Source organism: Streptomyces sp. CB03234, assembly GCF_001905885.1.
Classification (GTDB): Bacteria; Actinomycetota; Actinomycetes; order Streptomycetales; family Streptomycetaceae; genus Streptomyces.
The window spans coordinates 1-456,880 of the sequence record NZ_LIYH01000001.1 but is presented as its reverse complement, the minus strand read 5'-3'; the positions used below and the strand labels follow the sequence as shown (position 1 = coordinate 456,880).

General features: G+C 71.2%; 397 protein-coding genes, 9 tRNA genes, 1 other RNA gene, 5 pseudogenes and 1 riboswitch (1 of these 413 cut by a window edge). Of the genes and pseudogenes, 186 read left to right on the top strand and 226 right to left on the bottom strand.

Features of this window, described 5'->3' with window-relative positions:
• The 5 genes from clpX to AMK26_RS02035 form a co-directional block, all read right to left on the bottom strand.
• A protein-coding gene (gene clpX / locus AMK26_RS02055; RefSeq protein ID WP_073751205.1) for an ATP-dependent Clp protease ATP-binding subunit ClpX crosses the window boundary here: on the bottom strand, positions 1 to 56 show its 5' portion. The gene continues 1,228 nt to the left of window position 1, outside the view; 56 of the gene's 1,284 nt are visible here — the first part of the coding sequence; the start codon lies at positions 54 to 56; its stop codon lies beyond the left edge, outside the window.
• 136 nt (positions 57 to 192) lie between these two features.
• Positions 193 to 867: an ATP-dependent Clp protease proteolytic subunit gene (locus AMK26_RS02050; protein ID WP_031070475.1), complete on the bottom strand. Its 675-nt coding sequence runs from the start codon at positions 865 to 867 to the stop codon at positions 193 to 195.
• Positions 868 to 915: 48 nt separating this feature from the next.
• Positions 916 to 1,521 (bottom strand): ATP-dependent Clp protease proteolytic subunit, encoded by a 606-nt coding sequence (locus AMK26_RS02045; RefSeq protein WP_179166380.1) that lies wholly within the window; start codon positions 1,519 to 1,521, stop codon positions 916 to 918.
• A gap of 302 nt (positions 1,522 to 1,823) precedes the next feature.
• Positions 1,824 to 3,218 (bottom strand): trigger factor, encoded by a 1,395-nt coding sequence (gene tig / locus AMK26_RS02040; protein ID WP_073751201.1) that lies wholly within the window; start codon positions 3,216 to 3,218, stop codon positions 1,824 to 1,826.
• 175 nt (positions 3,219 to 3,393) lie between these two features.
• Positions 3,394 to 3,470, bottom strand: a tRNA-Pro gene (locus AMK26_RS02035).
• Between the two features lie 133 nt (positions 3,471 to 3,603).
• On the opposite strand from AMK26_RS02035, the gene AMK26_RS02030 reads away from it, so the two are divergent.
• Positions 3,604 to 3,677: transfer RNA gene (locus tag AMK26_RS02030), tRNA-Gly, on the top strand.
• Positions 3,678 to 3,762: 85 nt separating this feature from the next.
• Here the strand turns inward: AMK26_RS02030 and AMK26_RS02025 are convergent.
• Positions 3,763 to 3,957, bottom strand: a complete 195-nt coding sequence (locus tag AMK26_RS02025) for a hypothetical protein (protein WP_073751199.1) — start codon at positions 3,955 to 3,957, stop codon at positions 3,763 to 3,765.
• A 399-nt stretch (positions 3,958 to 4,356) separates the two neighbouring features.
• Between AMK26_RS02025 and AMK26_RS02020 the strand changes: the two genes are divergently transcribed.
• Positions 4,357 to 5,469 carry an acyltransferase family protein gene (locus AMK26_RS02020; RefSeq protein WP_073751197.1) on the top strand — a complete coding sequence of 371 codons (1,113 nt, stop codon included), beginning with the start codon at positions 4,357 to 4,359 and terminating at the stop codon, positions 5,467 to 5,469.
• Here the strand turns inward: AMK26_RS02020 and AMK26_RS02015 are convergent.
• On the bottom strand, positions 5,456 to 5,896 hold the full coding sequence (locus tag AMK26_RS02015) for an HD domain-containing protein (RefSeq protein WP_073751195.1): 441 nt from the start codon (positions 5,894 to 5,896) through the stop codon (positions 5,456 to 5,458). The genes AMK26_RS02020 and AMK26_RS02015 overlap by 14 nt on opposite strands.
• A gap of 13 nt (positions 5,897 to 5,909) precedes the next feature.
• Complete coding sequence (locus tag AMK26_RS02010) at positions 5,910 to 7,055, bottom strand: PP2C family protein-serine/threonine phosphatase (RefSeq protein ID WP_073751193.1); 1,146 nt, start codon at positions 7,053 to 7,055, stop codon at positions 5,910 to 5,912.
• Between the two features lie 106 nt (positions 7,056 to 7,161).
• Here AMK26_RS02010 and AMK26_RS02005 point away from each other — a divergent pair, with 106 nt between their 5' ends.
• Positions 7,162 to 8,391, top strand: a complete 1,230-nt coding sequence (locus AMK26_RS02005) for a GNAT family N-acetyltransferase (RefSeq protein WP_073751191.1) — start codon at positions 7,162 to 7,164, stop codon at positions 8,389 to 8,391.
• Here AMK26_RS02005 and AMK26_RS02000 read toward each other — a convergent pair.
• Complete coding sequence (locus AMK26_RS02000) at positions 8,379 to 9,188, bottom strand: Fpg/Nei family DNA glycosylase (RefSeq protein WP_073751189.1); 810 nt, start codon at positions 9,186 to 9,188, stop codon at positions 8,379 to 8,381. The two genes, AMK26_RS02005 and AMK26_RS02000, sit on opposite strands and share 13 nt — an antisense overlap.
• Before the next feature lie 311 nt (positions 9,189 to 9,499).
• A complete protein-coding gene (locus AMK26_RS01995) occupies positions 9,500 to 9,988 on the bottom strand; it encodes a ribose-5-phosphate isomerase (RefSeq protein WP_073751187.1) in 489 nt (162 codons plus the stop codon).
• Between the two features lie 149 nt (positions 9,989 to 10,137).
• On the opposite strand from AMK26_RS01995, the gene AMK26_RS01990 reads away from it, so the two are divergent.
• Together AMK26_RS01990 and AMK26_RS01985 are read left to right on the top strand one after the other, a co-directional pair.
• Entirely contained in the window at positions 10,138 to 11,571 is a 1,434-nt protein-coding gene (locus AMK26_RS01990) for an amino acid permease (protein WP_073751185.1), read from the top strand.
• A 65-nt stretch (positions 11,572 to 11,636) separates the two neighbouring features.
• Entirely contained in the window at positions 11,637 to 12,947 is a 1,311-nt protein-coding gene (locus AMK26_RS01985; protein ID WP_073751183.1) for an FAD-binding oxidoreductase, read from the top strand.
• Here AMK26_RS01985 and AMK26_RS01980 read toward each other — a convergent pair.
• Positions 12,928 to 13,512 (bottom strand): biotin transporter BioY, encoded by a 585-nt coding sequence (locus AMK26_RS01980; protein WP_073751181.1) that lies wholly within the window; start codon positions 13,510 to 13,512, stop codon positions 12,928 to 12,930. The genes AMK26_RS01985 and AMK26_RS01980 overlap by 20 nt on opposite strands.
• A gap of 251 nt (positions 13,513 to 13,763) precedes the next feature.
• On the opposite strand from AMK26_RS01980, the gene AMK26_RS01975 reads away from it, so the two are divergent.
• The 4 genes from AMK26_RS01975 (at position 13,764) to AMK26_RS01960 (ending at position 18,740) form a co-directional block, all read left to right on the top strand.
• On the top strand, positions 13,764 to 15,161 hold the full coding sequence (locus tag AMK26_RS01975) for an amino acid permease (protein ID WP_073751179.1): 1,398 nt from the start codon (positions 13,764 to 13,766) through the stop codon (positions 15,159 to 15,161).
• 162 nt (positions 15,162 to 15,323) lie between these two features.
• Positions 15,324 to 16,733 carry an amino acid permease gene (locus AMK26_RS01970; RefSeq protein WP_073752946.1) on the top strand — a complete coding sequence of 470 codons (1,410 nt, stop codon included), beginning with the start codon at positions 15,324 to 15,326 and terminating at the stop codon, positions 16,731 to 16,733.
• Positions 16,734 to 16,920: 187 nt separating this feature from the next.
• A complete protein-coding gene (locus AMK26_RS01965) occupies positions 16,921 to 18,006 on the top strand; it encodes a glycerophosphodiester phosphodiesterase family protein (protein ID WP_073751177.1) in 1,086 nt (361 codons plus the stop codon).
• A gap of 89 nt (positions 18,007 to 18,095) precedes the next feature.
• Complete coding sequence (locus AMK26_RS01960) at positions 18,096 to 18,740, top strand: superoxide dismutase (RefSeq protein ID WP_064069503.1); 645 nt, start codon at positions 18,096 to 18,098, stop codon at positions 18,738 to 18,740.
• A 121-nt stretch (positions 18,741 to 18,861) separates the two neighbouring features.
• Here the strand turns inward: AMK26_RS01960 and AMK26_RS01955 are convergent, their stop codons facing one another.
• Positions 18,862 to 19,503, bottom strand: a complete 642-nt coding sequence (locus tag AMK26_RS01955) for a mycothiol-dependent nitroreductase Rv2466c family protein (RefSeq protein WP_073751175.1) — start codon at positions 19,501 to 19,503, stop codon at positions 18,862 to 18,864.
• A gap of 136 nt (positions 19,504 to 19,639) precedes the next feature.
• Between AMK26_RS01955 and pepN (AMK26_RS01950) the strand changes: the two genes are divergently transcribed.
• Together pepN (AMK26_RS01950) and AMK26_RS01945 are read left to right on the top strand one after the other, a co-directional pair.
• Positions 19,640 to 22,195, top strand: coding sequence for an aminopeptidase N (gene pepN, locus AMK26_RS01950; protein ID WP_073751173.1), 2,556 nt, complete (start codon positions 19,640 to 19,642; stop codon positions 22,193 to 22,195).
• A gap of 191 nt (positions 22,196 to 22,386) precedes the next feature.
• The gene (locus tag AMK26_RS01945; RefSeq protein ID WP_073751171.1) at positions 22,387 to 23,367 is read left to right on the top strand and encodes a hypothetical protein; all 981 of its coding nucleotides are present in this window, start codon (positions 22,387 to 22,389) and stop codon (positions 23,365 to 23,367) included.
• Between the two features lie 28 nt (positions 23,368 to 23,395).
• On the opposite strand, the gene AMK26_RS01940 is transcribed toward AMK26_RS01945, so the two are convergent.
• From AMK26_RS01940 to AMK26_RS01925, 4 genes are all read right to left on the bottom strand, one after another.
• Positions 23,396 to 24,538, bottom strand: coding sequence for a serine hydrolase domain-containing protein (locus AMK26_RS01940; RefSeq protein ID WP_073751169.1), 1,143 nt, complete (start codon positions 24,536 to 24,538; stop codon positions 23,396 to 23,398).
• Between the two features lie 89 nt (positions 24,539 to 24,627).
• Positions 24,628 to 25,083, bottom strand: a complete 456-nt coding sequence (locus tag AMK26_RS01935) for an NUDIX hydrolase (protein WP_073751167.1) — start codon at positions 25,081 to 25,083, stop codon at positions 24,628 to 24,630.
• 9 nt (positions 25,084 to 25,092) lie between these two features.
• Positions 25,093 to 25,980: a pyridoxamine 5'-phosphate oxidase family protein gene (locus AMK26_RS01930; RefSeq protein ID WP_073751165.1), complete on the bottom strand. Its 888-nt coding sequence runs from the start codon at positions 25,978 to 25,980 to the stop codon at positions 25,093 to 25,095.
• Positions 25,981 to 25,992: 12 nt separating this feature from the next.
• Positions 25,993 to 26,451 carry a VOC family protein gene (locus tag AMK26_RS01925; protein ID WP_073751163.1) on the bottom strand — a complete coding sequence of 153 codons (459 nt, stop codon included), beginning with the start codon at positions 26,449 to 26,451 and terminating at the stop codon, positions 25,993 to 25,995.
• Between the two features lie 127 nt (positions 26,452 to 26,578).
• Here AMK26_RS01925 and AMK26_RS01920 point away from each other — a divergent pair, with 127 nt between their 5' ends.
• From AMK26_RS01920 to AMK26_RS01910, 3 genes are all read left to right on the top strand, one after another.
• Positions 26,579 to 27,121: a CGNR zinc finger domain-containing protein gene (locus AMK26_RS01920; protein ID WP_073751161.1), complete on the top strand. Its 543-nt coding sequence runs from the start codon at positions 26,579 to 26,581 to the stop codon at positions 27,119 to 27,121.
• 196 nt (positions 27,122 to 27,317) lie between these two features.
• Positions 27,318 to 30,635, top strand: a complete 3,318-nt coding sequence (locus tag AMK26_RS01915; protein ID WP_079277459.1) for a S8 family serine peptidase — start codon at positions 27,318 to 27,320, stop codon at positions 30,633 to 30,635.
• Positions 30,636 to 30,812: 177 nt separating this feature from the next.
• On the top strand, positions 30,813 to 31,832 hold the full coding sequence (locus AMK26_RS01910; protein ID WP_073751159.1) for an aspartate-semialdehyde dehydrogenase: 1,020 nt from the start codon (positions 30,813 to 30,815) through the stop codon (positions 31,830 to 31,832).
• A gap of 57 nt (positions 31,833 to 31,889) precedes the next feature.
• Here AMK26_RS01910 and AMK26_RS01905 read toward each other — a convergent pair whose 3' ends face one another.
• Together AMK26_RS01905 and AMK26_RS01900 are read right to left on the bottom strand one after the other, a co-directional pair.
• Entirely contained in the window at positions 31,890 to 32,237 is a 348-nt protein-coding gene (locus AMK26_RS01905; protein ID WP_073751157.1) for a type II toxin-antitoxin system PemK/MazF family toxin, read from the bottom strand.
• Positions 32,224 to 32,454, bottom strand: a complete 231-nt coding sequence (locus tag AMK26_RS01900) for a ribbon-helix-helix domain-containing protein (protein WP_073751155.1) — start codon at positions 32,452 to 32,454, stop codon at positions 32,224 to 32,226. The genes AMK26_RS01905 and AMK26_RS01900 overlap by 14 nt, the downstream gene beginning before the upstream one ends.
• Before the next feature lie 101 nt (positions 32,455 to 32,555).
• On the opposite strand from AMK26_RS01900, the gene pepN (AMK26_RS01895) reads away from it, so the two are divergent.
• From pepN (AMK26_RS01895) to AMK26_RS01870, 6 genes are all read left to right on the top strand, one after another.
• Entirely contained in the window at positions 32,556 to 35,117 is a 2,562-nt protein-coding gene (gene pepN / locus AMK26_RS01895; protein WP_073751153.1) for an aminopeptidase N, read from the top strand.
• A 178-nt stretch (positions 35,118 to 35,295) separates the two neighbouring features.
• On the top strand, positions 35,296 to 36,966 hold the full coding sequence (locus AMK26_RS01890) for a sensor histidine kinase (RefSeq protein WP_079277405.1): 1,671 nt from the start codon (positions 35,296 to 35,298) through the stop codon (positions 36,964 to 36,966).
• The gene (locus tag AMK26_RS01885; RefSeq protein ID WP_073751149.1) at positions 36,963 to 37,370 is read left to right on the top strand and encodes a roadblock/LC7 domain-containing protein; all 408 of its coding nucleotides are present in this window, start codon (positions 36,963 to 36,965) and stop codon (positions 37,368 to 37,370) included. The genes AMK26_RS01890 and AMK26_RS01885 overlap by 4 nt, the downstream gene beginning before the upstream one ends.
• The gene (locus AMK26_RS01880) at positions 37,367 to 37,744 is read left to right on the top strand and encodes a DUF742 domain-containing protein (RefSeq protein ID WP_073751147.1); all 378 of its coding nucleotides are present in this window, start codon (positions 37,367 to 37,369) and stop codon (positions 37,742 to 37,744) included. Before AMK26_RS01885 ends, AMK26_RS01880 begins: the two co-directional genes overlap by 4 nt.
• On the top strand, positions 37,725 to 38,345 hold the full coding sequence (locus AMK26_RS01875) for a GTP-binding protein (RefSeq protein ID WP_073751145.1): 621 nt from the start codon (positions 37,725 to 37,727) through the stop codon (positions 38,343 to 38,345). The genes AMK26_RS01880 and AMK26_RS01875 overlap by 20 nt, the downstream gene beginning before the upstream one ends.
• Positions 38,342 to 39,721, top strand: a complete 1,380-nt coding sequence (locus tag AMK26_RS01870) for a cytochrome P450 (RefSeq protein ID WP_073751143.1) — start codon at positions 38,342 to 38,344, stop codon at positions 39,719 to 39,721. The genes AMK26_RS01875 and AMK26_RS01870 overlap by 4 nt, the downstream gene beginning before the upstream one ends.
• Before the next feature lie 25 nt (positions 39,722 to 39,746).
• On the opposite strand, the gene AMK26_RS01865 is transcribed toward AMK26_RS01870, so the two are convergent.
• From AMK26_RS01865 to wrbA, 4 genes are all read right to left on the bottom strand, one after another.
• Positions 39,747 to 40,856, bottom strand: coding sequence for a terpene synthase family protein (locus AMK26_RS01865; protein WP_073751141.1), 1,110 nt, complete (start codon positions 40,854 to 40,856; stop codon positions 39,747 to 39,749).
• A gap of 2 nt (positions 40,857 to 40,858) precedes the next feature.
• Complete coding sequence (locus tag AMK26_RS01860; protein ID WP_073751139.1) at positions 40,859 to 41,788, bottom strand: methyltransferase domain-containing protein; 930 nt, start codon at positions 41,786 to 41,788, stop codon at positions 40,859 to 40,861.
• Between the two features lie 260 nt (positions 41,789 to 42,048).
• Entirely contained in the window at positions 42,049 to 43,191 is a 1,143-nt protein-coding gene (alc, locus tag AMK26_RS01855; protein ID WP_073751137.1) for an allantoicase, read from the bottom strand.
• Between the two features lie 48 nt (positions 43,192 to 43,239).
• A complete protein-coding gene (wrbA, locus tag AMK26_RS01850; protein WP_073751135.1) occupies positions 43,240 to 43,854 on the bottom strand; it encodes an NAD(P)H:quinone oxidoreductase in 615 nt (204 codons plus the stop codon).
• 140 nt (positions 43,855 to 43,994) lie between these two features.
• Here wrbA and AMK26_RS01845 point away from each other — a divergent pair, with 140 nt between their 5' ends.
• A complete protein-coding gene (locus tag AMK26_RS01845) occupies positions 43,995 to 44,642 on the top strand; it encodes a TetR/AcrR family transcriptional regulator (RefSeq protein ID WP_073751133.1) in 648 nt (215 codons plus the stop codon).
• 42 nt (positions 44,643 to 44,684) lie between these two features.
• On the opposite strand, the gene AMK26_RS01840 is transcribed toward AMK26_RS01845, so the two are convergent.
• Positions 44,685 to 45,587 (bottom strand): LysR family transcriptional regulator, encoded by a 903-nt coding sequence (locus AMK26_RS01840; RefSeq protein ID WP_073751131.1) that lies wholly within the window; start codon positions 45,585 to 45,587, stop codon positions 44,685 to 44,687.
• Between the two features lie 179 nt (positions 45,588 to 45,766).
• Here AMK26_RS01840 and AMK26_RS01835 point away from each other — a divergent pair, with 179 nt between their 5' ends.
• Positions 45,767 to 46,114 (top strand): hypothetical protein, encoded by a 348-nt coding sequence (locus AMK26_RS01835; RefSeq protein WP_073751129.1) that lies wholly within the window; start codon positions 45,767 to 45,769, stop codon positions 46,112 to 46,114.
• A gap of 74 nt (positions 46,115 to 46,188) precedes the next feature.
• Here AMK26_RS01835 and AMK26_RS01830 read toward each other — a convergent pair whose 3' ends face one another.
• Positions 46,189 to 47,067, bottom strand: a complete 879-nt coding sequence (locus AMK26_RS01830) for a DMT family transporter (RefSeq protein WP_073751127.1) — start codon at positions 47,065 to 47,067, stop codon at positions 46,189 to 46,191.
• Positions 47,068 to 47,187: 120 nt separating this feature from the next.
• Positions 47,188 to 48,114, bottom strand: a complete 927-nt coding sequence (locus AMK26_RS01825) for an EamA family transporter (protein ID WP_073751125.1) — start codon at positions 48,112 to 48,114, stop codon at positions 47,188 to 47,190.
• Positions 48,115 to 48,221: 107 nt separating this feature from the next.
• Between AMK26_RS01825 and AMK26_RS01820 the strand changes: the two genes are divergently transcribed.
• Positions 48,222 to 48,737, top strand: coding sequence for a MarR family winged helix-turn-helix transcriptional regulator (locus AMK26_RS01820; protein ID WP_073751123.1), 516 nt, complete (start codon positions 48,222 to 48,224; stop codon positions 48,735 to 48,737).
• Between the two features lie 90 nt (positions 48,738 to 48,827).
• On the opposite strand, the gene AMK26_RS01815 is transcribed toward AMK26_RS01820, so the two are convergent.
• From AMK26_RS01815 to AMK26_RS01805, 3 genes are read right to left on the bottom strand one after another with little or no spacing between them, the layout of a single operon-like run.
• On the bottom strand, positions 48,828 to 49,055 hold the full coding sequence (locus AMK26_RS01815; protein ID WP_073751121.1) for a hypothetical protein: 228 nt from the start codon (positions 49,053 to 49,055) through the stop codon (positions 48,828 to 48,830).
• Positions 49,056 to 49,075: 20 nt separating this feature from the next.
• A complete protein-coding gene (malQ, locus tag AMK26_RS01810; RefSeq protein ID WP_073751119.1) occupies positions 49,076 to 51,238 on the bottom strand; it encodes a 4-alpha-glucanotransferase in 2,163 nt (720 codons plus the stop codon).
• Positions 51,239 to 51,508, bottom strand: coding sequence for a hypothetical protein (locus AMK26_RS01805; RefSeq protein WP_073751117.1), 270 nt, complete (start codon positions 51,506 to 51,508; stop codon positions 51,239 to 51,241).
• Positions 51,509 to 51,789: 281 nt separating this feature from the next.
• Between AMK26_RS01805 and AMK26_RS01800 the strand changes: the two genes are divergently transcribed.
• Complete coding sequence (locus tag AMK26_RS01800) at positions 51,790 to 54,876, top strand: beta-N-acetylglucosaminidase domain-containing protein (protein WP_079277403.1); 3,087 nt, start codon at positions 51,790 to 51,792, stop codon at positions 54,874 to 54,876.
• A 24-nt stretch (positions 54,877 to 54,900) separates the two neighbouring features.
• Here AMK26_RS01800 and AMK26_RS01795 read toward each other — a convergent pair whose 3' ends face one another.
• Positions 54,901 to 55,434, bottom strand: coding sequence for an HNH endonuclease (locus AMK26_RS01795; RefSeq protein WP_073751115.1), 534 nt, complete (start codon positions 55,432 to 55,434; stop codon positions 54,901 to 54,903).
• 234 nt (positions 55,435 to 55,668) lie between these two features.
• Here AMK26_RS01795 and AMK26_RS01790 point away from each other — a divergent pair, with 234 nt between their 5' ends.
• The gene (locus AMK26_RS01790; protein WP_073752943.1) at positions 55,669 to 56,736 is read left to right on the top strand and encodes a mechanosensitive ion channel family protein; all 1,068 of its coding nucleotides are present in this window, start codon (positions 55,669 to 55,671) and stop codon (positions 56,734 to 56,736) included.
• Between the two features lie 9 nt (positions 56,737 to 56,745).
• Here AMK26_RS01790 and AMK26_RS01785 read toward each other — a convergent pair whose 3' ends face one another.
• On the bottom strand, positions 56,746 to 58,233 hold the full coding sequence (locus AMK26_RS01785; protein WP_073751113.1) for a UDP-N-acetylmuramoyl-L-alanyl-D-glutamate--2,6-diaminopimelate ligase: 1,488 nt from the start codon (positions 58,231 to 58,233) through the stop codon (positions 56,746 to 56,748).
• A gap of 403 nt (positions 58,234 to 58,636) precedes the next feature.
• Between AMK26_RS01785 and AMK26_RS01780 the strand changes: the two genes are divergently transcribed.
• The 14 genes from AMK26_RS01780 to AMK26_RS01715 all read left to right on the top strand — a co-directional run bounded on the left by AMK26_RS01780 (position 58,637) and on the right by AMK26_RS01715 (position 77,196).
• Entirely contained in the window at positions 58,637 to 59,848 is a 1,212-nt protein-coding gene (locus tag AMK26_RS01780; protein WP_073752941.1) for an ROK family transcriptional regulator, read from the top strand.
• A 22-nt stretch (positions 59,849 to 59,870) separates the two neighbouring features.
• Positions 59,871 to 61,202, top strand: coding sequence for an ABC transporter substrate-binding protein (locus AMK26_RS01775; RefSeq protein ID WP_073751111.1), 1,332 nt, complete (start codon positions 59,871 to 59,873; stop codon positions 61,200 to 61,202).
• Entirely contained in the window at positions 61,199 to 62,149 is a 951-nt protein-coding gene (locus AMK26_RS01770; RefSeq protein ID WP_073751109.1) for a carbohydrate ABC transporter permease, read from the top strand. The genes AMK26_RS01775 and AMK26_RS01770 overlap by 4 nt, the downstream gene beginning before the upstream one ends.
• Positions 62,150 to 62,154: 5 nt before the next feature.
• The gene (locus AMK26_RS01765) at positions 62,155 to 63,036 is read left to right on the top strand and encodes a carbohydrate ABC transporter permease (RefSeq protein ID WP_073751107.1); all 882 of its coding nucleotides are present in this window, start codon (positions 62,155 to 62,157) and stop codon (positions 63,034 to 63,036) included.
• Between the two features lie 6 nt (positions 63,037 to 63,042).
• Complete coding sequence (locus AMK26_RS01760; protein WP_073751105.1) at positions 63,043 to 64,308, top strand: 6-phospho-beta-glucosidase; 1,266 nt, start codon at positions 63,043 to 63,045, stop codon at positions 64,306 to 64,308.
• Positions 64,299 to 65,273 carry an N-acetylglucosamine kinase gene (locus AMK26_RS01755; protein ID WP_073751103.1) on the top strand — a complete coding sequence of 325 codons (975 nt, stop codon included), beginning with the start codon at positions 64,299 to 64,301 and terminating at the stop codon, positions 65,271 to 65,273. Before AMK26_RS01760 ends, AMK26_RS01755 begins: the two co-directional genes overlap by 10 nt.
• A gap of 51 nt (positions 65,274 to 65,324) precedes the next feature.
• Positions 65,325 to 66,026: a phytanoyl-CoA dioxygenase family protein gene (locus AMK26_RS01750; protein WP_079277402.1), complete on the top strand. Its 702-nt coding sequence runs from the start codon at positions 65,325 to 65,327 to the stop codon at positions 66,024 to 66,026.
• 179 nt (positions 66,027 to 66,205) lie between these two features.
• On the top strand, positions 66,206 to 67,627 hold the full coding sequence (locus AMK26_RS01745; protein WP_073751101.1) for a hypothetical protein: 1,422 nt from the start codon (positions 66,206 to 66,208) through the stop codon (positions 67,625 to 67,627).
• Between the two features lie 17 nt (positions 67,628 to 67,644).
• Positions 67,645 to 68,673 (top strand): glutamate ABC transporter substrate-binding protein, encoded by a 1,029-nt coding sequence (locus AMK26_RS01740; protein ID WP_073751099.1) that lies wholly within the window; start codon positions 67,645 to 67,647, stop codon positions 68,671 to 68,673.
• A gap of 37 nt (positions 68,674 to 68,710) precedes the next feature.
• Positions 68,711 to 69,982 (top strand): hypothetical protein, encoded by a 1,272-nt coding sequence (locus AMK26_RS01735; protein ID WP_073751097.1) that lies wholly within the window; start codon positions 68,711 to 68,713, stop codon positions 69,980 to 69,982.
• Positions 69,983 to 70,023: 41 nt separating this feature from the next.
• The gene (locus AMK26_RS01730; RefSeq protein ID WP_443333146.1) at positions 70,024 to 72,684 is read left to right on the top strand and encodes a tetratricopeptide repeat protein; all 2,661 of its coding nucleotides are present in this window, start codon (positions 70,024 to 70,026) and stop codon (positions 72,682 to 72,684) included.
• Positions 72,685 to 72,687: 3 nt separating this feature from the next.
• Positions 72,688 to 74,349, top strand: coding sequence for a PP2C family serine/threonine-protein phosphatase (locus AMK26_RS01725; protein ID WP_241837767.1), 1,662 nt, complete (start codon positions 72,688 to 72,690; stop codon positions 74,347 to 74,349).
• Between the two features lie 119 nt (positions 74,350 to 74,468).
• Positions 74,469 to 75,845, top strand: coding sequence for a vWA domain-containing protein (locus AMK26_RS01720; RefSeq protein ID WP_073751091.1), 1,377 nt, complete (start codon positions 74,469 to 74,471; stop codon positions 75,843 to 75,845).
• Between the two features lie 52 nt (positions 75,846 to 75,897).
• Positions 75,898 to 77,196, top strand: coding sequence for an FHA domain-containing protein (locus AMK26_RS01715; protein ID WP_073751089.1), 1,299 nt, complete (start codon positions 75,898 to 75,900; stop codon positions 77,194 to 77,196).
• Here AMK26_RS01715 and AMK26_RS01710 read toward each other — a convergent pair.
• Positions 77,193 to 78,182, bottom strand: coding sequence for a methyltransferase domain-containing protein (locus AMK26_RS01710; protein WP_073751087.1), 990 nt, complete (start codon positions 78,180 to 78,182; stop codon positions 77,193 to 77,195). The two genes, AMK26_RS01715 and AMK26_RS01710, sit on opposite strands and share 4 nt — an antisense overlap.
• 94 nt (positions 78,183 to 78,276) lie before the next feature.
• Between AMK26_RS01710 and AMK26_RS01705 the strand changes: the two genes are divergently transcribed.
• The 3 genes from AMK26_RS01705 (at position 78,277) to AMK26_RS01695 (ending at position 81,444) form a co-directional block, all read left to right on the top strand.
• Complete coding sequence (locus AMK26_RS01705; protein ID WP_073751085.1) at positions 78,277 to 78,681, top strand: globin; 405 nt, start codon at positions 78,277 to 78,279, stop codon at positions 78,679 to 78,681.
• A gap of 161 nt (positions 78,682 to 78,842) precedes the next feature.
• Entirely contained in the window at positions 78,843 to 79,190 is a 348-nt protein-coding gene (locus tag AMK26_RS01700; protein WP_143608428.1) for a hypothetical protein, read from the top strand.
• A gap of 4 nt (positions 79,191 to 79,194) precedes the next feature.
• Entirely contained in the window at positions 79,195 to 81,444 is a 2,250-nt protein-coding gene (locus AMK26_RS01695) for a hypothetical protein (RefSeq protein ID WP_143608426.1), read from the top strand.
• A 283-nt stretch (positions 81,445 to 81,727) separates the two neighbouring features.
• Here the strand turns inward: AMK26_RS01695 and AMK26_RS01690 are convergent, their stop codons facing one another.
• The 7 genes from AMK26_RS01690 to AMK26_RS01660 form a co-directional block, all read right to left on the bottom strand.
• The gene (locus AMK26_RS01690) at positions 81,728 to 82,387 is read right to left on the bottom strand and encodes a hypothetical protein (protein ID WP_073751079.1); all 660 of its coding nucleotides are present in this window, start codon (positions 82,385 to 82,387) and stop codon (positions 81,728 to 81,730) included.
• Complete coding sequence (locus tag AMK26_RS01685; protein WP_073751078.1) at positions 82,384 to 82,824, bottom strand: acyl-CoA thioesterase; 441 nt, start codon at positions 82,822 to 82,824, stop codon at positions 82,384 to 82,386. Before AMK26_RS01685 ends, AMK26_RS01690 begins: the two co-directional genes overlap by 4 nt.
• Before the next feature lie 10 nt (positions 82,825 to 82,834).
• Positions 82,835 to 84,499, bottom strand: a complete 1,665-nt coding sequence (gene ettA, locus AMK26_RS01680; protein WP_073751077.1) for an energy-dependent translational throttle protein EttA — start codon at positions 84,497 to 84,499, stop codon at positions 82,835 to 82,837.
• Between the two features lie 416 nt (positions 84,500 to 84,915).
• Positions 84,916 to 86,346, bottom strand: a complete 1,431-nt coding sequence (locus AMK26_RS01675) for an LAETG motif-containing sortase-dependent surface protein (RefSeq protein ID WP_198943971.1) — start codon at positions 86,344 to 86,346, stop codon at positions 84,916 to 84,918.
• 241 nt (positions 86,347 to 86,587) lie between these two features.
• Entirely contained in the window at positions 86,588 to 87,073 is a 486-nt protein-coding gene (locus tag AMK26_RS01670; RefSeq protein ID WP_079277458.1) for a single-stranded DNA-binding protein, read from the bottom strand.
• A gap of 133 nt (positions 87,074 to 87,206) precedes the next feature.
• Complete coding sequence (locus AMK26_RS01665) at positions 87,207 to 89,024, bottom strand: GTPase (protein WP_073751074.1); 1,818 nt, start codon at positions 89,022 to 89,024, stop codon at positions 87,207 to 87,209.
• Positions 89,021 to 90,625 (bottom strand): dynamin family protein, encoded by a 1,605-nt coding sequence (locus AMK26_RS01660; RefSeq protein WP_073752939.1) that lies wholly within the window; start codon positions 90,623 to 90,625, stop codon positions 89,021 to 89,023. The genes AMK26_RS01665 and AMK26_RS01660 overlap by 4 nt, the downstream gene beginning before the upstream one ends.
• Positions 90,626 to 90,939: 314 nt before the next feature.
• Here AMK26_RS01660 and AMK26_RS01655 point away from each other — a divergent pair.
• Positions 90,940 to 91,015, top strand: a tRNA-Arg gene (locus tag AMK26_RS01655).
• A 310-nt stretch (positions 91,016 to 91,325) separates the two neighbouring features.
• Positions 91,326 to 91,487 (top strand): hypothetical protein, encoded by a 162-nt coding sequence (locus AMK26_RS36870; RefSeq protein ID WP_158071097.1) that lies wholly within the window; start codon positions 91,326 to 91,328, stop codon positions 91,485 to 91,487.
• Positions 91,488 to 91,757: 270 nt separating this feature from the next.
• Here AMK26_RS36870 and AMK26_RS01645 read toward each other — a convergent pair whose 3' ends face one another.
• The 6 genes from AMK26_RS01645 to AMK26_RS01620 form a co-directional block, all read right to left on the bottom strand.
• A complete protein-coding gene (locus tag AMK26_RS01645; RefSeq protein WP_241837766.1) occupies positions 91,758 to 92,753 on the bottom strand; it encodes a beta-ketoacyl-ACP synthase III in 996 nt (331 codons plus the stop codon).
• Positions 92,754 to 93,106: 353 nt separating this feature from the next.
• The gene (locus AMK26_RS01640; protein WP_198943970.1) at positions 93,107 to 93,850 is read right to left on the bottom strand and encodes a DsbA family protein; all 744 of its coding nucleotides are present in this window, start codon (positions 93,848 to 93,850) and stop codon (positions 93,107 to 93,109) included.
• Entirely contained in the window at positions 93,847 to 94,602 is a 756-nt protein-coding gene (locus AMK26_RS01635) for an alpha/beta fold hydrolase (RefSeq protein ID WP_158071096.1), read from the bottom strand. Before AMK26_RS01635 ends, AMK26_RS01640 begins: the two co-directional genes overlap by 4 nt.
• Positions 94,603 to 94,699: 97 nt before the next feature.
• Positions 94,700 to 95,827: a beta-ketoacyl synthase N-terminal-like domain-containing protein gene (locus tag AMK26_RS01630; RefSeq protein ID WP_073751066.1), complete on the bottom strand. Its 1,128-nt coding sequence runs from the start codon at positions 95,825 to 95,827 to the stop codon at positions 94,700 to 94,702.
• Positions 95,827 to 97,035 (bottom strand): beta-ketoacyl-[acyl-carrier-protein] synthase family protein, encoded by a 1,209-nt coding sequence (locus AMK26_RS01625; protein ID WP_073751064.1) that lies wholly within the window; start codon positions 97,033 to 97,035, stop codon positions 95,827 to 95,829. Before AMK26_RS01625 ends, AMK26_RS01630 begins: the two co-directional genes overlap by 1 nt.
• Before the next feature lie 4 nt (positions 97,036 to 97,039).
• Positions 97,040 to 97,300 carry an acyl carrier protein gene (locus AMK26_RS01620; protein ID WP_073751062.1) on the bottom strand — a complete coding sequence of 87 codons (261 nt, stop codon included), beginning with the start codon at positions 97,298 to 97,300 and terminating at the stop codon, positions 97,040 to 97,042.
• Positions 97,301 to 97,533: 233 nt separating this feature from the next.
• On the opposite strand from AMK26_RS01620, the gene AMK26_RS01615 reads away from it, so the two are divergent.
• The gene (locus tag AMK26_RS01615; protein ID WP_073751060.1) at positions 97,534 to 98,208 is read left to right on the top strand and encodes a lysophospholipid acyltransferase family protein; all 675 of its coding nucleotides are present in this window, start codon (positions 97,534 to 97,536) and stop codon (positions 98,206 to 98,208) included.
• Between the two features lie 75 nt (positions 98,209 to 98,283).
• Here the strand turns inward: AMK26_RS01615 and AMK26_RS01610 are convergent, their stop codons facing one another.
• From AMK26_RS01610 to AMK26_RS01590, 5 genes are all read right to left on the bottom strand, one after another.
• Positions 98,284 to 99,048 carry an SDR family oxidoreductase gene (locus tag AMK26_RS01610; protein ID WP_073751058.1) on the bottom strand — a complete coding sequence of 255 codons (765 nt, stop codon included), beginning with the start codon at positions 99,046 to 99,048 and terminating at the stop codon, positions 98,284 to 98,286.
• Positions 99,048 to 99,305 carry an acyl carrier protein gene (locus tag AMK26_RS01605; protein WP_073751056.1) on the bottom strand — a complete coding sequence of 86 codons (258 nt, stop codon included), beginning with the start codon at positions 99,303 to 99,305 and terminating at the stop codon, positions 99,048 to 99,050. Before AMK26_RS01605 ends, AMK26_RS01610 begins: the two co-directional genes overlap by 1 nt.
• Before the next feature lie 35 nt (positions 99,306 to 99,340).
• Positions 99,341 to 100,135 (bottom strand): SDR family oxidoreductase, encoded by a 795-nt coding sequence (locus AMK26_RS01600; protein ID WP_073751054.1) that lies wholly within the window; start codon positions 100,133 to 100,135, stop codon positions 99,341 to 99,343.
• A gap of 114 nt (positions 100,136 to 100,249) precedes the next feature.
• Complete coding sequence (locus tag AMK26_RS01595; RefSeq protein ID WP_158071095.1) at positions 100,250 to 101,209, bottom strand: beta-ketoacyl synthase N-terminal-like domain-containing protein; 960 nt, start codon at positions 101,207 to 101,209, stop codon at positions 100,250 to 100,252.
• A gap of 38 nt (positions 101,210 to 101,247) precedes the next feature.
• A complete protein-coding gene (locus tag AMK26_RS01590) occupies positions 101,248 to 102,438 on the bottom strand; it encodes a beta-ketoacyl-[acyl-carrier-protein] synthase family protein (RefSeq protein ID WP_073751052.1) in 1,191 nt (396 codons plus the stop codon).
• Between the two features lie 381 nt (positions 102,439 to 102,819).
• Here AMK26_RS01590 and AMK26_RS01585 point away from each other — a divergent pair, with 381 nt between their 5' ends.
• The 6 genes from AMK26_RS01585 to AMK26_RS01560 all read left to right on the top strand — a co-directional run bounded on the left by AMK26_RS01585 (position 102,820) and on the right by AMK26_RS01560 (position 111,551).
• The gene (locus AMK26_RS01585) at positions 102,820 to 103,752 is read left to right on the top strand and encodes a sterol desaturase family protein (RefSeq protein WP_073751050.1); all 933 of its coding nucleotides are present in this window, start codon (positions 102,820 to 102,822) and stop codon (positions 103,750 to 103,752) included.
• Complete coding sequence (locus AMK26_RS01580; protein ID WP_073751048.1) at positions 103,749 to 105,338, top strand: DHA2 family efflux MFS transporter permease subunit; 1,590 nt, start codon at positions 103,749 to 103,751, stop codon at positions 105,336 to 105,338. The genes AMK26_RS01585 and AMK26_RS01580 overlap by 4 nt, the downstream gene beginning before the upstream one ends.
• A gap of 118 nt (positions 105,339 to 105,456) precedes the next feature.
• Complete coding sequence (locus AMK26_RS01575; RefSeq protein WP_073751046.1) at positions 105,457 to 107,055, top strand: isocitrate lyase/phosphoenolpyruvate mutase family protein; 1,599 nt, start codon at positions 105,457 to 105,459, stop codon at positions 107,053 to 107,055.
• A gap of 44 nt (positions 107,056 to 107,099) precedes the next feature.
• A complete protein-coding gene (gene aepY, locus AMK26_RS01570; protein WP_241837765.1) occupies positions 107,100 to 108,188 on the top strand; it encodes a phosphonopyruvate decarboxylase in 1,089 nt (362 codons plus the stop codon).
• Positions 108,185 to 109,300, top strand: a complete 1,116-nt coding sequence (locus AMK26_RS01565; RefSeq protein ID WP_241837764.1) for a pyridoxal-phosphate-dependent aminotransferase family protein — start codon at positions 108,185 to 108,187, stop codon at positions 109,298 to 109,300. Before aepY ends, AMK26_RS01565 begins: the two co-directional genes overlap by 4 nt.
• A 31-nt stretch (positions 109,301 to 109,331) precedes the next feature.
• Positions 109,332 to 111,551, top strand: a complete 2,220-nt coding sequence (locus AMK26_RS01560; RefSeq protein ID WP_241837763.1) for an FAD/NAD(P)-binding protein — start codon at positions 109,332 to 109,334, stop codon at positions 111,549 to 111,551.
• A gap of 103 nt (positions 111,552 to 111,654) precedes the next feature.
• Here AMK26_RS01560 and AMK26_RS01555 read toward each other — a convergent pair whose 3' ends face one another.
• The 7 genes and pseudogenes from AMK26_RS01555 to AMK26_RS38645 all read right to left on the bottom strand — a co-directional run.
• The gene (locus AMK26_RS01555; protein WP_143608422.1) at positions 111,655 to 112,416 is read right to left on the bottom strand and encodes a 4'-phosphopantetheinyl transferase family protein; all 762 of its coding nucleotides are present in this window, start codon (positions 112,414 to 112,416) and stop codon (positions 111,655 to 111,657) included.
• 28 nt (positions 112,417 to 112,444) lie between these two features.
• A complete protein-coding gene (locus AMK26_RS01550) occupies positions 112,445 to 113,089 on the bottom strand; it encodes a lysophospholipid acyltransferase family protein (protein ID WP_338015560.1) in 645 nt (214 codons plus the stop codon).
• A 52-nt stretch (positions 113,090 to 113,141) separates the two neighbouring features.
• Positions 113,142 to 113,741: a TetR/AcrR family transcriptional regulator gene (locus AMK26_RS01545; protein ID WP_073751040.1), complete on the bottom strand. Its 600-nt coding sequence runs from the start codon at positions 113,739 to 113,741 to the stop codon at positions 113,142 to 113,144.
• A gap of 132 nt (positions 113,742 to 113,873) precedes the next feature.
• A complete protein-coding gene (locus AMK26_RS38650; RefSeq protein ID WP_073751038.1) occupies positions 113,874 to 114,641 on the bottom strand; it encodes an AfsR/SARP family transcriptional regulator in 768 nt (255 codons plus the stop codon).
• A 444-nt stretch (positions 114,642 to 115,085) separates the two neighbouring features.
• Entirely contained in the window at positions 115,086 to 115,295 is a 210-nt protein-coding gene (locus AMK26_RS01535; RefSeq protein WP_073751036.1) for a hypothetical protein, read from the bottom strand.
• Between the two features lie 175 nt (positions 115,296 to 115,470).
• A complete protein-coding gene (locus tag AMK26_RS37550) occupies positions 115,471 to 116,037 on the bottom strand; it encodes a hypothetical protein (protein WP_079277398.1) in 567 nt (188 codons plus the stop codon).
• A 385-nt stretch (positions 116,038 to 116,422) separates the two neighbouring features.
• A pseudogene (locus AMK26_RS38645) lies at positions 116,423 to 116,923 on the bottom strand (heparan-alpha-glucosaminide N-acetyltransferase domain-containing protein); the annotation flags it as partial.
• Between the two features lie 225 nt (positions 116,924 to 117,148).
• On the opposite strand from AMK26_RS38645, the gene AMK26_RS01525 reads away from it, so the two are divergent.
• On the top strand, positions 117,149 to 118,006 hold the full coding sequence (locus tag AMK26_RS01525) for a metallophosphoesterase family protein (RefSeq protein WP_198943969.1): 858 nt from the start codon (positions 117,149 to 117,151) through the stop codon (positions 118,004 to 118,006).
• 19 nt (positions 118,007 to 118,025) lie between these two features.
• Here AMK26_RS01525 and AMK26_RS01520 read toward each other — a convergent pair whose 3' ends face one another.
• The 3 genes from AMK26_RS01520 to AMK26_RS01510 all read right to left on the bottom strand — a co-directional run bounded on the left by AMK26_RS01520 (position 118,026) and on the right by AMK26_RS01510 (position 119,965).
• Entirely contained in the window at positions 118,026 to 118,664 is a 639-nt protein-coding gene (locus AMK26_RS01520) for a class F sortase (RefSeq protein WP_073751032.1), read from the bottom strand.
• Between the two features lie 5 nt (positions 118,665 to 118,669).
• Positions 118,670 to 119,374: a DUF4142 domain-containing protein gene (locus AMK26_RS01515; protein WP_274536105.1), complete on the bottom strand. Its 705-nt coding sequence runs from the start codon at positions 119,372 to 119,374 to the stop codon at positions 118,670 to 118,672.
• A 129-nt stretch (positions 119,375 to 119,503) separates the two neighbouring features.
• Complete coding sequence (locus tag AMK26_RS01510) at positions 119,504 to 119,965, bottom strand: anthrone oxygenase family protein (RefSeq protein WP_073751030.1); 462 nt, start codon at positions 119,963 to 119,965, stop codon at positions 119,504 to 119,506.
• A 202-nt stretch (positions 119,966 to 120,167) separates the two neighbouring features.
• On the opposite strand from AMK26_RS01510, the gene AMK26_RS01505 reads away from it, so the two are divergent.
• Positions 120,168 to 120,908: a helix-turn-helix transcriptional regulator gene (locus AMK26_RS01505; protein WP_241837761.1), complete on the top strand. Its 741-nt coding sequence runs from the start codon at positions 120,168 to 120,170 to the stop codon at positions 120,906 to 120,908.
• Between the two features lie 18 nt (positions 120,909 to 120,926).
• On the opposite strand, the gene AMK26_RS01500 is transcribed toward AMK26_RS01505, so the two are convergent.
• Positions 120,927 to 121,784, bottom strand: coding sequence for an ABC transporter permease (locus AMK26_RS01500; RefSeq protein WP_198943968.1), 858 nt, complete (start codon positions 121,782 to 121,784; stop codon positions 120,927 to 120,929).
• Positions 121,781 to 124,723, bottom strand: a complete 2,943-nt coding sequence (locus AMK26_RS01495) for an alpha/beta fold hydrolase (protein WP_073751013.1) — start codon at positions 124,721 to 124,723, stop codon at positions 121,781 to 121,783. Before AMK26_RS01495 ends, AMK26_RS01500 begins: the two co-directional genes overlap by 4 nt.
• 79 nt (positions 124,724 to 124,802) lie before the next feature.
• Here AMK26_RS01495 and AMK26_RS01490 point away from each other — a divergent pair.
• Both AMK26_RS01490 and AMK26_RS01485 read left to right on the top strand, forming a co-directional pair.
• Positions 124,803 to 125,288: pseudogene (locus tag AMK26_RS01490) on the top strand (GNAT family N-acetyltransferase); the annotation flags it as partial.
• Between the two features lie 74 nt (positions 125,289 to 125,362).
• The gene (locus AMK26_RS01485; protein ID WP_073751009.1) at positions 125,363 to 126,556 is read left to right on the top strand and encodes a S8 family peptidase; all 1,194 of its coding nucleotides are present in this window, start codon (positions 125,363 to 125,365) and stop codon (positions 126,554 to 126,556) included.
• Positions 126,557 to 126,561: 5 nt separating this feature from the next.
• Here AMK26_RS01485 and AMK26_RS01480 read toward each other — a convergent pair.
• The 6 genes and pseudogenes from AMK26_RS01480 to AMK26_RS01455 all read right to left on the bottom strand — a co-directional run bounded on the left by AMK26_RS01480 (position 126,562) and on the right by AMK26_RS01455 (position 133,491).
• Positions 126,562 to 127,160, bottom strand: a pseudogene (locus AMK26_RS01480) (DUF4291 domain-containing protein).
• A gap of 60 nt (positions 127,161 to 127,220) precedes the next feature.
• Positions 127,221 to 128,723, bottom strand: coding sequence for a CoA-acylating methylmalonate-semialdehyde dehydrogenase (locus tag AMK26_RS01475; protein WP_073751007.1), 1,503 nt, complete (start codon positions 128,721 to 128,723; stop codon positions 127,221 to 127,223).
• Positions 128,724 to 128,748: 25 nt separating this feature from the next.
• Positions 128,749 to 130,623 (bottom strand): 3D-(3,5/4)-trihydroxycyclohexane-1,2-dione acylhydrolase (decyclizing), encoded by a 1,875-nt coding sequence (iolD, locus tag AMK26_RS01470; RefSeq protein ID WP_073751005.1) that lies wholly within the window; start codon positions 130,621 to 130,623, stop codon positions 128,749 to 128,751.
• Positions 130,620 to 131,435, bottom strand: coding sequence for a 5-deoxy-glucuronate isomerase (gene iolB / locus AMK26_RS01465; RefSeq protein ID WP_073751003.1), 816 nt, complete (start codon positions 131,433 to 131,435; stop codon positions 130,620 to 130,622). Before iolB ends, iolD begins: the two co-directional genes overlap by 4 nt.
• Positions 131,436 to 131,446: 11 nt before the next feature.
• Positions 131,447 to 132,331, bottom strand: coding sequence for a Cgl0159 family (beta/alpha)8-fold protein (locus AMK26_RS36020; RefSeq protein WP_073751001.1), 885 nt, complete (start codon positions 132,329 to 132,331; stop codon positions 131,447 to 131,449).
• Positions 132,328 to 133,491: a 5-dehydro-2-deoxygluconokinase gene (locus AMK26_RS01455; RefSeq protein ID WP_073750999.1), complete on the bottom strand. Its 1,164-nt coding sequence runs from the start codon at positions 133,489 to 133,491 to the stop codon at positions 132,328 to 132,330. The genes AMK26_RS36020 and AMK26_RS01455 overlap by 4 nt, the downstream gene beginning before the upstream one ends.
• Positions 133,492 to 133,616: 125 nt before the next feature.
• Here AMK26_RS01455 and AMK26_RS01450 point away from each other — a divergent pair, with 125 nt between their 5' ends.
• On the top strand, positions 133,617 to 134,531 hold the full coding sequence (locus AMK26_RS01450; protein ID WP_073750997.1) for a sugar phosphate isomerase/epimerase family protein: 915 nt from the start codon (positions 133,617 to 133,619) through the stop codon (positions 134,529 to 134,531).
• 206 nt (positions 134,532 to 134,737) lie between these two features.
• Positions 134,738 to 134,935, top strand: coding sequence for a helix-turn-helix transcriptional regulator (locus AMK26_RS01445; protein ID WP_073750995.1), 198 nt, complete (start codon positions 134,738 to 134,740; stop codon positions 134,933 to 134,935).
• A 108-nt stretch (positions 134,936 to 135,043) separates the two neighbouring features.
• Here AMK26_RS01445 and AMK26_RS01440 read toward each other — a convergent pair whose 3' ends face one another.
• Positions 135,044 to 137,245 carry an MMPL family transporter gene (locus AMK26_RS01440; RefSeq protein ID WP_073750993.1) on the bottom strand — a complete coding sequence of 734 codons (2,202 nt, stop codon included), beginning with the start codon at positions 137,243 to 137,245 and terminating at the stop codon, positions 135,044 to 135,046.
• Positions 137,246 to 137,411: 166 nt separating this feature from the next.
• Here AMK26_RS01440 and AMK26_RS01435 point away from each other — a divergent pair, with 166 nt between their 5' ends.
• Positions 137,412 to 138,092 (top strand): TetR/AcrR family transcriptional regulator, encoded by a 681-nt coding sequence (locus tag AMK26_RS01435; RefSeq protein ID WP_073750991.1) that lies wholly within the window; start codon positions 137,412 to 137,414, stop codon positions 138,090 to 138,092.
• 93 nt (positions 138,093 to 138,185) lie between these two features.
• Positions 138,186 to 138,497, top strand: coding sequence for a heavy-metal-associated domain-containing protein (locus AMK26_RS01430; RefSeq protein ID WP_073750989.1), 312 nt, complete (start codon positions 138,186 to 138,188; stop codon positions 138,495 to 138,497).
• Positions 138,498 to 139,092: 595 nt separating this feature from the next.
• Here the strand turns inward: AMK26_RS01430 and AMK26_RS01425 are convergent.
• The 5 genes from AMK26_RS01425 to AMK26_RS01405 form a co-directional block, all read right to left on the bottom strand.
• Positions 139,093 to 140,382 (bottom strand): citrate synthase, encoded by a 1,290-nt coding sequence (locus tag AMK26_RS01425; protein ID WP_073750987.1) that lies wholly within the window; start codon positions 140,380 to 140,382, stop codon positions 139,093 to 139,095.
• 177 nt (positions 140,383 to 140,559) lie between these two features.
• On the bottom strand, positions 140,560 to 142,791 hold the full coding sequence (recD2, locus tag AMK26_RS01420) for an SF1B family DNA helicase RecD2 (RefSeq protein WP_073750985.1): 2,232 nt from the start codon (positions 142,789 to 142,791) through the stop codon (positions 140,560 to 140,562).
• Between the two features lie 1,354 nt (positions 142,792 to 144,145).
• Positions 144,146 to 144,958 (bottom strand): sugar phosphate isomerase/epimerase family protein, encoded by an 813-nt coding sequence (locus tag AMK26_RS01415; RefSeq protein WP_073750983.1) that lies wholly within the window; start codon positions 144,956 to 144,958, stop codon positions 144,146 to 144,148.
• Positions 144,955 to 146,097: a dihydrodipicolinate synthase family protein gene (locus AMK26_RS01410; RefSeq protein ID WP_073750981.1), complete on the bottom strand. Its 1,143-nt coding sequence runs from the start codon at positions 146,095 to 146,097 to the stop codon at positions 144,955 to 144,957. Before AMK26_RS01410 ends, AMK26_RS01415 begins: the two co-directional genes overlap by 4 nt.
• Positions 146,094 to 147,245, bottom strand: coding sequence for a Gfo/Idh/MocA family protein (locus AMK26_RS01405; protein ID WP_073750979.1), 1,152 nt, complete (start codon positions 147,243 to 147,245; stop codon positions 146,094 to 146,096). Before AMK26_RS01405 ends, AMK26_RS01410 begins: the two co-directional genes overlap by 4 nt.
• A gap of 310 nt (positions 147,246 to 147,555) precedes the next feature.
• Between AMK26_RS01405 and AMK26_RS01400 the strand changes: the two genes are divergently transcribed.
• From AMK26_RS01400 to AMK26_RS01390, 3 genes are read left to right on the top strand one after another with little or no spacing between them, the layout of a single operon-like run.
• Entirely contained in the window at positions 147,556 to 148,620 is a 1,065-nt protein-coding gene (locus AMK26_RS01400) for a LacI family DNA-binding transcriptional regulator (protein ID WP_073750978.1), read from the top strand.
• Between the two features lie 49 nt (positions 148,621 to 148,669).
• Entirely contained in the window at positions 148,670 to 149,314 is a 645-nt protein-coding gene (locus tag AMK26_RS01395; RefSeq protein WP_073750976.1) for a Uma2 family endonuclease, read from the top strand.
• A complete protein-coding gene (locus tag AMK26_RS01390; RefSeq protein WP_073750974.1) occupies positions 149,311 to 150,105 on the top strand; it encodes a sugar phosphate isomerase/epimerase family protein in 795 nt (264 codons plus the stop codon). The genes AMK26_RS01395 and AMK26_RS01390 overlap by 4 nt, the downstream gene beginning before the upstream one ends.
• A 137-nt stretch (positions 150,106 to 150,242) precedes the next feature.
• On the opposite strand, the gene AMK26_RS01385 is transcribed toward AMK26_RS01390, so the two are convergent.
• A complete protein-coding gene (locus tag AMK26_RS01385; protein ID WP_073750972.1) occupies positions 150,243 to 151,199 on the bottom strand; it encodes an EamA family transporter in 957 nt (318 codons plus the stop codon).
• A 92-nt stretch (positions 151,200 to 151,291) separates the two neighbouring features.
• Here AMK26_RS01385 and AMK26_RS01380 point away from each other — a divergent pair, with 92 nt between their 5' ends.
• From AMK26_RS01380 to AMK26_RS01365, 4 genes are all read left to right on the top strand, one after another.
• The gene (locus AMK26_RS01380; RefSeq protein ID WP_073750970.1) at positions 151,292 to 152,200 is read left to right on the top strand and encodes a LysR family transcriptional regulator; all 909 of its coding nucleotides are present in this window, start codon (positions 151,292 to 151,294) and stop codon (positions 152,198 to 152,200) included.
• A 198-nt stretch (positions 152,201 to 152,398) separates the two neighbouring features.
• Complete coding sequence (locus AMK26_RS01375; RefSeq protein WP_073750968.1) at positions 152,399 to 152,983, top strand: hypothetical protein; 585 nt, start codon at positions 152,399 to 152,401, stop codon at positions 152,981 to 152,983.
• A 72-nt stretch (positions 152,984 to 153,055) separates the two neighbouring features.
• Complete coding sequence (locus tag AMK26_RS01370; RefSeq protein ID WP_073750966.1) at positions 153,056 to 154,879, top strand: glycoside hydrolase family 3 protein; 1,824 nt, start codon at positions 153,056 to 153,058, stop codon at positions 154,877 to 154,879.
• A gap of 74 nt (positions 154,880 to 154,953) precedes the next feature.
• Positions 154,954 to 155,547 carry a hypothetical protein gene (locus AMK26_RS01365; protein WP_073750964.1) on the top strand — a complete coding sequence of 198 codons (594 nt, stop codon included), beginning with the start codon at positions 154,954 to 154,956 and terminating at the stop codon, positions 155,545 to 155,547.
• Positions 155,548 to 155,566: 19 nt separating this feature from the next.
• On the opposite strand, the gene AMK26_RS01360 is transcribed toward AMK26_RS01365, so the two are convergent.
• The 7 genes from AMK26_RS01360 to speB form a co-directional block, all read right to left on the bottom strand.
• The gene (locus tag AMK26_RS01360; protein WP_073750962.1) at positions 155,567 to 157,006 is read right to left on the bottom strand and encodes a S28 family serine protease; all 1,440 of its coding nucleotides are present in this window, start codon (positions 157,004 to 157,006) and stop codon (positions 155,567 to 155,569) included.
• Between the two features lie 90 nt (positions 157,007 to 157,096).
• The gene (locus AMK26_RS01355) at positions 157,097 to 157,462 is read right to left on the bottom strand and encodes a hypothetical protein (RefSeq protein ID WP_073750960.1); all 366 of its coding nucleotides are present in this window, start codon (positions 157,460 to 157,462) and stop codon (positions 157,097 to 157,099) included.
• Positions 157,463 to 157,567: 105 nt separating this feature from the next.
• Positions 157,568 to 157,915: a hypothetical protein gene (locus tag AMK26_RS01350; RefSeq protein ID WP_073750958.1), complete on the bottom strand. Its 348-nt coding sequence runs from the start codon at positions 157,913 to 157,915 to the stop codon at positions 157,568 to 157,570.
• Positions 157,916 to 158,017: 102 nt separating this feature from the next.
• Complete coding sequence (locus AMK26_RS01345; protein WP_073750956.1) at positions 158,018 to 161,749, bottom strand: ABC transporter ATP-binding protein; 3,732 nt, start codon at positions 161,747 to 161,749, stop codon at positions 158,018 to 158,020.
• 105 nt (positions 161,750 to 161,854) lie between these two features.
• Positions 161,855 to 162,748 carry a serine hydrolase gene (locus AMK26_RS01340; RefSeq protein ID WP_073750954.1) on the bottom strand — a complete coding sequence of 298 codons (894 nt, stop codon included), beginning with the start codon at positions 162,746 to 162,748 and terminating at the stop codon, positions 161,855 to 161,857.
• A 140-nt stretch (positions 162,749 to 162,888) separates the two neighbouring features.
• Positions 162,889 to 164,571 (bottom strand): thiamine pyrophosphate-binding protein, encoded by a 1,683-nt coding sequence (locus tag AMK26_RS01335; protein WP_073750952.1) that lies wholly within the window; start codon positions 164,569 to 164,571, stop codon positions 162,889 to 162,891.
• 114 nt (positions 164,572 to 164,685) lie between these two features.
• Positions 164,686 to 165,657: an agmatinase gene (speB, locus tag AMK26_RS01330; protein ID WP_073750950.1), complete on the bottom strand. Its 972-nt coding sequence runs from the start codon at positions 165,655 to 165,657 to the stop codon at positions 164,686 to 164,688.
• Positions 165,658 to 165,778: 121 nt separating this feature from the next.
• On the opposite strand from speB, the gene AMK26_RS01325 reads away from it, so the two are divergent.
• From AMK26_RS01325 to AMK26_RS01300, 6 genes are all read left to right on the top strand, one after another.
• A complete protein-coding gene (locus AMK26_RS01325; RefSeq protein ID WP_073750948.1) occupies positions 165,779 to 167,215 on the top strand; it encodes a PucR family transcriptional regulator in 1,437 nt (478 codons plus the stop codon).
• Positions 167,216 to 167,318: 103 nt separating this feature from the next.
• On the top strand, positions 167,319 to 168,476 hold the full coding sequence (locus tag AMK26_RS01320; RefSeq protein WP_073750946.1) for an acyl-CoA dehydrogenase family protein: 1,158 nt from the start codon (positions 167,319 to 167,321) through the stop codon (positions 168,474 to 168,476).
• 5 nt (positions 168,477 to 168,481) lie between these two features.
• Positions 168,482 to 169,357, top strand: a complete 876-nt coding sequence (tesB, locus tag AMK26_RS01315; protein ID WP_073750944.1) for an acyl-CoA thioesterase II — start codon at positions 168,482 to 168,484, stop codon at positions 169,355 to 169,357.
• Positions 169,358 to 169,408: 51 nt separating this feature from the next.
• Positions 169,409 to 169,618 carry a type II toxin-antitoxin system VapB family antitoxin gene (locus AMK26_RS01310; RefSeq protein WP_073750942.1) on the top strand — a complete coding sequence of 70 codons (210 nt, stop codon included), beginning with the start codon at positions 169,409 to 169,411 and terminating at the stop codon, positions 169,616 to 169,618.
• Complete coding sequence (locus AMK26_RS01305) at positions 169,615 to 170,037, top strand: PIN domain nuclease (protein WP_073750940.1); 423 nt, start codon at positions 169,615 to 169,617, stop codon at positions 170,035 to 170,037. The genes AMK26_RS01310 and AMK26_RS01305 overlap by 4 nt, the downstream gene beginning before the upstream one ends.
• Before the next feature lie 50 nt (positions 170,038 to 170,087).
• A complete protein-coding gene (locus AMK26_RS01300; RefSeq protein ID WP_143608420.1) occupies positions 170,088 to 170,543 on the top strand; it encodes a hypothetical protein in 456 nt (151 codons plus the stop codon).
• Between the two features lie 30 nt (positions 170,544 to 170,573).
• On the opposite strand, the gene AMK26_RS01295 is transcribed toward AMK26_RS01300, so the two are convergent.
• Positions 170,574 to 171,341 carry a phosphatase gene (locus AMK26_RS01295; RefSeq protein ID WP_073750936.1) on the bottom strand — a complete coding sequence of 256 codons (768 nt, stop codon included), beginning with the start codon at positions 171,339 to 171,341 and terminating at the stop codon, positions 170,574 to 170,576.
• A gap of 58 nt (positions 171,342 to 171,399) precedes the next feature.
• Entirely contained in the window at positions 171,400 to 171,660 is a 261-nt protein-coding gene (locus AMK26_RS01290) for a GntR family transcriptional regulator (RefSeq protein WP_073750934.1), read from the bottom strand.
• Positions 171,661 to 171,813: 153 nt separating this feature from the next.
• On the opposite strand from AMK26_RS01290, the gene AMK26_RS01285 reads away from it, so the two are divergent.
• Positions 171,814 to 172,017 (top strand): hypothetical protein, encoded by a 204-nt coding sequence (locus tag AMK26_RS01285; RefSeq protein WP_073750932.1) that lies wholly within the window; start codon positions 171,814 to 171,816, stop codon positions 172,015 to 172,017.
• Between the two features lie 21 nt (positions 172,018 to 172,038).
• Positions 172,039 to 172,230, top strand: coding sequence for a hypothetical protein (locus AMK26_RS37180; RefSeq protein WP_073750930.1), 192 nt, complete (start codon positions 172,039 to 172,041; stop codon positions 172,228 to 172,230).
• Here AMK26_RS37180 and AMK26_RS01275 read toward each other — a convergent pair.
• A complete protein-coding gene (locus AMK26_RS01275; RefSeq protein ID WP_073750928.1) occupies positions 172,223 to 172,879 on the bottom strand; it encodes a hypothetical protein in 657 nt (218 codons plus the stop codon). The two genes, AMK26_RS37180 and AMK26_RS01275, sit on opposite strands and share 8 nt — an antisense overlap.
• 1,250 nt (positions 172,880 to 174,129) lie before the next feature.
• The gene (locus AMK26_RS01270) at positions 174,130 to 174,708 is read right to left on the bottom strand and encodes an SACE_7040 family transcriptional regulator (RefSeq protein ID WP_073750926.1); all 579 of its coding nucleotides are present in this window, start codon (positions 174,706 to 174,708) and stop codon (positions 174,130 to 174,132) included.
• 78 nt (positions 174,709 to 174,786) lie between these two features.
• Here AMK26_RS01270 and AMK26_RS01265 point away from each other — a divergent pair, with 78 nt between their 5' ends.
• The 10 genes from AMK26_RS01265 (at position 174,787) to AMK26_RS01215 (ending at position 188,297) form a co-directional block, all read left to right on the top strand.
• Positions 174,787 to 176,403 carry a carboxyl transferase domain-containing protein gene (locus AMK26_RS01265; RefSeq protein ID WP_073752925.1) on the top strand — a complete coding sequence of 539 codons (1,617 nt, stop codon included), beginning with the start codon at positions 174,787 to 174,789 and terminating at the stop codon, positions 176,401 to 176,403.
• Between the two features lie 11 nt (positions 176,404 to 176,414).
• Entirely contained in the window at positions 176,415 to 178,358 is a 1,944-nt protein-coding gene (locus tag AMK26_RS01260) for an acetyl/propionyl/methylcrotonyl-CoA carboxylase subunit alpha (RefSeq protein ID WP_073750924.1), read from the top strand.
• On the top strand, positions 178,355 to 179,308 hold the full coding sequence (locus AMK26_RS01255) for a hydroxymethylglutaryl-CoA lyase (protein ID WP_073750922.1): 954 nt from the start codon (positions 178,355 to 178,357) through the stop codon (positions 179,306 to 179,308). The genes AMK26_RS01260 and AMK26_RS01255 overlap by 4 nt, the downstream gene beginning before the upstream one ends.
• Before the next feature lie 3 nt (positions 179,309 to 179,311).
• Positions 179,312 to 180,472 carry an acyl-CoA dehydrogenase family protein gene (locus tag AMK26_RS01250; protein WP_073750920.1) on the top strand — a complete coding sequence of 387 codons (1,161 nt, stop codon included), beginning with the start codon at positions 179,312 to 179,314 and terminating at the stop codon, positions 180,470 to 180,472.
• A 168-nt stretch (positions 180,473 to 180,640) separates the two neighbouring features.
• Entirely contained in the window at positions 180,641 to 181,687 is a 1,047-nt protein-coding gene (locus AMK26_RS01245; protein WP_073750918.1) for an ABC transporter substrate-binding protein, read from the top strand.
• Positions 181,688 to 181,692: 5 nt separating this feature from the next.
• Positions 181,693 to 182,529, top strand: coding sequence for a siderophore-interacting protein (locus AMK26_RS01240; protein WP_073750916.1), 837 nt, complete (start codon positions 181,693 to 181,695; stop codon positions 182,527 to 182,529).
• A gap of 732 nt (positions 182,530 to 183,261) precedes the next feature.
• Positions 183,262 to 184,704: a pyridoxal phosphate-dependent decarboxylase family protein gene (locus AMK26_RS01230; RefSeq protein ID WP_073750912.1), complete on the top strand. Its 1,443-nt coding sequence runs from the start codon at positions 183,262 to 183,264 to the stop codon at positions 184,702 to 184,704.
• Positions 184,688 to 185,959: a lysine N(6)-hydroxylase/L-ornithine N(5)-oxygenase family protein gene (locus AMK26_RS01225; RefSeq protein WP_073750910.1), complete on the top strand. Its 1,272-nt coding sequence runs from the start codon at positions 184,688 to 184,690 to the stop codon at positions 185,957 to 185,959. The genes AMK26_RS01230 and AMK26_RS01225 overlap by 17 nt, the downstream gene beginning before the upstream one ends.
• Positions 185,956 to 186,525, top strand: coding sequence for a GNAT family N-acetyltransferase (locus tag AMK26_RS01220; protein WP_073750908.1), 570 nt, complete (start codon positions 185,956 to 185,958; stop codon positions 186,523 to 186,525). Before AMK26_RS01225 ends, AMK26_RS01220 begins: the two co-directional genes overlap by 4 nt.
• Entirely contained in the window at positions 186,522 to 188,297 is a 1,776-nt protein-coding gene (locus tag AMK26_RS01215; RefSeq protein ID WP_073750906.1) for an IucA/IucC family protein, read from the top strand. Before AMK26_RS01220 ends, AMK26_RS01215 begins: the two co-directional genes overlap by 4 nt.
• A 62-nt stretch (positions 188,298 to 188,359) precedes the next feature.
• On the opposite strand, the gene AMK26_RS01210 is transcribed toward AMK26_RS01215, so the two are convergent.
• Positions 188,360 to 190,006, bottom strand: coding sequence for a beta-N-acetylhexosaminidase (locus AMK26_RS01210; protein WP_073750904.1), 1,647 nt, complete (start codon positions 190,004 to 190,006; stop codon positions 188,360 to 188,362).
• Positions 190,007 to 190,247: 241 nt separating this feature from the next.
• Between AMK26_RS01210 and AMK26_RS01205 the strand changes: the two genes are divergently transcribed.
• Complete coding sequence (locus tag AMK26_RS01205; RefSeq protein ID WP_073750902.1) at positions 190,248 to 190,523, top strand: hypothetical protein; 276 nt, start codon at positions 190,248 to 190,250, stop codon at positions 190,521 to 190,523.
• 33 nt (positions 190,524 to 190,556) lie between these two features.
• The gene (glmS, locus tag AMK26_RS01200; RefSeq protein ID WP_073750875.1) at positions 190,557 to 192,374 is read left to right on the top strand and encodes a glutamine--fructose-6-phosphate transaminase (isomerizing); all 1,818 of its coding nucleotides are present in this window, start codon (positions 190,557 to 190,559) and stop codon (positions 192,372 to 192,374) included.
• 179 nt (positions 192,375 to 192,553) lie between these two features.
• On the opposite strand, the gene AMK26_RS01195 is transcribed toward glmS, so the two are convergent.
• Together AMK26_RS01195 and AMK26_RS01190 are read right to left on the bottom strand one after the other, a co-directional pair.
• On the bottom strand, positions 192,554 to 193,120 hold the full coding sequence (locus AMK26_RS01195) for a GPR1/FUN34/YaaH family transporter (protein WP_073750873.1): 567 nt from the start codon (positions 193,118 to 193,120) through the stop codon (positions 192,554 to 192,556).
• Between the two features lie 151 nt (positions 193,121 to 193,271).
• Positions 193,272 to 193,793 (bottom strand): universal stress protein, encoded by a 522-nt coding sequence (locus AMK26_RS01190; RefSeq protein ID WP_073750871.1) that lies wholly within the window; start codon positions 193,791 to 193,793, stop codon positions 193,272 to 193,274.
• Positions 193,794 to 194,925: 1,132 nt separating this feature from the next.
• Between AMK26_RS01190 and AMK26_RS01185 the strand changes: the two genes are divergently transcribed.
• From AMK26_RS01185 to AMK26_RS01165, 5 genes are all read left to right on the top strand, one after another.
• Positions 194,926 to 195,249: a hypothetical protein gene (locus tag AMK26_RS01185; RefSeq protein WP_073750869.1), complete on the top strand. Its 324-nt coding sequence runs from the start codon at positions 194,926 to 194,928 to the stop codon at positions 195,247 to 195,249.
• A 377-nt stretch (positions 195,250 to 195,626) separates the two neighbouring features.
• The gene (locus AMK26_RS01180; protein ID WP_073750867.1) at positions 195,627 to 196,871 is read left to right on the top strand and encodes a helix-turn-helix domain-containing protein; all 1,245 of its coding nucleotides are present in this window, start codon (positions 195,627 to 195,629) and stop codon (positions 196,869 to 196,871) included.
• 98 nt (positions 196,872 to 196,969) lie between these two features.
• Entirely contained in the window at positions 196,970 to 197,569 is a 600-nt protein-coding gene (gene orn / locus AMK26_RS01175) for an oligoribonuclease (protein ID WP_073750865.1), read from the top strand.
• 96 nt (positions 197,570 to 197,665) lie between these two features.
• Positions 197,666 to 197,738: transfer RNA gene (locus tag AMK26_RS01170), tRNA-His, on the top strand.
• A gap of 337 nt (positions 197,739 to 198,075) precedes the next feature.
• On the top strand, positions 198,076 to 199,890 hold the full coding sequence (locus AMK26_RS01165; RefSeq protein ID WP_158071102.1) for a rhamnogalacturonan lyase: 1,815 nt from the start codon (positions 198,076 to 198,078) through the stop codon (positions 199,888 to 199,890).
• On the opposite strand, the gene AMK26_RS01160 is transcribed toward AMK26_RS01165, so the two are convergent.
• A complete protein-coding gene (locus AMK26_RS01160; RefSeq protein ID WP_079277394.1) occupies positions 199,877 to 202,168 on the bottom strand; it encodes a WD40/YVTN/BNR-like repeat-containing protein in 2,292 nt (763 codons plus the stop codon). The two genes, AMK26_RS01165 and AMK26_RS01160, sit on opposite strands and share 14 nt — an antisense overlap.
• A 687-nt stretch (positions 202,169 to 202,855) precedes the next feature.
• Here AMK26_RS01160 and AMK26_RS01155 point away from each other — a divergent pair.
• Positions 202,856 to 204,613, top strand: coding sequence for a glycoside hydrolase family 6 protein (locus AMK26_RS01155; protein WP_073750863.1), 1,758 nt, complete (start codon positions 202,856 to 202,858; stop codon positions 204,611 to 204,613).
• A gap of 1,880 nt (positions 204,614 to 206,493) precedes the next feature.
• Here AMK26_RS01155 and AMK26_RS01150 read toward each other — a convergent pair.
• Complete coding sequence (locus tag AMK26_RS01150) at positions 206,494 to 207,522, bottom strand: LacI family DNA-binding transcriptional regulator (protein ID WP_073750861.1); 1,029 nt, start codon at positions 207,520 to 207,522, stop codon at positions 206,494 to 206,496.
• Positions 207,523 to 207,910: 388 nt separating this feature from the next.
• Here AMK26_RS01150 and AMK26_RS01145 point away from each other — a divergent pair, with 388 nt between their 5' ends.
• From AMK26_RS01145 to AMK26_RS01115, 7 genes are all read left to right on the top strand, one after another.
• Positions 207,911 to 209,266 (top strand): ABC transporter substrate-binding protein, encoded by a 1,356-nt coding sequence (locus AMK26_RS01145; protein WP_073750859.1) that lies wholly within the window; start codon positions 207,911 to 207,913, stop codon positions 209,264 to 209,266.
• Positions 209,267 to 209,666: 400 nt separating this feature from the next.
• Positions 209,667 to 210,704 (top strand): carbohydrate ABC transporter permease, encoded by a 1,038-nt coding sequence (locus AMK26_RS01140; RefSeq protein WP_073750858.1) that lies wholly within the window; start codon positions 209,667 to 209,669, stop codon positions 210,702 to 210,704.
• On the top strand, positions 210,701 to 211,549 hold the full coding sequence (locus AMK26_RS01135) for a carbohydrate ABC transporter permease (protein ID WP_073750856.1): 849 nt from the start codon (positions 210,701 to 210,703) through the stop codon (positions 211,547 to 211,549). The genes AMK26_RS01140 and AMK26_RS01135 overlap by 4 nt, the downstream gene beginning before the upstream one ends.
• Positions 211,550 to 211,630: 81 nt before the next feature.
• The gene (locus AMK26_RS01130; protein ID WP_073750854.1) at positions 211,631 to 213,097 is read left to right on the top strand and encodes a GH1 family beta-glucosidase; all 1,467 of its coding nucleotides are present in this window, start codon (positions 211,631 to 211,633) and stop codon (positions 213,095 to 213,097) included.
• An 83-nt stretch (positions 213,098 to 213,180) separates the two neighbouring features.
• The gene (locus AMK26_RS01125) at positions 213,181 to 214,473 is read left to right on the top strand and encodes an ABC transporter substrate-binding protein (protein ID WP_073750852.1); all 1,293 of its coding nucleotides are present in this window, start codon (positions 213,181 to 213,183) and stop codon (positions 214,471 to 214,473) included.
• 5 nt (positions 214,474 to 214,478) lie between these two features.
• Positions 214,479 to 215,441: a carbohydrate ABC transporter permease gene (locus AMK26_RS01120; protein ID WP_079277457.1), complete on the top strand. Its 963-nt coding sequence runs from the start codon at positions 214,479 to 214,481 to the stop codon at positions 215,439 to 215,441.
• A complete protein-coding gene (locus AMK26_RS01115; protein WP_241837759.1) occupies positions 215,438 to 216,256 on the top strand; it encodes a carbohydrate ABC transporter permease in 819 nt (272 codons plus the stop codon). Before AMK26_RS01120 ends, AMK26_RS01115 begins: the two co-directional genes overlap by 4 nt.
• Positions 216,257 to 216,342: 86 nt before the next feature.
• On the opposite strand, the gene AMK26_RS01110 is transcribed toward AMK26_RS01115, so the two are convergent.
• The 3 genes from AMK26_RS01110 to AMK26_RS01100 form a co-directional block, all read right to left on the bottom strand.
• Positions 216,343 to 217,851: a cellulose binding domain-containing protein gene (locus AMK26_RS01110; protein ID WP_073750847.1), complete on the bottom strand. Its 1,509-nt coding sequence runs from the start codon at positions 217,849 to 217,851 to the stop codon at positions 216,343 to 216,345.
• A 130-nt stretch (positions 217,852 to 217,981) separates the two neighbouring features.
• Positions 217,982 to 219,370, bottom strand: a complete 1,389-nt coding sequence (locus tag AMK26_RS01105; RefSeq protein ID WP_073750845.1) for a sensor histidine kinase — start codon at positions 219,368 to 219,370, stop codon at positions 217,982 to 217,984.
• Positions 219,367 to 220,056 carry a response regulator transcription factor gene (locus AMK26_RS01100; protein ID WP_073750843.1) on the bottom strand — a complete coding sequence of 230 codons (690 nt, stop codon included), beginning with the start codon at positions 220,054 to 220,056 and terminating at the stop codon, positions 219,367 to 219,369. The genes AMK26_RS01105 and AMK26_RS01100 overlap by 4 nt, the downstream gene beginning before the upstream one ends.
• 69 nt (positions 220,057 to 220,125) lie before the next feature.
• Between AMK26_RS01100 and AMK26_RS01095 the strand changes: the two genes are divergently transcribed.
• Positions 220,126 to 220,674: a hypothetical protein gene (locus AMK26_RS01095; RefSeq protein WP_073750841.1), complete on the top strand. Its 549-nt coding sequence runs from the start codon at positions 220,126 to 220,128 to the stop codon at positions 220,672 to 220,674.
• Between the two features lie 23 nt (positions 220,675 to 220,697).
• Here AMK26_RS01095 and AMK26_RS38310 read toward each other — a convergent pair whose 3' ends face one another.
• The 3 genes from AMK26_RS38310 to AMK26_RS01085 all read right to left on the bottom strand — a co-directional run bounded on the left by AMK26_RS38310 (position 220,698) and on the right by AMK26_RS01085 (position 222,347).
• Positions 220,698 to 220,826 carry a hypothetical protein gene (locus AMK26_RS38310; RefSeq protein WP_274536104.1) on the bottom strand — a complete coding sequence of 43 codons (129 nt, stop codon included), beginning with the start codon at positions 220,824 to 220,826 and terminating at the stop codon, positions 220,698 to 220,700.
• Positions 220,827 to 220,930: 104 nt separating this feature from the next.
• Complete coding sequence (locus AMK26_RS01090) at positions 220,931 to 221,797, bottom strand: spermidine synthase (RefSeq protein ID WP_073750839.1); 867 nt, start codon at positions 221,795 to 221,797, stop codon at positions 220,931 to 220,933.
• Between the two features lie 97 nt (positions 221,798 to 221,894).
• Positions 221,895 to 222,347, bottom strand: a complete 453-nt coding sequence (locus AMK26_RS01085) for a hypothetical protein (protein WP_073752921.1) — start codon at positions 222,345 to 222,347, stop codon at positions 221,895 to 221,897.
• Positions 222,348 to 222,601: 254 nt separating this feature from the next.
• On the opposite strand from AMK26_RS01085, the gene AMK26_RS01080 reads away from it, so the two are divergent.
• Positions 222,602 to 223,936: a transcriptional regulator gene (locus tag AMK26_RS01080; RefSeq protein WP_073750837.1), complete on the top strand. Its 1,335-nt coding sequence runs from the start codon at positions 222,602 to 222,604 to the stop codon at positions 223,934 to 223,936.
• On the opposite strand, the gene AMK26_RS01075 is transcribed toward AMK26_RS01080, so the two are convergent.
• Positions 223,933 to 224,529 (bottom strand): histidine phosphatase family protein, encoded by a 597-nt coding sequence (locus tag AMK26_RS01075; protein WP_073750835.1) that lies wholly within the window; start codon positions 224,527 to 224,529, stop codon positions 223,933 to 223,935. The genes AMK26_RS01080 and AMK26_RS01075 overlap by 4 nt on opposite strands.
• Before the next feature lie 118 nt (positions 224,530 to 224,647).
• Between AMK26_RS01075 and AMK26_RS01070 the strand changes: the two genes are divergently transcribed.
• The 6 genes from AMK26_RS01070 to AMK26_RS01045 all read left to right on the top strand — a co-directional run bounded on the left by AMK26_RS01070 (position 224,648) and on the right by AMK26_RS01045 (position 229,900).
• The gene (locus AMK26_RS01070) at positions 224,648 to 225,766 is read left to right on the top strand and encodes a hypothetical protein (protein ID WP_073750833.1); all 1,119 of its coding nucleotides are present in this window, start codon (positions 224,648 to 224,650) and stop codon (positions 225,764 to 225,766) included.
• The gene (locus AMK26_RS01065) at positions 225,757 to 227,343 is read left to right on the top strand and encodes a hypothetical protein (RefSeq protein WP_073750831.1); all 1,587 of its coding nucleotides are present in this window, start codon (positions 225,757 to 225,759) and stop codon (positions 227,341 to 227,343) included. Before AMK26_RS01070 ends, AMK26_RS01065 begins: the two co-directional genes overlap by 10 nt.
• Positions 227,340 to 228,668, top strand: a complete 1,329-nt coding sequence (locus tag AMK26_RS01060; protein ID WP_073750829.1) for an AAA family ATPase — start codon at positions 227,340 to 227,342, stop codon at positions 228,666 to 228,668. Before AMK26_RS01065 ends, AMK26_RS01060 begins: the two co-directional genes overlap by 4 nt.
• 118 nt (positions 228,669 to 228,786) lie before the next feature.
• Positions 228,787 to 229,140: a hypothetical protein gene (locus AMK26_RS01055; RefSeq protein ID WP_073750827.1), complete on the top strand. Its 354-nt coding sequence runs from the start codon at positions 228,787 to 228,789 to the stop codon at positions 229,138 to 229,140.
• 108 nt (positions 229,141 to 229,248) lie between these two features.
• Positions 229,249 to 229,836, top strand: a complete 588-nt coding sequence (locus AMK26_RS01050; RefSeq protein WP_079277392.1) for a bifunctional DNA primase/polymerase — start codon at positions 229,249 to 229,251, stop codon at positions 229,834 to 229,836.
• Positions 229,827 to 229,900: transfer RNA gene (locus AMK26_RS01045), tRNA-Lys, on the top strand. Before AMK26_RS01050 ends, AMK26_RS01045 begins: the two co-directional genes overlap by 10 nt.
• Positions 229,901 to 229,971: 71 nt before the next feature.
• Here the strand turns inward: AMK26_RS01045 and AMK26_RS01040 are convergent.
• Positions 229,972 to 231,213: a M6 family metalloprotease domain-containing protein gene (locus AMK26_RS01040; protein ID WP_073750823.1), complete on the bottom strand. Its 1,242-nt coding sequence runs from the start codon at positions 231,211 to 231,213 to the stop codon at positions 229,972 to 229,974.
• 742 nt (positions 231,214 to 231,955) lie between these two features.
• Between AMK26_RS01040 and AMK26_RS01035 the strand changes: the two genes are divergently transcribed.
• Positions 231,956 to 233,617 carry a putative bifunctional diguanylate cyclase/phosphodiesterase gene (locus AMK26_RS01035; protein WP_241837805.1) on the top strand — a complete coding sequence of 554 codons (1,662 nt, stop codon included), beginning with the start codon at positions 231,956 to 231,958 and terminating at the stop codon, positions 233,615 to 233,617.
• A gap of 52 nt (positions 233,618 to 233,669) precedes the next feature.
• Here AMK26_RS01035 and AMK26_RS01030 read toward each other — a convergent pair whose 3' ends face one another.
• The 4 genes from AMK26_RS01030 to AMK26_RS01015 all read right to left on the bottom strand — a co-directional run bounded on the left by AMK26_RS01030 (position 233,670) and on the right by AMK26_RS01015 (position 238,263).
• Entirely contained in the window at positions 233,670 to 235,364 is a 1,695-nt protein-coding gene (locus AMK26_RS01030) for a glycosyl hydrolase family 18 protein (protein WP_073750821.1), read from the bottom strand.
• Positions 235,365 to 235,614: 250 nt separating this feature from the next.
• The gene (locus tag AMK26_RS01025; protein WP_073752917.1) at positions 235,615 to 236,685 is read right to left on the bottom strand and encodes an LLM class flavin-dependent oxidoreductase; all 1,071 of its coding nucleotides are present in this window, start codon (positions 236,683 to 236,685) and stop codon (positions 235,615 to 235,617) included.
• A 61-nt stretch (positions 236,686 to 236,746) separates the two neighbouring features.
• Positions 236,747 to 237,466, bottom strand: coding sequence for a maleate cis-trans isomerase family protein (locus AMK26_RS01020; RefSeq protein WP_073750819.1), 720 nt, complete (start codon positions 237,464 to 237,466; stop codon positions 236,747 to 236,749).
• Positions 237,463 to 238,263, bottom strand: coding sequence for a maleate cis-trans isomerase family protein (locus AMK26_RS01015; protein ID WP_073750817.1), 801 nt, complete (start codon positions 238,261 to 238,263; stop codon positions 237,463 to 237,465). The genes AMK26_RS01020 and AMK26_RS01015 overlap by 4 nt, the downstream gene beginning before the upstream one ends.
• Before the next feature lie 58 nt (positions 238,264 to 238,321).
• Here AMK26_RS01015 and AMK26_RS01010 point away from each other — a divergent pair, with 58 nt between their 5' ends.
• Both AMK26_RS01010 and AMK26_RS01005 read left to right on the top strand, forming a co-directional pair.
• The gene (locus AMK26_RS01010; RefSeq protein ID WP_073752915.1) at positions 238,322 to 239,272 is read left to right on the top strand and encodes a D-2-hydroxyacid dehydrogenase; all 951 of its coding nucleotides are present in this window, start codon (positions 238,322 to 238,324) and stop codon (positions 239,270 to 239,272) included.
• The gene (locus AMK26_RS01005; protein WP_073752913.1) at positions 239,265 to 240,662 is read left to right on the top strand and encodes an amidase; all 1,398 of its coding nucleotides are present in this window, start codon (positions 239,265 to 239,267) and stop codon (positions 240,660 to 240,662) included. Before AMK26_RS01010 ends, AMK26_RS01005 begins: the two co-directional genes overlap by 8 nt.
• Positions 240,663 to 240,677: 15 nt before the next feature.
• Here the strand turns inward: AMK26_RS01005 and AMK26_RS01000 are convergent, their stop codons facing one another.
• On the bottom strand, positions 240,678 to 241,175 hold the full coding sequence (locus AMK26_RS01000) for a DUF3830 family protein (RefSeq protein WP_073750815.1): 498 nt from the start codon (positions 241,173 to 241,175) through the stop codon (positions 240,678 to 240,680).
• 42 nt (positions 241,176 to 241,217) lie between these two features.
• Here AMK26_RS01000 and ehuB point away from each other — a divergent pair, with 42 nt between their 5' ends.
• The 6 genes from ehuB to AMK26_RS00970 all read left to right on the top strand — a co-directional run bounded on the left by ehuB (position 241,218) and on the right by AMK26_RS00970 (position 245,232).
• Positions 241,218 to 242,114: an ectoine/hydroxyectoine ABC transporter substrate-binding protein EhuB gene (gene ehuB, locus AMK26_RS00995; protein ID WP_073750813.1), complete on the top strand. Its 897-nt coding sequence runs from the start codon at positions 241,218 to 241,220 to the stop codon at positions 242,112 to 242,114.
• Positions 242,111 to 242,770 (top strand): ectoine/hydroxyectoine ABC transporter permease subunit EhuC, encoded by a 660-nt coding sequence (gene ehuC / locus AMK26_RS00990; protein WP_073750811.1) that lies wholly within the window; start codon positions 242,111 to 242,113, stop codon positions 242,768 to 242,770. Before ehuB ends, ehuC begins: the two co-directional genes overlap by 4 nt.
• Positions 242,767 to 243,417 (top strand): ectoine/hydroxyectoine ABC transporter permease subunit EhuD, encoded by a 651-nt coding sequence (gene ehuD / locus AMK26_RS00985; RefSeq protein WP_073750809.1) that lies wholly within the window; start codon positions 242,767 to 242,769, stop codon positions 243,415 to 243,417. Before ehuC ends, ehuD begins: the two co-directional genes overlap by 4 nt.
• Positions 243,407 to 244,147, top strand: a complete 741-nt coding sequence (gene ehuA / locus AMK26_RS00980) for an ectoine/hydroxyectoine ABC transporter ATP-binding protein EhuA (RefSeq protein WP_241837758.1) — start codon at positions 243,407 to 243,409, stop codon at positions 244,145 to 244,147. The genes ehuD and ehuA overlap by 11 nt, the downstream gene beginning before the upstream one ends.
• A gap of 166 nt (positions 244,148 to 244,313) precedes the next feature.
• On the top strand, positions 244,314 to 245,072 hold the full coding sequence (locus AMK26_RS00975) for an IclR family transcriptional regulator (RefSeq protein WP_073750807.1): 759 nt from the start codon (positions 244,314 to 244,316) through the stop codon (positions 245,070 to 245,072).
• Between the two features lie 86 nt (positions 245,073 to 245,158).
• Positions 245,159 to 245,232, top strand: a tRNA-Lys gene (locus AMK26_RS00970).
• Positions 245,233 to 245,289: 57 nt separating this feature from the next.
• Here the strand turns inward: AMK26_RS00970 and AMK26_RS00965 are convergent.
• The 5 genes and pseudogenes from AMK26_RS00965 to AMK26_RS00945 form a co-directional block, all read right to left on the bottom strand.
• Positions 245,290 to 245,943, bottom strand: a complete 654-nt coding sequence (locus AMK26_RS00965) for a response regulator (protein WP_073750805.1) — start codon at positions 245,941 to 245,943, stop codon at positions 245,290 to 245,292.
• Positions 245,922 to 247,175, bottom strand: coding sequence for a sensor histidine kinase (locus tag AMK26_RS00960; RefSeq protein WP_073752909.1), 1,254 nt, complete (start codon positions 247,173 to 247,175; stop codon positions 245,922 to 245,924). The genes AMK26_RS00965 and AMK26_RS00960 overlap by 22 nt, the downstream gene beginning before the upstream one ends.
• 107 nt (positions 247,176 to 247,282) lie before the next feature.
• A complete protein-coding gene (locus AMK26_RS00955; protein WP_073750803.1) occupies positions 247,283 to 247,876 on the bottom strand; it encodes a lytic polysaccharide monooxygenase auxiliary activity family 9 protein in 594 nt (197 codons plus the stop codon).
• A gap of 132 nt (positions 247,877 to 248,008) precedes the next feature.
• Positions 248,009 to 249,361 (bottom strand): annotated as a pseudogene (locus AMK26_RS00950) (SPFH domain-containing protein); the annotation flags it as partial.
• A gap of 62 nt (positions 249,362 to 249,423) precedes the next feature.
• Positions 249,424 to 250,761: a peptidoglycan-binding protein gene (locus AMK26_RS00945; RefSeq protein ID WP_073750799.1), complete on the bottom strand. Its 1,338-nt coding sequence runs from the start codon at positions 250,759 to 250,761 to the stop codon at positions 249,424 to 249,426.
• Between the two features lie 186 nt (positions 250,762 to 250,947).
• Here AMK26_RS00945 and AMK26_RS00940 point away from each other — a divergent pair.
• The 3 genes from AMK26_RS00940 (at position 250,948) to AMK26_RS00930 (ending at position 255,331) form a co-directional block, all read left to right on the top strand.
• Positions 250,948 to 251,021: transfer RNA gene (locus AMK26_RS00940), tRNA-Lys, on the top strand.
• 414 nt (positions 251,022 to 251,435) lie between these two features.
• Positions 251,436 to 253,382 (top strand): glycosyltransferase family 2 protein, encoded by a 1,947-nt coding sequence (locus tag AMK26_RS00935; RefSeq protein ID WP_073750797.1) that lies wholly within the window; start codon positions 251,436 to 251,438, stop codon positions 253,380 to 253,382.
• A complete protein-coding gene (locus AMK26_RS00930) occupies positions 253,379 to 255,331 on the top strand; it encodes a galactose oxidase-like domain-containing protein (RefSeq protein ID WP_073750795.1) in 1,953 nt (650 codons plus the stop codon). Before AMK26_RS00935 ends, AMK26_RS00930 begins: the two co-directional genes overlap by 4 nt.
• Before the next feature lie 48 nt (positions 255,332 to 255,379).
• On the opposite strand, the gene AMK26_RS00925 is transcribed toward AMK26_RS00930, so the two are convergent.
• The 14 genes from AMK26_RS00925 to AMK26_RS00860 form a co-directional block, all read right to left on the bottom strand.
• On the bottom strand, positions 255,380 to 256,399 hold the full coding sequence (locus AMK26_RS00925) for a glycoside hydrolase family 6 protein (RefSeq protein WP_073750793.1): 1,020 nt from the start codon (positions 256,397 to 256,399) through the stop codon (positions 255,380 to 255,382).
• A gap of 316 nt (positions 256,400 to 256,715) precedes the next feature.
• The gene (locus tag AMK26_RS00920) at positions 256,716 to 257,378 is read right to left on the bottom strand and encodes a class F sortase (RefSeq protein ID WP_073750791.1); all 663 of its coding nucleotides are present in this window, start codon (positions 257,376 to 257,378) and stop codon (positions 256,716 to 256,718) included.
• Positions 257,379 to 257,380: 2 nt separating this feature from the next.
• Positions 257,381 to 257,971, bottom strand: coding sequence for a hypothetical protein (locus tag AMK26_RS00915; RefSeq protein ID WP_073750789.1), 591 nt, complete (start codon positions 257,969 to 257,971; stop codon positions 257,381 to 257,383).
• 137 nt (positions 257,972 to 258,108) lie between these two features.
• Positions 258,109 to 258,888 carry an HAD-IIA family hydrolase gene (locus AMK26_RS00910; protein WP_073750787.1) on the bottom strand — a complete coding sequence of 260 codons (780 nt, stop codon included), beginning with the start codon at positions 258,886 to 258,888 and terminating at the stop codon, positions 258,109 to 258,111.
• An 81-nt stretch (positions 258,889 to 258,969) separates the two neighbouring features.
• Complete coding sequence (locus tag AMK26_RS00905) at positions 258,970 to 260,505, bottom strand: alkaline phosphatase family protein (protein ID WP_073750784.1); 1,536 nt, start codon at positions 260,503 to 260,505, stop codon at positions 258,970 to 258,972.
• A 141-nt stretch (positions 260,506 to 260,646) separates the two neighbouring features.
• Positions 260,647 to 261,714, bottom strand: coding sequence for a 2-aminoethylphosphonate ABC transporter substrate-binding protein (locus AMK26_RS00900; protein WP_073750782.1), 1,068 nt, complete (start codon positions 261,712 to 261,714; stop codon positions 260,647 to 260,649).
• 14 nt (positions 261,715 to 261,728) lie between these two features.
• Positions 261,729 to 262,526: an ABC transporter permease gene (locus AMK26_RS00895; RefSeq protein WP_073750780.1), complete on the bottom strand. Its 798-nt coding sequence runs from the start codon at positions 262,524 to 262,526 to the stop codon at positions 261,729 to 261,731.
• Positions 262,507 to 263,556, bottom strand: a complete 1,050-nt coding sequence (locus tag AMK26_RS00890) for a 2-aminoethylphosphonate ABC transporter permease subunit (protein ID WP_079277389.1) — start codon at positions 263,554 to 263,556, stop codon at positions 262,507 to 262,509. The genes AMK26_RS00895 and AMK26_RS00890 overlap by 20 nt, the downstream gene beginning before the upstream one ends.
• Entirely contained in the window at positions 263,549 to 264,619 is a 1,071-nt protein-coding gene (locus tag AMK26_RS00885; protein WP_073750778.1) for an ABC transporter ATP-binding protein, read from the bottom strand. The genes AMK26_RS00890 and AMK26_RS00885 overlap by 8 nt, the downstream gene beginning before the upstream one ends.
• Positions 264,616 to 265,293, bottom strand: coding sequence for a phosphonatase-like hydrolase (locus AMK26_RS00880; protein ID WP_073750776.1), 678 nt, complete (start codon positions 265,291 to 265,293; stop codon positions 264,616 to 264,618). The genes AMK26_RS00885 and AMK26_RS00880 overlap by 4 nt, the downstream gene beginning before the upstream one ends.
• Before the next feature lie 2 nt (positions 265,294 to 265,295).
• On the bottom strand, positions 265,296 to 266,408 hold the full coding sequence (locus AMK26_RS00875; RefSeq protein WP_073750774.1) for a TIGR03364 family FAD-dependent oxidoreductase: 1,113 nt from the start codon (positions 266,406 to 266,408) through the stop codon (positions 265,296 to 265,298).
• A gap of 103 nt (positions 266,409 to 266,511) precedes the next feature.
• The gene (locus tag AMK26_RS00870; protein WP_073752907.1) at positions 266,512 to 267,276 is read right to left on the bottom strand and encodes a GntR family transcriptional regulator; all 765 of its coding nucleotides are present in this window, start codon (positions 267,274 to 267,276) and stop codon (positions 266,512 to 266,514) included.
• 75 nt (positions 267,277 to 267,351) lie between these two features.
• Positions 267,352 to 268,104, bottom strand: a complete 753-nt coding sequence (locus tag AMK26_RS00865; protein WP_073750772.1) for a hypothetical protein — start codon at positions 268,102 to 268,104, stop codon at positions 267,352 to 267,354.
• Positions 268,105 to 269,061: 957 nt separating this feature from the next.
• Entirely contained in the window at positions 269,062 to 270,129 is a 1,068-nt protein-coding gene (locus tag AMK26_RS00860; protein ID WP_073750770.1) for an ROK family transcriptional regulator, read from the bottom strand.
• Positions 270,130 to 270,185: 56 nt separating this feature from the next.
• On the opposite strand from AMK26_RS00860, the gene AMK26_RS00855 reads away from it, so the two are divergent.
• Complete coding sequence (locus AMK26_RS00855) at positions 270,186 to 271,235, top strand: Gfo/Idh/MocA family oxidoreductase (protein WP_073750768.1); 1,050 nt, start codon at positions 270,186 to 270,188, stop codon at positions 271,233 to 271,235.
• Positions 271,232 to 271,696, top strand: coding sequence for a heme-degrading domain-containing protein (locus AMK26_RS00850; RefSeq protein ID WP_073750766.1), 465 nt, complete (start codon positions 271,232 to 271,234; stop codon positions 271,694 to 271,696). The genes AMK26_RS00855 and AMK26_RS00850 overlap by 4 nt, the downstream gene beginning before the upstream one ends.
• Before the next feature lie 53 nt (positions 271,697 to 271,749).
• Here the strand turns inward: AMK26_RS00850 and AMK26_RS00845 are convergent, their stop codons facing one another.
• From AMK26_RS00845 to AMK26_RS00830, 4 genes are all read right to left on the bottom strand, one after another.
• The gene (locus AMK26_RS00845; protein WP_073750752.1) at positions 271,750 to 272,607 is read right to left on the bottom strand and encodes a fumarylacetoacetate hydrolase family protein; all 858 of its coding nucleotides are present in this window, start codon (positions 272,605 to 272,607) and stop codon (positions 271,750 to 271,752) included.
• Between the two features lie 101 nt (positions 272,608 to 272,708).
• Positions 272,709 to 273,395, bottom strand: a complete 687-nt coding sequence (locus AMK26_RS00840; RefSeq protein WP_073750750.1) for a YidC/Oxa1 family membrane protein insertase — start codon at positions 273,393 to 273,395, stop codon at positions 272,709 to 272,711.
• 88 nt (positions 273,396 to 273,483) lie between these two features.
• A complete protein-coding gene (locus tag AMK26_RS00835) occupies positions 273,484 to 273,792 on the bottom strand; it encodes a DUF6412 domain-containing protein (protein WP_073750748.1) in 309 nt (102 codons plus the stop codon).
• A gap of 23 nt (positions 273,793 to 273,815) precedes the next feature.
• Positions 273,816 to 274,565 carry a class E sortase gene (locus AMK26_RS00830; protein ID WP_073750746.1) on the bottom strand — a complete coding sequence of 250 codons (750 nt, stop codon included), beginning with the start codon at positions 274,563 to 274,565 and terminating at the stop codon, positions 273,816 to 273,818.
• A gap of 65 nt (positions 274,566 to 274,630) precedes the next feature.
• Between AMK26_RS00830 and AMK26_RS00825 the strand changes: the two genes are divergently transcribed.
• From AMK26_RS00825 to AMK26_RS00810, 4 genes are all read left to right on the top strand, one after another.
• Entirely contained in the window at positions 274,631 to 275,644 is a 1,014-nt protein-coding gene (locus AMK26_RS00825; RefSeq protein WP_073750745.1) for an SEC-C domain-containing protein, read from the top strand.
• Between the two features lie 134 nt (positions 275,645 to 275,778).
• Positions 275,779 to 276,213 carry an excalibur calcium-binding domain-containing protein gene (locus AMK26_RS00820; RefSeq protein WP_073750743.1) on the top strand — a complete coding sequence of 145 codons (435 nt, stop codon included), beginning with the start codon at positions 275,779 to 275,781 and terminating at the stop codon, positions 276,211 to 276,213.
• Positions 276,214 to 276,346: 133 nt separating this feature from the next.
• On the top strand, positions 276,347 to 277,342 hold the full coding sequence (locus AMK26_RS00815; protein ID WP_073750741.1) for a NaeI family type II restriction endonuclease: 996 nt from the start codon (positions 276,347 to 276,349) through the stop codon (positions 277,340 to 277,342).
• A gap of 24 nt (positions 277,343 to 277,366) precedes the next feature.
• Positions 277,367 to 277,840 (top strand): very short patch repair endonuclease, encoded by a 474-nt coding sequence (locus AMK26_RS00810; RefSeq protein WP_073750739.1) that lies wholly within the window; start codon positions 277,367 to 277,369, stop codon positions 277,838 to 277,840.
• Here the strand turns inward: AMK26_RS00810 and AMK26_RS00805 are convergent, their stop codons facing one another.
• The gene (locus AMK26_RS00805) at positions 277,841 to 279,031 is read right to left on the bottom strand and encodes a DNA cytosine methyltransferase (RefSeq protein WP_073750737.1); all 1,191 of its coding nucleotides are present in this window, start codon (positions 279,029 to 279,031) and stop codon (positions 277,841 to 277,843) included.
• Positions 279,032 to 279,190: 159 nt separating this feature from the next.
• Between AMK26_RS00805 and AMK26_RS00800 the strand changes: the two genes are divergently transcribed.
• Complete coding sequence (locus AMK26_RS00800) at positions 279,191 to 279,943, top strand: HNH endonuclease (protein WP_073752905.1); 753 nt, start codon at positions 279,191 to 279,193, stop codon at positions 279,941 to 279,943.
• A gap of 102 nt (positions 279,944 to 280,045) precedes the next feature.
• Here AMK26_RS00800 and drmB read toward each other — a convergent pair whose 3' ends face one another.
• The 6 genes from drmB to AMK26_RS00775 form a co-directional block, all read right to left on the bottom strand.
• A complete protein-coding gene (gene drmB, locus AMK26_RS00795) occupies positions 280,046 to 281,947 on the bottom strand; it encodes a DUF1998 domain-containing protein (RefSeq protein ID WP_073752903.1) in 1,902 nt (633 codons plus the stop codon).
• Positions 281,948 to 281,958: 11 nt separating this feature from the next.
• Positions 281,959 to 285,192 carry a helicase-related protein gene (locus AMK26_RS00790; RefSeq protein WP_143608418.1) on the bottom strand — a complete coding sequence of 1,078 codons (3,234 nt, stop codon included), beginning with the start codon at positions 285,190 to 285,192 and terminating at the stop codon, positions 281,959 to 281,961.
• A 236-nt stretch (positions 285,193 to 285,428) separates the two neighbouring features.
• Complete coding sequence (locus tag AMK26_RS00785; protein WP_073750733.1) at positions 285,429 to 287,144, bottom strand: nuclease-related domain-containing DEAD/DEAH box helicase; 1,716 nt, start codon at positions 287,142 to 287,144, stop codon at positions 285,429 to 285,431.
• The gene (locus AMK26_RS00780; protein WP_073750731.1) at positions 287,144 to 288,718 is read right to left on the bottom strand and encodes a hypothetical protein; all 1,575 of its coding nucleotides are present in this window, start codon (positions 288,716 to 288,718) and stop codon (positions 287,144 to 287,146) included. Before AMK26_RS00780 ends, AMK26_RS00785 begins: the two co-directional genes overlap by 1 nt.
• Positions 288,715 to 289,590 (bottom strand): hypothetical protein, encoded by an 876-nt coding sequence (locus tag AMK26_RS36555; RefSeq protein ID WP_158071092.1) that lies wholly within the window; start codon positions 289,588 to 289,590, stop codon positions 288,715 to 288,717. Before AMK26_RS36555 ends, AMK26_RS00780 begins: the two co-directional genes overlap by 4 nt.
• Before the next feature lie 454 nt (positions 289,591 to 290,044).
• Positions 290,045 to 290,629: a hypothetical protein gene (locus tag AMK26_RS00775; RefSeq protein ID WP_073750729.1), complete on the bottom strand. Its 585-nt coding sequence runs from the start codon at positions 290,627 to 290,629 to the stop codon at positions 290,045 to 290,047.
• 187 nt (positions 290,630 to 290,816) lie between these two features.
• Here AMK26_RS00775 and AMK26_RS00770 point away from each other — a divergent pair, with 187 nt between their 5' ends.
• The 3 genes from AMK26_RS00770 (at position 290,817) to AMK26_RS00760 (ending at position 291,909) form a co-directional block, all read left to right on the top strand.
• Entirely contained in the window at positions 290,817 to 291,284 is a 468-nt protein-coding gene (locus tag AMK26_RS00770) for a hypothetical protein (RefSeq protein ID WP_073750727.1), read from the top strand.
• A 13-nt stretch (positions 291,285 to 291,297) separates the two neighbouring features.
• Positions 291,298 to 291,540, top strand: coding sequence for a hypothetical protein (locus tag AMK26_RS00765; RefSeq protein WP_143608414.1), 243 nt, complete (start codon positions 291,298 to 291,300; stop codon positions 291,538 to 291,540).
• Positions 291,541 to 291,606: 66 nt separating this feature from the next.
• Entirely contained in the window at positions 291,607 to 291,909 is a 303-nt protein-coding gene (locus AMK26_RS00760; RefSeq protein ID WP_073750723.1) for a hypothetical protein, read from the top strand.
• Between the two features lie 109 nt (positions 291,910 to 292,018).
• On the opposite strand, the gene AMK26_RS00755 is transcribed toward AMK26_RS00760, so the two are convergent.
• From AMK26_RS00755 to AMK26_RS00735, 5 genes are all read right to left on the bottom strand, one after another.
• Complete coding sequence (locus AMK26_RS00755) at positions 292,019 to 293,308, bottom strand: DUF445 domain-containing protein (RefSeq protein ID WP_241837757.1); 1,290 nt, start codon at positions 293,306 to 293,308, stop codon at positions 292,019 to 292,021.
• Positions 293,309 to 293,399: 91 nt separating this feature from the next.
• On the bottom strand, positions 293,400 to 294,008 hold the full coding sequence (locus AMK26_RS00750; protein WP_073750719.1) for a DUF1707 SHOCT-like domain-containing protein: 609 nt from the start codon (positions 294,006 to 294,008) through the stop codon (positions 293,400 to 293,402).
• A gap of 25 nt (positions 294,009 to 294,033) precedes the next feature.
• On the bottom strand, positions 294,034 to 294,999 hold the full coding sequence (locus tag AMK26_RS00745; RefSeq protein ID WP_073750717.1) for an ABC transporter ATP-binding protein: 966 nt from the start codon (positions 294,997 to 294,999) through the stop codon (positions 294,034 to 294,036).
• Positions 295,000 to 295,007: 8 nt separating this feature from the next.
• On the bottom strand, positions 295,008 to 295,772 hold the full coding sequence (locus tag AMK26_RS00740) for an ABC transporter permease (protein WP_241837802.1): 765 nt from the start codon (positions 295,770 to 295,772) through the stop codon (positions 295,008 to 295,010).
• 40 nt (positions 295,773 to 295,812) lie between these two features.
• Positions 295,813 to 296,613, bottom strand: coding sequence for an ABC transporter permease (locus AMK26_RS00735; RefSeq protein WP_073750713.1), 801 nt, complete (start codon positions 296,611 to 296,613; stop codon positions 295,813 to 295,815).
• Between the two features lie 197 nt (positions 296,614 to 296,810).
• Here AMK26_RS00735 and AMK26_RS00730 point away from each other — a divergent pair, with 197 nt between their 5' ends.
• Together AMK26_RS00730 and AMK26_RS00725 are read left to right on the top strand one after the other, a co-directional pair.
• The gene (locus tag AMK26_RS00730) at positions 296,811 to 299,123 is read left to right on the top strand and encodes a transglycosylase domain-containing protein (RefSeq protein WP_073750711.1); all 2,313 of its coding nucleotides are present in this window, start codon (positions 296,811 to 296,813) and stop codon (positions 299,121 to 299,123) included.
• Between the two features lie 98 nt (positions 299,124 to 299,221).
• Positions 299,222 to 299,536, top strand: a complete 315-nt coding sequence (locus AMK26_RS00725) for an NIPSNAP family protein (RefSeq protein ID WP_073750709.1) — start codon at positions 299,222 to 299,224, stop codon at positions 299,534 to 299,536.
• Positions 299,537 to 299,569: 33 nt separating this feature from the next.
• On the opposite strand, the gene AMK26_RS00720 is transcribed toward AMK26_RS00725, so the two are convergent.
• From AMK26_RS00720 to AMK26_RS00710, 3 genes are all read right to left on the bottom strand, one after another.
• Positions 299,570 to 299,890 carry a DMT family transporter gene (locus AMK26_RS00720; RefSeq protein WP_073750707.1) on the bottom strand — a complete coding sequence of 107 codons (321 nt, stop codon included), beginning with the start codon at positions 299,888 to 299,890 and terminating at the stop codon, positions 299,570 to 299,572.
• A gap of 38 nt (positions 299,891 to 299,928) precedes the next feature.
• Positions 299,929 to 299,999, bottom strand: a riboswitch (guanidine-III (ykkC-III) riboswitch).
• Positions 300,000 to 300,047: 48 nt separating this feature from the next.
• Entirely contained in the window at positions 300,048 to 300,386 is a 339-nt protein-coding gene (locus tag AMK26_RS00715) for a GroES family chaperonin (RefSeq protein ID WP_073750705.1), read from the bottom strand.
• Between the two features lie 55 nt (positions 300,387 to 300,441).
• Complete coding sequence (locus AMK26_RS00710) at positions 300,442 to 300,762, bottom strand: DUF3618 domain-containing protein (RefSeq protein WP_073750703.1); 321 nt, start codon at positions 300,760 to 300,762, stop codon at positions 300,442 to 300,444.
• Positions 300,763 to 300,884: 122 nt separating this feature from the next.
• Here AMK26_RS00710 and bcp point away from each other — a divergent pair, with 122 nt between their 5' ends.
• The 5 genes from bcp to AMK26_RS00685 all read left to right on the top strand — a co-directional run bounded on the left by bcp (position 300,885) and on the right by AMK26_RS00685 (position 304,622).
• Positions 300,885 to 301,352, top strand: coding sequence for a thioredoxin-dependent thiol peroxidase (gene bcp, locus AMK26_RS00705; RefSeq protein ID WP_073750702.1), 468 nt, complete (start codon positions 300,885 to 300,887; stop codon positions 301,350 to 301,352).
• 121 nt (positions 301,353 to 301,473) lie between these two features.
• Positions 301,474 to 302,955 carry a glycine betaine/L-proline transporter ProP gene (proP, locus tag AMK26_RS00700; RefSeq protein WP_073750700.1) on the top strand — a complete coding sequence of 494 codons (1,482 nt, stop codon included), beginning with the start codon at positions 301,474 to 301,476 and terminating at the stop codon, positions 302,953 to 302,955.
• A 106-nt stretch (positions 302,956 to 303,061) separates the two neighbouring features.
• Positions 303,062 to 303,691: an HNH endonuclease signature motif containing protein gene (locus AMK26_RS00695; protein ID WP_073750698.1), complete on the top strand. Its 630-nt coding sequence runs from the start codon at positions 303,062 to 303,064 to the stop codon at positions 303,689 to 303,691.
• A complete protein-coding gene (locus tag AMK26_RS00690; RefSeq protein ID WP_073750696.1) occupies positions 303,688 to 304,539 on the top strand; it encodes an HNH endonuclease signature motif containing protein in 852 nt (283 codons plus the stop codon). Before AMK26_RS00695 ends, AMK26_RS00690 begins: the two co-directional genes overlap by 4 nt.
• 7 nt (positions 304,540 to 304,546) lie before the next feature.
• Positions 304,547 to 304,622 (top strand) — tRNA-Leu (locus tag AMK26_RS00685).
• 55 nt (positions 304,623 to 304,677) lie between these two features.
• On the opposite strand, the gene rdgB is transcribed toward AMK26_RS00685, so the two are convergent.
• The 4 genes from rdgB to AMK26_RS00665 all read right to left on the bottom strand — a co-directional run bounded on the left by rdgB (position 304,678) and on the right by AMK26_RS00665 (position 306,910).
• Positions 304,678 to 305,280, bottom strand: coding sequence for an RdgB/HAM1 family non-canonical purine NTP pyrophosphatase (gene rdgB / locus AMK26_RS00680; RefSeq protein WP_073750694.1), 603 nt, complete (start codon positions 305,278 to 305,280; stop codon positions 304,678 to 304,680).
• A gap of 20 nt (positions 305,281 to 305,300) precedes the next feature.
• Positions 305,301 to 305,684 (bottom strand): hypothetical protein, encoded by a 384-nt coding sequence (locus AMK26_RS00675; protein ID WP_073750692.1) that lies wholly within the window; start codon positions 305,682 to 305,684, stop codon positions 305,301 to 305,303.
• A 91-nt stretch (positions 305,685 to 305,775) separates the two neighbouring features.
• Positions 305,776 to 306,507 (bottom strand): ribonuclease PH, encoded by a 732-nt coding sequence (gene rph, locus AMK26_RS00670; RefSeq protein WP_073750690.1) that lies wholly within the window; start codon positions 306,505 to 306,507, stop codon positions 305,776 to 305,778.
• A 76-nt stretch (positions 306,508 to 306,583) separates the two neighbouring features.
• Entirely contained in the window at positions 306,584 to 306,910 is a 327-nt protein-coding gene (locus AMK26_RS00665) for a PTS glucose/sucrose transporter subunit IIB (RefSeq protein WP_274536103.1), read from the bottom strand.
• A gap of 96 nt (positions 306,911 to 307,006) precedes the next feature.
• Here AMK26_RS00665 and AMK26_RS00660 point away from each other — a divergent pair, with 96 nt between their 5' ends.
• On the top strand, positions 307,007 to 308,293 hold the full coding sequence (locus AMK26_RS00660; RefSeq protein ID WP_073750674.1) for a PTS transporter subunit EIIC: 1,287 nt from the start codon (positions 307,007 to 307,009) through the stop codon (positions 308,291 to 308,293).
• Positions 308,294 to 308,526: 233 nt separating this feature from the next.
• The gene (locus AMK26_RS00655) at positions 308,527 to 309,777 is read left to right on the top strand and encodes a PTS transporter subunit EIIC (protein ID WP_073750672.1); all 1,251 of its coding nucleotides are present in this window, start codon (positions 308,527 to 308,529) and stop codon (positions 309,775 to 309,777) included.
• 51 nt (positions 309,778 to 309,828) lie between these two features.
• Here AMK26_RS00655 and AMK26_RS00650 read toward each other — a convergent pair whose 3' ends face one another.
• Complete coding sequence (locus tag AMK26_RS00650) at positions 309,829 to 310,581, bottom strand: MBL fold metallo-hydrolase (protein ID WP_073750671.1); 753 nt, start codon at positions 310,579 to 310,581, stop codon at positions 309,829 to 309,831.
• Positions 310,582 to 310,744: 163 nt separating this feature from the next.
• Between AMK26_RS00650 and AMK26_RS00645 the strand changes: the two genes are divergently transcribed.
• Positions 310,745 to 311,194, top strand: a complete 450-nt coding sequence (locus AMK26_RS00645; RefSeq protein ID WP_073750669.1) for a type II toxin-antitoxin system PemK/MazF family toxin — start codon at positions 310,745 to 310,747, stop codon at positions 311,192 to 311,194.
• A 409-nt stretch (positions 311,195 to 311,603) separates the two neighbouring features.
• On the opposite strand, the gene AMK26_RS00640 is transcribed toward AMK26_RS00645, so the two are convergent.
• The 7 genes from AMK26_RS00640 to clpS form a co-directional block, all read right to left on the bottom strand.
• A complete protein-coding gene (locus AMK26_RS00640) occupies positions 311,604 to 312,554 on the bottom strand; it encodes a PLP-dependent cysteine synthase family protein (RefSeq protein ID WP_073750667.1) in 951 nt (316 codons plus the stop codon).
• Positions 312,554 to 312,832, bottom strand: coding sequence for a MoaD family protein (locus AMK26_RS00635; protein ID WP_073750665.1), 279 nt, complete (start codon positions 312,830 to 312,832; stop codon positions 312,554 to 312,556). Before AMK26_RS00635 ends, AMK26_RS00640 begins: the two co-directional genes overlap by 1 nt.
• 127 nt (positions 312,833 to 312,959) lie before the next feature.
• On the bottom strand, positions 312,960 to 313,076 hold the full coding sequence (locus tag AMK26_RS38505) for a putative leader peptide (RefSeq protein WP_338015559.1): 117 nt from the start codon (positions 313,074 to 313,076) through the stop codon (positions 312,960 to 312,962).
• An 87-nt stretch (positions 313,077 to 313,163) separates the two neighbouring features.
• Positions 313,164 to 313,586 carry a Mov34/MPN/PAD-1 family protein gene (locus tag AMK26_RS00625; protein ID WP_073750661.1) on the bottom strand — a complete coding sequence of 141 codons (423 nt, stop codon included), beginning with the start codon at positions 313,584 to 313,586 and terminating at the stop codon, positions 313,164 to 313,166.
• An 82-nt stretch (positions 313,587 to 313,668) separates the two neighbouring features.
• Positions 313,669 to 315,099 (bottom strand): amino acid permease, encoded by a 1,431-nt coding sequence (locus tag AMK26_RS00620; protein ID WP_073750659.1) that lies wholly within the window; start codon positions 315,097 to 315,099, stop codon positions 313,669 to 313,671.
• Between the two features lie 313 nt (positions 315,100 to 315,412).
• Positions 315,413 to 315,988: a DUF2017 domain-containing protein gene (locus tag AMK26_RS00615; RefSeq protein WP_073750657.1), complete on the bottom strand. Its 576-nt coding sequence runs from the start codon at positions 315,986 to 315,988 to the stop codon at positions 315,413 to 315,415.
• Positions 315,988 to 316,293, bottom strand: coding sequence for an ATP-dependent Clp protease adapter ClpS (clpS, locus tag AMK26_RS00610; protein WP_073750655.1), 306 nt, complete (start codon positions 316,291 to 316,293; stop codon positions 315,988 to 315,990). The genes AMK26_RS00615 and clpS overlap by 1 nt, the downstream gene beginning before the upstream one ends.
• Positions 316,294 to 316,397: 104 nt before the next feature.
• Between clpS and AMK26_RS00605 the strand changes: the two genes are divergently transcribed.
• Both AMK26_RS00605 and AMK26_RS00600 read left to right on the top strand, forming a co-directional pair.
• Entirely contained in the window at positions 316,398 to 317,726 is a 1,329-nt protein-coding gene (locus tag AMK26_RS00605; RefSeq protein WP_073750653.1) for a nicotinate phosphoribosyltransferase, read from the top strand.
• 123 nt (positions 317,727 to 317,849) lie between these two features.
• The gene (locus tag AMK26_RS00600) at positions 317,850 to 318,458 is read left to right on the top strand and encodes an isochorismatase family protein (protein WP_073750651.1); all 609 of its coding nucleotides are present in this window, start codon (positions 317,850 to 317,852) and stop codon (positions 318,456 to 318,458) included.
• A 241-nt stretch (positions 318,459 to 318,699) separates the two neighbouring features.
• Here AMK26_RS00600 and AMK26_RS00595 read toward each other — a convergent pair whose 3' ends face one another.
• From AMK26_RS00595 to AMK26_RS00585, 3 genes are all read right to left on the bottom strand, one after another.
• Positions 318,700 to 319,035 carry a hypothetical protein gene (locus tag AMK26_RS00595; protein WP_073750649.1) on the bottom strand — a complete coding sequence of 112 codons (336 nt, stop codon included), beginning with the start codon at positions 319,033 to 319,035 and terminating at the stop codon, positions 318,700 to 318,702.
• A gap of 123 nt (positions 319,036 to 319,158) precedes the next feature.
• Positions 319,159 to 321,615 carry an immune inhibitor A domain-containing protein gene (locus AMK26_RS00590; RefSeq protein ID WP_073750647.1) on the bottom strand — a complete coding sequence of 819 codons (2,457 nt, stop codon included), beginning with the start codon at positions 321,613 to 321,615 and terminating at the stop codon, positions 319,159 to 319,161.
• Between the two features lie 198 nt (positions 321,616 to 321,813).
• Positions 321,814 to 324,195, bottom strand: coding sequence for an immune inhibitor A domain-containing protein (locus tag AMK26_RS00585; RefSeq protein ID WP_073750645.1), 2,382 nt, complete (start codon positions 324,193 to 324,195; stop codon positions 321,814 to 321,816).
• A 219-nt stretch (positions 324,196 to 324,414) separates the two neighbouring features.
• On the opposite strand from AMK26_RS00585, the gene AMK26_RS00580 reads away from it, so the two are divergent.
• Positions 324,415 to 324,660 (top strand): hypothetical protein, encoded by a 246-nt coding sequence (locus AMK26_RS00580; RefSeq protein WP_073750643.1) that lies wholly within the window; start codon positions 324,415 to 324,417, stop codon positions 324,658 to 324,660.
• Here AMK26_RS00580 and AMK26_RS00575 read toward each other — a convergent pair.
• Positions 324,646 to 325,365 (bottom strand): RDD family protein, encoded by a 720-nt coding sequence (locus AMK26_RS00575; RefSeq protein WP_073750641.1) that lies wholly within the window; start codon positions 325,363 to 325,365, stop codon positions 324,646 to 324,648. The genes AMK26_RS00580 and AMK26_RS00575 overlap by 15 nt on opposite strands.
• A 55-nt stretch (positions 325,366 to 325,420) precedes the next feature.
• The gene (locus tag AMK26_RS00570) at positions 325,421 to 326,770 is read right to left on the bottom strand and encodes an RDD family protein (RefSeq protein ID WP_073750639.1); all 1,350 of its coding nucleotides are present in this window, start codon (positions 326,768 to 326,770) and stop codon (positions 325,421 to 325,423) included.
• A 227-nt stretch (positions 326,771 to 326,997) separates the two neighbouring features.
• Here AMK26_RS00570 and AMK26_RS00565 point away from each other — a divergent pair, with 227 nt between their 5' ends.
• Positions 326,998 to 327,408, top strand: coding sequence for an SsgA family sporulation/cell division regulator (locus tag AMK26_RS00565; protein ID WP_073750637.1), 411 nt, complete (start codon positions 326,998 to 327,000; stop codon positions 327,406 to 327,408).
• Between the two features lie 14 nt (positions 327,409 to 327,422).
• Here AMK26_RS00565 and AMK26_RS00560 read toward each other — a convergent pair whose 3' ends face one another.
• Positions 327,423 to 327,806 carry a VOC family protein gene (locus AMK26_RS00560; protein WP_073750635.1) on the bottom strand — a complete coding sequence of 128 codons (384 nt, stop codon included), beginning with the start codon at positions 327,804 to 327,806 and terminating at the stop codon, positions 327,423 to 327,425.
• A gap of 81 nt (positions 327,807 to 327,887) precedes the next feature.
• Positions 327,888 to 329,255, bottom strand: coding sequence for an FAD-binding oxidoreductase (locus AMK26_RS00555; protein ID WP_073750633.1), 1,368 nt, complete (start codon positions 329,253 to 329,255; stop codon positions 327,888 to 327,890).
• A gap of 109 nt (positions 329,256 to 329,364) precedes the next feature.
• On the opposite strand from AMK26_RS00555, the gene AMK26_RS00550 reads away from it, so the two are divergent.
• Positions 329,365 to 331,017 carry a tetratricopeptide repeat protein gene (locus AMK26_RS00550; RefSeq protein WP_073750631.1) on the top strand — a complete coding sequence of 551 codons (1,653 nt, stop codon included), beginning with the start codon at positions 329,365 to 329,367 and terminating at the stop codon, positions 331,015 to 331,017.
• Between the two features lie 4 nt (positions 331,018 to 331,021).
• Here AMK26_RS00550 and nthA read toward each other — a convergent pair whose 3' ends face one another.
• Genes nthA through AMK26_RS38300 form a run of 3 tightly spaced genes read right to left on the bottom strand, consistent with a single transcriptional unit; the run spans position 331,022 to position 332,152 of the window.
• Positions 331,022 to 331,606 (bottom strand): nitrile hydratase subunit alpha, encoded by a 585-nt coding sequence (gene nthA, locus AMK26_RS00545; RefSeq protein WP_073750629.1) that lies wholly within the window; start codon positions 331,604 to 331,606, stop codon positions 331,022 to 331,024.
• Positions 331,603 to 331,875 carry an SH3-like domain-containing protein gene (locus AMK26_RS38305; RefSeq protein ID WP_073750627.1) on the bottom strand — a complete coding sequence of 91 codons (273 nt, stop codon included), beginning with the start codon at positions 331,873 to 331,875 and terminating at the stop codon, positions 331,603 to 331,605. The genes nthA and AMK26_RS38305 overlap by 4 nt, the downstream gene beginning before the upstream one ends.
• The gene (locus tag AMK26_RS38300; protein WP_073750625.1) at positions 331,868 to 332,152 is read right to left on the bottom strand and encodes an SH3-like domain-containing protein; all 285 of its coding nucleotides are present in this window, start codon (positions 332,150 to 332,152) and stop codon (positions 331,868 to 331,870) included. Before AMK26_RS38300 ends, AMK26_RS38305 begins: the two co-directional genes overlap by 8 nt.
• A gap of 165 nt (positions 332,153 to 332,317) precedes the next feature.
• Between AMK26_RS38300 and AMK26_RS00530 the strand changes: the two genes are divergently transcribed.
• A complete protein-coding gene (locus tag AMK26_RS00530) occupies positions 332,318 to 333,664 on the top strand; it encodes a jacalin-like lectin (protein WP_073750623.1) in 1,347 nt (448 codons plus the stop codon).
• A gap of 206 nt (positions 333,665 to 333,870) precedes the next feature.
• Positions 333,871 to 338,283: a rhamnogalacturonan lyase family protein gene (locus tag AMK26_RS00525; RefSeq protein ID WP_073750621.1), complete on the top strand. Its 4,413-nt coding sequence runs from the start codon at positions 333,871 to 333,873 to the stop codon at positions 338,281 to 338,283.
• Between the two features lie 344 nt (positions 338,284 to 338,627).
• Here AMK26_RS00525 and hppD read toward each other — a convergent pair whose 3' ends face one another.
• Positions 338,628 to 339,773 (bottom strand): 4-hydroxyphenylpyruvate dioxygenase, encoded by a 1,146-nt coding sequence (gene hppD / locus AMK26_RS00520; protein ID WP_073750618.1) that lies wholly within the window; start codon positions 339,771 to 339,773, stop codon positions 338,628 to 338,630.
• A gap of 121 nt (positions 339,774 to 339,894) precedes the next feature.
• Here hppD and AMK26_RS00515 point away from each other — a divergent pair, with 121 nt between their 5' ends.
• The 8 genes from AMK26_RS00515 to AMK26_RS00480 all read left to right on the top strand — a co-directional run bounded on the left by AMK26_RS00515 (position 339,895) and on the right by AMK26_RS00480 (position 346,146).
• The gene (locus tag AMK26_RS00515) at positions 339,895 to 340,365 is read left to right on the top strand and encodes an Lrp/AsnC family transcriptional regulator (RefSeq protein ID WP_073750616.1); all 471 of its coding nucleotides are present in this window, start codon (positions 339,895 to 339,897) and stop codon (positions 340,363 to 340,365) included.
• A 14-nt stretch (positions 340,366 to 340,379) separates the two neighbouring features.
• Positions 340,380 to 341,027: an ABC transporter permease gene (locus AMK26_RS00510; protein WP_073750614.1), complete on the top strand. Its 648-nt coding sequence runs from the start codon at positions 340,380 to 340,382 to the stop codon at positions 341,025 to 341,027.
• On the top strand, positions 341,020 to 342,237 hold the full coding sequence (locus AMK26_RS00505; protein WP_073750612.1) for a betaine/proline/choline family ABC transporter ATP-binding protein: 1,218 nt from the start codon (positions 341,020 to 341,022) through the stop codon (positions 342,235 to 342,237). Before AMK26_RS00510 ends, AMK26_RS00505 begins: the two co-directional genes overlap by 8 nt.
• The gene (locus AMK26_RS00500; RefSeq protein WP_079277385.1) at positions 342,234 to 343,025 is read left to right on the top strand and encodes an ABC transporter permease; all 792 of its coding nucleotides are present in this window, start codon (positions 342,234 to 342,236) and stop codon (positions 343,023 to 343,025) included. Before AMK26_RS00505 ends, AMK26_RS00500 begins: the two co-directional genes overlap by 4 nt.
• A 15-nt stretch (positions 343,026 to 343,040) precedes the next feature.
• Positions 343,041 to 344,009: a glycine betaine ABC transporter substrate-binding protein gene (locus AMK26_RS00495; protein WP_073750610.1), complete on the top strand. Its 969-nt coding sequence runs from the start codon at positions 343,041 to 343,043 to the stop codon at positions 344,007 to 344,009.
• Between the two features lie 63 nt (positions 344,010 to 344,072).
• Complete coding sequence (locus AMK26_RS00490; RefSeq protein WP_073750608.1) at positions 344,073 to 344,648, top strand: ArsR/SmtB family transcription factor; 576 nt, start codon at positions 344,073 to 344,075, stop codon at positions 344,646 to 344,648.
• A gap of 8 nt (positions 344,649 to 344,656) precedes the next feature.
• Complete coding sequence (locus AMK26_RS00485; RefSeq protein ID WP_443333133.1) at positions 344,657 to 344,854, top strand: hypothetical protein; 198 nt, start codon at positions 344,657 to 344,659, stop codon at positions 344,852 to 344,854.
• On the top strand, positions 344,851 to 346,146 hold the full coding sequence (locus tag AMK26_RS00480) for an MFS transporter (RefSeq protein WP_073750606.1): 1,296 nt from the start codon (positions 344,851 to 344,853) through the stop codon (positions 346,144 to 346,146). The genes AMK26_RS00485 and AMK26_RS00480 overlap by 4 nt, the downstream gene beginning before the upstream one ends.
• Here AMK26_RS00480 and AMK26_RS00475 read toward each other — a convergent pair.
• The 6 genes and pseudogenes from AMK26_RS00475 to AMK26_RS00450 all read right to left on the bottom strand — a co-directional run bounded on the left by AMK26_RS00475 (position 346,085) and on the right by AMK26_RS00450 (position 352,127).
• A complete protein-coding gene (locus tag AMK26_RS00475; protein ID WP_073750604.1) occupies positions 346,085 to 346,873 on the bottom strand; it encodes a S16 family serine protease in 789 nt (262 codons plus the stop codon). The two genes, AMK26_RS00480 and AMK26_RS00475, sit on opposite strands and share 62 nt — an antisense overlap.
• A gap of 397 nt (positions 346,874 to 347,270) precedes the next feature.
• Positions 347,271 to 347,912, bottom strand: a complete 642-nt coding sequence (locus AMK26_RS00470; RefSeq protein WP_073750602.1) for an IclR family transcriptional regulator — start codon at positions 347,910 to 347,912, stop codon at positions 347,271 to 347,273.
• Positions 347,913 to 348,168: 256 nt separating this feature from the next.
• Positions 348,169 to 349,956, bottom strand: coding sequence for a DEAD/DEAH box helicase (locus tag AMK26_RS00465; RefSeq protein WP_073750600.1), 1,788 nt, complete (start codon positions 349,954 to 349,956; stop codon positions 348,169 to 348,171).
• Between the two features lie 131 nt (positions 349,957 to 350,087).
• Entirely contained in the window at positions 350,088 to 350,456 is a 369-nt protein-coding gene (locus tag AMK26_RS00460) for a type II toxin-antitoxin system death-on-curing family toxin (RefSeq protein ID WP_073750598.1), read from the bottom strand.
• Positions 350,456 to 350,653, bottom strand: a complete 198-nt coding sequence (locus AMK26_RS00455; RefSeq protein WP_073750596.1) for an Arc family DNA-binding protein — start codon at positions 350,651 to 350,653, stop codon at positions 350,456 to 350,458. The genes AMK26_RS00460 and AMK26_RS00455 overlap by 1 nt, the downstream gene beginning before the upstream one ends.
• A gap of 32 nt (positions 350,654 to 350,685) precedes the next feature.
• Positions 350,686 to 352,127, bottom strand: a pseudogene (locus tag AMK26_RS00450) (MFS transporter).
• Between the two features lie 158 nt (positions 352,128 to 352,285).
• On the opposite strand from AMK26_RS00450, the gene AMK26_RS00445 reads away from it, so the two are divergent.
• Positions 352,286 to 352,360, top strand: a tRNA-Cys gene (locus tag AMK26_RS00445).
• A gap of 6 nt (positions 352,361 to 352,366) precedes the next feature.
• Here the strand turns inward: AMK26_RS00445 and AMK26_RS00440 are convergent.
• From AMK26_RS00440 to AMK26_RS00380, 13 genes are all read right to left on the bottom strand, one after another.
• Positions 352,367 to 352,912 (bottom strand): AAA family ATPase, encoded by a 546-nt coding sequence (locus tag AMK26_RS00440; RefSeq protein WP_443333132.1) that lies wholly within the window; start codon positions 352,910 to 352,912, stop codon positions 352,367 to 352,369.
• A 3-nt stretch (positions 352,913 to 352,915) separates the two neighbouring features.
• Positions 352,916 to 353,578, bottom strand: a complete 663-nt coding sequence (locus AMK26_RS00435) for a hypothetical protein (protein WP_143608412.1) — start codon at positions 353,576 to 353,578, stop codon at positions 352,916 to 352,918.
• A gap of 3 nt (positions 353,579 to 353,581) precedes the next feature.
• Positions 353,582 to 355,900 carry a hypothetical protein gene (locus AMK26_RS00430; RefSeq protein ID WP_073750592.1) on the bottom strand — a complete coding sequence of 773 codons (2,319 nt, stop codon included), beginning with the start codon at positions 355,898 to 355,900 and terminating at the stop codon, positions 353,582 to 353,584.
• Positions 355,901 to 355,910: 10 nt separating this feature from the next.
• Positions 355,911 to 356,330: a hypothetical protein gene (locus AMK26_RS00425; protein ID WP_073750590.1), complete on the bottom strand. Its 420-nt coding sequence runs from the start codon at positions 356,328 to 356,330 to the stop codon at positions 355,911 to 355,913.
• Positions 356,331 to 356,463: 133 nt separating this feature from the next.
• On the bottom strand, positions 356,464 to 358,782 hold the full coding sequence (locus AMK26_RS00420; protein WP_073750588.1) for a xanthine dehydrogenase family protein molybdopterin-binding subunit: 2,319 nt from the start codon (positions 358,780 to 358,782) through the stop codon (positions 356,464 to 356,466).
• Complete coding sequence (locus tag AMK26_RS00415) at positions 358,779 to 360,077, bottom strand: 2Fe-2S iron-sulfur cluster-binding protein (RefSeq protein ID WP_073750586.1); 1,299 nt, start codon at positions 360,075 to 360,077, stop codon at positions 358,779 to 358,781. The genes AMK26_RS00420 and AMK26_RS00415 overlap by 4 nt, the downstream gene beginning before the upstream one ends.
• Positions 360,074 to 360,949, bottom strand: coding sequence for an FAD binding domain-containing protein (locus tag AMK26_RS00410; protein WP_073750584.1), 876 nt, complete (start codon positions 360,947 to 360,949; stop codon positions 360,074 to 360,076). Before AMK26_RS00410 ends, AMK26_RS00415 begins: the two co-directional genes overlap by 4 nt.
• Before the next feature lie 306 nt (positions 360,950 to 361,255).
• Positions 361,256 to 362,887, bottom strand: a complete 1,632-nt coding sequence (locus AMK26_RS00405; protein WP_073750582.1) for a beta-N-acetylhexosaminidase — start codon at positions 362,885 to 362,887, stop codon at positions 361,256 to 361,258.
• 4 nt (positions 362,888 to 362,891) lie between these two features.
• Positions 362,892 to 363,734, bottom strand: coding sequence for a carbohydrate ABC transporter permease (locus AMK26_RS00400; RefSeq protein ID WP_073750581.1), 843 nt, complete (start codon positions 363,732 to 363,734; stop codon positions 362,892 to 362,894).
• Positions 363,731 to 364,666, bottom strand: coding sequence for a carbohydrate ABC transporter permease (locus tag AMK26_RS00395; protein ID WP_073750579.1), 936 nt, complete (start codon positions 364,664 to 364,666; stop codon positions 363,731 to 363,733). Before AMK26_RS00395 ends, AMK26_RS00400 begins: the two co-directional genes overlap by 4 nt.
• A gap of 4 nt (positions 364,667 to 364,670) precedes the next feature.
• Complete coding sequence (locus AMK26_RS00390; protein WP_073750577.1) at positions 364,671 to 365,966, bottom strand: extracellular solute-binding protein; 1,296 nt, start codon at positions 365,964 to 365,966, stop codon at positions 364,671 to 364,673.
• Between the two features lie 201 nt (positions 365,967 to 366,167).
• On the bottom strand, positions 366,168 to 366,455 hold the full coding sequence (locus tag AMK26_RS00385; RefSeq protein WP_023588437.1) for a DUF3039 domain-containing protein: 288 nt from the start codon (positions 366,453 to 366,455) through the stop codon (positions 366,168 to 366,170).
• 190 nt (positions 366,456 to 366,645) lie between these two features.
• The gene (locus tag AMK26_RS00380) at positions 366,646 to 367,206 is read right to left on the bottom strand and encodes a YqgE/AlgH family protein (protein ID WP_073750575.1); all 561 of its coding nucleotides are present in this window, start codon (positions 367,204 to 367,206) and stop codon (positions 366,646 to 366,648) included.
• Between the two features lie 263 nt (positions 367,207 to 367,469).
• Here AMK26_RS00380 and murA point away from each other — a divergent pair, with 263 nt between their 5' ends.
• Positions 367,470 to 368,810 carry a UDP-N-acetylglucosamine 1-carboxyvinyltransferase gene (murA, locus tag AMK26_RS00375; protein ID WP_073750574.1) on the top strand — a complete coding sequence of 447 codons (1,341 nt, stop codon included), beginning with the start codon at positions 367,470 to 367,472 and terminating at the stop codon, positions 368,808 to 368,810.
• Between the two features lie 487 nt (positions 368,811 to 369,297).
• Here murA and AMK26_RS00370 read toward each other — a convergent pair whose 3' ends face one another.
• From AMK26_RS00370 to AMK26_RS00345, 6 genes are all read right to left on the bottom strand, one after another.
• Positions 369,298 to 369,579 (bottom strand): HU family DNA-binding protein, encoded by a 282-nt coding sequence (locus AMK26_RS00370; protein ID WP_017237029.1) that lies wholly within the window; start codon positions 369,577 to 369,579, stop codon positions 369,298 to 369,300.
• A 323-nt stretch (positions 369,580 to 369,902) separates the two neighbouring features.
• Positions 369,903 to 371,336: an NAD-dependent malic enzyme gene (locus AMK26_RS00365; RefSeq protein ID WP_073750572.1), complete on the bottom strand. Its 1,434-nt coding sequence runs from the start codon at positions 371,334 to 371,336 to the stop codon at positions 369,903 to 369,905.
• Between the two features lie 381 nt (positions 371,337 to 371,717).
• A complete protein-coding gene (locus tag AMK26_RS00360) occupies positions 371,718 to 374,018 on the bottom strand; it encodes a HelD family protein (protein ID WP_073750570.1) in 2,301 nt (766 codons plus the stop codon).
• 60 nt (positions 374,019 to 374,078) lie between these two features.
• On the bottom strand, positions 374,079 to 374,894 hold the full coding sequence (locus tag AMK26_RS00355; RefSeq protein ID WP_073750568.1) for an anti-sigma factor family protein: 816 nt from the start codon (positions 374,892 to 374,894) through the stop codon (positions 374,079 to 374,081).
• Positions 374,891 to 375,484: a sigma-70 family RNA polymerase sigma factor gene (locus AMK26_RS00350; protein WP_073750566.1), complete on the bottom strand. Its 594-nt coding sequence runs from the start codon at positions 375,482 to 375,484 to the stop codon at positions 374,891 to 374,893. The genes AMK26_RS00355 and AMK26_RS00350 overlap by 4 nt, the downstream gene beginning before the upstream one ends.
• A gap of 109 nt (positions 375,485 to 375,593) precedes the next feature.
• Complete coding sequence (locus AMK26_RS00345) at positions 375,594 to 376,139, bottom strand: CGNR zinc finger domain-containing protein (RefSeq protein ID WP_073750564.1); 546 nt, start codon at positions 376,137 to 376,139, stop codon at positions 375,594 to 375,596.
• Positions 376,140 to 376,260: 121 nt separating this feature from the next.
• Here AMK26_RS00345 and AMK26_RS00340 point away from each other — a divergent pair, with 121 nt between their 5' ends.
• Both AMK26_RS00340 and AMK26_RS38500 read left to right on the top strand, forming a co-directional pair.
• Entirely contained in the window at positions 376,261 to 376,479 is a 219-nt protein-coding gene (locus AMK26_RS00340; RefSeq protein WP_073750562.1) for a type II toxin-antitoxin system VapB family antitoxin, read from the top strand.
• Between the two features lie 13 nt (positions 376,480 to 376,492).
• Positions 376,493 to 376,672, top strand: coding sequence for a hypothetical protein (locus AMK26_RS38500; protein ID WP_338015558.1), 180 nt, complete (start codon positions 376,493 to 376,495; stop codon positions 376,670 to 376,672).
• Between the two features lie 228 nt (positions 376,673 to 376,900).
• Here the strand turns inward: AMK26_RS38500 and AMK26_RS00330 are convergent, their stop codons facing one another.
• The 7 genes from AMK26_RS00330 to AMK26_RS00300 form a co-directional block, all read right to left on the bottom strand.
• A complete protein-coding gene (locus tag AMK26_RS00330; protein ID WP_073750560.1) occupies positions 376,901 to 378,049 on the bottom strand; it encodes a uroporphyrinogen-III synthase in 1,149 nt (382 codons plus the stop codon).
• A gap of 74 nt (positions 378,050 to 378,123) precedes the next feature.
• Positions 378,124 to 379,455 carry an MFS transporter gene (locus AMK26_RS00325; protein WP_073750558.1) on the bottom strand — a complete coding sequence of 444 codons (1,332 nt, stop codon included), beginning with the start codon at positions 379,453 to 379,455 and terminating at the stop codon, positions 378,124 to 378,126.
• 137 nt (positions 379,456 to 379,592) lie between these two features.
• On the bottom strand, positions 379,593 to 380,486 hold the full coding sequence (locus AMK26_RS00320; RefSeq protein ID WP_443333131.1) for a chitosanase: 894 nt from the start codon (positions 380,484 to 380,486) through the stop codon (positions 379,593 to 379,595).
• Complete coding sequence (locus tag AMK26_RS00315) at positions 380,483 to 381,700, bottom strand: acyltransferase family protein (protein WP_073752895.1); 1,218 nt, start codon at positions 381,698 to 381,700, stop codon at positions 380,483 to 380,485. Before AMK26_RS00315 ends, AMK26_RS00320 begins: the two co-directional genes overlap by 4 nt.
• Before the next feature lie 401 nt (positions 381,701 to 382,101).
• Positions 382,102 to 384,288 (bottom strand): bifunctional polysaccharide deacetylase/glycosyltransferase family 2 protein, encoded by a 2,187-nt coding sequence (locus tag AMK26_RS00310; RefSeq protein ID WP_241837756.1) that lies wholly within the window; start codon positions 384,286 to 384,288, stop codon positions 382,102 to 382,104.
• Complete coding sequence (locus AMK26_RS00305) at positions 384,289 to 385,398, bottom strand: hypothetical protein (RefSeq protein ID WP_073750556.1); 1,110 nt, start codon at positions 385,396 to 385,398, stop codon at positions 384,289 to 384,291.
• Positions 385,399 to 385,620: 222 nt separating this feature from the next.
• The gene (locus AMK26_RS00300) at positions 385,621 to 386,586 is read right to left on the bottom strand and encodes a LysR family transcriptional regulator (protein WP_079277384.1); all 966 of its coding nucleotides are present in this window, start codon (positions 386,584 to 386,586) and stop codon (positions 385,621 to 385,623) included.
• An 83-nt stretch (positions 386,587 to 386,669) separates the two neighbouring features.
• On the opposite strand from AMK26_RS00300, the gene AMK26_RS00295 reads away from it, so the two are divergent.
• The 3 genes from AMK26_RS00295 to AMK26_RS00285 all read left to right on the top strand — a co-directional run bounded on the left by AMK26_RS00295 (position 386,670) and on the right by AMK26_RS00285 (position 388,604).
• Positions 386,670 to 387,959: an MFS transporter gene (locus AMK26_RS00295; RefSeq protein ID WP_073750552.1), complete on the top strand. Its 1,290-nt coding sequence runs from the start codon at positions 386,670 to 386,672 to the stop codon at positions 387,957 to 387,959.
• Positions 387,960 to 388,074: 115 nt separating this feature from the next.
• Positions 388,075 to 388,350, top strand: a complete 276-nt coding sequence (locus tag AMK26_RS00290) for a type II toxin-antitoxin system Phd/YefM family antitoxin (RefSeq protein WP_073750550.1) — start codon at positions 388,075 to 388,077, stop codon at positions 388,348 to 388,350.
• Positions 388,347 to 388,604 (top strand): Txe/YoeB family addiction module toxin, encoded by a 258-nt coding sequence (locus AMK26_RS00285; RefSeq protein ID WP_073750548.1) that lies wholly within the window; start codon positions 388,347 to 388,349, stop codon positions 388,602 to 388,604. Before AMK26_RS00290 ends, AMK26_RS00285 begins: the two co-directional genes overlap by 4 nt.
• Before the next feature lie 148 nt (positions 388,605 to 388,752).
• On the opposite strand, the gene ssrA is transcribed toward AMK26_RS00285, so the two are convergent.
• The 5 genes from ssrA to ftsE all read right to left on the bottom strand — a co-directional run bounded on the left by ssrA (position 388,753) and on the right by ftsE (position 392,690).
• Positions 388,753 to 389,123: a transfer-messenger RNA gene (gene ssrA, locus AMK26_RS00280) on the bottom strand.
• A 157-nt stretch (positions 389,124 to 389,280) separates the two neighbouring features.
• A complete protein-coding gene (gene smpB, locus AMK26_RS00275; RefSeq protein ID WP_073750546.1) occupies positions 389,281 to 389,766 on the bottom strand; it encodes an SsrA-binding protein SmpB in 486 nt (161 codons plus the stop codon).
• Between the two features lie 18 nt (positions 389,767 to 389,784).
• Positions 389,785 to 390,969: a S41 family peptidase gene (locus AMK26_RS00270; protein WP_073752891.1), complete on the bottom strand. Its 1,185-nt coding sequence runs from the start codon at positions 390,967 to 390,969 to the stop codon at positions 389,785 to 389,787.
• 67 nt (positions 390,970 to 391,036) lie between these two features.
• Positions 391,037 to 391,957: a permease-like cell division protein FtsX gene (ftsX, locus tag AMK26_RS00265; RefSeq protein ID WP_073750544.1), complete on the bottom strand. Its 921-nt coding sequence runs from the start codon at positions 391,955 to 391,957 to the stop codon at positions 391,037 to 391,039.
• A gap of 43 nt (positions 391,958 to 392,000) precedes the next feature.
• The gene (ftsE, locus tag AMK26_RS00260) at positions 392,001 to 392,690 is read right to left on the bottom strand and encodes a cell division ATP-binding protein FtsE (protein ID WP_064072157.1); all 690 of its coding nucleotides are present in this window, start codon (positions 392,688 to 392,690) and stop codon (positions 392,001 to 392,003) included.
• A 279-nt stretch (positions 392,691 to 392,969) separates the two neighbouring features.
• Between ftsE and AMK26_RS00255 the strand changes: the two genes are divergently transcribed.
• Positions 392,970 to 393,161 (top strand): hypothetical protein, encoded by a 192-nt coding sequence (locus AMK26_RS00255; protein WP_073750542.1) that lies wholly within the window; start codon positions 392,970 to 392,972, stop codon positions 393,159 to 393,161.
• Positions 393,162 to 393,279: 118 nt separating this feature from the next.
• Here AMK26_RS00255 and AMK26_RS37535 read toward each other — a convergent pair whose 3' ends face one another.
• The 4 genes from AMK26_RS37535 to AMK26_RS00235 all read right to left on the bottom strand — a co-directional run bounded on the left by AMK26_RS37535 (position 393,280) and on the right by AMK26_RS00235 (position 398,903).
• Positions 393,280 to 394,347, bottom strand: a complete 1,068-nt coding sequence (locus AMK26_RS37535) for a hypothetical protein (protein ID WP_241837755.1) — start codon at positions 394,345 to 394,347, stop codon at positions 393,280 to 393,282.
• Positions 394,348 to 394,739: 392 nt separating this feature from the next.
• Complete coding sequence (gene prfB / locus AMK26_RS00245) at positions 394,740 to 395,846, bottom strand: peptide chain release factor 2 (RefSeq protein WP_073750540.1); 1,107 nt, start codon at positions 395,844 to 395,846, stop codon at positions 394,740 to 394,742.
• A 49-nt stretch (positions 395,847 to 395,895) separates the two neighbouring features.
• Positions 395,896 to 397,131 (bottom strand): serine/threonine-protein kinase, encoded by a 1,236-nt coding sequence (locus tag AMK26_RS00240; RefSeq protein ID WP_073750538.1) that lies wholly within the window; start codon positions 397,129 to 397,131, stop codon positions 395,896 to 395,898.
• A gap of 107 nt (positions 397,132 to 397,238) precedes the next feature.
• Positions 397,239 to 398,903, bottom strand: coding sequence for a serine/threonine-protein kinase (locus AMK26_RS00235; protein WP_073750536.1), 1,665 nt, complete (start codon positions 398,901 to 398,903; stop codon positions 397,239 to 397,241).
• A gap of 443 nt (positions 398,904 to 399,346) precedes the next feature.
• On the opposite strand from AMK26_RS00235, the gene AMK26_RS00230 reads away from it, so the two are divergent.
• The 5 genes from AMK26_RS00230 to AMK26_RS00210 all read left to right on the top strand — a co-directional run bounded on the left by AMK26_RS00230 (position 399,347) and on the right by AMK26_RS00210 (position 409,155).
• Positions 399,347 to 402,976, top strand: a complete 3,630-nt coding sequence (locus tag AMK26_RS00230) for an FHA domain-containing protein (RefSeq protein ID WP_073750534.1) — start codon at positions 399,347 to 399,349, stop codon at positions 402,974 to 402,976.
• Between the two features lie 176 nt (positions 402,977 to 403,152).
• Positions 403,153 to 404,505 carry an ABC transporter substrate-binding protein gene (locus tag AMK26_RS00225; protein WP_338015557.1) on the top strand — a complete coding sequence of 451 codons (1,353 nt, stop codon included), beginning with the start codon at positions 403,153 to 403,155 and terminating at the stop codon, positions 404,503 to 404,505.
• A gap of 4 nt (positions 404,506 to 404,509) precedes the next feature.
• Positions 404,510 to 405,868 carry a carbohydrate ABC transporter permease gene (locus AMK26_RS00220; protein ID WP_073750530.1) on the top strand — a complete coding sequence of 453 codons (1,359 nt, stop codon included), beginning with the start codon at positions 404,510 to 404,512 and terminating at the stop codon, positions 405,866 to 405,868.
• 109 nt (positions 405,869 to 405,977) lie between these two features.
• Positions 405,978 to 406,844: a carbohydrate ABC transporter permease gene (locus tag AMK26_RS00215; protein WP_073750528.1), complete on the top strand. Its 867-nt coding sequence runs from the start codon at positions 405,978 to 405,980 to the stop codon at positions 406,842 to 406,844.
• 79 nt (positions 406,845 to 406,923) lie between these two features.
• Entirely contained in the window at positions 406,924 to 409,155 is a 2,232-nt protein-coding gene (locus AMK26_RS00210; RefSeq protein WP_073750526.1) for a bifunctional glycosyltransferase/CDP-glycerol:glycerophosphate glycerophosphotransferase, read from the top strand.
• A 17-nt stretch (positions 409,156 to 409,172) separates the two neighbouring features.
• Here the strand turns inward: AMK26_RS00210 and AMK26_RS00205 are convergent, their stop codons facing one another.
• Complete coding sequence (locus AMK26_RS00205; protein ID WP_073750524.1) at positions 409,173 to 410,213, bottom strand: SGNH/GDSL hydrolase family protein; 1,041 nt, start codon at positions 410,211 to 410,213, stop codon at positions 409,173 to 409,175.
• A gap of 708 nt (positions 410,214 to 410,921) precedes the next feature.
• Between AMK26_RS00205 and AMK26_RS00195 the strand changes: the two genes are divergently transcribed.
• The gene (locus AMK26_RS00195; RefSeq protein ID WP_073750520.1) at positions 410,922 to 411,419 is read left to right on the top strand and encodes a GNAT family N-acetyltransferase; all 498 of its coding nucleotides are present in this window, start codon (positions 410,922 to 410,924) and stop codon (positions 411,417 to 411,419) included.
• A 168-nt stretch (positions 411,420 to 411,587) separates the two neighbouring features.
• Complete coding sequence (locus AMK26_RS00190) at positions 411,588 to 412,079, top strand: hypothetical protein (protein ID WP_073750518.1); 492 nt, start codon at positions 411,588 to 411,590, stop codon at positions 412,077 to 412,079.
• A gap of 73 nt (positions 412,080 to 412,152) precedes the next feature.
• On the opposite strand, the gene AMK26_RS00185 is transcribed toward AMK26_RS00190, so the two are convergent.
• From AMK26_RS00185 to AMK26_RS00165, 5 genes are read right to left on the bottom strand one after another with little or no spacing between them, the layout of a single operon-like run.
• The gene (locus AMK26_RS00185; RefSeq protein WP_073750516.1) at positions 412,153 to 413,796 is read right to left on the bottom strand and encodes a glycosyltransferase family 2 protein; all 1,644 of its coding nucleotides are present in this window, start codon (positions 413,794 to 413,796) and stop codon (positions 412,153 to 412,155) included.
• Positions 413,793 to 416,012, bottom strand: a complete 2,220-nt coding sequence (locus tag AMK26_RS00180) for a CDP-glycerol glycerophosphotransferase family protein (RefSeq protein ID WP_073750514.1) — start codon at positions 416,010 to 416,012, stop codon at positions 413,793 to 413,795. The genes AMK26_RS00185 and AMK26_RS00180 overlap by 4 nt, the downstream gene beginning before the upstream one ends.
• A gap of 35 nt (positions 416,013 to 416,047) precedes the next feature.
• Entirely contained in the window at positions 416,048 to 416,422 is a 375-nt protein-coding gene (locus AMK26_RS00175) for a hypothetical protein (protein WP_073750512.1), read from the bottom strand.
• A 10-nt stretch (positions 416,423 to 416,432) separates the two neighbouring features.
• Entirely contained in the window at positions 416,433 to 417,980 is a 1,548-nt protein-coding gene (locus AMK26_RS00170) for a bifunctional glycosyltransferase/class I SAM-dependent methyltransferase (RefSeq protein WP_073750510.1), read from the bottom strand.
• Between the two features lie 33 nt (positions 417,981 to 418,013).
• Positions 418,014 to 419,690, bottom strand: coding sequence for a glycosyltransferase 87 family protein (locus tag AMK26_RS00165; protein WP_143608410.1), 1,677 nt, complete (start codon positions 419,688 to 419,690; stop codon positions 418,014 to 418,016).
• A gap of 251 nt (positions 419,691 to 419,941) precedes the next feature.
• Between AMK26_RS00165 and AMK26_RS00160 the strand changes: the two genes are divergently transcribed.
• The 3 genes from AMK26_RS00160 to rfbD are packed head-to-tail and all read left to right on the top strand — an operon-like array spanning position 419,942 to position 422,846.
• On the top strand, positions 419,942 to 421,012 hold the full coding sequence (locus AMK26_RS00160) for a glucose-1-phosphate thymidylyltransferase (protein WP_073750506.1): 1,071 nt from the start codon (positions 419,942 to 419,944) through the stop codon (positions 421,010 to 421,012).
• Positions 421,009 to 421,995, top strand: a complete 987-nt coding sequence (gene rfbB / locus AMK26_RS00155; protein WP_073750504.1) for a dTDP-glucose 4,6-dehydratase — start codon at positions 421,009 to 421,011, stop codon at positions 421,993 to 421,995. The genes AMK26_RS00160 and rfbB overlap by 4 nt, the downstream gene beginning before the upstream one ends.
• Positions 421,992 to 422,846: a dTDP-4-dehydrorhamnose reductase gene (gene rfbD, locus AMK26_RS00150; protein ID WP_073750502.1), complete on the top strand. Its 855-nt coding sequence runs from the start codon at positions 421,992 to 421,994 to the stop codon at positions 422,844 to 422,846. The genes rfbB and rfbD overlap by 4 nt, the downstream gene beginning before the upstream one ends.
• Positions 422,847 to 422,899: 53 nt before the next feature.
• On the opposite strand, the gene AMK26_RS00145 is transcribed toward rfbD, so the two are convergent.
• Positions 422,900 to 423,469 (bottom strand): hypothetical protein, encoded by a 570-nt coding sequence (locus AMK26_RS00145; protein WP_073750500.1) that lies wholly within the window; start codon positions 423,467 to 423,469, stop codon positions 422,900 to 422,902.
• A gap of 147 nt (positions 423,470 to 423,616) precedes the next feature.
• On the opposite strand from AMK26_RS00145, the gene AMK26_RS00140 reads away from it, so the two are divergent.
• On the top strand, positions 423,617 to 424,030 hold the full coding sequence (locus tag AMK26_RS00140; RefSeq protein ID WP_198943967.1) for an ATP-binding protein: 414 nt from the start codon (positions 423,617 to 423,619) through the stop codon (positions 424,028 to 424,030).
• Positions 424,031 to 424,131: 101 nt separating this feature from the next.
• Here AMK26_RS00140 and AMK26_RS00135 read toward each other — a convergent pair whose 3' ends face one another.
• Entirely contained in the window at positions 424,132 to 424,305 is a 174-nt protein-coding gene (locus AMK26_RS00135) for a CsbD family protein (RefSeq protein WP_073750498.1), read from the bottom strand.
• Positions 424,306 to 424,449: 144 nt separating this feature from the next.
• Between AMK26_RS00135 and AMK26_RS00130 the strand changes: the two genes are divergently transcribed.
• Positions 424,450 to 424,620 carry a hypothetical protein gene (locus AMK26_RS00130; protein ID WP_064072138.1) on the top strand — a complete coding sequence of 57 codons (171 nt, stop codon included), beginning with the start codon at positions 424,450 to 424,452 and terminating at the stop codon, positions 424,618 to 424,620.
• A gap of 43 nt (positions 424,621 to 424,663) precedes the next feature.
• Here the strand turns inward: AMK26_RS00130 and rfbC are convergent, their stop codons facing one another.
• Together rfbC and AMK26_RS00120 are read right to left on the bottom strand one after the other, a co-directional pair.
• Positions 424,664 to 425,260 carry a dTDP-4-dehydrorhamnose 3,5-epimerase gene (gene rfbC / locus AMK26_RS00125; protein ID WP_073752887.1) on the bottom strand — a complete coding sequence of 199 codons (597 nt, stop codon included), beginning with the start codon at positions 425,258 to 425,260 and terminating at the stop codon, positions 424,664 to 424,666.
• 189 nt (positions 425,261 to 425,449) lie between these two features.
• The gene (locus AMK26_RS00120; RefSeq protein ID WP_073750496.1) at positions 425,450 to 426,061 is read right to left on the bottom strand and encodes a TetR/AcrR family transcriptional regulator; all 612 of its coding nucleotides are present in this window, start codon (positions 426,059 to 426,061) and stop codon (positions 425,450 to 425,452) included.
• Positions 426,062 to 426,185: 124 nt separating this feature from the next.
• Between AMK26_RS00120 and AMK26_RS00115 the strand changes: the two genes are divergently transcribed.
• The 3 genes from AMK26_RS00115 to AMK26_RS00105 are packed head-to-tail and all read left to right on the top strand — an operon-like array spanning position 426,186 to position 429,128.
• Complete coding sequence (locus AMK26_RS00115) at positions 426,186 to 427,094, top strand: ABC transporter permease (protein ID WP_241837753.1); 909 nt, start codon at positions 426,186 to 426,188, stop codon at positions 427,092 to 427,094.
• Positions 427,087 to 427,878 carry an ABC transporter ATP-binding protein gene (locus AMK26_RS00110; protein WP_073750492.1) on the top strand — a complete coding sequence of 264 codons (792 nt, stop codon included), beginning with the start codon at positions 427,087 to 427,089 and terminating at the stop codon, positions 427,876 to 427,878. Before AMK26_RS00115 ends, AMK26_RS00110 begins: the two co-directional genes overlap by 8 nt.
• A 26-nt stretch (positions 427,879 to 427,904) precedes the next feature.
• Positions 427,905 to 429,128 carry a glycosyltransferase 87 family protein gene (locus tag AMK26_RS00105; protein WP_073750490.1) on the top strand — a complete coding sequence of 408 codons (1,224 nt, stop codon included), beginning with the start codon at positions 427,905 to 427,907 and terminating at the stop codon, positions 429,126 to 429,128.
• Positions 429,129 to 429,180: 52 nt separating this feature from the next.
• Here AMK26_RS00105 and AMK26_RS00100 read toward each other — a convergent pair whose 3' ends face one another.
• Positions 429,181 to 434,160, bottom strand: coding sequence for an NAD-glutamate dehydrogenase (locus AMK26_RS00100; protein ID WP_073750488.1), 4,980 nt, complete (start codon positions 434,158 to 434,160; stop codon positions 429,181 to 429,183).
• Between the two features lie 359 nt (positions 434,161 to 434,519).
• On the opposite strand from AMK26_RS00100, the gene AMK26_RS00095 reads away from it, so the two are divergent.
• Entirely contained in the window at positions 434,520 to 435,086 is a 567-nt protein-coding gene (locus AMK26_RS00095; RefSeq protein ID WP_073750486.1) for a DJ-1/PfpI family protein, read from the top strand.
• A 201-nt stretch (positions 435,087 to 435,287) separates the two neighbouring features.
• Here AMK26_RS00095 and AMK26_RS00090 read toward each other — a convergent pair whose 3' ends face one another.
• Together AMK26_RS00090 and AMK26_RS00085 are read right to left on the bottom strand one after the other, a co-directional pair.
• The gene (locus AMK26_RS00090; protein ID WP_073750484.1) at positions 435,288 to 435,950 is read right to left on the bottom strand and encodes an HAD family hydrolase; all 663 of its coding nucleotides are present in this window, start codon (positions 435,948 to 435,950) and stop codon (positions 435,288 to 435,290) included.
• A 57-nt stretch (positions 435,951 to 436,007) separates the two neighbouring features.
• Positions 436,008 to 436,514, bottom strand: a complete 507-nt coding sequence (locus AMK26_RS00085; RefSeq protein WP_073750471.1) for a DUF6912 family protein — start codon at positions 436,512 to 436,514, stop codon at positions 436,008 to 436,010.
• A 280-nt stretch (positions 436,515 to 436,794) separates the two neighbouring features.
• Here AMK26_RS00085 and AMK26_RS00080 point away from each other — a divergent pair, with 280 nt between their 5' ends.
• Positions 436,795 to 437,265 carry an Rv3235 family protein gene (locus tag AMK26_RS00080; RefSeq protein WP_073750469.1) on the top strand — a complete coding sequence of 157 codons (471 nt, stop codon included), beginning with the start codon at positions 436,795 to 436,797 and terminating at the stop codon, positions 437,263 to 437,265.
• 73 nt (positions 437,266 to 437,338) lie between these two features.
• On the opposite strand, the gene secA is transcribed toward AMK26_RS00080, so the two are convergent.
• Positions 437,339 to 440,161, bottom strand: a complete 2,823-nt coding sequence (gene secA / locus AMK26_RS00075) for a preprotein translocase subunit SecA (RefSeq protein ID WP_073750467.1) — start codon at positions 440,159 to 440,161, stop codon at positions 437,339 to 437,341.
• A 253-nt stretch (positions 440,162 to 440,414) separates the two neighbouring features.
• Between secA and AMK26_RS00070 the strand changes: the two genes are divergently transcribed.
• A complete protein-coding gene (locus tag AMK26_RS00070) occupies positions 440,415 to 440,993 on the top strand; it encodes a GNAT family N-acetyltransferase (RefSeq protein ID WP_073750465.1) in 579 nt (192 codons plus the stop codon).
• A 48-nt stretch (positions 440,994 to 441,041) separates the two neighbouring features.
• The gene (locus AMK26_RS00065) at positions 441,042 to 442,214 is read left to right on the top strand and encodes a winged helix-turn-helix domain-containing protein (protein ID WP_073752885.1); all 1,173 of its coding nucleotides are present in this window, start codon (positions 441,042 to 441,044) and stop codon (positions 442,212 to 442,214) included.
• Here AMK26_RS00065 and AMK26_RS00060 read toward each other — a convergent pair.
• From AMK26_RS00060 to mtnA, 7 genes are all read right to left on the bottom strand, one after another.
• Positions 442,207 to 442,980: a response regulator gene (locus AMK26_RS00060; protein WP_073750463.1), complete on the bottom strand. Its 774-nt coding sequence runs from the start codon at positions 442,978 to 442,980 to the stop codon at positions 442,207 to 442,209. The two genes, AMK26_RS00065 and AMK26_RS00060, sit on opposite strands and share 8 nt — an antisense overlap.
• 192 nt (positions 442,981 to 443,172) lie before the next feature.
• Positions 443,173 to 443,862: a ribosome hibernation-promoting factor, HPF/YfiA family gene (hpf, locus tag AMK26_RS00055; RefSeq protein ID WP_073750461.1), complete on the bottom strand. Its 690-nt coding sequence runs from the start codon at positions 443,860 to 443,862 to the stop codon at positions 443,173 to 443,175.
• Positions 443,863 to 444,195: 333 nt separating this feature from the next.
• Complete coding sequence (locus tag AMK26_RS00050) at positions 444,196 to 444,924, bottom strand: ComF family protein (protein WP_073750459.1); 729 nt, start codon at positions 444,922 to 444,924, stop codon at positions 444,196 to 444,198.
• Positions 444,925 to 445,352: 428 nt separating this feature from the next.
• Positions 445,353 to 447,215: an LpqB family beta-propeller domain-containing protein gene (locus tag AMK26_RS00045; RefSeq protein ID WP_073750457.1), complete on the bottom strand. Its 1,863-nt coding sequence runs from the start codon at positions 447,213 to 447,215 to the stop codon at positions 445,353 to 445,355.
• A complete protein-coding gene (gene mtrB / locus AMK26_RS00040) occupies positions 447,205 to 449,223 on the bottom strand; it encodes an MtrAB system histidine kinase MtrB (RefSeq protein ID WP_079277381.1) in 2,019 nt (672 codons plus the stop codon). Before mtrB ends, AMK26_RS00045 begins: the two co-directional genes overlap by 11 nt.
• A 1-nt stretch (position 449,224) precedes the next feature.
• Entirely contained in the window at positions 449,225 to 449,914 is a 690-nt protein-coding gene (gene mtrA, locus AMK26_RS00035) for a two-component system response regulator MtrA (protein ID WP_007448372.1), read from the bottom strand.
• Positions 449,915 to 449,918: 4 nt separating this feature from the next.
• A complete protein-coding gene (gene mtnA / locus AMK26_RS00030; protein ID WP_073750453.1) occupies positions 449,919 to 451,076 on the bottom strand; it encodes an S-methyl-5-thioribose-1-phosphate isomerase in 1,158 nt (385 codons plus the stop codon).
• A 182-nt stretch (positions 451,077 to 451,258) separates the two neighbouring features.
• On the opposite strand from mtnA, the gene AMK26_RS00025 reads away from it, so the two are divergent.
• Genes AMK26_RS00025 through AMK26_RS00005 form a run of 5 tightly spaced genes read left to right on the top strand, consistent with a single transcriptional unit; the run spans position 451,259 to position 456,713 of the window.
• Positions 451,259 to 452,491, top strand: a complete 1,233-nt coding sequence (locus AMK26_RS00025) for a hypothetical protein (RefSeq protein ID WP_073750451.1) — start codon at positions 451,259 to 451,261, stop codon at positions 452,489 to 452,491.
• Positions 452,492 to 452,495: 4 nt separating this feature from the next.
• Complete coding sequence (locus tag AMK26_RS00020; protein WP_073750436.1) at positions 452,496 to 453,185, top strand: DUF4129 domain-containing protein; 690 nt, start codon at positions 452,496 to 452,498, stop codon at positions 453,183 to 453,185.
• A complete protein-coding gene (locus AMK26_RS00015; RefSeq protein WP_073750434.1) occupies positions 453,182 to 454,411 on the top strand; it encodes a DUF4350 domain-containing protein in 1,230 nt (409 codons plus the stop codon). The genes AMK26_RS00020 and AMK26_RS00015 overlap by 4 nt, the downstream gene beginning before the upstream one ends.
• Positions 454,408 to 455,391: an AAA family ATPase gene (locus tag AMK26_RS00010; protein ID WP_073750432.1), complete on the top strand. Its 984-nt coding sequence runs from the start codon at positions 454,408 to 454,410 to the stop codon at positions 455,389 to 455,391. The genes AMK26_RS00015 and AMK26_RS00010 overlap by 4 nt, the downstream gene beginning before the upstream one ends.
• Before the next feature lie 11 nt (positions 455,392 to 455,402).
• Positions 455,403 to 456,713, top strand: coding sequence for a DUF58 domain-containing protein (locus tag AMK26_RS00005; RefSeq protein WP_073750430.1), 1,311 nt, complete (start codon positions 455,403 to 455,405; stop codon positions 456,711 to 456,713).
• The last annotated feature ends 167 nt before the right edge of the window (positions 456,714 to 456,880 follow it).

Below are 456,880 nucleotides of genomic sequence, written 5' to 3'. Positions count from 1 at the left end.
CTCTTTCCGCAGAACGAGCACTTGAGCAGGTCGCCGCCATCACCGATGCGTGCCACGAGGTGCTTCCCCTTCGCCTGGGAGCGGCTTGGTTCAGCCGGCTCCTGGTGCCTCATATCCGACGGTACCTTGCCGGGCCCCTCGTTCGGGCCCCCCTTGGCACGGTTCACACCGTGCCAAGGGAAGGTCGGGCCGTCAGGCTGCCGCCGCGGCGGTGCTCTTGCGGGTGGAGACGATCTGGTCCACCAGGCCGTACGCCAGGGCGTCCTCGGCCGTGAGGATCTTGTCGCGCTCGATGTCGTCGCGGATCTTCTCGATCGGCTGGGTGGAGTGCTTGGCCAGCATCTCCTCCAGCTGCGTACGCATACGCAGGATCTCGTTGGCCGCGATCTCCAGGTCGGAGAGCTGCTCGCGGCCCGTACCGCCGGACGGCTGGTGGATCAGCACGCGCGCGTTGGGCAGGGCCATCCGCTTGCCGGGGGTGCCGGCGGCCAGCAGCACGGCCGCGGCGGACGCCGCCTGGCCCATGCAGACCGTCTGGATGTCCGGCTTCACGAACTGCATCGTGTCGTAGATGGCGGTCAGCGCGGTGAAGGAGCCACCGGGGCTGTTGATGTAGATGGAGATGTCGCGGTCCGGGTCCATCGACTCCAGGCACAGCAGCTGCGCCATGACGTCGTTGGCGGAGGCGTCGTCGATCTGCACGCCGAGGAAGATCACGCGCTCCTCGAAGAGCTTCGCGTACGGGTCGTACTCGCGCACGCCCTGGGAGGTGCGCTCGACGAAGCGGGGGACGACGTACCGGTTGTCCACCTGCGGGCCGGTGTAGAGGCCGCTCGCGGAGAAGTTGCTCATGTGGGTGTTCACCATCCTGGTGGCGTTCGGCGGGCTGGGGGTGGGGGCGTACGGCGCATCGGCTCAGGCGCCGGTGCCGCCACCGCCCGGAACGCCCGCGGCGGCAGACATGATGTCGTCGATCAGGCCGTACTCCTTGGCCTCCTCGGCGGTGAACCAGCGGTCGCGGTCACCGTCGCGGATGATCGTCTCGACGGTCTGGCCGGAGTGGCGCGCGGTGATCTCGGCCATGCGCTTCTTCGTGCGGAGAAGGTACTCGGCCTGGATCTTGATGTCCGATGCGGTACCGCCGATGCCGGCGGAGCCCTGGTGCATCAGGATGTCGGTGTTCGGCAGCGCGAAACGCTTGCCGGCGCTGCCGCCGGTGAGCAGGAACTGGCCCATGGAGGCCGCCATGCCCATACCGATGGTGACGACGTCGTTCGGGATGTACTGCATGGTGTCGTAGATCGCCATGCCGGCCGTCACCGAGCCACCCGGGCTGTTGATGTAGAGGTAGATGTCCTTGTCCGGGTCGGCGGCAAGGAGCAGCATCTGCGAGGTGATCTTGTTCGCGATCTCGTCGTCGACCTGCTGGCCGAGGAAGATGATCCGCTCGCCGAGCAGCCGGTTGTAGACATGGTCGCCGAGGCCACCACCGATGGACGGCTCACCCGCGGCGTAAGGCATCAGATTCGTCACGTATCCACCTGCTCGTCTCTGACGGCTCCGGCCGTCTCAGCGTGTTGCGTACTGGGGGCGGGTAATGGCCTGCCCTCGTATTCATGGACCCTAACGCGCAGGTCGGACAACGCCATCCCGGTTCCCGAACTGTTCGCTGGGAGCGCAAGGTAGTTGGGCCGACAAGGGCAGGCCGGGGCCGGGCCGGCGCCGCGCCGGGCCCGCGTCGGCCCCGTACGGCGACGGGCCCGACCGCACGGGGGTGCGGATCGGGCCCGTCGGACCGTTCATGCCGGGGTCGGGGCCGGGGCTCAGGCCTCGGTCTTGTCCTCGCCCTTGCCCTCGGACTCCTCGGACTCCTCGGCGGAGGCCTCGACCGTCTCGGCGGCCTCGTCCTCGTCGTCCAGCTCGACCGGCTCACCGTTGGTGTCGACGACCTTGGCGGCCTCGACGACGACCGCGAGGGCCTTGCCGCGGGCGACCTCGCCGACGAGCATCGGCACCTGGCCGCCCTCGACGACGGCCTTGGCGAACTGGTCGGGGCTCATGCCGGAGGAGGCAGCGCGCCGCATGAGGTGCTCGGTGAGCTCCTCCTGGTTGACGTTGAGCTTCTCCTTGTTGACCAGCTCGTCCAGGATGAACTGGGTCTTGATGCCCTTGACCGCCTGCTCGCGGGTCTCGGCCTCGAACTCCTCGAGGGTCTTGCCCTGGAGCTCCAGGTACTTCTCGATGGTCAGACCCATCTGGCCGAGCTGGTGGTGCTCCAGGTTGTGCTTGCGGGTGTTGACCTCGTCCTCGAGGAGCTTCTCGGGGATCGGCACCTCGGCCAGCTTCAGCAGCTCGTCCAGGACGCGCTCCTGGGCCTGGGTGGCCTGGTCGTACTGCTTCATGTTCTCGAGGCGCTTGCGGCTGTCGGCCTTCAGCTCCTCGAGGGTGTCGAACTCGGACGCCATCTGGGCGAAGTCGTCGTCGAGCTCGGGGAGCTCACGGGCGGCGACCTGGGTGACCTTGACGGTGACCTCGGCCTCCTTGCCCTCGGCGGAGCCGCCCTTCAGCTCCGAGGTGAAGGTGGCCTCGCCGCCGGCCTCCAGGCCGGTCACGGCCTCGTCGATGCCGTCGAGGAGCTCACCGGAGCCGATCGTGTACTGCACGCCACTGGCGACACCGTCGGGGAGGACCTCGCCGTCGACCTTGGCCTCCAGGTCGATCGTGACGACGTCGCCCTCGGCGGCGGCGCGCTCGACCGGGTTGGTGGAGGCGAAGCGCTCGCGCAGCTGCTCCACGGACTTCTCGACGTCCTCGTCGGTGACCTCTACGGCGTCGACGGTGACCTCGATGCCGGAGTAGTCCGGGATCTCGATGGTCGGGCGGATGTCGACCTCGGCGGTGAAGGCCAGCAGCTCGCCGTCCTTCAGCTCGGTGATGTCGACCTCGGGCTGGCCCAGCGGGTTGACGTCGGCCTCGTTGACGGCCTCGGTGTAGAACTTCGGGAGGGCGTCGTTGACGGCCTCCTCCAGCACCGCACCACGGCCGAACCGCTGGTCGATGACACGAGCCGGGATCTTGCCCTTGCGGAAGCCCTTGACCGTGACCTGCTGGTTGATCTTCTTGTACGCCGCGTCGAGGCTGTCCTTGAGCTCCTCGAAGGGCACCTCGACAGTGAGCCGAACCCGGGTCGGGTTCAGGGTCTCCACGGCGCTCTTCACGGTTCGGTCTCCTTGGTGGCTGATTCTTGGATTCTGCCGGTGCCGCTTGCAGGCGGTTCCGGCCGATTCGGCCCGGTCAGAGAGACACACGGGCACGCAGCTTGCATAGTAACCGCAAGCGGGATGAGGCCCACAATGTGATCTTGGTTGCGCACGTGATCCGGCGCTTGTGGTGTGGTCGGGGTGGCGGGATTTGAACCCACGGCCTTCCGCTCCCAAAGCGGACGCGCTACCAAGCTGCGCCACACCCCGTCGGTGCGACACGTAGGGTACATGCCCCACGGCGGTGCGTCGGCACGTTTAAGGGGTGTGCGACGACCGGGACCGACCCGCTACGATGACGATGCGTTCGTGCCGCGGTCCTGTGACCCGCGGTGCGTTGCTTGCGGGCGTAGCTCAATGGTAGAGCCCTAGTCTTCCAAACTAGCTACGCGGGTTCGATTCCCGTCGCCCGCTCCATCCGGCCACGGCCCGGTGGGAGGCTCGGTGAGCTTCCCCCGGGCCGTTGTCGCGTTCTCAGCCCATGCGCACCTGCCGGCAACGGTCAGAAACTGATCTGGTTGATGGTGGCCGCGATCGAGTCGAGGAAGCGCTGTATCGACGGCGCCATGCCGGACGAGGCGAGGAAGAAGCCGAACAGGACGGCGACTATCGCGGGGCCCGCTTTGAGGGAGCCGCCACGGATCAACACCACGAGGATGATCGCCAACAGCAGCACCACGGACAGTGAAATGGCCACAACTGATCACACACCCTCGGTCGGTCCGCCTTGCCGGCCCCGGGGTGCGCGGCCCGGCGCCCCCCGTTGGCTCCATCGTGCCACCAACATCCCCACGTGTGAGGGCCGCTGACACATCGTTCACACAAGCACGCGCCGCGGCCCTGACCAGGCCGGGCGGCGGGCGGAAAAGCAGACTACGAATTCAATGCGATCGTTTCGTGTCGCACACAGAGTGGTCACAGGAAATTCGCAGCGTGTCCGGCGAGTAATTCTCCGTCAAAGACAGCGTGGCAATATGCCCCATATAAGGGGGATTAATTGGGGCATAGGTGGCGGTTGGGGGTGGTGTCAGATACGAATACGAGGGCCGCACAGCGGGTTTTACGAATTGGTGGAGGCGTCGCTAGGGTGCCTCAAATGTTCCAGGCTCCGCATGGAAATCAGCAGGCCCTGCTCCCGCCGGTCCGGGAGCCCGAGACCACCACGAGCACCCGCGAGCGCGGGACGGACAGACCCGGCCGGGACGCGTTCTTCGACAACGCCAAGTACCTGGCGATCGTGCTCGTGGCCGTGGCGCACGCGTGGGAGCCGGTCATGGACGGCAGCCGGGCGACGCGGGCGCTCTACATGTTCGTCTACACCTTCCACATGCCGGCGTTCATCGTGATCTCCGGCTACTTCTCGCGGAGCTTCACCGGACGCCCCGACCAGCTGAAGCGCCTGGTCACCGGCCTCGTCGTGCCGTACCTGGTCTTCGAGGTGGCGTACTCCCTCTACCGGCGCTGGTACGGCGGCACCCCGGACCAGGCCATCAGCCTGACCGACCCCATCTACCTCACCTGGTTCCTCATCGCGCTGTTCGTCTGGCGGCTGTCCACGCCCCTGTGGCGCACCATCCGCCACCCGCTGCCCGTCGCCCTGGTCATCGCCGCGCTCGGCTCGCTCACCCCCGGCATCGGCCAGGACCTGGACCTCCAGCGGGTGCTGCAGTTCCTGCCGTTCTTCGTCCTGGGCCTGTCGCTGAAGCCCGAGCACTTCCAGCTGCTGCGGCGCCGGGCGGCACGGCTGCTCGCCGTACCGGTCGCGCTGGGCGCGCTGGCGTTCACGTACTGGATCGCGCCCGACATCCGGATGGGCTGGTTCTACCGCTCCACCAGCGCCGAGGAGCTGGACGCGCCCTGGTGGGCGGGGCCGGTCATGACGGTCTCGCTGTTCGGCTGCGCGCTGGTGCTGACCGCGGCCTTCCTCGCCTGGGTGCCGCGCCGGCGGACCTGGTTCACCGTCCTCGGGGCGGGCACCATCTGCGGCTACCTGCTGCACGGGTTCCTGGTGAAGGGCATGGAGTACTGGGCGCTCGTCCCGGCGTACCGGCTGGACACGCCCCTCGGGCGGGTCGTCGTCACGGTGGTGTTCGCCGCCGCGGTGACCGCGATGTGCACCCCGCCGGTGCGGCGGGCGCTGCGGTGGGTGACCGAGCCGAAGATGGAGTGGGCATTCCGCCGCGACGTACCAGACCTCAGCCGCCGCTGAGGCCCAGCAGGGCGCGGACCCTCGCGTACTTGGCCGTCAGCCGGGCCCGGGTCGCCTCGTCCAGGACGGCGAGGCGGTCCGGGTCGGCGTTGTGCGCCAGGTCGGCCTCCTTGACGAGGCGAGCGCCCGGCACGGCCAGGACACGGGCGGTGTACGCCTCCAGGTCCTCGCCCGGCCGCTTGGTGAGCGCCAGCACCATGTCCTTGACCGCCTGCGGCAGGGCCGCGCCCCGGAGCCACTCCTCCGGCAGCCGGTCGTCCTCCACGGCGTCGTGCAGCCACGCCGCGGCGACCTGCTCGTCGCTGCCGCCCCGGGCCCGTACCCCTTCCGCGACCGCCTGGAGGTGCTCGGCGTAGGGGCGGCCCGCCTTGTCGGTCTGGCCGACGTGGGCCTCGCGGGCGATCGCCTCGACCTCGGCGAGAGTCAACAAGAGCTACCCCTTACGCGTCACGGGTGATGAGCAGCAGCGCCCGGTCGTCGTTGACGTCCTTCGCGCACGCCTCGATCAGGTGCCAGGCCGCCCCCTCGAAGCCGGCGGTGACATAGCGGTCGGCCTCGCCGGTGAGCCGGTCGATGCCCTCGGTGATGTCCCGGTCCGCCGCCTCGACCAGGCCGTCGGTGAACAGCATCAGGACGTCACCGGGCCGCAGCGAGCCCTTGACCGGGTGGAACTCGGCACGGTCGTACACGCCCAGCAGCGGGCCCTCGCCGGACTTCTCCTCCCACCGGCCGCTGCCCGCGTGCAGCTGGAGCGCCGGCAGGTGCCCCGCCGACAGCAGCTCGTAGTCGCCCGATTCGAGGTCGAGGACCAGGTGGATGGAGGTCGCGAAGCCCTCGTCCCAGTCCTGGCGCAGCAGGTAGCCGTTGGCGGCCGGCAGGAAGCCGTGCGGCGGCAGCGAGCCGAGCAGTCCACCGAAGGCGCCGGACAGCAGCAGGGCGCGGGAGCCCGCGTCCATGCCCTTGCCGGACACGTCGGTCAGGACGACCTCCAGGGTGCGGCCGCCGTTCGTGCGGGCCGCGACGACGAAGTCGCCCGAGAAGGACTGGCCGCCCGCCGGGCGCAGCGCCATCTCGTGGTGCCAGCCCTTGGGCAGCGGGGGCAGGGCGCTCTGCACCCGGATGCGTTCGCGCAGGTCGAACAGCATGGTGCCGCCGCGCCGCCACGGCACGCCCACCCGGGCCCGGAACTGGGCGATCAGCAGCCCGAACAGCCCGCACGCGGCCACCACCAGGACGGTGCCGGGCGTGACGCGGGCCGCGCCCTCGGTGTACGGGCCGAGGATGGCGGACTCGACGATCAGGGCGCCGGCGGCCGCCGCGTACAGGCCGAGCAGGCTGGCCGGGCGCAGCAGCAGGCCGCCCGCCACGATGGGCAGGACGAGTGCGGCGGGCGCGGCCCACACGGGGGTGGCGATGGTGAGGAGCGTGATCGCCGGGATGGTGAGCAGCAGGCCCACCAGGGCGATCCAGTCGGAGCCGTCGCCGCGGAAGTAGTCGACGCCGGATTTGCGCAGGCCGACTTTGACCCGGCGTGCGTTCTTCCGCATCCGGGCCAGATACGCGTCCATTCGTGCGCTGCGGGCCATTGGCCTGGACCCTATCCACCCGGTGGGGCCCCGTGCAGGGGGACCCCTGTGACATTGCGTTCGAAATTGGGTCGCCGCGGTGGCTCGCGCCTGATACGCATGGCATATGACGACAGACTTACGGGTGCTGCGGTCGGCCGAATGGGACCACTGGTACGGGCAGTTGGAGCTGGCTTTCGGCGGCGTGGCGGAGGCCCCGCAGGAGCGGGAACTGTGGGACGCCCTCACCGAGCGTGAGCGCTCGCTCGGCGTCTGGGACGGGGACGTGTGCGTCGGTACGGCCGGGGCGTTCTCGTTCCGGCTGTCCGTGCCGGGCGGCGCTGTGATGCCGGCGGCGGGCGTGACGATGGTGAGCGTGGCGTCGACGCACCGGCGGCGCGGGATCCTCACGTCGATGATGCGGCGCCAGCTCGACGACGTCTTCGCGTGGGGTGAGCCGCTGGCCGTGCTGACGGCGTCGGAACCGGCCATTTACGGGCGGTTCGGTTACGGCATCGCCACCAGGCAGCTGCGCGCCGAGATCGACACGAATCGGGTGCGTCTGTCCGTTCCGCCGGGGACGGATGACGTAGCGCTGCGGCTCGTGGCGCCCGCGGAGGCGAGCGCCGCGTGCGAGGCGGTGTACGCGCGGCTGGTGCCGGAGCGGCCGGGGATGCTGGCCCGCCGGCCGGGCTGGGAGCGGCTCCCGCTGCTGGACCCTCCGGGGGACCGGGGCGGCGGGTCACCGCTCCAGTGCGTGCTGGCCGAGCGGGACGGCGAGACCGTCGGCTTCGCGCTGTACAGCACCAAGCCGGAGTGGGAGGCGGCGGGCCCGAAGGGGACGGTGCGGCTGCGGCACATGGGCGCGCTGGACCCGGCGGCGTACGCGGCGGTGTGGCGTTTCCTGTTCGGGATCGACCTGATGTCGATTCTCCAGGTTCACAACCGTCCGGTGGACGACCCCTGGCAGCACCTGGTCTCCGACATCCGGCGCTGCAACCTGCGTGTCCAGGACGGGCTGCACGTACGCCTCGTGGACCTGCCCGCGGCGCTGGAGGCCCGTACGTACCAGGCCCCGGTGGACGTGGTGTTGGCGGTGGACGACGCCTTCTGCCCGTGGAACACGGGGCGTTGGCGGCTGTCGGGCGACACCAAGGGCGCGACGTGCGCGCGTACGGAGGACCCGGCGGACCTCTCCTTGTCGGTACGGGAGCTGGGCGCGGCGTACCTGGGCGGGACGTCCCTCGCGTCGCTGGCGGGCGCGGGCCTGGTGCGCGAGGAGCGGCAGGGTGCCCTGGCCGAGGCCTCCCTGGCCTTCGGCTCACCGGTCGCGCCCTGGCTGCCTCACGGCTTCTGACAGGTCGGGCACCAGAAGAGGTTGCGGGCGGCGAGACCGGCGGTGCGGATCTCGCCGCCACAGATGTGGCAGGGCAGGTTGGCCCGGCGGTAGACGTACACCTCGCCGCCGTGGTCGTCCACCCGCGGCGGGCGGCCCATGGCCTCGGGGGTGTGTTCGGGGCGGACGGTGTCGATGCGGTTGTTGCGCACGCCCTCGCGCATCAGCGCGACGAGGTCGGCCCAGATCGCGTCCCACTCGGCCCGGGCGAGGTCCTTGCCCGCGCGGTAGGGGTCGATGCCGTGCCGGAAGAGGACCTCGGCGCGGTAGACGTTGCCGACGCCCGCGATGACCTTCTGGTCCATGAGCAGGGCGGCGATGGTGGTGCGGCTCCTGGAGATCCGCCGCCACGCCCTGTCGGGGTCGTCGCCGTGTCGCAGCGGGTCCGGCCCGAGCCGCTCGTGTATCGCCCGCTTCTCCGGCTCGGTGATCAGGGCGCAGGTGGTGGGCCCGCGCAGATCCGCGTAGTGCGCGTGGTTGACCAGCCGCAGGCGTACGGTCTCGGTGGGCGGCGGCGCGGGCGTCGTACCGAAGCCGAGCTTGCCGAAGAGCCCGAGGTGGATGTGCACCCAGCCGCTGTCCGCGAACCCGAGGAACAGGTGCTTGCCGTGCGCGTCGACGGTCTGGAGGACCTGGCCGTCGAGGAGGGCGGCGCTGTCGGAGAACTTGCCCTGGGGGCTGGTCACGCGGACGGTGTGGCCGCCGAAGCGGGCGAGGTGGTCCTCGGCGAGGCGGTGGATCGTATGCCCTTCGGGCATGGCGTCGATGCTCCTACGGTGTTCGTCGGCGAACCGGCCTGCACCCGGCGGACCGCCCGGGTGTGGCCGTGCAGGGTCGCCCCCACCCACCGGGGGCCGCCGCCGGTCCGGCACCGCTCCGGGGGGCACCGAGAAAGGGCGCCGCCCCGTTCCGTTGTGCCCACCCGTTCCGCCCTGCGGAACGACTGCCCACAACGGGGAAGGGACAGCGAGCCCCCGGCGGGGCGGTTGCCCGCGACGGGGAGGGGCAGGGGGACCGCCCTGCGGAACGACTGCCCACAAGCGGGGCGGCTGCGGGCGCGCTTACGGGGTCAGGGCTGCTGGGGGTGGTGGGGCGGGATCGGGGGGAGCTCGCCGGTGGTTTCGTACGCCGAGAGCATCTCGATGCGGCGGGTGTGACGCTCCTCACCCGAGTACGGGGTGCCCAGGAAGGTCTCCACGAACTTCGTGGACTCCTCCACGGAGTGCATCCGGCCGCCGATGGCGACGACGTTCGCGTTGTTGTGCTCGCGGCCGAGCGCGGCGGTCTGCTCGCTCCAGGCCAGCGCCGCCCGCACGCCCTTCACCTTGTTCGCGGCGATCTGCTCGCCGTTGCCGGAGCCGCCGATCACGATGCCCAGGCTGTCCGGGTCCGCGGCGGTCTTCTCGGCCGCGCGGAGGCAGAACGGCGGGTAGTCGTCCTGGGCGTCGTAGATGTGGGGGCCGCAGTCGACGGGCTCGTGGCCGTGGGCCTTGAGCCACTCGACGAGGTGGTTCTTGAGTTCGAAGCCGGCATGGTCGGAGCCGAGGTACACGCGCATGGGTCCGAGTGTGGCACGCACGGCACGGGGCAGCTGTCAGCGGGGCCCGCGTATCACGATCCGGAATCGGGCCTTTCGACCTCTCACCGTCTCGGGTTTCCATGCACGGGCTCGTGACCCGAGTGCACCCCAGACATAAGGATTCGTCCATGACGACGCAGTCGACCCTGCGGAAGGAAGGCGGAACGACCGGCGAACCCGGTACTCCGCAGCCTTCCGACGGTCTCAAGGCCGGGCTCAAGAACCGCCACCTTTCCATGATCGCCATCGGTGGAGTGATCGGCGCCGGCCTGTTCGTCGGGTCCTCCGGCGGTATCGCCAAGGCCGGCCCGGCCATCCTCATCTCGTACGCCCTCGTCGGCGCGATGGTCGTGTTCGTGATGCGGATGCTCGGCGAGATGGCGGCCGCGAGCCCCAACTCGGGCTCCTTCTCCGCGTACGCCGACCGCGCGCTCGGCCGCTGGGCGGGCTTCTCGATCGGCTGGCTGTACTGGTTCTTCTGGGTGGTGGTGCTGGCGGTCGAGGCGACCGCGGGTGCGGTGATCCTGGAGAGCTGGATCCCGGCCGTGCCGCAGTGGGCCTGGGCGCTGATCGTCATGGTGGTGCTGACGGCGACGAACCTGGTCTCCGTCTCCTCCTACGGCGAGTTCGAGTTCTGGTTCGCGGGCATCAAGGTCGTCGCCATCGGCGCGTTCGTGGTCGTCGGCCTGCTGGCGGTGTTCGGCTTCCTGCCCGGCTCCGACAACCCCGGCGCGGGCTTCGCCCACCTCACCGACAGCGGCGGCTTCTTCCCGAACGGCGCCGGCGCCATCCTCACCGGCGTACTGATGGTCGTCTTCTCCTTCATGGGCAGCGAGATCGTCACGCTGGCCGCCGGTGAGTCGGAGGACCCGCGCCGTGCGGTCACCAAGGCCACCAACAGCGTGATCTGGCGTATCGCGGTCTTCTACCTGGGCTCGGTCTTCGTCGTCCTCACCCTCCTGCCCTGGAACGACGAGTCGATCGTCGAGAAGGGCTCGTACGTGGCGGCCCTGGACTCCATCGGCATCGCGCACGCCGGCCAGATCATGAACGTGATCGTCCTGACGGCCGTGCTGTCCTGCCTGAACTCGGGCCTGTACACGGCCTCCCGCATGGCGTTCTCGCTGGGTGAGCGCGGAGACGCGCCGAAGGCCTTCGCCAAGGTCAACGCCAAGGGCGTGCCGACCGCCGCGATCCTGGGCTCGGTGGTCTTCGGCTTCGGCGCGGTGTGGGCGAACTACGCGTACAAGGACACGGTCTTCGACTTCCTGCTGAGCTCCTCCGGCGCGGTCGCGCTGTTCGTCTGGCTGGTGATCTGTTTCACCCAGCTGCGGATGCGCGGAATCCTGCTGCGCGAGGCGCCCGAGAAGCTGACCGTGAGGATGTGGCTCTTCCCGTACCTGACGTGGGCGACCGCCGCGATGATCACCTTCGTCCTGGCCTACATGGTCTACGACAAGGACAACCGTGAGGTCGTGCTGTCCTCGGTCGCCGTCGCCGTCATCGTCGTGACCATCGGTGTCGTGCTCGACCGGGCCCGCAAGCGGCAGGTCAATACCTGACCGGTTCTGTCAGGTATGAGCGAAAGGCTCTCCGTACACCACCGAGTGGACGGAGGGCCTTTTCCATGATCACGTATCGCCCCGGCGGCGCCGGGTACGACGCCGAACTCGCCGGGTTCCAGACCGGCTTCACCCACCGCCCCGACCTGGTCGTCGCGGCGACGGGCGCCGACGACGTACGCCGGGCCGTCGCGTACGCCGCCGGGCGCGGCCTGCCGGTCGGCGTCCAGGCCACCGGGCACGGGCTGCCAGGGGCGGCGGAGGGCGGCGTCCTGGTCTCCACGCGCCGCATGGACGGCGTGCGGATCGACGCCGAGGCGCGCACCGCCCGGATCGAGGCGGGCGTCCGCTGGGGGCGGGTCGTCGAGGCGGCCGCGCCGCACGGGCTGGCGCCGCTGAGCGGGTCCGCGCCGGGCGTGGGCGCCGTCTCGTACACGCTGGGTGGCGGGCTGGGCGTGCTCGCGCGGGAGTTCGGGTACGCCGCGGACCATGTGCGCGCCCTGGAGGTGGTGACGGCCGACGGGGAGCTGCGGCACGTGACCGCCCGGGCCGAGCCCGAGCTGTACGGGGCGCTGCTCGGCGGCGGGCACGCCCTGTGCGTCGTCACCGCGATGGAGGTGGGCCTGGTGCCGGTGACCCGGCTGTACGGCGGGTCGCTGATGTTCGAGGGCGGGCTGGTGGACGAGGCGGTGCGGACGTACCTGGAGTGGACGCGGACCGTGCCGGACACGGTGACGTCGGCCCTGAGCGTGATGGTCTTCCCCGACGTCCCGTTCGTACCGGAGCATCTGCGCGGCCGGTACACGGCGTCGGTCCGGGTCGCGTACACCGGGAGCGCCGCGGAGGGCGAGCGGCTGGTGGAGCCGCTGCGGGCCATCGGCCCGTGCGTGCAGGACACGCTGCGGGAGATGCCGTACACCGAGTCGGCGACGATCCACAGCGACCCTGAGCGGCCGCACGCGTACTACGGGGACAACGTGATGGTGCGTGAGCTGTCCGGCGCGGACGCCCGGCGGCTGCTGGCGCTGACGGGGCCGGAGTCCCCGGTGTGGACGGTGACGCAGGTCAGGCACTTGGGCGGGGCGCTGACCGAGGACCACCCCAATGCCGTGCCGCACCGCGAGGCGCGCTTCCTGGTGCAGGTCCTGTCGGGGCTGGACGGCACGGACCTGCCTGCCGTACGGGCCCTGTACGGGGAGGTGTTCGCGGCCCTCGCGCCGGTGACGCTCGGCCGGTCGCTCAACTTCTGCTTCGGGGGCGGGGACAGGGCGGGACTGTTCGACCCGGAGACGGAGAAGAGGCTCGCGCGGGTCAAGGAGCGGTACGACCCGGCGAACCTCTTCAGCAAAAACTACGTCAGCCCTTGCGGCCGATGACCTTCCACGCCGTGGGCAGCAGGCCCATCGCGAGGGCCGCCTTCAGCGCGTCGCCGATCAGGAACGGCACCAGGCCGGCCGTCACCGCCTGCGGCAGCGTCATGCCGGCCGCGAGGGCCAGGTACGGCACGCCGACCGCGTAGATGATGAGGGAGCCGAGCGCCATGGTGCCCGCCATGCGCGGGACGGAGCGGTCGGCGCCGCGCCGCGCGAGGGCGCCGACGACGGTGGCGGCGAGCAGCATGCCGAGGATGTAGCCGAAGGACGGCATCGCGTACCCGGACGTGGCCTGGGCGAACCACGGCACGCCGGCCATGCCCGCCACCGCGTACAGCGCGAGGGAGAGGAAGCCGCGGCGGGCGCCGAGGGCGGTGCCGACGAGCAGGGCCGCGAAGGTCTGGCCGGAGACCGGGACCGGCGAGCCGGGGACCGGCACGGCGATCTGCGCGGCGATGCCGGTGAGCGCGGCGCCGCCGGCCACGAGCGCGATGTCGCGCACACGACTGGAAGGCAGGAGGTCGGCCAGGACCACTCCGGTACGGGCGGGGGCGGCGGCGGTGCTCATCGGGACTCCGGCGGGGTGAGGACAGGTCAGGACCTGCTGACCGTAGCCCACGAGTGAACGACCGATCACCGTCCGCCGACCACAAAGCGGCTGACGGAGCGTTGGTGGGGTTCGTACAAAGGGCCGGGGATATGCCTCGGCGGGCGTGATGCTCGTCACTGGGGAGGTCGGGTGGAGGGTCCCTTTTGCGCCAGGGGCCGGTTCCCGGAGAGACTGTGGGGTCCTTCCAAATACCTGAGAGTACGAGCGCCATGCACGACGCCCCGCCCACGGCCCCGCCCACGCCGCTCGCCCCGGCGCCCGAGCCTCTGTCGCACGGGCTGAAGCAGCGGCACCTGACGATGCTCGGCCTGGGCGGGGTGATCGGCGCCGGACTGTTCGTCGGCTCGGGCGCCGGGATCGCGGTCGCCGGGCCGGGGATCGTCCTGTCGTATCTGATCGCGGGCGCGCTCGCGATGCTGATCATGCGAATGCTCGGGGAGATGTCGGCGGCGATGCCCGCGTCGGGCGCGTTCTCGGTGCACGCGGAGCGGGCGCTGGGGCGCTGGGCCGGGTTCTCGGTCGGCTGGCTGTACTGGTTCCTGCTCGTGGTCGTGCTGGCGGTGGAGGCGACGGGCGCGGCGCGGATCGCCAACGGCTGGGTGCCGGGGGTTCCGCAGTGGACCTGGGTGCTGATCTTCATGGTGGTGTTCACGGTCGCCAACCTGGCGGCGGTGAAGAACTTCGGTGAGTTCGAGTTCTGGTTCGCGGCGCTGAAGGTCGGCGCGATCGTGCTGTTCCTGGGCCTGGGCGTGCTGGCGGTCGCCGGATGGCTGCCGGACACGGAGCCGGTGGGGCTCGCGAACCTCACCGGGCAGGGTGGTTTCCTGCCGAACGGCTGGGACGGAGTCGTCTCCGGGGTGCTCGCGGTGGTGTTCGCGTTCGGCGGGCTGGAGGTCGTGACGATCGCCGCCGCCGAGTCGGAGGACCCGGCGCGCAATGTGGCGCGGGCGGTGCGCAGCGCGGTGTGGCGGATCCTCTTGTTCTACGTCGGTTCGATGCTGGTCGTCGTGACGCTGCTGCCGTGGACGTCGATGGAGCCGGGGCAGAGCCCGTACGTCGCGGTGCTGGACGCGATCGGGGTGCCGGCCGCCGGGCAGATCATGAACGTGGTCGTGTTCGTGGCGCTGCTGTCGGCGCTCAACGCCAACCTGTACGGCTCGTCGCGGATGGTGTTCTCGCTCGCGGAGCGCGGCGAGGCACCGAAGGGGCTGCTGGCGGTGTCGGGCGGCGGGGTGCCGCGCAGGGCGGTGCTGGCGTCGGTGGCGTTCGGCTTCGTCTCCGTACTGCTCAATCTGAAGTGGCCGGACTCGGTGTTCCTCTACATGCTGAACGCGGTCGGGGCCGTCCTGCTGTTCGTCTGGGGTCTGATCGCGGTGTCGCAGCTGCGGCTGCGGCGGCGGATCGAGACCGAGGCGCCCCAGAAGCTGACGCTTCGGATGTGGGGTTTCCCGTGGCTGACGTGGGCCGCGCTGGCGGCCATGGCGGCGGTGCTGGTGCTGATGCTGCTGGACGACGGGGCGCGGCCGCAGGTGCTGTGGTCGGCGGCGGCGACCGGGGCGGTACTGGTGGTGGCGTGGGTGCGGGAGTTGCGTACCCGTTCCATGTGATGGTTGTGTAGGTGATCCTTCACATTGTGTGAGCACGGTGTCCGTATAGCGGGCGGATGTTCCCTGTGAGCGGTGTGCCCGCCCAGACTGTGGGCCGCGCCCGGACTCGTCGGGTCGCACACGCACCCGCACCCCGTCTCAGCTACTGAACAGGGCATGCCCATGTCTCGGACCTCCGCGCCCGCCGACTCGACGCCGGTGGAGCCGGCGCCGGTCGACGCGCCGCTCTCGCACGGCCTCAAGCAACGCCATCTGTCGATGATCGCCCTCGGCGGCGTCATCGGCGCCGGGCTGTTCGTCGGCTCCGGCCAGGCCATCGCGGCCGCCGGTCCGTCGATCATCCTCGCGTACGCGATCTCCGGCGCCCTCGTCATGCTGGTGATGCGCATGCTGGGCGAGATGTCGGCGGCCAATCCGGCCTCCGGCTCGTTCTCGGTGCACTCCGAGCGGGCCATCGGCCCGTGGGCGGGCTTCACGGCCGGCTGGTCCTTCTGGTTCCTGCTGTGCGTGGCGGTCGGCCTGGAGGGCATGGGCGCCGCGCAGATCATGGTGAGCTGGTTCCCCGGCACCCCGGAGTGGGCGTGGGTGGCCCTGTTCATGACGCTGTTCTGCGCCACGAACCTGGCGGCCGTGAAGAACTTCGGCGAGTTCGAGTTCTGGTTCGCCGCCCTCAAGGTCGGCGCGATCGTCCTCTTCCTGGGCATCGGCGTGCTGGCCATCGCGGGCGTGCTGCCCGGCACCGACGCCCCCGGCGCCACCAACCTCACCGGCCACGGCGGCTTCATGCCCAACGGCACCGAGGGACTGATCGTCGGCCTGCTCGCCTCCGTCTTCGCGTACGGCGGCCTGGAGACGGTCACCATCGCCGCCGCCGAGTCCGAGCACCCGGTCCAGGGCGTCGCCAAGGCCGTACGTACGGCGATGTGGCGGATCGCGATCTTCTACGTCGGGTCGATGGCCGTCGTGGTCACCCTGCTGCCCTGGACGCACGAGTCGGTCGCCGAGAAGGGCCCGTACGTCGCCACGCTGGACTTCCTGGGCATCCCGGCCGCCGGCCAGATCATGAACGTGGTCGTGCTGATCGCCCTGCTCTCGGCGATGAACGCCAACATCTACGGCGCCTCGCGCATGGCCTGCTCGCTGGTGGCGCGCGGTATGGGCCCGAAGCTGCTCGGGCAGGTCTCCGGCGGGGTGCCGCGCATCGCGGTGCTGGCGTCGTCCGTGTTCGGCTTCGTGTGCGTGCTGCTCAGCTACTGGCGGCCCGACGACCTGTTCGCCTGGCTGCTCAACATGATCGGGGCGATCATCCTGGTCGTGTGGTTCTTCATCGCCGTCTCGCAGCTGCTGCTGCGCCGCCGGCTGGAGCGCGAGGCGCCCGAGAAGCTGGTCGTGAAGATGTGGCTCTACCCGTACCTGACGTGGGTGGCGCTGGCCGGCATGGCAGCGGTGTTCGTCCTGATGGCGCGCGACGCCGGCACCCGAGAGCAGCTGTACTACACGGGCGGTCTGACGCTGTTCCTGGCCGTCGTCGGGTTCGTCCGGCAGAAGCTGGTGGCGGTCAGGTCCGCCTGATCCGTCTTGTGGCAGGAGCCCCGGCGCGTCATGCGCCGGGCTCCTGCCGTTTGCGCGGTGCGGTGCGGGTCCGGTGCGGTCGGGTGCGGTCGGGTGCGGTCGGGTGCGGTACGGGGGGTGAAAACCGCCCGCACAGCGCGTGAAGTGGCCTGGGCGCGCCCCTGTCGTGCCCTTACCGTCCGGGCCCATGAGACGTCGCTCGGTACTCCTCGCGGCGGGCGCGACCGCCGCCGCCACTTCCGTATCCGCCACCCCCTCCGTATCCGCCGCCCCCGCCTATGCGGCGGCCGTCGCCCCCCGGCCGGTGGTGATCGGCCACCGGGGCGCGGCCGGCTGGCGCCCCGAACACACCGCCGCGTCCTACACGTTCGCCGTCGAGACCGGCGCCGACTGGATCGAGCCGGACCTCGTCCCCACCAGGGACCACCACCTCGTGGTGCGCCACGAGAACGAGATCTCGGGCACCACGGACGTCGCCCGGCGCCCCGAGTTCGCCGGGCGCCGCACCACCAGGACCGTCGACGGGCGGGCCGTCACCGGCTGGTTCACCGAGGACTTCACGCTCGCGGAGCTGAAGACCCTGCGGGCGGTCGAACGCCTCCCCCTCGTACGGAACCGGAACACCGTCTTCGACGGGCACCAGGAAGTGCTGACCTTCCAGGAGGTGGTCGATCTGGCGCGCCGGCTGTCCCGGCGCCACGGGCGGACCGTCACCGTCTTCCCGGAGACCAAGCACCCGTCGTACTTCCGCTCCCTGGGCCTGCCCCTGGAGCCCGTCCTCGCGGATCTCGTCCGCCGCAACCGGCTCGGCCCGCGCGAGTGCGTGATCCAGTCCTTCGAGCCGTCCAGCCTGCTGCGGCTCGCCGAGGAGCGGCTGCGCGTCCCGCTCTGGCAGGCCCTCGGCACCAGTGGCGGCCCGTACGGGCATCCCCTGACGTACCGGGACATGATGACCCCGGCCGGGCTGCGGGCGATCGCCGCGTACGCGCAGTGGATCGGCCCCGACAAGTCGTCCCTGGTGCCGCCCTCGACCCTGCTCGCGGACGCCCACGCGGCGGGGCTGAAGGTCGGCGCGTACACCTTCCGCGCCGAGAACCAGTACCTCCCGGCGGAGCTGCGGCGCGGCACCGACCCCAACGCCTTCGGGGACGCCTTCGGGGAGTACGCCCGCCACTTCGCGCTCGGGGTGGACGCGGTGGTGACCGACTTCCCGGACCTGGCGGTGATCGCCAGGGACGCGCGCCGGGACGCGCGCCCTAGGACCAAGGGCTGATCAACTTCCGGGCCCTCCTGCTGTTAGCCTGCACTTGCACAAGGTTTGCAATAAGCCGCAGAATGCAGCAGCAGTCGGAGGGCTCGGACATGGCGATCTACACACTTCCTGAACTTCCGTACGACTACGCGGAGCTCGAGCCGGTCATCAACCCGCAGATCATCGAGCTGCACCACGACAAGCACCACGCCGCCTACGTCAAGGGCGCCAACGACACCCTGGAGCAGCTGGAAGAGGCGCGCGACAAGGAGCAGTGGGGCTCGATCAACGGCCTGGAGAAGAACCTCGCGTTCCACCTCTCCGGCCACATCCTGCACTCCATCTACTGGCACAACATGACCGGCAAGAAGAACGGCGGCGGTGGCGAGCCGCTGGCGGCGGACGGCGTGGGCGAGCTCGCGGACGCGATCGCCGCGTCCTTCGGCTCCTTCGCCAAGTTCAGGACCCAGCTGTCCAAGGCCGCCGCGACCACCCAGGGCTCGGGCTGGGGCGTCCTGGCGTACGAGCCGGTCAGCGGCCGCCTCATCGTCGAGCAGGTCTACGACCACCAGGGCAACGTCGGTCAGGGCTCGGTGCCGATCCTGGTCTTCGACGCCTGGGAGCACGCCTTCTACCTGCAGTACAAGAACCAGAAGGTGGACTTCATCGAGGCGATGTGGGAGGTCGTCAACTGGCAGGACGTGGCCAGGCGTTACGCCCAGGCCAAGGAGCGCACGCCGCTGATCGCGCCCTGACGACGGCGCTGTGAAACGACCTGCTCGTGATCGTCTTCTCAACCTTCACCGGGCAGGCGGATGAAGGAAGGCCCCCCGTGAGGACATGGCTCACGGGGGGCCTTCTGTACGCGCGGCTTTTCTACAGGTTGCTGAAATCCGGGCCCTGGGTGCGGGTTCGCTTGATCTCGTAGAAGCCGGGGATCGACGCCACCATCAGCGTGCCGTCCCACAGCTTGGCCGCCTCCTCGCCCTTGGGGGTGGGGGTGACGACCGGGCCGAAGAAGGCGATCTGCTCGCCGTCCGCCCCGGGCACCGCGATGACCGGGGTGCCGACCTCCTGGCCGACCTTGTCGATGCCCTCGTTGTGCGAGGCGCGCAGCTCGGCGTCGTAGGCGTCCTTGCCGGCGTACTCGGCGAGGGAGACCGGCAGGCCGACGTCCTCCAGTGCCTCGCGGATCGCCGTGTGCGTCGGGCCCTCGCCCTTGTTGTGGAAGCGCGTGCCGAGCGCGGTGTACAGCTTGCCGACCACCTCGTCGCCGTGCAGCTGCTGGGCGGCGATGACGACCCGGACCGGGCCCCACGCCTGGGTCTCCAGCATCTCCCGGTACTCCGGCGGGACCTGGTCCAGCTTGTCCTCGTTGAGGACGGCGAGGCTCATCACGTGCCAGCGCACGTCGACCGGGCGGACCTTCTCCACCTCGAGCATCCAGCGGGAGGTCAGCCACGCCCAGGGACACAGGGGGTCGAACCAGAAGTCGGCGGTGGTCCTGCTCTCGGACATGTCACTCCTCGTGATCTGTGCCTGCGGTCGTCCCCGGCACAACACCCGGCAGTGCGCGGGCATTCCCTTGTGCCGCCTGTCAGTGGCACGTGGGAGGATCGCTCCTGTCACAACGAGCCACGAAGGAGTGCCGCCCGTGCCCGGTGAGAATCTGTCCCGCGACGAGGCCCGTGAGCGGGCCGGCCTGCTGTCCGTCGACGGGTACGAGGTCGCGCTCGATCTGCGGTCCGCCGTCGGGGAGAGCGAGACCGAGCGGCGTACGTTCCGCTCGGTGACGACGATCCGGTTCCGCCGCATCGCGCCGGGTTCCGCCACCTTCGTGGACTTGATCGCCCCGTCGGTGACCGCGGTCACGCTCAACGGGCGGGAGCTGGACCCGGCGGCCGTCTTCGACGGCTCCCGGATCGCGCTGGACGGCCTCGCGGACGAGAACGTGCTGGTGGTGGACGCCCAGTGCGCCTACAGCCGCACCGGTGAGGGGATGCACCGGTTCGTCGACCCGGAGGACGGCGAGGTCTACCTCTACACGCAGTACGAGCCGGCCGACGCGCGGCGCGTGTTCGCCAACTTCGAGCAGCCCGACCTGAAGGCGCCGTACCGTTTCGAGGTGATCGCCCCCGAGGGCTGGACGGTGTGGAGCAACGGGGCGGAGGAGTCGCGCGAGGGCGGGGTGTGGCGGTTCGCCGAGACGGCGCCGATCTCCACGTACATCACCTGTGTCGTGGCCGGTCCGTACCACTGTGTGACGGACACCTACCGGCGCGGTGAGCTGGAGATCCCGCTGGGCGCGATGTGCCGCAAGAGCCTGGCGAAGCACTTCGACGCGGACGACGTCTTCCTCGTCACCAAGCAGGGCTTCGACTTCTTCCACGACAACTTCGACTACCCGTACCCCTTCGGGAAGTACGACCAGGCGTTCGTGCCCGAGTACAACCTGGGCGCCATGGAGAACCCGGGGATGGTGACCTTCCGCGAGGAGTACATCTACCGGGGCAAGGTGACGCAGGCGGCGTACGAGCGCCGGGCGAACGTCATCCTGCACGAGATGGCGCACATGTGGTTCGGCGACCTGGTCACCATGAAGTGGTGGGACGACCTGTGGCTGAAGGAGTCCTTCGCGGACTTCATGGGCTCCTTCTCGCTGGCCGAGGCGACCCGCTTCACCAACAGCTGGGTGACCTTCGCCAACAACCGCAAGGCGTGGGCGTACCGGGCGGACCAGCTGCCCTCCACCCATCCCATCACGGCCGACATCCGTGACCTGGAGGACGCCAAGCTGAACTTCGACGGGATCACCTACGCCAAGGGCGCGGCCGTGCTCAAGCAGCTGGTGGCGTACGCGGGGCGGGAGGCGTTCCTGGAGGGCGCCCGCCGGTACTTCAAGCGGCACGCGTACGGGAACACGCGCCTGGGCGACCTGCTGTCGGTGCTGGAGGAGACGTCGGGACGGGACATGAAGGCGTGGTCCCGGTCGTGGCTGGAGACGTCGGGGGTCAACGCCCTGACGCCGGTGGTCACGTACGACGTGGACGGCGGCCGTGTCGCGGAGCTGGTCGTGGAGCAGGAGGGCGGGGAGCCGCGTCCGCACCGGGCTGCGGTGGGGCTGTACCGGCTGTCGGACGACGGGGAGCTGGTGCGGTACGCCCGCGCGGAGGTGGACGTCACCGGTGCGCGGACGGTGGTGGCGGAACTGGCGGGCCGGGAACGCCCGGCGCTGGTGCTGGTCAACGACGACGACCTCACGTACTGCAAGGTCCGCTTCGACGAGGCTTCGCTGGCCACGCTGCGCGCGCACCTGGGCGACCTGCGGGACCCGCTCGCGCGGGCGCTGTGCTGGTCGGCGCTGTGGAACCTGACGCGGGACGCGCTGATGCCGGCGCGGGACTTCGTGGGTCTGGTGCTGGCGTTCGCGGGGCGCGAGTCGGACATCGGTGTGCTGCAGATGCTGCACGCCTGGGCGCGGTCCGCGCTGGTGCACTACGCGGCGCCTGCGTGGCGCGAGGAGGGTGGCCGGCTGCTGGCCGAGGGCGCGCTGCGGGAGCTGCGGGCGGCGGAGCCGGGCAGTGAGCACCAGCTGACGTGGGCGCGGTTCTTCGCGGCGACGGCCACGAGGGACGCGCACTTCGGGCTGCTGGAGGGGTTGCTGGACGGCACGGAGAAGATCGACGGTCTGGACGTGGACCAGGAGCTGCGCTGGTCGTTCCTGGAGCCGCTGGCCGCGCACGGCCGGGCCGACGAGGCGGCGATCGCGGCGGAGCTGGCGCGTGACGACACGGCGTCGGGCAAGCGCCACCAGGTGCGCTGCCTGGCGGCCCGCCCGTCGGAGGCGGTCAAGGCGCAGGCGTGGGCACAGGTCGTCGAGTCGGACGCCCTGTCCAACGCACTGGTGGAGGCGACGATCGCGGGCTTCGGCCAGCCGTCGCAGCGGGGGCTGATCGCTCCCTACGCGCCGAAGTACTTCGCGGCGATCGAGCGGGTGTGGACCGAGCGGTCCATCCAGATCGGCATGGACGTGGTGCGGGGCCTGTTCCCGTCCCTCCAGGACGACCCCGCCACGCTGGAGGCCACCGACGCCTGGCTCGCCGCGCACGAGTCGGCCGCGCCCGCCCTGCGCCGCCTGGTCCTGGAGTCCCGCGACGACCTGGCCCGCGCCCTGCGCGCCCAGGCGTGCGACGCGTCGGCGGCAGCCTGACGGCCCGGAATCGGGCGCCTGTTCCAGGGACGGGCGCCCGTCCGGGCGGAGGGCGCCGCACCAGGTCGGGGGCGTGATCGGGGTCCCTGATCGGCAGTCGAACGTCCGTACTTTAGGACGGGGTAGTCCCAGATTGTCGACGGACGTGTAACAGCGGTTAGCGGCGGGCCGGTTGGCGGAAAACCCGGGGCATGACGAACACCCCGCTCTCCCCCCGCCCCCTGTCCCACCTGGCCGACGACCGGCGCCGGGTGATGTCCGCCGCGCAGTTGCGGGCGCACGGTGTGTCCGCCGCCGAGGCCGGCGCGCAGTGCCGGGCCGGTGGGCCCTGGCAGCAGTTCCTGCCGGGGGTGTACCTGCTGCACCCCGGGCCGCCCACCAGCGAGGAGCGGCTGCACGCGGCCCTGCTCTACGCCGACCGGCAGCCGTCCGAGGCGATGATCACGGGGCCGGCCGCGCTCGCGCTGTACCGCTTCGCGGCGGCCCCGCCGCTGCTGTCGCTGGACCGCATCGACGTCCTGGTGCCGCGCACCCGGCGGCTGCGCTCCACCGGGTGCGTACGGATCGTGCGTACGCACGAGATGCCGAAGCCGGTGGACGTCACCGGCCTTCCGGTCGCCCCGGTGGCCCGCGCGCTGGCGGACGCCGTCGCGCAGATCGGCGACGCCCCCACCGTACGCCGGCTGCTGACCGAGGCCGTGCGGGGCGGGCACTGCGAACCGGCGGCGGTGGTACGGGAGTTGAACCGGCTCCGGCTGCTGACGCGGCCGCACGTCGTGGACGCCGTGGACTCGCTGCTCGCCGAGGGGCGGGCGCTGGCCGAGGACCGGCTGTACGAGATGGTGCGCACCCAGGGCCTGCCCGAGCCGTTGTGGAACGTCGACCTCCGGCTGCCGGGCGGTCCGCACCTGGGTGGCGTGGACGCGTACTGGCCCGACCACGCCGTCGCCGTCGAACTCGACACCCGCGCGCCGCGCCAGGACGACGACACGCTGTGGACGGAGTACACCGCCAAGCGGGAGCACCTGGAGCGGCTCGGGATCACCGTCGTCCACATCACCCCCCGCAAGCTCCGCGACGCCCTGGAGCAGCAGGCGGTCGTGGTGCGTACGGCGCTGATGGCGGCCGGGGACCGTGCCCCGGCCGCCTATGTCGTCGTCCTGCCGCGGTAGGCGGGGCAGGCCGGACAGGAAGGGCAGGTCAGCCGCAGAACTCGGCCTCGACGACCTGCTGGGTGTCGCCGGCCCAGTCACCGTTGACGTTCAGCGCCAGCGAGTGCCGCCCGTCCCGCGTGGCGACCACGCCCGAACCGGAACCGTGGATGCCGCCGCTGTGGCCCCACACCTCCTTGCCGCAGCTCAGTTCCTGCACGCTCACGCCCAGGCCGTAGCGGGCGCTCGGCACCTCTTCCCCGACCGGGACCGTCGCGGTCATCTCCTTCATCTCCCGGGGCGGCAGCAGCCTGCCCCTCATGAGCGCGCGGACGAACCGCTGCAGGTCGGCCGAGTTGGAGATCATCTCGCCGGCCGGCCCGGCGACGGTCGGGCTCATCTCGGTGACGTCGTGGATCTCGGCGTCGGGACCGGCGAAGAGCCGCGAGTACGCCCGGCCGCTCGGCTTCGGCATCGTGACGTCCGCGCCCGGGACGCTGGTGGCGCGCAGCTTCAGGGGCTTGATGATGCGGCGCTCGACCTCCTTCCCGTACGGCCGGCCAGTGACCTTCTCGATCACCATTCCGGCGAGGAGGTAGTTGGTGTTGGAGTAGTTCCAGTCGGTGCCCGAGGCGAAGTCGGGCCGGTGTGTCATCGCGGTGGCCACCATCTGGCGCGGTGTCCAGGTGTCGTAGCGGTGCTGGAGGAAGTCCGGGCCGAAGACCTTCTTCCGGAAGCCTGCGTCCGAGGTGATGTCGTAGACCCCGCTGGTGTGGTTGAGCACCTGGCGCAGTGTGATCCTCCGGCCGTCGTGGCCGTTGCCGCGCACGACGCCCGGCAGCCACCGCTCGACGGAGTCGTCGAGGTCGAGGCGGCCTTCGGCCTGGAGTTGCAGCAGGACGGTCGCGACGAACGGCTTGGTGATGGAGCCGACGCGGTAGCGGTCCTGCGGCAGGCGCGGGCGGCCGGTGGTGCGGTCGGCGACGCCAGCGGTGCCGTTCCAGGTGCCGTCGCGGTCCTGGGCCTGGGCGAGCGCGCCGGGCACGCCCGCCCGGACGAGGTCGTCGATGGCCGCCTGGGTGGCCCGGTGACGCTCCCCGGTCCGTTCCCCGGCCGTGGCGGGTGCGGTGAAGGCGGTGGCGGCGAGTGCCGCGGCCACCACCGCCGCGGGCAGTGCCTTGCGTACGGACATGTCGGATCCCCTCCGCGCGACGTGTGGTCACGGGGCAGGACTCCGGCGGTGCGTGGCGCGTTGCCCGGCCGGGTCGCGTTGAGCGGGTTTCAGCCGTTGTGCGTGAGGCGCCCGGCGGCGGGCCGTTCACGCCACAGCCGCAGCCCGGTGTCGACGACCCCGACGCGTACGAGGGAGGGGACGGCGTCCAGCGGGTGCCAGGCGGCCAGGTCGGTGGAGCCGCCGACCTCGGGGCGCAGCTCCCCGCCGGTGATCCGGCCTTCGTAGAGGATCCGGAGGGCGTGGAAGTCGGTGACGCCGCCGAGACGGCGGGTGTAGCGGCGCCGTATGGAATCGACGCCGAGGAGGGCGGTCATCTCGGCGCGGTAGCCGGTCTCCTCCTCCACTTCCCGTACGACGGTGTCCAGGGGGTCCTCCCCGTGGTCCATGCCGCCGCCGGGCAGGGTCCACTCCTTGGTGCCGTCGTCGGCGGTGCCCCGGGACAGCAGGATCCGGTCGTCCCGTACGCACACGGCGTAGGCCGCGACTCTCAACCTCTCGTTCATGCGCCGAGGTTAGACGGACACGGGCGGGTTCGCCGGTGAGTATGCGGGCGCGGACCAGCGCAGTGGGTTGGCGCCCTCGGTCTCCACGACGCGGTCGACGGTGAACCGGACGGTGCGGCCCTCGTCGTCGAAGACGGCGCGGGCGGTGCCGGTGAGCTGGAGGGTGGTGCCGGTGGTCCAGTCGAGGAAGAGCAGCCCGGCGTGGGCGTCGGCCTCCAGGTTGCCGAGGGTGAGGAACATCGCGTTGCCGGCGTAGTCGGGCCAGCTCAGTTCGGTGGGCGAGGCGACGGTCACGAAGCCGGGGTTGCCGCCCCGGTGGCTGGCGTCGGCGCCGTGTCCCGGGGCGACGGTGGCGATGAAGAAGGTGTCGGCGGCACGGACGAAGCCGGTCTGGGCGGGGGTCAGCCGTACGCCGTGCCGCCGGGCGGCGGCGGCGAAGGCGGAGGCGGGCTCGTACAGCTCGCGCTTCTGGAGGTACTTGGGGCAGTTGGAGAAGACCCGCTCGGCCTCGATCGCCAGGCCGCCCGGACTGGGCCGGGCCGTGCCGCCCAGCCGCATCCGCCGCCGGGTGCGCGGGTCCAGGGCGATCGTGCCGACGGGGGTGCCGTCGCGGGCGAGCGCGGCGGACAGTGGGTCGCCGTCCGCCACGCCGCCGGCGACCGACACGGAACGCGGCCCCGTGGCCCGTACGAAGCCGGGCCGCCCGGTCAGCAGGGAGCTCCAGACGCGGCCCTCCTCGTCCGCCGCGCCGATCACGAGCATGGGCTGGAGCTCCAGGAAGGCGGCGGCGACCGGGCGGATGCCGGGGCCGATGGAGCGGCCGACGTGGTCGGCGAGTTCGCGCACGCCGACGCGGGTCTGCACGGCGAGCGAGCCGTGGTGGTACGGGCTGGTCACGGGGCCCGCCTCCTAGAAGAAGCCGCAGGTGGGAGCGGCGCCATGCGGGGCATCCGCGTCTTCGGCGCCGGTCGGGGCGTAGATCTCCAGGCGGGTGCCGTCCGGGTCGTGGAAGAAGATCCCGCCGGAGGCCGCGCCCTCGCGGTGGGCGACGACACCGTCGTACGCGAAGTCGACGTCCCGGGCCTTCAGTCGGGCCTCGACGGCGCGGACCTGCTCCATGGCGGCGACCTCGAAGGCGAGGTGGTGGAGCCCGGCGAGGGCGGGGGCGTACGCGCCGTCGGCCTGCTGCCAGAGGGCGAGGGTGAGCCGGCCGTCCTGGCCGAGGAGGGCGTACCGCTCGCCGTCCTCCTTGCCCTCGACGAGGAGGTCGAAGCCGAGGACGTCGCCGTAGAAGACGAGGGACCTTTCGATGTCGGTCACATTGAGGCCGATGTGGCCGGTGCGCAGCGTGCTGATGGCCGCCGTCATGGCGTACCCCTCTCGTCATCAGGACCAGGTCTCTAACCTGTTAACTCGACTTTAAAGGTTAGATCATTGACCGTCAACCGGTCACGTACGCTTGAGGGGTTAGTGGCGCGCACGAGGAGACGACGAGATGACCACCCCCGACCCCCGCCCGCTCGTCGGCGAGCCGGTCTGCCTCGACCTGCTCAACACCCGCTGGATCCACGACGGCGCACACCAGGACCTGCTGACCGCCACCGACGGGCTGGCCGTATGGCTGGCGAGCACCGGCCTCGACACCCGGTTCACCGCCGACGCGCCGACCCTGGAGCACACCCTCGTCGCCCGCGACGCGCTCGCCGCGCTCGTCGACTCCCCCGGCGACCGGTCCGCCACCACCCGGCTGAACGCCGTCCTCGACCACGGCCGCATCCGCGCCACGCTCACCCCGGAAGGCCCGGGCGAGGAGCCGGAGTTCGCCGACCCGGCCTGGGGCCCGGCCTGGACGGCCGCCCGCGACTACCTGCACCTGCTGCGCACCGCGCCCGACCGGATCCGGGCCTGCGCCCACGAGGCGTGCGTCCTGCACTTCTTCGACACCTCGCGCAACGGCACGCGCCGCTGGTGCTCCATGGCGGTGTGCGGCAACCGCGCGAAGGCGTCCCGTCACTACGCACGCACCAAAGAGGCCTGAAAAGCTGAACACTCAACTACATATGGGGCTTTGAGCCCAGTTCGTTCCTCATGGCGTACATCCCGCAGTGGCGGATGTGCGCCATGACCGCATCCTGGCCTTCGGCAACCCTCCACAAAACCCGGTCACTTACGAAAGGGTGAGCGGTCATCCGGCACCGAATTCCGGACTGTCTCTTTCACCAACAGGGATGCTGATGACCACCCCCGAATCCCAGGGCCCCATATCAGGGAGCTCTATCCCCGGGCACAGACGCGCGGCCCGCGTAGCCGCCGCCGCAGGCCTGGTGGCCGCCCTCGTGGCAGCCGGCACCGCCCCCGCCTTCGCCGCCGACGACCCGGCGAACCCCGCACCCCCCAAGCCCGCGCCCTCGTCCCCCACCACGGACAAGCTCGGCTCGGCCGACTCCGAGCGGCTGGCCGAGGCGGAGGCCACGGGCCAGAAGACCGTCACCGTCATGGTGGCCACCGCGCCCGGCCAGACCGAGCAGGTCGCCGCGCAGCTGGACGCCGTCGCGGGCGCCACGGTCGGCACGACGTACGACAAACTCGGCTACGTCCGCGCCACCCTGCCCACCGCGAAGGCCGGGGCCGCGCTCGACCAGGCCGCGAAGCTGCCGTCCGTCCAGGGCATCGACCTCCAGTACGAGATCAAGCTGGAGGACCCGTCGCCCGACGCGGGCACGTCCGCCGCACGGGAGGGAGCCACGGCCGGTACGACCACCACGTACCCGGGCCCGAGCGCCAGGACGCCCGCGAAGAACCCGTACAACCCGTCCTTCGAGACGGGCGCGGTCGACTTCGTGAAGCAGTACCCCAAGGCCGACGGCCGGGGCGTGACCATCGGCATCCTGGACTCCGGGGTCGACCTCGACCACCCGGCGCTCCAGAAGACCACCACCGGTGAGCGCAAGATCACCGACTGGGTCACCGCCACCCACCCCGTCACGGACGGAGACGGCACCTGGCGCCGGATGAACGTGGCCGTGGAGGGGCCCACGTTCACCGCCGGCGGGCGCACCTTCACCGCTCCGGCCGGCAAGCACGCCTACAGCCGGTTCGCCGAGGCCGTCACGCGCGGCGGCGACATGGCCGGCGACCTCAACCGGGACGGCGACACCACCGACGCGTGGGGTGTGCTGTACGACGCGGCCGCCGGCACCGTCCGGGTCGACCTGAACGACAACGCCGACTTCACCGACGACGTGGCGATGAAGCCGTACAAGGACGGCTTCCAGATCGGCCACTTCGGTACGGACAACCCGGCGACCGAGGTCGTCGAGCGCATCCCGTTCGTGGTCGAGATCCGCAAGGACGTCGTCTACAACGCGAACGGCGACAAGGCCGACTACGTCAACATCGGCATCGTCAACTCCGACCACGGCTCGCACGTCGCCGGCATCACCGCCGCCAACGGCCTGTTCGGCGGCAAGATGAACGGCGCCGCGCCCGGCGCCAAGCTCGTCTCCTCGCGCGCGTGCACCTGGTCGGGCGGCTGCACCAACACCGCGCTGACCGAGGGCATGGCGGACCTCGTCATCAACCGTGGCGTGGACATCGTCAACATGTCCATCGGCGGTCTGCCGGCGCTCAACTCCGGTGACAACGCGCGCGCCGCGCTGTACGGCCGGCTCATCGACACCTACGGTGTCCAGCTGGTCATCTCGGCCGGCAACTCCGGCCCCGGCATCAACACGATCGGCGACCCGGGCCTGGCCGACAAGGTCGTCTCGGTCGGCGCGGCCATCTCCAAGGAGACCTGGGCGGCCAACTACGCCTCGGTCGTCGAGAAGAAGTACGCCATGTTCCCCTTCTCCTCGCGCGGCCCGCGTGAGGACGGCGGCTTCACCCCGACGATCTCCGCGCCCGGTTCGGCGGTCAACACCATCCCCCTGTGGATGGAGGGTGCGGGAGTGCCCGAGACCAGCTACAAGCTGCCCGCCGGGTACGGGATGCTCAACGGCACCTCGATGTCCTCGCCGCAGGCGGCGGGCGCGAGCGCGCTGCTGATCTCGGCGGCCAAGCAGAAGAACATGGAGCTGTCGCCGCTGAGCCTGCGCACCGCGCTGACGAGCACCGCGAACCGTATCTCCGGTGTCGCCGCGCACGAGCAGGGCTCCGGCCTGATCGACGTCGTCGACGCCTGGGAGTCGATCGAGGACGGTGCGACGGCGCACGAGTACAAGGTCGCCGCCCCCGTCGACACCGCGCTGGACCAGCACCTGACCAAGCCCGGCACGGGTATCTACGACCGTGAGGGCGGCCTGAAGGTCGGCCAGAAGAAGGTGTACGACGTCACCATCACGCGCACGACCGGGCCCGACCGGCCGGTCGAGCACGAGCTGGACCTGAAGTACAACGACGGCACCTTCCGCATCCTCGGCGACGACGAGGTGGACCTGCCGCTGAACAAGCCCGTCACCGTCAAGGTGCAGGCCAGGCCCGGCTCCGCGGGCGTGCACAGCGCGATCGTGGAGGCGGACGACGAGGACACCGAGGGCGTCGACAAGCAGATCCTCGCCACCGTGGTCGTCGCGCACGACCTGGCGAAGCCCTCGTACACCTTCTCGGCGAGCGGCAGCGTGCAGCGCAACAGCCACAGGTCGTACTTCGTGACCGTGCCCGAGGGCGCCAAGGCGCTGGAGGTCGCGATCGGCGGGCTGAAGGAGAAGAGCCAGACCCGGTTCATCTCCATCCACCCGTACGGCGTGCCGTCCGAGAGCACCGCGTCGAACGTCTGCTACCCGCACTACAACCCGGCCAACACGTGCCGCCCCGACGCGCGCTCGTACGCCGACCCGGCGCCGGGCGTCTGGGAGATCGAGGTCGAGGCCCGGCGTACGTCGCCGGACCTGGACAACCCGTACAAGCTGGACGTGTCGGTGCTCGGTGCGGCCTTCGACCCGGCCGTGCGGACGGTCCCCGAGGCCAAGGTCGGCACACCGGCGGCGGTGGACTGGAAGGTCACCAACACCTTCGCGGCGATCGACGGCAGGCTGAAGGGCGGCTCGCTCGGCTCGGCGAAGGTCGCCACGCCGACGATCGCGAACCACGAGTCGCAGACCAGCACGGTGGTGGTCGGTGAGGGCGTCGAGCGGCTGGACGTCGTGATCGGCAACACTTCCGACAAGGGCGCGGACCTGGACCTGACCGTCCTGAAGGACGGCAAGGTCGTCGGGCAGGCCGCGGACGGTGACTCCGAGGAGTCGGTCTCGGTGGCGAAGCCCGCCCCCGGCACGTACACGATCGTCGTTGAGGGGTACGCGGTGCCGGCCGGGACGACCACGTACGACTACAAGGACGTGTACTTCTCGTCCTCGCTCGGCACGCTCAAGGTCGACGAGTCCAAGCCCGTCACCCTGGCGAGCGGCGCGTCCGCGCAGGTCACGGCCGAGGTGCTGGTGAACGGCGCGGCCCCCGAGGGCCGGCAGTTCTTCGGCGAGGTGTCGCTGCTGACGGCGCGCGGCACGGCCGCGGGCACGGGCAGCGTCGTGATCGGCAAGGTCACTCCGTAGCGCTGTACGTACGGTGAGTGAGGGCGGGCGTCCGGACCGGGCGCCCGCCCTTTCCGTCCCCTCGCGTGCTGCTTCTCACGTCCCGGACAATGAATTGGACAAGCCGGGCCAGGTGATACGCATCATGGGTGCGGCACCCAGGCCGCCAGGCCCGCAAGCACGTACGGAGGAGTCCCCGTGAAGGTCGGAATCGTCGGAGCCACCGGTCAGGTCGGCACGGTCATGCGCAAGATCCTTGCCGAACGCAACTTTCCGGTCGACGAGCTGCGGCTGTTCGCCTCCGCCCGTTCGGCGGGCTCCGTCCTGGACGGTGTGACCGTCGAGGACGCGTCCACGGCCGACTACACCGGCCTGGACATCGTGCTCTTCTCGGCCGGTGGCGCCACCTCCCGGGCGCTCGCCGAGAAGGTCGCCTCGCAGGGTGCCGTGGTGATCGACAACTCCTCCGCCTGGCGCCGGGACCCCGAGGTGCCGCTGGTGGTCTCCGAGGTCAACCCGCACGCGATCAAGGACCGTCCCAAGGGGATCATCGCCAACCCGAACTGCACCACCATGGCCGCCATGCCGGTGCTCAAGCCGCTCCACCAGGAGGCGGGCCTGACCGCCCTGGTCGCCACCACCTACCAGGCCGTCTCCGGCTCGGGCCTGGCGGGCGTCGCGGAGCTGGACGGCCAGGTCAAGGCCGTCGCGGAGAAGGCCGCCGAGCTCACCCACGACGGTGAGGCCGTGGCGTACCCGGAGCCGGGCGTCTACAAGCGCCCGATCGCCTTCAACGTGCTGCCGCTGGCCGGCTCGATCGTCGACGACGGCTCCTTCGAGACGGACGAGGAGCAGAAGCTCCGCAACGAGTCCCGCAAGATCCTGGAGATCCCGGACCTGAAGGTCTCCGGCACGTGCGTGCGCGTCCCGGTCTTCTCGGGCCACTCCCTCCAGGTCAACGCCCGCTTCGAGCGCCCGATCAGCGTGGAGCGCGCCTACGAGCTGCTCAAGGACGCCGAGGGCGTGGAGCTCTCCGAGATCCCGACCCCGCTCCAGGCGGCCGGCAAGGACGCCTCCTACGTGGGCCGCATCCGGGTCGACGAGACGGTCGAGAACGGCCTCGCGCTGTTCCTGTCCAACGACAACCTCCGCAAGGGCGCCGCGCTGAACGCGGTCCAGATCGCGGAGCTGGTGGCGGCGGAGCTGAAGGGCGCCTGACGCCGGTACGTACGTGAAGGGGGCGGTCACCGTGACGGTGGCCGCCCCCTTCGGCGTTCAGAGCACGAGGTGCCGCCGGAGCGCCACGTCGATCTCCGCCATACGCTGCCGCGGCACCGAGCCGATGTGTCGCAGCAGCCGCTCAAGGGTGAGGGCGCGTACCTGCTCGCACTGCACCTTGGAGTCTTTCACCAGACCGCAATCAGCCGCCGGGAGCAGCACCTGGAAGGGATAGACCCGAGACGTGTTCGTCGTCAGGGGCACCAGGGTGATCACACCGCGCCCTGTCCGTTCCACGACCGCGTTGGCCCCGTCGTTCGAGACGATCACCGCGGGACGGGCCTTGTTGGCCTCACTTCCCCGTGCCGGCTCATAGTCGACCAGGTAGATGTCACCGCGCCTCATCGACGATCCCGTCCCCGGAGAACTGATCCCAGAACGCCGCGTCCTCGCTCGCGTCCCACTCCGCAAAAGCCGCCTCGTAGTCCGCCTCGAGCCGTGAGGCGCGAAGCAGCTCGATCGCGGCGTGTATCACCGCGGACCTGGAATCCGCAGCCGTTTCGGCGGCGTAGTCATCGACGAAGGCGACATCTTCCTCCGGCAAGCTCACACTGATCTTCATACGGAAGATGCTACCCGGGTTACTACCAGCAACGCCACTCCGCCGGAGTGCCCCGCCGTGGAAGGATGACCGGAAACGTCACACAACGAGGAGATGACCGGGTGCCTGGCACGAACCTGACCCGTGAAGAGGCCCAGCGGCGGGCCGAGCTGCTGACCGTGGACTCGTACGAGATCGACCTCGATCTCACTGGCGCGCAGGAGGAAGCGACCTACCGGTCCGTGACCACCGTGCGCTTCGACTCCGCCGAGGACGGGGCCGAGACCTTCATCGACCTGGTCGCCCCGGCCGTGCACAAGGTCACCCTGAACGGGCACGCGCTGGACGTCGCCGCCGTGTTCCGGGACTCGCGGATCAAGCTGAAGCACCTGAAGCGGGGGCGCAACGAGCTGACGGTCGTCGCGGACTGCGCGTACACGAACACCGGCGAGGGCCTGCACAAGTTCGTCGACCCGGTCGACGACCAGGCGTACCTCTACACCCAGTTCGAGGTGCCGGACGCGCGGCGGGTGTTCGCGAGCTTCGAGCAGCCGGACCTGAAGGCGACGTTCCAGTTCACCGTGAAGGCGCCGGCCGGCTGGACCGTCATCTCGAACTCCCCCACGCCCGAGCCCAAGGACGACACCTGGGTCTTCGAGCCGACGCCGCGCATCTCCACGTACGTCACGGCCCTGATCGTCGGCCCGTACCACTCGGTGCACAGCACGTACGAGAAGGACGGGCAGGTCGTGCCGCTGGGCATCTACTGCCGGCCGTCGCTCGCCGAGTACCTGGACGCGGACGCGATCTTCGAGGTGACGCGGCAGGGCTTCGACTGGTTCCAGGAGAAGTTCGACTACGCGTACCCCTTCGCCAAGTACGACCAGCTGTTCGTGCCCGAGTTCAACGCGGGCGCGATGGAGAACGCGGGCGCGGTGACCATCCGCGACCAGTACGTGTTCCGGTCGAAGGTGACGGACGCGGCGTACGAGACGCGCGCGGAGACCATCCTGCACGAGCTGGCGCACATGTGGTTCGGCGACCTGGTCACCATGGAGTGGTGGAACGACCTGTGGCTGAACGAGTCGTTCGCCACGTACACCTCGATCGCCTGCCAGGCCGCGGCCCCCGGCTCGCGCTGGCCGCAGTCGTGGACGACGTTCGCGAACTCCATGAAGACCTGGGCGTACCGGCAGGACCAGCTGCCGTCCACGCACCCGATCATGGCGGAGATCAACGACCTGGACGAGGTCCTGGTCAACTTCGACGGCATCACCTACGCCAAGGGCGCCTCCGTGCTCAAGCAGCTGGTGGCGTACGTCGGCGAGGACGCGTTCTTCCGGGGCGTGCAGGCGTACTTCAAGCGCCACGCGTTCGGCAACACGCGCCTGTCGGACCTGCTGGGCGCGCTGGAGGAGACCTCCGGGCGTGATCTGAAGACCTGGTCGAAGGCGTGGCTGGAAACGGCCGGTATCAACATCCTGCGCCCGGAGATCGAGGTCGACGGGAACGGGGTCGTCACCTCGTTCGCGGTGCGGCAGGAGGCCCCGGCGCTGCCGGCCGGCGCCAAGGGGGAGCCCGTCCTGCGGCCGCACCGGATCGCGATCGGCCTGTACGAGCTCGACGGCTCCGGCAAGCTGGTCCGTACGGACCGGGTCGAGCTGGACGTCGACGGTGACCTCACCGACGTACCGCAGCTGGTGGGCAAGGCCCGGCCGGCGGTGGTGCTGCTCAACGACGACGACCTGTCGTACGCGAAGGTCCGCCTGGACGAGGTGTCCCTGGAGAACGTCACCCAACACCTGGGCGACTTCACCGAGTCGCTGCCGCGCGCCCTGTGCTGGGCGTCGGCCTGGGACATGACGCGGGACGCCGAGCTGGCCACGCATGACTACCTGGAGCTGGTGCTGTCCGGCATCGCGAAGGAGTCGGACATCGGCGTGGTGCAGTCGCTGCACCGCCAGGTGAAGCTGGCGCTGGACCTGTACGCGGCGCCCGAGCGGCGCGAGGCGGCGCTGGCGCGCTGGACGGAGGCGACGCTGGCGCACCTGCGCACCGCCGAGCCGGGCAGCGACCACCAGCTGGCGTGGGCGCGGGCGTTCGCGGCGACCGCCCGTACGCCGCAGCAGCTGGACCTGCTGACGGGTCTGCTGGAGGGCACGGAGACGATCGAGGGCCTGGCCGTCGACACCGAGCTGCGCTGGGCGTTCGTGGAGCGGCTGGCGGCCACGGGCGTGTACGGCGAGGAGGAGATCGCGGCCGAGTACGAGCGGGACCGGACGGCGGCCGGTGAGCGGCACGCGGCGACCGCGCGGGCGGCGCGGCCGACCGAGGAGGCCAAGGCCGAGGCGTGGGCGTCGGTGGTCGAGTCGGACAAGCTGCCGAACGCCGTGCAGGAGGCGGTGATCGGCGGGTTCGTCCAGACCGATCAGCGCGAGCTGCTGGCCCCGTACACGGAGAAGTACTTCGCGGCGGTCAAGGGCGTGTGGGAGTCCCGCTCGCACGAGATGGCCCAGCAGATCGCGGTCGGGCTGTACCCGGTGCTCCAGGTGTCGCGAGAGACGCTGGACGCGACGGACACCTGGCTGGCGAGCGCCGAGCCGAACGCGGCGCTGCGGCGGCTGGTGTCGGAGTCGCGGGCGGGCATCGAGCGCGCGCTGCGGGCGCAGGCGGCTGACGTGTAGGAACGGCTGTTCGCGGACGCCCCGGATCCTGTTGGGTCCGGGGCGTCTTTTCTTTGCAACTCCCCGGTCACGTCCACATCATGACCCGTTGTCAAGACTCATGCACGGAACCGATAAGCTTTCGGGCCGTTGCGTCCTTGTCATTTGATCTTTCGTTTTCGATCGTTTGAGGGTTTTGATGGTTCGACTGGGATCGTCGCCCGGAAGTCCAGGGCCCGCCTCACCCCCCGCCCTATGGGCGTTGCCCGCCATCGTGATCGCAGCGGGCACCGCCGTCGCCGCCGTCCTGGTCTCGGCGCCGGCCCGCACCCCGGTCGCCTGGCTCGGGGCCGCCGCCTTCGTCGCGGTCGCCCTCTCCTGCGGTGCGGCCGCCCGGCGCGGCAGAGAACTGGCGGGCCTCCGGGCCACGGTGGCCGAGCAGCGAGCGGCCCTCGCACGGCAGGAGGCGGAGACGGTACGGCTCGCCGACACGCTGCTGCCGGACGTCGTGGGGCGGCTGCGCAAGGGGGAGTTCCCCGAGGACGTCCTCGCCGCGCTGGAGGCCCCCGACGCGTACGAACCCGGGCTCACCCCCGAGTTCCGGGCCGCCCACCTGGCGGTGCTGCGCTCGGTGCTGGACGCCGTGGTCGCCGAGGAGGACCTGCGCGAGTCGGCGCAGCGGGCCTTTGTGAACATCGCCCGCCGCGTCCAGGCCATCGTGCACCAACAGGCCCAGGAACTGCGGGACATGGAGGACCGGCACGGCCAGAGCCCCGGCGTCTTCGGCGACCTGCTGCGACTGGACCACGGCACCGCGCTGATCGGCCGGCTCGCCGACTCCATCGCCGTACTCGGCGGTGCGCGGCCCGGCCGCCAGTGGAGCAGGGCCGTGCCGCTCTACAGCGTGCTGCGCGGTGCGATGTCGCGGATCATCGACTACCAGCGCGTCGAGCTGCACTCGGTCTCCGAGGTCGCCGTCGTCGGCCCCGCCGTCGAACCCCTCATCCACGCGCTGGCCGAACTGCTGGACAACGCCACCCGCTACTCCCCGCCGCAGACCAAGGTCCACCTGACGGCCGTGGACGTGAACGCGGGCATCGCCATCGAGATCGAGGACGGCGGCGTGAGCATGAGCGAGGAGGCCCGGGGCAGGGCCGAGCGGATGCTCCGCCAGGCCCAGCAGGGCATCGACCTCAACGACCTGGGCGAGACGCCGCGCCTGGGGCTCGCCGTGGTGGGCCGGCTGTCGCAGGCGTACGACTTCCAGGTCTCGCTGCGCTCCTCGGCGTACGGCGGTGTCCGTGCCGTACTCGTCGTGCCGCAGGACCTGATCACCACCGCCTCGTCCGCGACGGGCCTCGCCCACGGCATCGGCACCGCCTCCGGGCCCCGTGGAGCCCTGGCACCGGCGGAGCGGGACGAGGCGCGGGGCGAGGGGCGGGGGGCGGCCGGGCCGCAGGCGCCCGCTTCCGCTTCCGGCACCGGTTCCGCTTCGGGTTCCGCTTCGGGTTCCGCTTCCGGGCCCGGCCCCGACGCGGCCGTCGTGGCCGACCGCACCCCGAGCGGGCTGCCGCAGCGGCGCCGCAAGACGCGGGTCACGGCTCCGGCGCCCGAGCCGGCCGCGTCCGCCGCCACGACACAGACCACGGCACGGACCACAGGCACCACGGCCACCACGCACACCACGGCCACCACAGGCACGACCACGACCACCCGGACCGCCACGACCGAACCGGAGCCCGCACCCGAGGTGCAGCCCGGTATGTGGCTGGCCGCCTTCCAGAGCGGCCTGTCCGGTGAACGCCAGACCGGCGCAGACCAGAACAGCGACGCCTCGCCGGCCCCGGCGAGCAAGGGGGAACAGCCATGAGTCAGCAGCGGCCCGATATGGACTGGATGCTCAAGGACCTGGCCGAGAGCGTTCCGCAGACCCGTCATGTCATCGTGCTGTCCGCCGACGGCCTGCGCATGGCGCAGTACGGCGCCGAGACCGACACCGCCGACCGGCTGGCCGCCGCCTGCGCCGGACTGCAGAGCCTCGCGGGCGCGGTCGCCGCCGAACTCCCGCACAGCGAGGGCCGGATGAGGCTCGTCGTCATCGAGATGGACGGCGGCTTCTTCTACCTGATGGCGGCCGGCGCCGGGGCGTACCTCGCCGTCCTGGCCGACGAGGGCGTCGACGCGGGACTGATGGGTCAGCGGATGCGCGACCTGGTGGCACGGATCGGAGAGCATCTGAGCAGCCCGCCCCGCCGCGACGGGCAGCCCGCGTGAGGGACCCGGGTCACCCGCGCGGTGAAGGCCACGACTGGGAGGACCACAGCCCCGAGCGGCTGTACGTGATCACCGGTGGCCGCAGCGGTTCATTAGGGTCCGCCCCGCTCGACCTGGTCACCCTGATCGTGGCCAGGTCGGGGCCCAGGCCCGGCATGCAGCCGGAGCACGCGGCGATCATGCGGATGTGCCAGGCTCCGCTGTCGGTGGCCGAGATCTCCGCGTACCTCTCGCTTCCGGTGAGCGTGGTGACCGTCCTGGTCGGCGACCTGCTCACGGACGGACACCTGCTGGCACGCGCGCCCGTCGCCCCCGCCGAACTCCCCGACCTGGCATTGATTGAGGCAGTGATCGATGGACTTCAGAAGCTCTGAGCCACCCGCCGGGCCGCGCCACGAGGACGCCCTGCCGGCGACGGCCACCGCCGCGGTGAAGGTGGTGATCGTCGGCGGCTTCGGGGTGGGCAAGACCACCCTGGTCGGTTCGGTGAGCGAGATCCGGCCGCTGACCACCGAGGAGACGATGACCCAGGCCGGGGTCGGCGTCGACGACACGGCGGGCGTGGAACGCAAGACCTCCACGACCGTGGCCATGGACTTCGGCCGGATCAGCATCAACGACGAGCTGGTGCTGTACCTCTTCGGCACGCCCGGCCAGGAGCGGTTCTGGTTCCTGTGGCGGGGGTTGTTCGAGGGGGCGCTGGGCGCGGTGGTGCTGGTCGACACCCGTCGCCTGGAGGTCAGCTTCGATGTGATCGGCAGGCTGGAGGAGCGCGGCGTCCCGTTCGTGGTCGCCGTGAACTCCTTCCCCGACGCGCCCGAGCACCCCTTGGAGGAGCTGCGGCGCGCCCTCGACCTGCCCGAGTCGGTGCCGATCGTCGTGTGCGACGCGCGGCGGCGCGACTCCAGCCGTGACGTCCTGATGGCGCTGATGCGCTACCTGCACTCCCTCGCCGTGACCCCGGAGGCATCGTGACCACTCCACCGTCCCCCGCCGCCCCGCCACCGGGCTGCCCCGCGCACCGGCTGTACGGCCCCGAGGCCGAGGCCGACCCGATGGGCCTGTACGAGAAGCTGCGCGCCGAACACGGCAGCGTCGCCCCCGTCCTCGTCCACGGCGACCTGCCGGCCTGGCTGGTGCTGGGGCACCGGGAGAACCTGGACGTGGCGCGTACGCCGTCGCGGTTCTCCCGGGACTCCCGGCTCTGGCACGCCATGCGGGACGGCAAGGTGCCGGCGGACCACCCCCTGGCGCCGATCGCCACGTGGCAGCCGGTGTGCAACTTCCAGGACGGCCCGGAGCACCAGCGGCTGCGCGCCGCGGTCACCGAGTCCCTGGAGCGCTTCGACCGGCGCGGGGTACGCCGGTACGTGAAGCGTTTCGCCGACCAGCTGCTCGACGGTTTCGCCGATTCGGGCCGCGCGGACCTGGTCGAGGACTTCGCCGAGCCGCTGCCGATGCTGGTGATGACGCAGCTGCTCGGGGCGCCGGAATCGTACGGTCCACGGCTCGTGGAGGCCGGCCGCGACATGATCAAGGGCACCGAGACGGCCGTGGCCAGCAACGCGTACGTCACGGAGACGCTGCGACAGCTCCTCGCGCGCAAACGCGAGGTGCCCGGACGGGACTTCACCTCCTGGCTGCTGGAGCACTCCACGGCGCTGACCGAGGAGGAGATCGTCGAGCATCTGCGGCTGGTCCTGATCGCGGCCTTCTCCACGACCGCCAATCTGATCGCCAACACCCTGCGCCTGGTGCTCACCGACCGCCGCTTCCGCGCCAACCTCTCGGGCGGTCACATGACACTGCCCGACGCCCTGGAGCAGGTCCTGTGGGACGAGCCGCCGCTCACCACGATCCTGGGCCGCTGGGCGACCGGTGACACCCGGCTGGGCGGGCAGCACATCAAGGCCGGGGACATGCTGCTGCTGGGGCTCGCGGCGGCCAACGCGGACCCGGCGATCCGGCCGGACCTCACGGTTCCCGTGCACGGCAACCGTTCGCACCTGGCGTTCAGCGGCGGCCCGCACGAGTGCCCCGGCCAGGACATCGGCCGGGCGATCGCGGACACCGGCATCGACACCCTGCTGTCCCGGCTCCCCGATGTGGAGCTGGCCGTGGCGGAGAGCGACCTGCGCTGGGAGTCGTCGCTGATGTCGCGCGAACTGGCGGCCCTTCCCGTGACCTTCACCCCGCGCGGGGCCACGCTCACGACGGCCACCGCGGTGGCCGGCACGAGCACGGCCCAGCCGCTGCCCGAGGCGGTGACCGCCTCCGCCGTACCCGCCCCTGTGGCGGACCGCGCCCCGGTCGGGGCGCCATGGTGGAAGCGTCTGCTGGGCCGCCGCTGAGCCCGCTCGTCCGTATCGAGGCTCGTCAGCCTTCGAGTTGCCGCCACCACCAGGCGATCGCCGGGACCGGCGGCGGCTCGGGGCTCGGATCGCTCGGAGTGTCCCGCCACGTGATGTCGTACGAAGCCCCCGCGACCGGCAGCGTGTTGCGGTTGCGGGGGCTTGCGTAACGCGGCGCGCGGTTCTGCCACGCGACGCAGCCCGAGACGTAGTGCGCGAGTGAGTCGAGGTAGCGGCGGAGTGGCTCGTCGGCGTCCCGGGCGAGCTGTTCGCGCAGCCGGACGAACAGCGTCATCGCCCGGTCCCGGAGGGCGACGGCCGGGGCCAGCGCCTGCCGGGGGCTGCAGCCCAGGTGCTGGGCGACGACATTGAGCAGGTTCTGCTCCCAGGGCTCCTGGTGGTCCTCCTTGTTGTAGGAGAAGAGGTCGTTGTCGCAGGAGACGATGAACCCGGCGGCGTCGGTGAGCGCCTGGACGGGTGCCGAGTACAGCAGGTCGGCGGGTACGTGGATGCCGTTCGCCGCGTCGCACCAGGTGAGGGTGAAGCGGGTGCCGTTGACGGACACCCGCATCGCGGCGAACTCGTTCAGGGACGGCATCACACCGCGCTCGGCGTTCGCGGTCTGCCAGCCGGCGCCGAAGAGCCAGTCGCGCGTGCCCTCGGTGAACCTGCGCAGCTGGAACGGCGTGAGCATGGCGCGGGTACGCGTGACCAGGTCGTCCAGGGCCTCCGTGAGCGGCCCCGGGGGCAGCAGCGCCGAGCCGGGCGCCTCGATGGTGCGGACCAGCCGGGCACTGTGGTCCGCGACGTCCGCCGTCCGCGTGGCGGTGGACCCGGAGTCCTGCCAGTCGTCGACGGCGTTGGCCCAGTAGTTCCATTCGATGAAGAGCAGCACCGGCTCGACGTCCCCGTACGGGATGATCCGGCTGGTGAAGTCGGCGCTGTGGGTGGCCAGGCCCCAGGCGCGCTCGGTGGCGTCCGGGTAGATGCCGAACGCGTCGATCCAGGCGATGGCCCGCTCTTCGAGCTCGGCCGCCTTGGGGTGGATGAGGCCCTTGTCGAACGGGCAGTAGAACGGCGGCAGGCGCCAGCCGATCCGGGACGGGGGCGCGTCCTTGGCGTACACGGGTGGCATCGTCAGCTGCCCCCGCCCAGGCGGAAGAGGAGCAGCCGGGTCTCCATGGCGTGGTCCCGCCAGATGCGGAACAGTTTGCCGTGGGTGATCGTGGACTCCTGGAGCCGCTCCCGGGACCAGGCGGTCCTCTCCTTGGAGCGGGCCTGGCCGGTGCCGCGCTCGACGCGTTCCAGCTCGGCCGTGTTCCAGGCCATGGACTGGACCCAGAACTCGGCCACCCGGTCGGTGACGTCTTCGTCCTGTTCGAGCTCGAAGCCGGCCGCCTCGGCGGCCACGATGTACTCGGTGAGGGTACCGAGCCGGGTCTTGTAGTAGCCGTCGATGAAGTCGGTCCACTCGGGGCGGCAGACGAAGTGTTCCTGGAGTCCGAACCAGCCGCCCGGCTTCAGGGCCTTGGCGACCACCTGGAAGAGCCGCTCGCGGTCCATGTAGCCGGAGCTCTCGTTGGCGTAGGCGGCGTCGTACTTGCGCCGGGTGGTGAAGTCGTGGATGTCGCCGAGGACGGCGGAGACGCGGCCGGCCACTCCGGCCCGGCGGGCGAAGTCCTCGATAAGCGGGACGTGTTCACCGGTGACGGTGATGCCGGTGACCTTGGTGCCGTGTTCCTGGGCCCAGTAGAGCGATCCGCCGCCGACGCCGCAGCCGATGTCGAGGAGCTTGCCGGGCGGGGTGGCGTACGCGCCCCAGCTGCGGGCCGCGTGCGTGACGATCGCCTCCTGGGACTCGACTATGCGACGCTTGAGAGCCCGCTGGGAGACGGTGGTGTTGGGGGTGGCACCCGGGGCGAACAGCCCTACGTGGAAGTGGACGCGGGGCCCCGGCCCGTACTTGTGGAGGATGTCAGCGGTCTTGCGGCTGTAGTAAAGCGGAACCTGCGTCTGGTCGAATGCCTGGCCATCAGTGGTCGGCTGAATGACGAGGTTGCTGTCCATCGGTTCTCCGGTCCTGCGGTCATGTGGGGGTGTTCATCGGCCGCCCCACTCTGCCCAGAAGTGACTGAAAAAAGTCCTCCGTCACTCAGTGTTTGAGCATACTCACGCGCAAAAGGGCCACATTCTGCGCGAGTTGACCTGACAGAACCGGAACGAGGGGCGCCCTCCCCTGTGGGGCACCCCTCGGTCGGCCGGGACGTGGTGAAGCCCGCCCGGCGGGTGGGCGATCGGTGCGCGGCCGCCCGCCGGGCGGAGGCCGGTCAGCCGTTCAGCTCGGCCCAGCGGGCGCGCAGCGCGGCCGCGCCCTCGTCGGTGAGCGAACCGTGCAGGCGCATCCGGGCGATGCCGCCGTCCGGGAAGGCGTCGAGCCGGACGTGGGTGGCGACGGCCCGCTCGGGCAGCGTGAACCGGTGCAGGGTGTCGGGCTGGAGCCTGGTGCGCGGGATGATCTCGAACCACTCGCCGCTCTCGCCGTCACGGCCCTGGAGGGCGATCCAGCCGGCGGAGTTGCCCTTGAGGTACGCGGTGTCGATCTCGACGGCCCGGATGGCGCCCTGGGCGGCGAGCCGGAAGCGCACCCAGTCGTTGGTGCCGCGCACCCGGCGGCGGCGGTTCTCCCAGCCGTCGTCCATCTTGCGGGACGTGCCGGGCAGGATGATCTGGGTGGGCGAGGAGTAGAACTTGTCCGACGCGTCCTCGTACGCCCCGCCGTTGAGTACGGAGGCGAGGTCGATCGTGCCGAGCAGCTCCAGCCACTCGGGGTCGGGCACGACCTCGCCGTGGACGCGGAGGCGAGCGATGCCGCCGTCGGGGTGCTGGCACAGCCGCAGGTGGGTGAAGCGGCGTTCGGCGCCGATCTCGAAGCCGTTGGCGGCGTGGCCGCGTACGGGGGTGGGCGGGACGAGCTCCTCCCACTTCACGTCGTCGGCGAGCAGCTGCTCGGGGCTGGGCGAGCCGGGGACGGAGGTGGCCTGGATGGACACGCGCTGCGGGTAGTTGCCACGGAAGTGGGCGGTGTCGACCACGATGCCGCGGATGACGCCGGGGGCGCCGAGGCGGACGATCGCCCAGTCGTGGTCCTCCGGGGCCGGGAAGGGGTTCTCGGCGTCGGTGCCGCGTCGGCGGCGGGTCTCCCAGCCGTCCATGATCTTGCCCTTGTGCCCGAAGTGCTCGGGGTCGAACACGGCGCGCTCACGGACCAGGAGGTTCTCGCGCTCGGCGAAGAACTCGTCGTTGGCGGCGACGACTCCGGCGCCCAGGCGGCGGTCGGCCAGGTCGACCAGCTCGGTGAACGGGAAGTCACCGGCGCGGTAGTCGGCGTAGGGGTCACCGCCGCCGTAGGGCGCGGCGTCGTTGGCGTGCGGGTCCTGGTCCGGGCCGGTGAGGCTGGCGTCGAAGGTCATGCACCGACTCTCCCGCCGCCGGACCGGTCAGGTCCAGTGGAAGTTTCTTCACTGGTCATTAAGTCCTGCTGAAAGAAGCCGGGCGGTGATGCCGGCCAGCCGTCGCCCCTGGTGGCGGGCGGCGTCGAGCACCTCGTCGCCCGGGGCACCGGCAGCGGAGGCGTGGGCCGTGCCGTAGGGGTTCCCGCCCGCCGCGTACACCGCCGGGTCGGTGAAGCCGGGGGACACGATCAGCGAGCCCCAGTGGTGGAAGGTGTTGTAGAGGGCGAGCAGCGTGGACTCGTTGCCGCCGTGCGTGTTGGCGGCGCTGACGAAGCCGGTGGCGGGCTTGTCGACGAAGGTGCCCTGCTGCCACAGCCCGCCGGTGGTGTCGAGGAACTGCTTGAGCTGCGAGGACACATTGCCGTACCGGGTCGGCGTGCCGAAGGCGTAGGCGTCGGCCCAGGAGAGGTCGTCGAGCGTGGCCACCTCCACGTGCCGCGTGGCGTCGACGTGTTCGCGCCATGCCGGCAGCGAGTCGATGGCCGCGTCGGGCGCCAACTCCGGGACCCGGCGGAGGCGGACCTCGGCGCCGGCCTTCTCCGCGCCCTCAGCGACGGCCTCGGCGAGGGTGTGGACGTTGCCGGTGGCGGAGTAGTAGACCACGGCGATCTTGGGAGACATGACGCGAGCCCTTCGGGAGACACTGACCGGATAACTATCCGCTTGCTGTCGAGAAGCAGTTAAGCGGATAGCAATCCGCTCGGCAAGGGGTTGGGGTGAAGAACCGGATAGTTTTCCGCTACGGGGGTTATGCTGGAAACATGGACCAGCCGCAGCCGCCGCGCGCCCACCTCCCGCTCGCGGGCGGACCCACCGCGGAGCGCGCAGGACGTCCCCTCCGCGCCGAGCGGGCGGACGCCGCCGACAACCGCCGCCGGATCCTGGAGGCGGCCGCGCGGATCGTCGCCGAGAAGGGGCCGGACGCGCTGACGATGAACGCGGTCGCGCACGAGACCGGTATCGGCGTGGGCACGGTCTACCGCCGCTTCGGGGATGTCGCCCAGCTGCTGTTCGCGCTCCTCGACGAGCGGGAGAAGCAGTTCCAGGAGGCGTTCATGACCGGCCCGCCCCCGCTGGGCCCGGACGCCCCGCCCCTCGAGCGGCTGCGCGCCTTCCTGCACGCGCTGGCCGACCGCGTCGCCGACCAGCTGGACATGATGCTCGCGGCGGAGGCGGCGGCACCGAGCGCCCGCTACAGCAGCGGCGCGTACGCGACCATGCACACGCACGTGGCGGTGCTCGTCACCCGCATCCGCCCGGAGGCCGACGCGTCCCTGCTGGCCCACATGCTGCTCGCCCCGTTCATGCCGAGCCTGGTGAACCATCTGACACGGGACGGCGCGCGAACGGTCGACCAGATCAAGGCCGCCGCCGACAACCTGCTCCTGGGCCTCGCCCACCCCCGCTGACCCACCTCCGGGCGGCTCCGCCGCCCCCGACGGCCCGGACCGTTACCGCCGTGCCGCCACTTCCCGCAGCGCCGCCAGCAGCCGGGAGACGGCAGGGGCGGTCTCCGCGCCACGGCGCACCGCCGCCACGACATGGCGGCGCGGCTGGTCGGCCTCCAGGACCCGCATCACCACGCCCGAAACGCGCTCCGCGGCCGCCATGCGGGGCACCAGCGCGATGCCCATCCCGGCCTCCACCATCGCCAGGATCGCCGTCCACCCGGCGGCCGAGTGCGCCTGTTCCGGCACGAACCCGGCCGCCTCGCACGCCGCCCTGGTGATCTCCGACCAGGGCCCGCTGCCGCCGAAGATCCACCGCTCCCCCGAAAGGTCGGCCAGCCGCAGCCCCGGTGCCCCCGCCAGCGCGTGCCCCGCCGGAAGGGCCACGTCCAGCGGGTCCGCCAGCAGCGGTACGCGGCTGAACTTGGGGTCCCTGGCGGTCGGGGCGTGCGCCGCCAGGGACAGCGCCAGGTCCACCTGCCCGGCCGACAGCAGCTCGTACGCCTCGGCGGCCTCGGCCTCCCGCACCCGCACCTCCAGGCCCGGGTGCGCGGTGCGCAGCCGCAGCACGGCCGGCACGACCAGCGCGGGTACGGCGGTGGAGAAGGCCCCCACCCGCACCTCGCCCGCCTCGCCCTGGAGATACCCGGCCAACTCGGCGTCGGCCCGCTCCAGTTGCGCGAACACCACCTCGGCGTGACGCAGCACCAGCTGTGCCGCGTCCGTGAGGCGCACGCGCCGCCCGTGCGCCTCCAGCAGCCGCACCCCGAGCTGCTTGGAGAGGTTGGTCAGCTGCTGCGACACGGCCGAAGGGGTCATCAGCAACGCCTCCGCGGTGGCGGTCACCGTGCCCCGGTCACGCAGGGTGCGGAGGATCTGGAGCTTCTTGATGTCCCACTCGGTCATGCCCCGCAACCTACACAAGGATTTATCCGGCCTTCCTCGCCCAAGGAGGGCCTTTGGCGTCTCCAGGACATCAGAGGCGATACCGGTTGCCGCACGCCATTGCCGACATGGAGACTCCTTGGCATGCCCGGCGCAAGAGCGTGGGCATCCGGCACGGAACTCCATAGGGGGAAATCCGCATGGCACTGCGCAAGTTGACCGCCGCACTGGTCGCGGCCATGGCTCTTCTCGCCACGACGCTCGGGCTCTCCGCCACCGCGACCGCCGCGACCGGCGGGGGCGACCGGCAGGACGCCACCGTCCGGGCGGTGACGACGGACCCGGACGACGACGGCAAGGACAACGGCAAGGACGACGGCAAGGACGACAACGGTGACAGCGGTGACAGCGGCGACGACGGCCGCGGCAACGTGCTGAAGAACCCCCGCGCCGAACGGAACCGGAACACGATCTTCACCACGCCGGGCGCGTACTCCGCGAGCGCCGGCCACAACGGGAATCCGGTCTGGTACGTCGCGCCCTGCTGACCGCCTCGTCGCACATGCCCGTGACGGCCTCCCCCACCGCCCGACCACCGGCGGGGCGAGGCCCTCACGCCCGTTCAGCGCCCCCTGGCGGTCCCGAGGACCACACCGCCCAGGATCAGCCCCATGCACAGGAACTGCAGCGGCCCCATCGCCTCGTCGATCAGCGCCCAGGACAGCAGCGCCACGCACACCGGCTGGAGGTAGTACACGACTCCCGCGCGGGCCGCGCCGATCAGCGCGATCGCCTTGTTCCAGGCGAAGAAGGCGAGGGCGGAGGAGAAGACCCCGACGTACAGCAGCGGGCCGACGGTCCCGGCCGTGGGCTCGAATCCGCCCTGCGCGGCGAGGCTGATCCCGTACACCGGCAGCAGCATCAGCGCGCCCAGCACGAAAGTGGCGAAGAGGAAGGCCGGTCCGCCCAGTTCGGCCGGCCGCCGCTTGAGCAGGGCACTGTACGAGGCGAAACAGACCGCGGCGGCCACGCTCCACAGGTCCCCGGCGGCCAGGTCCGGCACCAGGGAGCCCTTGCCGACCAGGAGCAGTACACCAGCGCAGGCGATCAGCATGCCGGTCAGACGGCGCGGGCCGAGCCGGGCGCCGCCGATCCTCTCGTACACCGCCATCAGGACGGGGGACGCGGCCATGACCATGCCCATGGTGCCGGCGGAGGTGGTGAGGCCGGCCTGGTTGACGAGGGTGTTGTAGACGGTGACGCCGAGGAGTGAGGCGAGGGCGACGAAGCCGAGGTGACGCCGGATCAGGTGCCGCTGCTGCCAGGCCCGGTGGGCGGCGAAGGGGGCGACGGCGAGGATCGCGACGACCCACCGCCAGAAGGCGGCCTGGACGGGTGGGACGGAGTCGTGGAGGGCCCGGGAGGTCACGAAGCTGCCCGACCAGACGACCGTCGCGACGACCGCGAGGAGCAGGCCGAGGCCGGAGGCCCGGACGACCACTCCCCTCCCGGTCGTCGGCTCGTCGAGCTCAGGGAGCTCATCGGTACGGACGTGGTCCAGGACTGCCACGGTTGTCCCTTGCCTCTCTCCCCGCCAGGGGGTCTCGCTCGGTTGCGGGACCTACCGTCGCACCGCCACATCACTTAGGTCCATCGAAACTTTCTCACTCTTCCTTTCAGAAGTATTGAACGGTTGGCGCGGCGTCCACTGTCCGGCGAGCGTCGCCCCGAAGGCGATCACCATCCCGGCCACCTGGACCGCCCCCAGCGCCTGGCCGAGCGCCGCCCACCCGATGACGGCCGCGGTGATCGGCGAGAGCGGGCCGAGGAGCGTGACGGAGGTCGCCGTCAGCCGCTCGATGCCGCGGAACCAGAGCCAGTACGCGACGGCGGTGTTGGCGAGCGCGAGGTACGCGTAGCCCGCGACGCCCCGCCCGTCGAGGGCCGGCGGCGCGCCCTCCACCAGGAAGGCGACGGGCGCGATCAGCAGCCCGCCCGCACTGAGCTGCCAGCCGGTCAGCACCAGCGGGCCGACCCCCTCGGGGCGGCCCCACCGCTTGGCGAGCACCGTGCCCGCCGACATGGCCGCCGAGGACGCGAGCCCGGCGGCCACGCCCACGAGGTCGAAAGCCGCGCCCGCCTCGAGCACGACGAGGCCGACCCCGAACGCGGCGGCGACGGCGGCGAGCAGGGACCGCGCGCCGGGCCGGTCGCCCAGCAGCAGGGCGGCGAGTCCGACGACGAAGAGCGGCCCGACCGAGCCGACGACGGCGGCCACACCGCCCGGCAGGCGGTACGCGGCCAGGAACAGCAGCGGGAAGAACGCCCCGATGTTCAGCGCCCCCAGAACCGCCGACTTCCACCACCAGGCGCCGCGCGGCAGCGTCCGGGTGAGCGCCAGCAGCGCCAGCCCGGCGGGCAGCGCGCGCATCAGCCCGGTGAACAACGGCCGGTCCGGCGGCAGGAACTCGGTGGTGACGGCGTAGGTGGAGCCCCACGAGACGGGCGCGAGGGCGGTGAGACCTATGACGGCAGCCTTGCGGGACATCGGGCCATCCCCCTTCAAGTAGCTTGGCGATAAGTAGCTTAGCCCTAAGCTACTCGCTTGCAAGCATCTTTCTTGCGAACGAGGGACACGGGGTTCACACTGCCGCCATGACCTCCTCGACACCCCGGCCCCAGGACCCCGTCGACGCGATCACCGCCCAGTGGGCGGTCGTACGCCCCGACCTGGACACCGTTCCGATGGCGGTCTACGGGCGGATCTACCGGCTGAGCAGCACCATGGCCGCCCGCATGGACAAGGCGTACGCGCCCTTCGGCATCTCACGCGGAGAGTTCGACGTGCTGGCGACGCTGCGGCGCTCGGGCGAGCCGTACACGCTCTCCCCGCGCGAGCTGTCGGCGACGCTCATGCTGACGACGGGCGGCATGACGGGGCGGCTGGACAAGCTGGAGCGGGCCGGGCTGCTGAGCCGCAGCCCCGATCCGCACGACCGGCGCGGCCTGCGGGTGACGCTCAGCGCACGCGGGCGCGAGCTGGTGGACGAGGCCGTGACAGCCGGGCTCGCGGTCCAGCGGGAGGCCCTGGAGTCGGCCCTGGACGCCCAGGAAGCCGAACAGCTGGCGGGCCTGCTGCGCAAGCTGCTCGCGGCCACGGGCGGGGCCTGAGCGCGCGAAGGCGCTGCCCGGCGGGGTGTCACGCCGGGCAGCGCCTTCGGAAAGAGCTTCGGAAAGAGCTTCCGAAAGAGGAGGAGGTCCTCAGACCTTCTTGGACTTGTCGAGCACCATGACCAGGCCCGCGATCACCGCGAAGAGCACGATCGGGGCGGCGACGTACAGGCCGAGGGTCTCGGCCACGCTCAGGCCGGGACCCGGGTCGTCACCGTCGTCGCGGGTGAGCGCGAGCGCGGGGGACGACATGAGCAGCATCATCAGCGTCGTACCGGCCGCGACGGCGCCGGCGCGCAGGGCGTTCTTCTTGTCCACGGTGCAAACGTAGCGAACGCCTAAAGGCCCCGCTCGTCCGGGGGTGCCATAGACGGGCCGGCCGGGCGCAGCACGTCCATCAGGGCGTGCAGGCGGGGTGAGACGGCCAGCTCCTCCAGGGTGACGGGGCGGCCCTCCGCGTCGGCGATCGGCAGCCGCCAGTTCGGGTACTGGTCCCACGTCCCGGGCAGGTTCTGCGGGCGGCGGTCGCCCACCGCGTCCGGGAGCCAGACGCCGGCCATCCGGGCGGGTGTGCGGCGCAGGAAGCGGTAGACCGCGCGGATCTCGGCCTCCTCGTCGCGCGGGCCCTCCTCCAGCAGGCCCAGCGTGCGCAGGTACGCCAGCCACTCCGCGACCTCCTCGGCGTCCTCGGCCCGCTCCTCTTCCAGGGTGCGGGTGAGCAGCCCCAGCCGGTGGCGCAGCTCCACGTGCTCGCCGGTCAGCCGGGCGGCGGTGGACGGCAGGTCGTGCGTCGTGGCGGTGGCCACGCAGTCGGCCCGCCAGGTCCTGGGCGGCAGCGGCCGCCGCGTACCCTCCCAGTCCCGTTCGAACCACAGCACGGACGTGCCGAGGACACCGCGCCGCTGGAGGGATTCCCGTACGCCGGGTTCGACCGTGCCGAGGTCCTCGCCGATCACGACGGCGCCCGCGCGGTGGGCCTCCAGGGCGAGGATCGCGAGCATGGCGTCGGCGTCGTACCGGACGTACGTCCCCTCCGTCGGCTCCCGGCCCTCGGGCACCCACCAGAGCCGGAACAGCCCCATGACGTGGTCGATGCGCAGCGCGCCCGCGTGCCGCAGCAGCCCGCGCAGCAGGTCCCGGTAGGGGGCGTACCCGGAGGCGGCGAGCGCGTCGGGGCGCCAGGGCGGCAGGCCCCAGTCCTGGCCGCGCGCGTTGAACGCGTCCGGCGGGGCGCCGACCGACATCCCGGCGGCGAACGCGTCCCCTTGCGCCCAGGCGTCGGCCCCGTCCGGGTGCACCCCGACCGCGAGGTCGTGGACGATCCCCACGGCCATGCCCGCCTCCCGGGCGGCCCGCGCGGTGGCGGCGAGCTGCTCGTCGGTGAGCCAGGCGAGCCGGCAGTGGAAGTCGACCCGGTCGGCCAGCTCGTCCCGCTCCCGCGCGGTGGCGGCCGAGCGGGGGTCGCACAGGCCCTCGGGCCACTGCCGCCGGTCGGCGCCGTACCGCTCGACCAACGCGCACCAGGTGGCGTGGTCGAGCAGCGCCTGGCCCCGTTCGGCGCGGAACCGGCGCAGGGCGGCCTGCCGGCCGGGGCCGAGCGGTACGCGCCACAGCAGTTCCAGGGCCTGCCGCTTGAGCACCCACACCGCGTCGCGGTCGATCAGCTCGCCCTTGCGCAGCACCCCTTCACGCAGTTCGGCCGCGCGCCCGATGAGGGCGTCCAGCTCGGCGCGTTCCTCGGCGCTCAGGTGCCCGCGTACGTACGCGTACTCGGGGACGTCCTCGATCCGCAGGTGGACCGGGTCGGGGAAGCGCCGCGAGGAGGGGCGGTACGGGGAGGGGTCGGTGGGCGTGCCCGGAACGGCCGCGTGCAACGGGTTGACCTGGACGAACCCGGCTCCCAGGTCCCGCCCCGCCCAGTCGGCCAGCTCCCGGAGGTCCCCGAGGTCGCCCATGCCCCAGGACCGCGTGGACAGCAGCGAGTACAGCTGGACGAGGATCCCGTAGCCCCGCCCGGAGGGCTGCGGCACGCGCGCGGGGGCCACGACGAGCGTGCTGTGCGCGGTGCGCCCGTCGCGCGCCCGGGCCTGGAGCCGGTGCACGCCCAGCGGCAGCCTGGCCCAGCGGGGCGTGCCGGAGATCTCGTCGCCGTGCTCGGTGGTGATCCGTACGTCGGTGCCCGGCGGGAGCGCCGCGAGCGGGCGCGGCAGCTCGTACGGCCGGCCCTGGCGCGGCGCGTCCTCCTGGGGCCGGCCCTGGCGCGGCGCGTCCTCGGGCGGTCCGTCCCGCCACAGGACCAGCGTCGGCGGGAGGAGCCGGGCGTCCCTGGCCGCCTCGGTGGCGGCCAGGGACGCGCGCAGCGCCTCCGGCGTGGCGGCGTCGACGTCCAGGGCGGCGAGGACCTCCACCACCGTGGTGTCGGGGACCGGGACGGTGACGCCCGCGGACGGGGAGTACGCGGTGGCGACACCGTGCAGCGCGGCGAGCCGGGCAAGGGTCATTCAGGCTCCTGGGGACTCCGGTCCGCCGGCCGTGCGGTGCGCGGTCGGCTCGCTGGTCAGGGGGGTGAAGTCGGTGAGGGCGGGTTCGCTGGTCAGGGGGGTGGCGTCGGCGAGCGGCGGCTCGCTGGTCAGCGGGGTGCCGGCGGCGGGCAGCCCGGTGAGGGGGCAGTAGCCGGGGCCGAGGCCGGTGGCCGGCGGGCCGGGGACGGGTGCGGGGCCCGGGACCTGTTTGGAGAGGGCGGTGAGCAGGAGCTGGGCGGACGCGGCCATGGTGGCCTCCCTGTGAAGGTGACAGTGGGACACAGCAGCCCTACCCAGTGGGCGGCCACACATCCGTACAACGTGGCGTCGGTCACATGGCGTTCCCGTGACGGGAGTTGAACCGCACCCCGCGCCCCGGTAGGCAAATACGACACAACGGCCACGCACATTGACACCTTCGGCGAGTCGGTGGTGGGCTCGAAACCGACCGGTTCAGCCACCGTTCCGGCCACCGTCCCAGCCACCGGCAAAGCTACTCGCAGAACAACGAAAGACGAGGGGAGACGCGCGTGCAGTTCGGGCGCTTCGGCCGCGGAAAGCGGACCGCGACGGCCGTCGCCGTCGCCGTGATCGGCGGCCTGCTGGGCGGCGCTCCCGGCGCCCTGGCCGCGCCCGGCGGGCCCGGCTCCCCCACCACGACCGTGCCCGAGCGGGACGGCGCCGCGCTGCCCCCGGTGTGGCCGCGCCCGCAGTCCCTCCGGCCGGCCGGCACGGCGGTACCGCTGGGCGACGAGGTGACGCTCCTGGCGGGCGAGGGCGCCGACCCGTACGCCGTGACGGCGCTGGAGGGCGTCCTGCGCGACGCCGGCGTACGCACCGTGTACACGGGGCGCGACGGGCGCGGGCCGGTTGTGCTGTTGGGCGGCACCGGCGCGCAGAACGCCTTGCGCGCCCTGCGCGCGCCCGAGCGCGGCGACCTGCCGTCCGGCGGCTACCGCATCGCCACGGGCCGGTACGAGGGCCGTGACACGGTCGCCGTGGACGGCGTCGGCAAGGACGGGCTGTTCCACGCCGTCCAGACGCTGCGCCAGCTCATAGCCGAGGACCGGACCGTACCCGGCGTCCTCGTGCGCGACTGGCCCGGAACCGCCGTGCGCGGCCTGACGGAAGGTTTCTACGGCCGCCCCTGGAGCAACCAACAGCGGCTCGCCCAGCTCGACTTCATGGGCCGCACCAAGCAGAACCGGTACCTCTACGCCCCCGGCGACGACCCGTACCGCCAGACCCAGTGGCGCGAGCCCTACCCGGCCGACCGGCGGGCCGAGTTCCGCGAGCTGGCCGAACGGGCCCGGCGCAACCATGTGACGCTCGCGTGGGCGGTGTCGCCCGCCCAGTCGATGTGCCTGGCCTCCGAGGACGACCTCGGGGCGCTCAAGCGCAAGATCGACGCGATGTACGCGCTGGGGGTGCGCGCCTTCCAGGTGCAGTTCCAGGACGCCTCCTACGACGAGTGGCACTGCGCCAGGGACGCGGACACCTTCGGCTCGGGCCCCGCCTCGGCGGCCCGGGCCCACGCGCGCGTGGCGACGGAACTGGCGAGGCACCTGGCCGGCCGGTACCCGGACGCGGAGCCGCTGACGCTGATGCCGACCGAGTACTACCAGGACGGCACCACCGAGTACCGCACGGCGCTCGCCGCGGAGCTGGACGACCGGGTGCAGGTGGCGTGGACGGGGGTCGGGGTCGTCCCCCGTACGATCACCGGCCGCGAACTGGCGGGCGCGCGGGACGCGTTCGGGCACCCGCTGGTCACCATGGACAACTATCCGGTCAACGACTACGCGCAGGACCGGATCTTCCTGGGCCCGTACATGGGCCGTGAGCCGGCCGTCGCGGCCGGTTCCGCCGCTCTGCTGGCCAACGCGATGGAGCAGGCCGCCGCCTCCCGCATCCCCGTCTTCACCGCCGCCGACTACGCCTGGAACCCCAAGGGCTACCGTCCCGCCGAGTCCTGGCACGCGGCCCTGAACGACCTGGCGGGCGGCGACCCGAAGGCCCGTGAGGCGCTGCACGCCCTCGCCGGCAACGACGCCTCCTCGATCCTCAGCCGCACCGAGTCGGCGTACCTCCGTCCGCTGCTGGCCGGCTTCTGGCGCACCCGCGCCAGTACGACGGCGGACGCGGCGGCCCGGGACCGGGCGGCGCGCGAGCTGCGGGCGGCGTTCACCGTGATGCGCGAGGCTCCCGGGCGGCTGACGGGCACGGCGGACGGCCTCCTGGACGACGAGGTAGGGCCGTGGCTGGAGCAGCTTTCGCGGTACGGCCGCGCGGGCGAGGCGGCCGTCGACATGCTCCAGGCGCAGTCGCGGGGCGACGGGGCGGGCGCCTGGCGGGCCTCGCTGGAGCTGGAGCCGCTGCGGGCGGAGCTGGCGGCGAGCCCGGTCACGGTGGGCGAGGGCGTGCTGGACCCGTTCCTGGCGCGGGCCGTCAAGGAGGCGGCGCGGTGGACGGGCGCGTCGCGCAAGGCGGGCACCGTGGAGCGTGAGAACGGGGCGTACACCGTGCGCCTGGACCGGGCCCGGCCCCTGGACACGGTCACCGCCATGACGGCACCCGGGGCCCACCCCGTGAACGGCTCCGTCGAGGCGCACGTACCCGGCCAGGGGTGGCGGCGGCTGGGCGCCCTGTCGGGCAGCGGCTGGACCCAGGCGGCCACGCGGGGCCTGGCCGCCGACGCCGTACGGATCACCTGGACCGGCCGGTCGCCCGGCGTCCGGGCCCTGGTCCCGTGGTTCGCCGACGAACCGCAGGCCCGCCTGGACCTGCCGCGCGCCGAGACGGACGCGGTGATCGGCGGCGCCCCGCGCCGGGTGAACGCGGTGCTGGCCGCCCAGCGGCCCGGCGAGGTGCACGGCGCGCTGACGGCGAAGGCCCCGAAGGGGCTGAAGGTGACCGTCCCGAAGCAGACGGTCGTCCCGCGCGGCACGGCCGCCACCGTCCCGGTCGAGATCACCGTCCCGGCGGGCACCCCGGCGGGCGACTACCAGGTGCCGCTGTCCTTCGCCGGCCAGGAGCGCACGCTGACCGTGCGGGCCTACCCGGCGACGGGCGGCCCGGACCTGGCCCGTACCGCCAAGGCCTCCTCGTCGGGCGACGAGACCGCCGACTTCCCCGCCCCGGCCGCGATCGACGGCGACCCGGCCACCCGCTGGTCGTCCCCGGCCGAGGACGGCGCCTGGTGGCAGCTGGAGCTGGAGCGGCCGGTCCGGCTCGGGCAGGTCGTCCTGCACTGGCAGGACGCGTACGCGGCGAAGTACCGCGTCCAGGTGTCGGCGGACGGCCGCACCTGGCGCACGGCGGCGACCGTGAAGGACGGGAAGGGGGGCCGAGAGGCGATCCGGATGGACGCCCCGGGCACCCGCTTCGTCCGCGTCCAGGGCGACGCGCGGGCGACCGAGTACGGCTACTCGCTGTTCACGGTCGAGGCCTACGCGGTGACGGCCCCGGCACCCGGCGGTGCCTCTGGCGAGCGAAGCGAAGGGCGAAGGGGCGCGGCGGGTGTCGAAAGGGAGAACGCGCGGAGGGTCGTGAGGAACGCGCGGAGGGCCGTGAGGAACGAGCGACCCGAGCACGATCGACCGTCGACACACGCTTGAGCGCCCCGGAGCCGAACCGAGCCCTTAAGAAACGCGATCGATCCGGGCCATGGCGTCGTCCGCGCCGTACGGCTGCAGGTAGGGCAGCCAGCGCGGGTCCCTGTGCCCGGTCCCGATGATGCGCCAGGCCAGGCCGGTCGGCGGGGCGGGTTGCTGGTGGAGCCGCCAGCCCAGCTCCCGCAGGTGCCGGTCGGCCTTGACGTGGTTGCAGCGGCGGCAGGCCGCCACCACGTTCTCCCAGGCGTGCTGTCCGCCGCGGCTTCGCGGCACGACGTGGTCGACGCTGGTTGCGACGCCACCGCAGTACATGCAACGCCCGCCGTCGCGGGCGAAGAGGGCTTTGCGGGTCAGAGGAACGGGCCCCCGGTAGGGGACCCGTACGAACCGCTTCAGGCGGACCACGCTGGGTGCCGCGATGGCACGGGTGGCACTGTGCATGAAGGCGCCGGATTCCTCGAGGCAGATGGCCTTGTTCTCGAGGACGAGGACGAGCGCGCGGCGGAGCGGTACGACGCCGAGGGGCTCGTACGACGCGTTGAGGACCAGGACATGCGGCACGGATGCCTCCTATTACGCCGGCGGCGCGTGGCTCGCGCCGGGACGATCTGCTCTCAGTCTCTCCTCATGCCAGGTCGAAGCGCCACCACGTACCGGTAACGGGCCCGAAGTGTTTTCGACCACACCCCGATCATCCCCAGGTGAGACGCAGCTCTCCCTCGAACATGGCAACGAACCACCCCCGATGCGCCGTTAATGTAATTGGTCAGCTTGTCCATCCTGGAGGTTCCCGCCGTGCTCTGGTCCGCCGTTTCGGCTGCAGACCCCACACCCGCGCCGGTGTCGCTCGACGAAGCCGCCAAGCAGGCCGGTGAGGCCGCCGGCTGGGTGGAACAGAACTGGTCCACCTGGCTGAGCACCGGTCTGCGCATCCTGCTGATCCTCGCCGTGGCCGTCGTGCTGCGGCACCTCGTCCGCAGGGCGCTGACCAAGCTGATAGAGCGCATGAACCGCAGCGCCCAGGCCGTCGAGGGCTCCGCCCTGGGCGGCCTCCTGGTGAACGCCGAGCGGCGCCGCCAGCGCTCCGAGGCCATCGGCTCGGTCCTCCGTTCCGTCGCCTCCTTCCTGATCATGGGCACCGCCGGCCTGATGGTCCTCGGTGCCTTCAACGTCAACCTGGCGCCGCTGCTCGCCTCGGCCGGTGTCGCCGGTGTCGCCATCGGTTTCGGCGCCCGCAACCTGGTCACCGACTTCCTCTCGGGCGTTTTCATGATCCTGGAGGACCAGTACGGGGTCGGTGACTCGGTCGACGCGGGGGTCGCCTCCGGTGAGGTGATCGAGGTCGGCCTGCGGGTGACGAAGCTGCGCGGCGACAACGGTGAGATCTGGTACGTCCGCAACGGCGAGATCAAGCGGATCGGCAACCTGAGCCAGGGCTGGTCCACGGCCACGGTCGACGTGACGGTCCGCCCCACCGAGGACCTGGACCGCGTCCGCGCGGTGATCACCGAGGTCGGCGAAGCCATGGCCAAGGAGGAGCCCTGGAACGAGCGCCTATGGGGCCCGGTCGAGGTGCTGGGCCTCAACGAGGTGCTGCTGGACTCCATGACGGTCCGGCTCTCGGCCAAGACCATGCCCGGCAAGTCGCTCGGCGTGGAGCGCGAGCTGCGCTGGCGCATCAAGCGGGCCTTCGACGAGGTCGGCATCCGGATCGTGGGCGGCCTCCCGGCGGCCCCGCAGGAGGACGCCGCCGCGGACCCGACGGCCGCCATGGCAGCCCCGTCCGCCTTCGCCTCCGCCACTTCTCCCCAGTCGGTCGCGGCGACGCCGCTGACGCCGGCGCCGCCGAACCTGACGAAGTAGCCGCAGACCTCAGGCTCCGGCGAGTTCCCGCACGGTGGCCATGTCGCTGAACGGCAGCAGCTGGTCGCCGACGATCTGGTGCGGCTCGCTGCCCTTGCCGGCGACCAGGACGACGTCGTCCGGGCCCGCGGCGGACAGGGCGAAGGCGATGGCGTCACGGCGGTCGGCGCACCGTTCGAACGGGGTGCCGGTCGCCACCAGGCCGGGCGCGATCTGGTCCAGGATCGCCCCGGGATCCTCGTCGCGGGGGTTGTCCGAGGTGAGGACGCACAGGTCGGAGTGGGTCCCGGCGATCCTGCCCATGTCGGCCCGCTTGGTGGTGTCGCGGTCCCCGCCGCACCCGAAGACGGTGATGACCCGGCCGCGGGCGAAGGCGCGGATGGTGGTCAGGACCTTGTCCAGGGAGTCCGGTGAGTGGGCGTAGTCGACGATCACCGACGTACCGGCGGGGGTCCGGAAGCGCTCGAACCGGCCCGGCACGGGCGGCATCTGGTCGAGCGCGCCGACCAGCCCGCGCAGATCGTGTCCCAGGATGTGGCAGGCCGCCACGGTGGCGAGCGCGTTGGACACCGAGAAGCGTCCCGGGACCGGGATGCTCGCCGGATACGCGCGCCCGCCGTGGTGCAGCGTGAACCGTGTGCCGGTGGCGTCCACCACGAGGCCGGTGGCCCGGTAGTCGGCGTCGGTGTCAATGGCGTACGTGGTCACCTCGCCCGGCATCATCGTCATGATCGCGGCACTGACGGGGTCGTCGGCGTTGACCACCGCGTACCGGCACAGGCCCTGGAACAGGCGCAGTTTGGCGTCCCGGTAGTTCGCCATGGTGCCGTGATCGTCCAGGTGGTCCTGGGTCAGGTTGGTGAAGACCCCGACGTCGACGAACGTCCGGTCGACCCGGTGCGTCAGCAGGCCCATGGAGGTGGCCTCCAGCACCACGCTGCCGACCCCGCGGTCGCGCATGCAGCCCAGCAGGTACTGCAGGTCCGGCGACTCGGGTGTGGACAGCACCGACCGTGGCATCGGGATCAGCTGGTCGCCGATCCGGCTGCCCGCGGTACCGATGACCCCCACCCTGGCGCCCTCCGAGATGCGCAGCACCGACTCGACCATGTACGACACGGACGTCTTGCCGTTGGTGCCGGTGATCGCCACCATGTCCATCCCGCGCCCCGGCTCCCCGAAGTAGCGGGACGCGACGGCCGCGCCCGCCGCCCTGGTGTCCGGCACCCGCACGGCGCACACGTCGGCGGGCGACGCCCACACCGACTCGGGCAGCTCCGGCGCCGTACCGTCCACGAGCACCGCGGCCGCCCCGCGCGCGAGGGCCGGCGCCACGGACCCGGGGCCGCCCTCGCGGTGCCCGGGTACGGCGATGAACAGTGACCCCGGCGTCACCCGGTCGGTGTCGAAGGTCGGCACCCCGGTGATCCACGTCTTCTCCGGATCGCCCCGCAGCACATGGTGCTCCTGCCCGGCCAGCAGTTCGCTCAGCTTCATGATGATCCCTTCGACGGTGGCTCGGCCCCGTCGTGCGGCTGTCGCCAGGCGGCAGCCCCGGCGGTGCGCCGGAAGCTGCGGTGATGCGGTGATGAGGCGATGAGGCGGAACCGCGGGCACGGTCCGGTGGTATCCGGACGGAACACTCGGCCCGCGGTCGAAAGCCGCTGGAAGATCGTCATCCGTCGGCCGGCGACAGCGCGGAGGCGGCCTGCCGCAGGCGCTCCCTCATGGCGCTCGTCCGGCCCATGGTCGGAGTGTACGTCGGCCCGGGCACCGCGGAATCCGCCACTTCGGGAGGCGGGACGCCCCGAGGTCTTGACGGGCTCCTGACATGCGCCTTACCGTCTGGCCACTCCAACTGGAAAGTTTCCTAACAATGTGAGGGCAGGTGCATCCCGTCGTGGCCGGAACCTCCGGAAACACCCCCGGCACGCCGCGTGTGCTGCGGGCCATGAACGACCGGGCCGCGCTCGATCTGCTGCTGGAGCACGGGCCCCTGTCCCGGACCCGGATCGGCAAGCTGACCGGGCTGTCCAAGCCGACCGCCTCGCAGCTGCTGGCGCGGCTGGAGGCGGCGGGGCTGGTCGTGGCGACCGGCACGACCGAGGGGCGGCCGGGGCCGAACGCCCAGCTGTACGCCGTCAACGCGCGCGCCGCGTACGCCGCCGGGCTGGACGTCAACCCCCGGCGCATCCGCGCGGCCGTCGCCGACGTGACGGGGGCGGTGGCCGGCGAGTTCGAGCTGGCCACGCCCCGGCGGGCCGCCGACGGCGTCGTACGGCAGGTGACGGAGGCGCTGGACGGGGCCGTGAAGGCGGCCGGGGTCACGCGGGGCGAGGTGCACCGGCTGGTGATCGGGACACCGGGTGCGTTCGATCCGTCGACCGGGCGGCTGCGGTACGCGTCCCACCTGCCCGGCTGGCACTCCCCCACGCTGCTGGACGAGCTGGCGGCCGCCCTGCCGATGCCGGTCGAGTACGAGAACGACGTGAACCTGGTGGCGGTGGCCGAGCAGCGGCTCGGGGCGGCCCGGGGGCACGAGGACTTCGTCCTGCTGTGGAACGAGGAGGGCCTGGGCGCCGCGCTCGTGCTCGGCGGGCGGCTGCACCGCGGGTTCACCGGGGGCGCCGGCGAGGTCGGCTTCCTGCCCGTGCCGGGCGCGCCGCTGGTGCGGCAGGTCACCAAGGCGAACAGCGGCGGCTTCCAGGAGCTGGCCGGCGCCCAGGTGCTGCCCCGGCTGGCACGCGAGTACGGCGTCGAGGACATCCCGCCCGGGGCGTACGCGGAGGTCGCCGCCGAGCTCCTCCGGCGGGCCGCGCACGCCTCCTCCGGCCCGTACCCGAGGCTCCTCGACGCCTTCGCGACCGGTCTCGCCACCGGTCTGGCCTCCCTGGTCGCCGTCCTCGACCCCGAGCTGGTGGTGCTGTCCGGCGAGGTGATCGTCGCCGGTGGCGAGCCGCTGCGCGAGCGCGTCCAGGCCGAGCTCGCCGAACTTGCCGCCTCCCGGCCACGGCTCGTCATCGGCGGCGTACGGCAACACCCGGTGCTGCGCGGCGCGCTGGAGAGCGCGCTGGCCGCCACGCGCGACGAAGTCTTCGACACCTCTCGCTGAAGCAGAATCAGGAGACACCGGCATGAACCGCAGAACCGTCCTCACCTCGCTCGCCTCGGCCGCCGCCATAGCCCTGCTCACCTCCGCCTGCACCGGCTCGGCCGGGGCCGGCGCGAGCGACGACCCGAACGCCGAGGTCACGCTGACCTTCTGGCACGGCTGGTCGGCGCCGAACGAGGTGAAGGCGGTCAACGCCACCATCGAGCGGTTCGAGGACGCCCACCCCAACATCACGGTGAAGGCCGTCCCCAACATCACCGACGACAAGATCCAGCAGGCCCTGCGGGCGGGCGGCTCCAACGCCCCGGACGTCGTGTCGTCGTTCACGACCGACAACGTGGGCAAGTTCTGCTCCTCCGGTGCCTTCGCCGATCTGAAGCCGTTCATCGACAAGTCGAGGATCGACCTGGAGAAGACGTTCCCGAAGCCGCGCCTGGACTACACCCGGTTCGAGGGCAAGCGCTGCGCGCTGCCGCTGCTGGGCGACGCGTACGGGCTGTACTACAACAAGGACGCCTTCAAGGAGGCGGGTATCGCGGCGCCACCGAAGACGTGGAGCGAGTTCGACGAGGTCGCCCAGAAGCTGACGAAGCCGAAGGGCGACTCGTACGAGCGGCTCGGCTTCATGCCCACCTTCCACGGGTACGAGTCGACCCCGGGCCATCTGGTCGCGCAGTGGAGCCCGGCGTACTTCGACGAGCACGGCAGGTCGAACATCGCCAAGGACCCCGCCTTCGCCGCCATGTTCACCTGGCAGAAGAACCTGATCGGCAAGCTGGGCGGGTTCGGGAAGCTGGAGAAGTACCGCCACACCTTCGGTGACGAGTGGGGCGCCAAGCACCCGTTCCACACCGGTCAGGTCGCCATGCAGCTCGACGGCGAGTGGCGGCTGGGCATGGCCACCGACGCCAAGGTGCCCTTCGAGGTCGGCGTCGCGCCGCTGCCGGTCCCCGACGACCAGGCCGCCGACTACGGCAAGGGCTACCTCTCCGGGACGATCGTGGGCATCGCCTCCACCAGCGCGAAGCAGAACGCCGCCTGGGAGCTGGTGAAGTACCTGACCACCGACACCGACGCGGTGGTGAACTTCGCCAACGAGCTGCGCAACGTCCCCTCCACGCACGCCGCCCTCGCCTCACCGAAGCTGAAGCTGGACCCGCGCTTCAGGACGTTCCTGGACATCGCCCGCCACCCGAAGTCCAACACCACCCCCGCGTCCGTCAACGGCGGCGCCTACCAGGTCACCCTCCAGGAGTTCGGTTACCTGTACGAGGCGGGGAAGGTGGCCGACCTCAAGGCCGGGCTGGAGAAGACGGCCGCGCAGATCGACACGGACCTCGAGAAGGCGAAGTGACGCCCCACGCCGTCCGCGCCCTCCGGGCGAAGCGCACCCGGGGCACGCTGCGTACCGTCGCCTTCCTCTCCCCCTGGCTGGTCGGCTTCAGCGTCTTCTTCGCGTACCCGCTCCTCGCGACCGGGTACTTCTCGTTCATGAAGTACGACGGGTTCGGAGCGCCCGTCTTCAACGGCCTGGAGAACTGGACGTACGTCTTCACCGGCTATCCGGCCTTCTGGCCGTCGATGGCGAACACGCTGTGGCTGGTGGTCGTCATGGTCACGTGCCGGGTCGTCTTCGGGCTCGGCGTCGGCCTGCTGATCACCAAGATCAAGACGGGGGCGGGGGTCTTCCGGACCCTGTTCTACCTCCCCTACCTGGCCCCGCCCGTGGCCGCCACCCTCGGCTTCGTCTTCCTCCTCAACCCCGGTACGGGTCCGGTCAACACGATCCTCGCCGACCTGGGCCTGCCGGCCCCCGGCTGGTTCACCGACCCGGCCTGGTCCAAGCCCGCGCTGACCATGCTCGCGGTGTGGGGCGTCGGCGACCTCATGGTCATCTTCATGGCCGCGCTGCTCGACGTACCGAAGGAGCAGTACGAGGCGGCGGAGCTGGACGGCGCGTCGGCCTGGCAGCGCTTCCGGTACGTGACCCTCCCGAACATCTCCCCGATCGTGATGTTCGCCGTGGTCACCGGGGTCATCCAGACCATGCAGTACTACACGCAGCCCCTGGTGGCCGGGAAGGTCGCCTCCGGGATCATCGGCAACAGCGGGCAGCAGTTCGAGCCGGGCTACCCGGAGAAGTCGACGCTGACCCTGCCGCAGCTCGTCCACAACCTCGGCTTCCAGCGTTTCGACTACGGCTCGGCGTGCGTCGTCGCCCTGGTGCTGTTCGCCCTCGCCATGGCCTTCACGGCGCTGCTGATGCGGCGGCGCGGCGGTCTCGTACAGGTGGGTGACTGACCGCCATGACCTATGCGCTGGAATCGCCCCTGAAGGTCACACCGGCCGCGCGCACGGCCCGCCGCAAGGCGATACTGCACTGGATCGCCGTGCACGCGCTGGGTGTGGCGGCCGCGTTGTTCTTCGTGCTGCCGTTCGTCTTCCTCTTCCTCACCTCGCTGATGAGCGACCAGCAGGCCCTCACCCGTGACCTCACCCCCGACAGCTGGGAGTGGGGCAACTACCGGCGGGTGCTCGACACCCCCGGCTTCCTGACGTGGTGGAAGAACACCCTTTTGTACGCCGGGCTCGGCACGCTGCTGACGGTCCTCTCCTCGATCCCCGTCGCGTACGCACTGGCGAAGTTCCGCTTCCGGGGGCAGCGGCTCGCGCTGCTGCTGGTGATCTCGATGATGATGCTGCCGCCGCAGGTGGTCATCATCCCGATGTACCTGTTCTGGGCGAAGCAGATGGACCTGTCCGGCTCGCTGTGGCCGCTGATCATCCCGATGGCGTTCGGTGACGCGTTCTCCGTCTTCCTGCTGCGGCAGTTCCTCCTCACCATCCCGGACGAGTACCTGGACGCGGCGAGGGTCGACGGCTGCGGCGAGCTGCGCACACTCGTCCGGGTGGTTTTGCCGATGGCCAAGCCGGGCATCGCGGCGGTCGCGCTGTTCCAGTTCTTCTATGCCTGGAACGACTACTTCGGACCGCAGATCTACGCCTCGGAGAACCCCGCCGCGTGGACGCTGAGTTACGGCCTGGAGTCCTTCAAGGGCGCGCACCACACCGACTGGAATCTGACCATGGCCGCGACCGTGCTGGTCATGGCCCCGGTGATCCTCGTCTTCTTCTTCGCCCAGAAGGCATTCGTCGAGGGCGTCACACTGACCGGAGTGAAGGGCTAGAAGGCTATGAAGCTGGCTGTTGTGGGGGGCGGCTCCACCTACACCCCCGAGCTGGTCGACGGGTTCGCGCGGCTGCGCGACACCCTCCCGATCAGTGAACTGGTCCTCGTCGACCCGGCCGTCGAGCGCCTGGAGCTGGTGGGCGGGCTGGCCCGGCGGATCTTCGCCAAGCAGGGGCACGACGGGCTCGTCACGACCACGTCGGACCTGGACGCCGGTGTCGACGGCGCCGACGCCGTCCTGCTGCAACTGCGCGTCGGCGGCCAGGCGGCCCGGCAGCAGGACGAGACATGGCCGCTGGAGTGCGGCTGCGTGGGTCAGGAGACGACCGGCGCGGGCGGGCTCGCGAAGGCGCTGCGGACGGTGCCGGTGGTGCTGGACATCGCCGAGCGCGTACGCCGCTCCAACCCGCGCGCGTGGATCATCGACTTCACCAACCCGGTCGGGATCGTGACGCGGGCGCTGCTCCAGGCCGGCCACCGGGCCGTCGGGCTGTGCAACGTGGCGATCGGCTTCCAGCGGAAGTTCGCCAAGCTGCTGGACGTCACGCCGGACGCGGTGCACCTGGACCACGTCGGGCTCAATCATCTGACGTGGGAGCGGGGCGTACGGCTCGGCGGGCCGGACGGCGAGGACGTGCTGCCGAAGCTGCTGGCCGAGCACGGGGACGCCATCGCCGACGACCTGCGGCTGCCGCGCGCCGTGCTGGACCGGCTGGGCGTCGTTCCGTCGTACTACCTGCGGTACTTCTACGCGCACGACGAGGTGGTGCGGGAGCTGGGTACCAGGCCGTCGCGGGCGGCGGAAGTGGCCGCCATGGAGCGGGAGCTGCTGGCGATGTACGGCGACCCGGCGCTGGACGAGAAGCCCGAGCTGCTCGCCAAGCGGGGCGGCGCCTTCTACTCGGAGGCGGCGGTGGACCTGGCGGCGGCGCTGCTGGGGGGTTCCGGTCCGGGGGTGCAGGTGGTCAACACGTACAACAGGGGGACGCTGCCCTTCCTGCCGGACGACGCGGTGATCGAGGTGCAGGCGACGGTGGACGCCTCCGGTGCCTCGCCCCTGGCCGTGCCGGAGCTGGACCCGCTGTACGCGGGGCTCGTCGGGCACGTCACCGCGTACGAGGAGCTGGCGCTGGAGGCCGCGCTGCGCGGCGGGCGCGACCGGGTGTTCAAGGCGCTGCTGGCGCACCCGCTGACCGGCCAGTACGCGGCCGCCGAGGGGCTGACCGACCGGCTGATCGCGCACAACCGGGAGCACCTGGCGTGGGCGTGACTCCTTGGGTGCTCGCGATCGACGCGGGCAACAGCAAGTCCGACGTGGCGTTCGTCGGTGAGGACGGCTCGGTCCTCGCCTCGGCGCGCGGCCCCGGATTCCAGCCGCAGCGGGTGGGCGTCGGGGCGGCGCTCGACGCCCTGGACTCCGCCGTCCGCGCGGCGCTGGCGTCGGCGGACCGGCCCATCGACGGCGTACGGCATGTGTCGGCCTGCCTGGCGGGCGCCGACTTCCCCTCGGAGGAGGCCGAGCTGGCGGCCGCCCTGCACGCGCGCGCGTGGGGCCGGACGGTGGAGGTGCGCAACGACACGTTCGCGATCCTGCGGGCCGGTGTGGACGAGCCCCGGGGCGTCGCCGTGGTGTGCGGCGCGGGCATCAACTGCGTGGGCATGCTGCCGGACGGGCGCACCGCCCGCTTCCCGTCGGTCGGCCGGATCTCCGGTGACTGGGGCGGGGGTTCGGGGCTCGCGGAGGAGGCGATGTGGTTCGCCGCCCGGGCGGAGGACAGGCGCGGTGAGCCCACGGAGCTGGCCCGGGCGCTTCCGGCGCACTTCGGGCTCGGTTCGGTGTACGCGCTGGTCGAGGCGCTGCACCTGGGGCGGATCCCGGCCGGGCGGCGGCACGAGCTGACGCCGGTGCTGTTCGCGACGAGCGCGGCGGGCGACCCGGTCGCGCGGTCGGTCGTGGAGCGGCAGGCGGAGGAGGTCGTCGCCCTGGCGACGGTCGCCCTGGACCGGCTGGGCCTGGCGGACGAGGAGGTTCCGGTGCTGCTGGGCGGCAGCGTCCTGGCGGCCCGGCACCCGCAGCTCGACGGGCGGATCGCCGAACTGCTGGCGGTCAGGGCGCCGAAGGCCGCCGTCCGCGTGGTGACCGAGCCCCCCGTCCTGGGCGCCGCGCTGCTGGGCCTGGACCACGTGGGGGCGGCCGAGGAGGCCCGGGCGCGGGTGCGGGCGCACTACGCGTGAGTGCCGGAAATCCGGGTGCGTCGCCCATGCCCCGCTTGTCACGATCGGAGCATGGGCGATGTGGACATGCGTGAACGGTTCGAAGCGGACGGGTTCGTGAAGCTGGAAGGAGCCTTTCCGGAGGACGTCGCGGCCGAGTGCGCCGCGCTGCTGTGGAAGGAGACCGGCTGCGACCCGGACGATCCGGCGACGTGGACGAAGCCGGTGCACTGGGTGTGGGGCATGGGGCAGGAGCCGTTCCGGCGGGCGGCCAACACGCCGGTACTGCACGACACGTTCGACCGGCTGGTCGGGCCGGGGCGGTGGGTGCCCCGGACGGCCCTCGGGTCGTTCCCGCTGCGGTTCCCGCACGAGGAGGAGCCGGACGACGCGGGGTGGCACATCGAGGGCAGCTACCTGCCGGACGGGCCGGCCGCCGAGCTGGGCTACCACGCCAACCACCGGTCGCGGGGCCGCGCGCTGCTGATGCTGTTCCTGTTCAGCGAGGTCGGCGAGGCGGACGCGCCGACCCGTGTCCGGGTCGGCTCGCACCACGACATGCCGGCGGTGCTGGAGCCGTACGGGGAGGAAGGCGCGCCGATCATGCGGATCGGGGCGGCGATCGACGCGGCGTCGCGCCACCGCGAGGTCGTGTACGCGACGGGACGGCCGGGCGATGTGTACCTGTGCCACCCGTTCCTGGTGCACGCGGCGCAGCCGCACCACGGGACGCGGCCCCGTTTCATGGCGCAGCCGGCGCTGGAGCCCCGCTGACGACCGTGGAGGGGAACCGATCGGGGCCGGGCGGCGTATACAGAGTGGGGGGATCGAGGGGTGGTGCGAGCGGGGCGGCGGCACGACGGCGGGCACGATAAGAACAAGATCGAGTCAAGCCTGGTGTGAATACCGGCCCCTTTGGCCATACTGCGGTGAGCGACCGAGGGGGAGGTCACGTGACATACGCACCGGATGCGCCGGCTGTGCCGAGCGCGCCACCGGCGCCGGGCGCGCCCGTTGCGCCGCCACCGCCGCCGCCACCGCCGCCGCCCGCGGGGCCGCCGCCCGCCGGGCGGGGGGCATGGGCCGAGGGGGTGACGCGGCTGCGTGCCGCGGCGACGACGGAGCCGGGGCGGCTGCGGATCCTGGGTGCCGTACTGGCCGTGCTGGTCGTGGCGTTCGGAGCGGTCACCGCGCTGGAGGTCTCCGACCGGGCGGCGGCGGCCGACGACGTGGTGAGCCGCAGCCAGCCGCTGAGCGCGGACGCGGCGGACATCTACCGCTCCCTCGCGGACGCCGACACGGCGGCGGCGAGCGGCTTCCTGGCCGGCGCCCAGGAGCCCGCCGGTGTGCGCGAGCGGTACGAGCAGGACATCACCACCGCGTCACGGCTGCTCGTCAAGGCCGCGGCGAACACGGACAGTTCCTCGCAGTCCGCCCGTGACATCGCCACCCTCAATGAGCACCTGCCGCGCTACACGGGACTGATAGAGCGCGCCCGCGCGGCCAACCGGCAGGGTCTGCCGCTGGGCGGCGCGTATCTGCGGTACGCCAACCAGCAGATGAGCACCCAGCTGCTGCCCGCCGCCGAGCGGCTGTACGAGGCGGAGACCGCGCGGCTCGACCAGGACGACCGGGACGCCCGTTTGTGGCCGTTCCTGTCGCTCGGCCTGGGCGTCGTGGTCCTGGCCGCCCTCCTGTGGGCACAGCGCCGCTCGTACCTGCGGACGAACCGGGTGTTCAACCACGGGCTGCTGGCCGCCACCGCCGCGTCCACGGTGGTGCTGTTGTGGCTGGCGGTCGGGCACACGGTGGCGCGGGCGGAGCTGAACGAGGCCAAGGTGCACGGCCAGGATTCGCTCAAGGTGCTGAACGAGGCACGGATCAACTCCCTGAAGGCCCGCGCCAACGAGAACCTGACCCTGGTGGCCCGCGGTGCGGTGCTGACCGCGGACGGCAGGAGCGACAAGTACGAGACCGACTACGGCACCGGCATGGGCGGGCTGACCACCGCGCTGGAGGAGGCGGACCGGCTCGCCGACGACAGCGCGGGCGACGAACCCGTCTCGGTCGCCGCGCGGGCGGTGGCCGAGTGGAAGCAGCGGCACAAGGACGCCCGTGACACGGACAACAGCGGCGACTACAAGGGCGCGCTGGCCAAGGTGATCGGCCCCGACAACTCCACCGGGGAGTCCTTCGACGAAGTGGACGCGGCGCTGGAGAAAGCCCTGGACCACGAGCAGGGCGAGTTCACCCGGGCCGCCGAGGGCGGGCGCGGCGCGCTGACCGGCCTGCCGGTCGGGGCGGCCGCGCTGGCCGTGGTGGGCGCGGCCGCGGCCATCATGGGCATCAACCGCAGACTGTCGGAGTACCGGTGAGGGCGAGGGGAGGCACGATGAAGGACAACGACGACGCGGCGGCGCGGCCGGCCGGGCGGGCCGCCGGGCGGTGGCGCGGGTGGGGCGGGGTCGCGGCGATGGCCGCCGCGTGCGGGCTGACCGCCGCGCTGACCCTGGTGCCGCTGTCGCGCAGCGACCTGGGCTCCTCCGAGGTGTCCGGCGCGGGCAGCGCCCTGCCGGCCAAGGCCGACACGTGCAAGGACCCGGAGGCCTCCCTCCCGCCGTCGGCCGCCGACGGGCCGTCCATCGACGCCATCAAGACGCGCGGCAAACTGATCGTCGGTGTGGACCAGAACAGTTACCGGTGGGGGTACCGCGACCCGGCGAACGGCAGGCTGGAAGGTTTCGACATCGACCTCGCGCGGGCCATCGCCGAGGACATCCTCGGCAGCCGGGACGCCGTCGTCTTCCGCGCCATCCCCACCAACCAGCGGATCGCCGCCCTGGAGAACGGCACCGTCGACCTGGTGGTGCGGACGATGACGATCAACTGCAGCCGCATCAAGCAGGTCGCCTTCTCCACCGCCTACTTCCAGGCCGGGCAGCAGGTCCTCGCCCCGGAGGGCTCCACGGTCAAGGGGTACGACTCCTCCCTCAAGGGCAAGAGGGTCTGCTCGGCCGAGGGTTCCACCGCGTACGAGGCGCTGGAGAGGAAGTCGTTCGGCGCCGTCTTCAAGGACGCGCACGACGGAAAGCCGGAGGACGAGGACATCCTCACCGTGCCCAACCAGCTGGACTGCCTGGTGCGGCTCCAGATGGGCGAGGTCGACGCGGTCGTCACGGACAACGCCCTCGCCGCCGGCCAGGCCGCCCAGGACCCGGCCGTCGAGCTGAAGGGCGAGCCGTTCACGACGGAGTACTACGGCGTCGCCGCCAAGCTCGGCAACGACGACCTGGTGCGGCGGGTCAACCAGGTGCTCGTGAACTACCGCAAGGGACCCTGGAAGAAGGCGTACGACACCTGGCTGAGCTCCGTCCTGCCCGGCATAGCCGGGCCGCCGGCGCCGAAGTACCGGACCAACTGACCCGCATGTCTGGCGTGTACGAGTGGAGAGGTGATCGATGGGCGTCACGGGACCCCCTGGGCCGGTGATGGACCGGGACGAGGTGGACCGTGCGCTGGCGCGGCTCGGGGCGGAGCACAAGGCGGTCGAGGACTCGCTGCTCGCCCTCCAGGACCACGCGGGCCGCCGGCTCCTCGAAGGCGCCGAGCTGACCGGCACGACCAAGGACCGCTGGGCCACCACCGAGCAGACGATCACCCTGCTGTGGACGTACTTCGACGCGTACACGGCCGCGTTGGACGAGGCGCGTGAGGTGCGCGCCCGGCGCCGGTGGCCCGGCCGCGAGGAGCTGGCCGAGCTGACGGAGCGGCTGCGCGGCGAGAGCGTGACCGTGTCGGGCACGCCGTCCAAGCTGGCCGAGCGGTTCACGCTGGAACGGCTGGTGGAGCGGATGAACGAGCTGTACGCGAGCTCCCTCGACATGGTGGTGACGGCGGACGCGGTGTGGTCCGCGCTGCCCGCGCGGATAGACCTGCTGGCCGCCGAGCTGAACCGCACCCGTTCGCTGGCGCACTCGGTGGGTGTACGGCCCGGGGAACACCCGGCCGGGGACGACCTGGAGTCCATCACGCACGAGCTGGCGACGCTGCGGGCGCAGGTGGTGACCGATCCGCTGGCGTTCTGGCGCCCCGCACAGGGCAGTTCGGCGCCCGGTGGCGGGCGGCCGGACACCGACCGGTACGACAGGGCGGCCCGCGCGCTGGAGGACGTACGCCGCGAGATCGAGGCGGTGCTCCAGGTACGGCAGGACTCCGAGGCGCGGCTGCTGCGGCTGCGGGACGTCCTGTCCCGGGCCGACCGTACGCTCGCCGAGGCGCGGGCGGCCCGGGGTGAGGTGCTGGCGAAGATCGCCGCCTCGGAGGTGCCGGTGGTGAGCGGCCCGCCGACCGCCCTGCAGGAGCGGCTGGCGACGGCCGCCGAGTACCGGCGGCACGCCCAGTGGCACCGGCTGTCGCCGCTGCTGGAGGCGCTGGAGCGGGAGGCCGAGGACGAGCTGCTGCGGGCGCGCGAGCAGTTGACGGCGGTCACCGCTCCCCTCGCGGTCCGGGCGGAGCTGCGCGGGCGGCTCGACGCGTACAAGGCGAAGGTCGCCCGGCACGGCATGGCGGAGGATCCGCTGCTGATCGAGCGGTACGACGCGGCGCGCCGGATGCTGTGGAGCGCTCCGTGCGACCTGCGGGTCGCCGAGCAGGCGGTGCTGCGCTATCAGCAGGCGGCCGCCGAGGCGCTGTCGGGGGCAGGGCCCGTGGACCGTAGGGGGAGCCAGTGAAGACGTGTCAGCGGCCCGGCTGTGAGGGCTCGTACGAGGACATGGGCGGCGGTGAGCTGTACTGCGACACCTGCGGTCTGGCGCCCGTCGTCTCGCCGACCGGTCTGGTGTCGTCCCCGCCCACGGGGATCGCGGGCGGCGGGAGGGGCGGGTCCGGGAGCAGTTCGCGATCCTCCTCCCGGTCGTCCCGGTCGTCGCGCTCCTCCCGGTCGTCGACGTCCCGGCGCTCGGTGTCGGGGCGGCTGTCCCGCTCGGTGTCGGGCGGAACGGGGTCGTCCCGGTCGGTGTCGGTGCGCAGTTCCGGGTCGTCGACCGGCCAGTCGGGACGGGGCAGGCTGGGCGCGGGCCTGGTGTCGATCCCTGCCGTGCCGCGCCCCGACCCCCGCTCGGTGGTGATGGCGAACCCGGAGGTACCGGAGCGGAAGCGATTCTGCTCGCGGTCCGACTGCGGGGCGCCGGTCGGCCGGGCGCGCGGTGACCGGCCGGGGCGTACGGAGGGGTTCTGCACCAAGTGCGGACACCCGTACTCATTCGTACCGAAGCTGCGCGCGGGAGACGTCGTGCACGGCCAGTACGAGGTGGCCGGGTGCCTGGCGCACGGCGGGCTGGGCTGGGTCTACCTCGCCGTGGACCGGGCGGTGTCCGACCGGTGGGTGGTCCTCAAGGGCCTGCTGGACACCGGTGACCAGGACGCGATGGCGGCGGCGATCTCGGAGCGGCGGTTCCTCGCGGAGATCGAGCACTCCAACATCGTCCGCATCTACAACTTCGTGGAGCACCTGGACCAGCGGACGGGCTCCCTCGACGGCTACATCGTCATGGAGTACGTCGGCGGCAAGTCGCTGAAGGACATCGCCAACGAGCGGCGCGGGCCGGACGGGCGACGCGATCCGCTGCCGGTCGAGCAGGCGTGCGCGTACGGCATCGAGGCGCTGGAGGCGCTCGGGCACCTGCACAGCCGCAACCTGCTGTACTGCGACTTCAAGGTCGACAACGCGATCCAGACCGAGGACCAGCTGAAGCTGATCGACATGGGCGCGGTGCGCAGGATGGACGACGACGAGTCGGCCATCTACGGCACGGTCGGCTACCAGGCGCCGGAGGTGGCGGAGGTCGGCCCGTCGGTCGCGTCCGACCTGTACACGGTGGCGCGGACGCTGGCGGTCCTGACGTTCGACTTCCAGGGGTACACGAACGTGTTCGTGGACTCCCTGCCCGATCCGGGCAACATCGAGGTGTTCCGGACGTACGAGTCGTTCTACCGGCTGCTGGTGCGGGCGACCGACCCGGACCCGGCGCGCCGGTTCGCCTCGGCCGAGGAGATGGCCGAGCAGCTGACGGGCGTACTGCGGGAGGTGGTGGCCCTGCAGACGGGCCGCCCCCGCCCGGCCCTGTCGACACTGTTCGGCCCGGAACTGCGCGTGACGGACACCCGGTTGTTCGCCGAGGCGGACGGTGAGGTGTCGGCGCTCGGTGCCAGGGAGGTCCCCAAGGGCCTCGGCCTGTTCGGCCGCGGGCGCGGCGGCGGGCGGCGGGGTGCGGGAACGGGTACGAGAACGGGTGGACCGGCGCCGGTGGCCGGAGCGGCCCCGGTGGGTGTTCCGGCGGCCGTGGGCGGGCCCGCGCCGATGGGTGTTCCGGCGGCCATGGGTGGTCCTGCCCCGGCGGGTAGCCCGGCGGCGGCCGCGCCCGGGGCGTACGCGCCCGTCGCGGCCCCGGCGGCCGCCGTCCCCGGCCCGCGTACGGAGCCGATGGGCGGCGCCGCCGTCACGCCGCTGCTCACCCCGCTCGACGCCCGCGCCACCGCGCTCGCGCTGCCCGTGCCGCACGTCGACGCCGGCGACCCGAACGCCGGGTTCCTGGCCGGGCTCATGGCGTCCGCGCCCGCCGAGCTGATCGCCGCCCTGCACACCGCCCCGACCGGTTCGCTGGAACTGCGGCTGCGCGAACTGCGCGCCCGCCTCGAAATGGGTGAACTGGGCTCGGCGGCCCGGGCGCTGGCGACCCTGGAGGCCCAGCACCCCGACGACTGGCGGGTGGTCTGGTACCACGGGATCGCGTCCCTCGCGACGGGCGACAACGAGAACGCCGCGCTGTCGTTCGACGCGATCTACGACGCCTTCCCCGGCGAGCCGGCACCCAAGCTGGCGCTGGGCGTCTGCGCCGAGGTGCTGGGCCAGTTGGACAACGCGGCCGAGTACTACCGCCTGGTGTGGGCGACCGACCCGAGCTACGTGAGCGCCGCGTTCGGCCTGGCGAGGGTCCAGTTGGCCGCGGGTGACCGGGGCGGTGCCGTCCGCACGCTGGAGTCGGTGCCGGAGGCGTCGATCCACTACACGGCCGCGCGCGTGGCGGCCGTACGGGCCCGGCTGCGGCGACGCTCCGCGCGGGAGCCGCTGATCGGCGACCTGACGGCGGCGGCCCACCAGGTGACCGCGCTACAGCAGTTCGGGCTGGACGCGGTGCGCCGCGAACAGTTGTCCACAGAGGTGCTGGGCAAGGCCCTGGACTGGGTACTCTCCGGTAGTCCCGGAGTGGGGACCGCACGGCCCCCGCTGCTGGGCAGCGAACTGGACGAGCGCGGCCTGCGCTTCGGACTGGAACGCTCCTACCGGGTGCTCGCCCGGCTCGCTCAGCGCGGCGAGGAGAGGATCGACATGGTGGAGCGGGCGAACCGCTTCCGCCCCCGGACATGGGTGTGAATGATGTCGCAGATGCACCAGCTGTCCGCCTGCCCCAGCTGCGAGGAGCCGCTGGAGTCGGGTGACCTGTTCTGTGGTGCGTGCGGGTACGACCTGTCGGCCGTACCTCCGCCGCCGCAGGACCGTCCGACCATCGCCATGGGCGCCCCGGTGGGCGGCGCGGCATGGCCCGCCGCGCCGGCCGGGTCCGGGCAGGACCAGGCGCGTCCCGCGGCCGCGGCGCAGTCGCCCGGCGGCCTGCCGGGCCGTGACCCGGCCGGGGAGGAACCGCTCACGGGCCCTTCGGCGGTACGGTTCGACGCCCGCGCCGTGGATGCCGGCGCCATGGGCGCCCCCGCCACCGACGCCGGCGACTTCCAGCTCCCGGCACCCGAGCGGGCGGGGGCGGCGCCCGGCGCCTTCGGCCGGCCCGGACCCCGGCCGACGCCCGGGGCCCCCGGCGAGCCGGGGCACGCGCCGGGAGCCGCGCCCCCGCAAGGGGCGAGCTCCGAGCCCGCGCACAGCGCCGGAGCATGGCCGTGGAGTGGGACGGCGCCCGCGCCGGAGCCCGCGTCGGCGTACGAGACGTCGCCCTCGTCGGGACCCGCACCCACGCCCACGCCGGGTGACGCGGCCGGGCCGGCGGCCGCCGCGGGCGTACCAGGTGCCGGGGTGGGCGGGCCGGAAGGCGTACCGGACGCCTCCGGGGTGCCCGATCCGCGGGCGGTGGAGCACGCGGCGACTCCGCCCGCCGGGACCAGGCTGTGCGTGGCCTGCCGGGCTGGGCACGTGGATCCGGACGGGTACTGCGAGAACTGCGGGCACGCCCAGCCGCGTGAGCGTGACCACATGGAGGAGGAGCTGGGCGCGGTCGCCGCTGTGAGCGACCGAGGGCTGCGCCACCACCGCAACGAGGACGCGTTCGCCGTGTCCTCGACGGCCCTGCCGGACGGTTCACCGGCCGTCGTCGCGATCGTGTGCGACGGGGTGTCGTCGGCGACCCGCCCCGACGAGGCGTCGGCGGCCGCCGCGGCCGCCGCCAACGAGTCGCTGCTGGCGGCCCTCCCGCGCGGTACGCATCCGCAGGCGGCGATGCACGACGCGATCGTCGCCGCCGCCGAGGCGGTCAACGCCCTCGCGGGCGACGACGGCCAGGACGCGGCGGCCATGGAGCACGACCCGCACCGCCACCAGAACGCCCCGGCCTGCACGCTGGTCGGCGCGGTCGTCGCGAGCGGCCTGCTGGTGGTCGGCTGGGTGGGCGACAGCCGCGCCTACTGGGTGCCGGACGACCGCAGCGGCCCGCCCGCCCGGCTCACCGAGGACGACTCGTGGGCCGCGCAGATGGTCGCAGCGGGCCTGATGAACGAGGCCGAGGCGTACGCGGACGAACGCGCCCACGCCATCACCGGCTGGCTGGGAGCCGACGCGTACGAACTGGAGCCGCATACGGCCGCGTTCAAGCCGGACCGCCCCGGGGTGGTCGTGGTGTGCACGGACGGCCTGTGGAACTACGCGGAGGCCGCCGAGGACATGGCGCGGGTCGTGCCGCCCGACGCGGCGGGCCGGCCGCTGCACAGCGCCCAGGTCCTCGTGGGACACGCGCTCGACGGCGGCGGGCACGACAACGTAACAGTGGCCGTCGTCCCGTTCGCCATGGCGCCCCAAGGGGCAGGATCGGCCTGACCGTTTCGCCCGACGAGTCCGACGAGTCCGACCCGTCCGACCCGTCCGACGACCAACCCCCCATTCCCCTCCGTTCGTTGTGTGCGTGCGTCAGTCCGCGTCCTGAGGAGCCGAATCAGATGGCGAACTTCTCCAAGTCGAACGTGCCGCAGTTCTCGGTGGACGTGTACCAGAACGAGTACCTGCCGGAGGGCGGGCGCGAGGTCAACGCGATCGTCACGGTCACCGCGACGGGCGGCGGCACCAGCGGAGGGGTACCGCTGACCGGGGCGTCCCTCTCCCCCTCGTACATACCGGGACGCGCGCCGACCGCCGCCGTCGTCGTCATGGTCGACTGCTCCGGGTCCATGGACTACCCGCCGACCAAGATGCGCAACGCGCGTGACGCCACGGCGGCCGCGATCGACACCCTGCGCGACGGCGTCGCCTTCGCGGTGGTCGCCGGCACCCACGTCGCGAACGAGGTCTACCCGGGCGGCGGCCGGCTTGCCACCGCCGACGCGCGCACCCGCGCCGAGGCGAAGGACGCGCTGCGCAAGCTGAGCGCGGGCGGCGGCACCGCGATCGGTACGTGGCTGACGCTCGCCGACCGGCTGCTGGCGTCCGCCGACGTACCGATCCGGCACGGCATCCTGCTCACCGACGGCCGCAACGAGCACGAGTCTCCGGAGGACCTGCGGGCGGCCCTCGACGCCTGCGCCGGCCGCTTCACCTGTGACGCCCGCGGCGTCGGTACCGACTGGGAGGTCAAGGAGGTCACCGGGATCGCCTCGGCGCTGCTCGGTACGGCGGACATCGTCGCCGATCCCACGGGCCTGGCCGCGGACTTCACGCGGATGATGGAGCACGCGATGGGCAAGGAGGTCGCGGATGTGAGCCTCCGCCTCTGGACCCCGGTCGGGGTGGAGATCGTCTTCGTGAAGCAGGTGGCGCCGGCGGTGGAGGAGCTGACGGACCGGCGTACGGAGGCGGGGCCCCGGGCCGGTGACTATCCGACCGGCTCGTGGGGCGACGAGTCCCGCGACTACCACGTGTGCGTCCGGGTGCCGGAGGCCGGTATCGGCCAGGAGATGCTCGCGGCTCGGGTCTCCCTCGTCCTGCCCGACCCGGCGGGCGGCACCCCGCAGACCCTGTCGCAGGGTCTGGTACGGGCGGTGTGGACGGACGACATGGCGGCCTCCACCTCCATCAACCCCCAGGTCGCGCACTACACGGGCCAGGCCGAACTGGCACAAGTCATCCAGCAGGGGCTGGATGCGCGCAAGTCCGGTGATTTCGACGGGGCGACGGCGAAACTCGGCCGCGCCGTGCAGTTGGCGGCCGCTTCCGGGAACACGGATACCGCGAAACTCCTTTCGAAGGTGGTGGACGTCGTCGACGCGGCGACAGGTACTGTGCGACTGAAGGCGAAGGTCGCGGAAGCGGACGAGATGACACTCGAGACGCGCTCCACCAAGACCGTTCGCGTCAAGAGCGTCAAGAGCGTCAAGAAATAGGTCACGATCTGCTCGGCCTGCGGGCCGGATGAGGAGAGGGGGAAGCGCCGACATGCCGACCTGCCCGAACGGACACCAGTCGGGTTCCGACGACTGGTGCGAGGTCTGCGGCCATCGCATGGCCGGGGCGGGCGCGCCTGCGGGTGCCGTTCCGCCGCCTCCTCCGCCCCCGCCCCCGCCGCCGCCCGCGTACGGCTACCCGGGCCCGGGCGGGCCGCCTCCCCGGCCCGGCGGCTTCCCGGGCGGCGACCCGAACGCCACCGCCCAGGCGGAGCTGTGCCCGCAGTGCCGCACTCCGCGCGAGGCCATGGCGCCGTTCTGCGAGGAGTGCCGGTGGAACTTCCTCACCAATACGGCGACTTCGTACACCCCCCTGGCACCGCCGCAGGGTGGCCCCGGCGGCCCCCCGCCCGGGCTGAACCTGCCGCCCGGCTTCCAGTCCCAGCCGCCGTCCCAGCCGCCGTCGCAGCCGCAGGCGCCGCGCCCGCCGGACCCGTACGAGTACCAGAGCTCCCGCCCGTCACAGATGAACCGCCCGGCCGAGCCGCTGCCGCCCGAGCCGTCCACACCCCAGCGACCGCCGCAGGGGCCGCCGCCGGTTCCTCAGGCGTTCCAGCAGCCGCCCGGCCCGCCGCGGCCGCCGCAGGCGTTCCAGCAGCCGGGACCGCCGCCCCCGCCGCAGCCCCGGCCGACCGACGGTGGCGGGGACGACTGGATGCTGCCGCCGCCCTCGCAGCCGCAGGCCCAGCCCCCGGTCCGCCCGGAGCAGCCGGAACGCCCCCGCGACTCCGGCCCGCAGGGACACCACGGACACCAGGGGCATCAGGGAACGCAGGGGCATCAGGGACCGCAGGGACACCAAGGCCCGCAAGGACACGGACCCCAGCCGCCCCACACACAGCAGCCGCCCCACTCACCCCAGCCCCCGCAGTACCACGCGGCGCCCGCCGGATGGACGGCGGTCGTCGCGCCCGACCGTGAGTACTTCATGGCGATGATGCAGCGCAGCGGCCCCGAGGCGGCGGGCCTCAACCTGCCCGCCTACTCCCCGGAGCAGCGGCTGTCGCTGTCCGGCAACCAGATCAGCATCGGCCGCCGGCGGCACTCGACGGGCGAGTCCCCGGACATCGACCTGTCCGTGCCGCCGGAGGACCCGGGCGTCTCGCACCACCATGCCGTGCTCGTGCAGCAGCCGGACGGCTCCTGGGCGGTCGTCGACCAGAACTCCACCAACGGCACCACGCTCAACGGCGCCGAGGACCCGATCCAACCCTATGTCCCCGTCCCGCTCAAGGACGGCGACCGGGTCCATGTGGGCGCCTGGACGACGATCACCATCCGGCGCGGCTAGGAAGCGGGTGACCCCAGGGGCCAGCTGTAGGGCCCCTCGGGCTCGTCCAGCCACGCCCACTGGTGCTCGCCGCTGACCGTCACGCCGAACCGTTCCCGCGCGGGGCGCCGCTCGCGCTGCCACAGCGCGTACGCCTCGTGCGGGTCCAGGCTGCCCGCGGTGAGCGTCAGCAGGAAGCGGAACAGCTCGTTGTCGGTCGCGCGCCGGGGCAGCCCGCCCGTGTGCACCACCGGCGCCGGCGAGCCCCCGCCGCCACCGCGCAGCGGCACGAAGTACGCGGACGTGTGCAGGAACCGGCCCTCCGCGTGCTCGGCGTCCCGCACCCGCAGCCGGATGAGCCCCGTGGACAGCGGCGCCAGGATCCGTGCGCCCGGCCGGCACTGCGCGAGCCACGCGGGCGGTACGGAGGCCACGGCGCAGGTCGCGATGACCGCGTCGAACGGCGCCCGAGGCGGGCAGCCGCGCGCCCCGTCACCGGTGACCACGACGGGGTGGTAGCCCGCCGCCGCGAGGTGGGCGCGGGCCGCCTCCGTGATGTCCTCGTCCAGGTCGACGGTCGTCACCCGCTCGTCGCCCAGCCGGTGCGCCAGGAGCGCCGCGTTGTACCCCGTTCCGGCGCCGATCTCCAGGACGCTGTCCCCGTCCCGTACATCCAGCGCGTGCAGCATTCCGGCCATCAGGGAAGGCTGGCTGGCGGACGAGACCAGTTCCCCGTCCCGTACGTGCGTGGCGAGCGGCCGGTCCAGATAGGCGCCTTCCAGCCACCGCCTCCGACGGTCCGGATCCGGGTCCTCGCACCACAGCCGCTCGTACCCGCCCATGACCCCGATGTAGAAGTACGGCACGAACAAGTGCCGTGGCACCTCCTCGAACGCCGCCCGCCAGGCCGGGTCCTGAAGGTCCCCGCCGGCGGCGATCTCCCGTACGAGTTCGCGCCGCGCCTCGGCGGCGGCCTCGGCGAACGGATCCTCTCGCTGTGTGCGCATATCTCCACTTTGCTGCTCGCGGCGGTGGGAGGCGAGCACCCCGCGGGGTCCTAGGGCCGGGGTCCTCGGCCGGTCCGTCTGAGACGATGGAGTCGTGAATGAGATCCCGCGCGGCACGCTTCAGGAGCAGACCTTCTACGAGCAGGTCGGCGGCGAGGCTACCTTCCGGCGCCTCGTCCAACGGTTCTACGAGGGGGTGGCGGAGGACCCCCTGCTGAGGCCGATGTATCCGGAGGAGGACCTGGGACCGGCCGAGGAGCGGCTGGTGCTGTTCCTGATGCAGTACTGGGGCGGCCCGCGCACCTACAGCGACAACCGCGGCCACCCCCGGCTCCGGATGCGCCACGCGCCCTTCACCGTGGACCGCGCGGCGCACGACGCCTGGCTGAAGCACATGCGGGCGGCGGTCGACGAACTCGGCCTGCCCGAGGAGCACGAGCGGACGCTGTGGAACTACCTGACGTACGCCGCGGCGTCGATGGTGAACACCCCGGACTGAGCCGATTCACCCTCCGTGACGGGTAAGTGACAGAAAAGGTTCCGGCCAACTCTGCCGCACCCGGTCCCCACGGCCGCCCTCCACCCCCTAAGTTCACAGCCGCAACACATCGAACGGGCATCCGCAGTCGGCGGGTGCCCCTCGTCTTGTGGAGGTTCAACGTGCGACGGAGGACCATGCGGCTGGGTGCCGTGGCGATCGCGACGGTGACGGCGCTGCTCGGGGCCGGTACCGCCTTCGGCGACACCTTCTACGTCTACGAGGGCGAGGACTTCGGCTACATCGGCAGGGACCACAAGTACGCCGGGGTCTGCGACCGGGAGGCCGACGGCTTCAACGTCTACGTCAACTTCAAGCGGACCACGCCGGACACCGTGGTGCGCATGGAGGAGACGAACGGCTACTGCAAGACCTCCACGACCGGTACGTACTCGATCTACACGATGCAGACGTGCGAGAACCGCCCGCTCGTGTCGGACGCGTGCTCCGGCTGGAAGCGGCACCCCTGACGCCATGACCGCACCCACTGTGAGGGCCGCCGGGCCGGCCGGCGGCCCGGCACGCCCCGGCGGCCGCAGCCGTCGGCGTGATCCGCGACGGGGCGTCCGGGCGCTGTGCCTGGCACTCGCCGCGATGGCGGCGGCGCTGCTGGTGTGGGGCGTGCAAGCGGTGCACGCCGTGTACGAGGGGCGGGAGGCACGTATCTCCGCGCGGATGCCCGTGCCCGCGGCCCCCGGCGTACGCCCGGCCCTCCGATGGGCGCAGAGCGACGACACCTGGCGCGGGCGGAGCTTCTCGGTGGTCTCCATCGAGCCCGTCGCCCCCTCCGCTCCCCTGCCGCCGGGCCTGCCCCGATGGCCGGAACCGGGCGAGGCGTTCGTGTCCCCGGCGCTGCTCGACACCATGCCGGCCGCCACCACCCGGTTCGGCGGGCTGGCGGGAACGGTGGCGGAGGAGGGTCTGGCCGACGCGGGGGAGCTCTTCGTGTACGTCCGCCCGCCGGCCGGCGTACGGATCGAGGGGTACGCGACGACCCTCGGCGTCACCCGCTTCGGGGCGGAGCGGCCGGCGGACCCGGCGTACTTCCTCAGCCAGTCGTTCGACCGGCCGGAGAGCGACCTGCACTGGCTGCTGGTGCCCCAGATCGGGCTGCCCGTCGCCGTCCTGCTCGTCGTCGCCTCCCGGCTCGGGGCCGGGCGGCGCGACCGGCGGCTCGCGGTGCTGTACGCGCTCGGCGGCACCGGACGTACCGTGCCCGCGAGGATCGCGGCCCGGGAGTGCGTGGGCCCGCTCGCCGCAGGCACCGTCCTCGCGGGCGTACCGCTGGCGGCCCTCACGCTGACGGGCGTACGGCTGCCGCTGACCGGGTACGAGGTGGCGGCCGCCGATCTGGCGCCGCTGCGGTGGCAGTTCCCGCTCGCGCTGGCCTGCGTGTGGGCCGCCCTGTGCCTGCTGTTCACCGCGCTGTGCCTGCTGTCCGGCGTGCCACACCGGTGGGCGCGCCCCGCCCGGTCGAGGCGGCCCGGGGCCCCTCCGCCCCGGCCCGGGCGGCCCGGGCGGCCCGTGCCGTCGGCCTGGCCCGGTGTCGTGTGCGGGATCGGCGCCCTGGCCGTGGTCTCCGGGGCGGCGGCGGGGCAGGCGACGGGCGTCCGGCTCTTCGTGCTGGGCACGGTCCTGGTGCTCACGGGGCTGCCGTCGCTCCTGGGGCGGGCGGCGGCCCGGGTCTCCGCCCGGCTGACCGCGGGCGGCACCGCGAGCGCGGCGCGGCTGATCGGCGGGCGCTGGGCGGCCGCCCATCCCTCGGTGTTCGCCCGGGCGGCCGCGGCCCTCGTCGTCATGCCGGCGCTGGCCGCCCAGGCCCTGGTGATGGTGACCGACCAGACGAACGCGGCCCGGAACGCCGCCGTGCTCGGCGAACGGCTGGACGACCGGCTCCTGGAGGTCTACAGCGCGCCCACGAACGCGCGGGCGCACGCCCGGTTCGCGGCCGCGCTGGCCCCGGAGGACCGGCTGCTGCGGGTGGTGTCAGGCTCCGGCCGGCCCGTGCTGCGCGGTGAATGCCGCGACCTGGCCGCCCTCGGAACCATGCGCTCCTGCCCGCGCGAGCGGGCCGTACCGGCGCACGACGTCTACCGGGAGCGCACGCCCCGTACCGAGGCGCTGCGCTGGGTGGGCTTCGGCCCGGTCCATGTGCACGCGTCCGCCACGCGGGCGCACCTGCTCGAGGAACAGGGCGCCTTCGTCGTCGTGACGACCGGGCCGGAAGGACGCGAGCGCATCGAGCGGTCCGCGCACGCGACGCTGCCGCTGCCGCACGTGGGCGTTCCCGGGGAGGCCCACGTCGTCGGCGCAGAGGCCCGCGCGCGTCTCGCCGACTGGGTGGTCCTCGTGGCGGCCGCCGGGTTCGTGCTGCTCGCACTCGCGGGGGCGGCCGGGTTGCTGCACGCGTTCCTCGACCGGGCCCACGAGCTGCGGCCGTCCGCCGCGTTCACCTCGGGCGCCGGTTTCCCGCTGCGGGTGGCGTGGTGGGGCATGGGCGTTCCGATGGGATGCGCACTGGTGCCGGCCGCGCTGGTCGCGGCGCTGCTCGCCGGGGTGAACCTCGGTTTCCTGTCCCCGTCCGGGAGTTCACCGCTCGGTCTGCTCGGCGGCGGGCCGGCGGTGGCGGCCGCGGTGTGCGCGGCGGCGGTGCTCGCGGGCGGGTGGCTGACGGCCCGCCATGCCGGGGCGGCGTACGGAGGGCGGTCTTCCGACGCCGGATGAACCCCGGACCTGGCGGGCCGTCTCCGGCTCGCAGCTCGGGCCACGGGCGCCGGGCAACGGCCTGGCCGAGGCAACGGCCTGTTCGGGCCCGGGTCGTGGGCCACGGACACCGGGGCATGGGCCACGAACACCGGCCGCGGGTCCGGGCCCGGCACGGTCACCGTGCCGACGCCGGTCGGCCGACCGTGCCGACGCACCGGCCGTACCGAGCCGGAGGCGGGGACGGGGCGGCCCTCCGGCCGGGCGGCCGGATCAGACGCGCCGTGACCGTCACCGCGGCCGATCAGACCGCCGTGACGGTCAGTCCCGTCCCCAGCCCCGCCCTGCGGACCGCGATCGATCCGTACGGGGTGCGCAGCCGCAGCCATGACCCGGCCGCGAGCAGGGCCACCGGCACGTCGTGCGGGGGCAGGAAGCCCAGCGACTGGGCGGCGTGCACGGCGCGCAGCGGCAGGCCGGTCGAGCCGATCGTCCGGGACCAGATGTCGCGGCCGATCCGGTCGCGCTCCGCGCGCGTGCGGCGCTCGGTCGGCAACTCTCCGTCCCGCGCACGGAACTCGGCCACCGCCGCGGCGACCGCCCCGCGCAGCCCGGCGGCGTCCGGGAGGCCGGGGACCTCCTGCCAGCCGCCGCGCGGGGGCAGGACGCCCGCCCAGGGCGGGCCGGTGACGGGGGCGGGCACCATGGCCTTGCCCGCCGACTCCTCGATGCCCTCCAGGAGTTGCCCCGCGGACACGGTGACGTCCAGCGGCGCGTCGTCCAGGAGCGCCGCCGTCCGGATGGCCAGCACCTCGAAGGACGCCGGCCGCCCGAACACGGCCAGGGCCCCGCCACCCGCCTGGAGGCGGACGGCGGCGGCCCGGTCGTAGTGGATCAGCCGGGCCAGGAAGGCCGCGAGGTCGGCCGCCTCCCTGGCGTCGGCGAAATGCAGCGGCGGAGTCATGCCGCGGCGGCCTTCCCCTCGGAACGCATGCCGTCGTCGACGTACTCCTCCAGGAACGACCGCTCCTCCACCGTGATGCGGCGCGGGCGCTGGGCCTCCAGGTCGAACGGCACGACGACCGTCGAGGCCCGCACGTACACCTGGTCGGGGTCCTTGATCTCGTACGCGATCGTCAGCGACGCCGCGCCGATCTTCGTGACCCACGACTCGATGGTCACCGGCTCGTGCCGGTGGACCAGCGGCCGTACGTAGTCGATCTCGTGCCGGGCCACGACGGACCCGCCAGAGAACGACGGCGAGCCGTTCCCGGGCGCCAGCCGGAACATGAAGTCGATCCGCGCCTCCTCCAGATAGCGGAGGAAGACGACGTTGTTGACGTGCCCGAAGGCGTCCATGTCCGACCAGCGCAGGGGACAGCGGTAGATATGACGAGCCACTGCCGCTGCCTCAGCCCCGGGTCAGCTTCTTGTACGTGGCTCGGTGCGGGCGTGCCGCGTCCGGGCCGAGGCGCTCGATCTTGTTCTTCTCGTACGACTCGAAGTTACCCTCGAACCAGAACCACTTGGAGTCGCCCTCGTACGCCAGGATGTGCGTGGCGACCCGGTCGAGGAACCAGCGGTCGTGGGAGACGACCACGGCCGCGCCCGGGAACTCCAGCAGCGCGTTCTCCAGCGACGACAGGGTCTCGACGTCGAGGTCGTTGGTCGGCTCGTCGAGGAGCAGCAGGTTGCCGCCCTGCTTGAGGGTCAGCGCCAGGTTCAGGCGGTTGCGCTCACCGCCGGACAGGACACCGGCCGGCTTCTGCTGGTCCGGCCCCTTGAACCCGAACGCGGAGACGTACGCCCGCGACGGCATCTCGACCTGGCCGACGTTGATGTAGTCGAGCTCGTCCGAGACGACCGCCCACAGCGTCTTCTTGGGGTCGATGTTGGCGCGGCTCTGGTCGACGTAGGAGATCTTGACGGTCTCGCCGACCTTGATGGAGCCGGAGTCCGGCTCCTCCAGGCCCTGGATCATCTTGAACAGCGTGGTCTTGCCGGCGCCGTTCGGGCCGATGACGCCGACGATGCCGTTGCGCGGCAGGGAGAAGCTGAGGTCCTCGATCAGGACCTTCTCGCCGAACGCCTTGTTGAGGTTCTCCACCTCGACGACGACGCTGCCCAGACGCGGACCCGGCGGGATCTGGATCTCCTCGAAGTCCAGCTTCCGCATCTTGTCGGCCTCGGCGGCCATCTCCTCGTACCGCGCGAGACGGGCCTTGGACTTGGCCTGCCGCCCCTTGGCGTTGGAGCGGACCCACTCGAGCTCTTCCTTGAGCCGCTTGGCGCGCTTGGCGTCCTTCTGGCCCTCGACCTTGAGACGGGCCTGCTTGGTCTCCAGGTACTTGGAGTAGTTGCCCTCGTAGGGGTAGGCGCGGCCGCGGTCGAGCTCGAGGATCCACTCGGCGACGTTGTCGAGGAAGTACCGGTCGTGGGTGATGGCGACGACGGTGCCGGCGTACTTGGCGAGGTGCTGCTCCAGCCACTGCACGGACTCGGCGTCCAGGTGGTTGGTGGGCTCGTCGAGCAGCAGCAGGTCGGGGGCCTCCAGCAGCAGCTTGCAGAGCGCGACGCGGCGCTTCTCGCCACCGGAGAGGTTGGTGACGGGCCAGTCGCCGGGCGGGCAGCCGAGGGCGTCCATGGCCTGCTCGAGCTGGGCGTCCAGGTCCCACGCGTTGGCGTGGTCGAGCTGCTCCTGGAGCTTGCCCATCTCCTCCATCAGCTCGTCGGTGTAGTTGGTCGCCATCTCCTCGGCGATCGCGTTGAACCGGTCGAGCTTGCCCTTGATCTCGGCGACGCCGTCCTGGACGTTCTCCAGGACCGTCTTCTCCTCGTCCAGCGGCGGCTCCTGCAGCAGGATCCCGACCGTGTACCCGGGCGACAGGAACGCGTCACCGTTGGAGGGCTGCTCCAGACCGGCCATGATTTTGAGCACGGTCGACTTACCGGCGCCGTTCGGGCCGACCACACCGATCTTCGCACCGGGCAGGAAGCTCAGCGTCACGTCATCGAGGATGACCTTGTCGCCGTGCGCCTTGCGCGTCTTGCGCATCGTGTAGATGTACTCAGCCAAGAGAAACCGTCCGGCAGTCCGAGAGTGGGCAGATACACCCCATCTTGCCTGACGTCCACCCCGCGAAGGAAACCAGTAAGGCCTCCGGCGCCCGCATCGCCCCTCCGGCACGCCGAGCGGGTCACCGAACCGTCACGCCCGGTGGCCGTCGCCCACGCCCCGCCCTCCCGGCCCCCGGTCCCGCCCCGCCCCGCCCAACCGTCCGATCCCGCCCGCCCCGCCCGAACCGTCCTGTCGCTGCCGTGGCCCGAGCCGGGCCCGCGCCCGCGTGGGCGCGCGGTCCCGGGGCCCGGGGCGCGGCGGCGACGCCCGGGCAGGTGCGTGGGCCGTGGGCCCAGGGCCCAGGGCCCAGGGCTCGGAGGCAGCGGCGGGGCGCCCAGCCGCCCTGTGGCGGGGCGCACCGCTCGCGTGTGACGTCAGTCTTCCGCGCCGGGGTCCTTCTTCCTGCGGAGGAGGACGACGGCCGCCCCGCCGATCACGACCATCGCCACGGCTATGCCCGCGATCATGGGCGTGGCACTGGACGCGCCGGTCTCGGCGAGGTCCGGACCGTCGTCCATCGCGCCGGCTCCGGCCGAGGTGCCGCCGACCGAGAGGGGACTCGGCTGGGTGCCCTGCCGGCCGGTCATGGTGGTGGCCGTGCTGCCGGTGGTCCGGCAGTCGAGGACGCCCTTGAACGTCTTCCGGAAGCCGCCGGGCCCGGTGATCGTGAAGTCGTACGTCTGGTCCTCGGCGACCGGGATGGTCACCGTCCGGGACTCGCCGGCCTGGATGGCGTGGGTGAAGCCCATGAGTTCGAAGCTGAACGCGGTGTCACCCCGGTTGGTGGCGGTGACGTCCACGCCGCCCTCGGCGCAGTTCTTCCTGGCCGAGAGCGCCGGGATGGCGCCCGTCGTGGCCCACGTGGCGGTGGCGGTGGCGGAGACGGTCGACTCGCTGGAGCCGGCCAGGATCTGCGTCTGGCTCTTGGTCACGCCGGCGAACGCCCGGCCGACCGGCACCGAGGTGCTGGCCTGGACGGTCAGGGCGGCGGAGCCGTCGGCGGCCTTGGCGGGGACGTCGAAGTAGAGGCGGCTGCCGTCGGTCGCCGAGGTGACCGGCTTGCCGTTCCCGTCGGTGACCCTGATGCCGCTGGCGGCCGCGTCGGCGGGCGGGGTCACCGAGACGCGGCCGGCGTCGGTGCGCACGGTCACCGGGCCGAGTCTCGTTCCGGCCGGACCGGAGACGGCAGTGGGCTCCAGGCTGAGCGACGCCCTGGGCTCGGCGACGTTCTCGGCCTCCTTCTCCAGCCAGTCGGCGAGCTTCTCGGCCGCCGGGTCGAGCGCCTGCACCTGCGCGTTGTCCGAGTACCGCCAGATCGCGACCTGGGTGCCCGCGGCCGCGGTCCCGGCGGTCAGCGGTCCCGTACCGGCGTCCTCGGCCAGCCCCACCAGGTCGTCGACCTGCGGGTAGGAGTGCTGGAGGATCCAGCGGATCCGGCCCGCGTCCTTGTTCCCGCCGAGCGAGGTCTGGTCCCAGGAGGTCTCCAGGTACCTGGCCTTCTCCTGGGTGGGGTTGTGAAGATCCACGCAGTACGTCTTCAGGGTCCCGCCGCCGTCGACGGTCATCTCGAACAGGCCGGCGGGGATCTCCTGCTTCTCGCCGTCGACACGGAGGACCGCCTGGCCGAAGGTGGTCAGCCCGTTGAGGGTGGCGGCGGCACCGCCCTGGTGCTGTGGTGCCTCGTCGGCCGCGGCGGCGGACGCCCCGGCTATGAACCCTCCGGCGACCAGACCGGAGGTCACGACCGCGGCGAGAAGACGGGCGGCACGCCCCCTCCGCCTCCGTACAGAAAACCCAGCAAACACAGAATTCCCCTCCGGGCGAGACCTTTCGCATGTGGCGCGTGGGGGGAGTGCCTCGCCTGCCGACTCAAGTGCCCCGTGAGTACCCGGGAATCCTAGAGAGGCGACCCAGCACAGTCCCCTGTCATACCGTCAGACAACCATTCCGACTCGGAATCGTTATCGCGAACCCGGCTTTACGAGGCATGCGCCCGCCGAATCTCCACATCGGCACGCCGGACCGTAGCCCTCCCCTGACGCACCGTCACGTCACCAGCTCCACCGGCCGGTCCACCGCGCCACCCCCTCCCCCTCCCCATCCGCCCCCGCCCCCGCCTCCGCCTCCGCCCGCGTCGTGCACGGCGTCCGGCCGGTCCACCGGGCGCGGCTCGCCCTTCACCACCCTCCGGAACGCGGAGGTCCCGCGCGTCAGGTCGTGTCCCACCGCCGCCGCGTCGATGTCCACGAACGTCCTGCGCTGACCGTCCCAGTCCTCCTCCCGCACCTTCAACCGTCCGTGCACCACCAGTGGGTCACCGACCGACACCGACGCGGCCAGGTTCGCACCGAGCGCCCGCCACGCGCTCACCGTGTAGAAACTCGTATGCCCGTCGACCCAGCCCGCCTTCTCCCGGTCCCAGCGGCGCGCGGTCACCGCGAACCGGAATTTCGCCACGCCTCCCACCGCCGTGTCGCGGTAATCGACGCTCGTCGCGACATTGCCCACAACCGTCACCATCGTGTCGTTCATGACACCCACCCCTCGCGGTCCTCCTGCTGACTGAGCCCATGCTGGCCCGCCCGCCGAAATCCCGCTCAGCCCTGTGGACAAGCCCCCGTTTGTGCACAACTCCACCACCCGCAAGGGGGACACCCACCCGGCGTCACACCCGCCGCAGCCCCGTCCCCGTCCCCGTCCCCATGCCCATCCCCGCCCCCATCCGCACGGCCGCCGCCGCGACACCCGGCCCCCCGCCCTCCCCGCGCCCACGCGCTACATGGGCGTACCGCTCGCGCACCTCCCGGTACCGCATCAGCTCCGCGGCGATCGGGTCCAGCACCATCGCCCGCCCGCACCCCGCCGCCGCCTCCCGCAGCCGGCGCTCGGTCTCCTGCCCGTACCGCCGGGCGGGCCCCCGCGCCGCCGCCGCGCACGCCCACTCGACGAGCGGCCCGCCGACGATGCCGGCCAGCATGATCAGGACCGGCGGGACGAGCCCCGGCTCCAGTACGCCGACGATCTGGCCGACCAGCCACAGGGCGCCGTAGAACTGGAGCAGCGTCATGGCCGCCTGGGCCAGGACGGCGGCCGGCCACCACGCGGGCCGGGGCGGCCGCCCGCCCGCCTGCGGCACCCCCACCGACACCGCCAGCTCGTCCAGCGCCTCCGGCAGCCCGCGCGCCCCGCGTACCGCCGCCTCGCGCACCGCCTGCGCCCACGGCACCGGAAGCCCGCGCGCCGCCTCTCCCGCCACCACCCGCACGGCCTGCTCGACGCGCTGGCGTGCCGTCAGCTCGTCCTCCGCCGCGACCACGGCCTCCGGTTCGGCGTCCCCCTCCGTACCGCCCCCCTGCGTACGCAGCCGCTCGTACCAGCGCCACAGCCGCAGCCACGGCGTCCCGCACGCCCGTCCCGCGTTGCGCCGCCACTCGCGTTCCGCCGCCTCCCCGGCCGCCCGCGCGCCCACGGCGACCGCGAGCCGCGCGCCGAAGTCCTCGCGGGAACGTTCGCCGAGCCCGGGGTGCCCGTCCGCCACGTACACCGGGCGCAGCCGGGCGGCCGCCGCGTCGACGTCCGCCGACAGGCGCCGCTCGGCGGCGCAGCGGCCCTGCACGAACGCCCCGAGCACCTCGCGCAGTTCCCCCACGCCCTCCCCCGTGAGCGCCGACACCGCGAGTACCGTCGCGCCGGGTTCACCGTGCTCGCCGAGCGCCATCCCGTCCTCGTCGAGCAGCCGCCGCAGATCGTCCAGCACCTGGTGGGCGGCCTCGCCCGGCAGCCGGTCGACCTGGTTGAGGACCACGAACGTCACCTCGGCGTGCCCGGCGAGCGGCCGCAAGTACCGCTCGTGGAGCGCCGCGTCCGCGTACTTCTCCGGGTCGACGACCCAGATGACCGCGTCCACCAGGGCCAGCACCCGGTCGACCTGCTTGCGGTGCGCGGTGACCGCCGAGTCGTGGTCGGGCAGGTCGACCAGGACCAGGCCCTGCAACGCCTCGTCGCCGGCCCCGCCCGCCAGCGGCCGGCGCCGCAGCCGCCCCGGGATGGCGAGCCGGTCCAGGAGCCCGGCCGCGCCCTCGGACCAGGTGCAGGCGATCGGCGCGGCCGTGGTGGGCCTCCGCAGCCCGGTCTCCGATACCGGAACCCCCGCCAGCGCGTTGATCAATGTCGATTTGCCGCTTCCCGTGGGCCCGGCGATCGCGACGACGGTGTGCCGCGACGACAGCCGCTGACGTGCCGCGGCCTCGTCCAGTACCCGCCCGGCCTCGGCGAGGGTGTCGCCGTCCAGCCGGGTCCTGGACAGCCCCACGAGCTCCCGCAGGGCGTCCAGCCGCGCCCGCAGCGTCCCGGCGTACGCCTCACCGATCGGTACGTGCGGCTCGTCCGTCAGCGGCCCGCCGGCCACCTCTGCCTGTTCCTGTACGCGGCGGGCGATCAGTCCGTCGTCCCAGCGTTCGTCAACGGCGCTCACCGCCGTCACCTCTCCTTCTGCAGTCGGGACAGCGCGGCGATGAGCTCGGCCTGCGGCTCGGGGGTCACGTCGAGGGCCCGGAGGGGTTCCAGCCGCCGGGCCCGCTCCTCGTTCAGTACGCGATCGATGTACGTGCTCACCAGCTCGCCGCCCCGGTCGCGCAGCCGCAGGGCGCCCTGGGCTCCGAGCAGTTCGGCGAGCCGTTCGCCGGCGGTGCGCGCCCTGCGCCCGCCGAGCAGCGCGGCCGCGAGGAGGGCCGCCGCCGTCTCGGCGTCCGGGGCGGCGGCCCGGTCCATCCGCCGTACCTCGTCCTCGGCCAGCTCCTCCAGGACGCGCCGCCAGCGCCGTACGGCCATGCCGATCCGCTCGCCGGTCTCCCGGTCCGGCCCGGTCGCCGACGCCCTGGTGCCCCCGTCGAGCGCCCGGGCGGCCGGTTCGCGCCGCCACGCTTCCCGTACGTGGTCGTCGGCGGCGGCGACGGCGCACTGGAGCAGGGCGGTCAGGGACTCGGCGAGGGAGTCGAGCAGTTCGGTGGCCGAGCAGTCGCGGGGGTAGCCGCGCCAGCGGGTGCGGGCGTCACCGGCGAGGACGGCACCGCGCCGCAGCTCGGTGCGCACCCGCTCGCCCTCCCGCTGGTACGCCGCCTGGACGGCGCCGGTGAGGCGTACGGCGGCGGCGTACTGCGCGGCGACGGCGCCGGCCAGCTCCGGCATCCGTGCGTTCAGCGAGTCGATCACCCCGCGGGCCGTGCGCCCGACCGTCTGCTGCCGGGCGGCGGGGTCCTGGGCGCGGTGCGCGAGCCAGGCGCGCAGCGGAGCGACGGCGGTGTCGGGCAGCAGGCCGCTGCCGCCGCCCGCCGACTCGGGCAGCTCGGGAATGGTGAACCGGGGCACCTCGCCCAGCCCGGCGCGGATCAGGAGCGCCTCGTACTGCCGCGACACCTCGTTGATCACCTGGTGCGGCACCCGGTCGAGGACGGTGACGAGCGCGGCGTCGTACTCCTTGGCGGTACGCAGCAGGTGCCACGGCACGGCATCGGCGTACCGTGAGGCGGTGGTGACCATCACCCACACGTCGGCGGCGCAGATCAGCTCGGCGGCCAGCTCGCGGCTCTCGACGACGAGCGAGTCGATGTCGGGCGCGTCGAGCAGCGCGAGGCCGCGCGGAACGGTGTCGGCGGTCTCGACCCGCAGCGCCCGCTCCTCGGCGCCGTCCCCGTCCCCCTCCCCGTCCCCGTCCTCGGGCGTCCACACCCGGGTGAGCTGCGGCAGCACCCGCATCCCGGCGAACCAGTGGTGATCGTCCGGGTGGCAGACGAGGACGGGCGTCCGGGTGGTGGGCCTGAGCACCCCGGCCTCACTGACCCGCCGCCCGACGAGCGAGTTGACGAGCGTCGACTTCCCCGCCCCGGTGGACCCCCCGACGACCGCGAGCAGCGGCGCTTCGGGCTCCTTCAGGCGGGGCACCAGATAGTCGTCGAGCTGCGCGAGCAACTCGGCCCGCGTCTGCCGCGCCCGTGGCGCACCCGGAAGGGGGAGTGGAAGACGCACGGCGGCGACACGGTCGCGCAGGGCGGAGAGTGCGTCGATGAGCTGAGGCCGTACGTCCAAGGTCACCACATGCGAAGAATGCCCAATTTCGTGGCCTTTTTGAAGCGTATGGCGCTCTCTGCGCGCCGATCGGACACTCGGAACAGACGGGACGAGTGGGGTGCAGGCATAACGAGTACACAACACCCGAGGCGGGAGACGCGAAAAGCGCTGCGGAAATCGCACTTGCCTGCGATTATCGGTTCGCTTCACCGAACCTCCACATCGTGCCACGCAGGTGAAGCGACCGGGCCAAGGTGATCGGAGCCCTATCCTTGTCCCCGGCATGGTCACGGACCACCCAGCAGGGGCTCCAGGCCACAAGGCCACCACCGGCCCCCGTAGCTCAGTGGATAGAGCAGGCGCCTTCTAAGCGCTTGGCCGCAGGTTCGAGTCCTGCCGGGGGCGCCACCCCGTGGTCAGCACTGCCTGGGAATGGCCCCGGGTCAGCGCGCCGTGTTCGGTCCGTCAGCGGCGCCCGTGGTTGCGCGCCCTTGGGGGCAGGTCGGGAACAGCGACACCGGGCGGGTGGAACCGACCCGGGCGGTCCGTACTGGAGCAGCCGCGGCCTGGAGGAGCACCTGCGATGGCTGGAGCAGGCCGAGCACACCGTGCCGGACCGTGGCGATGCCGCCCTGCGCAGGGGGGTCGCCGTCAACCGCGCCAGCGCGCTGATGGAGATCGGCGACGCACGCGCATGGGAGGCGGCGGCCGGCTTCCCATGGACGGCGTCACCGCGAGCGAGCGCCAGCGACTATTGCGCGGTTACGTCAATCTCACGGACGCCGCGATCTCCCCGGGACACCACGCGGCGGCCACCGACTTCCTTGCGCGCGCCGACGACCTCGCCGTATGCGCCGGGCCAGCCATCCCCGACATCTGACGGCGGCCACCGGCTCCGGCTCGCCTGGGCCACTGGCCGATGGTCCGTTCTGGAGCCGAGCAGGGCCGCTTCCGCCTGGGCACCGACCGCGACACACCTTTCGGCGCCACCGACGTCCTGCTCGTGCTGGCGAAGCTCGCGCCGGCGCAGGGCGAAGGGGACGAGGCGGAGGAGTTCCTGCGCGCGCCCGGTCTCCAGAACCGTCGAGGCGGATGTGCAGGTGGCGCTACGAAGTGGTGTGCCCACTCGGCAATGAGCAGGTGCCCAGAGTCAGGGGCAAATCACCACTTGGGCCGCGTAGCTGAGCCCGGCGCCGAATCCGATGAGCAGCAGGATGTCTCCGCCGGCGATCCGCCCGGCCGCGCGCATGTGGTCCAGCGCGAGCGGGATCGACGCGGACGAGGTGTTGCCCGACTCTGCGATGTCGTCGGCGACCACCAGGTCGGAGCGTGCCCCGTCCGCCTTCAGTTGCTTGGCGATGGAATCCACGATCCGGAGGTTGGCCTGGTGAGGCACCAGGGCGTCGATGTCGGACAACCGGAGGCCGGCCCGCTCGACGGCACGCGCGGCGACCGGGGCAGCTGTCTCCGTCGCCCACCGGTACACCGACAGCCCGTCCTGCTCCAGGTACGTACGATCCCAGATGCCGACGGTTGACACTCGGTCGCCCGCGCTGCCCCACACCACCGGCCCGATCTGTGGTTCGTCGGACGGGCCGACGAGGGTGGCCCCGGCCCCATCGCCGAAAATGATGGCGGTGTTGCGGTCTGAGGGGTTCACCCAGTCGGTAAGCTTCTCTGCGCCGATCACCAGGACATGGCCCGCTGAGCCCGAGCGCACAAGGTCGGATGCGGTGTTGACGGCGTAGCAGAAACCCGCGCAGGCCGCATTGAGGTCGAACGCCCCGCTGGCGCGGATACCGATCCGGTCTGCTACCTGTGCGGCGGCGTTCGGGATTGGGGCGGGCATGGTGCAGGTAGCCACGATCACAGTGTCCACACCGGACGGATCGACCCCCGCATCGGCCAAGGCCTTGCCACCTGCCTCTACGGCGAGGTCCGCCACCGAAATCTCCGGGCCGGCGTACCGACGATGAGTGATGCCGACCCTGGACCGGATCCATTCGTCGCTGGTGTCGAGCACAGATGCCAGGTCGTGATTGGACACCACCCGGTCGGGCAGGGCGCTGCCCAGGCCGAGCAGCCGGGTGTGCGGGGAACCGCTGACCGAGCGCAGCCGCCTGCCCGGGTTGTTCATGCCGTCCATGTCTTTCTTTCTTCGTGGAATGAACCGGGTCATTCGCCGTATGGGCCACCCAGGGGGCGTCGGGTGACACGCCTTGTACGGGAGTAGCACTCGGGCCTGTTGGGCAGACGCTGTCCGGGCGACGTGGTCATCCGCTGCGTCACTGAGCAGCAGGCTTCAAAGGTGAGCGACGTCGTGCGTTCGATGCACACGGAGTGCACCGTCCGTGGCTTGCTCTCACGCGGGCGAATGCCGAGGCGTCCCGTCACGTCGTCCGCACCTCCCCAGCGCAGCAGCGCCTGGGAATCCCCTTTTTGAGGTGCGGTGTCCCGGGAGCCGAGCTGTCCGGCACACCGCGGAATCGACCACGAGGATCAGCCGCAGCCGCCCGCTGTGTCCCAATCGTACGCACCGATCTGACTGCTCAGCTGGGTCGGCAGGCCATCCAGCGGATCGGTCTCGACGGCCAACGCGGCCTCGGGGTTGGAAACTTTGCCGAATTCGGTCTCCAACGCCGTGACGAACTCGTCGAGCCGGTCAAGGCCCCAAAGCCGTTCCCGGCCGATGCGGAAGTAAGGGAAACCGAAAACGTCGTCCTCCCACGCTGCCTCGAGGACTTCTACCGCCTCAGCCCGGATGTCCGGGTCGAATTCGGCAGCCCGCAGTGCGGCACCGTCGAGCCCCGCCGCATCGGCGGTCCTGATGAAGATGTCCTCGTCGTAGATACGTTCTCCGCGGTGCCAGCGAGCCTCGACGAGCGCCCGGTACAAGACGAGTTCCTCACCTCGGCGACGGGCCGCCAGCCAGGCAAGGTGCGGCAGTTCCCACTCCTGGCCGAGCTGATCGACCGGCCACGCCAGCGGATAGCCGAACCGGGCCGCCGTCCGCTTGACATCCCCCAGCATGTAGAGGTGCTTCGCCTTACTCATGGGCGAGTACAGCACCTCGGCGCCGCGGTCGCGGAGCGCCTGGAGGAGCCGCTGTTCGGGCTCCCAGAAGGGGTAGTAGTCGATCAGCTCGGTGGCCAGCGGGAAGCGCCGCTCCAGCTGGTCCACCGCCATCCAGCTGTACGGGCTGCGAAGGCTGAAGTACAGCCGAGGACGCCTGCGCATACTCATGCACTCCTCCGTGAACCGGCAAGGGTGCCGGAGCCGGCCACTGCGCCGGCCAGGAAATCGGTGAACTCGGCTGCCACCTCAGCCGCGTGGCTGACGTGGAAGCAGTGGCCGTAGCCGGGGTGGTGCGACACCACCGCTGCCGGCATCGCCAGGGACAGTGCCGTCCTCCGTCGCGCGATGAGCGCTGGGTCGTTCACGCCGACCAGCACCCGGGTCGGCGTGCGCACCGCGGACACGGGGAAGGTGCCGGTGGCAGCGAACCGCAGGTACAGCGCGTGGATACCTGCCGGACCGATCCGGCCGAGCGCGGTATCCACGATCGACTCGAAGAGGGTCTCGTCCATGCCGTCATAGCGGGTGCCGAGGGAGATGCGGATGCCGTCGGCGACCGCGAACCGGAACGCCACGTTGAACTCCCTCTCCAACGCGTCATCCACCGTGTCCTCGGCCGGGCGGTAGAACGGGGCGAACAGCATGGCCATCGCCGGGACCGGTACGTCCGGTGTGCACAACAGCTCCAAGACCGCGTTCGCGCCCAGCGAGTGGCCGAGCAGCGAGTGAACGGGCGCGTCGAGCAGCTCTACAGCGTCGCGCAGCCACGTTCCGGGCGTCCCTGCGGCACACCAGCCGTAGTCGTTGCCGGCGCGCCACGGCAGGTCAAGAGCGACCACCCGGTAATCCCGGGCTGCCAACTCCCGAGCCAGCGGCTGCCACTCACGCCAACCACCCTCGGCCCCGTGCACCGCGACCACCAGCGGTCCCTTACCGTCGGCCAAGACGCGGACCCCCGCCCGATGCGCGCCCACCTCCCTGGCGGCCGCCTCTGAGGCGTCTTGCGGAGGCGTGCGCTTACTTGCCACCGTTGCTTCCCTTCCTGCTCCAGCCACGCAGTACCACCGCGCCGACCGCTCCGTCCGGCGAAACAGACGTCACCAGGGACACCTCGCCGTCGTGCTGCGAGTCGGCGCGGTGCCGGGCAAGAACGGCAGCGATTTGAACCATGCCGGAGGCGCCTCCGCATTCCCCGGCGAACTCCTTTGCCCGCAGTCTCTGAGGGCTGCCGAGGCCGAACACATCCTGGAGGGCGGCTTGTTCAATTTCATCCAGGCGGGCGATGCCGCCCTCGCTGGTCGATGCAACCGTGACCTGGTCCGGGGTGACACCTGCCCCGCTCAGTGCGGCCCGGATCCGCTCGGCCAAGCCCGTCGCGGGACCGGGGCCGTCCGGTTCGTACTGGCCGAACTCGGCGGACAGGATCTCCGCATCCATCGGCCTGCCAGCCGCCCTGGCAGCTGCCGCATCCTCGGCGACCAGCACCACTGCCGCCTCGCCGAGCGGAGCCCGGGACGGGTCATCGGAGTGCACGTAGTGGTCTCCCCAGGCGCGGTGCGCGCTGAACTCCTCGGTCGCGCCGAGCAACAGGGTGTCGGCGTGGCCTCGGCCGATCAGGGTGCGGCCATAGCGAAGTACCGACACGGCTGCCAACTCCCCTGCCGGGATGGTGCAATTGACTCCTGTCAGGTGGTGCCAGATGGCGCACCGGCTGGCCGCGCAGTTCATCACAGCGTTGGGGAAGAGCAGCGGCTCCACCATGTACGGGCGATCGTTGACCAGCGTCTCCCGGTCAAACTCTGCAGTTGCGCGGAGGCTGCCCAACGTGGTGCCCAGCACCACGCCGACCTCGTCGCGGTTGCCCTCGTCCACGACGAGGCCCGCGTCGGCCAGCGCCAGACCGGACGCCGTCACGGCGAACGCAGTGCTGCGGTCCAGGCTGCCGGTCCGCTTCCGGCCCAGGTGGTCCCGTACGTCGAAGTCCGCGATCGCATGGGCCGTCGGCTGCGGCAGCGGCTCATCGAACATTCCGCTCACATCGGCAAGCCCACTCTTACGATCGGCCACGGCGCGGGTGAACTCGTCCGCGCCTGCCCCCAAGGGGGACAGAACTCCCCAGCCCGTGACAGCGAGTGTGGTCGGCATCAGGTGACCTCTCCGAACACGGTAACCGCGTTGTTTCCGCCGAATGCAAACCCGTTGTTCTGCACGATTCGCAGCTGGGCGGGGCGCGCGGTGTTCGGCACCGGGTCGATGCCCCCCAGCTTCGGGTCAGGGGTGCTGTAGTTGATGGTGGGGGGCATGAACCCTTCCTTGATGCCGAGTACGGACGCGATGGCACCGAGACCACTTGCCGCGCCCATGGTGTGGCCCAGCATCGACTTGATGGAGCTCATCGGCGGCGGGGTCGCGCCGAACACATCCCGCACCGCGTGGGTCTCCGTGAGGTCGTTGGCCGGAGTTCCCGTGCCATGGGCACAGATGTAGTCCACGTCGGACGGGGAGATCCCGGCGTTATCGTGTGCACGGCGGATGCAGCGGGCGATGCCCTCGGCGTCCGGTGCCACTGGGTGACGGGCATCGCAGCTGAGGCCGTAGCCGAGCACTTCGGCGTAGATCCTGGCGCCGCGCTCCCGCGCCGAGTCCAGGGTCTCCAAGAACAGCGCTGCCGCTCCCTCACCGGCCAGCACTCCGGTGCGGTCCCGGTCGAAGGGGGAGCAGGCATTCTGCGCCATCAGCCCGCAGCGGTAGAAGCCCGCGTGGCCCCACCGCACGATGGAGTCCGCGCCGCCCGCGATCACGTAGTCGAGCTCGCCGCCCGCGATCATGTCGTAGGCGTTACCGATGGTGTAGTTGCTCGCCGAACAGGCAGCCGAAAGCATCATGGCGTCGCCAGTGAAACCGAGCTCACGGTTGACGGCCGCGCCGATACGAGACGCCGGGATCAGAGCGAACTCCGCGCCGGACAGGTCGTCGAAGCCGTCTCGTACCCAGTCCTCCGTCAAGTGCTGGACGCTGAGGGCTTCGCCGGTGCAGGTGCCCACACTGGCACCGGACCGGGGGCCGGCGATCAGCTCGGGGTCGATTCCGGCGTCCTCAACGGCAAGCCGGGCGGCAGCCGCAGCGAACAGGCTGCTCTGCCCCCACTCAACGGGGTCGAGCCGCTTCAGGATCGACCCGGGCTCGAAGCCCCGCACCTCCCCCGCCATGGTGTGCGGGAAGCCGGTGGTGTCAAAACTGGAAATGGGCGAGATTCCGCTCTGCCCGGCGCGCAGCCCAGCGCCGAAGGCGGCGATCCCGATCCCGATACTGGTAACCGGTCCGAGCCCGGTGATGACAACGCGCCGGTCCACGTGCTCAGTCCTGCCAGTTCGCGACGTGGGCGACAACCTTGTAGACGGCGGTGAGGCTCGTCATGTTCGGCAGCTCGGACTGCGGAATCTCGATCTTGTACTTCTTCTCGATGCGGGCCAGCAGCTCAATGGCGCGCAGCGAGTCACCGTCGTGTTCCTCAATGAACAGGTCGTCGTCGCCCAGGTCCTCGGGCTCAATCTCCAGGGCCGCCGCAGCAAGCTCCCGGAGTTCCTCGAGACGCTGCACCTGCAGGGTCTGGGACATGTCAGCCTCCAATTGGCAATCATCGATGAGTTATCGGGTGGCAGAACAATGTGCGAAAAGCAGCGTACCGGCATGTCGCTAACCATCCGCTAAAGCGTGACTTTCATCTGACTGCTGCCCGGCCTTAAGGCGTCTTGTGATTGCATCCCATAAGATCCAGGATTCGCCACGAAAGCTTTTGAGGGAGGCACCCCAGCCCCCCTCCCGTGCCGACAGGAAGACAGGTCTCGAGCATGCTGTGGACGCTACTGAGGTGGCTTTTCATCATTCCGTTGAGGGTCATTCTTCGCCCTCGCGTACGAGGGGTCGGCAACATACCCAACAGCGGGCCGTTCATTGTCGCGGCTAATCATCTTTCGTTCTTCGACTCCATCTTCATCTCACTGCTCGCGCCCCGGCGCATGTACTTCGTCGGAAAGCAGGGCTGGCTGGAACAGCCCGGTCTGAAGGGTAAGATCCAGGGGCTGTTCTTCCGAGGCGTCGGAATGGTGTCGGTGGACAGCGGAAGCGGTTCGACGACGATGACGGGTCTCGAGACGTCCCTTCGCCTCCTCGACCACGGACACGGTCTGGGCATCCACATCGAGGGCACCCGGTCGCCCGACGGCCGCTTGTACAAGGGGAACACCGGTACCGCCTGGCTGGCACTGCGCAGCGGCGTGCCGGTCATCCCGTGCGGCGTGCTGGGTACGGAGCGGGTCCATCCCAAGGGGGCCAAGCGACTGTACGTCGCCAGGTTCGACGTCTGGTACGGCAAGCCCTTGCACTTCACCGAGCACCATGGCCGCGAGTCCGATCGCAAGGTGCGGCGGCAGGTGACCGACCGGATCGTCCAGGAGATCGGGGCACTCACCGGACAGGAGTACGCCGGTATCTACGCGGATACCGCGAAGAGCCGACTCGCCTGACGGAACAAGGCTCCTCCTCCGAGGGAAGAGCCCCCTCACCGTCTCCGGCCGCCGGCGACGGCGCGACCGGCCGGCTCAGCCGCTGATGCCACCGTCGATTTGGAGCACCTGGCCCGTGATGTACGCGGACTGCTCCGAGACGAGGAAGGCGACAGCATCGGCGACCTCGGCGGCCGTACCCGCCCGACCCAGCGGGATCTGCCGGAGCACCTTGGTCCGCGCCTTCTCAGTCATGCCGTCGGTCATGTCGGTGGCGATGAGACCGGGCGCCACGACATTGGCACGGATGCCGAACCGGGCAACCTCCTTGGCCAGCGACTTGGTGAAGCCGATGATTCCGGCCTTCGACGCCGCGTAGTTGGACTGCGTGGCGTTGCCGTGCACCCCCGTCACCGAGGAGATGTTCACGATGGCACCGCCCTGCTGCTTGATCAGAGGGAAGACCGCCGCCCGGCAGGCGTTGTAGGTGCCGGTGAGGTTGGTGTCGATGACGCTGTGCCAGGCATCGGGGCTCATGGTCGCCAGCGGGGCATCACTGACGATGCCCGCGCTGGTCACCACTGCAGCCAGTGAGCCGAGTTCCTTCTGACTCACGGCTACGAAGTCCGCCATGGCCTGCGCGTCGGTCACGTCCACCACAGCCTCGAACACGCGGCCGCCGTGCTTCTCCGCGAGCCGCTCGATCACGTCTGCGTCTTCCGGACGTCGGCGGTAGCAGTAGCTGACGTCGTACCCGTCGGCGAGCAGACGCTCCACCACCGCGCGACCAATGCCGCGCGACCCTCCGGTGACGAGCGCGACCCTGCGGTCCTTTGCGGCGTTGCTGTCGGCCTGGGTCATCACACTGCCACGACCTTCTCGGCGAGCAGATCGAAGACGGACTCGAGGGATCGCACGTCCTGTAGGTTCGATTCATTGACCTTCACCTGGTACTTGCGTTCCAGCGTCACCAGGATTTCCATCGCAAGGAGAGAGTCGACGTCAAGGTCCTCCTTGAAGTCAGCGGTGTGGGTCACTTCGTCCACGTCGACGTCGATGACCTCGGCGATGGTCCTGCGAAGGTCCTCAAGGTCCAGAGCCGGCGGTGTCTGCGGCATGTTTTTCCTCCGTTGTGTCGGTGTGGTCGTCTGAATCAGACGAGTCCTTCGCCGCCGTCCACGGCGATGGTGTTGCCGGTCAGCCATGACGAGTCGCTGGCGGAGAGCATCACGATCGCCTCGGCGACGTCCTCGGGCGTCGTCGTCCGGCCGTGTGGGTTGCCCTCGGCGGCTCGCCGGGCGAGATCGTCGCTGCCCGGGATGCGCAGCAGGGCCGGGGTGGGGGTCATGCCGGCTCGCAGGGCGTTGACCGAGATGCCCGCAGGAGCAAGTTCCACGGCCAGTTGGCGCACATGGGCACCGAGCGCGGCCTTGGCGGCGGCGACGGCACCATAGCTCGGCATGGCGTGCTCGTCACCGCGGCTGGTCAGAGCAAAGACGCTGGCGCCCTGAGTGAGCAACCCCGCCACGTACAGGTCACGGACCCAGTAGACAAGGCTGTGCCCCATCACGTCGGCGGTCATGTTCATCTGGCGCTGCGTGATCACGTCAGGCTGCCCCTCCTGCGGGATGAGCGGGAGCAAGCTGCCAAAGGCCAGCGAGTGCAGCAACACTCGCACGCCCTGCCCGCCCGTCAACTTGGCGATTTCGGCGACGAGCTCGGCGCGGGTCTGCGCGCTGGCCGCGTTGCAGTTGTGAAAGGAGACCTGGACGCCGGCGTCACGCAGCTCCGCGACCAGCTCGTTGACTTCGTCCTCGTGGGCGGCTGTGCTGAAGTGGACCCCGAAGATGTTCGCGCCCTGGCGGGCCATGGCCAGGGCGGTGGCCTTGCCCATACCGCTGGAGGCGCCAAGGATCAGGCACCACGTTCCCTTGACAGATGACAGCATTTCTACCTCTTGGTTTGTGCACGTGTTCCGTGCTCGGGGTCCGTCTTACGGGTACGCACTTCTCTGTGGGTGCGTGGCGTGCGCACTCCGGATGCGCCGTACGTCTATAGAAGTTCACGTCCGTGGGACGGTCTCGTCCACGGTGTCTGGTGCCGATACCAGCGCGAGAGCGGCGTTGCCCTGGTGGCCGGCGACGACCACCACGTGCGTGCCGGGGCCGTCCGTGCGCAACGCGCGGGCAAGCAGTTCCATCGGCGCCAACGCCCCCGCCCGTGGCTCCGGCAGCTCCGTTGCCACGGAAACCTGGGTTCCGTACCAGGCACGCACCGTGGTTTCGACGGCGGCGGCGACGGGCGAACCGTCGGTGACCAGCCGCACAGAGGCCGAACCCGAAACGGGCAGGCCGGAGGCGTGCAGCGCTTCCAGGGCGTCCCGCACCGCGCGGTCGGCGCGCTCGCGGCCGGACGTCCGGTCCAGTGCGGAGGGCGGCACGAAGCACAGCGTGGTCCGCAGCAGCGCACCATCCGCCATGGCCCTGGCATCGCGAGGGCGCAGCATGAACAGCGCTGCCCCTTCTTCGGGCGTGGCGCTGCCAGAGTGGGGGTCGGCTGCCTCGGTCGCTCCGGCGAGGGCGACGTCGCTGCGTCCTTCCGACAGCTCCTGCGCTGCCACGTGCAGCGCTTCCAGTCCGGCAACCCGCGGCGAGGTCAGCGTCAGGTTGAAACCCTTGATCCCATGTTCGGTGGACAGCTTCGCCGCGACGAGGTTGACCGAGAAGAACGGCGTGGTCATTGGGCTGAGCAGACGGATCCCGTCCTGCCGTACGGTCTCCTCGATCTCTGCGTGCAGGGCCGCCACGGCGCTGTTCGTGCCCACCACGGCAGCTCGTCGCTCCTCGGCGAAGAGTTCCGTCGGGTTCTCGCCATTGGGAGAGCTCGTGGCCTCGCGAGCGGCGGCCAGCAGATACTGGCAGGCATCGGGAAGGTACTTGTAGCCGCGCGGGCCGAGCTGGGAACGGTAGTCGAACCAGGTCGCGCCGCGCGCGAGACCGGCGGGCGGCACCACGAGTCCCACACCTGCGATGGTGGCCTCAGCCACCATGGTCCGGGCTGTCACAGCGCTTCCCCTTCGAACACCATCGAGAAGTTGCTTCCGCCGAATCCGTAGGCGTTGATCAGCGTGTTCACTCCAGGCACCGAGGTCGGTCCGTTCTGCGGCAACCACACGTCGCATCCGGTGTCTTGTTGTTCGAGCGGCACGTTCGCCGGCGCCTCCCCGTGCCGGGCGATCAGCGCGGCGCAGACCGCCGCGAACGCTGCTGCTGCACCCGCACTGTGGCCGGTGAAGGCCTTGAGGCTGAACAGCGGCACCGTGTCGAGGTGCTCTTCGAGCACCTCGCGCAGGACGCGGGACTCCAGCCCGTCGTTCTGCTCGGTCCCAGTGCCGTGTGGGATGACCAGACCGATGTCCTCAGGTGCGATCCGAGCCTCGCGCAGTGCCTCCCGCGCCACCCGCACCAGCTGCTCACCGGCTGGATCCGGTGCGGTGGGGTGGTAGGCGTCGCAACTCCAGGCGCTGCCACGTAGCCGGCCGTAGCGGCGGCGGCCACCCGCGGTCCGCGCGGACTGGACGACGAGCATCGCCGCGCCTTCGCCGAACACGGTGCCGCGGCGGTTCTCGTCGAACGGTCGACATACCTTGGGGTCGTTGGCGCCGAGCCTGCTGAAGCTGGACAACGGCACCGTGCCCAGCGCATCCGCCCCACCGACCAACACCGTGTCCGCCTCGCCCCGCCGCACCATACCCATGGCCATGGTCAGGGCGTAGCCGCTGGCAGCGCAGGCATTGCTCACGCTGAGGTTGGTGCCGAATGCGCCGAATTCGCCGGACACCACCGAGGAGACGGCGAACATGGGTGACCAGTCACCCGCCCTGCTGGATCCGGTGTCCCGCCCAAGGTCCACGTCGCGTTCCCCGGTTGCACCGCCTGCCGTGCCGATCACCACGGCCATGTCCTCGATCTCCACGTCGGTCAGACCCGCGTCGGCGACTGCTTCGCGGGCGGCATGCAGCGCAAACTCCGTAGCGCGGGCCTGCCGCTCAGTGGCGTCCGCCGACCACGAACCCACTCCCGTCACCTGGTAAGCCAGGGCATCGGGGATCCGTTCGATCAGTCCGGGCACGGGCGTCGGACGACTGTCGGCCGCCTTGAGTCCGGCCCAGAGCTCGTCGGTGCCCAGCCCCAGGCAGCTGACGGCGCCGACACCGGTCACCAGGACGTCCAGGGGGTCAGGGGAGTGCATGGTCGGCTCCCTCTCATGGGGCAGCTGTCGGAGGCGGAGACGATCGGCGCAGGGCCGAGTTCCGATCACCGCGAAGATGAATACGGCCGGAGTTCGGTTCCCATGCGCTACGCAATCGCGATACGCGCCATGCAGCCAAGTCAGCGTGAGCATACCGGAGCGCCACTAAAACTCTGCTTAACACCCGGTAAGGGGCCGCTGATCAGCGGCTGAAGCACCTTGAAGACGGCCGTAATAATCAACAGGAAGGCAATCCTTAAGGTGCATTTTAGGGAAGTTGAATTAGGGTTCCGAGTGACAACAGGACGGCACCCGGCGTCGTTTCCATAAAGCCGCGGGACACATCCGGTAGGGGTACATGAATCAGAGGAGTAGTTACCGATGCTCGACACGGTGATGGACCGACTGCACGACCCGGCGGTCTACGCCCTTCCCGCGATGGCGCTGCTGATCGTCATTGAGCTGGTGGCGATGAAGTTCAGTGACGACGAGGAGCAGACGGGGTACGACCTCCGGGACCACCGGACGAGCATCCTCACCGGTCTCGGCGCACTGGTCTCCTCCACCCTGCTGCGTACCCTGGCACTTGCTCTGTACCTGCTCGTCTACGAGTACGTCGCCCCGTGGCACCTACCCTCGACGCATTGGGCGACCCTGGTCTTCGTCTTCTTTGCCGTCGAGATACTGCTCTACATCTACCATCGGGCCGCCCACGCGATCCGGCTGATCTGGGCGGGACACCAGGTTCACCACTCCAGCCAGTACTTCAACCTCTCGACAGCCCTGCGCCGCAAGTGGGCCCAGTGGTTCGAGAAGGCGATCTGGTTGCCGCTGCCCCTCCTCGGCGTACACCCCGCCCTCGTTTTCTCCATGCACTCGATCCATCTGCTGTACGGGCTGTTCGCCCACACGGAGAAAATTGACAAGCTGCCCCGCTTCGTCGAGTACATCTTCGTCACGCCGTCCCACCATCGAGTGCACCACGGCATCGAACCGGAGTACATCGACAAGAACTTCGGCAGCATTCTGATCATCTGGGACCGCATCTTCGGTACCTTCCAGCCCGAGTTGCGGCGCCCGACGTACGGCCTCACCAAACAGATCAACAGCTACAACATCTGGCATGTACAGGTACACGAGTTCGTCAACATGTTCCGCGACGTGCGCCAGGCCCGCACTCTGAGGCACAAGCTCGGCTACGTCTTTGGCCCGCCCGGCTGGAAGCCCGCCGAGGAGCGGAACCGCGAGCAGCACGGTGATGGCTCCGGGCAGCCGGATGCCGGCGCCGGAAGGACCAGTGAAGTTCTCGCATGACTCAGGAGAGCCAGTCGAGGCCGCGCCGTGATCGGCCGGCTGAACGGCAGCCCGTCGGATCAGCCCGGAGGGGCGTGCGCGGACACGCGTGGCTAACCCTGGTCACTCTGTCTGTCGGCGCGATGATGGTCTCGCTGGACGGGATGATCGTCGCTGTCGCCCAGCCCGCGATGCAGAGCGACTTGGGGGCCGACCTGACCGGCATCCAGTGGGTGACCAACGGCTATCTCCTGACCGTCGCCGCGCTGCTCATCACAGCGGGCAAGGTCGGTGACCGCTTCGGCCACCGCAGAGTCTTCCTCATTGGCGTTACGGGGTTCACTGCGGCGTCGGTGGCCATCGGTCTGTCGGAGAGCCTGGGCTGGGTCGTCGGTCTGCGCATCGTCCAGGGCGCCTTCGGGGCGCTCATGCAGCCGGCCACACTAGGCCTGCTGCGCAGCGCCTTCCCGGCTGAGCGCCTCAACATGCCGATCGCCGTGCGCAGCGCCGTCATCGCCGCCTCGACAGCGGCGGGCCCGGTGGTCGGCGGCCTCATCGTCGAACACGCCGACTGGAGCTGGGTGTTCTTCCTGAACGTGCCGCTCGGCGTGATCGCGTTGGTGCTCGGGCTCACCGTGCTGCGCGATGTCCGCGTCAATGGTGCCGTCTGCCGGTTCGACGTAACCGGCATGGTGGTCCTCGCGAGCGCTCTCTGCTCGCTCGTCTGGGGTTTGACTGAAGTCCCGCATAGGGGCTGGGCGGACAGCGTTCCGCTATTCGCGCTGATAGCCTCCGCCGTGCTCTTCGCTGGATTCGTCTGGTGGCAGGGACGCGCGGTGGACCCACTGGTGCCGCTGCGCATCTTCCGGTCGATACGGTTTTCCGTCGGGGTCTTCACGATGGTCGTCATGGGCTTCGTCATGGTCGCGACCCCCTTCGTGCTTGTGTTCTATCTGCAGAACGTCCTCAGCCTGACACCCGCCCAGTCGGGTGTTCGCGTACTCGCGTTGACCCTCCTGATGATTGTCGGCGCGCCCCCGGCCGCCATGTGGATCAGCCATTCGGGCCCGCGCACGCCTGTCGTACTGGGGCTCGGTGTCATCGCTGCCGCAGTGGGAACGCTGTCTCAACTAAACGCCGGGACAAGCACCTTGGAGATGACACTTTTCTTTTTCCTCTTGGGCATCGGCTTCAGCCCCGTCATGGTTGGCGGCACCAAACTCGTCATGAGTAGCGCACCCGTGGAGCTGTCCGGCGTCGCGGGCGGCATGCAACAGACCGCCATGCAGATCGGCGGCAGCCTGGGTGTCGCCACCGCCGGCACGGTCATCGCCGCGCACACCACATCGGTGCTGGCCGAACGGCTCGCCGCCAACGGTCTCGCCCTGACTCCGGAGCAGGCCGACGCGGCTGCTCGCAAGGCCGACGTCGGCCTGTCTCCCGACCTCGGCCTGCCTGTGGCCGCGCAGGAACTCCTGGCCCGGGTGAGCCAGTCGGTTTTCCTGGAAGGCATGCAGTACGCGCTGCTGGCGACGGCGGCCGTGGCCGCCGCTGGGGCCCTGGCCGGCCTCGCTATCGGCCCCGGGAAAACCGCGAAGCATCAGTGACCGGGCAGCCTGAGTCCTCGGCCGTCCGCACCTCAAACCTTTCTTTCCTTTCATCAACCACACCAAGTGGGCTGCCCCAACGACGCTGTGCCGCCCCTCACGCACTAGGAGAATCGGCATGAGTGCCGCGACGACAGAAGCAAGTCCGGCGAGCGCCCGCACCGCGGCGGACCGTCTGCGTGAACTGTTCGCACAGCCCGGCGTGGTACGCATCGCCGGCGCGCACAACCCGCTCGGTGCCCGGCTCGCCGAACGCGCCGGTTTCGACGGTGTCTGGTCCAGTGGCCTGGAGGTTTCCGCCTCGCAGGGCGTCCCCGACACCGACATCCTCACAATGAGTGAACTGCTGGGCGTGGCGTCCTCCATGGCCGCCGCTGTCGATGTGCCCGTCATCGCCGACTGCGACGCGGGTTACGGCAACGCCCACAACGTGATGAACATGATCCGCCGCTACGAGGCGGCGGGCATCGCCGCGGTGTCCATCGAGGACAAGCGATTCCCCAAGGTCAACAGCTTCATACCGGGCCGTCAGGAACTGGCACCGATCGGCGAGTTCTGCGGAAAGCTTGCGGCTGCCAAGGAAGCCCAGCGCCACCCCGGCCTCATGGTCATCGCCCGCATCGAGGCGCTCATCGCGGGCTGGGGCATGGACGAGGCACTGCGCCGTGGCGAGGCGTACGCACGGGCCGGAGCCGACGCTGTGCTCATTCACGCCAAGTGTGATTCCCCTGAACCTATCCTGCAGTTTCTGCGGGATTGGCAGTTGCCCACGCCCGTGGTGGTCGTCCCCACGACGTACCACACGATCACGGCGACCGAGCTGGGTGAAGCGGGCGCCAAGTTGGTGATCTACGCGAACCACGGCCTTCGCGCCGGGATCACCGCCGTCAGCGACACCTTCCAGGCGATCCTCCGGGACGACCGCACCACCGGTATCGAGGACAGCATCGCTCCGCTGGCGACCGTCTTCGACTTGCAGGGGATGGCTGCGCAGAAGCGCAACGAGGCCGAGTTCATCACTCCCTTCGAAAGTCGGGCGCGCGCCGCTGTCGTGCCGGGAGCCGAGGAGCCCTCCGCACATGCAGCGGTACTCCTCGACCACCAGAACGCGGCGCTGCGCCGCGCGGGCATCGAATCAGTGTCCGTTGCCACGTCCGCGGACGCCCCCGCGCAGCGCCCGCAGGACGCGATGGTGCTCGCCGCGCACACAGACGCCGCCGGTGCCGTGCTCGAACTGCCGCCCGCCCAGCTGAGTACCACTCTGCTGCTCTCCTCCGACGCGTACGTTCAGAGCGAGCCGCTGATGCGGTTGCTCGCCGCCAGGGGCGACGTGACCGTCCTCGTCGACGTGTCTGCCGGCGGAAGCCACCGCGCCGATGCCCTGCCTCTGCACCTCGACTCCTCCGTCTATGACGGCCGCAGGCTCTCCCGCGGAAACGGCAGCCAGGTGGCCGGTGTCGGGGGGCAGGGTGCCGACGGTGAGTTCGCCGGCGCCGCCGTCTTTTCCCCGCAGGGCTTCGCTGCACTGCGAGAGGCCGCAGACAAGCGCCGCGCCAATGGCAGCTCTGCCACTCTTGCCGACCTGCTGGTCGACCTGTTCGAGGGTGGCCACAGGGTGGGCGCTGTCGAGATCGGTTCCGGGTGGATGGAGCTGCGCACTGCGGCCGATGCCGAACACGCCGTCGGACTGCTCACCGGTCAGGGCGGTGTCCGTTGAGTACCGCAACCGCAAACGCAACCGGTCTGGCGCCGAGCATCGTCGTGGACCTGCTCCGTGACCGCGGCTTCGGCCCATTCACCGGAGTCCCCTGCTCGTTCCTCGGGCCGGTCATCTCCTGTCTCGAAACCGAGCATCCCGAGGACTACATCATCGCCGCAAACGAGGGCGAGGCTGTCGCCGTCGCGGCCGGCTCGCGCCTGGCGGGCCGCAGCCCCGTTGTCATCCTGCAGAACTCGGGGCTCGGCAACACGGTCAACCCGCTGACCTCGCTCTGTCACACCCTGCGCCTGCCGGTCCTGCTGTTCGTCACTTGGCGGGGCCGCCCCGGCAGCCCGGACGAGCCACAGCACGAGCTGATGGGTGAGATCACGCCCAGCCTGCTCACCATCATGGGCATCCGCAACGAGCTCCTCCCCGAGGACTCCGCCCGATTCGCTGAGCGCCTGGACGCGGCGGCTGAGCACATGGCGGCGACCGGGCTGTCCTTCGCCTTCATCGTTCCCAAGGGCGCCATAGCCGCCTACCCGAAGCCCGCCGCCGAACCCGCGGCGAGCCCCTCCGACCTGATGCTCAGGGCGGAGGCAATCAGCGAGGTCGTTGGGGCGATGGATCCGGACACCGTGCTGGTCGCGACCACTGGCAAGACCGCCCGGGAACTGGAACGGGACTTCGACCGGCCCCAGAACGTTTACGTCGTCGGGTCGATGGGGTGCGCCTCCAGCGTCGCTCTTGGCGTCGCGCTGCACGCCGAAGGACACTCAGTCGCCGTCCTCGACGGGGATGGGGCGGCCCTCATGCGGCTGGAGGCAATGGCCGCCATCGGCCGCCAGAAGCACACCGGCCTCACCCACATTCTGCTTGACAACGAGGCGTACGAGTCCACCGGAGGCCAGCCCACCGCGTCGGCGGGAGTCGACTTCTGCGCGATCGCGACGGCCTGCGGTTACCGGGCAACGCATGACGTGTCCAACGCGGACGAACTGAGGGCCGCGGTGCAACGGGCGCAGCGGGACGGTGGCCCGCAGCTGATCCGGGTCCGCATCTCGTCTGGCTCCGACCCGCGCCTGGGCCGCCCGGCCCTGCGCCCACCGCAGTCAGCGGCCCGATTCATGGAGGCGGTCTCTCAGTGAGTGACATCGGCAGCGCGACGCACCACCGGCTTGTCCTGATGAATCCGGGACCGGTCATCACCGACGACCGGGTCCGCGCGGCGCTCGCCGGGCCCGACATGTGCCACCGAGAACCGGAGTTCTCCGAGCTCCTCACCCGGGTTCGGCACAAGACCACCTTGGTCGCGGGCGGCGACGAGCGACACACCTCGGTCATTCTGACCGGGTCGGGTACCAGCGCGGTGGAGGCCGCCATCAGCTCGGCGGTGCCCGTCGACGGGGCGCTGCTCGTCCTCGATAACGGCCACTACGGCGAGCGCTTCCAACACATCGCCACCGCCCACGGCGTCCGTACCCGCCGCCTCGAATTCGGCTGGGCCGCCCCCCTCGACCTCGCGCAGGTCGAGGCAGCACTGGCCGAGGACCCGACGCTCACCCATATCGGTGTGGTGCACCAGGAAACCAGCAGCGGCATGCTCAACGACGTGGCCGCAGTCGCGCGAATCGCCCACGAGCACGGTCGTCAGGTGATTGTCGACGCCGTCAGCACCATCGGCGCCGAACGTCTCTCGCTCGCCGAGGACGGCATCGACTGGCTTGCGGGCTCCGCCAACAAGTGCCTGGAAGGTGCCCCCGGCCTCGCCTTTGTCAGTGCCGCCAGAAGCGCCTTCGAAAGCCTCGGCGTCGCCCAGGGACGAACGTACTACCTGGATCTGCACCGTCACTACGTGGCCCAGGAAAAGGCGGCGGCCCCTGCCTTCACACCTGGCATCCCCGCCTACTACGCCTTCGATGTCGCGCTCGACCTCGCCCTCGCCGAAGGGTGGGAAGCCCGCCACGCACGCTACACCGCCCTCGCTGAGCGACTGCGCACCGGGCTGGAATCGCTCGGGCTGGAACTGTTGCTGCCGCCCGAACAGAGAGCGGCAGGACTTACCGCGATTCGCATCCCCGCGAACAGCAGCTACGCCGAGCTCCATCAGGGCTTGCGCGCCGAGGGTTTCGTGATCTACAGCGCCCAGGAGCGGCTGGCCCGGGATTTCTTCCGGCTGTCCACCATGGGTGGCATGACGGAGTCGGACATTGACCGCTTCCTCGTCGTGCTTGCAGCTCTCCTCGCGTCCCGAACCTGAACCCATTCCACTTGACTGAACGAGGTAACTGGTGACCACCCCTGACGTATCGGGCCGGGCCTTGCCGACCGGGCGCCCCTATCGGCTCGCCCTCGTCGGCGGCGGCCCGCGGGCGACGTACGCACTGGAGAGGCTGTCGGCGACGATCGGCAGGCTCGGCCCCGGACAGGGGGTCGAGGTGCGGGTCTTCGAACGGACCGGGGAGTTCGGCGCGGGGCTGGCGCACAGCCCCTCTCAGGCGCGCACCAGTTACCTCAACCGGATCGGTTCACAGGTGAGCTTCGCAGCCGACGAGACCGTCGCCGGAGCGGGTCTGCTGCGACCTGAGGCGCAGCGGCCCACGCTTCACGAGTGGTGCCGGCGCCGCTTTGAGGCCACCGGCGACCCGGACTTCGACCTGGGACCGGAGGACTGGCCCAAGCGATACGTGCACGGGCTCGCCCTGCGCGACATGTTCGACGCGTTCGCTGATGATCTGCGTCGCCACCCCAGAGCCGACCTCCACCTGCACCAGGCAGAGGTCGTGGATGTCGAATCGTCCGACGACGGGCTCACCGTCGTGACCGCCGACGGCGAGCGCCACCCCGCTGACGAGGCACTGCTGCTCACCGGGCACTCCTACCACGACCCGGAACGGAACCACGCAGGACGGCGGCTCGCCAAGTGCGCCTCCTTCGGCGGCGCTCACCACGTCGTCCATCCTTACCCAATGGACCGGGAGCTCGGGCCCGACCGCTGCGGCCCCGAGGCGGTCGTCGGTTGCGCGGGCATGGGTCTGACGGCCATCGACACCATCCTTCACCTGACCGAGGGGCGTGGCGGCCGGTTCGAACCGGCGCCCGGCGGTGGCCTGGTGTACCGGCCCAGTGGGGCCGAGCCCGCGGGCATCGTCGCCTTCAGCGGCTCCGGCCTATTCACTTTCGCCCGGCCCGACAACCACAAGCCGAGCGATGGTTCCGGCGACCACCAGGGCACCTTCCTCACGCACGAGGCGGTGCGTCAGCTCCGGGCCAACGTCGGCAGCCCCTACCCGGGCGGAGCGGACGAGCGGCAGCTCCAGCTCGACTTCGAGAAGGACGTACTGCCGCTGGTGGTCCTGGAGATGGCCCATCTGCACTACGTCACCCTGCTCGGGCCGGGCGTTGCCATGCTCCTGACGCAGCGAGTCATGCCGGACTATCTCGCCTTCCTGTCCGGTACCTTGGCCTCCGGCGCGGGCCGTGAATGCCTGCTTGTAAGGCTCGACACAGCGGTTGCCCATGTGACCGAGGTCCTGGACTCGGTGCTGCACGGCACCCGCACGGCTGCCGAAGCCCAGGCCTCGGTGTCCTGGCCCGTGCGGGACGTCCTGCTGCACTGGGTCCGTGTGGTCTTCGGGACGGACGCGGAGCTGAAGGTACGTCGCTGTCTGGACCGGGCACAGCCTCCGCAGCTCGTGCTGGACGGTCTCACTTCACCGTCCGCCCTCGGCACCGCCGTCACCTCCAACCGGTTCAGCTGGGACGATGCCGTCAGTCCGGTCCCCCCACAGCCGAGTCCGGATCAGTGGCGTACCTCCATGAGGCAGTTCATGGACCGTGACCAGCGATGGGCCGGCCAGGGGAACCGGCTGAACCCTCACAAGGCGGCCTCCGACGGGGTCTGGCGCGACCTGCGCTCAGTCATCTCGTACGCCGTGGATGACGCGGGGCTGACCGCTGCCTCCCAGCAGACCTTCCTGAACCTCTACGTACGTCACCATAATCGGCTGGCCAACGGGGCCGCCCCCGAAATCATGGCGAAAATCGGGGCGCTGATCGACCACGGCCTCCTGGACGTGGGAGCCGGCCCCGAGGCACGGGTGCGACCAGACGAGCCGACCGGGCGAGTCGTTGTGGACGGTCCGCATACTGGGTTCGTCCGGCCGGTAGACGTACTGATCGACGCCCGCATGCATGCCTTCGACCCGCGTGCGGACGTCCTCCCCCTCTACCGCAACCTTCTCGCCAGCGGCACGGTCCGTCTATGGCGCAACGCCTCGGTCGATGGCGAGGACTTCGTGCCCGGCGGCCTCGATCTGAACCCGGACTTTCATCCCCTCCGTGCCGACGGCAGCATCGAATCCCGCGTCACCGTACTCGGCGTGCCGTCCGAAGGTGCCCGTTCGTTCCTGCTCTCGGCACTGCGCCCGAACGCCAACCACTATGTCATGCGGGACATGCTGACCTGGCTCAACGGGTTCTGGGAGACGCTGGAAACCGCCACCGGATAAGGGCACGTCAGGGGGCGGCCGAATGTCCTTCGGCCGCCCCCTCGACTTCGACCGATGACGACACATGTCTGTCGAAAGCGGATCGTGACGCACGAAGCCTCTATCACTCCACCGCGTGGTAGTCCTCGCGGCAGGCCACCGCGGTGGCAGCGTACCCCTGTGCCACCCCGCGCACCCCATGGGCGAGCCAGGACGTGCCGGAGTCCGGCAGCTCGGCTGCGATGCCGCTCAGGCCGGTGCCCTGCGCCTTCACGTAGGCCTCGCGCATGGTCCAGATCTGGTACCAGCGAGCCAGGTATCCGGCCGGCGAGGTACGCATCAGGAGATCTCGTTCCGCCTCGGAAAACACCCGGCTTGCCACGTCAGCCGCGTTGTCCCGGTCAATGACGCACTCGATGTCGATTCCCACCCGCAGCCCGCGCGCCACGGCGACAGCGACCTGATTCCCGGAGTGCGACAGGTTGAAGTCAATGCCTTCCGGGCTCCGTTCATACATGCGCAACTGGCTGCCTCGGTCGGCCAGTTCGGGCTTTCCGCCCCGACCAGGGGTTATCGCGATCTCGGCGGGGCGACATCCCAGGTGGGCAGCGAGCGCCCAACGAGTGAGCGCCCGCCCCGCAGTGAACCGCGCCCTCCCGCCAGGAGTACCAATGCGGGACGCCCGCTCCACGTCCGCACGCGAGATGAACTCCTCCGAACACAGGCAATCGGCACTGGACGGAACGCCGATCTCTGCCGTCCAGATCTCCACGCGGCGGCCGAAGGCCGTGAAGGAGTCACCACGGGGCGCACCCAGCACCACTTTCGAGGCCACAGTCGGGGTAGTCGTCATATCATCATCAGCACCAGCAACCAGGCCCTTCACAGGAAATTCCCAGAGGGTCGTCCAGCGCCTACGCAGCCGGCGAAATTTCGTTGTAGCAAGAGGCTGACTCTTGACCGGACAGTCTTTGGATTGCGCTCATGATCTCATCAGTTGCCATTCGTCGTGCCTGCGCGGCAGGGATTGATGGGCCCGGCCGCGTAGGCCGCAATGGCTCCCCGAAGCGGACTGTAACGCGCCTGATTCGAGGGAATCGAGCCCCAACAGGTTGGATGCGATCAGTGCCAACGAGGGCAACCGGCACGACTGGAGCATCGGCGGAGAAAGCAAGCCAAGCCACCCCCGTGCGTCCGCGATAGAGCCTTCCATCCCGTGAGCGACTTCCTTCTGGATAGATTCCGAATGCCTTCCCGTCGGAGAGGATGCCGCGCGCCAACTCCAGGGAATCTTTCGCTGCACGATGAGTCCCACGTTCGACGGGAACTGCACCTAGCGCCGCGAACACTGCAGCCATGATGCGACCTTTGATTCCACCCTTCTGGAAGTAGTCAGCCTTGGCCAGGAAGGCGACTGGACGCGGAGCCACCAGAGGGATCACGACACTGTCAATGAAGGAGAGGTGATTGGAGGCGAGGATGACAGGGCCACGTTGCGGGACATTCTCCCTCCCTTCGATTACGGGCCGGTAGACAAGGCGCGCCAGCGGGGCAGCCACCAGTCTCACCGCAGCGTGAAGCAGCACTACTTTCCTTTGATGTCGATGACTTTCAGTTTTTAGGTTCGGGCACGAGATCGAAAGCTTTCAGAGCGACGCTGAGAGCTTCTTCCAACGAGCTGGAGCGAGATGCGCGTGCGAGGGAACCGATAAGCCACAGATGAGTGAAGCCCTGGACACCCGCCCACAATGCAGCAGTCAGCAGTCGACTATCGAGCCCTTTATGCCAGGCTTCTTCTGCTTGCCTACCCGCGACCAGCCCGACTGCTTCCTCGAAGAACGCTCGACTGATCTCACTCAGCATCGGATCTGTGGGCAGCAGCAGATCTTCGCGTGACATCAGCTCAAAAAGGCCTTGGTTCGCCACCGCGAACCTCACATAGGCAAGTGCCGCCGCATGCAACCGCTCCGCCGCGGTGGAGCGTGCTCCACATCTGTCAATTGCGCGGCGGTGCTCTGCGAACAACAGGCGGTACCCCTCCGTGGCGACGGCTGACAACAGAGCGGCTCGTCCTGGGAAATGACGCAGTGGAGCCCCGTGCGAAACTCCTGCTCTGCGGGCTATAGCGCGGAGCGAGACTGCTTCGACGCCGTCATCCGACACGATCTGCATGGCACTAGCCAGCAGCTGAGTTCTCAGTTCACTGCCCATACGACCCTCCCGGTAGACAGTGTCTACCACTTGAGCAGGCACTGTCTACCGGGGCGAATCAGGAGGAATCGATCGTCACCGCTCACAGTGGGTAACTGATGCAATTGGCCGTGCCGCCCAGCACGTCACTCTTCACGGCGCAAGCTTCAGCAAACCTGAATTCCGATTGGGGGTAAGGCACGGGTCGTGAGAAAGAACAGCCTGGTGCAGACGTTGAATACGAGGACCAGGTTCCACTCCGAGATCCTGAACCATTGCCTTTCGGATCTGCCCGTATGCCGCGAGAGCTTCCACCGTGCGACCCGATCTATAGAGCGCCACCATGAGGTACTCATAGAGGCTTTCCCAAGTTGGATGCGCAGCTATCAGTGCGTAAATCTCACCGATTATTCCTTTATGGTTGCCAAGTTCGAGCTCGATTTCGAAGCGCTGCATGTGCGCGAGCGTGTATCGCTCATCCAGGCCCTGACCGACGGCGTCGAACGCCGGGACGGAGCGCAGATCATCAAAAGCCCGACCTCGCCAAAGGGCTATCGCAGAGTTGAGAACGACGGAGGCCTTTTCACTGCAGCCGACGGATCTAAGCTCCTCGGCCTTGGATATCAAGCCATTAAACTGCTTCAGATCCAGATCGTGGCCGTCCAGATTGAAGCGATACCCGGGTGGCTGCGTAATTATCACCTCAGCAGCATCGAGTCCCAGTGACTGTAGATACCGCCTCAGTTTGGAAACGTAAACATGCAGTGCAGTCAGCGCCGTTCTAGGCGGTGCGCCGGACCAGAGAGCTTCAGTAAGTCGAGCGGTCGAAACGGCTTCACCGTCGTGGGCGCACAAGTAGGCAAGAAGGGAGCGAAGCTTCAGGGCTCTTGGCGCTACCTGCTGATCATCCAGAGTCTCCATCTCAACCGGACCAAGAATAAGAAACTTCACTTTCCCCCGCTTTAACACGAATTGCTGCAAACGTTAATGCCCGGAATGGCCATAGTTACACACTCAACCAATCCGCTCCCACCGGTGGGCCGATCGATCATGATCCACCTGGGCGCCTGGGTCAAACCGCGACTGGGGACTTGAGGTACTCCTGAGCTTCCCTCACGGCCTTGCCGCAGGTCACTGACCGCTCTGGCGGCACGCCCTCTGCGCGAGGAGTGCCGCAAAACCCCAGGGGTGGTGCGGGACAGTTTATCCGGCGTGAAGTAGGTACGCGCATTACCTATTCTGTGATCAATGATTCCTAAGCCATGGACGATACTTTGCGTTTCTTTGACCTTGGTCTCGAAGGGGGCGTTTTAGTCGCCAGGACGCTGGCCAGGACCCACCAGTGCCCGCGGGGCTCGGGCCTCCTCACCGTGCCGTGTTCGCGGTGACGGCGCCTGCCGGTGCCGGCGCATGGGGGTCGACGTACAGGATGCCCGCGGCCAGCGCGACGGCGAGCAAGCAGCCCGCGCACACCAACGTGCCGACGGCGGTCAGGGTCCGGCGGCGGCCGCGTGGGTCGTCGAAGACGGTGGGGCCAGCCGTGCGGCGCGGCGGGTCGAGCAACACGTTGATCACCCCGGGATGCTAGGAGGTACACGCTGGGAGCACAGGGCCGGCGCGTAGGCCGTCCCCCGGCAGAACGAGTCTCATCCGCGCAGGTCACACGGGGTACCGCGAACGTGGCGACTCCGGGCGATGTGACCCGCCCGGCACGCGGCCCGAGCGTTGATCCTTCCGCCCGCAACCGTCGTCACACCCGGATGTACCACCCCCGCGCCACGAGCAGCCGCGCGAGCGGCACGTAGAACAGCAACAGCCACAGCAACGCCCACACCATGCTCGCCAGCGGTCCGGGCATCCACGAGGCGAGCCCGGCCTCGGCGCCCACGCTCCACAGCGACCCTTCCTTCCCGTGGTACCGGACCGGGATGTAGTCGAGCGTGATGACGACGAGCCCGGACAGGACGTAGAAAAACAGCGGATTGCGGCCAAGGGCCACCAGCGTGTCGCCCACGGGCACGAGACCCCGTCGGACAGCGCCGCTCACCCCCCTGCGGGGCGAGGGCAGCCTCCGCCCGAGGCCACCAACCGCGTCGGCCCCGCCGGCGCCGGCCGGACCATTGGGCCTCGCCCACAGCCCGCCGTCGAACGCCAGGAGGACCAAGCCGAAGCCGGCGGTCATGATCCCGACGGTCACGAGGGCGTACGACGGGGTGCACAACTGCTTGCCGATCGGGATGACCAGGCCCAGCCCGAGGCCGGCCCCGGCGCACACCGTGCCGATGGCGATCAGCGAGGACGCGCCTGCGGACGCCACCGGTCACGCTGTAGCGCGGCTTGTTGCGGACGATGTCCATGCCGACGACAAGACCCGCCCAGCAATTGACCACCGCCACCAGCGTCGACATGACGCCTTCCGGGTCGAACGCGGCCCCGTCGAAGTTGTGCTCGACACCCCACAGGTTCGTGTCGACATACGCCTCCAGCGAGCAGCCCGGTACCAGTCCACGGACGTCGGCGCATTCGGGCCACGGACTGTGGAAGGTGTACGTCGCCACGATCCAGAGGGCGGTGCACAGGAGGGGGAAACCGCCCAGGAGCAACGTCCTGGCCAGGAAGCGGCCGCCGCGCGCGTGGGCTGCGGCGCGCTTCGCGGCCTTGCCGTCGTCGGGGGCCGCCGGACCGCTGAGCGGCAGCAGCGACCAGGCGCACATGACGTACAGCAGCGCTACCACCAGGTACACGACGCCCAGTCGCTGCAGCACACCGACGAACCGCAGGTGCTCCAGGATCTCGGACAGGAACGGGTACGCGCACAGGAACATGCCGATCGCGTACAGCAGACCGGCTCTCCGCACGATGCGCGGCAGATGAGTGCGCCTGCCCGGTCCGCCCGTATCACGCGCGGCCGGTGGCCGGAGGAAGGCCGACATGGACACCGGGATCGCCATGCCCATGATGAACAGGAATCCGGGGAAGACGAGGTCGGCGACCGTCAGCCCGAAGCCGTCCGCGTGCAGCATGGCCGAAGCCGCGATCCCCGCCACCTGGCTGCCGACGAGGATGCGCAGCACGACAAGGCAGCCGCGAAACGCGTCCAGCCCATCGAGACGCCGGCGGGCGGGCAGGGCCTGTGTCCCCTCCGTGCCCGGCTGCGCCGTCGGGATATCAGCAGCGGGCGGTACGGTGACCGCAACGGCCACGGACGACCGATCGAGGAAGAGGCCGGCGCCTTTCCGGGAAACGTCGCGCTCGAACGATCACGGCACGTCGAGCGGGAACAGGACCAAGTGCCGGCGCGTTCACCGGCTGGGCGCGGCACCGCGGCGTCGGCTCACGGTATGCCCTCGGCCGTGGGGCCCGGTCGGAGCAGGGGGCATGGAAGTCGACCGCTGCGGAGGGAGCGCCGGTTCCGGCGCCGTTCCGTCATGTCGTCCCGCACGTCCCTCCCGGAGGTACAGGTGTCGTTGCTCGCCATCAGTGATCTGCATGTGCGGCATGAGGAGAACCGGCGCATCGTCGAGGGTCTGCGGCCCCGGTCGGAGGACGACTGGCTGCTGATAGCCGGAGACGTCGGCGAGCTGACCACGGACATCACCTGGGCCCTCACCCTGCTGCGCGACCGCTTCCGCACCGTGGTGTGGGCGCCGGGCAACCACGAGTTGTGGACCGTGCCGGAGGACCCCGTACAGGACCGTGGCGTGCGGCGGTACGAGCACCTGGTGGCGCTGTGCCGGGGGCTCGGGGTCCTCACGCCCGAGGATCCGTACCCCGTCTGGGAGGGGCCGGACGGTCCGGTCGTCGTGGCGCCGCTGTTCCTGCTGTACGACTACACGTTCCGCCCCGCCGGGACGGTGACCGAGGAGCAGGCCCTGGAGGTGGCGCACCGGGAGGGCGTGGTGTGCACGGACGAGTTCCTGCTGCACCCGGACCCGTACCCCGGTCGGGCCGCCTGGTGCCGGGAGCGGGTGAGGATCACCGAGGAGCGGCTGGCGGCCCTCGACCCGGACCTGCCCACGGTGCTCGTCAACCACTATCCGCTGGTGCGCGACCCCACGTACGTCCTGCGCCATCCCGAGTTCGCCCTGTGGTGCGGCACCGAGGCGACCGCCGACTGGCACCGCCGTTTCCGGGCCCGGGCCGTGGTCTACGGGCACCTGCACATCCCGCGTACGACCTGGCACGACGGCGTGCCGTTCCGTGAGGTGTCCGTCGGCTACCCGCGCGAGTGGCGCCCACGGCCGGTGCGTCCGGACCTGTCCGTGGTGCTTCCCAGCGGCGTCTGACCGGAGCCGCCGTCCCGCGCTACGAGACCGGCTCCCCGTAGAGGACCAGGTTCTCGGCGTACGCGTGTGCGTCGGGGTCGAAGTCGCCGGCGCACGTGACCAGGGCCAGGCGGGCGGTGCCCGCGGTGGTGAACAGGTCCTGGGGCAGGGCCTTCTTGGGGTGGGTGCGGCGCGCCACGATCCGGTACGTGTGGCGTGTGCCGTCCGCCGTCATGACCTGGGCGCGGGTGCCCATGGGCACGTCGTGGAGGGCCTCGAAGGGACCCGCGCCCTCCTCGGCCGAGTCGAGGTGCCCGGCCAGCAGGACGGTGCCGTGCGCGGCGCCGGGGGGTGCGCCGAGGGCCCACCAGCCCAGCCGCCTGGGGGACGGCGGCACGGCCATGACGCCGGTGGCGTCGGCGGTGACCGGGTCGACGGGTGTCGTACGGAGATGGCCCGGGATGGTGAGGGACACGGGCGGTGAGGACGCCGACGGGCTGCCGGTGCCGGCGGTCGGGGACGCCGCGGCCGCCCCTGGCAGGGTGCCCGTGTCCGGCGCCCGCGCGGGAGCCGGGAAGAACGGGAAGAGGTACGCCACGACCGCCACGGCGACCGCCGCGAGCCCGGCCCGGACCAGCGCACGGTCCGGGCCGGGCTCGGTACGCGGCCAGGCGCGCATCGGCGTCAGCGGTTGTCGTTGCGACGGATGCGGGCCGCGGCCCAGAACGCGCCGGCGGCGACCAGGACACCGCCGACCGCCACCGCGGGCACGGCCAGGACGACCGGGACGTCGGCCGCCAGGGTGTTCACGGCCTGGCCGCCGTTGCCGGCGTGGATCCGCTTCGGCGCCGCGGCGGCGTGGCACTCGCCGCCCCGCACCATGTCCAGGTGCATGGCGACGACCGGGCGTGCGGCCTTGGCGGCGGCGGTCACCTGGGCGTTCTTGCCGTTGGTGATCTGGTTGTCGATCCGCGCCAGGGTCTTCTCGTGGGCGGCGGCCTGGGCGTTGAGCCAGGCCTTGTCATAGGCCTTGGTGCCCGCCTTGGACATGACCTCCGCGAGCGTGTCCTGCTGTTCCTTCGAGGGCGCGACGGGCAGGTCGACGCCCAGCTTGTCGGCGAGGGCCTTGGTGTCCGCGTCGAGCTTGGTGTGGTCGCGGACGAGCACCTTGCCCACGTGCTTCACGCAGTCGGTGGTGGCGTTCTTCTGGGCGTCCTTGCCCGCCGCGATCTCGGTCAGGTTCCCCTGGTGGGAGGCGCGCAGGAAGTCGGCGTCGGTGGCGAGGGAGGCGCCGTCGGCGGGTGCCGTGGCGAAGGCGGGCCCGGCGGATATGCCGGTCAGGGCGAGGCAGGCGAAGGCCGTGGCGGCCCAGCGGTGGGTGCGGGTCACGATTGGTCGTCCGTTTCTCGTCGGTCGCTAGGCGACCCTCACGTACGAGGGTCACGTGACCATCCGGACACGGTGCGCGACCGGGCGCCACTCGCCGTACTGCAAACAGCGCACACCCGATGGGGTGAGTCAGGTGAGCGAGGCGGTCACCAGCAGCGCGAAGGACGCCGTGATCAGCAGCGTACGGAGCAGGTGGAGGGCGTTCCAGCGGGACTCGAAGGCCTGGCGTACGGAGCCGGCGTCGCCGCCCTCCGAGGCGGCCAGCGCGTTGTTGAGCGGGATGTTCCCGGCCACGGTGACCAGATGGCCGAGCACCGCGCACACCAGACCGGCGAGGATCAGCCACCGCTGACTGTGCGACCGGCCTTCGATCGGTACGGCGAGGGCCAGGGCCGGGAACACCACGACGCCCACGAAGACGGCCATGAACACCGCGCGGGGCACGTACTCGTTGACGCGCCGCATGACCGTCACGAACTGCTCGTCGGTCAGCCGGGCCAGCGCGGGCATGACGCCGGTCAGGAAGATCAGCATGAAGCCCGCGTACAGGCCGGTGGAGACGACCGCGAGGGCGAGCAACAGCGTCGGCATGCGGCCATCATGGCAGCCGCCCCCGTGTGGCGTCAGTCCCTGAGGCCGTCGGCCGGCTCCAGCGAACCGGAGCGGCCCGTGAGGCAAAGCGCAGGGGTTGGCTTGGACTCGCCAACCGCTGATCTGGGTCTTGTCACCGTGCGGAGTCACATGCGTACATGGAGTTGCGTACGTTCCAAGGGGATGGCGGGGGTGGTCAGCCGTGGCGAACGTTCCGGGCGCTGTGCTCGGCCGGGCGGCTTTAATGGAGACGTCACCGGCGCGTGCCGCGCCGCCGCAGGCGCCGCGACCGGCCGGGCAGCCCGTGCGCGGTACGAGACAGATCGGCGCGACGCTCGCCGCGCTGGCCGAATCGGCCCGCCGTGAGCTGCTGACCTTCGACGATCCGGCCGCCTGCCTGGGCCTGTCGATCCCGGCGCCCTTCCTTGAGCTCGCGGGCACCTGCGTGCGCACGGCGACCGCACGGGTCCGTACGGTGCGTCAGATCGTGCCACGGCACGCGCTGTCCAGGGTCGTCGCCTCCGATGTCCTGGGGGCGGCGCGGCTGCCGGGCCGGGCCAGGCTGACGGAGTCGATCCCCTTCAAGATGGTCGTCGTGGACCGTACGGTCGCCGCCATCCCCCTCGACCTCGAACTGCTCTACAACGGGCTGCTGCTGATCCGCGACCCGGTCGTGGTCCACGCCCTCGTGCGGGCCCACCATGCCTGGTGGGAGGCGAGCGAAGAGGTCCCGTCGCGGCCGGACCCGCCCGGGGCGCTGCCCACGCATCTGCGGCCGGTGCTGGAGGCCCTGCTGGCCGGCCTCACCGACGAGACGGCCGCCGCGCGGCTGGGGATATCGGGGCGTACGTACAGCCGGCGCGTGGGCGAGCTGCTCGCGGCGCTGGGCACGACGAGCCGCTTCCGGGCGGGAGCGGAAGCGGCTCGTCGCGGCTGGCTCTGAGGATGGGGGCACACGGTCCTACGACACGATGTCCTTGCGGGCGAACCCCCGGAAGGCCAGGGCGAACAGGACCAGGGCGTACGTCACGGACACCGCCGCGCCCTTGAGCATGCCGCCCCACTCCAACTGCGGCTGGAGCGCGTCCGCCCAGGCGAACTGCCAGTGCGCAGGCAGGAAGTCACGCCACGATCCGAGTGCCGTCACCGCGTCCAGCACATTGCCGATGATCGTCAGACCGACCGCGCCGCCGACCGCGCCGAGCGGGGCGTCCGTCCTGGTCGACAGCCAGAAAGCGAGACCCGCCGTGACCAGTTGGGAGACGAAGACGAACGCCACGACGAGCGCGAGGCGCGGCACCGTGTCACCGGTGGCCAGGGAGCCGCCCGTGGGCAGCTCCAGCGGCCCCCAGCCGTACGCGACCGTGCCCGCCGCCAGCGCCACCACGGGCAGCAGCAGCATCGCGGCCGCGCTGAACCCGAGTGCCACGGCCAGCTTCGACCACAGCAGCCGGGCGCGCGGCACGGGCGCGGCGAGCAGATAGCGGAGGGAGGACCAACTGGCCTCGGACGCCACCGTGTCGCCGCAGAACAGCGCCACCGGCACCACCAGCAGGAACCCGGCCGAGACGAACAGGCACGTGGCGGCGAAGTTGGCACCGGAGGCGGTCGCCGTGTCCATCAGGGTGATCCGGTTGTTGCCGCGCCCGTCCGGTGTGCCGCCGATCGCGAACGCGGCGATCAGCACGAAGGGCAGGGCGGCCAGGACCGCGCCCATGACGAGGGTGCGGCGGCGCTTGAGCTGGCGTACGGCTTCGACGCGCAGCGGCAGGGTGTGCCCGGCCCGGTAGCCGGGCGCGGACTGGAGCAGCGTGCTCACGCGGATCCTCCTCCGATCAGGGTGAGGAACGCGTCCTCCAGGCGCCGGTGCGGGCCCACACCGGTCAACGGCACGTCCAGCCGGACGAGTTCGGCGATCAGTGCGGTGGCGGTCGCGCCGTCCAGCCGTACCAGCAGGCCGCCGTCCGTGCGTACCGCCGAGCCGATGCCCGGCAGGGCGCCGATCTTGTCGACCAGCGGGTCCGGCACATCACCGGCGGTCGTCACCAGCAGCGTGTCGCCCGCGCCGGTGATCTCCGCGACCGGGCCCGCCTGGACGAGCCGGCCACGGTCCATGACCACCAGATGCGTGCACGACTGCTCGACCTCCGACAGGAGGTGGGAGGAGACGATGACGGTCCGGCCCCCGGCCGCGTACCGGATCATCACGTCCCGCATCTCGCGGATCTGTGGCGGGTCCAGTCCGTTGGTCGGTTCGTCGAGGATGAGGAGGTCCGGCAGGCCGAGCATGGCCTGGGCGATGGCGAGCCGCTGCCGCATGCCCTGCGAGTACGTGCGTACCGCGCGGGCCAGGGCGTCGCCGAGACCGGCGATCTCCAGGGCCTCGTCGATGTGGGCGTCCCCGGCGGGGCGGCCGGTGGCCCGCCAGTACAGCTCCAGGTTCTCGCGTCCCGACAGGTGCGGCAGGAAGCCCGCGCCCTCGACGAACGCGCCCACCCGGGACAGGACCGGCGCGCCCGGCCTGATCGCGTGCCCGAACACCCGGATCTCCCCGTCGTCGGGGGTGATCAGGCCCATCAGCATACGAAGGGTGGTGGTCTTCCCGGCGCCGTTCGGCCCGAGGAGCCCGAGGACCTGGCCCTTCTCGACCCGGAAGGACAGCTCCCGTACCGCGTACCGGTCGGCGGACCTGGCGTACTTCTTCGTCAGCCCGGTGATCTGGAGCGGTACGTCGGCGAGTTCGGGATCGGGCGCGGGCGCGGTGGTGCGGCGGCGGGCGGTGAGCAGCAGGACGGCGGCGACCAGGGCGCCGGCCGCCGGGAGGCCCCACACCCACCAGGGCAGGCCGGTGGCCTCGGTGCGTACGCCGGGCGCGGTCGGTACGGACAGGCCGCCCGTCACGCCGACGGTGTACGTCGCCGGGGTCGCCGGGGAGGCGTAGCCGAGGTCGGTGGCGGCGAGGACGAGCCGCAGCCGGTGCCCCGCCTCCACCTCGTGGTCGATGGCGGGCAGGGTCAGCTCGACAACCTTGCCGTTCTGCGCGCCCTCGACCCGGACGGGGCTGACGAGCTGGGCGGGCAGCACTTGTTGGCGGCCGTCCGGACCGACGTCGTACACCTTGCCGAAGAGGACCGCCTCGCCGGTGTCGGAGGCAACGGTGACCCGGACGGTGGGCGAGCCGGTGATGCGCAGCGGCTCGGTGAGCGGCTGTGACTCGAACCGGGCGTGCTGCCCCGGGAAGTCGAGCGACAGGCCGACCCCGAGCGACGACAGCTGGGCCAGTCCCCCGCCGACCCCCGGTACGGCGGAGATGGCGGGCGGGGTGGCCCCGGCAGGGTTACGGAAGGTCTGCGGGCGGCCGGCGCCGGTGAGCGGGATGGTGCGCTCGCCGCTGCGCAGGCCGGGGTAGGCGTCGCCGGTGGCGCCGCGCAGCCGGGCCTGCCCGTCGGTCGAGTCGACCCCGCCGGTGCGGCTGACCCGGAAGGCCGGACCGGTGTCGACGCCGGTGTCCTCCTTGAGGTACCGGTCGAACCAGGCGCCGATGCGCGCCTCGACGCGCTCGGTCTCCCGGTCGCCGCCGTCATGCCCGCCGGCGATCCAGTCGACGGCGACGGGTGCGCCGCCCGCGCGGATGGCCCTGGCGATGGCGTCGGCGTGCGACAGCGGGAAGAGCGAGTCGGCCTGCCCCTGCACGATGAGGGCGGGCACCTTGATGCGGTCGCCGACGGCGGACGGGCTGCGCGCCGCGAGCAGCGCCCGGGCGGCGGCGTCCGGCTTCCCGGCGACGGCCACCCGCTCGTACATCGCACACAGCACGTCCTGGAACCGCCCACAGGCGGCCACGCCGGCACCATCGGCCGGACGGCGCGCCCCGGGTGCGGCGGTCCCGCCCGACGGCACGGCACCGGCCGCCGCGTTCGGAGTCCCGACGCGGGTGTCGCCCTGCCGGGCGCCCTCCGCCGGAGCCCCCTGGGCGGCCGAACCTTGAGCCGAGCCCTGGGCCGAGCCCTGGGCCGGGGCCGCGCCCTGACCCGAGCCCTGGCCGGGGGCCTCGCCCTGTCCGGGGGCCCGGCCCGGTGGCTGGTCGCCCTCGCCGGGGGTCTCCCCGTCGCCGGGGGACCGGCCGGGCGGCGAACCGTCCGAGGACGCCGCCGTGCCCGTCGTGAAGAAGATGCCGGCCCACAGTTTCTTGAAGACGCCGTCCGGGAAAAGCGCGTCCGCCAGGTTCCAGTAGGTGATCTGCGGGGCGATCGCGTCCACCCGTTTGTCGTGCCCGGCCGCCAGCAGCGAGATCGCGCCGCCGTACGACGAGCCCGACACGCCCACCCTCGGGTCCCCGTCACCGTCCAACCGCACCTCGGGGCGTTCCGCGAGCCAGTCGATGAGCCGCGACACGTCCTTGACCTCGAAGTCCGGGTCGTTGAGGCCGATGCGTCCCGTCGAGGCGCCGAAGCCGCGCGCGGACCAGGTCAGCACGGCGTACCCGTCTCGCGCCAGCTTCTCGGCCTGCGCGCGCACGTCGTCCTTGCTGCCGCCGAAACCGTGTCCGAGGAGCACCGCCGGCCGACGGCCGTCGGCGGACCCGGAGGTGAAGAACGAGGTGTCGATCCTCGCTCCCGGCATCTCCAGGACTCTGTCCTCGCGGCGCAGGGCGGGCGCGTCGTCCGAGGCGACGGCCGTCCACGTGCCGGCACCCGCGAGCAGCACGACGGCGGCGGCCGTGGCGGCCGCCGCGCGCCGGGGAATTCGGATCTGCATACCTAGACCCTAAGCGGCACACTGCTCCGGCTCGGCTGCCGTCAGGTGGAACTCACGAGCCTCCTCGAGGTGTACGCACTACGGTCGCCGTACACCAGACGCGGTACACGAAGGGGCCTGGAGGCCTGCCATGGAGATCCGCCGTGCGACGACCGTCGCCGAAATCGTCGCAGCGCAGCACCTGTACGACGGGCCAGCCCGCCCCGAGTGGACCGAGCGTTTCCTCGCCGCGCCCGGTCACCTCATGCTCGTCGCGTACACGGACGACGGCGTACCGGCCGGGATGGTGTCGGGTGTCGAGATGCTGCACCCGGACAAGGGCACGGAGATGTGCCTGTACGAATTGTCCGTCGACGAGCGGTACCGGCGGCGCGGTATCGGGCGGGCGCTGACCGAGGCGCTGGCGGCCGTCGCCCGGGAGCGCGGCTGCTACGACATGTGGGTCGGGGTGGACACCGACAACGGTCCGGCATTGGCGACGTATCGCTCGGCCGGTGCCGACGACGATGGAGAATTCGCCATGCTCACGTGGGGGTTCGGCGACGAAGCGGAGAAGGCCGACTAGCACCCTTGTGCGGTACATGACCAGCCGAGACGCTGTGGGGCCGTCCGGAAGAAGAAAGGTCAGGTGCCCCCGAGATGAGAGCCCCATCCCGCAGGCCCCGGCGCCGCATCGGCGCGCTGATACCCGTCATCGCGCTCGCGGCCGGTCTGCAGTTCGCCGCCACCCCCACCGCGCACGGCGCGCAGGTCGGCGACCTCCGTCTCGCCCCCACGGAAACCGCCGTGTCGAACAGCTGGATCGTCGTCCTCAAGGACGGCTCGACACGCGCCACCGACCTCGGCGTCACGCCGCAGCACCAGTACGAGAGCGCGCTCGACGGGTTCTCCACCACCATGTCGAAGGCGAAGGCCACCGCCCTCGCCGCCGACCCGAGGGTCGCGTACGTCGAGCAGAACCAGACCGTCCGCCTCAACGCCACCCAGCCGAACGCCACCTGGGGTCTGGACCGGATCGACCAGCGCAACCTGCCGCTGTCGACGACGTACACGTACAACTCCCCCGCCTCGAACGTGAACGCCTACATCATCGACACCGGCATCCGCACCTCGCACAGCGAGTTCGGCGGACGCGCGGTGGTCGGGACGGACACCGTCGGCGGCGGGCAGAACGGGCAGGACTGCCAGGGCCACGGCACGCATGTCGCCGGTACGGTCGGCGGCACGACGTACGGCGTGGCGAAGGCCGCCAGGCTGATCGCGGTCCGCGTCCTGGACTGCAACGGCTCGGGCACGATCGCCGGGGTCATCGCGGGTGTGGACTGGGTGACGGCGAACGCCGTGAAGCCGGCGGTGGCCAACATGAGCCTGGGCGGCGGCGCCAACACGTCCCTGGACAACGCCGTCAAGCGGTCGATCGCCTCGGGCGTCTCGTACGCCATCGCGGCCGGCAACGGCATTCCCCTCCTGGGCCTGCCGGAGAACGCCTGCAACACCTCCCCCGCCCGCGTTCCCGAGGCGATCACGGTCGGCGCGACGGACAACGCGGACCGGCGCGCCTCGTTCTCCAACTACGGCACCTGCGTGGACCTCTTCGCGCCGGGCGTGAAGGTCACCTCGGCGTGGCGCACCAGCGACACGGCGACCAACACCATCTCCGGTACGTCGATGGCCGCGCCCCACACGGCGGGCGTGGCGGCCCTGTACCTGTCGAAGCACCCCACCGCCTCCCCGGCGCAGGTGCGGGACGCGCTGGTGAACAACGCCACGAGCGGCAAGGTGCAGAACGCCCTCACGGGCTCCCCGAACAAGCTGCTGTACTCGCTGTTCTAGGCCCCCTATGGGGTGAGATGCCCGAGGAGCTCCGCACCCGCCGGGTACGGGCGCTCCTCGGGCATCAGCCGTCGCGCCCCCTCCACATCGCCGCTCCGTACGAGCGCGTGCATGTCGTGCGCGAGCGGCGTCACGTCCCGTATCGCGACCGTCCACTCGTCGGCATACCGCGCGGACGCCTCGCCCGCGAGACCCAGCTGGAGCGAGCGGTACGGCAGCGGCGCCAGGTGCAGGTCACGCTCCGGGTCCCACTGGACGCGGGCCGGGGACTGGCGCAACTGGCGTTTCCACGCGGCCTGGTCGGGGTGAACCCCGCGCTCGTAGTGCGACAGGCAGGCGTGGCGCAGCGCCCACTCGAAGCCGTCGCGGGTGATCTCGACGGCGAGGACCGTCTCCTGGCCCGCCTTCGTCGCCCAGCCGCAGCGGTACATCATCCACAGGAAGCTCGGCTTGATCCACGTCATCCGGTCCCGCTTCCAGGCCCCGGGAAGCGGCCGTCGCGGGCGGCCGGGCCGCCGATGCCGGGGGCGTACGCCTGGTAGACGGTGACCGTGTCGTCGGTGTGCGGGGCGCGGACGCGGTACTTCGGTTCGCTCTCGTTCATCCGGACAAGGATCAACGGCCGGCCCCGGTCGGGGCCAGCCGTTTTTCCTTCCCCCCGGTCTCAGTGGTTGCGCGGGAAGCCCAGGTCCACGCCCACCGGGGCCTCCGACGGGTCGGGCCAGCGGGTGGTGACGACCTTGCCGCGCGTGTAGAAGTGCACGCCGTCGTTGCCGTAGATGTGGTGGTCGCCGAAGAGCGAGTCCTTCCAGCCACCGAAGGAGTGGTAGCCGACCGGCACCGGGATCGGGACGTTCACGCCGACCATGCCCGCCTGGATCTCCAGCTGGAAGCGGCGGGCGGCGCCGCCGTCCCGGGTGAAGATGGCGGTGCCGTTGCCGAACGGCGAGTCGTTGATGAGGCGGACGCCCTCCTCGTAGGTGTCCGCGCGCAGCACGCACAGCACCGGGCCGAAGATCTCGTCGCGGTACGCGTCGGAGTCGGTGGACACCTTGTCGAGCAGGGACAGGCCGATCCAGTGGCCGTCCTCGAACCCGTCGACGGTGTAGCCGGTGCCGTCGAGGACGACCTCCGCGCCCTGGGCGGCGGCGCCGGTGACGTACGAGGCGACCTTGTCGCGGTGGGCGGCGGTGATCAGCGGGCCCATCTCGGAGGCCGGGTCGTTGCCGGGGCCGATCTTGATCTTCTCGGCGCGCTCGCGGATCTTCTGTACGAGCTCGTCGCCGATGGCGCCGACCGCGACGACCGCCGAGATCGCCATGCAGCGCTCGCCCGCCGAGCCGTACGCCGCCGAGACCGCCGCGTCGGCGGCCGCGTCGAGGTCGGCGTCGGGCAGGACCAGCATGTGGTTCTTTGCGCCGCCGAGGGCCTGGACCCGCTTGCCGTTCGCCGAGGCGGTGGCGTGGATGTACTTGGCGATCGGGGTCGAGCCGACGAAGGAGACGGCGGCGACGTCCGGGTGCTCCAGCAGCGCGTCCACGGCCACCTTGTCGCCGTGGACGACGTTGAGGACGCCGTCGGGCAGTCCGGCCTGGGAGGCCAGCTCGGCGAGCAGGTTGGCGGCGGACGGGTCCTTCTCGCTCGGCTTGAGCACGAAGGTGTTGCCGCAGGCGATGGCCAGCGGGAACATCCACATCGGCACCATCGCCGGGAAGTTGAACGGCGTGATGCCGGCGACCACGCCGAGCGGCTGGCGGATGGCGGCGACGTCGACCCGGTTGGAGACCTGGGTGGACAGCTCGCCCTTGAGCTGGACGGTGATGCCGCACGCCAGCTCGACGATCTCCAGGCCGCGCGCGACCTCGCCGAGCGCGTCGGAGTGGACCTTGCCGTGCTCGGCGGTGATCAGGGCGGCGATCTCGTCGCGGTGGGCGTCGAGCAGGGCCCGGTACTTGAACAGCACGGTGGTGCGCTGGGCCAGCGAGGACGTGCCCCACGTCGCGTACGCGGCCTTGGCTGCGGCGACGGCGGTGCCGACCTCCTCGGCGGAGGCGAGGGCGACCCGCGTGGTGACGGCGCCGGTCGCCGGGTCGGTGACCGGGCCCCAGTTGCCCGACGTGCCTTCGACGGTCTTGCCACCGATCCAGTGGTGGACGGTCTTCGTCATGACGTACGTACTCCTCTTCGGACCTCTACAGGTGGCGGCGTCGGGCTGCGACGTGCCGGTCGTACTCCTCCCGGGCCTTGATCGCCGGCGCACGGGTCGCGGTCTCGGCCACGGGCACATCCCACCATGCCTCGGCGGCGGGCGCGCCCGACACTGTGTCTGCCGTTTCGGTCTCGACGTAGACACATGTGGGGACGGTCGCCGCGCGGGCTTCGGCGAGGGCTTCTCGCAGGTCACGGACGGTGTGGGCGCGCAGGACGCGCAGGCCGAGGGAGGCGGCGTTGGCGGCGAGATCGACGGGGAGCGGGTCGCCGGTGTACGTGGTGTCGGGGGCCCGGTAGCGGTAGGCGGTGCCGTACCGCTCGGCGCCCACGGACTCGGAGAGGCCGCCGATCGAGGCGTACCCGTGGTTCTGGAGGATGACGACCTTGATGGGGACGTTCTCCTGGACGGCGGTGACGATTTCGGTCGGGTTCATCAGATACGTACCGTCGCCGACGAGGGCCCAGACGGGGCGGCCGGGGGCGGCGAGGGCGACGCCGATGGCGGCGGGGATCTCGTAGCCCATGCAGGAGTACCCGTATTCGACGTGGTACTGGTCGTGGGAGCGGCTCCGCCAGAGCTTGTGCAGGTCGCCGGGGAGGGAGCCGGCTGCGTTGATCAGGATGTCGTCGCCGCTGACCAGAGTGTCGAGTACGCCGAGTACCTGCGGCTGGGTGGGGCGCGCGTCGTCGCTCGCGGGGGCGTACACGGAGCTGACCCGGGCCTCCCAGCGGGTCCGCTCCTCGTGGTACTCGATCTGGTACTGCGCCGGGACGGCGTATCCGCCGAGCGCAGCGGCCAGGTGCTCCAGGCCCTCCCGGGCGTCGGCGACCAGTGGCAGGGCGGCCATCTTGTGGGCGTCGAAGCCGGTGATGTTGAGGTTGACGAAGCGGACGCCGGGGTGGGCGAAGAGCGTCGAGGAAGCGGTCGTGAAGTCGGAGTACCGGGTGCCGACGCCGATGACCAGGTCGGCGGTGCGGGCGAGCCCGTTGGCCGTGGAGGTGCCGGTGTGGCCGATGCCGCCCACGTCGGCCGGGTGGCCATGGCGCAGGGAGCCCTTGCCGGCCTGCGTGGACGCGACGGGGATGCCGGTCGCGGCGGCGAACGCCTGGAGGGCGGCTTCGGCGCGACTGTGGCGCACGCCGCCGCCCGCGACGATCAGCGGCCGGTTCGCGGCCTTGACGGCCCGTACGGCGGCTTCCAGTTCTGCCGCGTCGGGCTGCGGGCGCCGCACCCGCCAGACGCGCTCGGCGAAGAACTCCTCCGGCCAGTCGAAGCCTTCCGCCTGTACGTCCTGCGGCAGCGCGAGCGTGACCGCGCCGGTGGCGGCGGGGTCGGCGAGGACGCGCATGGCGTGCATCGCCGCCGGGATGAGGGCCTCGGGCCGGCTGATCCGGTCGAAGTACCTCGACACGGGGCGGAGGGTGTCGTTGACGGACACGTCACCGGCGTAGGGGACTTCGAGCTGCTGGAGGACCGGGTCGGCGGGCCGGGTCGCGAAGGTGTCGCCGGGCAGCAGCAGCACCGGGAGGTGGTTGACGGTGGCGAGGGCTGCGCCGGTGACGAGGTTGGTGGCGCCGGGGCCGATGGAGGTGGTGACGGCGTGGGTGGACAGCCGGTTCGACTGGCGGGCGTAGCCGACGGCGGCGTGGACCATGGCCTGCTCGTTGCGGCCCTGGAGGTAGGGCATGTCGGCCGCGTACTCGACGAGCGCCTGTCCGATGCCCGCCACATTGCCGTGGCCGAAGATGCCCCAGGTGGCGTTGATGAGGCGGTGGCGCTGTCCGTCGCGTTCGGTGTACTGGCGGGCCAGGAAGGCGACGAGCGCCTGGGCGGTGGTGAGTCGTCGGGTGCTCATCGGTATCCCTCCACGTGATCGGGGTGGAAGCGGATCTTCCACTGCCGTTCCTCGCCCGGTCCGGCCATGACGTTGAGGTAGTACATGGTGTGGCCGGGCGCGGCGATGGACGGCCCGTGCCAGCCGTCCGGTACGAGGACGGCATCGCCGCCGCGTACCTCGGCGAGCACGTCCGCGCCGCCGGGGCGGGACGGCGACACGCGCTGGTAGCCCACCCCCTCCCCCTCGATCTCGAAGTAGTAGATCTCCTCCAGCTCCGCTTCCTCGCCGGGGAGGTGCTCGTCGTGTTTGTGGGGCGGGTAGGAGGACCAGTTCCCGCCGGGGGTGATGACCTCGACCGCGATGAGCCGGTCGCAGTCGAAGGTGTCGGCGGCGGCGAAGTTGCGCACCTCGCGGGCACAGATCCCGCTGCCGCGCGCTTCGACCGGTACCTCCGGCGCGGGGCCGTAGCGAGCGGGGAGTCGTCGCTCGCACTTCGCTCCTGCCAGGGCGAAGCGGCCTCCCGCGCCGGAGGCGATCTGGGCGTGGGCGTCACGCGGTACGTACGCGAAGTCGGTGACGCCGCTGAACACGCTTTCCCGGCCGAGCAGTTCGATGCACTCGCCGTCCACCTGCACCGTACAACCGCCGGTGAGGGGAAGCACGACCCACTCGCTGTCGCCGCTGGCGAGGAGGTGGGACTCGCCGGGGCGGAGGTCGAGGACGCGGAGGGCCGAGTAGCCCCAGCCGGCCCGTTTCGGGTCGATGTGGAGAGCGTAGGGCCCCTGGGCCGCCTCGCCCCTCGGTACGTACAGCTGCCGCTGGTCGGTCATGATCTCTCCGTTCAGAGCAGGCCCACGGCCGTGTCGACGGCGGCGGCGACGTCGCCGTCCGCCGGGTAGAGCAGGGAACGGCCCACCACCAGCCCCTGGACGGTCGGCAGCCGCAGGGCCCCCCGCCACTTCTCGTACGCCGTGTCCTGGTCGGATCCCACGTCGCCGCCGAGGAGAACCGCGGGGAGGGTCGTGGCCTCCATGACCCGTGCCATCTCGTCGGGGTCGTCGGTCACCGGCACCTTGAGCCAGGTGTACGCGGAGGTCCCGGCGAGCCCGGAGGCGATGGCGAGCGACGTGGTCACCGCGTCGGGGCTCAGGTCGTTGCGGACGCGGCCGTCGGCCGGGTCACGGCGGGAGAGGAACGGTTCGACGAAGACGGGCAGCCGCCTCTCGGCCATGGCGTCGATGGTGCGGGCGGCGGCGGTGAGGGTGGTGAGGGAGCCGGGGTCGGTGTGGTCGATGCGCAGCAGGAGCTTGCCCGCGTCGAAACCGAGGCGGACGAGGTCCTCGGGGCGGTGGCCGGTGAAGCGGTCGTCGAGCTCGAACGCGGCGCCGGCGAGGCCGCCGCGGTTCATGGAACCCATGACGACCTTGTCCTCCAGGGCGCCGAGGAGCAGCAGGTCGTCCAGGATGTCGGCGGTGGCGAGGACCCCGTCCACGCCGGGGCGGGAGAGGGCGAGGCAGAGCCGCTCCAGCAGGTCGAGGCGGTTGGCCATGGCGAACGGCCGGTCGCCGACGGCCAGGGCGCCGCGGGCGGGATGGTCGGCGGCGACGATCATCAGCCGCCCGGAGTCGCCGAGCAGCGTCCGCCGCCGCCGTCGGGCGGCGGCCTCGGCGACGGCTTCGGGGTGCCGGGTGCGGACCGCGACGAGGTGGGCGAGGTCGACGGTCACGGCGTGCCGCCCTCGGGGCGGGCGTCGCCTGCGTGGCCGGAGGCCGCCGGGGACGCGCCATCCGGAGACACGCCTTCCGGAGACACGCCTTCCGGGGACGCGCCATCCGGGGACGCCCCTTCCGGAGACGCGCCTTCCAGCGTGGCCGACACCTCGTCGGGGAACGGCATCGCGGAGGAGCAGGCGAGCCGCGCGGCGACGATGGCGCCGGCGGCGTTGGCGTACCGAACGGTCCGCTCCAGGTCCCAGCCGGCGAGCAGCCCGTGGCACAGCGCCCCGCCGAACGCGTCGCCCGCGCCGAGACCGTTGACGACCTCGACGGGGACGGGCGGTACGTCGGCGGTGTCGCCGTCGGCGGTGATGGCGAGGACGCCCTTGGGGCCCTGCTTGACGACGGCGAGCCGGACGCCCGCGTCGAGGAGGGCGCGCGCGGCGCGGTACGGCTCGCGCTCGCCGGTGGCGATCTCGCACTCGTCGAGGTTGCCGACGGCGACAGTGGCGTGCCGGAGGGCCTCGCGGTAGTGGGGCCGGGCCTCGGCCTCGTCGGGCCAGAACATCGGCCGCCAGTCCAGGTCGAAGACCGTGACCCGCCCGTCCGGCCCGGCCGCGTACGCGGCGGACGGGTCACCGGGCCGGACGGGGCGACCGGACGGCCCGGGTACGCCGGCGTCCGGGACACCGGACCGGGCGGCCATGGCCGCGAGCGTGGCCGTGCGGCTGGGCTCGTCCGACAGGCCGGTGCCGGTCATCCAGAACACCCGGGCGGCGGCGATGGCCGCGAGGTCCAGCTCGTGCTCGTGGATCTCCAGGTCCGGCGCCTTGGGCTGCCGGTAGAAGTAGAGCGGGAAGTGGTCGGGCGGGAAGATCTCGCAGAAGGTGAGCGGGGTCGGGTACGCCTCGACCGGCGTCACCCACCGGTCGTCCACACCGAACGCCCGCAGCTCCTGGTGCAGGTACTCGCCGAACGGGTCCGCGCCCGTGCGGGTGATCAGCGCGGTGCGGCGGCCCAGCCTGGCGGCGGCGACCGCCACATTGGAGGCCGAGCCGCCGAGGAACTTGCCGAACGTCTCGACCTGGGCGAGCGGGACGCCGGTCTGCAGGGGGTAGAGGTCCACCCCGATGCGCCCCATGGTGATGAGGTCGTACGGATCGGTCGCCATCCATGTCCCCTTCGCGTCGGCACCGTGGTCAGGTCTAGCCGCCCCCGGAAGGCCTGTCAACATTTTGTCCTTACATTCGGACGAACTCTTGACGCCCTGCTCGGGCCGCCACCAAGCTGGCCCTCATGACGCCGCTGTCACCGCCGCCGCTGTCCCGTATCCGGATCGGTTCCGCACCCGACTCGTGGGGCGTGTGGTTCCCCGACGATCCGCAGCAAGTCCCCTGGCAGCGTTTCCTCGACGAGGTCGCCAGGGCCGGGTACGAGTGGATCGAACTCGGCCCGTACGGCTACCTCCCCACCGACCCCGCCCGGCTCACCGAGGAAACCGCCCGCCGCGGGCTGAAGGTCTCGGCGGGCACGGTCTTCACCGGGCTGCACCACGGCGAGGCCGTCTGGGAGAAGACCTGGGCGCACGTCGCGGACAACGCCACCCTGGCCCGCGCCATGGGCGCCGACCACCTCGTCGTCATCCCGTCCTTCTGGCGCGACGACAAGACCGGTGAGGTGCTGGAGGACCGGAACCTGACGGCCGATCAATGGCGCGACCTCACCCGCCTGACCGAACGCCTCGGCCTGGAGGTCCGGGACCGCTTCGGCCTGCGTATCGTCGTCCACCCGCACGCCGACACCCACATCGACAGCGAGGAGAACGTCAGCCGTTTCCTCGACGCCACCGACCCCGAACTCGTCGCCCTCTGCCTGGACACCGGGCACTACGCCTACTGCGGCGGCGACAGCGTCAAGCTGATCGAGACGTACGGCGAGCGGATCGGCTACCTCCACCTCAAGCAGGTCGACCCCGAGATCCTCGCCGAAGTCGTCGCCGAGGGCACCCCGTTCGGGCCGGCCGTGGCACGCGGCGTCATGTGCGAGCCCCCCACCGGAGTCCCCGCCCTCGAACCCGTCCTGGCCGCCGCCCAGGCCCTGGACGTCGACCTCTTCGCCATCGTCGAGCAGGACATGTACCCCTGCCCCCCGGACCAGCCCTACCCCATCGCCGAACGCACCCGCCGCTTCCTCCGCTCCTGCGGGGCGTGAGCACAGCCTTTGTCACAGTGACCCTGCCGTGTCACACATGTCTCCATCACGCGGACCTTCCGTCACAGACGTTCAACAGGCCCTCTCCCCTCGTCACTCTGTGTCGTTCAACGGGCACAGGCTCAGTGATCGCCAGCGTCAACGCCGCGGCTCCCCCGACGGTCCTCCCGGACCGCCGCCGCGGCGCGCGCAGGGAGGTGCCAAAGATGACGGACAGAAGGCTCTGGTCCTACAAGGAGATTGCCGCGCACATCCGGGTACAGCCGGACACGGTGCGGTCGTACCGCAAGCACGGCCTGCTTCCGCAGCCCGACCATGTGGAGGGTGGCAAGCCCTACTGGTACCCGGACACGATCCGCGTCTGGGTGGCCAACCGCCCCGGCAACCGCGGTCGCGCGACCTGACGTTCCCGGCTGTGCTCTGGCGCCCCGGCCCCGCACCTCCCCCGGTACGGGGCCGGCCGCGTACATCCGGGGCCGTCCACCGGGGGCACCCGGAGACGGCGCCCTCGGTCAGCTCCTGACAGCCGGCTCCAGCTCGGGAGCCACCCGGGGCTCCGGCGCCGGTGCCGGTATCTCGCCCTCGCTGAGTCCGAACCTGGCGTGCAGGGCCCGCAGCGGGGCCGGTGCCCACCAGGTGGCCCGTCCGGTCAGTCTCATCACGGCCGGGACGAGCAGGCTGCGTACCACCATCGCGTCCATCACCACGGCCAGGGCGACGCCCAGGCCCAGCATCTTGGTGTTGGTCACCCGGGAGGTCCCGATGGCCACCATCACCACCGCCAGGATCACGGCCGCCGCGGTGATCAGCCCGCCGGTGCGCTGGAGCCCGAACCGTATGGCGTGCTCATGGTCGCCCGTGGTGTCGTACTCCTCCTTGATGCGGGAGAGCAGGAACACCCCGTAGTCCATGGAGAGCCCGAAGGCGACGCAGAACATCAGCACCGGCAGCGTCGTTTCGATGTCTCCGGTGGGGGTGAAGCCCAGGAGCCCGGACAGATGGCCGTCCTGGAAGACCCACACCATCGCCCCGAACATCGCCGTGAGGCTCAACGCGTTCAGCACGACCGCCTGGATCGGTATGAGCACACTGCCGGAGAGCAGGAAGACCAGGAGAAGGGTGACCACCACGACGATGCCCACGGCCCAGGGCAGCCGGTCGGCTATGGCGTCCTTGGAGTCGACCAGCACAGCCGCCGCCCCGGTCACCGATGTGTCGAACGGCGCGGCTTCGGCGCGCAGATCCCGCACGAGCCGCTGAGTCTCCTCACCCACGGCCTCCCCCTCGGGCTGCACCGAGAAGTACGCGTACGTCCCCGAGGTCACCGGCCCGTCCACCCGCAGCACGCCGGGGAGGCCGGCGATCCGGTCGCGGTACTCGGCGTACTGCGCGGCCGAGGCCCGCCCCTCGGCGAGGACCTCCAGCCCGCCGCCCGGACTGCCCGGGAAGCCGTCCCGTAGGTGGTCCTGGACGACCCGGGACTCGGCGCTCGACGGCAGCTGACGGTCGTCCGCCGTACCGAACTTCACTCCCAGGAACGGCAGCCCCAGCAGCACCAGCCCGGCGGCCGTGCCCACCGCGAAGAGGGGCGCCCTGCGCATCACCAGCGCCGCCATCCGCCCCCACCCAGCGCCCGCGGCCCTCCCCGGCCTCCGCCCGAACAGGCGGCGCAGATCCAGCGCGTTGACCCGGTGGCCGAGCAACAGCAGTGCGGCCGGCAGCAGGATCAGCGCGGCGGCGGCCGCCAACAGCACCACCGCGATGCCGGCGTACGCGAAGGAGCGCAGGAAGTACTGCGGGAAGACGAGCATCGCGGCGAGGGACACGGCCACCGTCAGCGCCGAGAAGAGCACCGTGCGCCCGGCAGTCCGCAGCGTCGTGGCCACCGCCGCACCGGTGCCGGCGCCGGCGGCCAGCTCCTCACGGAACCTCCGCACCACGAACAGGGCGTAGTCGATGGCGAGTCCGAGCCCCAGGGCGGTGGTGAGGTTCATCGCGAAGACCGACACGTCGGTGAACTCGGTGAGCCCGCGCAGCACGGCGTTGGTCCCGAGGATGGCGACGATGCCGATGCCCAGCGGCAGCAGGGCGGCGACGGCGCTGCCGAAGACCATCACGAGGAGCACCAGCGTCACCGGAAGGGCGATCAGCTCGGCGCGCAGCAGGTCGTCCTGGATGATCACCTGCATCTCGTGCCGTACGGCGACGGGCCCGCCGACGGAGACCTCCACCGGCCCGTGCGTGCCCCGGAACGCCGAGGCCATCCGCTCGAGGGTCTCCCCCGCCGTCTTCTCGTCGCCCTCGATACGCGCCGCGATCAGCGCCTCGCGCCCGTCCTCCGACCTGAGCGCCGGCGAGCCCGTCTGCCAGTACGACCCGACGCCGGTGATCCCCGGCTCGGCGGCGAGCCGCTCGGCGAGGCGCTGGGCCTGGGCCGCCACCTGGGGATCGTCCACCCCCGCCCGTCCGCTGTCGACGAGGAGCAGCAGGTTGGGCTGCGAGGCGGGGAACTCCCGCTCCAGGGCCTTCATGGCGTACGCGGACGTGGAGTCCGGGTCCTCCCAGCCGCCGCTCCCCATGCGGTCGGCCACCCCGCCGCCGGCGAACACCGCCAGCGCCGTGACCACCAGCGCGATCAGCAGTGTCAGCCGCGGCCGCGCGGTGGCGAACCGGAGTGCGCCGCCACGGGCGGGCGCGCCGTTGACTTCGGACATGACGCGGTGTCCCCTTCACCGTGATCTGTGACTCGTGCCCCCGTGGCACGAGTCACAGATCGTCCCGTTGCCATAAACTGGCAAACACGAGTCTTCGCTCGCGTTTCCCAAGAATGCGAGCGACCTCTCGTGTTTGTCAACCACACCGAGGAAGCTGGGGATTGTCGTGCCGGACGCCACAGGGCCGACCGAGGGCAAGCCGCGCCGCCGACAGGCACGCGGGGAGCGGCGCATCGCACAGTTGCTGGAGGCCGCCGCGCAGGTCTTCGCGACCACCGGATACACCGCCGCCAGCACCAACGCCATCGCCCGCGAGGCGAGCGTCTCCCCCGGCACGCTCTACCAGTACTTCCCCAACAAGGAAGCCATCGCCATCGAGCTCGGCGAGCGCCTGCTGCACCGGATGCGCGAGGCGCATGGCCAGGCGTTCACGCCGGCCAACTTCGACCTGCCGCTGCCCGACATGCTGGACGCGATCCTCGACCCGATGATCGAGTTCAACTGTGCGAACCCCGCCTTCTTCGCCCTGATGCACGGCTCCGACATCCCGGGCCGGATCACGGAAGAGCATGACGCGCTGCACGACTCGCTCATCTCCCGCATCCAGGAGCTGCTCGGCCACTACCGCCCGGACATGCCCGCCGACGAGCGGAGCCGGATCGCCGGCATGACACTCGCCGTGTTCAAGGGAGGCCTGGTCCTGGTCCTGGGCCACGCGGACACCGAGCGGGACGCGTACATCGAGGAGCTGAAGCGGATGATGCTCCGCTACCTCGACCCCGTCATCGGTGAAGCCGCCGCGTCGGCGGCGCGCGGAGGCGGCAGCACTGGAATTCATACCCCCTAGGGGTATACAGTAAGTACGTCGGGGCGCCACGGCGTTCCCTTGAGCCGCACTGGCCCCTGCCGCACCACGACTCTGACCGAAGAGGAGAACACCATGACCGCCGAGACGAGGACCGAGCTTCCCCAGGCCACCGGCTCCTGCTGCTCGCCCGCCGGCTCCTGCCACGACAGCGCGGCCGACGCCGAGACCGGCGGCATCACCACCGTCTACGAGGTACGGGGCATGACGTGCGGCCACTGCGAGGGCGCCGTCGCCGAGGAGATCTCCGCGATCGCCGGCGTCACCTCCGTCAAGGCCGTCGCCGCGACGGGCCTGGTCACCGTCGTCTCCGCGGCCGCCCCGGACGAGGCCGAGGTCCGCGCGGCGGTCGACGAGGCGGGGTACGAGCTCGTCGGCCAGGCCTGACACCCGAGAGGATCACTCCGGCCGGGCCGGGGCGCACCGCAACGGCGGGCCGCCCGGCCCGGCCATGGTCATTTCCTCCGCCTTTGCGGTGACTGTCCGTCCCTAGCCCCGCACCTCCACGTGATTTCACCTTCACGTGACTCACAGGACCTTCACAAAGAGACCTAGATCACAGATATTTGGGGGTAACCATTTGGACGGCTCGCGAGTCTAAATGGGCGATGCCACGAACGTCTTGGGGGACGTTCATGGGATGTCTTGGGGGACGTCCCAGGCAAGCGTTGGCCGGGGCACGTGCACCGGGGAGCTTTGAGCGGCCCTCCCGTACGTACCCCGGCAGATCGCATCGCGAGCTTCTGCTGAAACCGGCAGACGCCCGGACCCGGATCCCGTGGGGGGAATCCGTTCCGGGGATATGGGAAGCGCCCCGCTCGCCGACCCGTGGGGGGATCGGCGGCGGGGCGCTTCTCGCTACCCGCGGCTACCCGCGGCACCGCTGGAGCACCGCCGGACCGTGCCGGAGCCCCACCGAGGCGCCCATCAGCGCGACCCTCGGTGGGCGCCCGGTGCAGCGTGGCCGCCAGCGGCGCTCGCCTCAGCGGCTCTCGACCGGGACGAAGTCGCGCAGGACCTCGCCCGTGTAGATCTGGCGCGGGCGGCCGATGCGGGAGCCCGGCTCCTTGATCATCTCGTGCCACTGGGCGATCCAGCCCGGCAGCCGGCCCAGCGCGAAGAGCACCGTGAACATCTCGGTCGGGAAGCCCATCGCCCGGTAGATCAGACCCGTGTAGAAGTCGACGTTCGGGTAGAGGTTGCGCGACACGAAGTAGTCGTCGGAGAGCGCGTGCTCCTCGAGCTTCAGCGCGATGTCCAGCAGCTCGTCGGACTTGCCGAGCGCCGAGAGGACGTCGTGCGCCGCCGCCTTGATGATCTTGGCGCGGGGATCGAAGGACTTGTACACCCGGTGGCCGAAGCCCATCAGCCGGACGCCGTCCTCCTTGTTCTTCACCTTGTTGATGAAGGAGTCGACGTCGCCGCCATTGGCCTGGATGCCCTGGAGCATCTCCAGCACCGACTGGTTCGCGCCACCGTGCAGGGGGCCCCACAGGGCCGAGATGCCGGCGGAGATCGAGGCGAACATGTTCGCCTGCGACGAGCCCACCAGGCGCACGGTCGACGTCGAGCAGTTCTGCTCGTGGTCCGCGTGCAGGATGAGCAGCTTGTCGAGAGCCGAGACCACGACCGGGTCCAGCTCGTACTCCTGGGCCGGGACCGAGAAGGTCATCCGCAGGAAGTTCTCGACGTACGACAGGTCGTTGCGCGGGTAGACGAACGGGTGACCGATCGACTTCTTGTACGCGTACGCCGCGATCGTCGGGAGCTTGGCCAGCAGCCGGATCGTGGACAGGTGGCGCTGCTTCTCGTCGAACGGGTTGTGGCTGTCCTGGTAGAACGTCGACAGCGCGCTGACGACCGAGGACAGCATCGCCATCGGGTGGGCGTCGCGCGGGAAACCGTCGAAGAACCGCTTGACGTCCTCGTGCAGCAGCGTGTGCTGCGTGATCTCGTTCCGGAAGGCCGCAAGCTCGTCGACCTTGGGAAGCTCACCGTTGATCAGCAGGTACGCCACCTCGAGGAAGGTGGAGCGCTCGGCCAGCTGCTCGATGGGGTAGCCGCGGTACCGCAGGATGCCCTGCTCGCCGTCCAGGTAGGTGATCGCGGATTTGTAGGCGGCGGTGTTGCCGTATCCACTGTCCAGGGTCACCAGACCGGTCTGGGCTCGGAGCTTCCCGATGTCGAAGCCCTTGTCACCGACGGTGCTCTCGACCACCGGGTAGGTGTATTCACCGTCCGCGTACCGCAGTACTACAGAGTTGTCGCTCACGTCATCCCTCACCGACGTAGTGCCTCTTCTTCGAGGTGCCCTGACTGTCTCTACCATCCCCCACTTGGCCCAGCAGAGTGCACTCGGGGTCGACCATTCGGCCAATTGGCGGCACTCAGTGCCGTCAACCTGCTCATCCTGCCCCCTTCGCCCCGGTTGCGAAAGTCCGGATGATCCTTAGGTGATGTTTCCCACCCGCACCTCACCTTTCAGCCGATGACGCAGTGAGGTAAAGCGCCGGCCGGCGGAAACGGTACGGACCGCCTGCCCGATCGCCTTGCGCGAGCCGACGAGGACCACGAGCTTCTTCGCGCGCGTGACGGCCGTGTACAGCAGATTCCGCTGCAGCATCATCCACGCCCCGGTGGTGACCGGGATCACCACCGCCGGATACTCACTGCCCTGCGAGCGGTGGATCGTGACCGCGTACGCGTGTGCCAGCTCATCCAGCTCGTCGAAGTCGTACGGCACCTCCTCGTCCTCGTCCGTCAACACCGTCAGCCGCTGCTCGTCCACGTTCAGCGAGGTGACCACGCCGACCGTGCCGTTGAAGACCCCGTTCGTCCCCTTCTCATAATTGTTGCGAATCTGAGTGACCTTGTCGCCGACGCGGAACACCCGGCCGCCGAACCTCTTCTCGGGAACGTCCGGCCGCGACGGGGTGACGGCCTGCTGGAGGAGGCCGTTCAGGGTGCCCGCACCCGCCGGGCCCCGGTGCATCGGCGCCAGGACCTGCACGTCCCGGCGCGGGTCGAGGCCGAACTTCGCCGGTACGCGGCGGGCCGCGACGTCCACGGTGAGCCGGCCCGCCTCCTCCGTGTCCTCGGTGACGAACAGGAAGAAGTCCGGCAACCCCGAAGTGATCGGGTGCTGACCGGAGTTGATCCGGTGGGCGTTGGTGACGACACCTGACTGCTGGGCCTGCCGGAAGATCCGCGTCAGCCGCACGGAGGGGACCGGGCTGTCCGGGGCCAGCAGGTCGCCGAGCACCTCGCCGGCACCGACGCTCGGCAACTGGTCCACATCGCCCACCAGGAGCAGGTGCGCCCCCGGCGCCACCGCCTTGACCAGCTTGTTGGCCAGCAGCAGGTCCAGCATGGACGCCTCGTCGACCACCACCAGGTCGGCATCCAACGGCCGGTCCCGGTCGTACGCCGCGTCCCCGCCCGGCTTCAGCTCCAGCAGCCGGTGCACGGTGGACGCCTCCGCTCCCGTCAGCTCCGCCAGCCGCTTGGCCGCGCGGCCGGTGGGCGCCGCGAGGATCACCTTCGCCTTCTTGGCCCGCGCCAGCTCCACGATCGACCGGACCGTGAAGGACTTGCCACAGCCGGGGCCACCGGTGAGGACGGCGACCTTCTCGGTGAGCGCCAGCCGGACGGCCTCCTCCTGCTCGGGCGCCAGCTCCGCCCCCGTACGGTCCGCGAGCCACGCCAGCGCCTTGTCCCAGGCCACGTTCCGGAAGGCCGGCATGCGGTCCTCGGCGCCGCGCAGCAGCCGCTGGAGCTGTGCGGCCAGGGAGAGCTCGGCCCGGTGGAAGGGGACGAGATAAACGGCGGTGACCGGCTGCCCCTCGGGGCCGGGCACCTGCTCCCGTACGATCCCGCCCTCCTCCTCGTCGGCCGCCAGCTCGGCCAGGCACTCGATGACCAGGCCCGTGTCGACCTGGAGCAGCTTCACCGCGTCGGCGATCAGCTGCTCCTCCGGCAGGAAACAGTGCCCCTGGTCGGTGGACTGCGACAGGGCGTACCGCAGCCCGGCCTTGACGCGCTCCGGACTGTCGTGCGGAATCCCGACGGCCTGCGCGATCCGGTCGGCGGTGAGGAACCCGATCCCCCACACGTCGGCGGCCAGCCGGTACGGCTGGTTCTTCACCACGGAGATCGAGGCGTCCCCGTACTTCTTGTAGATCCGCACCGCGATGGAGGTCGAGACCCCCACCCCCTGGAGGAAGACCATCACCTCCTTGATCGCCTTCTGCTCCTCCCACGCGGCACCGATCAGCTTCGTCCGCTTCGGCCCGAGACCCGGCACCTCGATGAGCCGCTTCGGCTCCCGCTCGATGACGTCGAGCGTCTCAACGCCGAAATGGTCGACGATCCGCTCGGCGATACGCGGTCCGATGCCCTTGATCAGGCCGGAGCCGAGGTAACGCCGGATGCCCTGGATGGTGGCCGGCAGGACGGTCGTGTAGTTCTCCACCGTGAACTGCTTGCCGTACTGCGGGTGCGCCCCCCAACGGCCCTCCATGCGCAGCGACTCGCCCGGCTGCGCGCCGAGCAGCGAGCCGACCACCGTGAGGAGATCCCCGCCTCCGCGCCCGGTGTCGACCCGGGCCACGGTGTAGCCGTTCTCCTCATTGGCGTACGTGATCCGCTCAAGGACCCCTTCGACCACTGCCAGATTGGACATGCCCCGACGCTACCCGGCAGCTCGGACACCGCGGCGGGCCTGTGGACAACTCCGGGTCCTGCCCCTGGGCTCGGCTGGGGACTGGTGGTGGGCCTGCTGTTCATGGTTGCCGTTCCGGGCCGCCCTCCCTCCCGAGAGTCGCGGGCTCCGGCGCCCTGTCAAGGGCGCTTCGCGTCGGCTTCGCCGATGGGCTTCGCCCACCCTTGACAGGCCGCCTCCGCCCGCGCGTTTTCTCTCGGAGGGCGGCCCCGGGAAGCAGGCATCCCGGGGGACCAGCCCCTTTCCGGGCGCTCGTGGCCGAGGCCGCCCGCCCGGGGCAGGCGCGGCAGAGGAATGGGGGGGCTCGCTCCCGGCTCAGCGGCGGACGGCCGTCTGTGGGTTGCGGTACAGGACCTCGCTTCGGTGCGTGGTGGGTGCGCGGCAGTGGTGTGGGGCTTCTGGGCTGGGTTTGGCGGCTGCGGGTGGGTGAGGGGTTGGGGTTCAGGCAGGTGGCTGGGGTGGGTTCGGGCTGGGGCGGGTGGAGCCGAGCGGCCGTGGTGCTCTCAGGCGCCGCAGGGGTCACACCGGTAGCAGGGTCGGGGAGTTGTGGGCGGTACGGGACACCCAGGGGCCCGGCGACCACGGCAGGGAGGTGTCCCATCCCGCCCACAACTCCGGTGAGCAGACACGGGTGTGGCTGGAGGGGCGATTTCCCCCGGCTCCCGGCCGGACAGGGCAACACCCAGGCCCAGCCCCGCACCCACCCCAGCCACCTGCCTGAACCCCAACCCCTCACCCACCCGCAGTCGCCGAGCCGACCCCGGATGCCCCATGCCACTGCCGCGCACCCACCACGCACCGGAGCGAGGTCCTGTACCGCAACCCACAGACGGCCGTCCGCCGCTTAGCCGAGCCGCGCCGCCCCATTCCTCTGCCGCGCCTGCCCCGGGCGGGCGGCCTCGGCCACGAGCGCCCGGAAAGGGGCTGGTCCCCCGGGATGCCTGCTTCCCGGGGCCGCCCTCCGAGTGGGAAAAGGCGGGCGGAGGCGGCCGGTCAAGGGTGGGCGAAGCCCATCGCGAAGCGACGCGACCGAAGGGAGCGCCCTTGACGGGACGCCGGAGCCCGCCACACTCGGAGAGAGGGCGGCCCACACGCCCACCATGACCAGCACGCCCACCCCAAGGGCGGCGGCCCACACGGCAACCATGACCAGCACGCCCACACCCGGCGCTGGAGGGCCCGGTCCGTGGACCGGGCCCCGCGTGCTCCCCCCTCCGGCAGGGCTTCCTCAATCCCCCCGGATCCCCCCGGAAGCCCCGACGCCAGGTACGACTCGCGTCGTGCCGGGAGGGTTGTACGGGGGCGGTCGGCAGTTTCAGAGCACCTCCGACACGAACCTCCCCGCCGTCTCCTCCAGGACCTCCACCCCGTCCCGCGCCCAGAGGGTGTCGTTGAACAGCTCCACCTCGATGGGGCCGGTGTAGCCCGCCGCGTCGACCAGTCGGCGCCAGGCGCGCAGGTCGATGCAGCCGTCGCCGAGCTGGCCCCGGCCGTTGAGGACGCCGGCCGGCAGGGGGGTGGTCCAGTCGGCGAGCTGGAAGGAGTGGATGCGGCCCTGCTCGCCCGCGCGGGCGACGGCCGCCGGGGCGCGGTCGTCCCACCAGATGTGGTACGTGTCGACGACGACGCCGACCTGGGAGGACGGGAAGGGTTCGGCCAGGGCGAGGGCCTGGTCGAGGGTGGAGATGGCGCAGCGGTCGGCCGCGTACATGGGGTGCAGGGCCTCGATCGCGAGCCGGATGCCCCGCTCGGCGGCGTACGGGGTGAGTTCGGCGAGGGCGTCCGCGATACGTGCGCGGGCGGTCGGCAGGTCCTTCTCCCCCGGCGGGAGGCCGCCGGAGACCAGGACCAGGGTGTCGGTGCCGAGGGTGGCCGCCTCGTCGACGGCCGCGCGGTTGTCGTCCAGGTCGGCGGCGGTGGTGAAGAAGCCGCCCCGGCACAGGGTGGTGACGGCCAGCCCGGCGTCGCGTACGAGCTTGGCGGTGGCTTCCAGGCCGTACGCGGCGACCGGCTCGCGCCACAGGCCAATGCCGGGGATGCCGAGGCGGACGCAGGCCGCCGTCAGCTCGGGCAACGACAGTTGCCTGACGGTCATCTGGTTGATGCTGAAGCGGGTCAGACCACTCATTGCTCGACTCCGTACACCGTCAGCAGGGACTTCATGCGGGACTCCGCCAGCGCGGGGTCCGGGAACAGGCCCAGCCCGTCAGCCATTTCGTACGCCTTCGCCAGGTGCGGGACCGAGCGCGCCGACTGCAGGCCGCCGACCATCGTGAAATGGTCCTGGTGGCCGGCCAGCCAGGCAAGGAACACCACGCCCGTCTTGTAGAAGCGTGTCGGCGCCTGGAAGAGGTGGCGGGACAGCGGGACGGTCGGGTCGAGGACCTTGCGGAAGCCGTCGGTGTCGCCGGTGTCCAGCACCCGTACCGCCTCCGCCGCCAGCGGGCCGAGCGGGTCGAAGATGCCGAGCAGGGCGTGGCTGAAGCCGTGGTCGTCGCCCGCGATCAGCTCGGGGTAGTGGAAGTCGTCGCCGGTGTAGCAGCGCACGCCGTCCGGGAGGCGGCGGCGCAGGTCGACCTCGCGCCGCGCGTCCAGCAGGGACACCTTGATGCCGTCGACCTTGTCCGGGTGGGCCGCGATGACGTCGAGGAAGGTGTCGGTGGCGGCGTCCAGGTCCGCCGAGCCCCAGTAGCCCTCCAGCGCCGGGTCGAACATCGGTCCCAGCCAGTGGAGGACGACGGGTTCGGAGGCCTGGCGCAGGAGGTGGGTGTAGACGGTGACGTAGTCGTCGGGGGTGCGGGCGGCCGCCGCGAGGGCGCGGGACGCCATCAGGATGGGCTGCGCGCCGGTGTCTTCGACGAGGGCCAGTTGTTCCTCGTACGCGGTGCGTACGGCGGCCAGGTCCGCCGGGCCGGTCAGCTGGTCCGTGCCGACGCCCGCCGCGATCCGGCCGCCGACGGCCTTCGCCTCGGCGGCCGAGCGGCGGATGAGTTCGGCCGCGCCCGCCCAGTCCAGGCCCATGCCGCGCTGGGCGGTGTCCATGGCCTCGGCGACACCCAGCCCGTGCGACCAGAGGTGGCGGCGGAAGGCGAGGGTGGCGTCCCAGTCGACGGCCGCCGGTGAGTCGGGGGACACGTCCGCGTGCGGGTCGGCCACGACGTGGGCGGCGGAGAAGACCGTACGGGACGCCAGAGGTACCCCCGTCGGGGCGAAGGCAGCAGGCTCGGTACGGGGCTCGTACGTGCCGTGCGGGAGTCGGATCGTCACAGTGACAGCTCCGGTACGTCGTAACGGCGGCCCTCCGCCGAGGACTTCAGGCCCAGCTCGGCGAGCTGTACGCCGCGCGCGCCCGCGAGCAGGTCCCAGTGGTACGGCTCGTCGAGTGCGACGTGGCGCAGGAACAGTTCCCACTGGGCCTTGAAGCCGTTGTCGAACTCGGTGTTGTCGGGGACCTCCTGCCACTGGTCGCGGAAGGAGTGAGTGACCGGCAGGTCCGGGTTCCAGACGGGCTTGGGGGTCATGGAGCGGTGCTGGACGCGGCAGCCGCGCAGTCCGGCGACGGCCGAGCCGTGGGTGCCGTCGACCTGGAACTCGACGAGTTCGTCGCGGTGGACGCGTACCGCCCAGGAGGAGTTGATCTGCGCGATGGCGCCGCCGGCCAGCTGGAAGACGCCGTACGCGGCGTCGTCGGCGGTGGCGGCGTACGGCTTGCCGTTCTCGTCCCAGCGCTGCGGGATGTGCGTGGTGACGTGGGCGCTCACGGACGTCACGCGGCCGAACAGCTCGTGGAGCACGTACTCCCAGTGCGGGAACATGTCGACGACGATGCCGCCGCCGTCCTCGGCGCGGTAGTTCCAGGAGGGGCGCTGGGCTTCCTGCCAGTCGCCCTCGAAGACCCAGTAGCCGAATTCGCCGCGTACGGAGAGGATCTCGCCGAAGAAGCCGCCGTCGATGAGGCGCTTCAGCTTGAGCAGGCCGGGGAGGAAGATCTTGTCCTGGACGACGCCGTGCTTGATGCCGGCGGTCCGGGCCAGGCGGGCGAGTTCCAGGGCGCCGGCGGTGTCGGTGGCGGTCGGCTTCTCGGTGTAGATGTGCTTGCCGGCCGCGATCGCCTTGGTGAGGGCGTCGACGCGGGCGGAGGTGACCTGGGCGTCGAAGTAGATGTCCGTGGTGTCGTCGGCGAGGACCGCGTCGAGGTCGGTGGACCATTCGGTCAGCCCGTGGCGGTCGGCGAGCTCGCGCAGGGCGTGCTCGCGGCGGCCGACGAGGACGGGCTCGGGCCACAGGACCTGGCCGTCGCCGAGGTCGAGGCCGCCCTGGTCGCGGATCGCGAGGATGGAGCGCACCAGGTGCTGGCGGTAGCCCATCCGCCCTGTGACGCCGTTCATGGCGATCCGCACGGTTCTGCGTGACACGAAGGTCCTCCATGTGTAGTCGCTCGACGCCGGGTGATCGGCGCCGGGTGGTCCGGCCTCGCGTGGTCGGCGCCGGGCGGTCCGGTGCCGGGTGGTCCGGCCTCACGTGGTCCGGCGCCGGGTGCCCGGCCCCGGCGGTGTGGTCGGCGCCGGGCGTTCCACGCCGTGGGACGCGGTTCCCCGCGAGCGGTTCGCCTGCGGGAGTCTTGCCCGGACAATGTCGTAGCAAGCGCTTTCTATCAGTGATGACGCTAGCCTGCCGACAGCGGCCCGTACAAGGGCCTGGCCCGACTCTCCTCGGAGGAACGCGATGACAGTCACCCTGGCCGATGTGGCGGCGCGCGCCCGGGTGTCCCCGGCCACCGTCTCCCGCGTCCTGAACGGCAACTACCCCGTCGCGGCCTCCACCCGGGAGCGGGTACTGCGCGCGGTCGACGAGCTGGACTACGTCCTGAACGGCCCCGCCAGCGCGCTCGCCGCCGCCACCTCCGACCTGGTAGGCATCCTGGTCAACGACATCGCCGACCCGTTCTTCGGCATCATGGCCGGGGCCGCGCAGCACGCGATCGGCGAAGGCGCGTCGGGCCGGGCGGGCGGCGAGAAGCTCGCCGTGGTCTGCAACACCGGCGGCTCCCCCGAGCGCGAGCTGACCTACCTGACCCTGCTCCAGCGCCAGCGCGCGGCGGCCGTCGTCCTCACCGGAGGAGCCGTGGAGCACGCGGACCACATCGCGGCCATGGCCGCCAAGCTGGCCAAGCTCGCGGACGCCGGGACCCGGGTGGTGCTGTGCGGGCGGCCGCCGGTACCGGCGGCGGGCGACGCGATCGCGGCCGCGCTGACGTTCGACAACCGGGGCGGCGGGCGGCGGCTGACGGAGCATCTGCTGACGCTGGGCCACCGGCGGATCGGGTACGTCGCCGGTCCCGCCGAGCGCACCACCACCCGCCACCGCCTGGAGGGCCACCGCGCCGCGATGGAGGCGGCGGGGCTGGGCGGTGCGGACCTGGACCGGCTCACCGTGCACGGGCCGTACGACCGGCGCTCCGGATACGACGCGACGCTGGAGCTGCTGCGGCGCGACCCGGACCTGACCGCGATCGTCGCCGCCAACGACACGGTCGCGCTCGGCGCCTGCGCCGCGCTGCGCGACCAGGGGCTGCGCATCCCGGACGACATCTCGGTGGCGGGCTTCGACGACCTGCCGTTCTCGGTGGACGCGGTGCCCGCGCTCACCACCGTACGGCTGCCGCTGTACGAGGCGGGGGCGCGGGCCGGGCGGCTGGCGACGGGCACGGAGGCCCCGCCGCCGGGCGGTATCGCGACGATCGGCGGGGAGCTGATGGTCCGTGAGTCGACGGGGCGGCCACGGGGGTAGCGCGGCACCCTGGCGTTATCGTGGATCACACCGGCATACGGAGGACCGCATGACGACCATCACCATGGACCCGCTCAGCGCCTGGGACGCGCTGGACGGCGCGAACCTGCCCGGCGGCTACCGTGTGGAGATCACGGACGGGAAGATCATCATGACGCCGCTGAGCGAGAGCCGGTGGAAGGTCGTCCTCGAAGCCGCTCCCCAGATCAAGCAGCAGCTCGCGGGCCGTGGTGACATCCTCTCGGACGTGATGATCGATTTTCCGTCCAGTCGGTACGGATACGCACCCGACCTCGCGATCATCGCCCCCGGCTCGGAGCACAACAGCCACGGTCGCTACGAGTGGCACAGCCTCGAACTGGTCCTGGAGGTGGTCTCCAAGTCCACCCGGGACAATGACTTCGCCAAGAAGTTCCGGATGTACGCCCAGTGCGCCATCCCCGCCTACGTGATCGTCGACCCCTCGGACGGCACCTGCACCATCCACCGGCACCCGACGCGTACCGGCGCCTACAAGGACGTCGAGGAAGTCCTCTTCGGCCAGGATCTGGTGGTTCCGCTCGAAGGGCGCGAGATCACCATCAGGACGGACGGTTTCCCACGGCTCCATGACCGGCGCAGAGCCGACCCGGCACGGGACCGTCCCGCCGCGCGGGAGCCGCGAAAGCACACAGTGAGGAGCTCGCACCTGTGAAGTACGCCTTCTCCACCCTCGGCGTCCCCGGGATGCCGGTCCCCGATGTCGTCCGCCTCGCCGTGGAGAGCGGCTATCAGGGTGTGGAGCTGCGCGCCCACCCCGAGGAGCCGGTGCACCCGGGGCTGGTGGCGCACGAACGGCGCGCGGTGGTGGAGGAGTTCGCGCGCGAGGGCGTGGAGATCCTGACGGTCGCCGGGTACGCGCGGGTCGCGGAGGCCGGTGACGACGAGCCCGTGTACGAGGAGTTGCACCGGCTCGTGTACCTCGCGGCCGACCTGGGCGCACGTTACGTCCGGGTGTTCCCGGGCGGTGGCGACCAGGACCCGGCGGAGGCGGACGCGACGGCGGCCCGGCGGCTGGGCGCGGCGGCGGAGGTCGCGGCGGACCTGGGCGTACGGATCCTGGTCGAGACCCACGACTCGCACCGCACGGGGGCGGACGTGGCGCGGATCGTGGGGACGGTGGGCCACCGATGCGTAGGCGCGCTGTGGGACGTGATGCACCCCTGGGCGGCCGGCGAGGCCCCGGCGGCCACGCACGCGGTGCTGGCGCCGTATCTGGGGTACGTCCAGGTCAAGGACATCGCCTCGGTGGAGGACACCACTCCGCTCCCCCTCGGGGCGGGGGTGCTGCCGCTCGCCGAGTGCCTGGCGCTGCTGGGCGACAACGGGGCGGGGGACGGCGAGGCGTGGGCCTGCTGGGAGTACGAGAAGCGGTGGTACCCCCAGGCGGATGACCTCCCGCCGCTGCTGGCGGCGGGGCGGGAGTACCTGGCCGGGATCGCCTAGGCAGGGTCTCCCCGCAGGACCGCAGGGACAGCGGGACCCGGTCCCTGCCGGGCGCCGACGCGGGCCGCCCGGCAGGACGCTCCTCCGTGACGGGCGACGCAAGGCCGCCCGGGCAGGCCCCCGTCCGCCACGGCCCCTTACGCGGGTCGTCCCGCCGGCTGCTCGTCCGTGACGCGGGCGGGCGGGTGCGGCGGCGTCGCGGCCGTCGGCCCGGGAGCCCTCCGTACCACCCTGCCTCCCCGCGTCCCCGGCAACGACGTCAGCGCCACGCCGCCCACCAGCAGGGCCGCCGCGCACCAGCGCAGGGGGGTGACCGGCTCGCCGAGGAAGAGGGCCGCCGACGACATGCCGAACACCGGCACCAGCAGGGAGAAGGGGGCCACCGAGGACGCCGGGTAGCGGCGCAGCAGCCAGCCCCAGGCGCCGAAGCCGAAGACGGTGGTGACCCAGGCGACGTAGACGATGACGCCGACGCCGGTCCAGTCGAGGGACCGCAGCGCGGCCATGTCCCGTGACGGCCCTTCCAGGAGCAGCGACAGGGCGAGCAGCGGGAGTACGGGGACGGTGCTGACCCACACCATGAAGTTCAGCGCGTCGGGTGGGGACGCCTTGCGGGTCAGGACGTTCGAGACGCCCCAGAAGGCGGCGGCCGCGATGCACAGCGAGAAGCCGAGCAGCGGCCCGGCCGTGCCCTCGTCGATCGCGGCGACGGCGATCCCGCCGAGCGCGACGGCCATGCCCACCGCCCGCACCCGGCCGGGTCGTTCGCCGAGTGCCGCGAAGGCGAACAGTGCGGTGAAGACGGCCTGGATCTGCAGGATCAGGGAGGACAGGCCGGCCGGTGCGCCACGGTCCATGCCCGTGAAGAGGAGGCCGAACTTCGCGACGCCGAGTGCCAGCCCCACGCCGACGATCCACTTCCACGCCACCTTCGGGCGCCCCACGAGGAAGACGGCGGGCAGCGCGGCCACCAGGAAGCGCAGGGCGGAGAAGAGCAGCGGCGGGAAGTGGTCGAGGCCGATGTCGATGACGACGAAGTTGACGCCCAGGAGGGCGGCGACCAGTGCGGCGAGAGCGATGTGGGCAGGGCGCATGCGTCGAGCATTCCGGGACCTGACCATGTAGCACCAGCGCGGATTGCTTCATGATTGGATGAAGCAACGCTAACCAAAAACGGGGGGTTGTCGTGCTGGATCTGGCGCGCCTGCGGGCGCTGCACGCCGTCTCGGTGTACGGCACGGTCGGCGCCGCCGCGGCCGCGCTCGGCTACACCCCGTCCGCCGTGTCGCAGCAGATCGCCAAGCTGGAGCGGGAGACCCGCACCACCCTGCTGGAACGGCAGGGCCGGGGGGTGCGGCTCACCGATGAGGCTCGGCACCTGGCGTCGACGGCGCAGCAGTTGCTGTCCCTCGTCGAGGAGGCGGAGGTGCGGCTGGAGGAGCGGCGGGGTCTGCCGTCCGGGCGGCTGGCGATCGGGTGCTTCCCCAGCGCGGCGCGCGGGCTGATGCCCCAGGCGCTCGCCGAGCTGGCCCGCCGTCATCCGGGCCTGGACGCCCGCATGTCGGAGGTGGACCCGCACCGGTCGATCGACCTGGTAGCGCGAGGCGTGATCGACCTGGCCGTGGCACACGACTGGGACATCGCACCAATGCCGGCCCCGCCCGGGGTCGAGCAGGCCGTCATCGGCGACGACCTGTGCGACATCCTCGTACCGCTCGGGCATCCGCTCGCCGAGCGGGACGCCGTACGGCGCGAGGAGCTGAAGGACGAGCGGTGGATCTCGCAGCCGCCCGGCACGGTGTGCCATGACTGGCTGATGCGGACGCTGCGGGCGGCGGGCTGCGAGCCGCACATCGTCCACCAGGCCGAGGAGAACCACACCCAGGTGGCCCTCGTCGCGGCCGGACTGGGCGTGGCGCTGGTGCCGCGCCTGGGTCGCGGCAGGCTTCCCGACGAGGTCGCGACCGTACGCCTGGATCCGGTGCCGAAGCGGCGGTTGTCCGCGCTGTGGCGGGCGGGGGCGGCACGGCGGCCGGCGATCACCGAGACGGTACGTACGCTCCAGGAGTTGTGGCCGTCCGTGGCGCACGCCTGACGTGCACGTGTGCTTTCGGGGGAGGTCGGGGCGACACGTCGTCACGGTGGCACGGGAATCGGCGACCGGGTGTGAACCTGTGGTGCGGCGCGGACCGCGCCAACGCGCCCATGAAGCGCCGTAAAGGTACGTAAAGCTCCGTAAAGGCCAGTAAAGCTCCATAAAGCTACGAAGAGCATGGAAAGGGAGTTCTCCCCCATGGTGTCCAGACGCAGCTTCGTCCAAGCCGGCGGTCTGACCGCCGCCGTATGGGCGCTGGGCGGCCCGCAGCAGCTCGCCTGGGCGGGAACGAGCGAACCGCCTCCTCCCGGGGACCACATTCCGGCCACGGAGCTGGGGGACACGGCGGCCTGCACGGTTCCCGCCGGCCACGATCCGGAGGTGATCCGGGTCGTCTACCGGGTCGGCGGCGAACTGGGGGTCAACGACAAGGTGATGCTCGCCGGCTTCGAGGCCGGGTGGGTGGAGTCGCACATGAACAACCTTCCCTGCGGGCACCTCGACTCCGTCGGCGTCTTCCAGCAGCGCCCGAGCCAGGGCTGGGGCACGCGCGAACAGTGCATGGACGTGACGTACGCGGCCAACGCGTTCTTCGTCCGGGCCGTCGAGACCGACCGCGCCCATCCCGACTGGACCGCCGGCCAGGTCGCGCAGGGCGTGCAGCGGTCGGCGTTTCCCGAACGGTACGACCAGGCCGAGGCCAAGGCCCGCGCCCTCATCGACGAAGCAGCGAGGATGGGCCCGTTGCCCGGCCTTCCCGGCGTGGTGCGCTCAGGTCCTTGACCTGGCAGTTACTTTCCGGCTATGCGTGACTCCTTGGAAGTTTCCTTCATCCGGATGGCCGGAAGGAGCACCATGCACCACCGAGCCACACCCCACACCCCCTCCAGACGTACCGTCCTCACCGTCACCGCCGCCGCGGCGGCCGCCGCCGTCACCGGGGTCACCACCCCCGCCATGGCGGCGGGTGACGACCACCGCCTCAAGCGGCTCATCTCACGCATGAGCCTGGAGGAGAAGGTCGGCCAGCTCTTCGTCATGCGGGTGTACGGGCACTCCGCCACCGCCCCCGACCAGGCCGACATCGACGCGAACCTCAAGGAGATCGGGGTCCGCACCGCCGCCGAGCTGATCGCGACGTACCACGTCGGCGGCATCATCTACTTCTCCTGGGCCCACAACACCCGCGACCCGCACCAGATCGCCGACCTGTCCAACGGCATCCAGCGCGCCGCGCTCGCACAGCCGACGCCCGTGCCGGTCCTCATCTCCACCGACCAGGAGCACGGCATCGTCGCCCGGATAGGGGAGCCCGCCACCCTCATGCCCGGCGCGATGGCGCTCGGCGCGGGCGGCTCGCGCTCCGACGCCCGCCGCGCCGCCCACGTGGCCGGCGCCGAGCTGGCCGCGATGGGCATCCGCCAGAACTACGCGCCCGTCGCCGACGTCAACGTCAACCCCGCCAACCCCGTGATCGGCGTACGCTCCTTCGGCGCCGACCCGCGGGCGGTCGCGGGGATGGTCGCCGCGCAGGTCAGCGGCTACCAGCGGGCGGGCATCGCGGCCACGTCCAAGCACTTCCCCGGGCACGGCGACACGTCCGTCGACAGCCACTACGGCCTGCCGACCATCACCCACACGCGTGAGCAGTGGAAGACCCTGGACGCACCGCCGTTCCGGGCCGCCATCACCGCCGGGATCGACTCGATCATGACGGCACACATCGTCGTCCCCGCTCTCGACCCGGCCGAGGACCCCGCCACCCTCTCCCGCCCCATCCTCACCGGCATCCTCCGTGAGGAACTCGGGTATGACGGTGTCGTCGTGACCGACTCGCTCGGCATGGAGGGCGTACGCACCAAGTACGGCGACGACCGCGTCCCCGTCCTCGCCCTCAAGGCGGGCTGCGACCAGCTGCTCAACCCGCCGAAGCTGTCCGTGGCCTGGAACGCCGTCCTGAAGGCCGTACAGAGCGGCGAGATCAGCGAGGCCCGGATCGAGGAATCGATTCTCCGCATCCTCCGCCTGAAGGCCAAGCTGGGCCTGTTCACCTATCCGTACGTCACCCACGACTCCGTCGACCGCACCGTCGGCACCCGCCCGCACCTGGCCACCGCCGACCGGATCGCCGAGCGGACCACCACCCTGCTGCTCAACGAGGGCGGGCTGCTCCCGCTCAGCGCCGCCGACCGGCCGAAGCTCCTCGTCGTCGGCGCCGATGTCGCCTCCCCCTCCGGGACGACCGGCCCACCGACCGCCACCCTTGCCGGCGCCCTCACCGAACTGGGCTTCACCACCACGGCGTTGCCGACCGGCACCGCCCCGTCGGCCGCGAAGATCGACGAGGCTGTGGCGGCCGCCGCCGGCAAGGACGCCGTGATCGTCGGGACGTACAACGTCTCGGCGACCAGCAGCCAGCGCACGCTGGTGTCCCGGCTGGCCGCCACCGGCGTCCCGGTCGTCACGGTCGCCATCCGCAACCCCTACGACATCGCCCGCCTCAGCGGCCAGCGCGCCACGCTCGCCACCTACTCCTGGACCGACGTCGAACTGCGCGCCGCCGCCCGGGTCATCGCGGGCCGGGCGCGGCCGGAGGGCCGGCTGCCCGTGCCCGTTCAGCGCGCGGACGATCCGGCCCAGGTGCTGTATCCGATGGGCTACGGCCTGACGTACAAATAGCGCAATACCCCCGGGCGCGTCTGGCGTGTGCCCGCCACGGCGGGTCACGCTGGGCGCGAGGATCGGGGGCTCGCATGCGTCGGCAAGGAACCGTGTGCGCCGTGCTGCTGGCGGCGGCGCTCACCACCGGCTGTGAGCAGGCCAGTGGCGGCGCACCTGTCGGTTTCGAGGAGACCTCCACCGGCTACGGCGAGCTGTTCCTCGGCCCCGGCGAGTGCAGCACACGCGGCCGGGACTTCCGCGAGGTGCCGTGCGGCAGCGAGCGGGCGGTGGCGCGGGTGCTGACCCGGTTCGCGGGGCCACCGGCCGACGGGCCGGTCTGCCCCCGGACCACCGACTTCGTCCTGCACGTCTCGGAGAACCGCCCCGCCGCCGACGAGGACGGCGACGGGGCGGTGCCGCGGGGCTACGCCTGCATGCGCAACCTCCAGCCCCCGCACCCGGGCGACCCCGGGGGCGGCGGCGGGCCGTACACCGTCGTCGGGGACTGCCTCTACGGCTCCCGCAAGGGGCAGGTCAAGGAGACGGCCTGCGACGGCTCGGGCGCGGAGCGGCCGGAGTACCGGGTGGTCGAGGCCGTGGAGCGGCGGTCGCGGTGCCCGGCGTCGACGGATCTGTACGTGGAGCTGGGCGGGACGAAGCCGGTGGGCTGCGCGCACCGGTTGTGAGCGCAGCCCGTACGACTGCCTACGGACGCAGTGTCAGCTCACGCTTCAGCTCACGCTTGTCCAGGCGCGGGTCGTACGTCGTCAGCGGCGCCGCGCGCTGCGGGTCGGCCGGGGCGACGCCCGCCCAGGCCAGGATGCGGGCCGTGGCCTTCGTCCGCTCGGCCTCGGTCAGTCCGGCGACGTTCGCGCCGTGGTTGGCGCCCGGCGCGGTCATCACGTAGGAGTCCCGGGCGCCCTTGTCGACGCGGAACTTCTCGGCGCCCCACGGGTCGTTCCCGCCGTACACGAAGAGCATGCCGCGCCCCTGCGTACGCACCCAGGTGTCCACGTCTCGCATCACCCACGGCTTGAACCGCACCGGGATGTCACGCGGGACGAAGTCGCGGGCGGGCTGGTAGCCGTACCGGGTCAGGTCCTTGAGGTGGTCCATCGTCAGGCTGGGCGAACCGAGTTCGGTGGCGGCCTGGTAGTAGTACGGGGTGTAGGGCGCGAGGCCCTGGTCGCTGTAGAACGACCAGCCGGAGTACGTGTCGATGGTGTCGTACACGGCCTGGTCGGTGGCGGTGGCAGCGTCGGGGATGGAGGCGCAGTCGGCCTCGGTGTGGTACTGCCAGAAGCCCCAGACGAAGTCGAGGACGACCGCCTCGTACGCCTTGTCCAGGCTGCCGACGGTGGTGAAGGTCGCGCCCTCGGCCTCGGCCCAGGTGCGGAACTTCTCCTGGAGCGGCGCGCGGCGGACCAGCGCCTCGCGCTGGAGGGCGTTCAGCCGGTCGCGGCACTCCTGGGTGGAGACGGTCGCGAAGAACCGGTCGTACGCCGCGTCCTCCTTCTCCACCACGTCGTTGGGGGCGACGTACGCGACGACGCCGTCCATGTCGCGGGGGTAGAAGCGCTCGTAGTACGTGGCGGTCATGCCGCCCTTGGAGGCGCCGGTGGCGAGCCACTTGCGGTCGTAGATCTTCTTCAGGGCGGTGAAGATCCGGTGCTGGTCACTGGCCGCCTGCCAGATGTCCAGCTTCGACCAGTCGGCGGGCTGGGGGCGGGACGGGGTGAAGAACCGATACTCCATGGACACCTGGTTGCCGTCCACGATCCGCGTCGGCTCGGCCCGCCCGGGGCGGGTGCTGACGGCGTATCCACTGGTGTGGAAGACGGTGGGGCGGGCGGTGTCCTTGTGCAGCAGGGTGAGGCGCTGCTGGAAGGTGCCCTTGGAGTGGTCGCGGTGGTCGACCGGCTGGGTGTAGGTGAGGACGAAGTAGCGGTAGCCGGGGTAGGGCTTCTCCTCGACGAGGGACATCCCGGGGATCGCCAGGACGCGGTCCTTGATGTCCGTCGTTCCGGTGGTCGTGTCGTTCGTCGTGCGGCTGTCGGCGGTACCGGCGGCGGTGGCCGTGCCGGCCGCGCTCACGGTGCCTATGAGCACCACGAGCGACAGCAGCCATCTGAGCGTCTTGCGCATGCACCCTCCACGTGGGTTTGCGGTGGTCGCCGCGAACCTAGTGGGATCAACGTGCCTGCCGCCAGACCCTGTTGAGCCCGGCAAGAAAGGTCAGCAGAGGATCCAGCCCGTGGAAGCGCCCCTGCCCGCGACGGCGCCGGACGCACGGACGCAGCGGTTGAGGGCGTGTACGGTGACGGGCCCGGCCTGCCGGGTGAACGCGCCCGCGTCGACGGCGGCGCGTCCGCCGCGCGGCTGGATGGACACCGACATGGCGCGGCGGGCGCCGGGTTTCTTCGCGACGGTGACGGCACACGCGTACTGGCGGTTCTTGTACACCCTCAGCTCACCGGTGCTGAACGTCATCGTCTTGACGAGCCGTCCGGGACAGCCGGTGGCCGCCGCGTCGGCGTGTGGGGTGCCGGGGCCGGCGAGGACGAGGAAGGCCGCGGCGACCAGCACCGCGAGCATGTGCATGAGCAGTCGTCTTGCCCTGGCCGCAGCCACCCCACCGAACACGCTTGCTCCTCTTCGCCTCGTGAGCGTACGTGCGTACGACGCGCTGGAGCGCCGAACGGTTGCCTAGACGTAGCCGACGATCGCGAACAGCGCGAGCGCCTCGAAGCCGAGCTGCGCCCGGAAGGCACCCCTGCGCAGGGCGTCCGTCCGCTCCCCGCGGTCGGGCGTGAACAGCGCGACGCCCCACAGCGCGCCGGCGGCCAGGGCGCTGGAGAGCCACACCCGGCCGGGCATGCCCACGCACTGCTCGCCGCCCTGGATGACGCACCCGGACGCCCGGTCGGAGAACAGCGTCAGGAACCCGATCAGCGCGCAGGCGGGCAGGAACGCCACGGCGGCGATCGTCGCGCGGACGCGCGTGCGGAGGGCGGCGTGGGAGGGCGCGGCGAAGTGGGCCAGGTCGGTGCTCATGCCCCCATCCCACCGCCCGGGGGCGGCGGGCGGATGCGCGGTCGTACTCAGGCCACGAGGTACGCCTACTCGACCACCGCGGGCGCCGAAGCCCCGTCGCCCCTACGCCGTCGGCGCCGGCGTCTCCGCCGGGGTTTCGCCGATGAAGGTGCGCCAGAGCTGCGCGTAGCGGCCACCGCGGGCCAGCAGCTCGTCGTGGGTGCCGTCCTCGGCGACGCGGCCGTGGTCCATGACGACAACCCGGTCCGCACGGGCCGCCGTGGTGAGGCGGTGGGCGACGACCAGGGTGGTGCGGCGGCCGGCGAGGCGGTCGGTGGCGGCGTTGACCTGCGCCTCCGTGGCGAGGTCGAGCGCGGCCGTCGCCTCGTCGAGCAGCAGCACGTCCGGGTCGACCAGTTCGGCGCGCGCCAGGGCGATCAGCTGCCGCTGGCCCGCCGACAGGTTCCGCCCGCGTTCGGCGACCTCGTGCAGGTACCCGCCGTCCAGGGTGGCGATCATGTCGTGGGCGCCGACGGCCCGCGCCGCCGCCTCCACCTCCGCGTCGGTCGCCTCGGGCCGCCCGTACGCGATGGCGTCACGGACCGTGCCGGCGAAGAGGTACGCCTCCTGGGGGACGACCCCGAGGCGGTGCCGGTACGCGGTGAGGTCCAGGTCCCGCAGGTCGGTGCCGTCCACGGAGACCCGGCCGGACGTCGGGTCGTAGAACCGCGCGACCAGCTTGACGAGCGTCGACTTCCCGGCGCCCGTCTCCCCGACGAACGCGACGGTCTGCCCGGCCGGGATGCGCAGGTCCACACCGCTCAGGGCGACACCTTCCCCGTCGCCGACGTCATTTCCGTACCAGAAGGAGACGTCCTCGAAGGCGATGTCGCCCCGCAGGGACGGCACCGGGAGCGGCTTGCGGGCGGGCGGCGCCGTGGACGTGCGCTCCCGCAGCAGCTCCTGCATCCGGCCCAGCGAGACCGCGGCCTGCTGGTAGCCGTCGAAGACCTGCGACAGCTGCTGCACGGGCGCGAAGAACAGGTCGATGTAGAGGAGGTACGCGACGAGCGCGCCCGTCGTCAGCGTCCCCGCCTCCACGCGTCCCGCGCCCACGATCAGCACCGCCGCGGCGGCGACCGACGACAGGAACTGGACGAACGGGAAGTAGATGGAGATCAGCCACTGGCCGCGCACGCGTGCCGCCCGGTAGTCGGCGCTGCGCGCCGCGAACCGCTCCGCGCCCGACCGCTCGCGCCGGAAGGCCTGCACGATCCGCAGCCCGGACACCGACTCCTGGAGGTCGGCGTTGACGACGCTGATCCGCTCCCGCGCCAGCTCGTACGCCTTCACGCTGGAGCGGCGGAAGAAGAACGTGCCGACGATCAGTACCGGCAGCGTCGCGAAGACGACCAGTGCCAGCTGTACGTCGATCACGACGAGCGCGATCATGATGCCGAAGAAGGTCACCAGCGACACGAACGCGGTCACGAGGCCGGTCTGGAGGAACGTCGACAGGGCGTCCACGTCCGTCGTCATCCGGGTCATGATCCGCCCGGTCAGCTCCCGCTCGTAGTAGTCGAGCCCCAGGCGCTGGAGCTGGGCGAAGATCTTCAGGCGGAGCGCGTACAGGACCCGCTCGCCGGTCCGGCCGGTCATCCGGATCTCACCGGTCTGCGCCGCCCACTGCACCACCACCGTCACCAGCGCCAGGGCGGACGCCGCCCACACCGCGCCCAGCGCGGCCTGCTCGACGCCCTCGTCGATGCCGTGCCGGATCAGGATGGGCAGCAGCAGGCCCATGCCGGCGTCGATGGCGACGAGCAGCAGGCTGAGCGCCAGCGCCGCGCCGAAGCCGCGCAGCAGCCGGCGCAGCCCGTACGACTCCTCGGGCGTGACCGCCCGTGCCTCGTCGACCGCCGGGGTGTCGGTCGCGGGCGGCAGCGCCTCGACCTGCGCGAGCAGCTCGGGCGTGGCGCCGGGCGCCGCCGACTCCTCGACGGGCTGTTGCCGCTCCCACAGGGTGGGCGTGATGCCGCGTTCCGCGTCGAACTCGGCGTCCAGCTCCTCCCGTACCGTGCGGTCCTCGGGCAGCTCCATGGGCACGGCGTGGCCGGGTGAGACGCCGCCCAGCTCGTCGGGGTCGGTCAGCAGCCGCCGGTAGAGCGCCGAGCGCCGCTCCAGCTCCTCGTGCGTACCGATGTCGGACAGCCGGCCGCCGTCGAGGACGGCGATCCGGTCGGCGAGATTCAGGGTGGAGCGGCGGTGCGCGATGAGCAGGGTGGTGCGCCCGGCCATGACGGAGCGCAGCGCCTCGTGTATCTCGTGCTCGATCCGGGCGTCGACGGCCGAGGTGGCGTCGTCGAGGAGCAGCAGCCGCGGGTCGGTGAGGATGGCGCGGGCGAGCGCGATGCGCTGGCGCTGCCCGCCGGAGAGGGTCAGGCCGTGCTCGCCGACCGTGGTGTCGTAGCCGTCGGGCAGCTCGGATATGAAACCGTCGGCCTGCGCGGCGCGGGCGGCGGCGCGGATCTCCTCGTCGGTCGCGTCGGGCTTGCCGTACGCGATGTTGGTCCTGACCGTGTCGGAGAAGAGGAAGCTGTCCTCCGGTACGAGACCGATGGCGGCCCGCAGCGATTCCAGGGTCAGTTCGCGCACATCGTGCCCGCCGACCAGGACGGCGCCGTGCGTCACGTCGTAGAAGCGCGGCAGGAGCATCGAGACGGTCGACTTGCCGCTGCCGGAGGAGCCGACGACGGCGACGGTCTCGCCGGGGCGGATCTCCAGCGAGAAGCCGTCCAGGACGGGCCGCCCGTCCTCGTACGCGAACGACACGTCGTCGAACTCGACGCTCGCCGGGGCGTCGGCGGGCAGCTCCTTCGTGCCGTCCTTGATCACCGGTTCGGTGTCGATGAGCTCCAGGACGCGCTCCACGCCCGCGCGTGCCTGCTGGCCCACGGTGAGGACCATGGCGAGCATCCGGACCGGGCCGACGAGCTGCGCGAGGTAGGTGGAGAAGGCGACGAACGTACCGAGGGTGATCTGGCCGCGGGTGGCCAGCCAGCCGCCGAGCGCCAGCATGGCGACCTGCCCGAGCGCGGGCACGGACTGGAGCGCCGGGGTGTAGCGGCTGTTCAGCTTGATGGTGCGCATCCGGCCCGCGAACAGCTTGCGGCTCGCCTCGCGGATCTTGCCGGTCTCCTGGTCCTCCTGTCCGAAGCCCTTGACCACGCGTACGCCGGTCACGGCGCCGTCGACCACGCCCGCGACGTGCGCGGCCTGGGCCTGGGCGTACCAGGTGGCGGGGTGCAGGCGGGTGCGGCTGCGCTTGGCGATGAACCACAGGGCGGGGGCGACGGCGAGCGCGACGAGGGTGAGCGGCAGCGACAGCCACGCCATGACGACGAGGGAGATCAGGAAGAGCAGGAAGTTCCCGATGGTCATCGGGAGCATGAAGAGCAGGCCCTGGATGAGCTGGAGGTCGCTGGTGGCGCGCCCGACGACCTGCCCGGTGGACAGCTCGTCCTGCCGCCGCCCGTCGAGCCGGGTGATCGTGCCGTACATCTCGGTGCGCAGGTCGTGCTGTACGTCGAGGGCGAGGCGGCCGCCGTAGTAGCGGCGTATGTACGTCAGTACGTAGACGGCGGCCGCGGCGGCGATCAGCAGCCCGGTCCAAACGGCGAGGGAGCGTTTCCCGGACCCGATGACGTCGTCGATGACGACCTTGGTGATCAGCGGGACGATCGCCATGACGGCCATGCCCGCGAGGGACGAGCCGAGCGCGAGCACCACATTGCGCCGGTACCGCCAGGCGTACCCGGACAGCCGTCGTGCCCATCCTTGCTCTGCCGCCGCCACGTGGTGCCTCCCGGTCGAAAATATGATCTACCGGAAGGCACCAACACGGGTGCGGACGGATTTCATCCCTCCGCTACGACGGTCCTTGGTCCTAGGACCTCAGGCTCAGCGGGTGACGCTCACCATGTCCTGGGCGGCACGTCCGGGAACGGCCGGCACGGACTCCTGCGGGACGGCGGGCGGGACGAAGACGTCGCTCCTGGCGGCGGTGGGGTTGAGGTCGGCGTGCACGACGCGGGCGACGGCCTGGATGGTGTTGATGCCGTCCTGCATGGTCGCGTTGTCGTGCGTGAGCACGGTGATCTGGTAGTTGTGCGCCGTGCCGGTGAACGCGCCGATGGAGTGGACGCGCCAGCCGTGGGTGGCGCGCGGCAGCCAGCCGTTCTTGACGTGGATCTTCGCGGTGCTGGGCGCACCGGCGGGGGTGCCCCAGCGCTGCGAGGAGATGACCTTGTTCATCAGGTCGAGGATGTAGGCGCGCGAGGCGTCGGTGAGGACGGTGTTCTTCGCGGTGATCAGCGCCAGCAGCCTCTGCTGGTCACGGGCGGTGATCTGGGTGAGCCCCCAGTAGCCGCCGGAGCCGGGGACGGTCTTGGTCATGCCGGCCGCGGTGAGGAAGCCCTTGACCTTGGTGACGCCCAGCTGCTTCCACAGCGCGCTGGTGGCGTCGTTGTCCGACTTGGTGATCATGGCGGTGGCGCGGGACTTCTCGGTCGCGGTCAGCGCCCGGTTCGACTTCTGCGCGTCCCAGAGGAGGGTGGCGAGCACGGTCGTCTTGACCACGCTCGCGGAGTCGAACTGCGTGTCCGGCCGCAGTACGCAGCTGGTCTTGGTGACGCGGTCGTTGACCAGGATCGCGGTGGTGGACTTGCGGCCCGCGAGGGCCGCGTTGATGTCCTTGACCAGCTTGGCGGCGAGGCCCGCCTTCTGGGACGTGCACGCCACGGCCGGCGTCGCGGCGGTGGCGGGTGTGACGGTGGCGGCGGTCGGCAGCAGCACCCCGAGGGCGACCGCGGCACACAGGGCCCCGCGCTTGCCGCGGGATATGGGAAGTCTGTTCACGCAATCCATGACTCGGCAGCGCGCGAAAAGTTGTACGCACGGGACTCATCGGATCGACGAGCCCCGTGCGACTCCCGTCACAGGTGCGTCGGCGCGAACATCTTCAGCAGGGCGGGGAGGACGACGACCGAAGGGCCGGGCCGGGCAAGGGACTTGGCGAGGTCCTCGCGCAGCGCCTCCGGTGTCGTCCGGACGGCCGGGACACCGAACGACTCGGCGAGCGCGACGAAGTCCGGGCGGGCCAGCTCGGTGCCGGTGGCCTGGCCGAAGGCGTCGGTCATGTACTCGCGGAGGATGCCGTAACCGCCGTCGTCGACGATCAGCCAGGTGACGTTCGACCCGTACTGCTTGGCCGTGGCCAGCTCGGCGATCGAGTACATGGCGCCGCCGTCGCCGGAGACGGCGAGCACCGGCCGGGTGGGGTCGGCCGCCGCCGCCCCGAGAGCGGCCGGGAAACCGTAGCCGAGGCCGCCGGCGCCCTGCGCGGAGTGCATGGTGTTGGGGCGGCGGGCGTCGAAGGCGGACCAGGCCCAGTAGGCGAGGATCGTCATGTCCCAGAAGCTGGGCACGTCGTCCGGCAGGGCCTCACGCACGGCGGCGAGGACCCGCCGCTCCAGGCCGAGGTCCTGGGCGTCGATCCGCGCCCGGACCTTGTCCAGGACGGTACGTACGCGGTCGGCGGCGCCCGCGTCCGGCCGTGCTTCCACCGTCTCCAGGAGGGCGGAGAGGGCGAGCCGCGCGTCGGCGTGGATGCCGAGCGCGGGATGGTTGGACTCCAGCTTGCCCAGGTCGGCCTCGATCTGGATCACCCGGCCGCGCGGGGCGAAGGTGTGGTAGTTCGAGGACAGCTCGCCGAGCCCGGAGCCCACGACGAGGAGGACGTCGGCGTCCTCCAGGAAGTCGGTGGTGTGCCGGTCCTCCAGCCACGACTGCAGGGACAGCGGGTGCTCCCAGGGGAAGGCGCCCTTGCCGCCGAAGGTGGTGACCACAGGTGCGGTGATCCGCTCCGCCAGCGCCAGCAGCTTGCCGGACGCGTCGGAGCGTACGACGCCGCCGCCCGCGATGATCGCGGGCCGCTCGGCGTGCGCCAGCAGGTGCGCGGCGAGGGCCGTCAGCTCGGGGCGGGGCACGACGTCCTCGGGGGTGGCGTCCATGGCGGTGACCACCGGCAGGGCGGCCCCGGCCAGCAGCACGTCCTGCGGGATCTCCACCCACACCGGGCCGTGCGGCGCGGTCAGCGCGGACTCCCAGGCGGCGGCGATCGCGGACGGGATCTGCGACTGCGTCCGCACGGTGTGCACGGACTTGACGATGTCGCGGAACGACGCCCGCTGGTCGCGCAGTTCGTGCAGGTACCCGTGGCGCCCGCCGCCCAGCCCGGCGGCCGGGACCTGGCTGCCGATCGCCAGCACGGGCGCGCTGGCGGCGGCCGCCTCCTGGAGCGCGGCGAGGCTCATCAGCGCGCCCGGCCCGGTGGACAGCAGGAGCGGCGCGGCCTCGCCGGTGATCCGGCCGTACGCGTCGGCGGCGAACCCCGCGTTGTTCTCGACGCGCAGGCCCACGTACTGGAGCTTGGAGCGGCGCAGCGCGTCGAACATGCCGAGCGCGTGCTGCCCGGGCAGCCCGAAGACGGTGGTGGCCCCGAGCCCGGCGAGCGTCTCGACGACGAGGTCCCCGCCGGTGCGTCCGGCCGGCGGGTTCAGCGCGGCCTCGGTCTGCGCGGCGGTGGGCCGCAGCACGAGGTCGTGGTCGTGGGTCAAGGTGTCCCTCCGGGCTGTGGCTGGTCGTGGACGGTCGTTCCGCCGGGGCCGAACGCGTGGGCACATCCAACCAACCGCGGCGCCACGCCCGCCCCCGTACCCCGGCCTGCCGTCCTACGCCTGGCGGGCGGCCGCGATCTGGCGCGACATGATCGTCGTCAGCTCGTACGCCGTGTGGGACGCCGCGACCGACGTGATCTCGGCGTGGTCGTACGCCGGGGCGACCTCGACGACGTCCGCCGAGACCAGGTTGCAGGACGCCAGGCCGCGCAGGATCTCCAGCAGCTCGCGGGAGGTCATGCCGCCCGCCTCGGGGGTGCCGGTACCGGGGGCGTGGGCCGGGTCGAGGCAGTCGATGTCGATGGAGATGTACAGCGGGCGGTCGCCGATGCGCTGGCGCAGCTGGTCGGCCACCTCGTCGGCGCCGCGCCGGTAGACGTCCGCCGAGGTGACGATGCCGAAGCCCATCTTCTCGTCGTCGGTCAGGTCCTGCTTGCCGTACAGCGGGCCGCGCGTACCGACGTGGGAGAGCGCCTCGGTGTCGAGGATGCCCTCCTCGACGGCCCGGCGGAACGGCGTGCCGTGCGTGTACTCGGCGCCGAAGTAGGTGTCCCACGTGTCGAGGTGGGCGTCGAAGTGGAGCAGGGCGACCGGGCCGTGCTTCTTGGCGACCGAGCGCAGCAGCGGCAGGGCGATGGTGTGGTCGCCGCCCAGCGTCATCAGGCGGGCACCGGTGCCGAGCAGCTCGTCGGCGGCGGCCTCGACGGTCTCCACCGCCTCGTTGATGTTGAACGGGTTCACGGCGATGTCGCCGCCGTCCGCGACCTGCGCCAGCGCGAACGGCGAGGCGTCCTGCGCCGGGTTGTAGGGGCGCAGGAGGCGGGACGCCTCACGGATGGCGTTGCCGCCGAAGCGGGCGCCGGGGCGGTAGGAGACGCCCGAGTCGAAGGGCACACCGACGACGGCGACATCGGCCCTGCCGACCTCATCGAGACGCGGCAGCCGCGCGAACGTCGCCGGTCCGGCGTACCGCGGGATGCGGGACGAGTCGATGGGGCCGCGCGGCGTCTCGGGGGTGCTGCTCATGATCGGGTGCCTTCTTTCGGTCGCTTCGTACTGCTTCGAGTGTGCCTGGCCGGTCGGGACGACAGTAGGTGGCCGCAAAGCGACACTGAAGTGTACGTTTCCTCCATCGTCCAGGTTTCGGATGGAGGAACCGTCCATGCCCGAGGCCTCACCGGCCCCATCCGCTGCACCGACCCCACCGGCCCCACCGGCACCGCACGTCCCGCTGGCCGCGCTGCTCGCCCGCGAGGAACTCGGGCTGCGCCTGATCGTGGGCTCGCCCGATGTGGAGCTGCACTGGGTGCACACCTCCGAGATGGCGGACCCCTACCCGTATCTGCTGGGCGGCGAGCTGCTGATGACGGCGGGCGTGCAGCTCACCGACCCCGAGCGGTACGTCGAGCGGGTCGTCGCGGCGGGCGCGGCGGCGCTCGGCTTCGGGGTGACGCCGGTGTACGACACGGTGCCGGAAGGGCTGGTCGCGGCCTGCGCCCGGCGCGGGCTGCCGCTGCTGGAGGTGCCGCCGAGGACGCCGTTCACGGCGGTGGGGCGCGCGGTGTGGCGGCTCATGGCGGAGGCACGCCACCGGGAGCTGCGCCGGGTGACGGAGGCGCAGCAGTCGCTGGCCACCGCCGCGGCACGCCCCGACCCGGTGCCGGCCGTGCTGTACGCGCTGGCGTCCCGGCTCGCGGGGCGGGCCGCGCTGTACGCGCCGGACGGCACGGAGTACGCGGCGGCGGGCCGCCCCGTGGAGCCCGACGCCGCCGCGGCCCTGGCCCGGCTGGTGCGAGTGCTCGGGGCGGGCGCCCGCCCCGCGTCCGCGGCCGACACCGCAGGCGGCGCCCATCTCGCCGCGTACGCCCTCGGCGGCAACCAGGGCCTGGCGCTGGGCCTCGCGTCGGGGCGCCGGGAGCCGGGCGACCACACGATCGCGGGCGTCGCGGTGGTCCTCCTGTCGCTGCTCACCGCCCCGCACCAGGGCGCCGACGAGGCCACGCGCTCCGCCGCCCTGGTCCGCCTCCTGCTGGGCGCCGCCCCCGCCGACGTCGCCCCGCTGCTCGGCGAGGCGCCGTGGACCGTGGTGCACGCGCGCGGGGAGGGCGTCCCGCCCTCGCTGGGGACGCCGTTGGTGGACGCCCAGGGGGACGCCGTACGGGCCCTGCTGCCCGCCGGCCGCGGCCTCGCCCCGCACCCGGGCTGGACCCTCGGGGCCAGCGCCCCGGCGGAACCGTCGGACCTGGGCGCGGCGGACCTCCAGGCGGCCCGCGCCCTGCGCCGCGCCCAGGCCGCGCACGTACCGCTCGTGCGGCACCGCTCCGGCGGGCTCGGCGCCCTGCTGGACCCCGAGGAGGCGGCCGCGTACGCCCGTGCCCTCCTCGCCCCGCTCGCCGAGCCCCTGACGGAGACCCTGCGCGCGTGGCTGTCCCTGCACGGCAACTGGGACCGCACGGCCACGGCGCTGGGCGTGCACCGCAACACGGTCCGGCAGCGGATCGCGCGGTGCGCGGCCCTGCTGGAGGCGGACCTGGACGACGCGGAGGTCCGTATGGAGCTGTGGTTCGCGCTGCGCTGGTTGTGATGTGAACGACCCTGGACAGCCGCGGTGACCGCCGGGTAACTTCGACCCTGAAGCCTGAGCAAGCGCTTAGCCAGACCGTAACCAGCTCCGAAGGAGGCGGCTCGTGCGCCGTACCGTATTCAACGAGGACCACGAGGCGTTCCGGGAGACCATGCGCGCCTTCATCGAGGCCGAGGTCGTCCCCGTCTACGACGAGTGGTTCGCGGCGGGCCAGGCTCCGCGCGACTTCTACTACAAGCTCGGTGAGCTGGGCGTCTTCGGCATCAACGTGCCCGAGGAGTTCGGTGGCGCCGGTCTGGACACGCACAAGTTCGAAGCCGTCCTGTACGAGGAGACCGCCCGCGCGGGCGTCCAGTTCGGCGGCTCCGGCGTGCACGTGCTGCTCGCCCTCCCGTACATCAAGATGCTCGCCACCGACGAGCAGAAGAAGCGCTACCTGCCGAACTTCGTCACCGGCGAGGAGATGTGGGCGCTGGCGATGACCGAGCCGGGCACCGGCTCCGACGTCGCGGGCATGAAGACCACCGCCAAGCTGTCCGAGGACGGCACGCACTACGTCCTCAACGGCGCCAAGACCTTCATCACCGGCGGCGTCCACGCCGACCGCGTCATCGTCTGCGCCCGCACCTCCGCGCCCACCGCCGAGGACCGCCGCTTCGGCATCTCCCTCTTCGCCGTCGACACCACGTCCGAGGGCTACTCCATCGGCCGCAAGCTCGACAAGCTGGGCCTGCGCACCTCCGACACCGCCGAACTGGCCTTCGTCGACGTCAAGGTCCCCGTCGAGGACCTGCTCGGCGAGGAGGGCAAGGGCTTCTCCTACCTCGGCCACAACCTGGCCTCCGAGCGCTGGGGCATCGCCTTCGGCGCGTACGCGCAGGCCAAGGCCGCCGTCCGGTTCGCCCAGCAGTACGTGCAGGACCGCACCGTCTTCGGCAAGCCGGTCGCCCACTTCCAGAACACCAAGTTCGAACTGGCCGCCTGCAAGGCCGAGGTGGACGCCGCCGAAGCCGTCGCCGACCGCGCCCTGGAGGCCCTGGACGCCGGCGAGCTCACGCCCGCCGAGGCCGCGTCCGCCAAGCTGTTCTGCACCGAGGTCGCCCACCGCGTCATCGACCGCTGCCTCCAGCTGCACGGCGGCTACGGCTACATGAACGAGTACCCGATCGCCCGCCTGTACGCCGACAACCGCGTCAACCGCATCTACGGCGGCACCAGCGAGATCATGAAGACCATCATCGCCAAGTCGATGGGCCTGTAGTCCCTGTGACCGAAGCGCTCGACGACCTGCTCGATCTGCTCGACCTGGAGCGGATCGAGCAGGACATCTTCCGGGGCCAGTCGCGTTCGGCGATCGTCCCGCGCGTCTTCGGCGGCCAGGTCGCGGCCCAGGCCCTGGTCGCCGCCGGCCGCACCGTACCCGACAACCGGCTCGCCCACTCCCTGCACGCGTACTTCCTCCGCCCCGGCGACCCCGGCGCGCCCATCGTCTACACCGTGGACCGCATCCGCGACGGCCGCTCGTTCACGACCCGGCGCGTGGTCGCCGTCCAGCACGGCCAGCCGGTCTTCCACCTGTCCGCGTCGTTCCAGACGTACGAGGACGGCCTGGAGCACCAGGCGGACATGCCGCCCGCCCCGGCCCCCGAAACCCTCCCGACGGCCGCCGAGCTCCTCCCCCGGTACGCCGACCGGTTCGTCCACCCCGACACCGTCGACCGCCTCCTGGAGGCCCGCGCGGCGGTCGACCTGCGGTACGTCGGGGAGCCCCCGTACGCCACGGCCGGCACCCCCCGCGAGCCCCGCTCCCAGGTGTGGTTCCGCACGAACGGCAAGCTCGCGGACGACCCGCTGCTGCACGTCTGCCTGGCGACGTACGTCTCCGACATGACGCTGCTCGACTCCGTCCTCCTCGCCCACGGGCGCGGCGGCTGGGCCGTCGGCGACGTCGTCGGCGCCTCGCTGGACCACGCCATGTGGTTCCACCGCCCCTTCCGGGCCGACGAGTGGCTCCTGTACGACCAGGAGTCGCCCTCGGCCTCGGGCGGCCGGGGCCTGGGCCAGGCGCGGATCTACACCCAGGACGGGCGGCTGGCGATCTCGGTGATCCAGGAGGGCGTGGTCCGCGTCCCGCGCGGCTGACCTCTCGGGGGCATATGCTTCATATGTCGAAGCCATAGGGAGGATATGCCCATGTCGAATCTCTACGTCGAGGTGGACGACGACGCCCTGGCCGAGGCCGCGTCGATACTGGGCACGACCACGAAAAAGGACACGGTCAACGCCGCGCTGCTGGAGGTGGCGAAGCGCCGCCGCCGCCTCAAGGCCCTTGAGGAGCTCGCGGCCATGGGGGAGCGCGGCGACTTCGACGTTCTCCTCGACAAGGAGAACTACCGCCGATGAGCCCGGTCACCCACCTCATCGACACCTCCGCCGCTGCCCGGATCCTGACGAACAAGGCGGTACGGGAGCGCTGGAGCGATCACCTCGCCGAGGGCGTCATCGGCATGTGCGAGATCACCGAGCTGGAGATGCTCTACTCGGCGCGCTCCCTCGCGGACCGCCTGGCGAAGCAGGAACTGCTCGCCGAACTCTTCAACTGGACGCCCGTTCCCGACGGCGTATACCAGCGGGCCGGCGCCGTACAGCGCGCGCTCACCGAGCGCGGCGAACACCGCAGCGCGGGCCCCGTCGACCTGTTGCTCGCAGCCACCGCCGAGCTGACAAGCCTGACCGTCCTGCACTACGACGCGGACTTCGAGACCGTGGCACGGGCCACCGGTCAGCACACGTTGTGGGTGACGCCCCCGGGCTCCTTGTAACGGGCCCGGGGCCTCGACGTTCCCGTCATGATCGTTCAGGCTTGGGCGTCATGGAAACATTAACGGGCGGAACGGCCCTGGCTTTGGCGGGAGTTCTGCTGGGAACACTGGGCACGCTCATAGGCCAGCACCTGGCGACCCGGGTCGAGAGCCGGCGCCACCAGTGGGAGCGGACGGCGACGGACCGCGCGGAGCGCAAGGGAGCCATCATGGAGTTCCTCAGCTCCGCGCAGCGCATCGAGCTGGTCCTCGACAGCAGGAACCTCGGCCTGTCGGACCCGTGCAGCACCGACGAGGAGGCGCTGCACGAACTGTGGCTGGCGACGAAGGCCGTGGAGCTGGTCTGCGCGTACGAGACGGCACAGGCCGCCCAGGACTACGCCGAAGCGCTGCACGCGCGCGTACGCAGGGGCACGACGGGCACGGCGCTCCCGGCCAAGCGGGAGCGGCGGCACGCGTTCATGGAGGCCGCGCGGAGCGAGCTGGGCAGCGGGGGCGCCCGCTGAGGAGCCCGCCACGCCCCGCCCGCCCGCCCGTCAGAGCAGGCCGGCCGCGTCCAGCAGGTAGTCCGTCATCGGCTCGTAGAAGCGCGGGTCGACGACATGGTCGTCCAGCGGGATCGTGACCTGCATCGTCCCCTCGGCCTCGCCGATGAACAGGGCCGGGTCGTTGCAGTCGGCGAACCCGACCGAGTCGATCCCCCGCTGCCCGGCGCGCCCCGCCCAGCCGTGGTCGGCCACCACCAGGTCCGGCTGCACCTGCAGGTGGTCCAGGATGGCGTTCATCGGCTCCGGCGAGTGCGTGTGCCACAGGCTCGCGCCCCGCTCGAAGACGGCCACGTCCGCGAACTGCACGACGTACCCCTCGTCCGCGATGAGCCCGCCCGGAATCCGCACGATGTCGCACCCGGCGCCGCGCAGCGCGGCGGCCGTCCTGCTGTGCACGTCCAGCAGCGCGCCCGGGTGCCCGGTCGCGAACAGCACCCGCTGCTTCCCCGCCGCCGCCTTCCGCAACCGCGCGGCCATCCGGTCCAGGGCGTCCACGGTCAACTCGGGGTCGATGGTGTCCTGCCCGGCCCGGTGCGCCGGATCGTCGTTCACCCCGCACCGCTCCGCCATCACGGCGAGCACGTCCTGCTCGTCCGTCCACCGGTTCCCCAGCTCCAGACCGAGCCAGTAGTGGCGGTCGCCGTTCGCCAGCTTGCGGTAGTGGGAGAGGTTGTTGTCGCGGGGCGTGGCGACGTCCCCGGCGATCCGGGTACGGACGAGGTGCTCGACGAGGGCGGCGCGGCTGGGTATCGGCATGGCCCCATTGTGCCGCCCCGCCACGGGGAGTGGTTGGGCTGTTTCGGGGGGTGGACGGTTACGGGGCGGTCGTGTCCGCTTCGGCGGCGCTGTCGACGACGTAGACGCCCATGCCCTGGACCGTGTGCACGAGCCCTTCGTCCTTCAGCACCTGCACGGCCTTACGGAGGGTGTCCCGCGCAACGCCGAACTCCGCCTCCAACGCCACCAGGCTGGGGATACGGCGACCGGGCGGGATGCTGCCGTCCTCGATGCGTGCACGCAGGATCGTCGCGATCTGGCGATACGGCGGAACGGGGCCTTCCCGGTCAATGCTCATGAGGACCGACCCTAGGCGCCCAGCATGACCCTGCCATAGCTCCCCAGAGGCTAGACGGGGGCAGTACACCTCCCTTACGCCGGGCAAGCACAAGGCCCCGGCGACGGTGGCAGCCGTCCCGGGGCGTGGCCGATCTGAAGAAAGCAGACCGACGTGACCGAGCTTATCCACGCCGTTGTCCGATGGGCGAGGAGCCTGTTCGTACCCCCACGCGCCCCAGAGGCACCTCCCGCCCGCCCAGCCGCACAGGCCCCGCCCAGCCTTCCGTCGCTGCGGTCGCCGTACGGGCTGGACGAGTCACTGGACGGCGCCGAGACGGCACTGGTGCGCCCGTACCTGCTCGGGCTGACCGGGTGACCGGCGCGGCGCCCGGTGCGGATGTGCGTACGGTGCGACCGGCTCACCGAGACGCCCGTGCTGGTCGCCGAGGTCCAGGCCGGATCGGGTCCGGGGTTCAACGTGTACGCGTGCGAGGAATGCGCGCCCCGAGTCCGGAGACCCCCGGACGCCCTGGACCTCCTCGCGACCGGCTGGCACGACCGCCCGCCGGAGGACGAGCCGGTCAGGTAGGTACGGCCGCGCGGCGGGCCAGCCAGGCGGTCAGTTCAGCGCGCATCCGCTCCCCGTCGTGCCAGCTCTCCCAGGGGAGTTCGTCACCCAGCAGGTCCTCCTCCCAGCGGTCCGCCGCCTCGGCCAGATGTTCGACGGCCTGGACGTGACCGAGGGACTCCCAGGTGGCGAGCCACGGGGTGAGCGTGCCGGAGGCTTCGGCGACCAGCGCGAACAGCTCGTACGCGGGTACGACGGGGTCCGGATCCGTGAGGGTGTGGACCCACCAGGCGTCCAGGAACTCCCGTACCGGCGCGGCCTGGTCGGCGGGCCACCGCACCCACTGGCCGATCGCGAACCAGCGTCCGACCTCGTACATGCCGAACCGGGGCTTGACGAGACCGCCGACGAGCGCCCGGGAGAACTGGGGCAATACGCGTCGCAGCACCGCCCCGCAGTCGGTCCAGTCGGAGGCCCGCCACGTACGGTCCAGGAGATCGGGGTACAGCTCCACGTCCGGCGCCTTCAGCAACGCGAGGTCTTCGGCGCTGCCCCAGTGGCACTCGCAGTTGGACTCGTCGGGGCGGGCGGTCATGCCCCGGAAGGTGACGGCCAGACGATCCAGGGCGGCGTCGAGGCGGTGCTGTGAGGGCAGCGGGGCGGCGTTCATCGCAGGTGCTGCTTTCGTGGACTCCGGAAGCCGACGCAACCGAAGATCCGAACCCTACCGTCGGGGGGTGGGCCGTCTGGTCATGGTTGCCGTTCCGGGCCGCCCTCGCTTCCGAGAGTCGCGGGCTCCGGCACCCTGTCAAGGGCGCTTCGCGTCGGCTTCGCCGATGGGCTTCGCCCACCCTTGACAGGCCACCTCCGCCCGCGCGTTTTCTCTCGGAGGGCGGCCCCGGGGAGCAGGCATCCCGGGGGACCAGCCCCTTTCCGGGCGCTCGTGGCCGAGGCGGCTCGGCCGGGACAGGCGCGGCAGAGGAATGGGGCGGCGGCGCTCGGCTAAGCGGCTGCGGCCCGTCTCCCGGTTGCGGCACAAGACCTCGCTCCGGTGAGTGGTGGGTGCGCGGCAGTGCGATGGGGCTTCTGGGCTGGGTTCGGCGACTGCGGCCGGGTGGGGGGCTGGGGTTCAGGCAGGTGGCTGGGGTGGGTTCGGGGCTGGGGCGGGTGGAGCCGCTCAGCCGTGACGAGCTAAGCCTGCCTGGTGCGACTTGGCCTCCGGCTCTCCCGAACAGTCAGGCGCAGCGGGGTGCGTCCAGTCGCCGAGCTCCCGCTGCTCCCCCATCCGGGGCAGTCCGGGAAGGGACGCCCCCTCCGGCGACCATCGGAGTTGTGGGCGGGATGGGACACCCCGACCCCGACAACCACGCTCCGAACGGTGTCCCACACCGCCCACAACGCCCCAACCCCGGGGCCCGACCAGGCACCCGACCCCCACCACGTCCCAGCCGCACCCACTCCTTCACCCCGGCCGCCGTGCGGGGCGACACCCCGGCCCAGCCCCCACCCCACCCCAGCCACCTGCCTGAACCCCAGCCCCTCACCCGCCCGCAGTCGCCGAGCCGACCCCGGATGCCCCATGCCACTGCCGCGCACCCACCACCCACCGAAGCGAGGTCCTGCACCGCAACCGGAAGACGGCCGCCCGCCGCTTAGCCGAGCCGCGCCGCCCCATTCCTCTGCCGCGCCCCCTGCGGCACCCGCCTCCCGGCCACGAACGGCACGGGAAAGGGGCGCCCCTCCCGGGCCCGTTCCCCCGGGCCGCCCTCCGAGTGGGAAAAGGCGGGCGGAGGCGGCCGGTCAAGGGTGGGCGAAGCCCATCGCGAAGCGACGCGACCGAAGGGAGCGCCCTTGACGGGACGCCGGAGCCCGCCACACTCGGAGAGAGGGCGGCCCACACGCCCACCATGGGCAGGGCGCTCACCCCGCCAGGGTGCCGATCGCCCCGTGGGCGAGCCTCCGCAGCAGGGCCTCCATGGCGGTGCGGCCGAGCAGGCCGATGTGCGGGGTCGAGTTGAGGAGGCCGAACACGGCGTGGACGGTCGCCCGGGCCTCCGCCTCCGGGGGCGCCGGGTAGAGCTCGCGGACCACCGAGACCCATAGCTCGACGTACTGCCGCTGGAGCTGCCGCACCCTCTTTCGGTCGGCCTCCCGGAGGCGGTCCAGCTCGCGGTCGTGCAGGGTGATCAGGGGGCGGTCGTCGAGCGCGAAGTCGATGTGCCCGTCGATGAGCGAGCCGAGCAGCGCCTCGGGGTCGCCCGCCGCCTCCTGTACGCGTCGCCGGCCGCCGTCGAGGAGCCGCTCGCTGATGCCGACCAGCAGCTCGGCCAGCATGGCGTCCTTTCCGGGGAAGTGCCGGTAGAGGCCGGGGCCGCTGATGCCGACGGCGGCTCCTATCTCGTCGACGCCTACGCCGTGGAAGCCGCGCTCGGCGAAGAGGCGGGCGGCCTCCTTGAGGATCTGTTCGCGGCGCGTCGGGGCGTCGGTCCTGGTGCTCATGGGATTGATTCTAGACAAGGCGGTTAGCGGTCGTTAACCTGATGGACACACGTTAACGGTCATTAACCTGGGGGCATGATGCAGCAGGCGCCCGTGCTGACCAGCACGGCAGATCCGGCCTCCGCCGCCTGGCAGGCCAATGAGGCGGCGCACCACGAGCTGGCCGACGGGCTGCGCGCCCGGTTGGCCGCCGCCCGGCTGGGGGGCGGTGACAAGGCCCGCGCCCGGCACACCGCGCGCGGCAAGCTGCTGCCGCGCGACCGCGTGGACACCCTCCTGGACCCCGGCTCGCCGTTCCTGGAGCTGGCGCCCCTCGCGGCGAACGGGATGTACGACGACCAGGCGCCGGCCGCCGGGGTGATCGCCGGTATCGGCCGGGTGAGCGGCCGGGAGGTCGTCGTCGTGGCGAACGACGCGACCGTCAAGGGCGGCACGTACTACCCGATGACGGTGAAGAAGCACCTCCGTGCCCAGGAGGTGGCCCTGGAGAACCGGCTCCCCTGCGTCTACCTGGTGGACTCGGGCGGGGCGTTCCTGCCCAAGCAGGACGAGGTCTTCCCCGACCGGGAGCACTTCGGGCGGATCTTCTACAACCAGGCCCGTATGTCGGGCGCCGGCATCCCGCAGATCGCCGCCGTCCTCGGCTCGTGCACGGCCGGTGGGGCGTACGTCCCCGCGATGAGCGACGAGGCCGTGATCGTACGGAACCAGGGCACGATCTTCCTGGGTGGCCCGCCGCTGGTGAAGGCGGCGACCGGCGAGGTCGTCACGGCGGAGGAGCTGGGCGGCGGCGAGGTCCACTCCCGTACGTCCGGGGTCACCGACCACCTCGCGGAGGACGACGCGCACGCCCTCCGCATCGTCCGGAACATCGTCTCGACGCTCCCCTCCCGGGGCCCGCTGCCCTGGTCGGTGGAGCCCGCCGAGGAGCCGAAGGTCGACCCGGCGGGGCTGTACGGGGCGGTGCCGGTCGATTCGCGGACGCCCTACGACGCCCGGGAGATCATCGCCCGGATCGTGGACGGCTCCCGGTTCCAGGAGTTCAAGTCGGAGTTCGGGCAGACCCTGGTCACCGGATTCGCCCGGATCCACGGCCACCCGGTCGGCATCGTCGCCAACAACGGCATCCTGTTCGCCGAATCCGCCCAGAAGGGCGCGCACTTCATCGAGCTGTGCGACCAGCGCGGCATCCCGCTGCTGTTCCTCCAGAACATCTCCGGCTTCATGGTCGGCCGGGACTACGAGGCGGGCGGCATCGCCAAGCACGGCGCCAAGATGGTCACGGCCGTCGCCTGCACGCGCGTGCCGAAGCTGACGGTCGTCGTCGGCGGTTCGTACGGCGCCGGCAACTACTCGATGTGCGGCCGGGCGTACAGCCCGCGCTTCCTGTGGATGTGGCCCAACGCCAAGATCTCCGTCATGGGCGGTGAGCAGGCCGCTTCCGTCCTCGCCACCGTCAAGCGCGACCAGCTGGAGGCGCGCGGGGAGTCCTGGTCCGCCGAGGACGAGGAGGCGTTCAAGGACCCGATCCGCGCGCAGTACGAGCAGCAGGGGAGCGCCTATTACGCGACGGCCCGCCTCTGGGACGACGGCGTGATCGACCCGCTGGAGACCCGCCAGGTGCTGGGTCTCGCCTTGACCGCTTGTGCCAACGCGCCTCTGGGTGACCCCCAGTTCGGCGTCTTCCGGATGTGAGGGGAACGACGATGTTCGACACCGTCCTGGTGGCCAACCGAGGTGAGATCGCGGTCCGCGTGATCCGTACGCTGCGGGCCCTCGGCATCCGCTCGGTGGCCGTCTTCAGTGACGCGGACGCCGACGCCCGGCACGTACGGGAGGCGGACACGGCGGTACGGATCGGGCCGCCGGCCGCCGCCGAGAGCTATCTGCGCGTGGACCGGCTGCTGGAGGCGGCGGCGCGGACCGGCGCGCAGGCGGTCCACCCGGGGTACGGCTTCCTGGCGGAGAACGCCGGCTTCGCGCAAGCGTGCGAGGACGCGGGGCTGGTCTTCATCGGCCCGCCGGCCGAGGCCATCGCCCTCATGGGTGACAAGATCCGCGCCAAGGAGACCGTGAAGGCCGCTGGCGTTCCGGTCGTGCCCGGCTCCTCCGGGAGCGGGTTGAGCGACGACGAACTGGCGGCGGCGGCGCGCGAGATCGGCATGCCGGTGCTGCTGAAGCCGTCGGCGGGCGGCGGCGGCAAGGGCATGCGCCTCACGCGGGTGGAGTCGGCCCTGCTGGAGGAGATCGCGGCGGCGCGGCGCGAGGCGCGGGCGTCGTTCGGCGACGACACGCTGCTGGTCGAGCGGTGGATCGACCGGCCCCGGCACATCGAGATCCAGGTGCTGGCGGACGGGCACGGCAATGTCGTCCACCTGGGCGAGCGCGAGTGCTCGCTCCAGCGCCGCCACCAGAAGATCATCGAGGAGGCCCCGTCGGTCCTGCTGGACGAGAAGACCCGCGCGGCGATGGGCGAGGCGGCGGTCCAGGCGGCCCGGTCGTGCGGCTACCGGGGTGCGGGGACGGTGGAGTTCATCGTCCCGGGCGGCGATCCGTCCGCGTACTACTTCATGGAGATGAACACCCGGCTCCAGGTGGAGCACCCGGTGACCGAGCTGATCACGGGTGTGGACCTGGTGGAGTGGCAGTTGCGGGTGGCCGCCGGGGAGCCGCTCGGGTTCGCCCAGGGCGACATCACGCTCTCCGGCCACTCCATCGAGGCCCGGCTCTGCGCGGAGGATCCTTCGCGCGGTTTCCTGCCGTCGGGCGGCACGGTGCTGGCGCTCAGCGAGCCGCAGGGCGAGGGGGTGCGGACGGACTCGGGTCTGAGTGAGGGTACGGAGGTCTCCAGCCTGTACGACCCGATGCTGGCGAAGGTCATCGTCCACGCGCCCGACCGGCCGACCGCCCTGCGCAAGCTCCGGGCGGCCCTCGCCGGCACGGTCACGCTCGGCGTACCGACGAACGCCGGTTTCCTGCGCCGTCTGCTCGCCCACCCGGACGTCGTCACCGGTGACCTGGACACGGGCCTGGTGGAGCGGGACGTGGACGCGCTGGTCCCGAGCGGGGTCCCCGACGAGGTGTACGAAGCCGCCGCGGCGGTACGGGAGGACGCGCTGCGGCCCCGGGCGGACGCCACCGGCTGGACCGACCCGTTCTCGGTGCCCAGCGGCTGGCGGCTGGGCGGGGAGCCCGTACCGGTCACGCACTGGCTGCGCGTCCCGGGCCACGAGCCGGTCGCCCACCGCACCCGGGGCCACGCGCGCGTGAGCGACGACCGGGTCACGGTCACCGTGGACGGCCTCACCCACACCTTCCACCGTGCCGGGACCTGGCTCGGCCGGGACGGGGACAGCTGGAACGTCCTGGACCACGACCCCGTCGAGGCATCCCTGGACCGGACCGCGCACGCCGGGGCCGACTCGCTCACCGCGCCCATGCCCGGGACGGTCACCGTCGTGAAGGTGGCCGTCGGGGACGAGGTGACGGCCGGGCAGGGGCTCGTCGTCGTCGAGGCGATGAAGATGGAGCACGTCATCTCCGCCCCGCACGACGGCACCGTCGCCGAGCTGGACGTCACGCCCGGCACCACCGTCGCCATGGACCAGGTGCTGGCCGTGGTGATTCCCAAGGAGGAGGTGGAGGCATGACCACAGGGCTTCCCATGACCGTCCCCGCGCCCGGGCTGCCGGCCCGCGTCCGGATCCATGAGGTGGGCGCGCGCGACGGGCTGCAGAACGAGCAGGGCACCGTCCCGACCGAGGTGAAGGCCGAGTTCATCCGGCGCCTCGCGGACGCCGGGCTCACGACGATCGAGGCGACCAGCTTCGTCCACCCCACGTGGGTGCCCCAGCTCGCCGACGCCGAGCGGCTGTTCCCGCTCGTCAAGGACCTCGAAGGCGTACGCCTGCCGGTCCTCGTGCCGAACGAGCGCGGCCTGGACCGGGCGCTGGCGCTCGGGGCGCGGGAGGTGGCCGTGTTCGCGAGCGCCACGGAGTCGTTCGCGAAGGCCAACCTGAACCGGACGGTGGACGAGGCGCTCGCCATGTTCGCCCCGGTCGTCACCCGTGCGGTGGAGCACGGCCTCACCGTGCGCGGCTATCTGTCCATGTGTTTCGGCGACCCCTGGGAAGGCCCCGTCCCGGTCGACCAGGTGGTCGCCGTGTGCCGTCGGCTGAAGGACATGGGCTGCGACGAGCTGAGCCTGGGCGACACCATCGGCGTGGCCACGCCCGGTCACGTGACCCGGCTCCTCACCGCCCTGAACGAGGCGGGCATTCCGACGGGCGCGCTGGCCGTGCACTTCCACGACACCTACGGCCAGGCGCTCGCCAACACCCTCGCCGCCCTCCAGCACGGCGTCACCACCGTCGACGCCTCCGCCGGCGGCCTCGGCGGCTGTCCGTACGCCAAGTCCGCCACCGGCAACCTCGCCACCGAAGACCTCGTGTGGATGCTTCACGGCCTCGGCATCGACACCGGGGTCGACCTCGGCCGGCTCACCGCCACGAGCGTGTGGCTGGCCGGACAACTGGGCCGACCCAGCCCGTCCCGCACCGTCCGCGCCCTCGGCGGCGCGGCCTCCCACAAGGAGTCCTGAGTCATGTCCCTGGACCACCGGCTCTCACCGGAGCACGAGGAACTGCGCCGCACCGTCGAGGAGTTCGCCCACGAGGTCGTCGCCCCGAAGATCGGGGACTTCTACGAGCGCCATGAGTTCCCGTACGAGATCGTTCGCGAGATGGGGCAGATGGGCCTGTTCGGGCTGCCCTTCCCGGAGGAGTACGGCGGCATGGGCGGTGACTACCTCGCCCTCGGGATCGCGCTGGAGGAGCTGGCCCGGGTGGACTCGTCCGTGGCCATCACCCTGGAGGCGGGCGTCTCGCTCGGCGCGATGCCGGTCTACCGCTTCGGCACCGAGGAGCAGAAGCAGCAGTGGCTGCCGCGCATGTGCGGCGGCGAGATCCTCGGCGCGTTCGGGCTGACCGAGCCGGGCGCGGGCTCCGACGCGGGCGGCACCCGCACCACGGCCGTCCGGGACGGCGACGAGTGGGTCATCAACGGCTCCAAGTGCTTCATCACCAACTCGGGTACGGACATCACGGGCCTGGTCACGGTCACCGCCGTCACCGGCCGCACCCCCGACGGCAAGCCGCTGATCTCCTCCATCATCGTCCCGTCCGGCACCCCCGGCTTCACGGTGGCGGCGCCCTACTCGAAGGTCGGCTGGAACGCCTCGGACACCCGTGAGCTGTCCTTCTCCGACGTCCGCGTCCCGGTGGCGAACCTGCTGGGTGAGGAGGGGCGGGGGTACGCCCAGTTCCTGCGCATCCTCGACGAGGGCCGGATCGCCATCTCGGCGCTGGCGACGGGCCTGGCGCAGGGGTGTGTGGACGAGTCGGTGAAGTACGCCAAGGAGCGGCATGCGTTCGGGCGGCCGATCGGCGACAACCAGGCCATCCAGTTCAAGATCGCCGACATGGAGATGCGGGCGCACATGGCCCGTGTCGGCTGGCGTGACGCCGCCTCCCGGCTGGTGAGCGGCGAGCCGTTCAAGAAGGAGGCGGCGCTGGCGAAGCTGTACTCGTCGACCGTCGCCGTCGACAACGCCCGCGAGGCCACCCAGATCCACGGCGGCTACGGCTTCATGAACGAGTATCCGGTGGCCCGGATGTGGCGGGACTCCAAGATCCTGGAGATCGGCGAGGGCACGAGCGAGGTCCAGCGCATGCTGATCGCAAGGGAGTTGGGGCTTTCCGCCTGACGGGCGGGGGTACGTGGCGGCCGCCGTCCCCCCGGGGCGGCGGCCGGCCGCTGCCGTGGCGTGCTCCACCACACACCGGGGCACCCTCTGGACAACGCGTGAGGTTAGGCTAACCTACCCTCGAACTTGCCCAGTGGCCGAATACGGCCGTACGAAAGCGACTCCGCCATGCCCAGCAACGCCCGAGCCTCCCATCTCACCCGTCGCGGCCTGCTCGCCGCGGGCGGCGCCATCGGGCTCGGCGCCGCGCTCGTCGCATGCGGTGGCGACAAAAAGGACAGCAAGAGCTCGTCCGCGGCCGGCGAGAAGTCCGGCCCCTGGAAGTTCACGGACGACCGCGGCAAGGCGGTCGAGCTGAAGTCCACCCCGAAGAACATCGTCGCCTTCATCGGCACCGCCGCCGCACTGCACGACTACGACATCGAGGTCAAGGGCGTTTTCGGCCCGACGACCGTCAAGGACCCCAAGACCGGTAAGGACAAGCCGGACATCCAGGCCGGCGACCTCGACGTCACCAAGGTGAAGAACCTCGGCAACGTCTGGGGCACCTTCAACATCGAGGAGTACCTGAAGCTCGAGCCCGAGCTGCTGGTCTCGGCGATGTGGGACAAGGACGTCCTGTGGTACCTGCCGCCGCAGTCCCACGACAAGATCGTCAAGCTGGCGCCGACCGTCGCGCTGTGGGCCGCCAACACCACCATGCCGAAGGCCCTGGCGCGCCACGCCGAGCTGGCCGAGTCCCTCGGGGCGGACCTGAAGGCCAAGAAGACGGTCGACGCCAAGGCCCGCTTCGAGAAGGCAGCCGCCACGCTGCGCGCCGCCGCCAAGGCGCGGCCGGAGATCCGCGTCATGATCGGCTCGGCCAGCGCGGAGCTGTTCTACGTCTCGCTCGCCAAGATGTCCGCGGACACCGCGTACTTCGAGGAGCTGGGCGTGAAGTTCGTGAAGCCGAAGGTGAACGCCCAGGGCTACTTCGAGGAGCTCAGCTGGGAGAACCTCGACACGTACCCGGCCGACATCATCATGATGGACAACCGCAGCCAGGCCATCCAGCCCGCCGACCTGAAGTCCAAGCCGACCTGGGCCCAGCTTCCGGCCGTGAAGGCCGGTCAGGTCATCCCGCGCTTCACCGAGCCGATCTACTCGTACGACAAGTGCGCGGTCCTGCTCGAGGACCTCGCCAAGGCGATCGAGAACGCCAAGAAGGTGGCCTGAGCCGCATGTTCGGTTTCTTCTCCCTGAAGGTGGCGCGGGCCCGGCGGCTCGGCCCGTCGCTGGTCCGCGTCACCTTCACGGGGGCGACCGGTGACGAGCTGAAAGGTTTCGCCGCCGGGGGCCGCGACCAGAGCCTGTCACTGTTCCTGCCGCACCCGGGCCAGCCGGAGCCGGTCATGCCGCCGGTGGCGGACGGGGACCTGTACGGCGCGCTCGGCGCGTGGCGGGCCATGCCGGACGACGTACGGGCGGTGATGCGCTCGTACACCGTGCGGGAGCAGCGCCAGGACCCGGACGAGGTGGACATCGACTTCGCCCTCCACGAGGACGGCGGTCCCGCGTGCCGCTGGGCCGCGCAGGCCTCGGAGGGCGACCGGGTGGTCGTCCTCGGCCCGACGGTCGCCGACAACACCGGTGTGCGTTTCCGGTTGCCCGAGGACGCGGACGAGGTGCTGATCTGGGGCGACGAGACGGCGCTGCCCGCCGCCTCGTCGATCCTGGAGTGGCTGCCGGCCGGGACCAGGGCGCGGGTGTGGCTCGAAGTCCCGTACGCCGCCGACCGGCTGGAGCTGGCGACCGAGGCGGACGCGACCGTCACCTGGCTGGTCCGGGAGGAGGGCGCGCCCGCCGCCGTCGACGCCGTACGCGCCGCCGAGCTGTCCGGCACGGCTCCGTACGCCTGGATCGCGGGCGAGTCCGGTTCGATGAAGGCGCTCCGCCGCCACCTGGTCAACGAGCGCGGCATCGATCGCCGGCGCGTGACGTTCGTCGGCTACTGGCGCAAGGGCCTGAGCGAGGACGCGCTCCGGGAGGCCCCGGACGCGGCCGAGGACGAGGCGTAGGCCCCGTCCCCGACCGCGCGTCCGCCCCCGACCGCGCGTCCGTCCCAGAGCGCCCGGTCCGGGACGTACGCCGTGCCGGCGCCCTGACGGGCCGGAACCCCGGGGATCCGCCGGGGGACGCGTGACCAGTGGCCTCGCACCACGGCCACGCGCCCGAGCGGGCGGCCCGGGTCGCCGGTGCCGGTGTCCAGGGCGCCGCCGTCCACGGCCGGATCCCGCCCGAGCCGCCGGACACCCAGGTCGTCGCTCCCGAGCCCAAGTCCCGGCACCCACCCGGGACGCAAGCCGGGGCGGTCACGTCCGGCCGTGCAAGACGCGGGCGTTGCGGCCGGGTGCGGGCGCCAGACGGTGCATCACGCGGCCGGCCCGCCGCCGGCCCCGTGCCGCCGCAGGCCCGGACGCACGCGGGCAGGCCCGGACGCACGCCCGGAACGTCACCGGGCACGGCGCGGTCCCAGGCCGGGGGTCCAGCCCCGGGCGCCCGGCCGGTGCGCAGGCCCGCCCACGGCGGGGCTCAGGCGCCTGCCTGGGAGCCCGCCAGGGGCACCGCACCGCGCCCGCCAGGGCGCCGCACCGCCGTGCAACGGCCGTGCAACGGATGGGCCCTGTGAGAGGCCCGCATCCGTTGCAGGTTCAAATTAGGTTAGGCTAACCTTACTTACCACCGCGGCTCCTCAAACCCCTCCTGTCCCCTGAGGGCCGATCAAGTCCCCGTACCCGGGAGGACATCGCATGCGCTCGCACCTGCTCAATGACGCAACCGCCGAGCAGTACCGGCGTTCCGTCACCGAAGGAGTCGAGCGGGTGGCGAACCGGCTCGCCTCCACCCGACAGCCGTTCACCGGCGTCACCCCCGACGAACTGGCCCCGCTCATCTCCGCCGTCGACCTCGACCGGCCGCTCGGTGACGCCTCCGCCGCGCTCGACGAGCTGGAGCAGGTCTACCTCCGCGACGCCGTCTACTTCCACCACCCCCGCTACCTGGGCCACCTCAACTGCCCGGTCGTGATCCCCGCCGTCCTCGGCGAGGCGGTCCTCTCCGCCGTCAACTCCTCCCTGGACACCTGGGACCAGAGCGCCGGCGGCACCCTCATCGAGCGGAAGCTGGTCGACTGGACCACCGGCCGCATCGGCCTCGGCCCGGCCGCCGACGGGGTGTTCACCAGCGGCGGTACGCAGTCCAACCTGCAGGCCCTGCTCCTCGCCCGCGAGGAGGCCAAGGCCGCCGACCTGGCGAAACTGCGGATCTTCACCTCCGAGTGCAGCCACTTCAGCGTCCAGAAGTCGGCCAAGCTCCTCGGCCTCTCCCCCCAGGCCGTCATCGCGATCCCCACCGACCGCGACAAGCGCATGCAGTCCGTCGCCCTCGCCGCCGAGCTGGAGCTGTGCGCCGCCCAGGGGCTGACCCCCATGGCGATCGTCGCGACCGCCGGCACCACCGACTTCGGGTCCATCGACCCGCTCCCGGAGATCGCCGAGCTGGCCGCCCAGTACGGCGCCTGGATGCACGTCGACGCCGCGTACGGCTGCGGCCTGCTCGCCTCCCCCACCCGCCGCCACCTCCTCTACGGCATCGAGCGCGCCGACTCGGTCACGGTCGACTACCACAAGTCGTTCTTCCAGCCGGTCAGTTCCTCCGCCCTGCTGGTCCGCGACGGCGCCACGCTGCGCCACGCGACGTACCACGCGGAGTACCTCAACCCGCGCCGCACGCTCGAAGAGCGGATCCCCAACCAGGTCGACAAGTCGCTCCAGACCACCCGCCGCTTCGACGCGCTCAAGCTGTGGATGACGCTGCGCGTCATGGGCGCCGACGGTGTCGGGCAGCTCTTCGACGAGGTGTGCGACCTGGCCGCCGCAGGCTGGGACGTGCTGGCCGCCGACCCGCGCTACGACGTCGTCGTCGAGCCGTCGCTGTCCACCCTCGTCTTCCGCTACATCCCGGCCGACGTCACCTCGCCCACCGAGATTGACCGCGCCAACCTCCACGCCCGCAAGGCGCTGTTCGCGTCGGGCGAGGCCGTCGTCGCCGGTACGAAGGTCGACGGCCGCCAGTACCTCAAGTTCACCCTGCTCAACCCCGAGACGACCGTGCACGACATCACCGCCGTCCTCGACCTGATCGCCGGCCACGCCGAGCAGTACCTTGGAGAGAACCTTGTCCACGCCTCGTGACATCCACGATTTCGTCGGTATCGGACTGGGTCCGTTCAACCTCGGCCTCGCCTGCCTGACGGAGCCGATCGACGAGCTGAACGGCGTCTTCCTCGAATCGAAGCCGAACTTCGAGTGGCACTCGGGGATGTTCCTCGAAGGCGCCCACCTCCAGACGCCGTTCATGTCGGACCTCGTCACCCTCGCCGACCCGACCTCGCCGTACTCCTTCCTCCAGTACCTCAAGGAGAACGGCCGACTGTACTCGTTCTACATCCGCGAGAACTTCTACCCGCTGCGGACCGAGTACAACGACTACTGCCGCTGGGCCGCCGGCAAGCTGAGCAGCGTCCGCTTCTCCACCACGGTGACGACGGTCGAGTACGACGCCGAAGAGGAGCTGTACGCGGTCCGTACCACCGCCGGCGAAACGTTCCGCGCCCGCCACCTCGTCCTGGGCACCGGCACCCCGCCGTACATCCCGGACGCCTGCCAGGGCCTGGACGGCGACGTCATCCACAACTCGCGGTACCTCCCCAGCAAGGAGGCGCTCCAGAAGAAGAAGTCGATCACCCTCGTCGGCAGCGGCCAGAGCGCCGCCGAGATCTACTACGACCTGCTCAGCGAGATCGACGTCCACGGCTACCGGCTGAACTGGGTCACCCGCTCGCCGCGCTTCTTCCCGCTGGAGTACACCAAGCTCACGCTGGAGATGACCTCCCCGGAGTACGTGGACTACTTCCACGCCCTGCCCGAAGCCACCCGTTACCGCCTGGAGACGCAGCAGAAGGGCCTGTTCAAGGGCATCGACGGCGAGCTGATCGACGCCATCTTCGACCTGCTGTACCAGAAGAACCTCGGCGGCCCGGTCCCCACGCGCCTGCTCACCAACTCCTCGCTGAACACCGCGACGTACGAGAACGGCACGTACACGCTCGGCCTGCGCCAGGAGGAGCAGGGCAAGGACTTCACGATCGAGACCGACGGCCTGATCCTCGCCACCGGCTACAAATACGTCACGCCCGAGTTCCTGAACCCCGTCAAGGACCGCATCCGCTGGGACGGGCAGGGCCGCTTCGACGTCGCCCGCAACTACTCCATCGACACGACCGGCCGAGGCATCTTCCTGCAGAACGCCGGCGTGCACACCCACTCGATCACCAGCCCCGACCTGGGGATGGGCGCCTACCGCAACGCGTACATCATCGGCGAACTGCTGGGCTCCGAGTACTACCCCGTCGAGAAGTCCATCGCGTTCCAGGAGTTCGCCGTATGAGCACCACCGGCACCACCGCCACCACCACCAATGTCGGCACCTTCACCTTCCGCCCCCTCGACCCGCTCACGGACGGCGAGCTGGTCCACAGCTGGGTCACGCACCCGAAGGCCGCCTTCTGGCTGATGCAGCACCACACCGTCGCGGACGTCGAGCGCGAGTACATGGCCATCGCCGCCAATGAGCACCACGACGCCTTCATCGGCCTGCGCGACGGCAAGCCCGCGTTCCTCATGGAGCGGTACGACCCGTCGAAGGTCGAGCTGGTCGGCCTGTACGACGCCCAGCCGGGCGACGTCGGCATGCACTTCCTGGTCGCCCCGACCGACACACCCGTCCACGGCTTCACCCGTGCCGTCATCACGGCCGTGATGGCGGAGCTGTTCGCCGACCCCGCGACCGAGCGGGTCGTCGTCGAGCCCGACGTACGCAACAAGGCCGTCCACGCGCTCAACGAGGCCGTCGGCTTCGAGATCGTGGAGAAGATAGCCAAGCCGGAGAAGGACGCGTACCTCAGCGTGTGCACCCGGGAGCAGTTCCACGCGGCCGTGGGGGCCGACCGATGAGCCCCATGAACCCCGTCGCGCACCTCACGCCCGACCGCTGGGCGCACGCCAACCGCCTCCTCGTCCGCAAGGGCCTCGCCGAGTTCACCCACGAGCGGCTGCTCACCCCCGAGTCGCTGGGCGGCAACCGGTACCGCGTCCTCAGCGACGACGGCACGGTCGAGTACCGCTTCACCGCCGACCGGTTCGCCCTGGACCACTGGCAGGTGGACGCCGACTCCATCAGCCGCCACCAGGGCGCCGAGCAGCTCCCGCTGGACGCGCTGCGGTTCATCATCGAGCTGCGCGGCTCGCTCGGCCTGAGCGACGAGATCCTGCCGGTCTACCTGGAGGAGATCTCCTCCACGCTCTCCGGTACGGCGTTCAAGTCGACCAAGCCGCAGGTCCCGGCCGCCGAACTGGCCAAGGCGGACTTCCAGGCCGTCGAGACGGGCATGACCGAGGGCCACCCGTGCTTCGTCGCCAACAACGGGCGGCTCGGCTTCGGCATCGACGAGTACCACGCGTACGCGCCGGAGGCGGCCAACCCCATCCAGCTGATCTGGCTGGCCGCGCGCCGCGACCGCACCACCTTCACGGCCGGCGCGGGCATCGACTACGAGACGTTCGTCCGCGCCGAGCTCGGCGACGACACCGTCGACGGCTTCGCCAAGACGCTCGCCGACCAGGGTCTGGACTTCGCCGACTACCTGCTCATGCCGGTCCACCCCTGGCAGTGGTGGAACAAGCTGTCCGTCACGTTCGCCGCCGAGATCGCCCAGCAGCGCCTGGTCTTCCTCGGCGAGGGCGACGACCGGTACCTGGCGCAGCAGTCGATCCGTACGTTCTTCAACACGAACGACCCGGCCAAGCACTACGTGAAGACGGCCATCTCGGTCCTCAACATGGGCTTCATGCGCGGCCTGTCCGCCGCGTACATGGAGGCGACCCCGGCCATCAACGACTGGCTGGCCAACCTGATCGACGGCGACGACGTCCTGAAGGCGGCCCGCTTCTCGATCATCCGTGAGCGTGCGGCGGTCGGCTACCGGCACCTGGAGTACGAGGCCGCGACCGACCGGTACTCCCCGTACCGCAAGATGCTCGCCGCGCTGTGGCGCGAGTCCCCGGTGCCGACCATCGCCGAGGGCCAGCGCCTGGCGACCATGGCGTCCCTGCTGCACACCGACCACGAGGGCGCGTCGTTCGCGGCCGCGCTGATCGCCGAGTCGGGGCTGGCGCCGACGGAGTGGCTGCGCCGCTACCTGGACGCGTACCTGCTGCCGATCCTGCACACCTTCTACGCGTACGACCTGGCGTGGATGCCGCACGGCGAGAACGTGATCCTGGTGATCGAGGGCGGCACGGTCCAGCGGGCGATCTTCAAGGACATCGCCGAGGAGATCGTGGTGATGGACCCGGACGCGGTGCTGCCGCCGGCGGTCGAGCGGATCCGGGTCGACGTGCCCGACGACACCAAGCTGCTGTCGGTCTTCACGGACGTCTTCGACTGCTTCTTCCGCTTCCTGGGCGCGACGCTCGCCTCCGGGGGTGTGCTGGACGAGGACGACTTCTGGCGGACGGTCGCCGAGTGCGTGCGCGCGTACCAGGAGTCGAAGCCGGAGCTGGCGGACAAGTTCGCGCAGTACGACATGTTCGCCGACGAGTTCACGCTGTCGTGCCTCAACCGGCTCCAGCTGCGCAACAACAAGCAGATGGTGGATCTGGCGGACCCGTCGAGCGCGCTCCAGTTCGTCGGTACGCTGCCGAACCCGATCGCCCGGTTCGCGTAGCCACGGTCCGGCCGGGGCGCCGCGCGGAGTACGGTCCTCCGCGCGGCGCCCCGGCTCTTTTCCTACTCCGTACGCCAGTCCACCTGCGGCGACCGGTAGAAGTCGACGCCCAGCGCCTCCAGGCGCGGCCCCTGCCCCCCGAGCCGCTGCCTGTACGTCTCCCAGTCGTGCGTCGCGGCCGGCGACCAGCCCAGCTCGGCGGCGCCGAGCAGCCGGGGGAAGGCCATCTGGTCGATGTGCGCGCTCGACGCGATGGTCTCGGTCCACAGCGGCGCCTCGACACCGGCGACCGCTGAAGCGGGCACGCCCGGGAGGTACGCCGCCGGGTCCCAGTCGTACGAGCGCTGGACCTCGACGTACCCGGCCCAGGACAGGCCGAGCGGGGTGTCCTTGGTGTACTTCATGTCGAGGTAGAGCCGGTCGGCGGGCGAGAGGATCAGCCCGGTGCCGTTCCGCGCGGCCGCCGCCACCCGCGCCTTCTCGGCGTCGCTCGTACGGTCCAGGCCCCAGTACTGGGCGAGCGCGCCCTCCGCCGGGTTGGCGCCGACGAGCTGGTGCCAGCCGATGACGGTCTTTCCGTACTTCACCACGGTGGCCTGCGCCCGGTCCATGAAGGTGACGTAGTCCTCGTGGCTGGTGGAGTGGGCCTCGTCGCCGCCGATGTGGAGGTAGCGGCCGGGGGTGAGCGCGGCGATCTCGCGGACGACGTCGTCGACGAAGTCGTACGTGATGTCCTTCGCCACGCACAGGCTGCTGAAGCCGACGGCCGTGCCGGTGTAGAGGGGCGGGGCGATGCCGTCGCAGTTGAGCTCGGCGTACGAGGCGAGGGCCGCGTTGGTGTGGCCGGGCATGTCGATCTCGGGCACGACCTCCAGGTGGCGGGAGGCGGCGTACGCGACGATGTCCTTGTACTGGGCCTTGGTGTAGTAACCGCCGGGGCCGCCGCCGACCTGGGTGGAGCCGCCGTAGGTGGCCAGCCGGGGCCAGGAGTCGATGGCGATGCGCCAGCCCTGGTCGTCACTCAGGTGCAGGTGCAGCTTGTTGATCTTGTACAGCGCCATCTGGTCGATGTAGCGCTTGACCTGCTCGACGGTGAAGAAGTGCCGCGAGACGTCGAGCATCGCGCCCCGGTAGGCGTAGCGGGGCGTGTCGGTGATGGTCCCGCCGGCGACCCGCCAGGGGCCGGGCTGCCGGGTGTCCTCCTCCACCGACGCCGGGAGCTGCTGGCGCAGTGTCTGGACGCCGTGGAAGAGCCCGGCGGGCGTACGGGCGGTGATGGTGACGCCCCGGCGCCCGGACTCCAGCCGGTACCCCTCGTCGCCGAGCGCCGCCTCGCGGCCGCTCAGCCGCAGCCGGATGCCGCCGGTTCCGCCGTCGTGGTCCACGACCGGCAGCGCGTACCCGGTGGAGGGCCGCAGCAGGTCCGCCAGGTACGCCCCGACGCGGCGCGCCTCGCGCGAGTCGTCGTCCACATGGATCCGGGTGCGGGCGGTGAGGGTGTACGGGCTGCCGCCGGGGCGTGCGGAGGCGGGTACGGGCACGATGTCGCCGAGCGGCCGCACGCCGGGCGTGGCGGCGGCTCCACCAGGCGCGGCCCCGCCGGGCGCGGCCCCGCCGGGCGCGGCCCCGATCCCGGTGATCCCGGCGGCCACGACGAGGAGCAGCGAACCGAGGAGGCGGAGGCGGGGGAACGTTCTGCGCTGTGTCACAAGCTGGTCCCTTCGACGGGCGTCGCAACTGCGGGCTTGTGCAACCGAACGGTCACCATCCGTACCGCGCGCCCCAGGGCCGGTCAAGGTGTAGACCACTCTCGTATCTCCGGGTGACTCGTACCGCGAAACAGGCGGTTCTCAAGCAACTCTGACCAAATCGGACCTACCTTCACCTCTCTCCTGCCCGATATCGGGCAGGATTGTTGCCATCCGCACCCCACTCCTTCAATATCTACGAGTGCTCGAACACCGCCCGTCGCACGACGACCTCATCGACCACCTGGTCCGCAGCACCGCGCTCCAGCGCGGTGAGGCCGCCCGGGTGGTGCTCGACGTGCTGGCGTACTTCGACGAGACGACCGAGGAGTTCGTCCGCCGCCGCCACCGCGAACTGCAGTCCGGCGGCGAGGTGAACTCCGCGATCTTCGAACGCATCGCGGCCGAACTGCCGCACCGCGCCGTGGCACCACCGGAGCTCTCACTCCGGCAACTGCGCCGCATCGTCTACGGCTGAGCACACACCACGAACCTGGAGGGGCAACACTTTATGTGCGGAATTGTCGGCTATATCGGTAAGCGTGATGTGGCTCCGCTGCTGCTGGAAGGTCTGGCGCGGCTGGAGTACCGGGGGTACGACTCGGCGGGCATGGTGATCACCAGCCCGAAGTCCACCGGCCTGAAGATGGTCAAGGCCAAGGGCCGGGTCCGTGACCTGGAGGCCCGCGTCCCCAAGCGCTTCACCGGCACCACCGGCATCGCCCACACCCGCTGGGCCACCCACGGCGCCCCCAGCGACATCAACTCGCACCCGCACATGGACCCCGAGAACAAGGTCGCGGTCGTCCACAACGGCATCGTCGACAACGCCGCCGAGCTGCGCGCCAAGCTCGAGGCGGACGGCGTGGTGTTCGCCTCCGAGACCGACACCGAGGTCCTCACCCACCTGATCGCCCGCTCCCAGGCCGAGACCCTGGAGGAGAAGGTCCGCGAGGCGCTCAAGGTCGTCGAGGGCACGTACGGCATCGCCGTCATGCACGCCGACTTCAACGACCGCATCGTCGTCGCCCGCAACGGCTCCCCGGTCGTCCTCGGCATCGGTGAGAAGGAGATGCTGGTCGCCTCCGACATCGCCGCGCTGATCGCCCACACCCGCCAGATCGTCACCCTCGACGACGGCGAGATGGCCACCCTCAAGGCCGACGAGTTCCGTACGTACACCACCTCCGGCACGCTGACCACCGCGACGCCCGAGACCGTGGAGTGGGAGGCCGCCTCGTACGACATGGGCGGTCACGACACCTACATGCACAAGGAGATCTCGGAGCAGGCCGACGCGGTGGACCGCGTCCTGCGCGGCCGCATCGACGAGAAGTTCTCCACCGTGCACCTCGGCGGCCTGAACCTGGACGCCCGCGAGGCCCGTGGCATCCGCCGCGTGAAGATCCTCGGCTGCGGCACCTCGTACCACGCCGGCATGATCGGCGCCTCGCTCATCGAGGGCCTGGCCCGTATCCCGGCCGACTCCGAGCCGGCCTCCGAGTTCCGCTACCGCAACCCGGTCGTGGACCCCGACACCCTGTACATCGCCGTCTCGCAGTCCGGTGAGACGTACGACGTGCTGGCCGCCGTCCAGGAGTTGAAGCGCAAGGGCGCGCGGGTGCTCGGTGTCGTCAACGTGGTGGGATCCGCCATCGCCCGCGAGGCCGACGGCGGCGTGTACGTGCACGCGGGCCCCGAGGTCTGCGTCGTCTCCACCAAGTGCTTCACCAACACGGTCGTCGCCTTCGCGCTGCTCGCCCTCCACCTGGGCCGCATCCGTGACCTGTCGGTCGCCGACGGCAAGCGGATCATCGAGGGCCTGCGCAGGCTGCCCGGCCAGATCCAGGAGATCCTCAAGAGCGAGGACGACATCAAGAAGCTCGCCGCCGAGTACGCGGACGCCAAGTCGATGATGTTCATCGGCCGTGTCCGGGGCTACCCGGTCGCCCTGGAGGCCTCCCTGAAGCTCAAGGAGATCTCCTACATCCACGCCGAGGCGTACCCGGCCTCCGAGCTCAAGCACGGCCCGCTGGCGCTCATCGAGCCCGCCATGCCGACCGTCGCGATCGTCCCGAACGACTCCCTGCTGGAGAAGAACCGGGCCGCGATGGAGGAGATCAAGGCCCGCAGCGGCAAGATCCTCGCGGTCGCGCACCAGGAGCAGGAGAAGGCCGACCACACGATCATCGTCCCGAAGAACGAGGACGAGCTGGACCCGATCCTCATGGGCATCCCGCTCCAGCTCCTCGCCTACCACACGGCCCTGGCCCTCGGCCGCGACATCGACAAGCCGCGCAACCTCGCGAAGTCCGTCACCGTGGAGTAAATCCCGCCCCTGACGTCCGAAGCGACAATCGAGCAACCCCCACGGCGGCCAACCACCTCCGCGAGAGCGGCGGCGGTTCGGCCGCAAAGGGGGCAACCCCCGGCGCGTGCCACCAACGCGCCGGGGGTCGCCCTTTTCGTACGGCCGGTGCCGCCCTTGCACCGGCCTCAGTGGCCGCTTCAGCCGGTGGCCGTCACACCCCGGCCCGCGGCGCGCCCCTGGAACGTGGGCCACTTGGCGAGCGACGCCGTCGCGCCGTACCAGGCGCCGAGGCCCGCGAGTGCGGCGGCCCAGCCGCCGATCTGGCCGAGGGCGGAGGCGTCCGCGAAGGAGCCGATGCCGGAGAGCAGCAGGGAGAGCGTCAGCAGCCCGTACACGCCCTGCCCGAGCAGCCCGCTGCCGGAGGCGGCCGCCGTCAGGCTGAGCGACAGCATGGCCCACAGGACCATGAACAGTCCGCCGGCCTCCGCGGAGACCCCGGAGCCCTCGCCGGTGCCCCAGGCGAACCAGAAGGCGCCGAGGCCGGCGAAGGCGGTGCCGGTACGGCCGTCGCCCGCGCGCAGTTCGAAGAGGCCGGCGACGAAGAGGGCGACCCCGCCGACCCAGGTCGCGAGAACCGCGGCGTCGGAGGCCGCGACATTGTCGATCACACCGGTGCTGCCTACGCCGAACGCCAGCAGTGTCAGGCCGAGTGCGAGATGGCCGAGAGTGGAGGTGGTGCTCCCCGCAGAGACGTCGTTGTCCACGGCGGGCTCCCTTCATGCTCATGTGCAGTTGTGCTGCTTCCCAGCCACCTGGATATACCCTTCACAAGCGCACAACCCACCTCGCGAGGCGGCCGAATTTCGCCCAAGGGGAGGGAAATTGACGCCGTATCACCGGCGGATAACAGCAGGGCTACGGGATGACGACGACCGGCCGCTGCGCGCGCCGCGCCAGCCGTCCGGCGACCGAACCGAAGATGCGGCCGACGATGCCGTGCGTGGAGCCGACGACGATGGCGTCGGCCGAATACTCGCGGCCGACCTCCTCCAGCTCGTGGCAGATGTCGCCGCCGCGCTCGACGAGGATCCACGGCACCTCGGACAGGTAGTCCGCGCAGGCCAGCTCCAGCCCGAGGACCTCGGTGCGGTGGTCGGGTACGTCGACGAAGACGGGCGGCTCGCAGCCGGCCCACACGGTGGTGGGCAGCCGGTTCGCCACGTGCACGATGATCAGGCCCGAGCCGGACCGCCGGGCCATGCCGATGGCGTACGCGAGCGCCCGCTCACTGGAGGTCGAGCCGTCGAAGCCGACGACCACCCCGTGCTGGAAGGCGGGATCGCAGGAGTGGCGCGTCTCGTCCGCCGCGAGGGGGTCGACCGGGGAATCGGCGACCTGCCTGCGGTCCGCGGGTTCAGGGATTTCGTGACCGGCCATCGGTGTCTCGGCGAAGAACGTCCTCGTGGGAAGGAGCAGGGGTCCAACGGTTGGCGATGGAGGTGTGTCCGGGAATCATCTTCCCAACCGCATACCCCCAAGGGTACGGCGGCACTCCTCCGCTGCCCAGTGCCCGCCACCCTGCCGCGGCGGTCACACGGCGTTCCAGGGAGCATGCACGAGCCCGCCCCGTATGGCAATGCCGGGTGCCCCCTACAGCCGTCCCCCGCCCCACGCACCACGGGCCCCACCGCCCCCGGCATCCCCTCCCCACCAGCACGAACCCGCCCCGGCCGCCACCGCGCCACCAGTCGGCCGCGGGCCACCCGCGCTGCCCCGCGCCCCCAGCCGCCCCGGCGCGCCGGCCGACCGGCCACGGCACGCGAGCCACCGCCGGCCCCGACCCGGCCATCCCCATCCGGCCACCCCCGCCAGGGTCCCCGGACGGCCACCACACCGCACCGCAGACCCGCCCCGGGCCACCGTCACCAGCCCTTGCCCGGACACACCCCCGGGCCCCACCCCGGCCTGGACGACGCACCAGCACCCCCGCACCGCCGCGCCCGGCCAGGACGGCGCGCGCCCGCGCCGACGGCCCCGCGGCCACCGACACAGCCCCGGCGACGAGCCCGCCACCGGGCCACACCCACCCGCCCGGACCGCCCGCCCGGCCCACGCAGCCACACCCACCCGCCCGGACCGCGCGCCCGAGGCCCCGCCGACCCGCCCGCCCGGGCGCCTGACCGGCACCCCGCCGCCGCCCCGCCCGCCCGGGACGAGGCGGGCACCCACGCCGGCTGCCCGCCCCCCCCCCAGCCGGGAAGGGCACAAGCCCGTCGGCCACCCGCGGGTGCCCGTCCGGGCCGGCACCGCGCCGGAGGAGGGACCGCTGTCCGAGACCGCCCGCGCGCCCGCCCCGGCGCCGGCCCCGCGAGGGGTGCGGGCCGGCGACCGTCTCCCCGGCCATCCGGGGCGCGAGGCAGTGACCGGGGCGGCCGGTTGTCGTTGGCCACTCGGTCCGACCGGTCATACCGCAGCCGCCGGCCGCAGCAACAGCTCGCAGCCGTACCCGTAGCCCGTAGCCCGTTGCCACAGCCCGCAGCCCGCAGCCCGCAGCCATCAGGGAGCTTCCGTGCCCGCACGCCCGTCCGCCCCGGCCCCGTCGTCCGCATCCGACTCGGCGAGCGATGTGGTCCGCTGGGCGGCCTTCAGCTGTGCCCTGGTCCCCGTCGTCCTCCTCGTGTACGGCACGTCCTTCGGCGGCGCGGCCGGGACCGCTCTCGGGCTGGCCGCCGTGACCGCCGCCTGCCGGGTGCTGCTGCGCCGTTCGGAGCGGGTCGCCGAGGCGAGCAGTCGGCGGCAGAGCGTCCCGCACCGCGGGGGCCGGCACTCACGGCCGGGTGCGGGGGCGCGCCGTGGGGGCCGTCACGGGGCGGGGTGTGCGCCCGGAGACTGAGGGGTTCGCACACGCGCGCCCGTAGGTTTTCAGCCAACTTCGGCCGGGACGGCATTCCTTGCCAGAATGGCCTGTCAACCCCCTTGTCACCAGGCAGGAAAGGACCGACGGGGCTGCTCGCACCCTACGCGGATGGGCCATGCACGTGAGGCGCACTTCCCTCCGCGCCCCGCGAGTGGAACGCTTCGTGATCGAATGCTTCGCGCCAAGTTGCCTTGTCGACATAGTGCTGGATGCGGAACTTGTCACTCCGGCGCCACGGGACACAGTAGATTCGATCATGACTATCGAAGACTGGGGACTCGTGCAAAACCGAGGGGAAACGTGCAGGAGCGACAGGACCGAGGAGACGCGAACACCGAGGGGGGCTTAGCGTCATGAGCCAGGACTCCGCCGCACCGGAGACCGGACGCAAACTGTCCGGACGGCGCCGCCGCGAGGTCGTCGCAGTGCTGCTCTTCAGCGGCGGCCCCATCTTCGAGAGTTCCATCCCACTCTCGGTGTTCGGGATTGACCGCCAGGACGCCGGAGTTCCGCGCTACAGGCTGCTCGTCTGCGCGGGCGAGGACGGACCGCTGCGGACCACCGGCGGGCTCGAACTGACCGCGCCGTACGGGCTGGAGGCCATCAGCCGGGCCGGCACCGTCGTCGTACCCGCCTGGCGGTCGATCACCTCGCCGCCACCGGCCGAGGCGCTCGACGCGCTGCGCCGGGCGCACGAGGAGGGCGCCCGTATCGTCGGCCTGTGCACCGGCGCGTTCGTGCTCGCCGCCGCCGGTTTACTGGACGGCCGGCCCGCCACCACGCACTGGATGTACGCGCCGACGCTCGCCAAGCGCTACCCGTCGGTCCATGTGGACCCGCGGGAGCTGTTCGTCGACGACGGCGACGTACTGACCTCCGCCGGAACGGCGGCCGGAATCGACCTCTGTCTGCACATCGTGCGCACCGACCACGGGACGGAGGCGGCCGGGGCACTCGCCCGCCGGCTCGTCGTGCCGCCCCGGCGCAGCGGCGGGCAGGAGCGGTACCTCGACCGGTCGCTGCCGGAGGAAATCGGCGCCGACCCGCTCGCCGAGGTGGTCGCCTGGGCCCTGGAGCACCTGCACGAGCAGTTCGACGTGGAGACGCTCGCGGCCCGCGCGTACATGAGCCGGCGGACCTTCGACCGGCGCTTCCGGTCGCTGACGGGATCCGCCCCGCTCCAGTGGCTGATCACCCAGCGGGTTCTCCAGGCGCAGCGGCTGCTGGAGACGTCCGACTACTCGGTTGACGAGGTGGCGGGCCGCTGCGGCTTCCGCTCGCCCGTCGCGCTGCGCGGGCACTTCCGCCGCCAGCTGGGCTCCTCGCCCGCCGCGTACCGGGCCGCCTACCGGGCCCGGCGCCCGCAGGGGGACTCCGGGGGCCCGTCGGGGTCGTCGGGACCGTCCGGACCGTCGTCGGCCGTCGTGGAGTCCATGGTGCCCTCCCAGGTGCCGCCGGCGTCGAGACGGGCGGCCGCGGCGGCCACCGCGACGGGCCCGACAGCGACCTCCGCGGCCCCGCCCGAGCAGCACGGCAGGCCGCACGCGGACGCCTTCGGCGGCCGGGCGGCCCTTCCGGGGCAGCGCAGCGCGCCGTAGCAGGACCGGGGGACACCCGCGTACCGCCGTGGAGGGGCGGTCGCTGAGGGAGTGCGGGAGCGCACTCCCTCAGCGACCGCCCCTCTAAGGTAGGACGCATGAACGATCGCATGGTGTGGATCGACTGCGAGATGACCGGGCTCTCGTTGACGGATGACGCACTTATCGAGGTGGCCGCACTGGTCACCGACTCGGAACTGAACGTACTCGGTCAAGGTGTGGACATCGTGATCCGCCCGCCGGACGCGGCGCTGGAGACCATGCCGGACGTGGTGCGCCAGATGCACACCGCCTCCGGCCTCCTGGACGAGCTGCCCAACGGCACCACCCTCGCCGACGCCGAGGAGCAGGTCCTCGCCTACGTACGCGAACACGTCAAGGAGCCCGGCAAGGCTCCGCTGTGCGGGAACTCGGTCTCCACGGACCGCGGGTTCCTGCTGCGTGACATGCCGACGCTGGAGGACTACCTCCACTACCGGATCGTCGATGTCTCCTCGGTCAAGGAGCTGGCTCGCCGCTGGTACCCGAGGGCGTACTTCAACAGTCCGGAGAAGGCCGGCAACCACCGGGCGCTCGCCGACATCCGTGAGTCCATCGCCGAGCTGCGCTACTACCGCGAGGCCATCTTCGTCCCGCAGCCCGGCCCCGACTCCGACACGGCGAAGCAGATCGCCGCGCGCCACGTCCTGCCCGAGTAACGCGGCCGCCGGCCCGCCCGTCCGAAAGGCGGGAGCGAGCACCCTCTCGGACCCTGTACACTTTTTCTCGGCCGGTCGGGAAAAAGACCGGTCATGGTGGGTATAGCTCAGCTGGTAGAGCACCTGGTTGTGGTCCAGGATGTCGCGGGTTCGAGTCCCGTTACTCACCCTGATCGACGCAAGGGCTGACCTGTGAAAACGGGTCAGCCCTTCGTCATGTCCGGACAGCGTGTCCAGGCAGCGGCAGAGCGACCGGCCGGCGATCAGGGATGCCGGGCCCACGACGCCGAGCTGCTCCAGCTTCCCCGGGGTCCTCTCCCCCACGCCGGCCGGCACGCCCGCCAGGCGGCCGTGAACATTGCGGCAACGTTTCTCCGCGCGGTGGCGACTGTGACGTACGCAACACGTCCCTCTCCCCCACAGGAGGAATCGTGCACCACCCGCAGAACCGGATCCCCCGCACGAGACGCCGCTCCATCCTCATCGCCACCGCCGCCCTCTGTGCCATGTACGCCTCCCCGCACGCGTCCCCCGCCGGGGCGGCCGAAGCCGCCGCCGCCCGGCAGGCGGAGCGGCTCGACCGGGGCGTCGTCAGCGTCCACACCGGAACCGGCAACCTGGTCGGCTGGCGCTGGCTCGGCACCGACCCGGACACCGTGGCGTTCAACGTCTACCGCGCCGGCACGAAGGTGAACGCCACACCCCTCACCGGCGCCACCAGCTACTTCCACCCCGGCGCGCCCAGTCACGCCGACTACACCGTCCGCGCCGTCGTCGGCGGCGTGGAGCAGGGCGACTCCGTGCACGCCGTGCAGTTCCGCGCCGGCTACAAGGACGTGCCCATCACCCCGCCCGCCGGGGGCACGACGCCCGACGGGGTCGCGTACACGTACGAGGCGAACGACGCGTCCGTCGGCGACCTCGACGGGGACGGCGCCCTGGACTTCGTACTCAAGTGGCAGCCCACCAACGCCAAGGACAACGCGCACTCCGGCTACACCGGCAACACGATCGTCGACGGCATCCGGCTCGACGGCACCCGGCTGTGGCGGATCGACCTGGGGCGCAACATCCGCTCCGGCGCGCACTACACACAGTTCCAGGTGTACGACTACGACGGCGACGGGCAGGCCGAGGTCGCCATGAAGACGGCCGACGCGACCGTGGACGGTACGGGGAGGACCATCGGGAGCGCCTCCGCCGATCACCGCAACAGCAGCGGGTACGTGCTCACGGGGCCGGAGTACCTCACCATGTTCAACGGCCGCACCGGGGCCGCCATGGGGACGGTGGATTACGTGCCCGCGCGCGGCAACGTGGCGTCGTGGGGCGACAGTTACGGCAACCGGGTCGACCGGTTCCTCGCCGGGACCGCGTACCTGGACGGCGCCCGCCCCTCGCTCATCATGGCGCGCGGGTACTACACCCGGTCCGTGATCGCGGCCTGGGACTGGCGTGGTGGGCAGTTCACCCGGCGCTGGACCTTCGACTCCGCATCGTCGACCAACGCCGGCAAGGGGTACGACGGGCAGGGCAACCACAGCCTGTCCGTCGCCGACGTGGACGGCGACGGGCGGGACGAGATCGTGTACGGGGCGATGACCGTCGACGACAACGGCAACGGGTTGTGGACGACAAGGCTCGGGCACGGTGACGCGGGCCACGTCGGGGACCTCAACCCCGCCCGCGCGGGGCTGGAGTACTTCAAGGTGTCCGAGGACAGCTCCAAGCCCGGCTCCTGGATGGCCGACGCCCGTACCGGTCAGGTCCTGTGGCAGACCGCCACGGGCGGCGACAACGGCCGGGGTGTCTCCGCCGACATCCACGCGGGCTCCCCCGGCGCCGAGTCCTGGTCGGCGACCGACACCACACTCAGGTCACCGACCGGGGCCTCTCTCGGGCGGAAGCCGTCCAGCATCAACTTCGTCAGCTGGTGGGACGGCGACACCACCCGTGAGCTGCTGGACGGCACCCGGATCGACAAGTACGGCACGGGCGGGGACACCCGGCTGCTGACCGGCGCCTCCGTCGCGTCCAACAACGGCACCAAGGCGACGCCTGCGCTGTCCGGCGACATCCTCGGCGACTGGCGCGAGGAGGTCGTGTGGCGTACGTCGGACAACCGGGCGCTGCGGATCTACTCGACGCCGTACGAGACCAGTACGAGGATCACGACCCTGCTGCACGACACCATGTACCGCACGGGGCTGGCGTGGCAGAACACCGCCTACAACCAGCCCCCGCACCCGAGTTTCCCCATCGGGGCCGGGATGCCCACGGCACCCCGGCCGGCGGTGACGACCCCGGTCAGGACCCCGTAGTGTCGCCGTAGATGATGCCGCGGCCGTTGGTCGCCACGTACACCCGGCCGTAGACGCGGGGGTCGCCGGTGATGGCGGCCCCCGTCCAGCCCCACTGGTGGGCGTCGTCGTTGATCCGCACCCAGCTCGCCCCGGCGTCCGTGGAGCGGAAGATGCCGCGTACGCCGCCGATCTTCGCACTGGTGTAGAGCGCCTGGTACGTGGCGCCGGGCGCGGCCTTGCCAAAGCCGATGGTGTCGGCCTGCTCGACGCCGCTCACCTTGGTGAAGGTCGCGCCCGCGTCGGTGGAGCGCCACAAGCCGTACGTACTCGTCGGGGATCCGCCCGCGAGCCAGATGTCGCCGCTGCGGCCGGGAACCGCCTGGAAGCGGACGTTCCCGGTGGCGGGCAGGCCGGTGGCCCTGGCGCTGAAGGAGAGACCGCCATCCGTACTGACGTAGAAGGTCCCGTTCTTGAAGCCGTAGAACTTCTTGGCATCGACCCGGTCGGCCTCGACGGTGGCGCCCGCCGGGATGCCCTGGGACGGGGTCCAGGAGGTGCCGAAGCCCGCCGTGGTGTGGACGGCCGCGCCGTCCGGGCTCCACACGAACCGGCTGCCGTCGGCCGCCGCCGCGACCGTGCCGCCGCCGGAGACACCCGAAGGCTCCTGCCCTGCCCACCAGTTGGCGCCGTTGTTCGTGGAGAAGGCGATGCGCGGGCCGCCGTCGAGGTTGCCGACGCGGACGACCGTGTTCGGGTTGGCCTCGGCGTAGTCGAGGCTGGTGGTGGAGGTGAAGTTGGGGGAGGTGAACATCATGGACGGCACCTGGCGGACGTCGGTGTGGCGGAAGCCGCCGATGTCGCCGAGCGCGCTGATCAGCGGGGCGCCGGAGGGCGGCGAGACCAGGTCGAGGACGGCGGTCTCCTCCAGGCCCTGGACCATCGGCTTGATGGCGATCTTGCCGCCGCTGTCCCAGGCGGCGAGGTTCTCGGTGCCGTAGATGGTGGCGCCCGTCCCGTACATCATCCGGTTGGAGTCGAACGGGTCGATCTCCAGCGCCTCCGTCATCCAGCCGAGTTTCGGGGTCTGTTCGGGCGGGGAGGGGTGGGCGCCCCAGGTGAGCCAGGGGGAGGACGAGACGTCCATGGTGTAGCGGTTGGTGCGGTTGGGGTACGAGGTGTACTCCCACGCCCGCGTCCAGTTCGCGCCGCTGTCCGTGGTGCGGAAGATCTGCGTGTCGGGCCACCAGGAGCTGTAGCCGGTGACCATGACGGTGCCGGGCTTGCGGCGGTCGACGCTCAGGCCGCTGAAGCCGTAGTAGGCCTGGGGGTCGGGGGTGATGTCCTGCCAGGTGCCGGTCTTGGTGGCGTACCTCCACACGGCGCCCTTGCCGCCGTCGTACGGGCCTCCCGTGTCGCTGTACGCCAGGTAGAGGTGGCCGTTCGCCGCGTCGAGGACGCCCTTGTGGGCGAGGAGACCGGTGGGCTGGCCGGGCAGGCGGGTCCAGGTGGCGCCCGCGTCGGTGGAGCGGTAGACGGCGTTGGCCTTGTCGGCGACACCCACGTAGATCGTCTTGGTGGCGCTGCCGCGGGTGCCGGTCGTCTCGTCGAAGGTGACCCAGACGATGCCCTGGTTGTCGGAGGCGTAACCGCTGGTGTCGGACGGGTCCTGGGCGTAGTTGCCGGGGTTGGGGAACGCGGTGACCTGCGACCAGGTGGCGCCCGCGTCGGTGGAGCGCCACAGGCCCTTGCCGCTGGGCGCGCCGAGGTAGAGCACGCTGTTGCGGTTGGGGTCGACGGCGAGGCGCTCGCCCATGCCGCGGCCCGGCATGTTGCCGCCGAGCTTGAAGGGGAGGTCGGCCTTGCGCCAGGTGGCGCCGCGGTCGGTGGAGCGCAGGACGGCGCCGTTGCCGGGGTCCCAGCTGTTGGTGTACGTGCCGACGGCTGCGTACACCCGGCGCGGGTCGACGGAGTCGGAGGCGAGGCTGACGACGCCGGTGTGGCCCCAGTCGTCCCAGCCGACGTGGTCGAGCAGCGGGGTCCACGTCCTGGTCGCCTGCTGCCAGCGGTAGGCGCCGCCGATGTCGGTGCGGGCGTAGGCGAGGTTCTTCTCGGTGCGGTTGAAGACGATGCCGGGGACGAAGCCGCCGCCGTCGACGCGGACGTTCTTCCAGGAGTACGCGGTCGTCTGTGGGCCCGCCGTAGCCGCTGGTGGGCCCGCCGTCGCCGCTGGTGGCGCGGCGGTCAGCAGGCCGGCGGCGAGTGCCAGGCCGAGGAACAGGTTTCGCGTTCTGCGCACGGGGGCTTCCTCTCGGACGTGGGGGGTCCGCGGCGGGCCGTGGGCAGCCCGGCCCGCCTTGGTTTGACGCGTCGTGCACAAGCCTTGAACCAGTGGGAGCGCTCCCACTATGAGGAGAGGGAACCGGGGGGTCAAGGTGCTTGAAGAGTCGAAGAAAATCGAATGCGAAATTCGACGGCCCCTCTGTTCCTTGACGGAACTTGCCGCTACGGTCTGCTGCACCAGTGGGAGCGGTTCCATTCAGTCGGCGCAGGGTCAGATGCGCGCCCGAGCTGCGAGGAGTCGCTCATGCGCCATCCCCCGCACGTACGCCCCGGTAGCAGGCACAGGGCCCTTGCACGCGGTTCGGGCCACCGGGCGCTCGTCCCTCCCACCACCCGCCGCGACACACGACGCACCACTCCGTGGCGGGCGACTTCGGCGAGCCCGTACGCGCGGTCCTCGTACCCGGGGCTCGCGTACGTGGGGCTCACGTACGTGGGGCCTACGTACTTGGGGCCCACGTACTTGGGGCCCACGTACCTCGGCCTCTCGTACCTCGGCCTCTCGTACCTGGGGCTCTCGTGCCTGGGGCTCTCGTGCCTGGGGCTCTCGTACCTGGGGCTCTCGTACCTCATCTGATCAGCGACACAGCGACGACGGCACATCCCCGCACATATCCGTCACGACCGAGAGGTATCACCGGACATGAGCCGCACCAGAGCCGCCGCACCGCCTACGCCTTCCCGCACGCCCTCCCGCCGCCGCACCGCCTTGCTGGCCGCCTGCACCATGATCGCGGCGACCGGCGCCACCGCCACCGCGCTCAGCACCTCCGCCGGCGCGGCCGCCCCCGGTTGCACCGTCAACTACCAGGTCACCAACCAGTGGAACACCGGCTTCGGCGCCAACGTCACCGTCACCAACACCGGTGACCCGGTCAGCTCCTGGACCCTGGAGTGGACCTACGCGGGCAACCAGCGCATCACCCAGTCCTGGAACGCCACCACCACGCAGTCCGGCGCCGCCGTCACCGCCAGGAACGTGTCGTACAACGGCAGCCTGGCCACCGGCGGTTCCACCTCCTTCGGCTTCAACGCCTCGTACAGCGGCACTAACGCCGTCCCCACGACGTTCAAGCTGAACGGCGTCACCTGCAACGGCGGCCCTGGCGGCCCCACTGACCCGCCGCCGACCGACCCGCCGCCGTCGGGCAGCCGCGTCGACAACCCGTACGCCGGCGCCAAGGTGTACGTGAACCCCGAATGGTCCGCCAAGGCCGCCGCCGAGCCGGGTGGCACCCGCGTCTCCAACCAGCCGACCGGCGTCTGGCTGGACCGCATCGCCGCCATCAACGGTGTGAACGGCGGCATGGGCCTGCGCGCCCACCTCGACGAGGCGCTGCGCCAGAAGGGCACCGGCGAACTCGCCATCCAGCTGGTCATCTACAACCTGCCGGGCCGCGACTGCGCCGCGCTCGCCTCCAACGGTGAGCTGGGCCCGACGGAGATCGACAAGTACAAGACGCAGTACATCGACCCGATCGCCGCGATCCTCGCCGACCCCAAGTACGCGGGCCTGCGCATCGTGACGACCGTGGAGATCGACTCCCTGCCCAACCTGGTCACCAATGTGACCCCGCGCCCGACCGCCACGCCGAACTGCGACGTGATGAAGGCGAACGGCAACTATGTCAAGGGCGTCGGGTACGCGCTGAACAAGCTGGGCGCGGTCGGCAACGTCTACAACTACGTGGACGCCGGCCATCACGGCTGGCTGGGCTGGGACGACAACTTCAACGGCTCCGCCGAGCTGTTCAAGCAGGCGGCGACCGCCGAGGGCTCGACGGTCTCCAAGGTGCACGGCTTCATCGTCAACACGGCCAACTACAGCGCGCTGAAGGAGGACCACTTCAAGATCGAGGACACGATCAACGGGGTGTCCGTACGCCAGTCGAAGTGGGTCGACTGGAACCGGTACACCGACGAGCTGTCGTACGCCCAGGCCATGCGCGCCAAGCTGGTCTCGCTCGGCTTCGACCAGAACCTCGGCATGCTGATCGACACCTCCCGCAACGGCTGGGGCGGCACGGCCCGTCCGACCGGCCCCGGCCCGACGACCAACGTCGACACGTACGTCAACGGCGGCCGCTACGACCGGCGCATCCACCTCGGCAACTGGTGCAACCAGGCGGGCGCCGGTCTCGGCGAGCGCCCGAAGGCCGCTCCGGCGGCGGGCATCGACGCGTACGTGTGGATGAAGCCGCCGGGCGAGTCGGACGGGGCGAGCAGCGAGATCCCGAACGACGAGGGCAAGGGCTTCGACCGGATGTGCGACCCGACCTACACGGGCAACCCGCGCAACGGCAACAGCATGTCCGGCGCACTGCCCAACGCCCCCGTCTCGGGCCACTGGTTCTCGGCGCAGTTCCAAGAGCTAATGCGGAACGCCCACCCGGCGCTCTGACCCCGACCTCCCTGACCCCCGCCCCCTGACCCCGCCCCCGGCCGGCCGCCCAGCGCCCGCCCGGGGGCGGACCACTGGGCGATCCACATGCCGGAGCCTCTGGCCATGGCCGCTGGCCCTGGGCCCTGGGCCTGGGCCTGGGCCTGGGCCTGGGCCTGGGCCTGGGCCTGGGCTGGGGACCGGCTCCGGTCAGGCACCCTCGGCCCTGGGGGTGGGCCGTCTGGTCATGGTCACTGTTCCGGGCCGCCCTCCCTTCCGAGAGTCGCGGGCTCCGGCGCCCTGTCAAGGGCGCTTCGCGTCGGCTTCGCCGATGGGCTTCGCCCACCCTTGACAGGCCACCTCCGCCCGCGCGTTTTCTCTCGGAGGGCGGCCCCGGGGAGCGGGCGTCCGGGGGGCCCACCGCTGCGCCGGGGCTCGTTGCCGAGGCGACCCGGCCGGGGCAGGCGCGACAGTGGAATGGGGCGGCGGCGCTTGGCTAAGCGACTGGCGGCCGTCTTCGGGTTGCGGCACAAGACCTCGCTCCGGTGGGTGGTGGGTGCGCCCCAGTGCAATGGGGCTTCTGGGCTGGGTTCGGCGACTGCGGCCGGGTGAGGGGCTGGGGTTCAGGCAGGTGGCTGGGGTGGGTGCGGGGCTGGGCCCGGGTGTTGCCCTGTCCGGCCGGGGGCACGGCGGGGGCGTCGGGCCACGGGACGGTGAAGCGCCCGGCCCGGTCGGGCCTTCGGCTCGGGCCCGGGCCCACGGCCTCCCGGCGACTCGGGTGCGGCCGGGGCACGCCCCGCTGCTCCCCTGCCGGGACAGCCCGGGAAGGGGCGGCCCCTCCAGTCACAGCCGTATCGGCCCCCGGGGTTGTGTGCGGGATCGGACACCCCTGCCCGGATGCTCATGGCCAGGAGGCGTCCCACACCGCCCACAACACCCCAGCCCCGATACCGGTGTGACGGTGGGGGGCAGTGGGGCGACGTGGTGAGGCAGGCCGGGCCAGAGGGACGGATCCGGACACCGGGTGCCCCGCAGCACCCGCCTGGAGGCGTGGCCTTCCCGGCCCGGCTGATGCTCTACGGCACTCGCTGGCAGCCCCCGGGGCCCAGGACACCCCAGCCGACACCACAGGACGACCCCCCTGCCCTCTCCAGTCACAGCCGTGTCGCCTCGCCGGAGTTATGGGCGGCATGGGACACCCACAGCCCCCGACACCACGGCGGGGAGGTGTCCCACACCGCCCACAACTCCCCCATCCCGGTGCTGCTGTGACCAAGGAGACGGGTGGGGCCTCCCTGTGGGGCAGGCGGGGCCGGTGAGGTACCCGGGCGCCACTCCGCCACGGCAACACCCCGGCCCAAACCCCATCTCACCCCAGCCACGTGCCTGAACCCCAACCCCTCACCCACCCGCAGCCGCCGGACCGACCCCGGAAGCCCCATGCCACTGCCGCGCACCCACCACTCGCCGGAGCGAGGTCCTGTACCGCAACCGGAAGACGGCCGCTCGCCGCTTAGCCGAGCAGCGCCGCCCCATTCCACTGCCGCGCCTGCCCCGGCCGGGTCGCCTCGGCCACGAACCCCGCACCGCAGGGCGCCCCTCCCGGGCCCGTTCCCCCGGGCCGCCCTCCGAGTGGGAAAAGGCGGGCGGAGGCGGCCGGTCAAGGGTGGGCGAAGCCCATCGCGAAGCGACGCGACCGAAGGGAGCGCCCTTGAGGGGACGCCGGAGCCCGCCACACTCGGAGAGAGGGCGGCCCACACGCCCACCATGAACAGCACGCCCACCCCGAGGGCGGCGGCCCACACGGCCACCACGACCAGCACGCCCACCCCCGGACACGGCGAGCCCCACGCCCACCATCACCAGCACGCCCACCCCCGGTGCTTGGGGCCGGGCGTCCGTTACGTCGAGTCGCGGACCACCAGTTCCGTGGGCAGGATGACCTGGCAGGGTTCCGGTCCCGTGCCGGTGATTTCCTGGAGCAGTATGCGGGCCATGCGGCGGCCCATCTCCTCGATCGGCTGGCGCACGCTCGTCAGCGGCGGGTCCATGAGGCGGGCCACCGCCGAGTCGTCGACGCCGATGAGCGCCACGTCGTCGGGGACGCGCCGGCCCGCCTCGCGCAGTACGCTCCGGGCGCCCGCCGCCATGACGTCCGAGGCGGCGAAGACGCCGTCCACGTCGGGGCAGCGGTCCAGCAGCTCGCGCATGGCGCGGCGGCCGCCCTCCTCGGTGAAGTCGGCTGCGGCGACCAGCCGGTCGTCGGCCGGGAGGCCCGCCGCTTCGATGCCCTGGCGGTAGCCGTCCAGGCGGCAGCGCGCCACGTACATGTCGAGCGGTCCCGTGATGGTCGCGATCCGGCGGCGGCCGTGTTCGGTGAGGTGGTCGACGGCCGAGCGGCCGGCGCCCACGTTGTCGGAGTCGACGTAGGCGACGGGTTCGTCGGCGGACCGGCGGCCGTTGAGCACGGCGGGCAGGCCCAGTTCGCGCGCGAGGTCCGGCAGCGGGTCGTCCCCGTGGATGGAGACGAGCAGGACGCCGTCCACCCGCTGGGCGGACAGGTACTGCTCGAACCGCTGCCGCTCCTTGCTGGACCGGATCAGGGTGAGCAGCAGCTGCAGGTCCGCGTCCGCGAGTTCGGCGCTGACGCCCCGGATGATGTCGAGGAAGTACGGCTCGGCGAACAGGCGGGCCTCGGTCTCGGGTATCACCAGGGCGATGGCGTCCGTGCGGGCGCCGGCCAGGGCGCGGGCGGCGCGGTTGGGGACGTACCCCAGCTCGGCGATGGCCTGGCCGACCGCCTCCTTCGCCCGGTCGCTGACCCGCGGCGAGCCGTTGATCACCCGGGACACGGTGCCGCGCCCGACTCCCGCCCGGGCCGCGACCTCCTCCAGCGTGGGCCTGCCGGTCTGCCTTCCGCTCACCGCCATCGGTCTCCCATCGCACGTCGAACGTCGAACCCCGCAATGAGGCAGCGAGGTAGTGGCTGTCGTCAACCTAGAGGGTGCCCCCTGCACCGGGGCCAGCGGGAGTACCGGTTTCAAGAACCAGCTGTGGGAGCGCTCCCACCGTAGACGAAAGCGTCGCCCGCCGCCACCGGCGGGCTTCCGGGGCCGGCGCACACCCGTCCGGCACCGGCGATTTTTCACCCATGCCTTGACACCCACCCCCGCCAGGCAGCAACCTTCCGGGCATGGCGGTGTGGGAGCGCTCCCACCGCCCCGCACCGCTGTCCGATACGGCCGCCGCCGAGCCGCTGAAAGCCGACCCGGACCTCCTATGCGCGCACACCAGCACCACCTGGACGAGGAGAGTGGAATGCGCACTTCCAGCAGTACGCGCGGACGCCGCCGCCGCCCCGCATCCGCGGCCGTCGCGGCGCTCTCGGCGCTCACGGCCGGCGCGGTCCTTTTGACCGGCTGCAGCAGCGACGACAGCGGATCCGGCGGGACCACCGGCGACGAGAAGATAACCCTGCGCATCGGGACCTTCGGTTCCTTCGGTTACGACAACAAGAACGGCGCCAAGCTCTACGCCGAGTACGAGAAGCTCAACCCGCACATCAAGATCGTCGAGTCGAACGTCGCCGACGGCCAGAAGTACTGGGACACACTGAAGCTGCGCCTCTCCCGCAACAGCGGCCTCGCCGACATCCAGGCCATCGAGGTCGGTTACATCGCCGAGGCCATCGGCCCCGCGATGGCGAGCAAGTGGGTGGATCTGTCGAAGACCGGCGGCGCGGACACCTCGGCCTTCCTGGACTGGAAGGTCAAGCAGGCGACGACGGCCGACGGCGCGGTCATCGGCCTCGGCACCGACATCGGCCCGATGGCCATCTGCTACAACAAGGACCTCTTCGCCAAGGCCAAGCTGCCCACCGACCGCGCCCAGGTCGCCAAGCTGTGGGCGGGCGACTGGGCGAAGTTCGTCGCCACCGGCAAGACGTACCAGAAGAACGCCCCGGCCGGCACCGCCTTCCACGACTCCGCCAGCGGTTTGTTCAACGCCGTGCTCTCCAGCCAGCCGCAGCAGTACGCGAACGAGAAGGGCGAGCTCGACTACGAGAACAGCCCCGGCGTGCGCAAGGCCTGGGACCTGGCCGTCGAGGCGGCGCAGGCCGGGATCACGGCGAAGCTGCGGCAGTTCGACGAGAAGGGCACCTGGAACGCCGGGTTCAAGAACTCCAAGTTCGCGACCGTCGCCTGTCCCAGCTGGATGACCGGCATCATCAAGGACCAGGCGGGTCCCAACAACCAGGGCAAGTGGGACATCGCCACCCCGCCGGTCGCGGGCAACTGGGGCGGCTCCTTCCTCGCCGTACCGAAGGCGGGCAAGCACGCCGAGGAGGCCGCCAAGCTGGCTGCGTGGCTGACGGCTCCGGAGCAGCACGCCAAGGTGTTCGGGGTCAACGGCAACATCCCGTCCACCAAGGACACGCTCGCCTCGGCGACGGTGCAGAACGCCAAGATCCCGTACTTCGGTGACACACCCGTCGGGAAGATCTACTCGGAGGCCGCGGCCGGCATCACGCCCGCGCCGGTCAGCCGTTACGACGGCCAGGTGAAGACCTTCATCACCGACAACGGCATCCTCGACATCGAGCAGCGCGGGACCTCACCGGACGCCGCCTGGGAGAACGTCAAGAAGCTGATCGACGACAAGATCGATCAGTAGCGCCCCGCACCTGGCCGCCCGGCGCTCCCCCGCCGGGCGGCCGGTCCGGCGGCCGCCCGGCCGCCCGGCGGACCGGCGGACCGGGCCGGACACCCCGGGCAGGGCCGGCGGGCCCTGCCCGGTCCAGGGCCGGTGGGCGTGCCTCGCGGTGGTCGCGCCAACTGGCGCCGTGGGCAAGCCGCGCCCCCTGCCAAGGACCACGGCCGGCCGGCCCCAACGGCCCCCGGGCAAGCCCCACCGGAACCGCCCCCGGCGCCTCGCGGCCCCGCCGACAACGCGCCCCTACAGCGCGCCCCCGGCAGTGCGCCCCCGGCAGCACCCACCGCACCCACCGCACCCACCGCACCCACCGCAGGAACGAACGCACCGCACCCACGCACCCACCTGGAAGGACGCCCTCGTGGCCACCTCCGTCAGTGCGGCGACCGACGGCTCGTCGCCGCCCGATCCGCCCGAGCCCGAGCCCTCGCCTCCCGCACCGGCACGACACGCAGGCGGTGGCGGCGGCTGGCGCAGCCGGCTCTACCGCTGGGACCTGAAGGCGACCCCGTACGCCTTCGTGTCGCCCTTCTTCCTCTGCTTCGCGGCCTTCGGGCTCTTCCCGCTGGTCTACACCGGCTGGCTCTCGCTGCACCGGGTGGAGCTGGGCGGGGAGGCGCAGTGGCGCGGCTTCGACAACTACACGGGCCTGTGGGACAGCGACTTCTTCTGGAACGCGCTGGCGAACACGTTCACCATCGGCGTCATCTCCACCGTTCCGCAGTTGCTGATGGCGCTGGGCCTGGCCCACCTGCTCAACTACAAGCTGCGCGGCCGGGGGTTCTTCCGGGTCGCGGTGCTCGCTCCGTACGCCACGTCGATCGCGGCCGCGACGCTCGTCTTCGCCCAGCTGTTCAACAGCGACTACGGGTTGATCAACACCGCGCTGGGGTGGGTGGGTTTTGATCCGGTCGACTGGGAGTCGTCCAAGTGGCCGGCGCAGATCGCGATCTCGGTCATCGTCATCTGGCGGTGGACCGGCTACAACGCGCTGATCTACCTCGCCGCGATGCAGGCCGTCCCCCAGGACCTGTACGAGGCCGCGTCGCTCGACGGCGCGTCGCGCTGGCGGCAGTTCATCAGCGTGACCATCCCGTCCATCCGCCCCACCATCCTGTTCACGATCGTGGTCTCGACGATCGGCGCCACCCAGCTGTTCGGTGAGCCGATGCTGTACGGCGGGAGCCTCGGGGTCAGTGGTGGCAGCGGCAACCAGTTCCAGACGCTGAGCCTGCTGATGTACGAGAAGGGCTGGATCACCGGGGCGCTGGGGCAGGCGTCCGCGATCGCCTGGGTGATGCTGCTGATCCTGCTGCTGATCGGCGCGGCCCGGCTGCTCGTGGCCCGCCTGAACAGGGAGACCGGGGAGACCAGGAAGACCGGGGGGACCACCACGTGAAGATCACGCAGACGGCGGGGCGCCAGCACCACGCGGGCCCGCTGACGTACGTCCTGCTGGGCCTGGCGGCCCTGGTGTCGCTCTTCCCGCTGTACTGGAACCTCGTCGCCGCCTCGCACACCGGTGAGCGTGTGGTGGAGGCGCCGGCGCCGCTGCTGCCGGGGCCGCATCTGCTCGACAACCTCACCTTCGCCTGGAACCAGGTGGACATGGGTGAGGCGCTGGTCAACACCACGGTCGTGGCGGGTCTGGTGGCGGTGTCGACCGTCGTGTTCTCCACGCTCGCCGGGTTCGCCTTCGCCAAGCTGCCGTTCCGGGGCCGCAACGCGCTGCTCGCGCTGGTGGTGGCGACGATGACGATCCCGCCGCAGCTCAGCGTCATCCCGCTGTACCGGATCATCACCGACCTGGGGTGGGTGGACCAGCTCCAGTCGGTGGTCCTTCCGTCCCTGGTGGCGGCCTTCGGCGTGTTCTTCATGCGGCAGTACCTGCTGGAGGCGCTGCCCGTGGAGCTGGTGGAGGCGGCGCGGGTGGACGGTGCGCACAGCCTGCGGATCATCTGGCACGTCGTCTTCCCCGTCGCCCGGCCCGCCATGGCCGTGCTGGGCATGCTGGTCTTCGTCCAGGCCTGGAACGACTTCTTCTGGCCGTTCATCGCGCTGACGCCGGACGGCAATCCGACCCTCCAGGTGGCGCTCGCCGGGCTCGGCTCGGGGAATCACACCATCAACCAGGCAATCGTGCTGACCGGCGCGTTGATCTCCACCGTGCCGCTGCTGCTGGTCTTCGCGCTGCTCGGCAAGCACATCGTGGGTGGGATCACCTCGGGCGCGGTCAAGAACTGACCGCGCACGGCCGATTCCGTACGTACCGAACTGAACCGAACATCCCTGCACCCCCCTCTTCTGCGTTGGGAGCGCTCCCGAATGACTGCGTCCGATTCCTTGCCGCTCACGGCAACCCGCCGGTTTCCGCCCGGTTTCCTGTGGGGCGCGGCCACCGCCGCGTACCAGATCGAGGGGGCGGCGGCCGAGGACGGCCGTACCCCGTCCATCTGGGACACCTTCGCCCGTACGCCCGGGAAGGTCTTCGAGGGCCATACGGGGGATGTGGCGGTCGACCACTACCACCGGTTCCATGAGGACGTACGGCTCATGGCGGACCTGGGGCTGACCGCGTACCGCTTCTCGGTGTCGTGGTCGCGCGTGCAGCCGACCGGGCGCGGTCCGGCCGTCCAGAAGGGCCTGGATTTCTACCGCCGGCTGGTGGACGACCTGCTCGCGCACGGCATCGAGCCGGTCCTGACGCTGTACCACTGGGACCTGCCGCAGGAGCTGGAGGACGCGGGCGGCTGGCCGCACCGCGCGACCGCCGAGCGGTTCGCCGAGTACGCGGGGCTCGTCGCCGGTGCGCTCGGTGACCGTGTCGGGCGCTGGACGACGCTCAACGAGCCGTGGTGCACGGCTTTCCTCGGGTACGGCTCCGGTGTGCACGCCCCGGGGCGCACCGACCCGGTGGCCGCCCTGCGGGCCGCGCACCACCTGAACCTGGGGCACGGGCTGGCGATCCAGGCGTTGCGTGCCGCGCTGCCGCCGCGCGCGCAGATGTCCGTCTCGCTCAACCTGCACGAGCTGCGGCCGCTCACGTCGGCGCCCGAGGACGTGGACGCGGTGCGCAGGATCGACGCGGTCGGCAACCGGATCTGGCTCGGGCCCATGCTGAACGGGGCCTATCCGGAGGACCTGCTGAGGGACACCGCCCACCTCACGGACTGGTCCTTCGTCCGTCCGGGTGACCTCACCGACATCAACCAGCTCCTGGACACCCTGGGGATCAACTACTACACGCCCACCGTGGTGGCGGCGGCGCGCGAGGGCGCCGAGGCCCCGCGCAACGACGGCCACGGCGCGAGCGCGTACTCGCCCTGGCCGGGCTCGGAGGACGTCGCCTTCCACCAGCCGCCCGGTGAGCGGACCGCGATGGGCTGGGCGGTGGACCCGACGGGCCTGTACGACCTGTTGCTGCGGGTGGCCGGTGAGCACCCGGGCCTGCCGTTGCTGATCACCGAGAACGGCGCGGCGTTCGAGGACGAGGTCGCCGCCGACGGTTCGGTCCACGACCCGCGGCGCCTGGCGTACGTGCACGGCCATCTGGAGGCGGTGCACCGGGCGATCGAGGACGGGGCGGACGTACGGGGCTACTTCCTGTGGTCGCTGCTGGACAACTTCGAATGGGCGTACGGCTACGCCAAGCGGTTCGGTGCGGTGCATGTCGACTACGAGACGCAGCGGCGTACGCCGAAGTCGACGGCCCACTGGTACGCGCGCGTGGCGCGGTCCGGGGAGCTGCAGGCGATCGACGCGGGCTCTGACGCGGTCTCCGACGCCGTCTGACGCTGCTCTTCTCATCAAGGCCCCGGCGCGAAACCGCCGGGGCTTCGGTGCGTCGCGCCGCCGTTTGCGTACAGAATCGGCTCATGCGCGCACCTACCCTCCGAAAAGGGGCCCTGATGCTCGCGGCCGTCGTGGCGCTCGGTGCCGTGCCGGCCGCCGGCTGCGCCGGCAACGGGAACGCCGGCCGCACCACCCTCACCGTGGGCCTCTTCGGGTCGTTCGGGTACGAGGAGGCCGGTCTGTACGACGAGTACATGCGGCTGAACAAGGACGTCGTCATCGAGCAGACGTCCATCCAGCGCAACGAGAACTACTACCCGCAGCTCCTCACCCACCTCGTCAGCGACAGTGGCCTCGCCGACATCCAGGCCGTCGAGGCCATCAACATCGCGGAGGTCACCGCCACCCAGGCGGACAAGCTGGAGGACCTGGGCGCGGCGGAAGGCGTGCGACGGGAGGACTTCCTGCCGTGGAAGTGGGCGCAGGGGACCACCGGGGACGGCCGTACGGTCGGTCTCGGCACCGACATCGGCCCGCAGGGCATCTGCTACCGCAGGGACCTGTTCGCCAGGGCCGGTCTGCCCACCGACCGGGAGGCGGTGAGCCGGCTGTGGGCGGGCGACTGGCGCAAGTACCTGGAGGCGGGCAAGCGGTACCGGGACCGGGCGCCGACGGGCACCTCCTTCGTGGACTCGGCGTCCGGGGTCCTGTCGGCCGTCACGGGCAGCAGCGCGCGCCGGTTCTACGACGAGGACGGCACCGTCGTCTACAAGTCGAACCCGGCCGTGCGGGAGGCGTGGGACATCGCGGCCTCGTTCGCGACGGAGGGCCTGACGGCCCGGCTGCAGCAGTTCACGCCCGCCTGGGACCAGGCGTACGCGAACGGCACCTTCGCCACCGTTTCCTGCCCCGCCTGGATGCTCGGCTACATCGAGGACAAGGCGGGTCCGGCGGGCGAGGACAAGTGGGACGTGGCGGCCGCGCCCAGGCCGGGCAACTGGGGCGGCTCCTTCCTCGTCGTACCGAAGTCGGGCAGGCACCGGGCGGAGGCGGTGCGGCTGGCGGCGTGGCTGACGGCGCCCGCGCAGCAGGCGAAGCTGTTCCAGCGGCGCGGCAGCTTCCCGAGCGCGTCCGCCGCGCACGCCCTCCCGGCGGTGGCCGGGGCCCGGCACCCGTATTTCGGTGACGCCCCGATCGGCCGGATCTACACCCGTGCCGCCCAGGGCGTCCCGGTGACGATCCTCGGCCCGAAGGACCTGGTCATCGCGCAGAACCTGGCCGACGTCGGCATGCTCCAGGTCGACCAGAAGGGCCGGCGGCCCGAGGACGGCTGGGACGCGGCGGTCAGGACCATCGACAACGCACTGGACCTGTGACCGCCATGGTGAGCGACACGACGACCACCGCCCTGCCGGAGCCCCGCGCGGAGCGCACCGTGTGGCGGGGCCGTAGGCACCGGTGGACGGTGCGGTGGAGCCCGTACGCGTACATCGCGCCGTTCTTCGCCTTCTTCGCCGCGTTCGGGCTCTTCCCGCTCCTCTACACCGGCTGGGCGTCGCTGCACCGGGTGGAGCTGACCGCGCCCACGGACATGGAGTGGGTGGGGCTGCGCAACTTCTCCCGCCTGCTGGTCGACGAGTTCTTCTGGAACGCCCTGCGGAACACGGTCACCATCGGGCTCCTGTCCACCGTCCCGCAGTTGGTGATGGCGCTGGGCATCGCGCATCTGCTCCACCACCGGCTGCGCGGCTCGATGTTCTTCCGGGTCGTCGCCCTCACCCCGTACGCCACGTCCGTCGCCGCCGCGACGCTCGTGTTCGTGCTGCTCTTCGGCCGGGACTACGGGGTGGTGAACTGGGCGCTGGGTCTGGTGGGCGTCGATCCGGTCGACTGGCAGAACGGCACGTGGACCTCGCAGGTCGCGGTGTCGACGATCGTCATCTGGCGGTGGACGGGCTACAACGCGCTGATCTACCTCGCCGCGATGCAGGCCGTCCCCGACGAGCTGTACGAGTCGGCGGCGCTGGACGGCGCCTCGCGGTGGCGGCAGTTCGTGCACGTGACGGTGCCGTCGCTGCGGCCGACGATCCTGTTCACGTGCGTGGTGTCGACGATCGGCGCGACGCAGCTGTTCGGCGAGCCGCTGCTGTTCAACGGCAGCGCGGGGGCGACCGGCGGCTCGGAGCACCAGTTCCAGACGCTGGGGCTGTATCTGTACGAGCAGGGCTGGGTGAACCTCCACCTGGGGCGCGCCTCGGCGATCGCGTGGGCGATGTTCCTGATCCTGGTGCTCCTCGGGGCGGCCGTGGCGCTGGTGGGCGCGTACCGAAGGAGGACGGGGTGAAGGCTCGTGCAGGCCTGGTGACGTACGCCGTGCTGATCGTCTTCGCCGTGCTGTCGCTGTTCCCGCTGGTGTGGACGGCGATCGCGGCGTCCGGCACCAATGGCCGCCTCGCGCGGACGCCGCCGCCGTTCTGGTTCGGCGGCAATCTGCTCGGCAACCTGCGCATCGCCTGGACCGACGCCGACATGGGCCTGGCGCTGCTCAATACGACGGTCGTGGCGAGCACGGTCGCGGCGGGCACGGTCCTGTTCTCGACGCTCGCCGGTTTCGCCTTCGCCAAGCTGCGCTTCCGCTTCAAGAACGCGCTGCTGCTGCTGGTGATCGGCACCATGATGGTTCCGCCGCAGCTCAGTGTGGTCCCGCTGTTCATGCTGGTCGCCGAGTTGTCGTGGACGGACCGGCTCCAGTCCGTCGTCCTGCCAGCCCTGGTGAGCGGCTTCGGGGTGTTCTTCATGCGCCAGTACCTGCTGCGGGCGCTGCCCACGGAGCTGATCGAGGCGGCCCGGGTGGACGGCGCGAGCGGGCTCAGGGTGGTGTGGCACGTCGTCTTCCCGGCCGCCCGGCCGGCGATGGCGGTGCTGGCCATGCTGACATTCGTGATGTCCTGGAACGATTTCTTCTGGCCGATCATCGCCCTCACCCAGAGCAATCCGACGGTCCAGGTCGCCCTGACGAGCCTCGGCCGTGGCTATGTCCCCGACCAGTCGGTCATCATGGCGGGCGCCCTGCTGGGCACGCTGCCGCTGTTGCTGGTCTTCGTGGTGTTCGGCCGGCAGATCGTCGGCGGCATCATGCAGGGCGCGGTGAAGGGCTGAGTACGGGAACGGGGAGGGGCGCGCTCCGGCCGGGTGGGGGGCGGGCCCGGCCGGAGCGCTCGTCAGGTGGTCGGTCGGGGGCGTGGCTACGTGTACGCGGCGAACGCCTTGGTGAAGGCCAGCGGCTGCTGGAGGATCGAGCTGCACGTGGCGTCCGCGTGGTTCACGGCCCCGGCGGCGCACTGCTTGTCGCGGGTCGAGGACCACATGGACAGCCGTCCCAGGCCCTTGGACTTCGCGAAGTCGACGAGCTGCGTGGCGTCGTCGACCGTGAAGATCTCGGTGGTGACGTCGTTGACGCCGATCATCGGGGTGACGGCGACGGTCTTCCACGCGGCCGCGTCCGACAGCCCGAGCACGCCCTTGACCTGCGCCTGGGTGGCGGTCGCGGCCTGGATGGCGTACTGGCCCATGTCATCGCTGTACGCGGGGCCGTAGTCCATCGCCATGATGTTGACGGCGCCGGTCTTCACGCCGTTCTTCTTCGCGTCCGCGAGCAGGTCCACGCCCGGCTGGGTCAGGCCCTCCGGCATGACGGGCAGGGTGAAGGAGACGTCCAGGCCCGGGTGGGACTTCTGGAGCTGGGCGATGGCCTGGGCGCGGCGGGTGTTGGCGGCGGTGTCGGGCAGGGCCGCGCCCTCGATGTCGAAGTCGACCTTGGTGAGCTTGTACTGGTCGACGACCTTGCCGTACGCCGTGGCGAGGTCGTCGGCCGTGGCGCAGTTGAGGGCCAGTTCGTGGCCGGCCGCGCCGCCGAACGACACGCGCACGTCGCCGCCCTTGGCGCGCAGGGCGCCTATCCGGGCGGCGACCTTGTCGCTCGCCAGGTCGGTGACGCCGCCCCACAGGGGCGCGCAGGAGCCGCCGGAGGTGATGAAGGCGAGGGTGAACTCCTTGACGCCCGTCTTGGCGGCGGTGTCGAGCAGGTCGTACGCCGGGTGGAGCGAGGTGTCGACGTACGGGGCGAAGCGTGCGCCGCCGGAGCCCTGCGTGGCGGTGGGGGTGGGGGTCGGCTTCGTGGCCGTCGGAGTCGGGGCGGTCGGCGTCGGGGCGGTCGGGGTCGGCGTGGGTGTGGTGGTCGCCGTCGGGGTGGGCGTCGGCTTGGGCTGTTCGGTGGGGCGGCCGCTGGGCTGGGGCGTCGCGCCGGCGTCGGCCGAGCAGGGCACGTCGTTGATCAGGCACGTGGCCGGGTCGCCGGCCTTCCCCGCCGCGCTGGTGACGAAGCCGACCGTGACGGACGCGCCGGGCGCCAGCTCCTTGTTCCAGCTCGCGGGCTTCACGGTGACGTGCTGCCCGTTCACGGTGTGGTCGCCGTTCCACAGGGAGCCGATCTTCGTGCCGGCGGGCAGGTCGAAGGCGAGCGTCCAGTCGGACTGGGGCGTGTCCGTCTCGTTGGTGATGACGTACTGGCCGGTGTAACCGCCGTCCCAGGAGCTGGTCTTGGTGTAGACGGCGCCCACGGCGGCCGCCTGCGCGGTGCCGGTGAACGCGAACGCCGCGCCGCCGGTCACCGCGGCCGCCACGACCGCGCCGATCGCCTTGCTCCTGCCGCTCTCCCTGCGACGGTGCGCGGCCTTCCTGCCTGTGGTGCTCATCGCGTGCCTGCCTCTGTGTGGGGGGTTTGGTGGTGCGGCAGCACGCTAGCGAGCCCGAAACGGACAAATGTCCACTATTGGGCGGCGGTTGCGGATCTTAGGCTCCGCTTAAGGAAGCCATGGGAGCCGATTAATGATGGGTACGCCGCCGGCGCCGCACCCGGTGCCCGCGCCCCCGCCCGCGTCCCTCCGCCGGGCCGCGCCGCCCGTCCAGCCCGATCCAGACGCGGACCTCCGTACCGCCGAGGACCGAGCGCCCGATGCGTACGTCCCCGCCCGTCGACTCCGCGACCCGCCGCACGATGTCCAGCCCGAGCCCCGTCGAGCCGTCCCGCGCCCCGCTGTTGCCGCGCGCGAGGGCGGCCTCCGGGTCGGCGATGCCGGGCCCGGCGTCCGAGACGAGGATGATGACGGCGTCGTCGCCGTTGTGGACGTCGACCGAGAAGGCGGTGCCTTCCGGGGTGTGGCGGAAGACGTTGCCGAGCAGCGCGTCGAGCGCGGCGACCAGCTCGGGGCGGGCGACGGGGATGCGTACGGGTCGGTCGACGCCCGCGAGGCGCACCTTGCGGCCCTCGTCCTCGGCGAGCGCGGACCAGAAGTCCATCCGTTCCCGTACGACTTCGGAGGCGTCGCATCCGGCGCCCGGGCCGGTCGCCTGGGTCTGCGGTTTGGCTTCCCTGGCCGTACGGATGATGGTGTCGACCTCCCGTTCCAGCTGCTCGACCGCCGCCCGCGTCTGGTCGGCGGCCGGCCCGTCGCCGAGGGAGGCGGCGTTGAGGCGCAGCACGGTCAGGGGTGTGCGCAGCCGGTGGGAGAGGTCGGCGGCGAGTTCTCGTTCGTTGGCGAGTAGCTGGACGACCTGGTCGGCCATGGAGTTGAAGGCGACGGCGGCGGATTTGAGTTCGATGGGCCCGTCCTCGGGTACGCGGGCGCCGAGTTTGCCCTCGCCCAGTTCGTGGGCGGCGTGCGCGAGCCGCTGGGCGGGCTGCACCATGCGGACGCCCAGCCGGTCGGCGACGGCGACGGAGCCGACGATCAGGGCGATGCCGACTCCGGCGAGGATCAGCCAGGCGGTCGCGAGGCCGTTGGTGACCTCGCCCTCGGGGACGTACACCTCGACGATCGCGATCTGGCCGGTGCTGATGGCGGTCGGCTGGAGCAGGGCGTAGCCGCCGGGGACCTCGGTGGTGGAGGCGCGCGGGACGCGCTGCACGGTGGCGAGGTCCTCCTCGGTGGCGCGGCCCGTGCCGATCTCCATGGGTGCGGCGTCCGCGGAGGCCGGGATGTGGACGGCCAGGCGCCCGGCGGCGCCCGCCTGGGTGGAGGCGACGGCCCGGTCGAGCTGGGCGCGGTCGGTGGTGATGGACAGGGAGGTGCCGATGGCGGCGGCCTGTCGTTCGGCGTTGGTGAAGGCCCGGTCGCGGGCCATCTCCTTGATGACGAGCCCGAGGGGGACGGCGAACGCGACCACGACCATCACCGTGACGGCCAGCGCCACTTTGACGAGCGCCCATCTCACTGCGGCGGCTCCAGCTTCACTCCGACGCCCCGGAGGGTGTGCAGGTAGCGGGGTTTGGCTGCGGTTTCGCCCAGTTTGCGCCGGAGCCACGACAGATGGACGTCGATGGTCTGGTCGTCCCCGTAGGACTGCTGCCACACCTCGGCGAGGAGTTCCTTGCGCGGGACGACCACGCCCGGGCGGCCGGCGAGGAAGGCCAGCAGGTCGAACTCGCGCCGCGTGAGGTCGAGGCGCGCCCCGTCGAGTTCCGCCTGGCGCCGCAGCGGGTCGACGGTCAGGCCACCGACCTGGAGGACGCTGCTGGGCGGCGCCTCGCCGGCGGCCGCGCGGGAGCGGCGCAGCACGGCGGCCATCCGCGCGGACAGGTGCTCGACGGAGAACGGCTTGGTGAGGTAGTCGTCGGCGCCGTCGTTGAGGAGCCGTACGATCTCGGCCTCGTCGTCCCGCGCGGTGGCGATGATCACGGGTACGTCGGTGATGCCGCGCAGCATCTTCAGCGCCTCGGACCCGTCCAGGTCGGGCAGTCCGAGGTCCAGGATGACGACGTCGAAGCGGAAATGGGCGACCTCGCGCAGCGCCTCCAGGGCCGTGCCGACGCTCCGTACGGTGTGGGAGGCCTCGGTCAGGTGCCGGATGAGGGCGGAGCGCACGAACTGGTCGTCCTCGACCACGAGCACACTTGCCATGGGCGGCACCGTACGCCATACGGCGGAATGAGGGGGACCGGTGTTGACGCCTGGGGTGGGTGGTGCAGGATGGCCCGGATGCGTAGAGGACTCGTACATGCCATGGCGTGGTCGCTCGCCACGGGCGCGGCGGTCACTCTGTCGTGGTGGGGCGTGCACACGGTGATGGCCGGGACGGCGTACGACCCTCCGCGCGCCCTGCCGATCACGGCCGACCGCCCGGCGGCGGCGCCGAGCGTGGCGCCGCGGGTCTCGTCCACGCGGCGCCCGGAGGCATCGCCGGCGCCGACGAGTGCCACGCCGTCCGCGCCCGCCTCTCCCACGCCGAGCCGGAAACCGCCGGTCGCCCCGTCGCGCCCCCCGGCACCGGAGACGAGCGCGCCGCCCGCGAGCAGCGGCGAGGTGAAGAGCTACACGGTCGACGGCGGCCGGGTGGCCTTCGACATCGGCGCCTCGTCGGCGGAGCTGGTCTCGGCGACCCCGGCGGCGGGCTGGCAGATGCAGGTGTGGAAGCAGCCGACGTACATCCGTGTGACGTTCAGCAGGGACGGCAGGGAGACCGACGTGTTCTGCACGTGGCACGACCACGCGCCGATGGTCCAGATCGAGGAGCGCTAGCCGCGCTCACTCCTCGTCGGCGCTCACTCCTCGTCGGCCGGGTACGACTTCGTGAAGGTGGCGCCGCAGCGGCACTGGTAGTGCTCGATGAGTTCGCCGCTCTCGGAGACGCCCATGCCCTGATGGACGCGAACATGGACATGCTTACCCATGAGTGCCCTCTTTCCGTACGGGGGACAATTGTCCGATTTTCGCCTCGGTGTCTCATTCCTGGCAAGGATGCGCCCACCATGCGGACGTGTGGCTAGACGGGTGGCTAGCGGAACACGGAGGGCGGCGGTACGGGGGAGTCCTTGGCGTTCGCGTCGGTGACGGGGGCCGCCCCGCCCGTGAAGTCGGCCAGCCCCCGCCCGTGCTCCACCCGTCCGGGGTGCGGATCGGTGGCGACCCGGCGGGTCAGTTCGGCGACGGGCAGGGGTGCGTCGGAGGCGAGGAGGACGGCGTTGCCGAAGCGGCGCCCGCGCAGCACGGTCGGGTCGGCGGCGAGCGCCAGCTCGGGGAAGACGGAGGCGGCGGTGGCGACCTGGCCGCGCAGATGGGCCAGCGGTGGCCCGTCGGCGAGGTTGGCGGCGTAGTGCCCGCCGGGCTTGAGGACGCGGCGCACGTCGGCGAGGAACTCGGTGCTGGTGAGGTGGGCCGGGGTGCTGGCGCCGCTGAAGACGTCGGCGATGACCAGGTCCGCCCAGCCGTCCGGCACCTTGCCGAGCCCGGCGCGGGCGTCGGCGCTGCGGACCCGTATGCGGGCGGCCGGGTCGAGCGGCAGCTCGCGGCGCACCAGCTGCACGAGGGGTGCGTCCAGCTCGACGATCTGCTGGGTGGAGCGGGGCCGGGTGGCGGCGACGTACCGGGCGAGGGTGAAGGCACCGCCGCCGAGGTGGACCACCTGGAGGGGCCGCCCGGGAGGTGCAGCGAGGTCGGCGACATGGCCGAGCCGCCGCTGGTACGCGAAGCCCAGCCGGGCCGGCTCGTCGAGGTCCACGTGCGACTGGGGCGCCCCGTCGATGAGCAACGTCCAGGCCCGCGCGCGCTCCGGGTCGGGTACGAGTTCGGCGACCCCGCCGGCCACGGTCTCGACGACGGCCTCGGCCGCCGAGCCGCGCCCGCGCCGCTTGTTCCTTGCCATCCGCCCATTATCGGGTCCCGGGGCGGGCCCGGGCGCTGTCGGCAGGTGCAGTGATGCTCTCGGCAGGTGCCCGGGCGCTTCGGCAGGTGCCCCGGCGCTATCGGCAGTTGTCGGCGGCCTCGATCAGACGGGCGGCCTCGCCGAGCGCTTCGCGCAGGACGACCGGGTCGGTGACCGGGCCGGTGTCCGTCGGGGGCAGCAGCCAGCCGGTGCCGGAGACGGGGGGCTCGGGCTGGGCGCCGGGGAGGGGAGGGATCCGCAGGCCGCGCCCGGAGGTCTGGGTGCAGGCGCTGCCCGGCATGTCCCAGCCGGCGGCGGTGCCCGGCGGGACGAGGAAGCCCAGGGTGTCGCACGACCCGTCGTGCAGCACCGGTCCGACGAGCGGGGCGCCGCCGCGCCGCAGGATGTCGACGGCTTCCAGGCCCTGACGGGCCGGGACGGTCACCAGATCACAGGGCTCGCCCTCGGTGGGCGGGGCGCTCGCGTCCGGTGTCGGCCAGTGCTGTGCGGTGGTGGGTGACGCGCCACCGGACTGCGGATTCACCTGCATGCCGACCTCCAACAAGGGATCCCCTCCTCGCTCGAGTCCCCGTATGGAGACACGTTGCGTCTCTCCGCATGGTTCAACGCCCATGCGCGTCAACGGCTACGGCGGCACGCCGCCGCAAAGGATGGCAGTTCATGGCGGATCGCGGACGAGATATCCGATTTGTAGCCAAACACCGCGTGGCCGGTCCGTCACAGCAGGTACGTTCTTGCTCCGCCGGAACAACGGCAGTGCAGTACGCAGGAGAGGGCTCGGCCATGGCGACGTCACGGGCAGTTCCCAATCTCGCCTTCCGCCGACTGCGCGGGCAGCGCTCCCCGGGGGAGTTCGCGGCCGCGGTCCGCCGGGCCGCCCGGGAGATCGGCGAGCAGGTGGCGTGTGACGCCCGCTACATCGGGCGTGTGGAGTCGGGCGAGATCCGCTGCCCGAACTACGCGTACGAACGGGTGTTCCTGCACATGTTCCCCGGACTGTCCCTGACGGATCTGGGGTTCGTCGCGCGGGAGCGGGTACGCGGCCGGGGGGCGCGTGCCGCGGCCGCCGCCGTACCGGCGCCACAGATCACCATCCGGAACGATGAGGAGAGCGACGTGCTGCGTCGCGCATTCATGACGAGCGGTACCGCCACGGTGGCGGCCGCCTCGCTCGGTATCGGCGGCGCCGTCCCCGCGCCGCGTGCCGGCGGCAGGTTCGGCGAGGCCGAGGTGAACGCCGTCGAGGAGGCGGTGCGACGCATCCGCCTGTTCGACGACCGGCACGGCGCCGACCGGCTGTACCGGATGGCCGCCGAGCCGCTCCGTACCGCCTACGCGCTGCTGGACGCCGGGACGGCGACCCGCCAGTCCGCCGCCGACCGGATGCAGGCGGGCGCCGGTGAGCTGGCGCTCTCGGTGGGGTGGCTGGCGCACGACTCGGGCCGCCTGGAGGACGCCCGCTCCCACTACGCGGAAGCCCTGGCCACCGCGCGCGTGGCGGGCGATCCCGCCCTGGAGGCGCACGCGTTCTCCAACGCCTCGTTCCTGGCCAGGGACGAGGGCCGGTTCCGGGAGGCGGTACGGGCGGCGCAGGCCGGGCAGCGGGCGGGCAAGCACCTGTCGTCGGCGCGGCTGCTGTCCCTGCTGACGCTGCGCGAGGCGGGCGGCTGGGCGGGGCTGGGCGACCGGGCGGCGTGCGAGGAGGCGCTGGGGCGGGCGCACACCCTGTTCGGGCGCGGTCCGGGCGACGCGGACCCGGAGTGGATGTCGTTCTTCGGCGAACCGGAGCTGGAGGCGCTGGAGGCGCAGTGCTGGTCCGCCCTGGGCGACTGGTCGCGCGCCGCCCGGCACGCGCACCGCGCGACGGTCCTGCAGGACCCGCACTTCACCCGGAACCTGGCGCTCTACCGGGTCCAGCTGGCGGCCGACCTGGCGCGCGGCGGCTCCCCGGAGGAGGCCGCGGCGGCCGGTGAACGGGTCCTGGACCTGCTGGACGACGTCCAGTCGGGCCGCATCCGCGCGCTGCTGGCCGAGACGGTCGCCCTGCTCGCCCCGCACCGGGACAGCGCGGCCGTCACGGCCTTCCTCGCCCGCCGCGCGGTCCTGGAGACGCCCTAGCTCTCCAGGTGGCCGGTGTCGTTCCAGCGTTCGATCGCGGGGGCGCCGTAGGCCCAGCCGAGGGCCGACAGGCTGGTCGGGTCGAGGCGGACGCGGGCCGCGAAGGAGACGTCCTCGCCCAGCCAGCGCGCCGCGATGGAGCGCAGGATGTGCCCGTGGGCGAAGACCAGGACGTCCCGGTCGGCCGAGCGGGCCCAGGTGACGACCTGGTCCGCGCGGGCGGACAGCTGCGCCAGGGTCTCCCCCTCGGGCACGCCGTCGCGCCAGATGAACCAGTCCGGCCGGCCCGCCTTGATCTCGGCCGGTGTCATGCCCTCGTACGCGCCGTAGTCCCACTCCATCAGCGCGTCCCAGCGCTCGGCGCGGTCGCCGAAGCCGGCGAGTTCGCAGGTCTCACGCGCGCGTGCCAGCGGACTCGTACGGATCTCGAAGCCGTCCAGGCCGTCCCAGGGCCCGCGGTGGAGCCGTTCGCCGAGCAGCTTCGCGCCCCGGCGGCCCTCCTCGAGCAGCGGTATGTCCGTCCTGCCGGTGTGCTTGCCGAGCAGCGACCATTCGGTCTGGCCGTGCCGGGCGAGCAGGATCCGCGGTGCCATGAGGGCTCTCCGTACGTTCTCGCGTGGGGTGTCCGTCCATCATCGCGCACGGCCCCGCCGCGATGGATGGTGGGGATCAGGGCCCCGGTTGTCAGTGGCGGATGCGAGACTTCCGCGGGTGAGCGAATCCCTGGGCAGCGGACCGGTTCGGCGTCCGCAGACGACACTGCGGCACCAGCTCGCCGAGCTGCGTGGCCCCGCCACCGCGCCGCGTCCGCTGGATGCCCGCGCGCTGGCGGCGCTGGCCGCCAATCCCGGCTGCAAGCGCCGGGCGCTGCTGGACGGTGCCGGGGTCGACAAGGCGGCGCTGGCGTCCGCGCTGGGGGCGCCGTCGGGCTTCGGGCAGTCGCAGTTCGCGTTCATGCGGGGCAATGCCTTCGAGGCCAAGGTGAAGGCCGACGGCGGTATGGAGCTGATGCGGCTGCTGGGCGTGGCCGAGCCCGGGGACGTCCGGGTCCCCGACCTGGCGGCGGCCGGGCCTGAGGGGCGTGCGGCGCGTACGGCGCTGGCGCTGCGGGAGGCGACGGCGGCCGGGGCGTGGTCGCTGCTGGACCACCCGATGCTGGCGCTGGAGGTGGCCGGTTCACCGGCGTATCTGGAGCCGGACGCGGTGGTGGTGCGTCCGGACGGGCGGTGGACGGTGGTGGAGATCAAGTCGTTCCCGATGGTCGACGGCTCGGCGGACGCGGCGAAGGTGGGCGCGGCGGCCCGGCAGGCCGCGGTGTACGTGCTGGCGCTGGAGCGGGTGGCGGCGCTGACGGAGGGCGCTTCGGTGGCGCACTCGGTGCTGCTGGTGTGCCCGAAGGACTTCTCCAACCAGCCGGCCGGCTCCGTCGTCGACGTACGCAAGCAGCTGTCGGTGACCCGGCGGCAGCTGGCCCGGCTGACCCGGATCGAGGACATCGCGGCCGCGCTGCCCGAGGGGGTCACCTTCGATGTGGCGGCGTGCTCGGCGGAGCAGTTGGCGGCGGCGGTGGAGGCGGTTCCGCATGCGTACGCGCCGGAGTGCCTGGCCGCGTGCGAGCTGGCGTTCCACTGCCGCGACCGGGCGCGGGCGGCGGACGCGGTGGAGGCGCTGGGGCGTTCGGTGCGCGGTGAGCTGGGCGGGCTGACGACGGTCGGCGCGGTGCTGGCGGCGGCGCGGGGGGAGTCGGGTGACCCGGACGACCCGGCGGTGTCGGCGCTGCGGCGGGCGGCGGCGCTGCGGGCGGAGTCCTTGGAGGGCGCATGTCGCTGATCTCCACGCTGGCGCGGCTGGAGGCCGTCGAGTCCGGGCGGGCGCAGCCGCTGGCGACGGTGCGGCACCGGCATGTGTCGGAGCGGCCGCTGGTCCTCGTTCCGCTGACGACCGCCGGTGAGGCGGGTGCGCCGCTCGGGGCGCTGGTGGGCACGGACCCGGAGGAGCCGCGGCTGCTGGTGGTGGCACAGCCGCGCGACCGGGACCTGCGGTTCGCGTTCCTGGCGGACCTGGCCGAGGCGGTGATCCCCCACCTCGACTCGTACGCGGACGACGTCGAGGCGGCGGAGAGGAACGAAACCGACCCGGAGACCGGCAAGAAGGTCAAGGTCGAGGTGGAGCTGTGCGCGGACGCGCCGCAGCTGATCGTGCCGAGCCGCGCGGGCGTCGAGTACGTCCGGCTGCTGGGCCGGTCGACGCGGTTCCGGCGCACGGCCGAGCAGGATCCGGAGACGCCGTTCCCGGCGCCGCCGCGCGTGCCGCTGCTGGGCCGGTGGCTGACGCACTACGGGGAGCGGGCGCGGGTGCCGGGCTCGTCGCTGTTGCTGGCGGCGACGGACCTGCTGAGCCGGCACTGGGCGACGGGCCAGTCGTCGCTGGAGGACCAGCATCTGGGGGCGCTGCTGGCCTGGGTCGACGCGCCGGACGGGCAGTCGGGCGCGGAGGCGGCGCTGCGGGCGGAGCTGGCGCGGGACCGGGACGGTCAGCTGCTGTGCCCGCCGGCCGGTCCGGCGACCGACCCGGCGTTCGACAACCGGCTGCTGGCGCCGGCGATCGAGCGGTACGACCGGGCCCGGCAGGCTCTGGCGTCGGCGGAGGACGGGGAGGCGGCCGACGAACGGCTGGGCGAGCTGCACCGGGCCGAGGGTGAGGTCCGGCGGCTGATCCTGACCCAGCTGCGGCCCACCTGGCAGGCGGTGTGGCGGGCGATCGAGCTGGTGCGGGAGTTGCCGCCGGGCGCGCGGGTGGCGGACCGGTGGACGCGGGACCGCTGGTCGTTCACCGGCCACCGGGACCGGGTGCGGGCGGGCGAGCCGCCCCAGCCGCGCCGGGACGACGCCGTGACGGCGGCGAACAAGCTGGCCGCGCGGGAGAGCGCCCAGGCGCAGCTGGAGGCGCAGGAGGCGCTGGACGACCCGCTGGTGATGGCGGGGCGGCGCCTGGCGGGCGAGGCGTTCCTCGCCGAGGTGGTGGACGTGACGATGGCCTGGTCGGAGTCGAAGCGGCCCTCGCCGCGGCCGCTGCTGACGGTGCGGACGGACGACCGGCCGCACCTGGGTGACCGGGTGAAGGTGTACCGGTCCCTGGAGGGCAAGCCGCAGGCGGCGGAGTTCGTACGGCAGGAGGAGGACGGGTCGCTGGTGCTGCGGCTGCTGGACCGGATGGGGCGTTCGAAGGACCCGGCGGAGGGCTCGGTGCCGGAGAAGGGCGACCGTCTGGTGTGGACGTTGTTCGAGCACGACCAGCGGGTGGGCCCGAAGCTGCCGGACCCGGAGGAGACGCCGTGGACGCACGGCGGGCCTCCCCGGAGCGATGCCGAGAGCCCCGACCCCGTGACCCCGGAGGACCTGCTGTGACGTTCGACCCTTCCGCGGAGGCCGCCCGGGCGACCCGGGAGATCCTCGACGACACGCTGCGCGGGGAGGCGCGGGGTGTCGTCGTGGACTCGCCGCCGGGCGCGGGCAAGTCGACGCTCGTCGTGCGGGCCGCGCTGGAGCTCGCGGCGGCCGGCCGGCCCCTGATGGTCGTCGCGCAGACGAACGCGCAGGTCGACGACCTGGTGCTGCGGCTCGCCGAGAAGGAGCCGGAGCTGCCGGTGGGCCGGCTGCACAGCAACGACTCGGACCCGTACGACAAGGCGCTCGACGACCTCGGCAACGTACGGAAGTCGGCGAAGGCGGCGGACCTCGCCGGGCTGGACGTGGTGATCTCGACGGCCGCGAAGTGGGCGCATGTGAAGGGCGTCGAGCCGTGGGGGCACGCCATCGTCGACGAGGCGTACCAGATGCGGTCGGACGCGCTGCTGGCGGTGGCGGGGCTGTTCGAGCGGGCGCTGTTCGTGGGCGACCCGGGGCAGCTGGACCCGTTCAGCGTGGTCGGCGCGGACCAGTGGGCGGGCCTGTCGTACGACCCCTCGGCCAGTGCGGTCTCGACCCTGCTGGCCCACAACCCGGATCTGCCGCAGCACCGGCTGCCGGTCTCCTGGCGGCTCCCGGCGTCGGCGGCGCCGCTCGTGTCGGACGCGTTCTACCCGTACACGCCGTTCCGCAGCGGGACGGGGCCCGGTGACCGGCGGCTGTCCTTCGGGGTGGCGTCGGACGGTTCGGGCCCGGACCGGGTGCTGGACGAGGCGGCCGCGTCGGGCTGGGGGCTGCTGGAGCTGCCGGCCCGGCACACCCCGCGTACGGACCCGGAGGCGGTACGGGCGGTGGCGCTGGTGGTGCGGCGGCTGCTCGACCGGGGCGGGGCGGCGACCAGCGAGCGCGCCGAGGAGCCCGTACCCCTGACGCCCGGCCGGATCGCGGTCGGCACGGCGCATCGCGACCAGGCGGCGGCGGTGCGGGCGGCGCTGGCGGACCTGGGCGTGGCGGGGGTCACGGTGGACACGGCGAACCGTCTCCAGGGGCGGGAGTACGACGTGACGGTCGTCCTGCATCCCCTGTCGGGCCGCCCTGACGCGACGGCGTTCCACCTGGAGACGGGCCGCCTGTGCGTGCTGGCGTCCCGGCACCGGCACGCGTGCGTCGTGGTGTGCCGGGCGGGCGTCGCGGACCTGCTGGACGAGCACCCGTCGACGGAGCCGGTGCAGCTGGGCGTGACGGTCAAGTTCCCGGACGGCTGGGAGGCGAACCACGCGGTGCTGTCCCACCTGTCGGAGCACCGGGTGGCGTGGTCGCCGTAGGGGCCCACCCGGTCCGCGGGGGGCGTACTTGCGCCGGGCGGGAGAATGGAAGGTGGTCCATCGCGACGGGGGCGTCCCCGCGGGTGGGGGAAGCACGTCGTGCGAAGAGGAGAGGTTCATGGCGGAAACCGAGCGGAGCGAGCAGCGGCGGCTCAGGCCTGCGCCCCTGCTCTTCGAGCCTGCGGAGGCCGCCTCCGACCCCGAGCACTTCTTCGACCTGGAGTCGATGGAGGACCCCAGGGAGCTGCTCGCCCGGTCCACCGAGCTGGCGCTGGCGTTCCGGGCGGCGACCGACCGGGCGGTGGAGTTCCAGGCGGTCGCGGCGGCGCAGCTCGCCGATCCGCAGCGGTTCGACCGGCTGACGGCCGGGGACATCGCCGAGCGCGCGGAGTGGACCGAGGACTATGCCAAGAAGATGATCGAGTTCGGTCGGGACCTGCTCCGCAGCGGAGGCCGCCCCGGCGAGGAGTAGCCGGGTGGCATATGACGGGGGCGCAAGATACTCCTCCTCACCCCACCCTGTCCCGGTTTTCGGCAACTCACCGGAACCGGTTCATCACGGCCGGTAGATGTGGATGTCATGAGCGCATGGTTGCGAGACGACGTCCACCACACCACCGAGGTCACGGCGGCCGGAGCCGGCTGGCTGGCGTCGGCCACGGCGTACCCGCGTTCCACCCTCGCCCTGTGGGAGTCACGGCCGACCGCGCCGGCGGTGCTGCCGTGCGGCTCGGCCTTCGACGTGGTGAGCGTGGAGTCGGTCTTCGGGCGCCGCATGCTCGACCGGCTGTGGGCGGAGGGTCCGGGCTCCGGCCCGGTCGCCGCGCACCGCGGCCGGACGCTGCTGTTCACCGCCCCCGGTACGGCCCACCGGCTGCCGTCCCTGCTCGGCTGGGAGGAGTGGGGGGACGCCGTACCGCCCCTGCTCTGCCACGGCACCGGAGACGCGATCACCGTGCCCCCGCTGACACCGGCACCGGACAGCGGCGGCGCCCCGCGCTGGCTGGTCGCGCCGGACACCCGGCACCCGTGGCTGCCGGGACCGGAGGTGATCCTCTGGGCCTGTGTGCGGGCGGCCCGCGCGGGGGCCGCCGCCGGGGTACGGATGTCGATTTTTCCTCCCGCCGATCAGGGTGCTAATGTCTACGACGTCAGCAGGCGCCGCTAGCTCAGTTGGTTAGAGCAGCTGACTCTTAATCAGCGGGTCCGGGGTTCGAGTCCCTGGCGGCGCACAGACGGGAAAAGCCCCTCGCGGAAGCGAGGGGCTTTTTCGTACGTCCCGGCCGTACGTCCCGGCCGTACGTCACTCCACGGTCACCCGCACCGTCCACGTGCCCGTCCGCGTCCGGTCGGCGACCTCGACCCGTGTGTTCTCCCCCGGCACCGTGAACGTCTCCCCCACGCCCAGTGGCGCGTCCGCCAGCGGAGGGTAGACCGACCGGTCCCAGCAGGCGTCGGTCGACGGGTGGGTGTCCACCACCTCGACGGGGCCGGCGCCCGACACGGCGTCCGTGCGGACCCGGTAGATCAGCACGCCCTCCGTACAGGTGCCGTGGTCGTTCCCGCTCGCCCCGCGGGCCTCGATCGCCAGCGCGCTGTTGCCGCCGGTCCTGACGACCGCGAGCCGGGTGCCGACCGACGCGCCCCGCTCGGGCGCCGCCGCCAGCGGTTCCAGGGTGAAGCGGCTGCTGCCGGGCCCGCCCATGCAGTGCACCTGGCGCCGGTTCAGCCAGCCCAGCTTCCACTTGTGCCAGCCGAAGAGTTCCGGGGCGAGTGCGAACTGGCTGCCCATCACGTCCCAGTCACCCACATGGGTGTCCCAGTCGCCCTTGCCGTCCATCGGCCGGTGATAGAGGTCCGGCAGGTCGAAGATGTGTCCGGTCTCATGGGCCAGGACGTTGCGGTCCGGTGGGTGCCGCTCGAAGACGGTCACCACCCGCTTGATCGCCGCGCCGTCGGCGTACAGCGGGGTGTTGAAGTTGACGACTTTCGTGGCGTCGGAGTCCACGCCGGGCGCGTCCGGGTCGGCGACCAGGTAGACGATGTCGTACCGCGAGAAGTCGACCACCGGGTCGGCCGCGGCGAGCGCGTCCCGCAGGTAGGCGGCGCGCCGGCCGGGCTCCCAGTCGCGCCGTATGGCGTACGAGGTGGAGGCGTGCGGCATCCGGACCCACTCGCGCCGCGGGTGCGGGCGCAGCGTGAACGTGCCGTACGAGGCGCGCTCGAAGAACTGGCTGGTGGCGGGGAAGTAGTCGGCGGCGAGTTCGTCCGGGGCGGTCAGCGGCCGGGAGTCGGGGAACGACAGGAAGACCATGAGCGCGTCGAGCTCGCGGACGGGCCGCGGGTAGGCGTCGTTCCACGTGTCCAGGCCGAGCGAGTGATGGGCGTCGGTACGCGGCAGGGCGCACGGGCCCGCCGCCGGGACGGCGCTCGCGGGGCCGGCGACGAGGCCGGTGGCGGCGAGCGAGAGGAGAGCGAAGAGGCCCGCGGCGGTGGACCGCAGGCGGCGGCGTTCCACTCCCTCGGGTGTCTGCTGACCCTCCACGTCGACCTCCGGTGCGGCATACGGGACGTCCCACCACCCTGTGGTGTTATGTGGTGGTACGTCCTGTTCCACTGCCCCAGTTGGGTGAGTGGCCGACGCGCCCCGCCGGTCCGCGAAGTTCACCGACAGTCACAACCGATCACGGCAGGACCGGCCCGTGCCACACCCGTGCAGAAACGATCGGCCACCTGTGGACGGTGGGGTTCCTCACAACAACCCCACGCGTCTCACCCGGTGGCGGCGCTGGAATGGCCGCCGCGAGAGCCTCTATGATCGGCACACTTTCCTGGCCGACCCATCCCGACCACATCTGTGCGTCACAACTGCCTTGCGGGAGCGAGCCGTGAACGGAACCTCCGAAGGACCGGGAGCTGCGGCAGTCTCACCGACCGGAACCGCCCGGCGGCCGGTCACAGAGCGTCATGAAACCGTCGGCGAACCGCGCCAGTCGGCGACCGCCGCTCGCGTCCCCCCGGAGGTGCCCGATTCCCGCGCGTCGCGCGACGCGCAGGCGCCACCCGAGCGGCCCCCGGGCGCCTCCCGGGAGCACACACCGGACGACCCGGACCTCGGCCCGCACTACCGCGCCCCGGCCGCGGACCCCGGCCACCGCCCGGACCCGGACCCGGATTGCCTCGCGCCCGCCCCGGACCACGTCCCGGCCCCCCACCACGACGCGGGCACCATCGACGGGCACGCCCCGCACGACTACCGCGCCGCCTTCAACGCCGCCCACATCGCCATGGCCGTCGTCGACCCCGAGGGACTGGTCGTCACCGCGAACGACGCCCTCGCCGCGCTGCTCGGCACCGACACCGCCTCCCTCCGCGAGCAGGCCGCCGCCGACCTCGTCGACCTCGCGTCCGACAGCCGCACCTGGCACGCCTACCGCGAAGTGCTGCGCGGCCGCCGCTCCCGCTTCCGCTGCACGCGCCGCCTGAAACATCCCGACGGGCGCTCCCTGTGGGCCGAGGTGACCGTCGCGCCGGTCACGCCCAGCCGGGGCGTCCTGCTGTCCATCGCCGACATCAGCGACCGGCGCCAGCTCCAGGCGCGGCTGCGCCACCTGCAGATGCACGACCCGGTGACCCGGCTCCCCAACCGCACCCTGTTCTTCGAGCGCCTGACCTCCGCGCTGGAGAACTCCTCGTACGACGACGGCGGCACAGGCCGGATCGGCCTGTGCTACCTGGACCTCGACGGGTTCAAGGCGGTCAACGACACCCTCGGGCACCGCGTCGGCGACCGGCTCCTCGCCGCCGTCGCCGCCCGGCTCACCGAGTGCGCCGACAGCGACGGCTACACCCGCGGCGGCGGGCACCTGGTGGCCCGGCTCGGCGGCGACGAGTTCGCGATCCTGGTCGAGGACTCCACCGGTACGGAACAGCTCGCCGACCTCGCCCGGTCCGTACTCACCGCCGTGCAGCGGCCGTTCGACCTGGCCGGGCAGCGGCTGTCGGTGTCGGCGTCCATCGGCGTCGTCGAACGGACCGCCGCCGGCACCACCGTCAACGGCCTGATGCAGGCCGCCGACACCACCCTGTACTGGGCCAAGGCCGACGGCAAGGCCCGCTGGACGCTCTTCGACCCCGAGCGCAACGCCCACCGCATGACACGGCAGTCGCTCTCCTCCACCCTCCGCCCGGCCGTCGAACGGGGCGAGTTCGCCCTGGAGTACCAGCCGCTCGTCGGCATGTCGGACGGCACCGTACGAGGCGTGGAGGCACTGGTCCGCTGGCACCACCCGCAGTTCGGTCCACTGGCGCCGAATCGGTTCATCGGAATTGCTGAAGAGGACGGCTCGATCGTCCAGCTCGGCCGCTGGGTGCTGCGTACGGCGTGCCGCCAGGCCCGGCAGTGGCAGCTGGACCACCCGAGCGAACGGCCGCTGTTCGTCAGCGTCAATGTCGCCGTACGCCAGGTGTGGGACTCCGACCTGGTCGCCGACGTGGCCGAGATCCTCGCCGAAACGGGACTCGCCCCCCACCTCCTCCAACTGGAGCTGACCGAGTCGGCGGTGATGGGCTCGGCCGGGCGGCCGCTGCAGGCCCTCCAGGCGCTCAGCGACATGGGGGTACGCATCGCCATCGACGACTTCGGCACCGGCTATTCCAACCTCGCCTACCTCAGCCGCCTCCCCGTCTCCGTCCTCAAGCTCGACGGCTCGTTCGTCCGCGGCTTCCAGGACGAGGAGCACCCCAACCCCGCGGACGAGGTGATCGTCGAGGCGTTGGTGCAGCTCGCGCACCGGCTGGGGCTGACCGTCACGGCCGAGTGCGTGGAGACGTCCGGCCAGGCGGCCCGGCTGCGCCGGATCGGCTGCGACACCGGCCAGGGCTGGCTCTACTCCCGCGCGGTCACCGCGGAACGCATCGCGGAACTGATCGGCATCGCTCCGGACTGATCCGCCCCTGCCCGGAGGGGACCACGGGCAGGGGCGGCGCTGTGCGGGAGGGTCAACAGGCGCCGAGGTCCTGCCAGACACCCCACTCACCCGTGGTGCCGGGCTCCTCGCCCTTCGTCCACCACTTGGCCTTCCAGGTGCGGCCCTTGTGGGAGACCTGCGCGCCACCGGTGTACTCCACGGCCGGTGACCAGGCCGCCGTCGCCGTGCACCCGGTCGGCGGGTTCGTAGGAGTCGGCGTGGGCGTCGGCGTGGGCGTGGGCGTGGGCGTCGGCGTGGGCGTGGGCGTCGGCGTGGGTGTCGGGTTCGCCGGAGAGCCACCGACCGCCGCCACGATGTCGTTCAGCAGCGTGGTCTTCTCATCCAGCCCGAGCAGCGAGTACATCATCGCGCCCGCCAGGCCCCGGCTGTGGGCGTAGTCCGCACGGGCCTGGATGGACCGCTTGTCCAGCCCGGTGAAGAACTCACCGTTCTTGTAGAAATAGGACGCCTTCGCTTCCTCGTCCCAGAAAGTCGTCGCCGCGTTGTCGACGATGCCGCCGAGCTCCTTGTAGTGCGCGATACCGGCCTGCTGGCTGACCGGCCGGGCGGCGGAGGCACCGGTCGCGGGCTGCGCGAGACCGTTCTTCGCCCCGGCCGGAACGCCCTTCCACCCCCGGTAGTAGAACTCGTACCCCAACGTCAGCTTGTTCGCGGGGAACCCGCCCGCGATGCCGTACGCCGCTTTGCCGTCGATCCACGCGTCGATGGCGTTGTCGATCGAGTACTTCTCGGTCCCGGGCTTGATGGGATCGGTCGGATCACTCGCACCGGAGTACAGCGGCGACTGGTGATAGGTGGGCCCGTCGCCGTCCCAGGCACCGTGCATGTCGTACGTCATGATGTTCGCGTAGTCGAGGTACGCGCCGATCTTGTCCGTCTCGATGTGCTTGATCTTGTCCTGCCCGGCCGGCAGGGCAGCGGTCAGCAGGTACTTCTTGCCGCCGTGGGCGGCCCCGTAGGCGTCCAGCTGCTTGCGGAACTCGGCCAGCAGCAGGGTGAAGTTCTGCTTGTCCTCGGGCCCGTAGTGGTTGCCGAGGTGACCGTCGGGCGAGCCCGGGTACTCCCAGTCGATGTCGATGCCGTCGAAGATCCCGGCGGCGGTGCCGGGACCGCCGTAACCGCCCTCGACCGGCAGGTCACCGGCGATGTACTGCTTGATGCACGAGGCCACGAGCTTCTTCCGGCTCGCATCGGTCTTCGCGGCGTCGTGGAAGTACTTGGAGTAGGTCCACCCGCCCAACGAAATATTGATCTTCAAATGCGGGTGCTTCGCCTTCAGCTCCTTGAACTGGTTGAAGACGCCCACGATCGGCTGGTCCCACTTGTCGGCGACGCCGTCGACGCTGTCGGCGGCCGAGAACGAACGCTGGTAGTCGGCGTACGAATCGCCCGCGCCGTCACCGGCGTTGGGGTTGTTGTCGTCACCGGCGGCCTTGTTGGCCTGGAAACAGGTCAGCTCGGTCGGATGGATGTTGCCGAACGAGTAGTTGATGATGTCGAGCTTGCCGGCGATCCCCCGCGTATCGAGGTGCTTGGGATAGAAGGCGTTCCCGTACACGCTCCACTGGTCGTAGTACGCGATCTTCACCCCGCCGGAGGACGACGCGGCGGTCTGGGCGGTGGCCGTGCCACCGACGGCGGCCAGCGCGCCGGCGGCGAGCACCACACTCGTGAGCGCGGCGATGAGGGGTCTGCGGTGGTGCACGTGCGGCCTCCGAGGGGGGTGTGCGGTACGGGAGTTGGAGAAGTAGTAGCCGCCGCGTGAACACCGCGTCAATGGTCCGGACCAAATGAGGACTAGACCAATCCGAGCAAGAAAACCCTCGTCACAGCCCTCCCCACCCCACGAAGAACCGCCCGCCACCACCGGTGACGAGCGGTTTAAGGCTCACTTAGGGATCTTGTGCGGCCGTTCCCAAGGCAGAACCGGCCCGCACCCGGCCATCACCCGGCCATCACCCGGCCGCCCCGAAACCGTACGCGTCCGCGATCAGCTCGTACGACCGCAGCCGCGCCTCCGCGCCGTGCGCGTTGGCCGTGATCATCAGCTCGTCGGCGCCCGTGCGCTTCTGGAGGTCGTCCAGACCGACCCGCACCGCGTCGGGCGTGCCGTGCACGACGTTCGCCAGCCAGTCGTCGACGAAGTGCCGCTCGGCGTCGCTGAACGCGTACGCCTCCGCCTCCTCCGGCGTCGGGATCAGACCGGGCCGCCCGGTGCGCAGCCGGACCATCGACAGGGCCCCGGTCAGCACCTGCCGCCGCGCCTCCCGCTCGTCCTCCGACGCAAGAGCCGAGACGCCGATCAAGGCGTACGGCGCGTCCAGCACCGCCGAAGGCCGGAACGAGTCCCGGTACAGGTCGAGCGCCGGGACGGTGTTCCGCGCCGAGAAGTGGTGGGCGAACGCGAACGGCAGCCCGAGCATCCCCGCCAGCCGGGCACTGAATCCGGAGGACCCCAGCAGCCACACGGGCGGCCGTCCGGACGGTCCCTGCACGGGCCCCGGGACGGCGTGGATCCGGGCGTACGGATGGCCGTCCGGGAAGTCGTCGTCCAGGAACCGCACCAGCTCCGCGAGCTGCTCCGGGAAATCGTCGGCCCCCTCCCCCACCCGCGACGTACGGCGCAGTGCCGCAGCCGTGGCTCCGTCTGTCCCGGGGGCCCGGCCCAGCCCCAGGTCGATACGGCCCGGGGCCATCGCCTCCAGGGTGCCGAACTGCTCGGCGATGACGAGCGGCGCGTGGTTGGGCAGCATGACGCCGCCCGAGCCGAGGCGGATGCGCGTCGTGTGGGCGGCGAGGTGGGCGAGAATCACGGCCGGCGACGACGAGGCGACACCGGGCATGGAGTGGTGTTCGGCGACCCAGTGGCGGTGGTAGCCGCGCCGCTCGGCCAGCTTGGCGAGGGCGACGCTGGTGGCCAGGGCCTGCGTGGCGGTGCGGCCGCTGCCGACGGTGACCAGGTCCAGTACCGACAGAGGTACGGGCGCGGTCCCGTTCGCCGTACCTCGAATCACGTCATCGCTCACCGGTGGGCCCTCCTGCGCGGGAAACACGTACAGCACCCCACAACAGGAGGCCCTCTCCGCTTTATTCCTTGCGCGCGAACAACGCCCCCAGCTCCGTCGACCACGCCCCCCGCCGCTCCGCCAGCCGCAGCCCCTCCCACACCGTCACCTGGTTCGCCGTGAGCACCGGCTTGCCCACCGCCGCCTCCAGCTGCGGCAGGCACCCCACCGTGTGCAGCGCCGTGTCCGGTACGAGGACGGCCTCCGCTCCCGGATGGTCGGCCGCCCGCACCAGCTCCAGCACCCGCTCCGGCCCCCACGTCGCGACCTCGGCCGCCGTGACGACCCCGCCCGCCCGGGAGGCGACGACCTCGACCCCGGCCGCCTTCAGGAACCGGACGAACAGCTCCGTGACGTCCTCCGGGTACGTGGCCGCCACCGCCACCCGCCCGGCGCCCACCTCCCGTACCGCGTGGGCGAAGCCGAACGAGGTGCTCGACGCCGGGAGCCCGGCCCGCACCGCAAGGGCACGGATCTGCTCATGGGCTCCCTCCCACCCGTACACGAACGATCCGCTCGTGCACGCCCACACCACCGACTCGGCGCCGGACAGGCGCAGCTCCTCGACACCCGTCGCGAGCCGTTCCACCGAGCCCATCTCCAGCAGCGCGTCGACCCGGTGGGCGTCCTCACCGATGTCGGTGTGGACGATCGGCACGTTGACGCCGCTCAGCAGCGTCTCGATGCGGGGGTAGTCGTCCTCGGCGGAGTGCCCGGGGTAGAGCAGTCCGACAGTCGTCATGTCACGCCCTCCTGGGGGTCGGGGGCCGACGGGGCCCCGGGGGCCGGCTGGGCCCCGTTCATGAGCAGCGCCTGGTACGGCCCGACGGCGCGGGCGCCGATCCGGCGCAGCGCCGCCCACATGGTGACCTGGTTCGCGGTCAGCACCGGCATCCTCAGTTCCGCCTCCAGCTGCGGGATCACGTCGTACGTCGCCAGGTTCGTGCAGGAGATGAACAGCACGTCGGCCGGGCGGGACACCGTGTCCACCACCGCCCGCCGCGCCATGTCCACCACCTCGCGGTACGGCACCTTCCAGATGTGCCGGGTCAGCCCGAGGAAGGCCCGCCCCGTCACGGCTGCCCCGGCTTCCCGCAGGTAGTCCTCCAGCGCCCGGGTCACCGACTCGGTGTACGGCGTGACCAGCGCGATCCGGTGGACGCCCAGCTCGGCCAGCGCCTCCAGGAGGGCGCCGGAGGTCGTCACCGAGGTCACCTCGCCCGCCCGGGTCATCGCGGCGCACATGGCTCGCTCCCCCGCCAGGCCGGCGACGAAACTGCCGGAGGCGCAGGCGTAGGCGACGACCTCCGGCTCGGACGCCGACAGCGCCCGTACGGCCTCCGTCAGCGTCTGGTGCTCGCTGACGAGCCGGGCCAGGTCCAGGGACACCTCCACCGGCACGTACGGCGTGCGGGTCAGCCGCAGCGAGACCTCGTCGGGCACCCAGCGCCACAGTTCGCGGTCGAGGGCGAAGTCGAACGGCGCGACGACGCCGACACCGCGCTGCGGGCCGGGCCCGCCCAGGAAGGAGACGTCCATGGCCAACCCCCAGCCTCTTGTTGACGACGGTAGGTTCGGGTGCGAGCGTGGTCAATTGATGCCGTTGCCGACAATCCTCGTTCTCGAGGCAGACCCTCCGCCCCGCCTCGGCCGTCTGATCGGGCAGGCGGAGGTGCGGTACGCCGACGAGGACACCCTCGCCGCCGGGCTTCCCACCGCCGATGTGCTCCTGGTGTGGGACTTCACCTCCGACGCGGTCCGCGTGGCGTGGCCGGGTGACGGGCCGAGACCCCGCTGGGTGCACACGCCGAGCGCGGGGGTGGACCGGCTGCTGTGTCCTGAACTGGTCGCGTCGGACACGGTGGTGACGAACGCGCGGGGCGTGTTCGAGGAGCCGATCGCCGAGTACGTGGCGGGTCTGGTGCTGGCCATGGCGAAGGACCTGCCGGGCTCGCTGGAGCTGCAACGGCAGCGCCTCTGGCGGCATCGCGAGGGCCTGATGGTCGCGGGCAGCCGCGCGGTGGTGGTCGGGGCGGGGCCGATCGGGCGGGCGATCGCCACGACGCTACGGGCGCTGGGCGTGCGGACGGCGGTCGTGGGGCGGACGGCGCGGCCGCGTATCCATGGGGCGGATGAGCTGGACCTGCTGCTGACGCGGGCGGACTGGGTGGTGTGTGCGGCGCCGCTGACGGAATCGACGCGCGGGATGTTCGACGCGCGTCGTTTTGGGCTGATGCAGCCGTCGGCGCGGTTCATCAATGTGGGGCGAGGGCGGCTGGTCGTGGAGGACGACCTGGTGACAGCGGTGCGCAAGCGATGGATCGCGGGGGCGGCGCTGGATGTGTTCACCGAGGAACCGCTCGGCGAGGACAGTGCGCTGTGGGACGTGCCGGGGCTGATCATCTCGCCGCACATGAGCGGGGACACGGTGGGCTGGCGGGACCGGCTGGGGGCGCAGTTCGTGGAGATGTACGAGTTGTGGGCGGCCGGGCAGCCGCTGCCGAACGTGGTGGACAAGAAACGTGGGTACGTACCCGTGCATGACTGAGCCGACGACGTTCCTCACGGATCTGACCGCCCGCCAACTCCTCGACGGTTACGCGCGTGGCGACTTCTCGCCGGTGGACGCGGTGCGTGCGGCGCTGGACCGGATCGAGGCGGTGGAGCCGCTGGTGAACGCGTTCGTGCGGGTGGACGCGGAGGAGGCGCTGGCGGGCGCGGCCGCCTCGGCGGAGCGGTGGCGGCGCGGGGAGCCGAGGGGGCGGCTGGACGGGGTGCCGGTGACGGTGAAGGACGTCCTGCTCCAGGCGGGTGGCCCGACGCTGCGCGGTTCGAGGACCGTACGGAGGGAGGGCCCCTGGGACGAGGACGCGCCGTCGGTGGCGCGGATGCGGGAGGAGGGGGCGGTGTTCCTGGGCAAGACGACGACGCCGGAGTTCGGCTGGAAGGGCGTCACGGACTCGCCGCTGTCGGGCATCACCCGCAACCCGCACGATCCGTCGCGGACGGCGGGCGGTTCCAGCGGGGGCAGCGCGGCGGCGGTGGCGCTGGGGGCGGGGGCGCTGTCGCTGGGGTCGGACGGGGGCGGATCGATCCGCATCCCGGCGTCGTTCTGCGGGGTCTTCGGGCTGAAGCCGACGTACGGGCGGGTGCCGATCTATCCGGCGAGCCCGTACGGCACGCTGGCGCACGCGGGCCCGATGACCCGCGACGCGGCGGACGCGGCGCTGCTGCTGGACGTGATCAGTGGGGAGGACTGGCGGGACTGGTCGCACCTGGGCCCGGCGCGGCCGGTGAGCGCCACGCTGCAGGAGGGCGTGAAGGGGCTGCGGGTCGCTTACTCGGCGTCCCTGGGCGGGCAGGTGGCGGTGCACCCGGAGGTGGCGTCGGCGGTGCGGGCGGCGGTGGAGCGGCTGGCGGGGCTGGGGGCGTACGTGGAGGAGGCGGATCCGGACTTCGCGGACCCGGTGGACGCCTTCCACACGCTGTGGTTCAGCGGGGCGGCGCGGCTGGTCCAGCAATTGGGGCGGGAGCAGCGGGAGCTGCTGGATCCGGGGCTGCGGGAGATCGGCGAGCGCGGGGCGCGGTACAGCGCGGTGGAGTATCTGGCGGCGGTGGACGTGCGGGCGGCGCTGGGCCGCCGGATGGGCAGGTTCCACTCCGCGTACGACGTGCTGGTGACGCCGACGCTGCCGCTGACGGCGTTCGACGTGGGCCGGGAGGCGCCGGAGGGGATGCGGCGGTGGACGGCGTGGACGCCGTTCACGTACCCCTTCAACCTGACGCAGCAGCCGGCCGCGTCCGTGCCCGTGGGCACCGACGGCGAGGGTCTGCCGATCGGGCTGCAGCTGGTGGCCGCCCGCCACCGGGACGATCTGGTGCTGCGGGCGGCGCACGCGCTGTACGAGTCGGGCGCGGCGAACGTCCCCAAGCCTTGAGGGCTACGCCCGGGTCTACGCCCGGCGGAAGCTGAGCGTCTCTCCGAGCGCGCCCGCGCGCCACAGGTCCTGGCAGGCCTCGGCCATCCGGTCGAGGCCGTCGACCACCGTGCCCCACACGATGCCGGGGACCCAGCCGGTGTCGCCGTTGAGCAGCAGGTTGTTGCGCTCGTAGAAGAGGGCGAGGTCGACGGTGACGGGCCGGTGGGCGAGTTCTTCGCGCCCGTATCCGTACGCCGCCGTTCCCAACTCCGTACCTTCGAAGGTGAAATAACACAGATCGCCCGGAATGGGGGTCACGGTCGGGTTCTCCAGCGGCGGTTCCCTGTCCGCGAAGGCGGGAAACAGGGCGTAGATCTCATTACGGGCATACTTCGCGTGGTAGACATCGCCGCCCAGCGGCAGCGCCTCCCACACGGCCGTGCAGGTCAACGGCGCCCGGTCGTCCAGCAGTCTCGCGGTGCACCGTACGCCGCGCTTGTCGAGGGACACGGTCAGGTATCGGTCGGCCATCCTGTAGGCATACCCCGCCCGGAGGCGGGTAGCGGCGCGCCCATGGCTCGAACAGCTCGTCGACACAGAACAGGCCCCACGGGCTCCATACCGCGGCGCACCCTGCTGCTCGGCTCCGCCGTGGCGGCCATGGGCGCCACGGCGGCCACCGGTTGCAGCAGGGTCGCCTCCGGCAACGCGCTCGACCGGCTCAGATCCCAGGGCACCGTCCGCCTCGGTATCGCCGGCGAAGTGCCCTACGGGTATGTCGACGAGCAGGGCGAGTTCACCGGTGAGGCGCCGGAACTGGCCAAGGTGGTCTTCCAGCGGCTCGGCATCGGCCGCGTCCAGCCCGTCGCGACCGATTTCGCCTCCCTGATCCCCGGCCTGAACTCGCAGCAGTTCGACGTCGTCTCGGCCGGGATGTACATCAACAAGGAGCGCTGCGCGCAGGTCATCTTCTCCGACCCCGAGTACCAGATGCTCGACTCGTTCATCGTCCGCAAGGGCAACCCCAAGAACCTCCGGTCGTACGAGGACGTGGTGCGCACCGGGGCCAGGATCGCCACCGGCAGCGGGTACGCGCAGATCGACCACGCCGTGGCGGCCGGGTACCCCGAGAAGGACATCGTCATTCTCCAGGACCAGGTGGCCGGGCTGAACGCCGTCGAGTCCGGCCGCGTGGACGCCTTCGTCACCACGGCCCTGACGACCCGTGAGGTGGTGAGGAAGAGCAGGAAGGCGGAGGCGACGGCGCCCTTCGCGGCGGTCGTCGACGGCAAGAAGAAGATCGACGGCGGCGGCTTCGCCTTCCGCCCCACCGACACGGAGCTGCGCGACGCCTTCAACGCCGAGATCCACGCGATGAAGAAGAGCGGTGAGCTGTTCCGCATCCTGCGGCCGTTCGGCTTCACGCAGGCAGAGATGACCACCCTCACCGCCGAGGAGTTGTGCCGATGACCGCCGGACTCTGGCAGAACTGGGTACTGCCCGGCATCTGGATCACCATCCAGCTCCTCGTCTACAGCTCCGCCCTGGCCGCGCTGGTCGCCTTCACCGTCGGCATGGCCCGCACCCACCGCTCCCTGTTCGTCCGCTTCGTCGCGGGCACGTACACGGAGGTCTTCCGGGGCACGTCGGCGCTGATCCTGATGTTCTGGCTGTTCTTCGTGGTGCCGCCACTGCTGGGCTGGCAGCTGGTACCGATGTGGGCGGCGGTGCTCGCACTGGGCCTGTCGTACGGGGCGTACGGCGCCGAGATCGTGCGCGGCGCCCTCAACTCCGTACCGGCCGCCCAGCGGGAGGCGGGCATCGCCCTCAGCTTCACGCCCTGGCAGCGGATGCGGCTGGTGGTGCTGCCACAGGCGGTCCCCGAGATGATCCCGAGCTTCTGCAACCTGCTCGTCGAACTGCTCAAGGGCACGGCGCTGGTGTCGCTGCTCGGGGTCGGCGACGTGTCCTTCGCCGCGTATCTGGTGCGCCTGGCCACCCAGGAGAGCGCGCAGATCTACTCCATCATCCTGGTGATCTACTTCGTGATCGCGTTCGTCATCACCCGGTCCATGAAGGCGCTCGAACGCAAGACCAAGGCCAACCTGGGGGTGGTGGCCAAGTGACCTGGGACTGGTCCGCGGTGGCGGACTTCATGCCGCGTTTCTGGGACGGGCTGCTGGTCACCCTCCAGGTGCTGGTGCTCGGCTCGCTGATCTCCTTCACGCTGGGGCTGGTGTGGGCGGCCGGTTTCCGGGCGCCGAGCCGCTTCGTGCGGTGGCCGGTGCATGTGGTGACCGAGTTCATCCGCAACACGCCGCTGCTGGTGCAGCTGTTCTTCCTGTTCTTCGTGCTGCCGGAGTGGGGGGTGCAGTTCTCGGCGCTGACCACCGGAACCCTCGCCATCGGGCTGCACTACTCGACGTACACCGCACAGGTCTACCGGGCGGGCATCGACGCCGTGCCCGTCGGGCAGTGGGAGGCGGCCACCGCGCTGAGCCTGCCCGCCCACCGGACGTGGTTCGCGGTGATCATGCCGCAGGCGCTGCGCCGGATCGCGCCGGCGCTCGGCAACTACGTCATCGCGATGCTGAAGGACACGCCGCTGCTGGCCGGGATCAGTGTGCTGGAGCTGCTCCAGCAGTCGCGGCTGGAGAGCGCGTCGACCTTCCAGTACACCGAGCCGCTGACGGTCGTCGGTGTCGCCTTCGTCCTCATCGCCTATCCGGCTTCCCTCTTCGTACGGTCCCTGGAGCGCCGCCTTGTCAAGTGAACTCATTCGTTTCGAGAACGTCAGCAAGCGCTTCGGCGAGAACACGGTCCTGGACGACCTGTGCTTCTCGGTGGAGGAGGGCAAGCACGTCACGCTCATCGGCCCGTCCGGGTCGGGCAAGACCACGATCCTGCGGATGCTGATGACCCTGGAGCGGCCCGACTCGGGGACCATCCAGGTGGGCGGCGGCCGGCTGTTCCCGGCCGACGAGAAGCAGCGGCGTGAGGTGCGCAAGAAGATCGGCATGGTCTTCCAGCAGTTCAACCTCTTCCCCAACATGTCGGTGCTGCGCAACATCACCGAGGCGCCGGTGCGGGTCCTCGGCCTGGACAAGGACGAGGCCGAACAGCGCGCCCGGGAGCTGCTGGACCTGGTGGGTCTGGGCGAGAAGTGTGACGCCAGACCCGCCCAGCTCTCGGGCGGCCAGCAGCAGCGGGTGGCGATCGCGCGGGCGCTGGCGATGCGGCCGCGGGTGCTGCTGCTGGACGAGGTGACGTCGGCGCTGGACCCGGAGCTGGTGGCCGGTGTGCTGGACCTGCTGCGGGACATCGCCCGGAGCAGGGACATCACCATGCTCTGCGTCACCCACGAGATGAACTTCGCCCGCGACATCTCGGACGAGGTCTTCATGTTCGATTCCGGGAAGGTGATCGAGTCCGGTTCGCCGGAGAAAATCTTCTCCGATCCGGAGCACGAACGTACGCGCGACTTCCTCGGCGCGGTGCTCTGACCTTTCGTTACCCGCCGGAAGTTTGCCAAGGGCATATGCCCTGGTGTCCCGCCCCAGCGTATGCGCGTGGGGCGGGACAGTTTCTTGTCAACAGGAGCCCACGAAACGGCTCTTGGCCGCTATCGTGGTACGGAAGCTTGCGGTCACAACCTGGTAGGGGGAAACCGTGGCGCTGAAGCCCGAGCCGACCGCGCCGTTCCATTCGGTGCAGTACGCCCTGCGTGTTCTCGAAACGATCTCCAGGCACGGCGGCGGGGTGACCGACGTCCAGATCGCACGCGAGACAGGGCTCCCGGCGGGCCACCTGACCCCACTGCTGCTCATGCTCCGCCGCGAGGGGTACGTCGAGCAGGTCAGCGACGGCGCCTATGTCGTGGGCGACTCTCTGGTGCTGCTGGGCTCGGGCGCCACGCGCCGTGAGGCCCTCCAGAACAAGCTCCAGGAGACGCTCACCGAGCTGCGCGACTCCGTCGGCGCCGCCGTCTACATCAGCCGGTACATCGACGGCGAGGTCAAGATCACCCAGATGGCCGACGGTCCGCACACGCCCAAGGTCAACGAGTGGGTGGACTTCCGCTCGGCGGCCCACGCCAGCGCGGTCGGCAAGTGCCTGCTCACCCAGCTCGACCAGAACGGCCGCCGCGACCACCTCTCCCGTCACAAGATCGCCCGGCTCACATCGCGGACGATCACCAGCGAGAAGGTGCTGTTCTCCAAGCTGGACAGCCAGCCGCCGACCGTCCCGGTGCTCGACCTCCAGGAGTACGCGGTGGGCACAGTCTGCGCGGCGGTGCCGCTCACGGCCGGATCGGCGGTGGGCTGCCTCGCCCTCTCGCTCCCGATCGAGCACGCACACCGGCTGCGCTCGGCGGCGGACGCCCTGAACCGCAAGGCGGCACCGGTGGTGCTGTCGCTGGCGCTCTAAACCTCCGGGGGCCGGACTGTGAGCCAGCTCACGGCCTGATGGTCAGGAGCACCGCTCGGACCAGGTAGTATTAACTCTGTCAGCAGGCGCCGCTAGCTCAGTTGGTTAGAGCAGCTGACTCTTAATCAGCGGGTCCGGGGTTCGAGTCCCTGGCGGCGCACAGACGGAAGAAGCCCCTCGCGGAAGCGAGGGGCTTCTTCGTTCTCACGCCGTGGGGTCATGCGCGGAGGAACGCCAGGACGGCGAGGACCCGGCGGTGGGTGTCCTCGGCCGGCGGCAGGTTCAGCTTCCCCAGGATGTTGCCGATGTGCTTGCCGACCGCCGCCTCCGTCACCGACAGGCGCCGGGCGATCGCCCCGTTCGAGTGACCTTCCGCCACCAGGGCGAGCACCTCGCGCTCGCGCGGGGTCAGCGCCGCCAGCGGATCGCGGTGGCGGCGCAGCAGCTGGCGTACGACCTCGGGGTCGACGACCGTGCCGCCCGCCGCGACCCGGGTCAGGGCCTCCAGGAACTCCTCGACCTGGCCGATCCGGTCCTTGAGCAGATAGCCGACGCCGGTGCCGTCACCCGATTCCAGCAGCTCGGCGGCGTACGCACGCTGGACGTACTGGCTGAGGACCAGCACCGGCAGGGCGGGGCGCTCGGTGCGCAGCGTGACGGCGGCGCGCAGCCCCTCGTCGCGGAAGCCGGGCGGCATCCGGACGTCGGTGACCACGATGTCCGGGTCGTGCTCGGCGACGGCGCCCTGCATGGCGGCCGCGTCGCCGACCGCCGCGACGACCTCGTGGCCGAAGCGGGCGAGGAGCCCGGACAGCCCTTCGCGCAGCAGCACACTGTCCTCGGCCAGGACTATCCGCAGAGGGCTCGGCACGGGATCTCCACTCGCAGCACGGTCGGCCCGCCCGGCGGGCTGTTGATCGCCAGTCTGCCATCGAGGACGGCGATCCGGTCGGCCAAGCCGGTCAGACCGGTGCCGTCGGCCGGGCTTGCGCCGCCGGTGCCGTCGTCCTCCACGTCTATATGGAGCAGCTCGCCGGTGTGCCGGGCGGTGAGCCGGGCGCGGGCGGCGCCGCTGTGCTTGCCGATGTTGGCGAGCGCCTCGCAGACCGCGAAGTACGCGGCGCTCTCGACGGGCGGCGGGAGGCGCGGCACATCGATGTCGGTGTCCACCGGGACGGCCGACCGGTCGGCGGCGTCGGCCAGGGCGGCGCCCAGGCCGTAGTCGGCGAGGACCTGCGGGTGGATGCCGTGGATCAGCTCGCGCAGCTCGGTGAGGACCCGGCCGGCCTCGTCGTGGGCCCTGGCGAGCTGGTCGGCGAGCGGGCCGGGCGGGGCGTCGAGCCGGGCGAGGCCCAGGGTCATGGTGAGGGCGACCAGCCGCTGCTGGGCGCCGTCGTGCAGGTCCCGCTCGATACGGCGGCGCTCGGCCTCGAACGCGGCGACCAGGCGGGCGCGCGAGCGGGTGACCTCGCCGATGCGGTCGCGCAGCTCGGTGTCGCGGGGCGCCAGGAGGAGCCGGGTCAGCGCGGCGCGGGCGCCGGCCAGGGCGCCGAGCGGATACAGCAGGGCGGGCAGCAGGAGCAGCCCGCACACGGCGGCTGCGAAGGCCACCGGGTAGGTGGTGACCAGCGGGCCCTTCAGCACCCGTACCTCCTGGCCGTCCAGGGCCAGCCGCACGGGCGTGGCCATCAGGGCGAGCGGCGCGCCCAGGGCCACGGCGAGGGCGAGCAGCTCCAGCGGCCACAGCACGCAGCCGTGCAGCAGCGCGTACGCCAGCTCCCGCCAGGTGGCCTGCTCCCGCACCCGTACCCGCAGCCAGGACCGGAGCCCCGGCTCCTCGGGTATCCGGTGCGGGTCGGGGGCCGGGTCGGCGTCGACGAGCCCCAGCCGCCACCGCTCGACGCCGCCGAGGGCGACCCCGGCGAGCAGCAGCAGCGGCACGCCGACGAGGACGGACGAGAAGGCGGCCAGCACCAGCAGGACGGTCAGCACGGGCACGCCGACGAGCACACCGCTCGCCAGATAGCCGGCCGACCGCCAGGGCCAGCCGCCGCGCAGATAGTCACCCCTGGTCAAGGCCTGCCAGGGCGTACGGGGATCCATGGAGATCACGGTAGGCGCCGGGCTCACAGCGCCACCATGGCCCCAGCGGGGGTACGCGGGGTATGGCAGGCCCTACCAGTCGCGCGGCGGCTGTCCCCGACCGACCGTCAGAACTGCACGTCGGAGCAGGCGTAGAAGGCGTTCGCCGTGTCCGCGATCGTCCAGACGGCCAGGATCAGGTGCTTGCCGGTCTTCCCGCCCGGGATGGTGCCCTGGTGCGTGAGCGTGGACGGCGGCTGCTGGGCGTTGTACGGGACGGTGAGGAACGGCTGGGGGTCCAGGGCCGCGCGGGTGAGCGGCGCGGTGCTGTTCCAGCCGTTCTTGGTGATGTAGTACCGGAAGTCGGTGGTGCGGTGCCGGGCGGTGAACTGCCAGCGGAAGGTGTAGCTCTGGCCGCCGGTCACCCTCGTGGCGGGCCAGTTGCCCCCGCGCGGGTCGTCGAGCTGGGCGAACTGCCCGTTGCCGCCGGCGCAGATCCTGCCGTCGGCGGGACCGGCGGCCGGGAAGCCCTTGGGCCCCTCGACGGACTGCGGCTCCCACTGGATGTTGCCGCAGTTGGTCACGGTGCCGTTGGCGCAGAGCTTCTGACGGCTGATCGGGGAGTCGGTGTAGCCGTGGCTGCTGGCGCTGCTGGTGGCCATGAGGGAGGCCCCGGCCACGCCGAGGGCCACCACGGCCGTGCCTATCGTGCGATTCCGCATGCTGGTGCTCCAGGTGAACGTGGGGGAAGTTCCATGAGCCGTGCTGCACGCGCGCGTGGTGATGCGGTCCTACTGGTTCCGGTCTAGACCAAGTTCCAATGTATGGACGTTGGTTGAACATGTCCATACCAATCAGGGGCCTTCGACCGGACCACTCCTGCCCGTGTAGAAGGCCACCGTCAGGTCCTTGACCAGCGCCTTGCGGTCGTAGTCGTCCAGCTCGACCAGACCACGCGTGGTCAGCCGGTGGACCATGTCGTCCACCGCGTCCACCACCGACGTCAGCACCGTGTCCCGGTGCTTGGCGTCGATCGCCGCGATCCGGCGCCGCTGCATCGCGGCCGCGATCTCCGGGGCGTACTCGATCCGCGTCGGCTGCGCCGAGAAGACGTCGATGCCGACAGGGGCGCACTCCGCCGACAGCATCCGCGTCAGCGCCTCGCCCACCGTCTCGGCGTCCCGCAGCGTCGGGGCGTCCTCGTGGAAAGCGTCGGCCGGCAGCTGCGACAGCACCCGGGCCATCGCCGACTCCACCTGCTCACGCAGGTACTGCTCGTGGTCCGCCACGCCGAGCGCCGCCCGCACCGTGTCCCGGATCCGCCACACCACCAGCACCACCACCCGCAGCGCGGTGCCGTGCGCGTCGACGGCGGGCAGCGGCTCGCTGCGCCAGTGCCGCAGCCGTACGTCGACGCGGCGGCGCAGCAGCAGCGGGCTCACCCACATGAGCCCCGTGCGCCGCACACTGCCCCGGTAGTCACCGAAGAGCGTGAGGACCCACGCGTACCCGACCCTCCCCCGGCCCAGCCCGCCGAACGAGAAGAGCACCACCAGCACGCCGAGCGCCAGCACCGCCCAGACGCCGAGCGGGATGCCGTGGTACGGGTGTGACGGCAGCCCCAGCATGCCGGTCACCGACACCGGCACCGCCCCGACCCACCACAGCAGCGCCGCGCACCCGGCCAGCGCGACCGCCCCGGCCACCACCCCGGCCCACCCGGGCAGCACCGGCCCCGGCCGCTCGGCCAGCTCCGGGTCGGCCGCCGGAACCGGCCGCCTCGCAACCGCCGCCCCCGGCGCCGGCGCCGGCACCGGCACCGGCACGCCGGCGGTGACCGGCGCGGCGGGACGCGCGCCGGCGGGGCGTGCGTTGGCGGGGCGTGCGTCGGCGGGGCGTGCGTCGGCGGGGCGTGCGTCGGCTGGACGCGCCCCGGAGGGATGGCCATCGGCTGGACGCGCGTCAGTGGCACGCGCCCCGACGGGACGTGCGTCGGCTGCACGCGCCTCGGCGGGGCGGCCATCGGCTGGACGCGCCCCGGCGGGGCGACCCTCGGCGGGGCGGGCATCGCTGGGCGGCCGGTCCCGCGCGGGTGTGACCGGGCCCGTGTCCGCCTCCCCCGGGTCCGCCTTGTCGTCGTCCCGGAACAGCAGATGCACCGGGATCTGCCCCGTGGTCTCGTTCCCGATCACCGGGACACGCCGACCGGCCGTCGTCCCGCCGCCCTCCGGCATCGCCGTACTCAACCCTGCCTCCTTGTGGTGGTCCGTCATCGGAACAGCCGCCGCCAGGTCTCGGGACCCGGGTAGCCGTTGGCCGCGCCGCCCCGCCAGCCCTGGGCCCGCTGGAACGCCTCGACGTTGCGCCGGTCCGCCTCGCCCCAGCGCGGCCCGGGCCCGGAGCGGTAGTGGGCGCCGAAGCCCCGCTTCACCAACTGGCGGCCCAGCCGCTCGACGTGCTGGTTGGACTGGCCGGGCCGGAAGTACGCCCGGCCGGGAAAGGCGGGCGCCGAGGCCGACGTACCGGAACCGGACGGGATGTCACGGCCCTGTCCGTTCACCAGCAGCCGCCAGGTCTTCGGCCCGGGCAACCCGTCGGCGTCCCGCCCGATCCAGCCCTGCGCCCGCTGGAAGGCCCGCGTCGCCCTGCGGTCCGCCTCGGACCAGCGCGGCCCGGGGCCGGAGCGGTAGAACCGCTGGCCGCCCCGCTCGACGAGCATCCGCCCGAGCCGCGTCACATACCGGTTGTTCGCCCCCGGCCCGAACGACGCCGAGCCGGGGTAGGCCACGGAGGTGCCCCGGCTGCCCGGGTTGCCGAGGGTGCCGCCGCTCAGGCCCTTGTAGCGGTAGGCGACGTAGCGGCTGGAGTTCTTCCAGTACGCCATCGGGGTGGCCTGTCTGCGGGCGTACGGCCGGGTCTGCTCGTAGGCCGTGTAGGAGGTGTGCGTGTAGTCGGTCCAGCCGCCGAAGATCGTGACGTGCGAGCCGTGGTTGGGGTCGGCCGGGTTGTGGAAGAGCAGGATGTCGCCCGGCTGGAGCTCGGAGCGGTCCAGCCGGGTGCCGAACCGGTCGAGGGAGCCGGTCCATTCGTTGCCGGCGAGGTTCCAGGCCATCGAGACGAAGCCCGAGCAGTCCTGGCGGTAGCCGTCCGTCCAGTACTTCTCCATGGAGTACGGGACCTTCGCGGCCACCCAGCGCTTGGCCCGGTTGATGATCTCGGCGCGGGTGACCCGGCGGAGCGCCGGGACGGGGCCGTGACCGCCCGTCGGCCCGGCGTGCGGGCGCCCGTGCAGTGGCCCGGCGCCGCCCTGCGGAGTGGCCTCACCCGGATCGTCCCGGTCACGCCCGAGTGCGGACGGCCCCACCGGACCAGCCGGACCGGCCGGGTGGGCGAGGGCGACCGCGCCGCCGACTCCGGTGCCGGCTCCGGCGCCGAGGGCCACACCGGCCGCCGTGAACAGGACGAGGGCGCGGCGCGCGCCGTGCGCGGCGGGGTGGCCACCGGCCCGCACGGCCAGGCGGAGGGCCGTCTCGCGCCGCTGCCGGGCGCAGCCGGTGCAGGGACAGTCGGCGGCGGGTTCGTACTCCTCGAAGACCGGTACGGCCATACGGTTCCCCTCCAGGATCTCCCGGTGCTGCGGTACGGGCGCCAGTGTCTCAACTGTCCCGACATAGCGCATTTTGACGGTTGAAAGGGGAAAATCGTCCGGTCGACAGGCCGGGAGCACCGCTCAATGATCACCGCGGAGGCCGGAGCACCCTCGGTCATCGGGTAAAGTTGTGCAGGTCAGCAGGCGCCGCTAGCTCAGTTGGTTAGAGCAGCTGACTCTTAATCAGCGGGTCCGGGGTTCGAGTCCCTGGCGGCGCACGCGAGGCCGAGGCCCTCTCACCACGGGTGAGGGGGCCTCAGTCGTACCGCCCCTCCCCCGGAGCCACCCAAATCGTGCGTTTACCCGGGAAACAGTCTGTTTCACCCTTGCGATCAAGACCTGGGGGCGTAGACCCTATCCTGGAGCCGATGTCTCTCAATGGGGCATGAGGTCCGAGCAGTTGGCAGCAGTTTCGGGGGATGCTCCGGTTGCGGGGACCGCGGGGTGGGGGCCCCGTTCACGCGTGTGATGCCGTGACAGGCATCATGCAACCGGAAGGTCGTCGTTCCATGTCTTCGGGGACGGTGGCCTGCCACTATGCGTCGGGATACGCCGGTCTAGGGGGACTGCGCGTCCGGACGGGAAACGACCAGACCAATCACGCAGCCAGCATGCGTGCGGGGGGATGACTCATGACGTCGACGCCGACCGGCGCGACCGGCGCCCGGCAGGACAACGACCCATCCCGGACCACTCAGCTTCGGGTTCCCCCGCAGCTCCGGACCGGTGGCGGGGCCCGGCAGCGCCCCGCCGCGAAGCCGCTGCCGCGCTACGACTACGAGCACTACAGCCGGCTCGCCGGGCCCCTCACCCAGCCCGACCCGAACAAGCCGTACAAGGTGCAGTACCGGTCGCTGATCTCGCAGGAGCCGCACCGCATCCGGGTCGCCCTGATGCTCGCCGCCGCCCCGGTGCTGTCGCTGGTGCTGCTGGTCTGGCTGCTGCAGCCGTCGCACTGGACCGAGCGGGACTACCCGGCCTTCGACTGGCTGCCGGCGCTCGACATCGTGATGCTCGTCTCGATCGGCCTGATCGAGCTCTTCCGGTGCATGAACGTGCTGTCGAACGCACACGCGACGCTGGTCGCCCGCGACCCGGTCCCGGTCGTGCCGGAGACCGGCACCCGGGTGGCCTTCCTCACCTCCTTCGTCCCGGGCAAGGAGCCCCTGGAGATGGTGACGAAGACGCTGGAGGCCGCCGTGAAGATCCGGCACCGCGGCCTGATGCACGTCTGGCTGCTCGACGAGGGCGACGACCCCGAGGTCAAGGCCGTGTGCGAGCGCCTGGGCGTGCACCACTTCTCCCGCAAGGGCATCGCGAAGTGGAACCAGCCCACCGGCGCGCACCGCGCCAAGACCAAGCACGGCAACTACAACGCCTGGCTGGACGCGCACGGCGGCAACTACGACTTCTTCGCCTCCGTCGACACCGACCACGTACCGCTGCCCAACTACCTGGAGCGGATGCTCGGCTTCTTCCGGGACCCGGACGTCGGCTTCGTCATCGGCCCGCAGGTCTACGGCAACTACGACAACTTCGTCACCAAGGCCGCCGAGTCGCAGCAGTTCCTCTTCCACGCGCTGATCCAGCGCGCCGGCAACCGCTACGGCGCGCCGATGTTCGTCGGCACGTCGAACGCCGTGCGCATCACGGCGCTCAAGCAGATCGGCGGCCTGTACGACTCGATCACCGAGGACATGGCGACCGGCTTCGAGATCCACCGCCACAAGAACCCGGTGACGGGCAACAAGTGGCGCTCGGTCTACACCCCGGACGTCCTCGCGGTCGGTGAGGGTCCCAGCGCCTGGACGGACTTCTTCACACAGCAGATGCGCTGGTCGCGCGGTACGTACGAGACGATCCTCAAGCAGTACTGGAAGGGCTTCGGCACGCTGCCGCCGAGCAAGCTCTTCAACTACACGATGATGATCATCTTCTATCCGATGTCCGCCCTGAACTGGATCCTCGCGGCGCTGAGTTGCGCGCTGTTCCTGGGCCTGGGCGCCTCGGGTGTGAACATCGACCCGACCGTGTGGCTGATGCTCTACGGCAACGCCTCCGCGCTCCAGATCGGCCTGTACGTCTGGAACCGCCGCCACAACGTCTCCCCGCACGAGCCGGAGGGGTCCGGCGGCGTGGCCGGCATGGTGATGTCCGCCCTGTCCGCGCCGCTCTACGCCAAGGCGCTGATCGACTCCGTCCTCCGCCGCAAGAGCTCCTTCGTGGTGACCCCCAAGGGCGACTCGGCGAGCCCGGACAGGTGGTTCGGGACCTTCCGGTACCACTGGTACTTCATCGGGATCTTCGGCGGGTCCATGGTCGCCGGTTTCGTCTTCGGGAACTCCCACCCCGCGATGATCATCTGGGCGTCGTTCGCCACGCTGATCACCGCCACGCCGATCTTCGTCTGGCGGCACATGCTGCGCCAGGAGAAGAAGAAGCGCCCCGCCCGGCACGGCGGCGGGAGCCGGCCGCCGCAGCCGCCCGCGCCGGCCGCGGACCACGCGCCGCAGGCCAAGCCGAGCTGGGCCGCGCAGAACGACACCATGCAGATCGCCCTTGGGGGACGTAACAAATGAGCAGCCTGCCCGTCCGGCCGAACCACCGCCGGAACCGTGCCCGTCGCATTCTGATAGGCACGGCGGTGGTTGCTGTGGTCGCCGGGTTCAACGGTCCGGCCCTGTACAGGTACGGCTCGGAGAAGTACCACGACTACACGATCAACAAGCCGGAGTACAAGGCCGCCAACGGCCACTGGGACTTCCTCGACGTCCCCTCCGAGTTCCGGATCAACACCATCCACGCGGCGCTGCTGCACACCGGCAAGGTGCTGCTGATCGCGGGCTCCGGCAACAACCAGAAGAACTTCGACGCGAACAAGTTCGAGTCGGTCCTGTGGGACCCGAAGACGGACAAGTTCAAGAAGATCGAGACCCCCAAGGACATGTTCTGCGCCGGGCACACCCAGCTGCCCGACGGGAAGCTGCTGGTCGCGGGCGGCACCAAGCGGTACGAGAAGCTCAAGGGCGACGTCACCAAGGCCGGCGGCCTGATGATCGTCCACAACGAGGACCCGGACAAGCCGATCACGCTGCCCGCCGGGACCAGGTTCACCGGCAAGGCCAACGGCAAGACGTTCGTCTCCAAGGACCCGGTCCTGGTGGAGAAGGCCGAGAAGGTCTTCGACAAGACCACCGGCCGTTTCCTGCGCACCCAGCCGGGCCTGGGCCGGATCTACGTGGAGGCCGAGGAGTCCGGCAAGGAGTTCGAGACCGGCACCGAGGACAACTACAAGGTCGAGGGCCTGAGCGGCAAGGACGCCCGCAACGTCTACGGCATGGCGCAGAAGCTCGCCCTCGACAAGAAGGACTTCCAGGGCATCAGGGACGCCTTCGAGTTCGACCCGGTCGCCGAGAAGTACATCAAGGTCGACCCGATGAACGAGGCCCGCTGGTACCCGACGCTCACCACGCTCAAGGACGGCAAGGTCCTCGCCCTCTCCGGCCTCGACGAGATCGGGCAGATCGTCCCCGGCAAGGACGAGATCTACGACCCGAAGACGAAGACGTGGGAGTACACCGGGATCGAGCGGCGCTTCCCGACGTACCCGGCGATCTTCCTCATGGACAACGGCAAGCTGTTCTACTCCGGCTCCAACGCCGGGTACGGGCCCGCCGACGTCGGCCGTGAGCCGGGCGTCTGGGATCTGGAGACCAACGAGTTCGACAAGATCCCGGGCCTGAGCGACGCCGACAAGATGGAGACGTCCGCCACCGTCATGCTGCCGCCCGCCCAGGACCAGCGGTTCATGGTGATCGGTGGCGGCGGGGTCGGCGAGTCCGAGAAGTCCAGCGAGAAGTCCCGCCTGGTCGACCTCAAGGACCCGAACCCGTCCTTCAAGGACGGCGCCTCGCTCGACAAGGGCACCCGCTACCCGAGCGCCTCGCTGATGCCGGACGACACCGTGCTGGTCACCGGCGGCTCGGAGGACTACCGGGGCCGCAGCGACTCCAACGTCCTGGAGGCGCGGACGTACGACCCGAAGACGGGGACGTACACACGCGTCGCCGACCCGCAGGTGGGCCGCAACTACCACTCCGGCTCGGTGCTCCTGCCCGACGGCCGCGTGATGATCTTCGGGTCGGACTCGCTCTTCGCCGACAAGGCCAACACCAAGCCGGGCGTCTTCGAGCAGCGCATCGAGATCTACACCCCGCCCTACCTGTTCCGGGACTCCAAGCCGAAGGTCACCGGCGGCCCGGCGAAGATCAAGCGCGGTGACAGCGGCGTCTTCACCACCCCGGACGCCGCGAAGATCAAGACGGCGAAGCTGATGCGGCCGAGCGCCGTCACGCACGTCACCGACGTCGACCAGCGCTCGATCGCCCTGGAGATGAAGAAGACGGCCGACGGCATCGAGGTCACCGTGCCGAAGAACCGCTCCCTGGTCCCCTCCGGCTGGTACATGCTCTTCGTCACCGACGACAAGGGCACGCCGTCCGAGGCGGTGTGGGTCGAGGTTCCGTAACACCCCGCACATGCACAAGGGGCGCCCCCAGCGGGGGCGCCCCTTCGGTCACTTGCTGTTGCGGGCCAGTTCGAGGGCGTACTCCGGGAACCAGTCGCCCGCCTTCGGGCCGCCCTTGCAGTCGCCGTCCGACTCACCCGGGCGCTTGATCCACAGGTACGCGTCCACCAGCGGGTCGCCCGTGTTGGTGGTGGGCGTCTCGCCGAGGGCGCGGCCCGGCGGGTTGCACCAGTTCTCGGCCGGGTCGCCCTCGGTGTAGGGGCCGTTGCCGTTGCGGCTGGTGTCGATGACGAACGGCTTGTTCCCGACCTTCGCCGAGACCTTCTTGCCGTACTCCTTGCTGGCCTCGGTGGTCTGGAAGTTGGCCACGTTCACCGCGAAGCCGTCGGCCTCGCCGACGCCCGCCCGCTGCAACGGCTCGAAGATCTGGTCCGGCTTGCCCCAGCCGGCGTTGCCCGCGTCCAGGTACACCTTGGTGTTCGGGAGCTGCTTCAGGCGCTTGACGGCGCCCTTGAGCAGGTCGTACCGCTCCTCGTGGTACTCGCCCCCGGTGCAGCCGTCCACCATGTGCATCACGGCGTCCGGCTCCACGATCACCGTGGCCCGCCGGTCGCCGATGCCCTTGGCGACCTTGTCCAGCCAGGCGCGGTACGCGTCGCCGTCGGGGGCGCCGCCCGCGGAGTGCTGGCCGCAGTCGCGGTGCGGGATGTTGTAGAGGACCAGCACGGCGTCGCGGTCGGCCTTCGCGGCGGCCTCGGTGAAGCCGCGGGCGTCCTCCTCCGGCTGCTCGGTGCCGACCCACTCGCCCACCGGCTGGGAGGCGATCTTCTTGATGAGCTCGGCGTCCTGTTTCCTGCCGTCGCGCAGATAGCTCGCGACCTGCTGGGCCGCCTTGCTGCCGGGGTTGACCCAGAACGGGTCGGTCGCCTTCGGCTGCTGGCTCACGCCGGGCACGGCCTCGGGCTTCCTGCCGCCGTCGGAGGAGGTGCAACCCGCCAGCAGCAATGCCGCCACCGCCCCGACCGCGGCCGCCCTCACGCGGGCACGTCCGGTGCAACTGCCGTACATCCACTCCCCCTTGGTTGCACTGTGTGCGGGATCACCCCCCAGGTGCCCCCTCCCGGACAACCCGGTCGAATCCATCCTGACACACGTGTCCGGAAGCCACGAGGGCGGTCTGGATCGGACCGGGGCGCCGCTCTACAGTGAGCGCGAGCTGCCGGACCACCCCCGACCTCCCGCGCCGATGCCGGGCTTCTCCCGCAGCCCGGACTCACGCGGTCGAGGGCCGGCTCGGCCGACGGCCCGGGTATGGGGCCCCCGGTGCAACGGGGGAAGGGTCGTCGGCCGGGCCAGGTGGTGCGCGTTGCGCGGCGTTGGTGCGCTACGCGGCGCTCGTGAGGTACGCGGAGACGACGACGTTCGCCGTATAGGTCCCGGACGCGCGGTCGAAGGTGCCGCCGCAGGTGATCAGGCGCAGCTCGGGGCGGCCGGGCTGACGCTGCCCGTACGCCTTCTTGGGGTCGAACTCGTGCCGGGCGAAGACCTGCACGTCGTCGATGGTGAACTCGGCGACCGAGCCGTCCGTCCGGGTCACCTTGATCCGTTCGCCGGGGCGGGCGGAGCTCAGGCCGTAGAAGACGGCCGGTTTCGTCTCGGTGTCGACGTGGCCGACGAAGAGCGCGGCGCCGTCCGTGCCCGGCTGCGCCCCGTCGCGGAACCAGCCGACGCTGTGCGCCTTCTCGTACGGGGGCGGGTCCATCGCGCCCGTCCTGTCCAGGCCGCGCGGGACGACCGGGGCGGTGATCCCCAGCGACGGGACCTCCAGGCGCTCGGGCGGGGCGGGCTCCATCGGCGGGCGGGCCGGTGGCAGCGGGACGCCCAGGGGGCGGCCGACGGCGGCGACGTCTCCGGTGGTGGGGGCGGACAGCCCGCCCGGTCCGCCCGTGATGTCCTTGCCCCACAGCCACAGGCCCAGCAGCAACAGGGCCCAGGCCACCCCGGTGAGCAGCCGGCCGTGTCCGGCGGGGTGCCGTGCGGAGGACACGGTCAGTCCGCGCGGGTACGGCGCCGGCGGCGGGTGCTGCGGAAGGCGACGGCGACCGCCGCGACGCCCGCCAGCACCAGGCCGATCACGGTGTGCGGGGTGCTGGGCCCCTGCTCCTCCGTACCGCCCCGGGGCGCGTCGGCGGCCAGCACGGCGGTGCCTCCGCCACCGGCCCTGACCGGGGCGACGGGGCTGGGCGCCGGGTGGTGGGTGACGTGGACGGTACCGGCGTCGTGGTGGTCGCGCCCGTCGCAGTGGACGGTGAGCGGGTACGAACCGGAGTCCAGGCGGGACTTGACGGTGGTGTCGCCGTACAGCGGCCCGCCCTTGCCCTGGCGGCCGGACAGCTCGGCGTCCGCGACGAACGCCTTGGACCTGACCGAGCCGTGCTTGCCCTTGCAGCCGTGGACCTGGATGTCCACGTCTCCGCCGGGCTTGGTGGTGGCGGGCACGACCAGGGCCGTCACCTTCTCCCGGTGCTTCTCGCCGTCCCGGTCCTCCTCGCCGTCACCGGCGTACGCGGGCCCGGCGGCCAGCGCCAGGACGGTGGCCGCCCCGGCTGCGGCACGGAGCGCAAACAGAGCTGAACGCATCGTGAACCTCCTGCACTGAAGATTCACCCCGTTCGCCGGTTTCCGCATCCGCAGGGGGGCGGCCCTCACCGCCCTTTCACCCGGTCGGGCGGCTCTGACCTGCGCCGATGGGATTCGAAGGGGGACTCGAAGGCCGCTCAGACGCGATCGACCAGATCGGCGATCGAGTCGACGACCGTGGAGGGCCGGAACGGGTAGCGGTCCACATCGGTGGGCGTGGTGAGCCCGGTGAGGACCAGGAAGGTCTCCATGCCCGCCTCCAGGCCGGCCAGCACGTCGGTGTCCATCCGGTCGCCGATCATGGCGCTGGTCTCCGAGTGGGCACCGATGGCGTTCAGCCCGGTGCGCATCATCAGCGGGTTCGGCTTGCCCGCGAAGTACGGGTCCTTACCGGTGGCCTTGGTGATCAGCGCGGCGACCGAGCCGGTGGCGGGCAGCGGCCCCTCGGCGGACGGGCCGGTCTCGTCGGGGTTGGTGCAGATGAACCGGGCCCCGCCGTTGATCAGCCGGATCGCCTTGGTGAGGGACTCGAAGCTGTACGTACGGGTCTCGCCGAGGACCACGTAGTCGGGGTCGTGGTCGGTGAGGATGTAGCCGATGTCGTGCAGCGCGGTGGTGAGCCCCGCCTCGCCGATGACGTACGCCGTGCCGCCGGGCCGCTGGTCGTCCAGGAACTGGGCGGTCGCCAGGGCGGAGGTCCAGATGTTCTCGACGGGCACGTCCAGGCCCATGCGGGCGAGCCGGGCGTGCAGGTCCCGGGCGGTGTAGATGGAGTTGTTGGTGAGGACCAGGAAGGGCCTCTCCGTATCCCGCAGCTTCTTGATAAAGGCGTCGGCGCCGGGGATGGGTACGCCCTCGTGGATGAGGACACCGTCCATGTCGGTGAGCCAGGATTCGATCGGCTTGCGCTCTGCCATGGGGCGGGACTCCTGCCGTACAGGTACAGACATGCGTGCTGGGGGCGCCGCGACAGCGCTGTGGCGACGCCCCCAGCCTAATCAGGAAGCCGTGACCTTGACCCCGTCGATCGTCCAGTACCAGTTGTTGGACCCGGTGTAGCGGAAGCGGAAGCTGACGCTGGAGGCTCCGGAGGGGACGGCGACGGTGAGCGACTGGGGCTTGGAGATGACGTCGGAGGTGTAGCTCTTGACAAGCGTCGGTGCTCCGCCGTTGAAGGAGGCGAGGACCTCGGCCCGTTGGCTGCCCTCCTGGCGGTAGAGGGTGGTGAAGTCGAGCGTCACCTTCGTCCTGCCGCTGACGCTGTACGCGGGGCTGACCAGGGTCGAGTCGTACGTACCGGAGAAGGTCTTGTCGGCCCACTCGTCGGAGTCGGCGACCGCGAAGACGCCGCGTGCGCGGACGTTGAGTTCGCGCTGCTGGTCGCGTTGGGTGCGGGACCAGAACTCGTCGGTGGCGAAGGACCAGCCGCGCCACTCGGTCATGCCGCCGGTGCCCATGGCGTTGTTGATGACGGACCAGCCGCTGGGCGGGGTGTGGGTGAAGCCGAGGACGCCGGCGGGGATGCCGGTCTCGTCGACGCGCTGGGTCAGCGAGGCCTGGAGGGTGTCGAAGGGGTCGGTGGAGCGCTGCTGGATCGGCTTGCCGTCCAGGCCCCAGGACGGGTCGGGGACGATGCCGAGCTGGTGGAAGACGGTGGCGGCGACGTCCACGAGCCGGGTGTCGAGGGGGCGGGCGCCGGCCGCGATGCCGGGGCCGGTGGCGAGGACGAAGGTGCGCCGCTCCTCGATGGAGCTGCCGCCGTGGCCGCCCGCGTCGACGTGGCCGTGGTCGGTGGTGACGATGACGGTCCAGCGCTCGGTGGCGTAGGAGGGGCGGGCCTTGATGGCGGCGAGCATCCGGCCGAGCTGGGCGTCCTGGACGGCGATGGCGTCCAGGTACTTCTGCCCGGTGCCGTTGGCGTGCGCGACGACGTCGGTGTTGCCGAGGTAGACGAACAGGACGTCGGGGTTCTGGTTACGGAGGATCGACTCGGTCTCGGCGGCGATGGTCTCGTCGTGGGCGACGTACCCGTCGCGGTCGCCGTCGAGGACCAGTTTGGCGTCGGCGCCGGGGGTGACCGTGCCCTGGGTGTCCAGCGGCTTCCAGTCGACGGCGGCGTACGTGGACAGCTCCGGCCGCACCTGGGCGAGGCGGGCGAGGAAGCCGGGGTACGTGCCGTAGTTCTTGCCGGTGAAGGTGTTGTCCTTGACGCCGTGCTTGTCGGGCCAGACGCCGGTGGAGATGGTGGACCAGCCGGGGCCGGAGGAGGTGGCGGCCATGGGGTTGGCGTACAGCAGGGACAGGCCGTAGGTGCCGTCTCTCATCATCGACTTCATGTGCGGGGCGTTCGCCGCGTCGATTCTGTCGTGGCGCAGCCCGTCCATCCCGACGACGAGCACCTTGTCCTTGCTGGTGCCGTTGGGGAGGGTGGGCGCGGCGGCGTGGGCGGCCGGGGCGGTGGCGACTGCCGCCGCGGCCGCCCCGGCCGCTGCTGCGGCGAGCACGGTACGGCGGGACATGCCGGTGTTCGGCATCGGGAGACCTCCGTCGAAGGGCGGTGTGGGGGCACACGCCAACGCCCCCGGTTTCCCAGGGGCGTTGGTCCGTACCCGTTATCTTTCCGCTACCTTTCGCGGGGCACCAGATACGTGCGGTGAACTCTTGGCTTCGGCTCGCTAGCTTCCCGTTGCCGACTTCCACGCGTCGACGTACGACGTCAGGTTCTTGTCGATGTCCGCCCAGTCCGGCTCGAAGACGTCGACGCCCTCCATCAGCTTGGCCAGCTCGATGGCGTTGGCGTCGGTGGGCTTGACGTCGGCGCGGGCGGGGAAGCCGCCGCCGATCGCGCTGACCTGACGCTGCGCCTGCTCGCTCAGCATGAAGTCCAGGAGCTTCTTGCCGTTGTCGGTGTGCGGGGCGTCCTTGACGAGGCCCGCGGCGTACGGGAGGGCGAAGGTGGTGGGCTTCCCGCCCTGCTTGGCGGGGAACCAGATGCGCAGGTTCGGCATGGACCTGGCCTGGGCGAAGTTCATCTGGACGTCGCCGTTGGCGACGAGGATCTCGCCCTTGTCGACCTTCGGCGCGAGCTTGGAGGTGGAGGAGGACGGGCCGACGTTGTTGGCCTGGAGCTTCTTCAGGTACTCCATGGCGGGCTCCTGGCCGCCGAAGTCGTGCATGGCCTTGATGACGACGGCGGTGCCGTCGCCGGCGACGCCGGGGGTGGAGTACTGGAGCTTGTTCTTGTACTTCGGGTCGAGGAGGTCCTCCCAGGTGGTGGGGGGCGTCTTCAGCTCCTTCTTGTTGTGGATGAACCCGAAGTAGTTGTTGACGACCGAGGTCCACGTGCCGTCGCCGGACTTGTCGGCGCCGTCGACCTGGTCGGAGCCCTTGGGCTCGTACGGCTGGAGGAGGCCCTTGGAGTCGGCCTGCTGGATGAAGGGCGGGAGGGTGACGAGGACGTCGGCCTGGGTGTTGCGCTTCTCGCGGGCGGCGCGCTGCACCATCTCGCCGGAGCCGCCCTCGACGTACTCGACCTTGACGCCGGTCTGCTTCTCGAAGTCCTTGAAGACCTGGTCGTACCAGCCGTCGCCCTTCTCGCCCTTGAGACCGTCGGCGCTGTAGACGGTGACGACCTTCTCGTCGGAGGCGGCGGAACTGCCGCCGCAGGCGGTGAGCGTGGTGGCTAGGACGAGGCTGCCGGTGAGGGCGGCGAGCGGCTTGAGGGCGGCGGGGTGCGTAAGCATGACGTCGTTCTCTCCTAGCGGTAGGTGGCTTTGGTGCGGATACGGGAGACGGCGAGCAGGACGAGGAGCGTCGTCGCCATCAGGACGACGGCGATCGCCGAGCCGGTGAACAGGGAGCCGCGGTCGGTGGCCGTGAAGATCAGCACCGGCAGCGGCAGCCAGTCCGGCGGGTAGAGCATCATCGTGGCGCTCAGCTCGCCCATGGACAGGGCGAAGCAGAGCCCCGCGGCCGCGTTCAGGGACGGCAGCAGCAGCGGCAGCCTGACCCGGAGGAGTACGTGGGCGGGGCGGGCGCCGAGGCTGGCGGCGGCCTGCTCGTACATGGGGTCCAGGCGGACGATGGCCGCCGAGACCGACTGGTACGCGAAGGCCGTGACCAGCACGGTGTGGGCGAGGATCACGATCCAGCGCGTGCCGTTGAGGAGGAACGGCGGCTGGGAGAAGGCCACGAGGACCGCGAGGCCGACGACCACGGACGGGACGGCGACGGGCAGCATGAACAGGGCGTCCAGGGTGCGTCGTACCCGCTTGTTCAGGGACGCGGCGGCGAGCGCGGCCCAGGTGCCGACGAGCAGGGCGAGCAGGCTCGCCGTCACGGCGGTGACCAGGCTGGTGGTCAGCGCCTGGAGGGACTCGCCGCGCACGGCGGCGGCGTAGTGCCCGGCGGTCGGGCCGGAGGGGAAGACGCCGGACCAGTTCGTCGAGAACGACGCGGCGGCGATCACGAGGAGGGGGAGGGCGAAGAGGGGCAGGAACAGGACGGCGAAGAGGGCCCAGGCGGCCCACTTGCCCTTAGCGCTGTGCACCAACACGACGGCTCACCACCCGGTACAGGGCGTACAGCCCCACGGATATCGCGATGTTGACGACCGCGACGACGCACGCGGCCGGATAGTCGGACTCGAGGATCGCCTTGCCGTAGACGAGCATCGGCAGGGTCGTCACGCCCTTGGCGCCGGTGAACAGCACGATGCCGAACTCGTTGAGGCACATGACGAGGACGAGGCTCCCGCCCGCCGCGAGGGCGGGCAGCGCCTCGGGCAGGATCACCCGCCGTACGATCCGCGCGGGCCGGGCGCCCAGCGAGGACGCCACCTCCAGCTGCGCGGTGTCCAGCTGCGAGAACGCGGCGAGCAGCGGGCGCATCACGAAGGGCGTGAAGTACGTGATCTCCGCGAGCAGCACGCCCCACGGCGTCGTCAGGAACGCGAACGGCCCCTCGGCGGCGCCGGTGACGTCCGTCCACAGGCCATTGGCCATGCCGACGGTGCCGTAGATGAAGAGGAGGGCGAGCGTGACGAGGAAGGAGGGGAAGGAGAGGAACACGTCGATGAACTTGGCCACCGCCCTGCCCCCGGGAAACGGCACGAACGCGATGATCAGCGCGAGCGTGAACCCCAGGACCAGGCACCCGACGGTCGCCCCGGCGGCCAGCCACACGGTGGTGACCAGCGCCTCGCGGAAGGCCTGCGACGCGAAGACGTCGGCGTAGGCGCCGGGGGCGAGGGATTCCTGTACGACGAGTCCGAGCGGGTAGAGGAACACGAGCCCGAGGACCGCGACGGGCGGCAGGGCCCAGACCCAGGCGGGTACGCGGCGATGGTCGTCCCGGACGGGCGGGGTTGCTCCGGGTGCCTCGGCACTTGTCGTGCGGGTGCCGGGTGTCGCCTCAGCGGTCGGGCGCGGCCCGGGCGCGGCGTCGGGGCCGGGCGCGGCAGCGCTGGTGTCGGCGGGGGAGGGCTGGTCGCCGAGCGTCCCCGCGCGGGGCGCGAGGCTGCCGACGGGGGCGTCCGCAGGCGCCGACGGTGAAGTACCGCCCCCCGGGCGGCCCGCGCTAGCCATGGGCGGCCACCTCCGCGCCCAGCAGCACCGCGTCGTCCGGGGCGAAGTGGAGCGTCACGGGCGCGCCCAGCGGCGGCGGGTCCCGCAGCTCGCGGAGGTCGGCCATCACGCGGTGCCCGTCGACGTCGACGTACAGCCGGTGTGTCGCGCCCCGCCACTGGACCTCGGTGAGCGTGCCGCGCAGCGCGTTGGGGCCGTCGCCGAGGCCGAGCAGGTGCGGGCGGACGCACAGGGTCGCGCCGCCCGCCGCCCCCTGAGGCACCGGGACCTTCAGCTCCCGGTCCGCGAACGTCACGGCGCCCGAGGACTCCACCGTCACCGGCAGGAGGTTCGCGTTGCCGACGAACGACGCCGTGAACTCCGTACGCGGCCGCCGGTACAGCTGCCGCGGCGTGCCGCAGTCCCGCAGCCGCGCCCCGTCCATGACGGCGATCCGGTCGGCGAGCGTCAGCGCCTCGACCTGGTCGTGGGTGACGTACAGGATGGACACGTCGGGCAGTTCGCGGTGGAGCCGCGCCAGTTCGGCGAGCATCCCGGAGCGCAGTTGCGCGTCGAGCGCCGACAGCGGCTCGTCCAGCAGCAGCACGCCCGGCCGGATGGCGAGCGCCCGCGCGATGGCGACGCGCTGCTGCTGGCCGCCGGACAGTTCGCGCGGGTAGCGCCGGGCGTACGCGGCCATGCCGGTCAGCTCCAGCGCCTCGGCGACCCGGCCGGGTATCTCGCCCTTCGGCGCCTTCTGGGCGCGCAGCCCGAACGCCACGTTGTCCTCGACCCGCATGTGCGGGAACAGCGCGTAACTCTGGACGACCATCCCGATGCCGCGCCGGTGCGGCGGCAGCGCGGTCACGTCGCGCCCGCCGATGAACACCCGCCCCGACACCGGGCGTACGAACCCGGCGACGGCGCGCAGCGCGGTGGTCTTGCCCGAGCCGGACGGCCCGAGCAGCGCCATGACCTCGCCGGGTTCGACGGTCAGGTCGAGGGAGTCGAGGACGACGTTCTTCCCGTACGCGACGGAGACGTTCTCGAAACGGATGCCGCTGGTTCGGATACCGCTGGTCATGCTTCCACCCGGGCCAGCAGGTCCGGCAGTTCGGCGACCGAGCCGAGGACGTGCGTGGCGCCCGCGTCGCGCAGCGCGTCGGCGCCGTGCGCGCCGGTCAGGACGCCGGCCACGACCCGGGCCCCGGCGCGTACGCCGCTGAGCATGTCGTACGAGGTGTCGCCGGCGACCGCGACGCCCTGGACTCCGTCCGCCGCGCCGGTGCGGAGGAGGGCGGCGAGGACCATGTCGGGGTAGGGGCGCCCGCGCCCGCCGTCGGTGTCGGCGGGGCACAGCGTCAGCTCGACGAGGTCCCGCCAGCCGAGGGCGTCGAGGATCGCGTCCTGGGTGACGCGCGCGAACCCGGTGGTGAGGACCACCGTGCGTCCCTGGTCCTTGAGCTCCCGGATCGTGTCGGCGGCCCCGGGGACGGGGGCGATCCGCCCGGCGGCGACCAGCTTCCCGTACGCCTCCTCGAAGGCGAGGTTGGCCTGCTGGGCGCGGGCCTCGTCGCCGAAGAGGTGGCGGAAGACGGAGATCTTGGACTCGCCCATGGTGGCGCGGACGTGGTCGAGCATGCGCTCGTCCGGCTCCGTGCCCAGTGCGCGGGCGGCGGCGGCGAAGGCTTCCTCGACGAGGCCGCCGTCGGCGACGGTGGTGCCGGCCATGTCGAGGACGACAAGCTTGATTGCCATGGTTACCAACCCAGTTCGTTCGCGGTCGTTTCGGCGATGGCGGGCGAGCACGTCATGCCGCGCCCGCCGGGGCCCGTCACCAGCCACACGCCGTCGCGCACCTGCTGGCGGTGGACCACGCGGGTGGTGTCGACGCACTGCGCGTACACCCCGGCCCAGCGGCGGCGGACGGGCGGCAGGGGGCGGCCGAGGAGGGACTCGACGACGCGGGTGAGGTGCTCGTAGGGGTCTTCGAGGGTGTCGAAGGCGAAGGGGTGCTCGTACTCGTGGGTGTCGCCGATGGTCAGCCCACCGTCGAGGCGCTGCACCATGAGCAGCTGCATCTTGTGCGCGGCGGCGACCGGCTCCTGGTCCTGGCCGGCTTCCAGGGCGGTCGACTCGTACGCCGGGTAGTAGCGGAAGCTGTCGGCGTCGGCGACGGAGGTGGTCAGCGGCTCGTCGAGCGGGTCGGTCTGCATCATCTGCAGACGTACGCGGCGTACGGGGATGTCTCCGGCGACCTCGCGGACGAGCCCGCCGAGCCACGCGCCGGTGCACAGGACGACGGCGTCACCGGTGTGGACGTCGCCGTGGTCGTCCCGGACGGCGTTGTCCCCGACGACGTCGCGGACTTCGCGGCCGGGGAGGAAGGTGTACCGCCCGGAGGCGTGGAGGGCTTCACGGAGGGCGAGTTGGGCGGTACGGGGCTCGACGGCCGCGTCCCGCTCGCACCACAGGGCGGCCCGGAAGTCGCCGCGGAGGGCGGGGTTCATGGCGCGGGCGTCGTCGGTGGTGACCAGCTTGAAGCCGCGGGCGGCGGCATCGGGGCGGGCGACGGCGGCCTCGGCGACGGCCAGTTCCAGGTCCGTGCGGACGGGGGTGAGCGAGCCGATGGCCCGGAAGCCCAGCTCCGGGACGCGGGCGCCGATGCCCTCCCACAGCTCGCGGGCGCGCAGGGCTGTTTCCAGCTCCTCGCCGCCGGCGCGGCCGCTCACCCAGATCTGGCCGAAGTTGCGGAGGGAGGCGCCGCGGGCCTCGCTCTCGCGCTCGATCTGTACGACCTCGTGGCCGCGTTCCACTGCGTGCCAGGCGTGCATGGTGCCCACCACGCCGGCTCCTACGACGATGACTCTCACGGAAGGAACGGTCGTGGTGGCGGGTGGCGCGGGTGGGTCGGGTCGGCGACGGGAAGGTGAACGCCCCAGCAAGCTTGGCCTAGACCCGTTATCTTCCCGTGACTTACTTCTGGGCCCCGAGGTGCGTCGTGAAGCTGAAGCGGTCACCCCGGTAGAGGGTGCGGACGCGTTCGAGGGGCCGGCCGTCCGTGTCCCGGGAGAGGCGGTGGAGCAGCAGCATCGGCAGCGCGGGCGGGGTGCCGATGAGCAGCGCCTCGCGCGGGGTGGCGAGGACGGTCTCGATGCGCTCGTCGGCGTCACCGAAGCCGATGCCGAGGCGTTCGCGGAGGTAGGCGTAGAAGGACGAGTCGGGGTCGAAGTCGGCGTCCAGGCGCGGGACTCTGGCCTCGGTGACGTACGTGCTCTCCAGGCCGACCCGCTCGTCGTCGGCGAGCAGCACGCGCTCCATGTGCCAGACCGGCTCACCCGGCTCGGTGCCGAGGTCGGCGGCGAGCGCGGCGGGGCAGGGGAAGCGGTCGAGCGAGACGAGGTTACGGCCGGGGCGGCGGCCCTGGCGGCGTACGCCCTCGGTGTAGCTGGCGAGCGACAGGGGCTGCTCCAGCTTGGGGCCCGCGACGACCGTGCCACGCCCCTGGCGGCGCAGCCGGCCCTCCAGCAACAGCTCGCGCAGGGCCTGGCGCACGGTCTCGCGGGAGACCGCGTACCGCACGGCCAGGTCACGCTCGGCCGGCAGGGCCTGGCCCTCGCCCAACTCCTCGATCAGCGCCGCGACATGGGCCTTGACCGCGTAGTACTTGGGGATGCGGCCGTGCTCCGGGATGCCGGAGCGGACGGGTGCGCCGGGTGCCTGGCCGTTGGGGTAGTTCACGTAGTCCACGGACGGGATGTTCGCAGACGTACGTGAACGCGGAGGTGAACGCGCGGCGTCCGCTCGGGCGGCCGGTCAGCCCTTGCGGTCCCGGATGCGGCCCGCCAGGGAAAGCGTCCCGGCGCCGAGGAGGAAGGCGAGCACGGAGGCACCGGCGACGATCAGGACGTTCCGGCCGGTCCTGGGCAGCTCCTCGGCGAACTCGCTGGCGGGCTCCTCGTCCACGAGCGTGAACCGGTAGTCGGCCGACTCGCCCACCCAGTCGCCGTCGCCGCCGCGCCGCTGGACGATCGCGGCGTTGGCGGTGATCGCGTCGGGCCGGGCGTCGGAGGTGAAGGCGAGGCGGACGGGCACGGTGACGGTCCGGCCGGGCGGGACGGCGAACCCCCGGAAGGCGTCGGCGCCGTCGTCCAGCACACCGACCAGTTCGCTTTCGTCGGTCTGCTCGATGGTGACGGGGTACTGGCGGCGGCCATTGCCGACGTTCTCGTAGAACTCCAGCTGGATCTGGGCAGGCTTCAGGGCGCGGGCGCGGTCGGTGAAGACGATGACGGGGTGGATGTTGCCGCAGGGCTCGCTGGTGGTGTTGGTCAGCTCCACGTTCCAGGTGTGGAACCCGCCGCCGGGGCGGTAGGCGGTGGGGCCGCCGCTGATACGGGTGCGGATCGGGAAGTCGGCGGCGGAGGGGTTCCCGCAGGTGGGCTGCCGGTCGGGAGCGGCGGCCTCGAAGGGCGCCGTGCCGTCGGCCGGCGCCGCCGCGGTGAGAGCGAGTACGGCGACGGCGGCGGCGACGGCGGCGCGGGGGGCGGTGACGTTGCGCAGTCGCATGGGGCACCTTCGGCGGCGGACGTGGACAGTCGTACGCCGAGAACGTCCCACGCGACGCCCTCGCCGCACCGGCGGTTCGGCGACATCCCGCCGTACGGCGCCAGGGATGCGCCCACTCGGCGCAACGGCGCCCAGTACGGCGCCGCGCCCGTTGCGGGTCGCCCCGCGGTGGGGTCGCCCCCCCCGTTGCGGGCCACCCCGCTGTGGGCCGCCCCCCGTTGTGGGCAGTCGTCCGGCCGGGGCGGCACCTCCCCCCGTTGGGCAGTCGTCCCGCTGGGGCGGCACCTCCCCCCGTTGCGGGTCACCCCGCTGTGGGCCGCCCCCCGTTGCGGGCCACCCCGCTGTGGGTCGCACCCCGTTGTGGGCAGTCGTCCGGCCGGGGCGGCACCTCCCCCCGTTGGGCAGTCGTCCCGCTGGGGCGGCACCTCCCCCCGTTGCGGGTCACCCCGCTGTGGGCCGCCCCCCGTTGTGGGCAGTCGTCCCGCTGGGGCGGGACGGGTGGGCACAACGGGACGGGGCGGTGCCCTTCCGGCGGCTCCCCCCGGGGCGGTGCCCGTTCCCGGTTCGCCCCGAGGGCGGCGCCCCCGCCGGTGGCGCGGTGCGGGTCGGTGGCCTGCCGGGGGGTGGGGGGCGTGGCCCCTCCGGGCTCGTCTCCTCAAGGCCGGCGGCCTTGGGTTCTCCGGCTGGGAGCCCACGTGTCGCCGCCAACCTCTGCGGGGACGACCCTGCACGGCCCCACCCCGGCCGTCGGCCGACTGCGGGCCGGTGGGAGCCAGGGGCACGGCCCCATCCCGGCCGGTGGCCATCTGCGGGCCGGTGGGAGAAGGAGGCACGGCCCCACCCCGGCCGTCGGCCGACTGCGGGCCGGTGGGAGAAGGGGGCACGGCCCCACCCCGGCCGGTGGCCGACTGCGGGCCGGTGGGAGACAGGACCGGCCGGGCGCCGAGCACGCCTCGCCTACCGCCCGAACACCGGCCCCAGGATCAGCTGGGCCGCGCCCTCCGCCACCGGATGGGCCGACCCCTCCGCGAGGGACACGGGCACCACGGGGTCGCCGCCGCGCCGGGCGCGATCCTCCAGGACGGCGCGCACGCCCCTTACGAACGGCTCCGCCGCGCCGGTCACCACCCGCCCGCCCAGCAGCACGCGGTCGATGTCCAGCAGCTTGACCAGGTTCGCCGCCCCCGCGCCCAGCACCCTGGCCGCCTCGGCGAGGTCGCCCCGCGCGACGGCGGCCAGGCACAGCGCCTCCAGGCAGCCGCGCCCGCCGCACCCGCACACCGGGCCGTCCAGCTGGATGGTCTGGTGGCCGAACTCCCCGGCGCCCGTCCGCGCGCCCCGGTACAGCGCGCCGCCCAGGACGAGACCGGCGCCAAGCCCCGTACCGAGGTGGAGGTACGCGAACGAGTCGCCGCCCGCCCCGCTCAGGGCGATGCTCAGCGCCGCCGCGTTCGTGTCCTTGTCGAGCACCACCGGCAGCCCGAGCCGCCGGGCGAGCGCGTCGCGCAGCGGGAAGCCGTCCCACTCGGGGAAGCGGGTCACCCGGTGCGGGACGCCCGCCGCGTGGTCGAGGGGCCCGGGCATGGCGACGCCCACGCCGAGCACCGTGCGCGTGGCGAGCGCGGCGACCTCGCCCGCGACCACCTCCATGACCACCTCGGCGCCCGAGCCGAGGTCCAGCGGCACGACGCTCGCGGCGACGACGACGCCCGACAGGTCGACGAGGACCGCGGTGAGCTCGTCCCGGTCCAGGTGCAGGCCCACGGCGTGGGCGGCGCCGGGGACGAGGCGCAGGACGGTGCGGGGCTTGCCGCCCGTGGAGGCGCGCCGCCCCGCGTCGACCGCGAGGCCCTCGTCCCGCAGCCGGGCGGTGATCTTGCTGACGGCCTGCGGGGTGAGCCCGGTGCGCTCGGCGAGCTCCAGCCGGCTGGCCCCGTCCTCGCCCGCCGCGCGCAGCAGGTTGAGCACGAGCGCGGCGTTGTGGCTGCGCAGGGCCGGCAGGTTGACACCCGTATCGCTGTTCACCGTCCCATTGTCGCGCCCGCTTGCACTTTGGCAACAGCGTTGCTTAAGTGGCACGCATGACTGGACCGCTGCGCGTCGGACTCGTCGGCTACGGCCTTGCGGGCTCCGTCTTCCACGCCCCGCTGATCGCCGCGACCGAGGGCCTGACCCTCGACACGGTCGTCACGTCGAACCCGGAGCGGCAGCAGCAGGCCCGTACCGCGTTCCCGGACGTCCGCGTCGCCGCGTCCCCGGACGAGCTGTGGGCCCGGCCCGGTGAGCTGGACCTGATCGTGATCGCCTCCCCCAACAAGACGCACGTCCCGCTCGCGACCGCCGCCCTCAAGGCCGGTCTGCCGGTCGTGGTCGACAAGCCGGTCGCGGGTACGGCGGTGGAGGCACGCGGCCTGGCGGCCCTCGCCGAGGAGCGCGGCCTGCTCCTGTCCGTCTTCCAGAACCGCCGCTGGGACAACGACTTCCTCACCCTCCGCGCCCTCCTGGACCGGGGCGAACTCGGTGACGTACAGCGCTTCGAGTCCCGCTTCGAGCGGTGGCGGCCGCAGCTCAGGGGCGGCTGGCGCGAGTCGGGGGCGCCGGAGGAGTTCGGCGGGCTGCTGTACGACCTGGGCAGCCATGTCGTCGACCAGGCGCTGGTGCTGTTCGGCCCGGCCGAGCAGGTGTACGCCGAGGCAGACGTACGCCGCGAGGGCGCCGAGGCCGACGACGACACGTTCATCGCGCTCACGCACACGAGCGGCGTCCGCTCCCACCTGTACGTCAGCGCCACCACCGCCCAGCTCGGCCCGCGTTTCCGGGTGCTGGGCTCCCGGGCGGGGTACGTGAAGTACGGCCTGGACCCGCAGGAGGCGGCGCTGCGCGCGGGCGAGCGCCCCGGCCCCGGGTGGGGCATGGAGCCGGAGCCGCTGTGGGGCCGTATCGGCGCGGGCGAAGACACCGCGCCCGTCCCCACCCTGCCGGGCGACTACCCGGCGTACTACACCTCGGTCGCCGCCGCCCTGCGCGACGGCACGCCCCCGCCGGTCACCGCCCACGAGGCGGCGGCGGCGCTGGACGTCCTGGAGGCGGCGCGCCGCTCGGCCCGCGACGGTGTGACGGTGACGCTGTGACCGCCCCGACGATCGCGGAGCTGGAGGAGCAGCAGGCCCGCCTCACCCTCCCCCGCTTCACCTACGAGGACGCCTGGACGCTCGGCACCCTCCTGGTCGACCTGGCGCGCGAGCGCCGGGCCCCGGTCGCCATCGACATCCGGCGCGGCACCCAGCAGCTCTTCCACGCCGCCCTGCCCGGCTCCAGCGCGGACAACGACGCCTGGATCGACCGCAAGCGCCGCGTCGTCGAGCGGTACGCCGAGAGCTCCCTCCTGGTCGGCACCCGCTTCCGCGAGAAGGGCAAGTCCTTCGACACGGACTCCCGCCTGGACCCCGACCGGTACGCCGCCCACGGAGGCTCCTTCCCCCTCACAGTCACGGACGCGGGCGTCATCGGCACGGTCACCGTCTCGGGCCTGCCGCAGCTGGAGGACCACGCGCTGGTGGTCCAGGCCCTGGAACGCTTCACCGGCGCCTGACACAGACCGGCGGGCCGCCCCTTTCCCCCGGGGGGTGGCCCGCCTTCCTTCCGTTACGCGTCCTTGAGTTCCTGCCGCTGGCGCCCCAGTCCCTCGACCTCCAGCTCGACGACGTCCCCGCCCCGCAGGAACGGCTTCGGCTCCGGCTGGCCCATGGCCACGCCCGCCGGCGTACCGGTGTTGATGATGTCGCCCGGGTAGAGGGTCATGAACTGGCTGACGTAGCGCACCACTTCACCCACGGGGAAGATCTGGTCGGACGTGGAGCCGTCCTGCTTCAGCTCCCCGTTCACCCACAGCTTCAGCGACAGCGCCTGCGGGTCCGGCACCTCGTCGGCCGTCACGAGCCAGGGGCCGAGCGGGTTGAACGTCTCGCAGTTCTTGCCCTTGTCCCAGGTGCCGCCGCGCTCGATCTGCCACTCGCGCTCGGAGACGTCGTGGGCGACCGCGTACCCGGCGACATGCGAGAGCGCGGCCTCCGCGGACTCCACATAACGGGCCGTACGTCCGATGACTACCGCGAGCTCGACCTCCCAGTCGGTCTTGCGGCTGGCGCGCGGTACGAGCACGGTGTCGTTCGGGCCGACGACCGTGTCGGGGGCTTTGAGGAAGACGACCGGCTCGTCGGGGGTCGCCTGGCCCGTCTCGGCGGCGTGGTCGTGGTAGTTCAGCCCGATGCACACGACCTTGCCGATGCGCCCGACCGGCGGCCCGATCCGCAGCCCGGCGGGGTCCAGCGCGGGCAGCACACCGGCGCCCACGGCGGCCCTGACCCGGTCGAGCGCGGACGCGTCGGAGAGCAGGGCTCCGTCGATGTCCGGGACGATCGCGGACAGGTCCCGGAGGACCCCGTCCTGGTCGAGCAGCGCGGGGCGCTCGGCGCCCGCCGTCCCGACGCGCAGCAGCTTCATGGTCTTCTCCCTGTGGTCGAGGTAGGCCCCGGCCGATGGAGTGCGGCCATCGGAGGATTGGTCGATCCTCCAAGACATCGGATCACCCCGCAAGACCCCGTTCACACCGTGGACGGCTCGCGATACAGGTACGCCCGCTCGGCGGCGGTCCACGCCGTGCTCGTGACGACGTAGAGCGCGGCGGCGAGCGGTACGACGGCCACGGTGATGATCGTCGCGAAGGACAGCAGCGGCATCACCTTCGCCATGCCGCCCGGCATCACCCCGCCCATGTCCATGCCGGCCATCTGCCCCCGGGTACGCCGGTACGTGTACGTGGCGACACCGGCGACGATCACGAACAGCGCCCCGTACACGAGGCCGGCCGCCCCGAACACCCCGCCGTCGGCCAGGGCGTCGGTCCAGCGCCCGCCGAGCGGGGCGGCGAGCAGCGTGTGCCCGCTCAAACTGCCGCCCGAAAAGAGGTGATACATCAGGAAAAAGGCAGGCGCCTGGAGCAGGCTCGGCAAGCACCCGGCCAGCGGCGACACCTTCTCCTGGGCGTGCAGCTCCAGCACGGCCCGCTGCAACCGCTCGGGGTTCTTGGCGTGCTTCTTGCGCAGCTCGGCGACCTGCGGCGCCAGCCGCGTACGCGCCTTCTGCCCCCGGGCGGCGGCCCGGGAGAGCGGATGCACGGCAAGCCGTACGAGCACGGTGAACAGGACGATGGCGGCGGCGGTCGCGGAGCCGTGGAACAGCGGCTGGAGCAGGGCGGCGAGCTGCTCGACCAGCGAGGCGAAAACGGACATGGAAAGGAGCCCTCCGAGGGTCTCGTCGTACCGAAAACCTGACATCGGCATGACGGAACCGCGCAGAAGGAACCGAAGAAGAAAACCCCTACGCGGCCGTCGCGACGAGACGACCGGGCGCTCGGGGCCGCCTTCTCCCCGACGCGTCGGGATCGCGCTGTGGCAGGAACGCGGTCCGCTGCTCACGGTCGCGGATGGCCGTACGCACCCGTGTCGGCGGTACGGCGGGCACGCAGCGCGCGGCGATGACGGCGCAGGTGACGAGCCCGGAGGCGACGGCGGCGAGGGCCACGGCCGCGGAGAGGGCGCCGCCCTCGGCGTACAGACCCTCGGAGAAGAGGAACAGCAGGAGGCCGACCAGCCCGAAGCGCGCCAACCGCGCGACAAGACCGCTCATGACCTCCCCCTTCCTCTCCCCGCTCAACGTGGCCGCATCGAATGAAGTTTCCCCCACACGATGAGCCGGTACGTCGAACTGTACTCGGGAGTGCATGTGGTGAGGGTCACGTAGTAGCCGGGCTCCTCGTAGCCCTTGGGTACGGGGGCGATGGTGGCCGTGTCGCGGGGCGAGGTCCGCGCGAGCATCCGGTCGACCACGTACGTGAACACCCCGTCCCGCGTCTCCACGACGATCTCGTCCCCCTTCCGGAGCCGGTTGATGTACCGGAACGGCTCGCCGTGGGTGTTGCGGTGCCCGGCGAGGGCGAAGTTCCCGGGCTGCCCGGGCGGGGCGGTACCCGGGTAGTGGCCGACGTACCCCTTGTCGAGGACGCCGCGCTTGGCGATGCCGCGGGCGACGGGGACGGAGAGGCGGAGGGCGGGGATGCGGAGGACGGCGTACGCGGGGCGCGGCTCCCGGGCCTCCGGGGAAGCCACCGCAGCCGAAGGCCCGGGAGCCGCCGAAGCCGCCGGGACTTCCTCAGCCGCAGGCTCACCAGGCCCCTCCCTCTCCACCCTTCCCCCCGCCCACTCCCGCTCCAGGACCTGGACCTGCCGCTGGGCGCCGGCGCGGGCCTGCTGGTTGGTCCACCAGAACTGGTGGACGACGAGCAGCAGCAGAACCGCCCCGATCGTGACCGCCAGCTCGCCCGCCACCCACACACCACGGGCGAACGCGCCGGGCCATCCGCGCCGCCGCTGCCGTACCACCACTGGTATCCGCGTCCGCACGGCGGCACCATAGGTGGTCGCCCGACAACCCACCAGACCCGCCGCACAGCAGTACGGTGTCCCCCATGCGCCCCGACACGCCTGCCGATCACATCACCGAAGCCGAGCGTCTGCTGCGCACCGCGGAGCGGTACCCCGAGGACCGCGAACCGCTGCTCCTCCAGGCGGCCGCCCACCTGGAGCTGGCCGGTGCCCGCGCTCGCGCGACGACGCTGTACGACGACCTCCTGGCCGCGACGCCGGCGCCGGAGAACCCGCACCTGGTCAAGGCCCTGAAGGCGGCCAACCTGTGGGAGTACGGCCACGAGGCCGAGGCCCGCGCCATCATCGACGGCATCCGCGCCACGCCCCCTGCCGACCCGGCCGCCTGGGAGATCGTCGCGGAGACGCTGGAGGCCCACGACGAGCTGGAGGCCTCCGAGGCGACCTTCACCACCGCCGTAACCACTCTCGTCCCGTCCCCCGAGGACGAGGTCCCGTACCCGACGCAGTCGCTCCTCATGGGCCGCCACCGCGTACGCCGCCTGCTCGGGCTGCGCCACGACGACTGGGACGTCCTGGCGGACCGCCTCCACACGGGCGCGGTCCCACTCGACGAGCTCCACGACCCGAAACGCCTCTGGTCCCTCGGCTCCTCCGACCCGGCCGAGCTCCAGGCGGAGATCACCCGGCTGCGCAGCGAGCTCGGCTCGTACCGCACGGCCCTCTCCCGCCCCTTCCCGGTGGCGGTCCTGCTCTGGCCGGCCGACGAGCTGACCGAGCTGCTGGCCGCCTACCCGGAGCTGGAGTCCGAGTACCCGACGCACGAGGCCCACCTCACCGACCTGGAGGCCTCCTTGCGCGAACTCGCGGCCGCGGGCACCCCGAACCTGGGCATCGTGCAGGGCACGGTCCCCTCGTACGAAGCCTTCGCGGCCTCCGAGTCCACCTCCCCCTCCAACGCGGCGCTCCTCCCCCAATACGCCACCACCCTCGCCGCCCGCGGCCGCGCCACCCCCTGGCCCCCCGCCCGCACCTCCCCCTGCTGGTGCGGCTCGGGCACGAAGTACGGCGACTGCCACGGCACGGCGCAGATCTGACCGTTCCGGGAATTGGACCGTTCCCCTCCTCTTCACCCCTCGCGTGCAGTACTTTCACAATTAACTACTGCCATTGACTGGCCCCTGTTCCCCCACACAGCCCCAGTCCCTGTGTGCGAGGGAGACGCCCGCCCATGAGCAACGCGTACCAGCAGCCACCCACCGCCCGCCCCCTGTACCGCATGAAGCGCGTCTGGGCGGGCGGACTGCTGCTCCTGCTGATCGGCACGGGCTGCGGAGCCGCCACGGCCGAGGACACCCCGAAACCGGCCGCCGCCAAGCCCACCCCGACCATCACCGTCACCACCACGGCCACGGCCACCGCAACCCCCACCGCCGCCCCGGCCCCCACGGTCACCGTCACCAAAACCGTCACGGTCACGGCGACGACCACGGTCACCCCCGACACCTACAGCGGCGGGAACGACGACACCGGCGGCGGCGACGTCTACTACAGCAACTGCGCCGACGCCCGCGCCGTCGGCGCCACCCCGATCCGCCGCGGAGACCCCGGCTACGGCAGCCACCTCGACCGCGACAACGACGGCGTCGGCTGCGACAACGGCTGATCACCCACGTGAGGCCGCGCCCGGCGGGAAGCGCAGGCGGCACTCCTGCGCCGGCTTGCAGGTGGCTGGAACTCTCGCGATGTGCGGCGAGTCCTCAATAGTGCCGCGTCCTGCGTTCCATGAAGGAGACAGAGTGACCTTGTTCGACGCACCAAGCTCCCTGCCCGGCGTCTGGGACGATCCAGAGCTCATGTTGGTGCGGCAGTGGTGGCTGGACGCTGATCCGGACGGCGAGCGCTTCGCACGGGTGCTGCGCGGCACCATAGATCAACTCCTCGATGGTGAACACACCGGCCGTTTTGACTGGAATGAGCTGCATAAGACCGAGAAGACCCATGCGGGGACTCTGGTGGAAATCAATCTGCTGCGGGAGTTCAACCTGGCCAGCGGCATCGACATGGATTACCTGATCGAGGGGATCGAGGTCGACTGCAAGTTCTCTCAGAAGCTGTACGGCTGGATGATCCCGCCAGAGGCTCTGGACGAAATCTGCCTCGTTGTCTGGGCCGATGATCACGCGGGGCAGTGGAGCGCCGGCCTTCTCCGCGCCAATCGCGCCAAGCTCACCACCAGCAACAACATCACAAAGAAGGGGAATCGCGACGGTAAATTTCAGCTCACCAGGGCACACAGGTCGCTTGTCTGCTGGATTTGGGAAAGGCAGCCGCTGGAAGAGAACCTGCTCCTGCACATCGATAAGGAAACCCAGGCGGCGATCTTGGCTGCAGGTTCCGACTCCCGGCGCAGTGCTGGGCAGGCGAGGGTGTGCGAGCTGTTCCGCCGCGTGCAGAAGCGCCGGGTAAGCCGCACGGTGGTGCGAACGCTGGCTCAGCAGAAGGACTACATGAAGCGGGTTCGCGGCGCCGGAGGCGCCCGGGACAAGCTTCGTGCCGAAGGAATTTTGATCTGCGGGGACTATCCAAACCATCAAGCCGTGGCACGGCAGCTAGAGTTGCCAGTACCACAAGAGGGTGAGAACGTCAGCGTCCGCGTTGCCGAGGCCAAACCGCACCATGAAGGTAGGCCGCGCGTCTTCCTCGATGGCCGGTACTGGGTCGCGGCGAGCAACGAAGACCCGGTCGAGCTGGCACCTCTTCTACCCGACACCAGGAAGACGGCCTCCGGGTAACGCTGCAATGAGCAGGAAGAGGCAATGGAGCAACAAGAGGCTTGGACGCCGCCCGAAGGTTCGTGGGCGTCTTCCGCTGCACGACGCCGGAACATGCAGGCGATCCGTAGCCGGGACACCAAGCCAGAGCAGGTGATCCGGCGTCTGCTTCATGCCCAAGGGCTGCGGTACCGGGTGGCAGCCAGGCCCCTCCCTGACCTCCGCCGGACGGCGGACATCGTCTTCCGTCCAGCGAAGGTAGCCGTCTTCATCGACGGCTGTTACTGGCATGGATGCCCTGAGCACTACGTACCGCCGAGGACGAACCCCGGTTACTGGTCCGACAAGGTCGCCCGGAACATGGCCCGGGATCGGGACACTGATCGGCGTCTCGCCGAGGCCGGCTGGACAGTGCTTCGGTTCTGGGAACACGAAGCCTCCGTCGAGTGCGCGAAGCGCATCGCTGCGGAGGTCCAACTGCGACGCAGCCGCCCCGGGCGAGAAGACGCAGAAGGCTGATCAGCTCTCGTTCTGGTCCCGCTCACGGGCAGCCTTGAGTACCTCGATGATCGACCTGCCAACAGCGGCAGCAACCGGCGGCGGAAAGGCGTTACCCACCTGTCGGTACTGTGCTGTTTTCCCTCCGGTGAACCGCCAGTCCTCCGGGAATCCCTGAATAATCGCGGCCTGCTGCACTGTGAGCATGGGCCCATCGGCACCGAACAGGTCTCGCTCCTCAGTTTCCTTCAGAGCACACACCTTCTCGTCATTGGCGACGCCAAGCCCAGAGACGCCAAGCTGCTTCCAGGCGGCCTTGGCCCGACTGGGCCCGAGGTCTGCTCCGCCATGCTTCTTGGACCCGCCGACAAGCGTGGGTGCGATGCCGCCCCCCTTGCCCTTGAGTTCGGCGTCACGCTCTGTTGCCTTCTGGAGCCAGCGCTTGTAGGCCGCCTCTGCCCGCTCCGCGTGCACACCTTCGAAGTATGGCTTGTATCGCTGGTACATCGTGTCTCTGAGGGCCTCAGCCACGCTGACCGGATCCTCATGCGTGGGTGAGGGCCACTCGTACTTCAGGTCCTTCAGCACGTCATCGCGGATGGCAACGAGAATTGCCCGCGGACGCAGCTGGGGCACCCCGAAATCGCTGGCTTCCAGAACATCCCACTTGCAGACGGTATAGCCGAGCCCCGCGAGCCGTGCTCTCGATCCGTCTTCCTCTGTGTACTCCCCGCCCTGGAGGCGAGCCATGATCCAATCCCGGTAATCCGAAAACTTCGGGTCCATGATCCCGCGGACGTTCTCGATCATGACTGCCCGCGGATTCAGAGCTTCCACGAGCTCAAGCATCCGCGGGAAAAGATCACGCACATCGTCCCTGCCAAGTTGCTTGCCGGCATGCGAGAACGGCGGGCATGGCACGCCGCCAGCGAGCAGGTCCAGACCGTGCCGCCGAAGCAGCTCACCGCTCTTCTTGAGGTCAGCGTGCGGGTCGAAGGATTTAACGTCTGTGGGCGGCAGAACATCACAGTGTTCGTTCTCCCAAGCCCAGTCTTCCCGCAGAGCAATGTTCTGCCGCAGCGTTCCCACAGCATGCGGATCGATCTCGACAAGCGCTAGATGCCTGAAGCCTGCTTCATGCAGGCCGATTGCTTGGCCCCCGGCTCCGGCGCAGATCTCGATGGATGTGAACTCCGCCTCAGTGCTGGTCATGCACCCTCCTTCAACCCGAACCCCGCTGGCGTCCTGTACCACCAGTCATCACAGAGGGTGACAGACCCCACTGACAATTGGACCTCCCTAAGTGTGCGGCATCCCATGAGCCGCTCCATACACTGCCGCACACGGGCGAACATGCATACGATATTGCCCATGTCGAGGATCCCCTGGGCCAGGGACGAGCTCCTGCTGGCCTGCGCCCTGGTCATGGAGAACGGCTGGCGCGAGCTACGTCAGCACGACGTCCGCGTCACAGAGTTGTCTGAAGTGCTGCGTGCCCTCCCTCTTCACACAGGTGCAGCCGCCCGTGACGCCCGATTCCGGTCGTCCAACAGCGTCAGCCGCAAGACCACAGACATCATGACGTCTCACCCTGAGTACGCAGGCGCTCGCACAAAAGGAGGCCGCCTTACCGAGGCAGTCGTCATGGACTTCCTCACACGCCCCGACGACATGCGCGCGGCGGCAGAAGCCCTCCGCGCCGGAGTCACATCCGGCCAGCTTCACCTGATCCCAGCACAGCCGGAAGAGGATGGCGACGACGGCGCGACCAGCGCACGTGAAGGGCGATTGCTCGCCCGTTGGGCGCTCTACCGCGAACGCGATCGCGGACTCAGGGACCGCAAGATCAAGGAGGCTCGGATGCTGGGCCGCGCAATCCGCTGTGAGGTGTGCGCGTTCGACTTCCGCGCAGCATACGGAAACCTGGGTGACGGCTACATCGAGGTCCACCACGTCACCCCCCTTCACGTGGCAGGCCCTAGTGAGACCACACTGGATGCCCTCGCCTTCCTCTGCGCCAACTGCCACCGCATGTGCCACAGAAGCTACGCGGGGGAATCGTGGCGTACGCCAGCCGTGCTGCGGGCGGAAATGAGGGCACTGCGCGTCTCCGGCACACCCTGAGTGCGTCCCGCACGGGCCGCCCGCAGCATTGGAGAGACACCCCGTCTCTGTTACCGGGGCGGCCTCGGTTACGGCCGAGCTCGGAACCTGGACTCGGGTCAGTCAGGTGAGCCCACTGAAAAACCCTAGCCCGGGGTCCGTCAGGGTCCCAGCAACCAGTCCACGGTCGAGGAACCGATTGAACTCCTCACACGCTGTTTCGGGCAACAGAGCGCAGCTGTGGCAGGCCGCGAGGTTGCACGAATCCGGCCCCTGCCCCCGGCTCTCCATGCAAACCGGGTCAGATGAACACCAACGGGCGTTCGCTACCGCGTTCTTCAGCACTGCTTCGAAGCGTTCAGGCTCACCCATACGTACAAGGCCACCCAGCGTTCCTTCCGAGTCTCCGGCAGCCGTATAGATGAGTAGGGCATTCATCCCGTCAGCGCCCGGCGACACATACAGGCGCTCTCGGAGCGAGGCCGAACTGTAGCCGCACTCGTACGTGAGCTGGTTGATGAGCAGGTGGGCGAGGGTGTGCAGCAAGACCAGGCGGGGAGACACCTCCCGCTCAGCAAGGTGGCGCTCCAGAGCAACCAAGTGGAACCGCTGGGCAAGAGAGATCAGCCGCTTCCCTACCTCAGGTCTGGCCTCCCATTCCGCGAGGAGCTTCGGATTCAGTTCCAGGTAGATACCTTCGCCGAGCACCGTGTAGGCAGGAAGCCACGACTCTGCTGCCCCGGATTGCTGTCGACGCAGCAGAGCCATGCGGCTGGCAGTGTCGTGGGCGGACGACTCGGCGAAAATCCGGTTAAAGCCCCACAGGACGCGGGTCTCACGCAGCTTCTCCACAAGCCGCACTCGTGACACCAGGCGGCTGACATCCGGGGAATAGTCCCGCGCTGGCTTCCGGACCACCAGTTCTGCCGATTCAATGGTGTCACGAATACGGCTGTACTCCTCATACCGGAACGGTGCCTGGTCTGCCGCCTTCTCGTCCTGCAACTCGACGGGAGACGGACCGTTCTCCAAGACAGCGAGAGCTGCATCGATCTGCTCGTCCGTGAACTTCTCCAGCCGGAACGCGTTCTTCTTCGCCCCTCTCCTCAGCCGCTTCGCGGTCAGGACCTCTCCGTCATCCAGGACGTCACGGACTGTCGCCCGAACTCGTGCGATGGTCTGCTCCTCAAGGGCGGCCAGCACATCGGGTTCTACTCCTGACGAGGATGTTTCGGGAATGAAGATGGAGCTCTTGACCAGCGCATAGTAGACGTTGGATGCGCCACGAAGACTCCCTCGGAGCGGCGCCCCGCAAGGCTCACCGCTCTCCAGTCCGAGCCACGGCATAGCGCCCCGACAGGAGAATTCGGTTCCTTCTTCCAGATGGGCCGTCAGATACGTGGTTTCGTCCTCACGCTCGTGGCTCGGACGCTCCACCGAGGTGATGCCTTCAAGCTTCCGTTCCTTCGTGCACGTTTCGCAGACGACACGCTGCGAAGCCAGAGTGCCTCCGCCCGATGTGCGCAGGGACAGTCGAGGGGAACGGCAACTGGGGCTGGCTGACCTGTGGACCCATTCCTCCCACGGAAAGTCCTGGAGGTGACCGCGCTCGCACAGGGCGATGAAGGGTACCTGCGCCAGGAACGGGGACCAGGATGCGTTGGGCTTCGGACAGGCAGGGTTGCTACAGCGGGGACGCTCCTGGATGTTCAGTGGATCCCGGGTCAGAGCGCGGCACCTGGGGCAAAAACTCCAGGCAGGAAAGCGGAGGACCGGAACCCGGAGCTTCGTGTTGTACTGGTCGGCCGTTGACCCGAAAGCGATGCGATAGTCCGGCGGCGTGTACAGGCCCTCAACCCCAAGATGGCGCTCTAGCCGCCATTCATGGACCCGGAACTCTTCCTGATCCAGCCTCTCCCCAGCAACGAACCAGTGGTCGAGCCCTGCGGTAATGACCGAGGTGCCGTCCGCGAGTACCTGCATAGCCCCAGGACCGAAAGGGGCCACGAGTTGAGAACGCCGCACCTTTCCGCGGATCACTGTCGTGCTCCTTCAATCGCGTACTGCATGGTGATCTCGGTCTGGCACTCGGCATCGGCCCCCCGCATGGAAGTTGGCGTGGGCCACGTCGTCTGTCCCACCGTGCCGTCGGCATAGTGCCCCGCTGCCCTCATGAGACTGCCGAGGGCAGCGGGTCCACCAGGAGCGCCCCACTCGACTGGTTGCCAGTTCCCCCACTCCGCACGGAGTCTGTTCAGGACTGAAACCACGCGCCCTTCCTCACCCGGATCACAGACAGCGACCCGGGCCCGTAGCAGGTGCACCGCCTCCTCAAACTTCTCGGCGGGGAAGGGAAACACCCGCAGACCTTGCTCGGACGTCTGACGGATGTACGCCACCACGACCGCATGCAGGGCGCGGTCCAAGGCCGGTGGCGCGAAGGGCGTGGCACTCGTCGGCTCGACTTGTGCGTACAGCCGCTGGTGATAACTGCGGAAACGCTCGAAGTGGCTTCGGTCCCGCGGCTTGGCAGCACCATAGAGAGTGGCGATCAGGCCAGGCCGCTGGCTCCACTTCCGGCCGACGCGTCCCGTCACCTGAATGTACTGCGATGTGCTCTTAGGCTGGCCCACCACTGTCATGAGGGAGAGGCGGTCGATGTCGATGCCCACCTCGATCAGGCTGGACGCGAGGCACACATCGATTGCGTTGCCATCCTTAGCCTTTCGCGCAAGTTTCTCCATCGCCTCTGGGACCTGGTCCTGCCGGAGCCGGCTCGTCATCTCCTCCACACGGTTGAGATAACGGACTGCCGTGCGGTCCGAGCTGGACCTGTTGTTGATCGTTTTGAGGTAGTCCGGGATGTCAGACTGCATAAGCGACAGGGAGTTGCCCAGCTCGCGGAGGCCGTTGAAGAACGCCATCAGAGTCCACCAAGGATCCTGCGCTTCTTCTTCGGGAGCGTCCTTGGCAGCTTGCAGCAGCGCAGCGAAGGTACGTACCTGGCTGGTCTGCATGGATCCGAGCGCGGGGGCGTGGATACCGATGTACCGCCGTCCTGGAAGAAGCTTGCCGCTCTCACGGTCCCGGGCATAGACCGCGAAGAAGGAGTCTGCCGCGTCAAGTCCGTGAGGCGGGAAGAGGTACACGGTTTCCCGCGCGTAGATCGAGCGGATCTGCTCCTCATGACGACGAATGGTTGCCGTCGAAGCAACAATCTTCGGCCGAGCGGGAGCTGCTCCTCGCCGGTCGGTGCATAGTTCCTCAATGAGTCCTTCATACAGCCCGGTCATCGAACCGAGTGGGCCAGCGATCAGGTGCAGCTCGTCCTGGATGACCAGCCCCGGAGGCGAGCAGTCGCGCCTCCCTGACGGTCCGATGCCGAAGAGTGCCCGTGCCTCGGGCTTCCAGGCAAGCTGGGCAAACTTGTCGACAGTACCGATCACTAGCGATGGGCGGTACTTGTACACGTCGTCGTCGACCACATAGACCGGCAGAGGCCGCTCGTAGGTAGAAAACCTGCACTCAGCATCCGGGCAGAGAAAGACAACGCGCCCACCATACGCCTCGTATCCGGCGACGGTGTTCTGTCTCTTCTTCCTTGCTGATCCCCCGCGTGTGCCCCGGATTCGGCCACCAGCTGCCGTGCCGGCGCCTTCCACGCTCTTCACCGGCCCCATCTGCGCAGCGCACCAAGGGCATCGCAGAAGCAGGAAGGGGTTGTCGCCCCCCTCTCTGCCTAGGGCGTTCAGTTTGGAGATCGCATCGCTGTTGCTGTTCGGTGTCGAATCGCCACCCACCCAGATGCCAATGGAAAAACGTTCGGAGCCCAGCCCCGCCTCCCTCTCCCGCAGCTCCTCAAGCGCGCAGACCAGTCCAGCCGCACGGAGAAACTGCTGCGCCGTCAACAGCCGGAGGGTGTAACGCATAAGGATGGTGACACCGGCATCTTGCGGGTCTTGTAGTCGGCGGAGCAGCATCGCAAAGGCTGAAAGGCCCAGGTACGCCTCCGTCTTGCCTCCTCCCGTCGGGAAGAAGATCAGCTCGACTGCTGAGCGATCCCGGTGAGATGTGTCGGCGGTTGAAGGAATGGCCGCGAGAAGAAAGGCAATCTGAAAAGCACGCCACCTGCCGCGCTCTTGCGCTGCGGCTTTTTCGTCAGGCTGGGAGCCGGACACATGAAGGCGCCCGTCGACCAACTCGGTAGTACGGAGGCTGGCTCCGGACCGCAGCTGCTGCTTGAGCATGGCGGCGTTCGCCAAGCGGAAAGCACGGCCGGTGAGGCTGTGCGGGTCGCGGACCAGTTCCAGGCCTTCGCGCATGCGTTTCAGCGCCCTGGTGCAGTCAGCGATGTGCCGTTCTGCGGTGAGGCGATACGCTCCCTCGAGCGCTGCCGCCTGTGTCTTGCGCTTCTCGATCCATGCCTCGTACTCCACGAGGACCCGCTCAAGCTGGGCCATGCCACCGGGCTCGGTTCCCGCCAGCTGCGCCATCGAGACGGTGAGTGCGGTGCCGTCCTCCAGGACGATATCGGGTGTAATGCTCGGCGCTTCGTACTCCGGGAGCGGATCTGCCTTCGCCCACTGAGAGCGCCCCTCAGCATCGGCATCTCCCCAATCGGCTGCACAGCCGTGTCCGACGGCGTAGGTCTGAGCATGCCTGTAGATGAGCTGAAAGGAAGCATCATCGGGGTGTGCTCCAGTAGCGTCAGCTTCCGGGTAGGGCGCGATCCAGCTGTTCTGGGGTGTCGCCGTCATCTCACTCTGGAAGAGACAGGCCGCATCCATTGCCTTGCCGCCTGGTGCCGAGCGGTTCACCACTGCCACCGTGGTGAGCACTCCTGCCTCGTGACGCCGCAGATTTACGGTGAGCCGGAGGTCGAGGCCGCCCAGTCCGGAAGACTCACTGCCCACAGGAGTGAGCTCGCGGTGGAGAGCTGGAATCTGCTGCAAGTGGGCGGCCTCCAGGTGCCACACTGCCTTCACGGGGACGCGGGTCCACCATGTACGCGGAACACTGCCGGGAACGTCGACCGGGGTGGGCTCGTACCGGCCGCCCTCTACTTCGACTTTCAGCCCCATCCCGGGGTTGTCCGCCAGAAGCAGCGAGATACCCATGGCTGTGGGTCTGCGCTCGTTGGCTCCCGACAACTCGAAGTCAGCGTCATCGGAGTCGGCGCGCAGACCAGACGCCGGCCCTTCCCACGCCCCAGTCTGCGGCCCTTCCGTCTCCTCGGCAGTGAGACCCGGCACGATGGACTGGTCAGCCATGCCAGACCCGGTCACCGCACTCGCTGGATACAGAACACCGACGCCATACCTGAGCAGAGGGCTGCGTTCCAGAATCTCCTCTCCCGTAGACGCGCTGACCCAGGGCCCGTAAGAGTCCTCCCTGGTCTTGAAGACCAGGGGCAGAGGATCCCCGGCAGGTGCCGGGCCCAGGAGTTCTTCTCTCAGAGCCTTAATGATCTGGTCGCGGCCAGCTGTCCGGTCGCTCTCGGGCACTGTCACTCTCCTAGCACCAGTCGCCGGAAATCAGGTCGCGCCGTATCCCGGGCAATGATGGTGAGATCGTCGCGAGCCCTTGAGGAGGCAACATAGAAGAGGGCTTCACTCCGTTCATCCTTTATCTCCTCGATGTCCGTCACGATGACCGCCCCAGCATCCAGGCCCTTGTAGGAGTGGACTGTTCCATATCCGATGGACCTTTGCCCTGCCTTGGTGAACGGCGTGAGCACTCGCGACCAGCGAGCGTCCGCGCACAGTTCTGCCGCACTTCCCGAGCCACGAGGCGACAGCACGACTATCTCGTCAGGGGCGAAGTCCGCACGAAGCCTGGCGAGGTGTTTGATCAACATCTGATCCTGCTCCGCAGGTGTCGTCCACCATTCCCGCATCGCTTCGCGCCCGTTCTCCGCACGTAGTGTGCCGCTGTAGCCAGGCTCCAGGCGTGAGGTCGCCTCAACGTACTGGGAAATGGAGGGGACGTTGCGGCAATTAGCGGTGAGCGTGAAGGAAGCAGCACTGCTTATGCGGGCCTGCAGCACCCCGATACCGGAAAAGCCGGAGTCGAAGATTGCCTGGTTACAGAAGTCACCAAAAAACAGCCATCTTCCGCTGCCGAGCCCACCCCGGACTGATGCGTCCAGGACATCGAGGAAGGCGTCCAGCATGACGTCCTGCGCCTCGTCAACGATCACAACGTCGAACGACTGCTGGGATCCTTCAAGCAAGGCGCCGAGGGCAAGATCCGGGAGCACCTCGGTGAAGAACGTGTCGTCACTACGTCGATGGGCATTGTGCGGCGCTAGTTTGCCCATGTAGCTGTGAAGTGTCCCCGCAGTGATGCGTCCATCACTCTGGGTCTCCTCTCGAAGCCACTGGCCGAGAAGGCTGTTGAAACAACAGAAAAGTACACGTGCACCACCAGCAGCGAGTCTCCGCGCAGCCTCGAGCGCGATGAAGGTCTTGCCGGTGCCGGCTGCCCCCTTGACGATGCAGCGGGGATTCTCAGCAATCATGTCCAGTAGCTGGAACTGCTGCTCGGTAAAGCGAGTAACTTCCGCGTCCCTACGGTGACGCCGGATTTTTGGAGGCTCGGCGAATTCGAAGGAAGGCCGCAGCGCTTCCTTCATTCGTGCGCATGTCGCGGCAGTTGGTTCCACAGAGGATGGGGAGAACCAGGACTGGGCACTTGGCGTCCCCGCGAGATGCTGACGATGGCGTCTCAAGACGCCCAGCATGAGGGACGATATCGGCTGCCGGTGGAATGCGACCGTATCAATGGACTGCCACGAGTGCCATTCGGTCGGGTTGGCCACCTGGAAGCGGGCATGGGTGAAACAGACAGCTGACGTAATGGGGATTGCTGGCAGTGCCGGACTGGTTTTTCTGAGCTGGCGGGCTATCGCGTGCTGGGCCTCGTCCGCCTGTCTGAACGGGCCTCGAATCTCCGGTTGATGCCTCCCGAACTGCCACTTGCCGTCCGCGAGGCGGCTGACCGACGTGTGTGACTTCACTTCCAGACAGACGATGCCTGAGCCTGGGACGAGAACCACGAAATCAGCCTCTCCCTGAATCTGCCTGGGGTGGGCAGCGATCCCCAGCGAGTGGAGGACGATCCAGCCTTCGGTATCGGGGTCATCACGGAGGCGCTCGAAGACCTCGCGTTCACCTGGGCTCGTGGTCTGCGGATCATAAGCGGGAGGAATCATGCGGGCCATCAGTAGTCCTCCGTTGTGCGATGACGGCACAGGGCGTGGAGCGGAACGTTCATGGTGCCGGGGAGGACGTCATCGATCCGGGCAATCAGTGTCGGACTGTCTGATCCGGTGGGGCTGGCTGTGCACCAGCCCGCAGAGGACAGCAGCTCCAAGCTGGCATCTGTCAGAGCGCGCTGGAGGTCGTCCGCATACCGCTGGCCCGCACTGCGGTGCGCGCTGTCGACGCGGCGCAGCTGCTCCCAGACCTGGTCCACGTCAGCGCCGGCAGCCAGGTATCTCAGGACGACGGCGAAGTCGTCCTTGCTTCGGGGGCGGATGCACCAGCTGCCCACCCAGTAGCCGACGTTGGCAGTGACGGCTCCCCGGCTGCGTAGCTCAGCAGCAACTCCCCGCAGTCCGCGCGGGTGCTCCTCGGTCCGCCGCCAGAGCATCTCCTTCCACTCAGCCTGCACTGCCCGCAGCCGGGCGGCGTCCGGGCCGAGGATCGCGTCGGCCCGGTCCATGAGGTCCTGATGATGAGACCGGTGACGCAGGGCCAAGTAATCACCCGGTCCCACCGTCGACGCAGAGACCTGTTCGACACGGATGCCGACGGGATCGTCCATCCGTAGCACCAGAATCCGGGCGGCCGGGTCCGTCGGCAAAAGGACGTGGGAGCCGTCAGCGAGTACGGCCGCATGGGCCTCAGCCTGATCGCGGACACTGCGACGTTGGTTGTCTGAAGAACACTGGGGAAACGACGCCCTGATCTCCTCGGCTGGCGTGCACTCTTCCGCGAAGAGCAGACTGTCCGAGCCTGCTTGTTGCTTGGAATCAACAGCCTCTTGACCAGGCGCTTGCGACAGACCCGACCGGAAGGGTTCTGACCTCTTGACGGCACGGGTGACCTGCGCACTGACAGCAGGATGAGGCAGCAGCGCTAGTACCTCTGGGGCCTCGCGGAATACGTCGTGGTGGACAAGCGCGAGATTCTTCGCCCGGGGGGCGTTGAGGAGGCCTGGGCGGATCCAGGTCGGGGAGCCGACGACTACAGCAGAGCTGTAGATTCTGCGCCCAGCCATCTCAGCATGAGTGCCCACGTGAACAGAGACGTTGTTCTCCGCCATGGATGTAGCGACCACACTCGTGAAGACGCGGTCCGCCAGGATGACGATGCTGTCGTGCGGCTCGTCCAGGGAGAGGAAGTCTCGCGCACAGTCACCGAGCGGATCTGCGTCTTCTTCGACAAAGCATTGGAGGCTCGCTGTCGCGTCCAGCAGGCCTTCGATGTGTCCAGAGACCGCAATGCCCTCCAGACGGGCCGCAGCAGTTGCCAGAGTGTGGGCGCTCTCGCCGAACCGGAGGACCGGATGGCCTGATGGAAGGGGCACCGTGCACGCCAGTCTCCGGCAGCGGCGCAGGACCGAGGCTGGCTTTCTCCATACTTCGGAATCCTGCGCTTCACCGAGCGCTCGGAGGAAGCGGGTCGCAGCCAGGACGAACACTCGCGCGGCGGCATGGTGGACCGGCTGGTCCCAGATTTCACATTCCAAGGCGCAGGAGTAGACCTGGTTGATCTCCTGGAGGGCCGTCATGCGGTTCCGCCTCTGCTCTGCCAGGCAAGCACTTCGATCCCCGCAGGGACCTGAGCCAGGTCCACGGGAAGCGGCAGATCCCGCAGACTTCGCGCCCGGTGGCGGTCGAGTGCGTCGGCCGCCGCTTCAGCTGAAGGTGCCGTGCGCTCGATGACCCCTACAGTGAGCGGTGCCAGTGCAGCACCGAGCCAGCGGGACACCGTAGCCGCACCATCTAGAACGGCGACCTTTGGCTTCCGGGAGCGCACCAGGCCCCGGTAGTCATCCGGGTCTTCCCGACTCGGCAGGAGCACGCTCCGGAACTGGCGAGCCGTGTCGTGCACCGTGCGGGGCCGGAGCAAGGAGCCGAGAGACACAGGTTGTTCCTTGTTGGTAGCAGCAACCAGAACCTCACACTCCTGCTGGACGGCAGAGCTGCTGCAGACGATGGCGCAGTGAAGAGAGCTGAACCCGTAGAAATCGACGGCCGGACCAGGCAGAAGCCCGGTCGTCCCCTCTGGGACGCTGATTTCCTCACGAACGCGGCTTTGGCCTACGAAGTCCTTCGGGTCATCTGGCCACTGAAGAACGTCGATGCGGTAGCGGTCGGCGGGGAACCAGCCACCACTGACGTTGAAGCCCTCGCGATTGTGCTTGCTGACAGCCTGGTTGAGGATGCCAACGAACGCTGTGCGGTTCTGCACCGGTACGAGCCGTACGGCGTGCCGCCCTGGCGCAAGCTTGGCGGCGTTGCTGAATTGAGAGCCCGCCGAGGAGGCGTTCAGCTGTGGGCGGAAGGTTGCATGCACAACTCCGCATCCGACGAGAACACTGGCGTATTCACGTGCGGGGGCTGAGAGCGCGATGACGCCATGCATCCCCTCCATGGCCATGTGCCCGGCCCACGCCCCGAGTTCAGAGAACCAGGCAGCCCAGTACGGGAGTCGCACTCGCAGGTTGTCTGTGCACAGCAGCGTCCTGCCTAATGGTGTGCGGCCCCCCGCCGATTCCACTTTGCACTCCTGTTCGTGGCGGCATGTGACGTCCGCGTTTGCACACGACCAGCGCCTGCGCTGCCCAGAAGCGTACAGCACAGGTAAAGCGTGCTGCAGGAGCTACGTGTGACTGACCGGAGCAAGGTGACGGCAAGCAGTCTTGCGCTTCCGGGCTTTGTCGTCATGGCTTCCGCTTCACTGGGAGGGCACCTCCTGGGGGCGGCCGGGCGACAAGGCGGGCCCAGGAGAACCAGCGGTCCACCGCCGCCTGAACGTCACCCATTGTCGCTAAGCCGGACGGGATTTAGCCGACCAGTGAGGGTGAGCGGTGGGCTCAGTGGCCGGTGGCGCCTCACAGAACCGTCAGGATGCCTGGTTCGCTGGTGAGTTGCGCGGCCTTGGCCTCGGCGACGAGTTCGCCTCGGCAGCAGAGAGCTCGCTCGGTGACTTCCGCGACCAGCGACGCCACCGCGTCATGGCCGTCGAGGTAGGGGATCGCGTCCATCACCGCTCGCGGCAGCGGAACACAGGCCAGCCCGTCGACCGCGACGCGGCGGGCGGGGCGGATGGTGGGGCGTACGCGGACGTAGGCGTGGCCGCGGGGGGCGGCGCGGTGGGTGACCAGGACGTCGACCTTGGGGGTCTCCGGTACGGATGTCACGCCGTACCGGGCGAGGGCGGCCGGGCCGGTGAGGAGGGCGTCGGGGCCGGCGTACAGGAGGGCTCCGCGGAGGCGCTGCCGTGGGGTCGGCGCGGTGGTCTGGAGTGCGATCACCCGGGGCAGGAGGCGGCGCCAGGGGCCGGGTGGGCGGCACAGCGCGGCGATCACGGAGGACGCGCAGCCCAGGTCCATGAGCTGGTGCACGGTGGCGACTCCGTCCTGGGCGACGACGAGCGGGTCGGCTGCGAGGTGGTGGGGCGGCGTGGGGGTCGGCATGCGCGGTTCGTGCCCTTACAGCGCGTGCAGCTATCCCCTGGACCTTGTGCCGTTACGTGATGGTGGCAGGAAGGCTCCTGCACCACACTTGGCGGTTACTTGTTGTCGTCGGATCGTCACGGTGCGATTGGGTGGGCGGGGTGCGGGGATCTTCGGCGCGTCACCGAACCGATGAACGGAGCCCCCGATGCGCCGAGTTGTCCAGTACGCCCAGGTCCTCTTCGCCGCCGCCGGTCTGGTCGCGACGGCCGCGAAGCCGGCGGCGGCAAGTGCGGTGGGGTACGCGAAGGTCGTCGGCTTCTGTCACGACTTCAGGGGGGCGGAGGTTTGTGCGCCGGTCACGACCCTCGGGCACTTCATCCAGGGCAAGGGCAAGAAGATCACCCGTCAGGAGGCCTCGGTCCAGGACGTGGCCGGCGGTGACACCGCGGGCGGTAAGTGGTGCAACTGGCGGATCGACTGGCGTTACTCGGACAACAACGGCCGGGTCTACAAGATCAGCAAGGGTCGCACCCACAACCGGTGCGACTGGCTCGGCTCCATCGGCCGTGTCGACAAGACCAAGCGCACGTTGAAGCAGTACGGCAAGGCATGCGCGGACTTCCACGTCGGAGGCAAGAAGCGCGCCTCCCAGTGTCACTACATCACCAAGTGAGTGGAGAGGTCCCATGGCTGAAGGGCCGATGAACTCGTCCCAGTCCCGCACTCTGCGCTGGATGCTCATCGTCTGTCTGAGCGGCGTCACCGCAGGGCTCGTCGTCCCCATCGGGCTGGGGCTGCTGCTGCCCGACGACGTGTACCGGGACCTTTCCGACCAGTCCCTGTTCTGGGTCGTGGCCGCCGTCGCCCTGGGGCTCTGCGTCCTCGTCGGCGTACGCACCCGTCGCAACCGCCCCCGCCCGCCGCGTTAGCCTCGAGCCAGGGCATGAGCGAGCGTCGTACGGATGTACGGCCGGACGGAAGGCAGGGCAGCAGGTATGGCGAGGGTTCCGGTGGCGGCGGTGGCGGCGGGTGGGCTCGTCGGGGGGTATGCCGTGGCGCGGTGGACGAAGAAGCGGCCGCTCGGTGGGGTGGCGTTGGCGGCGGCGGGGGCCGTGGCGGCGCGGGAGTGGAAGCGGCGCAGTGGGGGGAAGGCCGCGGCGGGGCTGACCGCGGCGTACGTCGCGGCGTTCGCCGGGTCGCATCCGCTGGCCAAGAAGGTGGGGGCGTGGCCGGCGGTGTTCTCGGTGGCCGGGGGCATGGCCGTGGCGTCGTGGGCGGTCAGCCGTAAGAGCGGTTGAACACCCGCACGGTGGCGTACGTATAAGACAGCACCTCCCCACAGTGGCTGGGCGGGTGACCGGTCGGGCAGGGGCCGGTCCCCCGCCCGGCGACGCCCGCCAGGGAGGTTCAGCCGCCCAGCGCGTGCGAGAGGGTGTAGATCAGCAGGCCCGCCAGCGCGCCGACCACCGTGCCGTTGATGCGGATGAACTGCAGGTCCCGGCCGATGTGGGCCTCGATCTTCTTCGACGTCTGGTCCGCGTCCCAGCTCGCGACCGTGTCGCTGATCAGCGAGGTGATCTCGGCGCGGTACGTCGTGACGACGTACACCGCCGCGTCCTCCACCCAGCCCTCGACCTTCGCCTGGAGGCGGCCGTCGGTGGCCAGCCGGGTGCCGAGCGAGATGAGGGAGGCCCGGGCACGCAGGCGGAGCTCGCTGCGCTCGTCCTCGGCCGCCGAGATGATCATGGCGCGTACGGAGGACCAGGCGGAGGCGATGATGTCCTGCACCTCCGGCCGGGCCACCAGCTCCGACTTGAGGCGCTCCACCCGGGCGCGGGTCTCCGTGTCGCCCTGGAGGTCGGCCGCGAAGTCGGTCAGGAACCGGTCGAGCGCGCCGCGCGCCGGGTGGGCGGGCATGTCGCGCATCTCGGTGACGAACCGCAGCAGCTCCTTGTAGACGCGCTCGCCGACCTTGCGGTCCACGAAGCGGGGCGTCCAGCCGGGGGCGCCGCCCTGGACCGCGTCCATGATCGAGTCGGCGTGCAGGATCAGCCAGTCGTGGGCGCGGGTGCAGACCAGGTCGACCGCCCCGTGGTGCGCCCCGTCGGCGACGATCTTCTCCAGGGTCTTGCCCACCCCGGGCGCGATCTCCGCCGCCTCCGCCCGCCGCGTGATCGCCTCGCCCACCACCGCCTGGACGTCGGCGTCCCGCAGCACGGTCAGCGCGCCGCGCAGCGCCGTCGACAGCTCGGCGGTCACGCGGTCGGCGTGCGCGGGTTCGGCGAGCCAGGCGCCGAGGCGGCCGCCGATGCTGAGGGCGTGGAGCCGGGCGCGTACGACGCCCTCGGAGAGGAAGTTCTCGCCGACGAAGGAGCCGAGCGAGGCGCCCAGCTGGTCCTTCTTGGTCGGGATGATCGCCGTGTGCGGGATCGGCAGCCCCATGGGGCGCCGGAACAGCGCCGTCACCGCGAACCAGTCCGCCAGCGCGCCCACCATGCCCGCCTCGGCGGCGGCCGCGACGTAGCCGGGCCAGCCGGTCACGCCGGCGTTCCGGGCCCAGGTGGCGAGGACGTAGATCAGGGCGACCAGGCCCAGCAGGGCGGTCGCCATGAGCTTCATCCGGCGCACGCCCCGGCGCTTCTCCTCGTCCGCTGCCGTGTACGAGAAGGCGACCAGCGGGGTCTTCGTATGGTTCATCCGGCTCCACCCGTCCGCGCGCATGCGTACCTATGTCCCTATCTCAGGTACTCCTCAGACGCACGGCGAGTTCCCCGCGAACCCAGGAAGGTCACTTCCGCAGCCGCTTACGGGCCGCCTTCCGCTCCTTGCGCTTGACGTCCACGCCGCCCATCAGCGCGAACCCGGTGATCCGCACGCGCGGCGACCCCGGTGTGCCCTCCCCCGCGCCCCGGTCGTCGAAGCCGCCCATGAAGCCGAAGCCGGTGACCTCGACGTGCAGCTCGGGCGGGACGACCACCTGGATGCCGCCCATGACGGCGAAGCAGCGGATGACGACCTCCCGGTCCTCGAAGTCCGCCTCCCGCAGGTCGATGTCGCCGCCGGCCTGGAGGACGGCCGCCGTGAAGGTGCGCGCGACGCTCCACTTGCCGCGCCGCCCGAAGCCGCCCCAGAAGGCGAAGGCACCCTTGGAGGTGGCCGGCTTGCCGATACGGGCGGGCCAGTCGGGGTCCCCGACGGCAGCCGGGGCCGTGGGCGACGGCAGGTCGCGTACGAGCGGGAGCAACTCGCCGTGCGTACGCGCCCTGTACGCCAGGTCGAGGCGCTCCTCGAACTCCGCCATGTCGAGGCGGCCCTCCGCGACCGCGTCCCGCAGCCGCTCCGCTATGCGCTCGCGGTCGGCGTCCGAGGCCCGCATCTCGGGCAGTTCGCTCGTCATACGAACAGCCTAATGCGGGGTACCGTCAGAGGTGCGTTGATCGTTCGGCGTACATCTTGGCGATCACCGTCTCGATGTCCGGCTCCCGCACCGACAGGTCCACCAGCGGGTACTCCGCCGCGATCCGCGCCACCAGCGGCGCCGCCGACCGGGCCGCCGGGAACGCCAGCCACTGCCGCGGCCCGTCCACCTTCACCACCCGGGCGCCGTCCGCGGCGATCGGCGGCAGCTCCCGCTCCAGGTCCACCACCAGCGTCCGCTCGCTCTCGCCCACCTCGTGCAGGCCGCCGAGCGGCCCGTCGTACATCAGCCGCCCGTGGTCGATGACCATCACGCGCTTGCACAGCTGCTCGATGTCGGTCAGGTCGTGCGTGGTGAGGAGCACCGTCGTGCCGCGCTCGGCGTTCAGGTCGCGGAGGAAGTCCCGCACCTTCGCCTTGGAGATGACGTCCAGGCCGATCGTCGGCTCGTCGAGGTAGAGGATCTCCGGGTCGTGCAGCAGCGCCGCCGCGATGTCGCCGCGCATGCGCTGGCCCAGCGACAGCTGACGGACCGGCACCTCCAGCAGCTCGGCCAGGTCGAGCAGCTCGACGCACCGCTCCAGGTTCTCGCGGAAGCGGACGTCAGGGATCCGGTACATGCGGTGGACCAGGCGGTACGAGTCGCGCAGCGGGAGGTCCCACCACAGCGTCGTACGCTGCCCGAACACCACCCCTATGCGCCGGGCCAGCCGGGTCCGCTCCCGCGACGGGTCGATGCCGGCGACCCGCAGCCGGCCGCCGCTGGGGGTGAGGATGCCCGTCAGCATCTTGATCGTGGTCGACTTGCCCGCGCCGTTCGGCCCGATGTAGCCGACCATCTCGCCGCGCGGCACGCGGAAGCTGATCCCGTCGACCGCCCTAACCTGGTGCCTCTCGCGCCGGAAGCGGCCCGCTTTGCGGCGTACGTCGAAGACCTTCTCGACGCCGTCGAGTTCGATGAAGCCCTCCATGTGCGTGCTCAACTCCCCGTGCTCCGGTACGAACGAATCCCCACCCGCCACGCCAGCCCCGCCGCCACCCAGAACACCACCGCGACCAGCGGCGACGCGAACACCGCCCACCCCGGCAGCCCCGCCGGCGCCTCCCGCCCCAGCACATGCAGCGCCGGGACCCAGTTCACGAACGCGAGCGGCACCACGTACACCACCCCGCGCACCAGATCCTGCGCGAAGATCACCGGCGGGTACTGGAGCAGGGTGTTCCCGCCGTAGGTGAACGCGTTGGCGACCTCCGAGCCGTCCTGTGCGAAGAACTGGAACGCCGCGCCCACCACCATCACCGCCGAGAAGATCGCCCACCCGCTCACCACCATCAGCGGCACCAGCGCCACCCTCAGCGGCGTCCAGGTCACCTCCAGCAGCACCAGCGACCAGACCAGCACGATCAGCCCCTGGATCACCCGCCCCAGGCGCCGCAGCGCGAACCGGTCCGCCGCCACCTGTGCCAGCACCGGCACCGGCCGTACCAGCAGCGTGTCCAGCGTGCCGTCCCGCACCCGCCGGCCCAGCCGCTGCACCTGCCCCAGCGCCAGGTCGGCCAGCCCGAAGGCGGTGCCGGTCGTGCCGTACAGGAAGGCCACCTCGGCGAAGGAGAAGCCGCCCAGGCCGTCGACCTGACTGAACATCAGCAGGATGACGACGAAGTCGAAACCGGTGGCCGTGAAGTTGGACAGCAGCGTCATCGCGAAGGAGAAGCGGTACGTCATCGTCGACCGCACCCACATCGCGGCGATCAGCCCGTACGCGCGCAGCCCCGCACCCACCTCAGCCACCCTGCACCACCACCCGCCGCGTCGCCGCCGCCTGGACCACCCGCCCCGCCGCCAGCAGCACCGCCGCCCAGCCGGCCTGGAAGGCATACGTCTCCATCAGCGCCCATCCGGTCCGCTTCTCCAGGAACACATCCGCCGGGACCTGGAGCAGGGACGCCCACGGCAGCAGCCGCGCCACCTCGCCCAGCGCGCCCGGGAAGACGGTCAGCGGCAGCAGCATCCCGGAGAAGAACATGCCCGACAGCCATGCCACCTGCACCACCCCCGCCCCGTCCATCAGCCAGAACGCGCTCAGCGCCACCAGGAACCAGACCGAGAAGCTCACCAGCACGCCCAGCGCCACCGACACCAGGAAAGCGAGCCAGGTCAGCGGGTGTTCGGGCAGCGCGAGATCGAAGGCGAGCGCCCCGATCGCCATCGGCACCACCCCGCGCCCCAGCAGCTGGAACCCGGACCGGCCGAGGGCGACGGACAGCCACCACAACTGGAGGTCGGCCGGGCGGTAGAGGTCGACGGCGATGTCGCCGGTCCTGATGCGCTCCATCAGCTCGTCCTCGAACCCGCTGCCCATCAGCCCGCACGTGGCCAGCAGCGCCTGTCCGATCCACACATAGGCGAGCGCCTCGGCCATGTCGTAGCCACCGAGGTTCGGGCGCTCCTCCCACAGCGCTATGTAGGTGTACGCCAGGATGAAACCGAAGACGGTGTTGGTGAACACCCCGGCGGCGGTCGCCACCCGGTACGTCGCATAGCGCCGGAACCCACCCGCCGCCACGGCCGCGTACAGCCGCATACCCGCGCTCCTCCCTCCGGCACCCGGTGCCCGGCGCCGCCCAGTGCCCGGCAGGCACCAAAGCCGAGGAGCCTAGCCCTTCCCGTCCCACGCCCGCCACCGGTTTACGGCTGCCGTTGCCGGGGTTGAGCGGGTGCGCCGTGCACTATGAGAGGAATACACAAACAGGACATACGCTACGAAAAAGGCCGGAGACCATGAGCGACGAGCCACCGCAGCCAGGCTGGGAGCCCCGCGACCCGACCGTCGAAGGGCCAACACCCAAGACCCCGGTCACCCCAGCCCGCCCCACCGAGCGGAAGAGGCGCACCGGCTGGCGGCGCCTGCTCCCGACCTGGCGCATGGTCCTCGGCGCGTTCCTCTTCACCGCCCTGCTCCTCATCGGCGGCTTCTTCGCCGGCTACCACCTCGTCGACATCCCGCCCGCCAACGCCGCCGCCACGGCCCAGTCCAACGTGTACCTGTACCGCGACGGCACGCCACTCGCCCAGAAGGGTGACGTCAACCGCGAGAACGTACGGCTCTCCCAGGTCCCCCTCCCCGTCCGGCACGCCGTCCTCGCCGCCGAGGACCGCGACTTCTACTCCCAGCCGGGCGTCGACCCGGAGGCGATGCTCCGCGCCGCCTGGAACACCCTCACCGGCAAGGGCACCCAGGGCGGCTCCACCATCACCCAGCAGTACGTCAAGAACTACTACCTCGGCCAGGAACGGACCCTCGTACGGAAGGTGAAGGAGTTCTTCATCTCCATCAGACTCGACCGGGAGAAATCCAAGGACGCCATCTTCGAGGGCTACCTCAACACCAGCTTCTACGGCCGCAACGCCTACGGAATCCAGGCCGCCGCCCGCGCCTACTACGGCAAGGACGCCCAGGACCTGACGACGGCCCAAGGCGCCTACCTCGCCGTGCTCCTCAACGCCCCCAGCGCCTACGACGTCGACGGCCGCCCCGAGATGCGCACCAAGGCGATCGGGCGCTGGAACTACGTACTGGACGCCATGGTCAAGGAGAAGTGGCTCAGCCCCGCCGCCCGCGCCGCCACCACCTTCCCCGACCCGGAGGAGGCCACCGCCACCACCGGCCTGTCCGGCCAGCGCGGCTACATCGTCCAGGCCGTCGAGGACTACCTCACCGACCACGACGTCATCGACAAGAAGACCCTCGCCCAGGGCGGCTTCCGCATCACCACCACCCTGGAGCAGCACAAGCAGGAGTCCCTCGTCCAGGCCGTCGACGACCAGGTCATGTCGCAGCTGAACGACGCCAACCAGACGGACCGTTACGTACGGGTCGGCGGCGTGTCCATCGACCCGGCCACCGGCAAGGTGGTCGCCATGTACGGCGGCGTCGACTACACCCGCCAGTTCGTCAACAACGCGACCCGCCGCGACTACCAGGTCGGCTCCACCTTCAAGCCGTTCGTGTTCGCCGCCGCCGTCGACAACGCCGCCGTCACCCAGGACGGGGAGCGCATCACGCCCAACACCCGCTACGACGGCACCAACAAGCGCCGGGTGCAGGGCTGGGGCGGCCACCCGTACGCCCCCGCCAACGAGGACGACGTGGACTACGGCCCCATCACCGTCCGTACCGCCACCGACAAGTCCGTCAACGCCGTCTACGCACAGCTCGCCGTGGACGTCGGCCCGGCCAAGGTGGAACAGACCGCCATCGACCTGGGCCTGCCCGCCGACACCCCCGACCTCAACCCCTCCCCCTCCATCGCGCTCGGCCCCGCCACCGCGAGCGTGCTCGACATGGCGCAGGCGTACGCGACGCTCGCCAACCACGGCAAGCACGCCACGTACGCGCTGGTGGAGAAGGTCGAGAAGGACGGCACCGAGCTTCCCCTGCCCTCATCGCAGACCAAGCAGGTGATCAGCCGGGAGGCCGCCGACACGACGACGGCCATGCTCCGCAGCGTCATCGAGGGCGGCACCGGCACCGCCGCGCAGGCCGCCGGGCGCCCCGCCGCCGGCAAGACCGGGACGGCGGAGCACGACAAGGCGGCCTGGTTCGCCGGCTACACCCCGGACCTCGCGACCGTCATCACGGTGATGGGCCAGGACCCGGACACCGGAGCGCAGAAACCCCTGTACGGGGCGCTGGGGCTGGAGCGCATGAACGGGGGCGGCGCACCGGCGTCGATCTGGGGCGAGTACACGCGGGCGGCGCTGGCGGGCAGCACGGCGCGGGACTTCGACCTGGTGCTGGCCGAGGGCGCGGAGGAGGAGTTGGAGGAACCGGACCCCTCGGGTTCGTGGGACCCCGAGGACCCGGGCGGCTGGGAGGAGGCGGGCACGGGAGCGGGCCGTGGCCGGGAGGGGTACGACGGGTACGACGGGTACGACGGGTACCGGGCCCCTGGCCGCGGGCCCGGCAGGGCGCAAGGAACCGGCGGGCCCACCTCCGGTACGCAGGCCCCCGCCCGGACCGGCACGCCCCCGGGCACGGCCGCCACCCCGCCCCCGACACCGGCACCGGCCCCCGCGGCCCCGGGCCGGTAGGCCCGCGAGGGCCGGGGGGCGGTAGGCAGCGGGGCGGCAAGCGGGCGCGGCCGCTCCCCCGCTCGCCGCCGGCAGCCAGTCAGGCATCATGTCGTCGCATGATCACCGTTCATCTGAAGTACGAGATCGACCCCGACCGCATCGAGGACTTCGAGGAGTACGGCCGCCGTTGGATCACCCTCGTCAACCGGTTCGGCGGGACCCACCACGGCTACTTCCTGCCCAGCGAGGGCGACAGCGACATCGCGTACGCCCTCTTCTCCTTCCCCGGCCTCGCGGCATACGAGCGGTACCGCGCCGACAGCGCACATGACCCCGAGTGCCAGGAGGCGATCGACCTGGCCCGCCGGACCGGATGCATCCGCCGGTACGAACGTCGCTTCCTGCGACCGCTCGACCAGGGCCCGCGCTGACCAAGGCCCGCGCTGACCCCGCCGCCGGCCCGGCTAGTGCCCCGACGTGGCCTTCAGGCCCACCACCGCGACCAGCAGCAGGCACACGAAGAAGATCCGCGCGGCGGTCGCCGGTTCGCCGAGCAGCACCATGCCGACCACCGCCGCGCCGGCCGCGCCGATGCCGACCCAGACGCCGTACGCGGTACCGATGGGCAGGGTCTTCGCGGCCTGCGACAGCAGGGCCATGCTGGCGACGATCCCGACCCCGGTGAGCAGGCTGGGCCACAGCCGGGTGAAGCCGTCCGTGAACTTCATCCCGATCGACCAGCCCACCTCCAGCAGACCGGCGACGATCAACAGAACCCAGGCCATGACGGCACCTCCGAGACGCGAGAACGTACGAACAACGGGGTGCGTCGTCTTTGCGTGACCCGGTACGGCGCGTCTCGTCGGGGTCCCTCCACGCTAGCAAAGGGCATGCGCAAAGGCCTGGTGACGTCCGCCACCAGGCCTTCTCGGGTACGCGTTCCTACAGGTACAGCCCGGTCGAGTCCTCGGAACCCCCGAAACGGTCCGCCGCGACCGCGTGCAGGTCGCGCTCCCGCATCAGGACGTACGCCACGCCCCGCACCTCTACCTCGGCGCGGTCCTCGGGGTCGTACAGCACCCGGTCACCGGTCTCCACGGTCCGCACGTTCTGACCGACCGCGACCACCTCGGCCCAGGCGAGCCGGCGGCCGACGGCGGCGGTCGCCGGGATCAGGATGCCGCCGCCCGAACGCCTCTCGCCCTCGGGCGTGTCGGTACGGACCAGCACCCGGTCGTGCAGCATCCGGATGGGCAGCTTGTCGTGGGTGTTCTCGCTCACGCCACGAACCTACCTGTCCCGCCGCGTCCCGCACGCCAGAGGGTCATGGCCCGGGTCAGCCCTTGCGCTTCCGGGCGGTCACGGCGAGCAGCCCGACCACGCCGACGACGAGCAACGCCGCCGGTACGACCCGCTCCAGCCGTGGGGCGCCGTCCTCCGAGACGAACTGTCCCTTCACATCGGTGACGACGCGGTTCACGGTGACGAAGGCGCGCCCCGCGGTCCGGTCGACCGTCGACGCCACCTTGGCCTTCGCGTCCCCGATGATCGTCTTCGGGTGCATGCGTACGCCGATCTCGTCGAGAGTGACGGCGAGCTGCTCGCGTCGGCGGACGATGTCCGCCTCGATCTGCGCAGGGGTCCTGGCTTCCGGCACCGCGCTGCCTCCGTAGGTCCGTCCAAATCCGTGGTGGACAGTCTGTCAGCTCAGCGGCCCGGTGACTGTGCCAGACCCCCATTAGGCTCTGAACGCATCCGACCGAGCCCAGGAGAGAGATCATGAGCGAGCGACTGCAGCCCGGCGACACCGCCCCCGCCTTCACCCTGCCCGACGCGGACGGCAAGGACGTGTCGCTCGCGGACTACCGGGGCCGCAAGGTCATCGTCTACTTCTACCCGGCCGCGCTGACGCCCGGCTGCACCAAGCAGGCGTGCGACTTCACCGACAACCTCGACGTGCTCGCGGGCGCCGGCTACGACGTGATCGGCGTCTCCCCCGACAAGCCGGAGAAGCTGGCGAAGTTCCGCGAGAAGGAGGACCTGAAGGTCACGCTGGTCGGCGACCCGTCCAAGGAGACGCTGGCCGCGTACGGCGCCTTCGGCGAGAAGAAGCTGTACGGGAAGACCGTGACGGGCGTGATCCGCTCGACGGTCGTCGTGGACGAGGACGGCAAGGTCGAGCGGGCGCTGTACAACGTGAAGGCGACCGGCCACGTAGCCAAGATCATCAAGGACCTCGGTATCTGACGGAGGCCCTGCGGTCCTGTGACGGAAGTCCCACTCATCCGGGACTTTGGTTTGCGAAAGCTACGCCCGAGCAGGTGTTCCCCTTGGATTGATCCCGAAGTCCAGGAAGGGAACCCTGCTCATGGCGGCCACGGCCGATCCAGCGGCGATCAGGCGCCACCGCATCCTGTTCCGCACCATCCAGCAGCGGAAGAACCCCAAGCTCCGGCGGTCCGACATCACCGTCACCGACCAGGCGGCGGTCAAGCGGGCCGTGAAGGCGGCCTCCCTCGGCAACGCCATGGAGTGGTTCGACTTCGGCGTCTACAGCTACCTGGCCGTCACCATCGGCCATGTCTTCTTCCCGTCCGGGAACGAAACGGCGCAGCTCCTGTCCTCCTTCGCGACCTTCGCCGTCGCCTTCCTGATCCGGCCGCTGGGCGGCATGGTCTTCGGCCCGATGGGCGACCGGATCGGCCGCAAGAAGGTCCTCGCGCTGACGATGATCATGATGGCGGTCGGGACGTTCGCGATGGGGCTGATCCCCTCGTACGCGTCGATCGGCTTCTGGGCGCCGGTGCTGCTGATCCTGTTCCGGCTGGTGCAGGGCTTCTCGACGGGCGGTGAGTACGGCGGCGCGTCGACGTTCATCGCCGAGTACGCCCCCGACAAGCGGCGCGGGTTCTTCGGCAGCTTCCTGGAGTTCGGCACGCTGGCCGGGTACGTCGGCGCGGCCGGCCTGGTGACGGTGCTGACCGCGGCCCTGGGCGACGCGTCCATGGAGGCGTGGGGCTGGCGCATCCCGTTCCTGGTGGCGGGCCCACTGGGCCTGGTCGGGCTCTACCTGCGGCTGAAGCTGGACGAGACGCCGGCCTTCCAGAAGCTGGAGGCGGAGAGCGTGTCCGCGTCCGAGGCGGCCGACCCGGTGGAGACCTCGGCGAAGGGCGACCTCGCGAAGATCTTCCGGCAGTACTGGCCGACGCTGATCCTGTGCGTCGCGCTCGTCGGCGCGTACAACATCACCGACTACATGCTGCTGTCGTACATGCCGACGTACCTCTCCGACGAGCTCGGCTACAGCGCGACGCACGGGCTGCTGATCCTGCTCGCGGTCATGGCCTTCCTGATGCTGATCATCAACCAGGTGGGCCGCCTCAGCGACCGCTTCGGCCGCAAGCCACTGCTGATGGCGGGCATGCTGGGCTTCCTGGTCCTGTCGGCGCCGGCGTTCCTCCTGATCGGCCTCGGCGGCGTCCTCGCCATCACGGCGGGCATGCTGATGCTGGGCCTGTCGCTGGTCTGCCTCCTGGGCACCATGTCGGCGGCCCTCCCGGCGCTCTTCCCCACCCATGTGCGCTACGGCTCGCTGTCGGTGGGCTACAACCTCTCCACCTCCCTCTTCGGCGGGACCACTCCCCTGGTCATCACCGCCCTGATCAGCCTCACCGGCAGCAACCTGATGCCGGCCTACTACGCCATGGCGGCGGCCCTGGTGGGCGTCATCGCGGTCGCCTGCATGAAGGAGACGGCCCGTCAGCCCCTCGCGGGCTCCCCACCGTCGGTCTGCACCAAGGAGGAGGCGGCGGAACTGGCCCGCTCCGGGGCGCCGGAACCGAAGTTCTGACGTAAGAGGCAAGCGGCGTTCCGTTTATCGCACGTGACCGTCCGATAAACGGTTCGTTACTCCGTACGAGGCCGCGAACGCGCGGCCGGGACGGAGTGAACACAGGATGCCGGTCAGATACACCCGGGAGCTGCTCGTCGAAGCGGCGCAGGAGACGGACAACTGGGACGAGGCCGTCCATTGGTGCGGCGGCACACCGACGCCGGGGAGCAGGCGCTATCTCCGCCGGAAGATGGCGGAGGCGGGCGTCGACACGTCGCACTTCGCAGCACAGTGGTGGGTGCGCCACACGGAGGAGCGCCTCAGGGAGGCGGTCGCTGCCGCCACGAGCATCAAGGAGGTGCTGTGCCTCCTGGCCCTCAACCCGGTGGGAGGAAACCATGCACACATCAGCCGCCGGATCGCGGCGCTGGGGATCGACACGTCGCATTTCCAGGAGGGTCGACCGCGGCGGTCGCCGGCGGCCAAAGGCCCAGTTCTGGTCCTGCGATCGCGAGAGGACGGCAGGACCCCCGGCATTCGGCTGCGGCGCGAGCTGCTTCGCATCGGCGTACCGGAGAGGTGCGCCATGTGCGGGACGGGACCTGTCTGGAACGACAAGCCGCTCCGACTCGAAGTCGATCACGTCAACGGCGACTGGTGGGACAATCGCCCGGAGAACCTGCGCCTCCTGTGCCCGAACTGCCATGCGGTGACGGACACTTACCGCGGCCGCAGGCGGAGGACCACGACATGAGCCGGGCACGCTACCCGCGCGACCTATTGGTTCGTACAGCCGCCGTCTCCTCGAGCATGGTCGACCTGATGCGACGCCTGGAGGCCCCACTCGGCAGCATCGCACGGCGTTACCTGCACTACCGGCTGGAGCACTACGGCATAGACACCTCGCACTTTGTCGATGAACCGTTGCCCAAGCGGGCGAAACGCACCTACTCGAAAGCGGTGCTCGAAGAGGCTGCGGCCCACTCCGACAGCATCCGGGGCGTGATCGAGTACCTCGGCTATCCGCCGAGCGACAGCCCGTACGGCCATGTCAGGAAGAAGCTCGACCAGTACGGCATCGACACCTCACACTTCATCAGACGCTCAGGCGACGGTCTGTTCCCACGTGAGCAACTCGCCGACGCAGTCGCGAAGTCGTACAGCCTGGCGGGCGTACTGCGCAGCCTGGGGCATTGCAACAGCGGCGCGGCGCGAGTCCGGTTGCAGCGCAGCATCGCGGAGTACGGTCTGTCGACGGACCACTTCATGGGCCAGGGGCATCAGGCGGGGCAGAGGTCCCCTACGCGCAAGACCCCGGAGGAGGTCCTCGTGCGTGGCAGCGGCGGCACACGCCGCACAAAAACGGCGATGCTGCGCCGAGCGCTCGATGACCTGGACGTTCCGCGCGTCTGCGTGGCATGCGGCACCGGAGACGTCTGGCAGGGCAAGCGGCTCGTCCTGGAGATCGACCACATCAACGGCGACCGCTGGGACAACCGCCGCGAGAATCTTCGATACCTGTGCCCGTCCTGTCATAGTCAGACGAGGACCTTCTCGAACCGATCTCGACTCACAAGCGCCGACCAGCGCCCAGTACAGTAGCCATCGCGGGTCCGTACCCCAGCTGGCCAAGAGGGCGCCGGTTTAGGTCCGGTGTGTCGTGGGTTCGAGTCCCACCGGGCCCACACGCGACGGGCGCGACACCGATCAGGTGTCGCGCCCGTCGTCGTACAGAGGGCGTCAGCCGACCAGCTCCCGGATCACCGGCACGAGCGCGCGGAAGGCCTGGCCGCGGTGGCTGATGGCGTTCTTCTCCGCCGGCGTCAGCTCCGCGCACGTGCGGGTGTCGCCGTCCGGCTGGAGGATCGGGTCGTAGCCGAAGCCGCCGGTGCCGGACGGGGTGTGGCGGAGGGTGCCGCGGAGGCGGCCTTCGACGACGCGTTCGGTGCCGTCGGGGAGGGCGAGGGCGGCGGCGCAGGCGAAGTGGGCGGCGCGGTGTCCGGGGGCGATGTCGGCGAGCTGGGCGAGGAGCAGCTCCAGGTTCGCCTGGTCGTCGCCGTGCCGGCCCGCCCAGCGCGCCGAGAAGATGCCGGGCGCGCCGCCGAGGACGTCGACGCAGAGGCCGGAGTCGTCGGCGATGGCGGGCAGGCCGGTGGCCTGGGCGAGGGCGTGGGCCTTGAGGAGGGCGTTCTCGGCGAAGGTGACGCCGGTCTCCTTGACGTCGGGGATCTCGGGGTAGGCGTCCGCGCCGACGAGTTCGTGGTCGAGCCCTGCGTCGGCGAGGATCGCGTGCAGTTCGGTGATCTTCCCGGCGTTGCGGGTGGCGAGGATCAGGCGGGTCATGCTCCCAGTATCTACGGGCCTTACGGCGTGCAGACCTTGCCGATCTCGGTGGCGGCGTCCGTGACGGGCTTGATGTCGGGGGTGGTGTCGCCGTTCTGGACGGCGGTGCGGACGCTGTCGACGCCCTTGCTGAGGTCGTCGACGGCCTTGGACAGGTCGGCGTTGTCCGTCTTGTCCTTGAGGCTGTCGAGCTCCTTGTCGATCGCGTCGAGGGACTCGTTGAGCTGGGTGGGGTCGTTGCTCGCGGAGGAGACGGCCTGGTTCAGCTTGTCGACGCTGGTGGCGATGGAGTCGGCGGCCTGGACGCAGTCCATCGCCTTGTCCAGGGCGGCGCAGCCGACCGCTCCGGTGAGGGCGAGCACTGCGGTGGCGGCGGCGAGAGCGGCGGTACGGCGACGGCGCATGGAACGGGTCCTCCCGAGGGCTGCGGACGGGCGTACGGTTCGGCCCGTACGCCCGTGCTGGTAGGGACGCCCGCGGGGGCGTCCGCGGTTGCTAGAGGGTGATGTCGAGGGCGTCGCGCTGGAGGGCGGCGAGGTCGGCGCAGCCGCCGGTGGCGAGGTCGAGGAGGGCGTTGAGTTCCTTGCGGTCGAAGGGCTCGGCTTCGGCGGTGCCCTGGACCTCGACGAAGCGGCCGTCTCCGGTGCAGACGACGTTCATGTCGGTTTCGGCGCGCACGTCCTCCTCGTAACAGAGGTCCAGCAGCGGCGTGCCGTCGACGATGCCGACGGAGACGGCGGCGACGGTGCCGGTCAGCGGCTTGCGGCCGGCCTTGACGAGTTTCTTGCCCTGCGCCCAGGCGACGGCGTCGGCGAGGGCGACGTACGCGCCGGTGATGGCGGCGGTGCGGGTGCCGCCGTCGGCCTGGAGGACGTCGCAGTCCAGGACGATGGTGTTCTCGCCGAGGGCCTTGTAGTCGATGACGGCGCGCAGGGAGCGGCCGATCAGGCGGCTGATCTCGTGCGTACGGCCGCCGATCTTGCCGCGTACGGATTCGCGATCGCCGCGGGTGTTGGTGGAGCGCGGCAGCATCGAGTACTCGGCGGTGACCCAGCCTTCGCCGCTGCCCTTGCGCCAGCGCGGGACGCCTTCGGTGACGGAGGCGGTGCAGAAGACCTTGGTGTCGCCGAAGGAGATGAGGACGGAGCCCTCGGCGTGCTTGCTCCATCCGCGTTCGATGGTGACGGGGCGGAGCTGTTCGGGGGTGCGGCCGTCGATTCGAGACATGTGATGAGCCTAGTCGTACGAACGCAAGGGGCCCGTTCCGGTACCGGAACGGGCCCCTGACGAGTGAGTGGTCGGCTCACATCATGTCTTCGATCTCCGCGGCGATGGGGTCGGCGTCGGTGCCGATGACGACCTGGATCGCGGTGCCCATCTTGACGACGCCGTGGGCGCCGGCGGCCTTGAGCGCGGCTTCGTCGACCAGGCCGGGGTCGTTGACCTCTGTCCGCAGGCGGGTGATGCAGCCCTCGACCTCTTCGATGTTGTCGATGCCGCCGAGCCCGGCGACGATTTTCTCAGCCTTGCTGGCCATGTCTTTCTCCCTGCGTTCACGAGCCGGTTCGGAGCACTGAGCGCTGCTCGGCCCACCTAGGTCTTTCGTCACGGTAACGCACGGTTGGCCCATCTTCGCGGGCGCATTACCCGGTTGTACCGAAGGATGACGATCACCAGCGCCTACGATATCGCAACTGGTCTACACCAGTCTTCAGGGAGGACGCCGATGAGCTCGGACAGCGCGGCCGCACCGAAGCAGAAGCGGTGGACCGGTGCCTTCCAGGGGCTGCAGAAGATGGGCCGCAGCCTCCAGCTGCCCATCGCGGTCCTGCCCGCGGCGGGCATCCTCAACCGCCTGGGGCAGCCCGATGTCTTCGGCACCGACGGCGCGGGCTGGGACAACGTCGCCAAGGTGATGGCGGGCGCGGGCGGTGCTCTGCTCGACGCGGATCTGGGCCTGCCTCTCCTCTTCTGCGTCGGCGTCGCGATCGGCATGGCCAAGAAGGCGGACGGTTCCACCGCTCTCGCCGCGGTGGCGGGCTTCCTGGTCTACCGGGGGGTGCTGCGGGCCTTCCCCAAGGACTGCCCGGCGGGCACCACCGACGTCAACGGCGGGTGCCTGGGCGCGGACGACACCTTCGTGGCGTACACGTACCAGAATCCGGGTGTCTTCGGCGGCATCGTCATGGGTCTGCTCACGGCCTACTTCTGGCAGCGGTTCCACCGCACCAAGCTGGTGGACTGGCTGGGCTTCTTCAACGGCCGCCGGCTGGTCCCGATCATCATGTCGTTCGTCGCGATCGCCTTCGCGGCGCTGTGCCTGTGGATCTGGCCGCCGATCGGCGAAGGGCTGGAGGACTTCAGCGACTGGCTGGTGGGCCTGGGCGCCTGGGGCTCGGGCATCTTCGGTGTGGCGAACCGCGCGCTGCTGGTGATCGGTCTGCACCAGTTCCTGAACGTGCCCATCTGGTTCCAGTTCGGCACGTACACCAAGCCGGACGGCACGGTGGTGCACGGCGACATCAGCATGTTCCTGGCGGGCGACCCGGACGCGGGCCAGTTCACCACCGGCTTCTTCCCGATCATGATGTTCGCGCTGCCGGCCGCCGCGCTGGCCATCACGCACTGCGCCAAGCCGCACCGCCGCAAGGAGGTCGGTGGCCTGATGCTCTCGGTGGGCCTCACGTCGTTCGTCACCGGCATCACCGAGCCGATCGAGTACTCGTTCCTCTTCGTCGCTCCTGTGCTGTACGTCGTCCACGCCCTGCTGACCGGTGTCTCGATGGCGGTGTCCTGGGCGCTGGGCGTCAAGGACGGGTTCAGCTTCTCCGCGGGCCTGATCGACTACGTCATCAACTGGGGGCTGGCGACGAAACCGTGGCTGATCATTCCGATCGGTCTCGCCTTCGCGGTGGTGTACTACGTGATCTTCCGTTTCGCGATCACCAAGTTCGACATTCCGACGCCCGGCCGCGAGCCGGAGGAAGCGGAGACGGACGTCACCAAGCCGTAGCGGCCGCCAAAGGGCCCCTGACCAGCACCGGTCGGGGGCCCTTTCGGCATGCGTACGCGCTGTGCGGAACGCGTCACGAATTTGCAGGTTCCTTATCTAACCCTCACCATGCTAAAACTGGTCTACACCACTATTGGTGTAGACCACGCGGCCTTCCGGTGCCGCGTTCCCAAGACGCTGCCGTCCCCCGTTTTTCCCTGTCCCCGGGCGGCGCCTTGCCTACTGGAGGAAGTATGAGTACGGACACCGCCAAGGCGGCGCCCACCAAGAAGTGGGGCTCCGGCCTGTTCCAGGGGCTGCAGAAGGTCGGGCGCAGCCTGCAGTTGCCGATCGCCGTGCTGCCCGCCGCCGGCCTGCTGCTCCGCTTCGGCCAGCCCGACGTGTTCGGCAAGGACGGCCTGGGCTGGGACAAGGTCGCGTCCGTCTTCGCCACCGCCGGCGGCGCCGTGTTCGACAACCTGCCGATGCTCTTCTGCATCGGCGTGGCGATCGGCTTCGCCAAGAAGGCGGACGGCTCCACCGCACTCGCCGCCCTGGTCGGCTTCCTCGTCTACAGCAACGTCCTGAAGGCCTTCCCGGTCGCCGAGGCGGTCATCAAGGCGGGCGAGGACACCCCGGCGAAGTACAACAACCCCGGTGTCCTCGGCGGCATCATCATGGGCCTGCTGGCCGCGGTGCTGTGGCAGAAGTTCCACCGGACCAAGCTGGTCGACTGGCTCGGCTTCTTCAACGGCCGCCGGCTCGTCCCGATCATCATGGCTTTCGTCGGCACCCTCGTGGGCGTCGTCTTCGGTCTGGTCTGGGAGCCGATCGGCAATGGCATCAGCTCCTTCGGCGAGTGGATGACGGGTCTCGGTGCCGCCGGTGCCGGCCTGTTCGGTCTGATCAACCGTGCGCTGATCCCGGTCGGCATGCACCAGTTCGTGAACACCGTCTCCTGGTTCCAGATCGGTGACTTCACCAACGCCGCCGGCGAGGTGGTCCACGGTGACCTGAACCGCTTCTTCGCGGGCGACCCGAGCGCCGGTATGTTCATGTCCGGCTTCTTCCCCATCATGATGTTCGGCCTCCCGGCCGCGGCCCTCGCGATCGCGCACTCCGCCCGCCCGGAGCGCCGCAAGGCCGTCACCGGCATGATGATCTCGCTGGCGCTGACCTCGTTCGTCACCGGCGTCACGGAGCCGATCGAGTTCTCCTTCATGTTCATCGCGCCGGTCCTCTACGCGATCCACGCGCTGCTGACCGCCGTCTCGATGGCCGTCACCTGGGCCCTCGGTGTCCATGCCGGCTTCACCTTCTCCGCCGGCCTGATCGACTACGCGCTCGGCTGGAACCTCGCGACGAAGCCCTGGATGATCGTTCCGATCGGTCTGGTGTTCGCGGTGATCTACTACGCGCTCTTCCGGTTCGCCATCACCAAGTTCAACCTCCCCACCCCCGGCCGCGAGCCGGACGAGGAGCTCGAGGACCTCACCAAGGCGTGAGCCCCGACGCCGAAGGCCCCGGAACCACCAGGTTCCGGGGCCTTCCCCGTATCAGACCTCGTACACCGCGCCCGCGTACGCCAGCTCCGACGGGCCGTCGTACACCTCCCGCGCGTCCGCCAGGTTCCGCTCGCCGTCCGTCCACGGCGGGATGTGCGTGAGCACCAGCCGTCCCGCACCCGCGCGGGCCGCGTGCGCGCCCGCCTCCCGGCCGTTCAGGTGCAGCCCGGGGATGTCCTCCTTGCCGTACGTGAACGACGCCTCGCACAGGAACAGGTCCGTCCCCGCCGCCAGCGTGTCCAGCTCGTCGCACACGCCCGTGTCACCCGAGTACACGAGGGACTTCCCACCGTGCTCCACCCGGATCCCGTACGCCTCGACCGGGTGGCAGACCTTCTCCGTACGCACCCGGAAGGGGCCGATCTCGAACGAGCCCGGCTTGAGCGTGTGGAAGTCGAACACCTCGCTCATCGACTTGTCGGACGGCGTGTCCGCGTACGCCGTCGTCAGCCGCTGCTCGGCGCCGTCCGGCGCGTACACCGGGATGGCGGGGCAGCGGCCGCCCTCGTGGCGGTAGTAGCGCGCGACGAAGTAGCCGCACATGTCGATGCAGTGATCGGCGTGCAGGTGACTGAGGAAGATCGCGTCCAGGTCGTACAGACCGATGTGGCGCTGCAGCTCGCCCAGGGCGCCGTTGCCCATGTCGAGGAGCAGCCGGAAGCCGTCGGCCTCTACGAGGTAGCTCGAACAGGCCGATTCCGCGGACGGGAACGACCCCGAGCAGCCGACGACGGTGAGCTTCATGGAGCGTGAACCTCCGAGGACGGGAGCCGGGCAGGCGCTGACAGGGGAGGTCGTGCGGTTTACCGAGCGTAAGGCGCGGCGGGCCGGGTCGCTCCTTCGCAGTGGCCCCTTGTGGTCGAACTCACCCGCGCTGTCACCGGTTCGGGCGGGTAGCGTCCTGGCCATGGACACGTCCTGGTGGCTGGCGCTCGGCGCCGTCGTGGTGATCGCACTGGTCGCGGCGGTGTCCGACGCGACGGGCCGTGGCCGACGTCCGGGTGGCCGTACGCGCCCGCCCGCGCGGCCCGGGAAGGCACCGGCCCGGCGGCCCCGGCCGGGCGAGATCTGGTGGGCGGACGTCCCCTACGAGGACGGCCCCGGCTCCAAGGACCGCCCGTGCCTGGTCCTCGCGGTACGCGGCGACACGGCGCTCGTCGCGAAGATCACCAGCCGCTACCGGGACGAACGGCCGGGTGTGATCGCCCTGCGCCCCGACGCGGTGGGCGACGCGCGGGGCCGCCCGAGCTTTCTGGAGCCGGACGAGCTCCGCGACGTCCCGCTCGGCCGCTTCCGCCGCCGCGCGAGCCGGGTGGACCCCCTGGTCTGGGACCAGGTGCGCCACCTGTCGGCGTAGGCGGCCCGCACCAGGCGGACGGCCGGGGGGGCCACGCCCCCCACCCCCCGGCAGGCCACCGGGCCGCACGGCACCGGAGCGAACCGGGAACGGTCACCGCCCCGGGTGGAGCCGCCGCAGGGGCACCGCCCCGGTCCCGTTGTGCCCACCCTCCCCCAAGCTCTCGGCTTCGCTCGAGCAGGGGGGACCCCCATCGCCCCATCGGGGCGACTGCCCACAACGGGGTGGCGGGCGCCGGACGACTGCCCGCCACGGGGTGGCGGGCGCCGGACGCCTGCCCACAACGGGGGAGAGCCCCAGCCACAACGGGGGCGCCGCCCCGGCGGGGGCGCCCGCGGGGGGCGTGCGCGCTGTCAGCGGTGGGCGGAGCCCAGGCAACCGCCCCGCCGCCGGCGCAGCGCGCGCACCGTCAGGCCCAGAGTTGGCCCTGGAGGGTTTCGATGGCCGCTTCGGTCGTCGGGGCCGTGTAGACGCCCGTCGAGAGGTACTTCCAGCCGCCGTCGGCGACGACGAACACGATGTCCGCGCTCTCGCCCGCCTTGACCGCCTTCTTCCCGACACCGATCGCCGCGTGCAGCGCCGCCCCCGTGGAGACGCCCGCGAAGATGCCCTCCTGCTGGAGCAGCTCCCTCGTCCGGGTCACCGCGTCGGCCGAGCCGACCGAGAAGCGGGTGGTCAGCACGGACGCGTCGTACAGCTCGGGGACGAAGCCCTCGTCGAGGTTCCGCAGCCCGTACACCAGGTCGTCGTAGCGCGGCTCGGCGGCGACGATCTTCACGTCGGGCTTGTGCTCGCGCAGGAAGCGGCCGACGCCCATCAGCGTCCCCGTCGTCCCCAGCCCCGCCACGAAGTGCGTGATCGACGGCAGGTCGGCCAGGATCTCCGGGCCCGTCGTCGCGTAGTGGGCGCCCGCGTTGCCCGGGTTGCCGTACTGGTACAGCATCACCCAGTCGGGGTGCTCCGCGGCGAGCTCCTTGGCGACCCGTACCGCTGTGTTGGAACCGCCCGCCGCCGGGGACGAGATGATCTCGGCGCCCCACATGGTGAGCAGGTCGCGCCGCTCCTGGGAGGTGTTCTCGGGCATCACGCACACGATGCGGTAGCCCTTGAGCCGGGCCGCCATCGCGAGCGAGATGCCCGTGTTGCCGCTGGTGGGCTCGAGGATCGTGCAGCCGGGCGTGAGCCGGCCGTCCTTCTCGGCCTGTTCGATCATGTGCAGGGCCGGGCGGTCCTTGATCGAGCCGGTCGGGTTGCGGTCCTCCAGCTTGGCCCAGATGCGCACCTCGTCCGAAGGGGACAGGCGCGGCAGGCGGACCAGCGGGGTGTTGCCCACCGCGTCGAGCGGGCTGTCGTAGCGCATCAGCGCATGCCGCCGGCGACGGCCGGCAGGATCGTCACGTTGTCGCCGTCCGACAGCTTGGTGTTGATGCCCTGCAGGAAGCGGACGTCCTCGTCGTTCAGGTAGACGTTCACGAAGCGGCGCAGCTCGCCGCCCTCGACGACGCGCTCCTGGATGCCGGCGTACCGGCTCTCGAGGTCGGCGAAGAGGTCGGCGAGGGTGTCCCCGCTGCCCTCGACGGCCTTGGCGCCGCCGGTGTGGGTGCGGAGGATGGTCGGGATGCGGACCTCGATGGCCATGGCGTGGGCTCCTGTCGGAAGGAAAGGAAGAGAAGGGCGCGCACAGGACGGATGCGCGCGACGGTACGGCGGCGATACAGCGGGTGCGGGCGGTACAGGGGTGCAGGCGGTACAGAGGGCGTCGCGCTCAGGCGGCGGCACAGCGCGGACACATCGCGCTGGCGAGGCGGCACAGGTCGACGTGCAGCCGCGCCACGAGCAGCACGGTGCCCGGCGTCTGTTCGCTCACGTCGAGGAAAACCATGCGCTCATCGTATCGATTCCCGGTCGGACATCCGGAGTGTGATCTCACATGGCGGACGATTTCCGCCCACCATGCGAGAAGCGCCACTCAGTACGCGTCGACGACCTCGACCTCTTCCTCCGTGATCTCGCCGTCCACGATCCGGTAGGACCGGAACTGGAACGGTCCGGCGCCGTCCGTGTCCGCCGTCGAGACGAGCACGTAGTGCGCGCCGGGCTCGTTGGCGTACGAGACGTCCGTACGGGAGGGGTACGCCTCGGTCGCGGTGTGCGAGTGGTAGATGACGACCGGTTCCTCGTCGCGGTCGTCCATCTCGCGGTACAGCTTCAGCAGGTCGCCCGAGTCGAACTCGTAGAACGTGGGCGAGCGGGCGGCGTTGAGCATCGGGATGAAGCGCTCGGGGCGCCCGGAGCCCGCCGGGCCCGCGACCACGCCGCAGGCCTCGTCCGGGTGGTCCTCGCGCGCGTGCGCGACGATCTGGTCGTACAGAGCCCGTGTGATGGTCAGCATGCGCATCAGGATAAGCAGACGGGCCCGCCCGTACCGAGGGTTGGTACGGGCGGGCCCACATGCTGGGACAACCGGGGGTGGGCTACCGCTTGAACGAGGCGTTCTCCGGGTTCCGGGCCTTGAGGACCAGGTAGGAGACCCAGAGCAGCAGGGCCCAGAACGGGGCGCAGTACAGCGAGACCCGCGCGCCCTCGTCGATGCCCATCATCACGAGGACCATGCCGATGAACAGCAGCGCGAACCAGCTGGTGAACGGCGCGCCCGGGGCCTTGAACTCCGACTCCGGCACCTTACCGCGGCCGACGGCGGCCCGGTAGCGGATCTGCGAGACGAGGATCATGATCCAGGCCCACATGCCGGAGATGGTCGCGAAGGAGACGACGTACTCGAAGGCCTTGCCGGGGGCGACGTAGTTGATCCAGACGCCGACCAGCATCAGCGCCGCCGAGAAGGTGGTGCCGAGCAGCGGGGTGCCGGACTTCGTCAGCTTGGTGAAGACCTTCGGGCCCTGGCCGTTGAGCGCGAGGTCGCGCAGCATGCGGCCGGTGGAGTACATGCCCGAGTTGCAGGACGACAGGGCGGCGGTCAGCACCACGAAGTTCACGATGGCGGCGCCGATGCCGAGGCCCATCTTCTCGAAGGCGGCGACGAACGGCGAGACACCCGGCTGGAAGTGCGTCCACGGCACGACCGACAGGATCATGATCAGCGCGCCGACGTAGAAGACGGCGATGCGCCACGGGACGGTGTTGATCGCCTTGGGCAGGGTGACCTTCGGGTCCTTGGACTCGCCGGCGGTGACGCCGACCAGCTCGACCGCGAGGAAGGCGAACATCACGATCTGCAGGGTCATCAGCGTGCCGCCGATGCCCTTGGGGAAGAAGCCGCCCTCGGACCAGAGCATGGTCATGGACGCGGTGTCGGCGGCGTCGGAGAAGCCGATGGTGAGGATGCCGGCGCAGATCAGGATCATGCCGATGATGGCGGTGACCTTGATCATCGAGAACCAGAACTCCAGCTCGCCGAAGAGCTTCACGGAGATGAGGTTCGCGCCGTACAGGATGACCGTGAAGACGAGGGCGGACACCCACTGCGGGATGTTCCACCAGTACGTCATGTAGGTGGCGGCCGCGGTGACTTCGGTGATGCCGGTGACGACCCAGAAGAGCCAGTACGTCCAGCCGGTGACGAAGCCCGCGAAGGGGCCGATGAACTCACGGGCGTACTCGGAGAAGGAGCCCGAGACGGGGCGGTACATGAGCAGTTCGCCCAGCGCCCGCATGATGAAGAAGATGACGAGACCGGCGATGGCGTACGCCAGGATGAGGCTCGGTCCGGCCTTGGAGATGGCCTTGCCGGCGCCGAGGAAGAGCCCGGTGCCGATGGCTCCGCCGATCGCGATCATCTGGATCTGACGGGCTCCGAGGCCCCGCTGATAGCCCTCGCCCTCGCCGGATGCGGCCCCCGCGGCCCCACTGCCGTCGTGCTGCTGGTCGACCCGCACTGAGGTCATGGTTGCTGCGCCTTTCTCCACGCCGATCCGCGTCGTTCGCACTGGACTGCGCGTGACTGCGGATCAGGTCCTGATCCCCCCGGATATGGATGGAGTGCCACCGACGGTCTGCCGGCCGAAGCGCACCCGGGCACAGGGGTGGCGTCCCCGGGCGATTCGAGAAGATTTATCACGGCCGCATCAATGATCGAGACGGACCTCTGTGACTCCCGGCACAGGAAAAACCGGACAAGGGTCACCCCGGCCCATAAAGGGGGCCGGGGTGGTGACCGGATCGTTATCCGGATTTTAGGGTCCGCTGAACGAACGAACGTCACATGAGGGTCTCGACGAGCGTCTCCTGGAGCGCCCCCAGCCACAGGTACGCCATGACCATCGGCTTGCGCGGGTCGGAGTCCGGCAGCCGGTACAGCGCCTCGTTCTCGTCGTCGTCCCTGACGTCCAGCCGGGTGCCGATGGTCAGCCGCAGGTCGTTGAGCGCGCCGAGCCAGTGGCGCGCCTCGTCGGCCGTCAGCTTCAGCACCGCGCCGCCCTCGCCCGCCACGCTCAGGGTGTCCAGGCTGCGTACGACGGTGAGGGCGTCCTCGCGCTTGCGGGCGCGCAGGTCGTTCTCGGTGTAGCGGCGGAACTCGGCGGACGCGGCGCGCAGCTCCTCGTCGCCGTCCTCGTACGCGTTGGGGAAGAGGCGGGCCAGCGCCGGGTCGGCCGGCGGCTCGGTGGGGCCCGCGCGGAACAGCTCGGCGAGCGGGTCCTCGCCCTTGGGCGGCACCTCGCCGGGGCCGATCAGCTCCAGGAGCTGGACGGCCAGGGAGCGGAGGATGGAGATCTCGACCTCGTCGAGCGGGACGGCCGCGCCGCCGCCGGGCAGCGCCTCGAAGTGCCCGCTCATCAGGTGCGGTCCTGGGAGAGGGTCGCCCACAGCCCGTAGCCGTGCATGGCCTGCACGTCCCGTTCCATCTCCTCGCGGGTACCGCTGGAGACGACGGCCCGGCCCTTGTGGTGCACGTCCAGCATCAGCTTGTGCGCCTTGTCCTTGGAGTAGCCGAAGTACGCCTGGAAGACGTAGGTGACGTAGCTCATGAGGTTGACCGGGTCGTTGTGGACGATCGTCACCCAGGGCACGTCGGGTTCGGTGACGGCGAAACCCTCTTCGGCCGCTTCGGTGCGTTCGATCTCTGCGGGAGCAACACTCACCTAGCCCATGCTGCCACTCAGGGTGGGGGGTCGCACAAACGGGGCGCGAACAGGGCGCCTCTGAAATCGTCACTCTGACGAGTATTCGGGGGTAGCATCGTCGTATGAATGCTGCGGATCTTGGGCTGCCGGTGGACGTGCCGTCTACCGCGCTCTTCACCGACCAGTACGAGCTGACGATGCTCCAGGCGGCACTGCGGGGCGGCACGGCCGACCGGCGGTCGGTCTTCGAGGTGTTCACCCGGCGGCTGCCCGAGGGGCGGCGGTACGGCGTCGTGGCCGGCACCGGCCGCGTGCTGGACGCCGTGGAGAACTTCCGCTTCGACGCCGGCGTCCTCGGCTTCCTCCGCGAGCGCGGCATCGTCGACGAGCCGACGCTCGCCTGGCTCGCGGACTACCGCTTCGGCGGCGACATCTGGGGCTACCCCGAGGGCGAGGTGTACTTCCCCGGCTCGCCGATCCTGCGGGTCGAGGGCTCCTTCGCCGAGTGCGTGCTGCTGGAGACCGTGATCCTGTCGATCCTCAACCACGACTCGGCGATCGCGGCCGCCGCCTCCCGGATGTCCGCCGCGGCCGGCGAGCGGCGGCTGATCGAGATGGGCGCCCGGCGCACCCACGAGCTGTCCGCGGTCGCCGCGGCCCGCGCCGCGTACGTGGGCGGCTTCTCGTCCACCTCCGACCTGGCGGCGGGCTTCCGCTACGGCATCCCGACGGTCGGCACGTCCGCGCACGCGTTCACCCTCCTCCACGACACCGAGCGGGACGCCTTCCGGGCGCAGGTGGACTCCCTGGGCCGGGGTACGACGCTGCTCGTCGACACCTACGACGTGGCCGAGGCGGTGCGTACCGCCGTGGAGATCGCGGGTATGGAGCTGGGCGCGGTGCGCATCGACTCCGGTGACCTGCTGCTGGTGGCGCACCGGGTGCGCCAGCAGCTGGACGAGCTGGGGGCGCGCGACACGAAGATCGTCGTCACCTCCGACCTGGACGAGTACGCGATCGCGTCGCTGGCGGCGGCGCCGGTCGACGCGTACGGGGTGGGGACGCAGCTGGTGACCGGCAGCGGTCACCCGACCTGCTCGATGGTCTACAAGCTGGTCGCCCGCGCCGAGTCCGCCGACCCGAAGGCGCCGTTGCGCTCGGTGGCGAAGAAGTCGCTGGGCGGCAAGATGTCCGTCGGTGGCCGCAAGTGGGCGGCCCGGCGCGTGGACGCGGACGGGGTGGCCGAGGCGGAGGTCGTCGGCACCGGGCCGGTGCCGGTGGAGCTCGCGGACCGGCAGCTGCTGGTGGAGCTCGTCAAGGGCGGCGAGATCGTGGCCCGTGAGCCGCTGGACGCGGCGCGCGAGCGGCACATGGCTGCGCTGGCGGGGCTGCCGATGTCGGCGATCCAGCTGTCGCGGGGCGAGGCCGTGATCCCGACCGAGTACGTCTGAGACGTGGGCGGCGGCGGAGGTGCCCCCTCCCGCCGGGCCGGGTAAGTCTCTAGGCTCGATCCCATCCCCCGGAACCACGCGCGAACGTCCCACCGACCTCTCCCCCACCGAAGGACACCCGCCATGCACCGCGCACTGATCGTCGTCGACGTACAGAACGACTTCTGCGAAGGCGGCAGCCTCGCGGTGGCGGGGGGCGCGGATGTCGCCGCCGCCATCACGGACCTGGTCGGCGAGGCCGCCGGGGCCGTCTACCAGCACGTGGTGGCCACCCGTGACCACCACGTCGACCCGGGCGACCACTTCTCGGAGCGGCCCGATTACGTCCACTCCTGGCCGCGGCACTGCGTGGCCGGTACGGAGGGGGTGGGCTTCCACCCGAACTTCGCGCCGACGGTCGCCTCGGGCGCCGTCGACGCGGTGTTCGACAAGGGCGCGTACGCGGCGGCGTACAGCGGCTTCGAGGGGACCGACGAGAACGACGTCCGGCTGGCCGACTGGCTGCGGGAGCGGCAGGTGACGGAGGTGGACGTGGTGGGCATCGCCACCGACCACTGCGTACGCGCCACCGCCCTGGACGCGGCCCATGAGGGGTTCCGTACCCAGGTGCTGCTGGACCTGACGGCCGGCGTTGCGGCGGAGACCACGGAGCGGGCCCTGAAGGAGCTCCGGGACGCGGGCGTCGAGCTGACCGGCAAGCCGGTCGTCGAAACCCGCGCCGGAGGCGTCTGAACCCGACATCCTCCCCCGCGGAGCCCGCGGCGGGGCGCTTGTCGGGCCGAACCGGCCGGACGCTGAACCAGCGCCGCTCGGCCGGGGCCCCTGCGGGCCGGACGCCCAGGCCGGGCCCCACCGGCCGGACGCTGAACCGGCGCCGCTCGGGCGGGGTCCTGCGCGCCGGGCGGCGGGCCAGGGGCGTACGGGCGCTGCGGGTGCTACGGGCGCTACGGGGCCGGGCCGAAGGGCCGGTGCCCTACGACGCGCCTCTGGGGGCGCCCCAGGCGCGGGATTGGGGCAGCAGGGCGCGGATGGGGTGCCAGAGCTCGGTGTGGGATTCGGGGACCGTGCGCCACAGCAGGCCGTCGGGGTGGTGGAGCACCGCGGTGATCTCGTCCGGGGTGGGCGGGTGGGTGTTGCCGCGCAGGTAGACCGCGCGGAGCCCCAGGTTCCGCAGCCGGGTCAGGGCGCGGGCGCGGTTGGCGGCGTGGACCAGGACGCGGACCGTGGAGCCGTCGCCGACCGGGCTCGGCAGGCTGAGCGCGACCACGACCTTGCCGCCGGGCAACTTGGTGAAACCTCCACCGGGCATGCTGAACCACTCCCCCGTGAGATGGTGTGTCAATAAGAATGGGTCACCACGCACCTAAACAGAATCGGCCGCCGCCCGCTAGAGGGCGACGGCCGATCATGCTCTGACCTGCGACGATGCGGACTACTTCGTCGACGGGCCGACCTGGACCGTGATCGTCCGGCCGTTCTTCGGCTGCTTGACGATCGCGATCTTGGTGTTGGTGTCAGTTACCTTGACGCCCGCACGCGGGTTCGACTCGTACCAGTAGACGCCCTTGCGGTCGTCGAAGACCGGGACACCCGGCTGGGACGCGATCGTGGCCGCGACACCCGCCTTGTGCAGGGTGAGGCCGTTCGTCCGGTAGAGGCTGAAGGGCGAGTCGTAGGACTGGATGCGGTTGCGCATCAGCGTGCCGTCGGCCCACTTCACCGGCGTGGCGTGCGCGTCGACCGGCAGGATCAGGCCCTGGCCCGGGTGGACGGCGGTGTTGTTGTCCTTCTGGGAGGTGTCCCACTGCCAGACCAGCAGGCCGGTCTGGTACGGGTAGTGCTCCACCCAGCTGTCCATCGGCGCCGCGAAGCCGAAGTTGTACGGGCCGACCTCGAGGGTCTTGTCGTACGAGACGTACTGGCGGTTCTCGGCGATGTAGTACTGGTCGTACTCGTTGGTGAAGGACTCACCGATCCGGGAGAAGCCCTTGGCGGTCCAGCCGTTGTCGTCGCCCTCGGCGTTGTCCGAGAAGACCGCCGCGCCGTCCGCGGTCAGGGTGATGGCGTCGGCCGTGAAGCCCTTGCCGCCCGCGCCGCCGTCGGTCTGGTAGCGGAAGCGGAGGTCGACCTTCTTCCCCGCGTACGCGTCGAGCGGGTACACCAGCTTCTGCCACGAGCCGGAGACGTCCGTCAGCGCCGGGGCGCCGCTCGCGTCGGCCGGGATGGCCTTGCCGTCGGCCGTGCCCGCCAGGGCGGTCCAGTTCTTGCCGCCGTCGGTCGACACCTCGGTGTAGAGGTAGTCGTAGTCCTTCTCGATGTCCCACCAGCCGTCGAGCGTCAGCTCGGCCTTGGTCTTGCCGGTGAGGTCGACGGAGCGGGTGAGGGTGTTCTTGAGGTCGTCACCCATGTCGCTCCACCACTGCCTGGAGCCCTCGGCGGGCTTCACGACCGGGGTGGTGACCTTCTTCTTCGGCAGCTCGACGACGAGGGCCTGCGGGTTCTTGGTGTTGTACTCCGCGACCCCGAGGGTGTGCTTGGAGGCGGTCGCCGCCTTGGCCTTCTCGTAGTTGAGCCAGCCGAGCTGGAGCTTGTCCCAGGCGGTCATGTCGCCCGGCAGGTCGCCGATCTCGTTCTTGCCGGTGCCGAGCCAAGAGCCGGACGACATCAGGGACCAGAAGCCGGTCGAGTTCTCGGCGCCCGGCCGGCCGGAGGTGTCGTACAGGTCCGGCAGGCCCAGGTCGTGGCCGTACTCGTGGGCGAAGACGCCGAGGCCGCCGTTCTCCGGCTGCATCGTGTAGTCGCCGACCCAGATGCCGGTGTCGCCGATCTGCGTACCGCCGGCCTTGTTGTGCGCCGGGCCGGTCTTGCCGGCGTCGGTGCCGTACGCGTACCAGCGGTGGGCCCACAGCGCGTCGCCGCCCTGGGCGCCGCCGCCCGCGGACTCGTCCTCGCCGGCGTGGACGATCTGGAAGTGGTCGATGTAGCCGTCGGCCTCGTTGAAGTTGCCGTCGGCGTCGAAGTCGTAGCGGTCCCACTGGTCGTACTGGGCGAGCTGCGCCTTGATCTCGGCGTCGGTCTTGCCCGCCGCCTTTTGCTGGGCGGTCCACGCGGTCACACCGTCGCGGACGGCGTCCCACACGTTGGAGCAGTTGCTGCTGCCACAGTAGTTCGAGCCGTAGCGGGCCTCGTTGTACTCGACCTTGACCCAGTCGGAGACCTCGCCGTCGACCGAGTAGCGGCCCGAGGAGGTCTTCTCGTAGTAGGTCTTCAGGGACTGCTTCTGCTGACCGGTCTTCTTGTCCTTGCCGGTGCCGAAGTACAGGTCCTGGAAGTGCTGCTGGTTGTAGTCCTTCTGCCAGGCCGTCGAATTGTCCTTCGTACGGTCCGGCTCGGCTATCCGGTTGTGCAGCGGGCCGGGCGTGCCGCCGAACTTCGGCTTGAGCGTGTGGTCGTCGCCGTCGTCCGCGCGGTCGATGAGCGTGGTGTTGTCGACCTTGTCGCCGAACTCGACCAGGATCGTGAAGATCTTGTCGGTCTTCTCGCGGCCCAGCTCGACGTACTTCTTGTCGTCGAGCTTGACGACCTTGGAGGCACCCCTGCGCTCCACCTTGAGGTCGCCGGCCAGCACCTGCTCCAGCGCCGCCTCGCGCTGTTGGGCCTGCTGCTTGCTGAACGGGCCGTCGAGGTCGTGGTCGACCTGGGCGGCGTGGTCGTGCCCGGGGGCCCCGTGCCCCGCGTCGTGCGCGCCGGGCGCCGGGTCGTGGCGCTCGATGCCGTTGGTGGGGCGGTTGTCGGCCTGGGCCGTCGTGAAGGCCGAGGCCGTCGCGGCGGTGGCGGCCAGCGCCACGATCACCGCGGAGGCTCTGAAAGCCCGTCGTCTGCTGGTCACTTGATCTTGTCCTCCCCGCGCCCGCGAACCGCGGATGGGGGGTCGATGTGTTATCCGCGTGCGGTGTCGCGCCACAAGTGACGACATTCGACCGGAGAATGACGCGAAAAGACAGATCTTGACTTGCCCAGGCCAAGTGCTCTATGTGAACAAGCCGATCCGCATTGCGAACAGCGGCGACCGGGGAAAGCGCCCTGGTCACCCGACCGAGGGGCCCACTGTCACGGTGACCGACGATCCGTTCGACGGCTGAGCCGCCACCGTGATCCGGGTGTTGGTGTCCGTGGTGCGCACACCACCGAACCGGTTGACGGCGTACCAGTACACACCCTTGTGGTCATCGAAGACCGGATTGCCCGCATGCGGCCTGATGTAGTGCGGTACACCCTGCTTGTGCAGGGTGAAGCCGGGCGTGGGGCTACGGCTGAACGCCGCGTCGTACGGCGTGATCTTGTTCGACATCAGAGTGCCGTCCGCCCACGTCATCGGCCGTGGATGGGCGTCCACCGGCAGCAGCAGGCCCTGGCCCGGATGGTCGGTGACGTTGTTGTCCCGCTGCGAGGTGTCCCACTGCCAGATCATCAGGCCGGGCCGGTAGGCGTAGTGCTCCACCCAGTTGTCCCGGGGCTCGGGGAAGCCGAAGTGGTACGGACCGGTCTCCAGGGTCCGGTCGTACGACACGTACTGCCGGTTCTCCGCGATGTAGTACTGCGGGTGGTCGCCGGTGACCGCCTCCCCGACCCGCGCGAACCCCCGCGCCGCCCAGCCACCGTTGCCCTCCCCCTCGGCGTCGTCCGTGAACAGCGTCACACCGTCGGCCTTCACCGAGATGTTGTCCGCCGCGAACCCCTTGCCCGCCACGCCGCCGTCCGTCCGGTAGCGGAAACGCACGACGATCCGCTTCCCGGCGTACGCGTCCAGCGGGTACACCAGCTTGCGGTACGTCTCCGAAACCCCCGTCAGCGCCGGCTTGTCGCCGCCGTCCCGGGTGATCGCCGCACCGTCGGCCGTACCGTCGACCGTCTTCCAGCTCTCCCCGCCGTCCGTGGAGACCTGCGTGTACAGGTAGTCGTAGTCCTTCTCGATGTCCCACCAGCCGTCGAGTGCGAGCGAGGCGGAGGAACGGCCGGTCAGGTCGACCGTCCGGGTCAGCGTGTGGGACAGGTCGTCGCCGTGGTCGCTCCACCACTGCCCCGCGCCCCCGGCCGGCTTCACCACCGGCGTGGTGACCGTCTTCTCCGGCAGCTCCACGACCAGCGCCTGCGGCCGGTCGGTGTTGTACGCGGAGACGCCCAGCGTGTGCGTCGACGCGGTCGCCGCCTCGGCCTTCTCGTAATCGAGCCAGCCCAGCTGGAGCTTGTCCCAGGCCGTCATGTCGCCCGGCAGGTCGCCGATCGAGTCCTTGCCGGTGCCCAGCCACGACCCGGACGACATCAGGGACCAGAAACCGACCGAGTTCTCCACGCCCGCCACGTTGTTGGTGTCGTACAGGTCGGGCAGGCCCAGGTCGTGCGCGTACTCGTGGGCGAAGACGCCCAGCCCGCCGTTCTCCGGCTGCATCGTGTAGTCACCCACCCAGACGCCCGTGTCACCGATCGCCACACCCCCCGCCCGGAACCCCGCCGGACCGGTGTCGCCGTCGTCCCGGCTGTACGCGTACCCCCGGTGCGCCCACAGCGCGTCACCGCCCTGCGCACCACCGCCCGCCGAACCGTCCTCGCCCGCGTGCACGATCTGGAAGTGGTCGATGTAGCCGTCCGGCTCGTTGAAGTTCCCGTCGTTGTCGTGGTCCGTGCGGTCCCATTCGTCGAAACGGGCCACCTGCGCCCTGATGTCACCGTCCGTCCTGCCCTTCGCCTTCTGGTCCGCCACCCAGGCCGCCACCCCGTCGAAGACCAGGTCCTCGACATTGGGGCAGTTGTTGCCGCCGCAGTAGTTCGAGCCGTACCGGGCCTCGTTGTACTCGACCTTCACCCAGTCCGAGACCTCCCCCTCCACCGAGTACCGGCCGGAAGAGGTCTTCTCGTAGTACGTCTTCAGCGACTCCACCCCGTCGCCCTCGCCGAAGTACAGCCGCTGGAAGTGCTCGCGGTCGTAGTCCGCGTGCCAGGCCGTGGAGTTGTTTTTCGTACGGTCCGGCTCGGGGATCCGGTTGTGCAGCGGGCCCGGCGTACCGCCGTACTTGACAACGGGCGGCTTCGGCCCGCCCGGGCCGTCCGGGTCGTACATCGTGGTGTCGTCGACCTTGTCGCCGAACTCGACCAGGATCGTGAAGATCTTGTCGGTGCGCTCCCGCCCCAGCTCGACGTACTTGCGGTCGCCGAGCCTCACGACCCTGGAGCCGCCGCGCCGCTCCACCTTCGCCCGCCCGCTCAGCACCTGCTCCAGCGCCACCTGGCGCTGCTGCCGCTGCCGGGCGCTGAAGGGCCCGTCGATGACATGCCCGTCGTGCTGCCCCTCGACGGTGCCGTGCGCGGCGTCGTCGTGCACGGGGGCGGTGGGGGCGGGAGCGGCGGCTGTTGCCCCCACCAGGACGGCCAGTACGGCGGCGGCGCTCAACACACCTCTGATGTACGACACTTGATACGGTCCTCCCCTGCGGATCGCGTCAATGGGCGCCGCCTTCCGGCCATATGGCATAGGCCGTGATGCTGTGCGCCCCCCATGCACCGGTACCGTGGGTTAGGTCACGCTTACTGCCGGTTCCTCTCGGGCATCCACCGTCGTAGAGTCAGAAGACAGTGCGACCGAGTTGCGTGATCCCCATCCGGTGCTCCAGCTTCGAGGACGGAACCCGCCATGCCGCGTCCGACCGCCCCACAGCTCGCCTACGGTTCGGCCACCGTCGTCTTCGCGACCGTCGCCATGCTGCTGCTGTCCCGCACCACCACCGGACTGGGTGTCGCCCTGATCGGGGTGGCCGCGCTCGCGCTCGGCCTGCTGGTCGCGATGACCCTGCCGCAGCCGGCGGGGCGGCGCACCGCGTACGGGAACGCGCATCCGGCCGCCCCGGCGAAGCCACGGGAGCACTCACTGCGTCGTTGACACGACGACGGTCTTGGCCGCCTTGTCGTGCAGGCCCTGCTTGTACGGCTTGTCGACCAGGATGAGGATCAGCAGGAGCAGCGGCCACAGACAGGCGCAGCAGATCAGCGCGGGCAGCCACAGCACGATCGCCCGGGTCAGCGCGGCGTTGGTGCCGGGCACACTGCCGTCGTTGAGCATCGCCACCCGCATGCCCAGCAGCCGCTTGCCGACCGTCTGCCCGTTCTTCTTCGTCGTCATGAGGGTGTCGTAGGCGACGTACGCCACGATGGAGATGAGCTGGAAGACCCACTGCCCGCCGTCGTTGGTCTGCCACACGTCCGCGACGTCCGCCTCGTCCGACACCTTGCCGTAGATGTCGAACGGGATGCCGATGAGGGCGAGCGGTACGACGACGATGACCCAGTCGATGAGCCGGGCCAGGACGCGCCTGCCCGAATCGGCGAGCGGCGGCATCCCGGCGAGCGGATCGGCCCCATAGGGCCCGCCGCCGGGGCCGCCTCCATAGGGACCACCCCCGGGGCCGCCCCCATAGGGACCGCCTCCGGGGCCGCCGTCATACGGTCCGCCTCCGCCGTAGGGCCCCTGTCCCCCGTACGGACCGCCGCCGCCCGAGGGCGGAGGGGGCGGCGCGGGTGGCGGCTGGGAGCCGTCGTCCTGCGGCTTCTTGCGGAACGGGTCGTCCTCGGGAGGCTCGTTGCTCATGGGGGCAGTGCATCCCGCCCGGCGGGGCCCCGCAACGGATCACCGGCCGTTCGGGCTACCCGCTCCGTCCGGCCACGAAGGTGTGGGCCGCCTTGTCGTGCCAGCACTGGCGCCACGGGCGGTCGATCAGCGCCCACAGGACGTTGACCACCCCGACGACCAGGATGCCCAGCACCCCGTACACCAGCCAGCGGCGCAGCGCCGCGCCGAACGGCGGAGGCTCGTGCGACTCGATGTCCCGCACCTCCAGGCCCATCAGCCTCTTGCCGAGCGTACGGCCCCACTTGGCGGTCGGCAGCGCCTCGTACAGCACGCCCAGCACCAGGAGGGCGGCGAGGGTGATGCCGAAGTACGTCGAGGTGGTGCCGTCCAGGAGCCAGACCGTGACCGTCTCGCCGGACTGCTTGGCCTGCTGGATCTTGCCGTCGATGTGATCGAGCGCCTTGGAGACGAACGGTACGGCGACGGCGCCGACGGCCGCCCCGAGGACCAGGGTGTCGATCAGCCGGGCCACCAACCGCTTGCCGAGGGCCGCCGGGCGGGCGGCGGCCTGCGCCTGGGCCGCCGCGAGGAACGGGTCGTTGACCGGGGGCTTCCAGGGCAGGACGGGCTGCTGCGGCTGCTGCCGCTGCTGTTCCGGTTGGGCCAGCTGGTGCACCTGCTGCGCCCAGGACGCGGCGCCGCCGCCTGGGCCGTGGGTGACGGGGGCGGGGGTGGACGCGGGGGCGGGCGTGGGTGCAGGCGTGGGTGCGGCCTGCGGGGCCGGGGCGGGGGCCGGGGCCGGGGCGGGGGCGGCCGGCTGGGGCTGGGCCGGGGCCTGCGGGGTGCGCGGGGCGTCCGGCGTGAGGGCCCGGATGGTCATCGTGCCGTCGGCGGGCCGCTCGGGCGCCGGCTTCGGCTGCGGCTTGACCGCCCGGATGGTGACCGTGCCCTCCGGGGCCGCCGCCTTCGCGGGCTCCGGCTCCACACTCCGTACGCCGGGCAGGGCGCCGCCCGTGGGGTCCGGGGCGGCGGGGGCCGGGCGGCGCGGGTCCTGGCCGGCCTCGGCGCCCCACGAGACGCGGCGGTCACGGTCGCCGCCGAACCCGGTCTGGCGAGCGGCGTCCGCCTGCCACACGGACGCGGGCTCCGGCTCCGGCTGGCCCTCCGCGGCCGCCTCCTCCTCGTCGAAGAAGACCGGCCCGGTCTCCTCCACCGAAGGTGCCGGTGCGGGTGCCGGAGACGGAGCCGGCTGCGCCGGGACCGGCGGCGTCGGCATCGCCTCACCGTCCTTGGGCGCGGGCCGGCTGGTCCCCGGCACCCAGGCGGCGCCGTTCCAGAACCGGATATATCCCGGGATGGACGGATCGGGGTAGTAGCCAGGCGTGGGGCTGCCGTCGCCGGTTGCCGGGGTTGGGGCGCTCATCACCGTGGTCCCGTATCTCCTCGAGGCCTCAATTCAAGGCACCACATCTACCAGACCGCCGACCGCCCCCGAACCGGTCCGTCCACAACGACCACGATCCGGTCAGATCCGTGCTACGGAAAGTAAGGGAAACCTCTTGTCGGAAGTCGCGTAATGGCGGGCGGGAAAGCGCCTCTCCTCCATGCGGCCCGCGCCAGGGCCCGTACCGGAGAGAAGGGAACCGTCCCATGCAGCACACCGTCGTCGAACGCGAACTGGAGCTCAACCTGGTGCTGTCGCCCGAGCGCAGCGTCCCCGTGCCGGCCCGGCTGGCGTACCGGACGGATGACCCGTACGCCGTGCACATCACCTTTCATGTGGGCTCCGACCGGCCCGTGCACTGGACGTTCGCCCGGGAGCTGCTGGTCGAGGGGGTCTTCCGGCCGTGCGGGCACGGTGATGTGCGGATCTGGCCGACCACGCTCGACGGGCACGCCGTCGTGCTGATGGCCCTGTCCTCGCCGGAGGGCGAGGCGCTGCTGGAGGTTCCGGCGGCGCAGGTGTCCGCGTGGCTGGAGCGGGCGCTGCGCGTGGTGCCGCCCGGTTCGGAGGCGGAGCAGCTCGGCCTGGACGACGGGCTGGCCGAGCTGCTGGCGTGAGCGGGCGGACCGGGTCAGTCGGTCACGTAGGTGTGGGTGATGAATTCGATCGAGTGGCCGTCGGGGTCGTCGATGTACACGCCACGGCCACCGTAGTGGTGGTTGATCCGCTGCGGCTCGCGGTGGTGCGGGTCCGCCCAGTACGGCAGTTCGCGCTCCTGGATCCGGCCGAAGATCTCGTCGAACTCGTCCTCCGGGACGAGGAAGGCGAGGTGCTGCGGGACGATCCGGGGCGCGTCGTCGTCGAGGTAGTCGAGGGTGACGCCGCCCTCCAGCGGGACGGACGCGAAAGGGCCGAAGGGCTTCGGCTCGGGCGCGTCGATGAGTTCCGTGAGGAAACGGGCCGCGGCGAACCGGTCGCGGCTGCGGACGATGGTGTGGTCAAGGCGTGCGGGCACGGCTCCTCCTTCATCGGTCCCTTCACGCTATGCGGGGGGCACGGCCGAGGGCCATCGGTCATGGGGACCAGGGCTGGAGGCTTAGAACAGCTTGCCGGGGTTGAGGATGCCCAGCGGGTCGAAGGTCTGCTTGATGCCGCGCTGCAACTCCACCCCGACCGGTCCCAGCTCGCGGGCCAGCCACTCCTTCTTCAGTACGCCGACGCCGTGTTCCCCCGTGATGGTGCCGCCCAGTTCCAGGCCGAGCGCCATGATGTCGTCGAACGACGCGCGGGCGCGCCGCGACTCGTCGGGGTCGGTGTGGTCGAAGCAGACGACGGGGTGGGTGTTGCCGTCGCCCGCGTGCACGCAGACACCGATGGTCAGGTCGTACGTGGCGGCGATGGCGGCCGTGCCGTCGAGCATCGCGGCGAGCCGCGAGCGCGGTACGCACACGTCGTCGATCATCGTCGCCGACTTGACCGCCTCCAGGGCGGTCAGCGACATCCGGCGCGCCTTCAGCAGCATCTCCGACTCGGCCGCGTCCTCCGCCGGGACGACCTGCGTCGCGCCCGCGGCCGTGCACAGGTCCCCGACGGCGGCCAGGTCGGCGGCGGGGTCCGGGGTGTCGAACGCGGCGAGCAGCAGGGCCTCGGTGGACTCGGGCAGTCCCATCCGGCCGAGCTTGTTGACCGCCTGCACGGTCGTACGGTCCATCAGTTCGAGGAGCGAGGGGGTGTGGCCGCGTTCCATGATGGCGCACACGGCGTCGCAGGCCGCGGCGGCCGACGGGAACTCGGCCGCCAGCACCAGCTGTCGCGGCGGCCGCGGGCGCAGCGCCAGGACGGCCCGTACGACGATGCCGAGGGTGCCCTCGGAGCCGACGAACAGCCGGGTCAGGTCGTACCCGGCGACCCCCTTGGCGGTACGGCGGCCGGTGGACATCAGGCGGCCGTCGGCGAGGACGACGTCCAGGCCGAGGACGTACTCCGCCGTCACCCCGTACTTGACGCAGCACAGGCCGCCGGAGGCGGTGCCGATGTTGCCGCCGATGGTGCACATCTCCCAGCTGGAGGGGTCCGGCGGGTAGTACAGGCCGTGTTCGGCCACGGCGCGGGAGAGTACGGCGTTGATCACGCCCGGTTCGACGACCGCGATCCGGTCGACCGGGCTGATCTCCAGGATCCGGTCCATCTTGGTGAGCGAGAGCACGACGCAGCCGTCGGACGCGTTCGCCGCGCCCGACAGGCCCGTGCGGGCGCCCTGCGGGACGACCGGCACGCGCAGTTCGGTCGCCGTGCGCATGATGTGCTGGACCTGCTCGACGGTGCTCGGCAGGACGACCACGGCGGGTGTGCCGGCGTCGCAGAAGCTCGCCATGTCGTGGGCGTAGGAGGCGGTGACGTCGGGGTCGGTGAGGACCGCTTCCGCCGGAAGGGCGGCTCGGAGCCGGGTCAGTAGGTCGTCCATGATCCCAGCCTGGCACTCGGGGCCATCGGTGTGAACCCGGCGGGGGATCGACTTGGGGTACGCCGGGTGGCTCGTCGTATGGACGCACCGTTTGTCGCACAGTGACCGCATGAAGACGGAACGGGTCCCACAGATCGTGCTGGGTGTGGGGGCGGGCGCGGTGCTGGCCGGCGCGGCCGCCCTGTTCGTACCGGGCAGCCTGGGTGGCGGCGGTGCGCCGGCGCCCGCGCCCGGCGCCGTCGCGCGGGCCGTGTCGGCGGCGCACACCGGCGCGCAGGCGTCGCTGCCCGAGCTGGCCGCGCTGATCGGCGACCGGGAGACGTGGCTGCGGGCCCATCCGCGCGACGACGCGTCGTGGGCGGTGCTGGGCACGGCGTACGTGGAGCGCGGCGTCCGCAGCGGCGACACCGCCTCGTACGTACGCGCCGAGAAGGCGCTGAAGCGGTCCCTGGGTCTCCTGCCCGCCGGGAAGGGGAACGTCGACGCCCAGCTCGGCATGGGCGCCCTGGCCAACGCGCGCGGCGACTTCGCGGCGGCGCGGAAGTGGGGCGAGGCGGTACGGAACCACACGCCGAGGCGCTGGCAGGCGTACCCCGTGCTGATCGACGCGTACAGCGGGCTCGGCGACTACGTGTCCGCCGGGCGGGCCATGGAGCGGCTGCGGGCGCTGCGGGCCGGGGCGCCCGCGCTGTCGCGCGCCGCGCTGGTGTACCGGGACAAGGGCTGGCGCGAGGACGCCTCCGCCCTCGCGTACGACGCGGTGGCGCTGGCCACCACCCCGGCCGAGAAGGCGGCGTGCCTGGCGCGGCTGGGCGACCTGGCGTGGGAGCGCGGCGAACCGGCCGAGGCCCTCGCCTCCTACGACCCGGCGCTGCGGCTCGTCCCCGGCCACGCCCCGTCGCTGGCCGGGCGGGCGCGGGCGCTGGCGGCGCTGGGGCGGACCGACGAGGCGCTGCGGGACTACGGGGCCGCGCTGGAGGCGCTGCCGCTGCCCCAGTACGCCCTGGAGGCGGGCGAGTTGTACGAGTCGCTGGGCCTGGACGGTGACGCGCACACGCAGTACGAGATGCTGCGGGCGCGCGCCACGGAAGCCGGGACGCACGGGGTGAACGGGGCGCTCGTGCTGGCCCGGTACGAGACGGACCACGGCTCCCCGCACTCCGCCGTGCGCCGGTTGCGCGCCGAGTGGGCGAAGGGGCACCGGTCCGTGCACGTCGCCGACGCGCTGGGCTGGGCGCTGTACCGGACGGGGCGGGCGGAGGAGGCGCTGCCGTACGCCAGGCGGGCGACGGAACAGGGCCTGCGCAGCGCGCTGTTCGCGTACCACCGGGGCCAGATCGAGCGGGAGCTCGGGCAGTGGGGTCCGGCGCGGCGCCACATCGCCGAGGCGCTGCGCCTCAACCCGGACTTCTCGCCCCTGCTGGCGCCGGCCGCGCGGCGGGCGCTGGCGGCGCTGGGCGAGCCGCCGGAGGGCGGGCCGAAGGACGTGTACGGCTCCGGCTCCGGCTCCGGCGGGGACACGCCGCGCTCGGGTGCCTCGCGGGCCGGTTCGCCGCCGCCGCGGGACCCGGAGCGTCAGGAGCAGGCGCGCAAGCCGCGGCGGCCGGGGGGCGCGGCGGCGCCGAGCGCCTCGCCTTCGGCAGCGGACGCGCGGGGCCCGGCGTCGGGTTCAGCGTCGGCACCGGCTCCGCCTTCCGCTTCGGCTCACGAGGCGGCTCCCGCTTCCGCTTCGGCTTCCGCTTCGGCGGGCTCCCGGCGGTGAGCGCTCAGAGCGCCGCCGTACCGATGAGCGCGTTGCGCGTGACCAGGCCCGCCAGGGCGTCCTCGTCCAGGCCTTCCGTACCCTCCGGGCGGCGCGGCAGCACCATGTAGCGCGTCTCGGACGTCGAGTCCCACACCGTGACGGCGGTCGACTCGGGCAGGTGCAGCCCGAACTCGGCCAGTACGGCGCGGGGTTCGCGTACCACCCGGGAGCGGTACGCCTCGCTGCGGTACCAGCCCGGGGACGGGCCGAGGAGGCGCAGCGGGTAGCAGGAGCAGAGCGTGCAGACGACCACGTTGTGGAGGTGCTCGGTGTTCTCGACGACACGGAGGCGCTGCTTCTGTACGCCGCCGGCGGCGTAGCCGAGTTCGGCGACGGCCGCCGTACCGTCGGCGAGGAGGCGTGCGCGGTACGCCGGGTCCGTCCAGGCGCGGGCCACGACGCGGGCGCCGTTCGCGGGGCCGGAGTCGGCCAGGTAGGCGTCGATGGCCTCCTCGACCGCGACGCCCGCGACGATGCCGCGCTCTTCGAGGAGCGTCTCCAGGCGGCGTACGCGGCGGGAGATCAGGGCGTCGGAGTGCTCGGTCACGCTTCCTCCAGATAGCTCTCGAACAGGTCGAGCACGACATGGTGGTCGCCCTCGCCCCACAGGTCGCGGGCGGCGAACCGTACCGCGTACACCTGCTCCACCGGGGCGTCCGCGATGCCCTGCGCGCGGACGTCCGCGAGCGGGGCGCGGCCCTCCGGCTCGACGACCGTGCCGGTCTTGCCACGGGCGTAGCGCGGCAGCCGGGTGTGGTGCGGCGGGTCGTGGTGGACGGTGCGGACGACGTCCCCGGCCCGGAACCGGTCACCCATCGAGTTCGCCCTCCACGATCACGCCCTTGCGTTCGAGGAGGGTGCGGATGGCGTGGAACCAGCGCTCGTAGTACGAGGCCGCGAGGTAGTCGGCGGGCGGCAGCGCCGTCTCGACGGCGTCCCGGAACTCGTCGAGGTTGTAGACGCCGGCACCGAGGAGCGCCCGGTTGAGGGCGAACACACGGGCCTCCCAGTCGGCGTGGAAGGGCTCGGCGTCGTCGGCGGTGTCGATGGGCCCGAAGCCCTGTATGCCGCCCACGTCATTCATCCTGGCCATGCCCGGCACCCTAGCGGCGCCCACGCGCCGGTCGGTGGCGGGGGGGCTCGGTGGTCGGTCCGTGCGGCGCGGCGCCGGATCCCATGCGCCTTGTGCCGCACGGTGGTTGGCGCCACTCTGAGCGGCGTCGGTCTTCCCCGCTTCGCGTCTGGAGACACTCCCCTCGTGAGAAGACTCATCGGCACCCTTGTGGCGGGCGCCCTGGCCCTTGCCGGGCTCGCCACCACGACGCCCGCCGCTGCCGCGCCCACCGCCGCCGCGCCCGTGGCCACCTCCGACAGGTCGGGCACCTTCAGCGTCCTCACGTACAACGTCGCCGGCCTTCCGGAGGGGCTGAGTTCCGGGAACCCCGCGACCAACACGCCGCTGATCTCTCCGCGCCTCGCGGCGTACGACATCGTCAACGTCCAGGAGGACTTCAACTACCACGCCGCCCTGTACGCGGGTGACGACCACCCGTACCGCACGCCGACGAGCGGCGGCGCCGGTATCGGCGACGGCCTCAACACCCTCTCGGACCACGCCTTCGAGGACTTCCAGCGGGTCGACTGGAACGACTGCGCGGGCACCGACTGCCTCACCCCCAAGGGGTTCACGCTCGCCCGGGTCCGGCTGGCCGAGGGGGTCTTCGTCGACCTCTACAACGTCCACGCGAACGCGGACGTGACGGACGCCGCGCTGGCCGCCCGCCGCGCCAACATCGAGCAGCTCTCCGCCTTCATCCGGGCGAACTCGGCGGGCAACGCCGTGATCGTCATGGGCGACACCAACACCCGCTACACCCGCACCGGCGACAACATCCGCACGCTGGTGAAGGAGAACGGCCTGACCGACGCATGGGTCCAGCTCGTCCGTGGCGGCAGCGCCCCGGCGCAGGGCGGTGACGCGATCGTCTGCCCGGGGACGGCGCCGACGAACGACTGCGAGGTGGTGGACAAGGTCCTCTACCGGGGCAGCACGCTGGTGAACCTCTCCGCCACCCGCTACGACAACGAGTGGGCGTCCTTCCTGGACGCCGACGGCGACCACCTCTCCGACCACTTCCCGCACACGGTCGACTTCTCGTGGACGCTGCCCCCGGCACTCCGGGCCAGTGACTTCTTCGGCGGCCCGCACGGCACGGCGTTCAACGACGCGGACGACCTCCCCTCGCCGGTCTCGCCCCGCACGCTGACGCTGCGCGGCGGCTCCCGCCTCGACGCGGTGTCGCTCACGCACGACGACGGCAGGCCGCTCACGCACGGCGGTACGGGCGGCACCGCCGCGTCCCTGACCCTCGCCCCAGGGGAACACCTCACGTCCGTGACCCTCACGCGCGGCCGGAAGGACGGCCGGACCCGCCTCTTCTCGGCCGCCTTCACCACCGACAAGGCCCGTACGCTGCGGGCCGGTTCCGCCACCTCGGACACCGTGACCTTCACGGCGCCCGCCGGCCGGCAGATCGTCGGCTTCACGGGCCGCTCGGGAGCGGAGATCGACAAGCTGGGGGTGCTGTACGCGCCGATCGGCTGAGGTCTCCGCCGCCGCTTCCCGTGCCGTGAGGTGCTCCCTGCACGGGGGTTGACCCCCGGGGAACAACGTTGGGAACCTCTCACCTGTCTGGAAAGCGCTTTCCAGTCCTCCTCCCGGGCGCCTTGACGCCCTCTTGCCCCCGGGGAGGACCGCGCCGCGCTTTTGAAACGTTTCAGCAAGATTCGCTCACGACACGGGAGGCGCCCATGGCCGGAAGAGACGGCCCGATCGGCAGACGGAACCGCAGCCGCCGGCGCAGGACGGGCACGGTCGCCGCAGCGCTGCTGCTGCCGCTGCTCGCCGCACTGCCGGCGCCCCCGGCTACGGCGGCCTCGGCGGTCACGGCGCCCCCGGCTACGGCGGCCTCGGCGGCCGACGAAACCCCGCGCAGGGCCTTCGACTTCGGCACCACGACCAGCGCGGTGGCGGCCGGCTGGACCGGAGTGTCGGAGAAGACCGCGTACACCGAGGAGAGGGGGTACGGGTTCGTGGACACGGCGGCGGTGACGTCGACCGACCGGGCGACCGCCGACCCCCTGCGCTCCGACTTCGTCACCGTCGAACGCGGCTCCTTCCTGGTCGATCTGCCGTACGGCGACTACACCGTCTCCTTGATCGCGGGTGACGCGGCCGGCCCCACCGACATCGCCCTCACCGCCGAGTCGATGGTCAAGACGCCGCCCACCACCAAGCCGGCCGGCCAGTACCTGGAGACGTCCTTCGACATCGCCCTCGTGGACGGCCGGCTGAAGCTCGACTTCTCCGGCACGGCCGCCAAGATCAACTCCTTGTCCATCACCCGGCACGCCGACCGCACGCCGGGAACCGTCCCCACCGTGCACCTCGCCGGCGACTCCACCGTGCAGACCTACGATCCGTACTGGGTGCCGCAGGCCGGCTGGGGCCAGATGATCGGCCGCTTCTTCACGGACGAGGTGGCCTTCGCCAACCACGCCATCGGCGGGCGCAGTTCCAAGAACTTCCTCACCCAGGGCCGCCTGGACACCGTGCTGCGGACGCTGCGGCCCCAGGACTACCTCATGGTGCAGTTCGGGCACAACGACGCCACCCAGGGCGTCGACGACCGCTACGCCACACCGGCCGAGTACAAGGAGTACCTGCGGACGTACGTCCACGGCGCGCGACAGCGCGGGGCGACACCGGTCCTGGTCACCCCCGTGTCGCGACGCTCCTTCGACCCGGCGACCGGGAGGTTCAACGTCTCCTTCCCGGCGTACGTGGACGCCATGAAGCAGCTCGCCGCCGAGGAGAAGGCCGCCCTGGTGGACCTGTCCGCGCTCAGCCGCGGCTACCTCGACTCCATCGGCCCGGAGGCCGCCACGTCCGTGTTCCTGCACGTGCCGGCCGGGGTGTACCCCAACCGGCCCACCGGAACCGTCGACGACACCCACTTCCAGGAGTACGGAGCCATCCAGATGGCGCGGCTCGTGGCGCAGGGCACGGCCGCACTCGGCCTCCCGCTGTCCGCGCACGTCAAGGAGACGCGACTCCCCGACCACGTCCCGGCCCGGCCCACCGGGCTGGCCGCCGGCAACGTCTCCGGTTCCGGAGCGACGCTGAAGTGGACCGCCGTCGCGGGCGCGGACATCTACAAGGTGTTGCGCAAGGAGGCCGCCGAGGCCGATACGGCCTACCGGCTCACCACCACGTCCGTCCTCCCGCAGGCCGAGGTGGCGGGCCTCGCCGAAGGCCGCGCGTACGCCTTCCGCGTCGTGGCGGTCAACGGCCGCGGCGACTCCGCCCCTTCGGAGGCCGTGTCCGTCACCACCCGTACGCCTCGGTACCGGTTCGACTTCCAGCCGGCCGGGGCGCCGCTCGCCGCCGGTTACACGGAGGTCACCCGGGCCACCGCGTACACACCCGAACGCGGCTACGGGATCACCGACGCCACCGGCATGATCGACCGGGACCGCGGACCGGGCACGGGTGACCTCGGGCGGGACTTCGTGGCCCACTTCGGCGGACGGTACGAATTCCGGCTGGACGTGCCCAACGGCCGGTACGCGGTGAAGGCCTACGTCGGGGACACCCTGGGCTCGGCCAGGACCGACGTCACCATCGAGGGCAGGAGCTACGGGCAGGTCTCGGCGAACAAGTCGCTGACGGAACGTACGTACAACGCGGTCGACGTCACCGACGGGCAGCTGACCATGGTGCTCAGCGGGCAGACCGCCCACCTCAACGGGCTCGACGTCACCCCCGTCCTCGTCGCCCCCACCGGCCTCGCCCTGAACAGCCTCGACGTCACCAAGGCGGGGGCCGCAGTCGGCCTGTCCTGGGAGGCGGCCGAGGGCGCAACGGCCTACCGGGTCCACCGCAAGGAGAAGGACGGCGCGGCGGTGGAGCGCCTGGCCCAGGTGTCCGGCACGTCCTTCAGCGACACCGGTGCCTCGGTGGGGCTGTCGTACCTCTACTACGTGACCGCTGTGGACGGGCTAGGCCAGGAGTCCGTACGCTCCCAGCCCCTCCAGGTCGACGCCGTGGACCCGGACGTCGCCACGGCGGCGGTGCCCATCGGTCTGCGGCTCCTGGGCAAAGTCGAGAAGAGGGAACTGACCTTCCACTGGAAGCCGGTCAAGGACGCCCTGTACTACCAGGTCTACCGATCCGCGAAGCCGGAAGGGCCGTACGCGCCCGTGGGCAGGGCCGACCGGGAGCGGTTCACCGACACCGGCGTCCTGACCACCGTCGCCTACCACTACACCGTGGCCTCGGTGAACGCCGGAGGCGTCTCCGCGCGGTCGGCGCCGCTCACCACACCCGCCGCGACCACGCTCGTACGCGCCATGGAGCGCCTGGACCGCTCGCCCGTGGCCGTGTCCACCGGCGAAGGCGTGTACCTCGGCTGGCGCATGCTCGGGCTCGATCCGGAGGACATCGCGTTCGACGTGTACCGCGACGGAGAGCGGATCAACGCCAAGCCGGTCACCACGAGCACCAACTACACCGATCCCGGGGGCACCGCCGACTCGGTCTACCGGATCGTCTCCCACGGCGGCGGGCAGCAGCCACGCTCGACGGCCGAGTTCGGTGTGTGGGCACATCAGTACCTCGACGTACCCCTGGACAAGCCGGCCGACGACCGTACGAAGGACGGCGTGCCGTACGCGTACACCGCGGGCGACGCGAGTGTGGGCGACGCCGACGGCGACGGCGTGTACGAGATCTTCCAGCTGTGGCAGCCCACCAACGCCAAGGACAACTCCAAGAGCGGCTACACCGGCCTGGTGTACCTCGACGCCTACCGGCTGGACGGCACCCGCCTGTGGCGGATCGGGCTGGGGCCGAACATCCGCGCCGGCGCGCACTACACCATGCCGATGGTCTACGACCTGGACGGCGACGGCAGGGCCGAGGTCGTCATGAAGACCGCCGACGGCACCACGGACGGCACCGGGAAGGTGATCGGTGACGCCGGTCTCGACCACCGCAACTCCAGCGGCTATGTCCTCCAGGGCGCCGAGTTGCTCACGGTGTTCGAGGGGCTGACCGGCAAGGCGGTGGACACGGTGCGGTACGAGCCGCCGCGCGGCGACGTCGCCTCCTGGGGCGACGGCTACGGCAACCGGGTGGACCGTTTCCTCGCCTCGGTCGCCTACCTGGACGGCGAGAAGCCCAGCGTCGTCTTCAGCCGCGGCTACTACACGCGCGCGGTGATCGCGGCCTTCGACTTCGACGGCACCGCGTTGCGCCACCGCTGGACGTTCGACTCCCAGGAGGCGGGCAACGGCGCCTACGCGGGACAGGGCAATCACCAGATGTCCGTCGCGGACGTCGACGGCGACCAGAAGGACGAGATCGTCTTCGGCTCGGCAACCATCGACGACGACGGCACCGGTCTCTACAGCACCGGCCTCGGGCACGGTGACGCCCTGCACGTGGGCGACCTCGACCCCGGGCGCGGCGGTCTGGAGGTCTTCGCCGCGCACGAGAACATGGCCGCCAGTGGCAACCGGGGCGCCACGATGCGCGACGCGCGCACCGGAGCGGTCCTGTGGTCGATGCCGGCGGACCGGGACACCGGCCGGGCCGCCGCCGCTGACATCGATCCCACCCATCCCGGCGCCGAGGCGTGGGCCGTCACCGAGGACGGGGCGTGGAACTCCAGGCGTGGGGAACTGAGGGCCGCCGACTCCACCCTCATCGGCCGGCGGATTCCGGCGGCGAACTTCATGGCCTGGTGGGACGGTGACCTCCTCCGGGAGATCGTGGACCACGACTTCGACGAGCAGGCCGGCGCGGGCGTGGGCACGATCAGCAAGTGGGACGCGGAGGAGCAGAAGTCCGTGGAGATCTTCCGCGCGGGCGGCACGCTGTCGAACAACCACACCAAGGGCACGCCGGTCCTCCAGGCCGACCTCTTCGGGGACTGGCGGGAGGAGATCATCTGGCGGACGCAGGACAGCACGGCGCTGCGTGTTCACACGACGACCGCGCCCACGCAGCACAAGCTCCGCACGCTGATGCACGACCCGCAGTACCGCACGGCGGTGGCGTGGCAGAACGTGTCCTACAACCAGCCGCCGCACCCCGGCTTCTTCCTCGGCGCCGGAATGCGGACGCCCCCGGCACCGAGCATCCGCTACACCGGCGGCTGACGGGTCCCCGGCCGCCCGGCCCCCCGCGCCGGGCGGCCGGGCGCTACGTTCTGGCTCCCCGTACGCGACCGTCCGCAGCCGCCGGACGGCCGGGCGGGGCCATGCAGGGTCGTCCCCGCAGCGGTTGGCGGCGATGGTGGGCACCCACTCGCGACAGGGCGCCCCGCCGACCGCGTGGGGCCCCCTCTGGGGGAGAGTCCGAGCCCGGAGGGGCCACGCCCCGCCCCCCGAGCCGCATGCGCTGCCCCGGCACGGGCACCGTGCCCGGTGGCCGCGGCCGCCGGGGCCGTGCCCCACCCGCGGGACCAGGAGCGCCGCCCGGGGAACCGGGGGCGCCGCCCCCGTTACAGGTTGCCGCGCTTGGCCTGCTCGCGTTCGATCGCTTCGAAGAGCGCCTTGAAGTTGCCCTTGCCGAAGCCCATGGAGCCATGGCGCTCGATCAGCTCGAAGAAGACCGTCGGGCGGTCCTGGACCGGCTTGGTGAAGATCTGGAGCAGGTAGCCGTCCTCGTCGCGGTCGGCGAGGATCTTCAGCTCGCGGAGCTCGTCGATCGGGACGCGCGTGTCGCCGACCCACTCGCCGAGCGTGTCGTAGTACGAGTCAGGGACGTCGAGGAACTGGACGCCGCCCGCCCGCATGGTGCGTACGGTGGCGACGATGTCGTTCGTGGCGAGCGCGATGTGCTGGACCCCGGGGCCGTTGTAGAACTCCAGGTACTCGTCGATCTGCGACTTCTTCTTCGCGATCGCCGGCTCGTTGATCGGGAACTTCACCTTCTTGGTGCCGTCCGCGACGACCTTGGACATGAGCGCGGAGTACTCGGTGGCGATGTCGTCGCCCACGAACTCCTTCATGTTGGTGAAGCCCATGACCTTGTTGTAGAAGGCCACCCACTCGTTCATCCTGCCGAGCTCGACGTTGCCCACGCAGTGGTCGATGGCCTGGAAGGTGCGCTTCGCGGGCGGCTCGACGATCGGCTTGGCGGCGACGTACCCGGGAAGGTACGGGCCGTCGTAACCGGAGCGGTCGACGAGGGTGTGGCGGGTCTTGCCGTACGTGGCGATGGCGGCGAGGACGACCGTGCCGTGCTCGTCCTTCAGCTCGTACGGCTCGGTGAGGCCGGTGGCGCCCTGCTCGACGGCGTACGCGTACGCCTTGCGGGCGTCCGGCACCTCGATGGCGAGGTCGATGACGCCGTCGCCGTGCTCGGCGACGTGCTCGGCGAGGAAGCGGCCCCAGTCGGTGGAGGGCTTGATGACGGAGGTGAGCACGAAGCGCGCGGCGCCGTTGCTGAGGACGTAACTGGCGGTCTCGCGGCTGCCGTTCTCCGGTCCGGAGTAGGCGACCAGCTTCATGCCGAAGGCCGTGGAGTAGTAGTGCGCGGCCTGCTTGGCGTTGCCGACGGCGAAGACGACCGCGTCCATGCCCTTAACCGGGAAGGGGTCGGCCTGCCGGGCGGTGTCGGGGGTGTGATCGATGGTCTCAGTCATGGCGGCAGGCTCTCTCCGTTTGGCAAGGTGCGCAATAGTTCGCGTACGGGCTGGGCAATCTGTGCAGCGCCTGGGCAGTATGGGCGGGCGATCTGTACAGGGTGACCACTGGAGGGCGGGTATGGCGATCGATCATCTGGACGGCAGACTCATCGCGCTGCTGGCGCGTGAGCCGCGCATAGGCGTGCTGGAGGCGTCGCGCCGGCTGGGGGTGGCGCGCGGCACGGTGCAGGCCCGGCTGGACCGGCTTCAGTCGAACGGAGTCATCCGGGGGTTCGGGCCCGATGTGGATCCGGCGGCGCTGGGTTATCCGGTCACGGCGTTCGCGACGCTGGAGATCAAACAGGGGCAAGGCGCCGATGTGCGCGAGCACTTGGCGGGGGTGCCGGAGGTGCTGGAGCTGCACACGACGACCGGCCACGGGGACATGCTGTGCCGACTGGTGGCCCGGTCGAACGCGGATCTTCAGCGGGTGATCGACCGGGTTGTCGGTTTTGATGGCATCGTGCGGGCCTCCACGGCGATCGTCATGGAGAACCCCGTGCCTCTGCGGATCATCCCGCTGGTGGAGCAGGCGGCGGAGGAGGAGTAGGGGAGGAGACGCGCGTGGGCTTCTGGGAGTACCTGGTCACTCGGCACCAGCAGCTGTTCACGGACGCGTTGCAGCACGTCAGCGCCGTATTCCAGTGCATGGTGATCGCCACCGCGGTGGGGGTGCTGATCGCCCTGGGCACGTATCGCAGCGGGTGGGCGGGGAATCTGGCGATCACGTCGACGGCGACGGTGCTGACCATTCCGTCGCTGGCGCTGATCGGTCTGCTGATCCCGGTGGTGGGGCTGGGCGTGCCACCGACGGTGATCGCGCTGGTGCTGTACGGGCTGCTGCCGATCGTACGGAACGCGATCGTGGGCCTGCGCGGGGTCGACCCGGCCCTGGTGGACGCCGCGAAGGGCATCGGGATGTCCCCGGCCGCCCGGCTGGTGCGGGTGGAGCTGCCGCTGGCCTGGCCGCCGATCCTGACCGGGATCCGGGTGTCCACGCAGATGCTCATGGGCATCGCCGCCATCGCCGCGTACGCCTCGGGGCCGGGGCTGGGCAACGAGATCTTCCGGGGGATCGCCTCGCTGGGCAGCGCCAACGCGATCAACCAGGTGCTGGCGGGGACGCTGGGGATCGTGGTCCTCGCGCTGCTCTTCGACGCCGCGTACGTACTGCTGGGGCGGCTGACGATTCCGAGGGGGTTCCGTGGCTGAGGCGTCGGGCGCGAGCATTGAGCTGGAGAACCTCTCCAAGCGCTACCCGGGCAATCCGAGCCCGGCCGTGGACGACGTGTCGATGGAGATCAAGGCCGGGGAAACGGTGATCTTCGTGGGACCGTCGGGGTGCGGCAAGTCGACCACCCTGAAGATGATCAACCGGCTGATCGAGCCGTCGTCGGGGCGGATCCGGATCAATGACGAGGACGTCACCCGGATCGATCCGGTGAAGCTGCGCCGGAAGGTCGGGTACGCGATCCAGTCGTCGGGGCTCTTCCCCCATATGACGGTCGCGGAGAACATCGCCCTCGTACCGAAGATGGTGGGCTGGTCGAAGGCGAAGGTGCGCGACCGGGTCGAGGAGATGCTGGACCTGGTGGGGCTGGACCCGCGCGAGTTCCACGGCCGCTACCCGCGCCAGCTGTCGGGCGGGCAGCAGCAGCGGGTGGGGGTGGCGCGGGCGCTGGCGGCGGATCCGCCGGTGCTGCTGATGGACGAGCCGTTCGGGGCCGTCGACCCCATTACGCGTGACCATTTGCAAGATGAATTGATCCGGCTGCAGCACGAGTTGCACAAGACGATCGTGTTCGTGACGCATGACTTCGACGAGGCGATCAAGCTGGGCGACCGGATCGCGGTGCTGCGCGAGCGTTCGCACATCGCGCAGTTCGACACGCCGGAGGCGATCCTCACGAATCCGGCGGACGACTTCGTGTCGGGTTTCGTGGGCGCGGGGGCCGCTTTGAAGCGGCTCAATCTCACGCGGGTGAGAGATGTGGAGATCGCCGACTTCCCCACGGTGTCGGTGGACGATCCGCTGCAGACGATCTTCAACCGGCTGCGCAGCGGGCTGCACAACGAGCTGCTGATGCTGGACCGGCGCGGGCGGCCCTACAAGTGGCTGCGGCGCGGCGACCTGATGCGGGCGAAGGGCTCGCTGGCGCGGGCCGGGCAGCTGGTGCACGACACGGTGACGCGGGACGCGACGCTGCACGACGCGCTGGAGGCGGTGCTGATCGACTCGGCGGGGCGGGTGGCGGTGACGGGGCGGCGCGGCGAGTACATCGGGGTCGTCGACATGGAGACGCTGATGAACTCGGTGCACGAGATGCTGGAGGCGGACCGGCTGGCCGCGATCGAGCACCAGCACGACCTGGAGGAGATGCGCCACCACCGGACCGAGGTGGAGCTGGAGGGCGGCCAGTGACGTACGAGGTCGAGGAGGAGGCTCCCGCGCCGCCGTCCGGCCCCGTACGAAGGGGGCGCGTCCCGTGGCGGAAACTGGTGGTCATGCCGGTCGTGCTGGCCGTGGTGCTGGTGGTGACGTACGTCTGGATCAGCAACGCCAGGCTGGACACCATCGCCGAGAACTCGCTGGCGGGCGGGAACGTGCAGTTGCGGCTGTGGCAGCACGTGAAGCTGACGGCGATCTCCACCTTCTGGGTGCTCCTCATCGCCGTCCCGCTCGGCATCGCCCTGACCCGGCGCGGCCTGAGCCGGGCCGCGCCGGTGGCCACGGCGGTCGCGAACGTCGGGCAGGCGACGCCCGCCATCGGTCTGCTGGCGCTGCTGGTGATCTGGCTGGGCATCGGGCCGTCGACCGCGATCGTCGGCATGGTCGTCTACGCCGTCCTGCCGGTGCTGTCCAACACCGTGGCCGGCCTGCGCGCCATCGACCCGCAGCTGGTGGAGGCGGCGCGGGGCATCGGCATGTCGGCGACCGCCAGGCTGCTGCGGGTCGAACTGCCGCTGGCCGTACCGCTGATCCTGGCGGGTGTGCGCACGGCGCTGGTGCTCAATGTGGGTACGGCGACGCTGGCGACGTTCGGCGGTGGCGGCGGGCTCGGGGACCTGATCACGTCGGGCATCCAGACGCAGCGGATGGCGGTGCTGGTGCTGGGTTCCGTCCTGACGGTGGTGCTGGCGCTGCTGGTCGACTGGCTGGCGTCGCTGGCGGAGCTGGCCCTGACACCGCGCGGGCTGGGGGTGGGGTGAGGTGAGGTGAGGGTGATGCGGTACGGGCGCGGGGTGGTGTGCGCGGGGCTGGTGCTGGTGCTGTCGGGGTGCGGGCTGAAGAGCGGCTCCCCGATGGCGGATGACGTGCGGCCGGGCTCGGTGGGGCGCGGGCAGCCGCTCAAGGGCGCCTCGTTGACGGTCACGTCGAAGAACTTCAGCGAGAACATCATCCTCGGCCACATGATCGGTCTGATCTTCAAGGCGGCGGGCGCCGAGGTGCTGGACCGGACGAACCTCCCGGGGTCCATCAGCGGGCGGGAGGCGATCATCAAGGGCGACGCGGACGCGATCTACGAGTACACGGGCACGGCGTGGATCACGTACCAGGGCAACCAGAAGCCGATCGTCGATCCGCAGGCACAGTGGCGGGCGGTGCGGGACGCGGATGTGAGGAACGGTGTCACCTGGCTGCCCCAGTCCACCCTGAACAACACCTACACGCTGGCCATCAACAAGCGGAACAACGCCACCTACCGGTTGCGCACGCTGTCGGACGTGGCGGAGCTGGCGCGCAAGGACCCGTCTGCGGTGACGCTGTGCGTGGAGAACGAGTTCGCGTCCCGGGAGGACGGGCTGCCGGGCATGCAGAAGGCGTACGGCATGAACATCCCGGCGGCCAACATCCGCAAGATGGACGCCGGGATCATCTACACACAGGTCGCGAAGTCGGACACGTGCCTGCTGGGCGAGGCGTACACGACGGACGGCCGGATCGAGGCGATGGACCTGGACACCCTCGCTGACGACAAGCGGTTCTTCCCCAACTACAACGCGGCGCCGTCGCTGCATGCGGCGACGTACGAGAAGTACCCGGTGATCGCGGAGCTGCTGAACCCGCTGAGCGCGCGGCTGAACACGGCGGTGGCGCGGGAGTTGAACGCGCGGGTGGATGTGGGCGGTGAGGATCCCCACGAGGTGGCGAAGGAGTGGCTGGTGAGGGAGGGGTTCATCAAGGAGGGCTGATTCCAAAGGAGTTGTTGCAAAGAAGTGGTTGCAAGCAGTTCTTTGCAACTCTAGGGTGAGGGTATGCCCGAGCCCGAGAAGAAATCCGTCCGGCAGCTCGATCCGCGCTCCCTGCGCGGCCTCGCCCACCCCTTGCGGATCCGCCTGCTGGCCGCCCTGCGCCACCACGGCCCAGCCACCGCTTCCCAACTGGCCGAGCGGCTCGGCGAGTCCAGCGGCGCGACCAGCTACCACCTACGCCAGCTCGCCACGTACGGCTTCGTCGAGGACGACCCGGAACGGGGGAAGGGGCGCGAGCGCTGGTGGAAGGCGGCGCAGCGGGGCACTGCCGTCGACGCCTCGCTGTACGACGACGAGTCCCCCGAGACCCGTGGCGCCCTGAACGTCTTCCTCCACGAGATCGCCACCATCCACAACCAGGAGCTGTCCACCTGGGTCGGCACGATGCGCGACTGGCCCACGGAGTGGGTGAAGAACTCGGACCTGAGCGACTTCTCGCTCCGGCTCAACCCCGAGCAAGTCCACGAGCTGGACGAGAAGCTGCACGCGCTGATCAACAGCTATGCCGACGTCGAACCGGGTGAAGGCGCCGCCCGCGTACGGGTCCACCTCCACGCCTTCCCGCAGAAGAACGACTGAAGGGACCGATGGCCGCCATGCACCCCGACATCCACTTCCGACTGCACGAGCAGCGCGCCGCTGAATTGAGGGACCGCGCTCCCCGGCGGCCGGCGCCCCGGCGGCGTCACCAGCCGCCACTGCGTACGCGACTGGGCTGGGCACTCGTCGAGCTGGGCCTCCGGCTGGTGGCCGCTCCCCCGCCACGTACCGCCCGTATCGCGTGAACGGGCAGCAGCGGCGGCCGCTCGCCACCGTGCTGGTGGCCAACGCCGTATCCATCAGCGGCAACTCGCTGACGCTCATCGGCGTCCCGTGGTTCGCGCTCCAGACCACCGGCAGCCCCGGCAAGGCCGGGCTCGTCGCCTTCTGCGCCACGCTGCCCGTCGTCGTCTCGGCGATCGTCGGCGGGCCGGTCATCGACCGGGTCGGGCGCCGGCGCGTCAGCATCGCGTCGGACGTGGTCTGCGCCCTGGCGCTCGCCGCGATCCCGCTCCTGCACTACGCGGGGCGGCTCGACTTCTGGATGCTGTGCGCGCTGATGGGCGTCACCGGGCTGTTCCACGCGCCCGGCGAGACGGCCCGGCACGTCCTCGTGCCGGACCTCGCCGAGCAGGCCGGGACCACGCTCGCGCGGGCGGCGAGCCTGTTCGACGCGGTGTCGCGCGGGGCGCGGATGGCGGGCGCCGCCCTCGCGGGCGTACTGATCGCGCTGGTCGGCGCGGAAACGGTCCTGCTGCTCGACGCGGCGACCTTCGGGCTCTCCGCGCTGCTGGTCTTCGGCGGCGTACGCGGCGTGAAGGCCGCCGAACCGCGGCGGGACGGCGCGCCCGTGTCGGTGGCGCGGTACCGGGCGGAGCTGCGCGAGGGGTACGCCTTCGTGCTCGGCTCCCGGCTGCTGCTGGGCATCACGCTGATGGTGATGGTCACCAATGGCCTGAGCCAGGGCTGGAGCGCGGTGCTCCTGCCGGTGCACGCCCAGCTCAACCTGGGCGGCGCGGCCGCGATCGGCCTGGTCATGGCGGTGTGGGGCGGGTGCGCGCTGCTGGGCGCCCTGCTGTACGCGGCGGTGGGGCACCGCTTCCGGCGGCGCACCGTGTTCACGGTCGCGTTCCTGGTCAGCGGGGCGCCGCCGTTCGTCATGGCGGCGATGACGGACAGCGTGTGGCCGATGGTGGTGACGGCGGCGGTCGGCGGGCTGGGCTCGGGGGCGCTCAACCCGATCCTGACGACGGTGGTGTACGAGCGGGTCCCGGACGCGCTGCGCAGCCGGGTGGCGGGGGTGACGACGGCCGGGGCGCTGATGGCCATGCCGCTGGGCGGGGTGGGCGCGGGTTACCTGGTGGAGCGGGTGGGTCTCGTACCGGCGCTGCTGGCGGTCAGCGGGGTGTACTTCGTGACGACGCTGGCACCGGCGTTCTTCCCCTCCTGGCGGGAGATGGACGGGCCGGCGGCGGTCAGCAGCTCGGGACCTTCTTCCCCTGCTCCAGAGCGCGCAGCGACGACACCGCGTCCTTGAGCGTGGTGACGGGGATGAGCCGCAGCCCCTCCGGCTTCTCGGCCTGGGCGTCCGCGCACTCGGCCTTCGGTACGAGGAAGACGGTCGCGCCGTCGCGGTGAGCCGCCTGGGTCTTGAGGGACACCCCGCCGACGGCACCGACCGTGCCGTCGGCGGCGACCGTTCCCGTACCGGCGATCGTGCGGCCGCCGGTCAGGTCGCCGCCCGAGCCGTCGCCCTGGATCTTGTCGACGATCCCGAGCGCGAAGAACAGCCCGGCGCTGGGCCCGCCGATGTCGGCCAGCTCCAGGTCGACCTTCACCTGCTTCGGGCTCTTGCCGAGGTAGCCGAGGGCGGCCTGGACGGCGCTGTTCTGCGATGCCCGCATCTGGCCGATGTTGCGCTTCTCGATCTCGGCGTCGGACTTGCCGGCCGGGTAGACGGAGTCGTGCGGCAGCACGGCACGGTCGCCGCGGAACCAGCTGTCGACGACGTCCCCGAGGTCCACGTCGGCGCGCGGCCCGGTCGCCACGATCGTCGTCATGCGCAGCTCGCCCTCGGTCTTGCGGACGGGCACGCCCGAGATGGTGATCACCTGCCGCCCCTTGTGCTCGCCGAGCACGTCACTGGTCGACCCCGGCTGCGCGAGGGTGAACGGCAACGGCGCGACCCCGGCGGCGACGAGCAGGGCGACGACGGGCAGGGCGCACAGGGCGAGCGCGCGGGGACGCGTGAGACTGGAGAGCACGGTGCCAATCTATCGGCCGGTGGTCGCCGGCCGCCGGGGGGCGGGCCGGGGGCACCCGTCGGCCCCGGCGCGGGCGAGGCCGGAGGTACGGCCGGCCCCGGCACGGGCGGGGCTCAGCAATGGGACGTCCCGGCGCGGCGCGGCGCTCAACAGCGGGCGGTCAGCCCGGCGCGGCGCTCAGGAACCGGGCGGCCGGCCCCGGCGCCGTACGCGTGCGAGGGCGGCGCTCACGAGCCGGGCGGCCGGCCCCGGCGCCGTACGCGTGCGAGGGCGGCGCTCACGAGCCGGGCGGCCGGCCCCGGCGCCGTCCACCAGCCGGGCATCCGCCCCGTGCGAGGGTGCCGGGCAGCGCCCGGCCGACCCGCTCGGGGCGGACCGGCCGGGGCGGACCGGCCGGTCAGCGGAGGGCGTCCGCGACTTCGCGGGCGGCGTCGACGACGCGCGGCCCGACCCGTTCCGGTACCGCGTCCGCGAGCATGACCACGCCGACGCTGCCCTCGACGCCGGTCACCCCGAGCAGCGGGGCCGCCGCGCCGCTCGCGCCCGCCTCCAGTTCGCCGTGCGTGAGCGTGTAGCCGGGCTCGTTGAGGGCGCCCTGGCGGGCGGCGAGTATCGCGCGGCCGGCCGCGCCCCGGTCCAGCGGGTGGCGGAAACCGGCCCGGTAGGCCACGTGGTAGTCCGTCCAGGTCGGCTCGACCACCGCGACGGCGAGCGCCTCCGCCCCGTCGACCAGCGTCAGATGGGCGGTGGCCCCGATGTCCTCGGCCAGCGACCGCAGCGCGGGCAGCGCGGCCTCGCGCACCAGCGGGTGCACCTGGCGGCCGAGCCGGAGCACGCCGAGGCCGACGCGGGCCCGGCCGCCGAGGTCACGGCGTACCAGGGCGTGCTGTTCGAGCGTGGCGAGCAGCCGGTAGACGACGGTCCGGTTGACGCCGAGTTTGTTGGACAACTCGGTGACGGTCAGCCCGTGGTCGGTGTCGGCGAGCAGCTTGAGGACGCGCAGTCCTCGGTCGAGCGTCTGGGAGGTCTCCGCGGTCACGACGCCCTCTCCTTCGGAGTGAGTGACGGCGGGCACTCTCAACGGCGGATGCGCCACCGGTCCCATCGGCGACGCACGGAGAGGCCGCCGGCAGGCCATGGCGCACCGGCTGCGCTCCGCGGCGGCGTTGCCACGGGGCGTTTGCATTGCGATTGCCGGGACAGTAGCGAGGGACTCCGCTCAGCGGAAGCCCTCGTCCAGAATCCGGGCGCAAGCGAGGGGCGTACGGACATTTCGTCCCGTTGTGCACCCATTGCTAGCGCATGCGCGTGGCCCACTCCTGGACCTTCTTGATCCGCTCCCTGATCTGTCCCGCCGTCGCCTCCGCGCTCGGCGGCCCGCCGCACACCCGGCGCAGTTCGGTGTGGATGACGCCGTGCGGCTTGCCGCTCTGGTGGACGTACGCACCGACCATCGTGTTCAACTGCTTGCGCAGCTCCAGCAGCTCCTTGTGCGAAACGACGGGCCGCCGCTCGGCCGGCAGCTCCAGCAGGTCGGCCTCCTCGGCCGGCTTCTGCCTGCTGTGCGCGATCTGCCGTGCCTGCCGTTTGCGCAGGAGCAGTTGGACCTGGTCGGGCTCCAGCAGCCCGGGGATGCCGAGGTAGTCCTGCTCCTCCGCGCTGCCGGGGTGGGCCTGCATGCCGAACTCGGCGCCGTCGTACAGCACCCGGTCGAAGACCGCGTCGGACTCCAGCGCCTCGAAGGGCAGCATGTCCTGCTCGCCGGTGTCCTCGTCCTGCTGCTTGTTGGCCTCGTCCATTTCCTTCTCGGACTCGGCGTACGGATCCTCGTCCTCGCCCGCCTTCTTCGGCTTGTCGAGGGCGTGGTCGCGCTCGACCTCCATCTCATTGGCGAAGGTCAGCAGGTTCGGGATCGTCGGAAGGAACACGGACGCGGTCTCGCCGCGCCTGCGCGATCGTACGAAACGGCCCACGGCCTGCGCGAAGAACAGCGGCGTCGAGATCGTCGTCGCGTACACGCCGACCGCGAGGCGCGGCACGTCGACGCCCTCGGACACCATCCGGACGGCGACCATCCAGCGGTCGTCGCCTTCGCTGAACTCGTCGATCCGCTTCGACGCGCCCGCGTCGTCGGAGAGGACGACCGTCGCCCTGGTCCCGGTGATCTCGCGGATCAGCTTGGCGTACGCGCGTGCCGAGTCCTGGTCGGAGGCGATGACCAGGCCGCCCGCGTCCGGGATGCCCTTGCGGACCTCGGTGAGCCGCTGGTCGGCGGCGCGCAGCACGTTCGGCATCCAGTCGCCGCGCGGGTCGAGGGCGGTGCGCCAGGCCTGCGAGATGGCGTCCTTGGTCATCGGCTCGCCGAGCTTGGCGGCGACCTCGTCGCCGGCCTTGGTGCGCCAGCGCATGTTGCCGCTGTAGCTGAGGAAGATCACGGGCCGGACGACCCCGTCGCCGAGGGCGTTTCCGTAGCCGTACGTGTAGTCGGCGGACGACCTGCGAATCCCGTCGTTGCCCTCCTCGTACGTGACGAAGGGGATCGGGTTGGTGTCCGACCGGAACGGCGTACCGGTGAGCGCGAGCCGCCGCGTGGCCGGCTCGAAGGCCTCCAGGCACGCCTCGCCCCACGACTTGGAGTCACCGGCGTGGTGGATCTCGTCGAGGATGACGAGCGTCTTGCGCTGCTCGCTGCGGTTGCGGTGCAGCATGGGCCGTACGCCGACGCCGGCGTAGGTGACCGCGACGCCGTGGTACTCCTTGCTCAGCGGCCCGGCGCTGTAGTCCGGGTCCAGCTTGATGCCTATCCGCGCGGCGGCGGCCGCCCACTGCTTCTTCAGGTGCTCGGTCGGCGCGACGACGGTGACCTGCTGCACGACGTGGTGGTGCAGCAGCCAGGACGCGAGCGTGAGCGCGAAGGTGGTCTTACCGGCGCCGGGCGTCGCGACCGCGAGGAAGTCGCGCGGCTGCTCCTGGATGTACTTCTCCATCGCGGCCTGCTGCCAGGCACGCAGCTTGTTGGCGGTACCCCAGGGCGCGCGGCCGGGGAAGGCGGGTGAGAGGTGATGGGAGGCGGTAGTAGTCACGGTCTCCGATTCGGTCTCTCGGCTGTTACGTACGACAACCGGGCCACCCTACCGGTGGCTCGGCGCCGCCCCCGCCGGGACGGCGCCGTGACCTCGTGGAGTGCGACGCGGGTCACACCTCCGGCCCGCCCTCAGCGGGCGAATCGCGGCAGCTGCGCGGCGATCTTGGGTACGTCAAGCGCGCCTTGGCACACGTCGAGCACGAACTGCTCGGCCTCGTCCACGTCGAACTCCGCATCGAGCGGATGGCCATTCATGTGCAGGAAGACCCAGGTCGCGTACCAGGCGAGGCGCTTGTTGCCGTCGACGAGCCCGTGATTGCGCGCAACGGACTCCATCAGAGCGGCGGCCTTCTGCCAGACGTCCGGGTAGGCGTCCTGGCCGAACACACTCGACTGGGGACGAGCGAGCGCCGAGTCGAGCAGCCCGAAATCGCGCACGTCCGGGGTGCCGAGCCGCTCGGCGAGATTGAGCAGCTCAGGCAGCGTGAGGTAGCGCATCAGGCGAGCCTCCGGTTCAGCTCCTCGCTCACCTTCAGCACGTGCTCGGCTGCTTCGTCGAACAGCCGGGAGTGTTCGTTTATGGCGTTCATGACCGCGTCGTGGGCGAAGGACTGCATGCTGCGTCCCTCCCCCTCGGCGCGCTTGCGCAGGGCGTCCAGCTCTTCCTCGGTGAACCTGACGTTGAGACCAGCCATGACTCGACGGTACCGCGTGGTACCGCACGGTGTCACTGCGGTTTTGGAACGACCCGCAACCGCGTCGCCACCCACGCCCCCACCAGCCCCACCGCCGCCATCGGCAGGAACACCGCCGCGAAGGCGACCGGGTGCGAGCCGCCCGGCGAGGCCGCGTGTCCCGCCACCGCACCGCCGCCCAGGGCCGCGAAGGCGGCGCCGCCGCCCGTGAGGAGCAGCGCGTTGGTGAGCCCGTCGGAGATCTGCAGCGCGGCCGAGTTCGCGCCCGCCTCCTCCGGCGCCGACAGCTTCAGCAGCAGCACGCTCGTCGAGGCGATGACCATGCCCATGCCGAGGCAGCCGAAGCCCCAGGCCACGCCCACGATCCACACCGGTACGGAGTGGATCAGCACGCTGGGCGCCGTCGCGATGGCCGCCGCGACCAGCAGCATCCCGAGCACCATCAGCCGCTCCCGGTACGGCTCCACGCGGGGCCGCGACTGGATGTACGAGCCCAGCGCCCACGTCGCGCCGCCCACCGCCAGCGACAGCCCGGCCATGGTGGGGCTCAGCCCCGCTCGGTGACCAGCATCAGCGGCACGAACGACTCGGCCGAGATGAACGCCCCCGCCGCCAGCCCCCGTAGCAGCACCACCGACGGCAGCCCGCGCGCCGCCCGGTAGGTGCCGCGCGGCAGCAGCCCGAGCGCGGCGGGCACGAGCAGCGCGGCGCCCGCCACCGCCGGGACCAGCGACCACGGGCGCAGGTCCTGCCCCGCGTACTGGAGCAGGCCCGCGCCCAGCGAGATCCCGAGCGCCAGGCGGATGCGCCGCCCGTCGAACGGCGCCGGCGCCCCCGGATCAGCCGGGCCGGACGCCATGCGGCGTATCGCCGGCAGGGCGAGCGCCAGCGGCAGGACGACGAGCACGGGGATGCCCGTGAACACCCACCGCCACCCCAGCCGCTCGGTGACCGTCCCGGCGGCGAGCGGCCCCACGATCGAGGGGATGACCCACCCGGCGGCGAACGCGGCCATGATCGCGGGCCGCAGCCGCTCCTCGTACGCCCGGCTGACGACCACGTACAGCGCCACGATCACCAGCCCGCCGCCCAGTCCCTGCACGGCCCGCCCGAGGATGAACAGCCACATGGCGCCCGCCGTCCCCGACATCAGCAGCCCCGCCCCGAAGGCGGTGATCCCGCCGGTGAGCGGCGCGAGCGGCCCGGCGCGGTCGGACCACTGGCCGGACAGCACCATGGCGAAGAGGCTGGTGGTGAAGTACGCGGAGAAGGCGAACGCGTACAGCGGAACGCCGTGCAGTTCCCGCGCGGCGACCGGCATCGCCGTACCGACGGCGGTCGCCTCGAAGGCGATCAGCATCACCACGGAGACGATCCCGACACTGAGGGCGCGATGCTCCCGCCCGAGAACACCGCCGGGCTTCTGCTGCCCGGCGGTGGATATCCCTGTGCGGCTGCTCTTCAATGCGGTCATGGACTCACCGTAAGTGGCATCCCCCCGCTTGGCCCCTGTCCGGGGACGGGACGGTCCTCGTCCCTTGGTCGTACGTCCATGAACGCCGTGTGGCAGTCGTGTTGCATGCCTTCCCCCACCGCGCCGGCGCACCCTACGGTCGTACCGACCAAGCACCCGACCGTGTGCCCGAGAGGCTGAGGGGCCAGACTGCAACTCTGGTGACGCGGGTTCGAATCCCGCCACGGTCTCCACCGTGTCTACGGCACGAGGGCGCGATCCAGGCCGGCCAGGATCGCGTCCACCGTTCCCTCCACCGTCAGCTCCGACGTGTCGAGCCAGAGCCCGATCCGTGGCGTCTCCTCGCGCAGCCCCCGGTCCAGCAGCTCGGGCGTCCAGCCGCCGCCGTACCCCGTCTTGGCCCTCCCCTCCTCCCGGGCGGCGACCACGCGCGCGTGCGGGGCGAGGACGACGACGTGGAGGGGCCGGGTGCGTACGAGGGCGGTGTACGCGGCGAGTTCGGCGCCCAGCACCACGTCCTGCACGACCGCCGTGAAGTTCTCGTCCGCGTACGCGTCGGCCGTCGCGGCCGACAGCCGGTACCGCAGCCGCAGCTGCGCGAGGGCCTCCTCGCCCGCCTCCGGCAGCATGTCCGCCCGCCCCGACACGATCATGCGGCGGAAGACATCACCCCGCACGTGCGCGGCCCTCGGCAGCCGTTCGGCGAGCGCCTGGGCGACGGTGGACTTGCCGGCGGCCATGACGCCGGTGATGAGGACGACACAACCCTGCGGCAGGCCAGCCACGCCTCAGCCCTGCCCGGGCAGCGCGGTCGGCACCGTGACGGTGTCGGTACACCCCAGAAGACCGCGGAGGTTGCCGGCCAAGGACAGCGCCAGACGAGCGGGCAGGCGCGCGTCACCGTCGGCCGCGCCGGCCCGGCTCACTTCGACCTCCAGCGGTACGCCCTCCCGCTGACTCGCCGGAGCCTCGGGGACCTGGCAGGTCACGAGGAGCGCGACTCGGTCTCCACCGTCCGTCTCATGGACGTACACATCCTTGGCCGCTTCCCGCCACTGAACGGCGAGCTTCCCCTCCGACACCGAGTCCATGGTCAGTACCGACCACTTCGCCCGGGTCACCACCCGGGTGTCCGCCGTACTCCCCGACAACCGGCACGGTTCGTACGAGCGGCGGTCCAGGTCCTCCCCGTCCGCTGCCCGCACCCTCGCTTCCCCGGCCATCGTGTCCGCGAGCTTCCGCGCCGACACGGGTGCCTCCGCCCGCACCTCACCGCCACCGACAGCCCGCCGCGCGGCGTCCACACCCTCCCGGCCGAGCAGTTCCCGGCATGTGTTCAGTTCGGGGGACGACTCACTCTGCGCGGATCCGTCACCGGTGCAGGCGGCCAGGAAGAACACTCCGGCGGCGACGAGGGCGCCCTTCTTGAGAAACGGTGCGGTATTCGTCATCACTCACTTGACTTTCATCGCGTCGGCGGCACCCTGGTTCCCCGCCAGGTAGGACTGCTCCGCCTGCCAGATGAGGCGACGCCTTTCCTCCGTCGTCATCTCCGTCTCTTCGATGTAGTTAATCAGGGGGACCACCGCGCCGCGCTGACCAGCCTGCTTGGCCTCTTGAATGGCACTCAAGGCCTGGTCGTCGTTCTTGTGCTCATGATCCTTCAGGTATTGCAACGTCTCTGTTGCGTAAGCCGTATTCACCGCGCCTCCCACAGCCTCCATCACCAGCGGAACGGCGGTGACGGCGACCACCCCAGCCGCAGGACCGAGCACCAGTGCGGACCCGATGCCGACGACTCCTGCGACACCCGAACTGACGCCGTACTTGCGCCACTCCGCCTGCTTCTCGAGTTCCAGATTCTTCTTGTCCTCGTCGTCCTTGAAGTCGTCCGCAATCTGGATCGCACGCGCCTCATCCATGACGCCGTGCACCTTGGAGGCATTGAAGGCGAACTCGGCAGCGGCATCCTTGTCACCACCCAGCGCCTTCAAGCCGCTGGCCTCGAACACCTGCTGAGCCCCAGACAATGTCTTGTACGCGTCCTCGTTCGAAGCGACTGCCGCCATGAAGTTCCGGCTCGCCACCTCACCAAAGTCCGTACGGTAGGAGCCGTCGCTGCTGCCCGGGAACAACTTGTCGCGCTCGACCACCTCTGCGCTGCCGCCGAAGTTGTACGTGGAGTAGTTGAGGTCGTCGATGTAGGCCGCACCCATTCGGCCAAGACTGTCCATCAGTTCCCCGTGCCGCCCCCGTAGGCCAGTGTCGGAACCGTAGTCATTGATCACTTCCTGCATGATTTCGGCAGTGTCGTCGTCACGCTTCAGCACAGGGTTGGGGTCGTCCCAGCCATGTCCTGTGACGGCCGCTTCCAGGGCATGGCCCAGGGCATCAGGAAGGTAGGCGAGGGACTTCTTGGCATCGTCGGGATGATGGCCGTCGATGTCGGGGAACGACTTATATCCCTCGTTCTGGAAGTAGTCCAGATAGCCGGTGAGCTTGTTGCCGTTCTTGTCCGATCCGAGGTCCGGCGACCCGCCCTTCAGCGTGCCGTCCTCGTTGTACGCCGTCGGATCGGCGGAGAAGAAGAGCTTCGCGGCATCCGGACTGTGGCCCAGCGCCTCCAGCACCGGCACGACCGGGTCGTAGCCGGCCCCGTTCACACCGGACGGGTTGAAGGGGGCCTTCTGCCATCCGCCGATCGCCTTGTTGTCGGCGAACATGTACGGGTCCTTCTGGTGGAGCTGGACCACGTGCTCGGCAATGGGGTTGAGGAACTTGGCGTCATAGTTGCCGTACCGCATGATGCCACCGAGCAATTGGTAGCCGAAGGGACCGTTGTAGTCGTTCTTGGCCAGCGGGATGCGTTCGGTGCCGAGTGTACGCATCTCGGCCGACCAGGTCTCGGTCCACTTGTCGCCGCCCTGGGTCGCCGCGGCGAGGTTGAGCCCCAGGTTCCGCTGGAGCTCCTGCACGTCCTTGAGGCGCTGCTTGTCAAGCTCTGCGTAGTCGTAGGTGTCCGTCGCAAGCTGCCCGAAGAATTCGAGAGACCCCTTTGGCCCCATACCGTTGTAGAAGGTACGGGAGAACTCCTTCGAAGTGTGGTTGTCCTTCAGGAGCTCGTTCAGCCGTGCCAACTCCTCGTGCGAGAGGTCCCGGCCCTTCTTCGCGAGGTCGAGAGCCCGCTGGGCCTCCTCCGCGTCGAGGCTCTTGTACGTGGGTGCGCTGAAGTTGTGCCGGTCCCCGGTGATGTTCGCCTTGAGCGCGTTCGCCGTGGCCACATCGGCGTCGTCACACGTCTCCACGATGGCGTCGATACGTCGCTGGAGCGCCCTGATCCGCTCGTTTTGCTGCTGGAGAAGGACCTCGTAGTCAGGATCGTGGCGCGCCGTCGGGTCCTTTTCCAGGGGGTAGGACGATTCGACTTTGCCGTGCGCGGTGACGACGAGCCCTTGCTCCTTGGCCTCAGTGTCGATGATCCTTTTCAGTTCGTCCTTCGCCTTCTTGAAGGCGCTGTGCCCTTCCTCGAGGATCACCTTGATGCCCCGGGCGGCTTTCGCCGCGTCGTCGAACTCCTTGGCCGTCTTGTCGACGAACGGCTTTGTGACTTCGGCGTTGACACCCCTCCAGTACTCGTCCCTGGCTCTGGCCGCCATGGTGGTACGGGCATCGGTGGCAAGCTTTTCCAGCTTGGTGGTCATGTGCGACCAGTCGTCCGCCGCAGCCTTCATCTTGTCGAGCGGAGCATGGTAGACATCACCGAACTTCAGCACGAAGCCCCACCTACTGAAGGTATTCGTTGATCTTCGACACAGAGAGGGACGCCGCGATGTCCTGATCGACCTTCGCCTGCGAGGAGGCGCTGTAGTCGAGGTGGTTGGAGATGTGCGCGCAGGCGTCGAGCAAGGTGTTCAGTTGAGAGTTCCAGGTGTCATGGACGGTTCTCATGGCAGCGCCGGTCTGAAAGCCGTTGACGGTCATCATGGTTGCCGCTTCCGACGTACTGGCCCGCGCATGATTGCCATCGGATCTGAGGCGGCTGTGCAGTTCGTACGCCGCGTGGCCGATCCACCCCAGCTTGTCCTGGTTCACAGCCAAGTCGACATTGCTGCTACCACCGGCACCACCGACCTGATTCAGACGCGTGCCGACGGTTTCGGCGGCTGACGCCCTGGCCGACGCCCACTCTTCGTCGAACGACATGGGTTCCCCCGTCGTGGAATGTCCGCGTAGAGCTCTACGGACCCCACCTTAGGGCGTCTCCTGCGGCACCCCAATTCCGGTGAGCGCTGCGTCCATTGTGCCCCGGAAATTCGCACGAGAGGGGAATCGGCGGTTATGCCTGCGGTACCGCCACCGCCGCCTGGGGGCGGATGGGGAGGCGGTTGACGGGGCGGCCGGTGGCGGAGCGGACGGCGGAGGCCACGGCGGCGGGGGAGGTGACCACGGGGACCGCGCTGGCGGCCTTGGCGCCGAAGGGGGCCACCACGTCGCGTTCCTCGACCAGTTTGACGATGCGGATGTCCGGGGCGTCCAGGGAGGTCGGGAGGGCGTAGCCGGTGAGGTCGGGGTGGCGGACCAGGCCGCGGGCGGTGCGGAGGTTCTCGGTGAGGGCGGCGCCGATGCCCTGGGTGACGCCCGCTTCGATGCGGGTGGCGAGCTGGGCGGGGTTGAGGACGCGGCCCACGTCCTGGGCGACGGCCATTTCCACGACGCGGATGGAGCCGAGCTCGATGTCGACGTCCACCACCGCGCGGATGGCGCAGAAGGCGAGGCCTACGAAGGCGTCGCCCTGGCCGGCGTCGTCGAGGGGTTCGGTGGGGTGGGGGCGGCACTGGGCGGTGGCCCAGAGTTCCTTGCCGTCCATGGCCTCGGTGACGGTGGTGGACAGGACGCCGTCGTAGGAGGTGATCTTGCCGTCGGTGATCTGGAGCAGCTCGGTGGACATGCCGAACTTGTGCGCCAGCGGCTGGAGCAGCTGCGTGCGGACCATTTTCGCGGCGCGTTCGACCGCGCCGCCCGACACCCAGGTGTGGCGGCCGTGCGTCGCCGGGCCGGCGGGGGGCTGGTCGGTGTCGACGGAGGCGACGTGGACCTCGTCGATGCCCAGGGTCTCCTGGACGATCTGCCGGGCGAGGGTGGAGAAGCCCTGCCCGGTCTCGACGGCCGCGCAGATGACCGTCGCGACGCCGTCGTGGACCTTGACCGTCGCCGTGGACACCTCGTCGGTGCCCTCGGCGCCGAGCATGTGGACCATCCCGAGCGCGTAGCCGACGCCGCGGCGTACGGCGCCGGGCTCGCCCGCGCCCTCGGGGCCGCCGGGGAGCAGCCAGCCGTCCTCCGGGGAGTCCTTGGGGAGGGCGGGGAGAGGGAAGTCCCGGACGGCCTGGAGGAGTTCGGCGACCGGGGCCGGGCAGGTGACCGTCTGGCCGGTGGGCAGGATGTCACCGGTGGCGAGGGCGTTGCGCAGCCGCAGCTCGGCGGGGTCCACGCCCAGGCGGGAGGCGAGCTTGTCCATCTGGGCCTCGTACGCGGCGCAGACCTGCATCGCGCCCTCGCCCCGCACATGGCCGGAGGGCGGGTTGTTGGTCCGTACCGCCCAGCCCTCGACGAACGCGTGCGGGACGACGTACGGGCCGCAGGCGAAGGCGACGGCGGCGGCGAGCGACTCGGAGGACGCCTCGGCGTACGCGCCCGCGTCCAGGAGGATCTGCGCCTCGACCTTGACCAGGCGGCCCTCCGCGTCCGCGTGGTGGCGGTAACGCAGCAGGGTGGGGTGGCGGTGGGCGTGGCCGAGGAAGGACTCCTCGCGGGTGGCGGCGAGTTTGACCGGGCAGCCGGTACGGAGGGCGAGCAGGCCCAGCGGGATCTGGAAGCCCGGGTCCTCGCGGTCGCCGGTGGCGCCGGGGACGCCGGTGACGACGACCTTGACCTGCTCGGGGGCGAGGCCGAAGCACGCGGCGGCCAGGTCGCGGTCGGTGTGCGGGTCGGTGGAGGCGGTGTAGATGTCGACGCCGCCGTCCGGGCGGGGCACCGCGAGCCCGGCCTCGGCCCCGATGGGCGCCGGGTCCTGGCGGCCGATGCGGTACAGGCCCTCCACGATGACCTCGCCGGTCGCCTCCGGGTCGCCGTAGCGGAGCGGGATGTGGCGGATCAGGTTGCCGTCCGGGTGGAGGGGCGGGGCGGCGAAGGCCTTCTCGGGGTCGGTGACCGGGTCGAGGATCTCGTACTCGACGGCGATGGCCGCGGCCGCCAGGCGGGCCGTGTCGGGGTGGTCGGCGGCGACCGCCGCGATGGCCTCGCCGTGGTGGCGTACGAGGTCGGAGGCGAAGACGGGCCGGTCGGCGACCGTGCGGCCGTACGTGGCGTCCCCGGGCACGTCCACGTGGGTCACCACGGCCCGTACGCCCGGCATCTCGGCGGCGGCCGTGGTGTCGATCGAGACCACGCGCGCGTGCGCGTGCGGGGAGCGGAGCAGCGCCGCCCACAGCAGGCCCTCGGCCCACAGGTCGGAGGCGTACGGGAAGGTGCCCTCCGTCTTGGCGCGGGCGTCGGCGGGCGGGAGCGACGCGCCCAGCCCGTGGGCCGGCAGCTCCTGCTGGGGCCCCTGGGGGCCGTCGACCGCCGGGATGGCGGTGGCCGCGTCGTTGCTCACGCCATGCCTCCGTCGTGCGGGTGGGGGATCTGGTGCGGGATACGGGGCTGCGGGGAGCCGTTTTCGGGGGCCTCGGCGGCACCGGCCGCCTCCGCGGCGGCGGCCGCGGCGGCGGCGCGTTCGGCGACGACCTCCCGTACGGCGTCGAGGACGCCGCGGTAGCCGGTGCAGCGGCAGAGGTTGCCGCAGAGCGCCTGGCGGGTCTCCAGCTCGCTCGGGGCGTGGTTGCCCTCGAGGAGGTCGTGCACGGTCATGGCCATGCCCGGGATGCAGAAGCCGCACTGGACGGCTCCGCACTTGGCGAGGGCGCGCTGTACGTCGGAGGGCTCGCCGTCCTTGGCCAGCCCCTCGACGGTGCGCACCTCACTGCCGGCCGCGGTGGCGGCGGGCACCAGGCAGGAGGCGACGAGGCGGCCGTCGACCTGGACGTTGCAGGCGCCGCACTCGCCCTGCGAGCAGCCGTCCTTGGCGCCGGCGAGGCCGAGCCGTTCGCGCAGCACGTACAGCAGGGACTCGCCGATCCACGCCTCGGTGACGGGGCGGTCGGTGCCGTTGACGCGCAGCACGTACGAGATGTGCGGGTGCTCGTCGCTGTCCGTGACGTGGGTGGTGGCCTGGGGCGCCGCCGCCTCTTGGGCCGGTTCCTGGGCCGGTTCCTGGGCCGGTTCCTGGGCTGCCTCTTGGGCCGGTTCGTGGGCCGATCCTTGGGCCGGTTCTTGGGCCGGTTCTTGAGCCGCTTCCAGGAGCGGGTCATGAACCGGATCCGGTTCCGGATGCGGGCTCAATTCCGGATTCCGTTCCGGTTCCGGATTCCGTTCCGGATTCCGTTCCGGATCCGGCGCCGGTCTCGGTTCCGGGGCGTCCTCGGCCGGGGCTCCGGCCGCCTCATGGGCCGGCTCCGGCGTCGCCCAGGGCGCGGGCGCGCCGCCCGGCAGGGTGGCCGGGGGGTTGCCGCTCGTCCACTGCGAGGCCAGCGCCGACGTCGTGAACTCGCCCGACTCGTCCGGAAGATCCCCCTGGGCGACCGGGATCGTCCACTGCCCGGTCAGCTCCGCGGGCGCGGGTGCGGGCGCCGCCGGGAAGTTCCACTGCGCCGTCGCGTTCGGGTCGTGCGCCGCCCACGCCTCCGGCGGCACGTACCCGTGTCCGGGCGCCTCCAGTGGGGCGCCGCTCGTGGACATGTCGGGCGGCAGCTGGACGAAGGCGGTGGCGTCGCCGTCGTACTCGCCCTGGGGTGTGGGCTGCCAGCCGCCCTGCCCCTGCCCCTGCTGGTTCTCGTTCTCGTCGGTGGTCACGACAGCGCCCTCCCCAGTGCCCGTCGGGCCAGCGCGGCGACCGTGCGCCGCAGGTGCAGTACGGCGGGCGGCAGCTGCTCCTCGCCCGGCGGGTCCGGGATGCAGGCGGCCGCGACGTACTCGCCGAACGCCGTCAGCGCCTCCGGCGCCAGCCCCCGGTCGCCGTCCCAGTCGATGAGCGAGGCGATCCAGCGCTCCGCCTCCAGCGGCCGCAGCGGCATCGGGGCGATCGCCCCGACCGCGCAGCGCACGCCGCGCCGCGCCGGGTCCAGGACGACCGCCACGGACGCGGTGGCGCGCCCGGGGCCGGTCCGGCCGGTGGCCTTCAGGAACACCTGCGGGGCGTGCAGGAGGGGTACGCGGACGAAACCGATCAGTTCGGCCGGGCCGAGCAGCTCCCGGCCCGCCAGCAGGTGCGTCACCGGGATCTCGCGCGTACCGCCCGGGCCCGCGACGACCAGGTCCGCCTCCAGGGCGGCCAGCACGGGCAGGGAGTCGCCCGTGGGCGCGGCGGTGACGATGTTGCCGCCCAGGGTGCCCGCGTTGCGGATCTGGGGCGGTCCGGCCGCGCGGGCGGCGGCGGCCAGGGCGGGGATGAGCGCCGCGAAGTCGGGGCGGCCCATGCGCGCGTGCGTGAGGCCGGCGCCCAGCAGGGCGTGGCCGTCCTGGTACTGCCAGCCCCGGATCTCGTTGACGCGGCCGAGGCCGACGAGGCCGGCGGGTCGCAACTGGCCCTTGTTGACGGCGGCCATCAGATCCGTACCGCCCGCCACGGGCACGGCGGCGGGCATGGCGCTCAGCGCCGCCACGGCCTCGCCGAGCGTGGCCGGCAGCGTCACGGACTGCGCCGCCTGCGGTGCGTGCGTGGTCAACCCAGCTGCCCCTTCCCGGTGTCCCGGCTGTCCCGGCTGTCCCGCCTGTGTTGCCGTACCGTACGTGCTCACAGCCCCGACGTGGCAACTCTGGCACATCTTCGAGGCCGCTCGACGCGAGGGTCCGCGAAGGACGCATCCGCCCCGGACATCCCGTGACCTGCGAGATGGACCGGTTTGCCACGCCCTTGGCGGCACGCGCGGATTGCCACTTCTCGGCGACCTTGTACGACTTATTCCTGGCGGGTCGGCGGGGCCCCACGGTCCCAGGTGCCGGGCCCGGGCGCGTGGGCCTTGCCACGGGGCTCACACGTTTGGCGGCGCCCCCTCGATCGGGCGTCCGAGCACCCCTGGGCGCCTCTGCCACGGCAACGGTCCACCGGGCGGGCGGTAGTCGACGCCGAGCGCGTCAAGGCGCCGGTAGTGGGCGCTCATGCGGCGCTCGAAGTCCGCGAAGTCGCGCTCGGCGGGGGCGGCCGGGAGCCGGGTGGACCAGGCCACCTCGGCGAAGGCGGCGAGGCGCGGGAAGACCTGGTAGTCGACGCGGGAACGGGTCTCCATGACCTCGGTCCAGACATTGGCCTGGGTACCGATGACGTGTGCGGCGGCGTCCGGGGACAGCCCCGGCGGTACGGGCTCGAAGCGGTAGACGTCCTCCAGGGTGCGTACGTAGCCGATCGGCACCGGTTCGTCGGCGCCGCCGTCCTGCCGGTGGTCCAGGTACACGTGCTGCTCGGGGCACATGACGACGTCGTGGCCCGCCTCGGCGGCGGCGATCCCGCCGGCGTACCCCCGCCAGGAGGACACGGCGGCGCCGGGCGGAAGGCCGCCCTCCAGGATCTCGTCCCACCCGATCAGGCGGCGGCCCCGCTCGGCCAGCCAGCGGTCGAAGTGCCGGATGAACCACGCCTGGAGCTCGTCCTCATCGGCCAGCCCCAGCTCCTTGATGCGGGCCTGGGCGGCCGGGGAGGCCTTCCACTGGTCCTTGGGGCACTCGTCGCCGCCGAGGTGGATGAACGGCGACGGGAAGAGGCCGAGGACTTCCTCGAGTACGCCTTCGTAGAAGCGGAGGGTGTTGTCAGTGGGGGCGAGTACGTTCGGGTTGATGCCCCAGGTGTCCCAGACGGGGAGGGTGGTCGTGTCGATGACGTCGGTGTTGCCGAGTTCCGGATACGCGGCGATGGCGGCCTGCGAGTGGCCGGGTATGTCGATCTCCGGCACGACGCGGATATGCCGCTCGGCGGCGTACGCGACGATCTCGCGGATGTCGTCCTGGGTGTAGTAACCGCCGTGCGGGGTGTCGTTCCAGAGGTCCGAGGCCCGGTGCCCCCACTTCGTACGCGTCCGCCAGGCGCCGGCCTCGGTGAGCCGGGGATACCGCTTGATCTCGATGCGCCAGCCCTGATCGTCGGTGAGGTGCAGGTGGAGGACGTTGAGCTTGTGGGCGGCGAGGAGGTCGACGTAGCGGAGGACGTCGTCCTTGCGGAGGAAGTGACGTGCGACGTCGAGCATCAGGCCGCGCCAGGGGAAGCGGGGCGCGTCCTCGACGACGACCAGGGGCAGGTGCCACTCCCGGCGGGCCGTGACCGGTGCGCGCCGGAAGGCTTCCGGCCCCAGGAGCTGACGGAAGGTCTGGGCGCCCCAGAAGACGCCTGCGGCGCTGCCGCCCTGGAGGCGGCGGGCGTACCCGTCGGCGACGATGCGGTACCCCTCGGGCGGAAGCGTCGGGTCGATGCTCAGCACGATGCGGTTGTCGTCGTCATTCCCGTCCGGGAAGGGCAGCCCCGTGGCGGCTCCGATCGTGGCGCGCAGCCACCTCGCGACGCCCTCCGTGCCCGGCTGGGCCTCCAGTTGGGTCTCCGCGTCGAGGCAGTCGTATCCCGGTGGCGGCACCCACCAGAAGGCGGACGGGGCGGGGACCAGGTCCATGTCGTCCATGAGGTCAGTCCTTCACCGCGCCACCGAGCCCGGACACCAGGCGGCGCTGTACGAGTACGAAGAAGACCAGGACCGGGATGGTCATGACGGTCGACGCGGCCATGATGCCGCCCCAGTCGTTCTCGTCCGGCTTGAAGAAGACGAGCAGGGCCATGGGGAGGGTCGACTGGGAGGTGTCGCTGATGAGGAACGACTTGGCGAACAGGAAGTCGTTCCACGTCGAGATGAAGGAGAAGACGCTCGTGGCGACGAGCCCGGGGAAGACCAGCGGGAAGAGGATCTGCCACAGGAAGCGGGCGCGGCTCGCGCCGTCGATGGACGCGGCTTCCTCCAGGGCCTCCGGGACCGCCTTGACGAAGCCGCGCAGCATCCAGATCGCGAAGGGGAGGGAGAAGGCGATGTGCGGCAGGATCAGCGAGCCGAGGGTGTTGAGCTGGCCGAGGTCCCGCATGAGGAAGAACAGCGGGATGGTGAGCGCCTCGATCGGCACCATCTGCGCGACCAGGAACATCACGAGCAGCGTCGTACGGAACCGGAAGCGGAACCGGGTGACGGCCGTCGCCGCGAGGAACGCGATGAGCGCGGAGGCGACGACGACGGCGGAGGCGACGAGCAGGCTGTTGAGGAAGTAGCGGCCGAAGTCCTGCTGTTCGAAGACGCGGCGGAAGGAGTCGAGGGACGGGGACAGGGTCCAGGGGCGGGGGTTCGTGGACTGGATCTCGCCCGCCGGTTTCAGTGCGGAGAGGGCCATCCAGTACAGGGGGAAGGCGACGACGGCCGCGACGAGGAGTGCGGTGGCCTCGGCGGCGAGACGCCAGGGGCGCTGGACGCGGCGTACCGGGCTCACAGCTCTTCTCCCTGACGGCGCAGCAGGCGGAGGTACACCAGCGTGACCGCGAGCAGGATCAGCAGCATGACGACGCCGATGGCGGAGCCGAGGCTGTACTCGGAGGACGCGAAGGCCTTCTGGTACGCGTAGACGTTCAGGACGAGGTTCTGGCCGGCGATGCCGCCGCCGTTCGTCATCACGTAGATCTGGGTGAAGACCTTGAAGTCCCAGATGATCGACTGGATGGTGACGACGACCAGGATGGGCCGGAGCATCGGGGCGGTGACGGAGCGCCAGGTCCGCCAGGGGGAGGCGCCGTCGAGGGCGGCGGCCTCCAGGACCTCGGAGGGGATGGCCCTGATGCCCGCGTAGACGGTGACCATCACGAACGGGAACGAGCACCAGACGACCTCGAACAGGACGAGCGCGAAGGCGCTGTAGCGCCCGTACGTCCAGGAGAAGTCGCCCAGGCCGAGCAGTCTGTTGACGGGGCCGAAGTCCGGGTCGAAGAGGAACACCCAGACGGTGGAACCGGTGATGGCGGGTGTCGCCCACGCGCCCAGCGCGGCGAGCATGAGCGCGAGGCGGGGCACGGCGCGGACGCGGGTGAGGAGTACGGCGAGCACGCACCCGACGGCCAGGGTGGCGACGACGCACGCGGCGGCGAACAGCACGGTGGAGAGGAGGACCTGCCAGAACTGCGGGTCGCGGAAGAGCGCCGCGTAATTGCCCAGGCCCTGGAAGGAGGTCGGTTCGCCGCCGCTGACCTGGGCCTGGGTGTACTCCAGGACCGAGATGAGCCCGAGCTGGTAGATGGGGTACACGAGCAGGGCACCCAGCACGACCAGCGCGGGCGCGAGGTACAGCCACGGGACCCGTCCGTGCCGCCCCGGCGCCGTCCGGCCCTTCGCCGGGACGGACCGGATGGACGGGATCGCGTCGGGCGTCATCGGGTCAGCCCGCCGCCGAGGCGAACGCCGCGTTCATCTTCTTCGCCGCGTCGTCGGATGCCGTCGCCACGTCCTTACGGCCGCTCACGATCTCCTGGAACATCGTCGGCAGGACCAGCGAGGCGTCGATCCGGCCCCAGCCCGGGGAGGCGGGGACGAACTTCGTGCCGGCCGACAGCGTGTCGATGAACGGCTTCACGAACGGCTGCTTCCTCGCCGCCTCCGCCCGCACGTCCGCGTACGTCGGCAGGAAGCCCATCGCGTCGAACAGCCTCCGCTGGGTGTCCTTCCCCGCCAGCGACTTCATCAGGTCCACGGCGAGCGTGCGGCGTGAACTGCTCTTCAGTACGCCGATGTTGTTGCCGCCCGCGAACGCCGGCGCGATGGATCCGGCGGTCACGCCCGGCAGCGGGACGACCGCGTACCTGCCCTTCACCTCGCCCGCCTCCACCGCCGCGCGGCTGAAGTCGCCGCCGATCGCCATCCCGGCCTTGCCCGAGGCGAAGGCCGTGACGGTCGCGTTGCCGCCCATGGAGGCGCACTTGGCGGCCGGGCAGTTGTCGTCGCCGAAGAGCGAGGTGTACGCGGTGATGCCCGTGCGGGCGGCCTCGCCGTTGATGGCGGAGGTGTACGAGCCGTCCTTCTCGGTGGCCAGTTCGCCGCCGTTCGCCCAGATGAAGGGCAGCGCGCCGTACGTGTACGCGCCGCCGACGGCGATGCCGTACAGCTCCGGCTTCGCCGTGCGGATCTTCTTCGCGGTCGCGATCAGTTCGGCCTGCGTCCTGGGCGGGGCGAGGCCCAGTTCCCTGAACACGTCGGTGCGGTAGTACAGGGCCCGTACGCCGACGAAGAGCGGCGCGCCGTACACCTTGCCGCCCACCGTGACCGACGCCCGCGCGGTCGGGTCGGTGTCCTTGGCCTCCGCCCAGGCGCCGAACTCGGCGGTGACGTCGGCGAGTCCGCCGTCCTTCACGTACCCGGCGGTGTCGGTGTTGCCGTACTCGATCACGTCCGGCGCGCTCGCCGGGTCGTTGAAGGCGGCCTTGACGCGCTGTGCCCGGGTGTCGACGGGGATGTACTCGACCTTGACGTCGGCGCCCTCGTGCCGCTTCTCGAAGGCGGCGACGGCCGCGTCGACGACCTGCTCCTTGGGCTTGTTGTTGACCTCCTGGAAGAGCCAGACGCGAAGGGTGCCGGTCTTCGCGTCCTCCTTCGCGCCGGTGCCGGCGGAGGTCTGCGGGGCGCATGCGGCCATCGCGAGGACGATGAACGGGGCGACGAGCCGGGCAGGAAGCTTCATGGGCGGATCCCCTCCGAAGGCGTTGCAGCATGCGCAACGGTCGTTTCGTGCCGCACAACATGCAGGAGGGTAGAGCCGCCCCGTGACCCCCACAAGAGGTCTCGACCACTTCGCGATCACACGACGACGAAGGCCCCCGGAGCGCGTACACACGTACGCGCTCCGGGGGCCTGCGCCCGTACGCCCGCCCGGCCGGGGGCGTTACTTCTTGTCCTTGCCGCCCTTGTCCTTGTCGCCACCGGCGCCCATGGACTCGTAGATCTCCTTGCACATCGGGCAGACCGGGTACTTCTTCGGGTCGCGACCCGGTACCCAGACCTTCCCGCACAGCGCCACCACGGGAGTGCCGTCGAGGGCGCTCGCCATGATCTTGTCCTTCTGGACATAGTGGGCGTAGCGCTCGTGGTCGCCGTCGCCGTGCGACACCTGCGGCGTCGGCTCTACGAGGGTCCCCGTACCTGCCCCGCGCTCGGGCTCAAGAGTGCTCATGAGCTCCAAGGGTACTCACGTCGGCGCCGTCCCGGGAGCGAGGCCCCGCGCGCCCGGCGGCGCACACCGGCGTACGGGGTGTGAAGCCCGTCACCCCCGGACCCCGGGGCGGGCAGCCAGGGCACGGCCAGGGCACAGCCCGGGCATATGGCCGAAAGTTGTCGCAATTACCCCGAGTGGCCCGACGAGCTCAGTTGAGCGAGGGATCGTCCGGGTACGTGGCGATCATCGCCAGCTCGCTGCGCTGGCGGCGCAGGACCTCCCGCCACAGCGTCTCCGGCCGTGGCGACGAGACGTCCCCCGGCTCGGACTCCACGACGAACCAGGCGCCCTCGGCGAGCTCGTCCTCCAGCTGACCGGGGCCCCACCCCGCGTACCCGGCGAAGATCCGCAGGCTGCCCAGCGCCGCGGCCAGCAGTTCCGGCGGGGTCTCCAGGTCCACGAGCCCGATCGCGCCGTACACCCGCCGCCAGCCCAGCGGCCCCTCGTCGCCCGGGATCACCGCCAGCCCGAGCGCCGCGTCGAGCGAGACCGGACCGCCCTGGAACACCACCCCCGGCTCGCCCGCCAGCGGGGCCCACCCTTCGAGGATGTCGCCGACGCCGACCGGTGTCGGCCGGTTGAGGACCACGCCGAGGGAGCCCTCGTCGTCGTGATCGAGCAGCAGCACCACCGCGCGGTCGAAGTTCGGGTCCGCCAGCGCGGGGGTGGCGACAAGCAGCCGTCCTGTGAGCGAGGACACCTCGGTCATGCCAGACATGATCCCGCATCCCGGCCCTCCGCGGGGGGCGAGCGGCCGACTCGCGACCACCGGGAACGATCCGCTGCTCACACGGCGCCCGGTGTCCCTCCTGGCCGAAAGCGGACCGTAACCGTCCGCAAGGAGTGAAGGACAGAGGGTGTTGTGCCGAATTCATTACATCTGACTGGCGTCCTTGGGCTACCAAGAAGCCCACTCCGCCCCCTTACCCTTTTCCCTGGCCCCCTGCCCCCCCTCTCCGGAACGCGAGATTCATGACCGGCACAGACGATGTACTGCTTGTCCACGGCGGAACCCCGCTGGAGGGCGAGATCCGCGTCCGCGGCGCGAAGAACCTCGTGCCCAAGGCGATGGTCGCCGCCCTGCTCGGCAGCGAGCCGAGCCGACTGCGCAATGTGCCCGACATCCGTGACGTCCGCGTCGTCCGCGGACTGCTCCAGTTGCACGGTGTGACCGTCCGCCCCGGCGAGGAGCCGGGCGAGCTGGTCCTGGACCCCACGCACGTCGAGTCCGCCAACGTCGCCGACATCGATGCCCACGCGGGCTCGTCGCGCATCCCGATCCTGTTCTGCGGCCCGCTGCTGCACCGCCTCGGCCATGCCTTCATCCCCGGCCTGGGGGGCTGCGACATCGGCGGCCGGCCGATCGACTTCCACTTCGACGTGCTGCGCCAGTTCGGCGCGACGATCGAGAAGCGGGCGGACGGCCAGTACCTGGAGGCCCCGCAGCGGCTGCGCGGCACGAAGATCCGGCTGCCGTACCCCTCGGTCGGCTCGACCGAGCAGGTGCTGCTGACGGCCGTGCTGGCCGAGGGCGTCACGGAGCTGTCCAACGCGGCGGTGGAACCGGAGATCGAGGACCTCATCTGCGTCCTGCAGAAGATGGGCGCGATCATCTCCATGGACACCGACCGGACCATCCGGATCACCGGTGTCGACAAGCTCGGCGGCTACACCCACCGCGCGCTCCCGGACCGCCTGGAGGCGGCCTCCTGGGCGAGCGCGGCGCTGGCGACCGAGGGCAACATCTATGTGCGCGGCGCGCAGCAGCGCTCGATGATGACGTTCCTCAACACGTTCCGGAAGGTGGGCGGCGCCTTCGAGATCGACGACGAGGGCATCCGCTTCTGGCACCCGGGCGGCCCGTTGAAGGCGATCGCCCTGGAGACCGACGTACACCCCGGCTTCCAGACCGACTGGCAGCAGCCGCTGGTGGTGGCCCTGACGCAGGCGGCGGGCCTGTCCATCGTCCACGAGACGGTGTACGAGTCGCGGCTCGGGTTCACCTCCGCGCTCAACCAGATGGGTGCGCACATCCAGCTGTACCGGGAGTGCCTGGGCGGCTCGGACTGCCGCTTCGGGCAGCGCAACTTCCTGCACTCGGCGGTCGTGTCGGGCCCGACGAAGCTCCAGGGCGCGGACCTGGTCATCCCGGACCTGCGCGGCGGCTTCTCGTACCTGATCGCGGCGCTGGCGGCGCAGGGCACGTCGCGGGTGCACGGGATCGACCTGATCAACCGCGGCTACGAGAACTTCATGGAGAAGCTCGTGGAGCTCGGCGCGAAGGTCGAACTGCCCGGCAGCGCGATCGTCTGACGCCCCGTAAGCCCTTCCGACGGCCCCTCGCCCCCGGCGAGGGGCCGTCGGCCGTTCCCGGCCCGTACGGGCCCGTAGGGGGCGTGTACGGGGCCTCTACGGGCGCGTACGGGCCGGTACGGGCGCGTACGGGGCCGGGTACCGGCGCGTACGGGGCCGGTACGGGCTCCAGGCGGTCGCATACGCCGCCGTACGGCGCCCCTCGCGGCCGTCAACGCGCGGAGCCCGTCGTACGCGGCCGGCGTCACGTGCGGGCGCCGGGACCCGGCCGCATGAAAGCCGCACCAGCGGCGTACGAGCCGCCGCCCCCGCGGGACGTACGCGCCGTTTACACCGGGCCCACGAGCTCCGCACCAAACGGCGTACGGACCCGCCCGTACGGGACGCACGAGCCCCGGGCCACCACGCACGCGTACCGGGCCGGGCACGCGGAAGGGCGGCCACCCCCTCACAGGGGTGGCCGCCCTTCTCAACGCGCCATGGGGGCTTACTTGCCCTTGGCGGCTTCCTTGAGCTTGGAGCCCGCGGAGACCTTCACGCTGTAGCCGGCCGGGATGTTGATCGGGTCGCCGGTCTGCGGGTTACGAGCGGTGCGAGCGGCACGGTGGGTGCGCTCGAAGGTCAGGAAGCCGGGGATGGTGACCTTCTCGTCGCCCTTGGCGACGACCTCACCGACGGTCTCGGCGAGCGCGGCCAGCACGGCGTCGGCGTCCTTGCGGGTCACCTCGGCGCGGTCGGCCAGGGCGGCCACCAGCTCACTGCGGTTCATGTTGTTACTCCCGTGTTCTTCTTGCTGTTGAGGCGTGCCACGCGGCGGAGCCGCATATTGGGCACAGCGAAGCCGATGCTGCCAGGGCCCTCGGACAGTCCCCGGGCCCGGGTCTGCTGTCAGACCCTCGCGCCCGAATACGCATCCTGCCCCCACCAGCGGCGGGAAAGCCAATCCGGCACCCTCCGGAGTCACACGAAAAGCGCCACAGCCCCGCCGTGGTGACGTTGGGTCGACTCCTCCGAGACTCTCCGAGACTTCCCGGGGCCGAACCGCCACCCTAAAGGCGCGTTTACGGCCCGGGAGTCACGACGCGCCGGAGGTCAGACGGACGTGGGAGCCGTCACACCGGAGCCGGCGGCCTTCGCGGCATCGCGCACCGCGCCCGCCACCGCGCCCGCGACCTTGTCGTTGAAGACCGATGGGATGATGTAGTTCGGGTTCAGCTCGTCCTCGGTGACGACGTTCGCGAGGGCGGTCGCCGCCGCCAGCATCATCTCCGTGTTGACCGTCCGCGACTGGGCGTCGAGCAGGCCGCGGAAGACGCCCGGGAAGACCAGCACGTTGTTGATCTGGTTGGGGAAGTCGGACCGTCCCGTGGCCACAACTGCCGCCGTCTGGCGGGCGATTGCGGGCTCGACCTCGGGGTCCGGGTTCGCGAGCGCGAACACGATCGCGCCGTCCGCCATGCCCGCCACGTCCTCGCCGGAGAGGACGTTCGGGGCGGAGACGCCGATGAAGACGTCGGCGCCGTGGACGGCCTCCTTGAGGGTGCCGGTGACGCCCTCGGGGTTGGTGTTGTCGGCGATCCAGCGCAGCGGCGACTCGGGGTCGGCGGAGACGAGGTCCTCGCGGCCCGCGTGGACGACGCCGTGGATGTCGGCGACGACCGCGTGCTTGACGCCCGCCGCGATCAGCAGCTTGAGGATGGCCGTGCCGGCCGCTCCGGCGCCCGACATGACGACCCGTACGTCGCCGATGGCCTTGCCGACGACCCGGAGGGCGTTGGTGAGGGCGGCGAGGACGACGATCGCGGTGCCGTGCTGGTCGTCGTGGAAGACGGGGATGTCCAGGGCCTCGCGCAGCCGCGCCTCGATCTCGAAGCAGCGGGGGGCGGAGATGTCCTCCAGGTTGATGCCGGCGAAGCCGGGGGCGATCGCCTTGACGATCTCGACGATGGCGTCGGAGTCCTGGGTGTCCAGGCAGATGGGCCAGGCGTCGATGCCGGCGAACCGCTTGAAGAGGGCCGCCTTGCCCTCCATGACCGGCAGCGCGGCCTTGGGGCCGATGTTGCCCAGGCCCAGTACGGCGGAGCCGTCCGTCACGACTGCGACGGAATTGCGCTTGATGGTGAGGCGGCGGGCGTCCTCGGGGTTCTCGGCGATCGCCATGCACACGCGGGCCACTCCGGGCGTGTAGACCATGGAGAGGTCGTCACGGTTGCGGATGGGGTGTTTGGACGCCATCTCGATCTTGCCGCCGAGGTGCATCAGGAACGTACGGTCGGAGACCTTGCCGAGGACGACGCCCTCGATGCCGCGCAGCTTCTCCACGATCTCCTCGGCGTGCGCCGTGGACGTGGCGGCGATGGTGACGTCGATCCGCAGCTTCTCATGGCCCGACGCGGTGACGTCGAGGCCGGTGACCGAGCCGCCGGAGGATTCCACAGCCGTGGTGAGCTGGGAGACCGCCGTTCCGCTCGCGGGCACCTCCAGCCGGACCGTCATCGAGTACGAGACGCTGGGCGCCGTTGCCATGGCCGTGTTCCTCTGCTTTCCCTGGTTCGTTGCCGCGCCGCGCCGGCGGGTGGCCGGGCGGAGCCCTCCGATGGTCGCACCTACCTGCGAGTAGCAGGTAATAGCGGTCGTTTCGGTCGTTCAGTTTTCGGAAACTGTTTTCCACCATACGAGAGATCATGGTCTTGGCGGAAGCCCCAACGGACAAACGACAGCAGGCCCGCGTCATCGGAGGATGACACGGACCTGCTGTTCACTGCTTGAGTGGCACCGACCCGCCATGCTCGCCTCGCGGCAAGTGGTCGCTCGTAGCGACGAAGGTTGGGCCCGGGGGCTTGGATCGAGCCGGTGCCACCACCAGGCTAACAAACCGCCCCGGTAAGTGTTTCCCCTCCCGCGCGTTCAGTCCCTGAGCAGGTCCGGCACACCGTCCGCGTCCGGCTCGTCGCGCCGCCCCGACACCACCGTCAGCTGCTGCGTCGCGCGCGTCAGCGCCACGTACAGCACCCGCAGGCCGGCCGGGGACTCGTCGGCGATCTCCGCCGGGGATACGACCACCGTCGCGTCGTACTCCAGGCCCTTCGCCTCCAGGCTGCCCAGCGCCACCACCCGGTCGCCCAGGTCCGCCAGCCACCGCGCCGCCTGCTCGCGCCGGTTCATCGCCACCACGACGCCCACCGTGCCGTCCACCCGGTCCAGCAGCCGCCGCGCCTCCTCGCGTACGACGTCGGCGAGGTCCCCGTTGCCCACGGCGACGAAACGGGGCTCCACGCCCGTCGAGCGGACCGCGCGCGGCGCCTCCATGCCCGGCATGGCGAGGGCCAGCACCTTGGAGGCGAGCTCCGCGATCTCGGCCGGGTTGCGGTAGTTCACCGTCAGCTCGAAGCGGCGGCGCGGCCGGGTGCCCAGCGCCTCGTCCCGCGCCTCGGCCGCCTCGTCCGGCAGTGGCCACGACGACTGGGCCGGGTCGCCCACCACCGTCCACGTGGCGTGCCGCCCGCGCCGGCCGACCATCCGCCACTGCATGGGCGTGAGGTCCTGCGCCTCGTCGACGATCACGTGGGCGTACTCGGTCCGCTCCTCGGCCAGCCGCTCGGCCCGCTCGCGCTGGGTCTCCTCCCGTACCGGCATCAGCTCCTCAAGACCCGTGAGCTGGTCCAGCGGGTCCAGCTCCCGCCTCTTGCGCGGGCGCGCCGGGGCGCCGAGCAGCGTCTGGAGCTCGTCCAGCAGCGCCACGTCGTGCACGGACAGCTCGTCGCGTCTGAGGGAGCGGGCCAGGCGCCGCACCTCACCCTGATTGAGCACCCGACGGGCCCAGCGGCCCAGCCGCTTCTCGTCCGCCATGGCGGTCAGGACCTGGCGCGGCGTCAGCTCGGGCCACCAGGCGTTCAGGAACTCGATGAAACTGTCCTCGGTGGTCACGTCCTCGTCGAAGGAGGAGCGCAGCTCGGCGGCCAGCTCCGGGTCGCCCGGGTGCCGGGACGCCGCGCCCGACTTGGCGTACAGGGCGTCCAGCAGCAGCTTGCGGGCCCGGGGCCGCAGCAGGTTGACCGGCGCGGTGCCGCCGAGGACGGCGTGCCGGATCCGGGTCAGCTCCTCGCCCTCCAGCTCCAGGCGCCGCCCGAAGACCACCACCCGCAGCCGCTCCGGGGCGTTCCCCAGCTCCAGGGCGCCCCGCACGGCCTTGCGCAGCACGGCGCGCATCCGGGAGGAGCCCTTGACGCGGGCGACGGCCGGCTCGTCGTACGCCGTGGCCTCCGCCCCGTCGACCAGGCTGCCGACCGCGCGGATCGCCACCTGGCCCTCCTCGCCCAGCGACGGCAGGACGCCCTCGGTGTAGGCGACCAGCAGCGGCGTCGGCGAGACGATCAGGATGCCGCCCGCGTACCGGCGCCGGTCCTGGTAGAGCAGGTAGGCCGCGCGGTGCAGCGCGACGGCCGTCTTGCCGGTGCCGGGGCCGCCCTCGACGTACGTCACGGAGGCGGCGGGCGCCCGGATGACGAGGTCCTGCTCCGCCTGGATGGAGGAGACGATGTCGCGCATGGTGTGGCTGCGCGCCTGGCCGAGCGCGGCCATCAGCGCGCCGTCGCCGATCACCGCCAGTTCCTCGCCGCCGAGCCGGGCCTTCAGCTCGGGGCGCATCAGGTCGTCCTCGACCCCGAGGACCTTGCGGCCCCGGGAGCGGATGACCCGGCGGCGTACCACCCGGCCCGGGTCGACCGGTGTGGAGCGGTAGAACGGCGCGGCGGCCGGGGCGCGCCAGTCGATGACCAGCGGCGCGTAGTCGGAGTCCAGGACGCCGATGCGGCCGATGTGCAGGGTCTCCCCGATGTCGGCGGTGCTGTCCGGGCGTACGGCGTCGTCGGCGGGCTCGACGGAGGTGTACGCGCCGTCCGGGCCCTTCTTGCCGTCCTTGCCGTACAGCAGGTCGATGCGGCCGAAGAGGAAGTCCTCGTACTCGTTGTTGAGCCGGTTGAGGTGGATACCGGCCCGGAACACCTGGGCGTCCCGCTCGGCGAGCGCGCCGGGCGTGCCGACCTGGCCGCGCTTGGCGGCGTCGTTCATCAGGAACTCCGCCTCGTGGATCTTCTCCTCGAGGCGGCGGTACACCTGGTCCAGATGGTCCTGTTCGATACCGATCTCTCGGTCCCGGACCGTATCGACACCACGATCGACACCACGGTCGGCTTCCTGCGCGGCCACCGGGGCCCCCTTCTGACGTGCTGGGCAGCCGTCGAGCGTACGCCACGGGAGGGGGGTATGTCAGGCGGTGGTCGCGTCGACCTCCACCAGGCGCTGTCCGTCGAACGTCCGGACCTCGAAGTGGTCGATGTCGTTCCGGTCCATGGCGGCGCCCCCGTGGACGTACAGCGGGTTCTTGCCGACCTCGTGCGTGCTGCCCGGGATGCCGTATCCCCACTTCGGGACGGCCCAGGACGTGACGACCTCCTCCTCACCGGTCTTGGAGACGGCGATCAGGTTGCACTTGAGCGGGCCCTTGACGTTCTTGAGCTCCAGGACCGTGTGGGTGCCCCAGGCCTTCTTCTCCATGCCGACGGTGGCGCTGACCTTGGTGGACGCGTCGGTGTGCTGGACCTTCTCGTCCATGTGGTGGAAGAAGGCGTCCTCGGCGGGGCTGGTCGGGTGCGGGTCGACCGCCTGGTTGGTCCGGTTGGTCTCCTCGCCGGAGGTGGCGACGAACGCGGCCGTGGGACCGCCGATGATCAGCGCGGCAGCCGCCGCGACCAGGAAACGGCTGCGGCGGCGGCGCTGGGCCCGTTTGGCGGCCACCTCGTCGACGAGGCGGTCGAGCATGGGCGCCGGTGGGGCGCCGCGGGCGCCGGGCCGGTCCGGCACCGGGAGGACGACGGGCTGGGCGGCCGGGCCGGGGGCCTCGGCGAGCATGGCCAGCATCGGTTCCATCCCGGAGAACTCCTCCAGGTGGTGGGCGCACAGGTCGCAGCCCGCCAGATGCGCCTCGAAGGCGGTGGCTTCGGCGTCGTCCAGAATGCCGAGCACGTACGCGCCGACGGCGTCGTGCACCGACTCGTTCCCCTGTGGAGCGTGGTGCGACGTCATGCCGAGATCCCCCTCTCCTCCAGCGCGAGCTTCATCGAACGCAGTGCGTAGAACACCCGGGACCGGACGGTCCCGCTGGGTATGCCGAGGATCTCGGCAGCCTCGTTGACCGTACGCCCCCTGAAATAGGTCTCGACCAAGACTTCCCGGTGAGCCGGGGTCAAATCGTCGAGCGCATCAGAGAGCGTCATCAGCCACAACGCCTTGTCGATCTCGTCCTCCGCGGGCATGACCTCGAGCGGCGACGGATCGACCTCCTGCGGCCGGGCCTGCCGGCTGCGGTGGCCGTCGATGACGATACGCCGGGCGACCGTCACCAGCCAGGGTCGGACAGAGCCGGTCGCCCGATTGAGCTGACCGGCGTTCTTCCAGGCACGGATGAGCGTCTCCTGTACGACGTCCTCGGCGCGCTGGCGGTCGCCGGCGACGAGGCGCAGTACATAGGCGAGCAGGGGCCCGGCGTGTTCACGGTAGAGGGCCCGCATCAACTCTTCGTCCGGGACGTCGGGTTGGGTGCGGGCGGGCACCGCTCGATGCCGGGCGCGATGCGTCCCCCGACGGTCATCGGCCACGGCGGCATCCTTGCGCACCTGGAACCTCCCGGTCGAGACCTTGATCTGACTCGTTGTCCCCCATCACTACGGAGGCGGGAGCCGATCGACTCAACGCGGGGAGATTTTTTCTCAGGAAGTTGCGGAACTAGCCGTGCGTACGCGCCCGGTGGCGGGCCACACGCTCCCGGTTGCCGCACATCTCGCTGGAGCACCAGCGGCGCCGGCGCCCCCGCGAGGTGTCCAGGTACACACGCCGGCAGCGCTCGCCCTCGCACTGGCGCAACTGGGCGCGGGTGGCCGGGTCGGTGAGCAGCTCGACGGCGTCGCGGGCGACGACCGCGAGGAGGGCGCCGCAGCCGGGCGGGGCGGCCAAGGCCCGTACGAGGCGGCCTTCTTCGCCCGGGACGGCGCGGGGCGCGGGTGGCGGGGCGGCGGCGAGGGCGTTGAGGTGGTCGAGGCGGGGGCCGGCGTACCGGCCGTGGCCGGCCAGTTCGTCCCGCACCAACCCGTCGATGTCCCCGGCGAGTTCGGCGAACCGTTCCACCCAGTGCCCGTCCACCGCGTCGAGAGGTGTGCCCGCCGGTACGAGCCCGGCGGTGTGGAGCCACTGTGCGAGCCGTCCGGCGTCGGACGGCGGCTCGGCCATCAGGTCCAGGCAGAGCCGCCCGGAGTGGAACCGCCATGCCACCATGCGCCCCAGAGTGCCCGCCCGGGGCGGCGACCGGAACCCCGCCTGCCCGGTCGGCGGCAATGCGGCTTTGTATGCGACATGGGCCACCATCGTATGTGACCCACGTCCCCAAGGAGGCCGGATGTCCGCGACACAGATCGACATCGATGACGAGGCTCTGGCGGAGGCCATGCGTCTGTCCGGGGCGCGGACCAAGAAGGAGACGGTGAATCTCGCCTTGCGCGAGTACGCCGAGCGCCGCCGCCGGACCGAGGCCAGGCTGCGGTACTTCAAGGCCGCTCAGGAGTGGGACGAGGAGGCCTTCTGGCGGCAGCACGCGGCGGAGAAGGGCGCTGCCTGACATGCTGCGCTACTTGGTCGACTCGACCGCCGTCCGGCGGCTCCAGCGCGACCCCGCCCTCGGCGACGCGTGGGGACACGAAACCGACGAGGGCAGCATCGGTTCTTGTCGCCCGCAGCGCACGGAGTTCCGCCGCTCGGCACGGAACCTCGACGAGTACGACGCGATGACGGACATGTTCGGCGCTCTCTAACCGGACGTGCCCGTCCCCAAGGGCGCATGGCAGTGGATCGAGACGGCGCAGTACCGCCTCGCCCAGCGAGGCCGGCACCAGAGCCTGTCCGTCGTCGACTGGCTTGTCTGCGCTACAGCGGCTCACCACGGCCTCGTCGTCTCCACGACGACAAGGACCTCCCCGCCGCGGCGAGTCCGCTGACCGACGTTATGGAGCACAACGTCCACCGCGTGCCGCGATGACCCCCTACGCGTCCGCGTACTTGGCGTCCGCGCCCGGGTCCAGGGCCAGGCGGTAGCCGCGCTTGACGACCGTCTGAATCAGTTTGGGCGCGCCCAGGGCCGAGCGGAGGCGGGCCATCGCGGTCTCCACGGCGTGCTCGTCGCGGCCGGCGCCCGGCAGGGCGCGCAGCAGGTCGGCGCGGGAGACGACCCAGCCGGGGCGGCGGGCCAGCGAGTGGAGCAGGGACATGCCGGCCGGCGGCACGGGGCGCAGGTCGCCGTCGACCAGGACCGCGTGGCCCCGGATCTCGATGCGGCGCCCGGCGACGGGGAGGGTGCGGGCCCGCCCGGGCAGCTCCTGGCACAGCAGCTGCACCAGGGGGCCGAGCCGGAAGCGGGCCGGCTGGACGGTGTCGATGCCGTGCGCCTGGAGCGGCAGGGCGGTGACCGGCCCGACGCAGGCGGCCAGCACGTCGTGGCGCAGCGCGTCGAGCAGCTCGGGCAGCAGGCCCCGGTCCTCGGCGCGGGCCAGCATCGACGCGCCAGCCGGGGCGCTGGTGAAGGTCACCGCGTCCAGCGACCGGGAGACGGTCGCGTCGATGAGCCGGTCCAGGGGCGCGAGGTCCTCGGGCGGCATCCACCGGTAGACCGGGACGACCACGACGTCGGCGCCCGCGTCGCGCAGCGCCTCGACGAACCCGGGCAGCGGCTCGCCGTGCAGCTGGAGCGCGATGCGGCGGCCGGTGACGTCCTGGCCGAGGAGCCGGTCCAGTACCTCCGCCATGGAGTCCGAGGCGGGCGACCACTCCTCGGTCAGCCCGGCCGCCCGTACCGCGCCCTTGACCTTGGGGCCCCGGGCGAGGACCTGCGCCCCGCGCAAACGGTCGAGCAGGTCCTCCCCGTACCCCCAGCCGTCGGCCGCCTCCAGCCAGCCCCGGAAGCCGATCGCGGTGGTGGCGACCACGATGTCCGGGGCCTGGCCGATGAGGGCCTTGGTGGCGTCGAGGAGCTCGGCGTCGTCGGCGAGTGGCACGATCCGCAGCGCCGGGGCGTGCTGGACGGCCGCGCCGCGGCGTTCCAGCAGCGCGCCCAGCTCGTCCGCGCGGCGGGCCGCGGTGACGCCGACGGTGAACCCGGCCAGCGGGCCGTGGGAACCATGCTCGTGCTCGTGCATGACACCAGAGACTGGCAAGGATCCGTGACGGTCTCGGTTCACTGGTATTTCCCCCCCGTTACGACCGTGGGCGTTCACACCTCGGAGTAGCTGAGCTGCCGCTTGGCGGGGACCTCCACCGGGCGGCGAAGGTATACCGCCCAGGTGACGGTCACGCACGCACCGTAGAAGAGGAGGAAGGCGACGAAGGCGGAGGTGCCGGTGCCGGCGGTCTGGAAGGACTGCCGGAAGGCCAGGTTGATGCCGAGCCCGCCGATCGCGCCGATCGCCCCGATCAGTCCGATCGCGGCGCCGGACAGCCGCCGTCCGTACGCGTCGGCCTGCTCGCCCTCCAGTCCCGAGGCGTGCGCCTTGGCCTGGAAGATGGCGGGGATCATCTTGAACGTGGAGCCGTTGCCGAGCCCGCTGAGGATGAACAGGGAGATGAAGCCGACGAGGAAGACGGCGAGCGACTCGATGACGGACGCGTAGACGACCACGCCGGTCGCGGCGGCCATGGAGACGAAGGTCCACAGGGTGATGCGGGCGCCGCCGTGCCTGTCGGCGAGGGAGCCGCCGAACGGCCGGATCAGCGAGCCGAGCAGCGGGCCGATGAAGGTGAGGGACGCGGCCTGGAGCGGCGTACGCCCGAACTGGGTCTGCAGGACCAGGCCGAAGGCGAAGCTGTAGCCGATGAACGAGCCGAAGGTGCCGATGTAGAGGAACGCCATGATCCAGGTGTGGGCGTCCTTGACGGCCTCCTTGACGGCGCCGGTGTCGTTCTTCACGGGCGCCAGGTTGTCCATGTGGAGCGCGGCGCACACGGCGGCGATCACGATCAGCGGGATGTAGATGCCGAGGACGATCCGCGGCTGGGCGGCCCCTGCCGTACCGATGATGAGCAGGCCGACCAGCTGGACGACGGGGACGCCGATGTTGCCGCCGCCCGCGTTGAGGCCGAGGGCCCAGCCCTTCTTGTGGAGCGGGAAGAAGGCGTTGATGTTCGTCATCGAGGAGGCGAAGTTGCCGCCGCCCACGCCGGTGAGCGCGGCGACCAGCAGGAAGGTGCTGTACGACGTGCCCGGCTCCATGACGGCGTACGCGGCGCCCGTGGGCAGCAGGAGCAGCAGCGCGCTGAAGATCGTCCAGTTGCGGCCGCCGAAGCGGGCGACGGCGAAGGTGTACGGGACCCGGATCATGGCGCCGACCAGCGTCGCCACGGCGATCAGGGCGAACTTGCCGGCCGGGTCGATGCCGTACTGCGGGCCCATGAACAGGACCATCACGGACCACAGCGACCAGATGGAGAACCCGATGTGCTCGGAGAAGACGGAGAAGAGCAGATTCCGCTTGGCGATCTTCTCCCCCTTCTCCCGCCAGAAGGTCTCGTCCTCAGGGTCCCACTGCTCGATCCACCGGCCGCTCATCGCGTACCTCCACTGCTGCTGTCAGCTCCTGAATCCCGTCAGGACCGACGCTAGGGAGGATGCGTTTCAGCCCGGTCATATGACGTGACCGGGCTGAAACCTTGCTCTCACGTGCCGTCTGAGACGACGGTGAGGCTTTACGACACGCGGAACGTCTGCCCGTACATCTGCCAGACCAGGGGCGTCTTCAGGGTGAGGTTGCCGTCGCGCAGGAAGGCGCGCTGGGTGGTGTCGATGCGGCTGGTGTCCTGGTCGGGGTTCGCCTCCAGCATCACCTTGCGGCATTCGTCGAGGAACGCGTCGAGGTACGCCTTCTCCTTGCCGCCCTCGGCCTTGGTCTTGTGGGCGGCCCGGACCCGCTCGCGGATCTCGTAGAAGCCGTTCTTGTCGATGCCGGGGCCGTGGAAGACCATCGCGTCGTAGTAGATGAACTGGCCGAGCGTGCCCAGGCCGTCCAGCTTGGCGAGGTCGACGGCCGACGTGAAGTACATCGTGTCCCGGACCCTGTCCTGGGCCTTGCGGAAGGCGGGCTTCTCGCTCTCCTCCCGCCACGCTTCCATGAAGCCAGCGCCCAGGCCCTCGTGCGAGTCCGTGCCGTTGACCGCGCGCAGCGCGGTTACGTACTCGGCCAGGCCGTTGTCCGGGTGCTCCTTGGTGTACGACTCGACCAGGACCAGCATGTCCTTGGTGCCGGAGCAGAAGCCGATCACGCCACCGCAGTAGCCGTCGCCGTCGTCGCTGTCCGCGATGTGGCCGTACAGCGTGCGCCAGTCCTTCGTGGAGTTCATGGCGGAGCCGAGGATCTGGTGGGCCAGCTCCTTCTTGTCCGGGGCCGCGAGGCCGGGCGGCATCTTGGCGAGCAGGTCCTCGGCCGACTCCAGCTCCTCCTCCGCCCGCTTGGCGGCGCCCTGGCTCTCCGACTGACCGGCCGCCTGCTGATCCGCCGGCTTCGGGGTGGGGGTGGCGACGAAGATGGTGAGGACGAGGAGGGGGGCGACCGCGAGCAGCAGCCACCTGGCACGCAGCATCATGCGACAAGGCCCTTCTTGTTCCGCGTGGTCGCGTTGTTCCGCGTGGTCGCGCCGGACGGCCACAGCCTCGGCCGCCGCTTGGCGGCCACGTCCTCCAGCCAGCCGAACATCAGAATGCAGTAGGCGATCAACGACCAGCTGAAGATCAGGGTCGGCCATGGGCTGTTCATCAGCCACGGCAGGTCGCGCCACATCACTTCCAGGGACCACAGCCGGTTCCACATCGTCACGGCGATGGCGATGCAGACGTTGTGCCAGAGGTAGATGGTCACGGCACGCGAGTTGAGCAGCGTGATGGCGCCGTCGAAGCGCTCCAGCAGGCGCGGCCACTCGGACCACGACGGGCTGAAGTGCAGCAGCAGGAGGACGAACCCGAAGCCCCAGAAGGCGGAGGCGAACGGCATGTTCCCCAGCTGGTTCTCGGCGCTCAGCCCGTGATCGACGGCCCACCAGATGCCGAAGCCCATGATGAACGGCGCGATGGACGGGATCACGTAGTTGGGCAGGCGCTTCAGGACGCCCTCCTGGTGCGCCATGCCGAGGATCCAGCAGGCGCCGAACTCGCCGATGCCGTACAGGATCGGGGCGATCTCCTCGGCGGCCTGGAGGTAGCCGAAATTCAGCGCGGCCATCAGCACGAGCGGCGCGGCGATCGTCACCCACGGCTGCTTGCGCAGGGCCGCCAGGAAGAGCGGCGACAGCAGGACGAACCAGAGGTAGGCGCGGATGTACCACAGGGGGCCGGCGAAGGGCTCGGCCCAGGTCCCGGGCAGGATGCCGGGGACACCGGCCAGCTCGGCGGCGTTGGGCGGGTCGCTGAGCGGCAGGACCCAGAACAGCAGCTCCAGCCACCAGGTGAGGGTGTCCTCCCCCTCCGCCGGGCCCCAGCCCTGCACCAGCATGCCGGTCACGCCGACGGCACCGGCGGCCCACAGCGGGGGCAGCAGGCGCCGGACCCGGCTCTTGATGACCTGGCCGGGCGGGCGCTTGAGGGAGCGCGCCATCAGGTTGCCCGCGAGGGCGAACATGACGCCCATCGACGGGAAGACCAGCGGGAGCCACATCCAGCCGGTCAGGTGGTAGAGCACCACTCGGAAGAGGGCGAGCGCCCGCAGCAGGTCGAAGTACCGGTCGCGGCCGGGCCTCTTCGGCGCGGCTTCGGCGGCTTCGGCGGCTTCGGCGGCTTCGGCGGCGGGGGCGGGCTCGGGCTCCACCCGAGGGACGGTGCCGGGCGCGGTGAGGGTCGCGGAGGCCGACGGGTGAGCGGCCTCGTAGGCCGGCTGCTGGGGCGCCGTCCAGGTCTGGCCGCCGGGTTGCGCGTAGGGCTGCCCGTAGGGCTGGGTGAAGGGGTCCGGTTCCACGGAAGGGAAGCCGGGTTCCTGTTCGTACGACGGGTACGTCTGCGGCGCCCGCTCCGTCGTGGCGGACGCGAACGGATCCGGTTCCGAGGCGAAGTGCGCGTGCGGCGGGGTGTGGTGCGTCGTTCCGAAGGGCGCGAAGTGGTCCGCCTCCGGTGCGGTCGGCGGGTACGGCTGCGTCGCGTCGTCCGCCCCGGACCGCTCGTGCGGCCAGGCCTCGTAACGGTCGTCGTAGGACCCGCCCGTGTAATTGCCCGTCATCCGACCGCGCTCCGATCGTCACTGTGGGAGGCACGCTGCGTGGGAATGGAGCCGGGTGCCTCCACGACCCCGGTACGGCGCAGTTTCTGCCAGCGCAAGCGGCCGCCGGTGAGAGCGGTGATCCAGGACTGGAGCAGCACGACGTACATCAGCTGCCGGTAGAGGATCTGCTGGAGCGGCAGGGAGATGAGGTGGGTCATCTTCTCCTTGTCGAGCCGGAAGGCGTACGCCGCGCACACCGCTTGCACCAGGAGGACGCCCAGCCACGCCAGGATCGTCTTCTGGGTGGGGCCGAAGATCAGGCCGTACAGCAGGAAGACGTCGATGAGCGGCGCGAGCAGCGGTGTGATCACCATGAAGAGGGAGACCAGCGGCAGGCCGACGCGGCCGAAGCGGCCGGAGGGGCCGCGGTCGAACACGGCGCCGCGGTGCTTCCAGATGGCCTGCATGGTGCCGTAGCTCCAGCGGTAGCGCTGGGACCACAGCTGCTGGACTGACTCGGGGGCCTCGGTCCAGGCGCGGGCGTTCTCCGCGTACACGACGCGCCAGCCGTCGCGGTGGATGGCCATGGTGATGTCGGTGTCCTCGGCGAGGGTGTCCTCGCTCATGCCGCCCACCCGCTCCAGAGCGGTACGGCGGAAGGCGCCGACCGCACCCGGGATGGTGGGCATGCAGCGCAGCACGTCGTACATGCGGCGGTCGAGGTTGAAGCCCATCACGTACTCGATGTGCTGCCAGGCGCCGATGAGGGTGTCGCGGTTGCCGACCTTGGCGTTGCCGGCGACCGCGCCGACGCGCTGGTCGCCGAAGGGCTGCACCAGCTGGCGGACGGTGGACGGCTCGAAGACCGTGTCGCCGTCCATCATCACGATGATGTCGTGGCTGGCGTGCGCGATGCCGTTGTTGAGGGCGGCGGGCTTCCCGGAGTTCTCCTGGCGGACGACGCGTACGTTGGGCAGCCACATCCGCTCGACGATGTCGGCGGTGCCGTCCGAGGACCCGTCGTCGATGACGATGACCTCGACCGGATGGTCACTCGCCATCAGCGAGCGGACCGTGTTCTCGATGCACTCCTTCTCGTTGTACGCCGGGACCAGCACGGTGACCGGTTCGGTGACGGGAGGGCCCCAGCGGAAGCGGCGGCGGCGGACCTTGCGGGCGTGCGCGAAGGCGAGGACGAGCATCAGGCCGAAGCGTCCGATGACGAGGACGCCGACGATCGCGAGGCCGCCCACCAGGACGCCGGTGATGTTCTCGGAGATGCCGACGGCGTAGACGAACGCCTTGCCCTTCCACAGCTCCATGCCGCTGACCTCGGTGTGCGCGCTGGGCGCTCCGAGGGCCTCGGTGAGCGTGGTGAACTCGTAGCCCTTCGCCTTCTGCTGCGGCAGGAAGCGGGCGAGTGCGGCGACCGTCTGCTCGCGGTTGCCGCCGGAGTCGTGCATGAGGACGATCGCGCCCTTGCCGGGCTTCGGCGTGGCGTTCTTGACGATCTTGTCGACGCCCTGCCGTCGCCAGTCGTGGCTGTCGGTGTCGTTGAACGCCGCGATGTAGCCGCGGCTGCCGGCGTACTTGATCAGGTCCCAGTTCTTGTTGTCCAAGTGCCAGACGAAGTTCGAGTACGGCGCGCGGAAGAGGGAGGAGCGGACTCCCGACGCGCCCGCGAGCGCCATCTGGTTCTGGGACAGCTCCCAGTCGATGCGCTCCTGCGACTGGAGGGACAGGTCGGGGTGGTTGAAGGTGTGCAGGCCCACCTCGTGGCCCTCGTTCACCATCCGCTCGACCAGGTCGGGGTGGCGGGCGGTCATGGCGCCGGTGACGAAGAAGACCGCGCGGGCGTCGTGCTCCTTCAGCTGGTCGAGGACCTTGGGCGTCCAGACCGGGTCCGGGCCGTCGTCGAAGGTCAGAACGATCTTGTCGTTCGGGACGTTCAGACTGACGGGCTTCTCCGGGTCGCGGGCGTCGATGACCGGGCCGCCCTTGTGCATGGCCGGGGGCACTTGGTCGCGGTCTTCGAGGAGCCGGATGCGGTGATCGGGCTGGATCTCGTTGTGCACATAGCCGCGCAGCATCAGCATCGCGAAGAGTGCGACCAGGAAGACCGAGGGCAGCAGATAGCGCATGGGCAGCCTGCGCCGGACGGCGCGCATCTTCTTGGCGCGCCGTCTGCCTGAGGTTGTCATTTACTGTGCGCCTTCCGCGGCCATGGGCTGACCGCCGCTTTCTTCGACCGGCGGGTCGGTGGGTTCTTCCGTGGGAGTCGTCGGCGTGTCCGTGGGGTCCGGGTTCGCCGTCTGAGGCGGGGTGACGGGCGGCGGCTGACGGGTGGCGCCGTCGTCGGTGGGCCGGGACACGGTGGGCCTGTTGCCGGGCTTTTCGTCGTCCGGGCCGCCGCCGGTTTCACGGCTGGGCGTGACGTCCGGCGCCGAGGACTCGCCGGGGCGGGGGGTGGCGGACACGCCCTGCGAGGCGCCGTCGGCGGGCTGCGGGATGACCGCGCCCGTGGAGTCGGTGGGCGCCGGGGAGTCGGGGACGTCCCCGCCGGTGTCGTCCCTGGGCGCCTCGCTGGTGCTCGGCACGGGCTCGACCCGGGTGGTCTCGGTCTTCTTCTCGTCGGCGGGGCCGGGTATGAGCAGCCAGGGCGCGGCGGAGTTGCCGCCGATCACCGCGACGACGAGCGTGATGGCGTACACCGCGCACGCGGTCGCCAGCACCCAGCCGAGCTTGCGGAGCTTCTTGCTGCGGCGGCCGCTCTCGTCGACGAACACCGGCCCGTCGGACGGCTCCTGCTCCGTCGGCGCGGACGCGGGTACGGACGCCGGTCCCGGGACGGTCGCGGCCACGGTGGGGGTGGCGGTGGCGGTCACGGCCGGGAGCTGGGCGGTCTGGAACTCCGGGCCACCGGGCTCCAGGCCGAGGCTGTCGGCCCGGTAGGCGATGGTCTCGTCCTCATGGCCGAGGCCGAAGTCGCCGGGCTGGTGTCCGAACCCGTCACCGGCCGCGTGCCCCGAACCGTCGGCGCGGTAGCCCAGCTCGTCGGCCGCGTGCCCGGAACCGTCGGTGCGATAGCCGGAGCCATCGGCGGCGTAGCCCGGCCCGTCGGCCGCGTAGCCGGAACCGCCGGTCCGGTAGCCCGGGTCGTGGGGTTCGAGGCCGTCGGCGTGGTAGCCGTGCGGGTCGGCCTGGTATCCAGGCGTACCGGCCTGGTGTCCATGGCCGTCGGGCTGGAGTCCGGCACCGTCACCCCGACGCCCAAAGGCGTCGAACGCGTCGAACGCGCTCAGGCTGTCCACTTGGACGGTGCTGTCGAGTGGCTCATTCTGGTGCCCATCTCGGGCACCTTCTCGCCAATTGTCCACTTTGTACGCACATCCCCCACTGAATGGACCAAGGGTGCGCACACGGAACATCTGGGTACTCGCGCCGGACCGGGCCCCCACCCTGCCGGAGCGCCCCCACCACACTGCACCCGGACCATGAATGTAGCGCACGCCTGTGACAGAGGGGCTTACAGTTCATTGATTCGTGCACATGTGCAACAAATCACCCTCCGGAAGCCAGGCCCCGGTCGGCCGCTCCAGCCACCCCTCCTCCCCGGCGAAGGCGGCCGCCGCCGCACGCAGCGCGTCGAGCCCCGGGTGCTTCAGCCCCTTGCGCCACACCAGCGACACCGGTGACAGCGGTACGGGGTCGACCAGTGGCCGGAGCACGCTCCCGGGCACGGCCGGAAAGTCAACGGCGACCAGGACAGGCGTACGGGTTTTGGCCATGACCCGGCGGAACTCCTCGAACCCGATCGCCACCGGCGCCGGCGGGGCGACCTTGATCCCGCGCCCCGCGAAGAGCCGCTCAGCCAGGTCGGTCCACTCCCTGGTGCCGGGGTTGCCGGCACCCGCGTACACGGACTCGCCGGCGAGCGCGGCCAGTTCCACCTCCGGCCGGCCGGCCAGCGGGTGATCGGGCGGCAGCAGCACGGCCATCGGCTCGTACCGTACGGGCTGCGCCGCCAGCCGGGCGCGTACGGCGGACGGCAGGCCGGCGAACCGCCCGAAGGACACGTCGAGCCGTCCGGCGACGATCTTGGTGGCCGCGCCGGTCAGCCCGCTCTCGTAGCGGGCCATCAGCTCGCACTGAGGGGCCAGTTCGCGGGCCCGTGCCAGCACCCGCCCGCTGATCATGCCGTCCGTGTTGAGGTCCACCAGCAGCGGCCGCGCCTCGTCGGCGAAGGCGGCGCCCAGCTCGTCGTACGCCGCCAGCACGCCGTTCGCGTACGGCAGCAGCCGCTCGCCGTCCACCGTGAGCGCCACCTGCCGGGTGGTACGGGTGAACAGCTCGGCGCCCAACTCCCGCTCCAAGCGCCGGATGTCGCGGCTGAGCGCCTGCTGGGCGACGTACAGCCGGGCGGCGGCGCGGGTGAAGTGCAGCTCGTCGGCGACGGCCACGAAGGCGCGCAGCAGCCGGGGTTCGATGTCATGGGCCACGCGCCGAATTTACAACGAGGGTGCGTCAATGGGGTCTCACCAGGTGTTGGACCGGCAGCGCCCCGCGAGGCGAGGCTGAGCGCATGCCGCGAACGACGAACCCTCCGCTGCTCGCCCTCACCCCCGAGTCCCTGGTCCTGACCCCGCGCTACCAGGAGCAGCGAGCCACGAAGCCCGCCCGCAAGCCGCCCGGAGCCCTCGCCTCCTACCGCCGCCTGTTCGCGACGCCGGGCGCCCGGGCCTTCACCGCCGGGAACCTGATAGCCCGCCTCCCCATGGGCATGTTCAGCGTGAGCGCGGTCATCATGATCGCCGGCGCGTACGGTTCCTACGCCCTCGCCGGCGCCGTCACCGCCACCGGGCTCGCCGCCACCGCGCTGGTGGCACCGTTCACCGCACGGCTGGTGGACCGGTACGGGCAGGCGCCCGTCGCCGTGCCCGCCACCGTGGTGGCCGTCCTCGGGTCGCTGGCCCTGCTGCTGTGCGTACACCACCACGCGCCCGCGTGGACCCTGTTCGCCGCGTACGCCGCGACCGCGACGACACCCAACACCGGCGGTATGTCCCGCGCCCGGTGGGCGCACCTGCACCGGGACGACCCGACAGCCGTCCACACCGCGAACGCCTTCGAGCAGGCCGCCGACGAGCTGTGCTTCATGCTGGGCCCGGTGCTCGCCGCGTTCCTGTGCGCCGCCCTGTTCCCGGAGGCCGGCACCCTGACCGGTGCGGTCCTGCTGCTCACCGGGGTGCTGGTGTTCGCGGCACAGCGCGCGACCGAGCCCCCCGTCTCGCCCCGCACCGGCCGGGCGCGCACACCGCTGCGTACGCCCGGTATGCCTGCCCTGCTGGCGGTGTTCCTGGCGACGGGCGCGGTCTTCGGGTCGATGGAGGTCGTCACGCTCGCCTTCGTGGACGGCCCGGCGGCCGGCGCGGTGCTGGCGCTCCAGGCGGCCGGTTCGTGCGTGGCGGGCCTGGTGTACGGCTCGGTGCGGCCGGCCCGCCACGTGGGGCGCCGGCTGCCGGCCTGCCTCGCCGCGATGACCGCCCTGATGTCGCTGCCGCTGCTCGCGGCGACCGGCACCGGTTCGCTGCTCGCGCTGTCGGGCGCGCTGCTGCTGGCGGGGATGGCGACCGCGCCGACCATGGTGACGGGCATGACGCTGGTCCAGCGCCTGACGCCGACGGCGCAGCTCAACGAGGGCATGACGCTCGCCGTCACCGCCCTGCTCGGCGGTATAGCGGTGGGCTCCGCGTCCGGCGGCTGGACGGTCGAGCACGCCGGCGCCCCCGCCGGGTACGCCGTGCCGATCGCGGCAGCCGCACTCGCCCTGGCCCTGGCGGTCCTGGGCACAGCGAAGGCCCGGCTGTCATGACGACACGCGGCCCCGCCCCCATGGGGTGATGGGTCTGAGGCGGGCCAGTCGTACGACTTTCCGGTACGAGTGCGGTACCGTAGACCCGTACTATCGAGACAGGAGTTTGACCGCCATGTCCATAAGCGCCAGCGAAGCCAGGGCCACGCTGTTCCCGCTCATCGAGCGCGTCAACAACGATCACACCCCCGTGCGGATCAGCTCCAAGAGCGGCGACGCCGTCCTCATGTCCGCCGACGACTACGATTCGTGGCAGGAGACCGTCTACCTGCTGCGTTCCCCCGAGAACGCCAAGCGCCTGATGGAGGCCGTCGCCCGGGACCGCGCGAGCGCGCCCACGATCGCCACGACCATGGATGAACTGAGGGAGATGGCCGGGGGCGAGGAGTGAGGAGCGTTCACTTCGACCCCGACGGCTGGGAGGACTTCCTGTTCTGGCTCGCCTCGGACCGGAAGATGGCGCGACGGATCACTCGCCTGATCGGCGAGATCCAGCGCGACCCGTTCACCGGCATCGGCAAGCCCGAAGCCCTGAAGGGCGGCCTGTCGGGCTACTGGTCCCGGCGCATCGACGACGAGCACCGGCTCGTGTACCGGGCGGACGAGAAGGAAGTGAAGATCCTCAAGGCCCGGTATCACTACTGAGCTACCGGTGACCGCGGGCGAGCAGGGTTGCCCGCCGCACTGGGCACGCAGCTCAGTCCCGTTTGACCCGCCGTGCTGCCACGACATGACAAAGCCCCCTGCCCTGGCGAAGTTTTCGCAGGTCAGAGGGTCTTTGCCCACATGGGATGAGTGGAGATGGCGGGAATCGAACCCGCGTCCAACGGTGCAGAATCAGGGCTTCTCCGTGTGCAGTCCGCTGCGATTTTCTCGGCCCCGGAGATCACGCGGACAAGTCTCCGACGGGCTCAGTCACTGTTTGGTTTCCCTCTGCACCCCGTGACCGGGTCTAGAGGTTTAGTTCCCTAGCTGATGCCAGGATCCGGGTCGGGAACAGCCCCGGGCTGACACTTCGCAAGCTCGCTACTTAGGCAGCGAGGGCGAAGGAATCGCGCTTGGTGTTGGCGATTATTTTTTGCGACATATGGTTTACGAGATCATTGCCGCTTCCTCGACACGCTTCCCCTGCTTCGACATCCGCTGTCGAAACCGATCATCCCCATGTTGATTTTTCAAACCCTGCCCCCGAGGGGGCGCGCCCCCGCTGTGAGGGGCAGGTGCCATCGTACGTGACCAACGCCGGACGGTGCCAGCCTATTCCGGGGCGACCGGCGGTTCCGGAGCTGCGGGCGGTTGTCGGGGCGGCGGGCCGAGCCGGTCAGGCCCGCTCGCGGCGCTTGACCGCCGAGATCACCCGCTCCGCCTCACGGCGGTCCTGCTTCTCCCGCAGCGTCTGGCGCTTGTCGTACTCCTTCTTGCCCTTCGCCAGCGCGATCTCGACCTTCGCCCGGCCGTCCTTGAAGTACAGCGACAGGGGCACGATGGTGTGACCCGTCTCCTGGGACTTCGACTCCAGCTTGTCGATCTCGTACCGGTGCATCAGCAGCTTCCGCTTGCGGCGGGCACTGTGGTTGGTCCACGTCCCCTGCGCGTACTCCGGTACGTGCACGTTGTGCAGCCAGGCTTCGTTGCCGTCGATCTGGACGAACCCGTCCACCAGCGAGGCCCGCCCCTGGCGCAGCGACTTCACCTCGGTGCCGGTCAGCACCAGCCCGCACTCGTAGGTGTCGATGATGGTGTAGTCGTGCCGCGCCTTCTTGTTCTGCGCGATCAGTTTGCGCCCTGTGTTCTTTTCCTTGGCCATAGTGCCCCCATTTTCGCACTACGAGCCGCCCCCGAGGCCACTCAATACCGTGCGGGCCCGCTCCTCGGCGCGGTCGGTGGCCACCAGGTCCGGCGTGATGCCGCGGCCGTCGACGCCGTGCCCGGCGGGCGTGCGGTAGTGGCCGACGGTCAGCTCGGCGACCGATCCGTCGGGCAGCCGGCTCGGCATCTGGACCGACCCCTTCCCGAAGGTCCGGCTACCGACGGTGACCGCCCGGCCACGGTCCTTCAGGGCCCCCGCGAGCAGCTCGGCCGCGCTCATGGTGCCGCCGTCGACCAGTGCCACCAGGGGCCTGCCGGTGTCGCCGCCCGGCTGGGCGTACAGCGCCTGTTCCCTGCCGTGTACGTCGTACGTGGCGACGAGGCCGCCGTCCAGGAACGCGGAGGCCGCCGTGACGGCCTCGGTGACCAGGCCGCCGCTGTTGCCCCGCAGGTCCAGCAGGACACCCGCGCCCTTGGGGGCCTTGCGCACGGCGTCCCTGATCCGCTGCCCCGTGCCCTTGGTGAACGCCGCGACCCTGATCCTCACGGCGCCGTCGTCCAGCCGCTGCACGGTCACGTCCTCGGTGGCGAGCCTGGCCCGCCGCAGCGTCTCGCTCCACGCGCGCGTGCCGCGCTGCACCCCGACGGAGACGACCGAGCCGGGCGGTGCGCCGTCCCCCCGCAGCAGGGCGACGACCTCGGCGGCGGGGCGGCCGTCCACGCGGCGGCCGTCGACCGTGCGGATCCGGTCCCCGGCCTTCAGGCCCGCCCGGTCCGCCGGGCCGCCGGGCTGGACGCGGTCCACCTCGATACGCCCGTCGGCGGCGCGGCGGGCGGACAGGCCGACACCCGTGTACCGCCCGTCCAGGGCCTGCTCGAACTCCTCGTACGCGCGCTGGTCGTAGACGGCGCCCCAGCGGTCGCCGCTGCGGCTGACGACCTCCTGGGCCGCCTTGGCGCCGGACTTGCCGTCCGCCATGGCCTCGGCCGCCGCGCGGGCCAGCTCCCGCCGGTCGACCTCGCCGCGCCCGGCACCGGCGCCGGGGGCGGCCCGGGAGACGGGCCGCTCGGGCGGGTCCTCCTCCTGGGGAAGGCAGTTGGTCACCGCGGCGGCGGCGAGGACGGAGGCGAAGACCAATGTCAGGGCCGCCCCGCGGCCGCGAGCGCCGCGGGGCCGGGTACAGAACTCGGGGCCCAGCATGGCGACCACTCTAGGACAAGCGAAAGGCGCCGTACGGTTGTTGACCGTACGGCGCCAGGGGCGATCGTCACACCTTCAGGTACTTGCGCAGCGCGATGGCAGCCGCAAGGGAGGGCATCAACAGGCCGATGACGACGACGAGCGGCAGCACCGTTATCACCGCGTCCCAGCCGATGAAGTTGACCAGCGGCATGCTCTGGGCGAGGTTGAGCCCCGCGTCGATCATGAAGTACCGGCCGACCAGCAGCATCACGCAGGCCACGACGCCGCCCAGCAGGCCCGCGACGGCGGCCTCCATGATGAACGGCATCTGGATGTAGAAGCTCGACGCGCCGACCAGCCGCATGATGCCGGTCTCCCGGCGCCGGCTGAACGCCGAGACGCGCACCGTGTTGACGATCAGCATCAGTGCGATGACGAGCATCAACGCCATGACGCACAGGGCGGCGACGTTCATGCCCCGCATCATCTGGAACAGGTTCTCCAGCGTCTGGCGCTGGTCCTGTACGGAGTGCACACCGGCCCGCCCCGCGAACGCGGTCGCCACGACCTTGTACTTCTCCGGGTCCTTCAGCTTGACCCGGTACGACTCCTGCATCTGGTCCGGCGTGATGATGCTGGCGATGGCGGTGTCGCCGTACTGCTCCTTGTAGTGCTTGTACGCCTCGTCCGCCGTCTCGTGGTGGACCTTCTCCACGATGTTGTCCAGCTTCTTGAGGTCGGCCTCGATCTCCTTCTTCTGCTGGGCGGTGACCGCGCCCTTGTTGCACGTTCCGCCTGCCGCGGCGTCGTTCTTGTTGCAGAGGTAGATCGTGACGTTGACCTTGTCGTACCAGAAGTCCTTCATCACGCTGACCTGCTCGCGCATGAGCAGCGCACCGCCGAAGAGGGCGAGTGACAGAGCCACGGAGACGATGACGGCGAAGGTCATCGTGAGATTGCGACGGAGGCCGACACCGATCTCCGACAGTACGAACTGGGCGCGCATCGCGTGCGTTCAGCCTTTCCTTGCTGCGGGGTGCTGCTGGTGCTCAGTGCTGGTAGCCGTAGACGCCGCGCGCCTGGTCGCGTACGAGACGGCCCTTCTCCAGCTCGATGACCCGCTTGCGCATCTGGTCGACGATGTTCTGGTCGTGCGTCGCCATGATGACGGTGGTACCGGTGCGGTTGATCCGGTCCAGCAGCTTCATGATGCCCACGGAGGTCTGCGGGTCCAGGTTGCCGGTCGGCTCGTCGGCGATCAGCAGCATCGGCCGGTTGACGAACGCGCGCGCGATGGCGACCCGCTGCTGCTCACCGCCGGACAGCTCGCCCGGCATCCGGTCCTCCTTGCCGCCGAGGCCGACGAGGTCGAGGACCTGGGGGACGGCCTTGCGGATCTCGCCGCGCGGCTTGCCGATGACCTCCTGCGCGAACGCCACGTTCTGCGCGACGGTCTTGTTGGGCAGCAGGCGGAAGTCCTGGAAGACGGTTCCGAGCTGGCGCCGCATGTGCGGCACCTTCCAGTTGGACAGCCGGGCGAGGTCCTTGCCCAGAACGTGCACCGTGCCGTGGCTGGCGCGCTCCTCGCGCAGGACCAGCCGCAGGAAGGTGGACTTTCCGGAGCCGGAGGACCCCACCAGGAAGACGAACTCGCCCTTTTCGATCTCGAGGGAGACGTCCCTCAGCGCGGGGCGGTTCTGCTTCGGGTAGGTCTTGGAGACGTTGTCGAATCGGATCACGGGTGCACCACGGTCGGCCGGGAGTAGGTGTGCGTGACCATACGCGACTGGGGATGCCGCGTGCAGTCGGCGTTCTGCCTTGCGCCTTTTGTCCGGGTGAGGTACAAGCCCGGACCGGGGGAATCCGGCGGGGCGCGCCTAAACTCTCCGGAGCTGGCACAGTGGTAGGGGGAACGGATGCGTTTCCCTGAGCGTTGTGCGGAGAGAACTGTGTGCACAGTCCGCGTCACGGTGCACGGTCCGCGTCTGCGGCTCCGCCGCGCGGGAGGAGGAGAGCGCATGACCTACGACCGACTGGTGTGCGCCAACTGCGCGGCGCCCGTCAGCGAGGGCCGGTGCCCCGTCTGCCGGGCGAACCGGGAGCGCCTCGAGCAGGAGGGCCCCTTCGGTGGACTGAGCCCGGTGGCCCTGCTGGCGCTCCTGGTCATTCTGGTTGCGGCGGTGGTCCTGCTGGCCCACCAGACCGCGTAAGGATTCACTGTACGTCGCTGTACATCGCTGTACGTCGCTGTACGGCGCTGTACGCACGGAAGGGCCCGGGCGGGGCCATGGTCGGCCCGCCCGGGCCCTTCCGTCGCTCTACGGCCCTTTAGGCGACCGTACGGCCACCGCCCACGAGGCGCGGCAGCATACGGAAGCCGATGCCGCCGGCGATCATCGTCGCGGCACCGATGAGCAGGAACGAGGTCTCGGCGGCGCCGGTCTCGGCGAGCTCCTCCTTGGCCTTGCCCTGCTCGACCGGCTTGGAGCCGGCGGAGTCGGTGTCGGTGTTGTCGGCGCACTCGGCACCGTCGAGGTCGACGGTGCAGGTGCCGGCGTCGTCGCCGCCGGTCACGGAGCCGCCGGTGGCGGTGCCGCCCTGGTCCCCGGTGCCGCCGTTGTTGCCGGTACCGCCGTTGTTGCCGGTGCCGCCGTTGTTGCCGGTACCGCCGTTGTTGCCGGTACCGCCGTTGTTGCCGGTACCGCCGTTGTTGCCGGTACCGCCGTTGTTGCCGGTACCGCCGTGGTCGCCCGTACCGCCCTGGTCGCCCGTGCCACCCTGGTCACCGGTACCGCCCTGGTCGCCCGTGCCACCCTGGTCACCGGTACCGCCCTGGTCGCCCGTGCCACCCTGGTCACCGGTACCGCCCTGGTCGCCGGTGCCACCCTGGTCGCCGGTGCCACCCTGGTCGCCGGTACCGCCCTGGTCGCCGGTACCGCCCTGGTCGCCCGTGCCACCCTGGTCGCCCGTGCCACCCTGGTCGCCCGTGCCACCCTGGTCGCCCGTGCCGCCCTGGTCGCCCGTGCCGCCCTGGTCGCCCGTGCCACCCTGGTCGCCCGTGCCACCCTGGTCGCCCGTGCCACCCTGGTCGCCCGTGCCACCCTGGTCGCCCGTGCCACCCTGGTCGCCGGTACCGCCCTGGTCACCGGTACCGCCCTGGTCACCCGTGCCACCCTGGTCGGCGCCGCCGTCGACACCGCCCGGGTCACCATCGTTGCCGATGCCGAGACCGGCCTCCAGGCCGTTCTCGTCCGCTTCGGCGCGTACGCCGATGCCGGCGACGTTGACGTCTATGCCGACCGCCGAGGCGGCGCCCGCCGCGGTCAGGGACGCTCCGGCCGCGATCACCGCACCGGCTGCGATCCGCGCTACGCGGACCCGCGTCTTCTTGGTCATCTGCGTGCTACCCCCAGTAGCTGATTCGTCAGTGGAGCAGCGCTCGGGGCAGCGGACGCTGGGGGTCCTGTTCAGCTGCCCCCGATCACACGCGCCCCAGTCATGCGCATGCCGCGCGTCAGCTTTCCCAGTTTTCGTACAAGCGTCAAGGCGGTTGCGCGTGCGATGCCCGAAATGATCACAGTTGCCTGGCCTGCAACGATGCAACTGTGACGTAAAAGGCGAACACCCGCCTGTCACAAGCCAGTTTCCTTGTCGACAAAGCGAGCTCAGTGCCAACGGGCCGCTTGCGCCAGCGAATTCCCACCCGTACGCGAGCGGCGCCGGACCGCCCGCTCGACGGGCTGTCCGGCGCCGAAAGGCCCGGTGAATTCGGGGGTTACTTCTGGGTGCTACTTCTCCTGCTGCTTCCGCCAGCGAATGCCCGCTTCGAGGAACCCGTCGATCTCGCCGTCCAGCACCGCCTGCGGGTTGCCGACCTCGAACTCCGTGCGGAGGTCCTTCACCATCTGGTACGGGTGCAGGACGTACGAACGCATCTGGTTGCCCCAGGAATTGCCGCCGTCGCCCTTGAGGGCGTCCATCTTGGCCTGCTCCTCCTGGCGGCGGCGCTCAAGGAGCTTCGCCTGGAGGACGTTCATCGCGCTCGCCTTGTTCTGGATCTGCGACCGCTCGTTCTGGCAGGAGACCACGATGCCGGTCGGGATGTGCGTGATGCGCACCGCCGAGTCGGTGGTGTTGACGCCCTGGCCGCCGGGGCCGGAGGCGCGGTAGACGTCCACGCGCAGCTCGGACTCGTCGATCTCGACGTGGTCGGACGACTCGACGACCGGCAGCACCTCGACGCCCGCGAAGGAGGTCTGGCGGCGGCCCTGGTTGTCGAACGGGGAGATGCGGACCAGGCGGTGCGTGCCCTGCTCGACCGAGAGCGTGCCGTAGGCGTACGGGGCCTTGACGACGAAGGTGGTCGACTTGATGCCGGCCTCCTCCGCGTACGACGTCTCGTAGACCTCCGTCGAGTACCCGTGCCGCTCGGCCCAGCGCAGGTACATGCGCTGGAGGCGCTCGGCGAAGTCGGAGGCGTCGACGCCGCCGGCCTCCGCGCGGATGTTGACCAGCGCCTCACGCTCGTCGTACTCACCGGACAGGAGGGTGCGGACCTCCATCTCCTCGAGCGCCTTGCGAACGGAGACGAGCTCCGCCTCGGCCTCGGCGAGGGTGGCCGCGTCGTCCATCTCCTCGGCGAGCTCGAAGAGGACGGCGAGGTCGTCGATGCGACTGCGCAGCGCCTCGGTCTTGCGCACCTCGGCCTGGAGGTGCGAAAGCTTGCTCGTGATCTTCTGCGCCGCCTCCGGGTCGTCCCACAGGGACGGGGCCGCGGCCTGCTCCTCGAGCACGGCGATGTCTGCCCTCAACTTGTCGAGGTCCAGGACGGCCTCGATCGACCCCATGGTCGAGGAGAGGGACTTCAGCTCTTCGGATACATCGACGACTGCCACGACACCAGCGTAACGGCTGTGTGCGACACCCCGGGCCCCCAGGCAGCGCCTAGGGCTGTGAGGGGGCCGACTGCTTGGAGTCCTGGGGCGGGGCGCCGGGGTCGTCGTCGCTGGTGGCCACGTAGCCGCCGACCCCGGCGGCCGTCACCAGAGCCAGGGCGGCGATACCGAGCGTGAGGCGGCGCCTGCGGACGGTGCCCGACTTGTGGCGGGCGGAGCCGGGGCGGCGCCCGCCGGCGGGGCGGGGGGCGCGGGCGGTGCCATGGGGGCCACCGGAGAGCTCGTCGGGGGCCGGGACGCGCATCGAGGTGTGGGTGTCCCGGTTGGAGTCGGTGGAGGAGCCGGGGACCAGCGGGACGGCGGCCCTGCGCGGGGTGTTCGGGACGGTCGGGTACGGGTCGTCCTCGTACGGCTCCGGGGCGGGCTCGGCGTCCGGCTCGTCCACGTCGAGCGGCGGCATGCCCGCGACGAGCGGCAGCAGGTCGTGCAGGCGGGCGGCGAGCTCGGAGGCGCGCAGCCGGGACGCGGGGGCCTTGGCGAGGCACTGGACGATCAGCTGCCACAGCTCGTCCGGGATGCCGGGGAGCGGGACGACGGTCTCGGTGACGTGGCGGCGCAGTACGGCGCCGGGGTGGCCGCCGCCGAAGGGCGTGAAGCCCGCCAGCAGCTCGTACAGCACCGTCGCCAGGGCGTAGATGTCGACGGCCGCGCGGGGCGGGAGGCCCTCGACGATCTCCGGGGCCACGTAGTCGGGCGTGCCGATGACGCGGGTGGACTTGGTACGGCCCGGGGTGTCGATCAGCTTGGCGACGCCGAAGTCGGTGAGGAGGGCGGAGTGGGCGCCACCGGGACCGAGCGGGCCCTCCATGTCCAGCAGGATGTTCTCCGGCTTGACGTCACGGTGGACGACCCCGGCCGCGTGCGCGGCGGCCAGGCCCTCCGCGACGTCCGCGACGATCGAGACGGCCGCCGCGGGGGCGAGCCGGCGCTCGCGGTCCAGCCGGGTGCGCAGGTCGGTGCCGCGGACCAGGTCCATGACGAGCGCGACGTCGTTGCCGTCGACGACCAGGTCGCGGACGGCCACCACGCGCGCGTGGTCCAGCCCGAGCAGGGCGGTGCGCTCCTGGACGAAGCGCCCGACGAGTTCCTGGTCCGAGGCCAGGTCCTCGCGCAACAGCTTGATGGCGACGGGGCCCTCCGGGCCCTCGCCGAGCCACACCGTTCCGGCACTGCCCCGCCCCAGGATCTGGTGGGCCGTGTACCGGCTGCCGATTTTCCGTGCCAAGACTGCTCCCTCAGCGGCTGGCGTTCCCGACCAAGTTACGCGGGCTCAGGCGCCGGTATTCACCTCCGGGGGGAAATCACCCCTCGGAAGTCGACAAATCGGCAGGGTTACTGACCGGCGGGCGTGTTGCCGGTGCCGCCGGCGCTGTCGCCGATCTCCGAGATCCACTTGGACACCGCCGACACCCCGTCGCCGATGGCCTCCCAGTAGGTCTTGCCCTCGGCGATCCAGCCCTGGAGCGGGGTCAGCTCCCAGATGAGCCAGCCGGCCACGACGAACAGGACGATCGTGAACAGGCAGCCCTTGAGGCAGCCGAGACCCGGGATGCGCATCGGATTGGCGCTGCGCTGCCGGGGCTGCCGCGGCTCGCGCGGCGGGCGCGGGGCCGGCTGCTGGGGCTGCTGCGGCTGGTGGTGCTGCGGCGGATGCGGCTGGTGGTGCTGCGGCGGGTACTGCTGCTGTGGGGGCGGCGGCGGCGCGTACTGCCGGCGCTGCGGGGGCCTCTGCTGTTGCTGGTGCTGCGGGGGGTAGGGCTGCTGGTGCTCCGGCGGCTGCTGGGGCGCCTGGCGCTGTGGGCGGCGGCGCAGCGGGTCCTGGCTCGGGTCGAGGTACTGGACCTGGGTCTGCTCGTTGCGGTCCCGGGCGGCGCGCAGCTGGCTCTGCCACGGGTGCGGGTCCTCCGGCTGCGGCGGACCATCGGCACGCGGGGGTACGGGCGGCATGACCGCGGTCGGGTCGGCGGCGCCCGCGCCGCTGGTGGGCAGCACGCTGGTGGGCGCGGCCGGGTCGTACTGGCCCGCGTTGCTGGGCAGCACCTGGGTCGGGTCGGCCGCGCCCGGGGTCTCCGGGACGGGCGCCGGCGCCGGGTCGGGGGCGAGCAGAGCGCCCACGCCCTCGGCCGCCTCGATCTGGGCGGGCGTGGCGTGCACGCCGATGCCGGCGGCGACGGTACGCAGGCCCCGTGCGAGGTTCTCGGCGCTGGGGCGGCGCTCCGGGGCCTTGCTGAGGCAGCGCTCTATGACGGTCCACAGCGGGCCCGGGACCGTCGAGGGGCGGCGCGGCTCCTCGCTGAGATGGCGGTGCAGGACCTCCAGCGCGGTGCCGCCGGCGAACGGCGGGCGGCCGGTGACGAGCTCGTACAGCAGGATCCCGGCGCCGTAGATGTCCACGGCGGAGGTCTGCGGGCGGCCCTCGGCGGACTCGGGCGCCACATAGGCGGGCGTGCCGACGAACTCGTGCGTACGGGTCAGGCCGGGGCTGTCCGCGAGGCGCGCGATGCCGAAGTCGGTGAGCATCGGGTGCATCTGGCCGTCGCGCTCGGCGAGCAGCACGTTGGCGGGCTTCAGGTCGCGGTGGACGACGCCGTCGGCGTGGCTGGCGGCGAGCGCGTCGGCGATCTGGGCGGTGAGGAGGGCGGCGGCGACCGGGCTGAGCGGGCCGTTCTCCCGGATGTAACGATGCAGGTCCGGGCCGTCGACCAGGTCCATGACCAGGGCGAGGAGATCGCCCTCGACGACGAGGTCGCGGGTGCGGACGATGTTGGGGTGGGTGAGGCGGAGCAGGACGGAGCGTTCCCGGAGGAAACGCATCACCACGTCCGCGTCGTTCGCGAGCTCCTCCTTGAGGACCTTGATCGCGACGGTCTCGCCGGGCTGGCCCGGCACGGCCGCCTCGGCGCCCGCCGTTTCTCGCTGGCGGGCTCGCCAGACGGTGCCCGTGGCGCCGCGTCCGAGCGGCTCCTCGAGCAGGTACTTGCTGCCTACCGGCCGCACGTCATGCGCTCCCTGCGATCGTGGTCCTTGCCTGTCCGGGCCGCCCTCGTGGGCCGCCCGGGTGTCCGCCCCACTGTAGTGCCGGACGGTGGCACACCGGTGGGTCGTCTTCCGCTGATCGTTCGACCCTGCAAGACGCGCTCGAAGGGGACACGGTTGCCAGGGTGACATGACTGCGACCGGCTCACATGATCCCAAGATGTGCGCAAGCAGGGGTTTTCGCGAGCGGGAGCGATCGGACAAGATCATTTCTTTCCGGGGCGCGGGCGGGTTGTCAGTCGCAGGTGGGAGGATGCCTCCAGCACGGCGCATCGCGGGGTCGGGAGCCTCGTGGTCCGTGCCGACCTGACCGGACGACGCGTCCGTGGCGGGTGGGGGGAGAGTGAGACGGGCCATTCCCCTTCCCTGCCGGGCGCGCCGCGCAGAAGGGACCGCTGACGGCGATGCAGATCCGGCTGACCGTCCTCGCGGCGCCGCCCGGCGGCCAGACCGCGGGGCGTGCCTGTGACGTGCTTGTCACCGCCCCGGCCGGGACCGCGCTGGCCGCCGTCGCCTCCGGGCTGGCGGCCGCCGTGTCGGGAACCGACCCCTCCGGGGCCGTCGTGCTGTACGCGGGCGGGGAGCGGCTGGACACCCAGCGCCGGGTGCTCGGCGAGCCGCCCCTGGTGGACGGCGCGGTGCTCTCTCTCCAGGTCCCCGGCGAGGACCACGCGCCCATGGACGGCGTGCCGGCGCGGCTGCACGTGGTGGCCGGGCCGGACGCGGGAGGCGTCCACCTGCTGCACGCCGGCCAGATCCGCATCGGCCGCTCCGCCGACGCCGACGTACCCCTCGACGACCCGGACGTGTCCCGCCTGCACTGCGCGGTGACCGTCACGGAGAGCGGCCGGGTCACGGTCGCGGACCTCGGCTCCACGAACGGCACCACCCTGGACGGCGCCGAGGTCGGCGCCCGCCCCGTCCGCCTGGCGCCGGGCGCGCTGCTGCGACTGGGTGAGTCGTCGCTGCGGCTGGCGGCGGGTCCGCCCACGGCGGACGGCACCCCGCTGCCCACCACCCCGGACGGCGAGGGCCACCTCCGGGTCGCCCGCGCGGCCCGCTCCGGCGGCGTCCCGGTTCCCCGCACCCCGGGCGACGCCGGGCCGTCCGGACCGGAAGCGGGTGGCGCCCCCGGCACGGGCGGGCCCAGCTCTGGTCGGCCCTCGGCGGGCGCCGGCGAGCCGGCCCACCCCGACGGCGGCGCTCGGACGGGCGGCCGGGCCGGGGCCAGTCGGGCGGGCGACCATGCCCGGCACGGTGGCGGTGCGTACGCCGCGTCGGCGGCCGCATCCGGCGCGGAGGGCACCGTCCCGGCGCGCGGCCGGGCAGCCGGCGCCCACTCCGCGGAGGCCGGCCTGGGCGGTGTGCCCCACCAGGGCGGCACCGGCACCCCGCAGCCCACCCCACCCCGCGGCACCCGCACGAACGCCACCCCCGGGGGCGGCACGGCTGGGGGCGGCACGGCCGGAGGCGGCACGCCCGTAGGCGGCACGCCCGTAGGCGGCACGCCCGTAGGCGGCACGGCCGGAGGCGGCACGGCCGGAGGCGGCACGGCCGGGGGCAGCGCCTTCACCGGCAGCGCCCCCGTAGGCGGCACCGCCACAGGCGGCCTCCCCATGGGCGGCGCCCGCGTGTACGACACGCCGACAGGCAGCACCGCCATGGGCGGCTCCCCCACCGGCAGCGCCCCCCTGGGCGGTACCCCAAACAGCGGCTCCCCCGCCGGCGGCGTCCCCACGGGCAACGGCCCCACCGGAGCCCTGCAGGGCTCCCCCTTGGACGGCACCCCCGCCGACGGCGCCCCAACGGGCAACGCCCCGGCCGGTGGGAGCCGCGCGGGCGGGGCCGGGCCCCAGGGCGTCCCCGACGGGGGGCGGGCTGCCGCGCCCGGGCGCAGGCGGGGCATAGGGGCCTGGGCGCGGCGGCTCGCGGGCGGGCGGGGCGAGGGACCGGCCGAGGCGCCGGAGGGGCCCCTTCCGGCGACCTTCGCGGGCGGCGCCGTCCAGGAGACGTGGCCCGATCCGGCCGCCGTCCTGCTCACCGCGCTGGGCCCCGGGCCGCGCCTGTGGGAGCGGGGCCCCGGCCATCCGGAGGCCCTGGCCGTACGGCTCGGGACCACCGACCGGGCCGACCTGGCCGGCGTGCCCGTCACGGTGGGGCTGCGCGAGGCCGGGTCGCTCGGGCTCGCCGGGCCCCGGGCGCGGCTCCTGAGCCTGGCCCGCTCCGTCGTGGCGCAGCTGGCCGCGCTGCACGCGCCCACCGACCTGGAGATCGTGCTGATCAGCAGCGCGAGCCGCGCCCGCGAGTGGAGCTGGCTCGGCTGGCTGCCGCATGTGCGCCCGGCCCACGGCCAGGACTGCCGCCTGCTCCTCGCGTACGACCGGGAACAGGCGGCCGCCCGGACCGGCGAGCTCACCCGGCGGCTGGACGACGGGCCCCTCGGGCCCGGCTGGCCGAGCGCCGACCGCAAGGCCGTCGCCCGGGCCGCCGAGGAGCACGGCGCGGCGTACGGCACGTACACGGTCGTGATCGTCGACGGCGACCCCGGCTCGGCCGCGCTGCGCGAGTCGACCGCGCGGCTCGCCGGGGCGGGCGCGGCGGCGGGTATCCACCTCCTCTGCCTGGCCGAGACCCCGGCCGCCTCGCCGCTGTCCCCGGTCGCGGCGACGTACGAGACGGCGTGCTCCGCGTCCCTCGCGTTCCGGGAGTGCGGTGCCGCCGCGCTGCTGTCCGGCGACGTGGCGACCGCGCTGCGCCTGATGCGTACGGCCGGAGGGCAGCCCGCCGGCCACGGCACCGTCGGCACCGTCGACGCGGTGTCCGCCGCCTGGGCCGAGCGGTTCGCACGGGCACTGGCCCCGCTGCGGGCGGAACACACCGGGGACGCGGGCCCCGGGGGAGCCGCGCCCCGCGCCACCGCCGTACCGCTGCCGCCGTCCTCCCGGCTGCTGGACGAGCTGGGGCTGGCCCGCGCGACACCCGCGTCCCTGATGGCCCGCTGGGCCTCGGCCCCGGACGGCACCGCCGTGCTGGGCACCGGCCCGCGCGGGCCCCTGGCCGTGGACCTCACCACGGAGGGCCCCCACCTGCTGATCGAAGGCCCCGCGGGCAGCGGCCGCACGGAGCTGCTCCGCTCCGTCGCCGCCTCCCTGGCGGCCGCGTCCCGCCCCGACCGGCTGGGCCTGCTGCTCGTCGACGGCGCGGGCGGCGGGCGCGGCGAGGGGCTCGCGCCCTGCACCGAACTGCCGCACGCCACCGAGCACCTGGTGGCCTCCGACCCGGTGCGGATGCGGGAGTTCGCCCAGGCGCTCGGGGCGGAGCTGAAGCGCCGCGCCGAGTTGCTGGGCCGCCAGGAGTTCACCGAGTGGCACACCCAGCGGGAGGTCGCGGACCGCATGGTCGGGCAACGCCCGCCCACCCCCGGTGACCTCGACGCCCCGCCCAGCGGCACGCTCCGGCTGCGCCCCACCGCCCGCACCGGCAACGACGACATCCCGCCGCCTCTGCCGCGCCTGGTGGTCCTGGTCGACGACTACGACGCGCTGGTCGCCCCCGCGCTCGGCAGCCCCGGCCGCCCCGCCGCCGGGTCGGTCGTGCGGGCGCTGGAGGCCGTGGCCCGGGACGGCCACCGCCTGGGCGTGCACCTGGTGGCGACGTCCGCCCGCCCGGACCGCACGGCCGACACGGAGCTGGCCCGCGCGGCGCGGCTGCGCGTGGTGCTGGACACCCCGCCGGCCTCCCCAGGCCCGGACACCCCTGCGCCGGGGCGCGGCCGGCTGGGGCATCCGGACGGCCGGGTGACGCCGTTCCAGGGCGGCCGGGTCACCGGGCGCATCCCCCGCACGGCGACGCAGCGGCCCACGGTGGTGCCGCTGGAGTGGGAGCGGATGGGCGATCCGCCGACCCGACGCCCGGTGCGGGAACTGGGCAACGGCCCGACGGACCTGGCTCTGCTGGCCAGCGCGCTGGACCGGGCGGCCCGCTCGGTCGAGGCGACCCCGCTGCCTCCGCTCGTGGCCACCCACCGCGCCTGACGGCACGTCACGACCCGATCACGATCCCCGACTTGACACGGAAGGCGGTATTGCGGCCCCCGTACGCCGGGCGTAGACCTGACGGACGGGACGCGTACGCGCACGGAAGAGACGGGGCAGTGATGCGCACAACTCTTCGGACACGCAGGACACGCAGGGGTTCGGTACGGGCCGCCATGGCGATGGCAGCCGCCTGTGCTCTCGCCCTCGCCGGCTGCGCCGACGGCGACGGCGGCAAGGGCGACGGCGGCTCCGGGCCGAGCAAGGACACGGACACCGGCGCGGCGAGCGTCGAACTGCCCAAGCTGGACGGCCAGAAGGTCCAGGTCGTGGCGGTGTGGACGGGCCCGGAACAGCAGGCGTTCACCAAGGTCCTCGACGAGTTCGAGAAGCGCACCGGGGCGGAGGTCGCCTACGTACCGACGCAGGACGCGATGCTCAACTACATCGGTACGAAGATCGCGGGCGGTGCCCCGCCGGACGTCGCCATGCTCCAGCAGGTCGGCGCGCTCCACCAGGCCGTGGAGCGGAAATGGGCCAAGCCGGCCGGCGCGGCGGCCAAGGCGCAGCTGGCGAAGAACTACTCCAAGGGCTGGCAGGACCTCGGCGCGGTGAACGGCACCCCGTACGGCGTGTACTTCAAGGCCGCCAACAAGTCGCTGATCTGGTACAACACCGCCGTCTTCGAGAACGCGGGCGTGTCCGAGCCGAAGACGTGGAAGGAGCTGCTGACCACCGCCGACACGATCTCCGCCTCCGGTGTGACGCCCTTCTCGGTCGGAGGCGCGGACGGCTGGACCCTGACGGACTGGTTCGAGAACATCTACCTCTCGCAGGCCGGGCCGGAGAAGTACGACCAGCTCGCCAAGCACGAGATCCCGTGGACCGATCCGTCCGTGAAGCAGGCGCTCACCACCCTCGCCGAGGTGTTCGGCAAGCCGAACCTGATCGCGGGCGGCGCGGCGGGGGCGCTGCAGACGGAGTTCCCGGCGTCCGTGACGCAGACGTTCACCGGCGGTGACGCGCCCAAGGCCGCGATGGTCTTCGAGGGTGACTTCGTCTCGATCAACATCGCCCAGACCGAGGCGAAGATCGGTACGGACGCGAAGGCGTTCCCGTTCCCGGCCGTCGGCCCTGAGGCGCCGGTGGTGACCGGCGGTGACGTGGCGGTGGCGCTGACCGACAAGCCCGCCACCCAGGCGCTGCTGACGTTCCTGGCCTCACCGGACGCCGCGAGCATCTGGGCGGGCGAGGGCGGGTTCATCTCGCCCAACAAGGCGATGGACCCGGCGGCGTACCCGAACGACGTCCAGCGCGACATCGGCAAGGCGCTCATCGCGGCGGGTGACGACTTCCGCTTCGACATGTCGGACCAGATGCCGCAGTCGTTCGGCGGGACACCCGGCAAGGGCGAGTGGAAGGCGCTCCAGGACTTCCTGAAGAACCCGAAGGACATCGCGGGTACGCAGGCGAGGCTGGAGGCCGACGCAGCCAAGGCGTTCAAGGGCCAGTCCCAGGGCCAGAGCTGACGCCATGACCGCACCGGCAGCGGGGGGCGCGGCGGTCACGCCGCCGGCGCCCCCGGGTTCACGCAAGAGCGTCAAGAGCGTCACCGGCACCCGCAAGCTCGTCGCGGCCGGCTTCCTGCTGCCCGCGCTGGTGCTGCTGGGCGCGCTCGTGGTCTACCCGATCGGGTACTCGGTCTACCGCTCCTTCTTCGACCAGGCGGGAAGCGGTTTCGCCGGCCTGGACAACTACGTCGAGATCTTCACCGACGACACGATCCTGACCGCCGTCAAGAACAACGCCGTCTGGGTCGTGGTCGCGCCGACCGTCGCCACCGCCCTCGGCCTGATGTTCGCGGTCCTCACGGAGCGGGTGCGGTGGGGTACGGCGTTCAAGCTGATCGTCTTCATGCCGATGGCGATCTCCATGCTGGCCGCCGGGATCATCTTCCGGCTGGTGTACGAGCAGGACCCGGACCGGGGCGTCGCCAACGCCGTCTGGGTGGGCGTCCACGACACGTTCGCCGAGTCGGCGACCTACCCGAAGGCCCGGCCGCTGCCGGTGCACCCGCTGAAGGCGGCGGGCGGCGGGGCGTTCATCACCGAGGAGCCGGTACGGGCGGGTACGCCCGCCCAGCTGCCGCTGATCGGTGTGGCGGCCCCGGACATGCCGGAGGACGCGAGGCCGGCGAGGGCCCTGGAGCCGGCGAAGGACCAGGTCACGGGCACCGCCTGGCTGGACTTCACCCGGGGCGGCGGCGGCACGGCCAACACCGTCGACGCCAAGGAGCTGGGCCTGAAGGGCCTGAAGGTGGAGGCGGTCAAGGACGGGAAGGTCGTCGCCACGGCGACGGCGGCCGCCGACGGCACCTTCTCCCTGCCCAAGGAGGCGGACGGCGCCTATCTGCGGCTGCCCGAGAGCAACTTCCGCGAGCAGTACAACGGCGTGGACTGGCTCGGCCCGTCCTTCGTCACCCCGGCCATCATCGGCAGTTACGTCTGGATGTGGGCGGGCTTCGCCATGGTGCTGATCGCCGCCGGCCTCGTCGGCCTGCCACGCGAACTCCTCGAAGCGGCCCGGGTGGACGGCGCCAACGAGTGGCAGGTCTTCCGCCGGGTGACCGTCCCGCTCCTCGCGCCCGTCCTCGCGGTCGTCCTGGTCACCCTGATGATCAACGTTCTGAAGATCTTCGACCTGGTGTTCATCATCGCGCCCGGCTCGGTCCAGGACGACGCGAACGTACTGGCGCTCCAGCTCTACCGCTCGTCCTTCGGCACGGACGCGCATCTCGGCGTCGGAAGCGCCATCTCCGTACTCCTCCTCCTGCTGGTGATCCCGGTGATGTTCTTCAACATCCGCCGCATACGGAAGGAGACCCGGCGATGAGCGGGTGCCCCTTCCGCCGGGAGTCCGGCCTCCTTCCCTGCTGGGGGTCCGGGGGTCATCCCCCGGGCAAGCACAGCAACATCCGCCGCATACGGAAGGAGACCCGGCGATGAGCGCCAGCACCCGGCGGAGCCTCGCCGCACGCCTCGCCGCGCGGACCGGCGGCGGGGTCATGCGGGTCTTCCTCGTCCTCGTCGCGCTGTTCTGGCTGATGCCGACGGTCGGGCTGCTGCTGTCCTCGCTGCGCGACCCCGCCGACATGAACGCCAGCGGCTGGTGGACGGTGTTCACCGCGCCCGCCCAGCTCACCACCGCCAACTACGCGAACATCCTCGACAACGACACCATCACCGGCTCCCTCCTCGCCACGGTCCTGATCACCGTCCCGGCGACCGTCCTGGTCGTCGTGATCGGGTCGCTCGCCGGGTACGCCTTCGCGTGGATGGAGTTCCCCGGCCGGGACTGGTGGTTCCTGGTGGTGGTCGGGTTGCTGGTGGTGCCCGTGCAGGTGGCCCTCGTACCCGTATCGAAGCTGTTCGGCGCGGTCGGGATCTTCGAGACGACGCTCGGTGTCGTGCTGTTCCACGTCGCGTTCGGCCTGCCGTTCGCGATCTTCCTGCTGCGGAACTTCTTCGCGGAGATCCCGCGCGAGCTGCTGGAGGCCGCCCGCCTCGACGGGGCGGGCGAGATCCGGCTGTTCACGCGGGTGGTCATGCCGCTCGGCGGCCCGGCCATCGCCTCGCTCGGCATCTTCCAGTTCCTGTGGGTGTGGAACGACATGCTGGTCGCGCTGATCTTCGCCGACTCCGAGTCTCCGCCGATCACGGTCGCCCTCCAGCAGCAGGTGCGGCAGTTCGGCAACAACGTCGACATCCTGGCGCCCGGCGCGTTCGTGTCGATGGTGATACCGCTCGCCGTCTTCTTCGCCTTCCAGCGGCAGTTCGTCTCGGGGGTGATGGCAGGCGCCGTCAAATGAGTGTCAAATGAGTGAAGCGCTCGTCCCCCGTATGCCACGGCGGGCGTAACCCGGTCGGTTCATCCGACGTTCCCGGGCCATGCCCCGGTTCAGCGTCATCGTCCCCGCGTACAAGGTCCAGGCCTATCTGCACGAGTGCCTGGAGTCGGTGCTCACCCAGTCCTTCGAGGATCTGGAGCTGATCGCCGTGGACGACTGCTCGCCCGACGGTTGCGGGGCGGTGATCGACGAGTTCGCCGCCCGTGACCGCCGGGTCGTCGCCGTCCACCTGCCCGAGAACGCCGGCCTGGGGCCCGCCCGCAACGCCGGGCTCGCCCGCGCGAGCGGCGACTACATCGTCTTCCTGGACGGCGACGACACCTTCGTACCGGGCGCCCTGCAGGCCATCGCCGACCGCCTCAAGGAGACCGGTTCGCCCGACCTCCTGGTGTACGACTACGCCCGCGTCTACTGGTCGGGGGAGACGGTACGCCACGAGTTCCGCAGCCACCTCGCCGAGACGGGCCCGGCGCCCTTCCCGCTGACCGAGCGACCGGGGCTGCTGAAGGTCCTGATGGTGGTGTGGAACAAGGCGTACAAGCGGGAGTTTGTCGAACGCGAGGGGTTCACCTTCCCGCCCGGCTTCTACGAGGACACCCCGTGGACGTACCCGGCGCTGATGGCCGCCGGGTCGATCGCGACGCTCGACCGGGTCTGCGTCCACTACCGCCAGCGCCGCACCGGCTCCATCCTGCGCACCACCAGCCTCAGGCACTTCGACCTGTTCGAGCAGTACGAGCGGGTCTTCGCATTCATCGACGCGCGCCCCGAGCTGGCACGCTGGCGGCCGGTGCTGTTCCGGCGCATGGCCGACCACTTCACGTCCGTGTTCACCGCCCGTGGCCGCCTCCCGCGCGGCACCCGCGCCGAGTTCTTCCGCCGCGCCCGCCGCCACTACCGCCGCTTCCGCACCCGGGGCGCCACGCCCAAGTTCACGACGCGGCTGCGCCACACCCTGGTCCGGCTCGGCAGCCACCGCACGTACCGCACGATCATGACCGCCCGCGCGCTCAACAAGCAGGCCGGGCAGTACGCCTCCGCCGGGGCCAGGGCCCTGCGCGGCGCCCTGCTCCAGCTGCACTACCGGATCCAGCTGTGCCTGCCGCTGCGCGCGGACCGCGCGGTGTTCGCCGCCTACTGGAACCGGGGTTACGCGTGCAGTCCGGCCGCCATCGAGGAGCGGGTGCGCGAGCTGGCCCCGCACGTGCGCACCGCCTGGGTATGTACGCCGGAGCATTTCCACACCGTGCCGACCGGGACACGGAGGCTGCGCCCGGGGTCGGCGGCGTACTGGACGGCGCTGGCCCGCTCCAAGTACCTGGTCAACAACGTCAACTTCGACCGCCGGCTGGTCAAGCGGCGCGGCCAGCTGCTGATCCAGACCCAGCACGGCACACCGCTCAAGCACATGGGCCTGGACCTCCAGTACCGGCCGGCCGCCGCGCGGGACATGGATTTCGCGCAGCTCCTGCGCAACATCGACAAATGGGACGCGCTGGTGTCCGCCAACCGCCACTCCAGCCTGGTGTGGGAGCGGGTCTATCCGGCCGCCTACCGCACCCTGGAGTTCGGCTCGCCGCGCAACGACGTCTTCCAGCGGGCCACCGCCGCCGACGTCGCCCTGCTGCGCGAGTCGCTGCGCGTCCCCGACGGCCACACGGCGATCCTGTACGCCCCCACGCACCGCGACTACGTACGTCCCCAGCCGCACCTGCTCGACCTGGAACGGCTGCTGCTCGCCCTCGGCCCCCGGTACGTGATCCTCGCCCGCCCCCACCCCACGCACGGCTCCCCCTTCGCCAGGACGGGCAACCCCCGCATCATCGACGTCTCCGGGCACGGCTGTGTCGAGGAGCTGTGCCTGGCGTCGGACGCGCTGCTGACGGACTACTCGTCGCTGATGTTCGACTACGCGGGCCTGGACCGGCCGATCGTCGTCCACACCGAGGACTGGGCGGCGTACGACGCGGCCCGCGGCACCTATTTCGACCTGCGGGCCTTCCCGCCGGGCGCGGTCGCCCGCACCGAGGACGAGCTGATCGACATCTTCACCACCGGCCACTGGCGCGGCTCACGCTCGGCGCAGCTGCGTGCCGCGTTCCGGGCGCGCTTCTGCCCGTACGACGACGGCTACGCGGCCGAGCGGGTCGTGCGGCACCTGTTCCTGGGCGAGGACCCGGCGGCCCTGCCGCCCGTGATCCCCCTGGAGGACCGCCGCCCGGCCCCCTCGATGGGTGGGTCGGGGGCGGTCCTGTTCCCGGCGCCGCGCTAGGAAGGCGGGCGGCCGGGTCAGCGTTCGAGGAGGGCGATGCGGATGGCTCGTTCGACGTGGGCGGCGGTGTTTTCGTGGCCTTCGGCGTTGGGGTGGACCAGGGTGGCGCGCTTCTTGATGAGGCCGCAGTTCAGCAGCGTGCTGGGGAGCCTCGCGGGCCAGTAGTCCTCGGCGTCGCCGCAGATGCCCTCGACCCACTTGGTGCCTGCGGGCTGGCAGGCGTCGTGGCCCACGCTGGAGGAGTAGACGTCGACGTAGCGGTCATCGAAGAACGACGTGACCCGCTCGATAATTTCGTTCAGCGGCTTGAGGACGTCGTCACGCAGCCAGTCGACGTCGGCGTGGGTGATCGACCCGAGTTCGGTGAGGGCAGGGCGGTTGCAGTCGCTGGCCTCTTCGGGCAGGACAGCCGGGTAGCCGACCGTGATCACCTTGGCGTCGGGCGCCGCGTTGTGCACCCCTCCCAGCATATTGATGTACTCGAACTCGACCCGGCGGAGCTTGTCCTCGAGGCTCTGCTCCCCCTCAGGCGGGTTGGTGTAGTAGTCGCGGCAGGACTTGCCCTTCGCGCCCAGTTCGAGGCACTTCGCGAGCATGCCGCCGAAGGGCAGGCTGTTGCCGCCGACGCCGATGGTGACGATGTCGGTCTGGTCGTTGAGGCCGGCCCTCATGATCTGCGGATCCACCGCGGGCCACTCGGCGGGAGGCTGAACCGGGCTGACCGGCGTCTGCTCCACGTCGGCGATGTTGGCGATGGTGGCGGCGCCGCAGCTGACGTTCGTGAGGTTGACGTACTTGCCCGGTGGGAACTCGGCGAGCTCCCGCTCGACAACGCCGGGGTAGGCGTCGCTGGTGCGGTCGCAGCCGTCCCGCGACGGGTCACCCAGCGCGGGCTGCGGATCGCCGACGAAGCCGCCGGCGGTGTACGAGTCGCCCAACGCGGCCCACTCGTACGGATCGACCGCACCGGCAGGGGCCGAGGGCACGAGCGCGGTCGCGGCCAGCGCGAGCCCAACGGCCAGGGCTCGCGTGCGCAGGCGGGAGACGGGATGTGGCATGAATCCTCCAGGAATGGCCGGCGGCGGAGCTGTCGAGGCGAGGGCCCGCCAGTCGGCGCATGGATGTCGAACACACCCCTGACCCCCCTCACTCTGCGTCGCCATACGGCTACGCCTTGAAGGTAGGTGAGCGCGTACGGTCGGCTGACGGGTATGCCGGGCAAACCACCCGGGCGTATTGCGCGGAGGCGCCGGCCTCTGCGGCGAGTGCGCCGGGTGGCCGACCCCTGACGGCAGACCGCGTTGCTGCACACCCGGGTCGCCCAGGGGCACGCAGTTCGGAACGAAGCGGGCTGGTGTTCCCGCTCTGCACCGAGCAGAGCAGGAATTCGACCGGGAGCCCAGTAAGCCGGAACAGTGGCTCGGGTTCTTCAACGCCGGTGAGTTGTCCGCCACTGTGGCCTTGTGCTTCCTCGACTTGAGTCAAGGGCCGAAGGCCGTGGACGCAGCCCGCCAATCTCTGCGGGTGGTGCAGTCGACCCCCCTGAGGCGTAACCAGTTCGCCGCCCACGTGAGGCTTGGCCGAGCCCTGGCGGCTGCCGGAGATTTGGATGAGGCTGTAGCGGTCGGAGGCGACGCCCTCACGCTTCTGCCCGAGGTCAACAGCCCCCGGATTGGCGCACGCCTCAAGCAGCTGCGCCAAGACCTCGTCAGCCGAGGCGCGGCGGGTGCGGTGGAATTCTCGGAACGATACGAGGCGGTGACTACATGACCGTAGATCTCCTGACGACCAGCTACTACACCCGCGAGCGGCTAGCGGAGGTCCGTGGCACGATCCTGGACGTATACGCCGACGTATACGCCGACGTATACGCGGACGATATCGCTACAAATCGATTCTTCTCCATGGAGCGTTTCGAAGAGCGGCTGGAAGCCCACACGTCCGCCGGCGGCTGGGCCTGTGTCGTGGCCGAAGTCGGCAGTGATGTCGCGGGCTTCACCTATGGATTCACAGCCGAGGATGGGACGACATTCAAGCTGTGCGAAAACATGCTCCGCGAGAGGTGGCGAAAGCGCGGAATCTCCCGCCTGATGCATGACGAGCTGATGAGCCACCGGCAGGAGAAACGCGCGGAGCTGCTGGTGCGCCGGGAGCGCCCGCGTCTTCGCGCGCTGTACGAAAACTGGGGTTACGAGTGCGTCGGCGAGAAGCTCCCCTTCCCTGACTCGCCGCTGTACGACGTGATGGTGCTCCAACTGCGCTAACGGATGAGGGCAGGGCACGCGGTGTCAACGCGCTGGACTTGGCCGGGCTGACGGAGTGTCACTTCAGCTCGGTCAGCTGTACCCGTACACCGTTGGTCACGGGGCGTCCCGGGCGGCGAGTGAGGCACGCTCTATCATCCGCGACCTGTGTCGAACTGAGGGAGAGACGTGACCACCATCGCCGTGACCGGGCACATGGACCTGTCCGAGAGCAGCATTCCGCTGGTGCGTGACGCGCTGCGCGAGCATCTCAAGCCCTATGCCAGGTACGAACTGACCGGGATCTCTTGCATCGCGAAGGGTTCCGACTCGCTGTTCGCCGAGGCTGTGCTTGAGGTCGGCGGCCGTCTCGTCGTAGTGATCCCCTCGCTGGATTACCGGCAGAAGAAGGTCAAACCGGATCACGCTGAGACATTCGACCGTCTTGTGGCGGCCGCAGCTGAGGTCATCGTCCTCCCGCATGAGGCCGCGAATCGCCAAGCTTACGAGGCGGCGAACCGTACGTTGCTTCAGCGGGCGGACCGTCTGGTCGCGGTGTGGGACGGTAAGCCACCCTCCGGTAAGGGCGGGGGCACTGCGGACACCGTCGAGGAGGCACGTGAGGCGGCCATGCCGGTGGACGTGGTGTGGCCCGAGGGTGCCGAGCGCCAACGCGCTTAGCGACGTCCCACCTGGGCCGGGCCAGCGCAAAGCGGGCTCCAGCGGCGGCGCCCTGCCACCAGGACGCCCCGCCCTACCGGCGTACGAGCGCCTTCGCGGCCCGTCGCATCGGGCCCTTCTGCACCACCGGTCCCAGCAGCCGGCCCACCACTCCCCCCGGCTGCCAGCGCAGTTGCAGACGTCCCGCGTCCCGGCCCTCCGGTTCGACCGTGACGCGGTGGCGGCCCGGCCCGGCGACCTCGAAGGGCGGGAAGTGCAGGGGGGCGAGCAGCACGCCGGTGTTGCCCGTGCGCCCGTCGGTGACCTCCAGCACTGGGTGCCGCACCCCCCGGAAACCGTGCGCGGGCAGCGACGCGGCGGCCACGTCGAGACGTACGGTGCCCTCGAAGACGCCCCGCCCCGCCGGGTCCATCCGCAGCGGCACGGTCAGCCGCCGCCCGGCGGGTGAGACGTGCAGGCGCGCCGGCAGCGGGGCGAGCGGAAGGCGCCGCCCCGGGTCGTAGGTGCGCAGGCCCAGCTCCACGGCGCCGTCCTCGCCGCGCCCCACCCGGGTGATCTCGTGCCGGAACCGGGCGGAGCCGAACGGGCATCCCGCCAGGTCCAGTTCCGTCAGGTCCAGGTCGTCCCGCCCCGCCTCCGTCCGGGGCAGCGCGCTCCCCCAGTACGTACGTCCGTCCCCGTCCGTGACCGTCTCGCGCGGGCCGACACCCCGCCCCAGCCCCCGCGCGGCCAGCCGGGCCTCCTCGTACCGCCCCTCGCGCAGCAGCCCCACCACGACCCGCTCCTCCCGCCGCATCCGCCGGAAGGCGGCGGCGGACAGTTCCGCCAGGTACGGGAGGACCTCCGCCGCGAACTCCTCGACCCACGCGACCTCCCGGTAGGGCAGGTCACCGGCGTACAGCCGCAGGTCGTGGGAGAGGAACTTGTGGTCCTTCTCCTCCCGTACGGCGTCCGACACCCCATGCCCCGCCAGGAACTCGTCGATCAGCCGGGCGATGGCGACCCGGTCGCGGACGTTGGAGATCAGGTGGCGCCGGTTGGAGATGGTCGCCGCCCCCGACGGGGCGTACGGGGCGATGTACCACCGGTAGACCGGCTCGGTGATGACGGTGAAGGCGCGGGCGAGGGTGTAGGCCTGCGCGGAGAAGAGCTGGTCCTCGTAGTGCACGCCCTCGGGGAAGCGCAGGGCGTGCCGGTCCAGGAACTCCTTGCGGTACATCTTGTTGGTCGACAGCGGCTCGAACAGCAGCCGGGGCTCGTCCTCGATGCCGCGCACCGTGCGCCGCCGGGCGAACAGGTGGGCCATCCAGGCCGACACGTCACCCGTGTCCGTGCGTACCCGCTCCACCGCGCCCATCGTGAAGTCGACGTCCGACTCGGCGTGCGCGGCGAGCAGCAGTTCGCAGGCGCGGGGCGGCAGTTCGTCGTCGCTGTCGAGGAACATCAGGTAGGGCGCGCGGGCGGTCTGCAGGGCCCGGTTGCGGGGCGCGCCGCAACCGCCGCTGTTGCGCTCCAGCCGCAGTACCCGGATGCGGTCGTCCTGGGCGGCCAGTTCGGCCGCGACCTGCGGGGTGGCGTCCGTCGAGTGGTCGTCGCTGATGACGATCTCGATGTCGCGGTGGGTCTGGGCGCGTACGGAGGCGATGGCGCGCGGCAGCCGTTCGGCGTCGTTGTGGACGATGACGGTGACCGTCACGTCGGGGAAGGGCGTCGTCATCGGCGCGTGGCCTCCTCGGGCGTGGGGGCGGGGGTGCGCCGCTCCAGCGGCAGGACGGGCGGCAGGCTCTCCTCGCCCTCGCCGAGGAAGACACGGCGTACGACCCGCTCGGCGGCGCGCCCGTCGTCGTACTCGCAGAAGCGCAGCCGGAAGTCGTGGCGCTGCTTGGCCGCCGCCTCGTCGCACCAGGTGCCGTCGCGGAGGATGCCGGTGAGCTCGTCCTGGGTGCGGGTGACGTGGCCGGGCGGTTCGGCGGTGATGTCGAAGTAGACGCCACGGGTGGCGGTGTAGGTCTCCCAGTCGTCGGTGTGCAGGACGATGGGGCGGTCGAGGTTGGCGTAGTCGAACATGATCGACGAGTAGTCGGTGATGAGCGCGTCGGCGGCCAGGGCGAGTTCCTCGACGGGGTCGTATCCGGTGACGTCCAGGACGCGGTCGTGGCGGACGGGGCCGGGCAGCCGGTTGTGGAAGTAGTGGCCGCGTACGAGCAGGACGGTGTCGTCGCCGAGGTCGTCGGCGAGCCGGGGCAGGTCGAGGCGGGGCCGCCAGCGCGCCTCGTAGTCCCGGTGGGTGGGGGCGTACAGCAGGGCGCGGCGGCCGGGCTCGATGCCGAGCTTGGCGCGGGCGGTGCGGACGTCGGCGGCGGTGGCGCGGTAGTGGATGTCGTTGCGGGGATAGCCGTAGTCGAGGGTCCGGTAGCCGGCCGGGTAGGCGCGCTGCCAGGTCTCGGTGGAGTGGCTGTTGGCGGACAGGCTGTAGTCCCAGCGGTCGACGCGCTCCAGCAGGGCCTCGAGGTTGAGGCCCTGCGCGGCGGCCGGGTAGTCGCGCTGGTCGACGCCCATCCGCTTGAGCGGGGTGCCGTGGTGGGTCTGGACGTGGACGGTGCCGGGGCGTTTGACGACGCCGTTGGGGAAGTTGACGTTGTTGACCAGGTACTTGGCGCGGGCCAGCACGTCCCAGTAGCGGGGCGTGCCGGGGATGACGTGGTCGGTGCCGGGCGGCAGCAGCGGGACGCGGTCGGGGGCGGCGATCCACACCTGGTGGATGTCGGGGGCCAGCTCGGCGAGTTCGGCGGCGATCGCGGCGGGGTTGCAGTGGACGCCGCGCCCCCAGTACGCCGAGAAGACGGCGAGGTCCTGGTCGACGCTCCGGCGCAGTGCGCGGCGGTAGCGGTGGCGGGTACGGGCGGCCGTGACCTGCTCGGCGCGGGTGGCGGCGGCGGCCTGGGCGGCGCGCCGCTTGTCGTTGGCGATGCGCAGCAGCCGGTAGCCGAGGTGGGCGCCCCGGCCGAGGAGGGCGTGGCGTACGCCGTCGAGGCCGCCGGGCCGCCGGTGGCCCTCGGGGCGGAAGCGGGCGGTGTGGCGGGCGGCGCACCGGAAGTACTCGGTGAGCAGGGCGGGCGGCAGCTCGTCGCGCCGGGCGAGCGTGGCCAGGTAGTCGCCGACCATCCGGTCGTAGAGCCGGGCGCGCAGGGCGGTGGGCGCGGCGGCGGCCTGGGCGAGCTGGTGGAGGCGTTCGTACTGGCCGAAGGCGGCGAAGTGCTGCTCGGGGCCGGCGGCGCGGCGCTGGGTGGGGCGGTCCTTGTGGCGGACCAGGCCGACGGCGGTGGTGGCGGTGACGCGCCGGGCGAGGAGGAGGACGGCGTACGAGAGGTACAGCTCGTCGTGCCCCTCGGTGCCGATCAGCTCGGGGTGGTCGGCGAGGAGCCGGGCGCTGATGAGGCGGTTGCCGAGGAGGGGCGCGACGTCGAGGAGGGCGGGGCGGTCGGCGAGGGTGACGGTGGCACCGGCTTCGGCCAGGAGGTCGGTGGCGCCGCTGGGTACGGCGTCGTCCCACCAGTGGGCGTGGTGGTGGTCGAAGAGCAGGACGTCCGGTGCTTCACGCAGGGCGTCGAGGCGGGCGGTGAGGGCGGTGGCCGCGCCGTCGGGCAGCCGGTCGGTGGCGGGGTGCAGGAACTGGAGGTACGCGCCGCTCGCGGCGTCGGCGGCGGCCGCACGGGCGGTGGTGGCGGGGGCGCCCGGGGCGACGGGGACGACGGTGACGCGGGGGTCGCTCACCTCGTGGAGCGCGGCGAGCGCCCGTTGGGGGCCGTCGGTGTCGGGGACGGTGACGACGATGTCGAGGTCGGGCGCCGTCTGGGCGGTGACGCTGTCCAGGCAGGTGCGCAGCCGGCTGTGCGGGGCGTGGCCGGACACGATGACGCTGAGTGTGGGCATGGGGCGTTCGGTCCTTCCGAAGCTTCCGAGGTGGGTCAGTTCCGTTGGCCGAGGAAGACCGTCACCAGGCCGATCACCACCAGCAGCGAGCCGGCCCAGGTCCACACCGAGGTCCGCTCGTGCAGCAGCGTGGAGCCGGCCAGCACGATCAGCAGATAGCCGAGGGCGTTGAAGGGGTACGCGATGGACAGCGGAACCCGCGCGAGAGTGGACATCCAGGCGACGGCGGACACCGCGAAGACGGTCAGGCCGAGCACCACCCAGGGGGTGGTCGCGGCGCGTACGGCCAGGGAGCCGCCGGCCTTCTCGGCGACAGTGGCGGCGGTCTGCATGCCGTGCTTGAGCATGATCTGGCCGGCCGCCGAGGAGAACACCGCGAACAGCAGCAGCACGAAGCTGGGCAGGGTCAACGTCCGCCTCTCACACGCCGAGGCGGTGGGTGGGGGCGTCCACGGGGACGAACTGACGGTTGAGGATGTCCTGGACATCGATGTGCTCCCCAGCGATGATCGTCCGCGCCGCATGCGGGGTGAGCAGTGCGACGTACTGGTAGCCGAAGAGGGTGGGCCGCAGCCGGGTCAGCACCCGCGACACCCCGCCGAGCGCCCGGGAGGCCGGTCCGCCGCCGAGGACGGACCAGAAGGGCGCGCCGGTGGCGGTGATGGACAGGACGTCGTACCCGGCGGCGCGTACGGTGCGGCGGAGACTGGCGCGGCTGAAGAAGCGCAGATGCGTCTCGTCGAGGATGCCGCGCCGGTCGTAGTCGAAGATGCCGAGGGCGACGCGCAGCCGTGAGTACCAGTGGCCGAAGTTCGGTACGGACAGCAGCACGTGCCCGTCGGGACGGAGGACGCCGCGCAGCTCGGCGAGGAGGCGTTCGGGGCGGGAGAGGTGCTCGATGACGTCGCCGGCGACGACGTAGTCGTACCCGTCGCCGATGCCGTCGGGCAGCCCGTCCTCCAGGTCGGCGAGGAAGAACCCGCCGGAGCACTTCCCGCCCACGCCCTCGACCTCCACGCAGTCGATGCCGGTGACCGTGTGCCCGAGGGCCTCCAGGCGCTCGGCGAACGCGCCGCCGGAGCAGCCGACGTCGAGGACCCGGCCGGGTGGCAGGCCGCGCATCCGGTCGAGGATGACGGCGTGCGAGGAGCCGTCGCCCTCCTTGAAGGCGTACTCGACGGGCTTGGGGATCCACCCGCACGTCCCGAACCCCTTTTTCGCCAGCCGGTATTCGAGGACGTCCTTGACGACGTCCTTGGCGTAGCGCATGCCGTTGACGTAGCAGATCTCGTCGCCGTAGTACGTCGGGATGGGGATCTCGCGGATGCGCATCCCGGCGTCGGCCAGCTGCACGATGATCTGGGTGTCGAAGTCGAAGGCGTCGGTGTTGCGCTCGATGGGCAGACGGCGCAGGGCGTCGACCTTGTACGCGCGGTAGCCGGAGTGGAACTCGGTCAGCTCCGACCCGAGGAGCTTGTTCTCCAGCCGGGTCAGGACGCGGTTGCCGAGCCACTTGTAGAGCGGCATGCCGCCACGTAGGGCGTCCCTGGGCCGCATCATCCGGGACCCGAACACGGCTTCGCACTCGCCGCGTTCGAGGGGCTCGACCATCCGGGGCAGCAGCTCGGGGGCGTACTGCCCGTCGCCGTGCAGCAGCACGACGATGTCCAGCCCCCGCTCGGCGGCGAGCGCGTACCCGGCCTTCTGGTTGCCGCCGTACCCGAGGTTCTTGGTGTGCCGCATGACGACGGTCGGCGGCATCCCGTCGAGCTGGGACCAGCGGCAGCCGGCGGTGAAGGTCGCGTCATGACTGGCGTCGTCGAGGATCAGGATCTCGGCGATCCTCGGCCGGAAGTCGGCGGGGATCCGGTCGAGGGTCTTCTCCAGCGTCGCCTCCGCGTTGTACGCCACCACCAGGATCCCGATCCTGGGGTTACTGCTTCGGCTGCTGCTCTGGCCTTCCGTCACGGGCTTCTCCACTCTCGCGGGGGTTCGGGCGGGTCAGTCGGCGGGGGACGCGCCACCGCCACCCGCGCCGCCCCGCACGGGCACGCCCGGGGCGTCGGTGCCTTGCGGGGCAGTGGCGGGAGCGGCGGTGCCCTGCGGGGCAGTCGCGGGAGCGGCGGCGGGGCGCGCGGCGGTGGTCGCGGAAGCTGCGGTGGTCTCAGGCGTGGCCCCGCCCTGCGTGGCGGGCGCCCCGGGCGCCGGGCCGCCCGGCGGCAGGGCGGCCGCGCCGACGGCCTCTGCCGGGGCGGGCGGCGCCGTACCCGGGGCGCCGCCCGTGGGGAGCCCCGGGACGGCGGCGCCGTCAGGAGCCCCCGCAGCGGGGGCGGCCGTCGCCCGCCCGGCATCCGCGCCGGCCCGCGCCAAAGGCACCTCTGAGGGTGCCGCACCGGCCAGGGCCGGGGCGTGCCGCGCCGGTGGTGGCGCCGTCGGCGGGGCGTGCCGCGCCGCCCGTACCGCCCCCGCCAGGGGGTGCCGCGCCGGTGGTGGCGCCGTCGACGGGGTGGGGCGGGGCCCCGCCTTCAGGGCCGTGCGGAGGGCGGAGGCGACGCACAGGGCCAGCACCGCCCAGCCCAGGGCGCCGAAGGCCATCTCCGTGTCCGTCCAGTGGACCGGGCGTTGCCCGGAGTAGACCGAGGCGGCGACGGCGCCGACGACGATCCCGTACGCCACGCCCTGCCACAGGCCCAGGACGAACAGCCCGGCCGCCGGCCACGCCAGGTACTGCACGCCCGACGCCGTGCTCAGCAACAGCAGCAGGCCGAGCGTGGTGGCGACGGCGAGCGGCGCGTCGGCCGGGCGCCGCCAGGCCAGCCAGACGCCCACGGCCATGATCGCGGCGACGATCAGGAAGTGCCCGTCGCCGCGCAGCAGCTGGACGTACGGCTCGGGCACGTCCGCCCAGCGGGCGAAGCGGACGATGCCCCAGAAGCTGAAGTTGCCGCCCGCGTACTCCAGGACGTTCGCCTTCAGCCCGCCCGGTACGGTCGCGACGACCGGCCCCCACACGGTGAGGAACAGCGCCGCGAACCCGGCCGTGAAACGCACGAGGACGGGGCGGCCCCCGGTCCGCCACGCGGTGGCGAAGAGCAGCGGCACGGCGACGACCGGGATCAGCTTCACGCTGATGCACAGCGCCGCCGCCAGCCCGGCCGCCAGCGGCCTGCCCCGGTCGACGAGCAGGTACGCGGCGGCGAACGCGAACATCACGGCGACCGAGTCGGTGTTGCCGTGGTAGCCGGAGGTGGCCACGAGCACCGGGCACAGCGCCGCGCCCACCGCGCACCACACCGCCGTCCGCAGCCGCGCCGCCCGCCGCCGCACGATCGCGAACACCAGCAGCACGGTGACGAAGTCGGCGAGACACGCCGGGAAGCGGATCAGGGGCCGCCACGGCACGCCCTGCTGCGCCAGCCACTCCAGCCCCAGCAGCATCCAGCTCGCCAGCGGCGGGTGGTTGTAGACCGGCAACCACGGCATCTGCTCGGCGTAGACGCGTACCGGGTCCGTCCGGGCGATGGCCCGTGCGAAACCCCAGAAGAACCGCACGTCGGCGGGGCCGCGCGTGTTCGCCGCGAGCGCCATTTTCGACACCAGCGCGAGCGTCGCGAAGGCGATGACGACGATCCGGGCTTTCCGTACATCCCAGGACAGGGACGACATTCGGACGTTCATGGTTGTCGAACGTAGCAATACCGACCACACCACGCGAAGCACCGATTAACACACTTACGTGGCAGCGCAGTTCACCGCATGGGTGTTATGTGGGTGTTATAGCGCCGGAACGGTTTCACCGAATCACACGTATGGCCCAGGAAGGCACGTAATTCGTGGCGCTCAACTGTCGTTCACAACCTGCACCTTCTCCCCGGCAGCCGAGGCAGCCGAGGCATCGAGGCAGACACGCAGACAGGCAGGCCAGTGAAGTGAAAGCACTCGTACTCTCCGGAGGCGCCGGCACCCGGCTGCGCCCCATTACGCACACATCCGCCAAACAGCTCGTCCCCGTGGCCAACAAACCGGTGCTCTTCTACGGGCTCGAATCGATCGCCGCCGCCGGAATCCGTGACGTCGGCATCATCGTCGCCCCTGACACCGCCGACGAGATCCGGGCGGCCGTCGGCGACGGCTCCCGCTTCGGCCTCGTCGTCACGTACATCCCGCAGCACGCCCCGCTCGGTCTCGCCCACGCCGTACTGATCGCCCGGGAATTCCTCGGCGACGACGACTTCGTCATGTACCTCGGGGACAATTTCATCGTCGGCGGCATCACCGACCTGGTCGAGGAATTCCGCGCCACCCGCCCCGCCGCGCGGATCCTGCTGACCAAGGTGCCCGACCCCCGCGCCTTCGGGGTCGCCGAGCTCGACGTCGACGGGCGGGTGGCCCGGCTGGAGGAGAAACCCGCGCACCCGCGCAGCGACCTGGCGCTCGTCGGGGTGTACCTCTTCACCTCCGCCGTGCACGAGGCGGTGCGCTCCATCGAGCCGTCCACGCGCGGCGAGCTGGAGATCACCGACGCCATCCAGTGGCTCATCGACGAGCGGCGCACCGTCACATCGACCGTCGTCTCCGGCTACTGGAAGGACACCGGCAATGTGGCGGACATGCTGGAGGTCAACCGGTCCGTCCTGGAACTGCTCTCGCCGCGCAACGAAGGGACCGTCGACGACGCCACCGAGATCATCGGCCGCGTCCGCATCGGCGCCGGCGCCACCGTGCGCGGCTCGCGGATCGTCGGCCCGGTCGTCATCGGCGCGGGCGCGGTCGTGGAGAACTCCTACATCGGCCCGTCCACGTCCATCGCGGAGAACTGCCGGGTCACGGACAGCGAGATCGAGTACTCCATCGTGCTCAGCGGCTCGTCCCTGCACGGCGTGGGGCGTGTCGAGGCGTCCCTCATCGGCCGTAACGTCGAGATCACCCCCGCCCCGCCCATCCCGGCCGCCCACCGCCTGGTGCTCGGCGATCACAGCAAGGTACAGATCTCGGCATGACCGTTACCCGCATTCTGGTGACCGGCGGAGCCGGCTTCATCGGCTCGCACTACGTCCGTACGCTGCTGGGACCCGACGGCCCCGGCGGCACGGAGGTCACCGTCCTCGACGCGCTCACCTACGCGGGCAACCCCGCGAACCTGGACCCGGTGCGCGACCACCCCGGCTTCGCCTTCGTACACGGCGACATCTGCGACCCGGTGCTGGTCGACAAACTGCTCTCGGAGCACGACGAAGTCGTCCACTTCGCCGCCGAGTCGCACGTCGACCGCTCCATCGCCGGCGCCGACGCCTTCGTACGCACCAATGTGCTCGGTACGCAGACGCTGCTGGACGCGGCGCTGCGCAACCGGGTCTCCCCCTTCGTCCAGATCTCCACGGACGAGGTGTACGGGTCGATCGACACGGGCTCGTGGACCGAGGACCAGCCGCTGCGGCCCACCTCCCCGTACGCCGCGACCAAGGCGTCCGCCGACCTGATCGCCCTGTCCTACCACCGCACGCACGGCCTGGACGTGCGGGTGACGCGCTGCTCCAACAACTACGGCCACCACCACTTCCCCGAGAAGGTCGTCCCCCTGTTCATCACCCGGCTGCTGGACGGCGGCCGGGTGCCGCTGTACGGGGACGGCTCGCACGTCCGGGACTGGCTGCACATCGACGACCATGTGCGGGGCGTCGAACTCGTCCGGACCCGGGGCCGGGCGGGCGAGGTGTACCACATCGGCGGCGGTACGGAGCTGTCCAACCGTGAGCTGACGTCCCTCCTCCTGGACGCCTGCGGCGCGGACTGGTCCCGGGTGGACCACGTCGAGGACCGCAAGGGCCACGACCGGCGGTACTCGCTGGACTGGACGAAGATCCGTGACGAGCTGGGCTACCGGCCGGGCAAGGACTTCGCTACGGGGCTGGCGGAGACGGTCGCCTGGTACGAGCGGAACCGTTCCTGGTGGCAGCCGCTCCTGGACCGGGCGGCGCTGTGACCTGGCTCGTGACGGGCGCCGGCGGGATACTCGCCCGGGACGTGCTGACGTGCCTGGGCGACGAGGGGATGGGCCTGACGCGGCGGGACCTGGATGTGACGGACCGGGAGGCGGTCCTGGCCGCGCTGCGGGGGCTGCGCCCTTCCGTCGTGGTCAATTGCGCGGCCTGGACGGCGGTGGACGACGCGGAGTCCCGTGAGCCGGACGCCCTGGCGGTCAACGGGACGGCGGTGGGGCACCTCGCGGAGGCGTGCGCCCTCGTCGGCTGCGCCCTGGTGCACGTCTCCACCGACTACGTTTTCGACGGCCACGCGCGCGTGCCGTACGCCGAGGGCGCCCTGCCCGGCCCCCGCACGGCCTACGGGCGCACCAAACTCGCGGGCGAGCGCGCGGTCCTGGAGGCCCTCCCCGAGCGCGGGTACGTGGTGCGGACGGCGTGGCTGTACGGGGCGGGCGGCGCGAACTTCGTGACGACGATGATCCGGTCGGGGGCGTCCCGGGGCGTGGTCCACGTGGTCGACGACCAGCGCGGCCAGCCGACCTGGAGCGCCGACGTGGCGCGCCGGCTGATCCGGCTCGTGGACGCGCCCCCGGGCATCTACCACGCCACCAACAGCGGGGACGGCACCTGGTACGACCTCGCCCGCGAGACCTTCCGCCTCCTGGGCGCCGACCCCGCCCGCGTCCACCCGACCACGAGCGCCGCCTACCCCCGCCCGGCGCCGCGCCCCGCGTACAGCGTGCTGGGCCACACCCGCTGGCGGGAGGCGGACCTCCCGCCGCTGCGCGACTGGCGGGAGGCGCTGGCGGAGGGCTTCCCGGCGCTGCGGGCGGCCGCGGGCGCCGGCTGAAGCCCGGGCCGGCCCGGCCCCGTCCCGCCCGCGCCGTCGCACGAGGGCGCGCCTCATGCCGTTCCTCCGCGCGTGCCCATGGTTCCGCCTGCGCGCGACGTGCCCGCCCGCTCGGGCGGTCCGACCGCCTCGGCCATGTGCCGCAGGCGTCGTCGGTGGCGTACGGCGCTCCAGCTGAGCCAGGCGAGGAAGACCACCGAGAAGACCGTGTAGCCGATGGCCACCGGCGCGTCAGCCGTGGCGGCGACCGCCACCGCGACCAGCCCGATCAGCAGGTACATGCCGACGGCCACCCACCGCCAGTGCCGGGAGGCGTGCAGCCGGTGCGCCACCAGCCGCGCCATGGCGTCCCGCTCGCTCGCGTCCTCGGGCACCTCGCCGCGCCGCAGCTTCTCGTCCAGCCCCACGACCGTCCGGTCGGAGCCGCCGGTCGCCCGCTTCTCCCTGCCTCGCCGTACGTAGATGACGGCCACCCCGCCGAGGGAGATGACGGCGACGCGCAGGAGCACCTGCCACCACGGCCGTCCCGGACTCATCAGCATGATCACCACGCTCGCGGCGACCACCGAGAGCAGGACCGTCGCCCACAGGTGCTCACCAAGCCATGCGTTGAGCCGCCTCATGCCACAACTCCGCTTCCTCGAAGACCTGTTGGCTTCGTTCCGTGTGCCCCGGAAGTGTCCGGCCATGGCAACCGGGCGCCGGGGCCGTTGCCTTCCCCGTCCGGGGGTACACGGCGGGTGGCAGGTCCCGGACGGAAAGGAGACACGATGGCCGACTCGTCGATGAGGGCCGTGGGCTGGGCCCGGTGCTTTCCCGTGTCCGGTGGTGTACGGGCGGGGCGGCGCTGGGCGCGCGAACACCTGGAGTCCCTGGGCTGGACCGAGGACGCCCCGGAGACGGTGGACGACGTCCTGCTCACGGTGTCGGAGCTGATCACCAACGCCCATGTCCACGCGCACAGTTCCGCGCGGGTCGTCCTGACGTGGGACAGCCGGTGCCTGCACGTCAGCGTCCACGACGACGACGGCAGCGGGATGCCGGCCCCGCGTACCCCCGACACCACCTCACCGGGCGGCCGGGGCCTCGCTCTCGTGGACGCGCTGTCGGACCACTGGCACGCCCACGCCCAGCAGCACGGCAAGACCATCACCGCCTGCTTCACCCCGGCGGGCACCGGCTGAAAACACGCGTGCGGCACGCGTACGGCATGCGTGCGGCACGCCTACGGCACCCGTACGGCCCGCTCCCGGAAAGGAGCGGGCCGTATGGGAAAACCGGTGGTTCAGTGGCGGAAGGCGTCCTTCGTGTTCTCCTTCGCCTGCCGCAGATCACCCTTGGACTGCTCGGCGCGGCCTTCGGCGGTCATGCGCTCATTGCCCAGGGCACGCCCGATGGTCTCCTTGACCTTGCCCTTGACCTGCTCGGACTTGGCCTTGGCCTTCTCGTCGCCTGCCATCGGAATCACACTCCCACACAATCGACTACGGGATTGTCATGGCGTGTTGCCGGAGCACCGGAGAACAAACCCGAAAGAAAAAACGAATGCGCATTGCGTGATCTTCTCCAGGGCGGGCACAAGCGGCTTCGGAGGTTGATAATCATGGTCCCGCTTCTTCTCGTTCTTCTTCTCGCCCTGATTCTTTTCGGCGCGGGTTTCGCCCTGAAGGTGCTCTGGTGGGTGGCGGCCATCGTGCTGGTCGTCTGGCTGGTCGGCTTCCTGGTCCGCCCGGCCGGCCACGGTGGCGCACGCGGCCGCTGGTACCGCTGGTAGGCCGGCCGGTACCGCTGGTAGGCCGCACGGGGCTGACATCCCGTCACCCGGCACGCAGGGCCGCGTACCAGCGCGTGCAGGTTTCATAGGACGGCAACAGGCCCCCACGCTCGGCTTCGGCGAGCGTGGGGGCCTTGGCGTCCTTCTCCGACAGTACGGGGACGAGGCCGGCCGGCCAGTCGATGGCGAGGTCCGGGTCGAGCGGGTCGATGCCGTGCTCGCGGGCGGGGGCGTAGCCGCGCGTGCACAGGTAGACGACGGTCGCGTCGTCGGTGAGGGCCATGAACGCGTGGCCCAGCCCCTCGGCGAGGTGGACGGCCCGGTGGTCCTGGTCGTCGAGCCGGACGGCCTCCCAGGCGCGGTAGGTGGGCGAGCCGGTGCGGATGTCGACGATCACGTCCAGGACGGCGCCGCGTACGCACGTCACGTACTTGGCCTGCCCCGGCGGTACGTCGGCGAAGTGCACGCCCCGCAGGGTGCCCCGCACGGAGACCGAGCAGTTCGCCTGGGCGAGCCCGAAGCCGTACCCCGCCGCCTCCCGGAGTTCCGGCGCCCTGAACCACTCGTGGAACCTGCCGCGGTCGTCCTGGAAGACCCTCGGTTCCATGACCCAGGCGCCTTCGATGGTCAGCTCGCGCACGGTCACCCACCGTCCTTTCGTGTCGGCGGGTTCAACCGCCCCGCGCGCCGGGCGTCACCGGACGCGCCGCCGACCGGGTGACCACCGTCAGGCGGTTCGACCGTGGGCCGCGCGGCCGTCAGGCCACGGCCCTGAGCCGCGAGACCGTCAGGCCCCGGCCCTGAGCCCGCGACCGTCAGGCCGCCACCGTCACGACTTCAGCGCGGCGACGGCCGACGCGGCCAGGTCGTCGAGGTACCCCTCCGGCAGCGGCGTGCGGACCACGACCAGGCGCCAGTAGAGCGGGCCGATGATCAGGTCCAGGGCGCGGTCGGGGTCGGCGCCCTCGGGCAGTTCGCCGCGCGCGACGGCGTCGCGGACGACGAGGGCGGCCACGCCCTGCTGGCCGTCCAGCAGGGCCGCCTTGATGGCGCCGGCGATCTCGGGGTGGCGGGCCGCCTCGACGAGGAGGTCCGGGATGACCTGGGAGGCGACCGGATGGCGCAGCGCGTGCGCGGCGACCTCCAGGAGGGCGCGGACGTCCCCGTACAGCGAGCCGGTCCCGGGGGCGGGGAGGCCCTGGGCGGCGAAGGCGGTCAGCAGGTCGAGGACGAGCGACAGCTTGGACTTCCAGCGCCGGTAGACGGCGGTCTTGCCGACGCCCGCCCGCCGGGCGATGCCCTCGATGGACATACGGGCGAAGCCGACCGCCGCCAGCTCCTCGAAGACGGCGGCGCGGATGGCTTCGGTGACGTCCTCCCGGAGTACGGCGGCTCCGGCGGGCGGCCGGCGGGGCGGCGGTGTGCTCATGCCCGGGATCATAGCGCCCGGCGTACGTGACGACGGGACGGTTGCGTTCCGACGTACGACCGTCCTACTCTCCCCGTAGCGACGAAACGGTTCCGTTCCGTCGCGCATTACCCGTTGCACCGAGGGAGACCGCCTGGTGAGTACGCAGACACTCGCGCCCCCGCCCACGGAAGAGCACGAGGACCTCCGCGCGCTCGCCCTCCGGCACGGGCTGTCCGTCAGCGGCGCCCGGCCGTCCCTGCCCGAGTACGCCCGGCAGCTGTGGTCGAGGCGGCACTTCATCACCGCCTTCGCCACCGCCCGCCTCACCGCCCAGTACAGCCAGGCCCGGCTCGGCCAGGTGTGGCAGGTGATGACCCCGCTGCTCAACGCGGCGGTGTACTACTTCGTCTTCGGCGTGCTGATGAACACCCGCGCCGGCGTCCCGGACTTCGTCCCGTTCCTGGTCACGGGCGTGTTCATCTGGACCTTCACGTCCAGTTCGATCACGGCGGGCACACGGGCGATCAGCGGCAACATCGGCCTCGTACGCGCACTGCACTTCCCGCGCGCCGGCCTCCCCGTCTCGCTGGCGCTCCAGCAGCTCCAGCAGCTGGTCTTCTCGCTGTGCGCGCTCGTGATCATCCTGTTCTGCTTCGGCGTGACGCCCGGCTGGTCGTGGCTGCTGGCGGTCCCGGCGCTCTTCCTGCAGTTCCTGTTCAACACGGGCGTGTCGCTGGTGATGGCACGGCTCGCCGCCCGTACGCCGGACATCGCGCAGCTGATGCCGTTCCTGCTGCGGACGTGGATGTACGTGTCCGGCGTGATGTGGAGCGTCGAGCACGTCCTGGCGAACAACCACCTGCCGCACGCCGTGCTGCTGGCCCTGGAGTGCAACCCGGCGGCCGTCTACATCGACCTGGTGCGCTTCGCGCTCATCGACAGCTTCACCTCCGCCCAGCTGCCGCCGCACGTCTGGGCCGTGGCGACCGGCTGGGCACTGCTCGCCGCCGTGGGCGGGTTCATCTGGTTCTGGCAGGCGGAGGAGACGTACGGCCGTGGCTGACTCACCCATCACCCAGCGGGTTCCGACCGTCGTCGCGGACGGCGTGCACATCACGTACACCGTCCAGGGCGCCGGCAAGGGCGGCAAGGGCAGCGCGACGGCCGCGCTCTGCCGGATCCTGTCCCGTACGCGCATGACGTCGCCGGGCACCCGGACGGTCCATGCCGTCAAGGGCGTCAGCTTCGCGGCGTACAAGGGCGAGGCGATCGGGCTGATCGGCTCCAACGGCTCGGGCAAGTCCACCCTGCTCAAGGCCATCGCGGGCCTGCTCCCGACCAGCGAGGGCCGGATCTACACCCACGGCCAGCCATCACTCCTGGGGGTGAACGCCGCCCTGATGGGTGACCTGACCGGTGAGCGCAACGTCATCCTCGGCGGCCTCGCCATGGGCATGTCGCGCGAGCAGATCCATGAGCGGTACCAGGACATCGTCGACTTCTCGGGGATCAACGAGAAGGGCGACTTCATCTCGCTGCCGATGCGTACGTACTCCTCCGGCATGGGCGCCCGGCTGCGCTTCTCCATCGCCGCCGCCAAGTCCCACGACGTGCTGCTGATCGACGAGGCGCTGGCCACCGGCGACGCGAAGTTCCAGCGCCGCAGCCAGGAGCGGATCAGCGAACTGCGCAAGCAGGCCGGGACCGTCTTCCTCGTCAGCCACAGCAACCCGGCGATCCGCCAGACGTGCGACCGGGCGATCTGGCTGGAGGCCGGACGGCTGCTGATGGACGGCCCGGCGGGGGAGGTTGTTGACGCGCATGAAGCACACACCAGGAAGAAATAGGTCATAGGGGGTTAAAGTGCGCCACGATGACCATCTATAGGATCAGCGCACGCCGCACGCCCCTCTTCACGGACCGGTCCGCCGCTCTGCCGCTGGCCGCCGTGTGGGCCTTCACGCGCGCCGGGATGCTCCTGCTCCTGTGGCGCGACAACCTCGGTATCGGCGGGATCGGCCGCGAGGTCTACCTGCTGTACCGGCACTGGTACCAGCAGCTCTCGCAGGGCACGTTCCCGCCCGGGGACGTCACCTGGCAGTACCCGCCCGGCGCCGGGCTGGTGTTCCTGGCCCCGGGCCATGTGCCGGAGCTGACGTACTACCAGGCGTTCGTCGCCCTCACCCTGCTGGCCGACGCCGTCGTCACCTTCGCGCTCGCCCGGGCCGGGACCAGTGGCGCCTGGCTGTGGGTGGCCGGCCTGCCGCTGCTGCTGCACCTGCCGCTGGCGCGGTACGACGTCCAGGTCACCGCCCTGGCGGTGCTGGGCCTGCTGGCGCTGCGGGGCGGGCACGCCCGACTGGGCGGCGCGCTGGCCGGGCTCGGCGCCATGATCAAGGTGTGGCCCCTGCTCACGCTGCTCGGCACGCCCCGCGGCCACCTCACGCGCCGGGCGTGGACGGCCGCGCTGGTGGCGGGGGGCGCGCTGTTCGCGTTCCTCGCGCTCGGGTTCACGCACACCCTGGACTTCGCGCGCCAGCAGGGCGGCCGGGGCGTGCAGATCGAGTCGGTCGGCGGCACCGTGCTGTCGCTGGCGCGGCTGGCGGGCTGGTGGCCGGGCCAGGTCCGGTACCAGTACGGGGCCTTCGAGCTGGCCGGGCCGTACGCCTCCAGCGTGGCCCACTTCGCGCTGGTCCTCACCGCGCTCGCCTTCTGCTGGCTGCTGCTGTGGCGGGTGCGGTCGTGGCAGTGGAGCGCGGCGACCCCGGTGGACGCCGCGCTCACCGCCGTGCTGCTGTTCACCGTGACCAGCCGGGTGATCAGCCCCCAGTACATGGTGTGGCTGCTGGGCCTCGGCGCGGTCTGCCTGACCTGCCGGGACACCAGCCAGCGGTCGGTCGCGCTGTTGCTGCTGCCGGCGGCGGCGCTCAGCGCGCTCGCGTACCCCGTCCTGTACGAGGACGTCATCACCGTCACGCCGCTCGGCTGCGCGGTGGTGGCGGTGCGCAACGCGCTGCTGGTGGCCGCCGCGCTGCTGTCGTGCCGCCGGCTGTGGGCCGAGACGGTGCCGGGCCCGCCGTCGCTGAAGGGGCTGTGAGACGGGCGCCCCGCCGGTTCGGCGGGGCGCCCGGTGTCACTGGTGCCGCTGATCAGCTGTGCGTACGCAGCAGCGTCCGCATCGTCCGCATCGCGACCGACAGGTTCGCCAGGTCGAACGCGTCCGAGCTCTGGATCTCCTCCAGCGTCGTGCGCGCCCGGCCGAGGATCGCGGCGTTCCGCTGCTCCCAGGCCTTGAACCGCTCCTCGGGCGTCGCGGTGCCGTTCCCGGCCGACAGCACCTCGGCCGTCAGCGCCGCGTGCGCGGCGTACAGGTCCTCGCGGATGGAGGCGCGGGCCATCGACTGCCAGCGGTCGGCACGCGGCAGTTCGAGGATCCGGTCCATCAGCTGGGTGACGGAGAGCCGGTCGGCGAGGTCGTAGTAGACCTCGGCGACCGCCATCGGGTCCTTGCCCGTCCGGTCGGCGATCGCGACGATGTCGAGCGTCGGGAACGCGGACGAGAAGCCCGCCACCCGCAGCGCCAGCTCCTCCGGGACGCCCGCCCCGGTGAGCTCGTCCACGATCGACCCGTACCACTCCAGGTCCGCGCCGCGCAGCATCTGCGGCAGCTTCGCCCACACCTGCTCCACGCGCTCCGCGAAGAACTCGACGGTCTCGGCGAGCTGCACCGGCTGCGGCCGGTTGCCCAGCAGCCAGCGCGTACCGCGCTCGACCAGGCGCCGCGAGTGCAGCCGGATGCGGGTCTGGACCTCGGCCGGGACCTTGTTGTCCAGGGCCTCGACGGCGTCCCACACCTCGCTCAGCCCGAAGATCGCACGGGCTGCGGTCTGCGCCCGGACGATCTCCTCGATCGACGCGCCGGTCTCCTCGCGCAGCCGGTGCAGGAAGGTCGAGCCGCCGGTGTTGACGGTGTCGTTGACCAGCACCGTCGTGATGATCTCGCGGCGCAGCGCGTGGGCGTCGATCTGGTCGGCGAACTCCTCGCGGAGCTTGGTGGGGAAGTACGCGTGCAGCAGCTCGCGCAGGTACGGGTCGTCCGGCAGGTCCGTGTGGATCAGCTCGTCCGCCACCGTGATCTTGGTGTACGCGAGGAGGACGGCCAGCTCGGGCTGGCTGAGCCCCTTGCCCGCGTTGAGCAGCTCGCGGATCTGGCGGTCGTTGGGCAGGAACTCCAGCGCCCGGTCCAGCCGGCCCTCGCGGCCCAGGCGGCGCATGAAGCGCTGGTGGGCGTGGAGCAGGGACGGCGACTGCTTGACGGCGTTGGCGAGGGCCACGTTCTGCGCGTAGTTGTTGCGCAGCACCAGCGAGCCGACCTCGTCGGTCATCTCGGCGAGGATCTTGTTGCGCTGCTTGACGGTCATGTCGCCGTCCGCGACCAGCCCGTTGAGCAGGATCTTGATGTTCACCTCGTGGTCGGAGGTGTCCACGCCCGCGCTGTTGTCGATGGCGTCGGTGTTGACCTTGCCGCCCTCGCCCTCGGGTCCACCCTTTCGGGCGAACTCGATCCGGCCGAGCTGGGTCAGGCCCAGGTTGCCGCCCTCGCCGACGACCTTGACGCGCAGGTCCTCGCCGTTGACGCGGATGGCGTCGTTGGCCTTGTCGCCGACGTCGCCGTGCGACTCGGTGGTGGCCTTGACGTACGTACCGATGCCGCCGTTCCACAGCAGGTCCACCGGCGCCTTGAGGATCGCCTGCATCAGCTCGGCGGGCGTCAGCTTGGTGACCGTGCCCTCGATGCCGAGCGCGGCACGCATGTGCGCGTTGACCGGGATCGACTTGGCCGTACGGGGGTGGATGCCGCCGCCCGGGGACAGCAGCTCCTTGTTGTAGTCGGCCCACGAGCTGCGCGGCAGCTCGAACAGGCGGCGCCGCTCGGCGTACGAGACGGCCGCGTCGGGGTTCGGGTCGATGAAGATGTGCCGGTGGTCGAAGGCGGCGACCAGGCGGATGTGCTCGCTCAGCAGCATGCCGTTGCCGAACACGTCACCGGACATGTCGCCGACGCCGACGACCGTGAAGTCCTCGGTCTGGGTGTCGTGGCCGAGCTCCCGGAAGTGCCGCTTGACCGACTCCCACGCGCCACGGGCCGTGATGCCCATGCCCTTGTGGTCGTAGCCGGCCGAGCCGCCGGAGGCGAAGGCGTCGCCCAGCCAGAAGCCGTACGCGACGGCGACCTCGTTGGCGATGTCGGAGAAGGTCGCCGTGCCCTTGTCGGCGGCGACGACGAGGTACGTGTCGTCCTCGTCGTGCCGGACGACGTCACGCGGCGGCACGACCTCGCCGCCGACGAGGTTGTCGGTGATGTCCAGCAGCGCCGAGATGAAGGTGCGGTAGCTGGCGATGCCCTCCGCCAGCCAGGCGTCCCGGTCGACGGCCGGGTCCGGGAGCTGCTTGGCGACGAACCCGCCCTTGGCGCCGACGGGCACGATGACGGTGTTCTTCACCATCTGCGCCTTGACCAGGCCGAGGATCTCGGTACGGAAGTCCTCGCGCCGGTCCGACCAGCGCAGGCCGCCTCGCGCGACCTTGCCGAAGCGGAGGTGGACGCCCTCGACACGCGGCGAGTACACCCAGATCTCGAACGCCGGGCGCGGCGCCGGCAGGTCGGGGATGGCCTGCGGGTCGAACTTCATCGACACGTACGCGTGCGGCTCGCCGTCGCCGGCCTGCCGGCCCCTGTTCTGGCTTCCATCGCTGGCGCTCTGGAAGAAGTTGGTCCGCAGCGTGGCCTTGATGACGGTGAGGAAGGACCTGAGGATCCGGTCCTCGTCGAGGGAGGCGACCTGGTCCAGGGCGCCGTCCAGCTCCTCCAGCAGCCCGTCGATCAGCTCCGTGCCGGCCCGCTGCCGCTCCGGCGACATCCGCGCCTCGAACAGGGAGACCAGCAGGCGGGTGGTGTGGACGTTGTGGCGGAGGGTGTCCTCCATGTAGTCCTGGCTGAACGTCGAACCGGCCTGGCGCAGGTACTTGGCGTAGGCGCGCAGCACCATCGCCTGGCGCCAGTTCAGCCCCGCGCTCAGCACGAGCGCGTTGAACCCGTCGTTCTCGGCCCGGCCCGTCCAGGTGGCGGCGAACGCCTCCTGGAACCGCTCCCGGGCGTCGTCGGCGAGGTAGTCGCCGTTGGCCGTGCCGTGCGGCATGCGCAGCCCGAAGTCGTAGATCCACGCCTGCGTACGGTCCGCGCAGCGCAGCTCGTAGGGGCGCTCGTCGACGACCTCGACGCCGAGCCGGTTGAGGACCGGCAGGACTGCGGAGAGGGAGATCTGCGCACCGGTCTTGTAGATCTTGAAGCGGCGCTCGCCGGGGCCCGCGCCGACCGGCTCGTACAGGGAGAGCGCGAAGTCCTTCTCGCCCCGGATCAGCTGCTCCAGGTGGCCGAGGTCGGAGACGGCGGCACGCGGCGTGTGGTCGGCCTTGTACCCCTCGGGGAAGGAATTGGCGTACCGGCGCAGCAGCTCGGCGGCGCGCTCCTCGCCCAGCTCGGCGTTGAGCGCCTCGGCGAAGCCGTCCTCCCAGGAGCGGGCGGCCTCGACGAGCCGGGCCTCGATGCGCTCGGTGTCGGCGTCGGTGAGCGGGGTGAGCTCGGTGCCCTGCGGGACGCGGACGACGAAGTGGAGCCGGGAGAGGATCGACTCGGTGTTCCAGGCGGTGAAGTCGACGCTGGTGCCGCCGAGCTCCTCCTTCAGGATGTCGATGATCCGCAGCCGGACGGTGGTGTTGAAGCGGTCGCGCGGCAGGTAGACGAGCGCGGAGTAGTAGCGCCCGTACTCGTCCTGACGGAGGTACAGCCGCAGCTTGCGGCGCTCCTGGAGGTAGAGCACGCTCGTGGCGATCGACTCCAGCTGGTCGACCGGCGTCTGGAACAGCTCGTCGCGCGGGTAGGTCTCCAGGATCTGGAGCAGGTCGCGGCCGTCGTGGCTGTTGGGCGAGAAGCCGGCCTTCTCCAGGACCTCGGCGACCTTGCGGCGGATGACCGGGACGCGCCTCACCGATTCGGTGTAGGCGGCCGACGAGAACAGCCCCAGGAAGCGGCGCTCACCGATGACGTTGCCGTCCTTGTCGAACTTCTTCACCCCGACGTAGTCGAGGTAGGACGGCCGGTGCACGGTGGCGCGGCTGTTGGCCTTGGTGAGGATGAGCAGCTTGTGCTCGCGGGCCTTGGCGCGGGCGTCGCGCGGCAGCCGGTTGAAGGAGGGCGAGACGGGGTGCGCCTCGTCGTCGCTGTGGTGCGGGTCGGAGCGGAGGATGCCGAGGCCGGTGCCGGGTACGGCGCTGAGCGCGTCGTCGCTGGTCAGCTCGTACTCGCGGTAGCCGAGGAAGGTGAAGTGGTCGTCGGCGAGCCAGCGCAGCAGCTCGCGGGCCTCCTCGACCTCGGGGCGGCGCAGGTCACCGGGGATGGGCTCACGGGGCAGCTCGTCGGCGATGCGCAGCGCGGCGTCGCGCATCTTCTCCCAGTCCTCGACCGTCTCGCGGACGTCGGACAGGACGCGCAGCAGGTCGGCGGTGATCTGCTTGAGGTCGGCTCGGTCGGTCTCGCGGTCGATCTCGACGTGGATCCAGGACTCGGTGAGGGCGTCGTGCAGGTCGGCGCGGGCGCCGCTGGGCAGCACCTCGATGAGCTTGCCGGTCACGTCGCGGCGGACGACGACCTGCGGGTGGATCACGACGTGGATGCCGCGCCCCTGCCGGGACAGCTCGTTGGTCACCGAGTCGACGAGGAAGGGCATGTCGTCCGTGACGACCTCGACGACGGAGTGGCTGCAGGTCCAGCCGTTCTCCTCGACGGTGGGCGTGTGCACCCGGACGTTGGCCGTGCCCTGGGGGCGGTTCTCGGCCAGGCGGTAGTGCGAAAGGGCCCCACCGAAGACGTCCACCGGGTCACGGTCCGTGAGGTCCTCCGGGGCGGTGTGCAGGTAGTAGCGCTGGAGGTATTCGAGAACGATGTCCTGGTCCGGACGTTCCCCGTTCTCGGCCCCAGTCTGGAGTTGCCCCCCGACCGGGCTGTTCTCAGCTACCCGGGCGGCCCGTTCGAGCAGCTCGGCCTTGGCTTCGTCCAGCTTGGTCTGCATGTCCTCTGGCTCCTGTCGCGCGCCGTTGCGTGACGTAGGTGAAAGAAAAAGTGACACAACGCCACGACGCGGGGTATCCGGTCTGAGGCGACGTTATGCCGTGATGAGAGACGTCCGGGCCGTTATTGGCCAATTTTGGCGACCGGGCCGGATGGGATGGGTCAGCGATCGCCCGGCCACGGTGGCGCTCCGGGCGCTGGCCGGGGGCTTCGCTGCCCCCATGGCATATCGCGCTGATCACGGGTCCAGGCTATCGCTCCTGACCCCATGGCCGTCATGAGCCGTATGTGTACAAAACCCGGCCCCGAAGTTTGACACTGTGGACAGCGACACGTGCCCCCGAACAGAGGCAGGCAGTGATGAGCGTGAAGATCCTGATCGTCACCGGTGACGCGGCGGAATCCCTGGAGGTGCTGTACCCGTACCAGCGACTGCGCGAGGAGGGGTACGAGGTCCACATCGCCGCCCCGGCCCGCAAGACGCTCCGCTTCGTCGTCCACGACTTCGAGCCGGGCTACGACACGTACACCGAGAAGCCCGGCTACACCTGGCCCGCCGACCTGGCCTTCTCGGAGGTCGAGCCCAGCCAGTACGCCGCCGTGGTCGTCCCGGGCGGCCGGGCCCCCGAGTACCTCCGCAACGACCCGGAGCTGCGCAAGATCCTCAAGTCCTTCTTCGACGCCGACAAGCCGGTCGCCCAGATCTGCCACGGCCCGCTCCTGACGGCCGCGGTCGGCGCCCTGGACGGCCGCCATGTGACGGCCTACCCGGCCCTGGAACTCGACATGCAGGCCGCGGGCGCCACGTTCCAGGACACCGAAGCGGTCGTCGACGGCAGCCTGGTCTCCTCCCGCGCCTGGCCGGACCATCCGGCCTGGATGCGCGAGTTCCTCGAAGTCCTCCGCACCAAGTCCCCCGCGACGTAACCCTCCGGGGCCGGTTCGGTCACCGGATCCGCGGTACCGCGCGGCCCGAACTCCCACCCACCCGCACGGCCCGTGCGGGTGGGAACCCCAGCCCGGCCGCCAGGCCGGGCGCACCCCCACCGGGCCCGCACCCGCAACGCCCACCGCGCCGCACCCGCAAAGCGCCCCCCCACGGGCGAACCGCGCCCGCCCGGCCAAGGGCTACGCCACCAGCTCCTCCGCGACCGCCACCGCTTCCTCCAGCGAGTCCACGACGGGCACCCCCGCCATCGCCAGGCTGGCCCGGCTGTGCGAGCCGCCCGTGTAGAGCACCGCTCGCGCACCCACGTGCGCCGCCGCGACCGCGTCGTCCGCGGCGTCCCCGATCACGACGATCCGCTCGGGCGGCACGCCCTCCAGCGCGACGAGATGCCGCACCATGTGCTCCGCCTTGCCGGCCGTCGAGTCACCTATCCGCCCGTCCACCCGGACGAACCGCTCCTCGATGCCGTGCCGCCGCACGATCGGCACCAGGAGCTCGTGCGGGGCCAGCGACAGCAGCGACTGGGTGAGCCCCGCCGCCTGCCGGGCGGCCAGCAGCTCGGCGGCGCCGTCCGCGAGCCCGCAGACCTCGGCCCGCACCCAGTAGTGCCGGTGGAACGCCTCGTCCATCACCAGCCACTCCGCCTCGGTCGGCATGCGCCCCATCAGCCGCTCGTAGAACAGCGGGACCGGCACGCAGTACAGCTCCCGGTACCGCGCGAGCGTGATCGGCTCCAGGCCTATCTCCTCGAACGCGGCGTTCGTCGCCCCGATGACCGCGTCGATGTCATCGAGCAGCGTCCCGTTCCAGTCCCACACCAGGTGAGTGCTGCGCTTCCCCATGCCCAAAAGGTACCGGCACGGTCCGACAACGAACCCCCACCGACCAAAAACCGCAGGTCAGCCGATCAACTCGGGAATCTCCTGCACCCCGAACCACAGCAGCTCATGATCTTCCGCCCCGTCCACCACGAACTGCGCGTCGTCGTCCCCGTGGTCCGCCGCGCCCAGCGCGTCCGCCGCCGCCGACACGTCGTCCTTGGCGTCGTCCGCGTCCACGTGCACCGCCGCCGCCTTGGCCAGCGGCACCGCCCGCGCGATCCGCACCTCGCCCACCGACGAGGGATCCAGCGCCCCGTCGGGGTCGGCGACCGCGGCCCCGTCCGGTACGTCGACGGCCACGACGACCCTCAGCCGGGCCGCCGACGGATCGGCGGCCAGCATCCGCAGCGACGCGGCCGCCGCCCGGCTCAGCGCGGCGTACTCCAGCTCCTCGATGTCGTCGGAGACGTACCACTCGCGCAGCCCGGGCGTCACCGCGTACGCGGTCAGGGGGCCGGGGCCCAGTTCGCCCGCCTTGTGCGCCTGTGCGAGACCGGGGAGGGTCAGGGGGACGTAGACGCGCATGGCAGGCCGCTTTCGTAGTCGGGAGACGCCCTCAGGATACGTGTGGAGTCCCCCTTCAGGGCCGGTGGCCACCGTCTCGCCGCGTCCACCCCGCACCCCGCCGCACCCGGCCGGGCCCGGGCCCGGCCGCCCCGCCGTCACCCGGATAGGTGACGCCGCCACGACTTCGGCACCCGCTCGGGCACCGATTGCGGCCGCCCGCCCCGCCCCCGTAGAAGATCACCAACGCAAGTTACCGCCCGGTAGACAACCGGGTCCTACGGAACGGGGGCGATTCATCATGAGCACCACCGCAACCAGGACGACGTCCGGCCCGGCCCGCCGCCGGGACCAGCGCGGCCCCGGCACGGTCCGGCCCGGTTCACCCCGCCCGGCGGCGGCCGCCACCGCGACCCGCACCAGCAACCCCACCCCCAGCCGCCGCGGCCCGCTCCCGCCCCACGTCCTCTTCGCCGAACGGCTGCTCGCCGTCCTCAGCGGTGAACGCCCCGTCCACTGGATGCTCGGCCAGACCGTCGGCGCGGCCTACGACCAGCTGATCGCCCTCGCGCCCACCACCCCGCTGCGCGCCCACGGCGCACGCCCCGTCATCCGCCGCTGCGGCGGCTTCCCGCTGCGCCCGGGCGTGGTCGAGGCGTTCGCGAGCATCGCGGCGGGCGAGCAGGTCCGGGCGATGGCGTTCCGCCTGGAGCAGGGCACCGACCGCAAATGGCGCTGCGCCGCCGTGGAACTCGGCGGCCAACGCCACTGACGTACACCGACGAACGGGGCCGAGCACGCGACTCCCGTCACGCACCCGGCCCCGAAAGCACTCCTACGGAGGGCTACTTCTTACGGCGACGCCCGCCCTTCTGCGCCTTGCGCCGCTCCGCACGCGTCATGCCGTCCGCCGCGGACCGGGCCGCCCCGTCCCCGTTCTCGAAGTCGCCCTCGATGATGTCGCCCTCGCCGTCGACCTTCGGCGCGGAGAAGTGCAGCCGGTCCGGCCGCTTGGGCGCCTCCAGCCCCTTGGCGCGGATCTCGGGCCGCCCGGCACCGGCCTGCGCCGGTACGGCGTCCTCCTTGGCCAGGGACGTCTTGGCGGCCGCGTCCTGCACCGGCACCTCCTCGACCTGCTGCTCGACCTGGACCTCCAGGTTGAACAGGTAGCCGACGGACTCCTCCTTGATGCCCTCCATCATCGCGGTGAACATGTCGAAGCCCTCGCGCTGGTACTCGACCAGCGGGTCCTTCTGCGCCATGGCGCGCAGACCGATGCCCTCCTGGAGGTAGTCCATCTCGTAGAGGTGCTCGCGCCACTTGCGGTCCAGGACCGACAGCACGACACGCCGCTCCAGCTCACGCATGATGTCGGAGCCGAGCTGCTTCTCACGCGCGTCGTACTGCTCGTGGATGTCCTCCTTGACGGACTCCGCGATGAACTCGGCGGTGATGCCGGCCCGGTCGCCGGCCGCCTCCTCCAGCTCCTCGATGGTGACCTTGCACGGGTAGAGCTGCTTGAAGGCGCCCCACAGCCGCTCCAGGTCCCACTCCTCCGCGAACCCCTCGACGGTCTCCGCCTCGATGTAGGCGTCGATCGTGTCGTCCATGAAGTGGCGGATCTGCTCGTGCAGGTCCTCGCCCTCCAGGACGCGGCGGCGCTCGCCGTAGATGACCTCACGCTGCCGGTTGAGGACCTCGTCGTACTTCAGGACGTTCTTGCGCGTCTCGAAGTTCTGCTGCTCGACCTGCGACTGCGCGGACGCGATCGCGCGCGTGACCATCTTGTTCTCGATCGGTACGTCGTCGGGAACGTTGGCCATCGACATCACGCGCTCGACCATCTGCGCCTTGAACAGCCGCATCAGGTCGTCGCCCAGCGACAGGTAGAACCGGGACTCGCCGGGGTCGCCCTGACGGCCGGAACGGCCGCGCAGCTGGTTGTCGATACGCCGCGACTCGTGCCGCTCCGTGCCCAGCACGTACAGCCCGCCGAGCGACTTGACCTCCTCGAACTCCGCCTTCACGGCGAGCTCCGCCTTCTCCAGCGCGGCGGGCAGGGCCGCGGCCCACTCCTCGACGTGCTCGACCGGGTCCAGGCCGCGCTGGCGCAGCTCGGCCTCGGCGAGGTCGTCGGGGTTGCCGCCCAGCTTGATGTCGGTACCGCGGCCGGCCATGTTGGTGGCGACGGTGACGGCGCCCTTGCGGCCGGCCTGGGCGACGATCTGCGCCTCACGGTCGTGCTGCTTGGCGTTGAGCACCTCGTGCTGGATGCCGCGCTTGGACAGCTGCTGCGACAGGTACTCGGACTTCTCGACCGACGTCGTACCGACGAGGATCGGCTGGCCCTTCTTGTGCTTCTCCTCGATGTCGTCGACGACCGCGGCGAACTTGGCGACCTCGGTGCGGTAGATCAGGTCCGACTGGTCCTTGCGGATCATCGGCTTGTTCGTCGGGATCGGCACGACGCCCAGCTTGTAGATCTGGTGGAACTCGGCGGCCTCGGTCATGGCCGTACCGGTCATACCGGACAGCTTGTCGTAGAGGCGGAAGAAGTTCTGCAGGGTGATCGTGGCGAGGGTCTGGTTCTCGTCCTTGATGTCCACCCCTTCCTTCGCCTCGATCGCCTGGTGCATGCCCTCGTTGTAGCGGCGGCCGGCGAGGATACGGCCGGTGTGCTCGTCGACGATCATGACTTCGCCGTCGATGACGACGTAGTCCTTGTCCTTCTTGAACAGTTCCTTGGCCTTGATGGCGTTGTTCAGGTATCCGACGAGCGGGGTGTTCACCGACTCGTAGAGGTTGTCGATGCCCAGCCAGTCCTCGACCTTGGCGACACCGGACTCGTGGATGCCGACGGTGCGCTTCTTCTCGTCGACCTCGTAGTCGCCGGTCTCCTCGATGCCCTTGAGGGGGTTTCCGGGCTCGCCCCTCTTGAGGCGGGTGACCAGCTTGGCGAAGTCGCCGTACCACTTCGTCGCCTGGTCGGCCGGGCCGGAGATGATCAGCGGCGTACGGGCCTCGTCGACCAGGATGGAGTCGACCTCGTCGACACAGGCGAAGTTGTGGCCGCGCTGGACGAGCTCCTCCTTGGACCACGCCATGTTGTCGCGCAGGTAGTCGAAGCCGAACTCGTTGTTCGTGCCGTACGTGATGTCGCAGTTGTACTGCTCGCGGCGCTGCGACGGCGACATGTTGGAGAGGATGCAGCCGACCTTCAGGCCCAGGAACTTGTGGACCCGGCCCATCATGTCGGAGTCGCGCTCCGCCAGGTAGTCGTTGACGGTGATCATGTGCACGCCCTTGCCGGACAGCGCGTTCAGATACGCCGGCAGCGTGCCGACGAGGGTCTTGCCCTCACCGGTCTTCATCTCGGCGACGTAACCGAGGTGCAGCGCGGCGCCACCCATCAGCTGGACGTCGTAGTGGCGCTGACCGAGCACGCGCTTGGCGGCCTCGCGGACCGTCGCGAACGCCTCGGGCATCAGGTCGTCGAGGCTCTCACCGTCGGCGTACCGCTGCTTGTACTCCTCGGTGAGCGCCCGCAACTCGGCGTCGGAGAGGTTGACGAAGTCCTCTTCGATGGAGTTGACCTGGTCCGCGATGCGGTGCAGTTTGCGCAGGATCTTGCCTTCGCCTGCACGCATGAGCTTGTTGAAGACGGACACTGAGGTTGGTCTCCTTGCCGGTCGGGCCTGGCACTAGGTCTTGTCATGGACACTGGCACGGGCACGGCAGGTGGGCCCCACCGCAACGGCCATCGTAAGCGAGGACGCCACCGCGCCGGGAGGTCTGCGCTCACCTGGGCCGACTGCCGCGCCGACATGCCGCCCTCAAGGAGAACGCGCGGGGCGTACGGAAGGTGCCGCTGAACCCGAAAAGTGTTCGCCCCGCCCCTCCCCGCCCCACCAGAATCCGGTCATGGAGCCCGTCACCCTCACCACCGAGCGACTGCGCTTGCGCCCCTTCACGCCCGCCGACACCGACGCCGTGTACGCGGCCTGCCAGGACCCCGACATCCAGCGCTGGACGGTCGTGCCGTCCCCGTACGAGAGGCAGCACGCGGAGGATTTCCTCGGGCGCATCGTGCCCGACGGCTGGCGCACCGGGTACGACCTGGATTTCGCGGTCCTGCCCCGCGCGGGCGGCCCGCTCGTGGGCGCCATCGGTGTACGCGGGCACTCAGGGGTGTGGGAGATCGGTTTCTGGACGGCCAAGGAGCACCGCGGCAACGGCTACGCCACGGAAGCCGTCGTGGCCCTGGCGCGGTGGACGTTCACGACGACCGGGTGCACGCGGCTGGTGTGGCGGGCCGAGGTCGGCAACACGGGATCGCGCGCCGTCGCCGAGAAGGCCGGCTTCACGGTGGAGGGCGTCCAGCGCGCGGGCCTCCTCAACAAGGGCACCCTTCGTGACGCGTGGATCGGCTCCCTGCTCCCCTCCGACCTCGGCCTGCCGAGCACGGTGCCCTACCTCCCGGCCCGCCCGAACCCGGCGTGACTGTCAGTGCCGCCGTCTATCGTGCCGAGCATGACGACCGTGCGGACCATGACGCCCCTGCCGCCTCCCACCGCCGAGCTCTCCGCCGACGAGGCCCGTCGTATCGCGCTGCGCGCCCAGGGCTTCCTGGGCGCGCCGGACCGCCGCGCCGGGGTGCGCGGCGTGCTGCGCCGGCTCGGCGCCGTCCAGCTGGACACGATCTCGGTACTGGCCCGCTCCCACGAGCTGGTCCCGTACGCACGGCTGGGCGCCGTCGGCCGCCGGACCGTCGACGCCGCGTACTGGACGGACGGACACGCCTTCGAGTACTGGTCGCACGCGGCGTGCATCCTGCCGGTCGAGGAGTGGCCGCACTTCGCCTTCCGCCGCCGCGCCTACCGCAAGCGCCCGCAGTGGCACCACGACCTGCCGGACGCTGCCTACGACGCGGTGATCAAGCAGCTGCGCGCCGAGGGCCCGCTGACCGCCACGGAACTCGGCGGCGCGAAGAACGGCGGCGAGTGGTGGGACTGGTCGGAGTCGAAGGTCGCCGTCGAGCGGGCGCTGATGTTCGGCGAGGTGGTGTGCACCGAGCGGCGCGGCTGGAAGCGGGTGTACGACCTGGCCGAGCGCGCCATCCCTGATCACCTGCTGCACGACGAGCTGGACGACACCGAGTGTCTGCGCCGGCTGGTGCGGCTGGCGGGGCAGGCGCTGGGCGTGGGCACGCGCGCGGACATCGCCGACTACCACCGGCTCAAGGGCGAGCAGTTCGACGCGGTGGTCGCCGACTCGGGGCTGGTGCCGGTGCGGGTGCAGGGCTGGGACAAGCCGGCCTGGGCGGACCCGGAGGCCCTGGCGGGCGTGGCGCGCGGCCGTCACCGTACGACGCTGCTGTCGCCGTTCGACTCGCTGATCTGGGAGCGGGCGCGCACGGAACGGATCTTCGGCTTCACGCACCGCCTGGAGGCGTACGTCCCCAGGCAGAAGCGGATACACGGCTACTTCGCGATGCCCCTGCTCGCGGGCGGGAGGCTGATGGGCCGGGTGGATCCGGCCCGCGAGGGGAAGACCCTGGTGGCCAAGCAGGTGTCGCTGGCCTCCCCGAAGGCCGTCACCCCCATGGCGGAGGCACTGCGGGAAGCCGCCGAGTGGGTGGGCTGCGACTCCGTACGGATCGAACGGGTCGACCGCCCGGAGCTCACCCCCGAGCTGTCGTCCGCCCTGGCCCGTCTCACCTGATCTCGAGGATCTTCTCCCGCATCGCGTAGACCACCGCTTCCATCCTGGAGTGCAGCTGGAGCTTCTCCAGGATGTTGCGGACGTGGTTCTTCACGGTGTTCTCCGAGATGAACAACTCCTTGGCGATGTCCCGGTTGTTCATGCCGGTGGCGACCAGCTTCAGGACCTCCAGCTCGCGGTCGGTCAGCCGGGGCGCCGGGACGAGCCGGCGCTCGTCGGTGCGCTGGATCATCGACTTGAACTCGGTGAGGAGCTTCGACGCCATCGACGGGCTGATCTGCGACTGACCGTCCGCGACCGCCCGGATGGCGGTGGCCACCTCGTCGGTGGAGATCTCCTTGAGGAGGTAGCCCGTCGCACCCGCCTTGATCGCGTCGTAGAGGTCGGCCTCCTCGTCGCTGATCGTCAGCATGATGATCTTGGCACTGGGAGCCACCTCCTTGATGGAGGTGCAGGCCTCGATACCGCCCCGCTTGGGCATCCGGACATCCATGAGCACGATGTCGGGCAGCAGGTCGGCGGCCTTGTCGACGGCTTCCGCGCCGTCGCCCGCCTCGCCGACCACCTGGATGTCCTCCTCCTGCGCGAGGACGATCTCCAGGCCTCTGCGGAAGAGAGCGTGGTCGTCCACGACCAGGACCCTGATGGGCTCCTTGCGGGACGCGCCGCCGTCCGTGTCGGTGTCGGCACCGCTCCCGCACCCCGCTCCGCCCACCGGGGCGTCGGAGCCGCCCGGGTGGTGCACCGGGCCGAAGCTGTCCGCCATCGTTCCCTCCCCCTGCAGGCCTGCCTGACGTTCATGTGCGGTACGCCAACCTCTGCCTTCGGAGCATCGGTTGGCGCGCCCCGCCATGATTTCATGCCTGGACGGCGAAGCGGTGATCCTGTGGTCGCGCGGTGGTGCCCCTGGGGGCGCACACGGCGCTCCAGGGGCACCACCGGGGTCGTTCAGCTGCTGTCAGCCACCGAGCGCGCCGCCCGCACCGCCCGCCTCCGAGCCGGCCAAGGGGTCGCTCTCCAGATGGATGACGCCGTAGTCGTAGGCGTGCCGGCGGTAGACGACACTGGGCAGTTTCGTCTCGGAGTCGACGAACAGGTAGAAGTCGTGACCGACCAGCTCCATTTCGTAGAGAGCCTGGTCGAGTGACATCGGGGCGGCTGTGTGGGTCTTCTCGCGGACCACCAGAGGTCCTTCGCCCCGCACCTCCAGCGAGCCCATCTTCTTGGTGGGGACGGCCTCCGGCCGCTCCTCCACCGCCACGCCGCCGTTTCCGTTGAGCCGGGCCACGCCCGGAACCGCGTCTGAGACCTCCGCGGCCGACAGACGGCCGTTGCCCCGGCGGGTGTGACGCTTGTCGTGCTGCCTGCGCAGCCGAGCCTCGAGCTTGCCCGTCGCGAGGTCAAGGGCTGCGTAGGGGTCGCCTGCCGCCGCCTCCGCCCGGATCACCGGCCCCCGGGAGTGGAGGGTGATTTCCACACGGTCCGACCGGTCTGCCTGCCGCGGGTTGTGTTCCTTGGACACCTCGACGTCGAGGCTGATCACCTTGGCGTCGAGCTTCTGGATCTTCTCCAGCTTCAGCTTCTCGGCCACGTGCTTGCGGAACCGCTCGGGCACCTCGGTCTTGCGGCCTTTGACGACGATGTCCACGCAGAACTCCGTTCCCGGATCGCTCCTGCCGACTCACCGGTCGGCGAGCATCTCCCTTTTGCACCAGACCCCGGTGAGTACCGGAGCCTCGGACTTGGCGACTCGACCTCCTCCTCCCCCGTCGGCAAGATCCCCACCCCACCACCTTCGATGTCCTGACCGTTACCCGGAAACGGACCCGGAACGCGGCAGTGCATTCGGTGAAGCGCAGCTTTCGCCATTCCTCACACCCGAACATAGCTCGCTCGGACGGATGTCGGCACCCGCTATCCGCACGAACCTCCGATCAGGTGTTTTTACTCTCTCAGTACCTGCAACGATGCAGGTTCCCGGTCAGTTCCGGTTTATTTCGAACGACATCGGCGGGGCAGCGACAACCGCGGCACTCATCTGTACGAATCCCCGGAATTGCGGCTCCGAACCGGCACGCAGTGCCCGTGCCGCCTCGACCAGCGAAGCTCCGGTGGTCATGAGATCGTCGACCAGTACGGGCCTGCCGGCCTCCGGCAGCGCCCCTCCGCCGGCCGCCACCTCCAGCGCCCCGGCCAGGTTCGCCAGCCTCTCCCGCGCGCTCAGCCCGGACTGGTCCGCCACCGCCCGCCGCTGCCTCAGTACGGGCGCCACCCGCGCCGCCACCCCCGTTCGCCGCAACTCGGCCGCCGCCGCCAGCGCGATCCGCCGCGCGGCGTCGTGCCCACGCGCCCGCACCACGCGCCGTGAGGAAGGCACCGGCACCAGGAGCAGCGGCCCGCCGTCCGAGCGCCCACAGGCCGCGACAGAGGCCCTCACGGCCCCGGCCAGCGCGACCCCCAGCGGCCGGGCCAGCCCGAGCGCGCCGCGCTCCTTGTGCCCGAGCAGCACCGCTCGTACCGCATCCGCGTAGGGCGCCGCGGCACACACCACCGGCAGCCCCACCGGCTCCGGCACCGGCCTCACCCGCCGCCCACCCGCTCCGCACAGCGCCCACCGGCACGCCTCGCACAACGACGTACGAGCCCGCCCGCACCCATCACAGGCGACCGGCAGAACCAACCCCGCGATCTCCCGCCACCACCAGCGCATACCCCCACGGTCCCAAGCCTCCGGCCGCGCATCCACCCCTGTGGAAAACCCCGACGGCTCGGCCCGGGCGTCCCCGCCCCGCGACCCCCACACGTCCCCGCCGGGCAAGGGGCAAAAGCCGCCCACCGGCCCGGCAGGACGCATCCGGGGCCCCTGAGGGCATGGCAGCCGGCGCACCCGGAGCCGCGGCAGCAAGCCAGCCGGCACGTACCGCCCGGACACCACGACCTACACATGTCACCCGCCGACCGCCACGCGTGCCCCAGCAGCCCCGCCGACCCTGGGACGCACCCCGGGGCCCGCCCGCCCTCGCAGCACGTAGCGCTCCCTGGCCCCGCCGGCCCCGCACAGCGCGCCCCAGCCCCCTCGCGCGCCCGCGCTGCGCACCCGGAGCCCAAGCCCCGTGCCGGGCCTGTGGCGGCGCGGCGTCAGCCGGGATAGACGGGGAACGTGCCCTTCTCCACCATCGGCTGCCAGTTCGCGCCCGCATGCAGCCGCACGATGCCGGCGTCGGCGGAAGCCGCCACCAGCGGGGCGCGCTCGTCGTTCGACGCCGCGACCACCTTCACCTGGTTCAGCCCCGGAATCGCCGCGGCCGAGGTGGAACCGTCCGTCTGGATGTAGCGCACCTGCTGCACCCCGCCTGCCAGCTTGCCCAGCACCACCAGCCGGCTCTGTCCCGCCCACGACACCGACGTCACCGACTCCATCCGCGGGGCGATGGCCTGGAGGTCCACGACCTGCACCGTCTGCTTCGCACCGGCGCCCTGCCGCTCGACCCGCCCGATGTGCAGGGTCGTCTTGTCGCCCTCCCGGAGCAGCAGCGCCATGCGCACCCCGTCCTCGGACACCCGCAGCGCCTCGACCCGCACCCCGTCGGCGAGCTGCGGGGCCGTGACCGGCAGGGGTTCCCCGGAGCCCTCCGGCAGGAACAGCAACCGCGGATTCGCCGGGTCGCGGTCGGCGACCCACAGGTTGCCGCGGCCGTCCCAGCTCGGCGCGGACAGCCGGTCATCGAGCTTCGCGCCCTCGCTGCTCACCAGCGGTTCCGGCAGCTCCACGCCCGCGTCCGAGACCACGGAGGCCACCCGCAGGTAACGGTCACCCTCCGAGACCACGGCCGCCCGACGCTCATCGCGCGCGACCGCGACCTTGTCGACCTTCACCGACCTGTTGCCGAACGGCCCCGGCACGGGCGACGGCGTGCCGGGGTTCTCCGCCCCGGCCTTGAGCTTCGCCAATCGCCCGGACGCGTCGATGAAATAGGGGTTCACCTCGGGGCTGCCAGACGGAGCGGCCCGGTAGTTCTCCTTCTGGCTCTCTCCCACCAGGCACAGCGCGCGCCCGTCCTCACGCTGCAGTTCGACCTGTTCCACCCTGACGGACCCCAAATCGCCCACACTGAACAGCAATTGCGCCGCCATCCGCCTGCACGTGCCGAAGCCGATGTTTTCCGCCTTTTTATTGAGCGGCACCTTGAGCTTGTTCTGGTCGTCGGGCGTCAGGGAAGTGACGCCGTCCTTCAGCGCCACACCCCTGGGGAAACTGGAATCCACCACCGGATCCAGCCAGTTCGTCGGCCCTTCGAGCAGCGCCTTGACCGTCTGCGCCACCGGGTCCATCCGCGTCACCGGATCCTGCCGCTGCCGGATGTACACCGGGTCGGCCACGACCCAGTGCCGACCGGAGGCGAAGTAGTACGTGTTGACGGAACGGTAGTTGCGCTGGAAGTCCGACTCGCCGAGCAGCAGCCCCGGCGGCAGCCTGTCGATCCGCCATTCCTTGCCCGTGCCGTCCGGGCCGGGCGCCTGCACCAGCTGGATCGTGCCGGTGTAGTTGGACATGGGCGTCGGCCGGTAGGCGTGCCGGCTGTCCAGCGTCGCGATCCGCTTGCCGCGCAAGGAGTAGACGCGGCGGTCCTGGGTCTCACGGATGCTGCTGCGCTCCGGCGGCTGTGTGCTGACGGGCGCGGAGGTGAGCACCGTGGTGAGCTCCTCCGGCTTCCACTCCCGCGCCGCCTTCTTGGTCAGGTACTTGCGGGCCGTCGCGAACCCCGGGTCGTCACCCGTCATCGCCTCCAGGAACCCGTTGACGATCTCGTCCGGCTCCGCGTCCTCCCGCGGTGTCACCGGATACACCCGCACCTGGGAGTCCCCGGGGTTGGACGCCTTCACCGGGGAGACGTCGCCGCTGTCCGGCATCGACCCACACCCGGCCAGCAGCACGCCGCATCCGAGCAGCGCGACCGCGCGCACCGCTCCTCCGCGGCCGCGACGACGCTCAGCGCCCACGAGTCGTACCCTCCCGCTTCCCATCCTGCGTCGTGGACGAGACGTCCTCGCCCGCCCGCTGACCGGCGCCGCGCGCCACCACCCGCGACCCGCTGCCGGGCAGCGCCGTCGGATCGGCGGCCACCTGCGCCGCCTGCCGGGGCGGCAGTGCCGTACGCGTCGGAGCGGGGAGCCCAGCCCGCGTCGAGCTCCCGCCCTGTCCCGGGACCGTCGGCAGCCGGCCGGCGCCCTGCGACGCCTCCTCGGCGGCCGCCCGCTCCCGGTTGCGCCGCGAGTCCTCCGGCTCCAGGGGTATCGGCGAACCGCGCAACGGCTCGTCCGCCGTACGCGGCAGCGTCAGCCGGAACTGCGAACCGCCGCCCGGCTCCCCCCACGCCTGCAGCCAGCCGCCGTGCAGCCGCGCGTCCTCCACGGCGATCGACAGGCCCAGCCCCGTACCACCCGTGGTACGCGCCCGAGCCGGGTCCGCCCGCCAGAAGCGGTTGAACACGCGCGTCGCCTCGCCGGGCTTCAGCCCGACCCCGTAGTCGCGCACCGCCACGGCCACCGCGCCGCCCGCCGCGGCCATCCGCACCACCACGTCCCGGCCCTCACCGTGCTCCACGGCGTTGACGACCAGGTTCCGCAGCACCCGCTCGACGCGGCGTGCGTCGGCCTCCGCGACCACCGGCTGCTCGTCGCCCACGACGAGGATCCGGCCGCCCTTGCGCTCGGCCAGCGGCTCGGCCCCGCCGATCACCCTGCGGACGACCTCCCGCAGGTCTATCGGCTCGGCCTCCAGCGCCGCCGCGCCCGCGTCGAAGCGGCTGATCTCCAGCAGGTCCGACAGCAGCGACTCGAACCGGTCCAGCTGGTCCCCCAGCAGCTCCGCCGAACGCGCCGTCACCGGATCGAAGTCCTCACGCGCCTCATGGATGACATCGGCCGCCATCCGTACGGTCGTCAGCGGCGTACGCAGCTCGTGCGAGACGTCCGAGACGAACCGCCGCTGCATCCGCGACAGCTCTTCCAGCTGCTGGATCTTCAGCTGGAGGTTCTGCGCCATCTTGTTGAACGCCTCGCCGAGCCGCGCGATGTCGTCCTCGCCGGTGACCTTCATCCGTTCCTGCAGCCGGCCCGCCGACAGCCGCTCGGCGATCCCGGCCGCCATCCGTACCGGCGTGACGACCTGCCGCACCACCAGCCACGCGATCGCGCCCAGCAGCACCACCACGAACAGCCCGGCCGTCGCGAGCGTCGTCTTGACCAGGGCGAGGGAGTCCTCCTCCTGCGTCAGCGGGAAGAGGTAGTACAGCTCGTACGGATTGCCGTCGATGTCATTGAGGCGTTTGCCGATGACCAGCCCGGCCTCCGACGGCTTGCCGTCCGAATAGTTGATCCGGGTGTACGTCTGGAACGTCCCCGCCTGCGCGACGGACTCCCGCAGCTTCGCCGGAATGCTCCGCGCCGGTTCCACCCCGCCCGACGCCCGAGCGCCACGGCTGGGCGCCGCGCCCTCCGTGTCGGAGCTGAGCGCCACCACGTTGAACGCGCCCTGGCCGCCGCTCGCGAGCCGGACCACCAGATCGGACCGCCAGTTCAGCGACGCCCCGGCCGTTCCGCCGTCCGCGGCCCCTCCGCCCTGCCCGCCCGCGCCCAGCTGCTGGTTCGCCGGGTCCTGCGCGGCGGAGAATCCACCGGACGCCTGGCTCTGGGCAGCCCTCTCCTTGGCGTCCAGCAGACCGTTGCGCATCTGGCCGATGACGACGAACCCGAGCAGCAGCACCACTCCGAGCGACATCAGCAGCGTGCCGGCGACCACCCGCAACTGCAGGTTCCGCCGCCACAGCCGGGTAGCCGGAAGCAACGGCCGGCGCACCCAGCGCACCAGGAGCCGAAGCACCGGACCACCCGGCGCCCCGTCCTGGAGCAGACGGCCCGGACGCCATGACTGACGCCCCGGCCCGGCAGCCCGCCCCGCACGGACTCCCGGGTTCCCGGGCTTCGGAGCAGCACTGCCGCGGGACATGTCAGCTCGGTCCGGCCTTGTAACCGACACCACGGACGGTCACCACGATCTCCGGCCGCTCCGGGTCCTTCTCGACCTTGGAGCGCAGCCGCTGCACATGCACGTTCACCAGCCGCGTGTCCGCGGCGTGGCGGTACCCCCACACCTGCTCCAGCAGCACCTCACGGGTGAACACCTGCCACGGCTTGCGGGCCAGCGCGACCAGCAGGTCGAACTCGAGCGGAGTCAGGGCGATCGACTGCCCCTCCCGCTTCACCGAGTGGCCCGCCACATCGATGACCAGGTCACCGATGGTCAGCTGCTCCGGCGCCGGCTCCTCCGACCTCCGCAGCCGCGCCCGGATCCGGGCGACCAGCTCCTTCGGCTTGAACGGCTTGACGATGTAGTCATCGGCCCCGGACTCCAGCCCGACCACCACATCGACGGTGTCGCTCTTGGCGGTGAGCATCACGATCGGCACTCCGGACTCGGCCCGGATGAGCCGGCACACCTCGATGCCGTCCCTTCCGGGCAGCATGAGGTCCAGCAGCACCAGGTCCGGCTTGGCCTCCCGGAAAGCAGCAAGTGCCTTGTCGCCGTCCGCTACGAACGACGGCTCGAAACCTTCACCACGCAGCACAATCCCGAGCATCTCGGCCAGTGCGGTGTCGTCGTCGACGACAAGGACGCGTCCCTTCATAATCGACATCATCCCATTAGCTAATCGTTACCTGGCGTGACCTGGCACACAGCTCGGCAATTCCTCCCCCGGTGACCGGGGACACCACCCCCTGCTCGGTGACGATCGCCGTCACCAGTTCCGGGGGCGTGACGTCGAACGCGGGGTTGTACGCCTGGGTTCCCAGCGGCGCCACCGGCAGCCCGGCGCCCGCTCCTGGCCCCCCTCCCCCCATCGCCACCTGCGGCGGAGCTGTGAGCTCCGTCACCTCCTGTCCGGCGCGCTGCTCCACCTCTATGGACGCCCCGTCCGGCGTCTCCAGGTCGATCGTCGTGAGGGGCGCCACCACCACGAACGGCACATGGTGGTACCTGGCCAGCACCGCGAGCGGATAGCTCCCCACCTTGTTCGCCACCGAACCGTCGGCGGCGATCCGGTCCGCCCCGATCAGTACGGCGTCCACCTCCCCCGCCGCGAACAGCGAGCCCGCCGCGTTGTCGGTGAGCAGCGTGTACGGCATGCCGTTGCGGGCCGCCTCGTACGCCGTCAGCCGCGCCCCCTGCAACAGCGGCCGGGTCTCGTCCACCCACAGCCGCCGCAGCCTGCCCGTCCGGTGCGCCTGCAGAGCCACGGCGAACGCGGTCCCCTCGCCGCCCGACACCAGCGCCCCGGTGTTGCAGTGGGTCAGGACCCGGTGGCCGCCGCCCGGCAGCAGCTCGTCCAGCAGCGCCAGCCCATGGCCCGCCATCAGCGCACTGGCCTCGGCGTCCTCCCGGTGCAGATCCCTGGCCTCCGCCAGTGCCGCCTCCGCGGCCCGCTCCCGGCCCTCCCCCTTCTCGAGCGCCGCCCGGTACGCACCGGCCGCCCGCCGCACCCCGTAGCCGAGGTTCACGGCGGTGGGCCGCGCTCCGGCCAGCAACACGGCCGCGTCTTCCACGTCGAAGCCCCGCACGGCAGCCAGCGCCACGCCGTAGGCACCGGCGATGCCGAGCAGCGGCGCTCCGCGCACAGCGAGCGTCTGGATCGCCTGGACCAGCGCCGGCACATCCGTGCAGACCAGCTCGACCTCCTCGGTGGGCAACCGCGTCTGGTCGAGGAGCACCACCACCGGCCCTTCCGGCGGCTCCTCCCAACGCAGTGCGGGGAGCGAGGGCGGTTCGGCGGCGCCGGGAGTTCGTGCGTACTGATCAGCCATCCGCCCAGTCTGCCCGCTGAACCACGGACAATGAAGGTGCCAAGGAGATCCGGCCCCAGGCCCGGCCGCGGACGACGCGTGGCACCATGGCTGCCAACCTGCCGCCCCACCGAGCGGCCCGGCACCGTGACCGAGCCGGCTCGACGAGCCGGCACCGCGACGAATTCACGAGGTGGACGACCGTGAACGACACTCCGGGCTGGGCCTCGCCCGGATCCTCGCCCTCCGACGGCCAGGGCGCCAACGTCCCACGGCCCGCCGAACCCACCGACGCCCCCGGCACGCCCTCCACATGGTCCAAGCACCAGCCGCCCCCTGGCCAGTGGTCCCCGCCGACCGTGCCCGGCCCGTCCGGCCCCGTTCCGCCCCCCACGCCCGCACCCGGATGGAGCGGCGGTCAGCACCAGGGCGGCTGGGGCCGGCCCCCGGCCGCCAAGCCCGGTGTCATCCCGCTGCGCCCCCTCGGCGTCGGCGAGATCCTCGACGGCGCGGTCTCCACTCTGCGCGCGCACTGGCGCACCGTGCTCGGCATCACGATCACCGTCTCCGTCATCACGAAGATCGGCGACGTCCTCCTCCAGCGCTACGTCGTACCGGCGCCACCGCAGCTCAAGCGGAACCCGACCCCACAGGAGGCCCTGGACCAGTTGGTGCAGAGCCTCAAGGCGAGTCTCCTCTCCCTGGGCCCCACGATGGCGCTCACCCTCATCGGCACCTTCATCACGACCGCCCTGCTGACCATCGTCATCAGCCGCGCCGTGCTCGGCCGCCCCGTGACACTCTCCGACGCCTGGCGCGAGGCCCGTCCCAGGCTTCCCCAGCTTCTCGGCCTGACCCTCCTGCTGCCGCTGCTGAGCGTCGCCATCATGACCGTCGGCCTGCTCCCCGGCCTGCTCCTCGACGGCACCGCAGCAGGCGTGCTGCTTACCGTCCTGGGCGGACTCACCGCCGCCGTGGTCGTCACCTGGCTCCTCGTCCGGTTCAGCCTCTCCTCCTCGGCACTGATGCTGGAACGGCAGGGCGTGGCCGCGTCCCTGCGCCGCTCCGCCAAGCTGGTCCAGGGCGCCTGGTGGCGGATCTTCGGCATCCTGATGCTGACGATGCTCCTGCTGACCCTCATCACGATGATCATCGGACTGCCCTTCGCCTTCGTCGCGCTCGCGGTGGACGGGGACGGACTGGGCGGCCTGATCACCGGCACGACCACCGAATTCGGCTGGCCCTTCCTGATCATCACCGGCGTCGGAGCGGTCATCGCCGCCTCGATCACCTACCCGATCTCCTCGGGTGTCTCCGTCCTGCTCTACATCGACCAGCGCATCCGCCGGGAGGCCCTCGACCTGGACCTGGCCCGCGCCGCAGGCGTGCCCGGGTACGGCTCCCCCTCGCCCGACGACACCACCCCCGGGAGCTGATGCGGTGCCGACCACGGGGGGTCTGACGACGGCGTGGCCGACGGTCCACGCGAACGACGACGTACCGCTGGACACTCCCCGCGTCCCCGCCCGCGAGGCGGCGGAGCGGGAGCTGTCCAGGCCCATGTACCACGAGAACGACCCCAACCTGCTCCAGCGCGCGCTCGACAGCTTCTGGGACTGGGTGGGCCGGCTCTTCGACTCCGCGTCGGGAGCCGCCCCGGGAGGCCCACTCGGACTCGTGGCGATCGCCCTGATCGTCCTGTGCCTCGTCGGCGCCCTGTGGTGGCGCCTGGGCACCCCGCAGCGCACCCCTGTCACCGCCGACTCCCTCTTCGACGACCGTCCTCGCAGCGCCGCCGAACACCGCACCGCCGCCGAGGACCACGCCACCGCCGGCCGCTGGAACCAGGCCGTCCAGGAACGGATGCGAGCCATCGTGCGCTCCCTGGAAGAACGCACCCTCCTCGACCCCCGCCCCGGCCGCACCGCCGACGAGGCGGCAGCCGAGGCAGGCCGGCCCCTCCCCGCCCACGCGGACGAACTCCGAGCCGCCGCCCGCGCGTTCGACGACGTCACATACGGTGGCCGCACCGCCGACCAGAGCACGTACCAGCGCCTCAAGGACGTGGACACCGCGCTGGAACGGGCCAAGCCCCACCTGAGCAACGCCGCCCACGGAGCGGCCGGATGACCGCCACCTCCCACGCCTCCGCCACCTCGACGTCCCTCACCGCCCGCCAGATCTGGTCCCGGGTCAGAGGTCTGCTGCTCGCTCTGGCCATTCTCACCGTGGCCGGGATCGTCATGGCCCTCGTGCGCTCCGACGCCCAGCACGGCCATCTCGACCCCCGCTCCGCCGATCCCCACGGCAGCCGCGCCGTCGCCGAACTCCTCAAGCAGCGCGGGGTCACCAGCCGTGTGGTCACCACTCTCGACGAGGCCACCGCCGCGACCGGCCCCGACACCACGCTCCTCGTCACCACCCCCGACCTGCTGACGGACCACCAGCAGACCGTCCTCCGGAGAGACATGGACACCGCACGCGGCCGCACGGTGCTCCTCTCCGCCGGTCCCCCCTCCGTCGGCACCCTGGCGCCCGGCGTGACCACGGGCTCCTCCACCCCGGTGTCGGCACTCTCCCCCCAGTGCGCCCTGCCGGCCGCCGAGCGCGCCGGCACCGTCGACCTCGGCGGCGAGCGCTACACGACCGCCCTCCCCGGCAGCGACGCCTGCTACCGCAGCGACGGCCTCGCCACCCTCGTGCGGATCAACGGCCCCGCCGGTGGCGACACGGTCCTCCTGGGCTCTCCCGACATCCTCTACAACGACCGCCTGGACAAGCAGGGCAACGCCTCGCTCGCCCTTCAACTCCTCGGCTCCCGGCCCCATCTCGTCTGGTACCTCCCCTCGCTCAGCGATCCCTCCGCCGCCGGCGGAAACGATGACAGCGGGGACAGCGGCGACGGAGAGGAAGACGCCGGCGAACGCGGCTTCCTCGAACTGATCCCCTCCGGCTGGCTGTGGGGCACCCTGCAACTCACCCTCGCCGCCGCGCTCGCCGCCATCTGGCGCGCCCGCCGCCTCGGCCCCCTCGTCACCGAACACCTTCCCGTCGTCATCCGTGCCTCCGAGTCCACGGAGGGCCGTGCCCGCCTCTACCACCGGGCGAATGCACGCGACCGCGCGGCCACCGTCCTGCGCACCGCGACCCGAACCCGACTCGCTCCCCTCCTGGGCGTCCCACCGGCGGAAGCCCACTCTCCCGAAGCCCTCCTCCCTGCCGTCTCCGCGCGACTCGCCGCCGGCGACAGGGACCTCAGGGCTCTCCTTTTCGGCCCGGCTCCCGCCGACGACGCCGCACTCACCCTCCTCGCAGACCAACTCGACGCCCTCGAAAGAGAGGTACGCACCTCATGAGTGCCCCGACCCCCGAGACCGCTGACAACTCGGACAGCGCCCGCTCCTCCTTGGAGGCCCTGCGCACCGAGATCGCGAAGGCCGTGGTCGGGCAGGACCCCGCTGTCACCGGACTCGTCGTCGCCCTGCTCTGCCGAGGCCACGTCCTCCTCGAGGGTGTGCCCGGTGTCGCCAAGACGCTGCTCGTCCGCGCGCTCGCCGCATCTCTCGAACTGGACACCAAGCGCGTCCAGTTCACCCCTGACCTGATGCCGAGCGACGTCACGGGCTCCCTGGTCTACGACGCCCGCACCGCCGAGTTCTCCTTCCAGCCCGGCCCGGTCTTCACCAACCTCCTGCTCGCCGACGAAATCAACCGCACTCCGCCCAAGACCCAGTCGTCGCTCCTGGAAGCGATGGAGGAGCGCCAGGTCACGGTCGACGGCACACCCCGCCCGCTGCCCGAACCCTTCCTCGTCGCCGCCACGCAGAACCCCGTCGAGTACGAGGGCACCTACCCGCTTCCCGAAGCGCAACTGGACCGCTTCCTTCTGAAACTGACGGTCCCTCTTCCTTCACGCCAGGACGAAATCAACGTCCTGACCCGTCATGCCGAGGGCTTCAACCCCCGCGACCTGCACGGCGCCGGAGTACGCCCCGTTGCCGGCCCCGCCGACCTGGAAGCCGCCCGCGCCGCCGTCGCCAAGACCTCCGTCTCCCCCGAGATCGCCGGATACGTCGTCGATATCTGCCGTGCCACCCGTGAATCCCCCTCACTCACCCTCGGCGTCTCCCCACGAGGCGCCACCGCACTGCTCTCCACCGCCCGCGCCTGGGCGTGGCTCACCGGCCGCGACTACGTCATCCCGGACGATGTGAAGGCCCTTGCCCTGCCCACCCTGCGCCACCGCATCCAGCTGCGGCCCGAGGCGGAGATGGACGGAGTCACCCCCGACTCCGTCATCACCGCGATCCTCGCCCACGTCCCCGTACCCCGATGAGGCAGTGACCCGTGGCCCTCACCGGACGAACCGCGCTCCTCGCCGCGATCGGCTCTCTCCCCGTCGGCATCCTCGCCCCCAGCTGGACGGGGATGCTCGCTGTCAACGCACCCCTCTCACTCGCAATCCTGTGCGACTACGCGCTCGCCGCGCCAGTGCGAACGCTCCAGTTCACTCGAAGTGGTGACACTAGTGTTCGACTCGGTGACAGTGCCGAAGTCCATCTCACCGTCACCAACCCCTCCCGGCGGCGCCTACGCGCACACCTCCGCGACGCCTGGCCGCCCAGCAGCTGGCTCCCCGGCAGCGAGCAGTCCGCGTCCCGCCACAAGCTGACGATCCCGGCAGGCGAGCGCCGGCGCCTCACCACCGTCCTCCGGCCCACCCGCCGCGGCGACCGCCAGGCCGAACGCGTCACCGTCCGCTCATACGGCCCGCTCGGCCTCGTCGCCCGCCAGGGCAACCACAAGGTCCCCTGGACGTTCCGTGTCCTTCCACCGTTCGCCAGCCGCAAGCACCTTCCGTCCAAACTGGCCCGCCTCCGCGAGCTCGACGGCCGCACCAGCGTCCTCATCCGAGGCCAAGGCACCGAGTTCGACAGCCTCCGCGAGTACGTCCCCGGCGACGACACCCGTTCCATCGACTGGCGGGCCACCGCCCGCCAGACCACCGTCGCCGTACGCACCTGGCGCCCCGAACGCGACCGCCACATCCTCATCGTCCTCGACACCGGCCGCACGTCGGCCGGCCGAGTCGGCGACGTGCCCCGCCTCGACGCGTCCATGGACGCCGCGCTCCTCCTCACCGCGCTCGCCTCGCGAGCCGGCGACCGCGTCGACCTGCTGGCCTACGACCGCCGCACCCGCGCCCGCGTCCAAGGCCGTTCCGCCAACGACATCCTCCCGGCCGTCGTGAACGCCCTTGCACCCCTGGAACCCGAGCTGGTGGAGACCGACGCGCGCGGTCTCAGCTCGGCCGCCCTCACCAGCGCCCCACGCCGCTCGCTCGTTGTCCTGCTCACCAGCCTTGAAGCCGCCCCCATCGAAGAAGGCCTGCTTCCGGTGCTTCCGCAGCTCACGCAGCGCCACACCGTTCTGGTGGCTTCTGTCTCGGACCCCCACACAGAAGAAATGACGAAGGCCCGCGGCACCGTCGAAGCGGTCTACGAAGCCGCCGCCGGCACCCAAACGCAGGCCCAGCGCCGCCGCACATCGGAACAGCTCCAGCGCCACGGCGTCACCGTCGTGGACGCCACCCCGGACAACCTGGCGCCGGCTCTTGCCGACGCCTATCTCGCCCTGAAAGCAGCGGGCCGTCTCTGAACGCACACCTGACCGCACGGCGGCAAACCGACCCAGGAGGAGGGATCGGTCCCTGCCTCAAAACGCAGAAAAGCCCCGCACCATGAGGTGCGGGGCTTTCCCACAATGATTGTTCGGCGGTGTCCTACTCTCCCACAGGGTCCCCCCTGCAGTACCATCGGCGCTGA

Bases quoted from the DNA above. Each gene is read 5' to 3' on its own strand.
- AMK26_RS01905 (WP_073751157.1), bottom strand. From the start codon at position 32,237: ATGAGGCGCGGTGACATCTACCTGGTCGACTATGAGCCGGCACGGGGA.
- AMK26_RS00495 (WP_073750610.1), top strand. From the start codon at position 343,041: ATGCGGTACGGGCGCGGGGTGGTGTGCGCGGGGCTGGTGCTGGTGCTG.
- AMK26_RS01240 (WP_073750916.1), top strand. From the start codon at position 181,693: ATGTTCGGTTTCTTCTCCCTGAAGGTGGCGCGGGCCCGGCGGCTCGGC.
- AMK26_RS00370 (WP_017237029.1), bottom strand. From the start codon at position 369,579: ATGAACCGCAGTGAGCTGGTGGCCGCCCTGGCCGACCGCGCCGAGGTG.
- AMK26_RS01965 (WP_073751177.1), top strand. From the start codon at position 16,921: ATGAGACGTCGCTCGGTACTCCTCGCGGCGGGCGCGACCGCCGCCGCC.
- AMK26_RS00945 (WP_073750799.1), bottom strand. From the start codon at position 250,761: ATGGCCGTACCGGTCTTCGAGGAGTACGAACCCGCCGCCGACTGTCCC.
- AMK26_RS01575 (WP_073751046.1), top strand. From the start codon at position 105,457: ATGAGTGCCGCGACGACAGAAGCAAGTCCGGCGAGCGCCCGCACCGCG.
- AMK26_RS00435 (WP_143608412.1), bottom strand. From the start codon at position 353,578: ATGACGAATACCGCACCGTTTCTCAAGAAGGGCGCCCTCGTCGCCGCC.
- AMK26_RS00890 (WP_079277389.1), bottom strand. From the start codon at position 263,556: ATGGCTAGCGCGGGCCGCCCGGGGGGCGGTACTTCACCGTCGGCGCCT.
- AMK26_RS01110 (WP_073750847.1), bottom strand. From the start codon at position 217,851: ATGAGCACCACAGGCAGGAAGGCCGCGCACCGTCGCAGGGAGAGCGGC.
- AMK26_RS01750 (WP_079277402.1), top strand. From the start codon at position 65,325: ATGGGCGATGTGGACATGCGTGAACGGTTCGAAGCGGACGGGTTCGTG.
- AMK26_RS00385 (WP_023588437.1), bottom strand. From the start codon at position 366,455: ATGAGCACTCTTGAGCCCGAGCGCGGGGCAGGTACGGGGACCCTCGTA.
- AMK26_RS00885 (WP_073750778.1), bottom strand. From the start codon at position 264,619: ATGACCAGCGGTATCCGAACCAGCGGCATCCGTTTCGAGAACGTCTCC.
- AMK26_RS00065 (WP_073752885.1), top strand. From the start codon at position 441,042: ATGACGCCCCTGCCGCCTCCCACCGCCGAGCTCTCCGCCGACGAGGCC.
- AMK26_RS00735 (WP_073750713.1), bottom strand. From the start codon at position 296,613: ATGCGGCTGTACGCGGCCGTGGCGGCGGGTGGGTTCCGGCGCTATGCG.
- AMK26_RS00785 (WP_073750733.1), bottom strand. From the start codon at position 287,144: ATGGCCCGCATGATTCCTCCCGCTTATGATCCGCAGACCACGAGCCCA.
- AMK26_RS00855 (WP_073750768.1), top strand. From the start codon at position 270,186: ATGACTGGACCGCTGCGCGTCGGACTCGTCGGCTACGGCCTTGCGGGC.
- AMK26_RS00695 (WP_073750698.1), top strand. From the start codon at position 303,062: ATGCCGGTCAGATACACCCGGGAGCTGCTCGTCGAAGCGGCGCAGGAG.
- AMK26_RS00180 (WP_073750514.1), bottom strand. From the start codon at position 416,012: ATGCCCACACTCAGCGTCATCGTGTCCGGCCACGCCCCGCACAGCCGG.
- AMK26_RS00135 (WP_073750498.1), bottom strand. From the start codon at position 424,305: ATGGCAGGCGACGAGAAGGCCAAGGCCAAGTCCGAGCAGGTCAAGGGC.
- AMK26_RS01145 (WP_073750859.1), top strand. From the start codon at position 207,911: ATGCGCACTTCCAGCAGTACGCGCGGACGCCGCCGCCGCCCCGCATCC.
- AMK26_RS00900 (WP_073750782.1), bottom strand. From the start codon at position 261,714: ATGCTTACGCACCCCGCCGCCCTCAAGCCGCTCGCCGCCCTCACCGGC.
- AMK26_RS01495 (WP_073751013.1), bottom strand. From the start codon at position 124,723: ATGCAGATCCGAATTCCCCGGCGCGCGGCGGCCGCCACGGCCGCCGCC.
- AMK26_RS02020 (WP_073751197.1), top strand. From the start codon at position 4,357: ATGTTCCAGGCTCCGCATGGAAATCAGCAGGCCCTGCTCCCGCCGGTC.
- AMK26_RS01075 (WP_073750835.1), bottom strand. From the start codon at position 224,529: ATGGCACCGCGGATCCTGCTCGCCCGGCACGGCCAGACCGAATGGTCG.
- AMK26_RS01955 (WP_073751175.1), bottom strand. From the start codon at position 19,503: ATGTCCGAGAGCAGGACCACCGCCGACTTCTGGTTCGACCCCCTGTGT.
- AMK26_RS01150 (WP_073750861.1), bottom strand. From the start codon at position 207,522: ATGGCGGTGAGCGGAAGGCAGACCGGCAGGCCCACGCTGGAGGAGGTC.
- AMK26_RS00800 (WP_073752905.1), top strand. From the start codon at position 279,191: ATGTCGAGGATCCCCTGGGCCAGGGACGAGCTCCTGCTGGCCTGCGCC.
- AMK26_RS00910 (WP_073750787.1), bottom strand. From the start codon at position 258,888: ATGGCAGAGCGCAAGCCGATCGAATCCTGGCTCACCGACATGGACGGT.
- AMK26_RS01270 (WP_073750926.1), bottom strand. From the start codon at position 174,708: ATGAGCACCAGGACCGACGCCCCGACGCGCCGCGAACAGATCCTCAAG.
- AMK26_RS01940 (WP_073751169.1), bottom strand. From the start codon at position 24,538: ATGTCCGTACGCAAGGCACTGCCCGCGGCGGTGGTGGCCGCGGCACTC.
- AMK26_RS00655 (WP_073750672.1), top strand. From the start codon at position 308,527: ATGAGTACGGACACCGCCAAGGCGGCGCCCACCAAGAAGTGGGGCTCC.
- AMK26_RS00690 (WP_073750696.1), top strand. From the start codon at position 303,688: ATGAGCCGGGCACGCTACCCGCGCGACCTATTGGTTCGTACAGCCGCC.
- AMK26_RS38310 (WP_274536104.1), bottom strand. From the start codon at position 220,826: ATGGGTAAGCATGTCCATGTTCGCGTCCATCAGGGCATGGGCGTCTCC.
- AMK26_RS00485 (WP_443333133.1), top strand. From the start codon at position 344,657: ATGGCCGCCATGCACCCCGACATCCACTTCCGACTGCACGAGCAGCGC.
- AMK26_RS01310 (WP_073750942.1), top strand. From the start codon at position 169,409: ATGTCGAATCTCTACGTCGAGGTGGACGACGACGCCCTGGCCGAGGCC.
- AMK26_RS01735 (WP_073751097.1), top strand. From the start codon at position 68,711: ATGGGCGTCACGGGACCCCCTGGGCCGGTGATGGACCGGGACGAGGTG.
- AMK26_RS00825 (WP_073750745.1), top strand. From the start codon at position 274,631: ATGCGCCCCGACACGCCTGCCGATCACATCACCGAAGCCGAGCGTCTG.
- AMK26_RS01960 (WP_064069503.1), top strand. From the start codon at position 18,096: ATGGCGATCTACACACTTCCTGAACTTCCGTACGACTACGCGGAGCTC.
- AMK26_RS38300 (WP_073750625.1), bottom strand. From the start codon at position 332,152: ATGGCCAGGATGAATGACGTGGGCGGCATACAGGGCTTCGGGCCCATC.
- AMK26_RS00810 (WP_073750739.1), top strand. From the start codon at position 277,367: ATGGAGCAACAAGAGGCTTGGACGCCGCCCGAAGGTTCGTGGGCGTCT.
- AMK26_RS01640 (WP_198943970.1), bottom strand. From the start codon at position 93,850: ATGAGTATGCGCAGGCGTCCTCGGCTGTACTTCAGCCTTCGCAGCCCG.
- AMK26_RS00930 (WP_073750795.1), top strand. From the start codon at position 253,379: ATGAGCAGCCTGCCCGTCCGGCCGAACCACCGCCGGAACCGTGCCCGT.
- AMK26_RS00595 (WP_073750649.1), bottom strand. From the start codon at position 319,035: ATGCCCGGTGGAGGTTTCACCAAGTTGCCCGGCGGCAAGGTCGTGGTC.
- AMK26_RS01350 (WP_073750958.1), bottom strand. From the start codon at position 157,915: ATGAGCACCGACCTGGCCCACTTCGCCGCGCCCTCCCACGCCGCCCTC.
- AMK26_RS00840 (WP_073750750.1), bottom strand. From the start codon at position 273,395: ATGTCCGTTTTCGCCTCGCTGGTCGAGCAGCTCGCCGCCCTGCTCCAG.
- AMK26_RS01510 (WP_073751030.1), bottom strand. From the start codon at position 119,965: ATGCCGACGCTGTTGCTCGCCCTCGCGGTCGTCTCCACCGGCCTGTAC.
- malQ (WP_073751119.1), bottom strand. From the start codon at position 51,238: ATGACCCTTGCCCGGCTCGCCGCGCTGCACGGTGTCGCCACCGCGTAC.
- AMK26_RS00625 (WP_073750661.1), bottom strand. From the start codon at position 313,586: ATGCTGACCATCACACGGGCTCTGTACGACCAGATCGTCGCGCACGCG.
- AMK26_RS01260 (WP_073750924.1), top strand. From the start codon at position 176,415: ATGTTCGACACCGTCCTGGTGGCCAACCGAGGTGAGATCGCGGTCCGC.
- AMK26_RS00455 (WP_073750596.1), bottom strand. From the start codon at position 350,653: ATGGCTGGTCTCAACGTCAGGTTCACCGAGGAAGAGCTGGACGCCCTG.
- speB (WP_073750950.1), bottom strand. From the start codon at position 165,657: ATGAGCAGCACCCCCGAGACGCCGCGCGGCCCCATCGACTCGTCCCGC.
- AMK26_RS00765 (WP_143608414.1), top strand. From the start codon at position 291,298: ATGGCTGAAGGGCCGATGAACTCGTCCCAGTCCCGCACTCTGCGCTGG.
- AMK26_RS01230 (WP_073750912.1), top strand. From the start codon at position 183,262: ATGCGCTCGCACCTGCTCAATGACGCAACCGCCGAGCAGTACCGGCGT.
- AMK26_RS00865 (WP_073750772.1), bottom strand. From the start codon at position 268,104: ATGCGACTGCGCAACGTCACCGCCCCCCGCGCCGCCGTCGCCGCCGCC.
- AMK26_RS01915 (WP_079277459.1), top strand. From the start codon at position 27,318: ATGACCACCCCCGAATCCCAGGGCCCCATATCAGGGAGCTCTATCCCC.
- AMK26_RS01925 (WP_073751163.1), bottom strand. From the start codon at position 26,451: ATGACGGCGGCCATCAGCACGCTGCGCACCGGCCACATCGGCCTCAAT.
- AMK26_RS00090 (WP_073750484.1), bottom strand. From the start codon at position 435,950: ATGGGGAAGCGCAGCACTCACCTGGTGTGGGACTGGAACGGGACGCTG.
- AMK26_RS01365 (WP_073750964.1), top strand. From the start codon at position 154,954: ATGCGTCGGCAAGGAACCGTGTGCGCCGTGCTGCTGGCGGCGGCGCTC.
- AMK26_RS01525 (WP_198943969.1), top strand. From the start codon at position 117,149: ATGTCGTCCCGCACGTCCCTCCCGGAGGTACAGGTGTCGTTGCTCGCC.
- AMK26_RS01305 (WP_073750940.1), top strand. From the start codon at position 169,615: ATGAGCCCGGTCACCCACCTCATCGACACCTCCGCCGCTGCCCGGATC.
- AMK26_RS00120 (WP_073750496.1), bottom strand. From the start codon at position 426,061: ATGATCCCGGGCATGAGCACACCGCCGCCCCGCCGGCCGCCCGCCGGA.
- AMK26_RS00490 (WP_073750608.1), top strand. From the start codon at position 344,073: ATGCCCGAGCCCGAGAAGAAATCCGTCCGGCAGCTCGATCCGCGCTCC.
- AMK26_RS01100 (WP_073750843.1), bottom strand. From the start codon at position 220,056: ATGGCAAGTGTGCTCGTGGTCGAGGACGACCAGTTCGTGCGCTCCGCC.
- AMK26_RS01245 (WP_073750918.1), top strand. From the start codon at position 180,641: ATGCCCAGCAACGCCCGAGCCTCCCATCTCACCCGTCGCGGCCTGCTC.
- AMK26_RS00210 (WP_073750526.1), top strand. From the start codon at position 406,924: ATGCCCCGGTTCAGCGTCATCGTCCCCGCGTACAAGGTCCAGGCCTAT.
- AMK26_RS01445 (WP_073750995.1), top strand. From the start codon at position 134,738: ATGACGGACAGAAGGCTCTGGTCCTACAAGGAGATTGCCGCGCACATC.
- AMK26_RS00760 (WP_073750723.1), top strand. From the start codon at position 291,607: ATGGCGAGGGTTCCGGTGGCGGCGGTGGCGGCGGGTGGGCTCGTCGGG.
- AMK26_RS00750 (WP_073750719.1), bottom strand. From the start codon at position 294,008: ATGACGAGCGAACTGCCCGAGATGCGGGCCTCGGACGCCGACCGCGAG.
- AMK26_RS00550 (WP_073750631.1), top strand. From the start codon at position 329,365: ATGAAGACGGAACGGGTCCCACAGATCGTGCTGGGTGTGGGGGCGGGC.
- AMK26_RS00745 (WP_073750717.1), bottom strand. From the start codon at position 294,999: ATGGAGGGCTTCATCGAACTCGACGGCGTCGAGAAGGTCTTCGACGTA.
- wrbA (WP_073751135.1), bottom strand. From the start codon at position 43,854: ATGTCTCCCAAGATCGCCGTGGTCTACTACTCCGCCACCGGCAACGTC.
- AMK26_RS01090 (WP_073750839.1), bottom strand. From the start codon at position 221,797: ATGGCAAGGAACAAGCGGCGCGGGCGCGGCTCGGCGGCCGAGGCCGTC.
- AMK26_RS01035 (WP_241837805.1), top strand. From the start codon at position 231,956: ATGGCCGTCGTCGACCCCGAGGGACTGGTCGTCACCGCGAACGACGCC.
- AMK26_RS00725 (WP_073750709.1), top strand. From the start codon at position 299,222: ATGATCACCGTTCATCTGAAGTACGAGATCGACCCCGACCGCATCGAG.
- AMK26_RS01805 (WP_073751117.1), bottom strand. From the start codon at position 51,508: ATGGCCGCGTCCGCCCAGCTCCTGCTCACCGCCCTCTCCAAACAGGTC.
- AMK26_RS00605 (WP_073750653.1), top strand. From the start codon at position 316,398: ATGAATGCTGCGGATCTTGGGCTGCCGGTGGACGTGCCGTCTACCGCG.
- AMK26_RS00095 (WP_073750486.1), top strand. From the start codon at position 434,520: ATGAGCGTGAAGATCCTGATCGTCACCGGTGACGCGGCGGAATCCCTG.
- AMK26_RS01760 (WP_073751105.1), top strand. From the start codon at position 63,043: ATGAAGCTGGCTGTTGTGGGGGGCGGCTCCACCTACACCCCCGAGCTG.
- AMK26_RS00565 (WP_073750637.1), top strand. From the start codon at position 326,998: ATGCAGCACACCGTCGTCGAACGCGAACTGGAGCTCAACCTGGTGCTG.
- AMK26_RS02010 (WP_073751193.1), bottom strand. From the start codon at position 7,055: ATGGCCCGCAGCGCACGAATGGACGCGTATCTGGCCCGGATGCGGAAG.
- AMK26_RS38650 (WP_073751038.1), bottom strand. From the start codon at position 114,641: ATGGAGACTCTGGATGATCAGCAGGTAGCGCCAAGAGCCCTGAAGCTT.
- AMK26_RS01985 (WP_073751183.1), top strand. From the start codon at position 11,637: ATGATCACGTATCGCCCCGGCGGCGCCGGGTACGACGCCGAACTCGCC.
- AMK26_RS01295 (WP_073750936.1), bottom strand. From the start codon at position 171,341: ATGCCGATACCCAGCCGCGCCGCCCTCGTCGAGCACCTCGTCCGTACC.
- AMK26_RS01190 (WP_073750871.1), bottom strand. From the start codon at position 193,793: ATGGCCGGTCACGAAATCCCTGAACCCGCGGACCGCAGGCAGGTCGCC.
- AMK26_RS00270 (WP_073752891.1), bottom strand. From the start codon at position 390,969: ATGCTGGGCCCCGAGTTCTGTACCCGGCCCCGCGGCGCTCGCGGCCGC.
- hppD (WP_073750618.1), bottom strand. From the start codon at position 339,773: ATGACTGAGACCATCGATCACACCCCCGACACCGCCCGGCAGGCCGAC.
- AMK26_RS01155 (WP_073750863.1), top strand. From the start codon at position 202,856: ATGAGCCGCACCAGAGCCGCCGCACCGCCTACGCCTTCCCGCACGCCC.
- AMK26_RS00790 (WP_143608418.1), bottom strand. From the start codon at position 285,192: ATGGCTGACCAGTCCATCGTGCCGGGTCTCACTGCCGAGGAGACGGAA.
- AMK26_RS01000 (WP_073750815.1), bottom strand. From the start codon at position 241,175: ATGGCCGACCGATACCTGACCGTGTCCCTCGACAAGCGCGGCGTACGG.
- AMK26_RS00645 (WP_073750669.1), top strand. From the start codon at position 310,745: ATGGACACGTCCTGGTGGCTGGCGCTCGGCGCCGTCGTGGTGATCGCA.
- AMK26_RS01670 (WP_079277458.1), bottom strand. From the start codon at position 87,073: ATGAACGACACGATGGTGACGGTTGTGGGCAATGTCGCGACGAGCGTC.
- AMK26_RS00295 (WP_073750552.1), top strand. From the start codon at position 386,670: ATGCCGCGAACGACGAACCCTCCGCTGCTCGCCCTCACCCCCGAGTCC.
- AMK26_RS01645 (WP_241837766.1), bottom strand. From the start codon at position 92,753: ATGGACGGCATGAACAACCCGGGCAGGCGGCTGCGCTCGGTCAGCGGT.
- AMK26_RS00650 (WP_073750671.1), bottom strand. From the start codon at position 310,581: ATGAAGCTCACCGTCGTCGGCTGCTCGGGGTCGTTCCCGTCCGCGGAA.
- AMK26_RS37180 (WP_073750930.1), top strand. From the start codon at position 172,039: ATGTGCGTACGGTGCGACCGGCTCACCGAGACGCCCGTGCTGGTCGCC.
- ehuC (WP_073750811.1), top strand. From the start codon at position 242,111: ATGACCGCCGGACTCTGGCAGAACTGGGTACTGCCCGGCATCTGGATC.
- AMK26_RS01620 (WP_073751062.1), bottom strand. From the start codon at position 97,300: ATGTCCCAGACCCTGCAGGTGCAGCGTCTCGAGGAACTCCGGGAGCTT.
- AMK26_RS00775 (WP_073750729.1), bottom strand. From the start codon at position 290,629: ATGCCGACCCCCACGCCGCCCCACCACCTCGCAGCCGACCCGCTCGTC.
- AMK26_RS01885 (WP_073751149.1), top strand. From the start codon at position 36,963: ATGAGTCAGCAGCGGCCCGATATGGACTGGATGCTCAAGGACCTGGCC.
- AMK26_RS01005 (WP_073752913.1), top strand. From the start codon at position 239,265: ATGACTGAGCCGACGACGTTCCTCACGGATCTGACCGCCCGCCAACTC.
- AMK26_RS00365 (WP_073750572.1), bottom strand. From the start codon at position 371,336: ATGGCAACGGCGCCCAGCGTCTCGTACTCGATGACGGTCCGGCTGGAG.
- AMK26_RS00835 (WP_073750748.1), bottom strand. From the start codon at position 273,792: ATGAGCGGTCTTGTCGCGCGGTTGGCGCGCTTCGGGCTGGTCGGCCTC.
- AMK26_RS37535 (WP_241837755.1), bottom strand. From the start codon at position 394,347: ATGACCAAGAAGACGCGGGTCCGCGTAGCGCGGATCGCAGCCGGTGCG.
- iolD (WP_073751005.1), bottom strand. From the start codon at position 130,623: ATGAGCACCCGACGACTCACCACCGCCCAGGCGCTCGTCGCCTTCCTG.
- AMK26_RS01125 (WP_073750852.1), top strand. From the start codon at position 213,181: ATGCGCGCACCTACCCTCCGAAAAGGGGCCCTGATGCTCGCGGCCGTC.
- AMK26_RS02005 (WP_073751191.1), top strand. From the start codon at position 7,162: ATGACGACAGACTTACGGGTGCTGCGGTCGGCCGAATGGGACCACTGG.
- AMK26_RS01220 (WP_073750908.1), top strand. From the start codon at position 185,956: ATGAGCACCACCGGCACCACCGCCACCACCACCAATGTCGGCACCTTC.
- ehuB (WP_073750813.1), top strand. From the start codon at position 241,218: ATGGCTCGAACAGCTCGTCGACACAGAACAGGCCCCACGGGCTCCATA.
- AMK26_RS00345 (WP_073750564.1), bottom strand. From the start codon at position 376,139: ATGGTGGCATGGCGGTTCCACTCCGGGCGGCTCTGCCTGGACCTGATG.
- AMK26_RS00425 (WP_073750590.1), bottom strand. From the start codon at position 356,330: ATGTCGTTCGACGAAGAGTGGGCGTCGGCCAGGGCGTCAGCCGCCGAA.
- AMK26_RS01710 (WP_073751087.1), bottom strand. From the start codon at position 78,182: ATGCGCACACAGCGAGAGGATCCGTTCGCCGAGGCCGCCGCCGAGGCG.
- AMK26_RS00050 (WP_073750459.1), bottom strand. From the start codon at position 444,924: ATGCGCTGGTGGTGGCGGGAGATCGCGGGGTTGGTTCTGCCGGTCGCC.
- AMK26_RS01695 (WP_143608426.1), top strand. From the start codon at position 79,195: ATGACCGCACCCACTGTGAGGGCCGCCGGGCCGGCCGGCGGCCCGGCA.
- AMK26_RS01015 (WP_073750817.1), bottom strand. From the start codon at position 238,263: ATGGACGTCTCCTTCCTGGGCGGGCCCGGCCCGCAGCGCGGTGTCGGC.
- AMK26_RS01095 (WP_073750841.1), top strand. From the start codon at position 220,126: ATGGCCCGGATGCGTAGAGGACTCGTACATGCCATGGCGTGGTCGCTC.
- AMK26_RS01785 (WP_073751113.1), bottom strand. From the start codon at position 58,233: ATGAAGCTGAGCGAACTGCTGGCCGGGCAGGAGCACCATGTGCTGCGG.
- AMK26_RS00215 (WP_073750528.1), top strand. From the start codon at position 405,978: ATGAGCGCCAGCACCCGGCGGAGCCTCGCCGCACGCCTCGCCGCGCGG.
- AMK26_RS00405 (WP_073750582.1), bottom strand. From the start codon at position 362,887: ATGGACGACATGGACCTGGTCCCCGCCCCGTCCGCCTTCTGGTGGGTG.
- AMK26_RS02050 (WP_031070475.1), bottom strand. From the start codon at position 867: ATGGTGAACACCCACATGAGCAACTTCTCCGCGAGCGGCCTCTACACC.
- AMK26_RS01080 (WP_073750837.1), top strand. From the start codon at position 222,602: ATGGCGACGTCACGGGCAGTTCCCAATCTCGCCTTCCGCCGACTGCGC.
- AMK26_RS01055 (WP_073750827.1), top strand. From the start codon at position 228,787: ATGGCGGAAACCGAGCGGAGCGAGCAGCGGCGGCTCAGGCCTGCGCCC.
- AMK26_RS00845 (WP_073750752.1), bottom strand. From the start codon at position 272,607: ATGAAGCTGCTGCGCGTCGGGACGGCGGGCGCCGAGCGCCCCGCGCTG.
- AMK26_RS01860 (WP_073751139.1), bottom strand. From the start codon at position 41,788: ATGGACAGCAACCTCGTCATTCAGCCGACCACTGATGGCCAGGCATTC.
- AMK26_RS01485 (WP_073751009.1), top strand. From the start codon at position 125,363: ATGAGAGCCCCATCCCGCAGGCCCCGGCGCCGCATCGGCGCGCTGATA.
- AMK26_RS00070 (WP_073750465.1), top strand. From the start codon at position 440,415: ATGGAGCCCGTCACCCTCACCACCGAGCGACTGCGCTTGCGCCCCTTC.
- AMK26_RS01690 (WP_073751079.1), bottom strand. From the start codon at position 82,387: ATGACTCCGCCGCTGCATTTCGCCGACGCCAGGGAGGCGGCCGACCTC.
- AMK26_RS01065 (WP_073750831.1), top strand. From the start codon at position 225,757: ATGTCGCTGATCTCCACGCTGGCGCGGCTGGAGGCCGTCGAGTCCGGG.
- AMK26_RS01440 (WP_073750993.1), bottom strand. From the start codon at position 137,245: ATGTCCGAAGTCAACGGCGCGCCCGCCCGTGGCGGCGCACTCCGGTTC.
- AMK26_RS00165 (WP_143608410.1), bottom strand. From the start codon at position 419,690: ATGAACGTCCGAATGTCGTCCCTGTCCTGGGATGTACGGAAAGCCCGG.
- AMK26_RS01400 (WP_073750978.1), top strand. From the start codon at position 147,556: ATGACAGTCACCCTGGCCGATGTGGCGGCGCGCGCCCGGGTGTCCCCG.
- glmS (WP_073750875.1), top strand. From the start codon at position 190,557: ATGTGCGGAATTGTCGGCTATATCGGTAAGCGTGATGTGGCTCCGCTG.
- AMK26_RS38305 (WP_073750627.1), bottom strand. From the start codon at position 331,875: ATGGGTGACCGGTTCCGGGCCGGGGACGTCGTCCGCACCGTCCACCAC.
- AMK26_RS01900 (WP_073751155.1), bottom strand. From the start codon at position 32,454: ATGAAGATCAGTGTGAGCTTGCCGGAGGAAGATGTCGCCTTCGTCGAT.
- AMK26_RS00905 (WP_073750784.1), bottom strand. From the start codon at position 260,505: ATGCCGAACACCGGCATGTCCCGCCGTACCGTGCTCGCCGCAGCAGCG.
- AMK26_RS00460 (WP_073750598.1), bottom strand. From the start codon at position 350,456: ATGCGCTACCTCACGCTGCCTGAGCTGCTCAATCTCGCCGAGCGGCTC.
- AMK26_RS01545 (WP_073751040.1), bottom strand. From the start codon at position 113,741: ATGGGCAGTGAACTGAGAACTCAGCTGCTGGCTAGTGCCATGCAGATC.
- AMK26_RS00255 (WP_073750542.1), top strand. From the start codon at position 392,970: ATGACCTACGACCGACTGGTGTGCGCCAACTGCGCGGCGCCCGTCAGC.
- AMK26_RS00555 (WP_073750633.1), bottom strand. From the start codon at position 329,255: ATGGACGACCTACTGACCCGGCTCCGAGCCGCCCTTCCGGCGGAAGCG.
- AMK26_RS02045 (WP_179166380.1), bottom strand. From the start codon at position 1,521: ATGCCTTACGCCGCGGGTGAGCCGTCCATCGGTGGTGGCCTCGGCGAC.
- AMK26_RS01980 (WP_073751181.1), bottom strand. From the start codon at position 13,512: ATGAGCACCGCCGCCGCCCCCGCCCGTACCGGAGTGGTCCTGGCCGAC.
- AMK26_RS00525 (WP_073750621.1), top strand. From the start codon at position 333,871: ATGGCCGGAAGAGACGGCCCGATCGGCAGACGGAACCGCAGCCGCCGG.
- proP (WP_073750700.1), top strand. From the start codon at position 301,474: ATGGCGGCCACGGCCGATCCAGCGGCGATCAGGCGCCACCGCATCCTG.
- AMK26_RS01840 (WP_073751131.1), bottom strand. From the start codon at position 45,587: ATGACCGAGTGGGACATCAAGAAGCTCCAGATCCTCCGCACCCTGCGT.
- AMK26_RS01585 (WP_073751050.1), top strand. From the start codon at position 102,820: ATGCTCGACACGGTGATGGACCGACTGCACGACCCGGCGGTCTACGCC.
- rfbB (WP_073750504.1), top strand. From the start codon at position 421,009: ATGACCGTTACCCGCATTCTGGTGACCGGCGGAGCCGGCTTCATCGGC.
- AMK26_RS00355 (WP_073750568.1), bottom strand. From the start codon at position 374,894: ATGACGTCGCACCACGCTCCACAGGGGAACGAGTCGGTGCACGACGCC.
- AMK26_RS00145 (WP_073750500.1), bottom strand. From the start codon at position 423,469: ATGAGGCGGCTCAACGCATGGCTTGGTGAGCACCTGTGGGCGACGGTC.
- AMK26_RS00220 (WP_073750530.1), top strand. From the start codon at position 404,510: ATGACCGCACCGGCAGCGGGGGGCGCGGCGGTCACGCCGCCGGCGCCC.
- AMK26_RS00660 (WP_073750674.1), top strand. From the start codon at position 307,007: ATGAGCTCGGACAGCGCGGCCGCACCGAAGCAGAAGCGGTGGACCGGT.
- murA (WP_073750574.1), top strand. From the start codon at position 367,470: ATGACCGGCACAGACGATGTACTGCTTGTCCACGGCGGAACCCCGCTG.
- AMK26_RS00805 (WP_073750737.1), bottom strand. From the start codon at position 279,031: ATGACCAGCACTGAGGCGGAGTTCACATCCATCGAGATCTGCGCCGGA.
- AMK26_RS00230 (WP_073750534.1), top strand. From the start codon at position 399,347: ATGCAGATCCGGCTGACCGTCCTCGCGGCGCCGCCCGGCGGCCAGACC.
- AMK26_RS00060 (WP_073750463.1), bottom strand. From the start codon at position 442,980: ATGGCGGACAGCTTCGGCCCGGTGCACCACCCGGGCGGCTCCGACGCC.
- AMK26_RS01010 (WP_073752915.1), top strand. From the start codon at position 238,322: ATGCCGTTGCCGACAATCCTCGTTCTCGAGGCAGACCCTCCGCCCCGC.
- AMK26_RS01355 (WP_073750960.1), bottom strand. From the start codon at position 157,462: ATGCACATGCTCGCGGTGCTGGTCGCCGCGGCCTTCCTCGTCCTCGCC.
- AMK26_RS01275 (WP_073750928.1), bottom strand. From the start codon at position 172,879: ATGAACGCCGCCCCGCTGCCCTCACAGCACCGCCTCGACGCCGCCCTG.
- AMK26_RS00730 (WP_073750711.1), top strand. From the start codon at position 296,811: ATGAGCGACGAGCCACCGCAGCCAGGCTGGGAGCCCCGCGACCCGACC.
- AMK26_RS36870 (WP_158071097.1), top strand. From the start codon at position 91,326: ATGGACGGCGTCACCGCGAGCGAGCGCCAGCGACTATTGCGCGGTTAC.
- AMK26_RS00665 (WP_274536103.1), bottom strand. From the start codon at position 306,910: ATGGGCCAACCGTGCGTTACCGTGACGAAAGACCTAGGTGGGCCGAGC.
- AMK26_RS01865 (WP_073751141.1), bottom strand. From the start codon at position 40,856: ATGCCACCCGTGTACGCCAAGGACGCGCCCCCGTCCCGGATCGGCTGG.
- alc (WP_073751137.1), bottom strand. From the start codon at position 43,191: ATGACCTTCGACGCCAGCCTCACCGGCCCGGACCAGGACCCGCACGCC.
- AMK26_RS01375 (WP_073750968.1), top strand. From the start codon at position 152,399: ATGGTGTCCAGACGCAGCTTCGTCCAAGCCGGCGGTCTGACCGCCGCC.
- AMK26_RS01775 (WP_073751111.1), top strand. From the start codon at position 59,871: ATGAACCGCAGAACCGTCCTCACCTCGCTCGCCTCGGCCGCCGCCATA.
- AMK26_RS01970 (WP_073752946.1), top strand. From the start codon at position 15,324: ATGTCTCGGACCTCCGCGCCCGCCGACTCGACGCCGGTGGAGCCGGCG.
- mtrB (WP_079277381.1), bottom strand. From the start codon at position 449,223: ATGTCCCGCGGCAGTGCTGCTCCGAAGCCCGGGAACCCGGGAGTCCGT.
- orn (WP_073750865.1), top strand. From the start codon at position 196,970: ATGAACGATCGCATGGTGTGGATCGACTGCGAGATGACCGGGCTCTCG.
- AMK26_RS00770 (WP_073750727.1), top strand. From the start codon at position 290,817: ATGCGCCGAGTTGTCCAGTACGCCCAGGTCCTCTTCGCCGCCGCCGGT.
- AMK26_RS00960 (WP_073752909.1), bottom strand. From the start codon at position 247,175: ATGGATCCCCGTACGCCCTGGCAGGCCTTGACCAGGGGTGACTATCTG.
- mtnA (WP_073750453.1), bottom strand. From the start codon at position 451,076: ATGGCTGATCAGTACGCACGAACTCCCGGCGCCGCCGAACCGCCCTCG.
- AMK26_RS01430 (WP_073750989.1), top strand. From the start codon at position 138,186: ATGACCGCCGAGACGAGGACCGAGCTTCCCCAGGCCACCGGCTCCTGC.
- AMK26_RS00225 (WP_338015557.1), top strand. From the start codon at position 403,153: ATGGCGATGGCAGCCGCCTGTGCTCTCGCCCTCGCCGGCTGCGCCGAC.
- AMK26_RS00390 (WP_073750577.1), bottom strand. From the start codon at position 365,966: ATGAAGCTTCCTGCCCGGCTCGTCGCCCCGTTCATCGTCCTCGCGATG.
- AMK26_RS01180 (WP_073750867.1), top strand. From the start codon at position 195,627: ATGAGCCAGGACTCCGCCGCACCGGAGACCGGACGCAAACTGTCCGGA.
- AMK26_RS01120 (WP_079277457.1), top strand. From the start codon at position 214,479: ATGGTGAGCGACACGACGACCACCGCCCTGCCGGAGCCCCGCGCGGAG.
- AMK26_RS01920 (WP_073751161.1), top strand. From the start codon at position 26,579: ATGACCACCCCCGACCCCCGCCCGCTCGTCGGCGAGCCGGTCTGCCTC.
- AMK26_RS01935 (WP_073751167.1), bottom strand. From the start codon at position 25,083: ATGAACGAGAGGTTGAGAGTCGCGGCCTACGCCGTGTGCGTACGGGAC.
- AMK26_RS00185 (WP_073750516.1), bottom strand. From the start codon at position 413,796: ATGACGACGCCCTTCCCCGACGTGACGGTCACCGTCATCGTCCACAAC.
- AMK26_RS00600 (WP_073750651.1), top strand. From the start codon at position 317,850: ATGCACCGCGCACTGATCGTCGTCGACGTACAGAACGACTTCTGCGAA.
- AMK26_RS01300 (WP_143608420.1), top strand. From the start codon at position 170,088: ATGGAAACATTAACGGGCGGAACGGCCCTGGCTTTGGCGGGAGTTCTG.
- AMK26_RS00755 (WP_241837757.1), bottom strand. From the start codon at position 293,308: ATGAACCATACGAAGACCCCGCTGGTCGCCTTCTCGTACACGGCAGCG.
- AMK26_RS00640 (WP_073750667.1), bottom strand. From the start codon at position 312,554: ATGCGCTACGACAGCCCGCTCGACGCGGTGGGCAACACCCCGCTGGTC.
- AMK26_RS00570 (WP_073750639.1), bottom strand. From the start codon at position 326,770: ATGAGCGCCCCAACCCCGGCAACCGGCGACGGCAGCCCCACGCCTGGC.
- AMK26_RS01740 (WP_073751099.1), top strand. From the start codon at position 67,645: ATGAAGGACAACGACGACGCGGCGGCGCGGCCGGCCGGGCGGGCCGCC.
- mtrA (WP_007448372.1), bottom strand. From the start codon at position 449,914: ATGATGTCGATTATGAAGGGACGCGTCCTTGTCGTCGACGACGACACC.
- AMK26_RS01715 (WP_073751089.1), top strand. From the start codon at position 75,898: ATGCCGACCTGCCCGAACGGACACCAGTCGGGTTCCGACGACTGGTGC.
- AMK26_RS01250 (WP_073750920.1), top strand. From the start codon at position 179,312: ATGTCCCTGGACCACCGGCTCTCACCGGAGCACGAGGAACTGCGCCGC.
- bcp (WP_073750702.1), top strand. From the start codon at position 300,885: ATGAGCGAGCGACTGCAGCCCGGCGACACCGCCCCCGCCTTCACCCTG.
- AMK26_RS02000 (WP_073751189.1), bottom strand. From the start codon at position 9,188: ATGCCCGAAGGGCATACGATCCACCGCCTCGCCGAGGACCACCTCGCC.
- AMK26_RS00330 (WP_073750560.1), bottom strand. From the start codon at position 378,049: ATGCACGAGCACGAGCATGGTTCCCACGGCCCGCTGGCCGGGTTCACC.
- AMK26_RS00010 (WP_073750432.1), top strand. From the start codon at position 454,408: ATGAGTGCCCCGACCCCCGAGACCGCTGACAACTCGGACAGCGCCCGC.
- AMK26_RS00615 (WP_073750657.1), bottom strand. From the start codon at position 315,988: ATGAGCGGGCACTTCGAGGCGCTGCCCGGCGGCGGCGCGGCCGTCCCG.
- AMK26_RS00675 (WP_073750692.1), bottom strand. From the start codon at position 305,684: ATGCGCCGTCGCCGTACCGCCGCTCTCGCCGCCGCCACCGCAGTGCTC.
- AMK26_RS01455 (WP_073750999.1), bottom strand. From the start codon at position 133,491: ATGGCGACCGATCCGTACGACCTCATCACCATGGGGCGCATCGGGGTG.
- AMK26_RS01990 (WP_073751185.1), top strand. From the start codon at position 10,138: ATGACGACGCAGTCGACCCTGCGGAAGGAAGGCGGAACGACCGGCGAA.
- AMK26_RS01605 (WP_073751056.1), bottom strand. From the start codon at position 99,305: ATGCCGCAGACACCGCCGGCTCTGGACCTTGAGGACCTTCGCAGGACC.
- AMK26_RS01165 (WP_158071102.1), top strand. From the start codon at position 198,076: ATGTACGCCTCCCCGCACGCGTCCCCCGCCGGGGCGGCCGAAGCCGCC.
- AMK26_RS01290 (WP_073750934.1), bottom strand. From the start codon at position 171,660: ATGAGCATTGACCGGGAAGGCCCCGTTCCGCCGTATCGCCAGATCGCG.
- AMK26_RS00740 (WP_241837802.1), bottom strand. From the start codon at position 295,772: ATGTGGGTGCGGTCGACGATGACGTACCGCTTCTCCTTCGCGATGACG.
- AMK26_RS00380 (WP_073750575.1), bottom strand. From the start codon at position 367,206: ATGACCGAGGTGTCCTCGCTCACAGGACGGCTGCTTGTCGCCACCCCC.
- AMK26_RS00340 (WP_073750562.1), top strand. From the start codon at position 376,261: ATGTCCGCGACACAGATCGACATCGATGACGAGGCTCTGGCGGAGGCC.
- AMK26_RS01385 (WP_073750972.1), bottom strand. From the start codon at position 151,199: ATGCGCCCTGCCCACATCGCTCTCGCCGCACTGGTCGCCGCCCTCCTG.
- AMK26_RS00130 (WP_064072138.1), top strand. From the start codon at position 424,450: ATGGTCCCGCTTCTTCTCGTTCTTCTTCTCGCCCTGATTCTTTTCGGC.
- AMK26_RS00310 (WP_241837756.1), bottom strand. From the start codon at position 384,288: ATGACAACCTCAGGCAGACGGCGCGCCAAGAAGATGCGCGCCGTCCGG.
- AMK26_RS00105 (WP_073750490.1), top strand. From the start codon at position 427,905: ATGACCATCTATAGGATCAGCGCACGCCGCACGCCCCTCTTCACGGAC.
- AMK26_RS01395 (WP_073750976.1), top strand. From the start codon at position 148,670: ATGACGACCATCACCATGGACCCGCTCAGCGCCTGGGACGCGCTGGAC.
- AMK26_RS00620 (WP_073750659.1), bottom strand. From the start codon at position 315,099: ATGACCTCAGTGCGGGTCGACCAGCAGCACGACGGCAGTGGGGCCGCG.
- ftsX (WP_073750544.1), bottom strand. From the start codon at position 391,957: ATGCGCGCCCAGTTCGTACTGTCGGAGATCGGTGTCGGCCTCCGTCGC.
- AMK26_RS00515 (WP_073750616.1), top strand. From the start codon at position 339,895: ATGGCGATCGATCATCTGGACGGCAGACTCATCGCGCTGCTGGCGCGT.
- rph (WP_073750690.1), bottom strand. From the start codon at position 306,507: ATGTCTCGAATCGACGGCCGCACCCCCGAACAGCTCCGCCCCGTCACC.
- AMK26_RS00935 (WP_073750797.1), top strand. From the start codon at position 251,436: ATGACGTCGACGCCGACCGGCGCGACCGGCGCCCGGCAGGACAACGAC.
- AMK26_RS01630 (WP_073751066.1), bottom strand. From the start codon at position 95,827: ATGCCGACCACACTCGCTGTCACGGGCTGGGGAGTTCTGTCCCCCTTG.
- AMK26_RS00395 (WP_073750579.1), bottom strand. From the start codon at position 364,666: ATGACGCCCGACGCGATCCCGTCCATCCGGTCCGTCCCGGCGAAGGGC.
- AMK26_RS01130 (WP_073750854.1), top strand. From the start codon at position 211,631: ATGACTGCGTCCGATTCCTTGCCGCTCACGGCAACCCGCCGGTTTCCG.
- AMK26_RS01255 (WP_073750922.1), top strand. From the start codon at position 178,355: ATGACCACAGGGCTTCCCATGACCGTCCCCGCGCCCGGGCTGCCGGCC.
- AMK26_RS00205 (WP_073750524.1), bottom strand. From the start codon at position 410,213: ATGCCACATCCCGTCTCCCGCCTGCGCACGCGAGCCCTGGCCGTTGGG.
- AMK26_RS00915 (WP_073750789.1), bottom strand. From the start codon at position 257,971: ATGCGTTCAGCTCTGTTTGCGCTCCGTGCCGCAGCCGGGGCGGCCACC.
- AMK26_RS01615 (WP_073751060.1), top strand. From the start codon at position 97,534: ATGCTGTGGACGCTACTGAGGTGGCTTTTCATCATTCCGTTGAGGGTC.
- AMK26_RS00195 (WP_073750520.1), top strand. From the start codon at position 410,922: ATGACCGTAGATCTCCTGACGACCAGCTACTACACCCGCGAGCGGCTA.
- AMK26_RS01825 (WP_073751125.1), bottom strand. From the start codon at position 48,114: ATGTCCCGCAAGGCTGCCGTCATAGGTCTCACCGCCCTCGCGCCCGTC.
- AMK26_RS01580 (WP_073751048.1), top strand. From the start codon at position 103,749: ATGACTCAGGAGAGCCAGTCGAGGCCGCGCCGTGATCGGCCGGCTGAA.
- AMK26_RS00140 (WP_198943967.1), top strand. From the start codon at position 423,617: ATGGCCGACTCGTCGATGAGGGCCGTGGGCTGGGCCCGGTGCTTTCCC.
- AMK26_RS01945 (WP_073751171.1), top strand. From the start codon at position 22,387: ATGACGAACACCCCGCTCTCCCCCCGCCCCCTGTCCCACCTGGCCGAC.
- AMK26_RS36555 (WP_158071092.1), bottom strand. From the start codon at position 289,590: ATGGCCATGGAGGGGATGCATGGCGTCATCGCGCTCTCAGCCCCCGCA.
- AMK26_RS01890 (WP_079277405.1), top strand. From the start codon at position 35,296: ATGGTTCGACTGGGATCGTCGCCCGGAAGTCCAGGGCCCGCCTCACCC.
- AMK26_RS01215 (WP_073750906.1), top strand. From the start codon at position 186,522: ATGAGCCCCATGAACCCCGTCGCGCACCTCACGCCCGACCGCTGGGCG.
- recD2 (WP_073750985.1), bottom strand. From the start codon at position 142,791: ATGTCCAATCTGGCAGTGGTCGAAGGGGTCCTTGAGCGGATCACGTAC.
- AMK26_RS01360 (WP_073750962.1), bottom strand. From the start codon at position 157,006: ATGCGCAAGACGCTCAGATGGCTGCTGTCGCTCGTGGTGCTCATAGGC.
- AMK26_RS01845 (WP_073751133.1), top strand. From the start codon at position 43,995: ATGGACCAGCCGCAGCCGCCGCGCGCCCACCTCCCGCTCGCGGGCGGA.
- smpB (WP_073750546.1), bottom strand. From the start codon at position 389,766: ATGGCCAAGGAAAAGAACACAGGGCGCAAACTGATCGCGCAGAACAAG.
- AMK26_RS00720 (WP_073750707.1), bottom strand. From the start codon at position 299,890: ATGGCCTGGGTTCTGTTGATCGTCGCCGGTCTGCTGGAGGTGGGCTGG.
- AMK26_RS01590 (WP_073751052.1), bottom strand. From the start codon at position 102,438: ATGCACTCCCCTGACCCCCTGGACGTCCTGGTGACCGGTGTCGGCGCC.
- AMK26_RS01600 (WP_073751054.1), bottom strand. From the start codon at position 100,135: ATGCTGTCATCTGTCAAGGGAACGTGGTGCCTGATCCTTGGCGCCTCC.
- AMK26_RS01875 (WP_073751145.1), top strand. From the start codon at position 37,725: ATGGACTTCAGAAGCTCTGAGCCACCCGCCGGGCCGCGCCACGAGGAC.
- AMK26_RS00100 (WP_073750488.1), bottom strand. From the start codon at position 434,160: ATGCAGACCAAGCTGGACGAAGCCAAGGCCGAGCTGCTCGAACGGGCC.
- AMK26_RS00635 (WP_073750665.1), bottom strand. From the start codon at position 312,832: ATGGCCATCGAGGTCCGCATCCCGACCATCCTCCGCACCCACACCGGC.
- AMK26_RS00780 (WP_073750731.1), bottom strand. From the start codon at position 288,718: ATGACGGCCCTCCAGGAGATCAACCAGGTCTACTCCTGCGCCTTGGAA.
- AMK26_RS01050 (WP_079277392.1), top strand. From the start codon at position 229,249: ATGAGCGCATGGTTGCGAGACGACGTCCACCACACCACCGAGGTCACG.
- AMK26_RS01995 (WP_073751187.1), bottom strand. From the start codon at position 9,988: ATGCGCGTGTACCTCGGCTCCGACCATGCCGGCTTCGAACTCAAGAAC.
- AMK26_RS01975 (WP_073751179.1), top strand. From the start codon at position 13,764: ATGCACGACGCCCCGCCCACGGCCCCGCCCACGCCGCTCGCCCCGGCG.
- rdgB (WP_073750694.1), bottom strand. From the start codon at position 305,280: ATGACCCGCCTGATCCTCGCCACCCGCAACGCCGGGAAGATCACCGAA.
- AMK26_RS01720 (WP_073751091.1), top strand. From the start codon at position 74,469: ATGGCGAACTTCTCCAAGTCGAACGTGCCGCAGTTCTCGGTGGACGTG.
- AMK26_RS00820 (WP_073750743.1), top strand. From the start codon at position 275,779: ATGAGCAACGCGTACCAGCAGCCACCCACCGCCCGCCCCCTGTACCGC.
- AMK26_RS00080 (WP_073750469.1), top strand. From the start codon at position 436,795: ATGAGCACCACCGCAACCAGGACGACGTCCGGCCCGGCCCGCCGCCGG.
- AMK26_RS00015 (WP_073750434.1), top strand. From the start codon at position 453,182: ATGACCGCCACCTCCCACGCCTCCGCCACCTCGACGTCCCTCACCGCC.
- AMK26_RS01725 (WP_241837767.1), top strand. From the start codon at position 72,688: ATGTCGCAGATGCACCAGCTGTCCGCCTGCCCCAGCTGCGAGGAGCCG.
- AMK26_RS01415 (WP_073750983.1), bottom strand. From the start codon at position 144,958: ATGAGTGGTCTGACCCGCTTCAGCATCAACCAGATGACCGTCAGGCAA.
- AMK26_RS00955 (WP_073750803.1), bottom strand. From the start codon at position 247,876: ATGCGGAATCGCACGATAGGCACGGCCGTGGTGGCCCTCGGCGTGGCC.
- AMK26_RS01520 (WP_073751032.1), bottom strand. From the start codon at position 118,664: ATGCGCGCCTGGCCGCGTACCGAGCCCGGCCCGGACCGTGCGCTGGTC.
- AMK26_RS00325 (WP_073750558.1), bottom strand. From the start codon at position 379,455: ATGAGCGGCCGGTGGATCGAGCAGTGGGACCCTGAGGACGAGACCTTC.
- AMK26_RS01370 (WP_073750966.1), top strand. From the start codon at position 153,056: ATGCACCACCGAGCCACACCCCACACCCCCTCCAGACGTACCGTCCTC.
- AMK26_RS00085 (WP_073750471.1), bottom strand. From the start codon at position 436,514: ATGCGCGTCTACGTCCCCCTGACCCTCCCCGGTCTCGCACAGGCGCAC.
- AMK26_RS00880 (WP_073750776.1), bottom strand. From the start codon at position 265,293: ATGGCAATCAAGCTTGTCGTCCTCGACATGGCCGGCACCACCGTCGCC.
- AMK26_RS01835 (WP_073751129.1), top strand. From the start codon at position 45,767: ATGGCACTGCGCAAGTTGACCGCCGCACTGGTCGCGGCCATGGCTCTT.
- AMK26_RS00580 (WP_073750643.1), top strand. From the start codon at position 324,415: ATGCCGCGTCCGACCGCCCCACAGCTCGCCTACGGTTCGGCCACCGTC.
- AMK26_RS01020 (WP_073750819.1), bottom strand. From the start codon at position 237,466: ATGACGACTGTCGGACTGCTCTACCCCGGGCACTCCGCCGAGGACGAC.
- AMK26_RS01820 (WP_073751123.1), top strand. From the start codon at position 48,222: ATGACCTCCTCGACACCCCGGCCCCAGGACCCCGTCGACGCGATCACC.
- AMK26_RS00925 (WP_073750793.1), bottom strand. From the start codon at position 256,399: ATGTACGGCAGTTGCACCGGACGTGCCCGCGTGAGGGCGGCCGCGGTC.
- AMK26_RS00290 (WP_073750550.1), top strand. From the start codon at position 388,075: ATGTCCATAAGCGCCAGCGAAGCCAGGGCCACGCTGTTCCCGCTCATC.
- iolB (WP_073751003.1), bottom strand. From the start codon at position 131,435: ATGACCGACCAGCGGCAGCTGTACGTACCGAGGGGCGAGGCGGCCCAG.
- AMK26_RS01475 (WP_073751007.1), bottom strand. From the start codon at position 128,723: ATGACGAAGACCGTCCACCACTGGATCGGTGGCAAGACCGTCGAAGGC.
- AMK26_RS38505 (WP_338015559.1), bottom strand. From the start codon at position 313,076: ATGGTTTTCCTCGACGTGAGCGAACAGACGCCGGGCACCGTGCTGCTC.
- AMK26_RS01610 (WP_073751058.1), bottom strand. From the start codon at position 99,048: ATGACCCAGGCCGACAGCAACGCCGCAAAGGACCGCAGGGTCGCGCTC.
- AMK26_RS00575 (WP_073750641.1), bottom strand. From the start codon at position 325,365: ATGAGCAACGAGCCTCCCGAGGACGACCCGTTCCGCAAGAAGCCGCAG.
- AMK26_RS01325 (WP_073750948.1), top strand. From the start codon at position 165,779: ATGGAGGAACCGTCCATGCCCGAGGCCTCACCGGCCCCATCCGCTGCA.
- AMK26_RS01450 (WP_073750997.1), top strand. From the start codon at position 133,617: ATGACGCCGCTGTCACCGCCGCCGCTGTCCCGTATCCGGATCGGTTCC.
- AMK26_RS00320 (WP_443333131.1), bottom strand. From the start codon at position 380,486: ATGATGCTGCGTGCCAGGTGGCTGCTGCTCGCGGTCGCCCCCCTCCTC.
- AMK26_RS01730 (WP_443333146.1), top strand. From the start codon at position 70,024: ATGGGCGGCGGTGAGCTGTACTGCGACACCTGCGGTCTGGCGCCCGTC.
- AMK26_RS01085 (WP_073752921.1), bottom strand. From the start codon at position 222,347: ATGCAGGTGAATCCGCAGTCCGGTGGCGCGTCACCCACCACCGCACAG.
- AMK26_RS01765 (WP_073751107.1), top strand. From the start codon at position 62,155: ATGACCTATGCGCTGGAATCGCCCCTGAAGGTCACACCGGCCGCGCGC.
- AMK26_RS01265 (WP_073752925.1), top strand. From the start codon at position 174,787: ATGCAGCAGGCGCCCGTGCTGACCAGCACGGCAGATCCGGCCTCCGCC.